408 protein-coding genes, 7 tRNA genes and 1 pseudogene (2 of these 416 only partly in view) are annotated in these 461,373 nt (G+C 43.2%); 165 read left to right on the forward strand and 251 right to left on the reverse strand.

All coding sequences use genetic code 11. The annotated features are described in order from the left end of the window. Positions 1–300, reverse strand: partial view of an electron transfer flavoprotein-ubiquinone oxidoreductase gene (locus ACYX4N_RS10295; protein ID WP_476053960.1) — the 5' portion only. It extends 1,350 nt beyond the left edge of the window; 300 of the gene's 1,650 nt are visible here — the first part of the coding sequence; its start codon is at positions 298–300; the stop codon falls past the left edge of the window. Between the two features lie 370 nt (positions 301–670). Here ACYX4N_RS10295 and ACYX4N_RS10300 point away from each other — a divergent pair, with 370 nt between their 5' ends. Then, positions 671–1,423: an electron transfer flavoprotein subunit beta/FixA family protein gene (locus ACYX4N_RS10300; protein WP_039216447.1), complete on the forward strand. Its 753-nt coding sequence runs from the start codon at positions 671–673 to the stop codon at positions 1,421–1,423. Next, a complete protein-coding gene (locus ACYX4N_RS10305) occupies positions 1,420–2,346 on the forward strand; it encodes an electron transfer flavoprotein subunit alpha/FixB family protein (RefSeq protein ID WP_476053961.1) in 927 nt (308 codons plus the stop codon). Before ACYX4N_RS10300 ends, ACYX4N_RS10305 begins: the two co-directional genes overlap by 4 nt. A gap of 105 nt (positions 2,347–2,451) precedes the next feature. Here ACYX4N_RS10305 and ACYX4N_RS10310 read toward each other — a convergent pair whose 3' ends face one another. Beyond that, positions 2,452–2,760 carry an isoamylase early set domain-containing protein gene (locus ACYX4N_RS10310; RefSeq protein WP_474856886.1) on the reverse strand — a complete coding sequence of 103 codons (309 nt, stop codon included), beginning with the start codon at positions 2,758–2,760 and terminating at the stop codon, positions 2,452–2,454. A 381-nt stretch (positions 2,761–3,141) separates the two neighbouring features. Here ACYX4N_RS10310 and ACYX4N_RS10315 point away from each other — a divergent pair, with 381 nt between their 5' ends. From ACYX4N_RS10315 to ACYX4N_RS10330, 4 genes are all read left to right on the forward strand, one after another. Further along, positions 3,142–4,374, forward strand: a complete 1,233-nt coding sequence (locus tag ACYX4N_RS10315) for an efflux RND transporter periplasmic adaptor subunit (protein WP_476053962.1) — start codon at positions 3,142–3,144, stop codon at positions 4,372–4,374. Beyond that, complete coding sequence (locus ACYX4N_RS10320; protein ID WP_476053963.1) at positions 4,374–7,508, forward strand: efflux RND transporter permease subunit; 3,135 nt, start codon at positions 4,374–4,376, stop codon at positions 7,506–7,508. Before ACYX4N_RS10315 ends, ACYX4N_RS10320 begins: the two co-directional genes overlap by 1 nt. A 48-nt stretch (positions 7,509–7,556) precedes the next feature. Beyond that, complete coding sequence (locus ACYX4N_RS10325; protein WP_476053964.1) at positions 7,557–9,719, forward strand: prolyl oligopeptidase family serine peptidase; 2,163 nt, start codon at positions 7,557–7,559, stop codon at positions 9,717–9,719. Between the two features lie 153 nt (positions 9,720–9,872). Beyond that, a complete protein-coding gene (locus tag ACYX4N_RS10330; RefSeq protein WP_069944449.1) occupies positions 9,873–10,229 on the forward strand; it encodes a hypothetical protein in 357 nt (118 codons plus the stop codon). Positions 10,230–10,323: 94 nt separating this feature from the next. Here the strand turns inward: ACYX4N_RS10330 and ACYX4N_RS10335 are convergent, their stop codons facing one another. Both ACYX4N_RS10335 and ACYX4N_RS10340 read right to left on the reverse strand, forming a co-directional pair. Next, entirely contained in the window at positions 10,324–12,570 is a 2,247-nt protein-coding gene (locus tag ACYX4N_RS10335) for a TonB-dependent receptor (protein ID WP_476053965.1), read from the reverse strand. Between the two features lie 259 nt (positions 12,571–12,829). After that, a complete protein-coding gene (locus tag ACYX4N_RS10340; RefSeq protein WP_476053966.1) occupies positions 12,830–13,819 on the reverse strand; it encodes a GlxA family transcriptional regulator in 990 nt (329 codons plus the stop codon). A gap of 142 nt (positions 13,820–13,961) precedes the next feature. On the opposite strand from ACYX4N_RS10340, the gene ACYX4N_RS10345 reads away from it, so the two are divergent. The 7 genes from ACYX4N_RS10345 (at position 13,962) to ACYX4N_RS10375 (ending at position 22,276) form a co-directional block, all read left to right on the forward strand. After that, positions 13,962–15,764 (forward strand): acyl-CoA dehydrogenase, encoded by a 1,803-nt coding sequence (locus ACYX4N_RS10345; protein WP_476053967.1) that lies wholly within the window; start codon positions 13,962–13,964, stop codon positions 15,762–15,764. Positions 15,765–15,841: 77 nt separating this feature from the next. After that, the gene (locus tag ACYX4N_RS10350; protein WP_476053968.1) at positions 15,842–16,609 is read left to right on the forward strand and encodes an SDR family NAD(P)-dependent oxidoreductase; all 768 of its coding nucleotides are present in this window, start codon (positions 15,842–15,844) and stop codon (positions 16,607–16,609) included. A 150-nt stretch (positions 16,610–16,759) separates the two neighbouring features. Further along, positions 16,760–17,521, forward strand: a complete 762-nt coding sequence (locus ACYX4N_RS10355; protein WP_474856878.1) for an SDR family oxidoreductase — start codon at positions 16,760–16,762, stop codon at positions 17,519–17,521. Between the two features lie 25 nt (positions 17,522–17,546). Next, positions 17,547–18,005, forward strand: coding sequence for a YaiI/YqxD family protein (locus ACYX4N_RS10360; RefSeq protein ID WP_474856877.1), 459 nt, complete (start codon positions 17,547–17,549; stop codon positions 18,003–18,005). 328 nt (positions 18,006–18,333) lie between these two features. After that, on the forward strand, positions 18,334–20,211 hold the full coding sequence (locus ACYX4N_RS10365) for a hypothetical protein (RefSeq protein ID WP_474806413.1): 1,878 nt from the start codon (positions 18,334–18,336) through the stop codon (positions 20,209–20,211). Between the two features lie 23 nt (positions 20,212–20,234). Then, a complete protein-coding gene (locus ACYX4N_RS10370) occupies positions 20,235–20,816 on the forward strand; it encodes a cohesin domain-containing protein (RefSeq protein WP_474806415.1) in 582 nt (193 codons plus the stop codon). A 347-nt stretch (positions 20,817–21,163) separates the two neighbouring features. After that, positions 21,164–22,276 (forward strand): IS4 family transposase, encoded by a 1,113-nt coding sequence (locus tag ACYX4N_RS10375; RefSeq protein ID WP_476053969.1) that lies wholly within the window; start codon positions 21,164–21,166, stop codon positions 22,274–22,276. A gap of 132 nt (positions 22,277–22,408) precedes the next feature. Here the strand turns inward: ACYX4N_RS10375 and ACYX4N_RS10380 are convergent, their stop codons facing one another. The 3 genes from ACYX4N_RS10380 to ACYX4N_RS10390 all read right to left on the reverse strand — a co-directional run bounded on the left by ACYX4N_RS10380 (position 22,409) and on the right by ACYX4N_RS10390 (position 27,004). Further along, a complete protein-coding gene (locus ACYX4N_RS10380) occupies positions 22,409–24,574 on the reverse strand; it encodes a S46 family peptidase (RefSeq protein ID WP_476053970.1) in 2,166 nt (721 codons plus the stop codon). A gap of 309 nt (positions 24,575–24,883) precedes the next feature. Continuing rightward, positions 24,884–26,074, reverse strand: a complete 1,191-nt coding sequence (locus tag ACYX4N_RS10385; RefSeq protein WP_476053971.1) for an amino acid aminotransferase — start codon at positions 26,072–26,074, stop codon at positions 24,884–24,886. A gap of 147 nt (positions 26,075–26,221) precedes the next feature. Continuing rightward, positions 26,222–27,004 (reverse strand): NRDE family protein, encoded by a 783-nt coding sequence (locus ACYX4N_RS10390; protein ID WP_476053972.1) that lies wholly within the window; start codon positions 27,002–27,004, stop codon positions 26,222–26,224. Between the two features lie 312 nt (positions 27,005–27,316). On the opposite strand from ACYX4N_RS10390, the gene ACYX4N_RS10395 reads away from it, so the two are divergent. After that, on the forward strand, positions 27,317–27,952 hold the full coding sequence (locus ACYX4N_RS10395; protein ID WP_476053973.1) for a 1-acyl-sn-glycerol-3-phosphate acyltransferase: 636 nt from the start codon (positions 27,317–27,319) through the stop codon (positions 27,950–27,952). 96 nt (positions 27,953–28,048) lie between these two features. After that, a complete protein-coding gene (locus tag ACYX4N_RS10400) occupies positions 28,049–29,290 on the forward strand; it encodes a cystathionine gamma-synthase family protein (RefSeq protein WP_474856872.1) in 1,242 nt (413 codons plus the stop codon). Between the two features lie 107 nt (positions 29,291–29,397). On the opposite strand, the gene ACYX4N_RS10405 is transcribed toward ACYX4N_RS10400, so the two are convergent. Next, positions 29,398–31,863, reverse strand: coding sequence for a CHRD domain-containing protein (locus ACYX4N_RS10405; RefSeq protein WP_476053974.1), 2,466 nt, complete (start codon positions 31,861–31,863; stop codon positions 29,398–29,400). 239 nt (positions 31,864–32,102) lie between these two features. Between ACYX4N_RS10405 and ACYX4N_RS10410 the strand changes: the two genes are divergently transcribed. Further along, positions 32,103–32,705 carry an FMN-dependent NADH-azoreductase gene (locus ACYX4N_RS10410; protein WP_476053975.1) on the forward strand — a complete coding sequence of 201 codons (603 nt, stop codon included), beginning with the start codon at positions 32,103–32,105 and terminating at the stop codon, positions 32,703–32,705. A 170-nt stretch (positions 32,706–32,875) separates the two neighbouring features. Here ACYX4N_RS10410 and ACYX4N_RS10415 read toward each other — a convergent pair whose 3' ends face one another. Continuing rightward, positions 32,876–33,430: a glutathione peroxidase gene (locus ACYX4N_RS10415; RefSeq protein ID WP_476053977.1), complete on the reverse strand. Its 555-nt coding sequence runs from the start codon at positions 33,428–33,430 to the stop codon at positions 32,876–32,878. Between the two features lie 179 nt (positions 33,431–33,609). Between ACYX4N_RS10415 and ACYX4N_RS10420 the strand changes: the two genes are divergently transcribed. Then, positions 33,610–36,105: a prolyl oligopeptidase family serine peptidase gene (locus ACYX4N_RS10420; RefSeq protein ID WP_476053978.1), complete on the forward strand. Its 2,496-nt coding sequence runs from the start codon at positions 33,610–33,612 to the stop codon at positions 36,103–36,105. Between the two features lie 208 nt (positions 36,106–36,313). On the opposite strand, the gene rrtA is transcribed toward ACYX4N_RS10420, so the two are convergent. Then, entirely contained in the window at positions 36,314–36,898 is a 585-nt protein-coding gene (gene rrtA / locus ACYX4N_RS10425) for a rhombosortase (RefSeq protein WP_474806433.1), read from the reverse strand. A gap of 112 nt (positions 36,899–37,010) precedes the next feature. Between rrtA and ACYX4N_RS10430 the strand changes: the two genes are divergently transcribed. Further along, positions 37,011–37,775 carry an enoyl-CoA hydratase gene (locus ACYX4N_RS10430; RefSeq protein WP_474806434.1) on the forward strand — a complete coding sequence of 255 codons (765 nt, stop codon included), beginning with the start codon at positions 37,011–37,013 and terminating at the stop codon, positions 37,773–37,775. A gap of 14 nt (positions 37,776–37,789) precedes the next feature. Continuing rightward, positions 37,790–39,547: a gamma-glutamyltransferase gene (ggt, locus tag ACYX4N_RS10435; protein ID WP_476053979.1), complete on the forward strand. Its 1,758-nt coding sequence runs from the start codon at positions 37,790–37,792 to the stop codon at positions 39,545–39,547. A gap of 136 nt (positions 39,548–39,683) precedes the next feature. Here ggt and ACYX4N_RS10440 read toward each other — a convergent pair whose 3' ends face one another. The 17 genes and pseudogenes from ACYX4N_RS10440 to ACYX4N_RS10520 form a co-directional block, all read right to left on the reverse strand. Continuing rightward, a complete protein-coding gene (locus tag ACYX4N_RS10440) occupies positions 39,684–39,869 on the reverse strand; it encodes a DUF4177 domain-containing protein (RefSeq protein WP_269918947.1) in 186 nt (61 codons plus the stop codon). 37 nt (positions 39,870–39,906) lie between these two features. Then, positions 39,907–40,698, reverse strand: a complete 792-nt coding sequence (locus ACYX4N_RS10445; RefSeq protein WP_476053980.1) for a PhzF family phenazine biosynthesis protein — start codon at positions 40,696–40,698, stop codon at positions 39,907–39,909. Further along, positions 40,688–41,065, reverse strand: coding sequence for a DUF3703 domain-containing protein (locus ACYX4N_RS10450; protein WP_476053981.1), 378 nt, complete (start codon positions 41,063–41,065; stop codon positions 40,688–40,690). The genes ACYX4N_RS10445 and ACYX4N_RS10450 overlap by 11 nt, the downstream gene beginning before the upstream one ends. A 14-nt stretch (positions 41,066–41,079) precedes the next feature. Next, entirely contained in the window at positions 41,080–41,448 is a 369-nt protein-coding gene (locus ACYX4N_RS10455; RefSeq protein ID WP_476053982.1) for an MmcQ/YjbR family DNA-binding protein, read from the reverse strand. A gap of 444 nt (positions 41,449–41,892) precedes the next feature. Continuing rightward, complete coding sequence (locus ACYX4N_RS10460; protein ID WP_474806445.1) at positions 41,893–42,207, reverse strand: hypothetical protein; 315 nt, start codon at positions 42,205–42,207, stop codon at positions 41,893–41,895. 97 nt (positions 42,208–42,304) lie between these two features. Next, on the reverse strand, positions 42,305–42,574 hold the full coding sequence (locus ACYX4N_RS10465) for a hypothetical protein (protein ID WP_476053983.1): 270 nt from the start codon (positions 42,572–42,574) through the stop codon (positions 42,305–42,307). Between the two features lie 195 nt (positions 42,575–42,769). Continuing rightward, complete coding sequence (locus ACYX4N_RS10470; RefSeq protein ID WP_476053984.1) at positions 42,770–43,084, reverse strand: hypothetical protein; 315 nt, start codon at positions 43,082–43,084, stop codon at positions 42,770–42,772. A gap of 87 nt (positions 43,085–43,171) precedes the next feature. Then, on the reverse strand, positions 43,172–43,402 hold the full coding sequence (locus ACYX4N_RS10475) for a hypothetical protein (protein ID WP_474806449.1): 231 nt from the start codon (positions 43,400–43,402) through the stop codon (positions 43,172–43,174). Between the two features lie 58 nt (positions 43,403–43,460). Further along, positions 43,461–44,048 (reverse strand): hypothetical protein, encoded by a 588-nt coding sequence (locus tag ACYX4N_RS10480; protein WP_476053985.1) that lies wholly within the window; start codon positions 44,046–44,048, stop codon positions 43,461–43,463. 394 nt (positions 44,049–44,442) lie between these two features. Then, the gene (locus ACYX4N_RS10485) at positions 44,443–44,739 is read right to left on the reverse strand and encodes a hypothetical protein (protein ID WP_476053986.1); all 297 of its coding nucleotides are present in this window, start codon (positions 44,737–44,739) and stop codon (positions 44,443–44,445) included. A 779-nt stretch (positions 44,740–45,518) separates the two neighbouring features. After that, entirely contained in the window at positions 45,519–45,755 is a 237-nt protein-coding gene (locus ACYX4N_RS10490; RefSeq protein WP_476053987.1) for a hypothetical protein, read from the reverse strand. Between the two features lie 230 nt (positions 45,756–45,985). Further along, positions 45,986–46,435 carry a hypothetical protein gene (locus ACYX4N_RS10495; RefSeq protein WP_476053989.1) on the reverse strand — a complete coding sequence of 150 codons (450 nt, stop codon included), beginning with the start codon at positions 46,433–46,435 and terminating at the stop codon, positions 45,986–45,988. A 3-nt stretch (positions 46,436–46,438) separates the two neighbouring features. Continuing rightward, positions 46,439–46,855 carry a hypothetical protein gene (locus ACYX4N_RS10500; protein WP_476053990.1) on the reverse strand — a complete coding sequence of 139 codons (417 nt, stop codon included), beginning with the start codon at positions 46,853–46,855 and terminating at the stop codon, positions 46,439–46,441. 27 nt (positions 46,856–46,882) lie between these two features. After that, a complete protein-coding gene (locus tag ACYX4N_RS10505) occupies positions 46,883–47,236 on the reverse strand; it encodes a hypothetical protein (RefSeq protein WP_476053991.1) in 354 nt (117 codons plus the stop codon). Positions 47,237–47,353: 117 nt separating this feature from the next. Further along, positions 47,354–47,596 (reverse strand): HigA family addiction module antitoxin, encoded by a 243-nt coding sequence (locus tag ACYX4N_RS10510; RefSeq protein WP_476053992.1) that lies wholly within the window; start codon positions 47,594–47,596, stop codon positions 47,354–47,356. Between the two features lie 50 nt (positions 47,597–47,646). Then, positions 47,647–47,721 (reverse strand): annotated as a pseudogene (locus ACYX4N_RS10515) (type II toxin-antitoxin system RelE/ParE family toxin); the annotation flags it as partial. Positions 47,722–47,770: 49 nt separating this feature from the next. Next, positions 47,771–48,136 carry a DUF7674 family protein gene (locus tag ACYX4N_RS10520; RefSeq protein WP_476053993.1) on the reverse strand — a complete coding sequence of 122 codons (366 nt, stop codon included), beginning with the start codon at positions 48,134–48,136 and terminating at the stop codon, positions 47,771–47,773. Positions 48,137–48,285: 149 nt separating this feature from the next. Here ACYX4N_RS10520 and ACYX4N_RS10525 point away from each other — a divergent pair, with 149 nt between their 5' ends. Next, entirely contained in the window at positions 48,286–48,570 is a 285-nt protein-coding gene (locus tag ACYX4N_RS10525; protein WP_013783738.1) for a type II toxin-antitoxin system TacA family antitoxin, read from the forward strand. Further along, complete coding sequence (locus ACYX4N_RS10530) at positions 48,567–48,848, forward strand: type II toxin-antitoxin system RelE/ParE family toxin (protein WP_474806477.1); 282 nt, start codon at positions 48,567–48,569, stop codon at positions 48,846–48,848. Before ACYX4N_RS10525 ends, ACYX4N_RS10530 begins: the two co-directional genes overlap by 4 nt. Before the next feature lie 96 nt (positions 48,849–48,944). On the opposite strand, the gene ACYX4N_RS10535 is transcribed toward ACYX4N_RS10530, so the two are convergent. From ACYX4N_RS10535 to ACYX4N_RS10615, 17 genes are all read right to left on the reverse strand, one after another. Beyond that, the gene (locus ACYX4N_RS10535) at positions 48,945–49,241 is read right to left on the reverse strand and encodes a hypothetical protein (RefSeq protein ID WP_474806479.1); all 297 of its coding nucleotides are present in this window, start codon (positions 49,239–49,241) and stop codon (positions 48,945–48,947) included. A 140-nt stretch (positions 49,242–49,381) separates the two neighbouring features. Beyond that, positions 49,382–49,747, reverse strand: coding sequence for a hypothetical protein (locus ACYX4N_RS10540; protein ID WP_474806481.1), 366 nt, complete (start codon positions 49,745–49,747; stop codon positions 49,382–49,384). Between the two features lie 117 nt (positions 49,748–49,864). Then, positions 49,865–50,296 (reverse strand): hypothetical protein, encoded by a 432-nt coding sequence (locus ACYX4N_RS10545; RefSeq protein WP_474806482.1) that lies wholly within the window; start codon positions 50,294–50,296, stop codon positions 49,865–49,867. Positions 50,297–50,822: 526 nt separating this feature from the next. Beyond that, positions 50,823–51,809, reverse strand: coding sequence for a hypothetical protein (locus tag ACYX4N_RS10550; protein WP_474806486.1), 987 nt, complete (start codon positions 51,807–51,809; stop codon positions 50,823–50,825). Between the two features lie 106 nt (positions 51,810–51,915). After that, positions 51,916–52,305: a hypothetical protein gene (locus ACYX4N_RS10555; RefSeq protein WP_476053994.1), complete on the reverse strand. Its 390-nt coding sequence runs from the start codon at positions 52,303–52,305 to the stop codon at positions 51,916–51,918. A gap of 278 nt (positions 52,306–52,583) precedes the next feature. After that, entirely contained in the window at positions 52,584–53,003 is a 420-nt protein-coding gene (locus ACYX4N_RS10560; RefSeq protein ID WP_474806491.1) for a hypothetical protein, read from the reverse strand. Between the two features lie 130 nt (positions 53,004–53,133). Beyond that, on the reverse strand, positions 53,134–53,493 hold the full coding sequence (locus ACYX4N_RS10565) for a DUF2147 domain-containing protein (RefSeq protein ID WP_474820716.1): 360 nt from the start codon (positions 53,491–53,493) through the stop codon (positions 53,134–53,136). 175 nt (positions 53,494–53,668) lie between these two features. Then, positions 53,669–53,956 carry a hypothetical protein gene (locus tag ACYX4N_RS10570; protein ID WP_476053995.1) on the reverse strand — a complete coding sequence of 96 codons (288 nt, stop codon included), beginning with the start codon at positions 53,954–53,956 and terminating at the stop codon, positions 53,669–53,671. A gap of 336 nt (positions 53,957–54,292) precedes the next feature. Continuing rightward, positions 54,293–54,664 (reverse strand): hypothetical protein, encoded by a 372-nt coding sequence (locus ACYX4N_RS10575; protein WP_474806493.1) that lies wholly within the window; start codon positions 54,662–54,664, stop codon positions 54,293–54,295. Between the two features lie 280 nt (positions 54,665–54,944). Further along, positions 54,945–55,352, reverse strand: coding sequence for a GNAT family N-acetyltransferase (locus tag ACYX4N_RS10580; protein ID WP_474806495.1), 408 nt, complete (start codon positions 55,350–55,352; stop codon positions 54,945–54,947). Positions 55,353–56,850: 1,498 nt separating this feature from the next. Then, on the reverse strand, positions 56,851–57,126 hold the full coding sequence (locus ACYX4N_RS10585; protein ID WP_476053996.1) for a hypothetical protein: 276 nt from the start codon (positions 57,124–57,126) through the stop codon (positions 56,851–56,853). A 105-nt stretch (positions 57,127–57,231) separates the two neighbouring features. Continuing rightward, positions 57,232–57,843 carry a hypothetical protein gene (locus ACYX4N_RS10590; RefSeq protein ID WP_476053997.1) on the reverse strand — a complete coding sequence of 204 codons (612 nt, stop codon included), beginning with the start codon at positions 57,841–57,843 and terminating at the stop codon, positions 57,232–57,234. 128 nt (positions 57,844–57,971) lie between these two features. Beyond that, on the reverse strand, positions 57,972–58,346 hold the full coding sequence (locus ACYX4N_RS10595; RefSeq protein ID WP_476053998.1) for a hypothetical protein: 375 nt from the start codon (positions 58,344–58,346) through the stop codon (positions 57,972–57,974). A 109-nt stretch (positions 58,347–58,455) separates the two neighbouring features. Next, positions 58,456–59,256, reverse strand: coding sequence for a hypothetical protein (locus ACYX4N_RS10600; protein WP_476053999.1), 801 nt, complete (start codon positions 59,254–59,256; stop codon positions 58,456–58,458). Between the two features lie 599 nt (positions 59,257–59,855). Beyond that, a complete protein-coding gene (locus ACYX4N_RS10605; RefSeq protein ID WP_476054001.1) occupies positions 59,856–60,188 on the reverse strand; it encodes a hypothetical protein in 333 nt (110 codons plus the stop codon). Positions 60,189–60,313: 125 nt separating this feature from the next. Then, positions 60,314–60,625 carry a hypothetical protein gene (locus ACYX4N_RS10610; RefSeq protein WP_476054002.1) on the reverse strand — a complete coding sequence of 104 codons (312 nt, stop codon included), beginning with the start codon at positions 60,623–60,625 and terminating at the stop codon, positions 60,314–60,316. Between the two features lie 129 nt (positions 60,626–60,754). Continuing rightward, positions 60,755–61,201, reverse strand: a complete 447-nt coding sequence (locus tag ACYX4N_RS10615; protein ID WP_476054004.1) for a hypothetical protein — start codon at positions 61,199–61,201, stop codon at positions 60,755–60,757. Between the two features lie 397 nt (positions 61,202–61,598). Between ACYX4N_RS10615 and ACYX4N_RS10620 the strand changes: the two genes are divergently transcribed. Continuing rightward, positions 61,599–61,931, forward strand: coding sequence for a hypothetical protein (locus ACYX4N_RS10620; RefSeq protein WP_476054005.1), 333 nt, complete (start codon positions 61,599–61,601; stop codon positions 61,929–61,931). A gap of 840 nt (positions 61,932–62,771) precedes the next feature. Here ACYX4N_RS10620 and ACYX4N_RS10625 read toward each other — a convergent pair. Then, entirely contained in the window at positions 62,772–63,230 is a 459-nt protein-coding gene (locus tag ACYX4N_RS10625; RefSeq protein WP_118494447.1) for a nuclear transport factor 2 family protein, read from the reverse strand. A 230-nt stretch (positions 63,231–63,460) separates the two neighbouring features. After that, entirely contained in the window at positions 63,461–64,426 is a 966-nt protein-coding gene (gene cysK / locus ACYX4N_RS10630; RefSeq protein ID WP_014949690.1) for a cysteine synthase A, read from the reverse strand. Between the two features lie 271 nt (positions 64,427–64,697). On the opposite strand from cysK, the gene ACYX4N_RS10635 reads away from it, so the two are divergent. The 3 genes from ACYX4N_RS10635 (at position 64,698) to ACYX4N_RS10645 (ending at position 67,631) form a co-directional block, all read left to right on the forward strand. Then, entirely contained in the window at positions 64,698–65,534 is an 837-nt protein-coding gene (locus tag ACYX4N_RS10635; RefSeq protein WP_012518654.1) for an AAA family ATPase, read from the forward strand. After that, a complete protein-coding gene (locus ACYX4N_RS10640; protein ID WP_474806523.1) occupies positions 65,534–66,715 on the forward strand; it encodes a vWA domain-containing protein in 1,182 nt (393 codons plus the stop codon). Before ACYX4N_RS10635 ends, ACYX4N_RS10640 begins: the two co-directional genes overlap by 1 nt. A gap of 139 nt (positions 66,716–66,854) precedes the next feature. Then, positions 66,855–67,631: a nucleotidyltransferase family protein gene (locus ACYX4N_RS10645; protein ID WP_474806525.1), complete on the forward strand. Its 777-nt coding sequence runs from the start codon at positions 66,855–66,857 to the stop codon at positions 67,629–67,631. A 45-nt stretch (positions 67,632–67,676) separates the two neighbouring features. Here the strand turns inward: ACYX4N_RS10645 and ACYX4N_RS10650 are convergent, their stop codons facing one another. From ACYX4N_RS10650 to cmoA, 9 genes are all read right to left on the reverse strand, one after another. Then, on the reverse strand, positions 67,677–69,050 hold the full coding sequence (locus ACYX4N_RS10650; RefSeq protein ID WP_476054006.1) for an MATE family efflux transporter: 1,374 nt from the start codon (positions 69,048–69,050) through the stop codon (positions 67,677–67,679). 153 nt (positions 69,051–69,203) lie between these two features. Continuing rightward, positions 69,204–70,418, reverse strand: coding sequence for a molybdopterin molybdotransferase MoeA (gene moeA / locus ACYX4N_RS10655; protein WP_476054007.1), 1,215 nt, complete (start codon positions 70,416–70,418; stop codon positions 69,204–69,206). Positions 70,419–70,566: 148 nt separating this feature from the next. Beyond that, positions 70,567–71,238, reverse strand: a complete 672-nt coding sequence (locus ACYX4N_RS10660; RefSeq protein WP_476054008.1) for a phosphoglycolate phosphatase — start codon at positions 71,236–71,238, stop codon at positions 70,567–70,569. 93 nt (positions 71,239–71,331) lie between these two features. Further along, complete coding sequence (locus ACYX4N_RS10665) at positions 71,332–73,086, reverse strand: sugar phosphorylase (protein ID WP_474806533.1); 1,755 nt, start codon at positions 73,084–73,086, stop codon at positions 71,332–71,334. Between the two features lie 5 nt (positions 73,087–73,091). After that, on the reverse strand, positions 73,092–74,315 hold the full coding sequence (locus ACYX4N_RS10670; protein ID WP_476054009.1) for a glycosyltransferase family protein: 1,224 nt from the start codon (positions 74,313–74,315) through the stop codon (positions 73,092–73,094). Positions 74,316–74,327: 12 nt separating this feature from the next. Beyond that, positions 74,328–75,137 (reverse strand): HAD-IIB family hydrolase, encoded by an 810-nt coding sequence (locus ACYX4N_RS10675; protein ID WP_474806537.1) that lies wholly within the window; start codon positions 75,135–75,137, stop codon positions 74,328–74,330. Further along, positions 75,134–76,006, reverse strand: a complete 873-nt coding sequence (locus ACYX4N_RS10680) for a kinase (protein ID WP_474806539.1) — start codon at positions 76,004–76,006, stop codon at positions 75,134–75,136. Before ACYX4N_RS10680 ends, ACYX4N_RS10675 begins: the two co-directional genes overlap by 4 nt. A 94-nt stretch (positions 76,007–76,100) precedes the next feature. After that, positions 76,101–77,099 carry a tRNA 5-methoxyuridine(34)/uridine 5-oxyacetic acid(34) synthase CmoB gene (gene cmoB, locus ACYX4N_RS10685; protein WP_476054010.1) on the reverse strand — a complete coding sequence of 333 codons (999 nt, stop codon included), beginning with the start codon at positions 77,097–77,099 and terminating at the stop codon, positions 76,101–76,103. 57 nt (positions 77,100–77,156) lie between these two features. Beyond that, on the reverse strand, positions 77,157–77,888 hold the full coding sequence (cmoA, locus tag ACYX4N_RS10690) for a carboxy-S-adenosyl-L-methionine synthase CmoA (RefSeq protein WP_474806543.1): 732 nt from the start codon (positions 77,886–77,888) through the stop codon (positions 77,157–77,159). A gap of 174 nt (positions 77,889–78,062) precedes the next feature. Between cmoA and ACYX4N_RS10695 the strand changes: the two genes are divergently transcribed. Further along, positions 78,063–78,698, forward strand: a complete 636-nt coding sequence (locus ACYX4N_RS10695) for a response regulator transcription factor (RefSeq protein WP_179983573.1) — start codon at positions 78,063–78,065, stop codon at positions 78,696–78,698. A gap of 49 nt (positions 78,699–78,747) precedes the next feature. Here ACYX4N_RS10695 and ACYX4N_RS10700 read toward each other — a convergent pair whose 3' ends face one another. The 5 genes from ACYX4N_RS10700 to purM all read right to left on the reverse strand — a co-directional run bounded on the left by ACYX4N_RS10700 (position 78,748) and on the right by purM (position 84,676). After that, the gene (locus tag ACYX4N_RS10700; protein ID WP_476054011.1) at positions 78,748–79,446 is read right to left on the reverse strand and encodes a CAP domain-containing protein; all 699 of its coding nucleotides are present in this window, start codon (positions 79,444–79,446) and stop codon (positions 78,748–78,750) included. After that, positions 79,430–81,892: an acyl-CoA dehydrogenase FadE gene (fadE, locus tag ACYX4N_RS10705; RefSeq protein ID WP_476054012.1), complete on the reverse strand. Its 2,463-nt coding sequence runs from the start codon at positions 81,890–81,892 to the stop codon at positions 79,430–79,432. The genes ACYX4N_RS10700 and fadE overlap by 17 nt, the downstream gene beginning before the upstream one ends. Before the next feature lie 384 nt (positions 81,893–82,276). Next, on the reverse strand, positions 82,277–83,029 hold the full coding sequence (locus tag ACYX4N_RS10710) for a DUF3108 domain-containing protein (RefSeq protein WP_476054013.1): 753 nt from the start codon (positions 83,027–83,029) through the stop codon (positions 82,277–82,279). Next, positions 82,989–83,639 carry a phosphoribosylglycinamide formyltransferase gene (purN, locus tag ACYX4N_RS10715; RefSeq protein WP_476054014.1) on the reverse strand — a complete coding sequence of 217 codons (651 nt, stop codon included), beginning with the start codon at positions 83,637–83,639 and terminating at the stop codon, positions 82,989–82,991. The genes ACYX4N_RS10710 and purN overlap by 41 nt, the downstream gene beginning before the upstream one ends. Then, complete coding sequence (gene purM / locus ACYX4N_RS10720) at positions 83,636–84,676, reverse strand: phosphoribosylformylglycinamidine cyclo-ligase (protein WP_476054015.1); 1,041 nt, start codon at positions 84,674–84,676, stop codon at positions 83,636–83,638. The genes purN and purM overlap by 4 nt, the downstream gene beginning before the upstream one ends. Before the next feature lie 314 nt (positions 84,677–84,990). On the opposite strand from purM, the gene ACYX4N_RS10725 reads away from it, so the two are divergent. Then, the gene (locus ACYX4N_RS10725; RefSeq protein WP_476054016.1) at positions 84,991–86,388 is read left to right on the forward strand and encodes a DUF2066 domain-containing protein; all 1,398 of its coding nucleotides are present in this window, start codon (positions 84,991–84,993) and stop codon (positions 86,386–86,388) included. A 6-nt stretch (positions 86,389–86,394) separates the two neighbouring features. Beyond that, positions 86,395–87,132 (forward strand): DnaA regulatory inactivator Hda, encoded by a 738-nt coding sequence (gene hda, locus ACYX4N_RS10730; protein WP_476054017.1) that lies wholly within the window; start codon positions 86,395–86,397, stop codon positions 87,130–87,132. Positions 87,133–87,139: 7 nt separating this feature from the next. Here hda and ACYX4N_RS10735 read toward each other — a convergent pair whose 3' ends face one another. The 3 genes from ACYX4N_RS10735 to arsC all read right to left on the reverse strand — a co-directional run bounded on the left by ACYX4N_RS10735 (position 87,140) and on the right by arsC (position 88,598). Beyond that, positions 87,140–87,562 carry a DUF2069 domain-containing protein gene (locus tag ACYX4N_RS10735; protein WP_474806558.1) on the reverse strand — a complete coding sequence of 141 codons (423 nt, stop codon included), beginning with the start codon at positions 87,560–87,562 and terminating at the stop codon, positions 87,140–87,142. Positions 87,563–87,636: 74 nt separating this feature from the next. Further along, positions 87,637–88,245, reverse strand: a complete 609-nt coding sequence (gene wrbA / locus ACYX4N_RS10740; RefSeq protein ID WP_474806559.1) for an NAD(P)H:quinone oxidoreductase — start codon at positions 88,243–88,245, stop codon at positions 87,637–87,639. Then, a complete protein-coding gene (gene arsC, locus ACYX4N_RS10745) occupies positions 88,245–88,598 on the reverse strand; it encodes an arsenate reductase (glutaredoxin) (RefSeq protein ID WP_476054018.1) in 354 nt (117 codons plus the stop codon). The genes wrbA and arsC overlap by 1 nt, the downstream gene beginning before the upstream one ends. Positions 88,599–88,815: 217 nt before the next feature. Here arsC and ACYX4N_RS10750 point away from each other — a divergent pair, with 217 nt between their 5' ends. Further along, the gene (locus ACYX4N_RS10750; RefSeq protein WP_476054019.1) at positions 88,816–89,352 is read left to right on the forward strand and encodes a TlpA family protein disulfide reductase; all 537 of its coding nucleotides are present in this window, start codon (positions 88,816–88,818) and stop codon (positions 89,350–89,352) included. 17 nt (positions 89,353–89,369) lie between these two features. Here the strand turns inward: ACYX4N_RS10750 and bepA are convergent, their stop codons facing one another. Continuing rightward, positions 89,370–90,833 (reverse strand): beta-barrel assembly-enhancing protease, encoded by a 1,464-nt coding sequence (gene bepA / locus ACYX4N_RS10755; RefSeq protein WP_474806564.1) that lies wholly within the window; start codon positions 90,831–90,833, stop codon positions 89,370–89,372. Positions 90,834–91,245: 412 nt separating this feature from the next. Between bepA and ACYX4N_RS10760 the strand changes: the two genes are divergently transcribed. Then, entirely contained in the window at positions 91,246–92,319 is a 1,074-nt protein-coding gene (locus ACYX4N_RS10760) for an AI-2E family transporter (protein WP_474806566.1), read from the forward strand. A 67-nt stretch (positions 92,320–92,386) separates the two neighbouring features. On the opposite strand, the gene bcp is transcribed toward ACYX4N_RS10760, so the two are convergent. After that, positions 92,387–92,851, reverse strand: coding sequence for a thioredoxin-dependent thiol peroxidase (bcp, locus tag ACYX4N_RS10765; protein WP_476054020.1), 465 nt, complete (start codon positions 92,849–92,851; stop codon positions 92,387–92,389). Continuing rightward, positions 92,829–93,392, reverse strand: coding sequence for a glycine cleavage system transcriptional repressor (locus ACYX4N_RS10770; protein WP_474806570.1), 564 nt, complete (start codon positions 93,390–93,392; stop codon positions 92,829–92,831). The genes bcp and ACYX4N_RS10770 overlap by 23 nt, the downstream gene beginning before the upstream one ends. A 178-nt stretch (positions 93,393–93,570) precedes the next feature. Between ACYX4N_RS10770 and dapA the strand changes: the two genes are divergently transcribed. The 5 genes from dapA to ACYX4N_RS10795 all read left to right on the forward strand — a co-directional run bounded on the left by dapA (position 93,571) and on the right by ACYX4N_RS10795 (position 99,955). After that, complete coding sequence (gene dapA, locus ACYX4N_RS10775) at positions 93,571–94,455, forward strand: 4-hydroxy-tetrahydrodipicolinate synthase (protein ID WP_476054021.1); 885 nt, start codon at positions 93,571–93,573, stop codon at positions 94,453–94,455. 12 nt (positions 94,456–94,467) lie between these two features. Then, complete coding sequence (gene bamC, locus ACYX4N_RS10780) at positions 94,468–95,571, forward strand: outer membrane protein assembly factor BamC (RefSeq protein WP_474856817.1); 1,104 nt, start codon at positions 94,468–94,470, stop codon at positions 95,569–95,571. 12 nt (positions 95,572–95,583) lie between these two features. Then, on the forward strand, positions 95,584–96,297 hold the full coding sequence (purC, locus tag ACYX4N_RS10785; protein WP_476054022.1) for a phosphoribosylaminoimidazolesuccinocarboxamide synthase: 714 nt from the start codon (positions 95,584–95,586) through the stop codon (positions 96,295–96,297). A gap of 180 nt (positions 96,298–96,477) precedes the next feature. Then, positions 96,478–97,344 (forward strand): DMT family transporter, encoded by an 867-nt coding sequence (locus tag ACYX4N_RS10790; RefSeq protein ID WP_476054023.1) that lies wholly within the window; start codon positions 96,478–96,480, stop codon positions 97,342–97,344. Positions 97,345–97,600: 256 nt separating this feature from the next. Continuing rightward, positions 97,601–99,955, forward strand: a complete 2,355-nt coding sequence (locus ACYX4N_RS10795; RefSeq protein WP_476054024.1) for a sensor domain-containing phosphodiesterase — start codon at positions 97,601–97,603, stop codon at positions 99,953–99,955. A 22-nt stretch (positions 99,956–99,977) separates the two neighbouring features. Here ACYX4N_RS10795 and ACYX4N_RS10800 read toward each other — a convergent pair whose 3' ends face one another. Beyond that, on the reverse strand, positions 99,978–101,075 hold the full coding sequence (locus ACYX4N_RS10800; RefSeq protein ID WP_474806578.1) for an NADH:flavin oxidoreductase: 1,098 nt from the start codon (positions 101,073–101,075) through the stop codon (positions 99,978–99,980). Between the two features lie 388 nt (positions 101,076–101,463). Between ACYX4N_RS10800 and ACYX4N_RS10805 the strand changes: the two genes are divergently transcribed. Beyond that, positions 101,464–101,706, forward strand: a complete 243-nt coding sequence (locus tag ACYX4N_RS10805; RefSeq protein WP_474806580.1) for a DUF2164 domain-containing protein — start codon at positions 101,464–101,466, stop codon at positions 101,704–101,706. 92 nt (positions 101,707–101,798) lie between these two features. Here ACYX4N_RS10805 and ACYX4N_RS10810 read toward each other — a convergent pair whose 3' ends face one another. From ACYX4N_RS10810 to ubiG, 5 genes are all read right to left on the reverse strand, one after another. Beyond that, positions 101,799–102,536, reverse strand: coding sequence for an SDR family oxidoreductase (locus ACYX4N_RS10810; protein ID WP_476054025.1), 738 nt, complete (start codon positions 102,534–102,536; stop codon positions 101,799–101,801). Between the two features lie 114 nt (positions 102,537–102,650). Beyond that, on the reverse strand, positions 102,651–102,923 hold the full coding sequence (yfaE, locus tag ACYX4N_RS10815) for a class I ribonucleotide reductase maintenance protein YfaE (protein ID WP_476054026.1): 273 nt from the start codon (positions 102,921–102,923) through the stop codon (positions 102,651–102,653). 12 nt (positions 102,924–102,935) lie between these two features. Continuing rightward, positions 102,936–104,066, reverse strand: a complete 1,131-nt coding sequence (gene nrdB / locus ACYX4N_RS10820) for a class Ia ribonucleoside-diphosphate reductase subunit beta (RefSeq protein ID WP_269916991.1) — start codon at positions 104,064–104,066, stop codon at positions 102,936–102,938. A gap of 126 nt (positions 104,067–104,192) precedes the next feature. Then, positions 104,193–106,514, reverse strand: coding sequence for a class 1a ribonucleoside-diphosphate reductase subunit alpha (nrdA, locus tag ACYX4N_RS10825; protein ID WP_474825818.1), 2,322 nt, complete (start codon positions 106,512–106,514; stop codon positions 104,193–104,195). Between the two features lie 546 nt (positions 106,515–107,060). After that, complete coding sequence (gene ubiG / locus ACYX4N_RS10830) at positions 107,061–107,765, reverse strand: bifunctional 2-polyprenyl-6-hydroxyphenol methylase/3-demethylubiquinol 3-O-methyltransferase UbiG (RefSeq protein ID WP_474806587.1); 705 nt, start codon at positions 107,763–107,765, stop codon at positions 107,061–107,063. Between the two features lie 302 nt (positions 107,766–108,067). On the opposite strand from ubiG, the gene gyrA reads away from it, so the two are divergent. The 10 genes from gyrA (at position 108,068) to pyrF (ending at position 121,149) form a co-directional block, all read left to right on the forward strand. Next, positions 108,068–110,782 (forward strand): DNA topoisomerase (ATP-hydrolyzing) subunit A, encoded by a 2,715-nt coding sequence (gene gyrA, locus ACYX4N_RS10835; protein ID WP_476054027.1) that lies wholly within the window; start codon positions 108,068–108,070, stop codon positions 110,780–110,782. Between the two features lie 144 nt (positions 110,783–110,926). Beyond that, entirely contained in the window at positions 110,927–112,012 is a 1,086-nt protein-coding gene (gene serC, locus ACYX4N_RS10840) for a 3-phosphoserine/phosphohydroxythreonine transaminase (protein WP_476054028.1), read from the forward strand. Between the two features lies 1 nt (position 112,013). Next, a complete protein-coding gene (aroA, locus tag ACYX4N_RS10845; protein WP_476054029.1) occupies positions 112,014–113,297 on the forward strand; it encodes a 3-phosphoshikimate 1-carboxyvinyltransferase in 1,284 nt (427 codons plus the stop codon). Between the two features lie 184 nt (positions 113,298–113,481). Next, complete coding sequence (gene cmk / locus ACYX4N_RS10850) at positions 113,482–114,153, forward strand: (d)CMP kinase (RefSeq protein ID WP_014976668.1); 672 nt, start codon at positions 113,482–113,484, stop codon at positions 114,151–114,153. Between the two features lie 119 nt (positions 114,154–114,272). Next, complete coding sequence (gene rpsA / locus ACYX4N_RS10855) at positions 114,273–115,943, forward strand: 30S ribosomal protein S1 (protein ID WP_474806593.1); 1,671 nt, start codon at positions 114,273–114,275, stop codon at positions 115,941–115,943. Positions 115,944–116,019: 76 nt separating this feature from the next. Next, complete coding sequence (ihfB, locus tag ACYX4N_RS10860; RefSeq protein ID WP_014949641.1) at positions 116,020–116,307, forward strand: integration host factor subunit beta; 288 nt, start codon at positions 116,020–116,022, stop codon at positions 116,305–116,307. 202 nt (positions 116,308–116,509) lie between these two features. After that, positions 116,510–118,852, forward strand: a complete 2,343-nt coding sequence (locus ACYX4N_RS10865) for a PilZ domain-containing protein (protein ID WP_476054030.1) — start codon at positions 116,510–116,512, stop codon at positions 118,850–118,852. A 162-nt stretch (positions 118,853–119,014) separates the two neighbouring features. Next, on the forward strand, positions 119,015–119,275 hold the full coding sequence (locus ACYX4N_RS10870) for a LapA family protein (RefSeq protein ID WP_474806596.1): 261 nt from the start codon (positions 119,015–119,017) through the stop codon (positions 119,273–119,275). After that, positions 119,275–120,444, forward strand: coding sequence for a lipopolysaccharide assembly protein LapB (gene lapB, locus ACYX4N_RS10875; RefSeq protein WP_474806598.1), 1,170 nt, complete (start codon positions 119,275–119,277; stop codon positions 120,442–120,444). The genes ACYX4N_RS10870 and lapB overlap by 1 nt, the downstream gene beginning before the upstream one ends. A 6-nt stretch (positions 120,445–120,450) precedes the next feature. Further along, a complete protein-coding gene (gene pyrF, locus ACYX4N_RS10880; protein ID WP_476054031.1) occupies positions 120,451–121,149 on the forward strand; it encodes an orotidine-5'-phosphate decarboxylase in 699 nt (232 codons plus the stop codon). A gap of 123 nt (positions 121,150–121,272) precedes the next feature. Here pyrF and ald read toward each other — a convergent pair whose 3' ends face one another. Beyond that, positions 121,273–122,406 (reverse strand): alanine dehydrogenase, encoded by a 1,134-nt coding sequence (gene ald / locus ACYX4N_RS10885; protein ID WP_474806602.1) that lies wholly within the window; start codon positions 122,404–122,406, stop codon positions 121,273–121,275. 185 nt (positions 122,407–122,591) lie between these two features. Between ald and lrp the strand changes: the two genes are divergently transcribed. The 9 genes from lrp (at position 122,592) to ACYX4N_RS10930 (ending at position 136,414) form a co-directional block, all read left to right on the forward strand. Continuing rightward, complete coding sequence (lrp, locus tag ACYX4N_RS10890; RefSeq protein ID WP_474806603.1) at positions 122,592–123,077, forward strand: leucine-responsive transcriptional regulator Lrp; 486 nt, start codon at positions 122,592–122,594, stop codon at positions 123,075–123,077. 290 nt (positions 123,078–123,367) lie between these two features. After that, entirely contained in the window at positions 123,368–126,178 is a 2,811-nt protein-coding gene (locus ACYX4N_RS10895) for a DNA translocase FtsK (RefSeq protein WP_476054032.1), read from the forward strand. 16 nt (positions 126,179–126,194) lie between these two features. Then, on the forward strand, positions 126,195–127,034 hold the full coding sequence (gene lolA / locus ACYX4N_RS10900) for an outer membrane lipoprotein periplasmic chaperone LolA (RefSeq protein ID WP_476054033.1): 840 nt from the start codon (positions 126,195–126,197) through the stop codon (positions 127,032–127,034). Next, a complete protein-coding gene (locus tag ACYX4N_RS10905) occupies positions 127,021–128,328 on the forward strand; it encodes a replication-associated recombination protein A (protein ID WP_476054034.1) in 1,308 nt (435 codons plus the stop codon). The genes lolA and ACYX4N_RS10905 overlap by 14 nt, the downstream gene beginning before the upstream one ends. 72 nt (positions 128,329–128,400) lie before the next feature. Next, positions 128,401–128,784, forward strand: coding sequence for a fluoride efflux transporter CrcB (crcB, locus tag ACYX4N_RS10910; protein WP_014949631.1), 384 nt, complete (start codon positions 128,401–128,403; stop codon positions 128,782–128,784). A 10-nt stretch (positions 128,785–128,794) separates the two neighbouring features. Next, positions 128,795–130,096, forward strand: coding sequence for a serine--tRNA ligase (gene serS, locus ACYX4N_RS10915; protein WP_474806611.1), 1,302 nt, complete (start codon positions 128,795–128,797; stop codon positions 130,094–130,096). Positions 130,097–130,595: 499 nt separating this feature from the next. Next, entirely contained in the window at positions 130,596–133,529 is a 2,934-nt protein-coding gene (locus tag ACYX4N_RS10920) for a TonB-dependent receptor domain-containing protein (RefSeq protein WP_476056436.1), read from the forward strand. Positions 133,530–133,593: 64 nt separating this feature from the next. After that, positions 133,594–135,561 (forward strand): alpha/beta hydrolase family protein, encoded by a 1,968-nt coding sequence (locus tag ACYX4N_RS10925; protein ID WP_476054035.1) that lies wholly within the window; start codon positions 133,594–133,596, stop codon positions 135,559–135,561. 148 nt (positions 135,562–135,709) lie between these two features. Continuing rightward, positions 135,710–136,414 carry an SOS response-associated peptidase family protein gene (locus ACYX4N_RS10930; RefSeq protein WP_476054036.1) on the forward strand — a complete coding sequence of 235 codons (705 nt, stop codon included), beginning with the start codon at positions 135,710–135,712 and terminating at the stop codon, positions 136,412–136,414. An 87-nt stretch (positions 136,415–136,501) separates the two neighbouring features. Here the strand turns inward: ACYX4N_RS10930 and ACYX4N_RS10935 are convergent, their stop codons facing one another. Continuing rightward, complete coding sequence (locus ACYX4N_RS10935; protein ID WP_474856798.1) at positions 136,502–136,939, reverse strand: host attachment protein; 438 nt, start codon at positions 136,937–136,939, stop codon at positions 136,502–136,504. A 353-nt stretch (positions 136,940–137,292) separates the two neighbouring features. Here ACYX4N_RS10935 and ACYX4N_RS10940 point away from each other — a divergent pair, with 353 nt between their 5' ends. Further along, on the forward strand, positions 137,293–138,069 hold the full coding sequence (locus ACYX4N_RS10940) for a hypothetical protein (protein WP_476054037.1): 777 nt from the start codon (positions 137,293–137,295) through the stop codon (positions 138,067–138,069). Positions 138,070–138,113: 44 nt separating this feature from the next. Here the strand turns inward: ACYX4N_RS10940 and ACYX4N_RS10945 are convergent, their stop codons facing one another. Genes ACYX4N_RS10945 through ACYX4N_RS10965 form a run of 5 tightly spaced genes read right to left on the reverse strand, consistent with a single transcriptional unit; the run spans position 138,114 to position 140,245 of the window. Further along, on the reverse strand, positions 138,114–138,461 hold the full coding sequence (locus ACYX4N_RS10945; protein WP_370135783.1) for a TusE/DsrC/DsvC family sulfur relay protein: 348 nt from the start codon (positions 138,459–138,461) through the stop codon (positions 138,114–138,116). Next, positions 138,458–138,766 (reverse strand): DsrH/TusB family sulfur metabolism protein, encoded by a 309-nt coding sequence (locus ACYX4N_RS10950; protein WP_476054038.1) that lies wholly within the window; start codon positions 138,764–138,766, stop codon positions 138,458–138,460. The genes ACYX4N_RS10945 and ACYX4N_RS10950 overlap by 4 nt, the downstream gene beginning before the upstream one ends. Next, the gene (locus tag ACYX4N_RS10955; RefSeq protein WP_476054039.1) at positions 138,766–139,134 is read right to left on the reverse strand and encodes a DsrE family protein; all 369 of its coding nucleotides are present in this window, start codon (positions 139,132–139,134) and stop codon (positions 138,766–138,768) included. Before ACYX4N_RS10955 ends, ACYX4N_RS10950 begins: the two co-directional genes overlap by 1 nt. After that, positions 139,134–139,523, reverse strand: coding sequence for a sulfurtransferase complex subunit TusD (tusD, locus tag ACYX4N_RS10960; RefSeq protein ID WP_476054040.1), 390 nt, complete (start codon positions 139,521–139,523; stop codon positions 139,134–139,136). The genes ACYX4N_RS10955 and tusD overlap by 1 nt, the downstream gene beginning before the upstream one ends. 56 nt (positions 139,524–139,579) lie before the next feature. Beyond that, positions 139,580–140,245 carry a Bax inhibitor-1/YccA family protein gene (locus tag ACYX4N_RS10965; protein WP_014949619.1) on the reverse strand — a complete coding sequence of 222 codons (666 nt, stop codon included), beginning with the start codon at positions 140,243–140,245 and terminating at the stop codon, positions 139,580–139,582. Between the two features lie 239 nt (positions 140,246–140,484). Between ACYX4N_RS10965 and ACYX4N_RS10970 the strand changes: the two genes are divergently transcribed. Then, positions 140,485–140,576 (forward strand) — tRNA-Ser (locus tag ACYX4N_RS10970). Between the two features lie 142 nt (positions 140,577–140,718). After that, positions 140,719–142,185: a DUF3360 family protein gene (locus ACYX4N_RS10975; protein ID WP_476054041.1), complete on the forward strand. Its 1,467-nt coding sequence runs from the start codon at positions 140,719–140,721 to the stop codon at positions 142,183–142,185. A 164-nt stretch (positions 142,186–142,349) separates the two neighbouring features. On the opposite strand, the gene ACYX4N_RS10980 is transcribed toward ACYX4N_RS10975, so the two are convergent. Beyond that, entirely contained in the window at positions 142,350–143,255 is a 906-nt protein-coding gene (locus tag ACYX4N_RS10980; RefSeq protein WP_476054042.1) for a LysR family transcriptional regulator, read from the reverse strand. A gap of 210 nt (positions 143,256–143,465) precedes the next feature. Between ACYX4N_RS10980 and ACYX4N_RS10985 the strand changes: the two genes are divergently transcribed. The 25 genes from ACYX4N_RS10985 to ACYX4N_RS11105 all read left to right on the forward strand — a co-directional run bounded on the left by ACYX4N_RS10985 (position 143,466) and on the right by ACYX4N_RS11105 (position 165,769). After that, on the forward strand, positions 143,466–143,915 hold the full coding sequence (locus tag ACYX4N_RS10985; RefSeq protein ID WP_474806631.1) for a DoxX family protein: 450 nt from the start codon (positions 143,466–143,468) through the stop codon (positions 143,913–143,915). Between the two features lie 90 nt (positions 143,916–144,005). Further along, a complete protein-coding gene (locus ACYX4N_RS10990; protein WP_476054043.1) occupies positions 144,006–144,890 on the forward strand; it encodes a DODA-type extradiol aromatic ring-opening family dioxygenase in 885 nt (294 codons plus the stop codon). Positions 144,891–145,071: 181 nt separating this feature from the next. Next, a tRNA-Ser gene (locus ACYX4N_RS10995) sits at positions 145,072–145,163 on the forward strand. Positions 145,164–145,562: 399 nt separating this feature from the next. After that, a tRNA-Ser gene (locus ACYX4N_RS11000) sits at positions 145,563–145,654 on the forward strand. A gap of 255 nt (positions 145,655–145,909) precedes the next feature. Next, positions 145,910–148,024 carry a 5-histidylcysteine sulfoxide synthase gene (gene ovoA, locus ACYX4N_RS11005; protein WP_476054044.1) on the forward strand — a complete coding sequence of 705 codons (2,115 nt, stop codon included), beginning with the start codon at positions 145,910–145,912 and terminating at the stop codon, positions 148,022–148,024. A 340-nt stretch (positions 148,025–148,364) separates the two neighbouring features. Then, on the forward strand, positions 148,365–149,774 hold the full coding sequence (locus ACYX4N_RS11010; RefSeq protein WP_476056437.1) for an aminotransferase class I/II-fold pyridoxal phosphate-dependent enzyme: 1,410 nt from the start codon (positions 148,365–148,367) through the stop codon (positions 149,772–149,774). A 237-nt stretch (positions 149,775–150,011) separates the two neighbouring features. Continuing rightward, entirely contained in the window at positions 150,012–150,731 is a 720-nt protein-coding gene (locus ACYX4N_RS11015; RefSeq protein ID WP_476054045.1) for a pirin family protein, read from the forward strand. A gap of 180 nt (positions 150,732–150,911) precedes the next feature. Then, entirely contained in the window at positions 150,912–151,556 is a 645-nt protein-coding gene (gene uvrY / locus ACYX4N_RS11020) for a UvrY/SirA/GacA family response regulator transcription factor (protein ID WP_269917018.1), read from the forward strand. Positions 151,557–151,587: 31 nt separating this feature from the next. Beyond that, complete coding sequence (gene uvrC, locus ACYX4N_RS11025) at positions 151,588–153,405, forward strand: excinuclease ABC subunit UvrC (protein ID WP_179983519.1); 1,818 nt, start codon at positions 151,588–151,590, stop codon at positions 153,403–153,405. 122 nt (positions 153,406–153,527) lie between these two features. Beyond that, positions 153,528–154,100: a CDP-diacylglycerol--glycerol-3-phosphate 3-phosphatidyltransferase gene (gene pgsA / locus ACYX4N_RS11030; protein WP_014979382.1), complete on the forward strand. Its 573-nt coding sequence runs from the start codon at positions 153,528–153,530 to the stop codon at positions 154,098–154,100. 169 nt (positions 154,101–154,269) lie between these two features. Then, positions 154,270–154,345, forward strand: a tRNA-Gly gene (locus ACYX4N_RS11035). Positions 154,346–154,386: 41 nt separating this feature from the next. Next, positions 154,387–154,460 (forward strand) — tRNA-Cys (locus tag ACYX4N_RS11040). A gap of 59 nt (positions 154,461–154,519) precedes the next feature. Next, positions 154,520–154,606, forward strand: a tRNA-Leu gene (locus ACYX4N_RS11045). A 103-nt stretch (positions 154,607–154,709) separates the two neighbouring features. Further along, positions 154,710–155,120 carry an endonuclease gene (locus ACYX4N_RS11050; protein ID WP_476056438.1) on the forward strand — a complete coding sequence of 137 codons (411 nt, stop codon included), beginning with the start codon at positions 154,710–154,712 and terminating at the stop codon, positions 155,118–155,120. Positions 155,121–155,391: 271 nt separating this feature from the next. Continuing rightward, entirely contained in the window at positions 155,392–156,306 is a 915-nt protein-coding gene (locus ACYX4N_RS11055; RefSeq protein WP_476054046.1) for a TIR domain-containing protein, read from the forward strand. Further along, positions 156,255–157,286, forward strand: a complete 1,032-nt coding sequence (locus tag ACYX4N_RS11060; protein ID WP_476054047.1) for a hypothetical protein — start codon at positions 156,255–156,257, stop codon at positions 157,284–157,286. The genes ACYX4N_RS11055 and ACYX4N_RS11060 overlap by 52 nt, the downstream gene beginning before the upstream one ends. 546 nt (positions 157,287–157,832) lie before the next feature. Continuing rightward, positions 157,833–158,801 (forward strand): hypothetical protein, encoded by a 969-nt coding sequence (locus ACYX4N_RS11065; protein WP_476054048.1) that lies wholly within the window; start codon positions 157,833–157,835, stop codon positions 158,799–158,801. 1,020 nt (positions 158,802–159,821) lie between these two features. Beyond that, on the forward strand, positions 159,822–160,514 hold the full coding sequence (locus ACYX4N_RS11070; protein ID WP_476054049.1) for a tRNA-uridine aminocarboxypropyltransferase: 693 nt from the start codon (positions 159,822–159,824) through the stop codon (positions 160,512–160,514). 74 nt (positions 160,515–160,588) lie between these two features. Continuing rightward, positions 160,589–161,086 carry a thiol peroxidase gene (tpx, locus tag ACYX4N_RS11075; protein WP_474856388.1) on the forward strand — a complete coding sequence of 166 codons (498 nt, stop codon included), beginning with the start codon at positions 160,589–160,591 and terminating at the stop codon, positions 161,084–161,086. A 121-nt stretch (positions 161,087–161,207) separates the two neighbouring features. Then, entirely contained in the window at positions 161,208–162,038 is an 831-nt protein-coding gene (locus ACYX4N_RS11080; protein WP_476054050.1) for a sulfurtransferase, read from the forward strand. Between the two features lie 124 nt (positions 162,039–162,162). After that, positions 162,163–162,888, forward strand: a complete 726-nt coding sequence (gene cobB / locus ACYX4N_RS11085; protein WP_476054051.1) for a Sir2 family NAD+-dependent deacetylase — start codon at positions 162,163–162,165, stop codon at positions 162,886–162,888. Between the two features lie 12 nt (positions 162,889–162,900). Then, positions 162,901–163,527: a LysE family translocator gene (locus tag ACYX4N_RS11090; protein WP_476054052.1), complete on the forward strand. Its 627-nt coding sequence runs from the start codon at positions 162,901–162,903 to the stop codon at positions 163,525–163,527. Positions 163,528–163,609: 82 nt separating this feature from the next. Next, complete coding sequence (locus ACYX4N_RS11095) at positions 163,610–164,341, forward strand: YciC family protein (RefSeq protein WP_476054053.1); 732 nt, start codon at positions 163,610–163,612, stop codon at positions 164,339–164,341. After that, complete coding sequence (locus ACYX4N_RS11100; RefSeq protein WP_476056439.1) at positions 164,334–165,125, forward strand: glucosaminidase domain-containing protein; 792 nt, start codon at positions 164,334–164,336, stop codon at positions 165,123–165,125. Before ACYX4N_RS11095 ends, ACYX4N_RS11100 begins: the two co-directional genes overlap by 8 nt. Next, entirely contained in the window at positions 165,122–165,769 is a 648-nt protein-coding gene (locus tag ACYX4N_RS11105; RefSeq protein ID WP_476054054.1) for a DUF2987 domain-containing protein, read from the forward strand. The genes ACYX4N_RS11100 and ACYX4N_RS11105 overlap by 4 nt, the downstream gene beginning before the upstream one ends. A 23-nt stretch (positions 165,770–165,792) precedes the next feature. Here the strand turns inward: ACYX4N_RS11105 and ACYX4N_RS11110 are convergent, their stop codons facing one another. From ACYX4N_RS11110 to ccoN, 12 genes are all read right to left on the reverse strand, one after another. Next, complete coding sequence (locus tag ACYX4N_RS11110) at positions 165,793–166,818, reverse strand: patatin-like phospholipase family protein (RefSeq protein ID WP_476054055.1); 1,026 nt, start codon at positions 166,816–166,818, stop codon at positions 165,793–165,795. Further along, positions 166,819–167,772, reverse strand: a complete 954-nt coding sequence (gene ttcA, locus ACYX4N_RS11115; RefSeq protein WP_476054056.1) for a tRNA 2-thiocytidine(32) synthetase TtcA — start codon at positions 167,770–167,772, stop codon at positions 166,819–166,821. It lies immediately after the preceding gene. Between the two features lie 229 nt (positions 167,773–168,001). After that, positions 168,002–168,925, reverse strand: coding sequence for a universal stress protein UspE (uspE, locus tag ACYX4N_RS11120; RefSeq protein WP_474806660.1), 924 nt, complete (start codon positions 168,923–168,925; stop codon positions 168,002–168,004). A gap of 292 nt (positions 168,926–169,217) precedes the next feature. Next, positions 169,218–169,958 carry a fumarate/nitrate reduction transcriptional regulator Fnr gene (fnr, locus tag ACYX4N_RS11125; protein WP_476054057.1) on the reverse strand — a complete coding sequence of 247 codons (741 nt, stop codon included), beginning with the start codon at positions 169,956–169,958 and terminating at the stop codon, positions 169,218–169,220. 45 nt (positions 169,959–170,003) lie between these two features. After that, complete coding sequence (locus tag ACYX4N_RS11130; RefSeq protein ID WP_474856380.1) at positions 170,004–170,663, reverse strand: sulfite exporter TauE/SafE family protein; 660 nt, start codon at positions 170,661–170,663, stop codon at positions 170,004–170,006. Then, positions 170,650–170,880, reverse strand: a complete 231-nt coding sequence (gene ccoS / locus ACYX4N_RS11135; RefSeq protein ID WP_474806666.1) for a cbb3-type cytochrome oxidase assembly protein CcoS — start codon at positions 170,878–170,880, stop codon at positions 170,650–170,652. Before ccoS ends, ACYX4N_RS11130 begins: the two co-directional genes overlap by 14 nt. 1 nt (position 170,881) lies before the next feature. Beyond that, positions 170,882–173,296: a heavy metal translocating P-type ATPase gene (locus tag ACYX4N_RS11140; RefSeq protein WP_476054058.1), complete on the reverse strand. Its 2,415-nt coding sequence runs from the start codon at positions 173,294–173,296 to the stop codon at positions 170,882–170,884. Then, complete coding sequence (locus tag ACYX4N_RS11145) at positions 173,296–173,775, reverse strand: FixH family protein (RefSeq protein ID WP_474806670.1); 480 nt, start codon at positions 173,773–173,775, stop codon at positions 173,296–173,298. Before ACYX4N_RS11145 ends, ACYX4N_RS11140 begins: the two co-directional genes overlap by 1 nt. Positions 173,776–174,005: 230 nt before the next feature. After that, a complete protein-coding gene (gene ccoP / locus ACYX4N_RS11150) occupies positions 174,006–174,959 on the reverse strand; it encodes a cytochrome-c oxidase, cbb3-type subunit III (protein WP_014949592.1) in 954 nt (317 codons plus the stop codon). Positions 174,960–174,975: 16 nt separating this feature from the next. Next, positions 174,976–175,137, reverse strand: a complete 162-nt coding sequence (locus ACYX4N_RS11155) for a cbb3-type cytochrome oxidase subunit 3 (RefSeq protein ID WP_014949591.1) — start codon at positions 175,135–175,137, stop codon at positions 174,976–174,978. A 1-nt stretch (position 175,138) separates the two neighbouring features. Next, positions 175,139–175,744, reverse strand: a complete 606-nt coding sequence (gene ccoO / locus ACYX4N_RS11160) for a cytochrome-c oxidase, cbb3-type subunit II (protein WP_476054059.1) — start codon at positions 175,742–175,744, stop codon at positions 175,139–175,141. Positions 175,745–175,759: 15 nt separating this feature from the next. Further along, positions 175,760–177,193: a cytochrome-c oxidase, cbb3-type subunit I gene (gene ccoN, locus ACYX4N_RS11165; protein ID WP_014949589.1), complete on the reverse strand. Its 1,434-nt coding sequence runs from the start codon at positions 177,191–177,193 to the stop codon at positions 175,760–175,762. Between the two features lie 229 nt (positions 177,194–177,422). Here ccoN and ACYX4N_RS11170 point away from each other — a divergent pair, with 229 nt between their 5' ends. Continuing rightward, complete coding sequence (locus tag ACYX4N_RS11170) at positions 177,423–177,902, forward strand: hypothetical protein (protein ID WP_474806676.1); 480 nt, start codon at positions 177,423–177,425, stop codon at positions 177,900–177,902. 157 nt (positions 177,903–178,059) lie between these two features. Here ACYX4N_RS11170 and bfr (ACYX4N_RS11175) read toward each other — a convergent pair whose 3' ends face one another. The 3 genes from bfr (ACYX4N_RS11175) to ACYX4N_RS11185 all read right to left on the reverse strand — a co-directional run bounded on the left by bfr (ACYX4N_RS11175) (position 178,060) and on the right by ACYX4N_RS11185 (position 180,709). Further along, positions 178,060–178,527 carry a bacterioferritin gene (bfr, locus tag ACYX4N_RS11175; protein ID WP_014979359.1) on the reverse strand — a complete coding sequence of 156 codons (468 nt, stop codon included), beginning with the start codon at positions 178,525–178,527 and terminating at the stop codon, positions 178,060–178,062. After that, positions 178,527–179,003 (reverse strand): bacterioferritin, encoded by a 477-nt coding sequence (gene bfr, locus ACYX4N_RS11180; protein WP_014949586.1) that lies wholly within the window; start codon positions 179,001–179,003, stop codon positions 178,527–178,529. The genes bfr (ACYX4N_RS11175) and bfr (ACYX4N_RS11180) overlap by 1 nt, the downstream gene beginning before the upstream one ends. Before the next feature lie 134 nt (positions 179,004–179,137). After that, the gene (locus tag ACYX4N_RS11185; protein WP_476054060.1) at positions 179,138–180,709 is read right to left on the reverse strand and encodes a cation:proton antiporter domain-containing protein; all 1,572 of its coding nucleotides are present in this window, start codon (positions 180,707–180,709) and stop codon (positions 179,138–179,140) included. Between the two features lie 311 nt (positions 180,710–181,020). On the opposite strand from ACYX4N_RS11185, the gene ACYX4N_RS11190 reads away from it, so the two are divergent. After that, positions 181,021–182,652, forward strand: a complete 1,632-nt coding sequence (locus tag ACYX4N_RS11190) for an FMN-binding glutamate synthase family protein (RefSeq protein ID WP_476054061.1) — start codon at positions 181,021–181,023, stop codon at positions 182,650–182,652. A 221-nt stretch (positions 182,653–182,873) separates the two neighbouring features. On the opposite strand, the gene ACYX4N_RS11195 is transcribed toward ACYX4N_RS11190, so the two are convergent. Further along, positions 182,874–183,347, reverse strand: a complete 474-nt coding sequence (locus ACYX4N_RS11195) for a c-type cytochrome (protein WP_476054062.1) — start codon at positions 183,345–183,347, stop codon at positions 182,874–182,876. A 183-nt stretch (positions 183,348–183,530) separates the two neighbouring features. On the opposite strand from ACYX4N_RS11195, the gene ACYX4N_RS11200 reads away from it, so the two are divergent. Beyond that, positions 183,531–183,953, forward strand: coding sequence for a universal stress protein (locus ACYX4N_RS11200; RefSeq protein ID WP_269917048.1), 423 nt, complete (start codon positions 183,531–183,533; stop codon positions 183,951–183,953). A gap of 122 nt (positions 183,954–184,075) precedes the next feature. Continuing rightward, positions 184,076–184,432 carry a diacylglycerol kinase gene (locus ACYX4N_RS11205; RefSeq protein WP_474856374.1) on the forward strand — a complete coding sequence of 119 codons (357 nt, stop codon included), beginning with the start codon at positions 184,076–184,078 and terminating at the stop codon, positions 184,430–184,432. Between the two features lie 37 nt (positions 184,433–184,469). Here the strand turns inward: ACYX4N_RS11205 and ACYX4N_RS11210 are convergent, their stop codons facing one another. The 6 genes from ACYX4N_RS11210 to ACYX4N_RS11235 all read right to left on the reverse strand — a co-directional run bounded on the left by ACYX4N_RS11210 (position 184,470) and on the right by ACYX4N_RS11235 (position 192,993). Further along, on the reverse strand, positions 184,470–184,820 hold the full coding sequence (locus tag ACYX4N_RS11210; RefSeq protein WP_476054063.1) for a hypothetical protein: 351 nt from the start codon (positions 184,818–184,820) through the stop codon (positions 184,470–184,472). Between the two features lie 221 nt (positions 184,821–185,041). After that, positions 185,042–186,298, reverse strand: a complete 1,257-nt coding sequence (locus tag ACYX4N_RS11215; RefSeq protein WP_476054064.1) for a tyrosine-type recombinase/integrase — start codon at positions 186,296–186,298, stop codon at positions 185,042–185,044. Between the two features lie 1,796 nt (positions 186,299–188,094). Further along, positions 188,095–189,450 carry a DUF2254 domain-containing protein gene (locus tag ACYX4N_RS11220; RefSeq protein WP_476054065.1) on the reverse strand — a complete coding sequence of 452 codons (1,356 nt, stop codon included), beginning with the start codon at positions 189,448–189,450 and terminating at the stop codon, positions 188,095–188,097. Positions 189,451–189,887: 437 nt separating this feature from the next. Continuing rightward, positions 189,888–190,040, reverse strand: a complete 153-nt coding sequence (locus ACYX4N_RS11225; protein WP_474806695.1) for a DUF2256 domain-containing protein — start codon at positions 190,038–190,040, stop codon at positions 189,888–189,890. Continuing rightward, complete coding sequence (locus ACYX4N_RS11230) at positions 190,027–191,565, reverse strand: cryptochrome/photolyase family protein (RefSeq protein WP_476054066.1); 1,539 nt, start codon at positions 191,563–191,565, stop codon at positions 190,027–190,029. The genes ACYX4N_RS11225 and ACYX4N_RS11230 overlap by 14 nt, the downstream gene beginning before the upstream one ends. A 3-nt stretch (positions 191,566–191,568) precedes the next feature. After that, positions 191,569–192,993 carry a cryptochrome/photolyase family protein gene (locus ACYX4N_RS11235; RefSeq protein WP_476054067.1) on the reverse strand — a complete coding sequence of 475 codons (1,425 nt, stop codon included), beginning with the start codon at positions 192,991–192,993 and terminating at the stop codon, positions 191,569–191,571. 112 nt (positions 192,994–193,105) lie between these two features. On the opposite strand from ACYX4N_RS11235, the gene ACYX4N_RS11240 reads away from it, so the two are divergent. Then, positions 193,106–194,413: a DASH family cryptochrome gene (locus tag ACYX4N_RS11240; protein ID WP_476054068.1), complete on the forward strand. Its 1,308-nt coding sequence runs from the start codon at positions 193,106–193,108 to the stop codon at positions 194,411–194,413. Positions 194,414–194,425: 12 nt separating this feature from the next. Then, positions 194,426–196,099: a cryptochrome/deoxyribodipyrimidine photo-lyase family protein gene (locus ACYX4N_RS11245; RefSeq protein ID WP_476054069.1), complete on the forward strand. Its 1,674-nt coding sequence runs from the start codon at positions 194,426–194,428 to the stop codon at positions 196,097–196,099. Here ACYX4N_RS11245 and ACYX4N_RS11250 read toward each other — a convergent pair. Continuing rightward, complete coding sequence (locus ACYX4N_RS11250; protein ID WP_474806703.1) at positions 196,096–196,383, reverse strand: hypothetical protein; 288 nt, start codon at positions 196,381–196,383, stop codon at positions 196,096–196,098. The two genes, ACYX4N_RS11245 and ACYX4N_RS11250, sit on opposite strands and share 4 nt — an antisense overlap. A 207-nt stretch (positions 196,384–196,590) precedes the next feature. On the opposite strand from ACYX4N_RS11250, the gene fabA reads away from it, so the two are divergent. Continuing rightward, positions 196,591–197,109 carry a bifunctional 3-hydroxydecanoyl-ACP dehydratase/trans-2-decenoyl-ACP isomerase gene (gene fabA, locus ACYX4N_RS11255; protein ID WP_025255307.1) on the forward strand — a complete coding sequence of 173 codons (519 nt, stop codon included), beginning with the start codon at positions 196,591–196,593 and terminating at the stop codon, positions 197,107–197,109. A gap of 99 nt (positions 197,110–197,208) precedes the next feature. Here the strand turns inward: fabA and rmf are convergent, their stop codons facing one another. From rmf to ACYX4N_RS11395, 28 genes are all read right to left on the reverse strand, one after another. Further along, positions 197,209–197,385, reverse strand: a complete 177-nt coding sequence (gene rmf / locus ACYX4N_RS11260) for a ribosome modulation factor (RefSeq protein ID WP_039220169.1) — start codon at positions 197,383–197,385, stop codon at positions 197,209–197,211. A 303-nt stretch (positions 197,386–197,688) separates the two neighbouring features. Continuing rightward, a complete protein-coding gene (locus tag ACYX4N_RS11265; RefSeq protein ID WP_476054070.1) occupies positions 197,689–199,455 on the reverse strand; it encodes a DUF3466 family protein in 1,767 nt (588 codons plus the stop codon). A gap of 12 nt (positions 199,456–199,467) precedes the next feature. Next, on the reverse strand, positions 199,468–201,408 hold the full coding sequence (uup, locus tag ACYX4N_RS11270) for an ATP-binding cassette ATPase Uup (protein WP_476054071.1): 1,941 nt from the start codon (positions 201,406–201,408) through the stop codon (positions 199,468–199,470). Beyond that, on the reverse strand, positions 201,405–201,638 hold the full coding sequence (locus ACYX4N_RS11275; RefSeq protein ID WP_476054072.1) for a glutaredoxin family protein: 234 nt from the start codon (positions 201,636–201,638) through the stop codon (positions 201,405–201,407). The genes uup and ACYX4N_RS11275 overlap by 4 nt, the downstream gene beginning before the upstream one ends. Continuing rightward, entirely contained in the window at positions 201,635–203,731 is a 2,097-nt protein-coding gene (gene rlmKL, locus ACYX4N_RS11280; protein WP_476054073.1) for a bifunctional 23S rRNA (guanine(2069)-N(7))-methyltransferase RlmK/23S rRNA (guanine(2445)-N(2))-methyltransferase RlmL, read from the reverse strand. The genes ACYX4N_RS11275 and rlmKL overlap by 4 nt, the downstream gene beginning before the upstream one ends. 84 nt (positions 203,732–203,815) lie before the next feature. Continuing rightward, complete coding sequence (pyrD, locus tag ACYX4N_RS11285) at positions 203,816–204,823, reverse strand: quinone-dependent dihydroorotate dehydrogenase (protein WP_476054074.1); 1,008 nt, start codon at positions 204,821–204,823, stop codon at positions 203,816–203,818. 164 nt (positions 204,824–204,987) lie between these two features. After that, on the reverse strand, positions 204,988–209,826 hold the full coding sequence (locus ACYX4N_RS11290; RefSeq protein WP_476054075.1) for an NAD-glutamate dehydrogenase: 4,839 nt from the start codon (positions 209,824–209,826) through the stop codon (positions 204,988–204,990). 196 nt (positions 209,827–210,022) lie between these two features. Continuing rightward, positions 210,023–212,341, reverse strand: a complete 2,319-nt coding sequence (locus tag ACYX4N_RS11295) for an efflux RND transporter permease subunit (protein ID WP_476054076.1) — start codon at positions 212,339–212,341, stop codon at positions 210,023–210,025. Between the two features lie 15 nt (positions 212,342–212,356). After that, positions 212,357–213,403, reverse strand: coding sequence for a WD40/YVTN/BNR-like repeat-containing protein (locus ACYX4N_RS11300; protein WP_476054077.1), 1,047 nt, complete (start codon positions 213,401–213,403; stop codon positions 212,357–212,359). Between the two features lie 79 nt (positions 213,404–213,482). Then, positions 213,483–214,850 (reverse strand): DUF1329 domain-containing protein, encoded by a 1,368-nt coding sequence (locus tag ACYX4N_RS11305; RefSeq protein WP_476054078.1) that lies wholly within the window; start codon positions 214,848–214,850, stop codon positions 213,483–213,485. Between the two features lie 11 nt (positions 214,851–214,861). Beyond that, entirely contained in the window at positions 214,862–216,922 is a 2,061-nt protein-coding gene (locus ACYX4N_RS11310; RefSeq protein WP_476054079.1) for a DUF1302 domain-containing protein, read from the reverse strand. Positions 216,923–217,262: 340 nt separating this feature from the next. Beyond that, a complete protein-coding gene (locus tag ACYX4N_RS11315) occupies positions 217,263–217,505 on the reverse strand; it encodes a DUF2835 family protein (protein ID WP_474856357.1) in 243 nt (80 codons plus the stop codon). Next, positions 217,492–220,101 carry an aminopeptidase N gene (pepN, locus tag ACYX4N_RS11320; protein WP_476054080.1) on the reverse strand — a complete coding sequence of 870 codons (2,610 nt, stop codon included), beginning with the start codon at positions 220,099–220,101 and terminating at the stop codon, positions 217,492–217,494. Before pepN ends, ACYX4N_RS11315 begins: the two co-directional genes overlap by 14 nt. Before the next feature lie 47 nt (positions 220,102–220,148). Continuing rightward, the gene (gene nhaC / locus ACYX4N_RS11325) at positions 220,149–221,624 is read right to left on the reverse strand and encodes a Na+/H+ antiporter NhaC (RefSeq protein ID WP_474856355.1); all 1,476 of its coding nucleotides are present in this window, start codon (positions 221,622–221,624) and stop codon (positions 220,149–220,151) included. Positions 221,625–221,697: 73 nt separating this feature from the next. After that, positions 221,698–223,032 (reverse strand): sodium-dependent transporter, encoded by a 1,335-nt coding sequence (locus ACYX4N_RS11330; protein ID WP_476054081.1) that lies wholly within the window; start codon positions 223,030–223,032, stop codon positions 221,698–221,700. A gap of 86 nt (positions 223,033–223,118) precedes the next feature. Then, on the reverse strand, positions 223,119–225,161 hold the full coding sequence (gene prc / locus ACYX4N_RS11335) for a carboxy terminal-processing peptidase (protein ID WP_474825645.1): 2,043 nt from the start codon (positions 225,159–225,161) through the stop codon (positions 223,119–223,121). A gap of 3 nt (positions 225,162–225,164) precedes the next feature. Then, entirely contained in the window at positions 225,165–225,833 is a 669-nt protein-coding gene (proQ, locus tag ACYX4N_RS11340) for an RNA chaperone ProQ (RefSeq protein WP_474806732.1), read from the reverse strand. A gap of 16 nt (positions 225,834–225,849) precedes the next feature. Next, entirely contained in the window at positions 225,850–226,140 is a 291-nt protein-coding gene (locus ACYX4N_RS11345) for a hypothetical protein (RefSeq protein WP_118494789.1), read from the reverse strand. Positions 226,141–226,142: 2 nt separating this feature from the next. Then, positions 226,143–226,598 carry a GAF domain-containing protein gene (locus tag ACYX4N_RS11350; protein ID WP_476054082.1) on the reverse strand — a complete coding sequence of 152 codons (456 nt, stop codon included), beginning with the start codon at positions 226,596–226,598 and terminating at the stop codon, positions 226,143–226,145. A gap of 12 nt (positions 226,599–226,610) precedes the next feature. Further along, positions 226,611–227,327 carry an SIMPL domain-containing protein gene (locus ACYX4N_RS11355; protein WP_476054083.1) on the reverse strand — a complete coding sequence of 239 codons (717 nt, stop codon included), beginning with the start codon at positions 227,325–227,327 and terminating at the stop codon, positions 226,611–226,613. A gap of 347 nt (positions 227,328–227,674) precedes the next feature. Then, a complete protein-coding gene (locus ACYX4N_RS11360) occupies positions 227,675–228,796 on the reverse strand; it encodes a pyridoxal-phosphate-dependent aminotransferase family protein (protein WP_476054084.1) in 1,122 nt (373 codons plus the stop codon). Between the two features lie 513 nt (positions 228,797–229,309). Beyond that, the gene (locus tag ACYX4N_RS11365) at positions 229,310–229,834 is read right to left on the reverse strand and encodes a gamma carbonic anhydrase family protein (RefSeq protein ID WP_476054085.1); all 525 of its coding nucleotides are present in this window, start codon (positions 229,832–229,834) and stop codon (positions 229,310–229,312) included. An 11-nt stretch (positions 229,835–229,845) separates the two neighbouring features. Continuing rightward, positions 229,846–230,706 (reverse strand): acyl-CoA thioesterase II, encoded by an 861-nt coding sequence (tesB, locus tag ACYX4N_RS11370; protein WP_474806742.1) that lies wholly within the window; start codon positions 230,704–230,706, stop codon positions 229,846–229,848. Beyond that, on the reverse strand, positions 230,693–232,576 hold the full coding sequence (locus ACYX4N_RS11375; RefSeq protein WP_476054086.1) for a protein kinase domain-containing protein: 1,884 nt from the start codon (positions 232,574–232,576) through the stop codon (positions 230,693–230,695). Before ACYX4N_RS11375 ends, tesB begins: the two co-directional genes overlap by 14 nt. Before the next feature lie 110 nt (positions 232,577–232,686). Beyond that, the gene (locus ACYX4N_RS11380) at positions 232,687–233,604 is read right to left on the reverse strand and encodes a 23S rRNA (adenine(2030)-N(6))-methyltransferase RlmJ (protein WP_476054087.1); all 918 of its coding nucleotides are present in this window, start codon (positions 233,602–233,604) and stop codon (positions 232,687–232,689) included. Positions 233,605–233,749: 145 nt separating this feature from the next. Beyond that, the gene (locus ACYX4N_RS11385; protein WP_476054088.1) at positions 233,750–235,456 is read right to left on the reverse strand and encodes a dihydrolipoyllysine-residue acetyltransferase; all 1,707 of its coding nucleotides are present in this window, start codon (positions 235,454–235,456) and stop codon (positions 233,750–233,752) included. 16 nt (positions 235,457–235,472) lie between these two features. Continuing rightward, a complete protein-coding gene (locus tag ACYX4N_RS11390) occupies positions 235,473–236,450 on the reverse strand; it encodes an alpha-ketoacid dehydrogenase subunit beta (protein WP_061095031.1) in 978 nt (325 codons plus the stop codon). After that, positions 236,450–237,637: a thiamine pyrophosphate-dependent dehydrogenase E1 component subunit alpha gene (locus ACYX4N_RS11395; protein ID WP_476054089.1), complete on the reverse strand. Its 1,188-nt coding sequence runs from the start codon at positions 237,635–237,637 to the stop codon at positions 236,450–236,452. Before ACYX4N_RS11395 ends, ACYX4N_RS11390 begins: the two co-directional genes overlap by 1 nt. 516 nt (positions 237,638–238,153) lie before the next feature. Here ACYX4N_RS11395 and ACYX4N_RS11400 point away from each other — a divergent pair. Beyond that, the gene (locus ACYX4N_RS11400) at positions 238,154–242,125 is read left to right on the forward strand and encodes a S8 family serine peptidase (protein ID WP_476054090.1); all 3,972 of its coding nucleotides are present in this window, start codon (positions 238,154–238,156) and stop codon (positions 242,123–242,125) included. Between the two features lie 42 nt (positions 242,126–242,167). Here ACYX4N_RS11400 and rmuC read toward each other — a convergent pair whose 3' ends face one another. Continuing rightward, complete coding sequence (gene rmuC / locus ACYX4N_RS11405; protein ID WP_474806753.1) at positions 242,168–243,457, reverse strand: DNA recombination protein RmuC; 1,290 nt, start codon at positions 243,455–243,457, stop codon at positions 242,168–242,170. Positions 243,458–243,740: 283 nt separating this feature from the next. Next, positions 243,741–245,270, reverse strand: coding sequence for a fumarate hydratase (locus ACYX4N_RS11410; RefSeq protein WP_476054091.1), 1,530 nt, complete (start codon positions 245,268–245,270; stop codon positions 243,741–243,743). Positions 245,271–245,537: 267 nt separating this feature from the next. On the opposite strand from ACYX4N_RS11410, the gene pabB reads away from it, so the two are divergent. The 3 genes from pabB (at position 245,538) to ACYX4N_RS11425 (ending at position 249,177) form a co-directional block, all read left to right on the forward strand. After that, on the forward strand, positions 245,538–246,974 hold the full coding sequence (gene pabB / locus ACYX4N_RS11415) for an aminodeoxychorismate synthase component I (RefSeq protein WP_476056440.1): 1,437 nt from the start codon (positions 245,538–245,540) through the stop codon (positions 246,972–246,974). A gap of 103 nt (positions 246,975–247,077) precedes the next feature. Further along, positions 247,078–247,650, forward strand: coding sequence for a CoA pyrophosphatase (locus ACYX4N_RS11420; protein ID WP_179983451.1), 573 nt, complete (start codon positions 247,078–247,080; stop codon positions 247,648–247,650). Positions 247,651–247,803: 153 nt separating this feature from the next. Then, positions 247,804–249,177, forward strand: a complete 1,374-nt coding sequence (locus tag ACYX4N_RS11425; protein WP_476054092.1) for an L-serine ammonia-lyase — start codon at positions 247,804–247,806, stop codon at positions 249,175–249,177. Positions 249,178–249,260: 83 nt separating this feature from the next. Here the strand turns inward: ACYX4N_RS11425 and cysB are convergent, their stop codons facing one another. Next, positions 249,261–250,235, reverse strand: coding sequence for an HTH-type transcriptional regulator CysB (cysB, locus tag ACYX4N_RS11430; RefSeq protein ID WP_118494818.1), 975 nt, complete (start codon positions 250,233–250,235; stop codon positions 249,261–249,263). Positions 250,236–250,445: 210 nt separating this feature from the next. Between cysB and ACYX4N_RS11435 the strand changes: the two genes are divergently transcribed. Next, positions 250,446–251,150 carry a sensor histidine kinase gene (locus ACYX4N_RS11435; protein ID WP_476054093.1) on the forward strand — a complete coding sequence of 235 codons (705 nt, stop codon included), beginning with the start codon at positions 250,446–250,448 and terminating at the stop codon, positions 251,148–251,150. Between the two features lie 94 nt (positions 251,151–251,244). Next, complete coding sequence (locus ACYX4N_RS11440) at positions 251,245–252,003, forward strand: hypothetical protein (RefSeq protein ID WP_474806762.1); 759 nt, start codon at positions 251,245–251,247, stop codon at positions 252,001–252,003. A gap of 28 nt (positions 252,004–252,031) precedes the next feature. On the opposite strand, the gene ACYX4N_RS11445 is transcribed toward ACYX4N_RS11440, so the two are convergent. Continuing rightward, positions 252,032–252,925 (reverse strand): LysR family transcriptional regulator, encoded by an 894-nt coding sequence (locus ACYX4N_RS11445; RefSeq protein WP_476054094.1) that lies wholly within the window; start codon positions 252,923–252,925, stop codon positions 252,032–252,034. Between the two features lie 120 nt (positions 252,926–253,045). On the opposite strand from ACYX4N_RS11445, the gene ACYX4N_RS11450 reads away from it, so the two are divergent. From ACYX4N_RS11450 to ACYX4N_RS11460, 3 genes are all read left to right on the forward strand, one after another. After that, positions 253,046–253,753, forward strand: coding sequence for a CoA transferase subunit A (locus ACYX4N_RS11450; protein WP_474806766.1), 708 nt, complete (start codon positions 253,046–253,048; stop codon positions 253,751–253,753). Further along, complete coding sequence (locus tag ACYX4N_RS11455) at positions 253,753–254,406, forward strand: CoA transferase subunit B (protein WP_476054095.1); 654 nt, start codon at positions 253,753–253,755, stop codon at positions 254,404–254,406. The genes ACYX4N_RS11450 and ACYX4N_RS11455 overlap by 1 nt, the downstream gene beginning before the upstream one ends. Positions 254,407–254,702: 296 nt before the next feature. Continuing rightward, the gene (locus tag ACYX4N_RS11460; RefSeq protein ID WP_476054096.1) at positions 254,703–256,028 is read left to right on the forward strand and encodes a DEAD/DEAH box helicase; all 1,326 of its coding nucleotides are present in this window, start codon (positions 254,703–254,705) and stop codon (positions 256,026–256,028) included. Between the two features lie 10 nt (positions 256,029–256,038). Here the strand turns inward: ACYX4N_RS11460 and ACYX4N_RS11465 are convergent, their stop codons facing one another. From ACYX4N_RS11465 to ACYX4N_RS11485, 5 genes are all read right to left on the reverse strand, one after another. Further along, complete coding sequence (locus tag ACYX4N_RS11465; protein WP_476054097.1) at positions 256,039–256,494, reverse strand: hypothetical protein; 456 nt, start codon at positions 256,492–256,494, stop codon at positions 256,039–256,041. Positions 256,495–256,567: 73 nt separating this feature from the next. Further along, on the reverse strand, positions 256,568–257,626 hold the full coding sequence (locus tag ACYX4N_RS11470) for a YHYH protein (RefSeq protein ID WP_476054098.1): 1,059 nt from the start codon (positions 257,624–257,626) through the stop codon (positions 256,568–256,570). A 365-nt stretch (positions 257,627–257,991) separates the two neighbouring features. Next, positions 257,992–258,234, reverse strand: coding sequence for an EF-hand domain-containing protein (locus tag ACYX4N_RS11475; protein ID WP_474806774.1), 243 nt, complete (start codon positions 258,232–258,234; stop codon positions 257,992–257,994). 58 nt (positions 258,235–258,292) lie between these two features. Continuing rightward, entirely contained in the window at positions 258,293–259,288 is a 996-nt protein-coding gene (gene trhO, locus ACYX4N_RS11480; RefSeq protein WP_474806776.1) for an oxygen-dependent tRNA uridine(34) hydroxylase TrhO, read from the reverse strand. Between the two features lie 78 nt (positions 259,289–259,366). Then, the gene (locus tag ACYX4N_RS11485; RefSeq protein WP_476054099.1) at positions 259,367–259,939 is read right to left on the reverse strand and encodes a VC2046/SO_2500 family protein; all 573 of its coding nucleotides are present in this window, start codon (positions 259,937–259,939) and stop codon (positions 259,367–259,369) included. Between the two features lie 121 nt (positions 259,940–260,060). On the opposite strand from ACYX4N_RS11485, the gene ACYX4N_RS11490 reads away from it, so the two are divergent. The 3 genes from ACYX4N_RS11490 (at position 260,061) to ACYX4N_RS11500 (ending at position 264,087) form a co-directional block, all read left to right on the forward strand. After that, positions 260,061–261,701, forward strand: a complete 1,641-nt coding sequence (locus ACYX4N_RS11490; RefSeq protein ID WP_476054100.1) for a response regulator — start codon at positions 260,061–260,063, stop codon at positions 261,699–261,701. A gap of 271 nt (positions 261,702–261,972) precedes the next feature. After that, positions 261,973–263,214 carry a putative DNA modification/repair radical SAM protein gene (locus ACYX4N_RS11495; RefSeq protein ID WP_476054101.1) on the forward strand — a complete coding sequence of 414 codons (1,242 nt, stop codon included), beginning with the start codon at positions 261,973–261,975 and terminating at the stop codon, positions 263,212–263,214. 51 nt (positions 263,215–263,265) lie between these two features. After that, positions 263,266–264,087, forward strand: coding sequence for a TIGR03915 family putative DNA repair protein (locus ACYX4N_RS11500; RefSeq protein WP_476054102.1), 822 nt, complete (start codon positions 263,266–263,268; stop codon positions 264,085–264,087). 144 nt (positions 264,088–264,231) lie between these two features. Here the strand turns inward: ACYX4N_RS11500 and ACYX4N_RS11505 are convergent, their stop codons facing one another. Next, the gene (locus ACYX4N_RS11505) at positions 264,232–265,074 is read right to left on the reverse strand and encodes a DUF6279 family lipoprotein (RefSeq protein WP_476054103.1); all 843 of its coding nucleotides are present in this window, start codon (positions 265,072–265,074) and stop codon (positions 264,232–264,234) included. A 214-nt stretch (positions 265,075–265,288) separates the two neighbouring features. On the opposite strand from ACYX4N_RS11505, the gene ACYX4N_RS11510 reads away from it, so the two are divergent. After that, a complete protein-coding gene (locus ACYX4N_RS11510) occupies positions 265,289–266,293 on the forward strand; it encodes an ATP-dependent 6-phosphofructokinase (RefSeq protein ID WP_476054104.1) in 1,005 nt (334 codons plus the stop codon). Positions 266,294–266,414: 121 nt separating this feature from the next. Here the strand turns inward: ACYX4N_RS11510 and ACYX4N_RS11515 are convergent, their stop codons facing one another. From ACYX4N_RS11515 to ACYX4N_RS11530, 4 genes are all read right to left on the reverse strand, one after another. After that, positions 266,415–267,242, reverse strand: a complete 828-nt coding sequence (locus tag ACYX4N_RS11515; RefSeq protein ID WP_179983431.1) for a LytR/AlgR family response regulator transcription factor — start codon at positions 267,240–267,242, stop codon at positions 266,415–266,417. 1 nt (position 267,243) lies between these two features. Continuing rightward, complete coding sequence (locus ACYX4N_RS11520; RefSeq protein ID WP_474825569.1) at positions 267,244–268,317, reverse strand: sensor histidine kinase; 1,074 nt, start codon at positions 268,315–268,317, stop codon at positions 267,244–267,246. A gap of 140 nt (positions 268,318–268,457) precedes the next feature. Continuing rightward, complete coding sequence (locus ACYX4N_RS11525) at positions 268,458–268,919, reverse strand: Mpo1 family 2-hydroxy fatty acid dioxygenase (protein WP_179983429.1); 462 nt, start codon at positions 268,917–268,919, stop codon at positions 268,458–268,460. A 64-nt stretch (positions 268,920–268,983) separates the two neighbouring features. Further along, positions 268,984–269,667, reverse strand: a complete 684-nt coding sequence (locus ACYX4N_RS11530) for a PilZ domain-containing protein (protein ID WP_476054105.1) — start codon at positions 269,665–269,667, stop codon at positions 268,984–268,986. A gap of 189 nt (positions 269,668–269,856) precedes the next feature. On the opposite strand from ACYX4N_RS11530, the gene ACYX4N_RS11535 reads away from it, so the two are divergent. After that, complete coding sequence (locus ACYX4N_RS11535; protein WP_476054106.1) at positions 269,857–271,689, forward strand: M61 family metallopeptidase; 1,833 nt, start codon at positions 269,857–269,859, stop codon at positions 271,687–271,689. A 138-nt stretch (positions 271,690–271,827) separates the two neighbouring features. Here the strand turns inward: ACYX4N_RS11535 and ACYX4N_RS11540 are convergent, their stop codons facing one another. The 3 genes from ACYX4N_RS11540 to yejK form a co-directional block, all read right to left on the reverse strand. Beyond that, entirely contained in the window at positions 271,828–272,784 is a 957-nt protein-coding gene (locus ACYX4N_RS11540) for a M23 family metallopeptidase (protein WP_476054107.1), read from the reverse strand. Positions 272,785–272,818: 34 nt separating this feature from the next. Then, a complete protein-coding gene (locus tag ACYX4N_RS11545; protein ID WP_476054108.1) occupies positions 272,819–273,694 on the reverse strand; it encodes a 6-carboxytetrahydropterin synthase in 876 nt (291 codons plus the stop codon). 66 nt (positions 273,695–273,760) lie between these two features. Further along, the gene (gene yejK / locus ACYX4N_RS11550; protein ID WP_476054109.1) at positions 273,761–274,867 is read right to left on the reverse strand and encodes a nucleoid-associated protein YejK; all 1,107 of its coding nucleotides are present in this window, start codon (positions 274,865–274,867) and stop codon (positions 273,761–273,763) included. A 160-nt stretch (positions 274,868–275,027) separates the two neighbouring features. Here yejK and ACYX4N_RS11555 point away from each other — a divergent pair, with 160 nt between their 5' ends. Together ACYX4N_RS11555 and ACYX4N_RS11560 are read left to right on the forward strand one after the other, a co-directional pair. Continuing rightward, the gene (locus ACYX4N_RS11555; protein ID WP_179983423.1) at positions 275,028–275,246 is read left to right on the forward strand and encodes a YejL family protein; all 219 of its coding nucleotides are present in this window, start codon (positions 275,028–275,030) and stop codon (positions 275,244–275,246) included. A gap of 8 nt (positions 275,247–275,254) precedes the next feature. Further along, positions 275,255–276,781: a DUF3413 domain-containing protein gene (locus tag ACYX4N_RS11560; RefSeq protein ID WP_476054110.1), complete on the forward strand. Its 1,527-nt coding sequence runs from the start codon at positions 275,255–275,257 to the stop codon at positions 276,779–276,781. Between the two features lie 101 nt (positions 276,782–276,882). Here the strand turns inward: ACYX4N_RS11560 and gmhB are convergent, their stop codons facing one another. The 4 genes from gmhB to ACYX4N_RS11580 form a co-directional block, all read right to left on the reverse strand. Next, entirely contained in the window at positions 276,883–277,443 is a 561-nt protein-coding gene (gene gmhB, locus ACYX4N_RS11565; protein WP_476054111.1) for a D-glycero-beta-D-manno-heptose 1,7-bisphosphate 7-phosphatase, read from the reverse strand. After that, a complete protein-coding gene (locus tag ACYX4N_RS11570; RefSeq protein WP_476054112.1) occupies positions 277,430–278,320 on the reverse strand; it encodes a putative RNA methyltransferase in 891 nt (296 codons plus the stop codon). The genes gmhB and ACYX4N_RS11570 overlap by 14 nt, the downstream gene beginning before the upstream one ends. Positions 278,321–278,543: 223 nt before the next feature. Beyond that, positions 278,544–279,674, reverse strand: a complete 1,131-nt coding sequence (locus ACYX4N_RS11575; RefSeq protein ID WP_476056441.1) for an enoyl-CoA hydratase/isomerase family protein — start codon at positions 279,672–279,674, stop codon at positions 278,544–278,546. Between the two features lie 62 nt (positions 279,675–279,736). Next, entirely contained in the window at positions 279,737–280,891 is a 1,155-nt protein-coding gene (locus tag ACYX4N_RS11580; RefSeq protein ID WP_476054113.1) for an acyl-CoA dehydrogenase family protein, read from the reverse strand. Positions 280,892–281,129: 238 nt separating this feature from the next. On the opposite strand from ACYX4N_RS11580, the gene ACYX4N_RS11585 reads away from it, so the two are divergent. Then, positions 281,130–282,731 (forward strand): response regulator, encoded by a 1,602-nt coding sequence (locus ACYX4N_RS11585; RefSeq protein WP_476054114.1) that lies wholly within the window; start codon positions 281,130–281,132, stop codon positions 282,729–282,731. Positions 282,732–282,786: 55 nt separating this feature from the next. Here the strand turns inward: ACYX4N_RS11585 and ACYX4N_RS11590 are convergent, their stop codons facing one another. Next, positions 282,787–283,656 (reverse strand): NAD(P)-dependent oxidoreductase, encoded by an 870-nt coding sequence (locus tag ACYX4N_RS11590; RefSeq protein ID WP_476054115.1) that lies wholly within the window; start codon positions 283,654–283,656, stop codon positions 282,787–282,789. A gap of 88 nt (positions 283,657–283,744) precedes the next feature. Between ACYX4N_RS11590 and ACYX4N_RS11595 the strand changes: the two genes are divergently transcribed. Both ACYX4N_RS11595 and ACYX4N_RS11600 read left to right on the forward strand, forming a co-directional pair. Beyond that, positions 283,745–284,227: a glutathione peroxidase gene (locus ACYX4N_RS11595; protein ID WP_476054116.1), complete on the forward strand. Its 483-nt coding sequence runs from the start codon at positions 283,745–283,747 to the stop codon at positions 284,225–284,227. A gap of 200 nt (positions 284,228–284,427) precedes the next feature. Next, entirely contained in the window at positions 284,428–285,423 is a 996-nt protein-coding gene (locus ACYX4N_RS11600) for a 2-hydroxyacid dehydrogenase (RefSeq protein WP_476054117.1), read from the forward strand. Positions 285,424–285,476: 53 nt separating this feature from the next. On the opposite strand, the gene ACYX4N_RS11605 is transcribed toward ACYX4N_RS11600, so the two are convergent. Beyond that, positions 285,477–286,220 carry a methyltransferase domain-containing protein gene (locus ACYX4N_RS11605; RefSeq protein ID WP_476054118.1) on the reverse strand — a complete coding sequence of 248 codons (744 nt, stop codon included), beginning with the start codon at positions 286,218–286,220 and terminating at the stop codon, positions 285,477–285,479. A gap of 15 nt (positions 286,221–286,235) precedes the next feature. Beyond that, positions 286,236–286,997, reverse strand: coding sequence for a Nif3-like dinuclear metal center hexameric protein (locus ACYX4N_RS11610; protein ID WP_476054119.1), 762 nt, complete (start codon positions 286,995–286,997; stop codon positions 286,236–286,238). A 250-nt stretch (positions 286,998–287,247) separates the two neighbouring features. Between ACYX4N_RS11610 and ACYX4N_RS11615 the strand changes: the two genes are divergently transcribed. Next, complete coding sequence (locus ACYX4N_RS11615; RefSeq protein ID WP_474856313.1) at positions 287,248–287,583, forward strand: hypothetical protein; 336 nt, start codon at positions 287,248–287,250, stop codon at positions 287,581–287,583. 96 nt (positions 287,584–287,679) lie between these two features. Here the strand turns inward: ACYX4N_RS11615 and ACYX4N_RS11620 are convergent, their stop codons facing one another. The 4 genes from ACYX4N_RS11620 to ACYX4N_RS11635 all read right to left on the reverse strand — a co-directional run bounded on the left by ACYX4N_RS11620 (position 287,680) and on the right by ACYX4N_RS11635 (position 294,933). Then, positions 287,680–288,303: a TetR/AcrR family transcriptional regulator gene (locus tag ACYX4N_RS11620; RefSeq protein ID WP_474806821.1), complete on the reverse strand. Its 624-nt coding sequence runs from the start codon at positions 288,301–288,303 to the stop codon at positions 287,680–287,682. 106 nt (positions 288,304–288,409) lie between these two features. Beyond that, a complete protein-coding gene (gene sohB / locus ACYX4N_RS11625) occupies positions 288,410–289,450 on the reverse strand; it encodes a protease SohB (protein ID WP_476054120.1) in 1,041 nt (346 codons plus the stop codon). Between the two features lie 119 nt (positions 289,451–289,569). Beyond that, the gene (locus tag ACYX4N_RS11630) at positions 289,570–292,095 is read right to left on the reverse strand and encodes an acylase (protein WP_476054121.1); all 2,526 of its coding nucleotides are present in this window, start codon (positions 292,093–292,095) and stop codon (positions 289,570–289,572) included. A 240-nt stretch (positions 292,096–292,335) separates the two neighbouring features. Then, entirely contained in the window at positions 292,336–294,933 is a 2,598-nt protein-coding gene (locus ACYX4N_RS11635) for a VolA/Pla-1 family phospholipase (RefSeq protein ID WP_476054122.1), read from the reverse strand. A gap of 320 nt (positions 294,934–295,253) precedes the next feature. Here ACYX4N_RS11635 and ACYX4N_RS11640 point away from each other — a divergent pair, with 320 nt between their 5' ends. Next, positions 295,254–295,997 (forward strand): YciK family oxidoreductase, encoded by a 744-nt coding sequence (locus ACYX4N_RS11640; RefSeq protein WP_474806829.1) that lies wholly within the window; start codon positions 295,254–295,256, stop codon positions 295,995–295,997. A 96-nt stretch (positions 295,998–296,093) separates the two neighbouring features. Here ACYX4N_RS11640 and glnS read toward each other — a convergent pair whose 3' ends face one another. Continuing rightward, a complete protein-coding gene (glnS, locus tag ACYX4N_RS11645; RefSeq protein ID WP_476054123.1) occupies positions 296,094–297,761 on the reverse strand; it encodes a glutamine--tRNA ligase in 1,668 nt (555 codons plus the stop codon). A gap of 298 nt (positions 297,762–298,059) precedes the next feature. On the opposite strand from glnS, the gene ACYX4N_RS11650 reads away from it, so the two are divergent. Then, entirely contained in the window at positions 298,060–299,082 is a 1,023-nt protein-coding gene (locus ACYX4N_RS11650; RefSeq protein WP_474806833.1) for a LacI family DNA-binding transcriptional regulator, read from the forward strand. Positions 299,083–299,187: 105 nt separating this feature from the next. Here ACYX4N_RS11650 and ACYX4N_RS11655 read toward each other — a convergent pair whose 3' ends face one another. The 20 genes from ACYX4N_RS11655 to sdhC all read right to left on the reverse strand — a co-directional run bounded on the left by ACYX4N_RS11655 (position 299,188) and on the right by sdhC (position 333,510). Beyond that, positions 299,188–300,888: an alpha-amylase family glycosyl hydrolase gene (locus ACYX4N_RS11655; RefSeq protein WP_476054124.1), complete on the reverse strand. Its 1,701-nt coding sequence runs from the start codon at positions 300,886–300,888 to the stop codon at positions 299,188–299,190. 1 nt (position 300,889) lies between these two features. Next, positions 300,890–302,371 (reverse strand): MFS transporter, encoded by a 1,482-nt coding sequence (locus ACYX4N_RS11660; RefSeq protein WP_476054125.1) that lies wholly within the window; start codon positions 302,369–302,371, stop codon positions 300,890–300,892. 38 nt (positions 302,372–302,409) lie between these two features. Beyond that, the gene (locus ACYX4N_RS11665; RefSeq protein ID WP_476054126.1) at positions 302,410–304,308 is read right to left on the reverse strand and encodes a glycoside hydrolase family 13 protein; all 1,899 of its coding nucleotides are present in this window, start codon (positions 304,306–304,308) and stop codon (positions 302,410–302,412) included. A 176-nt stretch (positions 304,309–304,484) separates the two neighbouring features. Next, positions 304,485–306,428: an alpha-amylase family protein gene (locus tag ACYX4N_RS11670; protein ID WP_476054127.1), complete on the reverse strand. Its 1,944-nt coding sequence runs from the start codon at positions 306,426–306,428 to the stop codon at positions 304,485–304,487. Between the two features lie 135 nt (positions 306,429–306,563). Beyond that, positions 306,564–307,475, reverse strand: coding sequence for a PEP-CTERM/exosortase system-associated acyltransferase (locus ACYX4N_RS11675; protein WP_474806843.1), 912 nt, complete (start codon positions 307,473–307,475; stop codon positions 306,564–306,566). A 102-nt stretch (positions 307,476–307,577) separates the two neighbouring features. Further along, positions 307,578–308,087, reverse strand: a complete 510-nt coding sequence (locus ACYX4N_RS11680) for an RNA methyltransferase (RefSeq protein WP_476054128.1) — start codon at positions 308,085–308,087, stop codon at positions 307,578–307,580. A gap of 696 nt (positions 308,088–308,783) precedes the next feature. Continuing rightward, a complete protein-coding gene (locus tag ACYX4N_RS11685; protein WP_476054129.1) occupies positions 308,784–309,644 on the reverse strand; it encodes a patatin-like phospholipase family protein in 861 nt (286 codons plus the stop codon). 167 nt (positions 309,645–309,811) lie between these two features. Further along, positions 309,812–314,143, reverse strand: coding sequence for an alpha-1,6-glucosidase domain-containing protein (locus ACYX4N_RS11690; protein WP_476056442.1), 4,332 nt, complete (start codon positions 314,141–314,143; stop codon positions 309,812–309,814). Positions 314,144–314,226: 83 nt separating this feature from the next. Next, positions 314,227–317,277 carry a TonB-dependent receptor gene (locus ACYX4N_RS11695; RefSeq protein WP_476054130.1) on the reverse strand — a complete coding sequence of 1,017 codons (3,051 nt, stop codon included), beginning with the start codon at positions 317,275–317,277 and terminating at the stop codon, positions 314,227–314,229. Between the two features lie 298 nt (positions 317,278–317,575). Then, positions 317,576–319,096: a tryptophan halogenase family protein gene (locus tag ACYX4N_RS11700; protein WP_476056443.1), complete on the reverse strand. Its 1,521-nt coding sequence runs from the start codon at positions 319,094–319,096 to the stop codon at positions 317,576–317,578. A 128-nt stretch (positions 319,097–319,224) separates the two neighbouring features. After that, entirely contained in the window at positions 319,225–322,041 is a 2,817-nt protein-coding gene (locus ACYX4N_RS11705; RefSeq protein ID WP_476054131.1) for a TonB-dependent receptor, read from the reverse strand. A 473-nt stretch (positions 322,042–322,514) separates the two neighbouring features. Then, the gene (locus tag ACYX4N_RS11710; protein ID WP_476054132.1) at positions 322,515–323,423 is read right to left on the reverse strand and encodes a sialate O-acetylesterase; all 909 of its coding nucleotides are present in this window, start codon (positions 323,421–323,423) and stop codon (positions 322,515–322,517) included. 164 nt (positions 323,424–323,587) lie between these two features. Then, the gene (gene sucD / locus ACYX4N_RS11715; protein ID WP_025255209.1) at positions 323,588–324,460 is read right to left on the reverse strand and encodes a succinate--CoA ligase subunit alpha; all 873 of its coding nucleotides are present in this window, start codon (positions 324,458–324,460) and stop codon (positions 323,588–323,590) included. Further along, positions 324,460–325,626, reverse strand: a complete 1,167-nt coding sequence (gene sucC, locus ACYX4N_RS11720; protein ID WP_025255208.1) for an ADP-forming succinate--CoA ligase subunit beta — start codon at positions 325,624–325,626, stop codon at positions 324,460–324,462. Before sucC ends, sucD begins: the two co-directional genes overlap by 1 nt. A 152-nt stretch (positions 325,627–325,778) precedes the next feature. Further along, positions 325,779–327,290 (reverse strand): 2-oxoglutarate dehydrogenase complex dihydrolipoyllysine-residue succinyltransferase, encoded by a 1,512-nt coding sequence (gene odhB / locus ACYX4N_RS11725; RefSeq protein WP_476054133.1) that lies wholly within the window; start codon positions 327,288–327,290, stop codon positions 325,779–325,781. A 9-nt stretch (positions 327,291–327,299) separates the two neighbouring features. Beyond that, positions 327,300–330,119, reverse strand: a complete 2,820-nt coding sequence (locus ACYX4N_RS11730) for a 2-oxoglutarate dehydrogenase E1 component (RefSeq protein WP_476054134.1) — start codon at positions 330,117–330,119, stop codon at positions 327,300–327,302. Positions 330,120–330,295: 176 nt separating this feature from the next. Beyond that, positions 330,296–331,006, reverse strand: coding sequence for a succinate dehydrogenase iron-sulfur subunit (locus ACYX4N_RS11735; protein ID WP_012518362.1), 711 nt, complete (start codon positions 331,004–331,006; stop codon positions 330,296–330,298). Between the two features lie 14 nt (positions 331,007–331,020). Beyond that, entirely contained in the window at positions 331,021–332,793 is a 1,773-nt protein-coding gene (gene sdhA / locus ACYX4N_RS11740) for a succinate dehydrogenase flavoprotein subunit (RefSeq protein ID WP_118494940.1), read from the reverse strand. Between the two features lies 1 nt (position 332,794). After that, complete coding sequence (sdhD, locus tag ACYX4N_RS11745) at positions 332,795–333,142, reverse strand: succinate dehydrogenase, hydrophobic membrane anchor protein (protein ID WP_269917142.1); 348 nt, start codon at positions 333,140–333,142, stop codon at positions 332,795–332,797. Further along, on the reverse strand, positions 333,136–333,510 hold the full coding sequence (gene sdhC, locus ACYX4N_RS11750) for a succinate dehydrogenase, cytochrome b556 subunit (RefSeq protein WP_071814724.1): 375 nt from the start codon (positions 333,508–333,510) through the stop codon (positions 333,136–333,138). The genes sdhD and sdhC overlap by 7 nt, the downstream gene beginning before the upstream one ends. A 704-nt stretch (positions 333,511–334,214) precedes the next feature. Here sdhC and ACYX4N_RS11755 point away from each other — a divergent pair. Further along, positions 334,215–335,492 carry a citrate synthase gene (locus ACYX4N_RS11755; RefSeq protein WP_474806861.1) on the forward strand — a complete coding sequence of 426 codons (1,278 nt, stop codon included), beginning with the start codon at positions 334,215–334,217 and terminating at the stop codon, positions 335,490–335,492. A gap of 98 nt (positions 335,493–335,590) precedes the next feature. Next, positions 335,591–336,013 (forward strand): DUF3429 domain-containing protein, encoded by a 423-nt coding sequence (locus ACYX4N_RS11760; RefSeq protein ID WP_476054135.1) that lies wholly within the window; start codon positions 335,591–335,593, stop codon positions 336,011–336,013. A gap of 263 nt (positions 336,014–336,276) precedes the next feature. On the opposite strand, the gene ACYX4N_RS11765 is transcribed toward ACYX4N_RS11760, so the two are convergent. The 4 genes from ACYX4N_RS11765 to ACYX4N_RS11780 form a co-directional block, all read right to left on the reverse strand. Beyond that, the gene (locus ACYX4N_RS11765) at positions 336,277–337,737 is read right to left on the reverse strand and encodes a phosphohexomutase domain-containing protein (protein ID WP_474806864.1); all 1,461 of its coding nucleotides are present in this window, start codon (positions 337,735–337,737) and stop codon (positions 336,277–336,279) included. Positions 337,738–337,927: 190 nt separating this feature from the next. Further along, complete coding sequence (locus ACYX4N_RS11770; protein ID WP_476054136.1) at positions 337,928–338,431, reverse strand: GNAT family N-acetyltransferase; 504 nt, start codon at positions 338,429–338,431, stop codon at positions 337,928–337,930. A gap of 115 nt (positions 338,432–338,546) precedes the next feature. Continuing rightward, positions 338,547–339,410: a pirin family protein gene (locus ACYX4N_RS11775; RefSeq protein WP_476054137.1), complete on the reverse strand. Its 864-nt coding sequence runs from the start codon at positions 339,408–339,410 to the stop codon at positions 338,547–338,549. 86 nt (positions 339,411–339,496) lie between these two features. Next, entirely contained in the window at positions 339,497–340,462 is a 966-nt protein-coding gene (locus tag ACYX4N_RS11780) for a glutathione S-transferase family protein (protein WP_476054138.1), read from the reverse strand. A 220-nt stretch (positions 340,463–340,682) separates the two neighbouring features. Here ACYX4N_RS11780 and tcdA point away from each other — a divergent pair, with 220 nt between their 5' ends. Continuing rightward, positions 340,683–341,459, forward strand: coding sequence for a tRNA cyclic N6-threonylcarbamoyladenosine(37) synthase TcdA (gene tcdA / locus ACYX4N_RS11785; RefSeq protein ID WP_476054139.1), 777 nt, complete (start codon positions 340,683–340,685; stop codon positions 341,457–341,459). Between the two features lie 111 nt (positions 341,460–341,570). Continuing rightward, positions 341,571–341,984, forward strand: coding sequence for a hypothetical protein (locus ACYX4N_RS11790; RefSeq protein ID WP_474806870.1), 414 nt, complete (start codon positions 341,571–341,573; stop codon positions 341,982–341,984). 93 nt (positions 341,985–342,077) lie between these two features. On the opposite strand, the gene ACYX4N_RS11795 is transcribed toward ACYX4N_RS11790, so the two are convergent. Beyond that, positions 342,078–342,548 carry a DUF2919 family protein gene (locus ACYX4N_RS11795; RefSeq protein ID WP_476054140.1) on the reverse strand — a complete coding sequence of 157 codons (471 nt, stop codon included), beginning with the start codon at positions 342,546–342,548 and terminating at the stop codon, positions 342,078–342,080. A 305-nt stretch (positions 342,549–342,853) separates the two neighbouring features. Between ACYX4N_RS11795 and rimO the strand changes: the two genes are divergently transcribed. Both rimO and ACYX4N_RS11805 read left to right on the forward strand, forming a co-directional pair. Beyond that, a complete protein-coding gene (rimO, locus tag ACYX4N_RS11800) occupies positions 342,854–344,305 on the forward strand; it encodes a 30S ribosomal protein S12 methylthiotransferase RimO (RefSeq protein WP_476054141.1) in 1,452 nt (483 codons plus the stop codon). Positions 344,306–344,467: 162 nt separating this feature from the next. Then, a complete protein-coding gene (locus ACYX4N_RS11805; protein ID WP_476054142.1) occupies positions 344,468–345,280 on the forward strand; it encodes a substrate-binding periplasmic protein in 813 nt (270 codons plus the stop codon). Positions 345,281–345,393: 113 nt separating this feature from the next. Here the strand turns inward: ACYX4N_RS11805 and ACYX4N_RS11810 are convergent, their stop codons facing one another. From ACYX4N_RS11810 to ACYX4N_RS11835, 6 genes are all read right to left on the reverse strand, one after another. Beyond that, the gene (locus ACYX4N_RS11810) at positions 345,394–346,053 is read right to left on the reverse strand and encodes an SDR family oxidoreductase (RefSeq protein WP_476054143.1); all 660 of its coding nucleotides are present in this window, start codon (positions 346,051–346,053) and stop codon (positions 345,394–345,396) included. Positions 346,054–346,184: 131 nt separating this feature from the next. Next, entirely contained in the window at positions 346,185–346,934 is a 750-nt protein-coding gene (kdsB, locus tag ACYX4N_RS11815) for a 3-deoxy-manno-octulosonate cytidylyltransferase (RefSeq protein WP_476054144.1), read from the reverse strand. Between the two features lie 42 nt (positions 346,935–346,976). Continuing rightward, entirely contained in the window at positions 346,977–347,171 is a 195-nt protein-coding gene (locus ACYX4N_RS11820; protein ID WP_474806882.1) for a Trm112 family protein, read from the reverse strand. Between the two features lie 5 nt (positions 347,172–347,176). Further along, complete coding sequence (gene lpxK / locus ACYX4N_RS11825; RefSeq protein ID WP_474806884.1) at positions 347,177–348,208, reverse strand: tetraacyldisaccharide 4'-kinase; 1,032 nt, start codon at positions 348,206–348,208, stop codon at positions 347,177–347,179. Beyond that, complete coding sequence (gene msbA, locus ACYX4N_RS11830) at positions 348,205–349,953, reverse strand: lipid A export permease/ATP-binding protein MsbA (protein WP_476054145.1); 1,749 nt, start codon at positions 349,951–349,953, stop codon at positions 348,205–348,207. The genes lpxK and msbA overlap by 4 nt, the downstream gene beginning before the upstream one ends. Before the next feature lie 261 nt (positions 349,954–350,214). Then, positions 350,215–352,872 (reverse strand): ComEC/Rec2 family competence protein, encoded by a 2,658-nt coding sequence (locus tag ACYX4N_RS11835; RefSeq protein ID WP_476054146.1) that lies wholly within the window; start codon positions 352,870–352,872, stop codon positions 350,215–350,217. Between the two features lie 210 nt (positions 352,873–353,082). Here ACYX4N_RS11835 and ACYX4N_RS11840 point away from each other — a divergent pair, with 210 nt between their 5' ends. Further along, positions 353,083–353,610 (forward strand): DUF2062 domain-containing protein, encoded by a 528-nt coding sequence (locus ACYX4N_RS11840; RefSeq protein WP_179983377.1) that lies wholly within the window; start codon positions 353,083–353,085, stop codon positions 353,608–353,610. 217 nt (positions 353,611–353,827) lie between these two features. On the opposite strand, the gene ligA is transcribed toward ACYX4N_RS11840, so the two are convergent. From ligA to smc, 3 genes are all read right to left on the reverse strand, one after another. Further along, complete coding sequence (ligA, locus tag ACYX4N_RS11845) at positions 353,828–355,861, reverse strand: NAD-dependent DNA ligase LigA (RefSeq protein ID WP_476054147.1); 2,034 nt, start codon at positions 355,859–355,861, stop codon at positions 353,828–353,830. 248 nt (positions 355,862–356,109) lie between these two features. Continuing rightward, complete coding sequence (zipA, locus tag ACYX4N_RS11850; RefSeq protein ID WP_476054148.1) at positions 356,110–357,714, reverse strand: cell division protein ZipA; 1,605 nt, start codon at positions 357,712–357,714, stop codon at positions 356,110–356,112. A 20-nt stretch (positions 357,715–357,734) separates the two neighbouring features. After that, complete coding sequence (gene smc / locus ACYX4N_RS11855; RefSeq protein WP_476054149.1) at positions 357,735–361,256, reverse strand: chromosome segregation protein SMC; 3,522 nt, start codon at positions 361,254–361,256, stop codon at positions 357,735–357,737. A gap of 266 nt (positions 361,257–361,522) precedes the next feature. Between smc and cysZ the strand changes: the two genes are divergently transcribed. Continuing rightward, entirely contained in the window at positions 361,523–362,260 is a 738-nt protein-coding gene (gene cysZ / locus ACYX4N_RS11860) for a sulfate transporter CysZ (protein ID WP_476054150.1), read from the forward strand. An 81-nt stretch (positions 362,261–362,341) separates the two neighbouring features. Here the strand turns inward: cysZ and ACYX4N_RS11865 are convergent, their stop codons facing one another. Together ACYX4N_RS11865 and nlpI are read right to left on the reverse strand one after the other, a co-directional pair. Then, the gene (locus tag ACYX4N_RS11865) at positions 362,342–363,970 is read right to left on the reverse strand and encodes an SEL1-like repeat protein (RefSeq protein ID WP_476054151.1); all 1,629 of its coding nucleotides are present in this window, start codon (positions 363,968–363,970) and stop codon (positions 362,342–362,344) included. Positions 363,971–363,982: 12 nt separating this feature from the next. Further along, a complete protein-coding gene (nlpI, locus tag ACYX4N_RS11870) occupies positions 363,983–364,885 on the reverse strand; it encodes a lipoprotein NlpI (protein WP_476054152.1) in 903 nt (300 codons plus the stop codon). A gap of 136 nt (positions 364,886–365,021) precedes the next feature. Here nlpI and cdd point away from each other — a divergent pair, with 136 nt between their 5' ends. Beyond that, the gene (cdd, locus tag ACYX4N_RS11875; protein WP_476054153.1) at positions 365,022–365,429 is read left to right on the forward strand and encodes a cytidine deaminase; all 408 of its coding nucleotides are present in this window, start codon (positions 365,022–365,024) and stop codon (positions 365,427–365,429) included. A 512-nt stretch (positions 365,430–365,941) separates the two neighbouring features. On the opposite strand, the gene ACYX4N_RS11880 is transcribed toward cdd, so the two are convergent. From ACYX4N_RS11880 to ACYX4N_RS11970, 19 genes are all read right to left on the reverse strand, one after another. Next, a complete protein-coding gene (locus tag ACYX4N_RS11880) occupies positions 365,942–366,988 on the reverse strand; it encodes a succinylglutamate desuccinylase/aspartoacylase family protein (RefSeq protein ID WP_476054154.1) in 1,047 nt (348 codons plus the stop codon). A 147-nt stretch (positions 366,989–367,135) separates the two neighbouring features. After that, positions 367,136–367,849 carry a DUF4328 domain-containing protein gene (locus ACYX4N_RS11885; protein WP_476054155.1) on the reverse strand — a complete coding sequence of 238 codons (714 nt, stop codon included), beginning with the start codon at positions 367,847–367,849 and terminating at the stop codon, positions 367,136–367,138. Positions 367,850–367,995: 146 nt separating this feature from the next. After that, a complete protein-coding gene (locus ACYX4N_RS11890) occupies positions 367,996–369,045 on the reverse strand; it encodes a DUF2157 domain-containing protein (RefSeq protein ID WP_476054156.1) in 1,050 nt (349 codons plus the stop codon). 91 nt (positions 369,046–369,136) lie between these two features. After that, positions 369,137–369,379 (reverse strand): hypothetical protein, encoded by a 243-nt coding sequence (locus ACYX4N_RS11895; protein WP_476054157.1) that lies wholly within the window; start codon positions 369,377–369,379, stop codon positions 369,137–369,139. Between the two features lie 365 nt (positions 369,380–369,744). Next, positions 369,745–370,149, reverse strand: coding sequence for an MAPEG family protein (locus tag ACYX4N_RS11900; RefSeq protein WP_476054158.1), 405 nt, complete (start codon positions 370,147–370,149; stop codon positions 369,745–369,747). Positions 370,150–370,158: 9 nt separating this feature from the next. Continuing rightward, on the reverse strand, positions 370,159–370,545 hold the full coding sequence (locus ACYX4N_RS11905; protein ID WP_474806917.1) for a tautomerase family protein: 387 nt from the start codon (positions 370,543–370,545) through the stop codon (positions 370,159–370,161). A gap of 88 nt (positions 370,546–370,633) precedes the next feature. Beyond that, entirely contained in the window at positions 370,634–371,203 is a 570-nt protein-coding gene (locus ACYX4N_RS11910) for a hypothetical protein (RefSeq protein ID WP_476054159.1), read from the reverse strand. Positions 371,204–371,344: 141 nt separating this feature from the next. Next, on the reverse strand, positions 371,345–371,746 hold the full coding sequence (locus ACYX4N_RS11915; protein ID WP_476054160.1) for a hypothetical protein: 402 nt from the start codon (positions 371,744–371,746) through the stop codon (positions 371,345–371,347). A gap of 379 nt (positions 371,747–372,125) precedes the next feature. Further along, positions 372,126–372,722: a DUF998 domain-containing protein gene (locus ACYX4N_RS11920; protein WP_476054161.1), complete on the reverse strand. Its 597-nt coding sequence runs from the start codon at positions 372,720–372,722 to the stop codon at positions 372,126–372,128. A gap of 73 nt (positions 372,723–372,795) precedes the next feature. Then, positions 372,796–373,290: an AAA family ATPase gene (locus tag ACYX4N_RS11925; RefSeq protein WP_476054162.1), complete on the reverse strand. Its 495-nt coding sequence runs from the start codon at positions 373,288–373,290 to the stop codon at positions 372,796–372,798. Between the two features lie 67 nt (positions 373,291–373,357). Beyond that, complete coding sequence (locus ACYX4N_RS11930; protein WP_476054163.1) at positions 373,358–374,203, reverse strand: DUF1444 family protein; 846 nt, start codon at positions 374,201–374,203, stop codon at positions 373,358–373,360. Continuing rightward, positions 374,200–374,391: a YHS domain-containing protein gene (locus tag ACYX4N_RS11935; protein WP_476054164.1), complete on the reverse strand. Its 192-nt coding sequence runs from the start codon at positions 374,389–374,391 to the stop codon at positions 374,200–374,202. The genes ACYX4N_RS11930 and ACYX4N_RS11935 overlap by 4 nt, the downstream gene beginning before the upstream one ends. A gap of 178 nt (positions 374,392–374,569) precedes the next feature. After that, positions 374,570–375,172, reverse strand: coding sequence for a GNAT family N-acetyltransferase (locus tag ACYX4N_RS11940; protein WP_476054165.1), 603 nt, complete (start codon positions 375,170–375,172; stop codon positions 374,570–374,572). A 62-nt stretch (positions 375,173–375,234) separates the two neighbouring features. Then, on the reverse strand, positions 375,235–375,738 hold the full coding sequence (locus ACYX4N_RS11945) for a zf-TFIIB domain-containing protein (protein WP_476054166.1): 504 nt from the start codon (positions 375,736–375,738) through the stop codon (positions 375,235–375,237). Between the two features lie 66 nt (positions 375,739–375,804). Continuing rightward, a complete protein-coding gene (locus ACYX4N_RS11950) occupies positions 375,805–376,434 on the reverse strand; it encodes a hypothetical protein (protein WP_476054167.1) in 630 nt (209 codons plus the stop codon). 167 nt (positions 376,435–376,601) lie between these two features. Continuing rightward, a complete protein-coding gene (locus ACYX4N_RS11955; RefSeq protein ID WP_476054168.1) occupies positions 376,602–376,772 on the reverse strand; it encodes a hypothetical protein in 171 nt (56 codons plus the stop codon). 154 nt (positions 376,773–376,926) lie between these two features. Further along, positions 376,927–377,334, reverse strand: a complete 408-nt coding sequence (locus tag ACYX4N_RS11960; protein WP_476054169.1) for a thiol-disulfide oxidoreductase DCC family protein — start codon at positions 377,332–377,334, stop codon at positions 376,927–376,929. A gap of 92 nt (positions 377,335–377,426) precedes the next feature. Continuing rightward, on the reverse strand, positions 377,427–378,518 hold the full coding sequence (locus ACYX4N_RS11965; protein WP_476054170.1) for an RNA polymerase sigma factor: 1,092 nt from the start codon (positions 378,516–378,518) through the stop codon (positions 377,427–377,429). A gap of 24 nt (positions 378,519–378,542) precedes the next feature. After that, on the reverse strand, positions 378,543–379,436 hold the full coding sequence (locus ACYX4N_RS11970; protein WP_476054171.1) for an alpha/beta fold hydrolase: 894 nt from the start codon (positions 379,434–379,436) through the stop codon (positions 378,543–378,545). Positions 379,437–379,684: 248 nt separating this feature from the next. Between ACYX4N_RS11970 and ACYX4N_RS11975 the strand changes: the two genes are divergently transcribed. From ACYX4N_RS11975 to ACYX4N_RS11985, 3 genes are all read left to right on the forward strand, one after another. Continuing rightward, complete coding sequence (locus ACYX4N_RS11975; RefSeq protein ID WP_476054172.1) at positions 379,685–380,662, forward strand: transposase; 978 nt, start codon at positions 379,685–379,687, stop codon at positions 380,660–380,662. A 142-nt stretch (positions 380,663–380,804) separates the two neighbouring features. Further along, complete coding sequence (locus ACYX4N_RS11980) at positions 380,805–381,050, forward strand: type II toxin-antitoxin system CcdA family antitoxin (RefSeq protein ID WP_474874228.1); 246 nt, start codon at positions 380,805–380,807, stop codon at positions 381,048–381,050. Then, positions 381,050–381,367, forward strand: coding sequence for a CcdB family protein (locus tag ACYX4N_RS11985; protein ID WP_476054173.1), 318 nt, complete (start codon positions 381,050–381,052; stop codon positions 381,365–381,367). Before ACYX4N_RS11980 ends, ACYX4N_RS11985 begins: the two co-directional genes overlap by 1 nt. A 95-nt stretch (positions 381,368–381,462) precedes the next feature. Here ACYX4N_RS11985 and ACYX4N_RS11990 read toward each other — a convergent pair whose 3' ends face one another. The 10 genes from ACYX4N_RS11990 to pnp all read right to left on the reverse strand — a co-directional run bounded on the left by ACYX4N_RS11990 (position 381,463) and on the right by pnp (position 391,307). Next, positions 381,463–381,822 (reverse strand): hypothetical protein, encoded by a 360-nt coding sequence (locus ACYX4N_RS11990; protein ID WP_476054174.1) that lies wholly within the window; start codon positions 381,820–381,822, stop codon positions 381,463–381,465. Positions 381,823–381,958: 136 nt separating this feature from the next. After that, positions 381,959–382,381, reverse strand: a complete 423-nt coding sequence (locus ACYX4N_RS11995) for a hypothetical protein (protein ID WP_476054175.1) — start codon at positions 382,379–382,381, stop codon at positions 381,959–381,961. 297 nt (positions 382,382–382,678) lie between these two features. Further along, positions 382,679–383,263 (reverse strand): hypothetical protein, encoded by a 585-nt coding sequence (locus ACYX4N_RS12000; protein ID WP_476054176.1) that lies wholly within the window; start codon positions 383,261–383,263, stop codon positions 382,679–382,681. Positions 383,264–384,152: 889 nt separating this feature from the next. Then, a complete protein-coding gene (locus tag ACYX4N_RS12005; RefSeq protein WP_476054177.1) occupies positions 384,153–384,410 on the reverse strand; it encodes a hypothetical protein in 258 nt (85 codons plus the stop codon). A 752-nt stretch (positions 384,411–385,162) separates the two neighbouring features. Further along, positions 385,163–385,969: a DUF2971 domain-containing protein gene (locus ACYX4N_RS12010; RefSeq protein ID WP_476054178.1), complete on the reverse strand. Its 807-nt coding sequence runs from the start codon at positions 385,967–385,969 to the stop codon at positions 385,163–385,165. Between the two features lie 415 nt (positions 385,970–386,384). Then, complete coding sequence (locus tag ACYX4N_RS12015; RefSeq protein ID WP_476054179.1) at positions 386,385–387,011, reverse strand: hypothetical protein; 627 nt, start codon at positions 387,009–387,011, stop codon at positions 386,385–386,387. A 92-nt stretch (positions 387,012–387,103) separates the two neighbouring features. Next, positions 387,104–387,943, reverse strand: a complete 840-nt coding sequence (locus ACYX4N_RS12020) for a hypothetical protein (protein WP_476054180.1) — start codon at positions 387,941–387,943, stop codon at positions 387,104–387,106. 133 nt (positions 387,944–388,076) lie between these two features. After that, positions 388,077–388,451 carry a hypothetical protein gene (locus ACYX4N_RS12025; RefSeq protein ID WP_476054181.1) on the reverse strand — a complete coding sequence of 125 codons (375 nt, stop codon included), beginning with the start codon at positions 388,449–388,451 and terminating at the stop codon, positions 388,077–388,079. A 276-nt stretch (positions 388,452–388,727) separates the two neighbouring features. Further along, complete coding sequence (locus ACYX4N_RS12030) at positions 388,728–389,021, reverse strand: DUF1244 domain-containing protein (protein ID WP_049587806.1); 294 nt, start codon at positions 389,019–389,021, stop codon at positions 388,728–388,730. Between the two features lie 174 nt (positions 389,022–389,195). Continuing rightward, positions 389,196–391,307: a polyribonucleotide nucleotidyltransferase gene (gene pnp / locus ACYX4N_RS12035; RefSeq protein WP_476054182.1), complete on the reverse strand. Its 2,112-nt coding sequence runs from the start codon at positions 391,305–391,307 to the stop codon at positions 389,196–389,198. A gap of 354 nt (positions 391,308–391,661) precedes the next feature. Here pnp and ACYX4N_RS12040 point away from each other — a divergent pair, with 354 nt between their 5' ends. After that, entirely contained in the window at positions 391,662–392,216 is a 555-nt protein-coding gene (locus ACYX4N_RS12040; RefSeq protein ID WP_269916549.1) for an HNH endonuclease, read from the forward strand. A gap of 76 nt (positions 392,217–392,292) precedes the next feature. On the opposite strand, the gene ACYX4N_RS12045 is transcribed toward ACYX4N_RS12040, so the two are convergent. The 5 genes from ACYX4N_RS12045 to ACYX4N_RS12065 form a co-directional block, all read right to left on the reverse strand. Continuing rightward, the gene (locus ACYX4N_RS12045; protein ID WP_476054183.1) at positions 392,293–393,243 is read right to left on the reverse strand and encodes a mechanosensitive ion channel family protein; all 951 of its coding nucleotides are present in this window, start codon (positions 393,241–393,243) and stop codon (positions 392,293–392,295) included. A gap of 130 nt (positions 393,244–393,373) precedes the next feature. After that, positions 393,374–394,621 carry a glutamate-5-semialdehyde dehydrogenase gene (locus tag ACYX4N_RS12050; RefSeq protein ID WP_476054184.1) on the reverse strand — a complete coding sequence of 416 codons (1,248 nt, stop codon included), beginning with the start codon at positions 394,619–394,621 and terminating at the stop codon, positions 393,374–393,376. Then, positions 394,618–395,727, reverse strand: coding sequence for a glutamate 5-kinase (gene proB, locus ACYX4N_RS12055; protein WP_474806981.1), 1,110 nt, complete (start codon positions 395,725–395,727; stop codon positions 394,618–394,620). Before proB ends, ACYX4N_RS12050 begins: the two co-directional genes overlap by 4 nt. 16 nt (positions 395,728–395,743) lie before the next feature. Beyond that, complete coding sequence (putP, locus tag ACYX4N_RS12060) at positions 395,744–397,258, reverse strand: sodium/proline symporter PutP (RefSeq protein ID WP_476054185.1); 1,515 nt, start codon at positions 397,256–397,258, stop codon at positions 395,744–395,746. A gap of 368 nt (positions 397,259–397,626) precedes the next feature. Continuing rightward, a complete protein-coding gene (locus tag ACYX4N_RS12065) occupies positions 397,627–398,673 on the reverse strand; it encodes a DNA topoisomerase IB (RefSeq protein WP_476054186.1) in 1,047 nt (348 codons plus the stop codon). 686 nt (positions 398,674–399,359) lie between these two features. On the opposite strand from ACYX4N_RS12065, the gene ACYX4N_RS12070 reads away from it, so the two are divergent. Continuing rightward, positions 399,360–399,950: a hypothetical protein gene (locus ACYX4N_RS12070; RefSeq protein ID WP_476054187.1), complete on the forward strand. Its 591-nt coding sequence runs from the start codon at positions 399,360–399,362 to the stop codon at positions 399,948–399,950. 188 nt (positions 399,951–400,138) lie between these two features. Then, positions 400,139–400,969, forward strand: coding sequence for an HAD family hydrolase (locus ACYX4N_RS12075; RefSeq protein ID WP_476054188.1), 831 nt, complete (start codon positions 400,139–400,141; stop codon positions 400,967–400,969). A 138-nt stretch (positions 400,970–401,107) separates the two neighbouring features. Here ACYX4N_RS12075 and ACYX4N_RS12080 read toward each other — a convergent pair whose 3' ends face one another. Both ACYX4N_RS12080 and ACYX4N_RS12085 read right to left on the reverse strand, forming a co-directional pair. Continuing rightward, entirely contained in the window at positions 401,108–401,812 is a 705-nt protein-coding gene (locus ACYX4N_RS12080) for an SDR family NAD(P)-dependent oxidoreductase (RefSeq protein WP_476054189.1), read from the reverse strand. A gap of 19 nt (positions 401,813–401,831) precedes the next feature. Then, positions 401,832–402,362 (reverse strand): DUF2878 domain-containing protein, encoded by a 531-nt coding sequence (locus tag ACYX4N_RS12085; protein WP_476054190.1) that lies wholly within the window; start codon positions 402,360–402,362, stop codon positions 401,832–401,834. 150 nt (positions 402,363–402,512) lie between these two features. Here ACYX4N_RS12085 and ACYX4N_RS12090 point away from each other — a divergent pair, with 150 nt between their 5' ends. From ACYX4N_RS12090 to ACYX4N_RS12100, 3 genes are all read left to right on the forward strand, one after another. Continuing rightward, entirely contained in the window at positions 402,513–404,141 is a 1,629-nt protein-coding gene (locus tag ACYX4N_RS12090) for a diacylglycerol kinase family protein (protein ID WP_476054191.1), read from the forward strand. 7 nt (positions 404,142–404,148) lie between these two features. Further along, the gene (gene gdhA, locus ACYX4N_RS12095) at positions 404,149–405,501 is read left to right on the forward strand and encodes an NADP-specific glutamate dehydrogenase (RefSeq protein ID WP_476054192.1); all 1,353 of its coding nucleotides are present in this window, start codon (positions 404,149–404,151) and stop codon (positions 405,499–405,501) included. 231 nt (positions 405,502–405,732) lie between these two features. Beyond that, the gene (locus ACYX4N_RS12100) at positions 405,733–406,188 is read left to right on the forward strand and encodes a hemerythrin domain-containing protein (protein WP_474806995.1); all 456 of its coding nucleotides are present in this window, start codon (positions 405,733–405,735) and stop codon (positions 406,186–406,188) included. Positions 406,189–406,339: 151 nt separating this feature from the next. Here ACYX4N_RS12100 and ACYX4N_RS12105 read toward each other — a convergent pair whose 3' ends face one another. The 9 genes from ACYX4N_RS12105 to rlmE form a co-directional block, all read right to left on the reverse strand. Beyond that, positions 406,340–406,498: a YqaE/Pmp3 family membrane protein gene (locus ACYX4N_RS12105; protein WP_015067141.1), complete on the reverse strand. Its 159-nt coding sequence runs from the start codon at positions 406,496–406,498 to the stop codon at positions 406,340–406,342. A 261-nt stretch (positions 406,499–406,759) separates the two neighbouring features. Next, entirely contained in the window at positions 406,760–409,054 is a 2,295-nt protein-coding gene (locus ACYX4N_RS12110; RefSeq protein ID WP_476054193.1) for an EAL domain-containing protein, read from the reverse strand. Between the two features lie 232 nt (positions 409,055–409,286). Further along, positions 409,287–409,372 (reverse strand) — tRNA-Leu (locus tag ACYX4N_RS12115). Between the two features lie 15 nt (positions 409,373–409,387). Next, positions 409,388–409,801 (reverse strand): preprotein translocase subunit SecG, encoded by a 414-nt coding sequence (gene secG / locus ACYX4N_RS12120; protein ID WP_476054194.1) that lies wholly within the window; start codon positions 409,799–409,801, stop codon positions 409,388–409,390. 10 nt (positions 409,802–409,811) lie between these two features. Continuing rightward, on the reverse strand, positions 409,812–410,555 hold the full coding sequence (gene tpiA / locus ACYX4N_RS12125) for a triose-phosphate isomerase (RefSeq protein WP_476054195.1): 744 nt from the start codon (positions 410,553–410,555) through the stop codon (positions 409,812–409,814). Positions 410,556–410,651: 96 nt separating this feature from the next. After that, complete coding sequence (glmM, locus tag ACYX4N_RS12130; protein WP_474807004.1) at positions 410,652–411,995, reverse strand: phosphoglucosamine mutase; 1,344 nt, start codon at positions 411,993–411,995, stop codon at positions 410,652–410,654. Between the two features lie 9 nt (positions 411,996–412,004). Continuing rightward, entirely contained in the window at positions 412,005–412,829 is an 825-nt protein-coding gene (gene folP, locus ACYX4N_RS12135; protein ID WP_476054196.1) for a dihydropteroate synthase, read from the reverse strand. Between the two features lie 148 nt (positions 412,830–412,977). After that, positions 412,978–414,924: an ATP-dependent zinc metalloprotease FtsH gene (ftsH, locus tag ACYX4N_RS12140; protein ID WP_179983328.1), complete on the reverse strand. Its 1,947-nt coding sequence runs from the start codon at positions 414,922–414,924 to the stop codon at positions 412,978–412,980. 101 nt (positions 414,925–415,025) lie between these two features. Next, the gene (gene rlmE / locus ACYX4N_RS12145; protein ID WP_014949364.1) at positions 415,026–415,655 is read right to left on the reverse strand and encodes a 23S rRNA (uridine(2552)-2'-O)-methyltransferase RlmE; all 630 of its coding nucleotides are present in this window, start codon (positions 415,653–415,655) and stop codon (positions 415,026–415,028) included. A 95-nt stretch (positions 415,656–415,750) separates the two neighbouring features. Between rlmE and yhbY the strand changes: the two genes are divergently transcribed. Together yhbY and ACYX4N_RS12155 are read left to right on the forward strand one after the other, a co-directional pair. Continuing rightward, complete coding sequence (gene yhbY / locus ACYX4N_RS12150) at positions 415,751–416,044, forward strand: ribosome assembly RNA-binding protein YhbY (RefSeq protein WP_014949363.1); 294 nt, start codon at positions 415,751–415,753, stop codon at positions 416,042–416,044. A 114-nt stretch (positions 416,045–416,158) separates the two neighbouring features. Continuing rightward, a complete protein-coding gene (locus ACYX4N_RS12155; RefSeq protein ID WP_476054197.1) occupies positions 416,159–416,935 on the forward strand; it encodes a 3-hydroxyacyl-CoA dehydrogenase in 777 nt (258 codons plus the stop codon). Positions 416,936–417,035: 100 nt separating this feature from the next. Here ACYX4N_RS12155 and ACYX4N_RS12160 read toward each other — a convergent pair whose 3' ends face one another. From ACYX4N_RS12160 to ACYX4N_RS12170, 3 genes are all read right to left on the reverse strand, one after another. Continuing rightward, positions 417,036–417,950 (reverse strand): GGDEF domain-containing protein, encoded by a 915-nt coding sequence (locus tag ACYX4N_RS12160; RefSeq protein WP_476054198.1) that lies wholly within the window; start codon positions 417,948–417,950, stop codon positions 417,036–417,038. Continuing rightward, positions 417,947–418,684 (reverse strand): alpha/beta fold hydrolase, encoded by a 738-nt coding sequence (locus ACYX4N_RS12165; protein ID WP_476054199.1) that lies wholly within the window; start codon positions 418,682–418,684, stop codon positions 417,947–417,949. The genes ACYX4N_RS12160 and ACYX4N_RS12165 overlap by 4 nt, the downstream gene beginning before the upstream one ends. A gap of 227 nt (positions 418,685–418,911) precedes the next feature. After that, positions 418,912–421,308, reverse strand: coding sequence for a Lon protease family protein (locus ACYX4N_RS12170; RefSeq protein ID WP_476054200.1), 2,397 nt, complete (start codon positions 421,306–421,308; stop codon positions 418,912–418,914). 284 nt (positions 421,309–421,592) lie between these two features. On the opposite strand from ACYX4N_RS12170, the gene ACYX4N_RS12175 reads away from it, so the two are divergent. The 16 genes from ACYX4N_RS12175 (at position 421,593) to ACYX4N_RS12250 (ending at position 438,155) form a co-directional block, all read left to right on the forward strand. Continuing rightward, a complete protein-coding gene (locus ACYX4N_RS12175) occupies positions 421,593–422,228 on the forward strand; it encodes an SRPBCC family protein (RefSeq protein ID WP_476054201.1) in 636 nt (211 codons plus the stop codon). Positions 422,229–422,548: 320 nt separating this feature from the next. Further along, positions 422,549–425,152, forward strand: a complete 2,604-nt coding sequence (gene leuS / locus ACYX4N_RS12180; RefSeq protein WP_476054202.1) for a leucine--tRNA ligase — start codon at positions 422,549–422,551, stop codon at positions 425,150–425,152. 11 nt (positions 425,153–425,163) lie between these two features. Next, positions 425,164–425,691 carry an LPS-assembly lipoprotein LptE gene (locus ACYX4N_RS12185; protein ID WP_476054203.1) on the forward strand — a complete coding sequence of 176 codons (528 nt, stop codon included), beginning with the start codon at positions 425,164–425,166 and terminating at the stop codon, positions 425,689–425,691. 24 nt (positions 425,692–425,715) lie between these two features. Then, on the forward strand, positions 425,716–426,744 hold the full coding sequence (gene holA, locus ACYX4N_RS12190) for a DNA polymerase III subunit delta (RefSeq protein WP_476054204.1): 1,029 nt from the start codon (positions 425,716–425,718) through the stop codon (positions 426,742–426,744). A gap of 47 nt (positions 426,745–426,791) precedes the next feature. After that, entirely contained in the window at positions 426,792–427,493 is a 702-nt protein-coding gene (nadD, locus tag ACYX4N_RS12195; protein ID WP_476054205.1) for a nicotinate (nicotinamide) nucleotide adenylyltransferase, read from the forward strand. 17 nt (positions 427,494–427,510) lie between these two features. After that, positions 427,511–427,831: a ribosome silencing factor gene (rsfS, locus tag ACYX4N_RS12200; RefSeq protein WP_118495087.1), complete on the forward strand. Its 321-nt coding sequence runs from the start codon at positions 427,511–427,513 to the stop codon at positions 427,829–427,831. Between the two features lie 114 nt (positions 427,832–427,945). Beyond that, positions 427,946–428,416, forward strand: a complete 471-nt coding sequence (gene rlmH / locus ACYX4N_RS12205; RefSeq protein WP_474856232.1) for a 23S rRNA (pseudouridine(1915)-N(3))-methyltransferase RlmH — start codon at positions 427,946–427,948, stop codon at positions 428,414–428,416. Between the two features lie 30 nt (positions 428,417–428,446). Next, entirely contained in the window at positions 428,447–430,363 is a 1,917-nt protein-coding gene (mrdA, locus tag ACYX4N_RS12210; RefSeq protein ID WP_476054206.1) for a penicillin-binding protein 2, read from the forward strand. Continuing rightward, positions 430,360–431,475: a rod shape-determining protein RodA gene (gene rodA / locus ACYX4N_RS12215; RefSeq protein ID WP_476054207.1), complete on the forward strand. Its 1,116-nt coding sequence runs from the start codon at positions 430,360–430,362 to the stop codon at positions 431,473–431,475. Before mrdA ends, rodA begins: the two co-directional genes overlap by 4 nt. Before the next feature lie 5 nt (positions 431,476–431,480). Next, on the forward strand, positions 431,481–432,491 hold the full coding sequence (locus ACYX4N_RS12220) for a septal ring lytic transglycosylase RlpA family protein (protein ID WP_476054208.1): 1,011 nt from the start codon (positions 431,481–431,483) through the stop codon (positions 432,489–432,491). A 411-nt stretch (positions 432,492–432,902) separates the two neighbouring features. Continuing rightward, on the forward strand, positions 432,903–434,087 hold the full coding sequence (locus tag ACYX4N_RS12225; RefSeq protein ID WP_179983315.1) for a D-alanyl-D-alanine carboxypeptidase family protein: 1,185 nt from the start codon (positions 432,903–432,905) through the stop codon (positions 434,085–434,087). A gap of 101 nt (positions 434,088–434,188) precedes the next feature. After that, positions 434,189–434,452: a DUF493 family protein YbeD gene (ybeD, locus tag ACYX4N_RS12230; protein ID WP_474807034.1), complete on the forward strand. Its 264-nt coding sequence runs from the start codon at positions 434,189–434,191 to the stop codon at positions 434,450–434,452. Continuing rightward, positions 434,453–435,124, forward strand: a complete 672-nt coding sequence (lipB, locus tag ACYX4N_RS12235) for a lipoyl(octanoyl) transferase LipB (RefSeq protein ID WP_476054209.1) — start codon at positions 434,453–434,455, stop codon at positions 435,122–435,124. Further along, positions 435,117–436,079 carry a lipoyl synthase gene (gene lipA / locus ACYX4N_RS12240; RefSeq protein ID WP_179983312.1) on the forward strand — a complete coding sequence of 321 codons (963 nt, stop codon included), beginning with the start codon at positions 435,117–435,119 and terminating at the stop codon, positions 436,077–436,079. Before lipB ends, lipA begins: the two co-directional genes overlap by 8 nt. 138 nt (positions 436,080–436,217) lie before the next feature. Next, positions 436,218–437,225 (forward strand): asparaginase, encoded by a 1,008-nt coding sequence (ansA, locus tag ACYX4N_RS12245; RefSeq protein ID WP_476054210.1) that lies wholly within the window; start codon positions 436,218–436,220, stop codon positions 437,223–437,225. Between the two features lie 90 nt (positions 437,226–437,315). Further along, positions 437,316–438,155 carry a DUF2797 domain-containing protein gene (locus ACYX4N_RS12250; RefSeq protein WP_476054211.1) on the forward strand — a complete coding sequence of 280 codons (840 nt, stop codon included), beginning with the start codon at positions 437,316–437,318 and terminating at the stop codon, positions 438,153–438,155. Between the two features lie 131 nt (positions 438,156–438,286). Here ACYX4N_RS12250 and ACYX4N_RS12255 read toward each other — a convergent pair whose 3' ends face one another. Continuing rightward, on the reverse strand, positions 438,287–438,838 hold the full coding sequence (locus ACYX4N_RS12255) for an NAD(P)H nitroreductase (protein WP_476054212.1): 552 nt from the start codon (positions 438,836–438,838) through the stop codon (positions 438,287–438,289). A 181-nt stretch (positions 438,839–439,019) separates the two neighbouring features. Then, the gene (locus ACYX4N_RS12260; RefSeq protein WP_476054213.1) at positions 439,020–439,631 is read right to left on the reverse strand and encodes an HvfX family Cu-binding RiPP maturation protein; all 612 of its coding nucleotides are present in this window, start codon (positions 439,629–439,631) and stop codon (positions 439,020–439,022) included. Between the two features lie 44 nt (positions 439,632–439,675). Between ACYX4N_RS12260 and ACYX4N_RS12265 the strand changes: the two genes are divergently transcribed. The 3 genes from ACYX4N_RS12265 (at position 439,676) to ACYX4N_RS12275 (ending at position 442,464) form a co-directional block, all read left to right on the forward strand. Then, on the forward strand, positions 439,676–439,861 hold the full coding sequence (locus ACYX4N_RS12265) for a hypothetical protein (RefSeq protein WP_476054214.1): 186 nt from the start codon (positions 439,676–439,678) through the stop codon (positions 439,859–439,861). Positions 439,862–440,056: 195 nt separating this feature from the next. Continuing rightward, entirely contained in the window at positions 440,057–441,922 is a 1,866-nt protein-coding gene (sppA, locus tag ACYX4N_RS12270) for a signal peptide peptidase SppA (RefSeq protein WP_476054215.1), read from the forward strand. Between the two features lie 89 nt (positions 441,923–442,011). After that, entirely contained in the window at positions 442,012–442,464 is a 453-nt protein-coding gene (locus ACYX4N_RS12275; protein ID WP_476056444.1) for a SprT family zinc-dependent metalloprotease, read from the forward strand. Positions 442,465–442,586: 122 nt separating this feature from the next. Here ACYX4N_RS12275 and yfbV read toward each other — a convergent pair whose 3' ends face one another. After that, positions 442,587–443,036, reverse strand: coding sequence for a terminus macrodomain insulation protein YfbV (yfbV, locus tag ACYX4N_RS12280; RefSeq protein WP_179983305.1), 450 nt, complete (start codon positions 443,034–443,036; stop codon positions 442,587–442,589). A gap of 581 nt (positions 443,037–443,617) precedes the next feature. Between yfbV and trxB the strand changes: the two genes are divergently transcribed. The 4 genes from trxB to infA all read left to right on the forward strand — a co-directional run bounded on the left by trxB (position 443,618) and on the right by infA (position 446,394). Further along, on the forward strand, positions 443,618–444,583 hold the full coding sequence (gene trxB / locus ACYX4N_RS12285) for a thioredoxin-disulfide reductase (RefSeq protein WP_476054216.1): 966 nt from the start codon (positions 443,618–443,620) through the stop codon (positions 444,581–444,583). A 51-nt stretch (positions 444,584–444,634) separates the two neighbouring features. Continuing rightward, entirely contained in the window at positions 444,635–445,381 is a 747-nt protein-coding gene (gene aat, locus ACYX4N_RS12290) for a leucyl/phenylalanyl-tRNA--protein transferase (RefSeq protein WP_476054217.1), read from the forward strand. Beyond that, positions 445,378–446,100, forward strand: a complete 723-nt coding sequence (locus ACYX4N_RS12295; RefSeq protein WP_476054218.1) for an arginyltransferase — start codon at positions 445,378–445,380, stop codon at positions 446,098–446,100. Before aat ends, ACYX4N_RS12295 begins: the two co-directional genes overlap by 4 nt. Positions 446,101–446,175: 75 nt before the next feature. After that, positions 446,176–446,394 (forward strand): translation initiation factor IF-1, encoded by a 219-nt coding sequence (gene infA, locus ACYX4N_RS12300; protein ID WP_008844395.1) that lies wholly within the window; start codon positions 446,176–446,178, stop codon positions 446,392–446,394. A gap of 163 nt (positions 446,395–446,557) precedes the next feature. Here the strand turns inward: infA and clpA are convergent, their stop codons facing one another. Together clpA and clpS are read right to left on the reverse strand one after the other, a co-directional pair. Beyond that, positions 446,558–448,834 (reverse strand): ATP-dependent Clp protease ATP-binding subunit ClpA, encoded by a 2,277-nt coding sequence (clpA, locus tag ACYX4N_RS12305; protein ID WP_474807054.1) that lies wholly within the window; start codon positions 448,832–448,834, stop codon positions 446,558–446,560. Positions 448,835–448,858: 24 nt separating this feature from the next. Next, positions 448,859–449,179 carry an ATP-dependent Clp protease adapter ClpS gene (gene clpS / locus ACYX4N_RS12310; RefSeq protein WP_118495106.1) on the reverse strand — a complete coding sequence of 107 codons (321 nt, stop codon included), beginning with the start codon at positions 449,177–449,179 and terminating at the stop codon, positions 448,859–448,861. A 245-nt stretch (positions 449,180–449,424) separates the two neighbouring features. Here clpS and cspD point away from each other — a divergent pair, with 245 nt between their 5' ends. Then, the gene (gene cspD / locus ACYX4N_RS12315) at positions 449,425–449,643 is read left to right on the forward strand and encodes a cold shock domain-containing protein CspD (protein ID WP_014949330.1); all 219 of its coding nucleotides are present in this window, start codon (positions 449,425–449,427) and stop codon (positions 449,641–449,643) included. A 397-nt stretch (positions 449,644–450,040) separates the two neighbouring features. Here the strand turns inward: cspD and ACYX4N_RS12320 are convergent, their stop codons facing one another. Next, entirely contained in the window at positions 450,041–452,260 is a 2,220-nt protein-coding gene (locus tag ACYX4N_RS12320) for an NADP-dependent isocitrate dehydrogenase (RefSeq protein ID WP_476054219.1), read from the reverse strand. Positions 452,261–452,774: 514 nt separating this feature from the next. On the opposite strand from ACYX4N_RS12320, the gene ACYX4N_RS12325 reads away from it, so the two are divergent. From ACYX4N_RS12325 to ACYX4N_RS12355, 7 genes are all read left to right on the forward strand, one after another. Next, on the forward strand, positions 452,775–453,317 hold the full coding sequence (locus ACYX4N_RS12325) for an rRNA large subunit pseudouridine synthase E (RefSeq protein WP_474831826.1): 543 nt from the start codon (positions 452,775–452,777) through the stop codon (positions 453,315–453,317). 425 nt (positions 453,318–453,742) lie between these two features. Next, on the forward strand, positions 453,743–454,870 hold the full coding sequence (gene mnmA / locus ACYX4N_RS12330) for a tRNA 2-thiouridine(34) synthase MnmA (RefSeq protein WP_476054220.1): 1,128 nt from the start codon (positions 453,743–453,745) through the stop codon (positions 454,868–454,870). After that, positions 454,870–455,496 (forward strand): high frequency lysogenization protein HflD, encoded by a 627-nt coding sequence (hflD, locus tag ACYX4N_RS12335; RefSeq protein ID WP_334058349.1) that lies wholly within the window; start codon positions 454,870–454,872, stop codon positions 455,494–455,496. Before mnmA ends, hflD begins: the two co-directional genes overlap by 1 nt. 13 nt (positions 455,497–455,509) lie before the next feature. Then, complete coding sequence (gene purB, locus ACYX4N_RS12340; RefSeq protein ID WP_476054221.1) at positions 455,510–456,877, forward strand: adenylosuccinate lyase; 1,368 nt, start codon at positions 455,510–455,512, stop codon at positions 456,875–456,877. A gap of 105 nt (positions 456,878–456,982) precedes the next feature. Further along, positions 456,983–457,825 carry an adenylate/guanylate cyclase domain-containing protein gene (locus tag ACYX4N_RS12345; RefSeq protein ID WP_476054222.1) on the forward strand — a complete coding sequence of 281 codons (843 nt, stop codon included), beginning with the start codon at positions 456,983–456,985 and terminating at the stop codon, positions 457,823–457,825. 337 nt (positions 457,826–458,162) lie between these two features. Next, entirely contained in the window at positions 458,163–459,329 is a 1,167-nt protein-coding gene (locus ACYX4N_RS12350; protein WP_476054223.1) for a cupin domain-containing protein, read from the forward strand. 9 nt (positions 459,330–459,338) lie between these two features. Beyond that, positions 459,339–459,797 carry a GNAT family N-acetyltransferase gene (locus tag ACYX4N_RS12355; RefSeq protein ID WP_474807069.1) on the forward strand — a complete coding sequence of 153 codons (459 nt, stop codon included), beginning with the start codon at positions 459,339–459,341 and terminating at the stop codon, positions 459,795–459,797. Between the two features lie 47 nt (positions 459,798–459,844). On the opposite strand, the gene ACYX4N_RS12360 is transcribed toward ACYX4N_RS12355, so the two are convergent. Beyond that, a complete protein-coding gene (locus ACYX4N_RS12360; RefSeq protein WP_476054224.1) occupies positions 459,845–460,261 on the reverse strand; it encodes a DUF4826 family protein in 417 nt (138 codons plus the stop codon). Positions 460,262–460,677: 416 nt separating this feature from the next. On the opposite strand from ACYX4N_RS12360, the gene ACYX4N_RS12365 reads away from it, so the two are divergent. Next, the gene (locus ACYX4N_RS12365) at positions 460,678–460,893 is read left to right on the forward strand and encodes a PGPGW domain-containing protein (protein WP_179983293.1); all 216 of its coding nucleotides are present in this window, start codon (positions 460,678–460,680) and stop codon (positions 460,891–460,893) included. Positions 460,894–461,247: 354 nt separating this feature from the next. Then, on the forward strand, positions 461,248–461,373 hold the beginning of the coding sequence (locus tag ACYX4N_RS12370; protein WP_474807073.1) for a (2Fe-2S)-binding protein. The gene runs 381 nt beyond the window's last position; the window shows 126 of its 507 coding nt (coding positions 1–126); the start codon lies at positions 461,248–461,250; the stop codon falls past the right edge of the window.

Below are 461,373 nucleotides of genomic sequence, written 5' to 3' on the forward strand. Positions count from 1 at the left end.
GTTTGGTAACTTCTTCGCTGACGTTTCATTATTAAGCAAATAGATGTGGTCTTCGGTTACCGGCGTGTTAAGTGGCGCACCTTTTTCTTTCCAATCGGGAAATAGTTCGTTTAGCGAACGGGGCTCAAATACCGCGCCTGAGAGAATATGTGCACCTACCTCGGAGCCCTTTTCGACCACACAAACCATAAGTTCTTGGTCTTTTTCATTTGCAAGCTGCATCAGCTTACAAGCAGTTGATAATCCAGCTGGGCCGGCACCGACGATGACTACGTCAAACTCCATCGATTCTCGTTCCACGGGAGGCTCCTTATGTTTGTATTTTTATAGTGCACTATTGATGAAACAAATAATGCTTTGTGTCAAAAACATGTAAATTAATTGTCGTTTTGCAAGGTAATGCAGGTTGACGTTTACGTCAACAGTAAGTACATTGCAAAGCAGTTTACGTTAACGTTAACTGGCAGCGTATTATACCTGCTCGTAAACGTGGTGTTAACGTCGTTTTAAGGCTAGCCTTTAAAAAACGTACGTTCCACAGTTTCTTTTTTAACGTATAAGCATTGTTAAAGTTTCAAAAAGCGTGGTGAAGTAATACGTTTTTAATTATTAATAGTTAATTATTAATGAAACGTAATTAGCACTGACGAACTCAACAATTGAGGTAAATATGAAAATACTCGTACCGGTCAAACGCGCGATCGACTACAACGTTAAGGTAAGAGTGAAGGCTGATGAATCAGGCGTAGATCTTACAAACGCGAAAATGGCGATTAATCCTTTTTGCGAAATTGCTGTTGAAGAAGCCGTTCGATTAAAAGAAAAAGGCGTGGCCACTGAAATCGTTGTTGTTTCAATTGGTGACAAAAGCTGCCAAGAACAAATACGTACAGCACTAGCCCTAGGCGCTGATCGTGGTATCCAAATTGATACCGACCAAAATCTTGATTCACTTCAAGTGGCAAAGCTTTTAGCGAAAGTGGTTGAAGAAGAACAGCCTCAACTTGTTATTCTTGGTAAGCAGAGCATTGACTCTGACAACAACCAAACTGGTCAAATGCTGGCAGCGCTAACAGGTATGCCTCAAGGTACCTTCGCATCAGAGGTGGTTGTAGATGGCGAGAAGGTGAATGTAACACGTGAAATTGACGGTGGCCTTCAAACGGTTGCACTTTCGCTTCCAGCTGTTGTAACGACAGATCTTCGTTTGAACGAACCGCGTTATGCATCGCTTCCAAATATTATGAAAGCAAAGCGTAAACCGTTAGATGTTAAAGCTGCGGCAGATTTTGGTGTTGCACTAGAATCAAACGTTAAGGTACTGAAGGTTACGCCTCCGCCTCAGCGTGAGGGTGGCATTAAAGTAGCAGACGTTGCTGAGTTGGTAGACAAGTTAAAGAATGAAGCGAAGGTGATCTCATGAGCGTACTCGTATATGCAGAACACGACAATGCAAGCTTAAAGACGGAAACGCATAAGCTTGTTAACGCCGCACAAAAGATGGGTGGCGATATCCATGTATTAGTAGCGGGTGAAGGTTGCCAAGCAGTTGCTGAAGCTGCATCGCAAATCGACGGCGTTGCAAAAGTGCTTGTTGCTGATAATGCTGCTTATAAAAATCAGCTTGCAGAAAATACGGCTGACCTAGTGGTAGAGCTTGCAGGCGACTACAGCCACATTGTTGCTGCCGCGACCACAACAGGCAAAAACTTTATGCCTCGTGTAGCTGCATTGCTAGACGTAGCGCAAATTTCAGACATCATTGGTGTAGAGAGCGAAGATACTTTTGTTCGTCCTATTTATGCAGGTAACGCGATTGCTACCGTTCAATCATCTGATGCAAAAAAGGTGATTACGGTTCGTGCAGCATCATTCGATGCAGCTACAACTGGTGGTAGCGCTGAATTAACCGCAATTGATGTGGTCAAAGGCAGTGAGAAGTCTGATTTCGTTTCAGCAGAGCTTACCGAATCTGAGCGTCCTGAACTTACTGCTGCAGAAGTCGTTATTTCAGGTGGCCGCGGTATGCAAAATGGTGATAACTTCAAGCTTCTTGAAGGTATTGCTGACAAACTTGGTGCTGCTATTGGTGCATCGCGTGCAGCGGTAGATGCTGGCTTTGTTCCAAATGATATGCAAGTTGGCCAAACAGGTAAAATTGTTGCGCCTCAACTTTATATTGCAGTAGGCATCTCGGGCGCTATTCAGCACCTTGCAGGTATGAAAGACTCAAAAGTCATTGTTGCTATCAACAAAGATGAAGAAGCGCCAATTTTCCAAGTTGCTGACTATGGTTTGGTGGGTGATTTATTTGAAGTACTTCCAGAGTTGGAAGGCTCTCTTTAATTAGCGTTTTAAAGCTAAATAAGACAAAGGCTGCAGTATGCAGCCTTTTTTGTAATATACATACATAGAGCGAATCATAATTTAGCTTGGTATCGGAATCACTAATTAAACACGCACAACCGAATTATCTTCTATGCTAACAGGTGAGGGGATATAAGCGTCGGCTTCCCAGTCGTTTTCCCATTTTTCGCCATCGATAAGGTAACGAAACTGGTATTCGTTATCCTTTTCCAAATCCACGGTTAATGTGAAATCACCGCTTTTAAGCTTTTTCATCGTCAGTGGCTGTGTTTTCCAATCAGTGAAATCTCCACATAGTGCAGCTTCTTTCGCATCTTTTGCTGCTTCCGCATTCAGTCGAAATGTCACTTTGCACAGAGGTTTTGATTTAAGGTATTGTTTCTTAAGACTCATAATGTGTTTTCCCTTCAACGTAGCGAAATCATTCCCGAGGCTATTTCCTATTAAAGACTTAGCTTAAACAACAGCCGTCGGTTAACTCATAATCAATGAGTGCTTAAATAATCAACGAAAACCTGATAATTATCAATCTTACTTTGTATTCTTTTAAGAATTTTCTATATTAGGGCTTCAGATTTTTGCGTGTATATTAAAAACAATAATCAGACACAAAATTTAACAATCTTAACTGAGCATACAAAACGCAAAATCAGTACACTAGTGTTGAAACAATAATAATAGAATTTAGTGGGTAATCAGGTGGTAAGTGATTAGCGCAGTAATTTACTGTTTAAACTTCACTAACTCGGATGCCTTCTCTTCCAGGGATAGTAAATGAAAAACTCCATGTTAATGAAAAGTGGTCTTCCATTAGTCATCGTGCTAGTCGCCTTTATCGCCGCGACGGTTATGATCAAGTCACGTAAGCCGCCAGAGCAGGTGCCCGTGGAAATCCCCGCTTTTCTTGTTGACGCTAAGGAAGTAACAGCAGAACCCGTAAATTTTGTTGTTAAATCTCAAGGCAATGTGGTGCCACAAAATAAAACATCGTTAAGTGCACAGGTCAGTGGTCAGGTTATAAGCCTGTCGAAAGTTTTTGTTGCTGGTGGAACTTTTAAAAAAGGCGATGTACTTGCCACGTTAGAACAAGATGATTACCGCACAGACCTCAAACTAGCTGAAGCTGAATTAGCACAGGCGCAAGCGGCACTTCAAGAAGAAATAGCTCGCGGTAAAGTGGCCGAGCAAGAATGGCGTTCGGTAAGCAGCGTAGCGCCGCCCGAGTTAGGCTTAAGAAAGCCTCAATTGGCAAAAGAACAGGCTAATGTAAAAGCGGCAGAAGCTAAATTAGAGCGCGCTAAACGCAACCTAGCAAGAACCCAAATTACTGCGCCGTACAATGGAATTGTGGTTGAAAGAAATATAGACCTTGGTCAGTTTGTGGCGATGGGTTCTGTACTTGGCACCATTTACTCCACCGATACCGCTGAAGTTAGGTTACCTATTACCGACAGCGATTTGATGTTTATTAATGTTGCGGGGCAGTCAAGCGATGGTGCGCCAGTATCCTTAACAGCCTCGGTTGGCGGTGTGAAAACTACGTGGGAAGGTTCGCTGGTGCGTTCAGAGGGCATCTTGGATACAGGTAGCAGAGTAGTGTACGCCATTGTCGAAGTGAAAGACCCTTATAACTTGAAGTCTTCACACAAAGCCCCACTGCGTTTTGGGCAATTTGTTGAAGCAGAAATTACCTCACGTCAAGACGAAGAACTTTTAGTATTACCTCGCAGCATTTTGCGTTTAGACAACACCGTGCTGACGGTGAACGACAATCGCGAAATTGAAATTAAACCCGTCGAAGTAGCCCGTACTACAGCAAAAGATGTGTTTATTCGCTCAGGTATTGCGGAAGGTAGTTTGGTAGTAACCAGTGCGGTGCCAAACCCATACGACGGCATGAAAGTACGCCTGCCAGGTGACGAGCCGGTACTTGCTGACACAGCGGAAGCAGACACTACCGATAGCGCAGACATCGTGGAAAGCGAATCATCGGAAGGTGACAACTAATGAGTCGCATCGATACCAACAAAGGCTTAATTGCTTGGTTTGCGCGTAATAATGTAGCGGCAAACTTATTAATGATCTTGCTTATCGTTGGCGGGCTGTTCAGTGCGTTCAGTATACAAAAGCAGGTATTCCCAAGCTTTGAAATAGATGTTATCAGCGTCCGCGTACCTTATTTAGGTGCTGCACCTCAGGAAGTAGAAGAAGGTGTGCTTCTTAAAATTGAAGAGGCCATAAAAGATTTAGAAGGCATCAAACAGCTAAACTCAACGGCCGTAGAAGGCATGGGTACGGTAAGTATTCAAGTTGAGGAAGACTACGATGTTCAGTCTCTACTTGATGAAGTAAAGGTTCAAGTTGATGCCATTCCAAGTTTTCCTGCAGATACTGAAAAGCCCGTTATTTATCGTCAAAAAATTCAACAGGATGTGATATGGCTATCGGTTTACGGAGACGCATCTGAAAGAGAGTTAAAAGAGTTTGCTAAAGACTTACGCGACGACATTGCTAACTTGCCGGGTATATCAAGTGTTCAGGTTGTAGGTGCAAGAGATTATGAAATTTCTGTAGAACTTTCTGAAGTTGATTTGCAAAAGTACAACCTGACGTTTGCTGATGTGGTGGCGCGTTTAAGCCAAACCAGTGTCGACTTACCAGGTGGTTCAATCCGCACCGAAAATGGTGACATACTGCTAAGAACAAAAGGGCAGGCTTATACCGGTTGGGACTTCTCCCAGATAGTATTAGTTACAAATTCAAACGGTACCCGCGTTACTCTGGGTGATGTTGCCTATATCAACGATGGCTTTATTGAAAACAATCAATACGCGCTGTTTGATGATAAACCAGCGGTTAGCTTGCGCGTGCAGGCTGTAGGCGATCAAAATGCCCTAGAGATCTCTGAGCAGGTTAATAATTACGTTGACAGTAAAAAATCTGAGTTTCCTGCGCATATTACTGCGGATACGTGGGGCGATAGCTCATTCTATCTAGCCGACCGACTTAACATGATGCTTGAGAACATGTTCTTCGGTGCGCTGCTGGTATTTTTAGTTCTTTCTTTGTTTTTGAAAATTAAGCTCGCATTCTGGGTTATTGTTGGCTTGCCGGTCTGCTTCCTTGGCACCTTGCTGGTAATGCCGTTAGATATGGTTGGTGTTTCCATCAACATGCTGAGCCTGTTCGCATTCATTCTTGTACTAGGGATTGTGGTAGATGACGCAATTATCATGGGTGAATCAGCTTATTCAGAAATAGACAAAAAAGGGCACAGTGCTGATAACGTTATTGCGGGCGTTAAAAAAGTTGCTATGCCGGCAACTTTTGGTGTCTTAACCACCATTGCCGCTTTTTCACCCATGCTTATGGTATCTGGGCCGTTCGGCATAATTTGGAAAACCATCGGTATGGTGGTTATTGTTTGTCTTATTTTCTCGCTTATTGAATCGAAGTTAATCCTGCCGGCGCACTTAGTGCACATGAAGCTCAAGCCTTATGATCCGGAAAAAGCCAACGCGTTCCAAAAGTTCCGAGACTTCTTCAGTGAAGGAATAAAGACATTTATTAATAATAAGTACGCGCCGTTTTTAGCAAAAGCAATACGTAATCGCTATACGACAGTGGCCGTGTTTTTGGCGATGCTGATCCTTACCGTGGGGCTATTCGGTGGTGGCATCGTGCGCTTTGTATTCTTCCCGAATATTCCAAGTGACTTCATGATGGCCAGCTTTGAATTAGAGGCCGGTTCGTCATTAGAGCAGCGAGACAAGGTACTCACTACACTTCGCGAAGCTATGCACCGCATGGATGACAAGGTCGCAGAAGAGTCGGGCGAAAATGTCATTAAGCACGCGATTGCTTTTGACAATGGTAACTTAGGTGGTGAAATATTTGCTGAGCTTACGAAAGGTGAAACCCGCACGCTTACAGACTTTGAGATTCAGGATATGTGGCGTCAAGAGGTCCCTGAAATCCCTGGCGTGAAGTCATTTAATATTAGCTCTCCGGGCGGTCCTGGCGGCGGTGCTGACCTTAGCTTTGAATTTAGCTCCAGCGATATTAAAGCATTGCGCGCTATTAGTGACGATATAAAAGAAGCTTTAGATAAGTACGAGGGCGTTACCGATATCAATGATACTTTCTCTGGCGGTAGCGAAGAAATTCAGCTAGCGCTGAAACCTCAGGCCGATGCGTTAGGCATTTCGCTTCGCGATTTAGGTCAGCAAGTTCGCTTTGGTTTTTACGGTGCAGAAGTGCAGCGTATTCAGCGCGACGATGAAGAAATAAAAGTTATGGTGCGCTACCCGAAAGCGGAACGTAGCTCTATAGAGCACCTTGAAAATATGCGTATTCGTGCGCCAAGTGGTCAAGAGATCCCGTTCGAGCAGGTGGCTACATTCACCGTAGGGCAAGGGTTCGATTCAATCATTCGTGTAGATGGAAAACGTTCAGTCACCGTAACGGGTGTCGTGGATAAAGCATTGCTTGACCCATCAGAAGTGACTAACGATGTCATTGAAAACTTGATGCCAGACTTACTGGCGCGCTACCCAAATGTTGAGTTTCAGCTTCAAGGAAATTCAAAGGAGCAGGCTGATGCTATGTTTAGTTTAATGCAGGGGCTCTTGTTTGCGTTATTTGCTATTTATGCCTTACTCGCTATACCGCTTAAATCTTACAGCCAACCCTTGATTATCATGTCGGTGATCCCTTTTGGTATTGTGGGCGCCATAGTCGGTCATTTGGTATTGGGCATGGCGGTAAGCGTTTTGTCTGTCTGCGGCATCATCGCTTTGTCGGGTGTTGTGGTGAACGATAGCTTGATTATGGTTGACTTTGTGAATCGCGCGCGTAAAGAAGGCATGTCGCTTATGGATGCGGCTATTAGCGCTGGTACGCAGCGTTTTAGAGCTATCATCTTGACGTCACTAACAACCTTTATGGGTCTTATGCCGATAGTATTTGAACGCAGCCTACAGGCTCAGGTTGTTATTCCAATGGCGGTTTCTCTGGCTTTCGGTATTTTATTTGCCACAGTGATCACCTTGCTACTTGTTCCTGCACTGTACTTAATTTTAAACGACATTAAAAATGTGTTTAAAGGTCGAAAACACGCAGAACTTACGACAGAAAGCTAAATAGATAATGCCGGGTAACACCGGCATTTTTCTTTTAAGGAATAAAACATGAAGAAAAAGCTAATATACGCTGCGGTGGTTGCAGCATCTGCAGGCTTAACTTTTGCCTGCACAAGTTCAAATACCGCCGATACTAAATTGGTTGAAAATAAAACCCAAAGCCTTGCTATGCCGAAAGTTCATGGCTATCCATCAACCAAAACCGTTGCGCAACAAGATAACTATCACGGCACTATGGTAAGCGACCCCTATCGTTGGTTAGAAGACGAAAAGAGCGAAGAAGTTAAAGCTTGGGTCGATTCGCAAAACACTTTGGCTCGTCCTTATCTAGCGAATTTACCCTCTAGAGAGCTTTATAAAGAGCGTTTAACCGCGCTGTGGGATTATGAAAAGTATTCGACACCTTATATGGTGAACGGCAAGTTGTTTTATTCTTATAACGACGGCCTACAAAATCAGTATGTACTTTATATGGCCGACGGCGTGAACGGTGAACCTGAAGTACTTATTGATCCGAATACGTTGAGTGACGACGGCACCGTGTCAATGGCGTCGACTGAACTCAGCCCTAAAGCGTCTTATCTTGCCTATATGCTGTCAGACGGCGGCACCGACTGGAAGACCATCCACGTTCGTAACACCAACAGTAAAACAGACTTAACCGATACCATTGAAGGCATTAAGTTTTCAAATATTGCATGGCTTCCCGATGAAAGTGGTTTTTTCTATTCTCGTTACCCAAAAAATGAGGCGGGTAAATACGATGATAGCCAAACCGTATCTATCTATTTTCACGCGATAGGTACAGAGCAAAGTGCAGATAAAAAGGTCTTTGCATTTGAAAATAAACCCACTTGGAACCCGTACCCATCAGTTGTGCAAGACGGAAATACTTTGCTTATATCCGTTTTCGAGGGGTACCAGGCTAACGGTGTCTACGCTAAATCTCTTGAAAAAGAAAACAGTGAGCTTGTTGCCGTTTTCGACCAATGGGATGGGCGATACGATCTAATTGGCGAACACAAAGATGCGCTATTTTTTAAGTCTACTGCAGGCGCGCCAACAGGTAAGGTTATTAAGGTTGATTTCGATGGTGGCGTTAAAGCAACCGAAACCGTAATTGAAAGTACACCTGATACCTTGTCCAGCGTGTCACTTTTAGGTGAAAAGCTTTTTGCTCAGTATCTAAAAGACGTTAAAGGGCAGGTGAGTGTATTTGATTTAAGTGGCAAAAAAGTCGATGAGATTGCGTTTTCCGATATCGGGAGCGTGAGCGGTTTCTATGGCGGTAAAAATGCAGGTACCACTTTTTATAAACTTACTGGGTTTACTAACCCGGGTCAGGTCTATGCCTATGACGTTGAAAGTGGTGAGTCATCACTATTTAAAACTATCAACACGGGTATTAACTACGACGACTATGAAACCAAGCAGGTGTTTTATACCAGTAAAGACGGCACTAAAGTTCCCATGTTTATTGTGCACAAGAAAGGCTTGAAGCTAGATGGAAATAATAAAACGTTACTGTACGGGTATGGTGGTTTTAATATTTCATTACTTCCACGATATTCAGTGTCACGCATGGTTTGGGTAGAGCAGGGCAACGTGCTGGCTATCGCAAACTTACGAGGTGGTGGTGAATATGGACAGCAGTGGCACAAAGCTGGTACTAAGTTAGATAAGCAAAACGTTTTTGATGACTTTATTGCGGCAGGTGAGTATTTAGTTGAAAGTGGCTATACCAACCCAGACAAAATGGGTATTCAAGGTGGATCTAACGGCGGGTTACTTGTGGGCGCAACACTAACCCAGCGACCTGACCTCTTTTCTGCAGCACTACCAGCAGTGGGCGTGTTAGATATGCTTCGCTACCACACGCCAAGTGCAAATGCGCGAGCATGGTCTTCTGATTACGGGTTAAGTGAAAACAAAGACGAATTTGAAGCGCTTTATGCTTATTCGCCACTTCACAATACTCAACCTGGCACGTGCTATCCGGCCACATTGGTAACAACAGGTGATCACGACGACAGAGTAGTACCGTGGCATAGCTATAAGTTCGCGGCGCAATTACAGGCAGATCAAGGATGTGATAACCCAGTACTTCTTCGTGTAGAAACTCGTGCGGGTCACGGCGCAGGTACGCCAACGTGGATGCAAATAGAAGGGTATGCCGACCAGTGGGCCTTTTTGGAATCCGCTCTCGACTAGCGCATATATACTGCTACTAAATAGAAGCCGCTTTAATAAGCGGCTTTTTTGTTTGCATTTTAAACAAATGGACATATACTGTATAAATATCAGTATGGTTTATTTTGAGTCTTATCTTGGTTCGCTAAAAAGCGCAACGTTTAGGAGATAGTTATGCAAACAGGCATTAAAGCGGTTGATCAGCTTATTTCAAAACACGGCATTATGGCAGAATTCGGATCAGACACGTTTCAACGCCGTAGCCGCTTGACTGGGGGCGACGAGCGCGCAAATGGGTTGCCTTTCTGTATGTATCAAAAGGTGGTACATGCCCCTTTGTCTCATCAATTTACCGTGCATCACTTTTATATGCCGGGTAATAAGGGGAAATTAGCGAGCTTTTTGTTTAATGAAAAAGGGCAGTTAATTGAGCAGGTCTACTACCAGAAAGTTGCCCGCTGGGTGGAAGTGTGCAGAAAATTACAGCAGCTAGTACAAATGCCTACGTCTGATATTCATATGGCGGCGTAACAGATAAAAAAAGCGGTAACGTTTCTAAACGTCACCGCTTTTCTACTAAATAGATAGGTAGCTACATTGGAAGAGAGTAGCTACTTAACTTTTCTTAGTAATATGTGTACTTAAACTCAACACCCCAAATACGAGGTTCGTTTACAATACCCGTTAAGTTTGCAAAGTCGATTGCACCTTTAACGTTGTCTTCGTCTGTAATGTTACGACCGAATAGCGCTACCGTGTAGTTGTGCGCAAAGTTCTCATAACCAATGCGTAGACCGCCTTCGAAATTGTCGTCTGTAGTAAACTCAACCGCTTCATATAGGAAGATGTTGGTTTCACCTTGGAACGCCCAATCAGTAAACACGAAGAATTCACCGTCATCGCCCATAGGGATGGTGTAACGTGCTGTGAAGTTAAAGATTGACTCAGGCGCTTGAGGGAAAGGGTTTCCGTCTATAATTGCGTTGAAACCATCTGGGCGTTCGTCAGTAACAGTACAGTAACCAGTAAAGCCGCTTGCAGCGCTAGTACCACAAGGTGCAACCGTTAGAGAGTCATCTTTGATCTCAGTGTGGTTATAGCTGTAGCCAGCAGTGAAAGTTAATTCATCAGTCGCTAGCCACTGAGCGTCTACTTCAAAACCGTAAGCTTCACCTTCATCAGCGTTTACTAGTGCAGTAAAGTTGTTACCGCCACCAATAGCTGAGAATTGCATGTCGTCAACAGTATAGTAGAACGCAGCAGCGTTTAGACGTAGCGTATCGTCGAACAGGTCAGATTTAACACCTACTTCAAAAGAGTTGATAGTTTCTGCGTCTGCAACTGAAGGTGCGCCTTCAAATGCCACGTCACGACCTTGGATAGTTTGCGCTCTGAAACCATTAGCATAGCGAGCAAAAACAGACATGTCGTCAGTTACACGGTAGTTTGCACTTAGTTCAAAGCTTGTTTGGCCGTCATCTACATTGATATCGTCATAATCTTGAACAGATGCAATACCTAGAACAACGGCAAACCCGTCAACGTTTTGTTCGCCAACAACAAGAGATTTCTTGTCGTGAGTGTAACGGATACCACCAGTAACGTTTAGCTTGTCGTTAACTTGGTAAGATGACTGACCGAATACCGCCCATGTTTGGTTTTCATGGAATACCGTAGTCGCGCCAAAGAAACCGTCGATGCTGGTTACGTTGAACGATGCATCGTAATAGAAAGCACCTACTTGCCAGTTCATTGGGTCGCTGGTGTTACTTGCTAAACGAAATTCTTGCGTGTACTGCTCTAGATCGTCAAGGTTATCTTGAGTTACAAAGTTTTGTGAAGCAATCGCGTCGCCGTCGATGTCGCCAAGACTTGAACCTTCAGCGGTTTCGATTGCAGAGATTGAAGTAAAGGTTACATCGTCCATGTCGTATTCTAGTTTAAGTGATGCACCTAAACCTTCGTAAGACTGTGGGTTGTTATCTGTACCGTTACCTTCTAGATCGCCGTCGTAGCTTACCGTTTCGCGGTCGTAGCTATCGTTAAGGTCATTGCTGCCTTTATTAAAAACGTTTCCACGGAAAATTGAAGCAGTACCGTCTAAGTCGCGGCCGTGTACGTTGAGAAGTGCAGAGAAGTCCGCTGATGGCTCCCAAAGAAGCTGTAAGCGCCATGCTTTTTCGTCGAAGCCGCCTAATGCGTCGTTTTGACCTGTTGCTGCGTTGTCGATGTAATCATCACGCTCTTGTGACAATACAGAAAGACGGGCAGAAAGTTCGTCAGTAAGACCGCCGCTAATAGCGCCTTCAAAGTTCATTGTACCGTATGAACCGAAGCCTGCTTTCGCGTAACCTTCAACGTCTTGGGTTGGTTTTACTGTATCAAATTTGATGATACCAGCAGTGGTGTTACGACCAAATAGTGTACCTTGTGGGCCACGAAGTACTTCAACTTGCTGAACGTCGAAAAGCGGGAAGCTTTTAAGTACCACGTTTTCCATTACCACTTCGTCCATGATAATAGAAACAGGTTGTGATGCAGCAAGGTCGAAGTCGGTGTTACCTAGACCACGAATATAAAAACGCGGTGCAACACGACCATTTGATGACTCAGCATAAAGACCCGGTACGCGAACCGCTAAAGCAAGAATATCTTCACCGCCTGAGAAAAGGCTTTCGAATTTTTCACCGCTTAACGTCGCAACAGAAATAGGTACTTCCTGTATTGATTGAGTACGCTTTTGCGCAGTTACGGTAATCTGTTCAAGTGAGGCTTCTTTTTTTTCTGTCGATGCGGCCTCTTGTGCAAGAACTGAAGAGCTGAACGCTGCACTAACAGCTAACGCTAGCGTGGCGATTTTGTGTGTTCTCATGTTTCCACCAAGATGATTTTAAAATTATACTTTTGTAGTGTTTTTAGCACAAAAATTAACAATCTATGCTTGGCGTTGCATTTTACACAAACTTTTAATTAAAAACTTCATATTTGTGCAAAAAAGGTGTGAGTTAGTCGAAAGTGCACAATATTAGGTACTGCTAATATGGCCTAAAAGGTGTGATGCACGGTCTTAGAGCAATCATTAGGGAAAATGACATTTTTTGGTGCTTGTTTGCAAAGCGATTTAGGCGTCCTCACGCGCGCTTGAACTTTGTTCGATATTGAGAAGGCGACAGCCCCGTATTCTTTTTAAACAACCGAGTGAAAGAACTCAGGTCTTCATAGCCTACCGAATTGATCAATTGCTCTAGCGGCATGCTGGACGTTTCGAGGAGTTTCCTTGCGTGTTCAATACGCAGTGACTGTAAATACTGGCCAGGCGTTGTGTCGCACGCGTTCTTAAAGCGGCGAATAAGCGTGCGCTCAGTCATGTTATGTTGGTGTGCCAAGTCGCTTAGCTTACATTTGTTCTGTAGATTTCTTTCCAAAAACGACTGAACCGCTTTAATATCTTTGTCGGTGTGAAAGCGCCGTTGGCGACTGCTTGCATACACTGTTTGGCTTGTTCTCGACACATCTAACACATGAGACTTTGCAGTATCGCTGGCAATTTGATGGCCACAGTAGCGCTCTATTAAAAGGATAGACAGGTCAATCCATGCCATACCGCCGCCCGCGCAATAGACGGTGTCGTCCTCTGTCACCATTTTTTCTGGCTGCAGATTTACACTTGGAAACATGGCTTCGAATTTATCAGCATAACCCCAATGAGTCGTTGCGGTTTTATTGTTAAGTAAACCTGTCAGCGCTAATAAAAAGTTACCCGTGCAATTAGCTGCTATATCCGCTCCCATTTTTTGAAGGCGCTTTATATGAACCAGCAGCGGCTGTGTATCATTCAGTACCTCATCAATATCGCCACCGATAGTTGGAATAAGCAAAACATCGGTGTGAGATACATCTTCAATAGCAATATTGGGCTGTAGCACAACTTGATTAGAGCACAGAATAGATTGCCCGTGATGACTCGCCAGTTGCACTTTAAATTGTGGTGCAGTGGGCAAATTGTGAATTCGCTGCCAACTAATACCAGCAAAAGCAAACACATCAAGTGCGCCAGTAATGGCAGATGCCAAAGCTTGATCGAAACCAAGAACGGTAACAGTGAATTTAGTGTTATTCATAAAAATAATTAAATTTATAAAAGAAAATAAAACACAGTGATTGTTGGCGGTATTGGCCATTATTGTGTCATAAATGACAATAATGACATGATAACGAATATGACACAATGCGTTAACAATTATTCGTAGGGGACAGAACACCATGGCCGACCAACTTATACCACGCCGTGAAATGCAATTTCAGCTGTACGAAGTATTAAATACTGCAGCACTGTGCGAAAAAGCACGCTTTGAAGAGCACAACGTTGAGACCTTCAATGCCGTTATTGACATGGCCGAAAAAATGGCAGAAGAGCTCTTTCTTCCCCATAACGCAGTAGCTGACAAAAATGAGCCTACGTTTGATGGCACCAAAGTATCTATGATCGACGAAGTGAAAGTCGCCTTTGATACGTACAGGGAATCAGGCTTTATTGCGGGTCACTTCGATTTTGAAGATGGTGGTATGCAGCTTCCCGTCACCGTGATGAACGCCTGTGCGGGCTATTTCTTAGCGGCAAATCCGTCGTCTACTGCATATCCTTTTTTAACTGCGGCTGCCGCCAACGTAATTAAACACTTTGCCTCAGACGATATCAAAAGCGCGTTTCTACCTAAAATGCTAGCGGGTGATTTTACCGGAACGATGGCGCTTACTGAGCCTCATGCGGGTTCGTCCCTTGCTGACATTCGCACCTCTGCGAGGCTGCAAGACGATGGTACGTACCGCATTAAAGGTAGCAAAATTTATATCTCAGGCGGTGAACATGAGCTTTCCGATAATATAGTTCATTTGGTACTAGCAAAAATTCCTGGCGGTCCTGCAGGTGTTAAAGGCATTTCACTATTTGCCGTACCTAAATACCGACTTGATGCTGACGGTAACCCAGATGTACGCAATGATGTCACTCTTGCCGGCCTTATTCATAAAATGGGTTATCGAGGCACCACTTCAACTGCATTGACCTTTGGTGAAAATGGCGATTGCCACGGCTACTTAATCGGAGAAGCCCATCAAGGCTTGCGCTATATGTTCATGATGATGAACGAAGCGCGCATTGGTGTGGGCTACGGTGCGGCAATGATTGGGTATCGCGGTTATCGCTATTCACTAGAATATGCTAAAGACCGTACACAAGGTCGCGCCGCCCCTAATTTAGCCCCCGAAGACGACCCAACGCCCATTATCAATCACGGTGACGTGCGACGTATGTTGCTAGCGCAAAAAGCATATTGTGAAGGCGGTATGTCTCTTTGCTTATACGGCAGCATGCTCATCGATGAGATGGAAACCGAAGCCGACAGTGAAAAACGTACCGAGCTTTCTCAGCTTCTTGACCTTTTAACCCCTGTATTTAAGGCGTGGCCGTCAGAGTTTGGCCCTAAAGCTAACGACTTGGCGATTCAGATTTTAGGCGGCGCTGGCTACACCCGCGAATACCCGGTTGAGCAATGCTGGCGCGATAACCGCCTAAACCCAATTCACGAAGGCACCAACGGTATTCAGGCGTTAGACCTGCTAGGAAGAAAATTGTGGCAGCACGATGGTAAAGGTTTGCAAGTGCTACTTTCTCGTGTCACGCGCGATATGAAGCGAGCAGAAACCTCAAGAGCACAGGCGCTGGCAGCAAAATTAAAACCTTATTTAGACCAGCTTGGCGCACTTATACAACAAGCTGCTGCAGATTTGCGTTCTGACAAACAGTCTGTGTTGTTAACCAACGCAAGCTGCTTCTTAAACATATTTTCAAGCTGTGTAGTGAGTTGGATTTGGCTGCGCCAAGCTAACGTTGCCGAGCAAGCGTTAAGTAAGGGTGCAGGCGATCAGGATGTTGACTTCTACGAAGGAAAACTTGCCGCAGCAGAGTATTTTTTAAATTGGGAACTACCGCTAGTAAGCCGCGATATAGAAGTACTGACGTCACGAGAAGCATCTTGCAACAACGTTAAGGCAAGCTATTTCTAATTTTAATCATTACTATGTGCGCTTAAGACATTGTAGAAGAAGATGCAGCGCACGTAAATCAAACTGGAGTACAGCTAATGAATGTAGCTGCAAATGTTGAAGGTAAACATATCCTTATTACTGGTGGTGGCTCGGGGATCGGTGCCGCGTCAGCTCGCGTTTTAAGTGCACGTGGTGCAATAGTAGGTATTGCCGATCTAAACGAAGAGAACGCCAAAACACTGGCTGAAGAAATTATTGCATCAGGTGGTAAAGCCTATGCAGTGGCGGTTGATGTTACCGACCCTGCTCAGGTCAAGGCGATGTTCGAAACGGCCCTTTCTCATCTTGAAAAGATAGATGTGATCATAAACAACGCGGGTATCGATCATTTTCCTGCGCCACTTACCGAAGTCGACGACGCTATGTTTATGAAAAACATTCAGGTTAACTTGGCAGGCGTTTGGTATTGCATGAAAAACGCGCTGAAGCATATGACCACTACAGGTGGCGGTCATATAATCAATATCGCTTCTGTAGCAGGGCTACGCTCAGCGCCAATGATAAGTGCTTATAGTGCGTCTAAACACGGGGTAATAGGGCTGACTAAATCGGCAGCGGTGGAATACGCGCGAGCGAATATTCGTATCAACGCGGTATGCCCGAGTTTTGTTGATACGCCTATGGTTCAAGGCGTTTTATCTAAATTAGATGAACGCGGTCAAAAAGGGTTAATTGCAGCCAACCCAATGAAACGCTTGGGTAAGCCTGAAGAAATTGCAAATGCTATTGCATGGCTGTGTAGTGATGAATCGTCATTTATGACGGGGCAGTCTGTGGTACTTGACGGCGGTATGTTGGCATAAGCGCCAAGTGTGATGAAGATAAAACGATAAGCTTTTGGGGGGCGTATTTTTAAAGCCTTTAAAAGACTTATTACACGACAAATGCAGCTATCGTAGATAGGACACTGAGATACGTAGTTTGCGTAAAAATGGCAAGAGAAGGAATGTTTGATGAACAACCTATTTGATTTAACAGGAAAAGTTGCACTGGTTACAGGTGCTAGTCGCGGTATCGGCGAATCTATTGCGCGGTTGCTGGCTCAGTATGGCGCCCACGTTATTGTATCAAGCCGCAAAATTGACGGCTGTGAAGCAGTTGCTTCTTCAATTCGCGACGCAGGTGGTAAAGCCACAGCGCTGGCTTGTCACGTAGGTGAAATGGAGCAAATTACCGAAGCATTTGATGTCATTAAACGTGATTTCGGCAAGCTGGATATTCTGGTAAACAACGCGGCGGCAAACCCTTATTTTGGACATATTTTAGATACTGACTTAGGCGCTTATAACAAAACCGTAGATGTGAACATTCGTGGCTACTTCTTCATGTCGATTGAAGCAGGCAAAATGATGAAAGAGCAGGGTGGTGGCGTCATACTCAACACCGCTTCAGTAAATGGCGTAACGCCGGGCGACATGCAGGGTATCTACTCTATTACTAAAGCGGCAGTTATCAGTATGACTAAGTCATTCGCTAAAGAGTGCGGTAGTTTAAACATTCGTGTTAACGCATTACTGCCAGGTTTGACCGACACCAAGTTTGCGTCAGCGTTAACAACCAACGAGCAAATTTTGAAGCACGCGCTGAAAGTTATTCCGCTGGGCCGCGTAGCCGACCCAGATGAAATGGCGGGCACTGTATTGTACCTAGTATCAGATGCATCAAGCTACACCACAGGCACGACAGTGGTTGTAGATGGTGGTATGCTAGCGTAAATAGTTTCAAATACGAGAGACGACCATGCATATATGGGTTGACGCAGACGCGTGCCCTGCAGTTATCAAAGACATTCTTTTTAAGGCAGCCAGACGTACCAAGCTGCCTTTGTCTTTGGTGGCTAACCATTCTATGTCTGTACCACCAGACAAGCATATAACCTTAACGCAAGTGCCTTCTGGCTTCGATGCTGCTGACGATTACATTGTAGAAAAGTGCGAAGCCGGTGATTTAGTGATTACCAACGACATTCCATTGGCCGCTGACGTATTGGCAAAAAATGCGTTAGCAGTGAATAACCGTGGTGAAGAATACGACAAGTCGTCTATCAAGCAGATTTTAGGTATGCGAGACTTCATGGACACCATGCGTTCAAGCGGCGAACACACCGGCGGGCCGAAAGCGTTTTCACAACGCGACAAACAAAACTTTGCCAATGCGCTAGACCGCCTCCTAACCCAAGGCCTCCGCAACCTAAAATAATGGATAAATATTGGGGTCAGAGTACTTTTTTGCAGAATGAAAAGTACTCTGACCCCATTTTTTTAGTTGGATGACGAAGTCTGGCTATAAATATTTGTACAAAATGCGTCCAAAAATTTTACACTTCATTATCTTGCCTGCTCTCCTCATATATAACTATCTGACTATGTTTGAAAAATGTTTTGTGGCATGCATCATGCTGCAGGGCATTTTGTGAGGTAACACCATATTTCAGAAGTCGTGAAGTATTTAGGTTGTTGAATGATGTAGGAAGCAGTCCTCACGTCAAATCAAAATAAATACATTAAGTAATTAAGGATAATGAAATATGTGTTATTCAAAACAATTAAAGCCCCAAAAGTATTGTAAATTTATTGCTCTACTCTTTATTGCTACTTCCCTATTGTCCACTCATTTGGCGAGTGCACAACAGGTAGATAACAAAGGTACTGAGTTTATCTTGGCGTTTACTCCTAACTTTGATAACTCCGGCTCTGTTGAAATACACTTAACAAGTGAGTTCACGACAGACGTCACATTAAATTACCCTCTGAACAGTCCTACATTTACAACCGTTGAAACAGTATCGCCGGGAAGCGTGACAGTAGTACAGATTCCAATCGACGCTATATCAACGGTTGTTGTGGATAGCGTGCAGAATAACGCGATACATGCATTTGCAGAGAATGAGTTCGTGGTGTATACGGTGAACAGGCGCACTGCGTCATCTGATGCGGCTTTGGGCTTACCTGTTGATACGATGAATACTCGGTACATTGCTTCGACCTACAATTCTGCAGCGAGAGGAGCGCAGCTCGCTATTTATGCCTCTCAAGATGACACGCTCGTAACGATAACACCCAGCAACAATATGATAGGACACGTTGCGGGCGTGCCGTTTCAGGTTTCTCTAAATAGAGGTGAGGTGTACTTTGGTCGCTCTACTGCTACTTCTGGTCCATCAGGGTCTCTTACTGGTACTTTGGTTGAGGCCACTAAACCTATCGGCATGGTAAATGGAAACGGGTGCACAAATGTTCCTACAGGTGTAAGCGCTTGTGATCACATCTATGAGGTGGCCCAGCCGGTTCAATCTTGGGGGCTTTCTGCTTCTGCAACAGGACTTCCAAATCGTCCTAATGGAACGATATACCGAATTGTAGCATCTGAAGATAACACTTCAGTTTCAATCAACAGCATCTTTCAAGGGACAATTAATACGGGAGAGTTCATTGAAACGTCTTCATTAACAGGTAATCTTTCGTTTACCGCTGACAAGCCTATTTTTGTAACTCAATACATGACAGGTCAAAGTAGTTCAGGAGCAACTCTAGGTGATCCAGCAATGGGTAACATGATTCCTTCTGAGCAGTATTTGACAGACTATACATTCTCAACGGTTGGCGAGTCACAGTTTGTACAAAACTTTATTACGATTATCGCGGCAAACGACGACGTTGGCACGTTGTTGTTAGACGGTGTTCCAGTTCCTGCTGAAAGCTTTACGCCATTTCCAGATATTCCTTTTTCATCAGCAATCGTGGAGCTTACGCAAGGAACTCACACGACTTCCTCATTGAATCCACACGGTATAACTATTGAGGGATTTAATAACTTCGACTCCTATATTTATCCGGGTGGTGCGTTGTTTGAATTTATCAATGCTCAAGGTGACCCATTCCCACCAACATGTTCTGCAAGTGTAGGTTTAGAAAGTGCGACTGGTTCAGTCAGCGATTTTGAAAACGACGAAGATGTAAATGGAAACGGTGTTTTGGATGCAGGAGAGGATTTAAATAACAATGGCGTGCTTGACGCAGACACCGGTGTTTTTTTCGTAAACACCTTATCGAGCGACAACGTTAATGTATCCGTACAAAGCTTTGCGCCAGGTGCTGACACCGTTAGTGTAAGTGTCAATGTTATTGACCCTCAGCTTCCCGCTTCTGCGACTTTAGAGGGGCAAGATGGTGCTGGTAACATTTGTTTGTTAGACATTTCCTTTGATGATGAAGAACCAATGGCGTGTGATGTGGATGGTGATGAAAATGTAGATATGGACGATCTGCTTCTTATAAGAGCGGCCAGAAATATGCCTGCATTACCAGGGGATCCTAGAGACAACGACGGAAACGGAGTCATAAACATCCTCGACTTTAGGCAATGCTCCATTCAATGCACTCAAAATCGCTGCACAGTTCTTTAATAAATTTTAGAAGGAATTAGATAATGAATTTAAAATCAAAAATCGTGAACTGCGTGTTTGTATTATCCACACTTTTTGCAACTTCAGCCAACGCAGTGTTGATAACGTTATCGCCAAGCTCTCAAGAAGTCGGGATCTTCCAGTCAGTCAGTGTTGATGTTTTTGTTTCAGATTTAAGTGATACACAGGCTCTTGGTGCTTTTGATCTAGAACTCTTGTTTGACCCAAATATCGTAACGTTTAACAGCATTACGTTTGGAAGTGGTTTGGGATTCAGTTTCCAAGATACCTTCTCTGTAAATAGTGGGACACAAGCAGTATTAGAGTCGTCTTTAGAGTTTCCGAGTGATTTATTAGCATTTCAGCTCAATGATTTCTTATTGTTTACCGTGAACTTTGTATCCACAGGGTTTGGTGAAACGTTAGTCAGTCTTCAAAACGTAATATTGGGTGATGAAAATGGACAGGAGATAACCGATGTCAGCTTCAACTCTGCCAACATTAGAGTGAGTTCTCCAAATCTTGTGAATGAGCCTTCTCATATCGCGCTTTGTTTAATTGCTTTGTCATTTTTGGCCTATCGTAGGAAAAAAATGAAAAGTTAGTCGAGTTCAAACTGCTGACAAAAGGGCAAGCTATTGAGCTTGCCTTTTTTAATAGCTTTAAACTAGAGGTCAACCACTTAGTTTCAATAGCGCTAGTACGTAGCCAAAAATTGGGGTCAGAGTTGATTTAGCGTAGAAGAAGAGATGAGGCAGAAAAGTACTCTGCCCCAAAATTAATGGGGTTAGAGTTAATTTAGTGTTTAATAAGAGGGGGGGCAGAAAAGTACTCTGACCCTGAGGTATCCCCACAAATAATATAACGATATCAGTGAGATAAAAAAAGATAGGAACATTCATGACGTTTGGTGATCAGATCAATCGCCAAACTTCACCGAGGCCAAACAGTCATGAATGCCCTATCTATTGTGAACAAAGTCGTTACGCTTGTCAGCTACAATATGCATAATACTCGTCTAAATGCGATAACGGCATGCGTTAACAGCCTGCTTAATGGAAGCGCGGCAACCGTAACCAGCATAGGTCGAGGAATTAGCACTAAAGCCTATGAAAAACATCGAATTAAACGTGCTGACCGCTTGCTCTCAAACTCGCATTTATTAAGTGAAACACCGTTTATCTATGCATCTATATGCCAACTATTTTGCAGCGGCACATCACGCCCTGTTATCTCAATTGACTGGTCAGATTTAGACGACCGCAAAGCGCACTTCCTTTTGCGCGCGGAAATATCTTTAAAAGGTAGACCCATCACACTTTATCAAGAAGTTCACTGCAACAAGACCAAAGAGAAACCCGCCACCCACAAGGCATTCTTAAAGACGTTACACGCCATGTTACCTTCAAATTGCCGACCCATTATTGTCACCGACGCAGGGTATAAATCACCCTGGTTCAGGGAAGTATTAGCGTTAGGCTGGGATATTGTCGGACGGGTTCGAAAACCGCATTTTTACTCACTCGACAGCGGCAATACGTGGCAGTGTATTCGTCATCTTTATGCCCAAGCGACCAGTCGAGCAAAGCGTTTTGATAACAGCCAAATAGCGAGAGGTAACCCCTTTGCCTGTACGTTAGTCCTGTTCAAACAGAAAACGAAAGGACGCCACGCTTCAAATCCAGATGGTACACGCAAAGCTTCAAAGCGCTCGAAAGTCCATGCGCAAGGCGCGAAAGACCCGTGGCTGTTAGCGACATCACTAGAATCTCATCGACGTTTATCGAAACAGGTTGTTGCTATTTATCGCCAGCGCATGCAGATTGAAGAAGGCTTTAGAGACATGAAAAGTACCAAGTTCGGGCTTGGCTATGAACAGAATAAAAGCGTGAAAAAGCAACGTCTAACAATACTGATATTACTTACTACGTTAGCGTCACTGGTTGTTATCTTATTGGGTATGGTGGTCGTCTCTTCGAATAAACATCGGCGCTTCCAAGCAAATACCGAAACCAGAAGCGTGCTGTCATGCCACTATCTCGGCATGAGAGCTGTTGCTTGCTGAATACTATTCACTATGCGACAGTGGAAAGCTGTACTGAAATGGTACAGCTCCATAGTAGACGCTGCCTGGGCCGAAGGCACATGGAATTAAATTCGTGGGGATCCCTCAAACTCTGACCCCATTATTTAGTGGTTATTTTACGATGGTCATTTCTTCGATGAGGTTTGTTGCACCGTCAACGTATTCCATTACCCATAGCATGTAGCGGCTATCTACATGGATGGTACGGGTTGTTTTCGGGTCAAAGTCCCAATCTGAGTTAACGCTTTCAAATGTACCGTCAAACAACAACCCGATTAGTTCTGCTTTTGCGTTAAGCGTTGCAGAGCCTGAGTTTCCACCTGTAGAATCTAAATCCGTAAGGAAGTTAACCGGCACGCTATTGATGTCTTCAAGTTTGTACGGACCGTACTGCTTGTCTTCAATAAGCTCAAGCTGCTTTTTCGGTGAATCAAACGGTGTTTCGCCGGTATCTTTTTCCGTAATGCCTTCAAGACGAGTGAAGGGTTCGTAGATAAGGCCATCTTTTGGCGAACCGCCCATCACATTACCGTAAGTCACACGAAGCGTGCTGTTTGCATCTGGGTAAGCAAGGCTGCCTAAAGATTTTTGCCACTCAATAATAGCACTCATGTATTTAGGACGAAGTGCAGCAGCTTTACCGCTTAGCGTTTTGCTTTCATCTTCGATTGCCATTTCGGTATCGAAAAGTGCAACTGCCAGCTTAATGAATGGGTCATTGCTGTTTTCAAAATCAGCACGGCTTGCGGTTAACCATTTTAAACGTTCCTCAGTGCTGGTAAGTGAAGTATTGTCGTAAAACGCTTTTAACTTCTTCTGAAGCGTTTTTCCGTCAGTGTCACCATCAATGCCTACTGCTTTATCGAAAGCCGCAACGCGGTTTTCTTCAGGCTGCTCTAGGTACATGCTGATCATCTTTTGCCACACAGCTTGATCAACAACCGCATCAAAACGGCGATCAATTCGTTCTACGCCTTCTTTAATGCGAATTTGGTCGCGCTCTTGATACCCACGCTCACGCTCGGCATCTGGCTTTTCTCTCTCAATAGCATTGCGATAGAGGTTTTGGGCAGAGGATAAAAGCTGCGCGCGACTTAGGTTGTTGTACCAGAAGTTTTGCTTGTTCATTTGCATTTGTTTAGCGCTAACCGCATCAAGATCGGCAAGTGCTTGCTTCATTTCACTCTTACCGTTTTTATCAAGCCATGCTGCCAGCTGCTCTTCACGTTCTGCGCGACGGGGAACGAGTCCAACACGTTTGGCGCCAGAAAGCTGCCCCAAGGTGTTTTTGTGAAAGTTGTTTAAGCCCGCTAGCGTTGCTTCATACTTAATGCGCGCATCACTGCCTTCTTCAGACGCATTTTCAATGGTTTTGATCCATTCACCCACCAGTTCAAGGTAGGTTGGATATAACCAATCAAATGTGTAAGAGACTTGCGACAAACGGGCATAACGATTGGTTGAGCCCGGGTAACCCGCCGCCATTACAAAGTCGCCGTCTTCAAGGCCAGCAGCTGAAACTTTTAAGAAATGGTCTGGCTTAAATGGTACGTTGTCTTCACTGTAATCAGCTGGTTTCCCATCTTTACCTACGTAAGCGCGATAGAAAGAGAAATCGCCAGTGTGACGCGGCCACATCCAGTTATCAATGTCACCGCCGTATTTACCGATGGAGTCAGCAGGCGCATAGGCAATACGCACGTCACGTATTTCCATTTGTTTAATAAGCTTATACTCAAGGCCTTGGAAAAACGAAGGAACAGAGCAGCGGAAACCTGCTTCAGATTCACATTCTGCGATTAACGCTTTGCGATTAGTTTCAATAAGGTCGTAGCGTTCACGCCCTTGAACATCATCACCGATACCGCCAATAACTTTGTCGGTTACGTCAGAAAAATCGACCGTAACGAACATGCGTGTACCCGGTGCTGCGGGTAGTTCATCACCAATTTCCTTCGCTAAAAAGCCGTCTTTTAAGTAGTTGTTTTCTGGGGTGCTGTTGTATTGCACTGAACCGCGTGCGCAGTGATGATTTGTTACTGCTAAGCCTTTGTCAGACACAAAGGATGCTGAACACCCACCAAGTGAAACAATAGCGCCCATAGGAAAGGCAGTTAAATCGTTAATGCTGCTGGCAGGAATTGCCAAACCGGTTTCTTTTAAGTCTCCTGCAATTGAGGGGAGCTGTTCTGGGGTGAACATGCCTTCCTTAGCATCTACCTGCATAGCACTGCCTAGCAATGCGGCAGAAATACAAAATACACTTACTTTAGACATCAGTGATCCTTGTTCTTGTCGTTAATCTCATTGTGATACGTCAGTATTAATAAATACAAAGTTAACGTCTACGTTAACATCGTTATAGTGTAACGATATTGTTATGTATGCCCTATGAAAAAGTATATAAAGCACAAGGTAAATTTGTTAGGAAGTGTGACTAACTGCAATTGAAAGCATGTATGAATACACTTGTCGCACAAGAAGCAAGGGCGAAAGGAGAAGGGAAAGGCGAATAATTCGAACGAAAACAAAAAAGGCAGAGTATCAAACTCTGCCTTTTGAAATTTTGAAACCGCTAGTTTTCAGTTAAAGCACTGATACCAATGCTTTCGCTAGTGTTTCAACGTTTTCTTGGTTGATGCCTGCAATGTTTACACGGCTAGAATCTACAAAGTAAACGCTATGCTTTTCACGTACTTCGCGTACTTGTTCTGGTGTGATACACAAGAATGAGAACATACCTTTCTGGTCGTTCACGAAGCTAAAGTCTTTTGGTGAACCATTATCGTGAAGGTTTTGTACAAGCATTGAACGTAGTGATTTCATGCGATCGCGCATTTCGTTCACTTCAGATACCCATTCGTTGTTCAGTGCTTCGTCAGCAAGAATAATGTCTACTAATGCACCACCGTAGCTTGGCGGCATTGAGTAGATGCCACGTGCGATTGACTGAATTTGACCCTGCGCAATTTTACGGGTTGCTGAATCTTCAGTGATAATAGCTGCTAGACCAACACGCTCACGATAAAGACCGAAGTTTTTAGAGCAAGACGCCGCTACAATTACTTCTGGAAGATTTTCGACCAACAAACGCATGCCATAAGCATCTTCGTCTAAACCTTCACCGAAACCAAGGTAAGCGACATCGATGAAGGGTAAGAATTCACGCTCTTTCGCTACTTCTAGTACTTCATCCCATTGTGCATTAGTAAGGTCAGCACCTGTTGGGTTGTGACAGCATCCGTGAAGAAGAACGATATCGCCTTTTTCAGTTTTGCGAAGGGTTTCCATCATAGCGTCGAAACGAATGCTCGCTGATGCTTTATCGAAGTACGGGTAGGTTTCAATTTTAAGGCCCGCAGAGCCGATAAGTGGAATATGGTTAGCCCATGTTGGGTCACTTACCCATACTTTGCCATTTTCATTACAACGCACTAGCAACTCTGAAAGAATACGCAGCGCGCCACAACCACCTGGAGCTTGAACCGCAGCAACGCGGTCAGCAAGAAGTACAGGGCTATTCTTACCTAAAAGCAAAGACAACATACCGTCGATAAAACCTTGGTTGCCCTGTGGCGTAATGTAGGTTTTGCTAGATTCTTTGTCTAAAAGCACTTTTTGCGCTTTTGCGACACTTGAAAGAATAGGGGTATTACCTTGCTCATCTTTATATACGCCAACACCTAAATCGATTTTATTTGGGTTGGTGTCTTCACGAAAAGCAGCTGACAGGCCAAGAATTGGATCTGGGGCGAGATGGGGTAATACTTCAAACACGATATGTCCTCACGTTACGTTGGTGTGCAATAATTAGCAGGCAGGCATTATGCCATCGATGGTAGAAAAAACGACCCCTAAAGGTTGAAAATATTTCAATTAACTTGCTTTATAAAGCGTAAACGAAAGTTTCATTTCAAAAATACCTTAAATTGAAAAAGAAAAGGCACGAGTTTCCAATGCTTTTCCTTTGTCTGAGAACCGACGTTCCTTCCAAGTGAGCGTATTATTTTTATCAACCAATACCAGAGTAGATGTACGCGTGCCGTATTTTTCGGTTTGAATGAAAATGGAAGATAACGCCTTTTCCCATTCATAACCTATCCCCGTGTCGGGTAGCAGGGCATCCTCTGCTTGATTTTCGTGGCGTAAAATATCAAATAAATCGTCATCATTGATTGTGCTTTGCTGCTGCACATAGTCATTTAACGCAGTAACGCCTTGAGTAACTTTTGGCCATGGTGTTGCAATATCAGCATTTGACAACCCATACACACCGGTATCAATTGAATGGGTCGAATTGTTTACGTTGTTGTAAACGCGAAGTGCATTTAGATCACCAAATAGTAAGTTATATCCGTTGTACTGGTGACGAGTTTCTTCAAGCGTAGCTAAATATGCTGACTGCTCGTCATAATCTTTTTGGGCCGGGTTTTGTTTAAGCCAATTAGCAGCTAATGCCCCGCGGGATACTGCATTTTTATTGATGTTGTGTGGGTCTCTCACATTGGTAAGCGCTGCAATTTGCCCGTTACGCGTAACACCCATCCAAGTGCCGTCAGCTTCTAAATCCTGCCCCGCAAGCAAGTGCGGGTGGCTTTCCCAAAATGTTGAAGGTGCAGTTGGTCTTGCGTAAAACTCGTCTCGATTCGCTGCAATGATAAGAGGGTAGTCATCTCGCATCTTATTTGCGATAAATAAAATACACATAGCGTACTAGTGTCCTTTTCTTAACTTGTCCACCACACATAGCTGAATTGCTTCTGTTAACAATTGCGTTACATTTCTATTTTGATTACTCTTCGTTAATGTACGCGCAGTATGATGTGTTACGTGCAGTATAGTGTGTTACGTAATAAAGGAATATGCGGGTACAAAACAGAAAAAGAAAGCACGAAGGTAAATGAAGTATTGAAAGCAAACTGCCAATAATGCCATGTGATATAGCTCACCAATATATAAATAGCCAAACCAAATCTTAAATAAAACCCAATATAGAACAAAAAGCAGAGCATAATTATAATGACAAAACCCTCGCATTCTAATAACCACTCTAAATTAGCCAGTAAAGTCGTCGTAGGGAGCAGTATTCCTCGTAAGTGGCCAAACTGGCTGTCGTCGTTTGCCGCATGGGTGCTTACAAAAAAAGGCTGGCAAGTAGAAGGCGAACTCATTAATCAGAAAAAAGCCATTTTAGCGGTAGCACCGCATACATCAAACTGGGACTTTTTTATTGGCTTATTCGTGGTGTTTTCATTCAAGCTAAACATTAATTTTTTTGGCAAACACACCATCTTTAAGCCACCACTAGGAGCCATTGTGAGAAGGCTAGGGGGCATTCCCATTGAAAGAAGTAAAGCCCACGGCGTGGTCACCTCTATTGCAAATAAAATTAAAGAGGCTGATCAGCTTATTCTTGCCTTAGCGCCAGAAGGTACTCGTAGCCCCATTTATCCATGGAAAATGGGGTTTATGCATATTGCACAACAAGCTGAAATTCCTGTTCAAGTCATAGGTTTGGACTACGCTAGAAAAAGAATTGTACTGGGGCCAATTATTCAGAAAGTGACTAATATAGATGAACAAATGCAAACTATTTATACGTTTTATGATAATGTTTGCGCAAAATATCCTAAAAACTGCATTATAAAGCCATAACCATTTTTGTAAGTGGTATGTACGCATCTGTCATAAATAGACTAACCCGGTGCGTAATTGGCTAGGTCGCAAACATCTATTTTCGGAGCTTCACCCGTGACAAAATTGGGATTCACAACCCGTCAGGTACATTCTGATCGCATGCTAAACACCCCGGAACATGGTGGTGTTCACAGCAGCACATCCAATTCGGTTCTTTTTGAGTTTAAAGATGCGCAAGGCATCATAGATGCGTTTCAAGGCAAGCGCGCAGCTCACGTCTATTCTCGTTCTTCTTCGCCTTCGGTGGCTGCATTACAAAATATGCTAAATGACTTAGAAGGCGGTGTAGGTACGTTATGCTACTCAACCGGTATGGCGGCCATAAGCAGCTCATTATTTGCCTTGTTAAAGGCGGGCGATCATTTAATCGTAAGCCAATACCTTTTCGGTAACACAAGAAGCTTTTTTGAAACAATTAAAGACTTCGGTGTGCAGGTTACTTACACTGATGTGACCGACATTCAACAAGTTAAAGAGGCGTATCAGCCAAACACAAAAGGTGTCTACACGGAAACCGTGGCAAACCCTGTAACTCAGGTTGCTGATCTTCATGCCATTGGTCAATTCTGTGAAGAAAAGCAAATGCTGTTTATGGTTGATAACACTATGACGCCGCCACCTGTTTTCTACGCAAAAGATGTTAAGGCATCATTAGTGTTTTGCTCATTAACCAAATATATAGCAGGTCACGGCAATGTATTAGGCGGCGCAGTAGTCGACACTGGCAACTTTGACTGGACAAAGTTTGACAACCTCAAGCCTGCTTATCAGGTTGCGGATACAGCACAGTGGGGCATTACTCAAATCAAAAAGAAAGGCCTTCGTGATTTAGGCGCTACATTGGCACCTCAATCAGCCACGGCTATCGCTTTAGGCATGGAAACCTTAGATTTGCGTTTATCTCGAAGCCAACACAATGCTATGCAGCTAGCAACCTTTCTGGATAATCACCCGAAAGTCTCTAAAGTGTTTTATCCAGGTCTTGCTGACCATCCACAGCATTTTATGGCACGGGAATACCTTAACGGTGGCTACGGTGCAATTTTGAGTTTTGATCTAATTGATGGTGCTGACCCTGTTGCGTTTTTAAACGAGATGGAGCTGGTAATCTGCGCCACACACTTAGGCGATAATCGTACCCTCGCACTACCTGTAGCACCTACTATTTATTTCGAGAACACGGCAGAAGAACGTGAACTTATGGGGATTTCCGATACCATGCTACGTATTTCGGTAGGTATTGAAGACACTCAGGATCTTATTGCGGATTTCGAAGCAGCGCTAAACACGATTTAGACAATGTTTTGCTATGTTAAAGTACAGAAAAAGGGGCTTTCGCCCCTTTTTTATTTTGTACTAATTGCCTTCAATATACTTAAAGCAATACGTGTGACCGGACCCTGTTAGTCAAAACCTAGCGTAATTTGTCCACGAATTTCACCGCTTGGGAATGCATCTGAGTGGAAGTTAGTGTAAAGACCTCCGTCTGCCATCACGCCCATTTGCTCATTGGTTAACGTAGTATTAGCTGGTACAGACCACATACCGCTGGTACCGGCAGTAAGTCCGATTAGAACATCTCCATTTACGCCCATTTCACCCTCATGAATGTGAGCCATGTTGGCTGTCATACCAGTTATAGTTACGCTTCCTGACAGTGCACCTGTTGATGTATTCAAAGTAAATGCACCAGCGCCGCTTGCTGTAGTAGTTACTGCAGGCACTTCTTGTAGGCCGTTGGCAATGATGCCGTACACTTCAATGTTGTCAGGCGTGATCTGACCTCGAATTTCGCCACCAGTATTGGCTGCTGTATGCACATTCACATAATGACCACCAGCCAGTAGTTGAGTAGCTGTAGCTTCATCTAGCGCTATGCTTCCGTCTGTCATCCAAACGCCAGCAGTGCTTTCACTTTCCACAAGTCCTACAAGTACGTCACCATTTTCACCAGCAAACCCGGTATGAATGTGCGCCATAGTCGCATTTTCAATAGTGGTTACCGCCACAAGAGAAACGTTGTTGTCCGTGGTATCGAAAAGAGCATAGCCAGACCCCATTGCCATGGTGTCAACCGCTGGCACCTCTTGGCTGCCGCTTAGTGAGAAGGTTACTACCGCAGTTGTGTCGGGTACAATTTGACCGCGCACTTCACCATTAGGGTTAGCGGTAGTGTGAACATTTAAATACCACTCACCGCTGGTAAGTGCGTCTAAGTTGCTAGGTGAAATATTAGTTTCAGCTAAAACATACGTACCATTGCCAGCATCAGTTAGTGGGAAGGCAACTGGCCCATTCATGCCGATGCCGCCATCGTGTACGTGTACACCCGTAACGTCAGTTAGGCCTGAAACGTCAACGCTTACACTAAATGCAGGCAAGTCTTCGTCAATCTCAACGACTGCTGTTGCAGTTGACATGGTATCAACAGCAGGCACTTCTTGTGAGCCACTTAAATTAACGTTGTAAGTCATGTCAGCGTTAAAAACAGGTGGAGGTGGTGCTAGGCCATCAAGTAATGCTAATTGAGGTAAATCACCTTCCATTGCGCCGTCTAGTGCAATTGCTGTGTAAATTTCGCCATTTTCTAATGATAAGACGTCTGTTTCAATTGCCGCTGTCTTGGTACCAGTAGGCGTAACCGTCACTACGTAGTCACCTTCCGCCAAGCTTACGTAACCTGTTTCAACAAGCTCACCAGTCTCATAGGCAATATCGGTAAATGCCGGGTCAACCGCATCAATTTCACCATCTGCAGTTACGTAAATGTCTACGTTACCTGCTGAAGGTGAAGCATGTACAATGCGCACTTTAGCTTCTGTCGCGACTGAGCGAGGCATATCCACTAATACATCTAGCTCAGGTGCTGCTAGTACATTGTTCGCGATAGCGGTATAAGACATACCTACATCTAGTGTCAATTCTGCATCGTCAACAGCCACAACACTGTTGTCACTATCGGCTACAACATCAATTAAGTAATCACCCGCAGCAACAGACAGGTAATCGGTGGTGCGTGGGAACTGAATGCCGTCTACTAGCACAATCTCGTTATTGGCAATAACGTCCACCGCTGGCGCGTCGCTAATACCATGTACTACGCGAATTTCGGCACCTGCCTCTGAATCCCAAATTTTGAAACTGCTGTCACCGTCTGCTGCCAATAATGTTACTGGTGAGTCACCTGTACCTACGTTATTAGTTGCTGCAATAAGCAAATCGGCGCCGTCAGCTAAATTAACCGTGCCTGAGTCGTACACCACGGTTGTTTCACCTGCCGGTGTAATACGGATTTGATAATCGCCCGCAGGTACTTGAATCAAATCTGTTGCGTCGGTAAATTCGGCAGTAACAAGCGGCTGCTCGGCAGTGATTTCTGTATCTGGTGCTGTAACGTAAATATCAACCGTTGGCGCCATAGACGCTGCATGTACAATCTGTACTTGAGCGTTACCAGCATCAACCGCGGTTTCCATACTGGTCACAGTTAAAAGCGATAATGTTTCATCGCCAACATTACCCACGGCAAAAATATCGTAGTTCACGTCAGCTTCTAACGTTACGTCAGCTTGCAGCACTTCAGCGTTTTCACTTGGAAGAATACCTGTAACACCAATATCGTATGTACCTGTTTCCACCTCAAAACGCGATGAAGCGACTTGGTAATCAACGCTTTCAAGATCGTTGAGTATGGCGTCATTAGCAGTAATGTTTACCATTGGTGCGTCTGATGCTGCGTGAACAACTCGAACGTTTGCGTATTCTGGGGCGGGTGTGGGCTCTTGTACGACATCGTCGTCATCGTCAGAGCAGCCGAATAAAAATAGTGGTAAGATTGAACATGCAAGGAGCGCTTTGGTCCTTCTCATTTTTTGTATCCTCTTAATTGTGTTGTGGCAAACTCGATTACGCGAAGCAAATAAGAGAAGATCAACCTCCTTGCAACATTAAAGTAATGTAATGTTTTCAATCAATTTACAAAAGTTTCATTTTGCCTGATTTCGTTCTGAAAATTAGAACGATTACCTCATATTTTTGAGATTTTCATCCAAACTTATTTCGCTAACATAGTTGTCTATTAACGAAACAACAAACATTGGAGTGCGGCATGAAAACAGTTTTAGCTATATTTTCCAGCCTTAGTGGCGAACAAGGTAATTCTTCAAAAATAGCAAACGAATATCTTTCAAAAATTGAAAGTGATGGCTCAGTACATATTAAGCGCGTGGATGTAGCCTCACTGGCGCTACCTCACTTAACGGGCGTAGAGATGCAAGCGTGGATGACTGAAGCATCTGAGCGAAATGAATCACAGCAGGCATTGGCGAAAGTCTCTGACGATATTGTTGAAGCAGTGAAAGCGGCTGATGAAATTGTATTGGCAGTGCCAATGTACAATTTTGGTATTCCATCGAGCTTGAAAGCCTATTTCGACCGTATTGCACGAGCGGGCATAACATTTAAGTATACCGACACTGGCCCTGTTGGTTTGCTAGAAAATAAATCAGCCACGGTTTTTGCTGCTCGCGGTGGTGTATATGCTGGGTCGGAGTTCGATACACAGACGCCATACTTAAAACACTTTTTAAATTTCATAGGTATTAGCGATATAAAATTCGTTTATGCTGAAGGACTTAACATGGGCGAGGAAAGTGCAAACAAAGCTTTTGCTACTGCAAGTGAAAAAATTATTGAACTAACTAATCACTAAGCACACTAAATTAATGCAGTTAGCTAAAACGTAGGAAGTATGTTTTCAGCTAAAAGTGTGTTCCAAGTTGAGTGTGCTTGATTGCCCCGCCTGTTAGGCGGGGCTTTTTTATGCGCGGCATTAACATTCGCGTTTAGTGTAACCAAAAGATGGCGTTACTACCCATTGCCTTATTCGCTTTTGAGGTGTGCTTCTATGTCTGCGATAAAAGCCGGGTCAGTAGGTTTAGTTGAGCTTGAGTAATGAGTGATTTGTTTACCCGTGCTATCAATTAAGTATTTATTGAAATTCCAAGAGGGTGCTTTCCCGGTAGCGGTTTTAAGCATTCTATACATAGGATCTGCGTCGTCACCTTTTACCGATACTGGTTCGAACATCGGAAACTTCACGCCATAGGTTAATTCACATAGCTCTGCCGTTTTGCCCTCATCGCTGTCTTCTTGGTTGAAGTCGTGTGAAGGGAAACCTAGTACGACAAAGTCCTTATCTTTATAGTCGCTGTATAGCGCTTCTAATCCTTCAAATTGTGGCGTGAAACCGCAATAGCTGGCAGTGTTAACGACAAGTAGTGTCTTTCCCCCATATTCACTGCACAAATTTACCGTTTCTTGCGAGTTAAGCTTACGTTTCATAAATTTAAGTACGCTAGGGCACTCGTTCGCAAAGCTGGCAGATGTGAAAAAGCTGAGCGCAAGAAGCGCCGGTACAATACCTTTTGCTTTCATCGTGTTTTACCTCATCAGTTAATTTTTGTTATTTTGTTGAAGATCATCAGACCTTATTCCAAGACCATAAACGGCAATGGTTTACGTTTGGTTCACTATCACACTCGATGAACGTTAGCGCTTTAGCTATAGCTCTGCGTATAATGTTAACGATTTTTACATAACAACGACTTAAAATAATGAAAAAATACTCTTCTTTACTCATCGCGGCTAGCGTTACCTTTGCGTTGGGCGGATGTGCAAGCACTACTAACGAACCCTCTAGCCAAACAACCTCTACATCGCTTCCGGCTGCCACAGTTCAGCAAACCGTTATACCAGCTGTAGCGCCCCAGAACAGCGTGCAAAAAGGTGAAATTACTTTAAAGCAAATAATGTCAGATCCTCAATGGATGGGCGCGCTGCCTGAAGGTATGGGGTGGTCGGTGAATGGCGATAAAATTGTTTTTGAAAAAGAAAGACAAGATAGTGCACTGACAGATGTCTATATTGCAGAACCTTCTAACCCAGCAAATGCCGTAAAAGCGCCATTATCAGATTTACACAAGTATCGTTTTGACGAACGTGTAGTAAGAAATGATGGTGTAATTGCTTATTCATTTGAAGACAGTGTTTATGTGCAATTTACCAATGGTGAAACCGTGCGGATCGCTCGTGGTGGTAACGCACTATCAACGCTTTCATTTATGACTGATGGCCGCTTAATGGCGTTAAGCGGTAACAAATTTATTGCTATAGACCTATCTAACGGCACCCGCGAAGAATTATTGAGCTGGGAGTTTAGCGACGAACCCAAAGCGGTTGAGCCGCCTAAAGATTATATTGCCGAGCAGCAACAGTCGCTGGTGGAATACATCAAGCTGCAGCGCAAAAACAGACAAGAAAAAGACGACGCTCAAAAAGCGTTGGCCAAAGAAAACAGCAGTGTAGCACCTACGCCGTTTTACTTTGATAAGTCGCATCGACTAGCGGGTATTAGCGTATCACCTGCGGGTAACTTTGCGGTAGTCGCCACCACGGAAAGTAAGCCGACTCGTAATGACAGCGACATCATGCCGCATTATATTCAAGAAGACAGCCGTATCGCCGCGAAACCAGTACGCCAACGTGTGGCTGATGCAGAATCGGTAAATCACACACTTTGGCTGCTAAATATTAAAACTGGCGAGAAAAGCGAACTTAAATACTTCAATCTGCCTGGTTACAATGACGACGTACTTGCAGACGTTAAAGCAGAGAACGCAAAAGCGAAAGGCACAACTTATGAAGTGAACCGTTTGCCCCGCGACATTACCTTACTGCAAAGCTGGTATTGGACTAAGCCTTCGATTCGCTGGCACAAAAACGGTAACGCTGTTGCCGTTATGCTAGAAGCGTGGGACAACAAAGACCGCTGGATTGCAACGGTCGACTTAGCGAATAAAACGCTAGAAAACCAGCATAGGCTTCATGACGATGCGTGGGTAAACTACCGTTTCAACGCATTTGATTGGCTAAATGACAGCGAAACACTTTACTATCAGTCTGAGCATACTGGTTACTCTCACTTATACGTTCAAAAGCCTGGCGAGAAGCCTGTCGCGCTAACCAGCGGCCGTTTTATTGTTGACGATTTAACGCTTTCTAGCGATGACAATTATATCTACTTTAAAGCTAATATGGAGCACCCGGGTCTTTACGAAGTTTATCGTGCAGATTTAAGTGACAATTCCATCGATACCATGACTGATTTGAATGGTATGACAGACTATTCACTTAGCCCTGATGGTGAACATTTGCTGCTAAGCCATAGCAAGGTGAATCAGCCACAAGAGCTTTATTTTAAGCCTGCCGATGAAACAGCTGTAGCAAAACAAATAACGCAAAGCACCAGTGCTGAATTTAATGCACTTCCATGGGCGGTGCCTAACATAGTCGCTATTGAATCGTCGCATACCGATGCACCTATTTACGCACGAGTATATTTACCGGAAAATTACGACAAGACAGCACCAAATAAAGCGGTAGTGTTTAATCACGGTGCGGGCTATTTGCAAAATGCCCACATGGGGTGGTCGGGTTACTTTCGAGAATACATGTTCCATAGCATGCTCGTGCAGCAAGGCTATGTCGTACTAGATATGGACTATCGCGCTAGTGCTGGCTACGGACGTGATTGGCGAACCGCTATTTATCGTCAAATGGGTACGCCTGAAGTGCAAGATTTGCGTGATGGTGTTAACTGGCTTGTTGAAAATGCCAATGTAGATCGTGAGCGTATTGGCACATACGGCGGTTCATACGGCGGCTTCTTGACCTTTATGTCTATGTTTACTGCCCCAGATCTATTTGCGGCAGGAGCAGCGCTTCGCCCGGTGACCGATTGGGCGCATTACAACACGCCATATACGGCTAATATTCTGAATACGCCTGATATCGATCCCATCGCTTTTGAGCGTAGCTCGCCAATTTATTTTGCCGATGGACTAGAAAAGCCTTTGCTTATCAATGCGCCTATGGTTGATGACAATGTGTTTTTCCACGATACCGTGCGATTGGTACAGCGCCTTATCGAGCTAGAGAAGGAAGATTTTGAAACAGCTATTTATCCGGTAGAGCCACATGGCTTCGTACAGCCAAGCTCTTGGCTTGATGAATACCGCCGTATCTACAAGCTATTCGAAGAAAACTTATAGGCAAAACCGCGAGTGCAACCCAGTGATTAAAAGCCACTGAGTTGCTCACAGCGCGATAGCTATTTAAGACGGATAAAAGCTTACTAAAAAGGCCCAAACTCAACGAATTCGGGCCTTTTTTAATATCGTAATTCTCTTACTAAAGCGTATTTTATCTATTTCACGACTCAAGGTGCGCAATGAGAGTGATGCTATATTGCTCGAGTTTCTATTTTCTTTTCGCCGTAATAAACATAAGTAGAAAGATTGCGATACCGGTAAGCGCGCCGAATAAATGCGCATCTACGGCAACTTTTGCGTCAATTAGGTTTGCGACTTGTTCGCTGCTACCGTCTATTTGTTCGTAACCTACTTTTATGGCTAAGCCAATAAGCAACAACCAACCCGACTTCATTTTCTCTTTTATATCAACACAGGCGCCCCATGCGAAAATACCGTGTAACGCACCAGACAAACCTGCGTACCAAATAAGATCGGGTGAAAACAAGTAAAGCCCAACACTAGTCCCCAAGCAGCACCATACGAAAACTTTTAAGTACAACCCTATTCGATAGTGCTCGCCGTGTAGTGCCCACAACAGTGCCAGACCTGCTAAATTTAAAAGTAGGTGGTAGCCATTGGTATGCACGATATTACCGGTGACTATTCGCCAAGTTTCTAAACCTTGAATGGCATACCTGTCGTAAGCCAAATAATTGCCAGACATAGGCTCAAAGAAAAACGCGACAACGGAGCATAGCGCAATAAAAAGGGGACCCGCGCTATACTTAAGCGAAAACGGCAGTGACATCATCAGTGTTAGTTATTTTTGAATTTCGAATTTGCTGGCTATGATACAGAAATTGCCTACTGGGTGAAAACTGAAGTACACCCGAAATAAAAAAGACGACAGTAAAGGAGTGATTATGTCTTACATCATTACCGAAAATAATCAGCAGTGCTTAACCATTACGCTCAACCGGACTGACAAGAAAAATGCGTTAACACGCGATATGTACCAAGAAATGGCGAATGCCATATTAGGTGTTAAGAACGATGGCTCAACGAAAGTGGTGGTGATAAAAGGTGCTGGTGATTGTTTTACCGCAGGTAACGATATTGGCGACTTTGCGCAGCAACAAGATCACGCCCAAGTGCCTGAGACAGCAGCATTTATGCGTGCACTAGCCGCGTGTAACATACCGGTTATTGCGCAAGTTCATGGCTTGGCGGTGGGGATAGGCACAACGCTTTTACTCCACTGCGATTTTGTATACGCAACACCAGATACCCGATTTGTTCTACCGTTCATCAACTTAGGGCTTGTTCCCGAGTATGCATCAAGTTATCTTTTGCCTAAGGTTGCAGGTCATATCAAAGCGGCAGAGTGGTTAATGCTAGGCGAACCTTTTACCTCCACCGACGCTTATCAATTTGGTATTCTGACAAAAATTGTTGACGCACACGAAATAGATCAAACCGTTCAAACTACGGTAGACAAACTCGTTGCCAAGCCATCATTCTCGCTTAGACAGACTAAAGCATTATTGAAAGGTGACGGGGAACGCACGAACCAACAAATGAACGAAGAGTTTGATATATTTTTGGAAGCGTTGGGCACAACCGCAGCCCAGGAAGCGTTCGATGCGTTTCTAAAAAAACGGCCAATTAACCCCGAAAAATTTAAATAAGAGGAAGTATTATTTTGAGACGCAGTGCTTTGTTCAGAGCTTCAGTAGTTACTCTTGCATTATCTAGTTGCTTCATTTTTGGAGCTAACGCTAAACAAGCTCGCGAAGTTGGTGAGCCTGAAGCGGCTACAGGCTACATAGAGAAAAAGGCTTTTGAAGCCAAAGACTATATGGTAGTGGCGGCAAACCCCTATGCGTCATGGGCGGGGAAGAATATTCTAGAAAAAGGCGGTAGTGCGATAGATGCTGCGGTGGCTGTTCAATCAATGCTTTCTCTGGTTGAACCGCAATCATCAGGCATCGGTGGTGGTGCCTTTATCCTTTATTGGGATAATAAGAACAAAGTACTTCACACCTTTGACGGCCGTGAAACCGCGCCCAAAGCCGTCAATTCTCATTGGTTCATTGAAGGTAACAAGCCAATGCGCTGGTTAGATGCCGTAGTTGGTGGTAAGTCAGTAGGCGTTCCCGGTGCAGTAAAAGCGTTAGAAATGGCTCAAAGTGAGTTTGGTAAGCTACCTTGGAATACGCTATTCGACGATACTATTAAAACAGCTGAAGATGGTTTTAAAGTGTCGCCGCGTTTAGCTAAGCTGGTGGCCTTAGATTACCACCCAGGCCTTAAAACTTTTCCTGCAAGTTCTACTTACTTCTTCCCGGCAGGACTGCCGTTAAAAGAGGGGACGGTTAAGAAAAACAAAAAGCTCGCCAAGACTTTAAAAGGTATTGCGGAAAAGGGCAGCGACTATTTATTGAAAGGCGAGGTCGCTGAAAAAATAGTAAAAGCGGTAAATAGCGCTGAAATCAACCCAGGTCAGATGACGTTAGAAGATTTAGCAAGCTACGAGCCTATAAAACGCGAACCTGTTTGTGGGCTATATCACGAAAAGCGTATCTGCGGTATGGCACCACCTAGCTCTGGTGGTGTGAACGTTTATCAGATTCTCAAAATGTTAGAAGGTTTTGATCTTAGCCAGTATGCACCGGATTCAGTGGAGTTTGCGAATTTGTACTCGCAGGCAAGTGCGCTTTCGTATGCTGATCGTGAGAAGTTTATAGCAGATAGTGATTTTACTAACTTGCCGTTTGCGGCCATGATCAACACGGCTTATCTTGAACGCCGAGCTGAGAATATTGCTGTAGATAAAGAGTGGCGCCGTAAGCGCGCTGGTAACCCGTATGCCGATGCGAATGTTGCACTTGGTACTTCAATGGAACTGCCCAATACCTCTCACGTCTCTATCGTAGACAAAGAAGGCAATGCAGTATCAATGACCACTAGCATAGAGTTTATGTTTGGTTCTGGAATTATGGTAGAAGGCTTCTTGCTTAACAACCAGCTTACCGACTTTTCATTTTCGCCGACTAAAAACCGCTTTCCTGTACCCAACCGCGTAGAGCCTGGTAAACGCCCTAGAAGCGCGATGAGCCCTACAATGGTCTTCGACAAAGAAGGGAACCTAGAAGTTGTTGTCGGCTCGCCGGGCGGCTCTAGAATTGTAAGCTATGTCGCTCAAACCCTAATTGGTGTTTTAGACTTTGGCTTGGATATTCAGCAGGCCATCAATCTTCCTAAAATTACTAATCGAAACGACTATACGGCGTTAGAGAAAGGCACACCAATAGCTGAACTTGAAGAGCCATTAAAGACACTCGGCCATAACGTCAAAGTAGTGGATCTAAACAGTGGTCTTCATGGCATTCAGTTTAAATCAGGTAAATTAATTGGCGGCGCAGATCCTCGCAGGGAGGGCATTGCAGTAGGGCGCTAACGCTGAGTTTGCGTAGATAGAAAAAGATACAGCAGTATGTTGTTGAGTGAGTGAAAGCGGAAGATTAAATATCTTCCGCTTTTTTATTGCGCCAGGAAATGTAAATGGAATGGTCGGCGCTTTCTAGTTTTTACTTTTAACCATTCGATTTTTCAAGAAGGAGCAATACTGAACGAATATGTGCGGAGAACGACGCCGCAGGTGTTACTTGAATAACACGCCAGCCCTGATTATTGTACTTTTTAATTTCTTCGTTAAGGGTGTCTAAATTGAGTTGGCTAGACCAAAAGTTACGAGTTTTAAATTCAACGACTTTTTGCATTTATATAGTTCCTTCTACAGCTTTATTCTTAAAATTGTTAGATAGTAATATAACCTTCAAGGTAAGACACTGCTTGGCCAGAAATAAGCACGCGATCACCTGCTACTTCACACTTCACTGTACCACCTCGTTTAGATGCTTGATAAGCCATAAGTTTTGAACGTCCAAACACTTTTGCCCAATAGGGCGCCAGCCCAGTGTGGATTGAACCGGTAACCGGGTCTTCATCACCGCCGTTCGCAGGCCAGAAATAACGGGATACAAAGTCAAATTGCGTGCCCGGTGCTGTCACTACCACATCATAGGGCGCAAGTGTTTTAAGCTGCTCGCTGTCTTGAATTACACTTAAAACGTCGTCTTCGTCGGAATAAACAGCAAAATAAGCTTGGTCATTTTTTAAAACATTTTTGGGCTTGATGGAAAGCCCTTGTAATAACGCTTCAGGTACGTCGCTGACTGGGCCAGGCATTCTATTAGGGAAGTCCATTTGAATGAACCCGTCTTCTTTCTTAACTACTTTCATCATACCCACCGATTTAGCGAAAAGCGAAATGTGCGGTAACTGGTAATTTTCGCTAAAGATTACGAACGCGGATGCCAGCGTTGCGTGACCACAAAAGTCGATTTCCGTTATGGGGGAGAACCAGCGTATAGCAAATACACCGTTGTCGTCTTCTACCAAAAATGCGGTTTCTGAAAGGTTATTTTCAGCAGCGATTTCTTGCATTTTTTCATCGCTAAGCCATTTACCCGTTATAACTACAGCAGCAGGATTGCCCTTAAACCTTACATTGGTAAATGCATCGACAACGTTAATTTTAATTTTCATTCGAACGCGCTTTTTTTATGATCGTATTTAAGTTTGGTTTGATTGGCATTGCCTTAAATGGGCTAACGTTAGCCCCGCCTGTATTTCCATGAGGTACTAGCCCAAAAATAGTTTTCGTGGCTGCGCCAGTTATTCTGAAAAGCTGACCAAAAAACTCGTGAAAATTACCTTGTTTCACTGCCCATAAAAGCATTTGAACGTGTACTTTAACGTGTAGCCTTGTAGAGGCTTGACCAAGAACGTGTGCATTTTCTAAGTGTGAAAATGCACACTGTTGGCTGTTTTGGTTTTGCTTTTTATGAGCTAGCGCTATTTCAGCTTCTACATATGGGCGAATATTGCGCGTAAAGCCTTTTGCTTTGAACATGGTCTAAGCACCTTTTATTGAGGTTGATTTAAACCAAGCTCTTTTTGCATTTTCTTGGTTAACCCTAACGATACAAGTTTATATGATGCGCTTAAATAATATTCTAACGCTTCATCTTCATCGCTCTCACAATTGTACTGCTGTATCCACTTCATTCCACGACTAGCAAGATAGGGCGCAGGTCTATAGCCAAGCTTTTCTTCCAGAAAATAATAATTTTGCTCAGACGTTTTAAAGGTAAAAGCAGGGTACCCATCTTTACCAGTATTCCCTATAGCAAAAACTTTCCCACCTATCTTCCATACATCTGAGTTTCCCCATTGAACAACATGGGTAGTATGGGGTAGCGCTTTGCAAAAAAGATTGAATTCAACGGTTGTCATATCATTCTATTTATTGAAGAAATTAACTAGCGGTTATTGTGCTTCATAATCCACCTTAACCTCTTGTTAGAAACACCCAATACACTAAACGCGATAAAAGTTCTGCCCAAATGCCAAACCTTGGTGTGAATAAGACAACTGCTTTCCATTTAACTTCTGCACGAGCAACTTATTTCACCATTTACATACCTTTCACTATAATTAGCTGCTGGGCATTGCATTTTTATTTGATTGCACTTAGAGCGGTTACCACTAGACACTTTATTTCCGGTAATTGTTGAAGAAATCACGTCACCTAGAACCTCCTCAGCAGTCCAGGGCTCAACATCAAGTGCAGTGCACCCAGACAGCAACCCTAATAGTAAAATAGCAGCAAAAACGGTTTGTACTTTTCTCATAATTTGGACTTTTATAAAATTAAGACTTGGACTTGTGTTATTTGACCTACGACTTAGTGTATTTATATTCAAAAGACACAACCGCTGCACACAATCCGCCGACAATAAAACAAAACAGGGCAGTAGATACTGTACCTGCACTAAAAAGCCACGCTATACTTCTCGCGCCATCCCAATACGCTGAAAAAATTGGGCTATTTGAATCGCCATACATAGTTCTTGGCCCAAGGAATATACTAGAAACCCAAAGCAAAATAGTCAGCAACGAAAAGATATAACCAAGAACACTCGTGGCTCTTGCAGCGAAGAGTAGGGTAGGAAGGTTATCCGTTTTAATCTTTGAGTGTGGGTAAAACTTCATGAAAATCCTTTTAACAACGTTGGAAAGACTAGATATATAGTTCTTTTAAAATTGCTTGAACAAACTGAGCATCAACTCACGTACAAATTGGAAGGCGTCAGGTATAACCTAGTAGCTTCGCTACCAGTAGCGTTAACGATATTACAACAATAAATATTTGTAAAAAAACTAATTTCGCTTTTGGCTTCTTTTCCGACACCAAAAATTGTTTGATGTTCACCTGAGTAATCAAAAACAATACTGAAATTAGAAGCATAGACACAGCAACAAATGGCTTGTCTGATTGAAAATAGTCAACAGCCAAATAAACCGGCAATATTGTAAAGAAAGTGAGGATAATCCTAGCTGGTACTTCATTTTTTATCATAATACTTCCATGTGTTGGTGTGAAAAGTGAGTTGTTTCGTAAGGTTGTAGCTAAGACTGGTTTTGTTTCAGCTAGAAGCCTTGAATAGCATCTCTGTTACAAAGCTAAACCGTTTCAATACTTATGAACGCGGCTTACAAGCAATTTCGAACGAAGTGTTACACGAGGATATCAAACTATAAGTAACCTGCATTGTCATATTTCGCGATCGTTCGGGCGTGTGAGTGAAGCCTCCCAAGAAACAAGTGCAGCAAATAGAGCAGATACGATCAATATAACTAAAGCAAAAACAAGAAAAATTAATCCCATTTTGTATGTGTCTGCATGATAAGTTTCTCCTTGGCCTCCAACCGGTATACTTGGAAATTCATAATTATAAATTTCGGAAGCGAAAGCTAAAAGGGCTATACCTATAAAGAAATAACCGACATAAGCTAACAAACGCGCAAAAAATAGAATTATGCCCAAGTTCCTGGGCTTTAAATCAGAGTAAGGTATTAGTTTCATCATAAGTTTCTTCCATTAACTCGCTGTGCGCTATCGCTTTCAGTAAACGACTGAGGCAGTGCGGCACTATTATTAAATTCAGTGAAGCCGTTATTCACGAGTCTGTTTTTGCAAATAATGGATGCTAAGCAGGCGAGCAGCGTTGTACATCCAGTTAACGCAGATTCCAAAGATGATAAATACAGGCAGTGAAAACGTTGAGAGTGATAATATATTGGCTTGAGATGCGTTTAGCCCAGCTAGCTCTAACAGCAAGCCAGAAAACAAAACCGAGATTATAAAAATTACTACTTTAAAGAAATTATTGTTAGTAACACCCATTATTACTCTCCTTGCGGGTTAAGCTGCGCAGACAATACTTTTCCGCTTTTAGTTCTTATTAAAAGGAATAGAAGAAAGCCGAAAGCACCAATAGAATTAGGCCAAACAAAATATAAAAGACTGGTACCGTATAATTGGATTTTACGGCGTTAGATTGAAAATATTGATTGATGCTTGAAACTAGCGTGCTCAACAGATAGTTGTCTTTCGATTGTTTTAATTTTAATTGCCCCGTACCTACCCAGCTTTGAACTGACACCAGAAGATCTGCGCTACTATCTGTGAGTTTAATTATTGAGACTTGCTCTTCAAATTGTATATGGTTTTGGTTCAGTGCGTAGTGCAAAGCACTTCTAAATGAGTCGTCAGAAATACCTATTGCCATATAGCCTTTCATTAGTACCCAAACAAATGCCAAAAGAACAACATACATAAGAGGGGACATTAAAGATAATAAACTAAAAGCACCGGTAGAAAAGTAAGCTTCAACTGACATAATTAGCTGAGGGGTAACCGCGATAACCATAAACACAAAGAACACTTTAGACGGTAGTAATAAAGGTCTCTTAGATGTTATGACTTTTAGGCCAATATAAAGAAGGAATATCGCCATTAAAGTAAACACTAGCGGGAAATAAATGTTCAAAATAAAACTCCCTGTTGGTTGTGCTTTAGCTATTCTGATCAAAAGGTTTAAGTGAGCAGTGCATAGGACAGACACTGTCGGGCTCAAATCACCTGTCTATCAAAACACCTAATGCTTTGTAAACAGCAATGCCTAATTCCTTGGCTGTTTTTAAACATAAGTAAGATTAGAATACGATTGATAGTAAAAACATACAAAAAAAACGCGAGGATTGGATTGGAAGCGCCCTTACGTACTTTAAGTGCTGACAAAGCCGATGTTAAGGTGAGAACATAAATCGATTCGTTTATCTTTTATTTTATTCAGCCATCAGTATGAAACAGCTTTTCGAAGGCCTCCGCTTTCGAACATAGGATAAGGTCCTGTAATAGGTTGCTATGCGTTATTGGTGCCGTTAAAAGAGAATAAAATGTAGCAATATCACAGCTCCCATCACGAGCATATTTAATAATCTAAACCTTTTAAACTGTCTTATTTTTTCATCGGCTACAGTTGAAAAAAAACCTGTTTTGAGAGATTCATTTAAATTTGCACTTGCAACAGACCATTGAGAAACGTTTAAAGAGTTGCGGGATAATTTTTCCCATTCTTCTGGGTAGGTGAAAGATAAATATTTACACATATCTCTAAATTTTTTTATTTGGAGAAAAATAAGTATAGATATTAAAAATAACGGGATGAAACTTTCCATGTGATTGTAACCTCCTGTGCGCACGACTCTTAAATAAAGGGCGCATTTATTAATTCTTTCTTTAATCAAAGCGAAGCACTAGAACCGCCGCTTTTGTGTCCCTTTGATACCGCGAGCGACGTGTTTTAATTGTTATATCGCAGTTTTGCCAGAGATACCAGAAGCTATAGATTGGTTTATTTTGTATTGAAAGTAGATGACGTGAAAAAAGCTGCTAAGAAATGGGTCTAGCCACAAATAATTGCCTTTTGACGCTTTGTTTATCCTGTTGATTCTATTTCTAACTTTGATAATCCATACAATATGGAAAACTGCGGATATTAGATGAAGAACCTTAGCCGTAACTAATAACGCTGCTGGTGCAGGGAACAGAAAATAGTAAGTGAGTCCTAGTAACGAAAGTATGTGAATCGAAATTGCCGTGGATGTAAATGCCTTTGAAATGTGGCTTTTTATTGTCGAATTCAGTATTTCAGTTAACTGCCACAGGCGATACACAACGTAAACCCCAAATGAGAAAACGCACAAAGCTAGAACCGTTACTATCGATTTTTCTTCAAACAAACTATTTATTTGTGGCATTTCTTCATCCTTGAATTAATCGTTTAAATATCAGTGTGGTCTGCTGATAGTTTTTCAAGGCTGAGAAAGTTACATAGTTAATTCTTTGTGTTGCAATTCGAAGTTGAATTCGCGACGCGACTTGTAAAAATTGCTGGCATATAACAACCTAACGCAAGAAAGCAGTAGGTTGATTAGGTTGTTATTCAAAGAGCCAATTAGTTCATAGAAAGAAGGCTACGAGGTTTAAGCTCTAAATTACTTTCTAAGCTTTCTATTTTTAAGAGAAGATCTTGATTAGCTTTGCTTGTTTGCTCAATTTGACTCTGAAGTCTGTCAACTTTGCCATTTAGAGTACTATTTGCTTGATTTTGCTGATACAGGATAAAGGACTGCAAACTTATTACAGATGTGAAAGCAACGGCTGATAAAACTATTTTTGTACGGCTTTTCATAGAACTTCCTTATTTGAATAGAGCTTTTAGGTTACCAATGATTTTCTTATGTTTCACATTTATTCGTATAACTTTCTAATGACGAGGCCACAACGGCTAAACTCTGAAGCAACGCGGAATTGAGCAAAGCTCTAGCTGTCCCGTGCCTAGTTGGTTTTATATAAAGCCAACTGTTAGCCGCCCCGAATTTATGCGTATCAGCCTGTGGAAGCAGGCCAGCTTAATTGTTGTTAGGCATGTTCGTCCACAACCTTCAGTTGCGATATGTCCATTACTCTTACATGTGTTTGGTAATAGTACTTACCGGTAGGTTTGCCGTCTGATAAAAATGCAATCTCAACCCGCTGTGCTTCACCAATAACTACTATTGCTTTATTTAAAAAATATTCTTGCGGCGGCATTCCATATTTAGCGGTTAATTGTGCAATTACTTTTGGGTGTAAAGCGACGGTTACTGCTCTCTGATCACGATAGTCTTTTTCAGTATTTAAATAGACATATTGCCCTTGGCTACCAGTTGCGACTATTTGAAGAGTGTATTGTCCAGGTACACCTTTAGGCGCTGAATCTGCAGCAGCCTTTATTATTTCCATTGTGTCTGAGAATGCAGATGTAGTATGCGAGGTTGTGGAAGTGCAACCAGCAAGTAAAAAGATAAACGCTAAAACAACATTTTTCATAATTTATTTCCTTATATTTATGCCACTGCGTAGCTGCCTTTTATTCGCTAATTGCCAGCCGTAGAAACATGCAGGAAGCATGATAATAGAGCTAAATACTGCTTTGGTGTTTAACTCTAAAATACCGAACAACAAAAATACTGACGAGAATAGTCCGAATACGACACACCAAAACTTTAGCGCCAAAGGAGATATTAAACCACCATATTTTTTAGGTTTATGAAAAAGCAGCCTGTATGAAAGCAACGCAAACCATATACCTAGAGAGCTTGAAGCTAAAATACCTATTGCTGCGGCAAAAGAAGCTTCACCTTTAACAAAAATAATTAAAACTAATCCAAAGAAGATAAGTGAGATAGATGTCGTCACGATGCCAACTATAATTTCGCTAAAACGTCCTGTATTCGCTTGATAGTCCACCAATTTTTCCTTGAACGTAACACCTTGTTATAACGATTTTTCAATCGGCTTTGAAATTTCTTGCCCACCAAATATAAAAGCTAACATAAACATTAACTCATCTATTAGCCATAAATTAGCTAATCCCGTTAGAAACAATACGATTATTAAGGCAACACCGGGTATGAAAAATGTGAGAAAACTATTTTTTCTTTGACTGGGGAAAAGAGATAAGTATAAAAAAGCTAAAACAACGCCACAAAAAGCTGATAGCAAATAAGGCATTAAGTTGATAGGCCTCATCTCAACTTCTGAATAAAAGCTATGGGTGAAAAAAAGCGTCAAAGCCATAACAACTGACATTATAGTTGTTGACTTTATATTTTTCGTTGTAAGAAGCATCGTGATGTTCCTTATCGTTATAGCACTAAGCTAAAGGGCGCTTTTCTTTAGAGTATAATGGCGAAGCCGTCCTGCGTGATAGCGTCCCAGCAAGCGATAGCGAGTGACTTTATCTTTTTAGGCGGCATGCAGATCTATTGGCTGCACGTTATCCAAGTTGATATTCTGTTTGGCCTGCCAAAGTTCGTAATTGTCTTGCATGCTAAGCCAACTTTCAGGGCTGCGCCCCAATACTTTTGATAGTCTTAACGCCATTTCTGGCGTTACTGCACTTTTGCCCTTCACTACACGATTTAATGTTGAAGCGGCAACACCAAGATGGGTAGCAAGGGACCTGCAACTTATACCATGTGGCTCCATGTAAATAGACTCAATAAATTAACCTGGATGCGGTGGGTTATGCATATTCATTAGTGATAATCCTCGTAATTTAAGATGTAAGCATTACCATCCGTGAACTCAAAAGTTACTCACCAATTACCGTCCCAACCCGCGCAGCGGGCGAACTTGATTTTTTGTCAGGTGCGTGCATTTTTAAACCACTACCCTAGGTGGTTTACCATGAGAGTCCAAGTACAATTTTCTGAGATTACCTGGTACGAGAGGCCAGCCACGTTCAACACCTTCTTTGGTACCTTTCCAGAATAAGTGCTCTGTATAATATATATCTATGTACTCGAGTTCCGCCTTGGTTGCAGTATCTAGTTTCTCGCTCATGTACTGCAACTGTTCTAGTGCTTCTTCTAAGTCGCCTTGGTTTAACAAAATAGTTGTCAAATTTGCGAACTCTTCCATTAGAAATGTAAGCGCCCAACTCTCATGTTTTTCCATAAGAGGAATAACGTGAGGAAACTTAGTGCGGATCTCTTTTAAGAATCGTCTTATTTCTGATTTAGCCATTGATTTCCCAGAAGCACCTAACACCCGCATAAGGGGCGCATGTATGCGTCCCAGCGAACCCGCGAGCGACTGAGTTAATGCTTTTGTTAGTTGCCGTAAATTCAATAGCTGTGCTAACATTTGTGTGTACATTTCATAAGGAGTTTACCATGGATACCCGTATTCAGTTTAGAGTAGATGAAGAAACTAAACGGCTAGCTCAGATAATGGCCGAAAGCCAAGGACGCACTTTAAGTGACGCTTGTAGAGAGCTTACGGAAGAACTCGCTGAACAGCAACGAAAAATAATTACTCATGATCAGTGGCTTACTGAAGAGGTTAATGCTGCGTTCAGTAAATTAGAGAGTGGGCAAAGCAAGTTTGTCAGTCATGAAGAAGCGAACTTGGACATGGAAGCTCGAAAAATGAAAATTAGGAATAAAGCCAAAAAATGATCTTATGGGAAAAAAGTTCGTTGGACGATCGTGAGGCTATTTTCGAGTTTTTATACGAATTTAACCCATTAGCAGCAGAAAAAACTGATGCAATAATTGAGAAGAAAGTTGAAAACTTGAACCAGCAACCTCGTATGGGAGTGGAGAGAGAGGGTATACCGGGAAGACTGTTAATAATTCCAGAGGTTTCAATGATTGTTTCATATTTCATAAAAGACGACATTATTCACATTCTTCGAGTTTTACACCAAAAGCAAAAATTTCCTGTAGGCAACTAACTTCCAAATATGGGGCGCAGACACGTGTGCAATAATGGCGAAGCCGCGCACGTGTTTGCGTCCCAGCGAGCGTTAGCGAGTGCCATAATTTGTTTGTTATGCACGTGCATGACACAGACCTCCATAGCTTAATGCAATAAACGAAGATGTTGTTGCAATAATTGCGACCAAAAGAACTGGCCTCCATTTGGCTCCAACCGAGTTTAGCCCCTTGGAGCTCAACAGAATGTGAAAAGGACCAAGAATTTCGATATACCAATCAAATTTTTCTTGTTTTCTTTCGTTTGAGAAAACTGCGAAAGCACTGAAAATTGTTAGCAATATCCCTAGGACTGCGATTAAAAAGGCAGCTTGTTCAAAGAAAGTATGACAATTGCTAAATTTAATCGACATTAAAAACATAAATTCCTTTTAAGAAGACTCTGTAGTGCATAACTTTTAAATAAGGGGCGCAGGCATGTGGGGCATAATGGCGAAGCCGCCCCGCGTGTTTGCGTCCCAGCCTGCGCAGCAGGCGAGCTTGATTTTTTTTGTTATGTTTTGTTTTTAAAAACAACATACCGAAATATCAAAGCCTGAACCGAAGCAATTACGCCAAGTATCCAAGGGCCGTTAGTAGTGGCACTTACCAGTGTAAATGTTACTGGCAAAACCATGTAAAACAAATAGTTTGTTTTTTTGTACTTACAAGCCAGCCAGTGAACTGGAAACCCGATAATTAACCAGCCTGCTATAGATACCAGTAGGAAAACTCCAATATAGAGCGAAAAAGTTGCTATTAATCCGGGGATTTCGGAACTTTGTAAGTTATCTGCGCCGATAAGAAAGATCGCTGGCAATAGTAAACTAGATGTCAGCAAGCTCCTTACTATTGCCTTATCCCAATCACCTAAGTACACATGTTTCCCTGAAAAACATAACACCCACATAACGGGGCAGTAACGCGTGGGCTAAAATCCGAGCGAAGCGACAGAGCCCACGTGTTACTGTCCCAGCGAAGCGACTTAATGTGTTTGTTATAATTTTCTATTATAGACTTCCTCTGCGCCCTTTGGAGCGGGCAATAGAAGTTTCCCCTCTCTGATACAGAATGTATTTTGTTGTATATCCAGAGGTATTCTTGTGTCTTCAAATTGAAGGACAAAGCAGCCTTCATCATCCGGTGGAGTTATTAGCGAGAAATGAGTTCTTATGGGGTTTCCTCTACTTGGATAAACAGAATATAGGCCGTCAGATATTACTATTTCCTGATTTTTTAATATCTTTGAGAATTTATGAACTTCTTCTTCACTCATTTCTGAATTTTCAAAGCTTTCAATTGTTTCTGCCTTACTGAAAATCCAGTGTCCAATAAATTCATACTCTGTACTCTTGATAGTCTTCCCAATCGTATAGCTGCTATATAAAATTAGGCTAACCGAGATAACTGTAAGAAACGTCCTTTTCATTAAAATCACCCCTAAATTATAACGCTAAGCTTTGGGGCGCTAGCACGTGGGCTAAAATCCGAGCGAAGCGAGCCAGCCCACGTGTTAGCGTCCCAGCGACCGGAGGGAGTGCCAACAGCGTTTTGTTAGGCGTACAAAGATAAGTACGCAGCTTTGCTGCCATCACTAGCCGATACGACCACTTATTTAAATTATTGAATTTAAGATAAAACAACCTTGTGCGAAATGCCAGATGTTAACGACATTGCTGGATAAAAGAGCTAGTTTAGACAACTTGTAGCGTTGAATGTTGGCGTTTCGATGTTGATGAAAAGCACGTTGCTAAAGTCATTTGAACAACTGACAAAGCTAATCGCAAAGACAACCTAGCGAAACAACCTTGGTGCTGAAATGTCACGGTTGAACCTACTTTTAAATGCTGTAAGTAAATGACGCCTAACTTTTCAATAACGGGCTCAGACATGTGGGGCATAATGGCGAAGCCGCCCCGCGTGTATGCGTCCCAGCGAACGGGTTTATTGACTTGTTAGCTGCCACTACCAACCTTTTTCCATTCAGGGTTAATATTTTGCGAAGTAGCATCGACGAACTGTGTAAGCTTGGCTCCTAAAAATAAATATTCGATAGAATGTGGTTTAAAGTCCAAGTTCCCTTTGAATCCTAATCCACTCTCTTCTATTTTTGAGTAATTATCATAAGGAACACTTCTTAGGTTTTTTAACTCGTAAAATCCATCCTTCCATTCAAACCTAAATCCTTCGAATGCCTCCAATTCTGATGTTCCTAGAATGAGCTTTTTACCATCCTTCGAAGATACGATGGTAATTTGAGGTTCTTTTTTTGTTTTATTTGCGTCGATACCGAATAGAATATATTGGTCTCTATTTTCGTTCCAAACCCGATACATAGCCCCTGATTCATTTGACGATTCAAAATCTAGTCTTTGGACCTTTAAGAACATAGTGAAATAACAATCATCATCGCAATACACCAAAAATGAATTTAGTTCGGCTTTGCCGGCTTGTGTTTCATGTTCGCTTGGATAGAGAGTTTGGGCCCCTACTGTGTGTGCAATTAGGAAAAAAATTAAGATAAACTTTTTCATAGAAACATCCTTGCTGCAAACCTGCTTATGGAAATATGCTCTATTGCAATATGTAAGACAAGCGGTTACTGGAATTGGTAGAAACATAGCAATAGCAAAAAGCCAATCTATATATGCCGCAAAAACAGTTGCAGTAAATGACGCTATACAGCCTAAAGATAGATAAACAATTAATCGATTAGGCGGAGTATCTGTTTTATGCGGATAAAGTGTCAGGTTGTTAAGTGCGAGCATCCCCCAAAAGCCTAAAAGACCAGCTAATACTATTAGGAAGGGGATCAGCGTTGCCATTTTACTCTCGAATAGCTGGTAGAGCCAAACGGGACTAAATATAACCCCAAGGGTTAGTAAAATCGCAGATGGTCCAAAAGATACAATTAAAACAACGAAATAAAGTATGCTTTTCATTCTTGCAGATAACACCTAAATATGGGGCACAAATAGGCAGGCTATAATGGCGAAGCCGCCTGCCTGTTTGTGTCCCAGCCCGCCTGCGGGCGACATTATTTTTTTGTTAGGAGACATAGCTTGATACCTCCTTGTTTTTATAGCCGACTTTGGTTGCTACGAACATAACCATAATTGAAATTAAAGCGTCAAAGGCTAAATCAGTAGAAATATAACCACCGCCAGCAAACAACATAAGTACGAAAGTTGATATTAAAAAACTGCAAACATACATCACAAACGCATGCAAATATGGCTTTTTATTTACACCTGTAGCAAACCACCAGAAAACCACAAAGGTTAAAGCGCCACCTACAATATACGACGTAGCCAAGAATGAAAAAGCAGTAGTAGCGATCCCAAAACGACTAAACACTAAAACCAAAATCGCCACACTCAATGCGGGCAAAAGAATTGATAAAGGGGTAAACATAAAAATCCTTTTATACTGCAACATTCCCTTGTCTCCTAACTTTTAAATAAGGGGCGCAGACGCGTGGGCTATAATGCGAAGCAGCCCACGTGTATGCGTCCCAGCGAACGAAGTGAGTGCCTTAATTTTTTTGTTATGTGGCATTGCTAAAAACTACCTTGATATACATTTGCGCTGAATATACACCACTTTTCGTCTATAAAATGACAGACATACAATGTGTGGGGCATAATGGCGAAGCCGCCCCGCGTATAGGCGTCCCAGCGACCGGAGGGAGCGAACTTGAGCGTTTTGTTATACATTTATCTGCTAGCCCTAATTGGTGGTGGTTGTACATACTCAGAGTCTTTGTAAAACCCTTTGCAAGTTAGACAGGACCATCCATTACGTCCAGATCCCTGTAGCCTTATCATTTTTTCATTATTATCGTAACAGCTTGGACAAAATGGGCCTTCCACTTCATCGCCACTTTGAATCATATAATAAGGTTTCACCCATTTGAGTGATGCCCTTTGATTCAGTTTATCCTTGAGCTGATTCATTTCTGTTTGAAGTTCCGCGAGCTCAATTTTTGCATCTGCAAGGCTACTTATTAAATCTGCTATTTGCAGCTTTACTTCAGCCTGCTCCAGCGAAGTACCACTTTCTTTAATTAGCTTTGCAATGTCTGTAGCTGTTTTTATGCTCGCTAAAGCGGCACCAATTGACGCGATATCTGGCACGAATACTCTCCGAATGTATAACTTTTAAATAAGGGGCGCAGGCACGTAGGGCATAATGGCGAAGCCGCCCTGCGTGTTTGCGTCCCAGCCCGCGCAGCGGGCGAGCTTGATTTTTTTGTTATACACAAGGCTACTCCTTGATAAGTTTAAGCACTTCACTGTTTTCGGAGTCGAAGACAGATAGCGATGTGCCATTTAACTTGATTGTAACGAATACATATTTCTCTTTGTAGCCATTGTACATTTCCCCAAACCACTCAGTTTCTGTTGATTGAACAATATTTTTGATGATTGTGAGGCCAGAGTTTTGTTTATGAATTTGGTGCTCTTTGACACTTGCTACACCAGTTTTTAAATTGAATTCGATTAGAGCTGGTTTTGTTGCATGTTTCCAAACGCCTTCTATTGTTGATGAAGCAAATGCACTTATCGTTACTAAACAAGTGCCTATGAAAGCAGAAAATAGAAGAGACGTTTTGGTTTTATTCACTTTAATCTTCCTGATTTTGCGCATTGTGTATAACACCCGCATAAGCGGCACGAAAACGTAGCGGCGTTTAGGTTAAAATTGCGAAGCACAAAACTAAACGCCGCGTAGTTTTTGTGTCCGAGCGAGCCTGCGAGCGACTTGATGCGCTTGTTATGTGCGATTGAAAAACATCCTATCATTGCTTTTCACTGTTATCTGGAACAGGGCCAAGTATGATATCCCATATGCTTTTACGCCAAAACGAGTCTGAGCCAATGGTAGTAAATGCGACAGCCCTCACTAGAGAAAACAACGAATAGCCAACAAAAAAGAGAGATAAAACATATATAACAAAAATATGTATATCCGAACCGCGACGGCTAGAGATAAGTTCTATTCCGCTACCTACATTTTCTAAAACTAGTAACGAGACGGTAGTAGTAATCACTAGGTAAAATAGGCTTCGTTTTATCTCTTTATTCAAATTGGTCTAAACCTTGTCATTTAAGCACATAACTTTAAGCTAAGGGGCGCAAATGCGTGGGGCATAATGGCGAAGCCGCCCCGCGTATAGGCGTCCCAGCGACCGGAGGGAGTGAGCTTGAGCGTTTTGTTAGAAGTGCCATGCTACCAACCCTCCAAATGTGTACCAACTTCTCTGCCTTTTTCGAGGTCATCCTTTGCAAGGTAGCCAAATCTGTTATGTTCATTTCGCATACTTAGCCTATGAAATGTAATGCAAAAAAGTAAATATACAAACCAGAAAAAGAACAATAATCCACTAAACAATAATGACTTCTCTACTAAGTCTAAGCCATCCCTAAAAAATACAATCGGAATTCCAATTAGGGCAACAAGCCAAGAAATATGTAAAAAAGAGACTTTTGCAGCGGTCTTTAAAATAGTGGAGTTGTAATAAGACATTTGCAGATCCTTCTGGCACTTCTAACATTAAGCTAAGCGGCGCAGTTGCGTGGGGCATAATGGCGAAGCCGCCCCGCGTAAATGCGTCCGAGCGACCGAAGGGAGCGGTCTTAAGCGCCTTGTTATAAGCAAAGCCAGTTCCTTTGGTCTGTTTAAAAACTGTTAAAGCCAGCATACGATTGATTGTTAACACAAACAAGCAAAACGACTGAGCAGTGATGGTTTTGATTTGACTGGAGCAAGCTGCCATTTGAACTGTCGAACGCATTGGCGCTTGTTGACGTCAAATAACAACTTGGCGACAAAGCGCCTAATGCGCAACCTTTGAATTGAACGCGGCGGATTTAAACCTGCCACAAGCTAGAGCGATGTTAATGAAAACAGGTGAGGGTAGTTTTACTGGGGTTTTTATAAAGCCAAACGCAGTTTAGGCTGACGCCTTATAACACCCACATAAAGGGCGATAACACATGGGCTAAAATAGGAACGAAGTGACGCAGCCCATGTGTTAGCGTCCCAGCGAGCTTGCGAGCGATTTAATGCGTTTGTTATAAGCCGCCCCGCTCCCAAGCTAATATTGATTTCGCAACTGGTTTAAAACCCGCCCGACGATAAAACTGCGAAGCTGAGTCTGTACTTAGACTGAACTTGTTTACTGCAGACAACTCTGGCGCATCAAGTAATGCCGTTAACAATGAACTACCAATTCCCGTATTACGCAGACCATCTGAGGTAAAGAAGTCCATGATGTATGCATGAGTACAATAGTCTGTTACTACCCTTGCAAATGCAACCTGACGTCCCTTTGAATAGGCTGCAATACAAAACGAGTTTTGGATAGTGTTAACCACTGTTTCTAAGGAACGGCCTTTCGCCCAATACGACTCTTGAGACAAGAAACGATGAATTAACTCAACATTGAGCTTCGTTTTATCAGACGAGATTTCAATTTCCATAACTCAACTCTGGTAAGGCTTATAACTTTTCAATAACGGGCGCAGGCACGTAGGGCATAATGGCGAAGCCGCCCTGCGTGTATGCGTCCCAGCGAACGAAGTGAGCGCGTTAATTGACTTGTTATATTTCATTTGTGTCAACGAAGAGCTTAGCGCTCGAAGAGCTGAGTTTAACCATTATTACCGCTAGAGGTGCAATATAGAAAAGTAAGCCAAATATACTAGCGGGAATAGATATGAATTCTGATGTGGCAGAGGTATATACTAGAAATACAATAGTTAAAGCAGTGAGAAGCTTTAAAGCTAACAGTGCGCGTGCTGATTTTTTAAGGAAAAATATGCTGGCTACGACTAAGCAAATAGACAATGCAACCTGCACCAAAGCACCTGTAGGGTTGCCGGCACCATTATGAGTAGCAGCTAGTACATAGCCGAGTCCAGTCAACGCAGCAAAGCTACCAAACGTAATATAAATCCAAGCGATTACCTTAAAACTGAGAAAAATAGCTCATCTCCAACTTTGAAATATAACATTAAGCTAAGCGGCGCAGTTGCGTGGGGCATAATGGCGAAGCCGCCCCGCGTAAATGCGTCTGAGCGACCGAAGGGAGCGGTCTTTAGCGCTTTGTTAGAAGCAGAGCCAGTTCCTTTGGTCTTTTTAAAAACTGTTGAAGCCAGCATACGATTGATTGTTAACACAAACAAGCGAAACGACTGTGCAGTAATGTTTTTGATTTGGCAGAAGCAAGCCGCCATTTGAACTGCCAAACGCATTGGCGCTTACTGACTCAAAATAAGAACTTGGTGATAAAGCGCCTAATGCGCAACCTTTGAAGTTAATGCGGCGACATTAAAACTACCAAAAGCCAAAGCGATGCAGGTAAAAACAGGTGAGGGTAGTTGCACTGGGATTTTTATAAAGCCAAACGAAGTTTAGGCTGACGCCTTATAACTTTCCAATAACGGGCGCAGACATGTGGGGCATAATGGCGCAGCCGCCCCGCGTGTATGCGTCCCAGCGAACGCAGTGAGTGTGTTGATTGGGTTGTTAGTACCCGTAAACCCAATACTACCTAGCAACATTATTTAATTTTATTCCTATTTTTGATTATTTCACGGTAACTGAAATAGGTAAAAAACGGCGATAACAAATAAAATGCTAAGAACACGTCTAAAGCAAAAAGCGGGTAAATTAATTCTGCTTGCCCAATAGACCCGCAAAAGTCCCATGAAAAGATAGAGATACACTCATACACTGAAGTTGACCAGACATATGCAGTAAAACCGAATAAAACGCTAATTATTAGAAGACTTCTCAGCATTTTTAGGTATAGCTTTTTGGATGGTTTTACTTTCAAGCTTCCTGCTCCGAGGGTACTAACTTTCCAATAACGGGCGCAGACATGTGGGGCATAATGGCGAAGCCGCCCCACGTGAATGCGTCCCAGCGAACGTAGTGAGTATGTTTATTGGCTTGTTAGGTGCGTGTAGATACATCCTAGTTTTGCTTACTTGTGATTAAATAAAACGCTTTTATTGTTTGTTTCACTGAATAGTAAATCGCATACAAAGTTCCAAAACTGGCGACAATAAATTTTACGCCTTCTGGCATGTTATTTAAGAAGCTCAATTTTAGACTAACAAATTCAAAACGGTCGTCATTCATCCATGCAGTAAAAGATTTGCTGAAAATCCACATAACAACACCAGTGAATATCCAATATAAAAGAGCGATAAAAGACTCTTTAAAAACACCACTGATTTTTCTATTCAAAGAAGCACCTAACGCTAAGCTAACGGGCAGTGACGTAGCGGCATAATCGCGAAGCGCCGCTGCGTTACTGTCCCAGTGAACGGAGTGAACGTGTTAAGCGCTTTGTTAGAGGGAGCCGTGACCGAATATTCCGGGGTGCGCATCGTCGCCATGAAGCTCTTTAGTTTCTGTGTCGAGAAAATAAACCGCCTTTTTAGCAGAGTTGATAGCTCTCTCGTAATCTTTATTCCTTTTTTCTTGATAGTTTATTAGGTCATTCGATGTCATAAGTGGTTTCGATTTTGAATGAACGAGTTGGTTTCTATAATTGATAAGAATCTTAAAATGTTCATATGCTTGACCAGACGATTTTAACTCTTCACCTGTTACTAGTTTCAATACTACTTGCAATTTGGAAAGTGGGGATAGCTTATCTAGATTATCCTTCATATATTTATCGCCTAAATAAATACTTCCAAAATTGAAAATAGCACCTTCGATAAACATCGCAGCAAATGCTATAGCGATATATGCTGAGTGTTGAGATTTGCGGATTAGCTCATAGTATTCTTCTGATTGCCATTCGTCTGATGTTTTAATTGATTCTGCTTTCGAGTAAGCCTTCTCATGAATGTCCATTTGTTCCTTTGAAATATCCCAAAGAAAACTGGGTATGTTCATGCGATTATATTTAGCATATTTCTCTAACTCATCCATTTGATCTTGGGTTAACTCCATTACTTTACAGCTCCCTCTAACTTTTCAATAACGGGCGCAGGCACGTAGGGCATAATGGCGAAGCCGCCCTGCGTGTATGCGTCCCAGCGAACGTAGTGAGCGAGTTTATTGAGTTGTTATATTTGTGCTTAATCATTGCTAGAAACTGTATACCTTTTGGCTGTGTTTTCACACTGGTAGTCAATAAAAGTAACTAACTCGTGATTACTTATGCTTGCGATAAAGCTAGTGGATTTGGGTTCGCTAGGGTTAGCACTGCTAATAAAGGCTGCTATTTCGTTATTATTGACGATGATAAAATGACCAGTAGCAAGGGGCTTGCATGAATTAAGGAGATTGCTTGGGCCTTTAAGTTCGATAGTTAAACCTGACTTGTCCCTAGTTTTGATGACCTCGAAACCCAATTTATTAGCTAAGTCGGAAGTGAGTGCCGTAGCTTCAATAACTCTTGTTGCATGAATTTGAAAAGAAATAACGATTACTAGTAAAAGCAATGATCTCATGGTCTTCCTTGAAAAATATAACGCCTTGCTAAGAGGCGCATAAATGCTTGGCTAAAATTGGCGACGAAGGAGCGCAAGCCAAGCGTTTTGCGTCCTTTTGAGCAACTTGTTAGCCATTTACTGCGCTAGGCTCTTCGCCATAAATACTAAAGATAACATCTTTAGCTATTGGATCTATTGTATACGCAGAACCTCTTTGAGGTTGCGAAAACAAAATTGTATCTGAATATTTTTTAAACACATAGTAACTATCATAATATGTTGTTCGACCATGATAGCTACTAGTAGTGTTGAGCTTGTCGTTTTTTAAAAATTCAGTAAAACATTTTACTTCCTCGGGTTGAAGCCCTGTAAAAAAGCGTTGTGCTGCACTGTATTTTAAATCATCAAATTCATTCCAAACAGTTTCAACTAACAATTTACTAGCTAAGTTAGTTAATGAAGCTGACTCTGATTTTTCACCTACAGCGGGAGTGTAAATAATATTCATATGTTTTAAAGTAAATAGAGGTGCACCTTTGGTAACACTGATATGGTTTTGCCTTTTTAACTCTTGAATAATATAAAGCTGAAATACATCTAGTTTCCTAAAATTAGATAACATCTGTTCTTGGTTTTTTTCAGCATCTAATTTTTCTTGCTCTAGTTTTAACGCGGTTTCAATTTCCTTATTTTTTGCAGATTTTTTGTTATTAAAATAATCTAATGCAAAACCAATAACTGCATAGACTAGCCTAATGCTAGTAACGAAAACTAAACCTTGAAGTACGGTTACAGAAACAGAAATTAATGTAATTAACTCCTGTTTGGCTAGAACAAGTATCAGGTTAGATACCAAAAATATAGCCAAGTTAAGTCGAGTGTCTTTTAACTTAGTAAGTAAATCGAGTACTTCTTTTGAGCCTTGCATGAATGCAGAATCCTTTGAATGGCTAACGCCCCAATAACGGGCGCAAACGCGTAGGGCATAATAGCGAAGCGGCCCTGCGTGTTTGTGTCCCAGCGAGCGGAGCGAGTGAGTTTATTGGTTTGTTATATGCCATTTACCCTCGTTGTTTGCTTTGCTATTTTGAAACAGCTTATAGCAAATACAATAAGTAAAGAAGCATATGGTTGATGCTTATAAATACCGATTACACCACCAATAAATAGAATGAGGCCGAACAATCTTAAGCCATTCGGAGACAACCTAGTTTGCCTTACCCGATTTAATAACAACGCAACACCCATGACGATGCATGGTATACCGCAAAGAAGGCCGATCAGTCCCACTACAGGGTTATTGGTGATGATCCACAAAATTGAACACAGGCAACCAAGTACACATAAAACAACTGATACTATCACCCGTACTAAAGGGTGAACTTCCTTCGTAAGATCTTTTTCAAAGTGCTGATTCATCATGGCATATAACTTTTAAATAAGGGGCGCAGGCATGTGGGGCATAATGGCGAAGCCGCCCCGCGTGTATGCGTCCCAGCGAACGAAGTGAGCGACTTGATTTATTTGTTAGGTACGTGCACACACATCCTTGTTTTTTAGAAGTTTCTGAGCCTTTTCTTGGAAAGCAATAAACCTTTTTTCGTCGGAGACGCCAAGGCTTCTATGAGGTGTTTCTGTAATAGTATTTGCTGCTAAAATCGCACCATTTAGCATATTACAGCTTAACCGAGAAACGGCCTCTAGGTCATTTTGATTAAGATTTTCAGTAATGTACGAAAATGATTCTAGGTCTTGAGTTACTTTGATTTTTGAATCTCTAACGGTATCTTCCAAGTGAAGTATAAACATAACCGCGATGCCTGCTGCAAAAGACAAGAATGAAACAACAAAAGTTTTCATAGTATTCCTTTTGAGTACCTAACTTTTAAATAAGGGGCGCAGACATGTGGGCTAAAATCCGAACGAAGTGAGCAGCCCACATGTTTGCGTCCCAGCCCGCGCAGCGGGCGAACTTAATTTTTTTGTTATGTGCTACAACCCTGTTCATAAATATCCTGATATATAACTGTTTGGGCAATACAATTTTTGGTGTTTAAGAAATGTTTAAAGCATGATTTTGACAACGAGTTTTGATTTTTTACCGCTTCCGGTTTTTCCCATTTTGTGCATAGACTAGGGTTATGAATTTTGGAAAACTCTTTATAAGCAACACCCAAAATACTGTGTTTCTGATGAGCGTATCCATTTTCGAGATTTAAGACGTAGGTTACTTTTTCGGTTGCAGCAGAAGCAACTAAGACCAGCAATCCACTGATAATCCATAGCGTTTTCTTCATGCTCCCTCCAGTGTTAGACGGCACATAACTTTTAAATAAGGGGCGCAGACATGTGGGCTATAATGCGAAGCAGCCCACGTGTATGCGTCCCAGTGACCAACGGGAACGACTTTATTTTTTTGTTAGGCGTTACACTGGTAACCACAACAGTTCCATTTCTTTATTTACGAAATTAGCTTGGCCTTTAAATGGATTGGGTTTGGCTTTTTCGTTGTAGTAATTTACGTCATCTGAGACAACATTCAGAGCAACGTTAATCTCGTTTTCTGACACTACACTAATGCTTAATTTGGCTATTACTTCGCACGCATGAAAAGTGGTGTAAACAAAAACATTGGGCGTACCATCATTTGTGTTAGTTGAGATATTAATCTCTAAACCATCTAAACCATCTAAATCACCTAGGCCGTCAGCAACTGGATAGCCTTCTAACGCAAAGAAAAAACTGTCTGGATAAGCTTCGTTGTCTAAGCTTTTCGTTTCAAGGGAAATGTAGAGTTTTGAGTCTTTGACTGTAAAGCCGCCATTAACCTGCTGATATTCTATAGTTCCGTCTTGGTGTTCTAAAATAAACATGAAGCCTCCTTGGCGCCTAACACCCAAATAAGGGGCGCAAACATGGCGGCTATAATCGGAACGAAGTGACACAGCCGCCATGTTTGTGTCCCAGCGAGCGGAGCGAGTGACTTAATTTGTTTGTTATAAGGCGACCTGCTTGCGCACGAAACTCCATGCTGTGGAGGAGCAAACGAAACCAAGAACACCATACAAACCTAAAAATGTAGCGGACCTGATACTAATTTCTGTACCCCCAATTCCAAAAAATAAAATTGGTGTAAGGCAACCTAGCGTAAAACCAAGAACAGTATAAATAGCGAAACTTACCCGAATTGACCATGAGTAGTATTGCCATAGTCGGATTAATGGATACGCAAAAACTAAGCAAAGAACTAGTGCAACAGGGAATGCAATTATGCCAAATATTGTTGCAGCAAAGCCAAAAGACGGCAAGCTGATTACTATCAGAAGCAAAGCTGCAACAAAAGCTGACTGGACACTAGAGGTAATTACCAGCTTGAGCATATCCGAGCCTTATAACATTAAGCTAAGCGGCGCATTTGCGTGGGGCATCATGGCGAAGCCGCCCCGCGTAAATGCGTCCGAGCGACCGAAGGGAGTGGTCTTTAGCGCTTTGTTAGAAGCAGAGCCAGTTCCTTTGGTCTGTTTAAAAACTGATGAAGCCAGCATACGATTGATTATTAACACAAACAAGCAAAACGACTGTGCACTAGTGTTTTTAATTTAGCTTAAGCTAGCCGCCATTTGAACTGTCGAACGCATTGGCGCTTGTAGACGTTGAATAATAACTTGGCGATAAAGCGCCTAATGCGCAACCTTTGAATTGAAAGCGGCGGATTTAAACCTACCACAAGCCAGAGCGATGCTTATAAAAACAGGTGAGGGTAGTTGTACGGGGATTTTTATAAAGCCAAACGAAGTTTAGGCTGACGCCTTATAACATTAAGCTAAGCGGCGCAGTTGCGTGGGGCATAATGGCGAAGCCGCCCCGCGTAAAAGCGTCCGAGCGACCGAAGGGAGTGGTCTTAAGGGCCTTGTTATAAGCAAAGCCAGTTCCTTTGGTCCTTTTAAAAACTGTTGAAGCCAGCATACGATTGATTGTTAACGCAGACAAGCAAAACGACTGTGCAGTGATGGTTTTGATTTAACTGAAGCTAGCCGCCATTTGAGCTATAAAGTGTAGTGGCGCTTGCTGGCTGAAAATAAGAACTAGAAGGTAAAGCGCCTATTACACCACCTTTGAATTGAAAGCGGCGGATTTAAACCTACCACAAGCTAGAGCGATGCTAATGAAAATAGGTGAGGGTAGTTGCACTGAGGTTTTTATAGAGCCAAACGCAGTTTAGGCTGACGCCTTATAACAATTTAGTGTACGGAAAAAATCCTTTATGCAGGGTGGAATAAATCCGTATATCAGTTTTGTGTTGTTTTAAGTTATCACCTTAAAACAACACATTAAACCAAAAATAAATGTATCCGAGCTCAAAAGCCGGAAAACATCCTTTTTATTTTTACTTATCGTAAAATTGGTGAACACTGTATGTAAAAACAATGCTTGCTTTACTTGTTATAAATAAGCGTCTGGGTGTATTTTGTTTACCTTCCATTCGCCATCTTCTTTTATCAAATCTAGGCTTCGAAGGTCTTCTACTTTGTCGCCATTATAGTTTCCGCTCAAAAATACGGTAATAGTGGATTTCTCTGAAAATTCGTTTCTGCCAATCTTACCTGCACTTTGCGGGGTTACGGTCACAGTGTCGTACTTTAAATTAAGTAGATGTCGTTGAACGTTACTATTGGTGTGGTATCGCGTTAGTATGCGCGACATTTTTTCACTGGATAGACGTATTGCTGTATCAAGATTATCGTCTTCGTAAACACTTTTTAGGAACATAACTGTGGTGTATTCAGGTGTGCTTTCGTCAAGCATGCCATACCGCCCAATTCCTTCTTTTTTCTCACCACAAGCCGATAAAATCAAAACTGTAAAAAGCCCTAATAGGGCGTACCACATACGCGTTTTCATTTGGGTTACCTTAATATAAAGAGGTCCGTTTCTTATTGATAGTTTCATATCTTAACTAAGTCAATGTAACGACTGCCAAGAAGTTTGCTAAGCGGATTATTCACAAAAAACTGTATAAAAGCAAAGTGACGATAGGGTTTTACAAATTGTTGTTATAAAGAGGTTTTATTTGAAGCATAAAAAAACGAGGCACCGGGCCTCGTTTTAGCATTATTGAAATTGAAAGGCAGTTATTGCACTTCTTCTTGCTCGTCAAACGCACCAGCAAATAGAGGGCTACTAAGGTAACGTTCTGTACCACTTGCTAGCAGTACCACAACCACTTTGTCTTTATTTTCTGGGCGTTCAGCAAAACGCTTAGCGGCAACAACAGCTGCACCAGAAGAAATACCCGCAAGAATACCCTCGTCGGTCATTAGCTTGCGCGCCATGTCCATACATTCTTCGTTGGTAACTTGCTCAACTTCGTCAATTAGGTCTAAGTCCAGGTTACCTGGAATGAAACCTGCTCCAATACCCTGAATCTTGTGTGGGCCAGGGGTTAGTTCTTCACCCGCAAGCGCTTGGGTAATTACTGGTGAGTCTGTTGGCTCAACAGCAATTGAAGTGATCGCTTTACCCTTTGTGTTCTTAAGGTAGCGGCTTACACCCGTTATAGTACCACCCGTACCTACACCTGCTACGAATGCATCAACTTTACCGTCGGTATCTTCCCAAATCTCTGGGCCCGTCGTTTTTTCGTGAATAGCTGGGTTAGCAGGGTTGTCGAATTGTTGAAGCAATACGTATTTGTCTGGATCTGATGCCACAATTTCTTGTGCAGCGGCAACGGCACCTTTCATGCCCTTAGGCGCTTCGGTAAGTACAAGGTTTGCGCCCAATGCTTTTAGAAGCTTACGACGCTCAAGACTCATGCTGCTGGGCATGGTTAGCGTTAGCTTGTAACCGCGAGAAGCCGCAACAAATGCTAAGGCGATACCAGTGTTACCACTGGTAGGCTCTACAATTTCTTTACCTTCGGTAAGGACGCCGCGCTTTTCAGCATCCCAAATCATGTTAGCGCCAATACGGCACTTAACGCTGAAACTTGGGTTACGCGATTCAATTTTTGCGTATACATTACCTGATGTTACGCGGTTTAGCTTAACTAGTGGCGTGCGGCCAATAGATAGGGAATTGTCGTCAAATACGTTCATTATAAATCCTTACCTCGTTCCTTATTTTATAGGAAACCCCGTCTGTCGTGATCTGTACGACCTTTTTAGTAGTTAATAATTCAACGCGTGTGATAGTTAATAATTCACAGCCTGAATTAGGGGATTTCGTCATACCCCTATATCATTGGTCCCAATCAGTAAAATGCAAAGTGCTTTTTAGCTATATGTTATATCTATGGGCAATCGTGAGAAGGTCTTGATATTATAGTTAAAATTGCAAAGACGAAAAATTATACGGAGTACAACAATAATGGCTTTCAGTGGCACGTCTAATTATATTGCAACCAAAGACTTACAGCTGGCGGTTAACGCTGCCATCACGCTAGAGCGTCCGCTTCTAATTAAGGGCGAGCCAGGCACAGGTAAAACTATGCTTGCTGAAGAGTTGGCAGAGAGTTTAGGCACCGAATTAATTCAGTGGCACATTAAATCAACCACCAAAGCGCAACAGGGTTTGTACGAATATGATGCAGTATCACGGCTTCGCGACTCTCAACTTGGCGACGATCGCGTTCACGATATAAGCAACTACATAGTAAAAGGTAAGTTGTGGGAAGCATTTAGCGCAGAAAAACGGCCAGTGCTGTTGATTGACGAAATCGACAAAGCAGACATTGAGTTCCCCAACGACCTGCTGCTAGAACTCGATAAGATGGAGTTCTTCGTATACGAAACACAAGAACGCGTAGTAGCAAAGCAGCGTCCTATTGTTATTATTACGTCTAACAACGAAAAAGAACTACCTGATGCTTTCTTGCGCCGCTGCTTCTTCCACTACATTCAGTTTCCGAACCCAGATGAAATGCAAGAAATCGTCAATGTGCATTTTCCTGATCTAAAGAAAAAGCTGCTTGATGAAGCGCTGAAAGCATTCTTTGAAATTCGCGATGTTCCAGGGCTTAAGAAAAAGCCTTCGACGTCTGAACTTATCGACTGGCTTAAGCTTTTAGTTGCTGAAGATATTCCACCTGAAGCGCTGCATTCAAAAGACGGTAAAGCAGCAATACCGCCATTATACGGCGCATTGCTTAAAAATGAGCAAGACATTCATTTGTTTGAAAAATTGGTCTTTATGGCGCGTCGCTAATGCTTATTCAGTTTTTTTATACGCTGCGAAAATATCAGGTCAAAACCACGTTGCGCGAGTTGCTTGATTTGCTTAAAGCGTTAGAGCATCACGTGGTGTACGCCGACATCGAAGCTTTCTACAGCTTGTCTCGTACCATTATGGTGAAAGACGAAACCCAGTACGATAAGTTCGATAGGGCGTTTGCTGAGTATTTCGAAGGGGTAGAGTCTATCGACTTGTTCGGTAAAGACATTCCTGAAGAATGGCTTCGCAAGGAAATTGAAAAAAATCTAAGCCCTGAAGAGCGCGAGGCACTGCGTAAAGCGGGCGGCCTCGATGAACTGATGGAAACCTTGAAGAAGCGCTTAGAAGAACAAGAAAAGCGCCACCAGGGTGGAAACAAATGGGTTGGCACGGGCGGCACCTCGCCCTTTGGCGCTTATGGCGACAATCCAGAGGGCGTGCGAATTGGGCAAAAAGGGAATAGAAAGTTCTCAGCGGCTAAAGTGTGGGATAAGCGCGAGTTCAAAAACTTAAGTTCAGATGTTGAGCTGGGTACGCGTAACATTAAAGTGGCGCTAAGAAAGCTGCGCAAATTTGCTCGCACGGGGGCCAGCGAGCACCTAGATGTGCCTACGACGATAGGCGAAACCGCAAAGAAAGGTGGCTTGCTAGATATTCATATGGCGCCAGAACGTCATAATGCGGTAAAGGTATTGATGTTTTTTGATGTGGGGGGCTCTATGGACCCTCACGTTAAGAGCACCCAAGAGCTTTTTTCAGCAGTGCAGACCGAGTTTAAGTACCTTGAGTACTTTTACTTTCACAACTGCGTGTATGAAGAAGTGTGGAAAGATAACCTTCGTCGCAATAAAGAGCGCATTCCTATTTGGGATATCATTCACCGCTACGGGAAAGACTATAAAGTTATTTTTGTAGGTGATGCAACCATGGGGCCGTATGAAATTACCTACCCAGGGGGCAGTGTAGAGCATTGGAATGAAGAGCCAGGTAGTGTATGGATGCAACGTTTGCTGAACCACTTTAACAATGCTGTGTGGCTTAATCCGCAAGCTGAGAATTATTGGCCGTATTATTCGTCTATTAAAATTATCCGCGAAATAATGGAAGACAGAATGTACGGGCTTACTCTTGAAGGGTTAACGGAAGCGATAAAAGGGCTTAGCAGAAGCCGTTGAGTTATTTAAGGGAAAAAGGCTTTTTTGCACACGCGAATACAGCGCTGGCTCTTGCTTTGCTAACTACAATCGGGTCAGATTGCGACGTTAATGATTTTGCGTTTGTCTTGATAAAGCGCGTTGACTAAAAGGTGTTACATTGAGTTCGGATGTTTATCGCTTAGCTTTCGTTTTACTTGCTGGCGGGCAAAGTTCCCGCTATAACGGCAACAAACTCTTATCAGAGCATCCGATTACAAAATTGCCGCTTGTTGAGCACAGTGCTAACGAGGTTACTCACGCTCGCGATAAAATAGTGTCGATCAGTAAACATCCAGTTACGGTTGTTACAGGCAAATGGCACGACAGCGTGAGTTCGCAGTTAGCTGAAGCTTTTTCTGGTCTACCTGTATCGCATATTGAGGTGATAAACAATAAGCAGTGGGAAGAGGGGATAGCGTCAAGCATTCGCAGCGGGCTTTCACATTTACTACGCCCGGCATTACAACGTAAAACGTCGCTTTCACCAGCTTCGCTTCCAAAACCACCTCTACAAACATCGTCGTTACCTGAAGGAGCATCTTCTAGCACCAATCCTTCACATGTTCTTTTTACCCTTGCTGACTTACCAAGCCTGAATACTCAGGACCTTATCCGCCTTATTGATGATTCTAAAGCTTATCCAAACCATATAGTGTGTAGCGAGTGGCAGAAGCATGGGGATAAGTACGGGGAGCATAATAGTCGGTTGACAGTGCCTGCCATTTTCCCAGAGGCAATGTTTAGCGAATTATTAGCGCTACAGGGAGATACTGGCGCTAAGCCAATTATTAAAAAGTATGCGAAGTTAGGGAAAGTAAAGGCTGTGTCTATACCCAATGCACAATTTGATATAGACACCCCGCAAGATTGGGAAAAACTTAAACAGCGAAATTAGCCCTTTTTCTATCGCGTTTTAGGCAGTCTTCGCTAACAATTCTGTTTAAGCATTCGCTAAGCGATGAGCTGCACTTGGCCTTTGAATATAAAGAAGTCGCGCTCCAAGCATCACGGCTGCTGCACTTAAGCCTACGATGAATCCTATCCAGAACCCCGCTGCCGCCATCGGCTCAGCCGTGACCCAGTCTGTTCTTCCTAAAACTACACCCGTAGGGAGACCTATTAACCAGTACGACACAAAGGTAATGATAAACATCGCCGTAGTGTCTTTGTATCCGCGCAATGCATTGGCAGAGATAACCTGAACGGCGTCTGACAGCTGAAACAGTGCAGCGTATATAAGTAGCGCATTGGCTAGTGTGTAAACTGCATGGTCGCTGGTGTATAGCCCAATAATGAAACCTTTAGCCAACAGAGTGAAGCTCGCTGTACACGCAGAGGTGAAAAAGCCGATAAGAATAGCGGTACGGGCTGCTATTTTGGCCTGACGCTGATTTCTTTGCCCAATGCGATACCCAATACGGATCGCGGCAGCCATCCCAATACTCATAGGAAACATAAACATGAGCGCCGAAAAATTCAGGGCTACTTGGTGGGCCGCTACCGTGGTAGCGCCAAATGGTGCTAATAACAATGCAACTAGCGAAAACAGCGTTACTTCGAACAAAATTGTCATGGCAATAGGTAAGCCCATTTTAAAAGTTCGGCTTATGGTTACCATGTTTGGCTTGTACAGCTGACTAAACAAATTGTATTTTTGCAGGGCAGGGGCAAAGCGCACATAGACAAAGGTTGCAATCAGCATAGTGTAAATAACGATGCCGGTAGCAATACCACAACCAGCGCCGCCCATAGCAGGCAGCGGGCCAACACCGTAAATAAATAGGTAGTTTCCAACAATGTTAGCCATCAAGCCAATTACGGTAATGATCATAGTCGGCTTGGTTTTACCTAAGCCCTCACAATAGTTTCTAAGCCATTGGTACAGAGCAAAACCCGGCATGGCAAATAGAACGTAAAGCACATAGTCTACCGTGATGCTGTGCAGTTCAGGCGCCATAGGAAAAAGCGCTACCATGTTTTCAGTGAATGGAATTAACCCTGCTATTACCAATCCCACGAAGAAGATCAGGTAGCCCGCTTGCTGACTGGCATCAGCAATGTTGCTAATACTTTTGTTGCCTTGTAACCGCGAAATAATAGGGGGAAGCGCAAGGGCTATACCTTGTATAAAGCACAGAAGTGGTACGGTTATGCTAAACCCTAGGGCCACCGCTGCCATGTCGGTAGCACTGTAACGTCCTGCCATAATGGTATCGCTTACGCCCATTAGCATCTGTGTAATTTGCGCAACTAGCAATGGCCAGGCTAGTTTTAAAATATCTCTTCCTTCTACAAGAAAGCGTTTCTTATTCACGGTAATGTGTCTCTATTTAAGTCGCCAAAGGCAACGAGGATAATGACTAATTGTTTCGCGTAGTGCTTTGATAATTGTTTTTTGGTAAATACAGAAGCAAAACCGAATCGCGAAAAAAGTGATTTAACGTAAAGCGTTTAAACAACAGCCATTTTAAAAATGAAGCGGCATAACGAGAACAGTGTCGCCAATGTTTAACTCACTTATATCCTCATGCACTACCATAAGGCAGTTGGCAGAGGTGATTGACGTCATCACGCCAGAACTTTGTGATTTAAACGGCGTGACTTCCCATTCTCCTTGGTTGTTTCTCACCATAGTTGCACGCTGGAAATCACGTCGGCCCGCACGGCGCTTAAGCGGTGTGGTAATAGTCGCGTTTACAAAAAGCGGCTCGTGGCTATGTGCTTGCCCCTGCATTTTTTTGATAACAGGCACAACTAGTAGCTTGGCGGTAACAAATGAAGATACGGGGTTGCCTGGTAAACCACAAAACAATGTATTATTAATTTTGCCTAAAGCGAAAGGCTTACCTGGCTTAACGGCGACTTTCCAAAAATCGATAGTGCCTAATTCAGCGATGATATCTTTTACATAGTCTGCGTCACCCACTGAAACACCACCGCTACTTACCATCACGTCTACACGCTCGCTTGCTTCAATAAATAGCGTACGTAAGGAAGCTTCGTCATCTTCCACAATACCGAAATCTACAAGTTCTACGTTTTCATTGCGTAATATACTGCTCACGCCAACGCGGTTCGACTCGAAAATTTGTGTTGGTTTAAGGACGTCACCAGGGGCGGCAAGTTCAGAGCCGGTTGCTACCACACCAACGCGAAGCTTTCGGTAAACTGCTACGGTGCTTTTTCCTTGAGAGGAAAGCAACATAAGATGCTCGGCGTGAAGGCGGGTGCCTTTACTAATTAGCGTATCGCCACAGGCAATGTCATTGGCTTTCTTGCGAATATTCTCATTCGCAGAAGGAACTTTGTTTATGACTACAGCCTTATCGCGGGTTTCAGTATTTTCTACCATCACGACGGCATTGGCATTAACCGGAATGGGCGCGCCAGTCATTATTTTAAACGCTTTGCCATTTACAAGCGGCTCGTCAGCGCTCATACCTGCGGTAATAACACCTTGTACTTCAAGCTCAGCACCATTAGAAAGGTCTTCAACGTTAACGGCGTAGCCGTCCATCGCAGAGTTGTCCCAAGGTGGAACATCAATATGAGCGATAACATCTTCTGCTAAGATGCGGTTGTTGGCGTCAAAAATACTCACATGTTCAATGTCGCTTATCGTTTCTGCTGCGTTAAGCGCTTTAGTAAGGGCTTCTTCGAGTGAAAGCCATTTAGATGACATACCAACAACTCCAATTAATTATTTAACAGGCGGATATTACAGAAAAAACATCCTTATACCAAAGGTTAAAGCGTGAAATAAAAGAAAGTAGCTAGCAATGCGTGTAAAGCGCAGTCACGAATTCTACCCAAGTGACATCTATAGAGTTTTATTGATGCAGTGTCAGGATTTCACTAAAGCTGTCGAACACCCAGTCAGGTTGATAGGTAGAAATACTTTCGCCGTAATTGTAGCCATAGGTAAGGCCAATACTTTTTATGTTGGCGGCCTTTGCAGCAAGAATATCATTCTTGGAATCGCCTACCATTACACACCGTGAAGGTGAAATGTTAAGCTGTTCGCAGGCGTACAAGAGGGGCAGGGCTGACGGCTTTTTCTGCGGTAAACTGTCACCGCCGATAGTAAGTGAAAACAGAGACAACAACGAGAACGAAGACAAGATAGGCTCAATAAACTCTGAAGGCTTGTTAGTTATCAATACTAGCGTATAACCACGCTGTTTTAACGCATGTAGCGTGTCAAAAACACCATCGTAAAGCACAGTACTTTTAGTTTCTAACGTTCGATAATAGAAAAGAAATTTAACTAACGCAGCATCAACTTCCAATTGCTCAAGGTTGTGGTTTATTTTCGTATCTCCACTTAACCCGCGTTCCACTAAAACCCGGGCGCCATTTCCCACCCAGTGTCGTATAACGTGCTCGTCATAAGTTGGCAGTTGATAATCACTTAGCATCTTATTAAGGGCAGTAGCCAAATCTGGCACGGAATCGACCAGCGTTCCGTCTAAGTCGAAAAGAAAGGTATTAATTTCTTGCATTACAAACTTGATTAACTAACGAATGCGATAATCATAACACCGCAGTATCCGTACCGCGGTAGATTTATTAGCCACCTAAATTTTGTAAACTATTTACTCAAAATCTTGGTTGCTAATCCAAAGTACTTGATAAGGCTTCATTTGTAAGAAGCCGCTGGATAGTGCTATTTCATCACGGGTGATAAGGTCAATCCAGTTATCGGTACCGATAAGGTTAATGTCAGACAGCAAAATAGTTTGTTCTTCATCTGAAATATTACTAATACAGAAAATGCTTTGTTTTCTGTCCAAGCTTTGACGCCAATAGCCAAACAATTGATTATTTAGTTGTAGCGTAAACTGCGTAGCGTTGGGGTGGAATGCTGGCTGTGCTTTACGTATGCGTATAAGCTGCGAGATTCGCGTTAGTACTTTATGATGTTGAGAGAAAGGCGAGTCTAACAGGGCCTCTAGTTCGCTAAAGTCCCAGCGCTTTCTATTTATAGAACGATTTTGGCCGGTGTTAGCAACTTTTTCATAATCGTTAGATGTACCAAGTAAACTGTGAATGTAAATACCGGGTATGCCTTCCATTCCTAACATTATAGCGTGGGCGCAGATAAAGCGGTCAACCTGATATTTGTCCGGACCTTTTATAGTACCTTGCAGAGCGTCGAACAACGTAATATTAATCTCGTAAGGTTTTTGCTGTCCGTGCTCAGATGCGCGCCACGATACTTTTCCACCAAAATGCTGCATGGCATGCACTAAGTCAGATATTTCTTCTTCAGAAAGCAAGCCTTCTGCTGGGCGAAGTCCAATGCCATCGTGGGATGCAATAAAGTTGAAATAAGCCGTGCCGTTTTGCGCCGGCGGCATACTCATCATCCAGCTTTTCAAGTACGAGCAGTCACCGGTCACTAGGGTGTTTACAAGTAACGGGGGAAGTGAAAAGTTGTAAATAGCGTGAGCTTCGTTTGCATTACCAAAATACGTCAAATTTTCCCTGTTAGGAATATTGGTCTCGGTAATGATGATGATGGATGGGTCTACATGCTCAATAAGGGTTCTTATTAAGCGAATAACCTCGTGGGTTTGGAATAAGTTGATACAGTTTGTACCTACAATTTTCCAAAGAAACGCAACGGCATCCAAACGGAAAATCTTTGCGCCTTTGTCGATGTAAAGCTTAATAATATCAATAAAGGCCAACAGTACCTTCGGGTTTCTAAAGTCAAAGTCAACTTGGTCATGACTAAAGGTACACCAAACGTGTTTAGTACCGTTCGCAGTTTCCGTTTCGCGAAGTAATGGCGACACGCGAGGGCGCGTCACCATAGATAAGTCATCGCTCGGGTCGGCGGTGAAGAAAAAGTCAGATCCCGGACCTTCACCTTTGATAAAGTTATCGAACCACACGCTTCTTGCAGAACAATGATTGATTACTAAATCTGTCATCAGTCCGTAATCAGCGGCTATGGCTTCAATATCGTCCCACGAGCCTAAAGATTCGTTCACGGTGGAATAATCGATAACCGAGAACCCATCGTCTGAACTGTACGGAAAAAATGGCAGGATATGCACATTGTTCACCGTATTCTTACAGTAGCGATGCAGAAACTTGTTCAATGTAACCAGCGGGCGCTCGTCGTCGTCAATAACGCTATCACCATAGGTAATCATGACGATGTCGTCCTCATCCCAATAATTGTGATGTGACTTAGGTGACGCAATGTCCGTTTGCTGCTGAATGCCTATTGTATTCATTAGTTCAGTCGCTAGCGTCTCATAAGAGACGTCTAGCGCTACATCAGCATAAATGCTTTCTAAATGGTGCTTTACTTTGTCATGGAGATGATCCCATGCCATATTACTTACTCCATATATTCTGCAGTATCGGCTTCAACCGCTTCTAATAATCGTTCTAAAATATCTGGCACCGCACTGGTTACGCGGTTCCAGCTTGGTATAAACGGTGTTTCCATCGGGTTTTCTAAGAAATTTTGCCCCGCTTTCATAATATTGCTGGCGAACATTTCTACCGCTTTTTCTTCGCTATGAATGTCTAAGTTCAGTCCATTCATTACCGCGTCATTGTGATAAGTTTCTATAAAGTCTAGCGCAATTCTGAAATAGGTCGCTTTAATCGAACGGAACATTTCATTGCTAAATGTGTAGCCTTGCGTAGCGAGCTTTCTGAAAATTGCCTTTGTAATGTCGATAGACATTTTAGACAGACCGCCTTGGTCATCATTAAGCGAAAGGTCTTGGTGTTTATGGTCATAAATATCGCATATATCTGCTTGGCACAGACGATTGTGTGAATAGTTGCGGTGCATTTCCGACAACACGCCAATCTCTAAGCCCCAGTCACTTGGTATACGAATATCGTTTAATACATCTCTTCTAAACGAAAATTCGCCTGCAAGTGGGTAGCGGAAGCTGTCCATAAACTCTAGGTACTCGTTATCACCCATAATGCGTTTTAGTGCGCGAAGTAGGGGAGTAACCAGAAGACGTGAAACACGACCATTAATTTTGCCGTTCGCTACACGTGCGTAATACCCCTTACAAAATTCATAGTTGAACATAGGGTTAGCGACAGGGTAAATAAGCTTGGCAAGCAAGTCTTTGTTGTAAGTAACAATGTCGCAATCGTGTAATGCTACAGATTCTGCTCTGTTAGAGGCTAATACATAGCCCATGCAGTACCAAACATTACGGCCTTTACCTAACTCTTTAGGTGCTAGACCTTGTGCTTGAAGTTCTTCGTCAAGCGCTTTAAGACGCGGACCATCGTTCCAAAGTACTCTGTGATGCTGAGGTAGCTTTCCAAAGAACTTGAGCGCGTGTTTGTACTGTTCTTCATTGGCTCGGTCTAAGCCAATAACAATTTCTGATAAATAGGGAACGCCAGTGAGTTCGTTGACAATATGCGGAAGTGCATCACCTTCTAGTTCTGAAAACAGCGAAGGAAGAATAAGTGCCATAGGGCGCTTTTGTGCAAACTGTAATAGCTCTGTTTCTAACTCTTCGGTAGGACGACGAGCCAAGTTATGTAACGTAGTAACCACACCATTTTGATAAAAATCAGCCATGTGTCCTCCTGATCATAGGGATAATAATTGGGTAAGCATTTCGTTCCAGCCTTCAGGGCCGGTTAGGGTGCTGGTATAGACCTCTTCTTTTTTTACAGCTGGCGGAGGATTTACCGGTGATAAAATGCGAATTGGGACGTGCGCTGCTTCAAGCATTGCTACATCATTTTTACCATCGCCAAGGGCAATAGTCTTTACTTTAGTGGTATGTTGCTTTTGATATTCACTAGCCAGCCATTTTAGCGCTTGGCCTTTATCGCAATTACCTGAAATATGAATAAAACGGCCGCCCTCTAGTGGAAAGGCACCGCGATCTTTTACAACCTTTAAAAATCGCTGTTTCTCTTCGTCACTGCCCAACCATAAAACGGGTTCGCCGAACTGACGCTTAGCTGCAAGTGATGCAGAACGCTCGTCTAGGCCTGTACATTCTTGAATTTCTGCGTTCGACATTTTTGAGAATTGCTTGTATTTTCCCTCAAATTCGCTGCCAATTTTTTCCAATAATTTAATCCAGTAATTTTTATTGGATATAAACGCTTTACACCAATAGCCATCTATCCAAACCGTGCCACTAGGCTTTTGTTTAAAAAAGCCATGGGGGATGAAAATAGCAGCACCATTTTCAATAATAAACGGCCCATTTAAGCCAATTCGTTCACGTAATGGCTGTAATTCAGCAAAGGTTTTACTGGTGGTGGGAATAACGGGAATGTCTTGTGCTTCTAATGCCGTTAAAGCCGGTTTCGCCGCCTCAAAAGAGTAGGTATGGTGGTCTAACAGCGTGCCGTCCATATCGGTGAAAACAAGCGTTTTCGTCATCGTTTTACGTCCTGTTTAGTTATCGTTCTTGTTTCATCAAGATAAAACACGGTATCGCACTTTTCAGGCAAATGCGCTAATGCGTGTTCAGTGATGCGCTGATAGTGTTGCACAAAGTTTGCCACTTCTTCATCAGACATGACGCCGTCGCTATCAATGGAAGCTTTTTGGGCAAGTTTGTGTTCTTGTTCTAACCGCCATTGATAAACACAATCGAAACTGGGTGCTTTAAGCATTATGCGATAGTCAATTTTATCGAAGAGTGTTTGGTAATCACCCGCTAATTCAGTATTAACGAACGAACGCCAAATGCTTAGTGGATCTTCAACTTCTTCAAGGTGATTCACGGGGCGTTTTAATTCGTTCGACGCCTGAGGAGGCGCACCTACACACCATCCTTCTAGTATGATGAAATCAGGTGAAGATTCTATGACAGGCCACTGCTCTTGCGGGAATGGGTTATCTGTTGCCTTGTTAAAACGAGGTAGGGATGTTCGCGTTCCCTTGGCTAAACTACGAAGCGTATTTAAAGCTAAAGTTACGTCATGTGTACCCGGTACACCGCGTGTTGCGAGTAGCGGATGCACTTTAATTGCTAGCGCGTTTCGCTGAGATTGGTCGTAGTAAAAGTCATCAATAGACAGTGAAACAACTTGTTTATTATGTACTGATGAGAGGAAAGATTCGATAAAACTGGTCAGAGTAGATTTACCTGAGCCCTGACTTCCATTTATACCAACAATAAAGGGTTTTGTTGCACCTTCTTGGTGCTTTAGCAGCTGCTTACATAATGGTGTGAACCATTTTTGTGCAGTTTCTGCATAGCTACTTGGCAATTGGTGCGTCGTTAAAAAGCTATGTATATCCATGTTGTCACCTTAATCAATGCAGAATTCGCACGTTCTTCTTGATTAAGATAACAACATTTGTGCCAATCGGGTAACTTGGTAGGTACCCGAAGAGTTACTTCTTATTTGCTACGATTACGGCCCGTTGTGGTGCAGGATAACCTTCAATGGTGCGAGTAATATCTTCTTGATCGAGAAAATCTTTCAAAGATTGTGATTCCATCCATGACGTTGCACGTTGTTCGTCTAGGGTAGTGTGGTTAACATCCACAACGCGGATATTTTCAAATCCCAGGCGCCCTAGCCATACAGAAAGAGCGGCGGTACTGGGTAAAAACCAAACATTTCGCATTTGCGCATAGCGCTCACCGGCCATTAGCACAGTGTTTTCGTCACCATCAACAACAAGGGTCTCAAGTATTAACTCTCCACCTTTCCTTAGCTGATCTTTAAGTTGCTGTAGAAAGGCCATAGGATCTTTGCGGTGATACAGCACACCCATTGAAAATACGGTGTCAAAGGCTTTCAATGGCTGCATCTCTTCAATGCCTAATGGCAAAAAGTGGATGTTGTCACAGGGTGTTGTGGAATTACTGATAAATTGCTTAATGGCGTGAAACTGGATAAGAAACAATTGAGTAGGATCTATGCCCACTACATTTTCGGCCCCTTCACCAAGCATACGCCACATGTGATAGCCACTACCACAACCTACGTCTAAAACGTTTCGGTCTTCTAAAGAGGTAATGTGAGGTGCTACACGTTCCCATTTCCAGTCTGAACGCCACTCGGTATCTATGTGAATGCCATGCAGGTGGAAAGGGCCCTTACGCCATGGCATAAATTGTTTTAGCAAACCTTCTATTTGCTTTTGCGTATATTCGTCAACGTCGTCTTTTGTGCCTATCGAAACGCTCGATGAAAGGTCAACATGGCTTGGAGAGGTCGACGGCAGTTTTCCAAGCATCCGGCACCATTTATCAAATTCGCCGTGCTTAGCGTTTCGCTGCCAGTCGTCCATTTGAGCTGGAAGGGTTTGCAGCCAATGCGAAAGAGGGCTGTCTATCAACGATTTGTAGCAATCGTTAAACCAAGTCTGTTCTAGTTTACTCATAGTCTTCTTTATATGTATTGAAATCGAAATAACACGAAGCTTGAAATGCGCTAGTGCCTAACTTTTAATGGCGACCATGGACGTAAAGTTATAGCACTTGTACCACATCACTACATCTGTAAACCCTACTTTTTTCAGGCGCGTTTCATGTTCACTGAAGGTGTCGGTTAACATGACTTTCTCTAGCGCTGCGCGTTTTTGACTTACTTCTAGCTCGCTGTATCCATTGTCGCGTTTAAATTGGTGGTGTAAGTCTACAAGTAATTCGTTTCCATTGAGGGTAGGGTGACGAATTTTTTCTGACAATACTAAAAAACCGCCTGGGTTTAACCCATCGTAAATGCGCTTTAATAGTGCTTCGCGGTCAGCTGGTGGAATAAACTGTAAAGTAAAGTTCATTACAACCATGGACGCGTTACTTATCTCAATATCTTGTGCAAAGCCATGCTGGATAGAAATAGGATTTGGAAGTGAAAACGTTTGAACAACACGCTTACAGCGTTCAACCATGGCTTCAGATGCATCTACACCTATGATTTTACATGTTTCGCTAGGCAGCGCCCTAGCTACAGATAGACTCGCAGCACCTAAACTACAGCCAAGGTCGTAAACCACAGAATTTGAAGTGACTGCAGTTTTAGCCAATTCACCTATGGTGTGAACAATCGTTTCGTACCCTGGGACTGAACGCTGAATCATATCAGGAAACACATCAACGACAGACTCATCAAATTTAAAGTCATCTACTTTATTGAGTGCCTTTGCATAAATATTGTCGTGTTTCTTCACTGTGAATCTTCTATTAGCCAATTTGGGGCGCAATTTTACCGTCTGATACGTAAATGCCAATGGAAAACGCTAAATTTGTTAGTTTTTTACAGGATTTTTGGGTTTTAGGTCTTTTCGTTACTGGTCTAAAGTATTAATCTATAGTCATAATACAAAAAGGAAGCAGTAACGCTAATGACGAGAATTCTAGTAGCAGACGATCACCCATTGTTTCGCGAGGCATTGAGCGGCGCGTTGGAACCTTACTTTGAAAATGCACAAATAATTCAAGCCGGAAGTTTGGACGATGCATTAGCAAAACTTAACGAATTCGACGGCGTTGAACTAGTGCTTCTTGATCTTAACATGCCAGGCGGTGAATATTTTAACGGCCTTATCACATTACGCGAACAGTATCCAAACATCCCTATCGGTGTAGTCTCAGGTAGCGATACGGTGGAAGTGGTAGCACAAGTGATGAGCTTAGGCGCACAGGGCTTCATCCCTAAAGTATCGCAAACGCGAGAAATTGCACAAGCTATCGTAGATATCATCGGCGGTAAGAAATGGCTTCCAGAAGGTATGGAAGAAGAGCTTGAAAAAGTTGATGATGAATTGAAAGTGTTACTTCAGCGCTTCCGTGAGCTAACGCCAAAGCAAATTCAGGTGCTTTCGTACTTAAGAGCCGGTTTGATGAATAAGCAAATTGCTCATGAAATGAATGTTACTGAAGCAACTATCAAAGCACATATCAGTGCCATACTGCGTAAACTAGAGATTAATACACGTACGCAGGCTGTGTTATTAATGGATAAGCTTCAGCTTAGCTAAGCGCACTTCACTTTAAAAAAACCGGATGATTCATCCGGTTTTTTTGTCTCTAAAATTTTGTCTTTAAAGTAATGTTGCCGTTCTTGGTCACTATGTCTAAACCTTTATCAGGTACATGATCAAACTTCTTTTGGCGTTTCAAGAGTAACGTCGCTGATGAGTTATCGTCTTCTAAAGAAGTCGCATTGTCCGCTAACTTAGTAACATAAACCGCCCAATATTCAACATGCGGTGTTGAATAGTCTTTATGAAACGCGATACCGATTTGGTCTTGTTCTTCATAAAACGGAAGTTCGCCTAATAAGTGCTGTCGATGAGAGGTGGATTTTTTTAACGCATACCAAACATCATCAGCCGTAGTGTACCCGCCCGCTAACGCTTCAACTTGGTTGCTCATAGCCTTACCATAATAGTCAGGTAGAGAGAGCCCCGCATCTCGAATGCGAGTGTTAGGGCTACCACCTAAAAAATGTGAAACTAGGCCTCTATCGGCCATATCTTTGACTTTAACTTCAGCTAATTCAACGAGTGTAGGGTTGCACTGCAACAGATTGCGTTTTTGACCTTTATCGTTAGCAATAAGTAAAGACAAAGCTTGTGCTTGCTCAGTACTACCGCAGGTTGCTGGGTTGGCGAAGCTAGTACTTTGTGCAGTCAGAGCAATCAGCGTAGCTATAATGATTTTTTGACAAAAAAGGCCGCTTTCGCGGCCTTTTTTTCTAGGTTTTGGACTAAGCAGCTTTACCACCTCGTTTCTTAGTAGCTGACGTTGAGTTAACTTTAGCTACTAACTCTTCGTGATCGAAATCATCAACGTTGATGGTGCGAAGTCGTCCTGCTTCCGTCTTGCGTAGCAAGTTCGCTTCTTCTTCGTTAATAACATCTTCAGCTAATGCCTCATCAGCGAGTACGTCTAATCGAGTGAACGGTAGCTTGGCTTTCTTGTGCTTACAAATGCGCTCGAAGATAGGTTCACTTGCTAATACATCGTCAAGTGTCTGTTCTAGGTCGCCAAACAAACTGCCTTCCTCACGAGTTAGATACTGGCCATAGCCTAAACGGCTACGGGCAGTTGAAGGCGTTTGAAGCATTTGCGCAATAGCGTGCTCTGTTTTATCAGAAGGCATGACAATACGACGACCAAAAGGAATAACCATAACGCGAAGTGCTGCCGCAATTGCACGATTAGGGAAGTTCGCTAAGAAGTCATCAATTGCAGTTTCAATGTCGTGCAACGTGGTTTGCATCGCCCAATGAAGAAGCGGAAGATCTTCTTTCAAACGACCTTCTTCGTCAAAGCGCTTCAAAGTAGTGCTACCCATGTAAAGGCCACTTAAAATGTCACCTAAACGCGCAGACAAACGCTCGCGACGCTTAAGGTCACCGCCAAGTACGCCCATAGAAACATCAGTAAGAAGTGCTAGGTTAGCGCTATAGCCTTGAAGCAATTTATAGTAACGCGCTGTTTCATCAGTAAATGGCGCACTGCTAAACGCACCATTGGTTAATGAGAACCAAACACTGCGCACTGTGTTAGCAACTGCAAAACCGATATGACCGAATACTGCCTTATCAAATGCTTGAAGGGCCTCTTTCTTGTCTTCGATAGATGCAGCTTCAATTTCCTTAAGCACATAAGGGTGACAACGCATTGCGCCTTGACCAAATATCATCATGTTACGAGTAAGGATGTTCGCACCTTCAACCGTAATTGATACAGGTACGCCTTGATAGCCGCGGCCCAAGTAGTTGTTTGGCCCAAGCATTACGCCTTTACCGCCGTGAACATCCATCGAGTCGTTGATGACTTGACGCATTTTCTCAGTTAAATGGTACTTACAGATTGCCGAGATAACAGAAGGTTTCTCGCCTAGGTCAACACCCACTGTTGAAAAGCGCGTTACGCCATCCATTAAGTAAGCATTACCACCAATACGCGCAAGCATTTCTTCAACACCTTCCATATGACCTACCGGCATACGGAACTGACGACGAATACGTGCATATGCACCGGTTGCAAGTGAAACAGATTTTGCGCCACCAGCAGCAGAAGAAGGCAGGGTAATACAACGTCCTACTGATAAACATTCTACAAGCATGCGCCATCCGCGACCCGCCATCGCTGGACCACCGATAATGTAATCGATAGGTACAAAGATTTCTTCACCCTTGATAGGACCATTTTGGAATGGCGTATTAAGAGGGAAATGACGACGGCCAATTTCTAGACCTTTAGTGTCGCGAGGGATAAGCGCACAGGTAATACCCGGCTCTTTATTATCGCCAAGAAGGCCTTCAGGATCTTGCAGTTTAAAAGCAAGGCCGATTACTGTAGCCACAGGTGCAAGAGTAATATAGCGCTTGTTAAAAGTAAGGCGCATACCCAGTACTTCTTCACCGTTCCATTCGCCTTTACAAACAACACCAACATCTGGAATTGCGCCAGCATCTGAACCTGCTTCAGGACCAGTTAACGCGAAACAAGGGATTTCTTCACCCTCTGCAAGGCGAGGTAAATAGTGATCTTGCTGCTCTTTAGTCCCATAGTGCTGCAGTAGTTCACCCGGGCCTAGTGAATTTGGTACACCAACTGTGCTTGATAGCACCGCGCTTACACCGGCCAGCTTTTGTAGGACACGTGATTGCGCGTAGGCTGAAAATTCTAGACCGCCATATTCTTTCTTGATGATCATGGCGAAGAATTTGTGTTCTTTTAAGAACTGCCAGATTTCAGGAGGTAGGTCTGCATCTTTGTGGTTTATTTGCCATTCATCGACCATAGAGCAAACTTTGTCACAAGGGCCATCTAGGAACGCTTGCTCTTCTGCGGTTAAGCGGCCTTTAGGAATGCGATGAAGCTTGTCCCAGTCTGGCTTACCGCTAAAGATATCGCCATCCCACCAAACGGTACCCGCATCAATAGCTTCTTGTTCTGTGCTCGACATTTCCGGCATAACCTTGCGATAGAAGGCTAGCAACTTTTTAGAGATGTGCTGTTGCCTGATATTAGCAAGTGTGAACGGCAGTGTTAAAGCAAGGAACACTACCCAGCCTAGCAGGCCGATATCACCGAAAAGGGTGCCTAAAATCATAACACCTGCGCCCATGGCAACAGCCGTTACCAAGCTGGTACGCTGATAGCTAGCAATCGCTAGTGTCAGAACGACCAGTAAAAACCATATAAAATCTGCCATACTTCACTCCTGAAAGGCGTTAAACGTTACGCTTGTCATATTCTCGATGCTGTAAAAACGCTTCAAAAAAAGTCGTTAGCGATCGAGGTCTGACCAGCATGCTGTAAACCTATTATTTAATAGGGCAAAGATCAAGATTTTTACATGAATATTCTATTAACAACGACATAAATAATAGGGTAGTGGACTTCACTACTGATAAGTATAGACGTTACTTATATAACGTGATTGGAAACGTGAATTACGTTATCTATATGGTGCTTACCGCAGTTAGGTTACGTCGCAATTTGTTAATAAAAAAAGCACGCCTAAATCTGATTTAAAGCGTGCTTTTTTAATATTTAAATAAGTTGTTACAAAGAGAGCTGTAGCGCTTTAGCTCACTTACAGTGTTTCAAATGACTTAAGCTTGATATCTCCTTGCTCATCGCCTTCTTTAAACTGCTGAAGTCTGACTAGCGTATAGTTAAGCGAAGGTGCGAACCATGCAAAGGTTTCACGTTTCTTAGAGTCACGAATAAGCTTTACTTTTACCGTTTCTATTTTTCCGAAAGGTAACGATAACACTTCTTCATCTACAACTTGAACGCCGTAGTGGCGTAGCTCGCCGCGGTAGTTAACAAAGTTATAGTCTAGAGACGTTTTACCTTCGGCTAGCTGCTTGGCCAAATCTATTCGATAAATTTGATTATCAAATTCACCGTTCCATTCAAAGGTCTCGCCATTTTCGACTTTAATCTTCCCTTGACCTTGTTGACTAAACGTAACTTTGAGCTCTTTATCCGGCCCAGTTCCCGAGCGGTTATAGTAATACTCAGAAGGTACAACCGTATCTTCGTTTACCGTGAAGATCGAGTGCTCGCTACGCTTATCTGATAAGAAAAACTTCGAGACCTTGGAGGTGTAAATTAATGAATATTGTTGGTTGCCTAACTTTGAAAGCTCAATATTCGCCTCGCCTACATCGTCACCCCATTTGTAAGCGGTATACGTAGCCTTGTAAGGTTGAAGCGGTAGCTCAGCTTTCTCTGCGCTGGACGTTGTTTGCGCGTTTCCGGAGAGAGGTATCGCAAACAGTGCACCAACAGCAAAAGGCTTAATCGCTCGCATAACCAGATTCTGGTAGTTCTTGCTCATCTAAAACTGCCTTATTGTTTTGCATCGATAATCGACCAGCACTAAACCATGATAGTACTAGCGGATAGATGCGGCGTTCTTGTTCTTGAACACGCTCAGCCAAGTCGCTAGCTGTATCTTCATCAAATACAGGCACACGACTTTGAATGATAACCGGGCCACCATCAAGCTCCGGTGTAACAAAGTGCACACTTACACCGTGCTCTTTATCTCCATTGTCGATGGCTCGCTGATGCGTATTCAAACCTTTGTACTTCGGCAACAAAGATGGATGAATGTTCACTAATTTTCCAGCAAAGCTATCGACGAACTCTGGAGTTAAGATGCGCATAAAGCCAGCAAGTACAACACAGTCAGCGCCAAAAGCATCAATTTGTGCTTTAAGTGCTTCGTCATAAGACTCGCGAGTATCAAAATTAGTGTGATCGAGGCACACGGCTTCGATCCCTGCTTCTTTCGCGCGCTCAAGACCATAAGCGCTAGGGCGATTGCTAATTACGCCGCTGATTTCAGCGTTAAGACGGCCGCCTTCTATTTCATCAATAATGGCCTGCAAATTACTGCCATTACCAGAAATAAGTACGCATATTTTAGTTACACTACTACTCACGCGTTGATCTCTACTTGCTCTTCGCCGTCTTTTGCAGCGATGTCACCAATAACCCACGCATTTTCACCATGTTGCTTAAGGATGTTTAGGGCTGCATCGGTATCGCTTTCGTCAACAACGATAACTAAGCCAACACCACAGTTGAAGGTGCGGTACATTTCATGACGCGTTACGTTACCGTTTTCTTGAAGCCAAGAGAAGATAGCAGGCCATTCCCATGAAGTTTCATCAATTACTACTTTCGCATCTTCAGGAAGTACGCGAGGGATGTTTTCCCAGAAGCCGCCACCTGTTATGTGTGAAATTGCACTAACTTGAACCTCTTCAAGCAAAGCCAATACCGACTTAACGTAAATGCGAGTAGGCTCAAGCAACTGGTCAATGATTGGCTTACCGTTTAGGTCTGCATTTACATCAGCGCCGCTTACTTCGATAATTTTTCTTACTAACGAGTAACCGTTTGAGTGAGGGCCCGAGGAACCTAAAGCAATGAGCTTTTGGCCTGGCTTAACGTTCGTGCCGTCAATAACGTTATCTGCCTCAACTACACCAACGCAGAAGCCCGCAATGTCATAATCGCCATCGTGATACATACCAGGCATTTCAGCGGTTTCACCGCCTATAAGTGCACATCCTGCCTGTTCACACCCTGCACCAATACCAGTAACAACTGAAGCCGCAACGTCAACATCAAGCTTACCTGTTGCGTAATAGTCTAGGAAAAATAGCGGTTCAGCACCTTGCACTATTAGGTCGTTAACACACATTGCTACAAGGTCAATGCCTACACCGTCATGACGATTCGCATCCATTGCTACTCTTAGTTTAGTACCTACGCCGTCCGTACCTGAAACAAGTAGCGGCTTTTTGTATTTTGTAGGTAGTTCGCAAAGTGCACCAAATCCACCCAAATTACCTTTTACTTCTGGTCTGTGGGTTTTCTTGGTAACTGATTTGATGCGTTCAACAAGTTGATTGCCTGCATCGATATCTACGCCTGCATCTTTGTAACTTAAAGAGGTTTTATTTTCGCTCACGGTTGGGCCCTGAAACTAAGAGGTAGAAAACCGCGGATTCTACCAGCAAGTCGGCACAAGTCCAATTTGTGACGGCTATTTTATGCGCTTTTTGATCTTTTTTATTTTAAGGGTGAAATTAAATTGAATATAAAAGACAATAGAGCGCTATCTTTTGGTGAATATCTTGCTAAATCTTGGCAAATAAAATGTCTTGCTCGGATATTAAGCGTAAACAACGTGAATGTCGGGGCTGCTTTCAAGCTTTATATGAAAAGTGTTTTGCTCATGAAAGGGTAGGCAAGGAATTGATTTTTAGAGTGTATGGAGTGTTAATGTTGACGGCAGTAATGGGTAACACCAACAAGGCAAATAAGCAGAGAGTAGGTTTGAAACGAATATTGAGTGTCTCTCTTTTTGCAATGCTAAATTACAGTGCAGTCACGCACGCCGCTCAGCGCGTTGTTGTTAATGAAGCGCAAATTCAAGTTGAAGATCAAACACAGCGCACTCAGCAAGCAGCGCTCAAAAAAGCGCTAAAGCAAGTATTTATTAAAATGTCAGGCAGTGAGAGTGTACTCGATAATGCGGGTGTGAGAGCGGCATTAACATCGCCTCAGTCGCTATTACGCTCATATCGCTTTGCGTTTGATAACAACAGAACCTATTACATTGCTGAATTTGACCAAGCGAAACTCAATGAAATTTTGCAGCGAGAACTGCTTCCGCTTTGGGGTGACAGACGTCCTGAGACTATAGTGTGGCTGGCTCAAGAGGACGAAAACGAAACTCGTGCCATTCTTGAAGAATCACTCGATACTGAACTACAGCGTGCACTTAAACAAACTGCTAAAGAACGCGGCGTACCTCTCAGCCTTCCTCTTATGGACTTAACAGACAGCGTTAATATATCTACCTACGATGTGTGGGGACGATTTGCAGAGCCGCTTCGTAAGGCTTCTTTGCGTTATAGCGTCGATAACATTATCGGTGCCAGGGTATATCGCAATGACCCAAATGCAATACCAGATTTACCCGAAAACGTTGTGCCGTCTGGTACCGTTGAGTCTATAGATAACGTGCTTAATGATGAAGCACAGACTAAGCGTTACGATGACCAACTAAACGAACCAGCTGACGCTGAATCGAACCCGTTACTAGGAAATAGTGAAAGCTTAGTAAACGAGAACGATGCTCTTACTGGTCAGCCTAGTGAAAACGTCGAAGAAACATCGCCTGCAGGACAACTCGCAAATACAATTGAACCATTTACTATGGACGAATTTGCGAATTACGCGAAAAGAGCAGATGAAGGCGACTTTGCGCTGGATTGGATTTTTATTGGCGGTGGTAAAGTAAGCTACGGCAGCATCTATGGAGACTCACCGGAAGAATTGGGTAATGCACTGGTAGACGCGTATTCAAATTATTTGTCATCGCTCTATGCGGTTGTGGGTATTGAGGAGTCTGAACGAGAGGTGATAAAAGTCTCAATCGCCAACGTTGGTTCCATTGCAAGCTATGCCAGTGCCACAGACTATTTGAACAGCTTAAGTGTGATTGAAAACGCGACCCTCGTAGAGCAATCAGGTACCGTGGCCACTTATTCTTTAACGTTAATAGGCACGGTTGACGATTTACTCAACAGCTTCAAGTTAGAAAATAAACTACGCCCAGTAACCGACGCCTACGGACAAACCGTTAACGAAAATAGTTTCTATTGGAGCAATTAAATTAGCATGCAGCTGCCTTTGCCAGTAACGTTACCTGTAGATGAAAACTTCGATAGTTTCGTTTCTACGGGTAATGAAGAAGTGGTTTCAGTGCTTGAGCAGATTTCAAAAGCGCTACCGCTTTGGCGAGATGACTCGAAATTGAGCGCTTTAGCGTCATTACAACTTCCATTACTCACCTTATTAGGCAGCAGTGCGGTTGGCAAAAGTCATTTGCTATTTGCCACCTGTCATCAGTTAGCAGGCCGAGCTGTCAATCATCTGTACTTAAATCTTAATGACTTTAAAGCTTGGTCTTTAGATATCTTCGAAGGGTTGGAAAACCTGTCGCTGATAGCGCTAGATAACATACACGCCATAGCGGGTGATAAACGCTGGGAAGAAGCGCTGTTTGATTTATTTAATCGCGTTATGGAAGCTAAACAGGCCATGGTGATTTGCACCAGTCATTTAGGCCCATCAAACCCGGCTTTCGTGCTACCTGATTTACGTTCCCGTTTAGCATGGGGCGTTATTTATCACGTGAATCAGCTTGATGATAGCGGTCGTGAGGAGGCGGTACGCCTGCGTGCTGAAGAGCGGGGCCTTAAGCTTTCAAACCAAGCACTACAGTTCCTATTACACCACAGTGAACGCGATTTAAAAAGCCTCATGTCTTTGCTAGCCCGCTTAGACACCCGCTCACTCCAAGAACAAAAACGCCTGTCGGTGGGCATGGTTAAGAGGGAGCTTAACCTGAATTAGCTAAGCGTTACTGTTGTCCTTGCTCAAAACGTGCTTTTTCTTCTTTCATTTCTTCTTTTAGCTTTTTAAGGCCTAACCCTAATTCGCGACCACGTTTTCTGGCAAAAGCGCTACATCCAACAAACATGCCAGTGCACAAAACTATTTCTACTACTGCATACCAGCGCTCGGCAGGCACGGCGTAGGCAACGGTACACCCGTGTATAAGGTAAAATAAAACAACAAAATTCGCCCAGGCGTGAGTATATGGCTTGCCTTTCAATACACCCCAATAGGGCAACAACAAGGGCAAAATATAAAACAGGGCAATAAATACTGGGGAGTAAGTATGCTCTTTAGTAAATGTAAATTGCCAAAGTGTTATCCATATGATTAGCCCAGTGTGGCTGATAAGTGCTAGATAGCGAAAGAAACGCGTATCTGGTGCCATGTTTATTCTCCGAAGAAATCAGGTTTTAATATTTATCTAAACGTTGTCTCTATTCGCGTTTGTCGTATCGCGAATCAATCGTTATCTGCTAGTCTTTTTGCAAACGTAGCCAGGCGCTTACCTTGAGCAAAACACAGCGCTTTTTCATCTGCGCTCAATTGTTGTGGAGCACTTAAACTGTGGTGCGCGACATGTGTTACGCCATAGGGGCTACCACCCATGTTTGTGTTGTGCAGTTCTGGCTCGCTGTAAGGAATACCGCAAATTACCATACCGTGATGGATAAGCGGTATCATCATAGACAACAGCGTGGACTCTTGGCCGCCATGCATGGACGATGACGAAGTAAAAACGCAGGCCGGTTTATCAATCAATGCGCCCTTCAACCATTGGCTGCTTGTTGAGTCTAAAAAGTGTTTAACCGGCGCGGCCATATTGCCAAAGCGAGTAGGGCTACCAAGGGCCAACGCGCTACATTGCTCAAGTTCCTGAAGTGTAACCTCAGGGACTGTACTAGAAGCATCATTTGAGACATCTTCAGAAGTGCTGCTCGATTCGTTAATACTTTTAACTGTGCGCACTATAACCGGCACATTTTGTGACGAAATACCCTGGGCAATAGCATCAGCTAAACGCTTGGTGCTGCCATGTCGGCTGTAATAAAGTACAAGAACGGGTTGCACTACAAAATGTCCAATACCGATTCAGGCGGTCGACCGATACGTGCGTTCTCGCCTTTAATAACAATTGGGCGTTCGATTAGCTTAGGCGTCTGAGCCATGGCATCAAAAAGTGCTTCATCAGACAATGCATCGTCCCCTAAATTAGCGTCTTTGTACTCTGTCTCTTTTGTACGCATCATATCCCTAACCGATTCAAGGTTAAGTTTTTTAAATATCGCTTTAAGCGCTTGTGCATCTAGGGGATGTTTTAAATATTCAACCACTACTGGCGCTTCGCCTTTTTCTTCAAGTAGCGCAAGCGTTTGTCTGCTCTTAGAACAGCGCGGATTATGAATAATAGTAATATCTGACATATAAGCCCCTTTTTAAGGTTGTTACTTTTGGCGCGAACTATTGCGTTTTTGCTTCTTAATATCAAGCAGTTTACGCTTAGTTGTTAATAAAGTGCGCAATATACTTCTGAATGGAGCCTAATCAGCGAGATGTTCAAGGAATAGTATTTCAAAATCTGTTAGAGAAGGGGGGAAGAATCTGGCACTATGACAAAAACAGATGTAATTAGAGGCTTGCATGTCGTTCTCACCTTTAAATAGCAATGTGGGCAAAACTAATCCGCTTGTTCTTATCATCCTTTTTATTACAGCGGCTTTAGCCGGTTTCTTAACCTATCAGAGTCTTCAAAATGACTTTGAAACCTTGGATGGTCAAGCATATAGCTGGAACGGTCTTAAAGGACAATGGGTAATTGTGAACTACTTTGCGCCCTGGTGTGCACCATGCCTTCGCGAGATGCCTGAATTAGCGTTATTTCATCAGTCTTTGCCGAGTGATACCCAGCTGTTTGCAATTAATTACGACCCCAAAACAAAAGCTGAATTGACAGCTATGACAAAAAAATACGACATTGCTGTGCCAGTTATTGTTAGTTCTTCCGATACTAAGCTACCCATGGCTAAGCCTCCATATTTACCTGCCACTTTCATTGTGGGCCCAGATGGAAACATCAAAGATACGATAATGGGTGAAGTGACAGCTGACGGCTTGCGTCAGCGCCTTAATCAACTAAAAAGCGCTGAACGAGATTCAACAGTCTATAAACGCCCATAACGCTAAAGAATCATACACTATAGCCGTTCCAAGCGTTCTTCCTGATCTCGGAACTGCTTTATACGCGCCCTAATTCGTTGCTTTGCAAGGTGGTTGTCGCCTGCAAAATTGTAGGCATATTGAAGTTCATCCACTGCGCGATTGTATGCGCCATAAAGGGCATAGACTTCCGCTTTGCTTTGATGCATTTGCGAAAACTGCTTAGCTTTTTGATACGCTTCACTCATTAATTGGTGGGCTATTTGATAATCCTTCCTAACCAGTAGAAAATCTTTAAGCAACGAAATAGCGTCGTCGTACTTCTGTGCACTGATGTAGGCGTTCGCCTGATTTAGCGCAAGAACCTGATTTCTCGGATTGTGATTAACGTGAGGCGTTAGCATTTCTACCGCTTTTAACGGTTGCCCCAAAGAGATGTAAATGTCAGTCATTGCATCGAGATAGAAAAGGTTATCGCTATCGCCGGCAATAAGCTTATCCATTATTTTTTTTGCTTTATCAATGTGTTCGTTTCGCATGTAGGCGAGAGCTAAACCGTAAAGGGATGCTTCTTTACTTCGCTGAACATCTTGGTCTACCGCTGCTTCAAAATACTCCATTGCGTAATCTGCTTTAAACGAATACCGCGCCTTTATTCGTGCTTTCGCTAATTCAAACTGTTTGTTGATAGGAAGGTAACGTCTAGGGTAATCCCCAGCGCGGTTCCTCGCGTCAGCAATACGGGTTTCAGTTAGGGGGTGAGTTAGAAGTCGTGCAGGCGGTCTAGAAACCATACGGTATTCTTCCGCCATTGTAGAAAAGAAAGACGCAGCAGCGTTTGGATCGAAACCTGCTCTTGCAAGCATAGCAATACCGATTCGGTCTGCTTCTTGTTCATTTGTCCGCGTATAGTCAATTTGAAGTTGTGCCGATGCTGCAGAACCTGCCTGCATGGCTGCAATGCCAGCTTCAGGGTTAGCCATAGCTATGAGTACGCCACCAATAAGCGAAGCCAATGCTAATGGCGATGAGCGCCGTTGGGCTTGCATGCGTCGCGCAATATGGCGTTGGGTAACGTGAGAGATTTCGTGAGCAAGCACTGAAGCCAGCTCGCTTTCGTTTTTAGCTCTACGCATTAAGCCCGTATGTACGCCGATATGACCACCGAAAAATGCGAATGCATTTATGGCATCGTTGTTAACCCAGAAAAACTCGAAGGGGAACTTTGCGTTGTCGGCATGGACGACTAAACGGTTGCCCACATCTTGTAAATACTCATCTAATACCGGGTCTGAGATAACCGGGCTTTGTCCGCGCATTTGGCGCATTACGGCATCGCCTACGATCATTTCCTTATCAAGTGATATAGCATCAGAAGCAACCACACCTATCTCAGGTAGTGCATTTTTATTGCTGTAATTGGCATCTTGTGCAACAGCCGTTAGGCTCGATGTGAGCACGAAGGAAAGGGCAACCAAGAATGCTGAAAAATGTTTTCTCATGAACCTACAATTATTATACATATTTAATACTGCATAACGCTTAGAGCACTAAGTTGCTAAACAGTTTCAAAATTTATTATTTTCTTATGTCTACTTTTCCAGTAGACGAAGTTTAAAATTCATAGTTGTCTTAATGACAAGAGTTAGACAATTACTTGACCGAGTTTCCAGCAATTGACTACTCTCACAATACGCTTCTGACTACTCTAGCCTCACGCTGGGCAAATATTACGACAAGTTGCTCTGCATTGTTTAACAACTATTTAAACTCTCACTCTACACGCTAATAGTTATACTGTAAAAACATCATACCAGTTTGATTTTGAAAGATTCTTAACTACTACTTATTGCTAATTGCTAGTGCTATCAACTATGATGCGTGTCCTATTCTTGGTTATTTCTAGGCGTTTCTATGATTAGCGTTTTTGGTCGATGGTACCGACGCAAATTTTCTGACCCTGACGCGGCAATGCTGCTCATTTTGATTCTTTTAACCACCACAGTATTGCTGTTGTGGGGCGAACTAATTATGCCTGTGCTGGTTGCTGCGGTCATAGCTTATCTGCTTGACTGGCCGGTAAGTCGTTTGGTGGGTGTTGGTGTTAGCCGTACTCTGGCATGCGGCGTGGTAATGCTCGCATTTATCACTATCACAATTTTAACCTTAATTGGATTGGTTCCAATTATCTCAAAACAGAGCGTGAACCTTATTCAAGAAACGCCGTTAATTTGGCAAAAGGCCCAGGAATGGATCTTAACGCTACCTGATAAATACCCAGATTACGTGCAGGTGTATCAGATCCATCAGATGATGGAAGGGTTAAATGAAAAGCTGGTAGAAGTAGGAGAAACCCTAATTTCCGCTTCGTTCAGTAATATCGCCAATTTAGCCGCACTGCTAGTCTATATGGTGCTGGTACCTTTGATGGTATTTTTCATGTTGAAGGACAAGCTTTTCTTTCTAGACAGCATTTCTCGGTTATTGCCAAAAGAGCGCCGCTTAATTACCCAAGTGGGCCACGAAATGAATTCTCAAATCGCTAACTATATTCGCGGCAAGGTGATTGAGATTATTATAGTAGGCGTAGTGAGCTGTGTGACTTTTGTTCTTATGGACTTGCGCTACGCCATTTTGCTTGGCGTTTTAGTCGGCTTTTCTGTACTCATTCCATATATCGGTGCTGCAGTGGTCACAATACCTGTGGCAGTTGTTGCAATGTTTCAATGGGGAATATCGCCAGAGTTTTGGTATCTAATGATTGCCTACGGCATTATTCAAGCATTAGATGGTAATTTATTGGTTCCGTTATTATTCTCTGAAGCGGTTAGTCTTCACCCGCTTTATATAATTGTTGCTGTTTTAGTCTTTGGTGGTCTTTGGGGCTTTTGGGGTGTGTTTTTCGCCATACCACTTGCTACATTGGTAAAAGCTGTGGTTACTGCATGGTCAAGTAATCCTGTTGCAATTCCCGAAGAGGCAAAGTAGCTAACGCTAAGTATAAAAAAGCCCCGATAACTGCTCGTTATCGGGGCTTTTTTGATATTACGGAAATTTAGCTGTTCAGGTAATCTAGAACAACTGTGTGGTGTTCTTTTGTTTTGAATTTATTGAAAACATGTTCAATTACACCGTTCTCGTTTATCAAGAAAGTTTGACGGTGAATACCATCATACTCCTTACCCATAAACTTTTTAGGTCCCCACACACCAAATGCGTCGGCGACAGCGTGGTCTTCATCAGAAAGTAGGGTGAAATTAAGGTTTTCTTTTTCTATAAACTTAGGCAGTCGCTTAACTGCATCTGGGCTCACACCTAGTACAACCACATTCTTCGCGGTAAGTTCATCATTAACATCACGTAATCCCTGTGCTTGAGTTGTACAGCCTGGCGTCATTGCCTTAGGGTAAAAATACACGAGTACTTTTTTACCTGCGTAATCAGTTAAAGATACGGTTTCGTCATTTTGGTTCTGCAATGAGAATTGTGGAGCTTTATCACCAGCTTGTAACGTTTTCATTGGGATCCTTCTTGTGTTTGTCTACTACTTTGCCTGTCACGTTTAACGATTCGAACAGGGACATTAGATCAGATTCTAAAACATCGATATTTTCATCTGAAGTAAGCGAAACAATAAACTTGCATCGCATGTTGTCTTTACCAGTGGCTTTGTCTTTATAAGTGCGCTGTCTAAACGCACTAATCATGGCATCTCGCTCTGCGAAAAAGCCGGTAACGGCTTTAATCAGGCCCGTTTCGTCTTCGCCACTAAATTCAACATTAAAGAGGTGCGCGAGATTTTGCTTTTCATGGTGGCTTGTTCGCTTCATCATCGACAGCAAATCAAGGCGCTGAAATAACGCTGGTAGTATGCACTCAGCTTTTGTAATAGCCGTTTGCGTTCCCTCTATGATCATAGTCAACGAGAACTCTTTGCCATATATAGCTTGCCTGCTATCTAAAATATTGCACTGAGCTTCTGATACCGTTGTTGCAATTTCGCTTAGGATGCCAGTGTTGTCTGTACCTAAAATGGTAACGATAAGTTGTTGTTTCGACATCTACTTCACTTCAATGGTAATAATGTCGGGATGTTAGCACAGAGTTTTTTTAGAAGTCAGCGCCTTTTTCTCGCCTTTAAATAAGATATTGTCAAATTCTTGTCATTTTACATGCGCTATTACTTGTGTTTAAGCACTGACATAATTACCATGTGCGCTCACATTTTGCGGAGAGATTATGTTTACTGGTAGTTACGTAGCACTCGTCACGCCGATGCTCGAAAACGGCGATATCGATTACAAGTCTTTAGAGAAACTTGTGAAGTTTCATGTAGAGCAGGGCACTCATGGTATTGTGTCTGTTGGCACTACAGGTGAGTCGGCAACGCTACCGTTTGATGAACATATTAACGTGGTCAAAGAAACAGTAGCAATGGCATCAGGTGCTATCCCCGTTATCGCGGGAAGTGGTGCAAACTCTACCGCCGAAGCGATTTTTCTTACCGAGCAATTAGGTGCTACCGGTATTGATGGTTTCTTAAGCGTGGTGCCTTATTACAATAAGCCTCAACAGGCGGGTATGATTGCCCATTTCAACGCTATTGCCGATGCTAGCGACTTGCCTGTGATCTTATACAATGTTCCGGGCCGAACCGTTGCTGACATGCTTCCTGAAACCGTTGCAGAATTATCTGCCCACAAAAATATTGTTGGCCTTAAAGACGCAACCGGTAACATTGCCCGATTAAAAGAAACCCAGCCACTTGTACCTGAAGATTTTGTTATTTTAAGTGGCGACGATGGCACAAGCGCCGAGTTTATGTGCGAGGGTGGGCATGGTGTTATTTCAGTTACCGCAAATATAGTACCTAAAGCTATTGCACAAATGTGCGAAACTGCCCTCAATAAAGATTTCGATAAATGTCGAGAGATCGACGAGACAATCAAGCTATTGCACAGTGAGCTTTTCATTGAACCAAACCCTGTCATGCCTAAGTGGGCGTTATACAAAATGGGAATGATGAAAAGTGCTGTTATGCGATTACCTATGGTTTTACCGGAACTATCAAGCCAAAAACGTATCGAAGAACTACTAAAAAAATACGCATTGATTTCTGGTTAATAAGGAATACAGATGAAAAGAACGCTGGCTATAGCAAGTTCAGTAGCAATGGTTGCACTTGCAGGTTGTTCAAGCCAAATAGATAGAAAGACCGCTTCTGGTAGCTACGAGTACTTAAAAACTAAAGAACAAAAGACGTTAGAAGTACCTCCTGGCTTAGATGCACCTACCTTTTCGAGAGACTTTGCTTTACCTGAGGTAGGCAAAGAAGCAGACCCGTCGCTAGTAGGTAAGAACTTGATGGTTCGTTCTCCTGCGTTGGTTCTACCTTTAGTTACTGGCTCTCACGTTGAAGAAGGTAAGAGCTCAGCAACGATTTGGTTTGACCAAGTTGATGATAGCCAACCGCTAAGCCAAGCAATCTGGAACTCATTATTAAGTTTCTTAGATGAGCAGGGAATAGGCGTAGATAGCTTTAGCCCGGAAGATAAAGTTTTGATTACTGACTGGATGGTCATGACCAAGGAAATTGATGGTCCTTGGTATAGCTTTATTGACGAAGAGAGCGAGATAGGTCGCCGTTTCGAATTCAACCTAGACGTTAAACCTCACGGTCGTAGCGCTGCATTAACGGTTGATTTAAAAGACTACATGCAAACCGTAGGCAACGACGTAGTTGCAGAGGTCTCTTCTTTGGAAGAGCGTCGCGAAGAAGTTGAAGTATTAAACCAGGTTATCGGTCATTACGAATATCAAATTCAGCTTGCTGAAACGCGAAGAATTGCGAAGATTCGTCAAGGTATTAATACGGAAATGGGCTTTAACGATGACGGTGACCCAGCATACATCGTAGAAGCGCAATATGACGTTGCTTGGCCGCGAATGCTATTGGTGCTTCGCAAACTAGGTTTTGATGTCAAAGATTTAGATAAATCAAATGGCCTGCTTTTTATCGCTTATAATGGCGATCAGGGGAGCTGGTGGGATGGTTTATTCTCAAGCGATGCCGAATTACTCAAAAAGGGTGATTATCGTTTGAAAGTTGCAAAAGCGGGTGCAAATCGCACATCTGTTACCTTCATGAATAATGAAAGTATACCGTTTGAAGCAAATCAGGTTTCCGACCTTTACAGTGCATTTGCTGAGGTCATGTCAGAAGATAACCTTGATATATAACTGAGACTGAGAATGGAAAAACGCGACGAGCTTTACCGAGGTAAAGCAAAAACTGTTTATTACACTGATGATAGCGATAAACTAATTCTTTACTTTCGAAATGACACTTCAGCGTTCGATGGCGAAAAAATAGAGCAGCTTGATCGCAAGGGTGAAGTAAACAACAAGTTTAACCACTTTATAATGACTAAGCTTGAAGAAGCGGGCATTGCAACACAAGTTGAAGCTTTGGTTTCTGATACTGAGTCTTTGGTTAAAAAGCTCGACATGATCCCTGTCGAGTGTGTGGTGAGAAACTTGTCTGCTGGCTCTTTAGTGCGCAGACTAGGTGTTGAAGAAGGTAAAGAGCTTAACCCACCTATTTTCGAGTTTTTCCTTAAAAACGATGCGCTTCATGACCCAATGGTAAATGACTATCACATTCTATCATTCGGTTGGGCAACCGAAGCTCAGATTGCTGAAATGAAGGCGCTTACCTTCAAAGTTAACAATGTACTTAAAGCATTGTTTGACGAAGCAGGTATGCTTCTAGTTGACTACAAACTTGAGTTTGGTGTCGATAAAGATGGCAACATCGTGTTAGGCGATGAGTTTACGCCTGACGGCTGTCGCTTATGGGATAAAGAAACTCGTAAGAAAATGGACAAGGACCGTTTCAGACAGGGACTTGGCTCGGTAGTAGAAACTTATATTGAAGTTGCTGAGCGTTTAGGCCTGTCTCTATAGATACAGACCTGCTAGCACTTTAAAGAAAAGAGGACCTTATGGTCCTCTTTTTCGTTTGATGGTTATAACTTACTTCTAGTTTTAGGTCATTTAAAAAAAGTTTTTGACGTTATTATTCTCGTTATACTTTTTTTGAAGAATGTATTTCTAGAGATAAAGGTGAGCGCAAAGGAGCGGACATTGTTTAGAACACTTTCTTTAGTCACGGTGGCAATGGTTGCGTTTGCCGCAAATTCGCTGCTGTGCAGAATGGCGCTGGCGAATACAGATATTGACCCCGCTAGCTTTACCGCGTTGCGCTTAACAAGTGGTGCTCTTGCACTTACGTTCTTGTCGCTCTTTTCTTTGCGAAAAGTACCAGGGGACTCAGGCCTTTGGGTTAACCTAAAAAGTAATGCAACCTTCCTCGGTGGCGCTTCACTATTTTTGTATGCACTTTGTTTTTCATACGCCTACATTTCTATGGCTACTGGCACAGGGGCATTGTTGTTATTCGGCGCAGTACAATTGACTATGATCAGCTTTGGCCTTGCAAGAGGAGAACGGTTTAAGCGTTTTCAATGGCTAGGTTTCCTCCTTGCATTTGCCGGTCTGGTAATTTTGTTGCTACCGAGTGCATCAGCGCCACCGCTTTTAGCTGGCATAATCATGGTCACCGCAGGTATTGCGTGGGGCGTATATTCTCTATTAGGCAAAAAAAGTAAGTCCGCATTGTTTGCTACATCGGGCAACTTTATATACGCATCAATCTTATGTATCCCATTAGTTGGTTTTTTACTATCACTGAATAGTACTGAGTTAGTATTTGACAGTACTGGGGCCTTATTAGCACTAGTTTCTGGCGTTGTGGCGTCAGGATGTGGTTATGCAATATGGTACAGCGTGCTGCCACTTATTAAATCAACTACTGCTGCCACTGTTCAATTGAGCGTTCCAGTAATCGCAACTTTGATGGGATGGGCTATACTTGGTGAGCAACTTAGCATTCAGGTTGTTATCGCTTCTATCATGACGCTGGGTGGCATCTATTTGGTGATAAAAAGATAGCTTGCTACACGGAAAATAGTGCGTTGCACTTTTAACTACCTCAAATTTTATTGTAAGCATTTTTCAACAGGTTGTTAACGCTCACATGTTTTTGGGTAAAACGTAACGAGAGATACTTATCTTTTTAGACTAAAGCAAAATGTTATATTGCTATCCGTAATGCTAAAGTTCAGCGATTAACAATGTGTATATCGTCGGACGCAAAGTGGCGAAGTGTAGCAGCAACTATTGGTGGGAAAGTTTATTGGAGCGCAGAGTGTTAATTAAAGGAGCATTGTCTGACGAACTCGAGAGGGTATCTGTTCTAAGAAAATTAGCGCTACTAGATACGCCCAATGAAGCGCGTTTTGATCGGATCACGAGTTTGGCAAGTAGTGTACTTAATTGCCGATTCGCAACGATAACGCTAGTTGATAGCGATAGACAGTGGTTTAAATCCTCAGTCAATCTTGAGATAAAAGAGTCCGCTCGTGATATTGCCTTTTGCAGCCACACCATCTGTGAAACAGACCCATTAATTATCCCTGATACCAAAGAAGATCCGCGCTTTAAAGATAATCCATTTGTTTTGGGCGAGCCCCATATTCGCTTCTACGCGGGAATAAAGCTTGTTGTAGATGGTTACGCTGTGGGTACTCTATGTGTACTTGATACGCAGCCACATGACTTTAATGAAAGCCAGCTTTTTCAGCTAGAAAAGCTAGCTGAGCTCGCAAACGCAGAGATTTGTAGGAAAGAAGATACTGAGCTATCAAAGCAAATTACTGAGTACCAAAATCAACTCGAGCAAACGCAAAAGCTTACGAGGGTTAGAAGTACTATTCTCGAAAAAGTAGTAAATGCGGAATCACTTCACAGTGTACTTTTCGATATTGTTGATGCCATTGAAGGAGAGTATCCGAATAAGCTCTGTAGTATTCTGCTGCTGCAAGATGGCAAGTTAAGAAAAGGTGCAGCGCCGTCCTTACCCGATTTTTATAACGATGCTATAGACGGACTTGAAATTGGGCATGGTGTAGGCTCTTGTGGCAATGCAGCAGCCACTAACAACCCAACTGTTGTGGAAGATATTAGTACACACCCTTTTTGGGATGGCTATCAAGAATTGGCTGCACAGGCGGGGGTAGCGTCCTGCTGGTCTCAACCTATTAGAGGGTCAAACGGGAACGTAATTGGCACCTTCGCAATCTATCATAGTTATAAAGCGGTACCCACGCCCGAAGAAATTATTCTCATAGAGCAGTTTGCACATATCGCGAGTATAGCGATAGAGAGAGAATTGGCTAACGACCTTATTTGGAAACAAGCCAACTTCGATACGCTTACTGGTCTACCGAATAGGAACCTTATGCTGGATCACCTCGACTTAGCGATTAAGACAGCTAAAAGAGAAAATGACAAGGTTGCTGTTCTTTTTCTAGATCTCGACAACTTTAAAGATATAAACGATACCCTCGGACACGATGTAGGCGATGAGCTTTTAAAAGAGTGTGCTAAGCGATTTACGCAAAACGTACGCGCTAATGATACCGTTTGTAGGTTAGGTGGTGATGAATTTGTTATCATTTTAAATAGCATCAATAGCTTAAGTTCAGTAGACGCCATAATACAGAAGCTGCTTGAAGTGATTGCAGAGCCGTTTGTTATCGATATTGATCGCGTACATACAAGTGGTAGTGTGGGGGTAACTTTATATCCAGATGATGCTAGTAATACGAAAGACTTGTTGAAGTACGCAGACCAAGCCATGTACCAAGCGAAAGCGTCGGGGAAAAATAGTTACAAATTTTATACCTTAGACTTGCATGAAGCTGCGGTAAAGCGACTGTCTCTTTTAAATGACCTCCGCTATGCCGTTAAAAACAATGAACTTTTCGTTGAATATCAGCCTATAACGACACTTAGTAATGGTCAGATTTTAAAGGCGGAAGCTTTGCTTCGATGGCAGCATCCTCAAAAAGGTCGAATTCCGCCGGATGAATTTATTCCTTTAGCAGAAGAGTCTGGTTTAATTATCGAAATTAGCGACTGGGTTTTTGATGAAGTGTGTAGGAATGTAAAGCATTGGCAGTCACATTATCGCCGTGATCTTCAAATAAGTATAAACACATCACCTTGCCAATATTTTCATCAAGAATCGAATATTACGAACTGGCTTAACAAATTGCTCGAGATAAATGTTTCAGCGAAATCGATTTTACTTGAGGTCACAGAAAACCTTTTAATGAAGGCCGACGAAGAGGTTTCTAAAAAGTTGTTCCAGTTTAGGCAAGCAGGTGTTGGTATAGCCCTTGATGATTTTGGTACGGGGTATTCTTCTATTTCTTATCTGAAAAAGTTTCCTACCGATTTTATAAAAATCGACAAAAGCTTTGTTAAAACGATGACAGACGTCAGTAACGATAAAGTGCTGTGTGAAGCTATTATCATTATGGCTAAAAAGCTTGGAATAAAAGTGGTAGCAGAGGGTATTGAAACTCAAGAGCAGTTTGAAATTCTCAAAGCAATGGGGTGCGATTATGGTCAAGGGTATTACATAGCAAGGCCCATGAGTAAGGTTAACTTCGAATCCCTTCTAAAAGCAACTAGCACCGTATGCAGTGCTAGTTGAAGTGCTCAATTAGCTCATCGAATTAGGACAAGGTAGCTAGGGCCTTTCCAGAGTACTGTTCTAGTTCCTGAGTTCGGTTTTCTTTAATCTTATTGGCCCAGTTGGGGTCTTGTAACAAGGCTCTTCCAACCGCGACTAAATCAAATTCACCGGCATCAAGGCGCTCGAGTAAATCGTCAACAGCACGCGTGCTTGAATCTTGGCCTTTGAAGGCACCGAAGAAGTCATCATTAAGCCCTACTGAACCAACGGTAATGGTAGGTTTTCCAGTAATCTTTTTAGTCCAGCCTGCAAGGTTTAACTCACTTTCTTCAAATTCACTCTCCCAGTAGCGGCGCTGTGAACAATGAAAAATATCTACGCCAGCATTACTGAGTGGAAGCAAGAACTTCTCTAGTTCCTGTGGCGTGTGTGCTAAACGGGCGGTGTAGTCTTGCTGTTTCCATTGTGAGTAGCGCAGCACAATAGGAAAATCGGGACCAGTTGCTGCGCGAATAGCTTTGATTATTTCCACCGCAAAGCGACCACGATTCTCCATACTACCGCCCCAGCTATCAGTACGCTGATTAGTGCCTTCCCAGAAGAACTGGTCGATTAGATATCCATGTGCTCCGTGAATTTCTATCCCATCCATGCCAATAGCTTTGGCATCAGCCGCTGCTTGAGCAAAAGCGGATATTACAGATTCAATGTGCTCGACTGTCATGGGTTCAGCGCCCTGTTTTCCAGGTTTGAAGAGTCCCGACGGCCCCGCACTTGGCAGCTCAGGGTAGGGCGCTTTGTCTGCGACCCGTGCCATACCCACATGCCACAACTGTGGCATGATTTTACCGTCTACACTATGAACCTCGTCTACCACATTTTTCCATGCTGCCAAGGCCTCGTCGCCGTGGAATTGGGGAATGTTCGCATCCATGGTAGCGACTTTGTCGTTTACGGTAGTACCCTCGGTAATGATTAAACCAGTACCACCTTGAGCGCGGCGTTTATAGTAACCGGCAACATCGCTGGTAGGTATGCCGTTAGGTGAGAACTGGCGAGTCATGGGCGCCATAACGATTCGATTATTTAACGATAGGTTGCCTTGTGAATAAGGCTTAAACAGTGCGTTTGCTGCCATTTTTTATCTCTACGTTTTTAGATTGTTTTCAGATAGTACTGGCGAGGTAGGCTAAGTCAATTTTCAAATCTTGATAGTAAGACATAAGTAAAAGTGAAGTGCGATGTTCACTTAGGCGGGCGTTCTCATTAACTGGCTCAACGATAAGTTAGGAGCACAGTCACACAGGCATGGTCATAAATGTCACTGTATAAACGTATACAACGTAGGGCATTTTTTAATTAAACCGTTATGGCTACAGGTAACAAGTGGTTAGCAAACACGTTAATATGCAAAATTATAAGCATGATAACGTTTAAGTGTCTTCAAACAGTTTGTCTTAACAAAAATGCTATTAGCCAAAGACAGTAAAGTTGACGTTATTACAAATAACAAAAGAGGGATGAAAATGAACGAAATCACATTTACCCGTGAGGAAAAAGACGCATTGGTCGCTAAACTACAACGATACTGTGATGATGAGTTAAATATGGAATTAGGCCAATTTGACGCAGAGTTTCTTCTCGATTTTATCAGTAAGGAAATGGGCGCAACCTTTTATAACAAAGGCATAAGTGATGCTAGAGCGGTTGTAGCATCGCGCTTACAAGTTATTGATGAAGAACTATATGCCATCGAAAAGGTAATTTAACTAAATACAGTCATTTAAAGCCTGCACTCAGCAGGCTTTCATATTAAATGGCAGATGGTTGGTCCACCTCATTAAGTAATGAATGATCGGTACTAGAGTTCCTGATTGGTAGGTCTGATGATCATTTCGTTGATATCTACATCGCCAGGCTGCTCAATGGCAAAAGTTACAGCACGGGCAATTGCATCTGCGTCGATAGCATCGTCGTACATATCTTCTGCCATTTGCTTCGAGTCTTTGTGAGATATGTGGTCAGTAAGCTCTGTCGCCACTGCACCTGGTGAAATATTCGTTGAACGAATTTGACCGTTTGACTCTTTGCGAATACCTTCGCTTATTGCCTTAACAGCAAATTTAGTGGCGCAATAAACCGTAGCTCCTGGGAAAACCACATGACCCGCCACAGAGGATAGATTGATAATATGTCCGCTTTGTTGTTCGCGCATGCGCCCTAAAACCGCTGCTACGCCGTACATAACGCCTTTAATGTTTACATCTATCATCTGGTCCCACTCATCAACCTTTATCTCGTCAAGCGGAGCGAGGGGCATAAGGCCAGCATTATTGACTAGCACGTCAATGCGGTCGTAGGTATCTATTGCAGCTTTTGCAAGTGCCTCAACCTCTTCTCTTTTCGTGACATCGACCGTTTTATAGGTTGCGTGTCCACCTGAAGATTCAATTTCATCAACAAGTTTTTTAAGACGGTTTTCACGGCGAGCCCCCAACACTAATTTAGCGCCTTTTTCCGCAAGCATTTTCGCTGTCGCTTCTCCAAGCCCGCTACTCGCGCCTGTGATGATGACTACTTTTCCAGAAACTTCATTCATAACATTATCCTTACGTTTGATTAGTCGTAAGTTGCTACGTCTAAGTATCGAAGTGGATTACATTAATTCGTATAAATGCTGTGAGAATGCTGATGAGAGCGGTGAATGAAGAGGTTACAGGGGGACTTTTATTTTTAGCGGGCATTTAGCCACGCAGCAACAAGGAAGAATTTCATCATCATCAATAAAGGCGAGGGGATCGGTAGTGTATTCAACTTCGCCTTCAATAAGCTTAGTTCGACACGCACCGCAAAAGCCTTCACGGCAGTGGTAGTGAATATTGACGCCTGCTGATTCGAGGGCGTTTAAGATGGTGGTATCAGAGGGGGCAATAATCGCCCCCACATCGACAACGTCGATGCGGAGTGATTTATCGTTACTGCTCATTAAGCTGTGGTTTTACAGCTCAAAATCAGCAAAGTCGTCTTCGCTTACTGCAGAGTCTATTTGTCCAACTAGATAAGAACTGATTTCAGATTCTTGTGGCGCTACTTGTACATTGTCTGAATTTAGATAGTTATTCATCCAAGGTAGCGGGTTGCTGCTAATCTCAAATGGTGTATCTAGACCTATGGCAGACATACGTTGATTCGCAATGTACTCAACGTACTGGCAAAGAATTTCTTTGTTAAGGCCAATCATAGAGCCGTTTTGGAACAGATAGTCAGCCCATTGCTTTTCTTGCTCAACCGCATTCATGAAGATAGCGCGGGCTTCTTCTTTACATTCTTCTGCTATTTGCGCCATTTCAGGGTCATCTTTACCCTTGGCCCACAAGTTGAGAATGTGCTGGGTTGAAGATAAGTGAAGGTTCTCATCACGGGCAATCAATCGAATGATTTTCGAGTTACCTTCCATTAATTTGCGTTCTGCGAAAGCGAACGTACAAGCAAAAGATACGTAGAAGCGGATTGCTTCAAGCGCATTTACCGAGTTCATACACAGATAAAGCTTCTTTTTAAGCTCGTACATATTAATTGTGTACGCAGTACCATTAACGGTATGAACGCCTTCACCTTGTGTTTGCCAAAGTTGAGTGGCAAAAATGAGGTCGTCATAATACTTTGATATATCAGCGGCACGGCGCTTAATCTCGTCGTTTACTACGATATCTTCAAATATTTCACTCGGGTCTGAGAACAAGTTACGCAAGATATGGGTATATGAGCGCGAATGAATAGTCTCAAAGAAAGACCATGTTTCAACCCATGTTTCTAACTCGGGTAGCGAGATAATAGGCAAGAACGCAATATTTGGGCTACGACCTTGTACCGAATCTAACAGAGTCTGGTACTTAAGGTTGGAAATAAAGATGTGTTTTTCTGGGTCGGTTAATTTTTGAAAATCAACACGATCGCGAGAAACGTCTACTTCTTCAGGGCGCCAAAAAAAGCTAATTTGTTTCTCAATAAGCTTTTCGAAAATGGCATGCTTTTGCTGATCATAGCGTGCAACGTTTACGGGATTACCGAAAAACATCGGCTCGATCAATGGATTAGTACTTTGCTGATTAAACGTAGTGTATTTCATGATGGCCTAACTAAAAACTTAATGATTAACGCGTATTATTGTTTGTGTTCTTGCTGCGAAACGTTAATGGCAGGCGTTACCGTAAAATCCTTTTACGAACCTGCCATTTTGGCAAAAGGGCGTGTTTTAGATTTTACACGCACCGCCTGCACAATCATCATCTTCCTCTACCACGACTTCTTCTTGACGTGGCATAGGCTCGTTTGCTTTAGCGTCTAACGCCGAGGTGTCTGAAGCACCGTCACGAGTGTTATGATAATAAAGTGTCTTAACACCAAGCTTGTAAGTAGTAAGAAGGTCTTTAAGCAGAAGCTTCATTGGGACCTTGTTACCTTCATAACGACTTGGGTCGTAATTAGTGTTTGCAGAGATAGTTTGGTCGATAAACTTCTGCATGATACCCACAAGTTGCAGGTAGCCATCGTTTGAAGGAATATCCCAAAGTAACTCGTATTGGTCTCTTAGCGTTTCGTACTCAGGTACAACTTGCTTAAGAACACCATCTTTACTCGACTTAATGCTGATGAAACCACGTGGCGGCTCTATACCGTTGGTCGCATTAGAGATCTGCGAAGATGTCTCTGAAGGCATTAATGCAGACAGCGTAGAGTTGCGCAGTCCGTGTGTTTTGATTTCTTCGCGAAGTGCATCCCAATCGTAATGAAGCGGTTCGTTACATACGCTATCAAGGTCTTTCTTGTAGCTGTCAATTGGCATGATGCCTTGCGAATAAGTCGTTTCGTTAAACTTAGGGCACGCACCTTTCTCTTTAGCCAGGTTGTTCGACGCTTTCAGTAGGTAATACTGCATTGCTTCAAACGTGCGGTGGACTAAACCGTTTGCGCTATGATCTGAATATTTAACGCCGTTCTTAGCAAGGTAGTAAGCGAAGTTGATAACACCCACACCTAGAGTACGACGGCCCATAGTTGCGTTGTACGCAGCAGGGACAGGGTAGTCTTGGTAATCAAGTAGATTATCAAGAGCGCGTACTGCTAGATCGGCGAGTTCTTCAAACTCATCAACTGACTCAATCGCACCTAAGTTAAATGCAGACAGCGTGCAAAGGGCAATTTCACCATTTTCGTCGTTTACATGCTGTAGCGGCTTAGTCGGTAGCGCAATTTCAAGACACAAGTTGCTTTGACGAACTGGCGCAACTTCTGGGTTGAACGGGCTATGCGTATTGCAGTGGTCAACATTTTGAAGGTATATACGACCTGTGCTTGCACGCTCTTGCATGAACAAGCTAAACAGTTCCATCGCTTTGATTTGCTTCTTACGGATGCTGTCGTCGTTCTCGTATTTAACGTATAGCTCTTCGAACTTGTCTTGATCAGCAAAGAACGCATCATAAAGACCTGGAACGTCAGATGGACTAAATAATGAAATGTAGCCATCTTTCATCATGCGCTGATACATAAGTTTGTTGAACTGAACACCGTAGTCTAAGTGACGTACACGGTTTTCTTCTACACCGCGGTTATTCTTAAGCACTAGTAGAGATTCTACTTCCATATGCCAGATAGGGTAGAACAACGTAGCCGCACCGCCACGAACGCCACCTTGTGAACAGCTTTTCACTGCAGTCTGGAAATATTTGTAGAATGGAATACAGCCAGTGTGGAATGCTTCACCACCACGAATAGGGCTGCCTAGTGCACGAATGCGACCTGCATTCACACCAATGCCCGCGCGTTGGCTTACGTATTTAACTATCGCGCTTGCCGTTGCGTTAATTGAGTCTAGGCTGTCGCCTGTTTCAATAAGTACGCACGAGCTGAACTGACGCGTAGGCGTTCGTACGCCTGCCATAATTGGGGTAGGTAACGATAGCTTAAACGTTGAAGCAGCATCGTAGAAACGACGGATATAATCCATACGCGTCGCTTTGTCGTAATTTGCGAAAAGACATGCTGCTACGAGAATATAAAGGAACTGTGCACTTTCATAAATTTCGCCAGTAACACGGTTTTGAACTAAATACTTGCCTTCAAGTTGTTTAACCGCAGCATAACTGAAGTTCATATCGCGCCAATGGTCGATGTAGGTTTCCATTTCTGCGAATTCTTCAGGCGTGTAGTCTTCAAGTAAATGCTTGTCGTACTTTCCTAAATCTACCATTTTTCCAACGTGTTCAAGTAACGCTGGCGGCTCAAATTGTCCGTACGCTTTTTTACGAAGATGGAAAATAGCCAGGCGCGCGGCCAAGTATTGGTAGTCTGGCGCATCAGTGGAGATCAGGTCAGCCGCTGACTTAATCAGTGTTTCGTGGATCTCGCTGGTATTAATGCCGTCATAGAACTGAATTTGCGCTTTTATTTCAACTTGTGAAACAGAAACGTTGTTTAATCCTTTGGCTGCCCATGTAACGACTTTGTGGATTTTTTCTAAGTCGATGGACTCTTTTTCACCGTTTCGTTTGGTGACGAATAAGTTGTTGTTCATGTTACTGGCCGTTTGTCTGTTAGCGCTTGATGCGTGGGCTATCTGTTGCCCATTTTCGTTTTAATTTTAAATGCGTATGTTGTTAACGTTGTTGGCTCACGCCAGTTAAAAACACACACAAAAAGCGGCCTAAACTAATACCAAGAAGTATTGTAGTAGAGACTGCTCGTTAAATTCTTTACTGCTTTTTTGTTTTCAGCGAGATTATTGTTTCAAACTATAAGTGGTGTCCCAGAGACAGTTTGTCATTAGTTGAGATCCCGAAAATTGTCGATGGGATCCCGTGCTGAATTAAACACAAGATAGTGAGGTTTTGTCTTGATTGCAACCCAATATCTGGTGGTATTTCAAGCACTCAATCTGGCATGAAATTTATGTTAGTAACAACTAACTTTTTAGCGTTCTACAAGCGTAAAATATCTGGAATGCAAGCGTTTTAAACAAAATCTTAAGTATAAAAATTAATTTATTCTTAGAATTCAATTTTTATACAGACACGATATATGGTGTTTAAAATATCACCGCAGCCCAACATATAGTGTTAAATTAACTTTGCGCTACTGTATATAGTAAGTAGTTTACGTCTACGTTATTAGACGAAAGATAAAAGCCTTGAGAAATCGGGTCCATATGCAAACCTGTCATGTCGCGAGGAAGCAAACCTGCTTGATCCGTCATCGCCATAAGTTCTGAAGGCTTTATAAATTTACCGTGATCGTGCGTACCTTTAGGTACTAATTTCAGAATGTATTCTGCGCCAAGGATCCCCATCAAATATGACTTCAGGTTTCTGTTCAGTGTAGAGAAGAAAACATGGCCGCCAGGTTTTACTAATTTCGCGCAGGCCATAACAACAGAGGCAGGGTCGGGCACGTGCTCTAACATCTCCATACAGGTAACTACATCGAACTGACCAGCGTTTGCTTCTGCAAATGCTTCAGCCGTTGAGCAGACGTAGTCAACTTTAACCCCAGACTCTAAACCGTGAAGTTTGGCCACTTCTAACGAAGCCTCTGCCATATCTAGCCCTGTAACTATTGCTCCAGCACGAGCCATAGATTCAGCGAGAATGCCGCCACCACAACCTATGTCCACGACTTTCTTATCAAATAACCCTTGGCTATGTTGATTAATGAAGTCTAGGCGCAGTGGGTTAATAAGGTGTAGTGGCTTGAATTCGCCTTCTGGATCCCACCATCGAGACGCAAGTTCAGAGAATTTATTGATTTCTTGTTGATCGACGTTCGTCATTAGTAAAACAATCCTTAACCTATCTCTTCTTAAGATATCGTAAATTCAGGTTGTGTTTCACTGTTTTTAAACAGAAATAGCTAAATTATACGAAGGGATGAACGAAAAATAATCGCTTGCCTTTTAGTTGATTAATAAGCGTAATTAAGCGCTACATAATTCTGTCATCAAGTGGTACACTCGAAGCACGATTATGACCCACATAATAACAACAGTGCGCTCCCAAGCCTTGCTTTCACAATGATGTGAAGTTAAGCGCTGGATAACGCAGAACAAACCAAAATAAAGGGATTAAGCAGTTTATGTCTGATAACGCTAAAGAAATCCTCCCCGTTAATATTGAGGAAGAGTTAAAGAACTCCTACCTTGATTACGCGATGAGCGTTATTGTCGGGCGAGCCTTGCCTGACGTAAGAGATGGCTTGAAGCCAGTGCACCGTCGTGTGCTGTTCGCAATGAACGAACTGAAAAACGACTTTAACAAGCCATACAAAAAATCTGCCCGTGTGGTAGGTGACGTAATTGGTAAATATCACCCGCACGGTGACTCTGCGGTTTACGACACTATCGTTCGTATGGCCCAACCGTTTTCACTGCGCTACATGCTGGTTGACGGTCAAGGTAACTTTGGTTCTGTAGACGGTGACTCTGCCGCTGCGATGCGTTATACCGAAGTTCGCATGGCGAAAATTGCGCACGAATTACTTGCCGATTTAGATAAAGAAACCGTTGATTTTGTACCTAACTACGACGGTACTGAATTTATCCCTGAAGTATTGCCAACTAAGGTGCCTAACCTTCTAGTTAACGGTTCGTCAGGTATTGCAGTTGGTATGGCGACAAACATACCGCCGCATAACCTTACCGAAGTCATCAACGGCTGTGTTGCTTTAATTCAAGATCCATCGATCACCATTGATGATCTGATGACCCATATTCCTGGTCCTGACTTCCCAACGGCGGCGATGATCAGCGGTCGTAAAGGTATTGAAGATGCGTACCGCACTGGTCGCGGTAAAATTTATCTTCGTGCTAAAGCCGAAATCGAGACAGACAACAGTGGTAAAGAAACCATTGTTGTTAATGAAATCCCTTACCAAGTTAATAAAGCACGTCTTATTGAAAAGATCGCTGAACTGGTAAAAGAGAAGCGTATTGAAGGCGTTTCGGCACTGCGTGATGAGTCTGATAAAGACGGCATGCGCATTGTTATTGAAGTAAAACGTAACGAATCTGCCGAAGTTCTGCTTAACCATTTATATGCCAATACCCAGCTTCAAACGGTATTCGGTATTAATATGGTTGCGCTAGACAATGGTCAGCCTAAAGTATTTAACCTTAAAGAGACGCTTGAAGCCTTTATTCTTCACCGCCGTGAAGTGGTAACACGTCGTACGGTATTTGAATTACGTAAAGCCCGTGACCGTGCCCATATCCTTGAAGGTTTGGCAATCGCACTTGCTAATATCGACCCGATTATCGAGTTGATTAAAGCATCGCAAAGCCCGGCAGATGCCAAGAAATCGCTTGTTGCACAAGGTTGGGACTTAGGTGATGTTGCACAAATGCTTGAGCGCGCAGGCGATGACGCTGCACGCCCTGACTGGTTAATGCCAGAATTTGGTATTCGCGACGGCAAGTACTATCTAACAGAACAGCAGGCGCAAGCGATTCTTGACCTACGCTTACACAAGCTAACAGGTCTTGAGCACGAGAAGATCCTTGAAGAATACAAGCAACTTCTAGAGCTAATCGCAGAACTTCTTCACATCCTTAATAGCCCAGAGCGCTTGATGGAAGTGATTCAAGAAGAACTTGAAAAAGTGCGTGACGAATTTGGTGATGAGCGTCGCACTGAAATTACCGCTGCAAGTCACGATATTGATATTGAAGATCTAATCGAGCAAGAAGACGTTGTTGTAACGCTTTCTCGCGAAGGTTATGTGAAGTACCAGAAACTTACAGATTACGAAGCACAACGTCGAGGCGGTCGTGGTAAATCTGCAACTAAGATGAAAGATGAAGACTTCATCGAAAAACTTCTTGTTGCGAATACCCACGATCACATACTGTGTTTCTCAACCCGAGGTCGCTTGTACTGGTTGAAAGTGTATCAATTACCGTTTGCTAGCCGAAATGCACGCGGACGCCCGATTGTGAACATACTGCCGCTAGAAGATAATGAACGTATTACTGCTATTCTTCCTATTAAAGAATTCGAAGAAGGCAAGTTTGTACTGATGGCAACGGCAAACGGTACAGTGAAAAAGACTGACCTAAGCCTATATTCTCGCCCTCGTTCAAGCGGTATTATCGCTGTTAACCTAAATGAAGGTGATGAGCTAATTGGTGTTGATATTACCCATGGTGATGACGACATCATGTTGTTCTCTGATGCCGGTAAAGTAGTTCGCTTTAACGAGAAGCTTCGCGACAGCGAAACCGGTGAAGTTAAGCGTGACCCAGAGACTGGGGAAGAGTTACTAGCTCTTCGTCCTATGGGAAGAACAGCAACAGGTGTTCGCGGTATTCGTCTGCAAGATGGTCAAAAAGTGGTATCACTTATTGTTCCTAAAGGCGACGGCCCAATCCTGACAGCAACAGAGAATGGTTTCGGTAAGCGTACACCGCTAGACGACTATCCAGCTAAGAGCCGTGCAACACAGGGTGTTGTATCTATCAAGGTATCTGAGCGTAATGGTAAAGTAGTTGGCGCGGTTCAAGTAGACGAAACCAATGAAATTATGCTTATTAGTGACCAAGGCACACTGGTTCGTACCCGTGTAGGCGAAGTGTCAGTAGTAGGCCGTAACACACAAGGCGTTCGCCTAATACGCACAGTAGAAGGTGAGCACGTTGTAGGGTTACAGCGTATTGAAGAAGTGGCAGAGTTGCAGGAACTCGATGAGGACGGTAACCCAATCATTTCAGACGATGCGCCAGAACAAGCAGAAACTGCTGTTCAAGAGCAAGAAAACACCGCAGAAGACGGTGACGGCTCAACGACAGAAGAGTAGGGATAGCGCGCAGGCTTAGGCCATGCGCATTATCAGTGTTCTTTCAAACAAGCGGCTTTTGCCGCTTGTTTACCTAATAGGCCCGCAAAATGTTTGAGATAAAGCGGGTTGAACGGTACTTATCTACAGGTGTTGAAAAACGCAATGAAAGAGGTTTTTAACTTTAGTGCTGGGCCGGCCATGCTTCCTAAAGAAGTGATGGAAAAGGCACAATCAGAATTTACAAATTGGCGCGATTTAGGCTGTTCTGTAATGGAAGTTAGCCATCGTGGTAAAGACTTCATTGAGATAGCCGCAAAAGCAGAGCAGGATTTGCGTGACTTGCTATCTGTGCCATCTAACTACCATGTGCTTTTCACACACGGTGGTGGACGCGGGCAATTTGCTGCTGTTCCCCTCAATTTGTCATCCGCCGATGATACCAGCCTTCATTTAGTGAGCGGATCTTGGTCAAAAGGCGCGGTGAGTGAAGCGAGTAAATACAATAACGCGGTAGTAGTGGGCGACGTTACAGAAAAAGACGGACTTCACTATATCGCTAAGCCTGCTCTGAGTGATATCGATCAGTCTGCGGCCTATTACCATTTTTGCCCGAACGAAACGGTAGACGGTATTGCTTTCGATTGGCTACCAGAGTCGGGAAAGGTGCCGCTGGTTTCTGATATGTCCTCGACGATATTGTCACAACCGCTAGATGTAGCAAAGCACGGTGTTATTTACGCCGGTGCACAAAAGAACATTGGGCCAAGCGGTTTGTCTGTGGTGATTGTTCGTGAAGACCTGGTTGGTAAAGCGCGTAAAGAGACGCCCTCTATCTTCGATTATGCTCTAGCGGCAAAATCTGACTCTATGTACAACACACCGCCTACTTTTTCATGGTATTTGGCAGGGCTTGTATTTGAGTGGCTTAAAGATATGGGCGGCGTTGATGCTATGGCTAAACGCAATGCTGAAAAGGCGGCGTTATTGTATTCAGCTATCGACAGTTCTGACTTTTATTCAAGTAAAGTTCACCCTGACAACCGTTCAAAAATGAACGTGCCGTTTCATTTAGCCAATACTGAACTTGACGGATTGTTCCTTAAACAGTCACAAGAAGCTGGGTTACTTGCTCTTAAAGGGCATCGTTCGGTAGGGGGCATGCGTGCCAGTATTTATAATGCAATGCCGGTAGAGGGCATTGTTGCGCTAGTTGAATTTATGCGTGAATTTGAAAGAGTGAATGGATAAAATGGAGCAGTTAACATTAGACCCGATTGCAAAAGTATCGGGAGAGGTCAATGTACCTGGCTCAAAAAGTCTGTCTAACCGCGCACTGTTGCTTGCTGCGTTAGCACAAGGTGAGACTGAATTAACTAACTTGCTTGATAGCGAAGATATCGAGCATATGCTAAATGCACTTACTAAGTTGGGTGTTAGCTATCGCTTAAGCGAAGATAAAACTCAATGCGTTGTGCAAGGCAATGGTGGCGCATTTGAGGTGGCTGAGCCACTTGAGCTTTTCTTAGGTAATGCCGGTACAGCGATGCGTCCTTTATGCGCAGCACTTGCCGCAAGTAACGTGGATACCGTGTTAACGGGTGAACCGCGAATGGAAGAGCGCCCAATTGGCGATTTAGTGGATGCACTACGCGAAGCAGATGCTGACGTATCTTATCTTAAAAATGAAGGTTACCCTCCGCTTCAAATTAAAGGTAAGACGTTAAACGGTGGCGAAATGTCGGTTGATGGCAGCGTGTCTAGTCAATTTTTAACGGCGCTTTTAATGGCAGCACCCCTGTTTTCAGGAGATGTGACTATTCGTATCAAAGGCGAATTAGTGTCTAAGCCTTATATCGATATCACGCTAGACACCATGGCTAAATTTGGCGTCAGTGTAGAGAATGACAACTACCAGAAGTTTACGGTTTCTGCTGACGCTAAGTACGTTGCGCCAGGTAAATTTATGGTAGAAGGCGATGCTTCTTCTGCATCTTACTTCCTTGCAGCCGGCGCTATTAAAGGCGGAACGGTACGCGTAACCGGAATTGGGCAGAAAAGCATTCAAGGTGATATCCGCTTTGCTGACGTGCTCGAAGCCATGGGTGCAAAGGTAGTGTGGAACGATGAATATGTTGAAATAACCGGTGCGCCACTTAAAGGTGTGAACATGGATATGAACCATATTCCGGATGCCGCCATGACCATTGCCACTACAGCGCTGTTTGCTGAAGGTCCTACGACCATGACTAACATCTATAACTGGCGTGTTAAAGAAACAGACCGACTTGCGGCTATGGCAACCGAACTTCAAAAGCTAGGTGCGAAAGTAGAAGAAGGTCACGACTATATAAAAGTATGGCCAACTGATTCGCTAAAACATGCTGAAATAGATACGTATAACGACCACCGTATTGCAATGTGCTTTTCACTAGTTGCATTAAGCGATACGCCGGTAACAATAAACGACCCAGGTTGTACACGCAAAACCTTCCCAGACTATTTTACCCGCTTTAAAACTTTATATAGCGCGTAAAAGCCTTGTAAAAATGAGTCAGAGGTCAATGAAGGGCTATGTAGGTTAACCCTTTAGTTGCTTCGTTGATCTGAATCAGATTTATCCTAATGTACAATGCCGACTCTAAGAGGCGGCATTGCTTATCTCTCACTAAAGCGTATAATTGCGCGCGATTTTTAGTAATTTAAACGATGGAGCAGGTATGCATTCCACACCCGTAGTCACGGTTGACGGTCCTAGTGGTGCAGGCAAAGGTACGTTAAGTAGCTTGCTAGCAAAAAAATTAGGGTGGCACTTTCTAGATAGCGGCGCAATTTACCGCGTATTAGCAGTTGCTGCACTTCACCACGACCTTCCGTGTGATGATGAAGAATGTGTTGTTCCTCTAGCAACCGGTCTTGATGTTAGTTTCGAGACGAATGGCGATACCACTCGCATTATCTTAGAAGGCGAAGACGTTACTGACGATATTCGTACTGAAGAGGTTGGCGCTGTGGCATCAAAAGTTGCAGCACTACCTCGTGTTCGCGAAGCGCTACTTCGCAGACAGCGTGCTTTCCAACAAGATCCAGGTCTTGTTGCTGATGGCCGCGACATGGGGACCGTGGTATTTCCTGATGCGCCTGTAAAGATTTTCCTTACAGCAAGCGCAGAGGCCCGTGCTGAACGGCGCTATAGCCAGTTGAAAGCAAAGGGCATGGATGTTAATATTGCGCGCCTTTTAACCGATATCAAGGCAAGAGACGAGCGCGATACACAACGTGCGGTGGCTCCTTTGGTACCGGCACAAGATGCAGTAATTATAGATTCAACGGACTTGGATATTGACCAAGTCTTTGAAAAAGCGATGGATATTATTTCCTCACGCCTTTAATGACGAGAGCTGATCGCATCCAAAGCAGTGTTGCTACAGGAAGTGGCGACTAATTTTAATAACCCCGCGTTATCCGGATAAGAAGCGTGGATATCAACTTAAAAGTTTATTTGAGACTTATGACTGAAAATTTTGCACAACTTTTTGAAGAAAGCTTACAAGAACTAGAAACACGTCCTGGTTCAATTGTAAAAGGTACTGTTGTTTCTATCGACAAAGACATCGTTCTTGTTGATGCAGGCTTGAAATCAGAAAGTGCTATCCCAGCTGACCAATTTAAAAATGCTGAAGGCGAACTAGAAATCGCTATCGGTGACCAAGTAGACGTTGCACTAGATGCAGTTGAAGATGGTTTCGGTGAAACTATCCTTTCTCGTGAAAAAGCGAAGCGTCACGAAGCTTGGGTTGAGCTGGAAAAAGCTTACGAAGATAAAGCTACAATTAAAGGCGTTATCAACGGTAAAGTTAAAGGCGGTTTCACTGTTGAAGTTAACAGTGTACGCGCGTTCCTTCCTGGTTCTCTTGTTGACGTACGTCCAGTACGTGACACTACGCACCTTGAAGGCAAAGAGCTTGAGTTTAAAGTTATCAAGCTAGACGCTAAGCGTAACAACGTTGTTGTTTCTCGTCGTGCAGTTATCGAAGCAGAAAGCAGCGCAGAGCGCGAAACGCTTCTTGCTAACCTTGAAGAAGGTCACGAAATCAAGGGTATCGTTAAGAACCTTACCGATTACGGTGCGTTCGTTGACCTTGGTGGCGTAGACGGTCTTCTACACATCACTGATATGGCTTGGAAGCGCGTTAAGCACCCAAGTGAAATCGTGAATGTTGGTGACGAAATCAACGTTAAAGTACTTAAGTTCGACAAAGAGAAGCAGCGCGTTTCTCTTGGTATGAAGCAAATGGGCAACGATCCATGGCAAGAAATTGCTTCTCGTTACCCAGAAGGTACTAAGATCAACGGTCAGGTTACTAACCTTACTGACTACGGCTGCTTCGTTGAAATCGAAGACGGCGTTGAAGGTCTTGTACACGTTTCTGAAATGGACTGGACTAACAAGAACATCCACCCATCTAAAGTTGTTAACCTAGGTGACACTGTAGATGTAATGGTTCTTGAAATTGACGAAGAGCGTCGTCGTATTTCTCTAGGTCTTAAGCAGTGCATTGCTAATCCTTGGGAAACATTTGCTGAGTCACACGAAAAAGGTGACAAAGTGTCTGGTAAGATCAAGTCAATCACTGACTTCGGTATCTTCATCGGTCTTGACGGCGGCATCGACGGTCTAGTTCACCTTTCTGACATCAGCTGGAACAAGTCTGGTGAAGACGCGGTTCGCGACTACAAGAAAGGCGACGAAATCTCTGCAGTTGTACTACAAGTCGACCCAGAGCGTGAGCGTATCTCTCTTGGCGTTAAGCAAATCGAAGAAGATCCTTTCAACAAGTATCTGACAGATAACAAGAAAGGTGCTATCGTTACTGGTACAGTAACAGCAGTTGATGCGAAAGGCGTTACTGTAAACCTAGCTGAAGAAGTTGACGGCTACATCCGCGTTGCAGATCTTGCTGTAGAGCGTGTTGAAGACGCAACAGAAGCGGCTAACGTTGGTGATAGCATCGAAGCGAAGTTCATGGGCGTTGACCGTAAGAACCGCACTGTTAACCTATCTGTTAAAGCGAAAGATCAGGCTGACGAAAAAGAAGCTATCGATAAAGTTAACCAGCAAGAAGATGTTGGTTTCGCTAACGCGATGGCAGAAGCATTTAAAGCTGCTAAAGGCGAATAATGCTTTTGTGGGTGTGCATCTGCACACCCAATTCGCGATAGCTGTTTAAACAATAATATTGACAACGAGGTTAAACATGACCAAGTCTGAATTAATTGAACGGCTCGCGGATCAAGCGCGTCATATTCCGGCGAAAGAACTCGAACTGGCGATAAAAGAACTTCTAGAGCAAATGGCGCAAACTCTTCAAAAGGGTGAGCGTATTGAGATTAGAGGTTTTGGTAGTTTCTCTCTTCACTATCGCGCTCCACGAGTAGGTAGAAACCCTAAAACGGGTGAAACTGTGAAACTAGACGGTAAATATGTACCGCACTTTAAACCTGGTAAAGAGCTTCGCGAAAGGGTAGACGCCTCAATCGCATAATGCATTTTAAAAGCCGCTGTAAAGCGGCTTTTTTGTGCCAGATGGAAAGTATCATCACAATAAGCCTTTCATTTAACCCTCTGCCTAGCTTAAATTAACGAATACCCTGAGATACTTTTGTTTAATTTTTAATGCCTATTGACCCCGACTAAAGTAGGGTTATATATTATTCGAATAATAATAAACGGTATACGTAGAAGTAATGTCAGCCGGCGATGAACAAGCAATAATAAAACAATACCAGCCGCTCATTCGCGCGTTAATTCCATATGAACAACAAAACAGGTTGCTAGAGGGAATTAATAAGTTTTCGAAGCGTTTGCCTAGTAGTGTCCGAAAAGTCGTGAAAGAAGAGGTCGTTCGATTAACATCGTTGACTGATGCGCCTGCCGATAATTCTGCCTTCGCCCAATTCCCTGTCATGAAGTTCAAGCACTTCGGTGTTCAGATGCGCCTCGATAAAGTTGGCGCGCAGATCCTCAAAAACGAAACATCGCTCTATCAAGACAGGTACACCGTAGGTGTGTTTGAGTCAGTAATGAACTCAGACTTTTACCAAAATCAAATAAAAAAAGAACAGTTCAAAAAAATTGTCGATGCATTTAACGTTGAAAGCCAGTCGTTTACCGATATCGACTTTGGTGATGACATTGCTATTCGGCCCAACTTTACTATTTCTTCCCCCGAATTCGAGAAAGGCCGTCATTGCTCAATAAGCTCTATGTCACATAATGGAATTACTTTAGAGACGAAAAGGCCACCTAATGCATCCACCGGCGATGTAATCACTTTCACCATTCCCGAAGTTAAAGGCCTGACCAAAGAACCCACTGAAATTACCCTTGAACTAGAGTCTGTAAAATACAATAAACATTTAGGGAAATACGAAACGTCATTTAATTTTCCTGATGACGTCGATAAGGGGTTTTTAGCAACGCTCAAACGTTATGTTGCGGTAACTGCCTATAAGCAACCGCTGCAGAGAGATTTAGAAATAGAGCGTGCTATGCAGGAGCTCGAGCGCGACCGAATACTTGAAAATAGCCCGTGGCTTCCTGTTTTTCTTGCACCTGAAAAGCAATCTCTAAAACCTATGATAGCCCTTTTTACTAAGGCGAATGTCGAGCACAATGATGCGGACAAACTACTGACAAGTTTGCAAGATAAGCCTATTTTCTCTACGTTAGTTGATGAGTTGCGAAAGTACAACGAAGCTTATGTATTTCATGGCAATATTAAAACCAAAAGTGGTAACGTACAGATAACCGCTACACACAGGCAACTACTTGCGCTTAAGCAACTTAATGCGCTTGTATATTTGCTTGCAAAAAGTGGTGACTTTATATGTACCCACTGTCGCCTAGATAGTGTGACCCGTGAAGATAAACAAAAAGCCTTTGCTATTCACGATATTGCGAGTAAAGAATTTGAGCAGCTTGCCCAGATCTCCCATGTTTTATACTGCAAAGATGTATCAGCCTACCTCACAAACTTAACGCTTTCTGCTAAATGCGATTTCAAGCCTTTGTCTAAAACGTTGAAAGCTAGCGGTGACAACTGGCGCATAGATTATGTCATGGAAGAAGATTTAGATAGACGGAGTGAAACTCGCTACGTTATCGATAAACCCGCTTCCATCAAAGTAGGCTTGCTTACCTCTCTTGACGCGCGAGTGGCCGATTTAAGCGCCAGCGGTATGAAATTGACAGTTGCGCCGCACAGCGATCTGCAAAAAGAGATACGAGTTTCTGTGCCGGAACTAAAAATTAAAGGCGAAAAATATAAGGTTGTGCATTACCAAGCTGAAACTGGCGTGGTCAGGCTATGCCTCGTAGAAGACACACGCAAAGCTAAAGTGAGCTCTAACGTCGATCACATGGTTGAAGAGAATACGGCTTATTTTAAAGTGAGAGATATTGCTCGTATTCAGCGATCAACACATCGTTACATTTGGGAGCTTGCCGTAAGGCATATGCCGTCGCTATCGGTACTTTGCGTAATGAATAGGTTTACACTCGACAGGCTAAAAACCGTCTATCAAAGCGATGCATCTGACGATCTTTATCCCTTTTCACGTACACAAAATATCATCCCGCTTCATGGTTTCTTTGCAGACAAAGGTCAGGCAAAGCCTAAATCCCAAATATTAGAAGCCATGTTTAAAGAAACCTCTGAACAAGCTTTAGTTGTGCATTGCGTGAGAAAAAGCGACAGCCGTTTGGTGTATATCAAAGAACGGGATTTCTTGTTCTCTAAGCTTCGTACACAAATCAAAACTCAGTTAGATGAAGAAAAAATTCAGCTAAGTGCTACTGATGTTACCGCAATACGCTGCCACGGGGCTGTAACACCGTTGACCAAAAAGCGGCTAGCGCAGCTTTCGAAGTTAGATAAAGCTATGTATGACAAGCTTGAAACCATGCAGGCAGGTTATACGCACTGCATATTCATCACGAATATGTCTGCGCTTCACCATGATTTAGTGGTGGAAAACCTTATAGCAAAACCTCAGCGCCATGAAATTGAAGGTGAAGGTGCAGCTTAATACTTTTTCTGCATTCCCACGCTTTGCTAGGAAACTTGCCTGCGCCTTCTGAGTAGACAATTATCTATGTGTATTGGTATAACAGCATTTCCGACACGCTTTTAGTGTTATCTCTTTTCGCATTTTGCTATTCTTGTAAATAAATCAATAAAAAAGGGTTGAGTGTTGAAAGGGATCATAGCGTTTCTCATTATCTTAGTGCTACTTGCCATTGCATTTGTGATTGGCTCTCAAAATGAAGCACAAGTAACAGTTAATTATCTCATTGCTCAGGCGAATCTTCGCTTATCAACATTGATTGCGATTACACTTTCAATAGGCGTGGGTATCGGCATTTTAATTATGTTAATGAGTTGGCTGAAACTACGTGTTCAGTTAATGTCTGCGCAATCTAAAATACAGAGTTTGGAACAAGACCACTAATGCTCGAACTGCTGTTTCTCCTTTTACCTGTTGCGGCAGGGTATGGTTGGATAATGGGGCGCAATAGTGTCCGTCAAGCGCAGCGAAAACAGTCAAGTATCCTATCTAAGCATTATTATAAAGGGCTAAACTTTTTACTTTCAGACCAGCCCGATAAGGCCGTTGATACGTTAATCAAAATGATTAACGTGAATAGCGATACGGTTGAAACCCATATTGCCATGGGCAGCTTTTTCCGTCACCGCGGTGAAATAGATCGGGCTATTAAAGTTCACCAAAACTTGGTTAGTCGCGACGAACTACAACCAGCGCAAAGAGAAAATGCGCTTCGGGAACTCGGTCACGACTATACGCAAGCTGGCTTTTTAGAGCGCGCAGAAAACGCATTTCTTCAGCTTTTAAACAGTGAAAAACATTATTTGGTTGCCCAGCAGCAGCTGTTTAGCATCTATCAAACCACGAAAGAGTGGGAAAGAGCGATAGAATTAGCTGAGCGCATGGTGCAATGTCATGGTGATAATGATGAACTGTGCGAACGTCTTGCCCACTTTTATTGTGAGCAAGCAGCGGTTGAGTTAAAGAACGAAAGCCAAGGAGCAGCGTTAACACTGTTACAGAAAGCGGTTAATGCAGATGAACATGCGGTAAGACCTTGGCTGATGTTAGGTGATATAGCGCTTAATCAAAAACGCTTCACTGACGCAAATGCCTATTTTACTCAAGTTGCAGAGCGCGATATCAATTGGTTCAGTGAAGCCGTGCCTAGCCTTGAAAAAATCGCGGAAGAAACCGATGACTGGGAAAGCTTTCAGAAAAACTTAGAAGCGCACTGGCAAGAGTGCGCAACGTCTTATTTAGCCATGGTTGATGTGCTGATGAAGCGCGGTGAAACAGCGCAAGCCGCAGAATATCTATTAGAACAGCTTCGAAAACGTCCAACCATGCGCGGCTTTAAAACCCTTATGGGGCTTTATATTGACCAGCTTTCAGACAAAACTACGGCTGATAGTTTACGCTTACTTAAAGAATTGGTGGAAAAGCAAATGTTGCAGCGTCCTAAATATCGCTGTGGCAGCTGTGGCTTTTCCGGCCGTAAATTATATTGGTTATGCCCTAGCTGTAAAAAGTGGGGCGTGGTAAAACCTATCAAAGGGCTAGACGGAGAATAAAAGAACATGCATGACCCACGCGTTATTGTTGCATTAGACTATGACAATAAAGACACTGCATTGGCGTTTGTTGATAAATTAGATTCAAGCTTATGCAAGCTGAAAGTGGGCAAGGAGATGTTCACCTTATTCGGGCCGGAATTCGTAAAAGCGCTGATTGCTAAAGGCTTTGACGTTTTCTTGGATCTCAAATTCCACGACATTCCAAATACAGTAGCGAAAGCGTGTAAAGCAGCAGCCGAGCTTGGTGTATGGATGGTAAACGTACATGCTTCGGGCGGCCTACCTATGATGCAAGCAGCGAAAGAAGCCATTGCAACAAGCAGTAATCCTCAAACTAAGCTTATTGCGGTTACCGTACTTACCAGCATGGACGAGGCACAACTGGCTGATGTGGTAAGCGGTTTAACACCAGAGCAACAAGTACTGCGCTTGGCAGCACTAACAGAAAAAGCAGGTTTAGACGGCATCGTCTGTTCAGCACAGGAAGCCAGTGCGTTGCGCGAAAAACACAGTGATGACTTTCTATTAGTTACGCCAGGTATTCGCCCTGTAGGCGCTGACGCTGGCGACCAGAAACGTGTTATGACGCCACCTGATGCAATGAAAGCAGGCGTAAGCTATTTAGTTATGGGGCGACCTATCACGAAAGCAGAAGACCCTATTGCAGTATTGAAGTCCGTAAACGAATCAATAAACGGTTAGACTTAATGCAAATACAAAAAAGCTCGGATGTGGCGTTCACATACCGAGCTTTTTTCTTTAAGCCATTTTGAAGGCTCTTTATTCACGAGAGTGATCTAGAGCCATTAAAATAATCGAAAAATCTTATTCGCCTTTAAGCGCTACTTCAGCTGGCGTATAGGTTAAACCGAGCTCTTCACCTAGTGCATCAACTACCGCTTTATAGGTTACTTTACCTTCGTGAACGTTCAAGCCGTTCAGCAAATGCTTGTCTTCTAACATAGCTTTGGCTGGGCCTTTGTTTGCCAGAGCCAAACCAAATGGCAAGGTCGCATTGTTAAGCGCCATAGTAGAAGTGCGCGCAACACCGCCTGGCATGTTTGCTACACAGTAGTGAACCACGTCATCTACAACGTAAACGGGGTCTTGGTGCGTAGTGGCTTTAGACGTTTCAAAACAGCCACCTTGGTCAATAGCAACATCTACAAGCACAGAGCCCGGCTTCATCGCTTTAATTTGTTCACGGGTAAGTAGCTTTGGTGCTGCTGCGCCAGGAATAAGGACTGCACCAACAACAAGGTCTGCTTTAGAAGAGTAATGCTCGATAGCATCAACTGTAGAGTAAACCGTCTTAACTTGACCGTTAAAGATATCGTCTAGCTGGCGAAGACGCGGAAGTGAACGGTCTAGAATGGTGACATCAGCACCAAGACCTAGTGCCATTTTTGCAGCGTTAGTGCCTACAACGCCACCACCAATTACCAATACTTTGCCTGGCGCTACACCGGGTACACCACCAAGAAGGGTACCGCTGCCGCCGTGCGCTTTTTCAAGATAGTGCGCGCCAGCTTGAACAGACATGCGGCCCGCTACTTCACTCATTGGTGCAAGCAATGGAAGACCACCACGGTCGTCAGTTACTGTTTCATAAGCAATACAGGTTGCACCTGACTCAACTAATAACTTAGTTTGCGTAGGATCTGGGGCTAAGTGAAGGTAAGTATAAAGCGTTTGGCCTTTACGAAGCATTTTACATTCGTTTGGTTGAGGCTCTTTCACTTTTACAATCATTTCCGCTTCAGCAAACACTTGCTCAGCAGTAGGTGCAATCGCAGCACCGGCGTCTACATACATTTCGTCAGTGAAACCGATTGCATCACCGGCATTAGTTTCAACAAGAACACTATGACCATGAGTAACAAATTCTTTTACTGCTGCTGGCGTCAAGCCAACACGATATTCGTGGTTCTTAATTTCTTTTGGTACACCAACTAACATGTATCGTCCTCAAATTTATAACGAGCTTCTATGTGGCTCTGGTTGAACTTTGTTTCGTAGCAATCGGTCTTGAAAGCCCGTAAACCTATTTGGCGAGTATACGTCATAAAAAAACGAACTATCTGCTGAATAATGAAGTTATGTAGCATATAATCCTTTAAAAGATGGCTTGTGAGGTATTTTATATGTTGGTAAAGACGCCTAAACACCTTGACCGGATAGACAGGAATATACTGGTACAACTGCAGAAAAACGGGCGTATATCTAATGTCGAACTAGCTAAAGAGGTGGGCTTAAGTCCAAGCCCTTGCTTAGAGAGAGTCAAGAGATTAGAGACTCAGGGCTATATAAAGGGCTACCACGCGTTAGTTGACCCAGAAAAGCTTGGCGCTGCTATGCTCGTGTTTGTTGAGATTACATTAACCAAAACATCGGTAGATATCTTTGCAGAATTTTCTGCTGCGGTAAAACTGCATGACGATATTCAAGAGTGTCACTTGGTATCTGGTGATTTCGACTTCTTATTAAAAGCCCGCGTTGCGGATATGGGCAGTTATAGAAAGCTGTTGGGTGATACCTTATTGCGTTTACCGGGTGTAAGTGAGTCTCGGACATATGTTGTGATGGAAGAAGTAAAAAGCACATCATCACTGCGCATTAATTTGAAGTAATGAAAGCATGGCTCAATAGCGTGTTTTTATGGTAGGCTGTGCAAAAATACAGTGTTTGTGTGCAACGAAAGGATTGTTGCGGTTCACATACAATAGGGTAGGGGAGCATCCCAATAGCTTTTTTAATAGGCTCAGCTACTTACCAACATTACTCAAATAATAATTATTTAGGGATTGCAAAGAGTTCGCTAAGCTCTTTGTAGCGTTTAACGCAAAGATAGTACGTATAGGCTAAGACCATTAGTCGATATAAAACTACATGCGATAGAAATTGAAGGTTCTTTAGGGTTATGGCGCGATTAACAGGGGTTCAGCGAGTGTGGGAAGCAGGCATGATTATCGCCTGTGTTTTCGCCTTCTTCTTATTGCTGGCACTAGTATCTTTTCATCCAGGTGATCCAGGTTGGAGTCAGGCTGGATTACAATTAGACATTCACAATTGGGTTGGCGCCACTGGAGCATGGGTTGCTGACTTATTGCTATTTTCGTTTGGTTTTCTTGCTTATTTGCTCCCATTTGGCTCTGCATTTTTAGGGTGGTTCCTTTTCCAGCACATCAAAGAGCTGGACGAATTCGACTATCTCACCATAGGTTTGCGAATTATCGGTGGGTTATTAATGGCCCTTGGCGCAACGGGCATCGCCAGTATCAATTTTGATGATATCTATAACTTTTCAGCCGGCGGCTTTGTAGGTGATGTGATTAGTTCAGCGCTTATACCGTACTTTAATACCGCTGGTACTATCCTACTTTTACTTTGCTTTTTCTGTACTGGCTTTACGCTTTTAACAGGTATAAGTTGGCTTACTATTATCGATAGGCTAGGGGAAGGAACGCTGTGGTTGGGGCGTAAAACCCTGTCTGCACCACAGAGTTTATTGGCACTTGAAATGCCACGCCTGGCGTTGGCCAATAAATCATCAAATCAAGAGAACACCGACACTGCCGAGCTGGATATTACCAGTATGCGAGCAGAACCCTTAGCTTCTTCCGCAAAAGCCCAGGAACAGCCACAGCAACCGCAAACACCTACGCAGAGAGCTACTCCGACTCGCAATGAACCCTCTTTCGGTATTGATGAGCTTGATGATGAGCCACCGTTTTATACTTATGATGGCAGCGATAAGGCGCAAGCTGAAGGTAATTCGACGCAAGATAGCGAAAACTTACGAAGCGATGAAGCGCTTTCAAATGCGGGCGAAAGTGAACCTGAGACGAAGAAGTCAGCATTTTCACTATCAGGTATGCGCAATGCGGTAACGGGTAGCTTTAAAGATAAATCAGGCTTGGGTAAATCTAACCAAGATGAGCCAGTGTCGCCGGAAAGTGAAAGTATTCAAAGTGAGCCTCAGGTTCAGCAAAGCCCGCATATTAATTTTGATGAGCTAGAAGAGTTTGATGAAGACTTACCCTATGAAACAGGAAGTAAGCCCGCGCCTTCGGTGAGTGTTAGCGAAACACCTGCGCCAGCAGCACAGGCACAAACGCCGCAATCACAAACAGAACAGGCACAAACAGCGAGCCAAGAAAGCAATCAAGCATTCACGCCTGCAGCACTTGGTGCTAAGCCGGTTAAAGCGAAATCGGGTGAGGTTGACCCTGATTTACCACCTATGCCGTCGTTCGATTTGCTCGAACGTGCTGACAAACATGAAAATCCGCTGACGCCGGAAGAGATTGAAGGTATTTCTCGCCTTGTTGAAGAAAAGCTGGCTGATTTCAATATTGAAGCGACTGTAGTGGGTGTGTACCCAGGGCCAGTAATTACGCGTTTTGAGCTTGATTTAGCGCCTGGTGTTAAAGTGAGCAAAATTACAGGGTTATCAAAAGACTTAGCCCGTGCAATGTCAGCTATTTCAGTTCGTGTAGTAGAGGTTATTCCAGGTAAATCGGTTATTGGACTAGAACTCCCTAACAAAAAACGCGAAATGGTGCGTTTGAGTGAAGTAATTAGCTGCGATACCTTCCAGTCTAATAAATCACCTTTAACCATGGTGCTGGGTGCAGATATCTCTGGTCAGCCAGTAGTGGTTGATTTAGCTAAAATGCCTCACCTTTTAGTTGCCGGTACTACAGGTTCAGGTAAATCTGTGGGTGTGAACGTGATGATCTTGAGTCTGCTTTATAAAAGCACGCCTGAAGACGTTCGCATGATCATGATAGACCCTAAAATGCTTGAGCTTTCAGTATATGAAGGCATACCGCACTTACTTTCTGAGGTCGTGACCGATATGAAAGAGGCCGCCAATGCACTTCGTTGGTGTGTAGGTGAAATGGAACGTCGTTATCGCTTAATGAGTGCCCTTGGTGTGCGTAACCTCAAAGGTTATAACGCTAAGGTAGAAGAAGCCATTGCTAACGGTACGCCAATTAAAGATCCGCTTTGGAAGAATGAAGAAAGTATGGATGCCGAAGCGCCAGACCTAGCAAAACTACCAGCTATTGTTGTGGTAGTGGACGAATTCGCCGACATGATGATGATTGTGGGCAAAAAAGTTGAAGAGCTTATTGCACGTATCGCTCAAAAAGCCCGTGCGGCAGGTATACACCTTATTCTCGCTACACAGCGTCCATCGGTAGATGTTATTACCGGTTTGATCAAAGCGAACATTCCAACTCGCTGTGCATTCCAAGTATCAAGTAAAATAGACTCAAGAACCATTCTCGACCAACAAGGCGCAGAAACCCTGCTAGGTATGGGTGATATGCTTTATCTTCCACCTGGAAGCCCAGTACCTACTCGTGTTCACGGCGCGTTTGTAGACGATCATGAAGTACACGCGGTAGTGGCCGACTGGCAAAAACGCGGTGAGCCAGAGTACATTGATGAGATCCTTAATGGCGAAGCAACGGCGGAAGTCTTATTGCCAGGCGAACAGCCAGAGGGCGAAGACCAAGAATTCGATGCCTTCTACGATGAGGCCGTTGCATTTGTTACCGAAACTCGTCGTGCCAGTGTCTCAAGTGTGCAGCGTAAATTCAGAATTGGTTACAACCGCGCAGCGCGCTTGGTTGAACAAATGGAAATGAGTGGTGTCGTAAGTGCACAGGGGCATAACGGAAACCGTGAGGTGCTTGCACCGCCGCCCCACAAAGAATAACGAATGGATTGAATAAATGAATAAAGCAGTTTCGGTTTATTTTGTGAGTGCAGTTTTTGTGAGTGCAATGGCAACGGCAGGTACAGCAATGACTGCTGCTAACGCTGCAGTAGAATTAGATACTACAGGTTCAACTATTAACAAGAACAATGCTCACGAGGTTGTCAGTGCTCATGACGCTATTCAGGCTAATGCCACAGTAAACACCAGTCAGCCTAAAGCTTCATCGCTTATCAATGATTCTGCAAGTACGTCGCTGCAGGCATTGTTAAGCAATATGAAACAGTTTCGTGCAAGCTTTGCGCAAACAGTAATGGACGCCCAGCAAAATGTGGTGCACGAGGCGCAGGGTACGTTAACCATGACCCGCCCCAATAAGCTTCGCTGGGAAACCACGTTTCCGGATGAAACCCTTTTGGTTGCCGATGGCGAAGCGGTTTGGAATGTAGATACCTTTGTAGAGCAGGTGACAGTCCTATCTCAAGACAATGCGATTAAAGATAACCCTATTGTTTTGCTTACATCGACAGATGAAGCAACGTGGTCAAAGTTCTCTATCAGTCAATTAAATAGCGGTTCATCGGCTGTAACACCTGAAAACGGCGCGGCAGACAGCATCAATGGTGTTAGCATCTTAAAAAGCTACCAAATCACGCCAAAAGAACAGGGCGGCCAAATCGCAACGCTTACATTAACCTTTAACCAAGACAGCGAACTCGCTTCGCTTAATATGCTCGATGCGCAACAGCAAATCAGCACTTTGGTGTTCAGTAATATTGAAACGCGTTTTCCAGTGCCAGCCGATACCTTCTCAGTTGATATTCCAGACAGCTTCATAATTGATGACCAGCGTTAATCAAGATTTCGCGCCCCTCGCGGCACGAATGCGCCCAGTTACCATTGAACAGTACAGCGGTCAGGAGCATTTACTAGGCGAAGGTAAGCCGCTTCGTAAAATGTTAGAGGCGGGCCATTGCCATTCTATGATCTTGTGGGGGCCGCCCGGTACCGGTAAAACTACCCTTGCTGAACTCATTGCTCAATACACGAACGCGTCTGTGTTGCGTATTTCTGCGGTTACCTCTGGGGTAAAAGATATCCGAGCCGCAATGGATACGGCTGAAGAAAACGCCCGCTATAACCAGCGAACCTTATTGTTTGTTGACGAAGTACACAGGTTTAACAAAAGTCAACAGGATGCTTTTCTTCCATTTGTTGAATCGGGTGTGGTTACCTTTATAGGCGCAACAACAGAGAACCCGTCGTTTGAATTAAACAAAGCGCTGTTGTCGCGAGTCCGTGTTTATGTGCTAAAAACACTCGAGCAGAACGCGTTATCAGAATTAGTCGATAGAGCATTGAGTGATACCGAAAAAGGTCTTGGTGACAGAGCCCTTGGTATTGAAGAGATAGCAAGAAACGCCCTTATAGATTTAAGTGGTGGCGATGCCCGGCGCCTTCTTACTTATTTAGAACTGGCCGCAGACTTCACAAGTGCTAGCGAAATCACCGTTAGCGATGTTGAGCATGCGGTAGGTGAGAAAGTTGCTAGTTACGACAATAAAGGCGACACCTTCTACGACCTGATTTCAGCTTTTCATAAATCTGTAAGGGGTTCAGATCCAGACGCTGCACTTTACTGGTATGCAAGAATTTTGGATGGCGGCGGTGATGCTCTTTACGTGGGAAGGCGATTACTGGCTATCGCGTCTGAAGATATTGGTAACGCCGACCCCAGGGCTATGCAGCTATGCATAAACGCATGGGATACATTCCATCGCGTAGGGCCTGCAGAGGGCGAGCGTGCCATCGCACAAGCCGCCGTTTACTGTGCCTTAGCTGCAAAAAGTAATGCGGTTTACATGGCGTTTAATGAAGCAAAATCGTTAGCGCGAAAGACCTCGGATGCACCGGTTCCTATGCATTTGCGCAATGCACCTACATCGCTTATGAAAGAACTGGGTCATGGAGACGGTTATCGCTATGCACACAACGAGCCGAATGCCTTCGCAGCTGGCGAAACATACTTACCAGATAGCCTTGCCGGTACTCGCTTGTATAATCCTAACGAACGCGGTTTAGAGAAAGCTTTGAAAGCCAAGCGTGAATTTCTCGATTCACTTAATGCGAGAAGTAACAATAAAAGGTAAAGTTGCAGACAAGTAACTCAACTAGTTCAGATTATATGAATTAGTTAATAAAAAATGCGCTAGGGAGTTTTCGTGCCTCAAGGGTTAGCTTTGTATTGTTTTATTGCCGCTGGCGGTGCGACCGGCGCCTGTTTACGCTATTTTGTTACCACAAGTGTTGATTCCTTATTTGGAAAACACATGCCGTTTGGTACACTAACGGTGAATGTGGTCGGGTCGTTTGCACTCGCATTACTGTACGGTTTTATCGAACGTCATGATTTAAGCGACTCTCCTTACCGAGCGCTTATCGGTGTAGGGCTATTAGGTGCCTTTACCACATTCTCAACATTTTCCGTTGAAACCTTAACTTTATTAGAAAACGGGTTGTGGCTTAAAGCCGCAGCAAACGTATTTCTTAACGTTGGCGCTTGCCTAATAGCAGGTTGGCTAGCCATTCAATTGATGAAAGGATAATTAGAAACACATGTTAGATCCAAAGTGTTTGCGAAGCGATATAGAACAAACAGCTAAGCGATTAGCTGCCCGTGGTTTTAACCTCGATGTAGCAGCTTTCAGTTCGCTTGAAGAAAAAAGAAAAACACTTCAGTCCAGAACACAGGATCTGCAAAACGAGCGCAACGTACGCAGTAAATCCATTGGTAAAGCTAAGGCGCAGGGTGAGGACATCGCACCGCTTTTAGCTGAAGTGGGTAAACTGGGTGATGAGCTTGACGCCGCTAAAGCAGAGCTTAGCGAACTGTTAGAAGAAATAAACACCCTTACGCAGGGCATTCCTAACTTGCCGCATGAGTCTGTACCAGAAGGTAAAGATGAAGACGACAACGTGGAAATTTCTCGTTGGGGCGAGCCTCGCACGTTTGATTTTGAAGTAAAAGATCACGTAGATGTCGCTGAAGGCTTAAACAACGGCTTAGACTTCGCTACTGCAAGCAAGCTTACAGGAAGCCGCTTCGTCGTCATGCGTGGCGATATGGCCCGCCTAAACCGTGCACTTGCTCAGTTTATGCTTGATACCCATACACAAGAACACGGCTACCAAGAAATGTACGTGCCTTACTTGGTTAATGCTGATAGCTTGTACGGCACAGGCCAATTGCCTAAGTTTGGAGAAGATTTATTCCATACTAAGCCAGCAACCGAAGAAGGGCAGGGGCTAAGTCTTATTCCAACGGCAGAAGTACCGCTAACGAATATTGCGCGCGATGAGATCTTAGACGCGAAAACACTGCCTGTTAAGATGACGGCACACACACCGTGTTTCCGCTCTGAAGCCGGTTCTTACGGTCGTGATACCCGTGGTCTAATTCGTCAGCATCAATTCGACAAGGTAGAACTAGTACAGCTAGTTAAGCCAGAAGATAGCTTCGACGCGCTAGAAGCGCTTACTGGTCATGCGGAAATTATTCTGCAAAAGCTAGAGCTACCTTACCGCAAAGTGTTGCTATGTACCGGTGACATGGGCTTTGGTGCATGTAAAACCTATGATCTTGAAGTATGGCTACCTGCACAGAATACTTACCGTGAAATTTCATCATGTTCTAACATGCTGGACTTCCAAGCGAGACGTATGCAGGCAAGATTCCGTAACCCTGAAACGAATAAAACTGAACTGCTTCATACACTGAATGGTTCTGGTTTAGCGGTAGGGCGTACGCTTGTAGCTATACTGGAGAATAACCAGCAAGCAGACGGAAGCGTAACCATTCCAAAGGCACTCGTTCCTTACATGGCAGGCCAGGAAGTGATTAAGGCGACTAGTGCGTAAATAAACTCTACCAGTAGATAATCCATGGCAATTTCAAGCCACTCTATTATCTATAAGCATCAAAAAATCCGGTACCGTAAGAGGTATCGGATTTTATAATTCTCCCTCCTACTTCTGAATCTCATACTTATTGCTAAGTAAGTTTGTATGCTGTTTAAGCAAACTCTTGGCATGTAATAAAATCCATATATAAACAACACCTTATAGCTCAAAAAGTAAGCAATAAAAGTTGTTTCTAAATGTAAATGGATAGCGCTTTTTGCTCATAAATCACATATATTTCATGCGCTAAAGTCATAATTGACACTTACAATTATATCTTATACTTTTGGCTAACGTTGCGCTTGACGTAACAAAACTGAAATGTAAGTTCACCTCAATCACAATAATGAAAATAGGTCGTATTTACATTTAATTAAAAAAAGAAAGCTTCATGGATAAATGGACTTACCTTTCGGTAGCTCTATTTGTTCAGAAAGCCGAATTCCAGGGAACAAATATGGAAAACCGAAACACACTAAACCGATTATCTCAGGGGATAATCATAGCGCTGGGCTTAGGCGCAACGCCTTATGTCGCCGCTCAAGATTCTGCGGAACAAGACGCTGAAACAGTAGAACAGATTTCAGTAGTCGGCTCTCGTATTCGTACGGATTCTTTTGCTAATGATACACCTATCGACATCATTTCTGTTGAAGATGCTGAAGGCGAAGGTCTAAAGACATTGGGCGAACTACTTCGTACAAGTACTGCAGCAGCAGGTTCAAGCCAGATCACTGCAGCGCTTACAGTTGGTTATGTAACTGATGGCGGTACTGGTGCAGAAACTGTTGGTCTTCGTGGCTTAGGTGCAAACCGTACACTTATTCTATTAAACGGCCGTCGTGCAGGACCTGCGGGTACACGTGGTGCAGTTTCTTCATTCGATTTGAACAGTCTGCCACTTTCAGCTATCGAGCGTGTTGAAATCCTTAAGGACGGTGCATCAGCTCTGTATGGTTCAGACGCGGTAGCCGGTGTAATTAACATCATCACCAAAAAAGGCGACGAGAAGACAGTAAACGTTGATATAAGCCAGCCAATGGAATCGGGTGGTGAAGACCGTCGAATCAATATTTCATTTGGTGAAGAATATGCTGAAGGCTCGTTCCGCGTAACCGCTGACTACCGCAAGGTATCTATGCTACGCCGTGGAGACCGAGACTACTTCAACTGTACTGAACGTTTACAGTTTGCTGAAGACGGTTCACGTACCGATCCTATCGACCCTCGTACAGGTGAATACCACTGTGCCGAAACCGGTTACGGTTTGTGGTTGTACGGTGATGTATCTTCAGCATACGGCGGTAGCTTACAAGCAGCGTATGACTACGATAACTTCTTTGCGAACAATGGTTTTGAAAGCATTAACGATGCAAACGTTGGCTTTACAACGCCAGAAGGCTGGTACCCTGTTTCATTTAACGATGACTATGCCAGTGAAGGTTGGTGGGATCAGAACCACCCATTCTTAGGCTCGCAAACTGTTGTGCCAGAAACACAAAATGCGTCAATCTATGCAACAGGTGAATATAACCTTACTGATGATGTAGTGGTTTACGGTGAATTCATTCACAGCCGTCGTACAACAAAAACTGATGACTATCGTCAGTTTTGGACTGCTGACGTGGGCACTCTATCTACTGATGTATTGGATGGTTTTGATGGGGCAGGTTCAGTTTTCCCTGTTGCTTTAACAGATCATTTCAGCTCAGAAATTCAAGTTGACTATACCCGTGGTGTTGTTGGTGCTACCGGCGATATTGGCTTCTGGACTTGGGATCTATCTTACCAGTACAGCTACAACGATGGTAAGTACGAACAAGATATTATCTATAACGATGCTATGTTGATGGCACAGTTCAATGCTGCTGATGGCGTTAGTTGTTCTGGTGAAGTAACCGACTTTAGCGGTAATACCTGTGTTGACATTCCATGGACTGACCCGGAATTCCTTTACGGTAACAGAACACCAGCACAAGAAGCGTTCTTGTTTGGCCGTGATAGCGGGCAAACAACTTACGACCAACAAACCCTTGAAGGTTATGTAACTGGCGACTTGTTCACTTTACCAGTTGGTGAAGTAGGTGCTGCATTCGGTTTCCAAATCCAAAAAGATGAAATCGAGGATACACCTGGAGAGAATACTCTAAACGGCAACTCTTGGGGCCTATCTGGAGCAGGTATCACTGCTGGTGACCAGTTAACTAAAGCAATTTACGCAGAAGTGAAAATTCCAGTTTTAGAAGACGTTACTGGCTTCGAAAGCCTGGATTTAACTGCCTCTGGTCGTTGGAACGATGTTGATACTTATGGTTCAGACACAACGTTTAAACTAGGCTTGAACTGGTCAATCATCGACGGTGTGAGCGTTCGTGCAAGCCGCGGTACGTCTTTCCGTGCTCCAGCACTATACGAGCTATACCTTGCAGAACAGACAGGTTTCGCTGGTCAGCTAGCTATCGACCCGTGTCTTGACTATGTAAACCAATTCGAGTCAGGTGCAATTAACGATACCGTTTTTGCTAACTGTCAATCTGAGGGTATTCCTGCGGATTACGAGCAAGGTGGAAGTTCAGCATTACTTGTTACTAGCGGTGGTGTAGGTCGTCTTGAAGCAGAAACTTCAGTTGCAGAAGGCATCGGTCTTGTTCTTACAAGCCCTGAAGATACATACGCTTTCTCAATTGACTATTTCAATATTGAAATTTCAAACGAGATTGACAACTTGGGCGGTGCAGACATCGTAAACCGTTGTTATAACTCTATCGATTTTGCAAACGAGCCACTATGTGATTTATTTACACGTAGAGACGGTTCAGACGCAAACGATTTTGGTATCGACCAAGTTAACGGTGGTTACGTAAACATTTCATACCAACGCGTACGTGGTGTTGACTACAACTTCACTTATGATGAGGAATTCGATTGGGGTAATGTTCGTTTCCGCGTAGAACACACTATGCAGATTGAAAAGTATGGCCTGTTGTTTGAAGACTCTCCATATAATAATGAAGTTGGTGAAAACGGTATTCCTAAACACGTAGGTGTGGCTCGTCTAACCTATGGTAGAGACGACTGGAGCATTACGTGGACTGCTAGCTACTTCGACTCTACTAATGATTACGAGTACTACAGTAGCGAAACAAATACTACTACGCTAAATGGCGAAACAGTGACGTTTATTGATGAAACAAAATGGACGACATATCACGCATTGTCGGGCTCATTTGTTTACGAAGACTTCGATGTTACTGTGGGTGTAGCAAACATGTTTGACCAAGAGCCACCTCGTTTATCTAGAAGTGGTTTTGAGTTAGGTAACTCTGCTTTATTCTCTCAGTACGACTTTATCGGCCGAAGAGTATTTGCTAACGTGAAATACAACTTCTAAAAGTATGGCTTGACGTAGTAAGCCTCCGTTTATCGGAGGCTTTTTTACATGGAGATAATTATAAATGAAAGCGCGTTTGTTACTTTTCATAACGTTAATGCTAGGAAACCAATTTTTATTGGTTTCCGCGAGGGCAGATGTAAACAAGCAAGTATTAGAGGCTTACGCAAACCCTTCACTTTATCTAGATATTAAAATATCCCCCGATGGCACCTATTTGGCATCAACTTCACGGGATAAAGAAGACGGTGTAATCTTTTTAACGGTGCTAGATATAAAAAATCAAAAAGTAGTATCTATAACTCGTGGAAAAGGGAAGAAATCGGTAAGTAGTTTCAATTGGCTGAATGATGAACGCCTTTTGCTTACGATGGCTCGCGAAGTTGGTTCATTCGAAAGACCCCTTCCAACGGGTGAACTAATCGCAATGAATGCTGACGGTTCAAACAATACAATATTGACGGGATGGCGTTCAGAAAGTGGCGATAAGCGCTTTTCTCAGATGGTAGACTTTCTTCCAAATGAACCAGATGCCGTAATTGTTTCAAGTGTAGACCTATATGCTAAAGAGCCATATTTAGATCTGTATAAAATGAAAGTAAGTAATGGCCGTAAAAGTGGTCTTGGCCGTTTACCATTGCGCGGATACGACGGGATTACATCTGGTGTAATCACGAACAGTGAAGGTTATGCAATTGCAACTTTTAATACCGACCCAAATGAAGGTAATAAACAAAAGCTATTGGTTCGAGCTTCGAAAGATGAAGATTGGTTTGTGGCTTTTGAAGCGGAAGATTATGCGCCTTTCTTTGAGCCTATTGTACTGTTAGACGATGACAAGACCCTAGTTGGTTTAAGTTCAATAGAGACGCCCACCAAAGCTATAGCGACCTACAATATAGAAACGAGGGAGCATACGGTACTCTATGCTCACGAAAAAGTAGATGTAACACCTATTCTTCACGCTGAAGGTGGTCAGGTTCGCGAATTGCTTGGTGCTTTTTATGAGTATAAACAACCAGATGCAGTTTTATTTCAAGACGTAAAAAACAAATCTGAACAGTCGATAATTGCGAGTCTTCTAAAATCATTTAAAGGACAAACTATAAGCGCAACGTCATCGACCAAAGATGGTAATAAGACTATTTTTAGAGTAAACAATGCGAATAATCCGTCGGTATTCTATTTGTTTGATAAAGAAGCACGGCAACTTGTCAAACTTGCTGAATCAAGACCTTGGATGAATGATATTAGCATTCCAGCGTCTAAGTTGATTACATACAAAGCAAGAGATGGGCAAGAGATATCAGCAGTGCTTACCCTTCCTCCTGGTGAATCCAAAAACTTGCCGTTTGTGTTACTTCCACATGGTGGCCCTCACGGTGTGTACGATACCATCGCAGAAATCAACGCTGACGCTAAAGTGCTAGCGTCTCATGGCTACGCGGTACTACAACCTAATTTTAGAGGTTCGGGCGGATATGGTTTAGACTTTTTAACCGCAGGCTTCAGAAAGTGGGGAACAACTATGATTGATGATATGACTGACGGTTCTCTACACTTGGTTAAACAAGGCATCGTAGATAAAGACCGGATGTGCGTGTATGGTGGCTCCTACGGTGGATATGCCGCTCTTCAAAGCGTAATTAGAGAGCCTGATCTGTATAAATGCACCATTGGTTTTGTGGGTGTCTATAGTCTTCAACATTTTAGGGAAGGAGGTGATATCCCTACTCGTAAGTCTGGGGTTAATTATTTGAATCGCGTACTACCTGAAGGTGCAGAGCAAGTTGCTCAGTCGCCTGTGAAGAATGTAGATAAAATAAAAGTTCCTGTTTTTATAATTCAAGGCGAAGAAGATGTTCGTGTACCAAAAGAGCACGCATTTAAATTGCGCGATGAGTTGGAAAAACACAACAAGCCCTATGAATGGATGATGAAATCAGGCGAAGGCCATGGTTTTTATAAGCCTGAGAATAACGTAGAGCGTTGGGATGCAATGATCAAGTTTTTAGATAAGCATACTCAGTAAATAGCATGCTTTACTGCAACTAGAAATTGCAAATAAAATCAAAAGGAAACGGTTAGCTACCGTTTCCTTTTTTTATTTTTAGCTTTGTTTTCTAACGCTAAGCGTTACTATTAAACAGGTTATCCTAAATAAAAAAGAGAAAGAATACATGTGCGGATTTATACAACGTATTACTGACTCACCAGACGTTATAGCGCTGCTTGAAGAAGTGGGGCTCACACAAACCATTCCGCTTTTTGTCAACGAATCTTCCACAAGCAATGTCATTAACTTTTATCCTGCATTTGGAAAAGCATCTGAACGGCAAATTACTAATTTAATAGTGTCTGGTGTTAGCACCATAGATGCTACATGGTGGTTTGATACTAAGCCCGTTGGCGACACGTTAGAAGTTGGCAACAGAACAACATTTAACGCCCGTAATTTAGATAGCCCTTACTGGAGCAAGTTTATTCGAGAACGACGCGCGATAGTCGTAGCAACGGCAGTAGGTGAGTCAAACCCACTTGGTAAAGGAAAAGCACATTACTTAATGAAGCCCACTGGTGGAGCATTGCTGATTGGCGCAGTATATCGGCGGTTTAGCAATGGGCTATTTTCCTGTGCGGTAGTAACACGCCCACCCGTAGAGGGATTTAGTCAGTATCACGAGAAATCCATTCCATGCTTTCTTCCTCACGATAGTCACGCTATTAATGCATGGCTAACCGCTGACAAACAAGGCTCATTAAATAATGAGGTAGAGTATATTTTGAATAACCCTCGTATTTATAACGACCTTGAAGTCACGCGAGTAAAAACGTTTAAGAGTGCCGAGGCAATCGGTGAAGTTAACATGTTAAAGGCTGACTAAAACTGTTAAATCAAACCGCGCATACAAATAAAATAAAGGCGGCCTTAATCACAGCCGCCTCTAATCTTAGATTTACAGTAGAACGTTTTATTTAAGATAGGAAAGCAAGGTTTCCTCGTCCGCGCCTAAAACATTCTTTTTCACTTCTTTGTCGACGACTTCTGAGCATTGAGATGACATTCCGCCTCGCAATTTTCCAAGAAACCCCGGCCCGCTAATAATATCTATTGAGCCTAGCGCACCTCGTTTACGCTCACCATCCAGCCACTCTGCGATGTCGCTGGCAAATCGTTCATCTTCGAGTTCTGCGGCATCTTTTCGGTTCATGCTATCAACGCCCGGTACTTGCGAAGCGGGAGCCGATTGTCTACCGGGTTTATCCGTATAAATATCTTGGTCACTCGCGCCGCTAAACTCATTGTGCCATTTCTTTACTTCAACGAGTGCACTTCCGTGGTTGGTATAGGTGTAAGCTGTGGCGTCGTCGTGGTTAGCCACAATTACGTAGTGTTTCTGAACTGTCATACAGCCTCCTATGTCCTTTTATGTAAAACATTCACGTTTATGGTGTTTTCTAATGGCAAGTATGAAAAATGTGCCTAAAACCCGAAATAAAACGCTAATGTAAAAGGGGTGTTGCAATATCAACACCAAGGCTAAGACAATTAAATAGGGTGTCGCTTCTAATAGCTAACTCGAAGCAGGTTTCAAACCGAGCAAAAAGCATGGCTGTAATAATATTTAAGAAGAAGCAAGTTATGCTTTATTTATAAGGCTAATATAATTTATCAAATCATAATATATGGTATTGAACAGTAATATTGATTGAAGAGGGCTTGTAGTCTACATTTATCACTATAAGAAATAAGGACTTTTCAATGAAACAAATCGGAATATTAGCGGCCTGTCTATTCTTACCCGCAATAGCGAATGCTACGACGATGATTGAATACGGGCAGCCGAACTCCTTTAAAAGCCCTGAAACGAATTCTTTTGCCTCACTTACACAATCATCATCTAGAACGTCAGCCGCATGCTATGTTGTCTCTCAATACTACAATGGAGTAAAGGGGCAAAAAGTAGTCAGCAACCAAATTGAAAGCAGTATTATAGAACACGTTAACGGTAAAAATTTGGACCTTAATGATTTAGGTAAAGGTGAGGAATTGACTGGTCTAGAAATTGAAATCGATGGTCATTCAGTAGACTTTAATGTTTATCGTGATTTAAGTGAAGAGTCTAGCATTGCTATTGTTGGTGACGCTGAAGATAGCTTAGTTTTTAGACTTGGTTTTTTATCGGAACTCTCTACAAATCATAGATATAAGTTAAATTCGGTAACACTAAGCCTAGAGAGAGGAACGTCTAAAATTGATGGGATGACACATGCTCTAGCATTTATAAATGGCGAAATAGATGAATTAACTAATACCATTACTGACGACGAGCAGTGCCGAAGAGAACTTGCTAAAAACCAGGTAAAACACCAATATTGGGGGGCTTATGTCGGTCCTGATCTAGATTCTTCAAATATCTTAGAGCCCCTTTCTCCAGGAATATGCAAAAGGACAGTGAGTATGCGTACTTGCTATGCGAATAAGGGCCAGACTCCTTGTACAGAGACAGTGTACTCTTTTCCGGAACGGTGCGATTGACGGAAAACAGAACTAATGTATGCCTGGCCTTTTCAACACCAGCTTTATAAGCACTTAGCAGGTTTGGGCAACCCAGCCAGTTTGGTGGCTTGCTTAGCCGGGCCTTTTTTAAAGAGTCGCTGCAGGTAGCGGCTATTACCTTTTTCTGGCCCAAACTTATTGGCCATGGCTTTCACCAAAGCACGAATTGCTGGGCTGGTTTCGTATTCTTCATAGAATGCGCGCACAAAACGCACCACTTCCCAATGCGCCTCGGTTAGCTCAATGTTCTCTTCTTGCGCCAGTAGCTCAACCATACCTTCGTCCCAAAGGGTATAGTCAAGTAAATACCCGGCTTTGTCAGTAGGGATCGCTTGACCTTTATAATTGAAGCTATAGGTTTCTTGTGTCATGAAAGGGGTATCCAGTGCTGATTTTTCGCTGATATTGCAGCAAGTTCTTTGTAGGAAATTGGGTTAAAATGTTCAGGCAGATTTGCGCCCCTAGTAGCCGCGTCTGTACTCAAGAACGACAAGCTAAGCGTTGACTTGTCTTTTACCGTATTGGCTAGTTCCTCAAAAAACGCGGTGTTTAACGTAGGGGCATAAACGCCATCACCAACGAATACTACATATGCAGAGGTTGCTTGCTGAAAGGTGGCTTCAATAAGCTGTTTGTATTCAGTGCTCAAATTTGGCGTTGAAATAGTAATAAGCATTAGAATGTCACCACATGATCTACGCTTTGGATAAGCGCGACTTTTTCTTCTGGGGTTATCCACTCACAGTCTAACTCATCAACTAAGCTGGTATTAGCAAGAACCTGGTCAATGTCGTAGGTATCTGCACTCACTTTACACACAAAGCATTCTTCTATGTCGAAGAACGGCATACTAGCTAATCGTTTAGTGTGATTTTTAAGCCCTTTAGTAGATGCCGCCTTAACAAGCTGCAGTACGCCCTGGTTTTCAAAAAGCACTTTAACATCGTGCCCATAGTTTGTTGCAGCAAGCGCAAAATCTAAACCATCTTGGCTTTTTGCATTGGAAAAAGGGCTTTGCGTAAACCTAATAAGTAAATGCGCCATTAGAATTGTACCAACCTGTTGCAATCATGGAGCGCAGTGAAGAATTCGCCCAAGCCAGCTTGCTCGAAAGGCGCGGTTAAGTTGGCCTGAGACAAACCATTTTCGTTCGCCTCTACCTCACTCACAATGCCTCGCTTAACGGCAGCGGTAATGCATACGAGTAACTTTACTTTGTGTTCAGTTGCCAGAGTCTTCCAGCTATCAAGTACGAACAGCTCGTCGCCCGTCTTTAGCATTAAGTTATTAGTGTGGTGTATACCTTCGCTATAAAAGAAAACGTTGTTTATTACATCACCATTATCAATAACACCTTGCGCAAAGGCGAGGGCGCGTAACGCTGTATCGCCTTGAAACGGTGATGATGTGATAAGTATTGAATATTCTACCATACAAATAAAAACACCCCGGTTAAGGGGTGTTTGTCTTTTAAACCTTTAACGTTAAATTAATCGTCGCCGCCAAATGCACCTAGAAGGTGAAGGATAGACGTGAACAAGTTGTAAATGTTCAAGTATAGCGAAACTGTCGCGCGAATGTAGTTTGTTTCACCACCATGGATGATACGACTTGTATCAAACAAGATGAAGCCTGACATAATAAACACAATCGCTGCACTAATCGCTAAGCTTACCGCAGGCACTGCGAAGAAGATGTTCGCAATAGCGGCTACAAGCACTACAACTAAACCAACAACCAAGAAGCCGCCCATAAACGAGAAGTCTTTCTTTGTAGTAAGGGCATAGCCAGATAGCGCAAAGAACACAAGGGCTGTCGCACCTAGTGCTTCCATGATTAGGCCGGGACCTGCTACACCTAGGTAGAAATTAAGCGTGTAACCTAAAGACGCGCCCATCAAACCGGTGAAAGCAAACACCCAGTAGATGCCAGATGCAGAATCTGCTTTTTTCTGGACTACAAATAACGTAATAAATGCGCCGATAGTCATAACAAGAGACATCATAGGAGAAATGCCTACCGCCATTGCTATACCAGCACAAACCGCACTAAACGCTAGTGTCATCGCAAGCAGCATATAGGTGTTGCGTAGAACCTTGTTCGTCTGCAATACCGATGGTTGAGATGCACTTGAATACATCGAACGTTGATCCATTGTTTCCTCCAATAGGACTTATGATATGACCAAAATGGTACACAATTATTTAGTGTATGTTGTATGGGTTTTAGTTCCCATTTTCAAGTAGTTTCAGATGAAAATGGTGTCAGGTGAATATAAAAACATCTTTTATACGCGCTAAACAGCGTATTTGGTTGAAATCTCGGCACTTAACCAAATTTTTTAATTTTTCGCTTTACAGTCATAAAAATATCATTAAGATACGCAGCACTTCAGGAGAGTTGGCAGAGCCCGGTTTAATGCACCTGACTTGAAATCAGACGTGGGGTCAAACCCACCGGGGGTTCGAATCCCTCACTCTCCGCCACATTACGAAAACCCGCACATTGTTGCGGGTTTTTTTATGCCTGTTTACTACGTTAAACTTTCGTATAAGACCACAGTCGCATTGTTACATTCCATTCACATGTTTAGGCTTGCGTTTTCTTCGCGCAATCTAAAGGTGTTATGTGTCACAAGAAAGTTCTTCTTATCAAAATCTTCACAAGCCAAGTAGTAGCTTTGAATCACGAGACGACTATTTAAATCACGAATTACAAATACTTTCTCCTAAACGCTGGCGGTTAAACCTGCCCGGTAAAGACTACCGCGTTGAATGGGAAGACTTTGTACCCGGGATGGCTGCAACCATAGGTAAAATAGTTATGGTTGCCGCTGTAGTTGGTGCATTTGCAGCGCCACTTGGGTTATCCCCTGAGTTTGTTATTGAAAACGTACGCTTCGAGTTACTTATCGCCGCTGTCTTGTTCGTTGTTTTAATTTCAGGCTTTCTCAACCCGTCTGCTAATTTGGCGGGAACCCATGGTCCGCTTTTACCTTTGGTGCCTCTTATCGTTGCTTCTGGTGGTCACCCCATGGCACTCGGGCTGCTTATCGGTTTGTTTGGTTTCATATTAGGCATAACCAAGGGCGGTAGCATACTTGCTAAGCTTACCAGTAACGGTGTTTGCGGTGGGTTATTGTTATATTTGGGCTTTATAGGTATTACAGGTCAGGTTAAGAAGCTATTTGCCTGGGCAGAGAGTTTCGATATGGCCTATCTAGCCTTTGTAGTGATCATAGCCACTATTCTTATGTACGCATGGCTAGAGCATATTAAAAAGCGCTGGTTGGCTATTCCGCTTGGTGCGGTAATGGCAGCAGCAATAGCTTTTGCTTTTGGTGCGCCGTTTGAGTTTACGACATCGCCCGGTATGCCTAATTTAAACCCTGCTTATTGGTGGGGCGAAGACACTGGTTGGAAACTAGGCTTACCAGACTGGTCGCACTTCATTGCGGTGTTACCTTTTGCTGTACTTGCTGTGTCGATGTGGTCGCCGGACTTTTTGGGGCATCAGGTGTTTCAAAAGCTCAGTTACCCGAAGAAAAGTGAAAAAGCTCACATGAACATCGATGACACCATGATTGCTGCTTCAAGCCGTCAGGCGGTAGGAAGCTTATTAGGCGGGGGCAATATCTCATCATCGTGGGGAACCTATATTATCCCAGCGTCTATTGCGCGCAGACCAATTCCAGGTGGTGCATTAGTTACCGGGCTATTGTGTGTTGTCGCTGCGCTATGGGGTTACCCTATGGACTTAGCCATTTGGCCTCCAGTACTCTGTGTTGCTTTGATTGTTGGCGTGTTTCTTCCGTTAATGGAAGCGGGTATGCAAATGACGCGAGAAGGTAAAACAACGCAATCTGCGGCACTGGTCGTTATTTCATCTGTACTAGTTAACCCTGTATTTGGGTGGTCTTTTACTATGCTATTGGATAATTTAGGTGTAGTTGGGTGTAAAGACAGAGCTGGCGATTTAGGTAAAGCAGGCCGTTGGGTAATTCCTGGTATTACTTTCTTGGTGCTGTGTACGGTTATGGCATTAATCGGTATGTTCCCTGGTGTACCAGCAATAATGGAAAGCTTTAGAATGTAGTGTTGAAAGTATACGGCGTGGGAGCTTTTCCCCCGCCGTTTGTTTGCCTTTGTGTTTGTTTCTTGTCTTGTTCCCTTGTCTGGTACCATCGCGGGCTAGGTAAAATAACCTTAAGAATACTTTCAGGGTTACGCGTACCAGTTTTTAGTTTTTAGTTTTTTGCTCTACTCATCCCAATGTGGGGTGTCGCCAAAGTAGTTTGACAAGAAGTCGATGAAAACCCTGAGTTTATTAGAAATAAGCTTTCTGTGCGGGTAAACGGCGTACAACGAAATTGCTTGCGGTACGAATTCATTTAGTATGGAAACGAGCTCACCGTTTTTAAGCGCTTCACCAACAATAAATGTAGGTTGAAGTACATATCCTGCACCTTGTTTGGCAACATTGGCTAGCACTTCTCCATTATTAGCAGTTAGTTTAGGCATCACTTTCTGGGCGTTTGCCTTTAACGCTGTAATCAGCATTGACTTATCGTTTTCATAATTCACATAAGAATATTCAAGATAGTGCTCCGGCTTTAAATCGTTGGGGTGTAGTGGCGTACCGTATTTTTTCAGATAGGCAGGAGAAGCGCATAAAGCAAGTTTAATAGTTGTTATCTTCTTGGCCACCAGCGTTGAGTTGGCAAGGTGGCCAGCACGTATTGCAATATCAAACCCTTCGTCTATCACATCAATTTTTCGGTCATTAAGCTGCAAGTTTATCGATACGTTAGGGTGTGCTTGTTGAAACGCGCAGAGAGCGTCGGCTAAGTGCAGTGTTGAAAAGGTAACTGGAGCACTGACATATAAAACTCCCTTAGCTTGCGTACTTAGCAATCCAAGCTGACTTTCCATGTCGCTTACACTTTCAAGTATATGATTAGCATGTTGCAAGCATTGTTGGCCGGCCTCGGTTAAATGGATTTTTCTTGTAGTGCGGTTAAATAAGCGTGCATCAAGCTGCTTTTCTAACTCTGCAATGTATTTACTCACCAGTTGGTTCGACGTGTCGAGCTTTTCTGCAGCTTTAGTGAAGCTGCCCTCGTTTGCAACAACGGTAAAGGTCTTCAACAGAGATAATTTATCCACTTTTAACCCGTATTATTTAATTAACAACATTATGTTGGTAATAATTCAATAATTGCCATCTTTATTCAATAGCTGTTGGTAACTATTCTAAGCACATACGGTTAGCGCAGTCGCTACTAAAAGATTGTACAAGCAGCGCGCTCTAATTTTTAAGTTACGACATTTTTGAACATGGGACTTTTCGTCACCAAAGGTTTTAAGGATATGGCAATGAATAAACAATTTTTGAAAAGCATTTTTACATCTAACAACAGTGTTTCTAGCTTGGTTTTACGCGTTCCGGTTGGCATTATTTTGAGTGCTCACGGTGCGCAAAAGCTTTTCGCATGGTTCGGCGGATATGGCTTGGAAGGTACCGGGCAGTGGATGGAAAGCATAGGCTTAGCACCTGGTTTTTTAATGGCACTACTAGCTGGAAGCGCAGAGTTTTTCGGTGGTCTAGCACTTATAGTTGGGTTGCTTACTCGTCCTGCTGCTTTGGTGAGCGCCTTTACTATGGTTATTGCTATTTTTAGCGTGCATGCACCTAATGGGTTATTTATGAGCAACAACGGTTACGAATTTGCTCTTGCGCTTCTAGCTGCAACGACTGCATTGACTATTCAAGGCGGCGGAAAATTATCTATCGATACCCTTATTAGCAATAAGCTGAATAAGTAAAACAACCGAACTAGGTTATTGAAGCCAGCTTGTTATAGCTGGCTTTCTGATAAGCCAATCCCTAAATTGCAGTTAACAATGAGTGATGCTATGCAACAGCGCCCCCAGTCAAATATTCACCCCACAGCGCGGATCACAACAGCCTATATCTCTCATGGCGGCGGCCCGCTTCCGCTTCTTGAAATGCTTTCAAAAGGTGAGGAGGATGCACCAGCTTATCACGCGGAAATGATAAAAGCGTTGAAAGGATTATCAATAGAACTTCCAAAGCCAGATTTAATTATCGTGATAAGTGCCCACTGGGAAGAAGCAGAAGTCTGTGTGACCACACACCCGCGCCCATCATTAATTTATGATTATTATGGCTTTCCACCAGCCGCGTACTCTATTAAATACCCTGCCGAAGGGGAGAAAGGCTTTGCGTCGTCAATAGTTACAAATCTGAAAGAGCAGGGTATAACGGCGCGGGGTGACAATGAGCGAGGTTTCGATCACGGTATGTTTATCCCATTAAGTATAATGTATCCCAAGGCTGATGTGCCCTGTATTCAAATGTCGATAACGTCTGATTTATATGCCACCAAACATATTGAATTAGGGAAAGCGCTGAGAAAAGCGGTCGAAACTGCTACGACGGCTAATTCATCGCAAAAACACATTCTGATTTTAGGCTCGGGTTCTTCTTTTCATAATATGCAGGGCTTTTTTGACAAAGCCAGCGATACAATGCAAAAAGCTACCCGTTTTAATAATTGGCTACAAACAACAATGCAAAGCAAGGCATACAGTGAAAATGAGCGCAGAGCTAGATTAGTCGATTGGGCCGAAGCCCCAGACGCACGATATGCCCATCCCAGAGAAGAGCACCTGTTACCACTGCATGTTTGCTACGGAGCAAATTTCAAAGCAGCTGACAAAGCCATTTCTTTAACACTGCTTAGTAAACCAGCAAGTATGTTTGTTTGGCACTACTAATTTCACGTTAGCAGCTATTTTATTGGGTCTCGCATTACGAGATGTAGTATGAAATACAGCCATGCTGAGCGTTCTTTTACCAATTATTAAGCACTTTGTTTATCAATTGTTCGCTTAGGCCGAAATCTTACAATTAGTGCTTTACAGGCCCTCAGAAATCATTAAGATACGCAGCACTTCAGGAGAGTTGGCAGAGCCCGGTTTAATGCACCTGACTTGAAATCAGACGTGGGGTCAAACCCACCGGGGGTTCGAATCCCTCACTCTCCGCCACATTACGAAAACCCGCACATTGCTGCGGGTTTTTTTATGGGCTAAATTTACTCGCTTTAATACACGGCTATAGCCAAGAACTGAACCTACGCATAACAACACTCTTCAAAGGTAAGCAAACACTGTTATTATGGACATCATGATCTATCGATGTGAATAGAGAACTAGTGGGAGTTTTTAAGCAATAACTTTAATAGCCTTAAAAAACTTCTTAGATGTTCTACATTCATTTATACTAGGTTAATGCTGCAAGTGTTTCGAAATAATGAGAACGCGGAGCATCATATACAAAGATGGTTATTATTCTTGCGAAAAGGTGAATATTTCACCAGTTGATTGATTTAATTGAAATTAGTGCTTTACAGGGCGACGTAAATCATTAAGATAAGCACCACTTCAGGAGAGTTGGCAGAGCCCGGTTTAATGCACCTGACTTGAAATCAGACGTGGGGTCAAACCCACCGGGGGTTCGAATCCCTCACTCTCCGCCATTTTACGAAAACCCGCACATTGTTGCGGGTTTTTTTATGGGTGAAATATTTTCTGATCTCATCCTGTCTGTATCTTGTAATTACAAAACATTTCATAAAAACCAAGTTATGTCGCGCTTTATTCACAAAAGCTTGATATATATAAAAAGGTTTACAATCAACTGAAATCATTACGGCATATAAAAGCGGTGTACGTGCACGAATATCGTTGGTCCTACGCAGTTGGTAGTAATAACAAGAATTCAAGAGGACATTATGCAGGCAATGCCCACACTTAATCTTCGGGAAGGCACGGTTGAACAAAAAAGACAGGAAATAAAGGCGTATTTCCTCGACTCATTCAACACATATGAATCACTTTTCTCTTGCCTAGCGAATGATAAGGTCTTTTACGAACGACCTGAAAAACTGCGTCATCCGTTAATTTTTTATTTCGGCCATACCGCCACGTTTTTTATCAATAAGCTCGTGCTCTCAAAGGCTATTAACGAGCGAATTAACCCAAAGTTTGAATCGCTCTTTGCTATTGGTGTTGATGAAATGAGTTGGGATGACCTCAACGATGAAAATTACGATTGGCCGCAGGTTGAAGAGGTGCGTCGATATCGAAATCAAGTGCGCACCTTGGTCTGCGACCTCATAGATACCATGCCGTTTAGCATGCCTATCGACTGGGACAGCCCAATGTGGCCTTTAGTGATGGGAATAGAACACGAACGCATTCATTTAGAAACCTCGTCTGTACTTATTAGGCAATTACCTATCTCGTCTGTACGACCTAGTTCAGAATGGCCTGTTTGCCCTACAATGCTCACTAAGCTTGAAGAACTTGAATCTAACGCATTAATTACGGTGCCAGAGCAAACGGTAACTAATGATAAGACTTGGGATAGTGCCTATTACGGCTGGGACAATGAATATGGAACTCAGCAAGAATCCGTAAGCGAGTTTAGTGCATCTAAGTTTCTGGTAAGCAATGGTGAGTATTTAGCTTTCGTTAAAGATGGCGGTTATCACAATGCGAAGTACTGGGAAGCTGAAGGCAATAAATGGCGAGAATATACCCAAGCCCAGCACCCTGTGTTTTGGGTTAAAAAGGGCGATGACTATACCTATCGCAGTATGCTTGAAGAACACTCACTTCCTTTAGATTGGCCGGTAGACGTTAATTATCACGAAGCAAAAGCGTTTTGTAATTACTTAAGCGAGAAGACTGGGTCGCTTATTCGCTTGCCCACTGAAAATGAATGGCAAGCGCTGCGTCAGCACGCTGGTGTAACACAAACCGTATACGCTGATGGTTTCAACATTGCTTTACAAAAATACGCTTCGAGTGAGCCAGTTGATGTTAATCAGTCTGGCGAGTTTTTCGATGTAGTAGGGAATGTATGGCAGTGGACAGAAACGCCAATCTATCCGTTTGAAGGTTTTAAAGTGCATCCTCTGTACGACGACTTCACTACGCCAACGTATGATAATAAGCATAACCTCATTAAAGGCGGTAGCTGGGTATCTACAGGCAACGAGGCAATGAAAGACAGTCGCTACGCATTTAGGCGTCATTTCTTTCAGCATGCCGGGTTCAGATATGTTCAAGGAAAGCGAGTTATAGCAGTGAACGATTTTGATTACGAAAGCGATACGCAAGTGTCGCAATACAGCGAGTTTCACTATGGCGACGAATACTATGGTGTGCCTAATTTCGCCAAAGCCAGTGCTCAGTTTTGTATAGACAATATGCAGGGGCGTCATCACAGCAAAGCATTAGACTTAGGGTGTGCAGTGGGCCGTTCAACATTTGAACTTGCTAAGCACTTCGACCACGTTGATGGCATTGATTTTTCTGCTCGCTTCATTAAAACCGCATTTGATATGCAAGAGCGTGGAGAGATCCGCTATAACCTAATAGAAGAAGGTGAACTAACGTCATTTAAGGCAAGAAAACTATCTGCTTTGGGTATAGAAGAAAGTGCCGAAAAGGTCGCTTTTGCTCAGGGCGATGCGTGTAACTTAAAACCTCAGTATACGGGCTACGACCTCATCTTTATGGGGAATTTAATTGATAGGGTCTATAGCCCTAAAAAAGTTCTGGCTGATATGGCAAAACGTTTAAACAAAGGCGGTTTGCTTATAGTTGCCAGCCCCTTCACATGGCTTGAAGAATACACAGAGAGAAGCGAGTGGCTAGGGGGCTATAAAGATGAAAACGGTGAAACACTGAGCTCTACGCAAGCACTAGAAGATGCGCTAGGTAGCGGCTTTAAGCGCGTCGGCAAGCCCACAGAACTGCCGTTTGTCATTCGAGAAACCAAACGCAAATATCAGCACACGCTTTCCGAGTTCAACGTATTTGAAAAGGTAAGTGATTAAAGGCTAGATAGAAGACGCTTATGCCATGCTTTGGGGCCTCGTTTTGGGGCCGCGCTTTGGGTTATAACACTAGACAAAGCGTGGCTTGATATCTGAGATGACATTTTGTTTAAATAAACACCTGTATAAATAATAACTGAGAACGCGTTGTGCTTGTTACAGTACCAAGAAGCTCCGTAGCTCGAGTCAACAGGGCAACTCAACAGAACAAAATTAGTAGAGCAAGCAAAACGGCAAAATACTGCTTAGAATCGTAAGTAGAAATTAAGTATAGAGTAAGTCGAGGGTGTACGAAGAGCAAAATCAACTCCCAGTGTTCAGTGCATTTGAACATGAGTTTATGCCTCACAAAGATGTGTGGCAGGCCCCAGCTCATCTAAAACGCGATCAAACTCGGCTTAAGTATTCAGCAATATTGCGTCGCTTTTATAGCAAGGTTTCTCAACAAACATCGGTCATAGATTCGCAACAAGAACCCATTGCTATGTGGATAGCCGATATGGATATACCGCCTTGCGATGACATTATAAGTGCAGTTACAAAAAACCTTCGTTCAACATATGGATATCAGTCTCTTGATATTGGTGAGGCTGTGGCTAAACGTTTTGAACGCAGTTCACCAAAATTCAGCCGTTTTGAGGTGAAGAGCAGTGATGTAGTTGATGTGGCAAGTGTTATTGGCGCAATAGACGTAGCGCTTCGCACATTCTGTAAAGCTGGACAGAAGGTGATGGTGTTAACACCTACCTATTCACCCATAACCGAAACGGTGAAAAACAACAATTTAGAACCTGTATATATACCGGTAGGGCAGCCAGTCTGTACCATTAAAGAAAAATATACGGATGTAGCTTGGTCACACACTAGTAATCATCAGGATATTGATGATTCCTTTAACGGCATAGACCTTAACGCTTTAGACAAATCTGCAGTAGCATTTGTTATCTGTCACCCCAACAACCCTACTGGCACAGTATTAAGCGCTTCAGCACAGCGTAAAATCGTGGATTTTTGCGCTTATCACAATATTTTGTTGATCACCGATGAAGTACACAGTGAATTTGCCTTTAACTCACATAACGAGCCGACCCTTATCCCAATCTTTGGCAGCGAACTTGATTGCGAAGATGCAAATGAAGCTGAAATAAGTGAGCAAAATAAAATAATAGGTAAAAACATTAGGCACACACCGCGAATTATCCACCTCAATAGTGCCTCTAAAGCCTTCAACTTAGCCAGTATTCCCGGTGCGTCGTATGCGATTATAAAAGACAAAAAGATAAGGGAAAGATTTGCCCAGGCCATCAATGAACGACACCTTAATGCAACTAACTTGGGAAAAGTTGCATTAATTGCCGCCTACGTGAATGGCAGTACCTGGTTAGACGCGGTTAAAGGTGCGTTAGCCTTTAACAGAAAGCTTGTTGTTCGCTTTTTCAAGCACTACGGTATCAATGTAAGCTATACGATGGGAAGCGCCGGCTACTTTCTCTGGCTAGATCTCGCCTCATTTCCATTGAAGATCTCACAACCAATGGTTTCTGTGAAAACGGCAAAAGATTCAATGGGAAAGGAGTCTGATCAAATTCTTCGTTATTCACCTGTTGCAAACGTAGAACAGTGCCTAGAACGGGGCGTAGTAGGTAACGACGGAGCCCCCTTTGGCGCGCCGAATCATATAAGGCTTAATTTGGCCTGCCATCCTGCGGTTATAGAGACCGCGCTGCAACGTTTGTGCTTCACGTGGTAACTGTTCGCTACCGTTTAGTTTGAATTACACGCCAATAAGTTTCTAATCGACCTTTTGCATGACCGATGACAGCATTCTAAATATTAGAATAACTAACTCTATTATCCCGTATTTTATTCCTACTAAAAAGAATTAAACTAATCTTATTGCAAATGAACTCAACCAAGATCTCAGCGGCAGTATAGCTCGTGGCTAATTAAGGGATTTTGTAAGAGCAGAAAAGTTTAAGGAGTTAAAGTGATGTACCTGAGAAAAGCGAACGAGAGAGGAAAAGTAAATTTTGGCTGGCTAGAAAGCCGACACAGTTTTTCATTTGGACACTATTATGACGCGAAGCACATGGGATTTTCAGCGTTAAGAGTGATTAATGATGATATTGTACAAGCAGGTAGAGGCTTTGAGACACACGGCCATAGAGATATGGAAATCATTTCATATGTAGTGAGCGGTGCTTTGAAACACGAAGACAACACGGGTAATGAATACGTGGTACCTGCGGGTGATATACAAGTGATGAGTGCGGGGCGCGGTATTATGCACTCAGAGTTTAATCCGTCTAGTGAAGAACCTGTGAACTTTCTGCAAATTTGGATTGTGCCAAATGAAAAAGGGGGAACCCCAGGTTATACCCAGAAAACCTTTGGGAGCAGTGCGGGAAGTAATGAAAAGCTGGAGTTACTTGTAAGTGGCGACGGCAGAGATGGATCGTTAAAGATTAAGCAGAATGCGTCAATAAGTCGCTTGACCCTGAAAGCTCAAGAAGCGTGGCAGCGAAATTCTGAAGGGCAAAAAGGGTATCTTCATATAATCTCAGGTAAGGCCAAAGCGTCGGTGAAAAGTGCACCTGAAGCCGTTGAATTGGTATCTGGCGATGCTATTGGAATTTACGAGAAAGATAGTATTTCGCTTATTGCATCTCAAGATTTGGTTGCCCTTTGGTTTGATTTACCAATTTAATTAGCTAAAAGTAATCTAGATCAATAATTTAGTTTCAATTTGTGTATCTCTACTTCACGAATCTTTATCTCGTGGTATGATGACTGTGATAAGGTTTTAGGCTGTTAATAGTTATCATTAACGAAAATTGACAGTCTTAAACCTAGTTGTTTAGAAAACTGAAGTCAGTGAGATACTAGAGTGATAAAAATAATCCTAGCAGATGACCACGATTTGGTCAGAAGAGGGATACGCCGGATTCTGGAAGACGTAGAAGATTTTACTGTTATCGATGAAGCGAGTAACGGTGAAGATGCGGTACAAATGTGCCGAAAAAATGCGCCAGATGTGGTACTCATGGACGTGAACATGCCCGGTATTGGCGGACTAGAAGCGACAAAGAGAATTGTTCGCATGTCAGAAAATACGCGGGTGATATGTGTTTCAATGCACAAAGAAAGCCCGATACCTATGCAGGTAATGGAAGCGGGTGCGTTTGGATTTCTTACCAAAGACGCAAAGCCAGATGAGGTTATTCTTGCCATTCATAAAGTGGCGGCGGGGCAAATGTATCTCGACAATGAAATGGCCAATAGCATTGCGATAAGTAAGTTATTGCCAAGTTCGGATAATCCATTTGATGAGCTATCGAGTAGAGAACTTACAATAGCCATGAGATTAACCGAAGGTCATAAAGTGCCAGATATTGCTCGAGAACTTAGCATCAATTCAAAAACGGTTAATACCTACCGTTATCGTATGTTCCAAAAATTAGGCGTGACGTCTGACGTAGAGTTAACACACTTAGCCTACCGTCATAAGCTAATCAGTCCTAATACCTTTTAAGCGTCACTAGACGCATAACGTCAAAGTGATTATGTCTGCATTTGATTCAGCAGCATTTCTTAAGAATTTAACCTCTCAACCTGGTGTGTACCGTATGTACAACAGCCAGGAAGAGGTTATTTACGTAGGAAAAGCCAAAAACCTTAAAAAGCGAGTATCAAGTTACTTTCGTACTAACCTTGATAACGCTAAAACTCGTTCGTTAGTCAGCCAGATTGCGAACATGGACGTCACCGTTGTAAATAGTGAGACCGAAGCGTTTCTACTAGAGAACAACTTCATTAAGAAGTATAAACCGCGTTACAACGTGGTAATGCGTGACGACAAATCTTACCCTTTTATCTTTTTATCAGATCACGAACATCCTCGGCTTTCTTTCCATCGCGGCCCTCAAAAGAAAAAGGGCGAATATTTCGGGCCATACCCGAGTGCTTGGTCAGTTCGAGAAAGCTTACGTTCTATGCAGCGTATATTTCCTGTTCGTCAATGCGAAGACAGCTATTACCGTGCGCGCAGCAGACCTTGCCTTCAGTATCAGATGCAACGGTGCAGCGCGCCTTGCGTTGAAGGCTACGTGAGCGATGAAGAATATAAAGAGCAGGTCAACTTTGCTCGCCTGTTTTTAAAAGGGAAAAACCAGCAAGTCATTGGCGGGCTGGTGGACAAAATGGAAAAAGCCAGCGAAGCATTAAACTTTGAGGCCGCCGCGCGCTATCGCGATCAGATAAACGCCTTAAGGAAAGTACAAGAGCGACAATGGGTTGCCGGTACCCAGGACGAAATGGATGTGTTTGGGTTCGCGTTCAAAGGTAACATGGCCTGTATTCAAGTTATGTTTATTCGCGAAGGGCAGCTGCTAGGCAGCAAAGCATATTTCCCTAAAGTGCCTAATACGGCAGACGAGCAAGAAGTTTTCGAATCCTTCTTTCTGCAATTTTATTTAGCGGGCAACAAAGTCATTCCTAAACAAATTGTGTTAAGTAACACACTCAGTGACGAAGATGCTATTGCAGATGTACTTGCCAGTGAAGCAGGGCATAAGGTGCATTTCTTTAAAGGGGCGAGGGAAGAGAAACGCAAGTATCTACAGCTGGCCCAATCAAATGCACAAACCGCGTTAGATGCCCAATATAGCCAACAAAAGTCTGTGTTTGCACGCTATCTAGACCTAGAAGCGGCACTGGAAGTTGATACGCCTATTCAACGCATGGAATGCTTTGATATTTCTCACACCTCTGGTCAACAAACAGTAGCGTCCTGCGTGGTATTTAATCGAGAAGGGCCACATAAAAGTGACTACCGTCGCTACAACATTGAAGGCATTACACCTGGAGATGACTATGCGGCTATGGCGCAAGCATTAAAGCGTCGCTATAAGTCTGTTAAAGAGGTACAGAAAATTCCAGACCTTCTATTAATTGATGGTGGTAAAGGTCAACTTGCTCAGGCTGAAGCATTTTTTGAAGACTGGCCTCATGATAAAAAGCCCATGCTTTTAGGTGTAGCAAAGGGCACTACCCGTAAGCCGGGTTTAGAAACTTTGATTCTGGCGGGTAGTCATCAAGTGCTTCCCATGGATAGCCATTCGCCTGGTCTTCATCTTATTCAGCATATTCGAGATGAATCACACCGATTTGCTATCACTGGGCACCGCAACCGTCGTCAGAAAGTAAAAACGACCTCGAGCCTTGAAAGCATTCCTGGTATTGGCGCTAAGCGCAGACAAACGTTGCTGAAGTTTATGGGCGGCTTACAAGGTCTTAAAAAGGCCAGTAAAGATGAAATAGCAAGTGTACCAGGCATTAGCCCAGAACTGGCGGATACTATTTACGACCACCTTCATCAATAAATGACTGAGTAACAAGCAATGCATTGCAAATTAAGGTAATGTGTTGTGGAAATGAAAGAAGCTTAGCTAAAAGCTACTGCGCTAAAACGCCCATAGAGGCATAACACCGAGACGTACTTTTTATGTGGACTGTTCCAAACTGTATTACTTTATTTCGAGTAATCCTTATACCTGTTTTTGTGGTTGTTTATTTTCTTGATTGGCGCTGGGCGCACGAAGCAGGGGCCTTTATCTTTTGGCTGGCGGCCATCACAGACTGGTTTGACGGGTATTTAGCAAGAAAACTTCAGCAATCTACGCCCTTTGGTGCCTTCTTAGACCCGGTGGCAGATAAACTTATCGTAGGTGCCGCGCTTCTTATGATCACACATAGTTATGCAAACCTTTGGATCACGTTGCCATCCATTGCGCTTTTGGTGCGTGAAATTTATGTATCGGCATTACGAGAATGGATGGGTTCAAATGGAGTAAGAGACGCAGTTAAAGTGTCTTTTATAGGTAAAGCTAAAACAACTGCTCAAATGTTAGCCTTAATTGGGTTACTTTCAGGGTTAGAAACTTTTATGGGCGTAACAATTTATTGGGTTTCTTTAGGTTATATCCTTTTATATTTCTCTGCAGTGCTGTCAATTTGGTCAATGTTTGTTTATACAAAAGCGGCGTGGCCACACCTTCGAAGTGGCGCAGTAAAGTAGAATTGATCGCGGTTTAATCAAAGTGAATAAAAAAATAGCAAACGATCATAAAAAACCGCATTTATCTCAATTTAAACGCTTTTTTGTGTTGACAGTTTTGAATGGGTAGGTAGAATGCACCCCACATTTCGAGAGGACATCAACCAAACGAAATGGTCGATTAAGACATGCGGGAATAGCTCAGTTGGTAGAGCACGACCTTGCCAAGGTCGGGGTCGCGAGTTCGAATCTCGTTTCCCGCTCCAATCTCTTGGAGATAAGTTTTAATCACGCGCCAGACGCATCTGGCGGAATGGCAGAATGGCTATGCAGCGGATTGCAAATCCGTCTATCTCGGTTCGACTCCGGGTTCCGCCTCCAAACGCTGCAACGCAGCATCAGGTTCTACGCCTGACACCTTTGCTGAAAAGCAACCCGATGCCCGGGTGGTGAAATTGGTAGACACAAGGGATTTAAAATCCCTCGCTGGTAACAGCGTGCCGGTTCAAGTCCGGCCCCGGGCACCATTTACTTCCTGCTCTGACCCATAAACGGGGGAACTGCATTCACCGGCTCTACCCCATAAACGGGGGATCAGCATTCACCTTACACGATTGATAACACCATCCCATCCGCCTAAAATACGCACATCGCGATAAATGTGATGTCGAGAAGTACAAAGAAGCCTCTTCAGACTTACATAACTTGTGGCCTGCCGAAACTCGTTACAACTCCAGTAGACGGGACCTTCCTTTTGGAGAAATCTCTGGTAAAAAACCTCGCTTCAGTGATGCAAGTTGTGACTTTGAAAGAACAACAGGGAAAAATGCTGTTGTTGAACCGAGAGATAAAGTTAAAGGGCAGATCGCTAGAAGTTTTCTATACATGGTTCATTGGTATGAATTACCAACTCATGACCTCCTTCCATTAATGATTAAGTGGCATGTTCAATATCCACCGACCAATGAAGAAATAAGGCGTCACGAGTTAATAGAGTTAATCCAAGGTAAAACAACCCCGTTTATCGAAGGTACACTTTAATGTTCTAATAGAAGTCGTATTTGCAACTTTAGCTAAGCGAATGGCTAGCCCGTTTTTGCCCTCGTTTTTTCTATCCAGCTTGGTATTCATCTACGATACTGTTTTGATGGTTTTCTCAGGCGCTCGTGGGATATAAAGGTACAGTACATAAACGGTCTTTTCGATGGTTCTATATTCATCACCCCAAAACTATGCTCCTTTAACTGGAAACTAATGTTAGTATGAAGGTCAAGCGATAAGCTAAATTATCTAAACGATATGGAGTGCAAGTTTGTTCAATTTATTAATTTCCTATGACCCTGAAACTTGGGAACAGTCTCCATATGAATGCGATAAAAGTCGTGCCTTAGTAGAGTACACAGCTGATGAGATAAGCGAACGTTATAAGTTCTTTGACGAAAATGCTATTGAAGAATTGAAGTCATTCCCTACCTTGTTTGTCACTGAGAGCGAAGCAACAGAGTCAAGAATTGGCTACATTACGAATATCAGGGTAAGAGCTAGGACTGTAGTGGTGGATTATGAATTTGACCCAATATTACCTTCCCTACCAATTGGCGCTATTGAGGCAATGCGTGTAGACATCGATTTAGGGGATTGGGAACTATCTAGAACACATTGGGCAGTCAAAGACGAACCTATATTTGACATACTAGTCCGTCATGGTTTCGTTACACAACAACAAGTTGAAGCGGCTGAACAGATAAGGTCGCCAGAGCCACCAGTTATCCCTACTGATAACGAGGGCGGTGATGGCTTTAATAATTCGCAAGTTTTCATCGTCCATGGGCATGATGAAATAGCAAAGCTTGATGTAGAGAAATACGTAATGAGTTTAGGGTTACAACCGATAATTTTACATAAACAAGCTAGCTCAGGAATGACTATCATTGAGAAAATAGAATACTACTCAAATGTCGGGTTTGGAGTTGTTTTATACACACCCTGCGATGTGGGTTCAAAATTTGGCGATTTATCTGTGAAGTATAGAGCTCGTCAAAATGTCGTGTTTGAGCATGGGTATCTAATCGGTAAATTAGGCCGTCCCAGGGTTGCTGCAATTGTAAAGGGAGATGTTGAAACGCCTAATGACATTAGCGGTGTTGTGTACGTTAACATGGACACAGATGGTAATTGGAAAGAGCAATTGAAAGTCGAAATGAGGAGCGCTGGTTATCAGGTTTAAAACTATTACGTGCATATTTCGATTCCAAATATGCGGCTGTTGCTAGAGTTTGGAGTCGCTTAAAAATGTCGGGACAATCTTACTTTTTTCCTATGTCATTTGTCGTGCCAGAATTTGATGATGAAGCGGTGCATAGTGGCCGTTTCATTTTGGTAAAGCGAAAGTGGAATACATCAATATTTGATTTTGCGACACTGGCAACTAAATACCACCTACATGTTCCATACCAGTTAATGGACGTTTTGATAAGAAATTGCAATTGTGAACTTGAAATTGAAAATGCTGGTTCAAGAGAGTTGGCTGAACTGTATTTTCAATGTTTTCGAATCGGTCTATATGTTCAGCAGCTTTCTCCTTTTCTATGCCCCTACGTTACCAACCTATCAATCAATGATTATTCTGGGATCAATACCACCGATTCAGCTAAAGGTATAATGAAGCAGTCTCAGGAAGCCAGTTCATCTCATGCTATAAACTTTAAGGTTGAGGCATGGCCTGTCGAGCTTTCAATGCAATGTATGGCAATCCCCGACGGCTTAAGCCTAACAGGAGAACAATTTGGTGAAGCTTCACGCTTTGCTGAGAAATGGTTCAGGTTGTGCGATAGAAACCCTGCTATAAAAGCAATATCAAGAGCCATAACTACGGCTGGACGTCTCGAGTCATACGAGCAATCCATCTTGCATATGTGGACTGCTATAGAAGCATTGTTCCCAAAAGTGACTACTGAAGTATCTTTTAAAATAGCACTTTATATGTCGCAGCTTTGTGCCAATCACAGTAATAAGAAGGAGCTCTACCTCAACACTAAGAAAGCGTATAGTGTGCGCAGTAAAATTGCTCATGGTTCCTCTAAAAAAATTGTGTACGAAGAATGGCTTCAATCATGGAAGCTCATTTTATCCTGCATATCTGCCATAAGTGAAAGAGATGAAATACCTAGCGAAGAGAAACTTCTTGGAGAGTTGTTACTTGTCTAGCTAAGGTTTTAAACCTTATGCCTCAATTAGATTTTCTATTCTACAGGAGACAGCTAAGAGCGATTCTACTCCAAGTACTTCGGAACTGTGATCGCATTGCCGTAAAACCGAACTCATACTACTCTCGATACAATCGATCATTGCAAGCGGCAGGCTATTTTTTTATCACTGGAAACGCCTAAACCTATATGCAACATAATTTTCGGTAGTCCTTGCACTCGAATAAAGCCTTTATGGCGTTTAATTGTTATGGAGATTCTGCTTTCTCGTTCCCTATCTGGAGCTTTGCTTTTCTGGTTAGCGTGCGTTGTCAACTAATATGTGTACCTTGAGCAGCATTAAATGGCCAACTATGTAAAAGTTCGGAGAACAATAGTCAACGTATTAACAGGATTACTGTTGGTCAAAATGCCTCCCCGTTTTACAGGCTGTGGAGTTTAATAGCAGGTGCAAAGTTGCTTGATATAATACGAAGAAAGCAGCCAAGGTTTACAGCATCAGCAAAAAGGTATTTAATAACGAAACAGGGAAGTGCCGGAGAGAAATATGGACAGTCAACCACAACGCAGTATTTACCGAAAGCTTGTTGTTTGCTCAGCTTTAATTAAGCCTATTAGACGATGGTTGCCGGATTTCGCGCATATATGGCTTTACCGTTTCTTAAGAGGGCCAATTCATACTTTTGCTATTGATGTAAATTCGATACCAACTTCCTCCGAAAAGCATCCAAACTATTGGTATTGCGCGGGTGATTATCTATCAGAAGATGATGCTTCGGTCTCACAACAACTTTTGGACGTTAACCTCACCTATGCCAAATGTTTAATAGCGCCTAATATTAAAGATAAACATAAATCTCGACCTGAGCTTGTGGCAAGAGGACGTTATTCAATCCATTATCTATGTCACAACCTTACCAATCGCATTTTATTTGCTTGTAAGGGGGCTCCGACATTAGCTGATCTCGATATACCCAGTTATGGCTATGAAATCGTCGCTCGCACAAAACTGTCGGTGTATGGACAAAACAAAGCGGAGTGGTATGAGCGGGTTCAACGTTGTTATCAGGATCCTGCAATACACCGGCGCAGTACTGTCAGGCCTAAAATTGGTGGAGTTGAACCTTTTGCAGTCGCTGGTCCCAATGACATACCTAATAATTATCGAGCAGAGGTTGATAAATTGCGGAGAAAAGCGGCGCAGAGCGACCTAGAATATAAAAACTTTACGATAGCACTTAAAAGGGTTGATTATTTATACTACAGGCGAACAGGGTTAATTTTAGATAGGTTTGACTCTCAGGAGATAGACCAAAGGAAGTTCAATGAGTTGATGGTTGACGCGACAAGAGAGCTTCTTCAAGAAACACTAAAAAAGGTTGGCGAAGAAGCAACACGCCGCCTATATCCAAATATTATATTGGAACATGAGCCTCCCACTCAGAGAGTAGTTGCGGAAATTACAGTAGAGCATGATGAGCACCAAGTGGTAGCCAAAAAAATGCAAGAAGGTTAGTGCAACATTTAAAAAATAATGTAATTTACTTGGCTGTTGGGCAGCAATATCGTTTAGAAAAAAAGTTTGCAACGGAAAATTTGTTGCGAAATCACGTATAAAAATATTGGCCCAGAAGCCAGCATTTTTTTACGCATGAAAACTTTAAAGTTCTAGGCCGCCTCCAATACACATTTATTTTCATTATGCAAAGAACAATGAAAGTATCCACTTATTATCCATAATCACCTGAGGGGATACGAATAAGTCTGCATGTAGTGATGTAAGCACAGGTATTAACAATAAAACAGATTTATTTTCTTGATGAGCAAGAATCCGCAAAATGAACACCCTTTAAATTGCGATTGTAAGATCTAAGCTGATTTGAGATAAGTATGTTTCTATTAGGAATAGTATTGTTTTATTTAACTTGGTTAACTTGCGTTTTTATTGAGCTCAACATCAGGTACCACTTTATAAATGCTTGTCACTTCGCATTGTTTTAATAGATGCTCATTATGATGATTAAAATAAATACGGTATAAAGACCAGTTGTTATGATGTGCTTTAGGTTCCATTCTTAGTCCAATGCGTTCAATAGAGCTTCGAGAATGAATAAAATAAAGTTGTTAAGGGCCATCGATTTACACCTACCAGAGTCAAAATACCTGACGTACTGTGGTGAAGAGGTAATCGATTTTTTGTGTTTTATTGAAGCAGGGATTGAGCTCAAATGTGGCCGCTTTATCTCAAGCAACATAATAAAGTACAAAAAAATTGGTGTAGGGCGTGACAAGACAACAAGCTGATCAACTACTCCGTATTATAGTAACGCGTTAAGTAACGCGGCTCTCAAATATGGCTGCGAAATGCTATGTAATACAAAGGGTTACATATCAAATACAAGTCCGGCCCCGGGCACCATTTACTTACACATTTTTATTCAATACAAAACTTTGCTAATCACGCTCTTTTACTGCGTTTTACTATGGTAAAATCCGTAAAAATCTTTGGCAAAGACTTACTATCTTGAATTCTGTTATGTCACTTCGTTTAGACGAGCTATCTCGTGCTGAGCGTCCATTTCACGCGCGTGGTAGCAAGGTAATTCGCTGTGATGCGTGTTTGCTTCCAACGCAAAACTGTATTTGTGAATTTAAGCCTGAAGCTGGCACAGACGTGGCGGTTTTGTTTTTAATGTACAAAGGCGAATACTATAAACCTACCAATACAGGCCGTCTGATAGCGGATGTGGTTAAAGACAACCATGCGTTTTTATGGAAACGAACGGAACCTGATGAAGCGTTACTGAAACTGCTCAGCGACGACAAATACTTTCCCATTGTGGTATTTCCACACGAATATGCTGCAACTGAACGCTGTATTGACGCTCCACCATTGAATACTGGTAAAACGTTACTATTTATTTTCTTGGATGGAACTTGGCGTGAAGCAAAGAAGATGTTTGTAAAAAGCCCTTATCTGCATAATTTTCCTGTGTTGGGCGTTAGCATGGAAGTGGCTTCAGACTATTTACTTAGAGAGTCTACCCATGATTTTCAGCATTGCACGGCAGAGGTAGGTATTAGCGTTTTAGCGCTTGCTGAACAAAAGCAAGGGGCTCAAACGCTAGCGCATTATTTTAGCGTGTTCAGGCGGGAATACTTAAAAGGTAAGCCCCATTTACAGCATAAGCTCGCGTTTGCAGAGTCGCAGGTTAAAGATAACATCTAAAAAGTGTCACTTTTATTTGCGAAAGTATTGTTTTACATCCACTATTTTGTATTAATGAAAAACGGAGAAAGCGAATGGCATCAGTTACTTTTCAAGGCAACACAGTTACAACTAAGGGCCAGTTACCAGAAGTAGGTACAGCGGCACCAGACTTTACCTTAGTAAAGGCGGATTTGGGCGAAGTAACGCTGTCAGAACTTGCAGGTAAAAACGTTGTATTGAATATCTTTCCTTCAATCGACACAGGCACTTGCGCAATGTCAGTGCGTAAATTTAACGAAGAAGCTGCAAAATTAGATAATACAACTGTTATTTGTGTGTCAGCCGACCTGCCGTTTGCTGCGGGCCGTTTCTGTGGCGCAGAAGGCATCGAAAATGTACTTACAGGTTCTACCTTCCGTTCAAGCTTTGGCGATGATTACGGTGTAACCTTTGAATCAGCACCGCTGACGGGTTTGCTATCGCGCTCGGTTGTTGTTATCGATACTGAAGGTAAAGTGGTTTATACAGAGCAAGTAGCAGAAACTACTGAAGAACCAAATTACGAGTCTGCGATTGCTGCATTAAGCTAAGAAGCCCACTTAGTCACTAAGTGAAATAGTACATAGTTAATGTGAATCAATACCAACCGATTCGTTTTTATCGCGGTATTGCAAGGCGCTCACTCATGTGAGCGCTTTCCAGGAGGATGTAATGACATCAGTATTGCTGTCAGTCGGCGAGTTAGCCAATGCAATGCAACAAAAACCGGTTACGCTTGTAAGAGCGTTGATGGATGATCCTGTGTCAAAAACGCCGGATACACGAACGGCAATGGTATTGCCTGCATCAGTGGATTTTGATCTAGATAGCGAAGGCAGCGACCACACTACTGGTCTACCTCACAGTATGCCCTCAGCTGATGACCTTGCTATTTATCTTGGCAATCAGGGTATTACAGCAAATACTCCCATAGCGGTTTACGACACCCGAGGAATGTATTCTGCGCCCAGAGTGTGGTGGATGCTAAAGGCACTAGGGCATAAAGATGTATATATATTAAATGGTGGCCAACCTGCGTGGGAGGGGGCTGGGCTTCCAGTATCAGAACAGCAGCAGTATGGAAAATTAACCTATCAAGCAACACCTCGACCTGGGTGGTTTGCAAACTCTAGCGCAGTGCTACAAGGTATAAATACCGAAGCGCAACTGCTTGATGCTAGAAGTAGTCCGAGATTTAACGGCGAAGTCTCAGAGCCCCGAGAGGGGGTGCGCTCAGGACATATGCCTGGCGCATTCAATATTCCTTTCGATACGCTAGTAAAAGACGGCCATTTCTTACCTGTAGATGAGCTAAATGCTGTTTTTGCACAAGCAAAAGTCGATTTGCGTAAACCTATTATCTGCACCTGCGGTTCAGGCGTTACCGCTTGTATCATTGGTGTTGCAGCTCTTATGTGCGGTGCTACGCAAGTTTCGGTATATGATGGATCATGGTCTGAGTGGGGCGCTAATACCCAGTATCCGGTAGTCAAAGGCGTGTAAAAGCATAAAAGCCGTGAAATACTAAAATCATTTATGTGCGATGTATGCTTAAGCACGATATTACCGTGAGCTTCATTGAAAAACCGAATAACTCGTTTTATAGCAACAGAGTAAAAATAACCCGATGTCAGCTAATCAATCCTTACCCAATATTGTTATTCTCACTGGTGCGGGCATATCCGCTGAATCTGGGCTAAAAACCTTCCGTGATAATGACGGCCTTTGGGAAAATCACAGCGTCGAAGAAGTCGCTACACCCGAAGCGTTCGAGCAAAATCCTAGTTTGGTTTATCGCTTTTATAATACGCGCCGGGCACAGCTTCAACAGAATGATGTTTTGCCCAACGCAGCACATATGGCGCTTTCTAAACTCGAGAAAGCCTTCGGTCATAAGCTAACTTTGGTGACGCAAAATGTAGATGACTTACATGAGCGTGGTGGCAGCGAGTCGGTTTTTCATATGCATGGTAAACTTCTGTCTGCGCGCTGTGCTATTAGCCAGCAAACTTTTGATTGGCGTGAGAGTTTTGATCACACCACTAAATGTCCGTGCTGCAAAAGAGTAACCCTTCGACCGGATATTGTGTGGTTTGGCGAAATGCCTATGTATATGGAAGAAATTTACGAGGCGCTTTCACAGGCCGATGTATTTATAGCTATTGGTACTTCGGGTAATGTGTATCCCGCTGCTGGCTTTGTTCAGATTGCTAAAGAAAATGGCGCTCACACAATAGAAGCGAATTTAGAGCCAGGTGTATCCAATGCCTTGTTCGACGAATCACTTAAAGGTCCTGCCTCGCGCATAGTTCCGCAGTGGGTTGATGAATTGATTTCAAAATATGCGCTGTAGGAGGCGCAAAACATGCAGTATATGAATGAATTTCTTACCATTGCACTGGTACATCTTGTGGCTGTTGCCAGCCCAGGTCCTGACTTTGCAGTGGTGGTTCGAAACAGCGTGGCTTATGGCAGGCGTATCGCTATATACACCAGTATCGGTATTGGGCTAGCAATCTTATTGCATGTTGCCTACTCGCTAGTAGGGCTAAGTGTTGTAATTGCGACTACGCCATGGCTATTTACCACTTTTAGCTACGCTGCCGCTGCTTATTTGCTTTACCTTGCATTCGGTGCGCTCAGAAGCGGCCCTGTAAAGCAGGAGCAAAACATAAACACCGAAAAGAAGGCATCACAAATCTCGGCAAAACGTGCTGTATGGATGGGGTTTCTGACAAACGGGCTTAATCCAAAAGCAACGCTGTTTTTCCTTTCACTTTTTACCGCCATCATCAGCATTGATACGCCATTTAGCGTAAAGCTTGGTTATGGTATCTATTTAGCGTTTGCCACCGGGCTTTGGTTTTGTTTCCTTTCCTACCTTTTAAGTACTAGTAAAGTTGCCGAGCTTATTGGTAGAAAAGGCTATTGGTTGGATAGGGCGATGGGCGTGCTTTTAGTCGGGTTAGCCGCTAAGTTGGTGTTGGGTTAACTTTTGTTTATTACACAAGCAGGCATTTATTTTTGTGAATTGGTATAATCGCGCCGATTTTTCAAAATTATAAGAGAGTTGTGTGAAAGACGTAAACCCAGACCGCCTGAACAATACGTTGTCTAAACAGTATCAATTCGATACTAAAGGTCTCTTGCGCCGCGCTGCCGGTTTAACAAAAGCTAATTTTTCATCATTGTTTCAAGGTAGCCTTGTTTTATTCTTGACCTTTGTGGTGCTTGGGGTAATTGCCCAACAGTACATTACCATCAATGATGACGGTAGCTATGTATTCGAGCACCAGTCTATTATCCAGATTGTGGCAATCTGCATTGTGGCGCCGTTACTTACGGGCTTATACATGATGGGGGTTTTTGTAGCGCGAGGCGTAAAAACATCGGTATTTACGGTATTTCAGTTTTTCCCCCTTATATTTCTGGTTGCGTTAACCCAGTTAGTTAGCAGTATTCTTGTGCAGTTAGGCATGATGCTGCTTATCTTACCAGGCGTGTATTTCTATCTAGCGTCGTCCTTTTCTCTAATGTTAGTGGCCGACAGAAAACTAACTCCAATTAGCGCGATTATTCTTTCATGCAGAGTATTTAACGCGTACTGGGCTCAAATTGCTAGTATCTTCGGGGTGCTCTTCTTATTGTTTGTTTCGGTACCACTGACGTTCGGGTTTTCCCTTATTTGGGTGTTACCTTTTTATTTTAGTATGATGGGATTGCTCTATCAGGAACTGATTGGCGAGCAAGGAGTGAGCACGGAAGCATCTGTAAATGATGTGAATGAGTCGAGCTTTGATGCATAAACGAGAAACCTTTAAAATTGTCCTTATAACGCTTGGCGTCCTGGCGGTTATCGTCATTAATGCCATTATTTTTACCAAGGACGAACCGGATATTCTAGATATACCGCAAACGGTAGAAGCGAAAAAGCCGGTACCTGACTTCTCAGTCTATAGTGACGTAAAAGAAAAAAAAGAGGCTTTTTTTAATTATCTACGGCCCGAGGTAGAGAAGCAAAATGCCTACTTACTTACCTTAAGACATTATGTACAAACCTTGTATAGAAAAGCATTAGCGAACGAATCGCTTTCAGAAGATGACATGGCTAGGCTTGAATGGCTTGAAGAAGAGTATCGGGTAAAGTCTACACAGCCTTTAAAGACCAAACTATTGGCCTTACTGCAGAAAATTGATGTTTTACCTGAAGAGCTGGTACTTGTTCAGGCTGCGAATGAATCTGCATGGGGAACAAGCCGATTTGCAAGAAAGGGCTACAACTTTTTCGGTCTGTGGTGTTTTTCAAAAGGGTGCGGTTTTGTCCCAAATCGTCGAAATTCCGGCGCATCACACGAAGTGGCAAAGTTTGATAGTCTGTCGCGAGCGACGTACACCTATATGCGTAACCTCAATAGGCACGATGCCTACGCTGATTTAAGGGAGATCCGCAGTCGACTTCGAGCTAACCAATTACCTATTACTGGTGTTGCATTGGCAGAAGGGCTAATGAACTATTCCGAGCGAGGAGCCGCTTATGTTGAAGAGCTTCAAACAATGATCCTATTTAACGAGGAGTTTTTATCCGAATGATACGCGCTGCATTATTTCTTGCTTCATCTCTGTTTGTCGGTTTTGGTAGTACATCAGTAGCTGCTGAAACGATAGATGTAGAGTACAGCCGTTTCTACAGCCATGTTAAAAAGCTAGATAACGAAGATACCCAAGCGCTTCAGTTTGCGTTTGGTTTTGTCCGAGTAGGTGAAGGGCGTTTATGCGAGGTTAACGGTGCATCTATCGTTACCGATAAGAAAACAATGCCACTAGACGTTACTGATGAAGGACGTTTTACCGTGCCCACAGAAAAAGCACTGAAACTGGCTAATGCACTGGTACGTATCGACTTAAACGAACGTGCGAACGTTTGTGATATGTCGGTGCAGCTTGAAACCAAGCCAAAATACCTTAAACAGTATTACAAAAAAGAAGAACTCACTTTCTTGTATGAACAGTATGAAGCCTTTTTCAATGAAATGGGAAGCTTTTTGTCATTTATGATGCCATCTGTGAAGGGCTTGATGATTCAGTTCGAAGACAAAAATTTAGATTTCGTTACACCGCAGGGTGTACAAATTAACAATGGTGTTCTGCAGTTAGAGCAAGAGTGGATAAATGAGGCGAAAGGCTTAACGCTGCCACAAGCGCCGCTGCGTGTAACAGCTATGGCGTCAAGTTAATCTACCTTTTAAACAATTAGGTATCAGGTCAGTAACTGATACCTAATTTGCTCTGCAATTCGCGCTATGGTCTCTTCGCCTTTTGCGCAAAGTTCTTCTGCCCTATGGAACTCCATAATACCTACATCAGTCAGCTGAGGTTCTATTAGTATATCTGGCGGGTCGCCAGCTAAACGAGACCGAGTAACACGAGCTTGAAGTATTTCAAGTGAGCTGCTCATTACGCTCATAATTCCCGGAGGGTTGCGCTTATTCACCTTTGCAGGCACTTCAGTAAATTCTTCTTCTACTTTTTCAATAACATCAGAGGCTATGCTTTCTTCGCTATTCACATCTTCAGAAGCATTGACTTCAAGCTGTTCTTCATTTTCATCTGACGTTTTGTCATCTTTACTATCAGGCGAAAACCATTGGCGCAATACGTTTTGGCTTTTAGTAAAAAAGTCTTCGGTTTTACGTTGGTTTTCTTCGTGGTCTTGCCTTAACTTTTCCAACCGAAGCGGGCGAAAATCGGCGTTAAGATTAACCGCAATCACAAAATCAGCCCCTAATTGGCGACACAAGTTCACCGGTACAGGGTTCACAACAGCGCCATCCACTAGCCAGCGATCGCCATGAGCAACGGGGGCAAAGAGCGCTGGAATAGCGCAGGATGCCTGAATGGTATCGCCAATAGGTCCTGAATTAAATACTACTTCACGTCCGGTATATAGGTCAGTTGCCACAGCCGCAAAAGGTTTTAGCATATCTTCATAGGTAGATTCACAAAACTCGCTAGCAAGTTTGTCGAAAACTTTTTGCCCGCTAGCAATGCCACCTCGCCTGAGCCCTACGCCCATAAGAGCCAATACCTGCCAATCGCTAAGCGAACAGGCCCACTCTTTTAAACCTTCCAGCTTGCCACTTGCGTAGGCAGCACCAACATAAGCACCAATGGAGCAACCAGCAACAACGTCAATTTTAACGCCAAGCTTTTCCAATGCTTCAATTATACCAATGTGTGTCCAGCCCCTTGCGGCACCGGCACCTAACGCAAGTCCAATTTTCATTTACTTTGGTTCCATAATATTTACTACTTCGATAGCGTTGTCTTCATCACTAAGATCTGCGCTATTTTCTGAAGCAAAAGAAGGTTCATCAAATCCTATATCACCATCTGCAACGGGGCCATCTTGAGTGACGATAGATTTAAAGTCATAAAGATTACTGTCTACAAGATGTGAAGGGGCCACGTTTTGAAGCGCACGGAACATTGATTCAATACGACCTGGGAAACGGCGGTTCCAGTCTTGAAGCATTGCTTTGATATTCTGACGCTGAAGATTTTCTTGTGAACCACACAGGTTGCAAGGAATTATTGGGAACTCAGCGGCTTGAGAATATTTTTCAATGTCTTTTTCGCTGCAGTAGGCCAGTGGACGAATGACAATATGCTCGCCGTTATCGCTAACCAGTTTTGGCGGCATAGATTTCAGCTTACCACCGTGAAACATATTCAGGAAAAACGTTTCTAGCATGTCGTCACGGTGGTGACCTAATGCAATTTTCGTCGCGCCTAGTTCTTTCGCTGTGCGGTATAAAATACCACGGCGCAGTCGAGAGCAAAGCGAACAGGTCGTTTTTCCTTCAGGAATCTTGTTTTTAACAATAGAGTAGGTGTCTTCTTCTACAATCTTGTAATCGACGCCAATGCTGTCTAAATACTCGGGCAAGATATGTTCAGGAAAACCAGGTTGCTTCTGGTCAAGATTTACCGCAATAATTTCAAAATGAATAGGCGCAATCTTCTTTAAAAACAACAAAATATCAAGCATGGTATAGCTGTCTTTACCGCCCGATAAACACACCATAACCTTGTCGTTGTTTTCAATCATACCGAAATCGCCAATGGCCTTACCCACGTTGCGACGAAGTCGTTTCTGAAGTTTGTTGAAGTTGTACTTTTGCTTACTTTGCGCGGCGTTTAACGTCGGCGCATCAGCACTGCTTGTGCCTAAACTCATAATTAACTAGCTTGGTTTGTGATAAAGGCGCCATTATACATTAAAGCGCCTTTTCGAGACTATGGCTGTGTTGTTAAATTTATCGAGAAGCGTTAAGTACTGATTTAAGCGTGTATGATTAACTCTCGGAATTAACCGCTAAATGCGCAGTTTCTTTTCAACGCCCATCGCCGATTCGCCATTAGTCGCCACCAAGTGTCTTTATATTTAAGCGCAACTAAGCAGTTAACTACACGGTTATCGGTGATTCAAATCCATCGGGCTTAATTGCTAACACATCACAATTAAGTTCATCGATAACGTGTTCGGCAGTATTGCCAATAAGCGCCGCCGAAATACCAACCCGTCCCACGGTGCCTATTACAACTAACTCGGCATCGAGTGTTTTAGCCACTTGCGGGATAACTTTTTCAGGCAAGCCTTCTTTCACCACACATTTATTTTCTGGAATACCATATTTCAGCGCGTGACTACGCATTTCTTTCATGTGATGATTTTTTACCGCATCGTGATATGTATCAGGGTCAAACTCTGGCACTTCAATGGCAATGTTAAGTGGAGTTGTAGGGTAGCTATTCACTAAATTAACGTTACCTTTCAGCAAAGAGGCATAATCGTTAGCGATTATCGTAAGCTTGTCGTTTAGTGCAGCATGCTCATCATCTTCACTGCCTACGTTTACTGCAGCTATAATTTCACCGCCTTCTGGCCAGTCGTGTTCTTTAACGAGCAGTACAGGGCGTGGGCACTTACGCATTAGATGCCAGTCTGTAGGGGTAAAGATTACTGAGGCAAGGTCGTCATGTTTTTTAGTAGCTTTTACTACTAAGTCGATTTGGTTATTAAGGGCGTAATAAATAATCGATTCATAAGCACGGTTGTTCCACTCAACTACAATATCGGTCTCTGAAAAGCCCTGTTCTTTTAGCTGGGCAGATAACCATTTGGCGTGCTCTTTTGTAACGGCATCGCGCATTGATTCACGTTCGTCGGGGCTAAGCATGGTTGTCATATCGTAAGACAAATCATATACCACCATCATAGCGGTAACCGTGGCGCCGGTTTTTGACGCAAGTTCATAGGCACGGCTTAGGGCAGGCTGGTTGTCGCGTTCCGCGTCCACCACGGCAAGAATTCGTTTACACTCAATCATAACGTCTCCTCAACTACAAAGCTTTGTATGGCTGTCGACATCGATATTGTTTCAAAACAGTTTATATAAACCATTTACATTAACTATAAACGACATTTGGAAAAACGTGGGTTGTTTTGGATCAAGGTGTAAATAATCTGTTGATATATAAAACAGGTAACATTGAATATTACGGGAGTTTTCACGCACGACGGATGGATGTCGTGTTACTCAGTGAGGGAATACAGTGAAATTTTAAAGGTTAAAACTAAAAAGCGCGCATGTAGCGCGCTCAAGATAACAGAAGAATAAATTAACCGTTACAGACTACGCTAGGGCCATTTAACGCTTCTAACTTGGTATTTAACCGATCAAAATCCAAAATAGAGATCAATTTACCGTCTACTTTGATAATGTTTTCTTTCTGAAAACGGCTTAATAGGCGACTAATGGTTTCTATCGTTAAGCCTAAGTAGTTGCCGATTTCGTTTCGGGTCATAGTTAGGTGAAATTCTCTGTGCGAGAAGCCACGCTCTTCAAAGCGCTGAGATAAGTGTGAGATGAAATACAATAAACGCTCTTCCGCCGTACGCTTGTTTAAAAGCATGATCATGTCGTGATCTTGTTTAATTTCTGCGCTCATAAAGCTCATGATCTGATGGCGTAGCTTAGGAAATTGAACCGACATTTCATCAAGGGTTTCATATGGCAGTTCACATACCATGGCGGTTTCTAGCGCTGAGGTGTAACTTTGATGCTTACTTTCGCGCAGGGCATCGAATCCAATAATATCACCAGGGAAGTGGAAGCCAGTGATTTGCTCTTCACCATCTTGATTAGTTACAAATGACTTAAAAGAACCCGTTCTTACGGCAAAAAGCGAACGAAATTTATCGCCAGTTTGAATGAGCGTATCACCTTTGTGAAGCGGCTTTTTGCGCTCAATTATATCGTCAAGAGACTCGATTTCTGTTTTGTTCAGCGCCACCGGTAAACACAAGTGACTGAAGCTACAGTTTTGACAGTGAATAGAAAATTGGCTTCCTTTGCTCATAATACATGCTCTTTTGAAGATTACCCAATAATGATACACCCATTTTTAAACGATTGCGCCATGAATAAGATAAGCCGCATAAATGGCCATTATTACGGCAATTATTTGTCTAACGTTATTGTTTTGAAAACTGCTAACAATATACTGACTGCCTGCACTTGCTGCGAGTAGCGTTGGCAAAGTACCTAAACCGAAGAAAAACATGATGGCAGCGCCCTGCAATGCATTCCCCGCCGCTAAAGACCAAGTAAGTGTTGAATACACTAATCCACAAGGCAACCAGCCCCAAATAAACCCATAAGGGATAGCACTAAAAGGGGTTTTAAAAGGTAAAAAACGCTTAGATAACGGCTGCAGCTTAGAAAATAAACCTTTGCCTGCGTTTTCTAACACCGTTAACCCTGTCCACCATTTGCCTAAATAACAGGCCAACAACAGCAACATAATACCGCTGAGTAAAGACAGGGCATAGTTGGCCAGAGGAATATAGTCTGCTGCAATTTTGCCAAGTGCGCCGGTCAGTGCGCCAGCAATGGTGTAGCTAGCTATGCGCCCCATGTTATAGGCTAGGGCGTAAGGCACTGCTGAAGCACCTTTTGGTGACACCATTCTTAGCGCTGCAACTATACCGCCGCACATGCCCACGCAGTGAACACCGCCCGCTAAGCCGATAAGAAAAGCTGAGAAGTAATTAATCCCCTCCATGCTGCCCTTGGTTTTTCTCTACTTTAGTATTCTGAAGTTGCTTGCGTTGTTCAGCGAGCTTTTTTTCTTCTGGCGGAAGGTCATCGTCAAACAGTATGCTGTAACCTTGACGGTCTAAATCTTCAAACTGATTAGTTTTAACCGCCCAGAAGAATATTACGATAGCGACGGCTACTATAATGATGGCGATTGGAATTAAAACGTAAATAATGCTCATACTATTTGCCCAGAAGTCGCGTAGAGTTTGTCACTACTATGATACTGCTTAATGACATGCCAACAACCGCCATCCACGGCGAAAGTAGGCCAGATACGGCGAAAGGTAAGATCAAAACGTTGTAACCTACCGACCAACCAATATTTTGTCTTATTTTTTGCTTCACTTGATGCGCAGTTCGGATGAGTTCTGGCACAGAAAGCAGCTGATCGCCAAGCAAAATCACGTCGGCTGCAGTTTTCGCAACATCTGTAGCATTACCTACCGCTATCGCTACATCAGCACTTGCAAGAACAGGGGCGTCATTAATACCATCGCCCATCATCATAACCTTTGAGCCAGATTGCTGCATAGCTTGAACCGCTTCATATTTCTGCTCTGGGGTAAGGCCCCCTTTAGCGGCAGATATTGGTAAAGATTTAGTAAGAGAGTCAACGTTTTGCTGTGTATCGCCGCTTAGTACAGCGAGGGTATGAGTTTTTGCCAATATATCGAGGGTTTCTTGGGTATCGTCACGCAGTGAGTCACGAACTTCAAAAGCCGCCATAACACGGCCTTTGACAGTAAGAAATACGTTAGCCGAGGGATAGCGCTCGATAAATGATTGCTGTGATTCGTGAACACTGAACGCTGCTGAGCCCATGGAGAATAGCGTGTCATTAATTTCACCGCTAATTCCGCCACCTGGCGTGACCGTGAAATTTGTCACTTTGTGTACGGTGTTGCCGCTTGACGTTTTATCACCGCTAAAGGCTTTAGCAATAGGGTGTTCAGAGCGAGATTCTAGGGCGCGGGCGATTGATAGCGCGCTTTGGCTGTCTACGCCGTCAGCATACCAGGCGTTTGATATAGTGAACTTACCTTGTGTCAGCGTACCGGTTTTGTCGAGTGCGATAGTGTCAATGCCAGTGATTTGCTCAAGAGCATCGGCACGCTTTAGCAAAATACCTTGTCTGTTTAATTTCGCCATAGCGCAGGTGAGTGCTGATGGCGTGGCTAACCCTAGGGCGCAAGGACAGGTTGCTACCAACACGGAAATGGTGATCCAAAACGCATCATCACTGCCGTTATAAGCCCAAAAGGTGTAAGTTAACGCTGAAATCAATAATACAGCGGTCACAAAGTATCTAGAGAAATTATCGGCTATCTGTGCAGCCTTGGGCTTGCTCGCCATCGCACTTGCTTGAAGCCTTACAATTTGATTTACCAGCGCATTTTTAAGCGTTTGCGTAACCGTAATGGTAAGGCTACCGTCCTGACATACGGTACCGCCATATACAGTGCTGTTATCTGACTTTCGTACTGGGTTAAATTCACCCGTTAGCATAGATTCGTCAACCGCAGCGTTACCCTCTGTAACCAGCCCATCAATGGGGATGGTTTCACCAGGCTTAACCAGCACTATATCGTGCACCTTTAGCTGCTTTGCTAGACATTCAGTAACGCTGCCATCTGGCATTAATTTAGTCGCTGACACAGGAACATACTGCATCATATTGGCAGAGATCTGTGCGGCGCGATGACGACTGCGATGTTCTAAGAATCTGCTGAGCAATAGCAAGAAAATAAACATACAAATGGATTCAAAATACACTTCACCTTGCTCTAATACGGTAGAGCGAATACCGGCAATATAGGTACCGAATATGGCAAGCGTAACGGGTACATCCATATTAACTGTTTTAGCGCTTAGCGCTTTAGCGGCTCCGACATAGAAGGTGCTACCAGAATACAGGACAACCGGGGTAGTGAGTGTAAGGGCGACCCAATAAAAATATTGGCGGGTCTCTAACTCAATGGCGCCAAACCAATCAAAATACAGCCCCGTCATCAGCATCATAACCTGCATGGTCATAATACCTGCTAGCCCTAACTTCTTAAGGAAGGTTTTTTGCTCGCGTTTATAACTGGCTTCGTGCTCATCAGGATGAAATGGCGACCCAACATAACCAATGCGTTTTAGCGTAGAAAGAATTTGGCTAAGTTTAATTTGAAAAGGTGACCAAGTAACTAAAGCGCGACGCTCTTGAACATTTACAGCTACTTGCTTTATGCCTTCAACTTTCGATAATTGCTTTTCAATAAGCCAGCCACAGGCAGCGCATGTAATACCCTCAAGAGTTAGCTGAATTTGCTTATCTTGCCCTTCTTCAAACACGAACTCTTCTTGAAGGGAAGGGTCGTCATAGACTTTAAGCTTATCTAACGTTTCTAAAATGCCATCGTCAGATTTTTGAGCAGGCTCTGTTCTAAACTGGTAATAGTCTTCTAAACCATTGTTAACAATAGCTTCAGCTACCGCTAAGCAGCCAGGGCAACACATGTCTCGTTGTTGCCCTAAAATGACAGTAGTAAATTTCCCATTGTCTGGACTCGCTATAGGCAAGCCGCAATGGTAACAATCGTGATTGGCCATTATGGATTGAACTTCATTTTTCCAGAATGCGGTAGATAGACGGTGTTTTGAATTTTCCAGCTATCATCAATAGGTGTGAGCGATATGCGCCATTTACCGTCTAGGTTTTCTTCAATAAAACCGCGATAAATACCGTTGGCATCTCGACTTAGTAAAACGCTGACATCACGCTCTTCAAGCGTTACGTGATAAAAGCTCAATTTAACAGCATTACCTTCTTGAGGAATGCCCGAGTGAAATTGCAGCGCTATGCTGCCATCTTCAATGGTTAAATCGGTAGTAATATTTAAACGGCGGGCGATTGCCTCTTTGTCTAGACGTGCATTAATTGCTTTACCTTCTTTGTAGTAATCGTCTACAACAAGGCTATCTTCAGTAGAAATAGCAAGGTTTAACAACACGCCACCCATGATCAGGGTAATAATAGGAACCGCAATTAAAAACCAGGGCCAGAATTCTTTATACCAGGGTCTATTCATCAAAATCTTTTCTCGTATTTACTTCACTAGCAAGGTCGCTAACAACATATCTATTATTACTCGTGAACAAATGTATTCGAACTGCATAATAACAATAAATATGGTGTAGGTAATTTGCATCGACAGCGTTGTAAATTTGTACGTAATGACACTGTCTATATGGCTGTATTTTCTCATAAAAAAAGCCCCGTAGTAACGAGGCTTTTTAAGATATTTAATGATTTAAATCATTAATCATTTGAAAGGCTGTAAACATAGGCTGCAACAACGTGAATTTTGTCATCACCCAAGGTTTTCTTGAATGAAGGCATTACACCGTTACGACCGTAAGTAAGCGTTTCTGTTACTGCTCTGTGGCTGCCGCCGTAAAGCCAGATGTTGTCGGTAAGGTTTGGTGCACCAAGTGCTTGGTTACCTTTACCGTCCATACCGTGACAAGCCGCACACGCTGCGAAACGTGCTTTACCTGCTTCTGCAAGCTGAGGGTCCACATCGCGACCGCTTAGGCTAAGTACGTAATTAACGACTTCCTCGATACCGTCTTCACCCATAGCGTCAAGCCATGCTGGCATTGCTGCTTTACGACCAAGCGTAAGAGTTTCAACGATTTTCGCACCTGAACCACCGTACAACCAGTCGTTGTCCGTTAGGTTAGGGAAGCCGCCATTTTGACCACGTGCATCAGAACCGTGACACTGAGAACAATTTTGTAGGAATAAACGCTGACCTACTTTATTTGCTTCTGGGTCTTTAGCCAGTTCTTCAACGGGAACTTGTGCATACGCTTCGAAGATCGGATCGAACTTCTCGGCAGCGAAATCTAGTTCACGGTCATATTCTACTAGGTAGCCTTGCTCTTTAGCGTCAATACGCGCCTGAGCTGACTCTTCTAGCGATTGAATATTTTGGTTGGAGCTCTTCCAACCCAAAATACCTTCATACGCACCTAGGCCAGGGTAAAGCGCTAGGTATAAAAAGCCCCAAACGATGGTCATGTAGAACATAATTGTCCACCAGCGAGGAAGTTGGTTATTCAACTCCTCAATACCATCAAATTCGTGGCCCATTGACTCACCTTCAGCTACGCCAGTCTTGTTAGAAAGGCACCAGCGAAGAAGGAAGTAGCAACCAATGATTAACCCAAGGGTTATCACTGAAATCCAAATTGTCCAAAACATACTCATGAGTTCGAGACTCCTGCTAATCTTCTTTTGATTTTTCTTTTTCTTCGTCTGCAAACACTAGGTTTGCAGCTTCATCGAATTTTTTCTTGTTGCGGCTGCTAAACGCCCACCACACAACACCGATGAAGCTTACAAAGACGATGACAGTAAAAATGCTGCCTACAATTCCCTGGTCCATATTATTTCAAATGTGTGCCAAGAGATTGTAGATAAGCAATAAGGGCCTGCATTTCCGTTTTGCCCTGTACTGCCGCTTTCGCACCCGCAATATCTTCGTCGGTATACGGAACGCCAAATCCACGGAATACTTCCATTTTTTCAGCTGTTAACTCGCCATCAAGCGTGTTTTCCGCAAGCCAAGGGAAACCTGGCATATTCGACTCTGGTACCACGTTACGAGGATTAAGCAGGTGAACTCGGTGCCATTCGTCGCTGTAACGACCACCAACACGTGCTAGGTCAGGACCAGTACGCTTAGAACCCCAAAGGAAAGGGTGCTCCCATACTGATTCGCCAGCAACGCTATAGTGACCATAACGCTCTGTTTCAGCGCGGAATGGACGGATCATCTGGCTGTGACAACCTACACAACCTTCACGGATGTAGATATCACGGCCTTCAAGCTCAAGCGCGGTATACGGACGTAGACCTGTTACCGGTTCCATGGTTTGCTGTTGAAACATCAACGGCGTAATTTGAACCATGGCACCGAAGCTGATAGCGATAAGGATTAATACCGTTAACAGACCGACGTTCTTTTCAATTAACTCATGTGCGTTTTTCATTATTCGTCTCCTTTACTACGCTGGCTGAGTCGCTGGATCTGCAGCGATACTGCCTTTAGGTGCACGAACGGTTTTCCATGTGTTGTATGCCATTACAAGCATACCTGCTACCACGAAACAACCACCAATGAAACGAACCACATAGAAAGGCTTAGATGCTTCTAATGACTCAACAAAGCTATAGGTTAACGTACCGTCAGCATTTACTGCACGCCACATTAGACCCTGTAGTACACCAGACATCCACATTGCTACGATGTATAGAACAACACCGATAGTTGCGAACCAGAAGTGTACGTTAACTAGCTTGGTGCTATACATAGCGCGCTGACCGAATAGCACTGGAATTAAGTGGTAAATTGAACCAATTGAAACCATTGCAACCCAACCTAGAGCACCAGAGTGTACGTGACCAATTGTCCAGTCAGTGTAGTGAGACAGTGCATTAACGGTCTTGATTGCCATCATTGGGCCTTCGAAGGTAGACATACCGTAGAAAGACAATGAAACAATAAGGAAACGCAATACTGGGTCGGTGCGAAGTTTATGCCACGCGCCAGATAGCGTCATAATACCGTTAATCATACCACCCCAAGATGGAACGAATAGGATAATAGACATCACCATACCTAGTGACTGAGTCCAGTCTGGTAGGGCAGTGTAGTGAAGGTGGTGAGGACCAGCCCAGATATACAGAGAGATAAGTGCCCAGAAGTGAACAATTGAAAGTCTGTATGAATAAACCGGGCGACCAGCTTGCTTAGGTACGAAGTAGTACATCATACCAAGGAAGCCCGCAGTTAGGAAAAAGCCTACCGCGTTATGGCCGTACCACCACTGCATCATAGCGTCTACTGCGCCTGCATACAGTGAATACGATTTAGTGAAAGATACCGGAATAGCCATGCTGTTACCAATATGAAGAATTGCAACAGTTAACATGAACGCGCCTAAGAACCAGTTTGCAACATAAATGTGCGAAACTTTACGGATTACTAGGGTTCCGAAGAAGTTAATGATATAAGCGACCCAAACCAGTGCCAAAAGGATATCAATTGGCCATTCTAGTTCAGCGTATTCTTTTGAGCTTGTTAAACCCATAGGCAGGGTGATAACAGCTAAAACGATAACGGCTTGCCAACCCCAAAAGGTAAATGCGGCAAGTTTGTCACTGAACAGTCTTACCTGGCAGGTACGCTGAACGATGTAGTACGACGTTGCAAATAGCGCACAGCCGCCGAAGGCAAAAATAACGGCATTAGTGTGCAACGGACGCAAACGTGAGAATGTTAGCCATGGTGTGTCAAAGTTAAGCATAGGTGCAAATAACTGCGCGGCAATAAATACCCCTAGGCCCATACCAATGATACCCCAGACTATGGTCATGATGGTAAATTGCCTAACTACTTTATAATTGTAGTCAGGTTGTGCTTGGCTTATTTCACTCATTTTAATGAATCTTCCACTTCAAATGAACTATGGTCTCCAACTGCCGGAATAGTACGGTCGAGACGTGTATCAGCTAAGGAATAACGCTTCACACCGAGCTCGGAAAGAGTAATAATTATTGTCTCCAAGCCAGTTGGTACGCGGATGATAAGGTTTTTAATTACAAAAAGATACCATAAACTACGTAAGCTTGATCTCCATCAATGAAGAAATACACAAAATTTAAGAAATGCTAAATAACGATAACAATAAACGATCAAAAATTTTACATTCACAGCTTCCGTTAGTGGCTATTATTGTTGTAGCTGTGTGTGTATACCTTGCACATAAATTCCAGTCATCGGCGCTAAAAGACACGAGCGTTGTTAATGGAATAGGAAATAGCTGCAACTTTGTCAATGAAACTTGCGAATTCTTAATTGATGAAAAGCTTGCGATAGCATCCTTTTCAACCATGCCAGAACCCGAAGAATCGGTTACAGTTAAACTGATAATTCCCGAAGGGAAGAATATTGAGAGCGCGTGGATTGAAGGCGTAAATATGTATATGGGCAAAATTCCCGTGCTGTTAGATACTGACGGTGAAGGAAAGTGGTCAGGCTGGTTTATGTTGGGTAGTTGTAGTGAACCCGTGATGAAGTGGCAGTTGCGACTGAATGTGGAAGGTATGGATAGCCCTAGCTATCTGTATTTTGTCACCCAACAGTAATTAAAAAATTGTCACTTATATAAACCGAAAGTCTGCAACCAAAGCTGTGAAGCTAATAGCGTGTTACAAGACATATGTAAAAAAGGCCGCCTAATTCGAAGATTAGGCGGCCTATTTATTAAATAGTAACTGAACGCCGAAGCGTTAGGCATATACCTTACATCTGCGACTGCAAATAGTTTTGAAGTCCTAGGCGTTTAATAAGACCTAGCTGCTGTTCTAACCAGTGTGCGTGATCCATCTCTGTATCGTCTAACAGCACAATAAGCATATCACGGGTCACATAGTCCTTTTCAGTTTCACAAAGCGCGATAACTTCACGCAACTTTGCGTCAACTTCATATTCCACACGCAAATCGCTCTCGAGCATTTCAGGTACGTCTTTACCTACTTTAAAGCCAGTACGCTTTGTCATGTCAGGCGTACCCTCTAGAAACAGCATGCGTTCAATTAGCTTAGTGGCGTGACCGCGTTCATCGTCAAATTCATGATCGATACGTTCATATAGCTTGTTCAACCCCCAATCAAGATACATCTGAGAGTGAATGAAATACTGATCCATGGCCGCTAACTCATAAGAGAGTAGTTCGTTTAAGCCATTGATTATTGCCTGGTTACCCTTCATTAGTCATCTCCCATTACTTGCGCTTGTAGGTAGTTTTCGATACCCATCGCATCAATTTGGTATTCTTGCGTTTCAATCCAATCCAGGTGCTCTTCTTCATATTCAAGAAGATCTTCAAGGAGGTCACGAGAAACATAATCTTGTTTCTCTTCGCATAGCGCGATAGCTTCACGAAGTAGTGGAAGCTGTTCTTTTTGGAAACGCGCATCACATGACAGCATTTCAACGGTATCTTCACCGATATAAAGCTTGCCTAATGCTTGAAGATTAGGAAGGCCCTCAAGAAAAAGAATGCGTTCGATAAGATCGTCCGCTTGCTTCATGTCCTTGATAGACTTTTTATAATTCTTTTCATTAAGTTCAGAAAAACCCCAGTTTTTGAACATACGAGCGTGCAGAAAGTATTGATTTATCGAAGTAAGTTCACTTGTCAGTACTTCGTTCAATTTCGCGACGACCTGTTTATCACCTTGCATTGTGTAAACCCTATTAACGTATTTGCGTGAAGTTTAGTCTAAATGAGTGGGCTTGTCAAAAAAGTCTTTTTAAAACAGTTGTTTACAAACGATAACGTTTCTCAATTCATCCATTGTTCGCATTTAGAACAGCATTACCGTTGCGCGTGCGCGTAAGCAAGACTTTCTTCCGCGAAACCAAGCCCTGCTTCAGTAAAGAAGTTAAACACTTTATCAACGCCGTTCTCTAAAAGATGAGAAACTTCATCTTCATAGCGGGCTATAGCGGCAACTTTGCCAGTGTAACCTGCGTTTTTGAGTTGTCGCGTAATGTTGATTGAATCTTGAATAGAAGGTAAAGCAAGAAGGACAAGCTCTACTTGCTTGATATCTAGATTATCCCATAAATCTACGTCTTCACCGTCGCCGCAAATTACATTAAAGCCTTCATCTGCCATTTCTTTTACTTTTACGCGATCGGCATCCATTCCCCACACGTTAACACCGGTTAATTTGGATAGTGCATTAAAAGCACCGCGTCCAACACGTCCCATGCCTAACACTAAGAATTCTGCATTATGAAGTGTCGGATAAATATCTTCTTTTAAACGTTCTTCTTTCTCGAAACGTTTAATGGTGTGCTTATGCTTGTGATATCGAGAATGTGAATTACGATAAAGCACGCTGGTAATCACAAATGAGATGGAAACGGCCAAAGCAATAACCACTAGCCAGGTGTTTTCTAACAGCCCTAGGGAAACTGCCAGTGCACCGACAATAAGCCCAAACTCGCTATAGTTTGAAAGCACTAAACTGCTTAAATACGCAGTTCGCCCCCGAAGGCGCAGGGAAGTAAATAAGCCAAAAAACAGTGCAGCTTTTAACGGTATAAACAGACAGAACACGAGCGAAAGTACAATCATACTAAGGTCTGGAAGGGCGGTAAGACCGATAGTAAGGAAGAAACCAATTAGGAAAAGATCTTTAAAGCTAAGTAGTGACTTAGCAAGTTCAGACGCTTTCTCGTGTTGCGCCAGCATAATACCAAAGACAAGTGCGCCTAAATCGCCTTTGATATTCACCAGTTCAAATAAGTGATAGCCACCGAGCGCGAGAATAAAACCGGTAAGCGGGAGCAATTCACCGTGGCCTGATTTATTAATCATTTTATTGATAATAGGCATTGCAGGGAACAACGCAAGTAGCGCCAGTGCCCAAACCGAAGGAAGCTTTCCTGTAGCTGCTACAAGAAAGATGACAGCGAAAACGTCCTGCATAACTAAAATGCCTATGGCTAGACGGCCGTGGCGGGTTTTACTTTCGCCACTTTCTTCTAAGACTTTAACTACACAGACCGTACTGCTGAAGCTAAGTGCAAATGCGATAAGCGCTGCGCTTTTCCAAGTAAGACCGTCAACGAAATTGGCGGCAACTGCGCCAATGACATAAACGCAACAAGTTATTACACCTACCCATATTAGCGTATGGGAAATGCTACCTGCCCAAACTTCACGACGGCTCAAATCACGGATGTTGAGTTTTAATCCGATGGTGAAGAGCATAATAGTAATGCCTAAGTTGGCAATTTGGGTTAAACCGTCTGTGAGTGTATAGCCTGCAAAATTTAATAAGAAGCCCGCTACCAAATAGCCAACTAAAGGAGGAATGCCAATTAGTTTTACCGATAAGCCACATATAAATGCGAAAAGAAGAAATGCATACTCCATGAATTACCTTTCGAAATGTTGAACGTAAAATCCGTTATATAACCTACTATTTAAAAATAATGGGTAAGCTCACTAATTTAGTGCTTGTAGATTAGCATGTAATGATTTGTTTTCGCAGCTAAAAAAAATATCGTAAAGCATAGGTAACGTTACGCATAACCTATAACATTGCAGAACTGACTGTAAAAATTTAAACGTTAAAACAGTTGCTTACCTTTTAAGTGAATCTAGTTTTTGGTTTGCAGTGTATTGAACAGGGTTATAGGCATATTATCTAGCTTGAATATGGCCGAATTAAAGAAGGACTCTTAATGCGTTTAACTATTTTAACCATACTCACCTTACTGGTCGCCTTTAATGTGGTAATTGGCTTGCTATGGGCACCGGTGTGGTGGTTTTTACTTTTATCTGTCACGTTATTGATTTTTGGTCTTTACGACGCCTTCCAAACAAAACATGCCATTTTGAAAAACTTCCCACTCATAGGCAGAGTGCGCTGGACAGTAGAAGGTTTAAGACCTTACATCCAGCAATACATCATAGAGACAGATACCGGCGGTACGCCTATTTCCCGCATGTTTCGCTCTATTGTCTATCAACGAGCTAAAAATAGTAGAGAAACGGTACCTTTCGGCACCCAACTAGATACTTATAAAGATGGTTATGAATGGATTGGTCACTCTTTATCCGCTAGAGAAGTAGAGGATATGGATGAAGACCCTCGCGTTTTGGTAGGAGGCCCCTATTGTAAGAAACCATATCGCGCTAGTGTGCTCAATATCAGCGCCATGAGCTTTGGTAGTTTATCGAAAAATGCTATTTTGGCGCTCAATAAAGGTGCTGCGAAAGGTAAGTTCTACCATAACACGGGCGAGGGCGGGTTGACCCCGTATCATCTTGAAAACGGTGGCGATATTGTTTGGCAAATCGGTACGGGCTACTTTGGCTGCCGAACGAAGGACGGCGGTTTCGACCCTGATTTATTCAAAGAAAAAGCCAATCTTGAAAACGTAAAAATGATAGAAATAAAGCTGAGCCAAGGCGCAAAGCCAGGGCACGGCGGTATTCTACCTGCGTATAAGAATACCCCAGAAATAGCCGAGATTAGAGGCGTTGAACCTGGTACTCAAGTCGATTCTCCACCTAGACACAAAGCTTTCTCGACGCCGTTAGAAATGGTTGATTTTATTAGCCAGCTTAGAGAATTAAGTGGGTACAAACCGGTGGGAATTAAACTCGCCCTTGGCAGGAAAAGCGAGTTCATCGCTATGTGCAAGGCCATGGTAGAAAAGGGTGTTACACCGGACTTTATTACGGTTGATGGCGGCGAAGGCGGTACGGGGGCAGCGCCACTTGAGTATACCAATTCTATTGGTTTTCCGCTCCGTGAAGCGCTAGCTTTTGTAGACGATTGCCTTACAGGTTTTGGTCTACGTGACAAAATTAAAATTATTGCTTCAGGCAAGATCATTACCGCCTTTCAGTTAGCAAAAAATTTGAGCTTGGGAGCAGATATCTGTAACAGCGCCAGGGGGATGATGCTGGCACTGGGTTGTGTACAATCGTTATCCTGCAATACAAATAAATGCCCCACCGGTGTGGCCACACAGGACCCTCAGTTAGCAAAAGGTTTAAATGTTGAAGATAAGTATGAACGCGTGTACCGTTTTCATAAAAAGACTATTCATGCGTTGATGGATATCTTATCGTCAACCGGCCATGTTAAAACCAGTGAACTTAATCGTACCCATATTTTTAGACGGGTTGATCAATGCAATGTTGCACGTTATGACGAAATTTTCCCGCTGGTTAAAATCGGAAGCTTTCTCACTGACGATGTACCCGATAGGTTTAAGCTTCATTTGAAAGAAGCAAACGCTCAAAGCTTTATGCCCTGTAGTTTGTTAGCTGAAATAGAAAAAGAGACGAAGGACGTGTCATAGTGTTTACTTGTGTGTAAGGACATGACCGGTTTGCAGGATAGAAGTCCTGTGCTCGGAATTTTTTGCTAAGCTAATAACCTTGTTGCTGAATCAAAAAGACAGCGCTACGTGAACCGGGCAACATAAAACACGTAACAAAAAATTCCACTAAGCCAGGTTTTCAATCGAATCGATATTCGTAGGTTTGGCTTAGTGGTTCTTACCAACTAAATATGGTACTGCTACTCATTGGACTTTTCGGGAATACGCAATTGGTATAAGCGGTAGTCACTTGTTCTGTAAGGCGTTACTTTATATTTAGGCTGAAGATATGCAACTAAATCAATAAGTTCAGAAACCTTCAACTCGTCATTGACTACCCGCATTAATGAAACCCCATCTTCACTGGTAAAGCTTGCAGGCTGTCGAGGTGTAAGCTTGTGTGAAGGGTTAATAATACTCGTTACTAACTCTGCATATGTCTTAATTCGACCGCTACTTCCACCTAGTGGAATGGGCTTTGCCACTAAATATTGCGCGTCTTCTGGTTCTTTTTCCCCAGCTATTCTATGGCAATCTTGGCACTGATACTTTTTAAATACCTGGTAGCCTTTTTCCATGTCACCTTCAGGCAAGCTAAAACCGCGAGGCGACTTTGGCCCTTGGTCGCAAGCAAAAAGTAAAAGTGTTGCTAAAACTATTATTGTTGTTTTCATATCGTTCCCCTCGCACGTTTAACGTTTGTAAAAAGCTATGTGCATTGAAATAAGTATGAACGAGTTTGCCATCTAAACATTGACCTAGCGCAAAGAATATATAGTTGTATGGTTATACCATGAACTGGACTAAACGATAGATGCCGCGATGATCTTCATAATACAAAGCTGAGGAGAGTGAAAGTGCAAAGCTATGAAACCATACTAGTCCCCATTGATATATATTCTGATTATGAACTTGTAGTGGAAAAAGCAATTGCTATAGCCGGTAACAGCCATAAGATTCATTTGTTATATGTGGCTTATCCACAAACTAATGTTGAGCCTTATGGATTATTCTTAGAAAGAGACTTTTCCGAAGAGGTAAGGGAGCAGGCACAAAGACAGTTAAAGGATGTCGCCGCAAAACACGATATACCTTACAGCCATATAAACGTAGAAATAGGCTCGCCAGCGGATGAAATTCATCACATGGCCGAAAAGATTAATGCGGACCTGATTGTGGTGGGTACCCATGGTCAAAGTGGGCTTCGTTTACTGCTAGGCTCAACAGCAAATGCGGTTTTGCATGGTGTGAAAACTGACGTACTAGCCGTAAAAGTGTAAATTAATAATAAGGTTGGTTACCTTTGAAACCCTTTAATAATCAAAATACATGGCGTCATTTAAATGTAATGAAATTCGTTTAGCGTTCTAGCATGCAGTAAGTCATTTTGTAATTAATTAATATGATAACAAAGCGTACTGGAATCTTACGTGTAGTTTATGCCACTTATTTTTCTATGAAAGGGCTTCGCGCAGCTTTTTTGAGTGAAGCTGCCTTTAGGCAAGAGGTTTTAGTACTTGTAATCCTTATCCCCATAGCATTTTGTGTAGATGTAACCAGTATTGAGAGGATTTTGCTGGTCATGTCTTTACTCATTGTTTTGATCACAGAGCTACTCAACACGGCTATTGAAAAACTATGTGATCATGTGAGCACTGACATTCATTTATTAATAGGACGTGCCAAAGATATTGGCTCGGCAGCCGTATTCATCAGTCTCATATTGGCAGTGTTCACTTGGCTAAGTATTCTTTTCTAGCACGTATTCTTGTCGATTGGCAAAGAAAAAAGCCCTTCTAAAGGGCTTTAATTTTTTGGTCACAACACTCCAAAACTAAGGTGCGAATGGTGCTATCTAAATTCTTAATATGGGAATAGTGCAGTGAAGTTTCGCCGCCTTTGTTGATATCTTTGATTGTAAATACCACATCATCATCGCGAGAAGTAACACAAATACGTACAAAATCGTCAGACTGCGCGAGGGGCACATGAAGGTATAACGGCTCGTTGTTAGATTTTAAATAATCAATTGCAGCCTTTTGCGATTTAAAGGGGTCTTGTTTCTCCGGCTGGACTTTCCATGAGGAAGAAGGGACAACCAACTCCGCGAGTAATTTTCCATGCTTAGTATCAATACCACTACTCATATATAACTCCTTTATTTAGTTCGTTTTACTACTTTTGCGACTACCTATTTGTTCAAGTAGCACTACAAACTTTAAAAACAATTTGACCGTGCATTATGAATACGCACGGTATGGAAATTCAGATTGGTATAATGATAAAGAGAGTAGGTGAGTGAGAGTGCAAAAGCTCTATAAGGTTACGCGTAACACTAAAAGTGTGTATCGCTTTGTTTTACAATGGTTTATCTTTTTCTTTTAGCTGACAGCTTTGCCATTCCACCACGTTTTACGTTGGCTTGTTTTGTATAATGGCCGGGCATTTCAGGTGATTGCCAGCCGCCAGCTAATTGAAGTTCAGGCAAAGAAGCACCATCTTCCGCAAGAGAAACTGCACCACCGACACGACCACTATGTGGTGTAATGTTTTCGCTTATACCTGCACGATGAGCAATCCGTTGCCAAATTCTGTATACGCTCGAGTAGTTAAGTACGTTAGCCTTGTGGCTTGGTATGTTTTCGTCAAAAGGTAAAAGTGCTGTTTTATGATTCGTTAATCGCCTGAACAAAATGCCTTTGTGCAATCCGCGTAAATCAGAAGGAAGTCTTTGTGTTTTAGATTTTGGGTCTATATTTGCTTCGTTGATATATTCTTGAACCATAGAAATAGTACTAGACGAAACGTAACGATATTGACCCTGACCAGTCTGATCGCTCTTTGATGAAACAACAAGTAAAGTATTGTTTCGTGCTGATATATCCTCAACACATACACGCACTAACTCATCAGCACGTAGTAAGGCATCGAACATTAAATTAATAATCGCGAGGTCGCGCAGTTCTAACAATGAATCTGGAATTATTGCATTGTTAATCTGTTCGACCATATCGATAGTGAGAGGAACCGCTTGTTTATGTGAGAGCCTAAACTTTCTATTTTCGATTAACGACAGTCGAATAAAGTCTCTTAAATACGCTGACCTAATAATGGGATTAGGCAGCTTGGCGACGCCAAGAAATTTACTAAGCGCGGATAGCCGACGCTTGATGGTTCTGTAGGCTAGGGGAGAACGACACAATTCTTCTACATAATGTTTTATGCAAGTTTCATTATGTTCAAAATTGTTTTTGAAACCATCGAAACCGTGCTGCCTGCAAAAAATTCCAAATTCGTTATAGTCACTTATATAGGCACGCTGTGTGTTATAAGGAAGTTTGGTAAAAATGTCCTGGTAGTATTGCTGATAGTAATTCTCAAAACTCTTGTCATTAGACGTTGACTGAAGGGATGATGTTTCGCGAGTCTCATTAGCACTACTTGAAAACTGCACCGTAGGATCGGACTCGGTAAAATAACTATCGGCAGTATTAGCAACTACAGTTGAGTTTGAGGGATAACTTGCTTTATCAGTGTTCCTTGTAAGTATCATCGGAGAATTCCTAGTAACGCCTTTAGTCATTCTGCGGCCAGATAAGTGCAAATTGTTTGGTTTAGAAGACATTAAATAACCCGATAGCCACGATATGTGTGTATTATGCTAGATTGAAAGAAATCCTGTAAAGTATTGATATTTATAACAATTCACGCATGATAACTGTAATTATCATGCGTGAACATTAGCTCCGATTACACAGAAACGCACATCTTGCTTAACCCACCTTTAGCAATCAATGTGTGACACTCTACCATAATACTGTATATACGGACAGTTATAACCGCAATATGTACAAGCAAGCAACACAAAAACTAAAAAACTCTGTCGCTATAGTGGCTTTAACGGCGTTTATGAGCCGATATTGTTCGATTTATCCCCATTTATCAATCGTGCGCTACGTGAAATCCGCAAGGCAACACCCCTAATGTTGCTTCAGATTTTACGTAGCGACGCCTAAATAATGAGCGCTAAAATGCGTGAATATATAGCTTCTAAATCTGTATTCCCAGTCTATATTTCACCCAGGGAAAATATGCCTGACGAAGTGGTGGCACTGGACGATGGTGGCGACTAGTGAGAACAAAGGTATTTGATTTTTCACTCTTTCGAAAAGGAATAGGCGATAGTTTTTGTAAGTCGTTCTTCTACCTTTGTGCTTAAGTTAAACGTGACAGCTAAACTAAGCGTTTTATATTTTAAGCACTAATTAGACCGAAACTCCACGAAAGTTATTTTTAGTCGCACGCAACAACAATCACTAAATTAGAATTTTTAATTAAATAACACTAGTTCCAATCCTAAATGGATACGCTTTGGTTAGCTTAATTATATTATTCGAAACGACTTTTATAAGTACCTTAATTATCGAATAACTATATCGATGAATGCGCAGAATATCACTCCAGCGGCTCAGCACTTTCTATTTAATTAAAAACACAGATATCAATTACCAACGTTAGTTTTTGCGTACAGAGCTTAAATACGCATAGGTCATATTAATCATCTAAAGAGTTCTGTTAAGCGAATAGATTTAAACAGCGTTAAATAGTAAAGGTGGTTTTTTATAGAAAGAAAATTTAAAAAACAGTCTCATAAGACTTATAAAAGAATCGCTCATTTAAAACTAACACCTTTAAAAACTGTGATGATTACTATCGTTAAAATGCATAGTAATAATTCTGCTTAAATACGGTACAAATAGATTATTCGTTAAAGGGTAGCTCACAGGAACAGTGTTAAGCTTCGAGTATCTTTCTTATTTCTATTTTAATATTCTATTTAACATAATATACATTATGCGTAATTAAGTATATGGACGATTAGGGCGATGATGTCGCTCTATTCGGGTGCTTTGTTGGCTGTGATTACTTACGAACTTTTATGCGTGGCTGCTGTGTTGGTCCAATGATTGGTTTTGGGCTTGTGCGTGAACATCGCACTTGCTTCGGTGCTTCTAATTTAAAACTGCTCAGATGATTTGATTTGGGAATGATAAATTGAGTCGTGAAATCGAATCGTGCGCTACGTGAAATCTGATGTACTACACCTCACAAAATATAATTTCATTCACGTAGCGTTACGTTAAAACTTTTAGCGATTTAGCCTAAGAACTACGATTAATTAAACAATTATGATTTTATTAACAGCTAAATTGTTTTCTACTCATGGTTTGCATATTGGAATGCTGAATACATAAATTGAATACGTAATTAGAAAGCTTCAAACCAGATGACATTTAAGGTTGAGCATTTTGCTGTACTTTTCCAAATACCTATTTTGTTGTTTTAATAAAGGTAATACTAAACAATAAATTCAAAAAACCGCATTAACTTTCAGTTACAAGCTTAAATACGGGGTTAGCCTCATTTCTTATAAGCTTGCTCAATTCGCTTAATATCTCCACCGTAATTTAATGCTAGTTTCGCGCGTTCATAACTCTGTTTAGCTAATTTATTCGCTGCGTTTTTGAAGTCTTTATCCAGCTCTATGTCGCTGTTATCGAAACAGGCTTTTATAGTGTTAAGCGATTTTTGAATTCGTATCGCTACTTCAATATTAGCTGCACCATCTCTAGCAATACTTGTATAAGCGTCATCGAATAAATCGCCCACACTTATTTTAGGTAAAGAAACCCGGTCATACTTGATGTTGCTTTTAGTATGGCTCTGCTTATTGTCGTTTTTGCTAACTTGCTGAGAATTATGGTTAGCGCCAGGCTCGCCATTATTATTCTCACCACCATGTTCCTTTTGCACCGGTGTGTGCCACAGTAACATTAGCCTGGTGATACTACTGATGGCATTTATCGCTGTACCGTGGTCATTAACCGATGGTGACAATGCACGAGATGCAATTTCAGCTAGAACAATAAATCCAAATCTGGGGTCAGCTTCAAACGATCGCGCTTCGCCTATGGTAAAAGCGCCGACAATCTCATCTTTTTTGATATCTTTGTTTGTATACGCCAACGGGCGCTCTGGCGTAACAAATTCACCAGGGAGTAAGGTTACATTGATAAAGCAGTCTTCGCTTTTTGCAAGGGATTGAAGCTTTGCGATATCGATTAGCTGGATATACCCTACTTTTTCGGTGAAAATAGCGTAACTCCCCTGCTCTTTTATTTGCTCTTGGGGTACAGCACCCAAACATGGGCTATCTATTCTATTTTTTATCGCCCGTGTAGTAGCGGCTTCCACTTTCAAAAGTGTAGATCCCACACGGCCTAACCGAGCGACGCTATCTACCCATCGAATAAAAGTTAAAATCACTATCGCAAATGCCAGACACGTTAAGCAAAATAAAATGAAAAGTCCGGCTTCATTAAAGAAAGCCTGAGTCATTGCAGTAAGTGCTACGGCGCTATAAATAAATGCACCAATAAAGACCGATAATGCATTTTGCGATACATCGTCAGAGATAATAAGGCTTAATGAACGAGGCGTAGATGATCGACTCGCTGATGCATAGGCATTAACCATAGTACCTGCTGAGAATGTGGCAATAACCATCATGCTCGATGCCATTATTGAAAGCAGTGTTTCTACAGATTCCGGTTTAATTTCAGGGATATGTTCGGCAAGTGAAGTGCCGTCGGCCAATTTGGCGAGGAACACTGCAAAAATAGAAAGAAGGCAAAACCCGAGAGGTTTCACCCAAAGCTTTTCTTTTAGGCTATAAATAAGGAATCTGAGTCTATCTACGGTTATCGGGGCTTCCACGTTGCTCTCTTATTAGTTAACTTTTCACTAATAAGTACGAAAGTTATTAGATTTCTGATTTATCTTACATTCATAAGATGGGAGCTGTACGTAAAACCATGTTTAAACCATATGTAAAAACAAAGGTCACTTGCGTGTTTACCATGACATTTATCATTTTAACCCCATTTTACTAAAAAATGCGGCGACTACCGAAAGGTCGTAAACTAAGAAGTAAGTTGCTTCAACTATTAGTGCCCTGTTATCCAAATCGGCGGCTAATGTTCCTTCGAGTAAGAGCATTAGCTGCGGCGGCTGGAATAATTGCCTTGAAACCTATGCGGCTGCGCTTAGGTTTCTGGTGTAGAGGATAATTTCGTGCTCTGATTTGATTTGATATAACCATGGCAAATTAAGAAGCGCTAGTATTCTTAATTTGCCCGTTTATTCCCGCTAGGTTAACCCAAATTGGTTTGGGCTTTCTTTTTGGTTGAAGCACAGCGCTTTGAGCAGTAACGCACGTTTTCCCAGTTTTTCTCCCATTTCTTGCGCCAAGTAAACGGCCTATCACAGACCGGGCACATTTTGGTCGGTAAATCAGACTTCTTCATTTTTGGTTAGCTTTGATAAAAATATCGTGGCGTCCTGTTTCATGGTTTCTATATTTTCTTCTTTCATCCGCCCATAGGTTTTATAAATCATAGCCATACGGTGATTGTTACTTAACTTTTCTTTGTGCTTATCTATAAAATGCCAGTAGAGGTAGTTAAAGGGACAAGCTTTTGGTCCTGTTTTCTTCGAAACCTGGTAGCCACAGTTTTTGCAGTAGTTACTCATTTTATTGATATAGCTACCGCTAGCGACGTAAGGTTTACTTGCTAAGTTTCCGCCGTCGCTGTACAAGATCATTCCCGCTACATTGGGCAGTTCAACCCATTCATAAGCATCGGCGTAAACAAGCAAATACCACGCTTGTACCTCTTCAGGGCTTAGCTCGGTTAATAAACTGAAGTTGCCAATAACCATTAGCCGCTGTATGTGGTGTGCATAGGCATTTTGTTGGGTCTCTTTTATACATTGACGCATACAGTTCATATTGGTTTGCGCATCCCAAAAGAACGAAGGCAACGAGCGAGCGTTATTGAAATAATTGTCGGTTTTCAAATTCGGCATAAAGTGCCAATAAAAGCCTCTCACATATTCGCGCCAGCCCAGTATCTGTCGAATAAACCCTTCGGCAGAATTAAGCGGTACTTGCCCAGCATGGTACGCTTGCTCGGCGGCTTGAATGGCTTCTTTCGGGGTTAATAATCCGCAGTTTAAGTAGAACGCGATATGAGAATGATAAAGCCAAGGCTTTCCCTCGACCATGGCGTCTTGATACTGACCGAAATTTGGCAACCTTTCTTCTATGAAGGTATTCAAAACGGTAAGGGCGTCTTCCCGGGTAACTGCAAAGTGAAAGTTATCAATATCGCCAAAATGATCGCTGAATTCGTTTTTAACTAACTCGATAACATCTGAAGTGATATCGTCAATGTCGAATGTGGTGTGCTTAGGCACTTTGTGAGTTTCTGGCATAGATTCACGATTTTGGGCATCGTAATTCCACTTACCACCTATAGGGTTTTTCCCCTCCATAAGTACGTTATGCTTGCGGCGCATTTCACGATAGAAAAACTCCATTCGAAGCTGTTTTTTACCTTCCGCCCAGTCAGTAAACTCTTGGGGCGTGGATAGAAATCGATTGTCATCGTAGATAGTAACGGGTATGCCAAGCACGTGTTCCCATTGTTCCATACTCTTTAACAAGCGGTACTCACCAGGCATGGTCACTTTTACTTCATCAAAATCCTTTTCACTTAATGCGTGTTTAACTTGGGCAAGTAAGTCGCCTTTGTTAGCGCTATCGGTATAGTGAATGTAGTTAACGTTATAGTTTTCATCACGCAAACGTTTAGCAAAATGGCGCATAGCGCTAAATAGAAACGCAATTTTTTTCTTATGATGTTTTACGTAAGTGGCTTCTTCACGAACCTCCGCCATTAAAATGGTGTCTTTGCTTTTTACAGCATCGGTAATAGCCGGTAAGGTTTCGGTAAGCTGGTCGCCTAAAACTAAAATAAGTGCTGCCATACCCTACTCTTTTATTTGTTGGAATGCGTCTAAAGCACGCTGCCGTGATGCTTTTAAATCAACTAGTGGCTTGGGATATTCTTTACCAAGTTCAATCCCTGCATCTTTTAGTATTGCACTAGGTGCTTCCCAAGGCTTGTGTATGTACTTATTAGATAGCTTATTCAATTCTGGACAATACTTGCGAACATAGCTGCCTTTTTTATCGAATTTTTCGCCCTGCAATATAGGGTTAAAAATGCGAAAGTATGGCGAAGCGTCGGCACCAGAACCCGCAACCCATTGCCAACCGGCACTGTTACTGGCAAGGTCTGCATCTAACAGTGTATCCCAAAACCACCGCTCACCTTCATGCCAGGTAAGTAGTAAGTTTTTGACCAGGAATGAACCTACAATCATGCGAACACGATTGTGCATGTATCCGGTTTGCCATAGTTCTCTCATACCCGCATCGACAATTGGGATGCCGGTTTTTCCCTTTTGCCAAGCCTTAAGCGCTTTAGCATCAGAACGCCAAGGAAACTTATTAAATTTATCGTTGAAGTTTTTATTTGGCAGCGTTGGAAAATGGAATAGCAAGTAATAGCTAAATTCACGCCACCCTAACTCGCTCAAATAGGTTTCAATGCTTTTGTCTTCACTATTGCCAAATTTATCTTTTATCGCATACCACACTTGGTTGGGTGAAACCTCGCCAAAATGCAGGTGGGGTGATAAGCGCGATGTGCCGCGAGCTGAAGGGATGTCTCGTCCGTCTTTATATTTACGCGCAGAATTTTCAATAAAATCTGCAAGATTATCCGCAGCTCCGTCTTCGCCTGGCGACCATTCTTTCGAAATAGTCTCGTCCCAGTTGATAGTAGGCAGTAAGTTTAGCGACGCTAGTTCAATACCCTCATTTTCTACGTCTGCATAAGTTATCCGTGCTGGTGGTGCTTTGGGATATCGCGGCTCTTCTACTTGTAAACAACCTTTCTTGTAATAAGGAGTAAATACGCGATAAGGCGTGCCGTCCTTTTTGAGCACTTTCATTGGCTCCCATAAAAGACTTCCATTGCAGCTGTGCGCTTCGTAATCACTATCAATGAGAAATTGCTTAATCTCTTTGTCGCGGTTTATCTGCCATGGTTCATAGCACCGGTTCCAAAAAATCGCTTTTGCGTCAAAGGATTTCATTAATGTTGAAATGATATCCTTTGGGTTGCCTTTAAAAATTTGTAGGTGGCCATTAAGGCGCTGATTCAGAGAAGCTAAAGAATGATGAAGCCACCATTTACTGGCACCTCCAGGGACTCTTCCGTCAGGGGTTGTATCATCATAAATATAGATGGGTACTATTTTGCCCATATCACAAGCTGCATTTAATGCCGGATTGTCTTTTACGCGTAGGTCCTGTCTGAACCACATGATACTAACGGGAACGGTCACTTTTTTTCCTCAGGCGTTGCGCCAAATTTAAATATTATTCGTATCTAATGTCTTACGTAGAAAAGCGGATTCAAGATCCGTCAAATTATTAAAAATAACGCTTAAAATTAGTATGATAAATCAGCATTCCAACGATAAACCTCAATCTAGTGATAACAGAGGACTATTCTGGTTCAGACATGACCTGAGACTGCACGACAATGAGGCTATTTCCGCGTTGTGCGAAAAGGTCGACCAAGTTACGTTCGTCTATATATTAGATGATAAGAACTTTACGCCCAACGCGTTTGGGCTTAATCCAATGGGCGAGCACAGACACACCTTCTTACTGCAGACATTAGTAGATTTAAAGCAACAGCTAGCAAAGCTTGGGCACGATTTACTTATTGTAAAAGGTAGCACTGTAGAGTGTTTAGTTGAGCTGTTAAGGTCGGGGCAGTACACCCACGTTGGAGTGAGTCAGTACTGTGGTTATGACGAAACAGCAGCGCTAAACACAGTAAAACGTTTTTTTAATTCATTAACCGTTATCGAAACCTCGACTTTTGGTTTATTTGATGAGCAAACACTACCGTTTGACATAGAAGAGATGCCCGACGTTTTCAGTCCGTTTCGAAGGAAAGTAGAGAAACATTGTAAACCGTTAGCGGTTCATCCTACACCAGAGTGCTTACCTAGCCCCTTCACACCAACATTCGACGCGTCTTTTCTATTCAGTATTGACCTCGATTTACCGAAACCGTCTGAATCGTCATTCGTTGGTGGTGAAACCGCAGCGCTATCTCACCTAAACACGTATCTATTTGACTGGCATGCTGCGGCATCCTATAAGGAAACACGTAATGCACTAGATACATGGAAAGACAGTACAAAACTGTCTGCCTGGTTAGCAAATGGTTCACTTTCTGCGCGCGAAGTGATGAGGCAAGTACATAACTTTGAAGAGACCGTTGAAAAAAATGATTCCACTTATTGGATTTATTTCGAACTCTTGTGGCGAGAATTTTTTCACTGGCTGCAGTGTAAGTATGGCGCTAAATGGTTTCGCTTTAGTGGCATTCAAGGTAAAACACCTACTACTTCACATTGCCCTGAGACCTTTGCGCAGTGGTGTGAAGGCAATACCGGATACCCTATTGTAGACGCGTGTATGCGACAACTTGCGAAGACAGGCTATATGTCGAACCGCGGTAGGCAGCTTGTTGCTAGCTGCTTTGTACATGAACTTCGGCAGGACTGGCGTTACGGTGCCGCGTGGTTTGAGCATCAGTTAGTTGATCATGATGTGGGAAGTAACTGGGGAAATTGGCTTTACCTTGCCGGCGTGGGAAGCGACCCTCGCGGACATAGGCAATTTAACCTTCAAAAACAGACTGAAATTTACGATCCGGCAGGCGAATTTCGTAATAAATGGCTGTAGTTATTTAACTGTATGGCGTCAGATAACTTAAAAAAAGCTAACTCAAATAACTCAAAAGAGACAGTCACAGTTATATGGTTAAAGCGAGACCTTCGCTTACGTGATCACGAGCCTTTTTATCGCGCGGTTCAGGAAGGAGAAAAGATACTCCCACTTTTTTGTTGGGAGCCCTCGCTTATTGCAGACCCGCATATGGATATTCGCCATTGGCAATTTATGCAGCAAAGTATCGATGACATTAACAGCCAATTGCCCGCTCATGCCCGTGTTTTGACCTTGCACTGTGGAGTAATAGAAGCACTTGAACTTATTGCTCAAAATTACAACATTGGTGCGGTTAGGAGTTACGAGGAAATAGGTCTATCGGTTACGCATAACCGAGATGTCGAGGTTGATAGGTATCTGAAAATTAAAGCTATTTCATTTGGTGAGTATCAGTATGGAGCCGTGATGCGTGGGTTGACCCACCGAGCTAGATGGCAGCAAAATTGGGAGCATCATTTTGCCAGTGCGACCTATGATTTTGATATAGAAACAGCTAAATGGGTTAACTGGCGAGAGTTTTCAGATATTTTAAAAGCGTCGAAATCCATTGATGAGATAGCTGAACTTAAACCGTCACCGCTTAGTTTGCCCATGGCGTGTACGAATTGTATTAATGATAAAGCATTAAAGGCTGAACAGAGTGAAATTGAAGTCAGACCCGATATAGTTTCTATGCAACCTGGCGGTGAAAAGCGTGCTTGGCAGGTTTTGAAGGATTTTTTCAGTTCTCGTGGACAGTATTATCACCAACATATTTCAAAACCTGAGTATGCACGACGCGCATGTTCACGATTAAGCCCTTATCTCGCATGGGGCAACATTTCTATCAAGCAGGTGTATCAAAGCGTTCAGTTGGAAAAACAAGCTAAGAAAGCTTTGCCAAGATCACAGCGCAAACAGTGGAGTCGCGCCCTATCCGCTTTAACATCGAGGCTGCACTGGCACTGCCACTTTATTCAAAAATTTGAGAGTGAGGCCAGTATAGAGTGGCGCCCAATGAACCGTGCTTATGAGCACTTCCCTTTCATAGACGGGCCGGAAGCTGAGCGACGTTTCTATTTCTGGACCATTGGACGTACAGGCTACCCTTTGGTAGACGCCTGCATGCGAGCGCTACGACAGACCGGATATATAAACTTTCGGATGCGGGCAATGGTAACGAGTTTTTTATGCCACCATTTAAACGTGCACTGGCTGAAAGCCGCACATTACCTTGCAACACAGTTTTTAGACTTTGAGCCGGGGATCCACTACCCCCAAATACAAATGCAGGCAAGTGTGACTGGTATCCATACCGTAAGGCTGTACAACCCGGTAACACAGTCACAAAAGTTAGACCCTGATGGCGTATTTATTAAGAAGTGGGTGCCAGAGCTAGCTAAACTACCTAATGAAGCCGTTCATGCGCCCTACGACCTACCGCCATTAGAAGCGCAAATGCTTGGTTTTGACGTTAAACAAGATTATGTGTTGCCCATTATCGATATTACAGAGAACAACCGTATAACAGCGAAACGTTTATGGGACTATCGCGAGCGAGATGATGTGGTAAAAGAAGCGCAACGTATTGTCAGGCGCCATACCATGCAAAATAGTCCAAGTAGAACGTGGCTTAAAGCGAAAATTAATAAAACAGCCTAACGGTTGTTCTTTCTAAGCCACTCGTTTAATAGCTTAATTTGACCGCATTTATAAGCCGCATACATTAGCCGCATAGCGTTAGACATGGCTTCGCTGTCGGTCCAACCCGTTTTTTCGCGAATTTCGTCATAACATGCTTTCGCTTCTGGGCTGACGTACCCTCTCACTAGCTTCTTGCCGGCGTCCTTTTGTCTTTCTCTAAAACGTCGTTGTTTATCAGCGTTCGCTTTCGCTCTATCTGCAGGGCTTTTTCTACTGGTTTTTTTTGTTGTTTGTTCTGTCATAGTTTTCACACACAAATACTATATTGTGGAGCGTAGTTTAATCGCTGTTTATAAATTGCACGCATGGGGCGATATTTGTACGGATTAAATTTATAGTTAGTATAGTAGCACGCGTTTTTCTTCAGAAAAATGACTGTTCAGAGTTGTTTAGCGTACAAGTGTTCGCTAAATTAAGAATGTAACTTAAATAACAACAATGAGTTGGGAATGTCAGAGAAGAAAAGTAGCTTTAACAAAGAAGATTTATTGGCGTGTAGCCGTGGTGAAATGTTTGGTCCGGGTAACAGTCAACTGCCTGCACCAAATATGCTAATGATGGACCGCGTTGTCTCTATTACTGAAGACGGCGGTGAACATGGCAAAGGCGAGATTATCGCTGAGTTAGATATTAACCCAGATTTATGGTTTTTTGACTGCCACTTTCCAGGTGACCCAGTCATGCCAGGCTGCCTTGGCCTTGACGCAATGTGGCAACTTGTTGGCTTTTTCCTTGGCTGGAGCGGCGGGCCTGGTAAAGGGCGTGCGCTAGGTGTTGGTGAAGTGAAGTTTACCGGTCAAATTCTACCAACAGCAAAAAAAGTTACCTATAAAATTACGATGAAGCGCGTAATTAAACGTAAACTTTTCATGGGTATGGCTGATGGTTCGGTTGAAGTGGACGGGCGAGAAATTTATGTCGCGAAAGATTTAAAAGTGGGCTTGTTCCAAGATACTTCGAATTTTTAATCCCTGTTTAATCGACGCTAAATACTAAATCGATAAACACAAAAAAGCCCCTTTCTAGGGGCTTTCCTTTTTGCATAATCAGTTCATAAAAGAGAAGTGTTATTTAACGCTTAAACCTAAATGTCTATCCTCTACTGCCTCACGCCATCCACCTAACCACTGTGAACGTGCATCGTTTTGCTGAAATGGACAATTTTCCTTTGAACGACCGCTAATACCAGCTTGATAGCCTTTAGAATGAGCGCGAGTCATTTTATCTCTTTTTTGTCTTTTCATTGATTAGCCTCTTTTGTTTGTTGGACGTACAACAAATCATTTTCTCGAGCGCTCTACATCATATCGGTTGATAGTGCCGGAAAAGTGATTGCGTACATTACTGTGATAGTGCAATTAACAAAATGGTTCAAGAAAAATATAAAATTAAAACGCTTGACAATCGTTAAATAAATGAAGTTTCTATGAAATTTATATTACATTTTTTATGCATAAATATGTCTGTTTTTGTACTTTTTAGGCATAAAAAAAGCCACACGAATGTGGCTTTATTAAACTCATCATAAATTTAAATGAGGAGGTTATTTATTTTTTAAAACGTCTGCGCACAAAAGCAGCGGCAAACAAACCAAAGAACGCGAGCCAGCCAGTAGATGCGCCACTGCGCTCAAACGGTTGTTCGTCCTCAGGTACTTCACAGTCTTCGATGGAGCCATTAGCTATTGGAGATAGCTTAACCGCAACGACAGCGTCAACCAGTTCTGTTTCACCGCTTGAGTTTATGATGTCGACGCCGGTTACGTATTTACTGTTTATCTTAATACGCGCATTAGCAATAATTTCGTTGTCGTCGTTGATATCAACCGCTTCGATTAATTCGTAAGTGTTATCACACGAGACTAAATCATTAAGATCCAAAAACTCTTCAGTATCTATGTTATACATAAATGCAGCGGTTTCACGTAGCGTGTCGCTTGTCGCATCGATATCTGCCTTACCCACCACGATATTGTTATTGTTAATTGCGTTCGCAGTAACACCGGAACTCACGAAAAAGCCATCAGGGTATTTTTGTTCTTGAGTATCTAAGTTGTAAACAAAAAGGCGAGAACGAGCGGTATCGCTTTGTGAGCGAAGCACAGCGCCAGTTACCCAGTTTTCATCGTTTATAGCAATCGCTTGGCTGATAATGTTTTCTTCGCGGGGAAGAAGTTCTATCGTTTCCCCATCTCTAAACACCGTAGCTACACGCTCATTTTCAGTTAAGCCCGATTGGTTAGGTCGGTTGATCGTAACGCGATCGCCAGTTAGCCCTTCACCCACCGCAATACCTTGATCATTGATATCATAAGCGTAGGTAAAGTAGTGTGCTGAATCGTCTTCATCCGGCTCGAACAGTAATGGATAGGTATCAGTGCTAATCACGTCTCCATTAACGTCAACTTGCCAGATTGTTGCGTTTACTTCTGAGAGTTGAACAAAGCCAGGAAAAAACGTTCGTTGACTTGTATTCGCATTGACGAAATAGCTTGAGATACGTGGTACGGCAAAATCACCATTGTAAATGGTGAAAAGACAACGCCCTTCAGACTGATCGCCACGCAGTTCGTCGTCAGTACAAGTTTCAATAGCTTCATCTACTTCGTCTTGAAAACTGACCGTACTGAAGCCTGCTACTTGTAAATTTGCATTAATTGCACGGGCCGAAGAGAAGCCGCCGGCTGTGGTGTCTACAGCTGGTAGTGCTTTAGACTCACCTGATGCTTGTATAAAACCTTGCTGCGCCGATTCTGCATAAGTGTAATTAATGGTATCGCCATCTTCATTTTCGTATGGGTCTAAAACGACTAAACCTGACGAATCACCTACTACAAAGTTGCCGTTTAAGCTGTCTCTGCCTATCGCTTCAACCGAACGGGTGTAATCATCAAATTTTTCAGTGACTTCGTCTAAGCCTGGCACCAAAGAAATATCCTGGGTGTCAGTTAAGAAGGTTCTGTAAGGTGCTAATTTCTGACCTGTGGTCGCAGTACTAGACGAGAGTAGATAGTTAACGATTGTCGTGTAATCTGAATCAGTGAATACACCTTGACGTGCATCATCTTCGTTTTCTAAATCTTCACCGTTAACATCGAAGAAGGTGGTATCTTCTTCTAACTGCTCCACATCTACAGGTGGGTTATATTCAAGTTGCACTACAGACAGCATTTTGCCTGAATTATCAATTGAACGAGCAAAATTGTTTCTAGCGGTATCCTGTAAAGGAAGAGGCGTCACTGAATAGGTCGCGGCAAATGCCGAAACACTTCCTGTTGCCAACAGAACGGCGGCGGCAAGCTGAGTTCGTTTCATTTAAAATCCTATTTACTGCTGATTATCTTCCAGCATACTTTCTAGTTCATCCCAGCGCGCATATTTCTGGGAAAGTAATTCTTCTTTATCTGCCAGTTCGGCTAACGCCTTGGCAGTAACGTCACTGTCTTGTTTGAAAAAGTCTGGGTCGTTGACTTTTTCTTGCATAGCCTCAAGTTCTTCCTCAAGTGTTTCTAGTTCTTTCGGTAAGGACTCAAGTTCACGCTGGTCTTTGTATGATAGCTTTTTCGTCTTACGGGGAGAAGACTTAGCACTAGGACTGTCTGAAGCTGAATTAGTTTCATTCTTTACCTTGGCTTTCTCTTCCTTTTCGATTTGCTGACGTTTTTCCTGTTGCTCTTTATACCAGTTTTCTACGTCAGTGAAACCCCCAATAAATTCGCGAAGCAGACCGTTACCTTCAAAAACTACGCTACTGTTGGCAACGTTATCAACGAATTCCCTGTCGTGGCTCACTAAAAGCACGGTGCCAGTATACTCGTTAAGTAAGGTTTCAAGCATTTCTAAGGTTTCAACGTCTAAGTCGTTGGTTGGCTCATCGAGAACCAAAACGTTGCTTGGTTTTAGCATGAGCTTGGCAAGCATCAGGCGGTTTTTCTCACCACCTGACAGTGACTTCACCGGCGCATTTACACGCTCTGGCGTAAATAAGTAGTCTTGCAAATAACTTATCACGTGGCGCGGGTGGCCGTTCACCATAAGGTCGCGCTTACCATCGCCTACGGCATCAATTACAGTTTGCTCTAAATCTAACCCGTGGCGATGCTGGTCGAAATACGCAACTTCTAAATTCGTACCTTGCTTACAATAACCGGTATCCGGCTGTAATTGACCTAACAGCAACTTAATAAGTGTACTTTTACCGCACCCATTAGGCCCAATTAGTGCTAGTTTGTCGCCGCGCAGTACATTTAGGTTCAAGCCTTTCACGATTGGCTTACCTTCAATGCTATAGCTTAAGTCTTTTACCTCAAACACCATTTTTCCAGAGCGCGCGCCCTGGTGTTGGTTAACCACGGCATTGCCCTGCACCGCTCGGCGCGCTTTACGCTCTTCTCGGAGCTTTTTAAGTGCTCTTACTCGCCCCTCGTTACGGGTTCGACGCGCTTTAATGCCCTGTCGAATCCACACTTCTTCTTGCGCTAGTTTTTTATCGAATTCAGCGTTTTGCGACGCTTCAACGTCTAAATCGTGCTGTTTTTTCTCAAGATAGGTTTCGTAATTGCCGGGATAGCTGGTAACAGAACCGCGATCAAGGTCAATAATACGTGTGGCCATGGCGCGTATAAAAGCACGGTCGTGGCTGACAAACACAATCGCGCCTTGATAGTTACTCAAGCTCGATTCAAGCCAGCGGATCATCTCAATATCAAGGTGGTTAGTAGGTTCGTCTAACAGTAATAAATCTGGTTGACGAACTAACGCACGCGCTAAAGCGGCCTTTCTTCGCCAGCCCCCGGATAATGTTGATAACGATATCTCAGGGTCAAGTTTAAGTATGGTAAGCGTTTGCTCAATCTGCTGCTCGAACTGCCAGGCGTCTCTGGCTTCTAACTGTTCTTGTAGCCGTTGAAGCTTATTTAAGTTAGCTTCACTAGGGTCTTCACCCACAATGCGGGTTTGATGAAAATAAGCTTTTAGCGTTTCACCTACGTCAGATAAGCCTTCGGCAACGTAATCAAACAGCGTTACGTCTGTCGTTTGTGGCGGATCCTGCTCTAAACGTGCTATTACGGTATTATTTTCAATGATACGCTGGCCATCGTCGGCAATAATATCGCCTGCGATAACTTTCATAAGGGTAGATTTACCGCTTCCGTTGCGCCCAACTAAACATACGCGCTCTTTAGGCTGAACAACCAGTTCTACGCCGTCTAAAAGCGGCGGATTTCCATAGATAACAGTGATGTTTTTTAACTGCAAAATGCTCACTGAAGAAACTCCTCTAAATTGGCGGCGCTAAAGGGCCATCCAATTTCTTTTTCATTATCGGCCCGCTTCAACACTGGAATACGAGCGCCATACAAGTGATAAAGCTCGGTACTTGTACGAATGTTAACTTTTTCAATAATAAGCGATGAAAACATAGACGTTTGCTGCAGTTCAACATCGGCTAAATCACAGAGGCTGCATTGCGGGCCCGTGTAGAAGATTATTTTCATGAACGTAGAATCCAGCACTGGTGTATTTTACCCTTACGGGCAAAATCTTCGGGTATGGTTTCGTGGGTGATATTTTCAATGTTCAAGCCAAGGTCACTGATGGCTGATTCGTCTAACTTAAAACCACGTTTATTGTTAGAAAAAATGATGGTTCCCTGCTCTTTTAAGCAGGCTTTAGCGTCGGTAAGCATTTTTACATGGTCACGCTGAACGTCCCACGTGTTCTGCATTCGCTTTGAATTTGAAAATGACGGCGGGTCGATAAATATTAGGTCATATTTACCTTTGTGCGTACCTAGCCATGTGGTGCAATCGGCCTGAATAAAGGCATGGGGACCACTTAATTTATTAAGCGCTATATTTTTCTTCGCCCATTCCAAGTAGGTATTCGACATGTCTACCGTGGTTACAGATTTGGCGCCGCCCTTAGCTGCAAATACCGATACGCTGCCCGTGTAAGAAAACAAATTCAACACGTCTTTGTCTTTTGACAAAGCTCTTACTTTTTGACGGGTATTACGGTGGTCTAAGAAAAGACCCGTGTCCAAGTAATCAGTCAGGTTTACCAAAAAGCGAGCGTCGTTTTCGAACACTTCCATCATTTCGCCAGACTGATTAATTTTTTCGTATTGCTTAGTCCCTTTTTGCTGGCTACGCACTTTAAGCGCAATGTGCTTAGGTGAGACCCCGGTAACAGCAGGTAAATGCAATAACACCTCTTGCAGGCGTTTACGGGCTTTATCTTCTGATACGGTTTTTGGTGGCGCGTACTCTTGGACGACCAGCCAATCGCCATACCTATCTACCGCCACGTTGTAATCGGGTAAATCAGCGTCGTAAATTCGGTAGCAGTTCGTGTTTGCACTTTTGATCCAGCCTTTCATACGTTTGAGGTTTTTCTTCAAACGATTAGCAAACTCATGATTGCCGGCGTCTTCACTAAATTGAACCGTGTTTTGTTCATCAAGCACATAGTTAGCTAAACGGCACTCTAATTTACCATTGTTCATGGCGTAGTCTTTAGTGGCGCGAAGCTTTAATACACGTAGCAAGTCACGGTTACTACTCAAAAGCGACACGTGCCAGCCTTTCCATGCTTCTTTAAAGCGCTTACCCCAATCGCTAAATAGCGGTATTAACGAAGTCAGTTCACCCAAACGCTCTCCGTACGGCGGGTTAGACACAACATAGCCTGGCGTGCCGACTGGCGGCGATGACTTGGTAGCATCTTGCTGAGAAAACGAAATATCGTTAAATACACCAGCAAAATCAGCGTTGGCTTTGGCAATGGCTACCATTTTACGGCTGAAGTCGCCCGCATAAATACCGCCACAGCTTGGCTTTTGAACTGAAATGGCATGCTCTACCAAATCATCCCAAACCTTAGCTTCGTGGCCAAGCCATTTAGTAAAGCCCCAGTATGAACGCTTTATACCTGGTGCAATATTTCGGGCAATGTAGGCAGCTTCTATTGCAATAGTGCCTGAGCCACACATTAAATCTACCAAAGGTGCTTCGGTATTCTCTGCCCAACCACTGCGCATAAGCATTGCGCTGGCGATATGCTCTTTTAGCGGTGCGTCACCGGTTTCTTGCCGATATGCGCGTTGGTGTAAACTTGCTCCAGCTAGGTCTATACCTAAAATTACATTGTCGCGGTGCAATCTGGCATACACAGAGATATCAGGGCTTTTTCGCTCTACTGACGGGCGAGGTAAACCTTGTTCTACGAATGAGTCTACTATGGCGTCCTTAACACGAACGGCGCCAAACTGGGTGTTCTTGATAGCAAAGTTAGTTCCAATAAACTGTACAGATAATGTATGACGTGAATCCATCTGCATTTGCCAGTCAATGCCCATCGCCGTGTTGTAAAGCGCATCTGCATCGCCTGCTTTACCGGATGCTAGCACCCAAATTACGCGATTAGCCAAGCGTGACCATAGGCAAAGTTTATAAGCGTCTTCTTTTGACCCTTCAAACTGAATGGTACCAGGCCCCTGTTTAATTTGTGCATCAGGGCAAAGGCTTAGTACTTCTTGTTTCAATAGTTCGTCAAGACCGCGACTGGTCGTAACCAGGATAGTATTCATTCATGTACCTGTTTTTGATGTACGCGCTTAACGTAAAGCGCGTACACGAGAGATTGGTTTCGGGTGTACTTTGTTTCGGATGTATTATAACGCGTTTACGATGCGTTTAACGAGAGATGGGCCTTGATAAATAAAGGCCGAGTAAACTTGCACTAATGATGCGCCTGCATCTAAGCGCGCTTGCGCCGCTTCAGGAGAGTCGATGCCCCCTACGCCGATAATAGGTATAGCGCGGTCAAGTGCCTTATTTAATTTACGGGTTACTTCCAAACTCATATCGGTCATAACAGAACCACTTAGGCCACCCATTTCATCAGCGTGCTCTAGTCCAGTAACCGAATCTCGTGAAAGCGTGGTATTGGTAGCAATCACGCCATCCATTTTGCTGTTGATTAACGAAGCAGCAATACTTTCGATTTCAACATCACTTAAATCAGGCGCTATTTTAATGAACAATGGCACGTACTTTCCGTGGGTTTGCGTGAGTGTTTCCTGCGCGGCTTTTAAGCCTACTAACAATTTATCAAGCGCTTCACCGTACTGCAGGTTTCTAAGTCCTGGCGTGTTAGGCGATGAAATATTGATAGTGACATAGCTGGCGTAAGGGTAAACCTTATTTAAACAAATTAGATAATCGTCGAGTGCATTTGCTTCTTCGGTGTCTTTGTTTTTGCCGATGTTAATGCCAATCGGCCCTTTAAACTGGGCTTTTTTTACTTGCTCGACAAGATGATCAACACCTTTGTTATTGAACCCCATGCGATTAATAATGGCGTGCTTTTCAGGGATTCTAAACAAGCGAGGCTTAGGATTTCCCGGCTGCGGACGCGGCGTAACTGTACCAATTTCTACAAAGCCAAAGCCCATGCTTGAAAACGCATCAATACAATCACCGTTCTTATCGAGTCCCGCGGCTAACCCCACAGGATTATCAAACGTCATGCCGGCAACAGTGACGGGCTTTTTAAGCGTTGGTGTGCTGTACATCCATTTCAGCGGTGTATGTTGTGTCTTGTTTAACCAGTTAATGGTGAAATCGTGACTTTTTTCAGGTTCACACTGAAGTAAGAATTTTTGCACTAGAGATTGCATGGTTGTATTTAACACTCGCTTATTAAGGGTCTGTTGGTCGTTACTACGCCTCACGTTTACAGATTATCTGCTAACAAAAAACGCTGTAAAGCTAGTTAATAATAACCAATCGGCCAATAAAAAGCCCTGATAAACAGGGCTTAAATCATTAAGGTGCGTGTATTCTAATGGTTAGACTTCACGCTTAAAAGCATCAATTCGCGTAAAGCGACAGAAAATTTCGCAAATTCGTGTGTTGTGCTGGTCTTAAACTCTGACATCATGTGATACCAACGTTTAAGAAGCGCCTGATTACTTTCAATCCACTCATCTAGAATTTGGTCAGCGTTGCTCACATCTTCGCGAGAGGCTAGCAGGTTTGCTGCGATTGAGCGCTGCTGCCAATCAAGTTCTTCACGATATGAAGCGCGAGCCAATGCCTGCCAGTGGTTGCTTACCGCCTGATTATTAATTTGGTCTAAGAACCAGTGAAGTTCTAGACGTGATCCCAATTGGTAGTAAAGCTTGGCGACAACATCAGTATCGTGCTTATCGGCTTCTACAATTTGTGCCAAGTCAAAGCTTGAGAACATGTTTGAGAAGCTCGCTACCTGATAAGCAATATCCTGAGGCACGCCCTCATCAATATATTTCTGCGTTGCAGCTTCTAACTGGGCATATTCACTTTCAACCAAATAATGCTGTAAGTTTTTCGACAAGATATCGAATGTGCCGCGATAGCTTGCAATGGCCTGTTCAATAGACTGCGCTTTATTGCCGTGACGAATATACCAGCGGGCGGCACGACGCATAATTCTGCGCGCTTCATCAAGCATTTTAAGCTGAAGTGTTGCAGGAATAACGTTGTCTAGTTCTTCAATGCGCTCCCACAGCGTATCCATGTTGAAAATGCCGTGCACAATCGCGTAAGCATCTGCAATTTCGTCTACGCTTGCACCAGTTTCTTCCTGCATTCTAAATACGAAGTTAAGGCCCATATCGTTAACCATATTATTGGTTAATTTAGTGGCGATAATTTCGCTTCTAAGCGGATGCTGCTGCATGTGTGCTGCAAACTTTTCGCGAAGTACCTTCGGAAAAGCTTCAACTAACAGCTTACCATGGTAAGGATTGTCAGTGATTTCTGGAATATTGAGCGCATCTTTAAGCACCATTTTACCGTAGGCAATTAACACGCTAAGTTCAGGGCGAGTTAGGCCTTGGTCAGTTGCTACGCGATCGGAGATCTCGTCATCGCTCGGTATGAACTCTAACTCACGATTTAATTGCCCTTCTCGTTCTAGGCCGTGAATAAAGCGAAGCTGCTCCTTAAGTTGCTTCACACCCGCTAACTCAGTAATAGAGATTGACTGGGTTTGACGGTAACAGTCTTTCAATACAATCGTGCTGACATCGTCAGTCATATCGTAAAGAAGCTTATTACGCTGCTTAAGGGTTAGCTCACCATCGTTGACCAGGCTGTTAAGCAAAATCTTAATGTTAACTTCGTTATCAGAACAATCCACACCACCGACGTTATCGATAAAGTCGGTGTTAACGCGTCCGCCATTAGAGGCATACTCGATACGGCCTAATTGGGTCAAACCCAGGTTACCGCCCTCGCCAACAATTTTAGCCTGAACGTCGCGGCCATTAACGCGCAAGTCATCGTTCGCACGATCGCCCACTTCAGAGTGAGATTCTTTCTTACTCTTAATATAGGTACCGATACCGCCGTTCCAAAGTAAATCAACCGGCATTTTAAGAATGTTGTGAATAAGCTCGTTAGGCGTCATCGTTAATTGACGCGTACCCAACCATTTTTTCATTTCAGGTGTCAGCTTGATTGACTTAGAGGCACGGCTGAATACACCACCACCTTTAGAAATCAGTTTGCTATCGTAGTCTTCCCAGCTAAGGCTTGGGTTTTCAAATAAACGTTGGCGCTCTTTGTAACTTGCTGCCGCATCTGGGCTAGGGTCGAAGAAAATATGTAAATGGTTAAACGCAGCGATTAGTCGCGTATGCTCTGATAACAACATACCGTTACCAAAAACGTCACCAGCCATATCGCCTACACCCACAGCGGTGAAGTCAGTGGTCTGGCAATCGATTCCAATTTCTCTGAAATGACGCTTAACTGATTCCCAACCGCCCCGAGCTGTAATACCCATTTTCTTATGGTCGTAACCAATGCTTCCGCCCGAGGCAAATGCGTCGCCCAACCAGAAACCAAACTCTTCCGCAATACCGTTTGCGATATCAGAGAATGTGGCGGTGCCTTTATCTGCCGCTACAACCAAATACGGGTCGTCATCATCAAGGCGTACCACGTCTTTCGGCGGTACTATTTCGCCATTAACAATGTTGTCGGTAATATCCAGCAAGCTTGTAATGAAAGTGCGGTAGCATGCTTGGCCTTCGGCCTGAATAGCTGCGCGACCTTCGCCTACAGGTAGGTTCTTACAAACAAAGCCACCTTTTGCACCAACAGGGACAATAACCGTATTTTTAACCTGCTGCGCTTTAACCAGACCTAAAACTTCGGTTCTGAAGTCTTCTTGGCGGTCAGACCAACGCAGTCCACCGCGGGCCACTTTACCGCCGCGAAGGTGTACACCTTCCACACGTGGGCTGTAAACAAAAATTTCATACTTAGGCAGCGGAAGTGGCATTTCTGGAATAAGCTCAGGCATCATCTTAAATGACACGTAGGACTTTTCGTTGCCTGCATCGTCTGGCTGATAGAAGTTGGTTCGTAGCGTTGCCGACATCATATCCAAATAACGGCGGATAATACGATCGTCATCAAGGTTACTTACGTTATCTAGCTGTGCCTTGATGGTCTCTAGTATTGCGTCTTCTTTCTTCTGATTACGCTTTTTCTTGGGGTCAAAACGTTGGTCAAAGAAGTCTACTAATAAACGGGCAATATCAGGGTAGTTAGAAAGGGTGTTTGCAATATAGTCACGGCTAAATGAGCTGCCAGTTTGACGCATGTATTTGGCGTAAGCGCGCAGAACCGTCACCTTTCGACCCGTCATATTGGCGCCCAAAATAAGGCGATTAAACGCGTCATCTTCAAGTGTTTTATACCACACCTTCGCAAAAGCGTCCTGGAAAAGGGTTTGCGCCGTTTCCATATCAAAGTGCTGGCCGCTTTTGTGCAGCATAGTGAAGTCCATTACCCAATTTCGTTCACCTTGGGAACACGTGATTTTATAAGGGCTTTCGTCGATTACGCGTAACCCAAAATTCTCCAGCATGGGGAGTACGTCAGACAGGTGAATGGGCTCTGCACGGTGGAAAAGCTTAAGCTTAACGACTTGGCTTTCAGCGTCTTCTTCTTGTGGGCGGTAGAACAACATATCTAAGGTGTGATTATCGTCAAGCATCTCTAGCTTGCCAATATCTACCAGCGCTGCTGATGGCAGGTTGTGCTCCATGTAACTACGAGAAAACGCATTGTTGTATTTGCGCTCAAGCGCCTTGCCAGACGCTTCGCCGTGAGCCGCTGAAATTGCTGACGCTAGTCTGTCGTTCCAGGTTTTGGTCAACTCAATAATGTTTTGCTCTATTTCCTTCACATCGAATTCCGCGTTGTTGTCGTTGACTCTAGCAATGTAATGCGTACGGGCATATACAGACTCTGAAAAGAAGGTGGTAAATTCAACTTCTTCAGTAGCGCCTAATGACGCTTTAAGTAGCTCTTGAGTCTCTTTACGCAACTGTGTGTTGTAGCGCTCTCTTGGTACGAATACCATGCAAGAGAAGAAGCGGCCAAATGTATCTTTGCGAATAAACAAGCGAGATATACCGCGCTCTTGCATTTGAAAAATGCCCATCACAATTTGTGCGAGTTCTTCTGCTGGTGTTTGCAGTAATTCATCACGAGGATAGGTTTCTATAATGTTTGCAAAAGCTTTGTATGCGTGTGTGCCTGGCTCAAAGCCAGATAATTCACAAATACGCTTAATCTTCTCCCGTAAAATGGGTAGCTGAGTTACGCTGTTGTTATAAAACGATGCTGAATAAAGCCCTAGAAAGCGATGCTCACCTACTACCTGCCCGTCTTTGTTAAATACCTTCACGCCTACATAGTCCATATAGGCTGGGCGATGCACGCGAGCACGAGAGTTTGTTTTGGTCAGTATCAACGGGTTTTTGCTTAACGCTTCAGCTCTTGCTGATGCAGGCAGTCTTGATAACAGACGTTCGCGGTCATTTATCGAGTTTTTAAGAAGGCCTAAGCTAGTGTCGTTTTTCGGTATCCATCTATGATCGCCTTCAATTGCTTTAACTTCATAATAGCGATATCCCATCATGGTAAAGTTATGGTCACCTAACCACTCAAGGTATGCCTTAGTCTGTTTTTTTGCATCTGCGGAAACAGGCCAATTGTATTTCGCGTTATTCTTGATAACGTCCTGTAAAGTACTGGTCATGCCCTGCCAGTCTTCAACAGCTAAAGAGACTTCATCAACTACCGAGTAAAGCTCTTTAGTTAAAGCATCGATATCTTTTTTCGACGTCTGCCTGTCGATTTCAATGAAAATGACAGTCTCTTTTTTAGCACCGTCTAGGGTTTGACCTGGTTCTGCAAAGGTTTCGACCTTGTTCGATTTGTCGCGTTTAACGCCGATAGGGCTATGAAGAAATAAATGCGCGGTAATGTTTAACCGGTTCAGTAGCATACGCACAGAGTCAACTAAGAACGGCATGTCTGACACAATAATCTCTACTATCGTGTGGCTTGAGTGCCAACCGTGTTTAGCTATTTCTGGGTTGAAAACACGAACGTAAGGCGAAGCATATTCAAATTTTGCCAAACCATTCCATAAACTAAGTGTTGCGCCATACAGGTCGCTGTCGTTGCGATTTTCTAGGTCGTCGCTTGATATGTTTTTATACAACAGACGTCCGAATTGCTGCACAAGAGACTTCTGCTTGGTATCTACTTTTTTATCGATAAGTGCAAATACATTGTCTAGCAGTACTGAGTGTCGCTGTGAGGTGACTGTCATTTGTTAACCTTTTTTGAATGTCGTAATACCAATTGAATTTGGTATAAGTGCCGAGTACCTAACTATTTTCTCTAATAAATGACGCTAATGAAAGCCCATTTTTAACCTTATATTAACAGCATAGATAACTATGCAGAAAACACCCAAAAAAAAGGGCCTAAAGGCCCTTTTTTATGCGTAGCTATGCAAAAATAATTTATGCATCAGGGTCGTTCTTATTCCACCACAGGAACCTAGCCAAGGCAGGCAGTACAATTATTGCCCCAAGCATGTTCACAACGAACATAAATGTTAGCAAAATGCCCATATCCATTTGGAACTTAAGTGAAGAGAATACCCAAGTGCTTACGCCTATAGCTAGCGTTATACCAGTAAACAGCACTGCACTTCCGCGTTCTTTCAAAGCAGCGAAATAAGCTTCTTGAACGGTAGCACCTTTCTTCAACATTAGGCTTTTGGTAGAAAGAATATAAATACCATAGTCCACTCCGATTCCCACGCCAAGTGCGATTACTGGTAATGTAGAAACGGTGAGGCCAATTTGAAGGTATGTCATTAGTGCTTGAGCCAATACAGACACCACATATAGCGGTATTACAACGACTAACGTGGCACGAATTGACCGGAAGCTAATTAAGCAAAGCGCGATAACAGCACCAAATACATAAAGCATCATTGGATCTTGCGCCGCGCTCACTGCTTCATTTGTTGCAGCCATTACGCCAACAGGTCCAGAAGCAAGGCTGAACTTCATATCGTCAGTTTGGTACGCATCGCGATACGACTTAACTGCATCAACAACGCGAGAGATGGTTTCTGCCTTGTGATCTTCCATAAACAGGATGATAGGCATAACTGAACAATCGCCATTAAGTAAACCAGATGAGGTAGGTACGCGAGAGATAGCCTGAACCAGCGTTTGTTGATTACGCGGAAGAACCTGCCATTTTACGTTCCCTTCGTTGTAACCGGCATTAACAATTTTGGCTACTGACGCAAGTGACACCGCAGACTGTACGCCTTGAACGTTTTCCATTTTCCACTGGAAGTCATCCATGGCTTTCATCACACTGTGCGAAGTACAAGCTTCCGGCGTTGTCTCTACAAGTATAGAGATATAATCCACTGTAACTTCGTATTTGTCAGTGATCAAAAAGGTATCTTCATTGTAGCGAGAAGTTTCATGTAGCGCCGGTGCACCGGCGTGTAAGTCCCCTATTTTCATGTTCTGCGCTTGGAAGTGCCCAAGTACGAACAAAATCGCGGTGACAATTAAAATAAACGCAGCTGGCTTTTTACGTGAACACGCTGCAATTACTTCCCAGAATTTAGAGTTTGCGTTTTCTTTACCCGCAAATTTTTCAACATACTTCTGATCCAGCTTTAAGAAGCTCATAAGAACAGGAAGTAATAAAAGATTGGTAAGTATAATTACCGCAACACCCATACTTGCTGTTATTGCTAGCTCGCGAATAATGCCGATATCGATAACCAGCAACGTCATGAAACCCACGGTATCCGATAACAGGGCAATTCCGCCCGGTACGAGTAGGTTTCTGAAGGCCGCCATAGAGGCTCGTTTTGCACCAATACCTGTTACTGCCTGCTTTTCTACAGCGTTAATCATTTGAACGCCGTGGCTTACACCGATAGCAAATACTAGGAAAGGTACAAGAATTGACATTGGATCCATGCCAAAACCAATGGAGGTCAAAAGCCCAAGCTGCCAAATAACGGCAATAATTGAACAAACCAATGGCAATACGGTAAGCATAAGGCTTCGTGAAAAGAAGTACACCATAACGGCAGTAATGGCGATAGCAATAGCGAAAAACAGTAGTACATCTTTAGCGCCATCGGCCACGTCGCCAATCATTTTCGCAAATCCAATAATATGGATAGAGGTATTTTCGTTTTCGTACTGACCGCGAAGCTGTTCTTCAAGCTCTGCTGCTAAGGCAAGGGTATCGAGCGGCTCACCAGTTTGCGGATCAATGTCTAGCAACTGTGCAGTTACCATTGCGCAGCTGTAGTCACTTGAAACCTGTCTACCAACGATGTTCGCTTTTTCTACGTTCGCAGCCACAAGCTCCAGAGCCTCTGGGCTTGATGAGTCGAAGTCTGCAGGTATAACCGGACCGCCCGCAAAACCACCTTCTACGATTTCAGTGAAGCGTGTAGACGGAGAAAAGAGTGAAATTACTAACGAACGGTTAACGCCATTGATAAAGAAAAGCTGGTCGTGAACATTCTTTAACGTATCGAAGAAATTTTGATTATAGATATTATCGTTTTTATCACATACTGAAACTAAGATGTTGTTGGCCCCACCAAAATCCTGGCGGTGCTCAATATACGTTTTCATGTACTCGTGATTAAGCGGAATATTTTTTTCGAAACCTGCGTCTAGACGCATTTGTGAGGCTTGGTAACCAAGAAAAATCGTTGCAATGGCAAACAGTGCCACCACAACTTTGCGGTTACCAAACACTAATTTTTCAAGAAAATGGGTCATTGTTTTTATACTGCCCTATTTTAAATTCAACGTTTTAATGCCATTTGCAGTAACAGCAATGCTGGTACCGTTAAACTCGGTGGCGTTTAAAATCGCCGCTTTATCTTTTATTTGTGACACGGAAATGCCGTCATCACTCTGACAATTGGATGGGTTAGCATAAGGATCACGCATACTGGTAGGAAGCGGACGTTGTGCACTTACCATCATGCCGTTGTTGCCTAAAGCGTAAACCTTCGATTCTGACCCAATTAAAATTGAATTAAGGGTGCTAGTTGAACAAGTTTGAACGTATTCCCATTCACCTTCATCCCTGTTTACGAAAATATTCCCACGAAGACCTACTGCAAGTACCGTGTTTTCATCCAGCGGCTTGATGTCGAAGAAAGACCCTGTGTAGTCAACGTAATAACGTTCCCAAGATTCACCCATGTTAGTACTTTTTGCTAGCAAACCTGCCTCACCAGCCATGTACAGCGTATCACCGTCAAGAGTTACACGATTTAAGTGAGGTAAAATAGACTCTAACTCTTGTTGATAAAAATCTTCGTCTTCCTTGCGAATTTCTTCGAGGTATTCTTGGTCCATTGGGTCAAGAAGACTGGCGTGGCGTTCTGCAGACCACGTGTTTCCACCGTCAAGCGTTCGATAAAACAGGCCATAGGCACCGGTGGCTATACCTTGTTGTTCGTCAAAAAATAATACATCTAAGAACGGGCGTTGAAGGTCGGGTTGATAATTTTGTATCTCCCATGTTTCGCCCCTATCTGAAGAATGAAGAATGACAGCGTCGTGACCAACTGCCCATATTTTTTCGCCTACAACCGTGGTTGCGGTAAGCGTTGATTGAGTTGGCACCGCTTTTTGATTGAAAGTTTTGCCATCTTCCGACACTAATACGTGACCGCGTTCACCGACAATAACGACAAATGAATCAGCGTCTATGTCCAAAAGAACTGATTGCTCAACCAAAGGTGCCATAAATGCTTCTTCGGCAAGTGCAGCTGGAGAGTAATTAGCTGCGAATGTGGCGGCAATGCACGCTGCAATGGTTTTTTTCATAATTAACCATTCCCCCTATTTATAATTGTCTGTATACAAAAACGGCTGGCAATTGCCAACCGTTTGTTGTGTAAGGTGATTAGCGCTTACCTTCTCGTCGTAACGCCTGAGGCGTGAATTCCACATCTCGAGGGCGTACGGTGAAGTCGTACATTTGCTCTTCGTTATCTAGACCAATGGCCAAATAACGACGAGAGTTTAAGTCGTAGTACGCATCGAGCGTCGACCATTGCGTAGGAACTTCATAGTAATTAACACCATAAGCTACACCAACGCGGTACAGTTCGCCACGATTATCATACATATCAGCGACTTGAATTTGCCAGCTATCTTCATCAATGAAGAATACGCGTTTTTGATAAATGTGACGGAAACCTTCTTTCAACGTAGCTTCAACTACCCAAACACGGTGCTTTTCCCAACGTGTTAGGTCTGGATTAACGTGATTTGGCTTCAAGATATCATCATACGAAGCACTGTCTGAATGAAGCGCATAGTTATTGTAAGCAACAAACATTTCCTGCTTACCAACAAGTTTCCAGTCATAACGGTTTGGAGAACCGTTAAACATATCGAAGTCATCAGTCGTACGTAGGCCGTCAGCAGCAGTTCCCGGCGTATCGTAAGCAATATTAGGTGCTAAGCGAACACGACGCTGACCGGTGTTATAAGTCCACGCTTTACGCGGTTCTTTAACCTGATCTACGGTCTCGTGAACAAGTAACGCCGTACCTGCCAGACGAGCTGGCTTAGTTACTTTTTGCTTAAACATAAACAGAATGTTTTCATCTGTTAGTTTTTCAGGAGTAGCACCTTCTTCAGCATATTTAATTAGCAACTGCTCATCAAAACCGATTACGTTGTAATCACCACCGGTAGTAACCGCTGCTTGTCCACCGTTACGCTGAACCGCTGCTCCGCGATAGCGAAGAATGTGGTTCCAGATTGCTTCAAGCCCGTTTTGAGGTATTGGAAATGGGATACCCAAAACTGCACCTTTAAGACCATTACCATCGTCGAGAAGCTCAGCGCTGGTAGCGTTTACCTTAGTCGCATCGTAAATAGCCTGAGGGTTTGACGCAGAGCGGCGGGTTGGGTAAACCGGCATACGGAAAGTTTCTGGGTAAGCCTCGAAAAGCTTCTTCTGGCCTTCAGATAAAAATTCCGCATATTCTTTATAGTTCTGCGCTGTTATCTCGAACAACACCTTGTCTTCTGGGTAAGGGTCTGGATGGTGGTCACCCACGCTGTACCCAGCAGGTGCAGACGTAATACCGCCAGTCCAGGCAGGGATACTGCCATCAGCGTTACCCGCTTTCTCGGCACCTAGCGGAGTTAGTTCATTACCCAATTTGTTTGCGTCTGCATCAGACACTTTAGCCATAGCGCTTGCACCAGATAAAGCCAGTGACAAGGCGGCTGCAATAATTCCTACTTTTCTAATCATAAAAACCACTCTTAGATTGCGTATTTGATGTTAAATGAAATGAAGTCTCTGTCAGATAGCGCATTAGTTGTACCAATGCCGCCCCAGAACGCACTGTAAGACGCCGTTGCAGACCATTTACTTAAATAGTCGAACGTGAAAGAAAGTGCAGCAGACTTAACATCTTCTGTGAAAAGGAATAATGGATCTGGCGTAGTACCCTCAACGTCATGAGAGAAAGTACCGCGAACTCGAAGGTTCATACCAGCGAATATTGAGTTGTAGTCAGCAACCGCCAATAAGCGATAGCCCCACGCATCGTCAGTAGCAAACGGGTTAGTCTCTGGACCGTCTGAAAGGCCTTGATGTAAACCTTCACGAGTGTTGCCGTTAAGAGGTTCAAGCGACGGAGTACGAGCAGTACCTGGTGCATTTAGACGAATTACGTCTGGGTCTGGCATATCAACAACGTTTACATAACCTACTTCACCTAGAAGTACGAAGTTGTCAGAGCCAAATTTAGGGCCGAATACATGTGACGCGGTAAATTGCATTTGCCATGTATCAGAGAAAAGGAAACCTTCTGCAGTTTCACCTGGACCTACAGCACGGCCAATGTTATTTAGCTGAGAGATTCCTTCAAGATCTGGACGTAAGCCTGCGTTAGCTAACTGCTCAGGCATACCCATGTATAGCAACTCTACATCATCTATTTGAAGAGGTTCATCTACACGATAAGCAAATTCACCCGCAAGAGCCGTAGTACCAATGTTGGTGTTAAAGCTCATACCGTAAAGTTTGATGTCTTCTGGATAGTAGAATTCAGACTGCGTGAACGCACCTAACTCTGTAATGTTATCTCGAGTAACCGTGTTAGTAGCTAGGAACGCTAGGTCTGCGCCAATACCTTCGGCAGTAAAGTCTGATGTTTTACCAGAAATAAGCGGACGCTGGCTGTGATAGTTAATGTGATAGAAACTAAATTCTGTTTCATTCAAATTCTCAGCAAACCACGTTAAGCGCAAGCCATACTGGCCTTGGTCGTCTGCATCGTTATGCGCCTCATCAGAGAAACCACGAATTGCAACTTTTGTCGGGTAAGCAAGATAGGCTTGAGAGATATCTGCAGCATCAGCACCTGAGCGTAATAAATCACCGTAACCATTTAAAGCAGTTAATAAGTGATCTAAGTCAATATCAGGGTTACCACTAAAGCCTAACTGAATATTCTGACGTTGACCGCCCTCACCTGCAAAGTCGTTACCGGCGAAGTAGCTGCCTGACACAGGAAGCCAGCTGCGTTGCCACTCATACTGATAGTAACCTGAAATGCTCACCGTATCGGTTAAGCCTAAAGACGCGTAAACCATACCTACCGGTAGGAATACTTCTTTTAGCTCGGCACCTGGTGCACGAGCACGCGTTACATCCACAGGGTTGGTCGTGTTGATACCATGTTGGATGAACGTACTTTCACCCCAACTGATTACTTGGCGGCCAACACGAAGAGTGAGTGGCTTGTCTCCAATCCACCAGTCGCCATAGAAGAAAGCATCATACAAACGAACATCTGTACATAAAAGGTCTTCCGCCTCTGGGTCTTGACAAAGATCGTATTGGTTGCCGGTTATTGGGTTAGAGTAAGGACGGTCACCATCCATTTGCTCGAAATCATAGAACCAGAATCCCCGAGCGAAGAAACCATAGTCGCCGAAGTTAATATCTAATTCATGTGAGCCTGAAACTTGCGTTGCGAACGCATCGCCCGGATCGTGCGCTAGGTTACCGAGGTCACCATTCGTTGAATACGCACCATCAGATAAACCCCACACATCGCCGCTTGGGTATAAAGGATTAAAAGCTGCGTGATAACCGCTCCAGTCAAACTGAGGATGGTTACTGTTACCAATAAGGTCGTAATCTCTTGCCTCTGTTCGAATACTTGTAGCTAATGTAAATGTTGAATCTAAAGAAATATTTACATCACCTACTTGCCAGTTTGCAGCATGTGCTGGTACTGCAGCAGCACCTAGCAGAGAGAGAACTCCCGCTGCTACCGGTGATATCTTAAAAGCGCTAGGCCCATTTTTCATATTTTTATACTCCCAAGTCGATGTGACTTAATGCGTGACATCATGACCAACCATAACGATTAACAAAATCATTACATCATTTTGCCATAACCGCAAGAACTAATCCTACCAGTTAACAAAATTTACAACATTAGTCGTATCAAATAGTTATTGCTTTATTGTGAGTATAAAAGGCATTTATAAACTTGCAGGAAAATTGTACAAGTTTTAAGAGGATTTATCTTATTTACCGCTAAGTAGCATTTTTAAGCGTGAGGCGCACTACCGAAGACCTTGAACTTAAGACGCGCAGTTAGTTGGAGTATTGTGTAAGTTATAGCTTTGAATAAATAAAAAGGCCCTATCCGAGCCTTTCAAAAGATTTAATTTTTTTATTAGCGTCAATGACCATTCTGAAACGGCCTTTGATACCGTCCGATGTGACAAATTGGCGAAGCCGATTGGTGGGGACCTGAACACTAAGACCGGATTCACTCAACATGACCACATCAGGCATAGACGGGACATACAGCACCTCACATTGTTTGTAAGGTGCGTTTATTGAAAAATAAAAGACGGAGTCTGATGCGTTAATGCTTTTCATAAGCAAGACTTTTACTTACTTTTTCAAACAAGTCTTTACTTAGGCCCTTATGGTTAAGTAAGCGTCCAAGCTGCTGCTTCATATGAACTTGGTGTTCACTAGCGAAACCCTGCCACTGGGTTAACGGTGTTACTATACGAGCGGCAACTTGCGGGTTGACTGCATCAAGCTCTAGCAAATAGTCAGTCACAAACTTATAACCGCTACCATCTGCGGCATGGAACCTTTCGCTATTATAGAACGCAAAACTACCGATAACAGAGCGGACACGGTTTGGATTGCTCATTGCAAACTGCGGGTGCTCACACAGCATAGTTATAGTAGCAAAGATATCTTCGCGATTTTGCGTTGCATGAAGCGCAAACCATTTGTCTAGAACCAGAGGGTCGTGGTTCCACGTTTGTTCAAAACTAGCCATCAAGCTATCAAACGTAGTTGAACTGCAGTGTTGCGCACTTCTCAGTGCCCCTAGTGTATCGGTCATGTTATCTGCATTTTCAAATTGCGACACGACAAGGTCTTCGTATTGAGATAAGCGTGCTAAATGCGCAAGCACGACATTTTTACAACGGCGCTGATTAATTGCATCTTGCGTGTAGCTATAGGCGCTGTGTTCAATGTTGTTAAACACCGCTAATAATTCTTGCTCTAGCGCGCGGGAAAACTGCTCACAAAATGCCTTTCGTGCTTTTGATAGCGCGGACACAGTGATATTGCTACGACTTTGACACAAGGTTTCAAAAGAAGGAATAACTAGGCATTCGCCAAGCAGTTCCAGATTATTCTGCTCTTGAGCTATTGCTTGTTTAATGCCGTTCCAAATAGCGTTACTGATGGCAGAGCCCGGAGATTCTTCTAACTGCTTTATACAGCGGTCATACAATGCTTGCATTGCGTCCCAGCGATTGAACGGATCTTCCGCGTGTTTGAAAATAGTAAGTAATGATTCTGTATCTAGCGGATTTTCTACTTTCGCTGGTGCCGAAAAGTTACCTAATACTACCGGTGTTAAATCAGTACTTTTAGCATTTACGGTTAAACGCAAAGAGGCATCTTTTAAGATAACCATACCATCATCAATGAGCGATTCGTTGTCAGTATAGGTATTACCCTCTTTATCGATGATCTCAATATTCACTGGGATATAAAGGGGAAGCTTTTCACTTTGGTCTGAGGTGGCGGGTGTGTGCTGCGTCAAAGTAAAGGTATGCTTGACGGTGTCGTTGTCGGTAGCTTCCGTACTGTGCTTAACAGAAATCACAGGTGTTCCAGATTGGCTATACCAGCGCGTAAACTGAGTTAAATCTAAATCAGTCGCTGACTGCATGGCGGAAATAAAGTCGTCACACGTGACCGCTTGACCATCGTGCCTTCTGAAGTACTCATCCATGCCACGTCTGAATCCATCATGACCAAGCAAGGTGTGGAACATGCGAATGACCTCTGCGCCCTTGTCATAAACCGTCACCGTGTAGAAGTTATTCATTTCAATTACTTCTTCAGGGCGAATTGGGTGACTCATTGCGCTAGCATCTTCAGCGAATTGATGCTCTCGCATAACGCGAACATGCTTTATACGGTTACTTAGCGCCGAAGTCATATCAGCACTAAACTGTTGGTCTCTGAATACTGTAAGCCCTTCTTTGAGGCTTAGTTGGAACCAATCGCGACAAGTAACTCGATTTCCAGTCCAATTGTGGAAATATTCGTGTGCAATAACAGACTCTACATTAAAGAAGTCATCGTCAGTCGCACTTTTTTGGTCAGCTAAAACAAACTTGCTGTTAAAGACGTTTAAACCTTTGTTTTCCATCGCTCCCATGTTGAAGAAGTCGACGGCAACAATCATGTAAATATCTAAATCGTACTCTAGCCCAAAAACATCTTCGTCCCATTTCATCGCACGTTTAAGAGACTCTAATGCAAATACGCCCTGAGACTTTTTACCTTTATCGACGTACAACTCTAGCGCAACGTCTTTACCGCTTGTCGTTGTGTAGCTATCGGTTAGTAAATCGAAATCACCGGCCACCAATGCAAAAAGGTAACAAGGTTTAGGGTGCGGGTCGTGCCATTTCACGAAATGGGTGTTTTCATCGATATCCCCTTTGTCTACAGGGTTACCGTTCGCAAGTAACATAGGTACTGATTTATCGGCAACGACAGTAACCGTGTAAACGGACAAAACGTCAGGGCGGTCCATGAAATAAGTAATTCGGCGAAACCCTTCCGCTTCACACTGCGTGCAATAGGCGCCGCCCGATAAATACAAGCCTTCAAGGGCTTTATTTTGTTCAGGGGCAATGGTGTTAGTAATTTCTAAGACAAATTCATTGAGATGAGTGGCAATGCTTAACGACGTATCCGAAACCGAATATTCGTCACCAGATAATGCATTACCGTTAATAGCAATAGCGTTAAGCGATAAGTTATCGCCATCAAGGATTAAAGGGCTATCATGATTGCCATTGCGTGAGACAGATAATGTACTGACAACCTGAGTCTGCGTTGGATGTAGCGTAATATGTAGGTCAACTGTCGCTATTGAAAAAGCGGGCGGCTGATAATCCGCCCGGCGTTTAGCTTGAACTGACATAGATCCTCCTAAAAGAAAGCCTACGTGGGTTTATTTGGAACGTTTGGTTAAACCGTTTCTTTACTGTTAACTTCAACGTGTGGTGGTGTAATACGTAGAATCTTAATACCTAAATACGCGTACACAACAGCAAGGATCGGGTTGATTACGTTAAAGAAAGCATAGAATACGTAATCAAATGGGTTTACCAATAAAACACTGTGCATGTAGGCACCACAAGTGTTCCAAGGAATGAGCGGAGATGTAAGTGTACCGCCGTCTTCAAGACTACGAGAAAGGTTAAGTTGGTCTAACCCTCGCTTTTTAAATTCTTCTTTGTACATGCGCCCTGGCATAACGATAGAAATATACTGATCGGCCGTTACAAGGTTAGTTCCAAAACACGTAAGAATGGTTCGACTTACCATATCACCGGCTGACTTAGCGCCAATTAATATGGCAGACACGGCACGTTTTAACAAACCTACACGCTCAAGTACGGCTCCGAACGACATAGCACAAATAATAAGCCAAATAGTATTTAGCATAGAAGACATGCCGCCGCGAGACAGCAAGCTATTTAAATTTTCGTCTGGCGTAGAAAAGCTCACGCCATCAAATAGCGCTGTCCACACAACTTTTAGCGCGCCAATGTTTGCTGAGTCATCGCTACTTGCCATGGATGTAACTACATCCCACTGAAACACAACTGCCCAAACGCCCCCTAACAAAGCGCCAATAAAAACCGCAGGGAAAGCCGGCATCTTCTTAATTGCTAAAGTAAGTAGAACCACAAGAGGAATTAGCAAATGCCACCCCAAGTCAAAAGAGTCATTAAGCAATAGCTGCATTTGCTCAATACGCTCTGCTTTAGCTTCACCTACTTCGTTAAAGCCAAGAACAGTGAATAATACAAGGGCAATCACAAAGCTAGGGATGGTCGTCCAAAGCATGTAGCGGATATGCTCGAACAGGTCGGTGCCCGCAACAGCGGGAGCTAAGTTAGTTGTTTCAGACAATGGCGAAATTTTGTCGCCAAAGTACGCACCAGACACCACAGCGCCAGCTGTGATAGCAGCAGACATTTCCATACCCGCTGATACGCCCATTAATGCCACACCTACCGTCGCTGCGGTAGTCCAAGAACTACCAATACTCATAGCAACTACTGCACAGATTAGACATGCAGCGGCGTAGAAAAACGAAGGGTTAAGAAGCTCTAATCCAAAATAAATAAGTGTAGGCACGGTGCCGGCAAGCATCCATGTACCAATGAGCGAGCCTACGGCTAATAATATGAGGCAGGCACCCAGAGACATGGAAATACCATCAACGATCCCCTTTTCAATGGTTTTCCAGCTGTACCCGTTTTTCATGCCGATAATAGCAGCTAAGCCCATTGCCAAAAGTAACGCAATTTGGTTTGGACCATATGAAGAATTATCCGCAAACAGGTAAACCGCACTTCCCATCATGACCACTAGCGCAAGAATAGGAAGTATTGCATCAAGTAGTGACGGCGTCTTTATCTCTTTATTCGTCATTGTCGTTTTTAAAAACCTTTTTTATTGTATTTATAACGCGTTAAACGTGCTTTTTGCTGCAACTTATGGCGCTTTAGAACACAGAGCGATAAAACATCAGCGCAATGATAACCGGACATACAAAGCGAACGTACCAAGGCCAGATTTTCCAGAAAATACTGTGTTCAGCAAACTCATCACCTTGCTTGAGTTCTTCCAGTATGGCGTCTCTACGCCATACCCAACCAGCGAAAATACACAATGCTAGCCCAAGGAGTGGCTGGCTATACTCTGTAGTTAGAGCAATAACAAGGCCAAACAAGGTTTCGAAATTCAAAATAATGATGCAGCTTAAAACAAAGATGATCGATGCCATCAATAGCACGGCCTTTTTGCGTTTAAGACCTTTGCTTTCTACCATAAAGGCAACGGGAACTTCTAACATTGAAATAGAAGACGTGACTGCCGCAATCGCCATTAGCGCGAAAAAGGTAAAGGCAACGAAAAGCCCTACAGTACCAATGCTATCAAACAGTGCTGGCAGTACTTTAAAAATCAGCGTGTCACCTTGGATTAACGCGCCTTCTGGCGTGAAGATTTCGACGCCGTTGTTCAGCGCAACGTACATAGCTGGAATAATAAGCATACCAGCTATCACGGCTACACCTATATCGACTAGCGCAACGGAAGCGCCAATGCTTGGTAGGTTCTCATTTTTACTAAGGTATGAGCCGTAGACCAGCATAGTACCTACACCTAAAGACATTGAGAAAAACGCTTGCCCCATTGCATTAATTAGTAATTCCGGGTCTAGAACACGGGAGAAGTCAGGCACTAAATACGCTGACCATCCTTCTACGGCACCAGGCTGAAGGCTCACGTAGACTATCAATGCAAGAATGAGAATAACTAAAGTAGGCATAAGCCGTACTGACCACTTCTCAATACCTGACTTTACACCGCCAACAACAATAAATGCGGTTAAGCCCATGAATAAAAAGCAGAATATAACGTTACGCGTAACTGATGAGGTGAGCAGCCAATCGCTTGCACTGGTTAATCCAACCATACTGACGGCAGCATCGGCAAAATAAACTAGCATCCATCCACCAACAATAGCGTAGAAGGCAAGAATGAGTGAAACGGTAACACAGCCCCAAATTCCGGTTAGCCTTCCGGCAAAATTACCTGAAATTTTACCTAAAGCGTCAACCATATTCGAACGTGAACTACGTCCAATGATGAGTTCAGCCATGAGAACCGGGTAAGCGAGAACGAAGGCAAGGAGTAAGTATACAAGAACAAACGCAGCCCCTCCGTTACTCGCTACTTTTGTGGGGAAACCCCAAATATTGCCGAGTCCAACTGCTGAGCCTGCCGCTGCTAGCACGAACCCTATTCGAGAGGAAAATTCGCCTCTGATAGCCATGTTATTTCCCTTTATTATTGTTTTATTAGTTTATTTATAGACACAAAAAAAGGGCTGGCCCTAGACCAGCCCTTTTTTCTAATCACTTAGTTTCTTGTGATAGCGTAACGGCCTGTTTCAATCATATCGAACGTGATGTTAGCGGCTTCATCCAAGAATGGGTCTAATTCTTCCATATCTTCCGGTAAGTCGTCCAATGAAGTGACAGTTTCCATTCCCATTCGCTGTAAACGTTCGTTAGCACGTGCGAGAGATTTCTCTTCCGCCTCTTTTTTGTCTGCTTCGCGTACAGACTTCACCAGTGAGATAAAGTTCTTATCTTTGTTTTCTTTGTATTCTTCAATATCGTCATAAATATAAGAAAACTCTGGGTTTTGCAGAATGCGTTTGTTGTGTTTCGCTGTTAATACGTCCAGAGCGGCAGTGCCATCTGCAAACGTCGTGTAGTTAGCACGATTTATACTATCCCATGGCAGGGCGTTTTCTGCCTGCGCTTCGCCCCACTCTGATGGCTCTACAGCAGATGGATAAAGGATGTCAGGAATAACCCCCTTATGCTGAGTACTTCCACCGTCGATACGATAGAACTTAGCGATAGTGAACTGAACACTGCCAAGTGGATTATCGTAAAGGTCATAAATCTTGCCTAAACCGCGGTGTTGTTGAACTGTACCTTTACCAAAAGTTTGTTCGCCAACAATAAGTGCGCGGTTATAGTCTTGCATAGCCGCTGCAAAAATTTCTGATGCTGATGCGCTATAACGATCAACTAATACTGTCAGTGGGCCATCGTAGGCGACCTCACCATCAGTATCACGATTTACGCTTACTTTGCTTTGACCATAGCGAATTTGAACTACTGGGCCTTTTTCTATAAATAAACCGGTTAACAATGTGGCCTCAGTAAGTGAGCCACCTCCGTTACCGCGTAAATCAACAATCACGCCTTTCACGTTTTGTGCTTTCAAGCTTTCTATTTCTTTTGCAACATCCATACTTAGGTTGTTGTAAAAGCTTGGAATGGTGATTACACCTAATGGTTCACCTGCGTGAGGACCTGTTTCAGGTACATATACTTCAGACTTTGCGGCGCGATCTTCAAGTTTTATTTTATCGCGAGTAAGACTAACCACCGAGGTTGTTTTAGACTCAGAGGCGCCTTTTTCAACTTGTAATCGGACAGTACTTCCTTTCGGGCCTTTGATAAGCTCAACGACCTCGTCTAGTCGCCATCCAATTACGTCTACAAATTCTTCATCGTCTTGCGCTACGCCAACAATCTTATCTTCAGGCTTTATTGCGCCCGATTCGTCTGCTGGCCCGCCTGGCACTACACTTTTTATAACTGTGTAGTCGTCTTCGCTTTGTAATACCGCACCGATACCTTCAAACGACAAGTTCATGTCCATTTGGAAACGTTCAGCGTTTCGCGGAGACAAATAACTAGTGTGAGCTTCTATAGTGCGAGCAAAGGCATTCATCGCAGTTTGGAACACGTCTTCGCTTTTCGCCTGTTTAGTACGCTTAATTGCTCGCGTGTAACGTTTGGTAAGCAGCTCTTTTGCTTCTTCCCACGTTTTATCTGCAAGTATCAAATTCAACGCATCATACTTAACGCGTTGACGCCAGATTTCATCAAGCTCAGCTTTATTTGCAGGCCAGTCCGCGTCTTCTCTATCGTAAAAGAATTTATCGCCTTCTTTTTCGAAATCAAATGGCCCTTTTTCTAACAATGATAATGCAAACTCATAACGTTCAATGCGACGCTTCGCACTTACGTTATACATATCATAGGCAACTGAAAGGTTACCTTTACTCAGCGCATCATCGAACAGGGTGCGGTATTTTTCAAAACCTACCACGTCAGACAATAACAATACTTGCTTATTGTGATCTAATGAATCGATAAAGCGCTGATAAACTCGAGCAGAAAGCGCGTCATCCAACGATATTTCCTTGTAATGCGCCCTTGTAAAAAGTGCGCTTACTCGTTTTGCGGCAACACTGTGTTGAGATTCCTGCTGTAAAATAGGAAGCTCGTCTACCTCTGGTGTTGACGTAACGGCGCCAGCTCCTACCCCTACGGTAAGAAAAGCACTGGCGATGGAAATTCGAAGGATGTCTCTCATATTTTACGACCTCTTGGAGCGTGCCAAACGTAAAGCGTCTGCGTTTACTTTAACTACCATGCCTGAGTCTAATTGAACGTGGATGCCATCTTTAGCAACTTCGGTAATTACTGCTGGCATAGGTGCTTTACCTAATTTAACGGTAACTTGCGTACCTTGCTGTAAATCGCTGTCGGTCAATTTCGCAGGTGGTGTAGTGTTTGGTCTGTTATTTTTCGGTTTAGTTCCGCGCTTAGTATCAGCATGGTCCGAATTTGCAGATTTTTCACCTTTTGGACGATTAAATTGACGTTTGTCTTTACGCTTAGGCTGCTGTGCAAGCTTAGCTTTGCGCTTTTCAGCGGCTTTAGCTTTGCTTTCTTCAAGCTGCTGTTGCGCGTGATCAGCATGTTCTTTTTCAATCGCATCGCCTTCAACGCCGTCTAAATCTACACGGTTCGCACCTTCCTTGATGCTATAAAGATAGCGCCAGCTGTTGGTATAATGACGTAGTGTAGAGCGAAGAAGCGTCTTGCTAACGCGTTCCTCTTCTTCTAAACGAGTGGCTAGATCTTGAAAAATACCGATCTTAAGTGGGCGGGCCTCGCCTTCAATGCTAAAACATTTCGGAAAGGTCTCTGCAAGGAAAGCTATCACTTCCTTACTGTTAGTAAACTTCTCTGGTGATTCCATTAACTTTCTAAATTATTCAGGAGATTTCATCGTTACTTGCATCATCCCAAGTTGCCAGCGTGTGGTCAACCCAATCAAGCAATTCGTCGTCATCTATTTCTAATAAATGCTTATCTTGTTGCCAAGATTCCCATGCGTAGTGCAAAATTTGCTCTAAACGCTGTGTTTCAATATCTTCTTCTGCATTGTCATAAACTGCGTGAAGAATGAAGTTTAAACGTTCAGATGCCTCATCTGGGTCATCATGAAAGTCTTCCATATCTTCAAATGTGGATAAAACAACGTGTATGTCGACACTGGATTTCATAATTATTTCTGCGAATCCATGAGAATTTGAGCAATTTCAACGAGCCCTTTTTCGTCTTCTTCACTAAAACGTTCAAACACAGGGCTGTCGATATCCAGTACGCCGATGAGCTTATCATTGAGTACAAGTGGAACAACAATCTCAGAGTTAGACGCGGCATCACAAGCAATGTGTCCTGCAAACTGATGAACATCGGCTATACGCTGAACGGTTCTGGTACTTGCACTTGTACCGCAAACGCCCTTTCCTAAGGGAATACGAATGCAAGCGGGCTGACCTTGGAATGGACCAAGTACCAATTGCTCTTCTTTAAAAAGATAAAAGCCTGCCCAATTTACCTCTTCGAGGTTATTGAAAAGCAGCGCACTGATGTTGGCCATATTGGCAATAAGATCATGCTCACCAGAAACCAAGCTCTTTGCTTGGGCAACTAACCGGCTGTACTGTTGTTCTTTCAAACGAATTTCCTGCTATTGAACAATATTAAAAGACACATTAATCCGCGCTTCTACACGCTCTTGACCCGGTAAAGACATGGAAATGTCTTTGGCAAAAGCTTCAGCACGCATTACTGGAATCGGCATATTGCCACCAGATTCTGAGATTGCAACTACTTCACCTACTTCCACCTCTAATTCTTTCGCCAATAAGTGGGCGCGTTGCTTTGCGTCTTTCACTGCAGCAATTAGAGCTTTCTGGTATGCATCGCCTTCACCAATAGTGATAAAGTTAAACTGTTGGATACGGTCAACACCACGCTTTAGCACGCCATCTAGCACTTTATCGTAGGTTTCAAGATCGGTTGAGGTAACTGTGATATCACGAGATAGAGTGAAACCTTCTTGCTGTCGCCCTTGCGGTGTATTGGTATAACGAGGTTGCAAGCGCACTTGCATACTTTGAATATGCTTTTCATCTATGCCTTGATTAAGGAGAAACTTAACGATAGAACGCAAGTCTGCATCTAGTCGCGTATTGAGTTTGCCTACCGTCGCGCCCTCTTCTTCAACAACCAACTTCACTGAGTAAGCATTTGGTGTCACTTCTACAGCACCTACGCCTTGAACATTTATTACTGCATCTTGTGCAGCTTGAGCAGAAACCACTGGGGCGGACAATGCGATTACTGCTGAAGCCCAAAGCGCTCTTGTGAACATGTTTGGTTTAGTATGCATAAATAATTTCATAATGATTCCTTTTCAGAAGACATGTTTATTCACTTTGTTATTGAGAATAAATGTACATGGCTGAATAGTGTATGAATGTATTTGATGCTGGAAATATTAGCACTGAACCGCAAGTTAGAGAGTTACAACTTCGTCGAGCAGCGTTATTTATAAGTTAAGCCTCGTGTTAACAATAGTAAACAGGGGCAACTAGTTGAGATTATTTCAAAAGATGAAGCTCAAAAAGCCAACATGTTTAACAACTTAGAAGCTTCGCATGTTGGCGTTTATTAGGCATTAGGTAAAAGTAAATATTTGGGGTTTGGTCACCCTGGCTTATTTCAAAAAGCTGCTATTTAAATACGCTGCTATTTCAATACGCTTCGCAACGCTGCAAGACAGTGGTCTATGTTGCGTGGTTTACACGCATAACCCATCAGCCCAACACGCCATACTTTTCCTGCATGATCACCCAGCCCTGCCCCTATTTCTAGATTAAAATCTTCAAGTAGTTGCTTCCGAACGACTGCATCATCTACACCGTCTGGTATTTTGACAACATTTAGCTGAGGTAAGCGATAAGCACTGTCTACGGTTAGCTCTAAACCAATGTCAGTAAAACCTTGTGCAAGTTTTTCGTGGCCTGAAGCATGTCGCTTCCACGCATTTTCTAACCCTTCTTCTTTTAGTATTAGAAGTGATTCGTACATTGCATACATAGTGTTCACGGGCGCAGTATGATGGTACGCACGTTTTGCGCCTTGGCCCCAGTAACCGACAATCAAATTCATGTCTAAGAACCAGCTTTGCACTTTTGTTTTTCTGTTTTGAATGACGTGAACTGCTTTATCACTAAAAGAAACGGGTGAAATTCCCGGCACGCAACTTAAGCATTTTTGTGAGCCTGAATAAATAGCATCGATACCCCATCCATCTACATCTAACTCAATGCCCCCTAACGAAGTAACCGCGTCGACGATACTTAAACAATCATATTTTTGAGCTAGTTCACACAGTGCTTTGGCTTCATTGCGTACACCCGTTGATGTTTCTGCATGAACAAAGGCAAGAATTTTTATACCGGGGTTGGTTTTTAGGGCATCCTCAACAGCGTTAAGGTCGGTTTGCTCTCCCCACGTATTATTGATGGTGATAGCTTCACCACCGCATCGCTCAACATTTTCGACCATGCGGTTGCCAAAAACGCCGTTAATGCATACAAGTACTTTATCGCCAGGCTCTACCAGATTAACAAAACACGCTTCCATACCCGCGGAGCCTGGGGCAGAAATGGGCATAGTGAGAGCATTTTCGGTTTTAAATGCATATTGTAATAGCTGTTTAGTTTGGTCCATTAACTCAATGAATAGAGGATCCAAATGACCTAAAGTAGGTCTGGCCATGGCATTTAGTATTCTTGGGTTAACGTCGGATGGTCCTGGTCCCATCAAGGTACGCTCAGGCGGTATAAAAGTAGAAAAAGATTGCATAATCCATCCTTATTTTTGTGAGAGCCAATGATTATAGTTAGTGTCTAGCCTTAAAAGCATGACCAATGCCGTCATACTACAAGTTTGGTTAAAAGGAACAACCGTCTGTTTTGAACATAAATAAGATGAATGGGCGCCGCGCTACACATTCATTTTTATGTATATGCAGAAATCAAAAGGTAATAAAGATGGGAAAGTTACGGCCGAGTGAATAAGTGCGTCAAATTGAGTCAAAATTTTTACCACATCCGACCAGCATTTAGTTCATTGATATATTTAAGGTTATTTCTATACTTAGGTTAGTAATCAGGGTGTAAGATAAAATTCACACAATTGCTGTTTATATTTTGAGCTAATTTAAACTATACTAATTGTCCGTTTAAAGTTTTTTATTTAAACTCTCCCTGTAAAAGTTAGCGCACGGCTCAGCAATGAGCCATTCCCCTAGGCCCGGAACGTTTGTTCTGGGCATTTTTTATGGGGAAAGAAAAAATTAAATGGCGAGTAGGATGATTACTCATCAATCTGTTGCAAAGATGTCATGTAAGTCTTTGCGTTGCTGACATAGTGGTCTGCTGAGGCCTTTAACTTTGGCTCTACGTTTTCATCAAAAGTTCTGATAACTTTGCCAGGTGCTCCTACAACTAAGCTGTAGTCTGGGATTTCCATGTTTTCAGTGATTAGTGCATTAGCGCCAATAATACAGAACTTTCCAATTTTCGCACCGTTTAGCACCACGGCGTTAATACCTATCAACGAGTAATCGCCAATTTCACAGCCGTGAAGCATAACTTTATGACCTACTGTCACTCCTTTGCCAAGAACCAAAGGAATTCCCGCATCAGTATGTAATACGCTGCCGTCTTGGATATTTGTATTCTCACCCACCGATATTTTGTCCATGTCGCCACGGATTACCGCGTTAAACCAAACACTGGCACCCTCTTTAAGTTCTGTGTTTCCAATAACGTGAGCCCCCGGTGCAATGAAAGCGCTCTGGTGAACCTGCGGTGTTGCTGAACCTAACTTATAACGCATTCGCTTATTCCCTATTCGTCTACTTTTCTCATTAACCCTTCTTGCATGGTTGATGCAATAAGTTCGCCTTTTTGGTTAAAAATCTGACCGCGAACTAAGCCCCTAGACCCACCGCTAAATGGACTTTCCATTGCATATAACATCCATTCATTCATGCTAATTGGGCGGTGAAACCACATTGCATGATCAATGGTTGCGATACGAAGTGACTTATCAGTTACAGCAACACCATGAGGTTGTAATGATGTACTTAAAAAATGATAGTCTGACGCGTAAGCAAGTGCAGCTTGGTGCACGGCAAGTTGTGCATCCATGGTATCTCTTGCTTTTAACCAAATATAGCGGGTAGGTTCACGCTTAGCTGAATGATATGAATTTGCTGCATCTACGGTGCGAATATCAACCGGTTTGTGGTAGCTTAACGCTTCCTGCATAGGGCGCGCTATTTTGTTGAAGTTCGCTTCGTAAAACTCTATGTCAGATTGCACTTCTTCAGGCGGAGGGACATCGGGCATGGTGGGATTCTGATGCTCCATGCCTTCTTGTGGCACTTGGAAAGATGCAGTCATGTAGAATATGTTTCTGCCATCTTGTATCGCTTTGACGCGACGAGCCGAGAAACTTCTTCCGTCTCGTACTATTTCTACGTCGTATACAACTGGTTTTTTAGCATCGCCCGGTAAAAGGAAGTAGGTATGGAATGAATGGGCCACTCTGTCTGGTGATACGGTCTCATAAGCAGCTGCCAGAGCTTGTCCCAAAACTTGCCCGCCAAATAAAGCTCTAAAGCCTAAATCCCAGCTTTGACCTCGATAGATGCCAGCTTCCACTGTTTCAAGTTCAAATAGTGATGATAGTTTAATCTCGGACATGTTGTACGTTCTCTTCTATAACTGCTTTGGGGTTTCGCGGGTAATATTTTTCAGGCAATTTTGCTTTATGCTCAAAAAAGCGCGTATCTTTATAGGGTAACTTCATAAACCCTGAAATGCCTAGCCCTTTTATGTTAGGAATTTGTTGCACTAACTGCGCCAGTAAAGCTTTAAAGCGCTCTTCTTGGCTATGGTCAAGCAAGGTATAATAGTTGTGTATCTTCAGGTGTTTAGGTAATGCTTCAAATATAATACATCCTGTGTGATGAATTGTGTTTAACTGTACGATAGTTTCGATGATATCTTTCGGCAGCTTAAGTAATTCATCAGGATCATCGCCGTCTTCAAAGTAAGAGTGAGTTCGGCTCTCGTCTTTTTGTGCAGAAACACGTGACAATTCATAAGGAATTGAAAGGTCATTGCCAGGCAAAAAATCTTCATCTTCGCTGTCGCGTTCAATATGAAGCGTATTCTTCGCGTTAAACATACAGCATTTAAAAACGGCTGGCTTGTGTATAGCTCTCGCTAAATTAATCACGTTATTTACCGCTAAATCAAAAGCCGTTTTGAGGGTTTCATCATACAAGTTCAGGCTGGAATCTACATAAATACCGTCTGGCTCCCAACGTACCGCCATACCGCCTACTACTGGGTAGCGCCCTAGCCTACTGATGGCAGATACGAATGCTTTTTCAGTATCTCCCATACCTTGCAGGTAGTTTTTGTAGTAGCGGTCAAATTGCGCATCGTCTATGTAGCGTAACTCTTCTACGTCTTTATCATCTAAAGAGTCAGATAGCAGCGCCTGTTGGCGTAAATAAGACTTCCGCGAACTGTAAACGACGGTTTCAATATCAGCATTTAGAGTATGGGTGAGCCAAGTGGGTATTAACGGCGTATATTGCGTAGGTTTGTCTTGGGTGAAAACCATGTTTTTTAAAACGTGAAGGTGGTTAAACAAATAATCGCCCCCCTGTCTTCTTTTAACAGGGTCATCACTAAGCATATATTCCAAAATATTTGCAAGCATTTTGGGTAACCCGAGGGATGATGGCGTAATAACTTTACTTCCATAGCGACAAGATTGCCCAGATGCTAGCGCATATAGGGTGCTAGCTAATCCCTGCTCATCAAAGCGCGGGCTTGAAAGCGCACCGTTTAACTGCTCTTCGCCGATAAAGTAAACGTCGCCAAGCCGTGCGTTCGTCTGATGGAGTTCGCCCGACATCAAGTCCATGACATTGTTACCCACATATTGCCCAGCAATATCGGTCTGAGCGAATACCGAAGACCCCCAGTCTATTAAGCCTATGGATTCATTAGTGGCATCCCAGACCAGATTTGAGGGTTTAATATCGCCGTGGACAATAGGCTTAATTTCGCCATTCTCGCTGTATTGGCGAAAACTCGACAAAAGCTCGCCCACTTGAACGGCTATTTTCACGATAATACGGGGCGACAAAGGGCCTGTTTTCAAGCTTACTTTTTCTAAATCTTCACCAGGCGCTCTGCCCATCACTAATATTGATTGCTTACGTATCTGCTGATATTCAATAAAACGCGGCACAAACTCGTGGTTAACGTGAGACAGCATAAAGGCTTCCTCTTCTAACCTGTCCTGAACGTGCTGCGGTAAGGTTATACGCGAGAACTTAAATACCCGTGATTCTCCACTCGGCGCATTCCCTGCAAATGCAAAACCAAATGCGCCTTTTCCTAAAAGTTCAATGTCGCTATACCCTAACCCTTCTAGTTGAGACATACAGAGATTTACCCAGTCCTTTAGTTTTTTTGCATCCGCATGAGATAGCAAATAAATCGACTGTTCGTCGGGTATGTAAAAGTGTTTTAAACCCTTGAGCTGAGACATTTCATTATTTCACGGTTATGGATTTATAGTTGTACTATTCACCCAGTAATAAGCCAATTAACTATGTGCTTGCTGTTAATTGGCACCTAGTTGATTATCAATACCATTAATTAGGAATCTTCATTTACCCAAGTGACCTGCGCCGTAGCATGAAAACCTGTTTCATTTTTACCTAGCATGTCAATAACGCTTGTTAATGCTCTGTCTAGGTTCGTATCTAGCTGCCATGGCGGGTTCAGTACAAACACACCAGAACCATACATGCCTGCGTCAGACGTATTTTCTGCAACACATATCTCAGCTTTGAAGCAGGGTCTGCCAAGTTCTGCGAGTTTGTCGCACATAGCCTCACTTGCACCGCTTTTAGCGCCAGCCCTTTCTGATAGCAGTGGGTACCACACGACAATTTGCGCCTGCTGCCAACGTTTCAACACCTGTGCAACGCCTTTAACAAGGTCGCTATACTCATTCGCTCTTTCGTATGGAGGGTCAATTAAAATAGCACCGCGATTGGGCTTCGGTGGCGTGAGTGCTCGAAGCCCTTCGTAGCCATCTCGTTTGTGTGTATGGCTATTTCCGGTACGAAGTCGCGACACGTTTTTCTCTAATTTTTGAAACTCGCCAGGATGAAGCTCCATTAAATGTAAGTTATCGCTACTGCGTTTGGCCATAGCACTTATTGCTGGTGAGCCTGGGTATTGCTGCTGCGCTAAAAATGGTTCACATAATGACAGGTAGTCATTGAGTAAACTTGGCAAATTTTTCGTATTCTGTTTTTCTGGAGCCAGGCTTCCTGGAGCTGCAGTTCCATCACCTTGCCCGAAAAGACGGGAAATACCTGATTCGTATTCTTTGTTCTTTGACGATAGGTCGTCGGTTAAATCATATGTGCCAGCACCGGCATGCGTGTCAAAAAGCGTAAAGGGCTTGTCTTTCTTTTTTAAGGCGTTGATAACACCAATCCAACAAAGATGTTTGATGACGTCGGCGTGATTGCCAGCATGAAAGGCGTGTTGATAACTAAGCACAAAACCTCAGTAAAATATTTGTTTGTTTATAGGAAACTATAATAACGCCATCCCGCGATGAGGTACACAAAACAAAAAAAGGCCAATACGTTGATATTGGCCTCCTTACTATTACGCTACAGCATATAAAAATGCACTAAATAGATCATTTAAGGTGCATTAGCATTTTTTCTGGCTGGGTAAGATAACTCATCCATAAATTATTGAAGCGCACCATAGTTGCACCATCAATAATTCGGTGATCACCCGACCAATTAACTGCCATGATATGTTGTGCGCTAACATTACCCTCATCGTCAAAGCGAGGAAGCTTTTGAGTCTTACCTAACGCCACAATAGCGGCTTCCGGCTTGTTAATTACCGGCGTAGCAGTGATACCGCCGATAGCCCCAATGTTTGAGATACTGATAGTACCACCTTTTAAATGCTCGCCGGCTACGCGCCCTGCCCTCGCTTGCTCGATGATATCTTGCATTTGAACGGCAATATCCAGTAGTGAAAGATCTTGTACCCTTTTAATATTAGGCACAAGAAGTCCAATTTTGGAATCTACCGCAAAGCCAATATTGTGATCAGAATAGTAGCTAATCTCAGTGGCATCCTCATTGAGTTGACTGTTAATTACAGGGAACTCGGTAAGTGCCAACGACATCGCTTTAACGAAAAATGGCATAAAACTTAATTTAACATTGTTCGCCTCAAACTCAGGCTTAAGCAAGTTACGTAACGACATTAGGTTGTCCATCACCAACTCGTCGCTTACAGTGAAGTGAGGTATTGTGTAGACCGACGCGGACATTTGCTTGGCCATGGCGGCTTGAATACCACGCACCTTTTCAGTCTTAACGCTGCCTTTAACTACACTGTGTGCACTATTTATATCGCCTTTTTGTGTGGTGGGCTCGTTTGACGAAGCAATTAACGTATCTTGTGCCGACGCGCCACCATTTGTTTGTTGTAGATTCATTACGTCAGACTTAAGAATACGCCCTTTTTTACCAGAGCCTTTAACTGTAGACAGGTCGATATTCTTTTCTCTAGCAACACGTCTTACCGCAGGGCTCGCTAGCACTTTACCTTCAATAGCAATAGGTGGCTCAAACTCACCGTCACTGAATTTCGATTGTGGGCTGTCATCTAAGTTTTGTGGTACAGCATTTGATGAACTCGTGCTTGACAGTTTAGATGTATCATCTGAGTTGTCAGACGTGTCACTTGTTACCGCAGATTCGCCGATAACTTCTAGTGCGAACAAGGCACTATGTACTTTAGCGATGTCACCTTGGGCGTAATAAAGCCGATGCACGGTTCCCGCATTTTTGGCAGGAATTTCAACCACTGCTTTATCGGTCATTACTTCAACAACAGCTTGATCTTCTTCGATGTCGTCGCCCTCAGCCACATTCCATTTCACAATTTCACACTCAACGATACCTTCACCAATATCTGGCAGTATAAAGTCTTCAATGTGCTTGCCATTGGAATCACTATAAGGTGATAAACCTCCTTGGGCGGCAGTTGTGTGTTCAGGCCCTTCAGCGCTATCGTTTTCTTTTATACGCTGCGTATTTGCCTCAGTGCTTGTGTCGCTATTTGCTACTGCATCGTTCGCATCATCCGGCGTCATTGAAAATAGTGGCTCATGAACCTTAGCAATATCGCCAACCGCATAATGCAACTTGTTAACCACCCCAGCATGCATAGCTGGAATTTGAACGGTGGCTTTGTCGGTCATTACTTCAGCTACGGGCTGATCTTCTTCAATGTGTTCACCTTCTGAAACCAACCATTCTAAAAGTTCACATTCAACAATACCTTCACCTATATCCGGTAAGATAAATTCAATTGTCATATCATTGTCTCCCGGCTTAATAATGAAGCGTACGCTTAATAGCTTCGTACGTTTTGGTTTCGTCTGGCATGTATTCTTTTTCATGAGCCAATGGATATGGCGTATCTAAACCACAAACCCTAGCAATCGGCGCCTCAAGATATAGAAAACAGCGCTCTTGAATGCTTGCTGCTATTTCACTTGCAAAGCCACCTGTTAACGGAGCTTCATGGTTTATCAGTAGACGACCAGTTTTCATGACAGATTGCATCACTGTTTCAACATCCCACGGAAGTATGCTGCGCAAGTCGATAATTTCACAGGACACACCATCTTCAAGGGCCATTTCTGCAGCTTTTTGCAAGATTTCTATCTGTGCCCCCCAACCTAGAAGCGTAATATCGCTACCTTCCTGCACAATATCCGCTTTACCTAGCGGTAGCTCGTAATCTTCTTCTGGTACTTCTGATACGGAGGCACGGTAAAGTCGCTTAGGCTCCATAAACAATACGGGGTTTTTATCGCGAATTGACGCAAGTAATAAACCTTTTGCTTGGTACGGATCACGAGGGATAACAATCTTAAGACCTGGGCAATGTGCAAAGAACGCTTCAGGTGACTGGCTATGGTAATGTCCGCCTGCGATCCCACCGCCGTATGGAGTGCGGATAGTTAATGTACCTACATCAAACTGTCCACCTGAACGATAACGCCACTTCGCTGTTTCGTTTACTATTTGATCAAAAGCTGGAAAGATGTAATCACCGAACTGAATTTCTGCAACAGGAACCGAGCCTTGCGAGGCTAAACCATTGGCAAAGCCAATAATGCCTTGCTCAGTGAGTGGCGTGTTGAAGCAACGGGCTTTGCCAAATTTTTCTTGAAGATGGCTCGTTGCCCGAAATACACCACCAAAGTGACCCACATCTTCACCAAAGACCATTACTTTCTCATCTTCGGTCATGGCAGTGATGAGTGCATTATTAATTGCTTGTAGTAAGTTCATCTTGGCCATTATTTCACTCTCCCTGCGGTTTTAGGGTACATCTTTGGGTATTTCTTTATGTGTGCTTTTAGTTCGTTAAGTTGTTCTTTTAGGTGCCATGGCGCTGTGTCGTAAACGTCTTCTACTATATCGTCGATAGCACATACGTCTGTTTTCTCACAACTCTTCATCGCAGCTAATACATCTTGTCTTGCTTTATCAACACGCTTTTGATTTTCAGCTGCATCAAACCACCCTTTGCTTTCTAGCCATTTTTCCATACGAGCGATAGGGTCTTTTGCACGCCATTTGTCTTCTTCTTCACGAGAGCGATAGCCTGTTGGATCGTCCGACGTTGAGTGTGCAGCTAAGCGGTACGTCATGGCTTCAATGAGCACAGGGCACTTTTCTTCAATGGCGATTCGGCGGGCTTCTTTAGTAGCGGCATAAATAGCTAACACATCGTTACCGTCAACACGGATAGTTTTGATACCGTAGCCTAAGCCGCGAGACGCAATACCATCACCTGCAAATTGCTCTTCTGCGGGCGTTGATATGGCGTAACCATTGTTACGACAAAAGAAAATTACGGGGCAATTCAGTACAGCTGCCATATTTAAGCCAGCATGGAAATCGCCCTCTGAAGCTGCACCTTCACCAAAGTAGCAAATGGTCACCACGTCTTTACCCGACATTTTTTGTCCGTAAGCGTAACCAGAAGCTTGAGGGATTTGTGTGCCTAAAGGCGAGGAAATGGTCATGAAGTTAAGGGGCTTGTCACCGTAATGGATAGGCATTTGACGACCTTTGTTAGGGTCGTCCTTGTTGCTAAACATTTGGTTCATGAATTGTTCGGTCGTATAACCACGGTAGGCCAGCGCGCCTTGTTCACGATATTGCGACATAATCATGTCATCGTTTGATAACGCAGCAGCACTTGCTACTGATGCGGCTTCTTCACCTGTACTCGCAAGATAGAAACTGATACGCCCCTGACGTTGTGCACCTACCATGCGTTCGTCCAAAACGCGGATATAATGCATGGTATTAAAAATTTTTAATGCTTCATCTTGGTCAAGTTCAGGCTCCACCGCTTTTTCGATAATCTCGCCTTCTGATGACGAAATTTGAAGCATTGGGATATCAACAACCCCTTTTGTAATGATTTCGACCTGATTTGTTGTTTTTACTTCGGCCAAATGATTTCTGTCTTTCACGTTTGTTCCCCTTAAATATGAGGGTTAATAGCGACTTCTATAGTTTGGGATATGCTAGATGAGGAATTGCAGGAGTGTCTTACTTATTCGAAGGTAATAATTCAGATGGATGAAATCACTATACTCAATTAGTCTAAATTAAAAGGATAATCGTCCTAATAAAGTAAAGCTCATGTAAATTTTATGAAAACAGCGTAGGATAATCCTCATAGTAAAATTGTATAATTGAGCGAAACACAAAGTTCGCTGGTGGTTTTTTATGTAATTTTATTTCAATTTTATTCGACGAACTATTACTTCAGCAGCCAATTATTCTAGTTTTATTTCAAATTTAACTGACACCCAAATGTAACAAAATATGTAAATTGTGTATTTCTGAAATACACATTACATAACCCGCGAAATTGTGCTAACAATAAATGTGTCATGACGGCAAATAGCAATAAAAAAGGGCATTAAGCCTTTAAAGCAAATAAAGACCGTCAGGCCCAGGGAACTATTCACACGAGAATAATTATGAAAAAAACAATTATCAGTACGGTAGTTGCAACTGCACTAGCAGGTTCTGCTTTTGGCGCGTTTGCTCTATCAAATCAAATCTCCGGCCACAGCGTTGAACAACAAAACGCAATTGAGGCTTCTTTCGATAAAAAGAATATTCTTGCAAATGCTATCCAAACAAGTAGTGATAGTGTTCGCGTTATCGTTCAGTTAAACGACGTACCAATGGCGCAATTTAGCGCTGTTAACCCGAGTGTTAGCAGTATGTCTGCGCATAAAGGGCAAAAGGTTAACTTTGAGTCAAACGCAGCGAAGGAATACAAGTCGTTTCTTGAAACTCAACAGCAATCTGTTATCCAATCAATCAAAGCGTTTGATAAATCATTTAAAGCTGACTTGTCTTACACAGCGGCATTCAACGGTTTTGCTGGTATTGTATCAAAAAGCGCGCTTGATAAGCTTTCGAGCCTATCTACAGTTAAAGCGGTATACCCAGACGTTATTCACCACGCACAAATGGATGCCAGCTTAGACTTAATCGGTGCGGTTGAAACGTGGGAACAGTTTGGCGGTAAAGAAAGTGCCGGTGCAGGTGTCAAAGTAGCTATCATCGATAGTGGTATTCGCCCACAGAACCCTCTATTTAGCGGAGAGAACTTCGAAGCGCCTGCCGCAGATACCCTACCTACTGACGATTACTGTTCAGAGGCCCCTGATTTTTGTAACAACAAGCTAATTGTGGCACGTGCAGCGGATATCGTAGAAGGCTTCGCTGTTGTTGAAGATGAATATGAAAGCCCGCTAGGCTTTAACGGTCACGGTACTCACGTTGCTGGTACTGCGGTGGGTAACTACGGTGTTATGGCTGAGCGCGACGGTGCTGAAGCAGAGATTTCTGGTGTGGCACCAGCTGCCTACCTGATGGTGTACAAAGGCCTGTACGCAACTCCAGCAAACCCTGCATCTTCAAGCGGTGCATCTTCAATGTTACTGTCAATGCTTGAAGCTGCACTGACAGACGGCGCTGATGTTGTTAATAACTCTTGGGGCGGCGGCGCTGGCGGTAACCCTAACGGCTCTGTATACGAAGATGTACTTGAAGCCATGCACGATGCTGGTGTAGTTACCGTATTTGCAGCGGGTAACGATGGTCCGGGTGAAGGTACAATTGGTTGCCCGGGTTGTTCTGAAGACGTTATCACGGTTGCAAACACAACAACGGGTCGTTTGTTTGCAAACGAAGTGACTATCGAAGGTGATACCACAATTGGTTCAATCCCTGCGCTTTATTCAGTGGGTAACCCAGCAATTGTTTTCGATAGCCCAATTACGGCACCGGTTGTTTATGCTGGTGAAGTTAATGCGGAAAATGTGGAAGGTTGTGATGCATTCGACGCTGGCGCGTTTGAGGGTGCAATTGCACTTATCAGCCGTGGCACTTGTGGTTTTGTAACAAAAATTGAAAACGCAGAAGCGGCTGGCGCTGAAGCTGTGCTCATCCACAACGTAGATGGTCGCGGAGAAGCGCCAATCTTAATGGGCGGCCTAAGCGAAGCGCAAACTATTCCTTCACTAATGCTCCCAGCTACGCCAGGACAAGCACTTGCAACTCTTGCAGTTGAAACAGACGAGTCGCTAAATGTAACCATTGGTAGTGAAATTGTTCGAGTGGTCTCAGATAGCCTTGCTGACATCATGAATGAAAGCAGTTCTCGTGGACCAAACGGCGACCCTACATTCCTTAAGCCAAATATTGCGGCACCTGGTACACGTATTTTCTCTGGTGAATCTCCAGATGCTCCAGGACATGAAGGCGAATCTTTCTCGTTTAAAAATGGTACGTCTATGGCGTCACCACACGTAGCAGGCGCAGCGGCTCTACTTAAACAAATGCACCCAGACTGGACTGCACAGCAAATTAAGAGTGCGCTTGTAACGTCTTCTATCCGAGACGTACTTAAAGAAGATGCTGCTACACAAGCAGACAACTTTGACATGGGTGCAGGTCGTTTGGATCTACCTCGTGCTACAACTGTCGAGCTTACATACAGTGATTTAAGCTTGGTAGATGGTGGCTGCTACTTGAACTGTGAAATGTCTATCACGGTTACTAATACTAGCGACGAAGAAGTAACTGTCGATGCAACCGCTATGTTTAACGACGCTGCTATTGTAGCAACCGTTACACCACAAATGGCTACTCTGCCAGCAGGTGCTTCTGCTGAAATTATGGTTGCGGTAGACGTTACAACAGCCTCTACAGGCTCATGGTCGTTCGGTGGTATTAACTGGGCAGATACAGACGACACAACGACGGATTACTTTATTCCTGTTGCGGTTTACCCTATTAGCACAGATAGACCAGAATTGTTTAGTAGTGATGTTAGTACTAGTTTGGCTGAAGAAGAAGAATTAGTAAGAGTAACTGCATCAGCAACTAACCAGAATGTGACAGGTATGATTGGTGTTACTGGTTCAATCGATCACAAGTTCGAAATTGACCCTTCTAGTATCGCAGCGGTTAAGAATGGTGACCAACAGCCGGTATCTTACGACGCCGATAAAGGTGAAATCTATTGGGAAGGTGCATTGAATACCTCGTCGTATTCACTTGATTCTGACACTTCGATTGGAGCGCTAGCAGGCGGTTACCTGCCAATGGCTGCATTAGGTGTACAGCCTCTTACGTGTTCTGGTTCGTGTGATGACACGTCTATCACGCTAACTGGCCTTCCTGAAATGACTTACCTTGGCAAGACCTACACGTCAATGCAGGTTTCTTCAAATGGTTACATTTCTCTTGGTACATCGTCAGGCAACGTAACGACCCCTTCACCCGCTGTTATGCCAGACAGCAATGAACCAAACAACGTACTAGCTCCTTTTTGGACTGACCTTGATTTACTAGGTACTGATGCTGGTGATGAAGGTACAGGTAACTTATATGCAGCTAACTTGAACGGTCCTAATGGCTCATTGTTGGTAATTGAATGGGAAAATGCTCAATTGTGGGGTATTCCTGATACTAGCTTTAATTTCCAAATTTGGTATGACTTTGCTTTTGATAGTATCCACTTTGTTTATGGTGAAATGGATAGCCCTCAATACGCAACTGTCGCAGGTTTTGAAAATAATACAGGTACTGCTGGCTTTACATTGGGTGCTCTAACTACGGCAGGCTCTCAAGGAACGCTTCCTGTAGCTGGTGATGAGTTTATTTTAGCATCATCACCAGGCGATGAAATTGAGTTCAGCTATAATGGTACTGTTCTTCCTTCAGGCGAATACATGGATGATATGCTAACTGTTGATGAAGATGCGTCGGTAACGGCTAACATCCTTGCTAACGAGATGGATAGCACGATCATTAACACGTTTACAATGGAATCACTTTCAGGTGATTTCCGAACGTTTACGCCAATTACTATCGATAAAGAGCCACTTGACCCGTCAACTGTTACAGTTACTACTGAAGCAGCAAACGGTTCAGTGACAGTTAACGATGATGGTACGGTAACCTACACACCAAATACAGACTTCTTTGGTGAAGACTCATTTACCTACACAGTCCAAGTTGAAGGTACAACTACTGATGAAGGTGAAGTTGTAGAAGGTAATATCATTGGTGAAGGTACGGTAACTGTACAAATTGCTGGCGTTCAAGATGCACCGGTACTTTCAATTTCTGCGCCATCAAGCGTTGATGAAGGCGAGTCATTTACCGTAACAGCTTCAGCAACTGACGCAGACGGCGATGACGTTACGATCGCTATCAATGGTGTTGAAATGACATCATTCACTGGTACTGCACCAAGTCATGAGCAATCGACAACTGTGACGGTAGAAGTAACAGCGACAGACGGTATCGATACAACTACAGAAACCGTAACTATTGCAGTTAACGATAAGTCTGGTGGTTCTATGGGCTGGATTGCATTACTTCTTGCACCAGCGGTATACCTGCGTAGACGCATGAAACGTTCATAACGTTTACTAAAAATGTAAAAAAGGCCGCAATCGCGGCCTTTTTTAATCGTCTTTCGAAAGTTGCTGTAGATGCTGTGACATCCTCTTACTTGGCTGGACCCCAAGTTCACGGAACTTTTCAATTTGTCTAACGATGTTCCCTCGCCCGTTAGTTAGTTTATTCATTGCTTGCTCATAACTTGCCTGAGCGGTATCCATAGACTTTCCTACTTTTTCCATATCAGTAACAAAACCTACAAACTTGTCGTATAACTTAGCGGCTTGTTCAGCAATAAGCTGTGCATTTTGATTTTGGTACTCGTATTGCCAAATATTATTAATGGTTCTAAGCGCTACAAGTAAGTTTGTAGGGCTTACCAGCATAATATTGTGGTTTAGCGCCATGGTGACCAAGTCGGGCTCTTCTTCTACAGCAATTAAAAAAGCGGGTTCTATGGGAATGAAAAGTAAAACGTAGTCTAACGTCTTTAATCCTTTTAAGTTCTGGTAGTCTTTTGCGCCAAGACCTTTAATATGCCCTTTAATTGAAGCTACGTGCTGACTTAAAAACTGCGCTTTTTCCGTTTCATCATCACAATTGAAATAGCGCTCATAAGCTGCAAGGCTTACTTTTGAATCTATGATGACGTCTTTATCATTTGGTAAATGCACTACTACATCAGGCTGGAAACGCTTGCCTTGTTCAGATGTCGCAGACATTTGAGTTTCGAATTCATGTCCTTCCCGTAAACCAGATTCCTTAAGAATCCGTTCAAGAACGACTTCGCCCCAGTTACCCTGCTTCTTGTTATCACCTTTTAGTGCATTGGTAAGTGCAGCTGCTTCTTCTGTTATTTTTTGATTTAAAGCTTTTAAGCCTAATATTTCTGTTTTAAGTGACGCTCGCTCTTGGCCTTCACGTATATGCTGCTCTGAAATTTGACGTTTAAAGCCATCTAATTCATTTTTAAACGGTGCCAGCACAGCCTCAATATTGTGCTTAGTTTGTTGTGTATAGCGCTGCTGTTTCTCTTCAAAAATTCGGTTTGCTAAGTTCTCAAACTGGGTTTGCAACCGTTGTTCAGAAGCATTCATAGCCGCTAACTTGTCTTCATGCGCCGCATGCAGCGCCTGAATTCTGGCCTGGTGGGCCTCGTTTTGTGCCTGAAGTTTTGCGTTAGCCACCCTCTCGCTGCTCAATTCATTTTGCAACGTGTCACAATACTGTGAAGATTGAAAAAGCTTCGCCGAGATATTTTGGCTGCGGATGAAAGAATAGAGAGCTAATAGACAAACACTAATAAAAGCAATTAAGAAAGCGACGGGTTCGCTTGAGATAAGGTTGGTAATCATAGTGCACATTCATACTGTTATTTTGTACAGCACTATAAACAAAATAATGAAAATATACCAATTTGTATAGGGTTAAAACAGGTGAATCAAGTGAGTGTTAGTTTCTCGCCCGAGGCCATGTAATCTCAATTAAAAACAAAAAACGGGCGACTGCGCGCCCGTTTCATTTAATTAATCGAAGCTTTTATACTTGTTTCGGTAAGCGAAATAATCTCACTTCGTGATGATTTTCGCGTTAGCCAAGTTATTTGTAAAAACTTTGCAAAAGCCTCACCGTAACTCACTATTTAGAAAGTGAAGCGTCAAGCTCTTCTATTTTAGCTTTCCAAATAGCAGGGCCATTCTTATGTGCATTGGCACCCGTGCTGTCTACAGCAACGGTTACCGGCATGTCTTCTACGTCAAACTCGTAGATTGCTTCCATACCTAAATCTTCAAATGCCACAACGCGTGAATTCTTAATCGCTTTCGATACCAGATAAGCTGCACCGCCTACTGCCATAAGATACACAGCTTTGTGTTTTGCAATGGAGTCAACCGTTGCTGGGCCACGCTCTGCTTTACCAATCATGCCGATAAGACCTGTTTGTTCAAGCATCATGTCTGTGAACTTATCCATACGCGTCGCTGTTGTAGGGCCAGCCGGACCCACTACTTCGTCACCTACAGCGTCAACCGGACCCACGTAATAGATAAAGCGATTGGTTAGGTCAACACCTTCTGGAAGGCCTTCACCATTTTCCATCATGGTTTGAATGCGTTTATGTGCGGCATCACGGCCAGTAAGCATTTTACCTGATAGTAATACCGTTTCGCCTACTTTCCACTCTTGAATGTCTTCTTTGGTCACTTCATCAAGGTTCACGCGGCGGGTGTTTTCACTCACTTCCCACGTTACTTCTGGCCAATCTTCAAGCTTAGGCGGCGTAAGTTCTGCTGGACCTGACCCATCTAGATAAAAGTGTGCGTGACGTGTAGCGGCACAGTTAGGGATCATAGCCACTGGCTTAGATGCAGCATGAGTAGGCAGAGACTTAATTTTAACGTCAACAACGGTCGTCAAACCGCCTAAGCCCTGTGCGCCAATACCCAGTTTGTTAACTCGGTCAAAAATTTCTAAGCGAAGTTTTTCATCAGTAGTTTGAGGGCCACGTTCAATAAGCTCTTGAATATCTACTGGGTCCATAAGGCTTTCTTTAGCAAGTACTGCAGCTTTTTCAGCGGTACCGCCAATGCCTATACCCAACATACCAGGAGGACACCATCCTGCCCCCATTGTAGGCAATGTTTTAACAACCCAATCAGCAATATCATCGCTTGGGTTTAGCATAACCATTTTAGATTTATTCTCTGAACCGCCGCCTTTTGCTGCGATCATTACTTCAATCTTTTTACCCGCAACCATGTCGATGTGAACTACAGATGGCGTGTTATCTTTCGTGTTTTTGCGCGCACCAGCCGGGTCAGCAACGATAGATGCACGAAGCGGGTTGTCAGGATTAAGATAAGCGCGGCGTGTACCTTCATCAACCATTTCTTGAACGGTCATGTCAGTTTTGTCCCATGTTACGCCCATACCCACTTTAACGAAGCAGGTTACAATCCCGGTGTCTTGACACAATGGGCGCTTTCCTTCGGCCGACATACGCGAGTTGATAAGAATTTGGGCCATTGCATCTTTCGCGGCTTGGCTCTTCTCTTTGTTGTACGCTTCTTCTACGGCCTTAACATAGTCGAGTGGGTGATAGTAAGAAATAAACTGCAGGGCATCTTCAATGCTGTCAATGAAGTCTTGTTGACGGATAACGGTCATGACATCCTCTTTTTATTTGGCTTTCGTGGTCTTAGCTAGCTAAAAAAGCGTATACTAGCGCATCTCAAGACATCGCACCATGCAAAACCATGTGCTTGGGGCTAATTCCAGATATTTTTACGCGCTATATTAGTTATACGCATTAGAAAGCGTTGTAATAGCGACAATAAAAACACTTGTTTGCAAGTGTCAGTTACAAATTGGCGGTCGTTCTTTTCTGCTTTTAAGCACGCGACGGCCTAGATGAAAAGAAGTACAGAAAAACCTATGCCACACGCAGATACTATCAATGTTCATGTCACCCGTTTTACTCAACAGGAGTTAGTCAACGAATTTGCGCTAGACTGCGATAACACTGCAGTTTTCAATAAATTATTTGAACAAGTATCTGCGCAGCCTTACGCTATTTTATTCGACACTTCAGGTTCTTCTAAGAGCGATGGCCGGTTTAATATAATGGCCTTTTCACCTACCGCTGTCATTGAGGCGAAAGGTGAACAAACAGAACTAATCGATTTACACACCTCTTCACGCCAGCGTCTTAACATGCGGCCTTTCGAAGCGGTTCAAGCGCATTTGCATGCCAAAGTCGAATCTATCGAAGTAAAGGCTACTTTTGACACTACCCACTTACCTTTCATTGTTGGTGTAGCAGGAATGGCTGGATATGACACCGGTCGATTCTATGAAACATTACCCAGTATGGCTCAAAGCGACTACAGTACACCTGATTTCACCGTTGGCTTGTACTTGTACTCACTTATTGAAGACACCCAAACCGGATATATCTATTTTTGCAGCACAGATAATCGTCCGTTGTCGCAAGTATTTAAGTCGTTAAAGCAAGTAGCAACATCTAAGGATTTTAAGCTCACATCGCCCTTTGAATCTAATCTATCGAAAGACGCCTACGAAACATGTTTAGGTAAAATTAACGCTTATCTTCGTGCCGGCGACTGCTATCAGGTAAATATGGCACAGCGATTTAGTGCGGAGTTTGAAGGAAGCATGTGGCAGGCATATTGCGAGTTACGTAATCAGAATCAAGCGCCCTTTTCTGCCTATTACAACCTGCCACAAGGCTGTATAGCGTCTATTTCACCTGAACGTTTTTTACGTGTGAAAAACAAGGTTGTAGAAACTAAGCCCATTAAGGGCACTCGCCCTCGCTTTGAAGATATTGAAAAAGATAAAGCCAGTGCACAGAGTTTGCTTAACGCCGAAAAAGATCGTGCCGAAAACCTTATGATTGTGGACCTGCTTCGTAACGATGTTTCAAAACACTGCAAGCCCCACACAGTAAAAGTACCCTCGCTCTTTGCACTTGAAAGTTATGAAGCCGTGCACCACCTAGTTAGTACCGTAACAGGCGAATTAAACGACGCGTCGTCGCCTTTAGCGCTTTTAGCATCTGCCTTCCCAGGCGGTTCAATTACCGGTGCACCTAAGATACGCGCTATGGAAGTGATTGATGAACTAGAACCCCATCGTCGCCATATATATTGTGGCAGCGTGTTTTATATGGGGTACCGAGAAGATATGGATTCAAGTATCTGTATACGCACGGTGTTAGCTGAGAACAATAGATTACATTGCTGGGCAGGCGGTGGTATCGTGCTAGACTCTGTACCAAGTGAAGAATACCAGGAAACACTTGATAAGGTATCAAAAATACTGCCCGTGCTAGCAATGATGAATCAGTAACAGAACAGTTTTATGCGCTCTAACGGCAAGCTTAATATCTGGCTTTTGACTTGCCCTGGTTTGTAACTTGCGTTGGATTGTGACTTATAAATAATTAGTATCTATGAAAAAAAGCGAATTTCTATCACAATTTCATCACTTAAGGCTGACTCACACTGAGCCTGACTTTCCTTTAAAGAAAACAGGACGACCCGCGGCGGTGTTAATACCTTTGATAGACTATGGCAACTCTCTACAGCTTCTGTTAACTGAACGTGCACATCATCTGAAACATCACCCCGGCCAAATCAGCTTTCCGGGTGGAGCGGTGGATGAAACCGACAATTCTTTTTTTGCCGCTGCGCTTCGCGAAGCAGAAGAAGAAGTTGGCCTTCCGTCTACTCACGTAGATGTTATTGGCATGCTGCCAAAATATAGAACAATTAGTGGTTATGAAATAGCTCCTGTTGTGGGCTTTGTAAATCCAGACTTCACACCGGTCATCGATAAGAATGAAGTAGAGAGCGCTTTCGAAGTCCCGCTTGCTCATGTGTTAGATAGAAAGAACCACCTAGTCCATAATACTCACCGCAATAACAAAACTTTTCCTATATACTTTATTCCTTGGCAGCACCGTATGATTTGGGGCGCAACAGCTGCTATGCTACGAAATCTGTCGCACCATATTCATCCCTGATATCGAAAATTAGGCAGCCTTGTCTGAGGCCCTATAAATTAAACTTTACAGCCTATTAGCAAAACTAATCTCACTATTAGCATTTCTGTATTGAGCTTTTAACGTAGTAGATGCATGATCTTAATATTACTTAGTTTTAATTTATGAATGTTTATGATCAGTGTATTCGATATGTTCAGTGTGGGTATTGGCCCATCAAGTTCGCACACAGTAGGACCGATGAAAGCAGGTGCCGAGTTCGTTTCTGAACTTGCACAAGATACTGCGCTTTTCGATTCAGTTGATAGCGTAAAAGTTGAGCTATTTGGGTCACTAGGTCAAACTGGCATCGGACACGGTACCGGGAAAGCTGTCATCCTAGGTTTGTTAGGCGAAATTCCCGACGTAGTGGATGTAGACACTATTGACAGCAAACTCGAGGATATTCGTAATTCCGAACTACTTTGTCTCAATGGCCAGAAGCAAGTCCGCTTCCCCAATAAAAATGCGATTGTATTTCATCGCCGTAAGACACTGCCCAAACATGCTAATGCACTGACGTTTTACGCTTACTCAAAAGATGAGCTGGTTAAAGAGCAAACCTATTACAGCATAGGTGGCGGCTTTATTATCAAAGACGAAGATTTTGACGCAACTAAAGCGCATGCCGCCAGCCTTCAAGCTTCGGTGCCCTTCCCTTTTAAAACCGCTGAAGAATTACTTGCGCTGTGTAAGAACAACGGTTTAAGTATTAGCTCTTTAATGCTGCGTAACGAAACGACTTTTAGACCGAAACATGAAGTAAAGCAACAGTTACATCATATTTGGTTAGTAATGAAAGCTTGTATTCAACGCGGTATTGAGAGCGAAGGAATACTGCCTGGAGGCCTAAAGGTAGTGCGTCGCGCACCTGGGCTTTATCGTCGCCTTCAAACCGAGCATACGAACGATCCTATGCAAACTATGGATTGGGTGAACCTTTTTGCTTTGGCAGTAAACGAAGAAAATGCTGCGGGAGGGCGTGTTGTAACCGCGCCTACTAACGGTGCCGCAGGTATTATCCCCGCCGTACTTCAATACGTAGATAAATTTATTCGACCTGTTGATGAAGAAGTAGCAAGCCGCTTTCTTCTTACCGCTGGAGCCATTGGCATACTTTACAAAGAGAACGCATCTATCTCTGGCGCTGAAGTTGGTTGCCAAGGAGAAGTGGGTGTTGCATGCTCAATGGCTGCAGGCGCCCTTGCCGAGATAATGGGCGGAACAGCGGCATCCGTAGAAAATGCTGCTGAAATCGGCATGGAACACAACCTTGGATTAACCTGTGATCCTGTAGGTGGCTTGGTGCAAGTTCCATGTATTGAGCGTAATGCTATGGGTGCAATAAAAGCAATAAATGCTTCTCGCCTTGCGCTACGCGGTACAGGTGAGCAAAAAGTGTCACTAGATAAAGTCATTAAAACGATGCGTGATACGGGTAACGATATGAAGACAAAATACAAAGAAACAGCGCGAGGCGGTCTCGCGGTAAATATCATCGAGTGTTAATCGTAAGCCCACTATGAACAAAGATTAAAAAACAAAAAAGGGGCGACAGCCCCTTTTTTCATTCGTCTTGGTTTTTCACAACGTTACTTAACTGGTAACGTCACGCCTTTGAACATTTTTTCAACTTCTTCATTATTTTTCAGCATCATGGCTTTTTCCACCTTGTCTTTGGTAAGGTGAGGCGCAAATCGCTCAATGAAGTCATACATGTAACTTCTAAGGAATGAACCTTTCCTGAAGCCAATCTTTGTGGTGCTGTAATCAAACAGGTGGCTCGCGTCTATTTTAACCAAGTCATCGTCTAACTCTTCGCTAACGGCCATCGACGCGATTACTCCAATACCTACACCCAAGCGCACATAAGTTTTAATTACGTCGGCATCTGTAGCCGTGAAAACAATTTTTGGTGTCAGCCCTGCTCTTTCAAAAGCCTGGTCTAATTCTGAGCGACCTGTAAATCCGAACACGTAAGTCACTAACGGATACTTTGCAATGTCTGAAATATCTATTGTGCCCTTTTTAGAAAGCGGGTGATCTTTGTTTACAATTACGCTGCGATTCCAGTGATAACACGGCAGCATAACTAAATCGTTGTACAAGTGAAGCGCTTCAGTGGCGATAGCAAAGTCAGCTTCGCCTTTAGCGGCTAGGTCGCTAATTTGAGAAGGCGTACCTTGGTGCATGTGTAACGACACCTTGGGGTACTTTGTCATAAAACCTTGGATCACGTCTGGTAACGCATAGCGTGCCTGAGTGTGCGTGGTAGCGATATTCAGCTTGCCTTGGTCGGGAAGTGTATGTTCTCTAGCAACGGCTTTGATGCTTTCTACTTTCGCAAGAATCTCTCGAGCAATGTTGATTACATCATTACCCGCGTCGGTTACGTGAGTAAGGTGCTTTCCGCTACGGCCAAAAATTTGAACGCCTAATTCGTCCTCTAGCATACGCACTTGCTTGCTAATACCTGGCTGTGAGGTATACAAACTTTCTGCCGTTGCAGACACATTCAAATTATTATTGAGAACTTCTACGATATACCGTAGTTGCTGTAGCTTCATATTTTACACCGTATTATGGGATCGACTGACACTTTACTCCCTCCGTTATAACCAAAACTACGGTTTTTTACTAGTTGCTATTACAAAATTAGCATTATAAAGTTGAATTTAATTCATTTTTTTACAAATTTACGCGTAATTTGCCCTTCATTTTCTAATCTCTTCTACAGTATGTTTAGGGTTAAAGAGTCGCACGGCGTTTAATAGATAATGAGCAGTAGTAAACAAGTTACATCTTCAATCGATTTTTCATCTGTATTAGCTGCTGCTGTACACGATATGAAGAATTCACTATTTCTTTTAATTCAATCTATTGAAACATTGAGTGATTCGCTTTCACCGCAAAACACTGAAGCAAGAGAACAAGTAGCAAGTGTCCATTATGAAGCATCAAGGCTAAACACGAATCTTGTTCAGATACTCTCTTTATATCGAGCAGAATTAGAAAGCCTGCCTATCACGGTTGATGAAAGTTTTGTCAAAGATTTAGTTGAGGATGTTGTCGGCTCCAACGCACTCTACGTCTCTCAGAAAAATATAGAAATTACCGTCGATGCTGAAGAGGACCTCAGTTGGTATTTAGACAGTGAGCTAATTTATTTGCTCTTAAACGATGTGATTATAAATGCAATGCGCTATGGCACCTCGAAGATACTTGTTTCAGCCCGTATTGATGAAGATGAATTTATGATTTTAAGGGTTGAAGATGATGGGAGTGGATACCCCGAAGCAATGTTGTCTAAAAGCCACGACGCGCTATGTGACTTTGAATTAAGCCAAGGTAGAACAGGCCTCGGACTGTTCTTTGCTAAACTCATTGCAAGCGCCCATTCTCAAGGCGACAGAATAGGAACGATTACCCTTTATAACGGTGGAAGCCTAGGCGGGAGTGTATTTGAAGTAAAAATACCGTAAGATTGTCCGATAACAATAGATAATTCAAAAAGTAACGCTCGTGGTTGATAAAAAACTGACGTTATAAGATGTAAAAACAGACGGAAACACACGCATGTACGTGATTATTATTATTTTAATTGTTGTTTTGCTAATCGCAGCTATTTTCATTAATGCAATTCAACAACATCGTCAAAAGCAAGACGCCGAGCGTCGCACCGAGTTAGCCAAACAGCGCACTATTGTTGATGAAACCGAGAACATTATCGCTGCAAGTGTAAATATGCCGGTTTCTTCACGGATCATGGGTATTCTTCACAATCGCATTCTTAATGCACTCAAAACCATGAATGAATTATCGAGCACCGCAGAATTAAAACAACGGATAGCGAGTAGCGAGCAAGCTACAGCAGCGGCGCTCTCAGACAAGTCGACTGGCGTTTCAGAGTTTTCGTTGCCTGATAACGATAAAATGATAATTCAGTACATTCAAGCAGTTAAGAAACTGCGCATTGTGCTTCGCTCTGAACATAGCAAAGGGCAAATTGATTCAAAAGTATTTATGGATGAAGATAAGCAATTGGAACGTTTGCAGGTCAAAGTAAACGTAGAGACGCTTATTAAGCGCGGCCGCGCAGCACTGCAAACCAATATGTTGGGTTCAGCAAGACAATATTTTGAAAAAGCCAAAACAGCGCTGGAAAATCAGAACCCACAGGATGAATACTCTGCATCTAAACTTTCCACACTTAACGAGTGGCTTAACGAAATTCAAAGCAATCTTAAGAGCGTGAACGAAAAAGACCGCGCTAAAAAGCAAGAAGAGGAAAGAGACGAACTGGACGAGCTATTTGCTCCTAAAAAGAAATGGTAGTCCCTACTCTCATCAATTACGTTGCGTGTTATGTCGTTTGTGCATAATGCGCAATGGCCAAGTCCCACAAAGACTGAGCTGGTAACGACAAGCCCTTTCTTGCGTTTTTGATTATTCCTATATTTTTCACTAAAGGCTCATCAGCAATACTTTGTGCTACAAGACCAAGCCCCTCCATTTGATCTTTACAAATAGCAGGCATAATAGATATGCCTAAGCCATTTTGTATAAGCTTCCCAAGGGTAGATAGCTGACCTGTCTCTGCAATAATATTCAACTCGCCGAACTGCTGAAGCTTAGACTGCGTCCAGTGACGTACCGCAGAACCACGGTTCATCATCACCAAAGGGAACTGGAGACAATCCTTCCAATTAAGTGATTTACCCAAGCTAGACAATAACCCTTTATTTCCTACCACAACAAACTCATCGGTAAAAAGGCTGTTAAATACAAGGCCGTCTTTGCGTTCTGGCTCGAAAGAAAAGCCTATTTCACTGCGCCCGGTAGTTACTTCGTGAATAACCTGTTCCATAACAACGTCTACTATTCTTAGGTTTACGTTAGGAATGCGCTGGTGAAACATTGATAATATGTTGGGTAAGTGTGACTCAGCAAACGAAGGCATAGCACAAACAGTGAGTTGACCCTTAGCCATAGCAAATAGGTTTTGCATGTCTGAAAAAGTGTTGTCCCAGTCATGAAGTAAACGCAGCGCGTTTGGAAATAATACCTCTCCTTCAGGCGTCAAGCTTACGTTACGTGTATTACGCTGAAACAACTTACCGCCTAATTGCTCTTCCATTTTTTTTATCGCAGAAGACAAAGCCGGCTGGGTCAAGTGCAGGTTCACTGCAGCTTCGGCAAACGTTGAAGACTTGGCCACTTCAACAAACGCCTTTACTTGACGGTATGAAACATCCATAAATGCAGTCCTCTACAACTTATTAATAAATAATATTTATCAATTAAAAGATTAATTCGATTTTACATATCTTGCAACAATGCTGATACTTATTTTTAACAATAGTGTTGGAGATAAGAAATGGCAGGGTTTAACAAAGTTGTATCCTCGTACGATGAAGCCATGAAAGGGCTTGAAGACGGGATGACGGTTATTGCTGGAGGCTTCGGCCTTTGTGGAATTCCAGAAGGCCTAATTAGTCAAATTAAGACGTTGGGAGTGTCAGGCCTTACGGTAGTGTCTAACAATTGTGGTGTGGACGGTTTTGGGTTAGGCCTATTGTTAGAAGATAAACAAATATCAAAAATGGTGTCCTCCTATGTCGGTGAAAATGCATTGTTTGAGAAACAATTGCTTAATGGCGAGTTAGAAGTTGAACTTACCCCACAAGGCACGTTAGCTGAAAAAATGCGAGCTGGTGGCGCAGGAATCCCCGCGTTTTACACTGCCACAGGTTATGGCACGCCGGTCGGCGAAGGGAAAGAAGTTAAAGAATTTGATGGACGCCCTTATATTCTTGAGCATGCCATTACTGGCGACTTTGCAATTGTAAAGGCTTGGAAAGCAGATACCTACGGTAATTGTGTTTATCGCCACACTGCACAGAACTTTAACCCTATGGCGGCAACCGCCGGCAAGATCACTGTTGTGGAAGCAGAAGAAATTGTAGAGCCTGGCGAGCTAAACCCTAGCGAGATCCACACCCCAGGAATTTATGTAAACCGCGTTATTAAAGGGTCATTTGAGAAACGTATAGAACGTCGTGTAGTTAGCAAGGAGACCGTATAATGCTTAGTAGAGAACAGATTGCAATGCGCGTAGCCCAAGAATTCAAAGATGGCGATTACGTGAATTTAGGCATAGGTATCCCTACCCTTGCGGCTAATTATGTCCCCGATGATATCAGCGTTATGCTGCAGTCGGAAAACGGCCTTTTAGGAATGGGCCGTTACCCTACTGAAAGTGAAGTCGACGCCGACATGATAAACGCAGGTAAAGAGACGGTGACGGCTATAACCGGCGCTTCGATATTCAACAGTGCCGAGAGCTTTGCCATGATCCGTGGCGGACACGTAGATTTTACTGTGCTAGGTGCATTTGAAGTTGATGTATCGGGCAATATTGCCTCATGGATGATACCGGGCAAACTGGTTAAAGGTATGGGCGGCGCCATGGACCTTGTTGCTGGCGCGAAAAACATAATTGTTACCATGACCCATACCGATAAAAGCGGTAACCCTAAGTTACTAAGCGAATGTACATTACCGTTAACCGGCGTGAACTGTATCACACGCATAATTACTGACTTAGCAGTGCTGAGCGTCGAGGACGGCGCCTTCGTTCTTCAAGAACGTGCACCAGGGGTGAGCGTGGATGAAATCAAAGAGAAAACCGGTGGAAACCTTGTTGTACCTGAAAACGTACCAGAGATGCAGTTTTAGTACGTTCAACAAGAACACATGAAACGCTTACATACAACATTATACAATTACGTCTAAATCGCTCGCGCTTACCAAGTAGCACATTGTGTGTTCAAGGTAAGCGCGGCTCGCAAGGCAACATGCCAATTCGTTTATTCTAAAACTATCCTGCCCCTTATACAGGATTACAGGTGTTATTTGTTCGTTATCAGTGCCACACATCCGAGTTTATAGCGTGAGGCGCAATAAGCCTTTTAATACACTTTGCATTAAGGGATAATGCGCATGAACGTTATTTTTAAAAAGGCTCACCTTTCTTGCTAGTTACTGATTTACCTGTCCATCATAAAATTATTTCAAAGCTCGAAACGAAAAACATTTCGACGCTAACCGAAATTCAAGAGCGTACTATGCTTCCTGCCATACAGGGTAAGGATATTATCGCGTCTTCAAAAACAGGGTCAGGTAAAACCTTCGCCTTTTTAGTACCTGCTTTAAACCGGCTATTGTCGCAAAAAGCATTAAGCAGACAAGACCCGCGTGCACTTATCCTTGCTCCTACACGTGAACTCGCTAAACAAGTTTTCATTGAAGCCAAGTCAATGTGCACGGGCTTAAACCTTACGTGTTCGCTTATTGTGGGCGGCGAAAACTACAACGACCAAGTTAAAGCGCTTCGACGCAACCCTCATATCATCGTGGGTACAGCTGGTCGTGTTGCCGATCACCTTTTAGACAAAAGCGTGTATCTGAACGGTCTAGAGTTGCTAATTTTTGATGAAGCCGACCGCATGTTGGATTTAGGCTTCTCTGCTCAGCTTAAAATGATCAACGACTATGCTGATCACAGAAAACGTCAAACTATGCTGTTTTCTGCCACGCTCGATAATATTGAGCTTAAGCACATGACAACGCAGTTGACCCAAGGCGCTGTTCGCGTTGCTGTAGGAGACTCAACGGCAGAGCATGGCGACATTGAGCAGAAGTGCTTCTTTGCAGACAACGTTGATAACAAAGATCAAATCTTACAGTTTGAGCTGGCCAATCGTACCTACAACCAAGCTATCGTATTTACTGCTACCCGTGAAGATACCGATAGAATTGCAGCATTGCTTAACGAAGAGAATTTAGAAGCTATTGCTCTTCGTGGTGATATGCTACAAAGCCAACGCGCAGCAGTAATGAGTGCATTTGCTCGTGGGCAGCACAGTATTTTGGTTACCACCGACCTCGCCTCCCGTGGTCTGGACCTGTCAAAAGTTGGCTTGGTAGTTAACTTCGACCTACCGAAAAACGCCGATGAGTATATTCACCGTATCGGCCGTACTGGCCGTGCTGGGCAAAAAGGCGAAGCTTTCTCGTTAATTGGCCCACGTGACTGGAACAGTTTTGAAGGGCTTAAGAATCACCTTCAATATGCATTAGAATGCTCACCGCACGACGAATTCTCAGCCTCGTTCAAGGGTTTCAAACCAAAGAAAAAAGTGTCGAAAAAAGCCAACGCGCAAAACGGCAAAAAGCGTGTGGCTAAACCTGTTAAAAGAAACGCGAAAAAGCGCGTTGATACCATGTTGGGTGAAGATATCGGAATGGTTCCTGTTAAACGCAAACCAAGAAATACACAGCAGGACGAGGACGAGTAAAAACTACTTGTTAGCTAGCCCAAGAAAAGGCTATTTCATATTTATTTTCGTCGCTTAAGCGGTAGCGTTTTTCAGTGCCGTTGTGTGTGATGCTAAGCACATTGACTTGATGGGTATTGTTGCTAAAGCACGTTACCTTAGCTTCAATCTCAGAAATTACTTCTGGAACATTGTTTAGCTTTAGCCGAGCACGGGTTTCATGGCTACCGAGTTTTAGCATCCCCATACCATACGTAATAGTACGGCCGTTCACAAACAGTCGTGTATTGTCTTTGATATGCTTAATTAAGCGCTGCTTAAAAGCCGTGCTATCAGTATCATTACTCTCTGACGAAGGCTGGCTTGCTTTTAATGCTTGCTCTACTCCATATTGGGACAAATAAAGGTCGATGTAACTTTCGGTGCCGTTAAGAATGACATTGAAGCTGGCTTGTTGGGTATTGTGAGAATAAGCACTGTTACTCAACAAGCTCCCGATTAAACACAAACTATAAAACATTAGCTTGTATTGATACCAGAGTATCCACTTATTATTTTCACTATTCATAACGAGCAAACCCATTGTTTTCTGCTGTTTCGCCAACAGTGCAAGGGAGGATGTTAGTGTATCCAGTATCGGTAGATGGACTAAGTTCATTGGTAATATGATAATGATAAGTTTCATTGTCATCGTCAGCGGAATGGGTATGACCTTGACATTGGTCTAGATCGTTAGGAATTGTATCGTCAGTATCTCGAGTACCATATATAGGAAACCCGTCTCTAGCGTAGCCTAAAATGGTATTGTCAGTTTGTGGAATGTACTCACAAACCACCTTAGTTATGTCATTCTGCGCGAGTAAATCGTCGATGACATGGGGTACTAAATGGTAGTGATACGGGCCATCAGGTTGTGGATGCCCGCCACAGCTGTCTAATCCAGGGATTGCAACACCAACTTGACTCGCCGCACCAGGTGGCTTTTCAGCAAATGGAAAGCCATCTAACGATAAACCCCAATATTCCAGTGAATTCGTAGTCGCAACAGAAGTTGCTTTTGTCGGGTAAGCCGGAATGGTGTAAGTGATCTGATAGGTTTCGTCTAACTCTGCATCTAAACACGAGCCACTTATGCCGGAGCCCGCCTCAATAAAACCAGTACCGGGGCCGCCTTCAGGTACTTGAATATTTATCGTGCCATCATCATTTATAATATCGTAACCGTCTGATGCGAAATCTGCCCATAAATCATCATCTAAAACCCGTATACCCGGGTTCGTTGTGCCGTCATATATACCCAATCCGCCAACTTCACCTACGTTTTCTGGACATATAACCGTTCGGGTTTCGCGAACATTTTCATATACCGCAGTGTAACATTGAGAGTCCTCACCATTTGACAATGTACAGTCCACTAGCTCAAATGGACTGATTTGAGAAAATGAGGAAAAAAGATTGGGGTCAAACACTATTACATTGGTAGTGTTTTCATCTGAAGTATTGGTCGAGCTGTCGGTCTCGGCAACGACGTCACTGTCTGAGTTACCTGAGTCTTCTGAACCGCAAGCAATAAGTTGCCCAGTCAGCCCAAATAGAATTATTAGGTTTACAATTCGCATAGTGTGTTTCAAGCCGCCCTTTAACTAACTGTATATGGAAATGATAAGGACTACTTTAGCAACCTTTGTTTTACATATTGTGCAGTTTTAACGCATATTTCGAAGGGATTTTTAGCAGAAACCACCGTTTCTAGTGAGTATTTTTACGCCACGGTAAGCTCATGTCCTTTATACTATTAGACATGTTTGTTTGAGAGACGGCTTAAGTTGTTCGCTAAAATGCGTAAATCATGGGCAATAAAAAACGAGCACTCCGATGGAGGACTCGTTTTACATTTATCATTTGCGTGGCATAGGCTTTTTATCTCCACACGTTGAAAGTGTGTTTTAAAACCTCAGCTAAGGGCAGGTATTACTAAGTAAACTTAATACTCCCACCACCCTTCTTGCCACCACTCCAAAAACTCTTCAAAGTCGATGTAACCATCGTCATTACTATCGATAAGCTTAAAGCCTTCCTGTACGTGGCTAGCTTTAGTCTTTGGTGAAATTACGGTTAGAAGCTCGATGAACTCAGGTAAATCGATTTGGCCATTGCCATCACGATCGAAAAAGCTGAAGTCCTTTCTAATTTCTTCAATTTTAGATTCTGAAAGTTGAGTGTCCACTCGCATTCCTTATTTCAACTGCAATAACCACGAGTGTAACGCCCTTCTTTCTGACTGTCTACGCCTGATTTTCTTTTGCTTTAAGTGCGCGTAAACGTTGAGCTTCTGCTTTTTCCTTACGCTTTTGTTCCATGGTCAAACGCGCTTCAGTACCTACGTGTTCCTGCTGACGCTCTTTCGCTAACTGAACCTGCTTTTCGCGTTCTCTAAAGCGAGCAATTTGTTCGTCAGTATGTGTGCCGTAGCAATGAGGGCAGCTTACGCCAGGCTCATATTTATCGCTCTGTTTGTCTTCTGCGGTAATAGGAAGTCGACACGCGTAGCACTGTTCGTAATGACTCTTTTCAAGGTCGTGGTTTACTGCAACGCGATTATCGAATACAAAACAATCGCCTTCCCACATAGACTCTTCTTTTGGTACATCTTCAAGATACTGTAAAATGCCGCCTTCTAAGTGGTAAACCTCTTCAAACCCCTGCTCTTTCAAATAGGCTGTCGATTTTTCACAGCGAATGCCGCCAGTACAGAACATGGCCACTTTTTTATTTTTTGTCGGGTCGAGTTCTTTTTCTACGTATTCCGGGAATTCACGAAACGTGTCGGTTTTAGGGTCGATGGCGTTCTTGAAAGTACCAATTTCTATTTCATAACCGTTTCGGGTGTCGATTACCGTCACATCTGGGTCGCTTATCAGTGCATTCCAGTCTTTAGGCTTAACGTATGTACCTACGGTTTGGCGAGGGTCGATACCTTCAACGCCCATGGTCACTATTTCTTTTTTAAGTTTCACCTTAGTGCGATAGAACGGCTGTTCGTCGTGAAGTGATTCTTTGTAAGAGATAGGATTGATACGCTCATCGCTATTCAGATAAGCAAGCAATGCGTCGATACCCTCGCGAGTACCTGAAACAGTGCCATTAATGCCTTCGTGGGCAAGAAGAAGTGTACCTTTGATACCATTTGCTTCCATAGCTTCTAGAAGCGGCTGGCGGATTTCTTTAAAGTTTTCAAGCGCAACAAATTTATACATTGCGCATACAATATATTTAGACATATTTTAACCTTTGCTGATTGGAGCGTAAGACCAGTGCAAAAATGCGGCGCGGAATATAACAAAACTGAGCGTTAAAAACTAGGCGATATTTTCAAATGAAGAAAAGTCTGGCGTTGTAGCTTGGTGCTTATCTTTCCCATATTTCTCGTCATAGACGTCGCCTTGCGAAGATATAACATCGTAAAGTAACGTATTATCTTCTTTTATGGCGTTGTCATACTGCTTTTTCAATCGTTTCTGGGTAGCTAGACTGCAGTTATCTACAACGTCATCCGGAATGCGCTTTGCGTCATCGGTTTGAGCTAACGGCGCGGGTTTCATACTAAGAAAAAGGCGTGCACTTTCATAGTCAGTAGCGAATAAATTTGAGTGCACATGCATGTCTGTCCACTCATTTTCGCTGACGGACAACGACGGTCGCCTGTAGTGATTTAACGCCGCAAGTTGCGCCTCTATACTATTCGCGGTGTCAGCGTCTGAGGTTGCCGCTTCAATTTCAAACGGTTCAGCTACGCTGTGTTGCTGCATTGCAAGGTATAACGAGAACAATGCCCCCTGCGATGACGCTCGAGCAAGTACACCACTTCGCTCCCAGTAAATACTGGGGTCTATTGTTGTTTGTTCATTTGCTGAGGCTAAATCTGGCGACATACGTACACAATGCTGTTGTTATATACGTATGTTGTCGGCAAGATAATGTTTTTCTTAAGCTTATTTTCTAAAGTTAGATATACTTCTAGTTACTGATAGCCGGTTTATTCACGGATTCGAAATGCAATTTAGCAACAAACAAGTATTGATTGTTGAGGATCAACGTCCTTTCCTTCTTCTTTTGAAAGGGCTAATGCATTCAATGGGTGCGTCTGATGTTGTGACTAAGTCTTCTGCTGAACAGGCAGTATCGCTTTGTAAAAAACATAAATTTGATATTGTCATTTGTGACTTACACTTGGGCGCTGATACCAAAAATGGCTATGAACTCATAGAAGAGTTGCGCACGCGAAGGCTTATTAACCCCACCTCAGTATTTATTCTTATCAGTGCTGATAGTGCTCGACCGGTTGTGCTTGGCAGTATTGAACGCCGCCCAGACGATTTTCTAATAAAGCCCTTCTCACAAGTACAGTTAAAGTCTCGCATTGTTCGTGCATGGCAAAAACGACAATTTCTTCAGCAAGCGTTCAACTTAATAGAGCAAGGTGAATACAATAGCGCTGTAGATCATATTGAGACTCTTTTAGAAAACCCCCAGCACTACAAAGGACACTGTGAACAACTGCTAGTTGAACTCTATTGGCGCATCTCTCAACCTCAAAAAGCTCTAGATGTATTAAAAGAGTATATCGAAGGTAGACCTGTACTATGGGCACAAATAGCAATAGGTAGAACCTACTTGCTGTTGAACGATTATGAAAAAGCGATATCCATTGCCAAGAAAACGTTAAAACGCAACCGTTTCAATGCTGATGCTCATGATATTCTTGCGCAAGCACACCACGCCTTGGAAGCGGGTGAAAAAGCCTTAGATGCAATTAAGGAAGCTATCAAGCTGTCGCCCTTTTCATTACCTCGTCATTTTAAGGCTTGTGAAATTGGTCGGGAAAATGACGATTTAGTGCTAGCAGCCAACTCTAGCCAAGCAATTTGGAACCTATCAAAACGCACTGTGCACAAAGCAAGCTTACATTGGTGCACAATGATACGCAGCCTACTTGATGTTGCTGAATCAGCTGATGACAAAAGCCAGCGCAATAAGTATCAGCAAGAAGCTTTACTTACGTTACAGCGAGGTAAGTTCGATGAGCACCTATATAGAATCGACAGGGAGTTCGACGTAGAAATATTTGGCAATATTGTAAATGCAAGAATAAGCGCAATTGATGGGAAACTCATTGATGCAAAGCGTCATCTGAATACATCGCAAATACAGCTTGATGATAAATACGTAGAAGTACCTACAGCGTTTATTCCAGATAGCATTAACGTTATGTACAAACTAGGAGAGTTCGACGACGCGCTGCAGTTGAATTCTCTACTTTCATCGAGAGGTGAAGAACTCGACCAAAATAGTTCTTACATGCTAAAGACACAAGCGCAAAAAGCACAAAAAAGCCTTGCTAGTTATCAGCAGTTTAATCGTGAAGGCATTCAACACTACCAGCAACAAGACTTTGAGCGCGCTAAAGCCTCGTTTGCGCTTGCTCAGGGTTTCGCACCTGTTAACACTGGTGTCGCACTTAACTTGCTTCAATGTCTTCTTCAGATAGCCATAAAAGAAGATAAGGCGGAAATGAAGTTAATAAACGAATGTAAGCGTTTATTTAAGCTTATTGATGACATGACGCTCAAAGCGCCGTACAAAGAAAAGTACGAAAATATTCGAGATGAACTTTCTAAGTATATTGGCTTTTGAAATCCAGTGACATATTAGTTCTTTTAAAAGCAAACCTACCTTTATTATCACTGGTAATTCATGCCCATAAACCCATGCATCTATGCCATAGCCTGCTTAGGCTAACATTAAATCTTACCCTTCTGTCGCCGTGATTAATTGTACTGTATATACATACATGCTATAACGCAATACCACGTAGCCTATGGCCAAAAAAATTCCCGTATCCATGATTTGGTGAAAAATACTAGGCTGCTTGAATGTAATTGGTTAAAGGAAGTAAACATCGGCGATGCATGACAGACTGATACAAAAACTTGAAATTCTTTCCGATGCGGCCAAGTACGACGCGTCTTGCGCCAGTGGTTCAGGAGGTAAACGACAAGCTGGGAAAACCGAAAAGACCGGTATAGGTTCGCTTACTGGTGGCTCGGGAATATGCCATAGCTTCACACCTGATGGGAGATGTGTTTCGCTGCTTAAGATCCTTATGACAAACTACTGTATTTATGATTGCCATTATTGCATTAATAGGGTTTCAAGCAATGTTCAACGGGCGCGATTTACAGTCAAAGAAACGGTAGATTTAACCCTAAATTTTTATAAGCGCAATTACATTGAGGGTTTGTTTTTAAGCTCTGGAATTGTGGGTTCGCCCGATATCACTATGGAAAGCATGGTACGTATTGCAAAATCGCTACGTCTTGATCACGGGTTCAAAGGATATATTCACCTTAAAACTATCCCGAATGCGTCGCCAGAACTACAAGCAGAAGCGGGTCTTTATGCTGATAGACTTAGTATTAATGTGGAAATGCCTACACAGTCTTCGCTAAACAAATATGCACCAGAGAAAGATCTTGGCGATATTCACGGTTCGATGAATACATTAAAAGAAAAAATCGCTGAGCATAAAATAGACAAAACATATTCGGGCAAACGCCCTCCCCGTTTTGCACCTGGAGGGCAGTCTACCCAAATGATTATAGGTGCCGATGGGTCAAACGATAAAACCATTTTAGGTACAAGCGTTAAGCTCTATAGCGATCAAAAACTACGACGTGTCTATTACTCCGCATTTTCCCCTATTCCTGATGCTTCGGAAGTTTTACCACTAAAACCTGCGCCATTGATACGAGAACACCGCCTGTATCAAGCGGATTGGCTCTTGCGTTTCTATGGTTTTGGCTTAGATGAAATCTTACAAGACGACATGTTAGATATGAACTATGACCCGAAGCTTGCATGGGCATTACGTAACCGTCATCTATTTCCTATCGATTTAAACAAAGCTGACAAGCAGATGCTGCTGCGCGTTCCCGGTCTTGGAGCGCGAACGGTACAAAAGATTTTATCTATAAGGCGTAATACAAAGCTCAACTGGATCGACCTTACTAAAATGCGGCTACCTCTTAAAAAGTTGAAGCCTTTTATCAGTGTTGGAGATTACTTTCCTGATATACATTTACTCGACAGTAATAATTTCGAGCTTCAGTTTAAACAGCCTAAACAGTTTGAGTTGTTTAGCGCTTGAGTGGGTTGTTAATGCAGCTAAGTTTAGCCCTAGTCTAAAAGGTAGCTTTATATGAAGACCATTACCATTACTTCAGTACCTGGCTTTGATGAATGGCGGGAAGCCTCTCGAGAGTGCATTGCTGAGCGTATCTCCCCTGAACATATTATTTGGCAGAGCGCTCATTCAGTACAAGACGATCTGTTCGGTAGTGGTGCTGAGCCATACGAAAGCAAAAGGCCGCGAAAAAGGTCGCGAAGCAAGCTTAGTATTCCTAAACCTACACTGATGCTTTTAAAGTACGCCCTGTGCCATAACGATGATAACCGATTTGCACTTTGTTACCGGGTATTGTGGCGTGTCGTTTATGAAAATAAGCAACTCATTCAAATGAAAACTGACGACGATGTTATCCAGCTTTTCGCCATGGCGAAAGCGGTAAAACGTGATGCTTATAAAATGAGTGCCTTCTTGAGGTTCAGAGAAATTGACGTAGAGGGGCAAGAGCATTTTGTTGCATGGTATGAACCCGAGCATTTCAGTTTAGAGATAAAGCTTAACTTCTTCCAAACCCGATTTAAGAATATGCGGTGGTCTATTTTAACGCCCTATCGTGCAGCTCATTGGGATACCGAAACCCTAGTACTAGAAGATAATCCCGATTCAAGCGTTGTTCCCGATGATGATCGCATTGAAAAATACTGGCTGACCTATTACGCCAATATATTTAATCCTGCACGCATCAAAACAGGTGCGATGTTAAATCAGATGCCTAAGAAGTACTGGAAAAATATGCCAGAGACGTCGCTAATAGACGATATGATTAAACAATCGGACGCTCGGGCTAGAAAGATGATCAGCGATGGCAATAAGCTCGGTGTTAACAAAAAATAGCCAATATGAACTGTACTAATATTACGGGGCTAAGGCTAATATAACTGAGCTTATATATCAGAGCTTAGCCCGTTAACTCAGGGCCAAAGCTTTGATTATACGTTGGTTTAACTGTGGACTAGCACTGGCTCTGTAAGAACCAACTTAGTCTCTAAAGTTCTCTACAGTATCAATCAGGTCATCTATATTTTTGATAAGGGTCTTTCGTTGCTTGTCAGTTAGGGTGGAAAAAAGCTCGGATATCAACGTAGCACTTACGGTCATATTATGGGCGCTACTTTGCTTATAAAGATCGCTTTTATAGCGATCTGGGTTTTGCATTAGGTCAACCAGTTCCGCCTCGAAATTATCGTTAAATTTACGAGTTACAAATAGCTTTCGTGCCGCATTTTGTATCGCTCTGCGATAGGTTAGCCACTCCCCCCCTGTGGAAATGAATTGCGAAGAGTACGTGGCCACGATTTGCTTTTGTTCGCTAGTTAGCTTCCCTATGCGTTCACTTATAGTCTCCTCTATGCGCTCAATACGATCTTCTAACCGCTCTTCTTCAGACTTTTCTAACGACTCTTTGCGCTCCTCTTCTTCCTCTTTGTTATCTTTCTCAAGCGCGGCGAAAAGCGTAACGACTTGCTCGTCATCGAGCGTTTTTGCTATTTCTGCCAATTCAGGACTTACTTCATCACGCACTCTTTCCCAATGCGTTCTTGCGTTTGCGAGATGCTCAAAGACAGTATCTGAATCTAAGCGCCCTTCTTTAATTTGACGTTTAATATCGGTGAGTTGAGCCTGGTAACGTTTAAGCTCAGAGGTTTTGTGCCAGCGAAGCCAGTTTTGAAGATAGTCATCAAATTTTTCTTCTTGTGCATCTTTAAGCTCAATATAGTCGTCCATGTACCAGTAAACCCACCAATCCAAGTTGTTGTAGGCCAGTTTGGAACTGCATGAAGCAAGAAACACAACAGAAATAAATACTACCAGTACACGCATAACTCATCCTTTTTTGTTAGCTACGTTATTTACTGCAAATTCGCTTATTTATAACTTCAATTAAATAGCAGACGTAAATAGTGAAGCGCTTGCGACATTGTGCTGCTTTATTATTTTAAGTTATTTAAATTCTTCACAATACAGATGTTCACTTTACGTCTTGTTACCTTAACGTTACCTTAACTGTAATGCAGGTACAAAGAAGGACTTTAATGTGTCAAAACGTGTCGCAATTTTAACCTCTGGTGGCGACGCACCAGGTATGAACGCATGTATACGTGCTGCTATTATTGCGTGCCAGAAAGCTAATCATACGCTGCTTGGCTATAAGCATGGTTATAATGGACTGTTGCAACAAGAGTATATTCCCCTATCGCTTGACACTACTCACAACTTGATCCAACAAGGCGGTACCATTTTGCACAGTGCAAGGTGCAAAGAGCTTAAGAGCCAAGAAGGAATTAAAAAAGCAGCTAACAATTTGATGAAGGCAGAAGTTGATACGCTTATTGTGATTGGCGGCGATGGCTCGTTTCGTGGTGCAGCGGAATTAGGAAAAGAATGGGACGGCCAAATTTTAGGAATTCCCGGCACGATAGATAACGACATTAGCGGCACAGATGCAACCATCGGCTATTTTACCGCTATAGAGACTGCGATGAGTTCTATCGATAAAGTTCGAGATACTGCAGAAGCATTCGAGCGTATATTCCTTATAGAAGTCATGGGTCGAAACGCAGGCTTTTTAGCATTGAATGCTGCACTCTCTTCTGCAGCTGACTACGTGGTTGTACCCGAATATTTTGAATCTGCTGACAAAGAGATAGAAAAGCTTGTAGCCCAAATAAAAGCCCAACGCGCGTTAAAAGGGCCAGTTAGTTTTATCGTTGTCGTAGCTGAAAACGTATGGCCAGATGGCTTAGCTGGCCTTACTGAAGCTTTACAAAACCACGACATTAATGACGTTAGGCCGGTAACCTTAGGCCATGTTCAGCGTGGTGGTTCGCCTGTAGCCCAAGACAGGTTGCTCGCAACGACGCTCGGAGAATTCGCTATAAGTTTAGTCGGTAGCGACATTACCAACATTATGGTGGGTGAAGTAAATCAACGCCCTGTTACTGTCCCCCTTCATAAAACGTGGGAAAATACCAAACCTCTAAACCAGGCCCGTGTTGACGCTATGCGTACGCTTATGAACGAGCGGTACAGTGATAAATAAATCGATGGTTAGAGGCTGTAACTAAACAACTAGAAACTTAATAGTTACTCTACAGCACAAACAAAAAAAGGCGTTGTCTATTTTTAAACAACGCCTTGTAGATTTTACCACTTAAGCTAGATTACATTTTCATAGCCGCTTTGACTTTATCACGATGACTGCGGCTTACCTTAAGCTCTGTATCGTTTTGAAGTATTAAGTGGTACTCGCCACTGATGTGGCTCACTAGCTTTTTAACAAAGCGAATATTGGCTATGGCGGAACGGTGCACGCGAACGAAAAATTGCGGGTTTAGTTCTTGCTCAAGCTCTTTCATGGTTTTACGCATTATGTGCATGCCATCAAGTGCGTGTACGCACATATAATCCCCTGCCGCATCAATCCATTGAATGTCTTGTACATTTACACGGGTTACTTCTGAACCATCCTTAATTGCTAAAACATCAGGGTAAGGGTTCGTCTCAACCGGCTCTCCGCTAGCTAATTTACGTAGAATTTCCTCGCAATCATCACCGGTTAGTTCAGCCACAAGGCTCACCAACTTTTGAGACTGCTCATCTTGATGTTGGGTTGAGAAGTATTCACGAACCTTGTCTAATGCAGCGCCAAGACGCTCATCGTCTGCGGGCTTTAACAGATAGTCTAGCGCGTGTATGTCAAAAGCTTTAATCGCATAGTTGTCGTAGGCAGTTACGAAAACAATCATTGGAATTGGCTGCTTTAATTCACGAAGCTTGTGAATAACTTGAAAGCCATTTAAACCCGGCATTTGAATGTCTAAAAACACTAAGTCTGGACGATGCTGAGAAATACTGCTCACAGCTTCAAGACCGTTCTGACATTCTGCAAGAACCTGTACATCATCATGACGTTCCAACCTAGCACGAAGGCCTCTGCGCGCTAAAGGTTCGTCGTCCACTACAATGGTTTTAATCACTTGCTTTGTCATGTTATACGTCCTTAACTTCATACGGTATGCGAATTCTAACCCGCACACCGGAAGGCTGATTGTGTTCTATAGAGAATGCAAAATTACGATGATAAAGGGATTGCAAACGCTCTTTTATATTGGCTAAGCCCACACCATTTTCACGGCTAAGGTTTCCATCTTTGATATCTGCACCTGGGCCGTTATCAGCCACGTCCATCAATAAATCATTACCAAACGTACGTGCCGTTATGGAAATACGACCACCATTTTCCATCTTAGATATGGCATGCTTTATTGAATTTTCAATAATTGGCTGCAAGATCATACTAGGTACAAGAGCACTTTCGCAGCCTTCATCAATATCCCACTGTACATCCAACCTATCATCAAAACGCACTTTTTCTATTTCAAGATAAAGTCTTAACGCCTTTATCTCTTGACCTAACGGGACGCGTTTTATAGGGTCATTATCTAGCGAGTAGCGCAAGAAATCACTTAAGCGCGAGACCATAGCCTCTGCCGTATCATTTTCTTTCAAAAGGATAAGGGTAGAAATAGCGTTCAGCGTATTAAAAAGAAAATGCGGGTTAAGCTGATAGCGAAGCATTTTGATATGCGCCTGGTGGGCCATGGTGCTGGCTTTTAGCGCATTTTGCTTTTCTTTTTGCAGCATCTGAAAGTTTTTGATGCCGAAGTACACACCACTCCAGCAGCCGACCATTATCAGTGAGTTAATGGTGTTGGTGAAATACATATACCATTCATCTGGGCGATATCCGTGTTTATATATTTCCCAGTAGTTAATGTTTTTCACTACTGCCCACAATAACGCTATTAGATAACACGACACGATAACTATTATGATCATGTTTAGCGGCGATTGTTTCCTTGCCCAACGATAAACGTAGCGCAGTGGAATAGTTAACAACCACCCTGCATAGGCATTAAGCATGATTATAAAAACCCAAATAGGCCTTACATCATGAAGAAACGAACCGATGTAATAAATTATCGCAAACCCTGCCCAGCCTGCGCTGTGCAACGTCCAAAATAAACGCTCATTACTTTCTATTACACGCTGAAAGCGACTCACAATATTACCAATCTAAAAACTAATAAGAAGATTATACGCCAGCGCTGCTGTGACCCAAGCGGCTTGGTCGTACACCTTATGCTTCTGGTCGCAGGGCAAATTCTTGAAATTAAGCATTTTTCAATGGAACGTTGCTTATATTAATAGCTTATGTTCATTCTCTTAAGCCAGTGAACCCACCACCAAGCGGGGCCAACTAACAGAAAACGTAGATCTTCGAAGAACGATGGTTTTTTGCCTTCTATATGGTGCCCAATAAACTGCAATACCCACATGACAACAAACAAAACTAAAGAGAATAACCATACTGAGATATTAAAGTGCTCTAACGTATTAACGGCGCCAAAGCATAATATGGTGAGCAGTGTCATTGCTGCACCTATTGGCCCAGACAACATGAAGTAATAATAGAGCACGGGGACTGCAATAATGTGTGCCCAGGTTATATCAAACTGGGCAATAAAATCCGGTACCGGCAAGCTCCAAAGCAAGCCAATAGAAACGAAGTAAATACTTGGTACGGCGATAGCGTGAATGATAACGTTCGTTTTGTTTTGATGGCTTTCGCCATACTGCATTAAAAGCCGCTCAATGCTTCTCATACCTGCCCCTTTGCCTGTTTTTAATAATTATATAAATCGCCCCTAAAACATCTTTAACAAACAATTAGGTTAACAATGTATGTCGGGACAACAGCGTTTTTATCAGTTTCTCATCACAGGTAAAGGCGAGCCCATAATAAACCATATCGCTTTCATGCTTATGGTTTTTAACCCTTGCTGTAAGAGCTACTTCTTTACCGTCTAACGAATAGTTTAGCCGAACTTCGGCTTCATCAAGCATTACAGGCCAATTTGGCTTAACCTGAAGTGCAACTTTGCATCCTTTCTCACTTAAATCAATGATTATACCTGTCACATTTTCATCGTCTGGATACACTTCAGACTCCAATGTTACAGATACGCCCAATTGCGCGCGCTTTACCGCGCGAAGCCCTATACTTTCGATACGTTTTGGAAACGTTGTGATAAGTAAACCTGAAGGCTTAGCGAGCAACTTTAACACTTTTACTTTAAAGGCAATAACTTGGCCAGTATCGCCTTCGAGTACTGAACGAACGACAACCTCGTTACCTACAGTGAGTGCATCGCGAACGGTAATCCACTTAGCCGAGGTGGGGATATGAAAAAGCAAGCACTCATCTGTAAGCATGCCAATATAGTCCGTTTTTACACGCTTCGGGGCAGCAGGCATCGCAATTTGTAAGTCGACGATATCGCCAGGTACTAACGTTCGCAACGATTCCAAATTATCTTCGCTCAGTAAGTCGCTTTGTATTTTGTCAGCCATTTGTATTTGTTATTGCTGGATTTAATGTAAGTTCGTCCAATTTACGCATCAAATCAAAACTTATCAATACTATGATGGTAAACCGACTTCTATAAACGTAAAAATCTATAGGGTGGTTTCCAATCTATTGGGATTAACCTAATAGGTTGATATAGTTAAGGTATCGTTTTTTTACCCTATTGGACGTCTATGCCTTCTGCTCTTCACTATACGTTAACTATTTCAAATTGGCGTGCACACCAATTCACTGTTGCGCTACACATTCCTGAACATAACGATTCAGCGCTAACACTTACTCTTCCAAGCTGGATCCCAGGAAGCTACATGGTTCGCGACTTTGCGAAAAGCATAGTTAGGTTAAGTGCTACGTCAAGTGCCAGCCACATAGAGAAAGCTAGCGGCGAAAAGACCAATCGTATTCCCGTTACTAAGCTCGATAAACAAACGTGGCGTGTTGAAACTGACGGTAAACCTTGCACCGTTAACTACACGGTATATGCCAATGATTTGTCAATTCGCTCTGCCTTTATGAACGATCAGTACGCATTTATAAATGGTACGAGTGCGTTTTTACGCGTTTCCGGTCTTGAGCAATCAGCCTGCGAACTAGACATTGAACTCGATGATAGTGACTGCGCTACCGCAAATTGGAAGGCTTACACCTCTATGCCAATTCGCAGCGAAAGTACGAGTTCGAAGCGCTGGCATTATGTCGAAAAGAATTACGATGAACTCATCGACCACCCTATTTACGTTGGTATTGCAGACACCCACAGCTTCGACGTAGACGGTATTACTTTTACGTTGCTTTTCTCTGGAAACAACAATATCGATTACCCGCGCATAGCTAGAGACCTCACACCTATTTGCAAGCATCACTTGGATTTGTTTGGTGCTCCACAACCCATAAATAATTATCTGTTTATGACTTTGCTTGCCGATAACGGCTTTGGTGGTTTAGAGCATAAGCACTCAACCGCCCTTCTTTATCCACGTTTTGATTTGCCACAGATTGGTGAAGGTGAAAACAAAACTGACAGCTACATAACTTTCTTAAGCTTGTGTAGCCATGAATTCTTTCATACATGGCATGTGAAGCGCATCAAACCTGAGGTGATGGTTAAACCTGATTTATCTCAGGAAACCTACACCAATCAGCTTTGGATTTATGAAGGCTTTACAAGCTTTTACGATGACGTAACCCTAGCAAGAGCTGGTGTTATTGAGCCTCAAAAATACCTAGATATTGTGGCTCAAAATATCAGTCGACTGTTACAAAACGCTGGGCGCTTCAAACAAAGTGCAGCTGAAAGTAGCTTTGACGCTTGGACAAAGTTTTACAAGCAGGATGCGAGCGCTACCAACAACATCGTCAGTTATTACACTAAGGGCGGCATTATTGCCCTTGGTCTAGATTTGCTGCTTCGCGAAAGATCAAACAACCAAGTAAACTTAGACAACGTAATGCAACTGCTGTGGAAGCACTATGGTATTGACGAGTGTGGCACACCCGATAACGTGATTCAGTCGTTGTGCGATACCCATTTTAGCATTGATGTTTCAGACTATTTAGACCGTGTTGTTTATGGCACAGACGATGTTGAATTAGCTTCACTGGTTTCTTGTATGGGCGTTAACTTCAGCACCCGTGCACGTGTGTCAGCTGAAGATAAAGGCGGGTTATCACAGAATCCTCCAATCAAGAACCAGCTTGGCGCTACGTTAAAAGCCGCAACGTTTGGACTTTCGGTAGTTCAGGTATTTGAAGGTCTTGCCGCGATGAAGGCAGGTATTCTTCTTAACGATGTGATAATTGCTCTAGACGGCCATATTGTTAATGCTCAAAAGCTACAACGCTTATTGGATAACGCGCAGACATCGACGGTAGACATAACGCTTATCCGCGATGGGCGACTTTTAACCCTGCCTCTTGAAGTCACTCGGGCTAGACAGGAAATGGCGTACTTTGAAATTACCGATGAAGAGAAACTTAATCAGTGGTTAGGTAAATCCAATAAGTGATTAGGTAAATAAGGCAACGGATAATTACTTAAAAGATCACTAAAAAAAAAGACTAAAAAGAATACTAAAAAGGCGCCTTCGCGTTCTACCTGAAAGCGCCTTTCCTATGTTGCTTTAATCACTGAAATCTATGTGCTTTTACTGTTCGGGAGAACCAGAGATTATAGTCTGCGGATCTAATCGAGTTTTCCCTAAGTTAATGCGCCAGTCTAAATGCGGGCCGGTGGAGCGGCCAGTTGATCCAATCGTACCGATTTGTTCACCTTGCTTAACGGTATCACCTACCTCAACCGTGAAGCTATCCATGTGGAGAAACGTTGAAAAAACACGCATGCCGTGGTCTAAAATCAAGGTATTACCTGAATAATAGAGATCATCTGCCATGGTAACCACACCATCCACAGGCGCATATACGGGAGTGCCTGTTTTGTTAGCGATATCTACGCCGTAATGCGGCCATTTCGGCACACCATTTAATATACGTTGGCTGCCGTACACGCCCGATATTCTGCCTTTAGCTGGCCATTCAAACCGAGTGAATAAAGCGTCTAAATCCGTGTTTGCGCTACGCGCATTGGCAACGTTGATGTTATCTCGTTTTATCCGTGCAGTTACCTCAGCAGGCGGCGTAACCATTTTCTGCTCTAAACCATCAATGCGCTGAATATTGTACTCACGCTTTTCAAGGGTGATGTCGCGTTTCCACGTTTTACCATTATCTAGCGTAACTATTAAACGTTGCTGAAGAGGTGCTTCTCTTTCAAAACCCACAACAAATTTGCCGTCCTTGTTTGTCTGCACTGGCTCGCTATTAAGCGTAACCTTAGCGCCTGCCGGAGCCTGACCGCGTAACAAGGCGCCTTGGGTAAATCTACCATTTAGCGAAACCTCAATCTGGTCTTGCTCTTCGACTGAGTCAGACGATATTCCAATGCCTTCATTCGTAGCAATTGCCGCAGTCGCTACAGGGCTTGTGATAACAACACCCATTGCAAAAATACACGTTAATGCACTTGATGCCCTATTACCCAACGCTTTTTTTATCACGCTGATTATGGGGTTAGTTAACGCGTCTTTAGTATGTGTGGAAGCCATATTATGCCCTATCCTTTGCTGCTTTATGCCAACGCTAACCTTTAACCGTAGCGCCTTTACCCACGCCCTCATAGGCAATCACTTGGCAAACTGTGTTAGGTGTGCGCTTCTTTTGTTCATCAAGAAGGTACTGAGCTAAACACTCAACCGTCGAATCGGTCTCGATGACTTCACAGTCTGATTTAGGAATAAGTAGTTCAAAATAACCCTGTGATGATTCATAAGCAAAACAGTAGTAGTCTTCAGCATTTGATACTTCACCTTTAAGCTTTCTGTCGCTATAGGCTATTTCATCTTCACGGGTTGCTATATAAATGTCTGCCCAACGGTCTGCCCAATATTGCTGACTTTCCGTGCTCACTTTGCCATCAAGGATAATATCAATGCGAGAACGGTGTCCGTGCGCTATGCGCTGACAGTTACCATCGTGCTTCTTAAGTCCATGAGTGTAGTGATAGAACGGTGAGTTGATAATTTCTTCACGCAAATGCAGCGTTATATTCTCAACGTTTTCAGGTAGGTGTGTTGCCAACACTTCCTTTAGGTAAACGCGAACAGACTCCATGTTTATTTCATCTGAATAAACAAACGCATACGCTTCAGCCGGGCAATGTAGCATGATGCTACGCCCATCAGTGCAGGTAAAGCGGGTCTCTACCTGTTCAGTAACGTCATCGTGAATAACTTCTGAACCGCTATATTCCGCGGGTACTAAAAGCTTATGATCGACATATTCGTCAATAAGACGCTTTAGGTTTTTTTTCACGTGACCGAAGTCTTGGACCATGCTCTCTTCATTAAGCTCACCGTCCAAAATCACATCGACAATCCAGCTTTCACCTACCATGCCGCGCTTTGGGCAAAGGTAAGAGAAGTCCATTACTGTCAAATCATTTACAAATAATTGCATAACACCCTTGAATCGAGTTGATATTCTATTAACTAGTATACGTTTTTTATCTTCGCTTCGCAGCGACTAGTCCATTGAAGATTGGCGATTAAGCTGATCTTTTAAATTAGGTGGAATTCCACGAATAGTTAGAGTATCGGTAGCCGGGTCATAAAACACTCTGTCGCCCATTAGCTTACGTTCAAAACTTAGCGATACCCCGCCACCCTGACCGGTAAATTTCGCCAGCTGTTTTAACGCAGCTGGGTCGGGCTGAATCTCTTTTTCAAGCGGTGCTTCCATAGACTGAGTAAAGGCAGAAAAGTTGCTGCTAGTCTCTTCGTTTTGAGGAAGTCGATTTGCCAGTTCATCCACCGACAGACTTTCACCCGCATCAATTTTTTCTTTGAAGTACGACTTAACTTCTTCTCTATGTTGATGCTGCTCTTGCGGATCTAAAGACTCACTAGCTAGGTACGCATCCACCGTAGAAATTAACTGCTTGTTCTGTTGCTTAACATCAACTAACTCTTCACAGCCCACAAACTGCATGAAGAAATCAGATACTTTGCGACCCATTCTACCTTTTATAAAGCTTACGTAACGCTGCTGCTCTGGCTGAATATCCCACTGGGTTAAATCAAAACGCACGGCCAGCTGCATTTTAGCTAAATCTAAATGTTCGCGGGCAGACAGGTCTAATGAATTAGTCACCTCAACATGTGAACGAGTATTCAGTAGCGCTATCATTAAATACTGTGTGGCTAGGTATTCATACTGGCAGAATATAAGAAAGCCAGTTTCTACCGTACCTGTATCAGCTAAAGTACGTACTAAGCGGTTTGTCGCCGATACAGAAAACCCGTGAAACGCGTCTTCTACGTTGTCACCCGCTGCTTTTTGAATATCCATGTACTGCCTGAGGCCTTCGGCGAACTCAGCCACATTTTCGGTGCTTTTTTGTGTAGTTGCTTCGCCATCTTCGTTTTCCACTTTTGCTTCGCGAGTAACTTCTGTTACGAAATGCCCTACGCCTTTTCCGGGTTTAGCATTGAAGCTATGGTTTATTTGATGGGCTAAAAGCTCAATTTCCGGCGTTACTGCCAAGCAGTTATCACGGGGAATTGCTTCAATTTTCTCTTCTTTGTTTACAATCAAGCGATGTACAACAAAGTGATGAATCAGTGCACTCATAGAGTATCTGGTGTCCTGTTGCTTAAAAAGTGTCAGAAATATTCAAAGAATTGCGGGATTTTAGAATGAATGATTGTACTCACTCAAACAACGATTATAATCATTTTACGTTTAAAACCATTCTTTTTATCAAAGATAATCATAAAAAAGAGACGTAGCAATGCCCCAACAGAGCCGCTATAGCAACGACGAATTCGAAACGCTAATGAATAACGTTATTCTAACCCTAGAAGAAGGCGGTGCAAACCGCGATCTTTCACTTATGGTGTTAGGCAACGTCATTACACATATTTTAAATACTCAGGTTGCTCCTGAAAATCGCGAAGCCATGGCAGCACAGTTTGCCGATGTACTTAAGAAAAGCGTAACAAAAAGCTAAGGGATTGCATGATACTTGCCGAATCACCTCGTCGCCAGCGCGTTACTAAACTGGTAAATTGGGGGCACTGGTTTGCCCTGGCGAATATTATCATCGCCATTGTTATTGCCTCGATTTTTGTTTTCTCATCACCTATGCCAGGCACAGGTGTCGGCACCGTGTACCTTTTAGCTAATTGGTTTGGCCATATTGGGTTTATGACCTTTTTTGGCTTTGTCATTTTTGTTCTCCCTCTTTGTTATTTGGTTAATAACCCTAGAGTGATAAAAGCGAGTGCTTCCATTATTGCTGCGGTGGGCTTAGCACTTTTAGCGTTTGATGCTTTATTGTTCAACCGCACAGGGTTTCATATTAGCTTTCATGCTGCAGACTTACTACGCAGCGAAGCACAATCCACAATGGCTATAGAGAGCTGGCAGCAGTGGGCCTTTTTGTTCCTTCTGTTCATTGTTTGGCTTGGTTTCCAGCTAGTTTTAGCTAATGCGATATGGAAGCGTGTTGAGCGCTTCACTCGCTATAAAGTGGGCATACCTGTTACAACATTTTTCGTAAGTTGTTTTGTAACCAGTCATGCTATTCATGTGTGGGCTGATGCTAAGCTTTATCAACCTATTATTGCCCAAGACAACATGTTTCCGCTTTCCTACCCTGCGACAGCTAAAACCACCATGTCGCGCTACGGTTTGCTTGACTTAGCGGCCTATGAAGAGCGAAAGCAGCTGCAATTTAACCCTGATATTCACAATATCACTTATCCTGCTGAACCAGTTTATTGTTCTATTGAAACCAATAGAAATCTTACCGTAGTCGTTCAAGTAGATAATGATAACGCTGTTGACTTAAGTGGTATTGATGGTGTGTCGTTAAATACCCTTGCCAATTATTATTCAACGGCCAGCAGTGTTGAAGGTTTAATGACGGCAACCTTATTTGGTGTACCGGAAATTTATCAGGATGCCTTGTCTCAAAAGCGCCCTGTGCTATTGGCCTTGCCTTTAGGCTCGGGTATGCCGGTATCAATACATAGCGATGTCGCACTACCTCTCCCTCAATTGTCTGGCTATGTACAGCCTTTAAGCAATAATCACGAAGGGCTGCACATTACCTTTATGAAAGGTTCGGATATCAAAGGCTACGTTGAAAATACGATTGATAGAAAACATGACGTACTAATAGCGACAGGCTTTGGCAGCGAAAACGGTAAGGGTACGCTTTACAGCACGCTAGATATCAAAGGTAAATTAGCGAGCACTGAAGATTTGGCTCCAACTATATTAAATGCCTTGGGTTGTAACGCACCGTCAACTTTCTATTCAACTGGGCAAAACTTATTGGCACCATCGCGCCCTTGGTTAGTAAGTACATCAGGCGAGCGAATCGTAGTATTTCATGGAAATAAACGGACAGACGTTCTAAGTAATGGTAGCTATGAAATAAGTGATTTATCTTCCGGCAAACGCAGTAAAGATGCCTTAAATATCGATTTACTCAGTCAGGCTATAAAGCATTTATCCCGCTTTTCCACACAAAACTAGTCAGAACTAGCGCTTCTTTGTCGCAGCGATAGGCCAACCTATCGCTGCAACCAATTTTACTTTTTTCTTTTAGTAACAAAGACTTAAGGGGTTACGCATAACTACTTTGTTATTTCAGATAAGCTAGCAACGCGAGATACACGGTGAGAAGAACAAAGCTTACTCAACTGCTCATCAGTTATAAGTTTATGTGACAAATAGAAGCTTTCCGTTAGACCCGCAGCATTAGCAGCCTCTATATCTCGCCAGCTATCGCCAATGAGTATGCTGTTCACTAAGTCGATATCAAGTTCTTTAGCAGCTTGGTGCAACATGCCTGGCAATGGTTTTCTGCACTGGCACTCGATAGCAAACTTTTTTACGCTACCTTGGGTGTGGTGAGGACAATAATAAACAGGGATATGTTTTATATCGTGAGAAGCGAAATCTTTTTGCACTCGCTCCATTAACTTATGAAAATCTTTTTCAGTGTAATAGCCTCGCGCTATTCCGCTTTGATTTGTGACGATTACAGGTAGGTAACCTTCATTTTGAAACTTGCGCACAACATCGAAGATCCCTTCTACATATTCAAAATTTTCATATTTTCCAACGTAACCGTGGTCAACGTTAATAACACCGTCTCGGTCTAAAAACAGCGCTTTTTGTTTATGGCTGGACATCTACTTTCTCATCACCAACATTCGCGCCCTTTTTCCAAATTTGGATATGAAAGTCTGCGGTTACTTTTTCTAACGACGCTACAATAGACTCAATTTTACCGTGTGGTAACTTCCAATAAAAAGGCGTCATCTTTATAAGCGCTATCTTGTGATCTTCACTTTCAAAATTGATGGGAAATGAGAAACACTCGTCATGGATGCGAGTAAATCCGCTTCTAGGCCCCTCATCAATTTGATGCCTTCTAGGTGTGTCGTAGACTTGCTGTTTAAGCTCAAACAGATGGTTAGGCGCAGGGTCTACGGTTAAAAGTAGCCCCTCACTTTTCATTACCCTTTCATACTCGTTGTTGCTTCCAGGCGCAAAGACCTGTATCACTAAATCTTGAGTAGACTTTTCAAGGGGTAGTTCAAAGCTGCTTGCTACAACAAACTGAGCATGTTTATAAGCCTTAGCGGCTAACTCCACGGCTATTTTAGAGATATCACTGCCCGCAGCCTCAATAGAGAAATCTTTAACCGAAAGACCCTGAACCATTGCATCTAAATAACTTCCTTCGCCGCAACCAGCGTCGTAAATAGAGATACTTTGTTTAGATGCGTACTCTGCCAATCCTTTTTCTTTGCACGACTCAGCAATTACCCCCCCTACCAGCTCGATTAACCTGTCTTTCAGCGGTTGGTAGGTGTTTAATTGATGAAACTCTCTTCGGGCTTTTACCATGTCCTTATCGTCACCCGGAAGTTTCGACTTCTTAAACTGAACCGGTAATAAGTTAACATAGCCAGATTTTGCTTTATCGAAGCTATGATTATTTTCACAGCGGATTGGCGTTGAATTTAATGAAATAGGTGATTTACAAAGTGGGCAGTGCCACATGACAGGATCTTTATTATTGTGGATTTGCAGTAAAGGATATCAAAACCGACACCTTTACGGCAATAACAGCGCAAAATAACGGTAAAGGTGCAAAGGTAGAAAAGTAGAAAGGTGCAAAGGAAATTAAGCCCAACGTTATCAGTGATGATTACGCTGGGCACGCAGACTAAATTTATGCCAATTTGTTACAAATACCTTTGCTACATTCAATTAAAAAAGTATTTTATAACCCTGATAAGGGGTGCTTATCTTCGGGCCATGGAGAAGTAAAGAAATGCTCTACCACATCGTGAGGAACATCTTCTACGCTTTCGAATTTCCATTTAGGAGACATATCTTTGTCAATCAACAGAGCCCTAACGCCCTCCTGAAACTCACCACTTTCACCGCAGCGACATGACATATTAACTTCCATTTTAAAGCAATCAGCGAGAGTCATAGTTGCCCCTCTTTTACACTGCTCATAAACTAAATGCATAGTTATCGGAGAGCCTTTCGCCAATGTGCTCTGTGCTCGAGACAACCATTTATCTTGGCTCACATCGGCGCTAAGAATTGCATTAACTACGTCAGTGACATTGTCAGCTGCACACAAGTCATCAATAAGTGCCATGTTAGGCTCTACATTGCTGCTAGGCACAGAATCCGGAGCCTTTAAAGATTCAAGAATAAAGGTTACAGAATCATTTAAACGATTACTTTCTATCTCATCCCATGAATAGTCCGAAAGCTTTTGTATCAACGTCTCTTTTTCTGAGCTTGCTACTAACGCATCCGCTAGACCCACAAAGCGGGCGTCGGAAGCATTCATCTGCCCGCCTGTTAAGCCTAAGAACAATCCTGATTTCCCAGGTAGACGGGGAAGGAAATAACTCCCACCTACATCAGGGTATAATCCGATAGTAATTTCAGGCATAGCTAATCGCGACGTTTCGGTTACAACGCGATGGCTAGCACCACATAGCAGCCCCATACCGCCGCCCATCACAATGCCGCTTCCCCACACTACAATGGGTTTGCTGTAGTTGTGAATGGTGTAATCCAAAGTATATTCGGTTTCAAAAAACGTTTCCAAGAACGATGGAATTTGCCCCTGCGCTTCCACCATCGACTTGTACATAGATACGATGTCGCCACCAGCGCAAAACGCTTTATCACCAGCAGCATCAATGACTACAGCTACAACATCACTACGCGACTGCCACTGTTGAAGTGCTTTTAGCATGATTTCTGCCATCGCTAAGTCCAGTGCATTCAGTGCTTTTGGCTTATTAAGCGTTAAACGTCCTATTGTTAAGTCACCGTTCGATGTTTTTAACTCGTCTACAATGACTACTGACTCCGCATCTGTCATATTCACTTTCTCCATTGTATGTGCCTTGAAACCCATTTTTTTCTAACTGAGTTGCAACCGCGTTAAAGAACGCTTCGCTCATCAGAAAGTAGGCGGCGCCCAATAATCACGCGCATAATTTCGTTGGTTCCTTCAAGTATTTGATGAACACGAACATCTCTAAAATGACGCTCTAGTGGATACTCTTTAATATAACCGTATCCGCCGTGTAATTGGAGCGCATCGTTACACACATTGAAACCTACGTCTGTTGCAAAGCGTTTAGCCATAGCGCAGTAAGTCGTTTTATCCGCGTCATTGTTGTCCAATTTGCACGCTGCCATACGTACCATCTGTCTAGCCGCAACTAACTCAGTCGCCATATCAGCTAACTTAAATTGAAGAGCTTGGAAGCCTGCAATAGGTTTACCAAACTGCTCACGCTCATTCATATAATCACGGGCTACGTTTAGCGCTTGCTGTGCTGTGCCTACTGAACATGTAGCAATATTTATTCTGCCGCCATCAAGCCCTTGCATGGCCATTTTAAAGCCTTGACCTTCTTCGCCTAGCAACCAGCTATTATCGAGCTTTACATTATCAAAAGTAATCATACGAGTGGGCTGGGCATTCCACCCCATTTTCTCTTCTGCTTTTCCGTATTCAATGCCATCTGCATTAGCTGGAACTGCAAATGCAGATACGCCTTTAGGGCCATCCTCGCCAGTACGGGCCATGACTACGAGAACATCTGTACTTCCTGCTCCAGAGATGAACACTTTAGAGCCATTTAGTACATATCCATCGTCAGTTTTAGTTGCTCTAGTCTTTAGTGAAGCAGCATCAGATCCAGCGCCAGGCTCTGTTAAGCAATAAGAGGCAAGTTTGTCACCTGTGACTAATTGTTCACACCACATATCCTTAACTTCACTGGTACCCCATGTCGCTATCATCCACGTGGCCATGTTGTGAATAGTTAACATGGCTGTAGTTGTAGTACACCCCATTGAAAGCTGTTCGAAGATAATTGAAGAATCGAGCCTTGACAGCCCAAGGCCACCCGCACTTTCAGGGGCATACAAGCCACAAAATCCTAACTCACCGGCTTTCTTAATTGCCTCTACGGGGAAATGGTGCTCTCTATCCCACATCGCAGCATTGGGTGCCAATTCTTGTTGCGCAAATTGGCGGGCGGTTTCTTCAAAGGCTAATTGGTCATCGGTTAATTCAAAGTTCATTAGACATACCTTCAACTGAGTTGCTTTCTACACACAATAACCAATACCTACCCCTTACGTAAACGTAAAGGTAAATATTTATTTAAATATATGGATGTATAACGTAAATATTTTGTGACGAGATAATGATTTTTATTCTGAGACTAATACTGGTAGTCAAAACTTATCCTTTTTAATAATGCACTTTTTCCCAGCCGCTGATAAGCTAGATTAAGTTGTTATTATTCGAATGATTGCCGTGGAATTTAGAATAGCCATAGTGGAAGACAATGCTACCGCTCGAACCGCGCTTCGAGGCCACCTCATGTCTATTGCAAATTTATCGGTGAGTAGCTTTGCATCTGGCGTTGAATTGAAAGCGGCACTTAAAAAACAGAACTTTGAACTGTTATTAATGGACTACCACCTTGGTCAGGGCAAAACTGGTGTCGAGTGGGTGCAAAATTTAAGAGAAGCCGGGTTTATTAGGCCGAGTACAGGAATCATCTTTCTTACCTCGGACCGGTCACCTCAAATAATCGGTCGGATCATGGATCTTCAACCCGACGTTTTACTCATCAAACCCTACACTATTGCCTCACTAACTCGCCAAATTAATCACTATTTAAAGTACCGTGATTTTGTTAAAAACGTTTTGCATTCGCTAGACAATAAACAATTAGAAAGGGCTATCAGTGTCGTACGCGCTAAAATTTCAGAAGGCATCCCCCCTCGCCTTGTAGCGGATATACGAAAGCTTTATGCACGGCTTCTTTATGAAAATGGCGATATTCAAAGAGCTTTGAGTATTTATGACGATGTACTCACCCGCAGCGACAAAGTGCTGTGGGCGCAATGGGGCAAAGTTAAATGCCAGTATGCGTCTGGGCAATGGCCACACTGTAAAAGCCATCTAAGTCAAATGGTAAATTCAAGCTTGGCACGGGATAAGGCATTTGAATGGCTAGCCTCTATTTCCTTTGAGCAAAATTCTTACGAGCAGGTAGAAAAATACCTTAACGAAATAAAGTTCAGTGAATTGAGTTTGCCCGCCGCCAAACTTAAAACTCTTGCTTATCAAAAACAGGACAAAGTAGTTGAAGCTATAGATCTTTTGCAAAAAAAGCGTGCAATGCACCGCAGTGCAAAAGAAAGCTTTAACGATTTCACCTTTGAATTGGCAGAGTTTTATTTGTTTTTGGCAGAAGAATCACCTGAAACCAACAGAGAAGAAAGCTTATCTCAGGCTAGAAAACTAGTAGGTATTGCGGGTAGAAGCCAGGGAGATCCACAAACATTACAAAAAAGGGATTACCTTTTGGCATTTTCAGCCGTGTTAGATGGCGATTTAGAAAAAGCTGCCCACCTACTAGAAGGTGACCATATCGATAATTACCTGCGTACCGAGCCATCTGTCTTGGTGATTGCTGCAAAGGTTCATCACGGGCTTGGCGATGAACGTAAGGCAGGTGAATTGTTGTTAATGGCTAAGCAGAAAAATGCTGAGCTACAGGCCATTTCAGAACAAGTGATGAACGACGAGTTAATTTTTACAGGTGGCGAACGATTGGGGCTAAACCACGAACAGGCTATTTCTATAAATGAAACTGGTACCCAACTGTTTATAGAAGGAATGTTTGATAAAGCAATGAAGCATTTCTACGATGCATTTCAGCTCTCGCCAGATACCGCAGCTTTTGGATTAAACCTGCTTCAATGCATGATTGAAGCAGATACCGGTGTATACCGTAAATTTAACATCAAGGTTTTACTTGAAAAAATCACATCATTGCCGCTGAACGAGACAAATAAGACCCGTTTAGAACAGCTTACTTTGTCCGCACAAGAGCAAGCACTTTAGTATATTTAAAGTGCTAATGCCTTTCTACATTACATCAAATTGTGCTCAAAAAAGACTATTTCAAACGAGTAAGCAAGCTGGACGTGTCCCAACGACCGCCACCAAGTTTCTGTACATCAGCATAGTATTGGTCCACAAGGGCGGTGAGCGCTAAGGTAGATCCATTTTTACGCGCTTCATCAAGCGCTATGTTTAGGTCTTTACGCATCCAATCTACAGCGAAGCCAAAATCAAAACTGTTGTTTAACATGGTGCTGGCTCTGTTTTCCATCTGCCAAGACTGCGCAGCGCCTTTGCTTATAACATCAATGACTGCGTTACAGTCTAGTCCAGCCCGCTGCCCGAAGTGAAGCGCCTCGGCTAGGCCCTGTACAATGCCTGCGATACAAATCTGATTCATCATTTTTGCTAGCTGACCGCTGCCGCTTTTACCCAGCAACTGACTATGGCGAGCATAATGTGCCATTACTGGCTCTATTTGAGCGAAAACCGCTTCATCACCGCCAACCATGATAGTCAGTTGACCATTTTCAGCCCCAGCCTGCCCTCCAGAAACCGGCGCATCTAAAAATCCAATTTGTTTATCTTTACTGCTTGCGTAAAGCTCTCTCGCCACATCTGCTGATGCGGTTGTGTGATCGACCAGCACGCTACCTGCTTTCATTATTTCCAGTGCTTGCGTACCAACATCCCTTACGTCATTGTCATTACCTACGCACATAAAAACGATATCTGCGTCTTTAACGGCTTCAGCCACCGAATTACACGCACTAGCATCAGCGTTGCCATAGGTGGCTAGCCAATCTTGTGCCTTTTGCGCCGTACGGTTATATACAGTAACAGAATAACCCGCTTTGCTAAGGTGCCCTGCCATAGGAAACCCCATTACACCTAAGCCCAAAAAACTCACTTTCAAACTACTCATACAGAATATACTCTAGATACCAAATAAATAGGTTTGCATTACCTAAGAGTAACAGACTTAACAAAAACAAAAACATAGGAATTCGAATTTGGAACTTTACACTCACCCTATTACGCTGAATAACGGCGAGCAAACTACACTTGAGCAATACAAAGGGAAAGTACTGCTTATTGTTAATACCGCCAGTAAATGCGGCTTTACACCTCAATACGAAGGGCTTGAAGCGCTTTATAAAAAACATAAAGACCGGGGGTTTGAAGTGCTAGGGTTTCCATGCGACCAATTTGGCCATCAAGAACCCGGAAGTGATAGCGATATAGCACAATTTTGCAGCCTAAAATTTGGCGTGTCATTTCCGCTTTTTAAAAAGACAAATGTTAATGGGCCAGATGCAAACCCGCTTTTTGAAGCTTTAAAACAAGACGCACCCGGGCTACTGGGAACCAAACGTATTAAATGGAATTTCACAAAGTTCTTGGTCAATGCTGAAGGTAAAGTACTAAAACGCTACGCGCCTACTGTAAAGCCAGAAGCGATTGAAAAAGAAATCGTTAAACTTTTAGGGGCGTAAGCTATACGCCTTCAGATAGTTAAAAGCAGAGTGCATTGGGTCGACTAACGCTACTATTATTTTATTGATCTATGTCTACACAGTGCAAATAGTAGCGTGCTAATTTATTGCGCATTGTTGCGCACTATATAGTGCATTAGCAGTTGAGTAGTTAAGTGATAACTACGCCTAATGAAAATACGTACACGTATGGAAATACTATGCAAAATAATCACATTGCCTTTTTTAGTACTCGTCCCTATGAGCAAGTGGTATTTTCACAGTTATTAGAAAACCACAATAGCGCCAATAGCCAAAGCATTAAGGGCACTTTTTTCGAACATCCACTTAACCCTTCAACTGCGACAAGCTGTAAGGGATATAGTGATGTGGTTGTCTTTGTGAACGATGAAGTAAATGCGACAACCATCAAAGTGCTAAAAGACTGTGGTGTTAAACACATCGCGCTTCGCTGTGCAGGTTACAATAATGTAGATGTTGGCGCTGCTGCTGAAGCTAACATATCAGTAAGTCGTGTGCCTGCTTATAGCCCTGAAACGGTAGCTGAACACACGCTCGCACTCATTCTGACCTTAAACCGAAAAACCCATAAAGCCTATAATCGTGTTAGAGAAAGTAACTTTAGCCTAAACGGATTGATGGGGTTCACTCTTCACGGCAAAACGGTAGGCGTTATAGGTACAGGGAAGATTGGTAAAGCCGTTATTCGCATACTTCTGGGGTTTGGGTGCAAAGTTCTTTGTTTTGACCCAAGTCAGGATGATGATGTGATCGCTATGGGAGCCCAATACGTTCCGCTAAACGAACTGTTAGAACAAAGCGTCATTGTGACGTTGCACTGCCCGCTCAACGACAAGAGTTATCATATTATCAATGCTGACAGCATAAATAACATGCCTAAGGGCGTGATGCTCATCAATACCTCTCGGGGCGGATTAGTTGATGATACCGCCATTATAAAAGGGCTTAAATCTAAACAGATAGGCTATTTGGGGTTAGATGTTTACGAAAGAGAGTCTGAACTCTTTTTCAGTGACCATTCACAGGAAATCATACAAGACGACACTTTTCAGCGTTTAACAACCTTTCCTAATGTATTGATAACGGGGCATCAGGGCTTTTTCACTTGTGAGGCATTAAATGAAATTGCGGTAACGACGCTTAACAACATCCTTACCGGTGACAACACGCTCTAAGCAGCTTTCAGAATAAACGCAATTCGTCAACGCTGCCTGTGAACTCAACCGGCTTATGGCTTTTCAAGAATGAGTTGAAAGTATTTTCCTAGCCACAAATAGGGCTCCTGTTGGTGATATTGACGTTCAAGAGCAAGCAAATCGCTAAATTTGCTACTTTGATGAGTGATATCCCTCATATAATCGTGAAAACAGCGAATTCCAGCTTTTTCCAGTATTTTAAAGCCTAACGACGCACAATACTCAACCACTCTCATTGCGCTAAGCGGCTGGTTGGGATTAAGTCTCACCTGCTTTTTCGCCTTCATTCCTTTGGCGATATAATCAAAATTACCGTAAATGGCATTGGCAAATAAATTCGCATCTTGATTAAAGAAACTTAAGCTTAATCGCGCTCCGGGTTTCATATTGCTATACATAAAATCTATAGCGTCAAAGGGCGCATCTAGCCATTCTAGAACCGCATGACAAATCACAAAATCGAAATCACTAAGGTCTTCTATTTGTTGTAAATATTGATGCCGTATTTTTATATTTGGCGCGTCAGAAAGTAAAGACTCCGCTTGATTAAGCACATCCCTTGACGCATCGGTGAGCACAACAGAGTGTCCTTTTGCGGCTATATGAGCCGTCATTACCCCCGTGCCCCCACCTATTTCGATGGCTCGAAGCGGCGCTTTTAAATAAGGTTCAAGAACATCACATAATAATGTGTGTCGCAATTTGCCCTTGGTTGTCCCGTAAATATTGTTTGAGAACTTCTCAGCAATACCGTCGAAGATACGATCGTTATTCATATACTACATACTTCGCTATGCAGGGTTAGCGATATCAATAAACTCAACAGGCACGTCGAATTGCTGCTCAATGTGTTCGCCTAAAGACTTCACGCCGTAGCGTTCGGTAGCATGATGGCCTGCCGCAAAAAAGGTAATACCCATTTCTCTCGCTGTATGTACGGTTTGCTCAGAGACTTCACCAGTAATGAATGCATCCACACCCAGCTCAACCGCTTGTTCTATAAACCCTTGACCACCGCCAGTGCACCAAGCAAGCGTTGTAATTGGTTTTGATACAGGGCCTTCTATAAGTACATCTCGCCCTAACAACTGTTGCAGCTTATCTTGTAAAGCCACGCCTTCAATTGCTTCCTCAAAATTCCCTTGCATAACAACACCCACAGGTTTTACGCCGCTGACTGCACTTACATTTTGAATATCGAGAAGAGACCCTAGTTGGCGGTTGTTGCCAAATTCTGGGTGAACATCTAAAGGAAGATGGTAAGCAAACAAATTTAGATCATTGGCGAGTAAAGTAGAAAGACGGCGCTTTTTCATGCCGGTTACAGCCTGCGATTCACCTTTCCAAAAGTAACCATGATGCACAATAAGTGCATCGGCGTTAGCTTTTATCGCCGCATCTACTAAAGCCTGTGATGCAGTAACGCCTGTTACAATTTTCTCTATTTTGCTTGTGCCCTCTACCTGTAAGCCATTTGGGCAATAATCGCTGATTTCGCTAACCCTTAACATTCCATCAAGATAATTTTGTAGTTCTAGGCGGGTAATAAACACAAGTCCTCCGGTTGAAAGTTAGACAAATTATTAAAAAAACGCTATAAAATACGCGAACGTTTCGTATAACACCTATAAGTCGACAAACACTTATCGCAGGAAAACGGGAAAAAGGTGGATTGTTTAAATCACTGCCTACTTTTAATTCGTTTTATCGGTAACCTGTTGCGCTTTAATCAATCAGCTGTCACTTAATGGTATTACAAGTCAAAAACGTTCGTCATCTTAACAAAATAAAGAGCAAAAAAGCATGGCAAACTTAGACAAAGATGCAGTTATCGCGGCTTTCACTGAAGCCTATAAAAAAGCTAATGGCAAAGCGCCGACTATTGAAAGTAAGAGCGGTTGGTACAGCGTAGATGGCGGCAAAAATATGCGCCTAGCACAGCTTCAGGAAATGGCAGAATCGCTAGCATCGAATTCGTCTGAAAAAACAGAAACGAAGAAAGAGAAAAGCGATACCAAAGCAAAAGCCAAACCTGCTACGAAAAAAGCATCAGCTTCTAAAAAATCAGGTTTCTCAGTTAAGGATTTTTGGGCTGAGAAGCTAAACGCTGAAGCACCTGGCGCGACTCTTCCCCGCTAGCTTCAACATGCATTTCTCATAACGCCTATTTCACACTATGCCTAGCCTTCATTTTGGAGGCTAGCGCTTTGTTCATACGTAAGCTATAAAAATGGTTTATTTGCCGGCAAGTCCCTGAGCGACAAATGGAACAAGATGCTGGATGACTTCTTTTATATCTACGTGTTTATGAAAATCGGACTCAGCGATTTCAGTTAATGCCTGACTCGATGCCATCGAAAAGACAAAACTTCCCATCGCAAAATGCAGTCGCCAGAACAATTCTTCCTCAGGAAGTTCAGGTAAACAGCGCCTGATAGCGTCTACTAGAGCGCGTATACAGTCACCGTAATCATGCATCAAAAACTTACGCAAGTGCCCTTGTGTTTCGTTATATCCTCGGCCGAGCAATTTTACAAAGGTGGCAGTGCCCTGTTCGGATATAGCATTAAGATTTAACATGGGAGGGATAAGCGAATATAAGAGTTGCTCAACGCCTTTGGCGCCTTCAATAGGCGGTAAACCGTCTAAGCAAACCTTTACCTGTGGCATAAGCTCATCAAAGTATCGCTTAAACACCGCTTGTATTAAGTTTTTCTTGCTACCAAAATGGTAATTCACCGACGCCAGATTTACTTCTGCTCTGGCAGTGATTTCCCGCATCGAGGTTTGGGTAAACCCACTTTGAGAAAACAAGTATTCTGCCGCATCTAATATATCGTTTTTAGTATGCCGTGCCATATTCTTTTTATTATCTTTTGTCGGTTAAAAATTTAACGTCCATCTGTGCTTTTTGACGGTGGGTGCTATACGTCATGCCGTAATAAACACAGATGGTTTATAGCTATTAAAACCAATGGCGCGCTTTGTTCATGCTTTTCATAAACACACGCTCAACAACATTAGCTGCCGACATACCCAGCTTTTCCGCAACGTTTTTCTTTACAGCATATTTAACGCTGAATATTTCGCGTGCAGGGTAATGCGAAAGAATGTAGTCATCGGACGTCGATATATCGTCAACCAAGCCAAGTGTTTTTGCCTTGATCCCTGGCCAGTATTCACCAGTAGCTACTTTGTCTATATCCATTTCAGGACGCTGACTTTGCACGAAGTCTTTAAAGAGCACATGAATCTCTTCAATTTCCTCTCTGAACTTAGCGCGACCTTCATCGTTATTTTCACCGAAAATCGTTAGCGTGCGCTTGAACTCTCCGGCGGTATGCTGCTCAAATTCTATATCGTTTTTCTTCAGCAACTTATTGAAGTTAGGCAATTGAGCTAGTACGCCAATGCTGCCGATATATGCAAACTGTGACGCTAACAACTTATCGGCAACACACGCCATCATATAACCACCACTTGCCGCAACTTTATCTACGGCAATGGTTAATTTCAGCCCCTTTTCTTTAATGCGCTGTAATTGAGACGCAGCAAGTCCATAGCCATGTACTACGCCACCGCCACTTTCAAGGCGTACTAAAACTTCGTCTTCTTTATTTGCTACGCATAAAATCGCAGTGATCTCTTCACGCAGGTGCTCGACCTCATTGGCATCCATAGACCCTTTAAAGTCGATAACATATAACCGAGACTTTTCAGACTCTTCACCCTGCTCTTTTGCCTTGTTCTTAGCCTTGCTCTTCGCTTTGGCCTCTTTTTTCTGCTCTTTAGCTAACTTTTTTAATGCGTTTTTATCTAAAAGGACTTCTTTAGCGTAGTTTGTAATGTCCTTTAATTGCTCAGAAATAGACACGATTTCAAGTTGCCCTTTCCCCTGCTTCTGTTTACTTGCTACACCAACTATGGTTGATACAACAACAACGAAGGCGACAACTAACGTTACTGCTTTAGCAACAAATAAACCGTACTCGTACAAAAACTCCAAACTTTACTCCTAGTAAAATAAACGGGTAAGCAAGGTTGTTTACCCACAACATGAAGAGCGGCCTTACCCGATATAAGGCAAAGCCGCTGATGTAATCACGTTATAATACCAGTCTCAACTTAGTCTGACGATAGGTTAACCTGCTCTATCTTGTTTGCTTTAATCTCTTCATCGGTGAAATAGATATCCCGCAGTGTAGGTTGTGTAGAATAAAGTTGTGTTTGGTCTAAGAAATGCTCACTGCCGAACTTACGAGACTGTGAGTAAGTCAATATACCTCGGCCCTTTGGCCCTTCATCGGTGAAGTTGATAACCATCGCCCAACTTGTGCCATAGTTAATGTGATAGCCCTCAGCTTCAGCACTCATTGCCGTATTACTGTTTATTGTTTCGTAGCTATGTCTCGGCAACTGGGTTCCATTTCTACTGCTACTAACATCAAATACGTTAAAGCCACCTTCAATGTTATGTGCGCCAGCCCACGGTAATTTAACACCTGAGGCAGAACCATCGGGTAAGCTACGTTCGACAAATTGCACTTCACCGAGCGGGGCATCAAATGCTACCCCAGCTTGTTCAACAACCTGTGTAGCGCGTGCCAATTGCTCAAGGGTAGTATCGTTTTGGACTAAACCTGATGGCGTAGTCACAGGTGCATCAAGAGAGAACGGTACTTCCCACTGAGGAGCTTGGTTAAACTGAAAGGCAAATTCTCTGAATACGTGTGCACCAGTACTCGCGAGGTTCATTGTACCGTCCCAGTCCTCTAGTGCTGCACAGGCTGGTGATACATCAACACTAGCTCCATCAACATCTACTGGTGTATCACCTTGGTCTGCGCATAGTTCAAGGAGAGATGGCAATATGTTCTCTGCCAAGTAGCTTCGGTTATTTAATAATAGCCCTTCAACTTCCTCAGGTGTGAAAGTACCATCACTCCCAGCTTCATTTTCAATAAACTGCTGCCCTAAACGTGAACGCAGTGTTTGCTGATATTCCACGCTACCAAACAACGGGTTGCTCACAACAATCGGTGAATTTAAATTGGTTAACCAGTAGCTGTCATTTGAATTTTGAACTGAGTCTGTTCCCTCGTATTTCGGCGCCTCTTCATAAGGAACCGGGCCTTCAAAATCAAATTGAGAAATATTACCCGGCAATACGGTAAAACCGGCTGCCGCTTTAGTTTGAATAAGCAAGGGGTTCGTTGTTAGTTGTTCAATTGCAGTTTCAGTTAAGTTCGGTACGGTTGAATCGTCAATATAGAATACCTGGCCATCGGCTGATGCCGCCATTGTGTTATTGAAAATAACCCCATCATAGTCTTTAAACGCCTGCTTAAATTCGTCCATTGACGTAGCCATATTCATGGCAAGCCAATGATCAACAATATCAAAGTTAGGCAGATTGGCGTCTTTAATGGCAAACGCATTGTTTGAGTTCCAATCGAAGTTACCAGGCACTTCAATCATTGGGCCGTAGTTCGTGTAGTATGCGGTTTTATTAAGCTTGATGGTTTGCCCGCCACCTATAGCAACGTCAATTTGAAGGGGTTTTTCATAGATAGTGCGTTTGCTTCCGTCAACTAAATGGGTAAGACCTGATGCATCATCTTCATCAAGGGTTAGCTGATACACAACGAAATGTTCAGCAGTTGAGAATGTGTGGGTCCAGGCTACGTTTTCATTGAAACCAATGTTTACTGCACCTGGTAAACCCGTAAGGGAACTACCGGTTACGTTTAGATGGCCAGGAACTTGAGCGTGGAAATTCCAAAAACGCAAGTTTCCAGTGTGAGGGAAATGAGGGTTACCTAATACCATTCCCTTCCCATTAGTGGTTTTATCGCTGCCTAACCCCCATCCGTTAGACCCCATTTCTTGAGGATTTCTGTCAGGCAGCCCCACTGTTGGCGAAATCGTAAATGTAGAGGCAACTTCACTTGATGACTCGGCAGGTGTTGGTAAATAGCTCTCACCTTGTGGCGCAGCAATAAACATTGGGCCTAAAAAGTTTGCAGCGCCGGGTAAAAGCGCCACGCCCAAGGAGTATGTTAGAAGGTCAACGCTATCAATTTCTGTTACCCAAGGTTGTCCTGCACAGCTTTGATCTTGCTCTTCTACAGGCGTTTCATTTAAGTATCTGTTATACCCTGCCGTATACCCCTGAAACATTGCGCGAGAATTTGCAGACAAACGCGGTAAATTCTCTTCCGCGAGCTCTCTAATACCGAGTGTTAAAAAGCCAAAGTCGTTGATAAGGTGCTCAGAGTCGCCGCTACCAGGCACCTGGTCTGGACCAAAAAACTTGGCACGTTCAGAATTGTATTTCACAATTTGGTCAGCCAGTACGCAAAGGTTATCTCTTGCAAATGCGTAACCTACCCCATACGCCATGCTCTCGAGGTTATCAGCTTTTACATGCGGAACACCGTAGGTTGTCCATGTTACGTCAGCAGACAAAGTACCATCTGGTGAAAAAGCAGGAATAGGTGTAGGAGCAGGTTCAGGTGTAGTAGCCGTGGGTGGCGCTGGTTGCTCTATATTTGAAAAATCGTTGTCGTTATCGCCACATGCAGTTAACAGACCGGCAATTGAAAGTGCAATTAGCGTACGCTTAGCAGTGAATGACTGTTGGTTGATCATCGCAAATGTTCCCTAATGATGAATGAATATGGTCAATGGCTTCTATTTCTCTTTTCCATTAACGGAGTTAATTATTGTCTCTAGAATACTCATCGGACCATTATTTACACTACATTAACATTGCAAAACATTCAAATAACATTCTGCTTTTAAAGACAAAAAAGCCGGCTACTACGCCGGCTTTAACTCGATAAAATGTAAGCAGTTGTAACTCTGCTTTGTCGACCGCATTAGAGAGGACTAGTTTGCAACAACACTCTCATCAGAAATTGGAAGTGCTAGCGCGTCAGACGCAATATAACCTGCCACTTCTTTTTGCATTTCTGTAGTTACCGCTGCACTTGATGCTGGACTTAAGCTAGAAGCATGTGCGCCGCTATTGAACTGCACAATACCGCTAATTGGGTCTGTACCAGGCCCTTGGGTAGTAGTGACTTGCTCTAGACCAATTGTCGCTGCTAACGGAAGCTGACCAGAAAGCGGTAACGCTGTGGAAACTGGAATTACCTGATCAGGTAAGTTTTCTTCGCTACCATCACCTACAACCGTCATCATGTGAACCGGTGTATTACTTCCTAGCGTTTGTGCATAGTTAGTTGGGTCACCAGCATCCATTACTGTTTGCGCGGCGAATGCAAATTCCGCAAATACTGCGTTTACTTCAGCGGCTTGCTCTGCAGTTAGATTATCTTCAAAAATAGTAACCGCCGCACTAAGCTGCTCTTCAGTTACGTCAGTTGTTTCATAAAGTTGATTAAGCAATGCAACAAAGTCTTCTGATGCCTGTGAAAGCAACAAGCCTTTAATCAGAGGTCCGAATGAAGGAGATTCTAATAAGAATTGCGCTACGCCACCTCCTGGCGATTCAAGAGATGCTTGTCTAACAGCAAACATACCGTCAAGCGCAGCTAAATCGCCACCCATTGATGTGTTTGCTACTGCAGCAAAGTTACCACCAGTCATTGCGCCTAGCGACACACCCATAACAGACACACGTGACATATCAAACTTAACATTTTGTGCTGCGGTTGTATCTACAACTGCATTAAGTCCTAAACGCAGCCCTAGTAAATCAGATACACTTTGACGTAAGTTGTCGCGGGCAGTTGGTAAGCTAGCAAGGTTCATGTAATGCGTTGCACTTACGCTTGTAGCGTTTAAGTCATCTGTACCGTCACCATCAAGGTCGAAACCTCGACTCCCGTGTAAAGGTTGGTCGATAGCGACTGACGCAATACCTGCTAGGGATAAAGTTCCGGTAATCGCAAGCATGTCTTCTTTTTGACTGGTAATACCGTGGGCCAAAATCACCACTGGCCAGCCAGCTTCAGGCATGCTAATTGGGAAGCCTAGAGCGCCCGCAATTGCAGGGTCTGGGATAGTTACCTGCACGTCTAACGTTTCCGTACCCATGTTCCCGCCTGTCGGCTGTGGATACGGGTTAAATTTGGTAATATTCCTTGCGCTATCAAGCATTTCGCCATTTATTCGAACGTCTGCAAGGCCTAGTGAAGAACACATTGCTGCATTTGGACCTGGCTCAGCACTAGCAAGTAGCTCTTGCGGTGCACCAGCTAGCACGATGCCGCTGTCACACGCCGCCTTCCAGAAATCATTTACCGGCGCTAATGGGTTTTCAGCACTTGGTACACCCAAGAAATAAGGCAATGCGATATTACCTTCATAGCGTTGTGCCGCACAAAATGGCCCTGCTTGCGCTAAAATGCCTGTTGATACGCCAACAGCAAATTCGTTCAACGCGCCCCACTGAGCCTCTAGTTGACCCGACGCTGTACCAGCAAGACCTGCACAGGTTTCGAGTAGACTAAAATCAGTTGCATCAATGGCTGCTTGTATGTTGTCTGGCAGACCTTGTTTGCCAAGTTCAACCGCGCCCGCCACAACAGTTTCGTTCACTAGGCCTAAAGCTTCCATGGCATTTGGCGCAGCAGACACATCGCTAACGGTGATCGCCGGAAGTGCAGCTGGTGCTGACGGATCGCCGCCAGCTGCAAGCTGAGCGAAGGTACCAATCATTACCTTTTTAATTGTATCAAGTGAATTTCCTACCGATTGTGTAGTAAACGCAGAGACATAGGTTAAATCTTCGCGGGCAAAGCCAGCTTGCAGAAGCGGGTTAACATAAGAATTAACCAAAGCCTGTAGGTCTAACTGAGAAGCGCTTGATAGCGGATCGGTATTAATATCTTGTCTTACCAAATCCCAAGTTGTTGAACCCTGAACAGACTTACCTGAAGAATCTTTCAAGTCTGTTGTCATAACCAGCATGTAACCCTGACCCGGCTTAAGGGGCTTTAACGGAACAAATGTAATGGTATTGCTATCGGCGAGGCTAAGGACATAATCCACGCCAAAAGTGAGTTGATCACCTAACTTACAACCTGCCGAAGGCGTAGATACCTGCGCACAGTCTGGGTCGCTTTGATCAAGCCCTAATGTTGCTTCAAATAATAATACGCCAGATGCTAGCGTGCTTTCGTCTAACGATGCGCCTGCAGGCGTTTCAACATTGATAACAAAAGGATGCTGCGTAGACCACCCGTCCAGCACATTAAGTGCATTTTGCGGATCAGCGAAATCTGTGGGATCAGCCACTGGAATGTTCAGTGTGTAATCAAAAAAACCGTCATCGCCCGGAAGCATTAGAAGGTCGTTAGGAATGTTTAGGTTCCCATTAGCTGGGTCGAAAACAATCCGTGAAAATGGTGTTTGAACTTCTGTTTCGGCTTGAATGTCGGAAAGGGTTTCATCGGAGCCACCACAGCCTGCCAGACCCAGCGCAAGGGCCACACTGGAACTTAATACGAGTTTTCTCATCTCTACTCCCTACAAGCATTGTTGTTATTCTGTGTCTAAAACCTAACTCTATTAAAAGTAGCTTGGTCTACCCTGTCTTTACAGGTGTAGTTGATAGTTTTAAACATGTTAGACCAGTTGTATCTTCCTCAATCTTATTGACTTTGTTGCAACTTTGCAAAGTTTTGTTAACTACTTTTGTTAACTTTTTTTACGTTTGAAGAATTTTTCATTCATTGTTTTACTTGTGGGCTAGGCTGGGTATGATCTGAGGTCATATTCTCAGTTGGGCATAAACGCCCCACGCAAAGCGATGAAAATTAACCTTTTAAAGGAAAATGATGAACGATTACAACGCACCAGCGAATTTACTACGCGATAAAGTTATTCTTATCACCGGGGCTGGCGATGGAATTGGTGCTCAAGCTGCAAAGACATATGCTGCACACGGCGCTATTTGTATTCTATTAGGGCGCACCGTGTCGAAACTTGAAGCCGTGTATGACGATATTATCGCCGCAGGCGGTCAGGAACCTGCCATTGTTCCTTTAGACATAAAAGGTGCAACGCCTTCTCATTATCAACAGATGACGCAGACCATTATTGACCAGTTTGGTCGACTAGATGGTGTCCTTCACAATGCCGGCATTCTAGGTCACCTAAGTGCATTCAAAGATATTGATGCGCAAGAGTGGCAAGACGTAATGCAGATAAACCTTAACGGCATGGTCTATATGACGCAGGCCCTTATCCCGGCATTAGAAAAAGCGGAAAATGCATCAGTTATTTTCACTACATCAAGTGTAGGAAGAAAAGGTCGCGCGTTTTGGGGAACATACGCCGTATCGAAGTTCGCTACAGAAGGCGTAATGCAAACTCTGGCAGATGAATATCAGAATAAGACGCTGCGTTTCAACTGTATTAATCCAGGCGGCACCCGCACACATATGCGTGCACAAGCTTTTCCTGCAGAAAACCCGGATACACTTAAAACACCAGAAGATATTATGCCTATGTATCTTTACCTAATGGGTGATGAAAGTAAGGAAGTAAACGGACAGTCTCTTGATTGCCAGCCGAAGTAATTAATTAAACCTTATACTTTTATAAACAAAAACCGCTTAAGTTTGAACTTAAGCGGTTTTTTCATTTAAGCATATAGCGCGCAATCAATAATTATATTACTCGCCTATTTTCGCCCATGTGTCTCTCAGCCCTACCGTGCGGTTGAAGACAGGCTTATCGTCTGTGCTATCTTTATCTACACAGAAGTAACCAGTACGTTCAAACTGCCAGGCGCCAACTTCAGGAACATTGCTAGCGAGTCCTGCTTCTACCCAGCCTTGTTTAATTTCAAGCGAACCAGGGTTTATTGCATTGGTGAAGTCTTCTTCAGCCGCCGGATTAGGTACGTTAAACAAACGGTCATACAGTCTAAATTCTGCTGCCTGTGCCGTTGCTGCGTCCACCCAGTGAATAACGCCTTTGACCTTACGCCCATCAGCTGGATCTTTACCCAATGTTTCTGGGTCGTAAGTACAGTAAACAGTAGTTACATTGCCGTCTTCATCTTTTTCAACGCGATTAGCTTTAACCACATAGGCGTTACGTAGACGTACTTCTTTATCTAGTACTAAGCGTTTAAACTTTTTGTTTGCCGATTCACGGAAGTCTTCAGCTTCAATATACACTTCGCGGCTAAAGCTAATGCTACGCGTACCCATGGTTTCATCATTAGGATGATTCGGTGCAGTCAGCGTTTCTGTCTGCCCTTTATCGTAATTTTCAATAACAAGCTTAATTGGGTCTAATACCGCCATCGCACGCGGTGCATTAGCATTTAAGTCATCGCGAATACAAGCTTCCAACATAGACATTTCAACCATATTGTCCATCTTGGTCACGCCAATTCGCTTACAGAACTCAACCACAGAACCTGGTGTATAACCACGACGGCGTAAGCCCGCTATAGTAGGCATACGGGGATCATCCCACCCGCTGACATGATTTTCATCGACTAGTTGAATAAGACGGCGTTTGCTTAATACCGTGTACTCAAGGTTAAGACGGGAAAACTCATACTGACGAGGCGTACAGTCAATTGAGATATTTTCGATAACCCAATCGTAAAGACGACGATTGTCTTGGAATTCTAATGTACATAATGAATGCGTGATCCCCTCGATAGCATCCGAGATACAGTGAGTAAAATCATACATTGGATACACACACCATTTATCACCGGTTTGGTGATGATGTGCATGTTTGACTCGGTAAATTACCGGATCGCGCATACACATGAACGGCGACGACATGTCGATTTTGGCGCGCAAACTACATTCGCCTTCTTTGTAATCGCCTGCCGTCATCTTGGCAAACTCACGAAGGTTAGTTTCGACGTCTGTGTCGCGATAAGGGCTATTTTGACCTGGCTCTTTAAGCGTACCACGCATCTCGCGCATGACTTCTTGCGCAGAAAAATCGACGTATGCTAAACCTTTTTCGATAAGCTCAACCGCATATGCATGTAATTGATCAAAATAATTCGATGAATAACGCGCTTCGCCATCCCAGGTAAATCCAAGCCACTGAACGTCTTCTTTTATAGAATTAACGAACGTAATGTCTTCTTTTGCAGGGTTAGTATCGTCAAAGCGCAAATTGCACGAGCCTGTGTAGTCTTGTGCAATACCAAAATTCAAGCAAATAGACTTGGCATGACCAATATGTAAGAAGCCATTCGGCTCTGGTGGAAACCGAGTTTTAATAGCGTCGTGTAGACCACTAGCCAGGTCTTTATCAATAATCTGACGGATAAAATTGGTCGGACGGTGTTCAGTCTCGGCCATTCGCTTGTTCCCCTTATGCACGTAATATTTCAAAATCGCTCTGAGTATAACACTCTCGCAATTACTTCAACCATGTTTTATTCAAAGAAGCCTAACAAGTGATTGATTTAAGAGCGATCCACACAAAGAGTGCACTATAAAAACTACAACAAAACCCTCTGGAATGTACTTGATGAGCAACGCTTCATTAATTTTGATTAGCATTTAGGCGCATATATAGCAAAAAGCACGCGCTATTCGAAAAATATGGTAATCTAATTTGGCGACAACAATGTCGTAGCAGCAAAACATGGTGTTTATGAAAGAAAAAGCAACCTCTTTTGATATTGCCCACTTGGCAGGGGTTTCTCAATCAACCGTTTCGCGAGCGCTAAATAACAGCCCGCTGGTTAACCAAGAAACTCGCGACCGCGTTCAGCGTATTGCCCGGGAACTTAATTACAAGGTAGATAAGAACGCCAGTAATTTGAGAAAACAAAAGAGCAGCACAATTGCCCTACTCTTGTTCGAAGATCCAACGTCTGACGACTCGATGATTAACCCTTTCTTTTTAGCAATGCTCGGTAGTATTACTCGCGCTTGTGCGCAAGCAAACTACGATCTTCTTGTATCGTTTCAGAACTTAGAAGACGACTGGCACGCGGAATACGAAGATTCAAACAAGGCCGACGGGATTATTTTGTTGGGCTATGGTGACTACACTGACTATCAAAACAAAGTCGCTCAGCTTGAATCGCAAGGTACGCATTTTGTTCGCTGGGGTGCACCTGATGAAGCGCACCCGGGTGTAAGTATCGGGTGTGATAACTACCAAGGTGGTCAAAGCATTACCTCACACCTCATCGAACTGGGTAAAACATCGTTTGCCTTTATTGGTGATAATGGCGAGCACGCACCGGAATTTAAAGCACGCTTTGATGGGTATTTTAAAACATTACAATCTCATGGCTTAGCGCAATCAAGTGTTCAGCGAAACGCCATTTCTACCGAAGATGCTGGCTCAGAAGCAGTGAGATCATTGCTGCAAGCAGGCGAACTACCCGAAGCTATTGTTTGTGCATCCGACCTTATTGCTATGGGGGTTTTACGTGCGCTGCGCCAAGCGAAAGTGAATGTTCCAGACGATGTTGCTGTGGTGGGTTATGACAATATTGCGGTGTCTGCTTACACGACACCTTCGCTTACCACAGTACAGCAAAACACGAAGCTTGCCGGTGAGCTATTGGTAAATACCCTATTGAAAGCGATAAACAATGAAGAGGTAGAGGATTACTTAATGCCCGCAGACATTATTGTCCGTCAATCTTGTGGCAGCGAATAAACGACTTTAAGTTGTCACTTTTTGAACAGCTATTAATCGAATAAAAAAGCCCCGAACGTTAAACGTTCGGGGCTTTTTTATTCGATTAATTGTGCTTTGAATGCTTTATTGACGGGCCAGCTGATGTTTTATTTGAGAGAGCAATGCTGGGTTGGTAGGTTTGCCCTCGAGAACCCAAACTTGAACGCCATTAGCCTTAACCGTAGCGGTTAACGCAGTGCCGTTCACGACATTTTGGGTTTGCCCAGACAATTGTTCTATCCAATTGCCTGACTGCATGAAGTTACTTATCTCAAACGACTGGGGTTCATCACCCTTGTTTAGTAACACAAGCGCTGTTTGCTGCGCATCTTTAGTGTCGACAACACGATAAAATGCCGCGCGATGACCGCTAAGCTCTAGGTTAACCTGCACACCGCGCTGCAAGGCGACAGTATTTTTACGTACGTTGGCGATTATTGTTAGCGCTTGTTGAATAGGATGACTCTTAGCCTGATTGATGCGGTCTTGGCCAAGGTAGTTGCGATTACCAGCATGCTCAGCCGTACCGCGCATGAAACCGATTTCTGAGCCCATGTAAACAACCGGTATACCGCGAACAGTAAACAGCCAGTTGTGCGCATTAATAAACCCTATATCTGTTGCGTTAATGCGCGCCATATCATGGTTGTCATAAAACGTGGTTAATTCATAGGGGTTATTATAAGGGCCGTGAGTAAGATGAAGTACCTTTTCTAAGTCTGCAAAATCACTTTCTAGCGGCTTTTCAAACACGCTTACCATGGCTTTTTGCATAGGAAAGTCTAGAACGCTTACGCCGCCATTTTTAGGCAACGTATGCTGCGCAATATTGTTAGCTTCGTAATCGAACGCTTCGCCAAACATAAAAAAGTCTGGGTTTTGTTTGCGAATACGGTCAGACGCTTCACGCCAAAATGAATGCGGTACGTGCCTTATGGTATCTATTCTAAATGCGTCAGCGCCTTGCGATATCCAATAAAGATAACTGTTAATTAAATAATCCCGAACTGCTGGGTTCTCGTCATCCAGATTTGAAAGCTTGACTAAATCTGGATAGTTGTGAAAAAAGCTATGCAGCGGGTTGTTTTTAGGATCTAACTCTTCAGGTGCTAGGTTTTGATGGTCAGCAACTAAGTTTCCATCTTTATCGTAAAGCTCACCATAACCTGGCAAGTCTTCTTTCATCGTGAAGCTTGGTGTGCCGTGATTGGCAACGATATCAAACACTGACTTAAGGCCGTGTTCGCGCATCTTCGCGGCATAGTCACTTACGCTCAAATCGTCACTAACGAGATGCTCATCAGCTTTATAAAAGTTTGTCGCCCAATAACCGTGATAGCCAGTTTTTCCGCCATCTTTGAATGCCCCGCCATATGTAATAGGCTCGTCGCCGTTAAACGCATAGTCAGGGTTATCGTGAACAGGAGTCATCCATACGGCAGTGAAGCCCATATCTTTGATGTAATCAGCGTTATTTAAGATACCTTGTAAATCACCGCCCATGTAACCCACATAGGCTTTTTCACCGTCGGGACCTTCAAGCGGTAGCTGCCAAGTGGGATGTTCCCCGCCTTGGTCTTCGTGGTTATTAGAAGGGTCGCCGTCGACAAAGCGATCAGTTACCACAAAGTAAACTGCCTCGCTAGCGAAGGGCGTACTGGTACCTACAATAGCCTGTGAAGTATGCTTTTCACTATTGTCTAAGGACGATGTAGCCGTGCTAGTGCAAGCAGAGCAAAATAAACCGGCTAACGTTAATGCAATTGCTGAACGTTTGAATAACATATTAAGCTCCCTGCTCCGCTTCAAGTTCTTGTTTATCCGTCTCTTTAACGAAAAAGACAGACACTGCGCCAATCAGCATAGAAACACCGGCCACGACAATTATGTACTTGGCATCGTTGTTAAATACACTGCTTAAGATCCAACCGGCAGTTAAACCTGAAACAATTTGCGGTGCAGCCACGGTGAAGTTGAATATTCCCATGTAAACACCCGTCTTGTTCGCGGGTAGTGCGCCGGCTAACATGGCGTAAGGCATAGCAAGAATTGCCGCCCACGCAATACCTACCCCTATCATTGGGATAAGTAGTTTCACTGCGCCTAACGGCACAGTTACTTCAGTAATAAGCAGGTTAACATTGACCATAGTAAGATCTTGAAATAGTAAGAAACTTACATAGCTAAGGCCACCTAGCGCTAAAGACGAAGCGTATACAGTCTTGCGACCGAATTTATCTGCCAGCTTTGCTAAGAAAATGGAAAAAATAGCAGCGAACACAGAATATGCCGCGAAAAGTATACCTACCCAGTCACCAGCAGCACCTTTTGCCATAACAATAGTTTCAGGCACCATAGGCGCAGCGGCGATATAAGCGGGATCAAACCATTGCTTATCTACGTTCCAAATATGTTGAGTAATCGCCGGTGTGGTGTAAACCCACATAATAAAAAGCGCAAACCAAGAGAAAAACTGAACAACAGCCAGTTGTTTCATGGTGGTTGGCATGTCTTTTACTAAAACGAAAAACTCACCTAAGCGCTGGCCAAGCGGTGCTTTAGCCTTACTTTCACTTGCAGGGGCTTCTTCGGTAAGGCCCTTGTAGCGATTATATTCTTGTGGCGCATACTCTTTAGTACGTATAACGGTCCAAATAACCGTACCTAGCAGTACAGTCGCGCCGATGTAGAATGCCCACATTACTGAAGGCGCAACCTCTCCCATTTGAGCGGTATTTTCCAGTCCTACCACATTGGTTAGAACGAATGGCAATATAGAACCAATTACCGCACCGATATTAATAAGAAGCGACTGAATTGAATAACCTACGTTGCGCTGTGACGCTGGTACCATATCAGATACCAAAGAGCGGAACGGTTGGAAACACACATTAAACGATGCATCCATCAGTGCAACCATTAAAGCGCCCATAACCATAGGCGCTAAGAAGGCAACGAAGATCGGCGCATTGGGTAATAAGATCATACCTACCACCGCGGCTATCGCCCCAGCAAGTATAAACGGCCGGCGGCGGCCCAATCGATTCCACGTTCTATCTGATGCCGAGCCAACAATAGGCTGCACTATCAAGCCCATAATGGGCGCTACAAGCCAAAATAGCGATAGTGAATGAAGATCTGCACCTAGGTCAGATAGTATTCGACTAACGTTCGCGTTTTGCAGTGCAAAACCAAATTGAACACCCAGAAAGCCAAAACTGACATTCCATATTTGCCAAAAAGAAAGGCGTGGTTGAGTTGATTGCATATTTTGCTCTATTTATTGTTTTAATTTAATTGATACGGTTATTGCACAATAAACACAATAGCCGACATAGCAGGAAGGCTTATGGTTTCAGAGGCGTTAAATGTTTGACCGTCGCTCACGCACGTTATTGATACATCCGTACCCAATACCTCTGCGTACTTTGCTAAAGAAACATCTACCGTTTTTTTGTTAAGGATAACCATAAGCTTCTGTGCTGAATCCTCGGCTACACGAAAATACGTGTAAACACCGTCCACGGGCGCATAATGTTTAAGCTCACCTTTGAATAGATGAGGATGAGATTGACGTAGCGCTAATAGCGTTTTTATACGCTCTTGAGCCCACTGCTCGTCATCAGAAAGGCCTTTGCCGCTAAACGCATTTTTTTCGCTATCCGATGGCCACCCGCCAGGAAAATCTGACCGGATAATACCGTGATCTTCTGTCCCTTCATTACCCATCAAAATCTCAGTTCCATAGAATACTTGAGGTATACCGCGCGTTGTTAAAAACAACGTCATTGCCATATTCCATTTGGCCTTGTCGTTGTTTAATTGGGTGAAAATTCTGCTCATGTCGTGATTATCCGGAAAGATAACCAGATTATTTGGATCACCATACAAGAAATCGGTAGCTAATGTCTCATAAACTGAAATAAAACCAGAATTCCAGCTTTCATCGCTATTAAGCGCTTTAACAACGGCAGCCTGAAGAGGAAAGTCCATTACAGATGGCAAAGCACTGTCGTAATCGTCGTGGCGTTTGCTACCTGCTTGCCAATAAGCCGTAATCGCAGGGTTTACCGACCACTCTTCCCCAACAATATTGAAGTTAGGATATTCCTTCATGATACGGTTGGTCCACTGACTTAAGAACCCTTTATCAGGATATGAATAAGTGTCTACTCGTATGCCACTCAGATTTGCTGTTTCCACCCACCAAATAGCATTTTGAATCAAATAATTTGCCAAATGTGGGTTGCGCTGGTTCAGGTCAGGCATGGTTGGTACAAACCAACCGTCACTAAACCCTTTGATATCGCTCGCTATGGCATGAGGGTCGTGAAGCGATTCACGCTTATGGGTAGTACCGACAAACTGTCCATTATTGTTTATCCAATCATAAGACGGCGTATCCTTCATCCATACATGCTCGCTACCGATATGATTAAGTACCATATCCATGATTACGCCGATACCGTTTTCGTTGGCTTTTTTACTCAGCTTTACAAAAGCGTCATTAGAGCCAAAACGCGGGTCTATAGTGTAATAGTCGGTGGTTGAATAGCCATGGTAACTGTACTTTTCCATTGCATTTTCAAGCATCGGCATGGTCCATATTTGGGTGAACCCCATCTCTTTTATATAGTCGATGTTGTTAACAATGCCCTGAATATCCCCGCCATGACGTCCGCCTTTAAAGGCCCTATCTACTTTATCTTGATACCCATCAATGTTGTCATTTTCCACGCTGCCATTAGCGAATCGGTCAGGGGCAATTAGGTAAATGGCGTCTTCAGGTCCAAAGCCTTCTCTCGACGACGAACCTCTAGCACGTTTTTTCAATGAATAGTGAATGTCCCGTGAACTACCGTCTTCGTCTTTCAACGTCAGTACCAATTCTTGCGGGTTCGCTTCAGCAAGATCTAACGTTACAAAATGATAGTTTTCACTATCAAGTGCCCTGCTTTGCTTTATTTGAACACTGCCTTTTGAAACGGAAACCTTGTCATCGGCCACGTCTTTGCCAGAAATCATCAGTTCTACTTCATCATGTTGCATACCTGCCCACCAGTTGGGCGGGTAAACGTCTAGGTTATTTTCTTGTGAAGAAAAAGCAGAAAATGCAGGAAATAAAGTAGCAAGGCTCACAACGAGTGAGAGCGAGACACTGCGTAATGGGGAAATAGCATTAGTTACGCGGTTGCGATTAAACATATAGACACCGATGTTAAAAATACGTTAAGTGCAAAATATTACCGAGATACTACATTGCATAGCCTGACTGACCAATGCTCTGCATACGTATTCACGAGATACCATGCCAATACACATGGTCTCTCGTTTAAATAAAATCTCTAGTATTCGATTTCGTTGATAGCTTTACACTCCAACTAGAACGCAAATACCTTCGTCTCTAGCCCATTTAGTGATAACGAGGCTCTGTAGTTAATATCATCTTTCTCTAGGCTGATGCTGTCATGAGAAAGAAGTGGCTCAAGGCTAATCGTTTTGTTCTTTGCACCTAGTACACTCGCTGGTATTGTAAATTCTATTTCCTCTACTGGTGCATCACCGAAGTTAGCGATAACGACAAAACCATGATCATCTTGTACGCGAGCAAATGTAAATTGCTGCTCTGAATACGCTGAATTTTCGACGCCAAGATTGAGCGCGTGTAGGCTTTGGTACTCACCCACGATGGCCGGGTTAGTAGCGGCGATAGACATAACGCGTTTGTAAAAATTATGCAGTTCTTTTTCTTCCTTGGTGGATTGGCCACCATCAAATTTTCCACCATTCATAAACCGCTGATGAGCAGGAACGCCAACGTAATCGAAAATAGACGTACGCGTTGGGTCGCCAAAGCCTGTCTCTTCGCTACCGTCTTCGCCCACATCTTGGCCAAAATAAAGCAGCGTTGGAGAACTGCTTATAAGCGCACTTACCGCAAGCGCTGGCTTGCCCTTTTCAGCGCTACCAGCAAAATCAGGGCTAGCGATACGCTGCTCATCATGGTTCTCTAAAAAGTGCAGCATATGCGGTGCGATATCGCTAACTTCTTTATGGACAGCGACTAGATCAGTAACTTTTCCCTTTCCTTGCATAATTGCTTTTAACGTATCGTAAAAGCCTACTTTGTCGTATAGATAGTCCATCTTGCCTTTATGCAGGTAATCGCGATATTTGTCAGGCTGGTAAACTTCTGCCAGCAAGAATGCATCAGGTGCTTTTTGCTTAATGCTGCTGTTGAGAAAAGACCAGAACTCTACTGGTACCATTTCGGCCATATCAAAACGGAATCCATCGACACCGTTGTCTATCCAATAATGGGCAATGTCTCTGAATTTGTACCACGAGTCTGGAAGATCTTTTCCTTGCCAAAACGCTGCGTGCTCTTCGATAGATTTTTGATTGTACTCGTTAGGTAGCATAGGAAAATCATAAGTGCCGTCTGGCTTCACGCCATAGTTCACCTTTACCGTTTCATACCAGTCGTTAATATCTGGCTGCGCTGCCCTTGCACCGTTTCCTGTCCACTTTGCAGGAAACTCATCGAACTTACCGTCTGACAATGGGTGGGGTTCGCCGCCTAGAGGCTGGTAGCTGTCAGCAGTGGGTACTTGAAATGCTTCACCCACAACATAATAAAAGTTGTTGTCGCGAGCATACTCCACAGACGTGTCATCGTTTGCGCCAAAATCGACTGTACCTTCTGGCGCAGAAAGCGAATGGTAATCACGGGCTACGTGATTGGGAACAATGTCGATGATAACTTTCATACCCGCAGCATGAGTTCTTTCAATCAGAGCTTCGAATTCTTCTAAGCGCTTTTGTGGGTTGTCAGCTAGGTCGGGGTTAACATTATAGTAATCTTTAACGGCGTATGGTGAACCAGCGCGGCCTTTCACTACATCTGGGTCGTCATTTGAAATACCGAAGTCGGTATAATCATTGATTACCGCATGATGTGGCACACCGGTATACCAAATATGACTGGTGCCTAAAGACTTGATGGCTTCAAGGGCTTTAGGGGTAAAGTCGCTGAATTTGCCTACGCCATTTTGCTCAACCGTACCCCAAGGCTGGTTACTAGAATTAGTATTTCCAAATAGTCGAGTAAACACTTGGTAGACGACTGGTTTCCCTTGCCTTTCACCGTTTTCAGAATGCGTTGACATATCACCTTGTTGATTTGATGCTGAATGCCTACTTCCTTTGCCTTCGACTGTTTGATTATTTACTGATGGCGACGGACCAGTACACGCCATCAAACCGATCGACAGCATAGCAACAGATAAAGGCTTAAGAGAAAAAACCGACTTGTGATTAAGCATAGTATTCGTGACAAAAATGTAAATGATGCCAACAGGATACGCGTTAAATGTATGTTAAAAAACATGCATACGTATTCAGAAATGAAAAAGCCGTCCAAGAGGACGGCTGATATATAAAGCTGTAAAGAAGATTTCCTAAGCTGCTTGCGCTACACGCAATGGTTTTTGTATAGGACGAGCGGTATGTGTTGGTGTGTTATTAATCACTGGTAACGCGCTACGAAGTTCATTGTGAATTTGTTTATGAAATCCTTGAAGCGGCTTAGCTAAGTCCTCTAGTAATACTTGCGGCGATAGCCTGTAAGGAACTCGCTTGCCGTTAAACTCTACGGCTTCGCCAACTGGATTAAAATGAATACCAAATGCTTTCATTCTTCGTGCTAATTTTGGCTCCATCAAAACGTAAGCATGTTTAACATTGAGTTGTTGGCAAATACTGGTTGCCATTAAATACAGCGCAATGGAAAGATATGGAAAGTGCTCTACGTTAAATGGCGTACTCTTCTTTTGTTTTATCTTTTCAAGTTTTTGGGCAGGCAGGATTTTAGAGCGCATCTGGCGAACTCTGAACTCTCTTGGAATTGCCAATCGTGATATTTCGCAAATGCTTGTAGGATCACAGCTAGAGGGAAGCAATGCACCATCTTCAAAGGCACCTGCGCACTTTTCTTCTAACGGCAGCGATAACCCTGCTTCGGTTGGCAAGACTAAGCGAATTGTACCTGCGCATTCGCCTGTTGGGCGATGTTTTATATAACAGTTAATTGCGCGATCATCATATTTATCTTTCTCAATAGCAGCAGCGTTTTTTTGCTCGAATTTCATTTCCTCGCAATAGACTTTATGGCGGGTTTTGTAGCTAACTTGTTTTTCATTTTCTTCGTTCGCTACAACGAGTTCATAACGGCTAAAAAAGAAATTGGAAATACTTTCTTCAAGTGACAATCGGCGTGGAAATGCTTTAAGCAGTTGTCGAGGTAACTGGTTTAACTTATTAGTTACAGCACTATTTAGCGCACGAGCAGCGCTCATTGTTGTTGTTTTCAACGCAAAAGTCCCCTAATTTTATGTTAATTATTAGGCTTGTGGGTAACTTCCTGTTCGCAGCAGTAGCCTTTGGTATATTGTTTTAAATTAATATTTGAAATGCTATTTTATCTTTGTCTTATTATTGGTATCTCGGCTTTGTCTGATAAGCGCATCCCCACTTACAAAATCAGACTTAGATAGGCGGTCGTACAGTAAAACATTAGCTGTTGCCGCCAAATTCATACATGAATACGTGGGTACATAAACGACATGGTCGCACCACGACAGAGTGTCTTCGCCTACACTTCCATCTTCAGGACCTAAGATATAAAAGGCATTTTCCGGGTGTTCGAACTTTGGTAAAGGCTCTGCACCCTCAACAAGCTCAACCGCAACTACGGACGCCCCCTCTGGTACAACATCCCGTAGATTATCAACGCCAACCGTTGGAATAACCTTGTGAAACGCTTTCGTATCTGCATTAAAGTCTTTAGCGAAACGGTAACGCTGCCCCGTATAAAATACGCTAGCGACACCGTAGCATCCCGCAGCACGTAAAATAGACGCTACATTGACGGGATTTTTTGGGTTAACTAGCCCAATCGAAATTTTTTGTTTTGCTATTTGCACTTTTTATTAGCTTTTTATTATTTGAGTTTGATACTGCCACGACTTAGAAGAAGCTACTACGCGTAACCACGAAAATTAGCCATAAGTATAAGAACGAATACATAAAGTCTACAGCGACCTCATCGTAATCAATGCGTTGTTGCAGGTAACCAGTTTTTCGTTAACGCCTTAGCTTAACCCTACAAGTCAGGCCATTTAGATGCGCTACATGCCATTTTCTCTTCTACAACTTTACGCTTTTCATATATTGGCAAGCGTTTCACGTGTCTGTAATTAACGTATTAAAGAAAATAACTAATCTTGTTCAGGGTACAGCAAATTGCAGACCAATAGTGTGAAAATTTTGCAAGTTCGGTGCAAAGTTTACATTTTCAACAACAAAGAGAAGGTAAACACGCTTTTAATCAGTTACTTACGATTAGGTTTAGGGGTTAGGCGCGTTTACTTTGTTGTGGGAGTTAGTAGCTAGATTGCCAGATCAGTTGTCTAATTAGGGCCAGGAACTGATAAGAAGTAGAGGTAATAAATAAAGTACAAACGATAGGCCCGATCTTGTGTTGCCATTTTGAAACACGATATCCCTCTGAAAATATTGACTTTATTTACGAACAAAAAAAAGCCTGGATAATATCCAAGCTCTTAACGGCAACTGTTGCTAAATTCATACAGGGCTTATATCCCGTGACGACGAATTTACTACGCTATTTGGTAATTTAGACCATCCACATTAGAGGTAAGACTTTTGAGGTGACGTCTGGCCATACGCCTACCCTGGCCATAACCTCTCAATAGCTTTTTCTTATCCATAGTAAGTCGTTTAACGCAGAAAGCTTCATCTGGCGCTATCACACGAATGGTGCAGTCGCTCGGTGGGTTCTTAAGAAAATCGAGAGTTTCATTGTAAATTGCTGAACGCTTCAGCATTTTTTCTAAAATTGCAGGCTGGTTTCCATACATCTTTTGCATCAACCAAGTTGATTTTACTTCAGGTTTGGTAAATCCAAGTGGTTGAGAAAGTATTACGGTAATGTCCCTAGCGCCCATGTTATAAGCCCTAATTGCAGGTATCGCATCTGCAACTCCACCATCTAAATAACGCGTACCGTTAATGATTATTTCATCTCGATATGCGGTGGGTAGCGCACAAGACGCTACCATCAATTCGTCTACATTAGTTTCTGTCGCCTGAATATATTCACATTCACCTGATTCAGCATTCGTAATACCCACGTACAAGGGCATACTGCTCTTTTCACCTGGAGCAGGAATGTTCATTGATTGCTTTGAATGATGCCATAACCAATGAACATCTGTCATATGCCCCCCTTTTATGAATCGAAGCGGGCTGAAGAACTCTCGCTTGGTTGCATATTGGGTGATAATAGTTTTACTCAAACCTTGCATTTTAGAGACGTAAGTCGACAGGTTTGTCGCCCCAGCGGACACCCCTAGCGTAAAATCAAAGGGGTAATAGTCTTGCTCCATGAATTTATCTAGGACGCCTGCCGCAAATATTCCGCGCATAGCGCCACCTTCAACAACTAATGCACTTTTCATCTGTTCTCTCCCTGTAGATACATTCACAACCTTCTGGTACGACCACTTTCGGTAACAACTATCCTACAAGAGAATCAAGAGATATGCCAAGAAGAAAAAACCGCGAACAAGGTCGCGGCTTTTAAATTGTTAACACTGAGACGTTAACTAAATTTTCTGATGAGCATTTATTTCATCGTTACAGTCAACATGGGTGCATTACCATCGGGCCCGGCAACCTTAAACTCATACAGGCCAGATTCAGCTATTTCAATCATCAAATTGTTATTGCTCGCCCCCAAAATTTTAGGCTCACTTGGCGTGACGATATTACTCGCTGCATCATTAGGATTACCAAGATTCACCGTCGACCAATCTTCAGAGGCAACTTTAAATTCGATGCTACCTGCACTTAACTCGATGTCGGCGGCGTAGACACCCTCTCCTTGATATTCAAACATATCTACTGCGCCCCAACCGTTCATACCACCGCGGATATAAACTTGGGTGTCTCCCCAAAATGCTTCTTTAAATACACCAATGGTAGGGGCATCTAAGTCAGTCACGTTGAACACAAACACATAGCGATCAGCAGTTTCAATGTTTAGAACAAGGTTATCGTTAGTCGCAGCCAACCCAAGGGTTTGACCTGGCGCTAAGTTACGGTCGGCATCGTCGGCAGACAAAGCACCAAAGTTCACGGTACTCCAGTCTTCAGACGCAACTTTAAACTCGTAAGTGCCAGGCTCAATATCTCGAGCAAAAGTATAGATACGACCACCTTGGTAAGAGAACTCATTGTCTGTACCCCACCCGTTCATTGCACCACGAAGGTACACAGGGGTTCCAACGTAGGGTTCTTCGTTTTCAACCTTTAGAACTGGCGCTTCGCTGTCTGATGCATCGATGGTAAACAGGTATGTCGCACTGATATCAGGTGTAAACGACAAATTAGTATTAGTGCGAGCAAGTACTTTCTCTTCACCTGCTACCACCAACCCTTCTTCACCTTCGGCAGCACCAAAGTTCACAGTGCTCCAATCTTCAGAAGCGAACTTAAACCCGTAAGTTACACCGCCTTCAAGCGCAGCAGTAGCCGTATATACACCGTCACCTTGATAAGTAAATGCGTCATCCGTTGACCAGCCGTTCATGTCTCCACGAAGGTAAGCGACAGTGTCGCCGTAAGGCACAACGTCAGGTGCACCAGATGTTGCATACGCTGATAGACCGTACCCTTGAGAACCAGATTGAGGCTTAACAAACACAGCAATAGTCAGTGCAGGTACGGTAAAGGTTCCGTTACCGTCTTCACCCTCAACAAAAGTTGCACCACGTACCGCAGCATCAACTGAGTTCATTTGTGTGGCGTGAAGAGAAAAGCCGGTTGCTGTATTTACAGTAATAGATTTCTCATCGTAACCCGTGTTAACCAGAACCATTACCGCATCGTTCATCATATCTAAGTCTTGACGCGGTACTTCGCTGTTATCTGATACACCGTCGTCAATACTCATTGCGATAAGACCACGCTGTTGGCGTGAACCAATATTGTGAAACCCAATACGATCGATAATATCTTCTGCCGAGGTTAATCTAAATAAAGGACTTGTCATTCTAATGTTTAGCAGCTCCGCGAATACGTCTGATGCAAACATTATGTCCGCCATAGAGGCTGCACGGTTAGGGTTGTAAATAAATTCACCCATTTCTTCCCAACGGGCTTCATTGTCTTGTGCTAACGGTAACCCTACATTCCAGTTATTAGTCTCGTATGTGAAATCTACATAGTTAAACCAGTCACCCGAGTCGTAGGTGTTTCGGTCCATTGATTTAGAGCGAAGCATGTCGCCGCCCATTTGTAGAAATGGAATACCCTGAGACACAAGGTTAATGCCCATAGCCACATTTTGTGCGCGCACTCGCTGCTCTAACGTGATGTCCTGTGGAAGCGTGTAGTTTAATTGGTCCCACAAGGTTTCATTATCGTGTTTAGACACATAGTTAATGATGTCTGCGGGGTCTTCTGCATAGCCGCCCAAGTTACTCGTCGCACCAGCACTGCCTGAAGAGGTTTCCAATACATAGTCTTTAAGCGTACCAATCATGCCCATTTTTACACGATCTTGTGCACTTAACAGTCCATCATCTTCGGGTCTAAATATAGCGCCCTGACGAATAGCTTCACGAATGCGATCGTTATAAGTACCAATTTCAGTACCGGCCATATTAAGCTGGCTGGCTTGCTCGTAACCGCGGTCTATTTTGGTCCAACCCTCGCCATAAAAGTAGTTGTCTTCATCAATTGCTTGAACAGCATCACGAAGGCGTACCATGGTATCTTTGGTTGCCTGGCTCATGATGTCAAAACGGAAAGAATCGTACTTGTAGTGTTCAGCCCACATAAGTAATGAGTCTTCCATGAATTTTTCCATCATGACATTGCGTGGCTCTGTGTCATCGCAGCAGGTTTCGCGCACTATCGCCCCAGTGTCCACTTCATAACGGTGGTAATACCCAGGTACAGCTTTATCTAGAACAGACTTACTGAAAACACCAGATGCATTGGTATGGTTGTAAACCACATCAAGTGCAACACGCAGGCCCATTTCATGAAGCGCTTGGATCATAGCGCGCATTTCTACAATACGCTCAACACCTTCTGCACTAGATGCATAGCTACCTTCAGGTGCATTAAAGTGATGAGGGTCGTACCCCCAGTTGAACGTATCCAGATTGCGTAAGTCATTAGTCAACTGCTGAGCTTTACCCGCCTGTGACAACGGGTCGTAAGCGTTGTAAACGTCAATCAACAATGCGTCCGAGCTTTCTTCTTCACATACCGCAGCACTGCTATTTAAGCGACAAAGTTTTCCCACTGTATCGTACAAGTCAACAGTGTTGGTTGGATCTTCGTCAATGGTTGCAATGTCATTGGCCGGAAGGATATGGAAATAGGTTAGCCCTGCTTCTACCAACTTTTTAAGGTGTTCAACCGGTGCCGTTCCCTCTTCAGTAAAGGCAAGGTATTTGCCACGATTTTCTTCAGAAGTAGACATATCACGTACGCTGAAATCACGTATGTGACCTTCGTAAATAACCGCGTCTTCATAATTTTCTACCGTAGGAATGGTGTGAGTATCCCACCCCTCAGGTTTTAAATCTTCATCGGCAAGGTTTACAAAGCGTGAGAAACGACCGTTTGTGCTAAGCGACACAGAATATGGATCTGTTACAAGCAGGGTTTCTACGTTACCTGTAATAGGGTGATATACCGTAACTTCATAGCGATAAAGCTGACGGTCTAGCGACATATCGCTTTCATAGCGCCATATGCCTGACACATCATCACGTACCATATCTATACGCTGACTTAACGTTTTATCATCGTTATAAAGCAAAAGGTCGACATTCGAAGCGGTAGGCGCCCACAGCGCAGCGGTAATACCTTGGTCTGTATAAACCCCGCCAAGTTGTGCCTCGTCGGCATCTTCTTCACCCATAGTGTAAAGCGCGTCGATTGCGTTTGCCAATTGGATGCCTGTTGCTGCTACAAGTGCACCGTCAGCATCGTATCCACCAACAACCGCTTGTGTCGTCAGTACAGTTTTCGCATCTTCTACCGACCAGTCTCCTTCCCATGCCTGCATCGAAGACAAGTGCGGTGCGCGAGCAGATTGCTCTTCGGTAAGTGATGTACTGATAAGTGCTACTTCAGTACCATTAATACCCTCTTCCAGCGTGCTTTCCAAGTCAGCCTGTGCTGAATAGTGCAGTTTTACTTGCGAAACAGTTTCTGGAACATCCCATAAAATGGTGTTGGCATCTAACCAATGGGCACCAAAGCCTTCTATATCGACCGGCTGTGGCCCAAGCGACATTATGGGAAACTCAAAAATTGTTGGCTCGCCAGAAAGGGTAAAGTTCATTCGCACAAAAGTTTCATCGTCTTGTACTAATGAACCTTGGAAGTCACCTCCCCCCATTTCTTTACCGGCGTCATCGGTACCTTTGTGAATGATGAAGTTATGACAGCTTCCGTAATCGTCTTTAAGGTCTAAGATCCAGTACGCACCATAGTTCGGATCGATGCCGCTATGAATACGGCCGTTTGCCCAATCCGTGTCTGCGTCAGCATAAGCATCACACTGGTCATTGTTCCAAGTATGTAGTCGCCAACCTTCATAGGCGGCGTCGTTACTTGAGTTATCCGCGTCTACTGCAGCGCGGTTATAGTAAAGCACAGCTTGATTAGATGAGGGGGTGAATACAGGTGCCGGTAAACTTGGATCCGCGCCCGCTTCACAGGCATCGTTTGCCTCGTTCGGCACTAACGGTGCGTCACATTGAATAGGCGGTGGTGGCTCGCAGGCCGTTCCTGCTGCATTAGGTACATTGGGCACTTCACAAGTAAGCAAATCGTTTGTGCCTGACTCTACGCCAGAACCCCCGCAACCCGTTAGTGTATAAGCGCCTACTAAAAGTAACGCTGCGCGCACTACTTTCTTTTTAGTAAACATAAAACTCTCCTGAATATTTTCGCTATTTCTGGCAACCGAACGTTTATGTGCATCGTCAAATAAATTACCTAAGATGTTGTTTTTCATAGTTGATATGTCATCCCTAGGTAATATTGTGTGCCAAAGTACTGAATAGTGCCGGTTTGCTCTTCTGATGCGAAATAGCTTTTGGTTGGCTCATCCGTTAGATTGTTTACTTGGAACAGAACGCTCCAATTATCGTTAATTTCATAAGACGCTTGGTAATCAATGACCAGTTCGTCATCAAAGTTAACAACTTGATCGTTAACCGCTACTTGCTGAGATACGAAGGCATCGCGATAGCGACTAGACAGGCGGGTTTCAAACCCTTCGTATTCCCAGAAAACGGTTAATGTGGCTACATTTTCAGAAAGCCCTGGTAAATTAGCGGCGTAAACGCCATCGCCGAGGGTGCGCTGAATTTCACTTTCCGTATAAGAGTAGCTTGCGCTAACCCCTAAACCTGACCATAGCCCAGGTAACATGCTGTAAATTTGCGTGTAGGCGACTTCTAGTCCTCTAATGTAGCCACCTTCTGCGTTATTTACCGCAGTGCTATAGCTACCATTTTCTGTAGGCACTGTCACAAAGATAGGATCGCCGTTTTCATCCCTTGCTAGTTCGGCTTCTTGCCCGGTAAATTCTGGGGTTAAATAGACTGGAACACTTACGTTGTCTGGAATGACTATACCGTTTGCTTCAAAGTCATAAGGTTCTATTTCAATGTCTTCTACAAACGACTCGATGTCTTTGTAAAAGCCCGCCACAACCAAAGCCCCTTCTGTATCTGAGAAGTAATATTCCCATGACACATCGTACTGTGTTGCGTAAAACGGTTCTAGGTATGGACTATTGCGGGCATTACCACTGACTCTCGCTGTTGGGTTTGAAAGCGTGATTTCGCCTGAGTCTCTGTCTTGGAACGCAGTAACTGTTTCAATAGTGGTAGACGCATTCGCAGCAAAACGGTTAATTGGCGCTCTCCCCATTACTTTTGCTGCTGCTACTCGAAGCTGAGTATCATCAGTAAGTTTAAAGTTCAGGTTAATAGAGGGCAGTACATCTGAATACTCGTGGCTAATTAACGCTGGACGATAAAAATTATTGATGAGCCCTACGTCATCTGTAATGTTTTGCGCGCCTGCTGTTGGGTCGCTTACCTCAACTGACGTACCCGTTTCCAAGTCTTGAATAAGCTGAGTAGCACGCTGCAGTGTAGTTGAGCTTTGCTTGCTTTTAACGTATCTAACACCGACATTACCTGTAACAGGAATACTGCCAATTTCAGTGTTAATATTTGCCATTAAGTAAGCCGAGTTTACGGTTTCAAATACATCACCGCTTTCTTGTAGTGTCCACGCTGTAGCGGGGCCTGTTCCTGGGCCATTAATAACGCCCGCAGCTCCAGGCCCCCATGTTTGAACAGGCACCGGCCTACCTTCTGGGAACCAGGCATTAAGTGCACTGTTTAAATCGACTGATAAATAGCTTGGGAAATATCCAAAGTCACCGCTCCAATCAACTTGTTCAACCATGTCTGACGTTAAACGAAGTGGCGGTTCACTAACTGAAAAGGCACTGTCATTACCGTATTCAAAGACAGAGCGATCGTTGTTGTATTCCCGATCTGAATAACGATAGCCAAATTCAAGACCAGAAATGATGGGTACGTCTACGTAATACTGGAAGTCGACACGGTATGCATCTAGCTCATCTTTGTTTTCAAATGGATAGATACCGTACTTGCTCACCATGACCCGGTCTAAATCGGTAAAGGCATCGGTTTGGTTAAAACCAATATCAGGCAGATTTAACCCGTTCAATAAATAAGATATTTGAACGTTTTCATCAAACACTGGGTTCGCAACTGTCGCATCTTCGCCTAAAAGCGACCATAACAAGCCGTTTCTAAAGTCACTTTCAGCACTTGAGCGAGATACGTCAAACTGAACCGATAAATCTGGAGATATTTCCCAGCTAGCATTAACACCTAAGTTAGTAACACTGTCGAAGTCTTGATTGTCGTCGTTTACCAGTTCAACTCGGGTGAAGCTATTGTCTGTACGAGAAAAAGTACCGCCAACGACGCTGTTGTTAACTACAACCGGGTTAGTAATACCCGCGTTAATACCGCCTAACTTAACGCGAAATCCCCGAGCAAATGCTTCAGAATCAAATTTTGAAATGAAGGCATCAGCTTTTAAGGTGAACGTATCGATAGGCGCCCATTCAAACGCCGCTACGTAGCCATCGCGCGTTTCTTCACCGCCTTTGTGCTGCATCTCAAAACCTTCTGAGATTAGCTCACAGTTTGGACAATCTGCCGGGCCATCGGTATCCCCTTCCAGGCCATCAACATCTACCTGACCGTTATAAGCTAACCCGATGAACTGCGTAGAAACGCTTGGCTGGAATAGACGAGCATAGCCCAATGATACACCCAGGGTGTCGTCTAGGAACTTACCTTGATAAGAGAAGCTCAGTCTATGACCGTATTCCGTAGCATCGCTTATTTCGGAGGCTCTATCGTTATACATACCACGCATGTTGGCGCTAAACTTATGCTGCTCTTCAATGGCAAGTGGTGATGCTGTTTTTAGTTCTACCGTACCCGCAATACCGCCTTCAATTAGCGATGCCTTGGGAGATTTATAAACCGCAGCCTCGCTAATAAGCTCAGACGGATATTGGTCAAATTCAATAGCGCGACTTCCGCTCGTGGATACCTGCTCCCTACCGTTTAACGTAGAAAAAACAAAGTCGCCTGATAAACCGCGAATATTGATTTGCGCTGCTTGTCCGCCGGTACGCACTGCCGAGATACCCGGCAAGCGGGTCAGAGCATCGGCCATAGATACGTCGGGAAGCCCGCCAAGGTCATCTGCAGATATTTGCTCAGAAACCGTGTCAGAGAAACGCTTTTGATTTAGTGATTGAATTAAGCTGGTACTGAAACCACGTACTTCGATACGCTCTAAGGTATCTTCTTGCGGTCGTTCAACTTCATCTACGGGTGAGTCTGGTGATTCTTGAGCATAGAGCGGCTGCGCACTAAACGAGACCCCACTAGTGATCAAGGCCGCCATTATAGTGCTGGGTTTGAATGTATTCATTGGTGTCCCATCCTTGTTTATTATCGACATTTTTAGGAATACCACACCCAAAAATGCCTCTTATGGTTCAACACCAAATACTACTGGTTTGTATAAAAAGGGAGCAATGCTATGCATACGTATTCATTTACATATGCGCAACATAAATTTAATGAATCATGATTTTTTGGCAATTTAGTTAACACTTTATTATCAGAAATAAAAAAGCGGCCATATGGCCGCTTTATAGAATGCGCGTTTATTTACCTCGCTAATGCGTTAAAAATACGCTAAATAATATAGAAAATCTTCGAATAACCTACTTCATTGAACGCTTGTACTTCGCAACCATCCCATTTATGTAATCGTCATGTGAAGGCAATTTAGCAATAGGCTCTCTTTTAAGTTCTAGCAGCTTTGTTAACATTTGATTTAATTGTGCATCGGGTACGCTATTTACTAAGCCATGGTAATCCTTTGGCATTACACCCTGCCCGTATAAAACTTGAAGCCAAGAACTTTCAAGGAAAAGATCGTTTTGCTCCCTTTGAAGAACACCATTTTCTTTAAAAAGTTCAATCTTATGGGCTAAAGAGTCAGGCAGCGTGATGTTGCGCATATCGTTGAAGAAGGCGCTGTCCGTTCTTTCATTTACTACATAGTGTAATACCAAAAAGTCTCTGATTTGTTCGAATTCGAGTTCTGATTGTTTGTTGTATTCGACAATTAGGCTCTTTGTCACACCATTGTGCGGAAATAGCTGAATTAAACGCACAATTGCTGATTGAATAAGATGAATGCTAGTTGATTCAAGAGGCTCTAGAAATCCGCTTGATAGGCCTACCGCCACCACGTTTTTATACCATTGCTTTCGCCTTCTACCGGTTGTAAATTTTATCAGCTTTGGATCGCCCAGCGGTTTCGTATCTAGGTTTGATAATAAAGTGTCACAGGCTTGGTCATCACTTATATAGCGAGAGCTATAAACGTGACCGTTACCATTTCTATGTTGTAATGGAATTCGCCACTGCCACCCTGCATCGTGTGCTATGGAGCGCGTGTACGGTGCGGTGTGTTCGTGCCTTTCTGACGGAACAGCCAGCGCACTGTCACAGGGTAATAAGTGAGACCAGTCGTCATAGCCCGCCCCTAAAGCACCTTCAATCAACAAGCCTTTAAAACCGGTGCAATCTATAAATAAATCGCCATCAATGACTTCTCCACTTTCCAGGTGCAGCGCTTGTATATATCCGCTGTCATTACAACGTTGTACTCTTGAGATCTTACCCTCTACACGCACTACGCCCATTTGTTCACTTAGCTTTCGCAAATACTGCGCATACAGACTGGCGTCAAAATGGTATGCAAACGGAAGTTCTAAAACGGGATCTTTTGCATTAATTTGGGCGAATTTTCCCGCTTCAGCAGCGAGATAATTAAGATCATAATCCCACAAATCGTTTTTTAAACCTTGTTGGCGAGCCTTCACCCAATAGTGATGGAAATGACAAAATGCCATGCTTCTGCCAGGCGCTCCAAAGGTGTGGTAGTAACTTTCTCCTCTAGTCTTCCAGTTCTCAAAACGAATGGCGAGTTTAACCGTAGCTTTAGTGTCGTGAATGAACTGAGCTTCGTCTATACCCAATACTTGATTTACGAGTCGAATTGGAGGAATGGTTGCTTCCCCAACACCAACCGTTCCTATGGCTTCAGATTCAACAAGCGTAATTTGAATAGCTTGTCCAAGCAGCTTCTTCAAAAGTGAAGCAGCTAACCAACCGGCGGTACCGCCTCCTGCTATTACGACGCGATTTATAGGTTTTGTATGAGGGGTAAGCATAAACGTCTCGAATTTATCAGCTACTATTAACGATTTTTCTTTATACAAAAAAAGAAAAGCCACCGTTTGCTTTCTTTTAGCATAAGCTAAAACAAAAAGCAGCAGGTGGCTTTACACACACGAAGTGATTAGAACTTGTAGTTAAAACCTAACAAGTAGTTTGTTCCGTAAGTCTGGAACTGTGTAATTTGGCGACCGTCAGCAGCAGATGCTTGAATGTCGTCCTCGTCAGTCAAGTTCTGTGCTTGAAGCGTTACACGCAAACCTTCTAGATAATCGATACCAGATTCACCGAAGTCATAACCAATCTGCGCATCAACAAGCGTTCCACCTTGCTTAGTTGCATCAACTAACGCAAGACTTAAACCGCGCTCTTCTGTCAAGTATTGATCGCGCTTCGTTGCCGCTAAACGGAACTCGAAACCGTTGCTTTCGTAGAAGAAAGTCATGCTGTAAGACTCTTCTGAAAGGCCTGGAATTCTTGTTTCACTTTGACCCGGCGCTGCATCAACTTCACCGTCCATGAAGGTAGCACTTGCAAATAAGCCAAAACCTTCTAGCGATTCATGTACAAGGTCGAATGGTAGCGAGCCCTGTAATTCGTAGCCACGTACAAAGCCTTCAAAACCGTCTAGCACACTGCCTACTTGTCCTTCGAACAACACAGGCGCTTGGCCTTCAGAACCTTGATGAAGGTCTGGAATATAGAAGTCAGTAAAGTCAGCAACTAGTGATGTACTGCGGTGCCAGTTTTTAATATCTTTATAGAAGAAAGATACTGCAACGTAACCGGTATCAGCGAAATAGTTTTCATAAGCCAAATCAAACTGGTTCGCTTCAAGAGGACGAAGCTCCGGGTTACCAGCACTACCACTCCAAGGACCGTTTTCAATGTCTGTACTTTCAATTTGGTTATCGTTGAATGAGAAGGTCACCTGTGTATTCGGGCGCATATCGTCCATACGCGGACGAGAAATGACTTTACTTAAGCCTAGGCGTACAAACTGTCCTTCTGCAACTTCAGCCGATAGATTCAAAGTTGGAAGCACATCTGTGTAGTCAGCACCGCCGCTAATTGGATTAGCAATAGTGTAACCGTCGGTATCTGATGTAGTTGAGAAACCTGTAGACTGCTGGTCTGCGTTTACAACTTGAACACCTACATTACCGCGTACCCAGATATCACCGAACTCCATTTCCAAATCTAATTTGGTGTAAAGCGTAATGAGTTCTTCGTCTACCGTATAGGTATCACCTAGGCGATCATTTTGAACACGGCTGGCATCACTTTCGATGTAATATCCGCTTTCATATAAGCCTAACGAGTCATACGCTAAAATGCCTTCGATACCGATGAAATCTAGATTTGTTACACCTAATACATCTGGAATTGCTGCATCGCTTGGATATGTAGGAGCCGTTAAATAAGCACCGTTGTTATCTTTAGATTTTGAACGGTCAGAATAAACAACACCTGCCGAAAGACCTGTAACCACACCCCAATCTACATAACCTTTAAGGTCGAAGCGCAATGTATCAAGCTCTTCTTCGAAAACAGGTTGGTTTACGAAGCCGTCTTGACCATCAGACTCTAATAGAGGTGGTGCACCCCATGCTTGTGGACCGGCTAATGTGATAAGTGCTGGGTCAGTTAAGTCAACTGGCGCAATAGTTGGGTGGTCTGAAAACATAACACCGGTAGAGGTCATTTCCCAACTGCGAGCAGTAAGAGGGCGACCTTCTGTGCCTGCACGACCAACACCTGAGTAACTTTCTACGTCAATGATTTCTTTTTCTACTTTACCTGTAGAGTAATCAACTTCCAGTGTCCAAGAATCATTAATTTGGTACTCAGCGTTGATACCTACAGTGGTTAGATCAGCTTCCTGTCGGCGAGCATCGTTTCGCACAACACTGTAGAAACCGTCAGAGTATCCACTGGTAACAAGACCGTCTTCAACACCAGTGATGGTATAAGCACTTGTACCCCACTCTGCACCACCTTCTTCAAGACCACGACGAACGTCGTCTTCAACGAAATCGATGTAAAGCGCATCAAGTTGAATATTTAACTTATCTGTCGGTGCCCACTCAACAACAGCTGCAAAAGAATCACGTTCTAGCATGGCAGAACGTTGGAAAGAGTCATGTCCACCAAGTACAACTGTATCTTCTGGTACTTCTACAGGGTCAAGAGCACGGCGCTCATTGTCAAAATTAATACCGGCATAACCCCAACCGCGGAACTGTTGCTCTTGACGCGGCGATTCCATTGTTGCAACCGTTAATGCTAAACCAATTGTATCGTCTGCGAATTGGTCAACAAAGTTTACAGAGACGCGGTGTCCATCATTATCAAAATCTGGATTCGGAGAATCTTCAGCGTTCTTCTCGAATGTACCGTTTACGGTAAAGGTGCTTTCTGCTGTAAGAGGCTTAACGGTTTGAAGGTCAATAGAACCGCCGATGTTTTGCGTGGTCATGCCTGCTTCAGGTGTTTTGTATACCAGAATATTTGAAATAATTTCCGTAGGATAAAGGTCAAACTCAACCCCACGGTTGTCACCCATACCCAAAAGCTCACGGCCGTTTAAAGACGTTCCAACGTAATTTTCGTTAAAGCCACGGACCGAGATACCACTTGTACGACCGTTGCGACGCTCACCAGTAACACCTGGTAGACGTGCAATTGATTCTGCAATACTTGTGTCAGGAAGTTTACCGATATCCTCAGCTGAAAGCGCTTCAACAATAGACGTGTTGTCCATTTTAATTGCTTGAGCACGTTGTAAGCTGCCGCGTATACCGCTTACTTGAATAACTTCTAGATTAGCTTCATCAACAGCATCTGTGTTTGCTTCTTGAGCTAGTGCAGGTGCACTACCAAACGCCATACCGCCTGAAATAAGCGCAGCTTTTATTAGGTTGGGTTTAAATTGTTTCATAAAACGGGTGTCCCATACGGTTATAGTTGTTGTCTTTTTGTTGTTCTTATGACAAATAAATGACAATACATCTCACGGGGACAATGCTATAGATGCCCTAGGTTTTGCACAATTGCCTGCATACGTATTCAATAAAATTTATGCAACACAGTTTTAACAAGTCACTAGGAAATAGTGATGTAATTTTACAACATATACCGTACTCAACCGTCCGTATGTAAATTTTTTATGAAATTAAATTTCATGCATACTGCGTATTTATGCTTAAAAAAAGAGATGCAAGCGGGGTCGATGCTAAGTTTAATAAAGTATAGAAAGGAAATTGAACGCGTGAATTCGTAGCTTATAGTATTAGCCAAATCATAAAAAAACTTATTTTACAGTTTCGTGTAAAGGGCAGAAATGCTCAAACAAGAAAGCCCCGTAAAAACGAGGCTTTCTAGAGGTAGTAGCTAATAACGGCCTACAAATTTTTAATCAACACCGAATCCACATTTCTCTGCGGCTTGCTTATAAGCTGAGGCAAAGTCTTTCCCCATTTGTATAAAACTTTCACTGGTATAGTGCCAAGGATCATCGTCATATGAGTAAGTGTCAGAATTAGACATGTAAGTAGCGCAACTGTCTGACGCAATAAAAAGCTGCTGCGCTAAATGCACCCTTTCTATGTAAGGCATAATATCTTCTTCGCCCATTTCGGAATCGGTGATTTTGCCAATAACCACAGGCAAATCATCTTCCCTAAGTGCAGCACGGAACAAGTTCATCATAGTTGTTAAATTGGTAAGGTATGCATTGGCTGACGCTTCGCTTGCGTGTGCATCAGCTTCACCTTGCATCCAAATAATACCCATAGGTTTTAACGTGTCTGACTTGCCATCGCCATTGATATCACTAACCGCGTAGGCGTTTTTAATAGTCTCTAGTGCAAAATCGTACTGGTTAAGACCTCTGCCTTCAGTAAAATTCGGGTACCAGTTACTGTAACCTGTGTTAAGCGCAAGGCCAGTTCCCCCTACCGCATACTTTATAATGGCAATTTTTTTGTTTGGGTATTGCTGCTGTATTACGTTTGCAAAGGTTAATTCAGCTCCGAATCGCTCTGAAAGCGTATTGATTTTGCCATCCGTTTTAAAACCTGTACCGTGGCCTGGTTGAAGTTTATCCCACTTCCCTACACCGCCGTTGTCTTGATTGTCGAAAACCCCATTTCCATGAAAAATCATCACGTCTTGTTCTTTTGCTAAATCTTTTGGCAGTTCAGAAATGTAACCATAGCCGTCCATATTGGATTGCCCTGCCATAAAAAAAGTCAGGTATTCATCAGCTATAGCTGAGCATGACAACAAGGAAGCGAAACAAGCTAACGCAGTTTTTTTCATAAGAAATATCTTCATGTTATTTGGTTGGTAGAAATAGAGTACTTATAAACGGAACCTTAACAAGGTGAATACGTTTGCAAGCAATTTAAAGCAACGCTCGTTTTAATCCAGGTATAAAAAAGCCCGCTTAAAGCGGGCTTTCAAACATATTAATAAGCGTTAGCTTACCAACCTGTAGTTTCGCGAAGCGCCTTGCCGATTTCAGCAAGTGAACGTACAGTCTTAACGCCTGCGTCTTCTAGTGCTTTAAATTTCTCATCAGCTGTACCTTTACCGCCTGCGATGATTGCACCAGCGTGACCCATACGCTTGCCCGGAGGAGCAGTAACACCAGCAATGTAAGAAACAACTGGCTTAGTTACGTTCTCTTTAATGAACGCAGCCGCTTCTTCTTCTGCAGTACCACCGATCTCACCGATCATTACGATAGCTTCAGTTTGTGGGTCGTCTTGGAACATCTGAAGGATGTCGATGAAGTTAGAACCAGGAATTGGGTCACCACCGATACCAACACAAGTAGACTGGCCGAAACCTTCGTCAGTAGTTTGCTTAACCGCTTCGTACGTAAGTGTACCAGAGCGAGAAACAATACCTACTTTACCAGGCTTGTGGATGTGACCAGGCATGATACCAATTTTACACTCTCCAGGAGTGATTACACCTGGGCAGTTTGGACCAATCATGCGAACGCCTTTGGCTTCAACGTACTCTTTAACGTAAAGCATATCTAGCGTTGGGATACCTTCAGTGATACATACGATTAGCTCGATACCCGCGTCTGCAGCTTCAACAATTGAATCTTTACAGAATGGTGCTGGTACGTAGATAACTGTCGCAGTTGCGCCAGTAGCTTCTACAGCTTCACGTACAGTATTAAATACTGGAAGACCTAGGTGCTCAGTACCGCCTTTGCCTGGTGTTACACCACCAACCATTTGCGTACCGTAAGCAATTGCTTGCTCAGAGTGGAAAGTACCCTGACCGCCAGTGAAACCCTGACAAATTACTTTAGTATCTTTATTAATTAATACAGACATTATTTGCCCTCCGCTGCAGCAACAACTTTCTGCGCTGCATCAGTTAGCGATTCAGCAGCAATGATATCTAGACCAGAGTTTGCTAGAACGTCACGGCCAAGCTCTGCATTGGTACCTTCAAGACGTACAACTACTGGTACTTCTACGCCAACTTCTTTAACCGCACCGATAATACCTTCTGCAATCATGTCACAGCGTACGATACCACCGAAGATGTTAACCAATACCGCTTTAACATTGTCATCAGAAAGGATGATTTTAAATGCTTCAGCTACACGCTCTTTAGTCGCGCCGCCACCAACATCTAGGAAGTTAGCTGGCTTGCCGCCGTGTAGGTTTACGATGTCCATTGTACCCATTGCAAGGCCAGCACCGTTAACCATACAACCTACGTTACCGTCTAGCGCAACATAGTTAAGTTCCCACTGAGCAGCGTGAGCTTCACGCGCGTCTTCTTGTGAAGGATCTTGCATGTCTTTCAGCTTAGGCTGACGATATAGCGCGTTACCATCGATACCTACTTTCGCGTCTAGGCAGTGTAGGTTACCGTCAGTTTTGATAACTAGCGGGTTGATTTCGATAAGCGCAACGTCAAGCTCTTCAAACATCTTAGCTAGGCCAAGGAAGATTTGAGTGAATTGCTTAATTTGAACGCCAGAAAGACCAAGAGCAAACGCCATTTCGCGTGCTTGGTAAGGCTGAGGACCTACAATTGGGTCGATTTCAGCTTTAAGGATTTTCTCTGGCGTTTCTTCTGCAACAGTTTCAATCTCAACGCCACCTTCAGTAGATGCCATAAACACAACGCGACGGGTTGTACGGTCAACTACTGCACCAAGGTAAAGCTCGTTTGCGATATCTGTGCAAGATTCAACTAGGATTTTGCTCACAGGCTGACCGTTTTCGTCAGTCTGGAAAGTCACCAAATTTTTGCCAAGCCAGTTTTCAGCGAAAGCGCGAATGTCGTCTTTGTTTTTAACTAGCTTTACACCGCCAGCTTTACCGCGACCGCCCGCGTGTACCTGACACTTAACTACCCACTCTTCACCGCCGATGCGGTCAGCGGCTTCTACAGCACCTTGAGCAGTGTCTGCTGCGTATCCTTCAGAAACAGGCAAGCCGTATTCTTTGAATAGCTGCTTACCTTGGTATTCATGCAAATTCATGGTGTTTCTATCCGATTTTTAGTAAGACAAAAGCCGCATATGCGACTTGATTAGTTTGACTGATATTATAGGGCAAATATCAGCGTTGCGTTAGGCGCCAAGCTAGCATACACAAGCTAAACGCCTAACCACAATTCCGTGAGACGAAAGTCTTATACGTCTAGAAGTAGACGTGTTGGATCTTCAAGCATCTCTTTAACGGTTACCAAGAACCCTACTGATTCTTTACCATCGATAATACGGTGGTCATAAGAAAGCGCTAGGTACATCATTGGTAGAATTTCTACTTTACCATTAACAGCCATTGGGCGGTCTTGGATTTTGTGCATACCAAGAATTGCGCTTTGTGGCGGGTTAATGATTGGTGTAGACATTAGTGAACCAAACACACCACCGTTGGTAATTGTGAAGTTACCACCTTGTAGTTCAGCCAATGACAGCTTACCGTCACGACCTTTAAGTGCTAGTTCTTTAATTCCTTTTTCAACACCAGCCATGCCTAGTGTATCAGTATCTTTAAGTACGGGAGTCACAAGGCCGCGTGGTGTAGAAACAGCAATAGATACGTCGAAGTAGTTGTGATAAACAATGTCATCACCGTCGATAGACGCGTTAACTTCAGGGAAACGTTTAAGTGCTTCAGTTACCGCTTTCACGTAGAAAGACATGAAGCCAAGACGAATGCCGTGACGCTTCTCGAAGCTTTCTTGATACTGTTTACGAAGGTCCATAATTGGCTTCATGTTTACTTCGTTAAACGTTGTAAGCATTGCCGTTGAGTTCTTCGCTTCAAGAAGGCGGTTAGCAATCGTCTTACGAAGACGCGTCATAGGAACACGCTTCTCGGTACGGTTGCCTGTTGGCAGTTCGGCTGGAGCAGACTCAGCAGCAGGTGCAGCCTTCGCAGAGCTATCGCCTCCTTTAAGGTACTTTTCTACGTCTTCTTTTGTGATACGGCCATTTTTACCTGTGCCTTTCACTTTCGCTGCGTCTACGCCTTTTTCAGCAAGTAGACGGCGTACTGACGGGCTAAGCGCATCGCTGCTCTCGCCGTCTTCGCTATCGTCGCTTTCGCTTGATGCTGGTGTAGAAGCGCCGCTTGCAGCACCTTCTACAAATTTAGCAATAACTTCTTCAGCTGTAACAGTCGCGCCTTCTTCTGCGATGATTTCAGCAAGTGAACCGTCTGCAGGAGCAACGACTTCAAGTACAACTTTGTCAGTCTCGATATCAACCAAGTTTTGGTCGCGAGAAACGGCTTCACCTACAGCTACGTGCCATGTAGCGATAGTAGCGTCAGCAACTGACTCAGGAAGTACTGGCACTTTAACATCTGAAGTTTTACCAGATGCAGCCGGTGCTGATTCAGACTTAGACTCTTCTTTAGATTCACTGTCAGCTTTCGGCTCAGAAGAAGCAGCAGCGCCACCCTTCTCTAGTTTAGCAATCACTTGCTCGCCTAAAACTGTTGCACCCTCTTCGTTTAGGATCTCACCAATTGTACCGTCCGCTGGCGCCACAACTTCTAAAACTACTTTATCAGTTTCAATATCAACCAGGTTCTGGTCTCGTTTAACTGCGTCACCGGCCTTTACGTGCCAGGTTGCAATGGTGGCATCGGCAACTGACTCAGGTAGAACCGGAACTTTTATCTCAATTGTCATTACTGTTCCTTATTTAATTGTGAGTGCGTTTTCAACCAGGGCTTTCTGTTGCTGGTTGTGAACGGATACATAACCTACTGCAGGTGACGAGGATGCATCACGACCTGCATATGTTAATTTTGCACCATCTGGAATGGCTTGCCAGAAATGGTGTTGGCTACAGTACCAAGCGCCTTGGTTTTGAGGCTCTTCTTGACACCAAACCCAATCTTTTACATGGCTGTATTGTGCCACAACTTTAGCGCATTCTTCTTGTGGGAATGGGTAAAGTTGCTCCAAACGAACGATTGCGACGTCTGTTTGCTCATTTTTACGGCGTTGGTCTAACAAATCGTAGTAAACCTTACCTGAACACATAACAACGCGCTTGACGTTCTTAGGATCGATATCGTCAATTTCACCAATGACGTTATGGAATTTACCTTCCGCAAGTTCTTCTAACGAAGATACAGCCATTGGATGACGTAATAGTGACTTAGGCGACATCACGATAAGTGGCTTACGCATTGGGCGAACAACCTGGCGACGAAGCATGTTATATACCTGCGCTGGAGTTGAAGGTACACATACCTGCCAGTTGTGATCGGCACACATCTGTAAGAAACGTTCTAAACGTGCAGAGCTATGCTCTGGGCCTTGGCCCTCATACCCATGTGGAAGCAATACTGTTAAACCGCACAGACGGCCCCACTTAGCTTCACCTGAACTTAAGAATTGGTCGAATACAACCTGCGCACCGTTTGCGAAGTCACCGAATTGTGCTTCCCAAATGGTTAGGCACGTCGGCTCTGCAGTGGCATAACCATATTCAAATGCCATTACCGCTTCTTCAGACAGTACAGAATCGTAAATTTCGATCTCGCCCTGTCCTTCGCGAATATGCTGTAGAGGCATATATGTCGACGCATCTTTCTGATTGTGCAGTACCGCATGGCGGTGGAAGAAAGTACCACGACCTGAGTCCTGACCAGTAATGCGAATGTCTTCGCCTGCGTCAACGATTGTGGCATAAGCTAAGTTTTCTGCCATACCCCAATCAAGCTTTTTCTCTCCAGCTACCATGGCTTTACGGTCTTGGTAAAGCTTGTTAACACGAGACTGAAGCTTGTGATCTTCAGGGATAGTGGTAATTGATTCACCTAACTCTTTAAGCTTTTCAACCGAAAGTGCACCGTCGTATGGTGTATCCCAGTCGTGGCCTAGGTATGGAGACCAGTCTACACTATGCTCAGTCATTGGACGCCACTCTTCAACCACGCATGCGCCGTGATCTAGCGCTTCGCGATATTCTTCAAGGTAGCGATCAGCGTCCCGTTGCTCAATTACACCTTCAGCAATTAGCTGGTCTGCATAAAGAACACGTGGAACCGGGTGCTTTTTAATTTTCTGGTACATCAACGGCTGCGTGGCGTTTGGCTCATCCGCTTCGTTGTGGCCATGACGACGGTAACAAACTAGGTCAATTACAACGTCTTTCTTAAATTTGTTGCGGTATTCAAGCGCAAGCTGTGTAACAAAGGCAACCGCTTCTGGGTCATCAGAGTTCACGTGGAAAATTGGCGCCTGTACCATCTTGGCGATGTCAGTACAATATTGAGTTGAACGGGTATCTTCAGTTTTTGATGTGGTGAAACCAACTTGGTTGTTCACTACAATACGAACGGTACCACCTACTGCAAAGCCGCGCGTTTGCGACATGTTGAAGGTTTCTTGTACCACACCCTGACCAGCAATTGCTGAGTCGCCGTGAATAGTAATAGGAAGTACAGTGTTAGTGTCGTTATCGCGACGAGCTAGACGAGCGCGTACTGACCCCATTACTACAGGATTAACGATTTCTAAGTGAGACGGGTTAAATGCTAGCGCTAAGTGAACATTGCCACCTGGCGTTGCGAAATCTGAAGAAAAACCCGCGTGATATTTAACGTCACCCGCACCTAGCGAGTCATCGTGCTTACCAGAGAATTCATCAAACAGAACAGAAGGGTTTTTACCCAACACGTTAACCAGCACGTTCAAACGACCACGGTGAGCCATGCCGATAACCACTTCTTTGGTACCTGCTGTGCCCGCCTTGGTGATGAGACCTTTAAGCATAGGAATAAGTGCGTCACCACCTTCTAATGAGAAACGCTTGGCACCCGGGAATTTAGAGCCTAGGTATTTTTCCATGCCATCTGCTGCGGTTAGACCTTTAAGAATGCCTAATTTTTCATCGCGAGAGATTTCTGGTTTGGCTTGAACTGATTCAATCTTTTGCTGTAACCAACGCTTCTGTTCTGTATCGGTGATGTGCATATATTCCGCACCGATAGAACCACAGTATGTGCGATTAAGTGATTTAAACAGCTCACCTAGCGGCATAGACTCCTTACCAATAGCGTAAGAGCCAACGTTAAATACTGAGTCGAAATCTTTTTCGGAAAGACTGTGGTGAGAAAGTTCTAAATCGCGAACGCGCTCTTGCTGCCAAAGACCAAGTGGGTCTAGATTAGCGTGCTGATGACCGCGGAAGCGGAATGCGTTAATTAACTGAAGAACTTTAACTTGCCTATCGTCTGAAACATTTGCCGAAGGCACAGACGGGCTAGACATGCGGGCTGTGGGCCCTAACGCAGCAAGTTGCCTAAATTGATTTTTGATAGTTGTATGATTGGTTTCTAACTCTACGCCATCGACTTTGGGGAGGTTATCGAAGATTTGTCGCCAATTTTCAGAGACGCTTTGAGGGTCTTCTAAATAGGTTTCATACAACTCTTCAACATAGGCAGCGTTGGCACCTGCCATGTGCGAGGAATCCCACCACGCTTTCATCACGCTTTCTTGCATTTAATTTGCCTTGCTACGTTTTATAAAATCTAGTTAACAATCAATATGTATTATAAGGTTATTCTCAGCATAACCAAGTGTTATAACAGCGAATATATAAAAAAATAGCCACCCTTTTGGGATGGCTATTTAGAGCATCACTTTCTGTAACTAAAAGTAGTTATCAGAATATAGTACTAAACAGCCCGTTGTAAAAGCATAGACTTGATTTGGCCTATTGCTTTTGTTGGGTTTAAGCCTTTAGGACATACACTCACACAGTTCATGATACCGTGACAGCGGAATACGCTGAATGCATCATCAAGATCGTTAAGACGTTCTTCAGTTGCAGTATCGCGACTATCAATAAGGAAGCGATAAGCGTGAAGTAGACCCGCAGGACCAATAAACTTGTCTGGGTTCCACCAAAACGATGGGCATGACGTTGAACAACATGCACAAAGAATACACTCGTATAGACCATCAAGCTTCGCACGTTCTTCAGGCGACTGTAAGTGCTCGCGCGCTGGCGGCTGCTTGCTATCGTTGATTAAGAACGGCTTAATCTTTTCGTACTGTGTATAGAACTGTGTCATATCAACAACGAGGTCACGTACTACCGGTAGACCTGGAAGTGGACGAACTACTATTTTACCTTTGCCCAGTGCAGATAGAGGAGTAATACATGCTAGGCCATTTTTGCCGTTCATGTTTACACCGTCTGAACCACATACACCTTCACGGCACGAACGACGGAAAGAAAGCGTCGGATCCTGCTCTTTTAGTGCAAGTAGCGCGTCTAGCACCATCATGTCTTGACCTTCCTCTACTTCTAGAGTGTAGTCTTGCATGCGAGGCTTCGCATCTACTTCAGGGTTGTAACGATAAATCGAAAAAGTTAATTGCATGATCGTTGCCTCTCTTAATATGAACGCACTTTAGGCGGGAATGCTTCCCTAAGCTTAGGCGCCATATTCACTTCACGTTTAAGCATTTTATCAGTGTTCGGATCGTAGATGCTGTGGCATAACCAGTTGTCATCATCACGTTCCGGGAAGTCGAAGCGGCTGTGAGCACCACGGCTTTCCGTTCTGAAGTTCGCTGCTACTGCTGTGCTGTACGCAGTTTCCATTAGGTTATCAAGCTCTAAACATTCAATACGTTGAGTGTTGAAGTCTGAACTCTTGTCGTCAAGGCGCGCGTGCTTAAGGCGCTCGCGAATTTCGCTAAGTTCCTTAAGACCTTCCGCCATGGCTTCACCTTCACGGAATACTGAGAAGTTAAGCTGCATGCATTCTTGCAAGTCTTTCTTAATTTGAACAGGGTCTTCGCCCTTTCCTTTCTCTGAATTTTCCCAACGATTGAAACGTGTCATAGAGGCTTCAAGATCAGACTCAGACGCGTCGCGTGTTGGTGCCATTTCAGATAATGTCTTACCAAGATGTAGGCCAGTCGCACGACCGAATACAACAAGGTCAAGTAGTGAGTTACCGCCAAGGCGGTTTGCACCGTGTACAGATACACATGCAATTTCACCACATGCGAATAGACCGTTAACTACCTTATCATTACCGTTTTCATCAACGGTTAGACATTGGCCATCAACGTTAGTAGGAATACCACCCATCATGTAGTGACAAGTAGGAATTACTGGAATTGGTTCTTTAACTGGATCAACGTGTGCAAATGTACGCGATAATTCAAGAATACCTGGTAGACGAGATTCAAGAACGTCTTTACCAAGGTGGTCAAGCTTAAGCTTAATGTGAGTACCCCACGGGCCTTCACAACCACGACCTTCACGAATTTCAGTCATCATTGAACGTGCAACAACGTCACGACCCGCTAGGTCTTTCGCGTTAGGTGCATAACGTTCCATGAAGCGTTCGCCGTCTTTATTTAGAAGGTAACCACCTTCACCACGACAACCTTCTGTTACCAATGTACCTGCGCCAGCAATACCCGTTGGGTGGAACTGCCACATTTCCATATCTTGAACCGCTACACCCGCGCGTAGCGCCATACCAACACCGTCACCGGTATTGATGTGCGCGTTTGTCGTTGATGCGTAGATACGACCCGCACCACCAGTTGCAAGCACAACTGCGCGAGACTTAAAGTAAACTACTTCGCCAGTTTCAATGTCGATTGCTGTACAACCTACAACGTCACCGTCTTGGTTTTTCACTAAATCTAGTGCATACCATTCAGAGAAAACTTTTGTTTTATTCTTTACGTTTTGTTGATAAAGAAGGTGAAGTAGTGCGTGACCTGTACGGTCCGCCGCAGCTGCCGTACGAGCGCCCTGCTCGCCACCAAAGTTTCTTGACTGACCGCCGAAAGGACGCTGGTATATCTTACCATTCTCGAAGCGAGAAAAAGGTAAGCCCATATTCTCCATTTCGATAATAGCTTCTGGACCAGTTTTACACATGTACTCGATGGCGTCTTGGTCACCAATATAATCTGACCCCTTTACGGTGTCATACATGTGCCATTCCCAGTTATCTTCGTGTGAATTACCTAGTGCTACGGTAATACCACCCTGTGCAGACACAGTATGAGAACGGGTTGGAAATACTTTAGACAACAGTGCGCATGATTTACCAGATTCTGAAATCTGTAGTGCTGCGCGCATACCTGCACCGCCTGCACCAATTACAACTGCATCAAACTCGTGAACGGGTAAACTCATTTTACACTCCCCACAGTACGAATAGGCCAACAGCTACATAGCCGAACGCGATGATATTTAGAATATATTGTAGTCCTGCGCGCAGACCTGTTGCTTTAACATAGTCTGTTAGCACCTGCCATAGGCCGATGCGCACGTGGATCATCACTGCTACTAGTGCTGCCAATGTGAAAACTTTCATGGCTAGGCCAGAGAATAACCCTCGCCATTCGACAAATGTTAGGTTATCGGTGGTTATAAAGAACCACGCCATGAAAACCGAGTACGCGAAAATAATTGCTGCTGTAGCGCGAAGTGAAACGTAGTCTTGTACGCCGTCACGCTTAATGCTTGCTTGGTTGGTTACCATAATGCAACTCCCAATACTACGGTCAGTACAACCCAAAGTGCGATTACTGCTTTAGCACTTGTGTTGCCCGACTCTAATTCTTCCCAGTGACCTAAATCCATAACAACGTGTCTTAGGCCGCCTAGAATGTGATACGTCAGCGCTGAGGCTGTGCCAATTGCGACAAATTTTCCAAGGAAACCGTCCATGATTGCTTGAACGTTCGCGAAACCTTCAGGCGAATGAACAGAAACTGCCCATGCCCAAATAACAAAAAGAAGCGCGAAGAACATTGCAACACCGGTTACACGGTGGAGAATTGACGAAATAGCAGAGGGCGGAAATTTAATAGTATTGAGTTCTAAATTTACTGGTCTTTGCTTTTTCACAATGTATGCCTGTTTAATCCGTAGGGGATAATGAATTTCTTACCTTTATTATGTCCTGAGTAAGTGAATTCGATTTTTAACCTGTTAATTGCCTCATCCACTGAGTTGTTAACAATTTGTGAATTATTCTTTAATGCCTGTAACAGAATAAATATTCTGTTTCCGAAGCACCGCTGAGTATATCCAGCGTAGTATATAATTACAATTTTTTGTGCCGTAGTAAGACTTTAGTCGCTATACGCACTTTTAGAATAATTATTTTGCTAAAAAAGAGATCAAAATTGAGCGCAACACGTTATAACGAGTGCAATTACAGTAAGTCGAAGTTTATCAGTAGCTAAATAGAATAACTATGCATATCAATAAGAAATTAAGCACTTTTAATCCGAATGCGTAATTATTCCTCATGAAAAGGTTACTTTTTAATCTAACCTGTTAATATATTTATTAATCGGTGGTTTACCTTTGTCGAAAACCAATTGATAATTGCACTGTATCGGGCAAAGTGATTTACCAACGAGTTAATTGAACGTTACTGAATTGCTAGTATTTTTTTAAGCAATTCAGAATATTTATTGTTCAAATATGCAATTAAATTGACTTGTTGGTGCATAATAAAGTACAAATACGCCCACTTTTCCCAACGAAGCGGATATTTTCGTCCGTTTTCGCTGCAAACAGAACCATTCTGAGGAGAGCATTTTATGGCAGATCAGAAAGCCATTCTCAAAGCCGGCGGTAAGGAAATCGAGCTTCCTATCTTGTCTGGCACCGAAGGACAAGATGTAATCGATGTCCGTACGTTAGGCCAACACGGTTATTTCACGTACGACCCAGGTTTTATGGCGACAGGATCTTGCGAGTCTTCAATTACCTACATTGATGGCGCTCAAGGTGTTTTATTACACCGCGGTTTCCCTATCGAAGAACTTGCACGTGACGCAGACTACCTAGAAGTTTGTCACATGCTTCTTCACGGTGATGCACCAACAAAAGAACAGTACGAAGAATTTAAAGAGACAATCACTCGTCACACCATGGTACATGAACAAATCAATATGTTCTTCCACGGTTTCCGCAACGACGCGCACCCTATGGCTATGCTATGCGGTACCGTTGGCGCTATGTCTTCGTTCTACCACAGTGATTTAGATGTTTCTAATGAAGAACAGCGCATTCGCAGCGCACACCGTCTAATCGCTAAGATGCCAACACTTGTTGCTATGTGCTACAAGTACAACATCGGTCAACCATTCGTTTACCCACGTAATGACCTTAGCTACGCAGCTAACTTCCTGAACATGATGTTTTCTGTTCCAGCAGAAGAATATCAAATCAGCCCAGCTGTTGAGCGCGCGATGGACCGTATCTTTACGCTTCACGCAGACCACGAACAGAATGCATCAACGTCTACCGTTCGTCTTGCTGGTTCTTCTGGCGCGAACCCATATGCTTGTATTTCTGCTGGTGTTGCTTCACTTTGGGGTCCTGCACACGGTGGTGCAAACGAAGCATGTCTAAACATGCTAGAAGAAATCGGCACAGTTGATCGTATCCCTGAGTTTATTGCACGCGCTAAAGACAAGAGCGATCCGTTCCGTCTTATGGGCTTTGGACACCGTGTTTATAAAAACCACGACCCTCGAGCAACGGTAATGCGTGAAAGCTGTCACGAAGTACTAAGCGAACTTAACGTTAAAGATCCACTACTAGAAGTAGCAATGGAACTTGAAAAGATTGCGTTAAGCGACCCTTACTTCGCAGAGAAGAAACTGTTCCCGAATGTAGATTTCTACTCAGGTATCGTTCTTAAGGCAATTGGTATTCCTACCAACATGTTTACGTGTATCTTCGCTCTGTCTCGTACAGTAGGCTGGATTTCACACTGGCATGAAATGATGAGCGACCCTAAACAGAAGATCGGTCGTCCTCGTCAGCTTTACACTGGCCACAGCCAGCGTAAGTACACGCCGATTAAGTAAAAGTTTAGGTTTCACTGAACTAAGTATTATGCTTAATAGTAAAAATAGCGCCTTTATGGCGCTATTTTTGTTTATACAACCACCGTCAAGGAACATCCATGCCCTATTCTGCGGTTTTTTTAGGTATCGCCGGTCTTATTCCTTTTGTAGCAATGCCACTAGCCTATCAGCTTAACTTGTTATCACTAACGCAAAGCGCCGTTTATTTTGTGCAGTACTCAGCTGTGCTGCTATCTTTCTTTGGAGGTATTCATTGGTGGGACGCAGTAAGTAACCAACGCTATGGCAAGCAAATGCTTACCGCAATGCTGCCAACCATTGTAGGATGGCTGTGTTTAGTATTCTCACATGATGTAAAAGTTTTTGGCGTATTGTCATTTAGCTACGTCGCAATATTAATCTATGACAAGTTCACGCTAAGCCTTCCTAAAGAACAGGTTGTCAGTTATATCAGTTTGCGTATGGGGTTAACTAGCGTTGTGGTTATCTGTCACGCCTGGATGATTTATTTGCTGGTATAATGGTAACTAAACTATCGCGAGCTGTAATGAGTTTGGTACCTTATTTGAGTACTATTTTATCACTAGTGCCAAACTAAATATCTGCATCATCGAAACGGTTTTATGACTATTGCCTAGCGCGAAAAAGTTACGCATAACCATCGCATGCCATTGATATAAAAATTAATTTATTTATAAACACGCAAAATCAAGAAAGGCGATAATATTGAATATTATCGCCTTTACTTACAAAGCTTTCTTAATTAAAAACAAAGACAGAATTGCTATTCAGCTCGAATAAGAGAAAGTAACTCTTCTGTTTTCTGTTCCATCAGAGCAATGTCGCCTTTACTCTCAACGTTCAGACGAATAACTGGTTCAGTGTTCGATTTACGCAAGTTGAAGCGCCATGTATCGAACTCTAATCCTAATCCGTCAGTCGTGTCGATAACGCTAGCGAGAGATTTATACTTACTGGTTACACGTTCAAGTGCCGCGTCAGCATCTTTAAGTTTACTGTTAATTTCGCCTGACGATGGAAACGCCTGAATACGTTCTTTTACCATACTTGCGAGCGTTTGTTGTTTCACGCATACTAATTCGGCAATTAATAGCCAAGGGATCATGCCTGAATCACAGTAGGCAAAATCTCTAAAGTAGTGATGCGCGCTCATTTCTCCGCCGTAAACGGCGTCTTCTTTACGCATACGCTCTTTAATAAACGCATGACCTGTTTTAGATTTAATCGGTGTACCGCCTGCATTCGCTACGATATCTTCTGTGTTCCAGTACACACGTGGGTCATAAATGATTTTGCTGTCGGTGTTTTTTTCAATGAATGCTTCGGCAAGCAAGCCAACAATGTAATACCCTTCAATAAATTCACCATCAGCGTCAAACAAGAAGCAACGATCGAAATCACCATCCCAGGCAATACCAAAGTCAGCACCCGACGCTTTAACAGCATCAGCCGTGTCTGCACGGTTTTCAGGTAAAAGCGGGTTAGGTATACCATTTGGAAAAGTACCATCTGCGTTGTGATGTACTTTTATAAATTCAATCGGTACACCCTGCACTTTCATCTCTTTCTCAATGGCGTCAAGCGCGGGGCCTGCTGCACCATTACCCGCGTTAACCACCACTTTTAACGGCGTGAAATTACTCAAGTTGACGTAAGAAAGCATGTGAGACACATAGTCAGACATACATGACTTAACCGCATATTTATCGGTTTCAGAAAGCTTGTTTTCTTTTACATGAGCCGTACCATTAAAAAACGCATCGGCATCAATTGATGTAGCCTCAGTGTAGTGTGCTAATCGCTCTGACACGAAGCTATCTTCTAACGCTTCCGCTTTCTCTTTTATCGCGTTAAGGCCTGTGTCGCCACTAATTGGAACAGAGCCTGACTTCACCAGTTTCATACCGTTGTAATTAATGGGGTTATGACTTGCCGTTACCTCAATACCACCATCAACGCCAAGGTGTTTAGTAGCGAAGTAAATTTCTTCGGTTCCTGCCATGCCAATATCAGTCACTGTCGCGCCAGCATCGATTAGACCCGCACTTAACGCTAATTTTAATGGTGTTGACGTAAGACGCACATCACTACCAACAACAACAGTTTTCGCATTTAATTCTTGCGCAAAAGCATAGCCAATTCGGTACGCTACATTTTCAGTTAACTGTGAATTCAATTCGCCACGAATATCGTACGCTTTAAAGCAGGTAATTGGGGTTGCCATTTAGATAGAAATTCCCTGTGTATTTATGATTACATTATCGTCTTTCACAACTAAAACGCGCATAACGCCCTTTTATTACCGTCGTAAAAGAGAGTTTAGACATACCGATATTAAATCATTAGAGGGAGTGAATTACTAATTCAATTTGAACAGCGCAACATTTTGCTAACGCTGTTTTTAACCGATGAGTTTAAAGCGCGAGTTCGAAGTAGATACTGTTATGGAAAGCGCCTTGATGACGATACTTTCGTAGAAAGTACAGCTTAGGACTAAAACCATTCTTGATAAGTACTTTTTCAGAAGCATGGTTGTTATCCATGACTTCAGCAGTAAGCCATTTTAAGCCCTTGCTTTTAGCCTTATCAATTAAAAATGAAACACAGCGAGAAGCAATGCCTTTCCCACATTCCTTCTCCGCGACTCGATAGCCAATTTCCGCCTTGTCGCCTGCTCTGTTTCTGATATTAGCACGGGCTACTACCTGATTGTTTCGCTGCTTATCGACAAGCACATAGCCCCATGCCCTTTCCTGATGTTGTAAGTAAAGCAATTCGCTAATATGGTAGCCAACGCCATCCAATGAATAAAACGCTGCCTCTCTTGGTGCTATAGACAATTCGAAATAGGCTTTGTTACTTCGCTCAAATTCTAAAAGTGATAGCACGTGTTTTTCGGCGACGCTTTCAAAATGCATTGGCGGTGCAACTCCTTGCTGAACTTAACGAAGAGGTATTGATTAAAAGCCCAGTCTAATACCAGTCCGCATAGATAATTACCCATCGTCGAATCAAAACAGGCAAACCTTGTATCTACTTCGCTAATGAACCGCTTTGGTAATCGTTAAATGCCTGAACAATTTCCTGCTGAGTGTTCATTACAAAAGGCCCATATTGGACCACAGGCTCTTCAATAGGTTTACCTGAGACCACTATGAATTTACAACCTGTATCAGCGGATACAGATAGCTGCTTGCCACTTTGTGACAAAACACCCAGCTCTCCCTGCGACACAATTGTTTCTTTGCTAAGTTCGCCGCTATTAATGACCACGCTTCCCTCGTACACATAAATAAAGGCAGCTTCATCCGAACCCAGTGCAATTTCCGAACTCCCGCTTCGTAGTGCAACGTCTAAAAAAGTAGGGGCAACCGCCGTTGTCTTCACAGGCCCTTTCACACCGTCAATTTCACCTGCTAACACTTTGATTACTGCATCTTGAATGTGTACTGTAGGCACACTATCTGGCTGTATGTCTTGATAGTTCGGCGCTGACATTTTCTCTACGGCCGGAAGATTCACCCACAGCTGAAAGCCTTGTAACAAGCCCTCCTCCTGCTCTGGCATTTCTTCATGTATTATGCCTCGGCCTGCATTCATCCATTGAATGCCACCAGCATCAATAATACCCTCATTGCCTACAGAGTCTTTATGGCGCATTTTTCCTGCAAGCATATAAGTAACTGTCTGAAAACCACGGTGAGGATGTGGTGGAAAACCAGCAATGTATTCACCTGGATTATCTGAACCAAAAAAATCCAACATTAAAAAGGGATCGAGGCGAGGTAGATCAGGCTGTCCGATAATACGAGTAAGCGACACGCCCGCGCCATCACTTGTTGGCATACCTGTAACCACTTTCCCTATCGATTTTTGTTCACTCACTACCACTGACATAATGTGTATCTACCTTAAATCTTAGCCTTCACTATCTTTTACGAACTTCACGTTTAGCTTTTTGTATTACTGACCTTTTGGGTGCTTCAACGTCCCATTTTATCGCGACCGTGAGGCGACATAAGATCTTGCTCTGGCCCGACGGGGATTACCTGCGTTGGATTTATCATAGTGTGGCTGTAGTAATAGTGCCTTTTGATATGGTCGAAGTTTACCGTTTCAGCAACACCCGGAACTTGATAAAGTTCTTTCATATAGCCGTAAATATTTGGATAGTCTGCAATTTGTTTTTTATTGCATTTAAAGTGCCCATGATACACAGCGTCGAAGCGTATCAACGTGGTAAATAAGCGCCAGTCAGCTTCTGTTATCTTACTTCCTACAAGATAACGTTGTTTACTTAACCTTTCCTCAGCTCTATCCAGCGTATCAAACAATGCACTTACTGCCTCTTCATAGGCCTCTTGCGTTGTAGCAAATCCAGCTTTATACACGCCATTATTTATGTCGTGATACACCATGTTGTTGATGGTATCGATTTCTTCGCGCAGTGCTTTAGGATAGTAATCGTCTTCATTATTAGTCAGTGAGTTAAACCCGCTATTGAAAATACGAATTATCTCCGCTGACTCGTTATTGACGATGGTTTCAGTTTGCTTATCCCAAAGAATGGGTACCGTTACACGAGTGGTTATCTCAGGTTCTGCCTTAGTATATATTTGGTGTGCGTAATCAAAACCATAGAGCTTGTCACCCGTCGACCCCGGGTAATCTTTAAATTCCCAGCCTTGATTAAGCATTTCTGGGTGAACTACAGAAACATCAATATGGGCCTCAAGTCCCTTAAGCTTTCTAAATATGAGCGCTCTGTGCGCCCAAGGACAAGCTAACGAGACATAAAGATGATAGCGACCAGATTCAGCGGGAAACGTGGAACCATCTTCATTACTAACTTTGTCACGAAATTTAGATGCTTGGCGCTCAAATTTCCCACCATTTTTGCTGGTGTCGTACCACTTGTCTTGCCATTTCCCATCAACGAGTAAGCCCATATGCCTGCCCCTTTTTATTACTTCATTAAACAATGAATTCATTTAAACATGTATTGGGTAGAACGTATGTCGCTTAAAATCGGATTTATTATTCGAAAAAACTGGAGTGTATTGATCTTTAGTGTCCTCTTTTGAGATGATGCGCGCCCTGCTAGCGTGCTTGCACGTTTTTGTGTAAACACACGCCTTTGAGTTAGTTTATTTTTAAGTGAAGTGAAACATGTCTGATGATCCACGTTTAGGCGGTATCGTGCGCTTGTATGGCGCGCAGCAAACCAATAATTTAGCCAATAGCCATGTGGCCGTGGTCGGCATTGGTGGTGTAGGAAGTTGGACTGCAGAAGCGCTGGCCCGTTCAGGCGTTGGCACTATCACGCTTATTGATTTGGATGATGTTTGCGTAACGAACACGAATCGACAGATACATGCGCTCTCAAACACTATCGGAGAAGCAAAGGTAGACGCAATTGCAGCTCGAATTAACTTGATTAACCCAGCTTGCAACATAATCTGTGTCGAGGATTTCGTTACGCCTGAAAATACAGCCACATTGCTAAATAAAGAAATGCACGCTGTAGTTGATGCCACCGACAGTATTCGCGCTAAAGCGGCGATGATAGCTCACTGCAAACGCAATAAAATTCCCATTGTTACGGTTGGCGGTGCAGGCGGTCAAATAGACCCAACTCAAGTCACTAAAGGCGATTTAGCTAAAACGACGCAGGATCCGCTTGCGGCTAAGCTTCGCAGCGAACTTCGTCGTAACTACAACTTCAGTAAGAACCCTAAACGTCGTTTTGGCGTTGAGTGCATCTATTCAACTGAGCAATTGCGCTATCCACAGCCAGATGGTTCGGTTTGCTACAATAAGTCTGCGATGGAAGGCGGCACTCGACTTGACTGTGCTGGCGGATTTGGAGCTGTAGTGACAGTAACCGCTACATTTGGCATGTTCGCCGCTGCAAGTGTGATTAATAGATTAACTGGACAAAAATAGACTTTAGCCGATAACTTACGCACAATAGTTAAAAACTTATAACACCTTGTCCAGCGGGCTTTTTCGGCGTTGGCTTGGTGTACTAAAAGCACTGGTGAGAAGGAGAACAAAATGTCACCTGATGAACTCAATAAATTAATGGCAGATTGCGCGAAGGACGCTGTGGTTACTGCAGCTGATGAGTTCGAAATTGTACTCGACCACTCACCTGCTAGCGTAAAACTTGTAGATGATATTTTACTGAGTTTCGTAGATAAGTATCACGATTTAGCGTTAGAAGATGAAGCGGTGTTCACCATTTGTAATATCTTTGGCGCTTACGTCGGCGAAATTTTAAAAGCGCAGCTAGATGGTCAGTGGATTTACGATCAGTCAAACCCCAAAGCACCTGCCGTTTTTCTTCAGGTTGGTGAAAATACCTATGCCTTAGCGGGTATCTGCTATGAACGTCTGGTTAACGATAGTCAAATAAGCGTTAATTCTTATTATGAACAAGCGCTGGGCAATCATTTAGGCAGCCACTAAATATTCGTCGGCTTTGCACCTAATCAAAATCCAGTGTTGTTAAGTTACGCGGTTGATGGTGCTAAAAGGTACTGGTTCTAAACGACACTAACTTCAGGGATTGGGCGTCTCCCAATCCTCTACCATCCACTTTAGGTGACGACTCTTTGAAATAGCATATAAAGCTATGCTGTAAAAAACGATTTTCACGCCTGTAATGTATTCAAACCCCCAGTGATGGTGCATTGTGTAATATAGCTGAACGCTTAAGAGTGCCAGTACACCCAACTGAGCCAGCGGTATAAACCATTTTCGCCAAGCTAAATACTCTTTTTTCCACAAACGTTCACGCTGACTAATTAAAACCAAAGCCATTAACACGGGAAAACTGGCTGCTAGCCCTAAACCCAAGCTTTCTTTTTGCGGGTAGAAAAATGCGAGTAGTTCACTGGTTTGAGTACGAGAAGCTAGCGAAAATATAAACGCTAACCAATCGATGCAAAGAAGAATAAGCACGCTATATAGCCAACGGGGCGGCAGAATTCTCCCTGATTCATCATAAAAAGCTAGCGGTAATTTGAGCATGTTTTCACTTCTATGTTTTCAACTTTGCATTTTCAAAACGCAAAAAGTCTTGATGGTATTTATTCCTAAGAAGTGACTAAAGTGGGGGTAGACAACGCTTTTTTAAACCTTCTTGGTGTTGCTTTAACCATATAATCTGTCACTTTTAATTTTCATGCTTTCAAAAAAGTTTACCTGCGCGCTATTTCAAATATGCGTTAACAACTTATATCGTCAACGCTAAACATATATACTGCGTCTACGCGGGTTTTCCTGTATAATCCGCGGCCATTTTAAGCTCAGTCATTTTCCAGGTGATATTTTAGATGACAGTAGAAACGTTTAATCCAAACAAAGTAGTAAATAAAACCACCACGCTAGAAACGCCAGTGAAGGTATTAAGTGACAACAAACCTTCGCAACAAAGCAATGGCAGTAGAATTGGTTTTGTTAGCTTAGGTTGCCCTAAGAACTTAGTTGATTCTGAGCGTATTCTTACTCAACTTCGCACCGAGGGTTATGACGTCGTCCCTACTTATAACGATGCTGATCTCGTTATCGTTAACACGTGTGGCTTCATTGATGCTGCAGTTGAAGAGTCGCTTGATACCATCGGTGAAGCACTTAAAGAAAATGGTAAAGTTATCGTGACTGGCTGCCTAGGTGTTAAAGAGGACGAAATTAGAGAGCTTCACCCGAACGTGTTAGCGATTACTGGCCCTCACGCCTACGAAACGGTAGTTGAACAAGTACACGATCACCTTCCAAAGCCACAGCACAATCCGTTTGAAGATCTCATTCCTGACCACGGCGTAAAATTAACGCCGCGTCATTATGCGTATTTAAAGATTTCAGAAGGCTGTAACCACCGTTGTACGTTCTGCATTATCCCTTCTATGCGTGGTGACCTTGTCAGCCGCCCAGTGGGTAACGTGCTTGATGAAGCTAAGCGTTTGAAGGACGCTGGTGTTAAAGAGCTATTGGTTATTTCACAAGACACTAGCGCCTATGGTGTTGATGTTAAGCACAGAACGGGGTTCTGGAACGGCATGCCTGTTAAAGCGCACATGCAGCAGCTGTGTGAAAAGCTGGGTGAAATGGGTATTTGGGTCCGTTTACACTATGTATACCCCTACCCGCACGTCGATGACCTTATACCGCTGATGAACGAAGGTAAAATTCTTCCGTACTTGGATATTCCCTTCCAACACGCCAATAAACGCATTCTTAAATTAATGAAGCGCCCAGGCAGTGCCGAGCGCGTTCTTGAACGTGTTAAGAAATGGCGCGAGCAGTGCCCGTCGCTGGTTATTCGCTCAACATTTATTGTTGGCTTTCCGGGCGAAACAGAAGAAGAGTTTGAAGAGCTATTGGATTTCCTTCGTGAGGCCCAGCTTGATCGCGTTGGCGCATTTGCCTATTCACCAGTTGAAGGGGCAAAAGCAAACGACCTGCCTGACCCAGTACCAGAAGATATAAAACAAGCCCGCCTTGCGCGCTTTATGGAAGTACAGGGTGAAATCAGTCAAGCTCGTTTACAAGCCAGAATTGGCAACGAATATCAAGTTGTCATTGACAGTGTTGATGCGGAAGGTGCAGTAGGCCGTACATATGCTGACGCACCGGAAGTTGATGGTCTGGTTCATTTAAACGGCGTTTATGACGTAAAACCAGGCGATCGTGTATGGGCTGAAGTAATCCATGCTAACGAGCACGACGTGTGGGCTGTACTATCTGAAGATCAAGACGAACAAGAAGGCGCAGATCCCGCGCTGTAATTTTCGAATAAAAAGCGGTCTATACTCGTAAGTCATCTATTCGTTATTTTTTTAACCCTATCGGCTAATTGCCAGTCGATAGGGTTTTATATATAACAGACCCTATACACTATTATACAAGTAACCCAATCAACGCCACCTTCTGTGGTACGTGAATAAAATATGGCAATGCTCCCCTACTTCAAACCGAAACATTTATCCCACTGCTTTTTGTCGTTTGGCATATTGCTCATTTTAACTTTTGTGTTCAGTCAGCGCGCACTAGCCACCACAGAGTGTAAGACTTTACACACCGCGGGAGCAAAACAGTGGTTTCCTTACGCATTTAACAAGTTTGAAGGAAAGCTGAAAGCCTCGGGGATAGCATTTGACGTTCTAACCCTGCTAGCACAGGATTTAGGTGTCACACTAAAAATAGAAACCGGATTACCTTGGAAACGAATAGAATCTAAACTCGATGCGGGCGAGCTTGATATTTTGGCGGGAAACTATTGGAATGAAGCCCGAAGTCGAAAGTGGCTTATCACCGCCCCTTTTGCAGCAGAAGAGGTTTATGTTGTGCTTTCGCCTTCACTGTCGCAAAAACGAGGTACTGACCTTTCACTTAATGCCCTTGCGCAATACATTGGTGTGATGCCGCGCGGTATTAGCTTAGGTGAAAAGTTCGATAGCATTAAATCAAACTTGAATATTATCGAAGTTAAAGACCACGACAAAATGTATGAGATGATGCGTCGACATCGCGCTGACTATGCAGTCTCACCACAAAGTGCAGCACTAAGCCATTTAAAAGAACTGGAAAACAACGGCATGCAAATCAGCGAGTCACCAATATCATCAAACGAGGTGCATTTTGCTATCTCTGCAAAATCCAAATGTGCATCGCTATTTCCAGAGTTTAACGCTGCTCTTGGCGCTCGCTTGAAAGACGGATCTATTGAGCAGCTTATTAATACGTACAATCTAACGCGCTAACAAGATGAGACACAACAGAAAGGTGTGGTTAAAAGATAAAAGAGCGCTTAGAGATAAGCGCTCTTTTGATATAAAGCATTTACGTTTGAGTTTTTAGCAGCTTAACATTCAGCCTACCAAGGCAATACTTCACCATTTGAATGAATAAAGCGACCCGAGTTAGTTACATCTAGTTCATCAATACGTTGTGACAAACGTTCGGCGCACGTATCGGCATTAATATCCCCTGCTCCATTTACCATTTCAGTCTGCACGAACCCAGGGTGGAAGATACCTACAGCAATGCCTTTAGGCTTTAAGTCATTGGCCATAGAAACACCCGCTGCATTTAACGCAGCTTTAGACATACGATAGCCGTAATAACCGCCTGAACCATTGTCAGCCATTGACCCCATACGACTGGTGATTAACGCAATTTTACTGTCCTGCGCCATTGCTGGTAGCAATGTTTGTGTAACTAGAAGTGGGCCCATCGCATTAACGCGAAACTGGTAGTCGATTGTGTTTGGATCCCAGTCATCAAGACTTTCACGTCCAAGTACACCAGCGTTGTTGATTAGCAAATCAATGTTGATATCCATTAAAGGGGCAAGTTTTTCAGCCAGTGACTCAGGCTGTGATACATCCACGCTTTTGATAATGGTCACACCTGCACTGTTTAGCTCATCACAGCTATTACGACATGTGGCATAAACCTTTGCGCCACGTGCTCTATATTGCTTGGTAAGCGCAAGGCCTATGCCCCTATTGCCACCGGTAATTACTACGTTCATAACGGTTCCCTTGTTACAATGTGTATGCTTTAAAAAGGTTTCATTAACCTTTCACAAGAACTGGCTGATTCATTAGGGCTTATCGCTCAATACAGATAAACGCCAAGCTTTATTTCAGCACTCGTTTCTCGTTATTTTATAGTCTTCAAAAGGCGTTCTAGATCTTCTGGTGTATCAATTCCAACCGGAGGCGGCGCTATCGCAACTTCACAGTGAATTTTATCGCCATACCATATAGCACGTAGCTGTTCTAATGACTCAATTTGTTCTAACGAGCTAGGTGCATACGCTACATATTGCTTAATGTATTGAGCGCGGTAGGCATAAATACCAATGTGGCGTTTATACAGCGAAGTATTTGCAGATTGTGGGTTCGCCATCATGTGGTCACGTTCAAAAGGAATGGGTGAACGTGAGAAATAGATAGACTCACCCTTTTCATTCACCAATACCTTTACAATATTTGGATTAAATACGTCTTCAACACCCTCGATTGGCGTAGACAGTGTAGCCATTTGACACTGAGGCGCATTAGCAAGGTTGTCGGCAACCTGTCTGATATTTTCTGCAGGTATAAAGGGTTCGTCTCCCTGCACATTGACCACAATAGTAGAGCTTTCAATGCCTTCTTTTTCGACAACCTCAGCAATACGCTCTGTTCCCGATTGATGATCAACTGACGTCATACAGACTTTGGCGAAACCGGCCACTACGTTTTGAATGCGCTCATCGTCGGTTGCCACTATAATGGTATCGGCGCCAGCCTCCTTAGCACGCTCAACGACGTGTTGAATCATTGGTTTACCGCCAATTAACGCTAAAGGTTTGCCTGGAAACCGGCTTGAGCCATACCGAGCGGGTATCACAACTGTAAATGACATAACTTTTATTTGCCCCTACTTACCACTTAATTAAACGTTTTATTAGCGCGTTGCGTCTACTTCGTCTAACGACAATGCAGTTGCTTTACTTTCGATAAGTACAGGGATGCCATCTTTAATATCAAAAGCCAACCTATCGAATCGGCAAATTAACTGAGTGTTGTCTTCACTAAGTACTAATTTTCCCTTACACACTGGGCAAGCCAAAACTTCTAAAAGCTTCTTATCAAAGGCCATTGTTATTATTCCTGTCCGTTTTGGTGAATCTTTAAACCTGCTTTGGCAAGTTTTACGTTTACTAAATTAAAAAAATCTGGTGCCAAATGAGCGGTAACGGGTAAAAACCAGCAATCGTCGTGGGCGAAGGATGCCGCTTTCACCGCATCTTTTTCCGTCATTAACACTCTGCCATTGGGTATATCTGAAGGCGTTATAGCATGATGATCAGCCAATGGAGTGGCAGAAGAAAGTTGAATACCCATTTCTCTAAGCTGAGAAAAAAAGCGCTGGGGAGAACCGATCCCAGCAATTGCGCTGCACGGCACTTTTTTAATCTCTTCAAGCGTTGTGGTTTTCACTCTGTTAGCCACACAGGTAAAATCCCCTGCGACTAACGTCATCAAGTATTGAGGCGCTACGGCATTGTTGAATGTTGGCATTGAACGACTGTTATGAATTAACGCATCAACGGTATTCAATCGCCACTGCCCTTCACGTAGTGGCCCCATTGGCAGCAAAAAACCGCTTCCCACTTTTCTGTCATCCATTACCACAACTTCAACATCGCGATGAAGTGCGTAATGCTGAAGGCCATCATCACAGATAATTAAATCACACTGTAATTCGTCACTTAAGTAAGCGGCCCCGCGTGCGCGAACTGGATCAATTACCACGTCACATTGGCTTCTTATGGCTAATAAACGGGGCTCGTCACCTACTTCAGAGGCATCGTCCTCGCCGTTAACTAGTCGAGGGTAAAACGGCGACTTAGCGCCATACCCGCGACTTAGAATACCAACCTTTACGCCTTGTTTTTGATAGTAATCGGTCAACGCCAGTACAACCGGAGTTTTACCGTTTCCACCTACCGAAATGTTGCCAACTACGATGACAGGAGCACTCGCCTTGTAAGCTTTTTTGAGGCCTACCTTAAAAAACAAGCGGCGAAGTGCTGAGACAAAGTAAAACAACAGCGCAAGCGGTGAGAGAAGCCACACCAAAGGGTGGCCAAAGTACCACTTATCGTGCTTGGTTTTAATTTGCAACTGACTCACTTAGCCTCACCAAATTGCAGTGCGTGCAGCTGTGCGTAATGACCGCCTTTTTCAAGCAACTCATTGTGTTTGCCTTTCTCGAGAATGCGGCCTTGCTCAACCACCATAATACAGTCTGCATTTTCGATGGTAGACAAGCGATGCGCCACAACAATACTGGTACATCGTTTTTGCAGCGTTTCCAGCGCATCTTGAATTAAGCGCTCAGACTCAGTATCAAGGGCAGAAGTCGCTTCGTCCAAAATCAGAATGGGCGCTTCGGCAAGGATTGCACGAGCAATAGCAATACGCTGTCGCTGACCACCCGATAGCATTAGGCCATTTTCACCGATAACCGTATCTAAACCTTCAGGTAGGTTCGATAAAAACTCTTCAACATGCGCCATCTTAGCTGCACTCTCAATGTCTTTTCGAGATACGTTTTCTCTCGCACCATAAGCAATGTTGTTCGCAATAGAATCGTTAAATAGCGTCACATTTTGTGAAACGACTGCAAACTGCGCTCGCAGATTTTTTAGGTCAATGTCGTTAAGCGGCTTGTCGTCTACACGTATTTCACCTTCTTGCGGCACGTAAAAACGCGTAAGCAGCGACGAGATAGTCGATTTACCGCTTCCTGAACGCCCTACTAATGCTATCGATTGGCCAGGGGTTGCAATAAAACTCACATTAGACAATGCAGGTGTCTGTTTGCCCGGGTAAGAAAAGGTTACGTCGTCGAATTCTATCTTACCTTTGGCGCGTTCAACCTTTGTTTTACCTTTGTCTTCTTCGTCTGCTTCATCAAGGATCTCAAAGATACTGGCACACGCTGCCATGCCTTTTTGGAATTGGTTGTTAATGGTAGTGAGTTGTTTTAGAGGCTTCAGCAGCATTACCATGCAAAATACGACGTTGATAAATACGCCAGCAGTAAGCTTTTCTAGCATACCCGGCGTGCTGGCTATAAAAAGAACAACAGCAAGGGCAATCGACGCTATAACCTGAATTGACGATACGCTTAATATAGAGGTCACATGAAGCTTCATCGACTGCTGGCGATTGTGATTATTTTTCTGTTTAAAGCGTTTCTGCTCTATTTCTTGGCCGCCAAACATGATCACAACTTTGTGACCTTTTACCGCCTGCTCTACTGACGACGTAAGGTTGCCCATTGATTTTTGTATGCTTTTGCTAACGATGCGAAAACGTTTACTGACAATAGATACAATCACCGCCACGATAGGGCCAATCAAAAGAAAAATAAGTGAAAGCTGCCATGAGTAATAGAACATGACACATAGCAAACCAATAACCAGCGCGCCTTCTCTGACAAGCGTTAACAAAGCTTTACCAGAAGCGTTAGCTACTTGCTCAGTATCATAAGTGACCTTACTTATAAGCCCGCCAACTGCATGATTATCGTGAAATGACACGGGTAAATGGATGTATTTATCGAACAGCTGTTGGCGCATGCGCATAACAACTTGGGCACCAATCCAGTTTAATGTATAGCTGCCTAAGAAATTAAACACGCCGCGCAATAGAAACAAAGGAACGATGGCGTACGCAGCCATCCGAAGATAATCTTTATCGTTATTACCTAGGGACTCATCAATCATTGGCTGTAGCTGTGAAAATACAAAAGTATCTACCGCGGAATAACCAATCATACCGATAATGGCAAACACAAAAGGCACTTTATACGCTTTCAAATACTGTAAAAAGCGCTTAATTTGATAATCCGAGTTGTCGGCTTGTTGCATGTAGTTTTTTTAACCTGTTTAAAACGTTAACGAAAACGCGTTAAGAGTATTGTACTCGTTCTCACTCTAATTCACTAATATAGAGGCAAAATTGGTTAGTCTGCCAACTAACTGAACAATGTGTGGTCACTTCACTATAATACCAACCCTAATAGGTAATTGCCCACTCAGAAGGCGCTGGCAAAGTTACTAGCAAAGCCTGGGAATGCAGGAATGGCTTTTTACTATATACAGGGTGTTGAAGTACCAGCTTTTGAGGTGCTAGGGTTGCACTGCTAGATGTCGCGGACTTATGCCTCGTAAATACCAGCGTTTATGCAAGGTATCTCGCTGGGCATCTATACGATAACTGCCCTGAGTAAACGTTGCCCTTACATAGCCGTGATAACTGGTTAGATACTGTTTAACTCCATGGTGATTGTATCGCCTAGCCACTTCACTTGCCGGAAACTGCCAGCGATTTTCGAAACCTTGGGTAAAGATCACAGCCTCTGGTGCAACATACTCTATGAAAATATCAGTAGATGAGGTTTTGCTACCGTGATGGGGGGCAATAAGAATATCAGCACTCAGCTTTGAAAAGCTTGGAATCAAGGCACTTTTTGTTGCCGCCCCCTCTTCTATTTCAGGTGTATTGCTTATTTCACGTGTGCCGTTTATTTCTTGTGTGCTCTTTATTTCACTTGTACCGATTATTTCTTGTGTAATTAGGGCGTACTCACTCGCCTTTTCAATATCACCGGGTATAAGTACGCTGCCAGACTGACTAGATATTTTTACCACACAGGACATGGCGTTATTGTCTTGCGTATTACCCACTGGCGGCCATAAAAACTCAATGGTCAAATTTTGCCATTGGATACGCTTGCCTCGTTCGCATCCCGAGGTTGGCGAATAGAAGCTGGCTTGTGCTGCTAATTTATGAAGCTCGACTGCAGACAAACCTCCCGCATGGTCGTTATCACTATGTGTATGAATAACAACATCGATGCTTGAAACATGTGTACTTTCCAGAAAAGGCAGTAGGTGTGCGGTCGCTGTGTGAGCAATACCGTTAAACTGAGCACCGGAATCAATAATGATTGCTCTACTCCCTCTCGTAATAGCGATCGCGCTAGCTTGGCCAGCATCAAAAACGTGGAGTGCCCAAGGCTCGTCGTTAACGGGTAGCCATTTTTGAATGATACTAAAAAAAGGAATAGACAAAATTAGGATACATACTTTTTTGTAGCGCCATGCAGGCAACAGAAAAATAACAAACGCAGCAAGCAAACAGAGCGTAGCGCCATTACCTTGGTGAACATTAACTGCACTTATTGAAAAGTCACTAAGCAGGTTCAAGAATGACAATAAATATTCCAAACACCCATCACTTGTTTGAAATAGTGTGCTTGCCAATTCTTGGACTGGACCGAAATGAATAAAATGAAGCAGCAATAGAGAGAGTAAACAAATAGGTAGCAGCAAAGTTATAACAGGTAAGGCAATCAAGTTTGCTATTAGCGCAATAATACTCGCACTATCAAACCAGATGAGCGTTAGCGGCATCATTATTAGCGTTAGCGCTATTTGCAACATTATTAGCGACACATACCAAGGTGAGCGCTGTAGCCCCCACGTGTTCACTAAAAACCAAATACACACCACCGCACCTACGCTTAAGTAAAAGCTTGCACTTAACATTGAAAGTGGGAAAAGCAGCAAACTTAACGCCAGCATAGCTAACGCAATATTTATTGGCCTCCATGCATTACGTGAAAGCGACAATACGCAGCCAATAGCTATAAGAACCCAGGCTCGCACAACGGGCAAGGCACTTCCGCTTAACAGCGCGTAAAAAAAACAAATAACCACAAGCAAGCAGAGCACCATGGCTCTAATCGGCGCTTTAATAGTTAATAACTTTGAACGCCTATTAGTTTTGCTATCTCGATTTACTGTCTTTAATCTTAGGCTTGTTATGCTGGCTAAGAAGTACTGCACACTGCCGAATATATCGAAAACGTGTCTGAGTATGAAAACTATCGGATTAAAAGCTAGTAAGCATACCCCGGCAATAAGTGATAAGTGCATACCGGATATACTAAATATGTGCCCGGTACCTGTCCGTTGTAACAGCACCCAGTTGTCTTTCGTAAACCCAGCTTTATCGCCAAGCAGTAGCGCACGCCACCAGTTTAGGTTATTGAGATTCAGCGCTTCTAGCGTTGTCGCAAGGTCATAGCGCAATGAATGATTATGCGTGGTTTTATCGTGCTCTATAGATTTAATGTATCCAGTGACATGAATAAACTGACTGACCAGCTGCTGCTGGCGGCTTGCGCCAACGGGATTGGCCGTACCGTATGCAGGTTTAAGTTTAACAACCGCTGTAAACATGTCGCCATTGTGCAAACATTTAAGTCCGACAGGCTTTTCTGACGCTTGCGGTCTCGCGCGCTGCTTTACATCATCTAAATCACGTTGTGAACGATGCCCTATCTCAACATTGTCACTTAAATACTTGTATTGCTTGTGAGCAAGGCGAGCTCTAAAGTTGAAAGCGTTAGAAAAAACTGCTTTAAAGGGTGTCAGTACTACTCCATCATCTAAAAATGTTGCGACACTCTCTCCATTTAGCGACGCAATACTTACCACATAATGAAAAGCAGCCTCTGGGTTATTACTTTTATTAGAAACACACCCTTGCGATAAAACTCGCCCGGATATTGTGACATCTTGTTGAATTTTACCCTTGGGCAGTTGCCAAGCGTAGTAAAAATGCCCTACACTCGCCACCCACAGTACGCCGAGTATTAAGCCGCTCACTGCACAACATAGCTGCACATCAAAAATGGTCTTATTGGACCTAGGTTTTTCTAAAGAAAACAGTAAGATGACAGCAATAGCTATCACCAATATGGCAATCATCAACGCCATAGTGTGGGTACTTGGAAGTTTTTGCCATAAAACTGCACTTATTGCGCCAACGCAAAAACAGCTTAGGCAAATTGTGATACGATTGACCATGTTTTCACGTAGCAATTGACAGTAAGTGAACGTTGCTAGTGCAAAACCGTGCTGCGCAATCCCGTTTGCTGTTATTTTTTCTGTGTTTTTTGTTTTTATTTTCGAGATGCATTGATATTTATGCCTAAGAAATTTATTCGACGTTTTTTGCCAGATCACCAAAGCATTAAGCAAAACAAAGCGTTAAAAATATTTGGTAGCGTATTGCACGAACCTAATTTATGGCACCTGAACCGTCGCTCTGCATCTGGCGCGTTTGGCATAGGTTTGTTCTTTGCTTTTTGGCCTGTGCCGTTTCAAATGTGGCTTTCTGCAGGTTTAGCTATCCCTTTTCGAGCAAACCTACCCTTGTCTGTCGCAACAGTCTGGGTAACAAATCCATTTACCATTCCCCCCATATTTTATGGGGCTTACAAAGTGGGTACTACTGTACTTGGGACCAAACCTGAACATTTTGAATTCCAGTTTAGCTGGCAGTGGGTGGTAGAAAGCATTAACACCATTGGGCCCGCCTTTTTGGTTGGCTGTGGTATTTGCTCTGTGGTTTTCGGATTGGCAGGTTACTTTTCCTTAAACTGGGTATGGCGCTTTCAAGTGAAAAAAGCGTGGGAAAGACGCAGGCAAATGCGTAATCAGACGGCTCAATAACAAAGCCCCCTAGAGCAAATAGCAGCATTTACTTTCGATAAGATTTAAAAAAACGCCACATTTCAATGTGGCGTTTTTTTTAGTTCTTATCGGAAGTGAGACTTGAGAATACCTGCGTTTTGCAACTAAACTGCGTTAGGCCGAAGAATTCTGACGAAAAGCACTATCGAAGAGACTTCGGCCTGAAAGCATTCTTAACGTTAAGTTCACGGATCTATTATTCATGCTCAGCAAGGAAGGCGACTAACGCGGCTTCATCCCACACATCGACATCAAGCTCTTGTGCCTTGGTTAGTTTAGAACCTGCTTTTTCACCTGCAACTAAGAAGTCAGTATTCTTACTTACGGAGCCTGCCACTTTTGCACCTAATAATTGAAGACGAGCTTTGGCATCAGAACGGCCCATTTCACTTAGCGTGCCGGTAATAACACAGGTTTTGCCTTCAAGTGGCAAATTATCTGAATCGGGCTTTTCAATGGCGGGCCAATTGATTCCTTCATTTAGAAGTGCGTCAATCACATCGGTATTATGCGACTCGTTAAAGAAGTTGAATATATGAGTAGCTACCACCTCGCCCACATCCTGCACTTCTACTAACGCTTCTAATGAAGCTTCACGAATCGCTTCCAAGGTTTCAAAATGCGCAGCTAAGTTTGCCGCCGTCGCCTCACCTACTTCACGGATCCCCAATGCATATAGGAATTTGGCTAAGGTAGTTTGTTTTGATGCTTCAAGAGATGCCAAAAGCTTGCTTGCAGACTTCTCAGCCATTCGCTCTAAGCCAACAACGTCACCTAATGACAGGGTAAAGAAGTCTGCGGGACTGTGCACAAGATCAGCATCTACTAACTGGTCGACGAGCTTATCGCCAAGACCATCGATATCAAACGCTTTACGCGAAGCAAAGTGTTTAAGCGCCTGCTTGCGCTGCGCTGCACAAATTAACCCACCGGTACAGCGCGCGACTGCTTCATCTTCAAGCTTTTCAACTTGTGAGTCACACACTGGGCACTGACTTGGGAAACTAATGTCAGTTTCACTACCCGTGCGATTTGCTTCAACCACAGAAACTACCTGAGGAATAACATCACCGGCGCGACGAATAACAACAGTGTCGCCAACTTTTACGCCTAATCTGGAAATTTCATCCTGATTATGAAGCGTGGCATTAGAGACAGTTACGCCGCCCACGAAAACGGGTTCTAAGCGCGCTACGGGTGTGATTGCCCCTGTCCTGCCCACTTGAAACTCAACGTCCACCAGTTTGGTTACTTCCTCTTGCGCGGGAAATTTCTGCGCAATGGCCCAACGCGGTGCTCGGGCTACAAAACCTAGGGTGTTTTGCAAATCAATACGGTCTACCTTAAACACGACGCCATCAATGTCATAAGGCAAGTTATCGCGCTTTTCCAGGATATGGTTGTAATAATTCAAACAGCCCTTACCGCCTTCAGCAGTGTCAATGTCTGGGCACAATGGCAGCCCCCATTTACCTAATTGTGCAAGGCGCGCGCTGTGGGTTGTAGGTAGTTCAAAGCTTTCTGGTTGTACTACGCCTAGTGAATAAGCATAAAACATCAGTGGACGTTTAGCGGTGATTTTCGAGTCTAACTGACGCAAACTTCCTGCTGCGGCATTGCGCGGGTTGGCAAAGACCTTACCGCCCGTTTCTTTTTGATGTTCGTTTAATTTTGCAAAGCCATCTCGCGGCATAAACACTTCACCACGCACCTCGACGCGATCTGGATAGTGGTCGCCACGAAGGGTTAAAGGTACATTTGAAATAGTCCGCACGTTAGCTGTGATGTTTTCTCCTACCTGACCATCGCCCCGTGTTGCAGCGCGAACTAATTCACCGTTTTCGTACAAAATACTCACGGCTAAGCCATCTAACTTAGGCTCACAGCTAAAATCCAAAGTAGCAGTATCTTTAAGCCTGTCTTTTAAGCGCTTCTCAAATGCCAATAGAGACTCTTCATCGAAAGCGTTATCTAGCGACAACATAGGCACATCGTGAGTCACTTGCTCAAATGCAGACAGCGCAGCGCCTCCCACCTTTTGGCTTGGAGAATTTGGGCTATGTAACTCAGGATATTGTTCTTCAAGCGCTATTAGCGCCTGCATATCTCTATCATAAACCGCATCGGGAACCGAAGGATCGTCTAGTACATAGTACTGGTAATTGTATTCATTTAACGTGTTGCGAAGTTGAGCAACTTGTTGCTTTGCTTGTTCTAAAGAGTCTGACATGGAGTTGTTTTCACGCCGTATAAATAATTAAAAGTTTTACAATTTGTAGCTTAGGTGACTTAACCTAAACGACCTTTTGTTTCAAGTGAGGCATTAAACCGCCGTCTTTTTAGTCGGCTAGTATAATTTGTAGCCTCGCTGTAGCGCTATTTAATAGAAAAGGACCTGGGTATGAGCCAAGTCCTTTTTATTGCGCTAACACGCAAGCACGTACAAAGCGTGCGATATAGACAGTTGAATAGCTTACGTTAGCCGCGAGCAATCATACGCTTGCGTTCAAATTCACGAATTTTTTCAACGTATTGCTGTAAGCCTTGTTTAGTTAACACGCTTCGACGCCCGTCTAGTACCTGAGCACCAAACTCGTCTGCCAACTTACGAGCCGCGTTGTGCATCATATTGAATACTTGATGAGGGTCGCCTTCAATAGGCAATATCATAAACAAAGATACACCTTGGGTCTCAAAATTTTCCAGGTTATCAATATCAAAAACACCAGGTTTAAACATATTGGCTAGACTAAATAATACTGGCCCCTTGCCATTGGAGTTTACGTGACGATGGAAGATATCCTGGTCGCCAAACTTAAACCCTAGTGTAAGCAGCATAGGTAAAAGCGCAGCACCAGAAATTGGCTCACCTTCTGGCGTTCTTACGTTCAACACCAATACTTCAGGTTCAACATTAGATGATTTCACCGGCTCAGAAGTGCTGCTCGCACCGTCGCTGTGTGTGTCATTTGCACTAAAGCTCTCTTCACCAAAATCAGTGTTACCTTGCTCACTGGTGTCGAAGTCAATGCGCATTTGGTCATCACCAAAATTAGGCTCTTCCCGCTTCTTAATCGGTGTTTTACTGCGCTTACTACGTGCAAAACGCCGCGGCTGTTCATTTTCTTCCTGGCTACCCCGTGATGAAGATGCATCGTCTTGAGCGTCTAAACTAAAGTCAGCGACTTCTCGCTCGTTTTTAGTTGGCGCTTGAACCGTTGCTGGTTCTTCTTCTAGCGTAGGGTCTATATAAAACTTTTGCGCAGGACGAACGGGTGCTGCTGGCGCCTGTTCGGGTTGTGCCGTAGTTTGATTATCAGAGTACCCGTTATTTGCGCTATTCGCGTTATTTGCGTTTGATGACGGTGAGTAAGACGCGTCTTGGGCATTTTCTTCGCGCTGTGCTTGTGACTCTGACTGAGCTTCATCGTCGCCTTCCCGAAGCAGAAAACCTGGAGGTTCTGGGAAAGCAGCAACGTTGTCATCGCTTTTATTTGATGCGGTATCAATCGAGCGAGCCTGCCCTTTCATGTGTGGCTTGGGGTTAGTTACCACTGAACCATACAGCTTGGGCGCTTCTTGAGCGTCTTCTTTTTCGCTCCTTTTTTCGCCTTCTGTTCCACCCACTTTTACGGCTGGCGATATCGACGAATTATCATTGCTGCTGGCATTAGCGTGCTCTTCGCCAGCGTCGTCTTCATGGCTATGGATGTCACTCGAAGAAGCATATTGAGAAGAGTGATTGCTCTCATCGTTGCCGAATTTTTTACGTTCGCTGCCGTTATCTGGATTATTCAAGGTGTCATCAAACGATGGGCTCGAAGCTGCGCTGTTCTCATCTGCTCTATTATGCGAGCTTTGCGAATTGCTAACCACTCGAACCGCACCAATACCGAGCTCATCAAAGCCTTCCTGAGCTTCGGCCTCTAATTCGCCATCATCATCCTGCCATTGTCGGGGCTCTAAGCGCTCTTTTTCCGAAGGCTTACCGTTTTTACGAATTTTCCAAATACCGTGGGCAAGCACAGCAATGATAAAAACCGTGCCTCCAAGGAGTAAAAATAGACGTAATTGATCTTCCATTTAATTTCTTTCGCCCTTTGTTATGCTTCTGCGAAGGCTACAGCTTCGTCAACGTCTACCGCTACCATACGTGAAACTCCAGGTTCCGCCATAGTAACACCGGTTAGGTGACTCGCCATTTCCATCGCTATTTTATTGTGGGTGATATAAATAAACTGCACTGTTTGTGACATTTCTGACACTAAGTTACAAAAGCGCCCTACATTTGCATCATCCAATGGTGCATCTACTTCATCCAGCAAGCAAAATGGTGCTGGATTTAATCTAAAAATAGCAAACACCAATGATAAAGCGGTTAATGCTTTTTCTCCACCGCTTAAGAGGTGAATCGTACTATTTTTCTTACCAGGGGGGCGAGCCATTATCGTCACCCCGGTCTCCAATAAGTCATCATCGGTAAGTGCTAGGTATGCTGACCCACCGCCGAAGACTTTAGGAAATAACATTTTAAGGTCTTCGTTAACCTGCTCAAAAGTGTTTGAAAAGCGCGTGCGTGTCTCTTTATCAATTTTTCGAATGGCCGATTGTAGCGTTTCTAGGGCTTCAGTAAGGTCGTTGTGCTGTGTATCTAAATGAGATTTTCTTTCTGACTGGGTTTCAAATTCTTCAACCGCAGCTAAGTTCACTGCCCCTAAACGCTGCAAATTAGCCTGCGTTTTTTCAAGGTCATCTTGCCAGCGTTTCTCTTCGGCGTCTTCGGGTAAGGTTTCTAGAATGTTTTTCAGTGACTGCTGTGTTTCGTCAAGCTGCTCTAGGATCGTGTTTGCGCGTACCCGATACCCTTCAATATCGATGTTAAGTTTATCGATGTTTGTCTGTCGGGTTTGAATGTCCTTACCTAGAGCCTGATGCCCTTTTTCAGCTTCTCGCAACCACTGTTCAATATCTTCAAGGCTGCGCTGCTTAGCGCTTTTCAGCTGTTCTAATTCCGCTTTATTTTCTAACAGAGACTGAAGTTCTGCTTCCTGAATTTCTTCAGGAGACGTCAGGTGCGCTAGTTCTTTTTGTAATCTTTCTTTGTTCTTTATGTATTCTTCACGCTGCTCAAGGTTACGTGTAACCTGCTGACTACATAAGTTTTGATGATTTTCAAACTGCTGCTTTTTTAACGCAAGCTCATGATTTTGCGACGTTAATGAATCGACTGAGGCGCGCAATTCTGACGTAGTTCGCTCATTTTCTTCACGTTTGGTGTTAACTTCATCAATGTGCACTTCATATTCAAGGATTTGCGCTTCTTGAAGTTCTAACTTTTCAGAAAGTTGCGCTAACTGCTCTTCTTCTTTAGCAAGCATTAACTCTTGTTTTGCCAATTCATCATTGAGTTTAGCGCTGCGAGTAGACTGCTGCTCTTGTTGCATTTCAAGTAAAGATAGCTTGTTTTTAATCTGAGCCCGTTGATTTTCTTTTTCAGCTAAGGCGTTTTGAGCCGTATGCTTTTGAGCCTCGCTTGTTTCAAGAGCCTGCTTCGCTTCCTCAATGGAATACTCAACTTCTTCAAGGAGACTTTCAGCGGCCTCAATATCATCTGTAAGTGCTTTAATCTTGTTAGCACGCTGCAAAGCACCGTCATTCACCTGACCCGGTTTAACAACCCAATTGGAGCTTGCCCATAAACCTGTTGGTGAAATTGCGCTAGAAAAGCCATTACAATCGCTTTTCATCTCGTCATCAGCTAAGTGTTCCACCTTACTTGTCAGGTCTTTATCGTCTTCACACAGGTAAATATCATCAAAAAATGCGGGAACCTGTGCCGGTGAAGTGTGGCTACCGCTAAGGTCAGTTAATAAAGCATTTGCTAAAGATCCAGCTTTTGCCGAAGTTACAAACACGCTTTCGGTGTACACCTTTATGCCGGTGGGCAGACGCGCTTTGTTTTTAAGAAGTTCTTGTACCGGGTAGCTTTTTGCGACCACAGGGTCTTTTGCGTGCTCTAATATAGCCTCAATACAGGGTGCAAGCTTTTGGCTTGAGCTAAATTGTTGCCAAAGCTTTTCTATTCCTTCTAATAGCATATCTTCGAAGCTAGAGGCGTCTTGCTGAAGCGCTTCTAATGCAGATTTGGTTGACAGGGCGGTTTGCAGCTGACCCAGCGCATCACGTCGTTTTGCTTCAATGGTTTGCACTTCAGCATGTTGTTTTTGCACTTTCTCGCTAGCTGCTTGAACCGCCTGTTTACCTTCATCAATATCAAAATCTAGCTCGTTTGATTGCTCATCTAGCAATGCAATTTGATCTGAGTAATCTTCGTCATCGAGTTGTTTTAGCTCGTCTTGCAGTTCGCTAATACGCTGAGATGTACGAAGCTGCATACTCATTGTGGACTGAATTTGGCTATGACACTGTTGCACGTCTTGTCGAAGCTGATTGTACGTTTGCTCTTGTTCACGTGCTTTTGCGTTAAATTCTCTTAGCGCTTGCTCTACGTCTTCAAAACGCGCTTTTGCGTGTTCCAACTCGGCTTCTTTCAGTACAAGCTCTGGTTCAATGTTTTCAAGCGCCTCGTTTGATACGGCAAGTGCTTCCTGTGCCTCATCAATAGACTGGTTTAGCAATTCATGCTGTTCGTTGATTCGCGTTAATTCTTGCTCTATTTGCCCTTGTCGCTGTTTAGCATGCAGGGCATTTTGCTCTAATCGCGTTATTGCATTGCTTGTGGTGAATAACTGCTGCTGCAGATCATCGATGACTTGCTTGGTCTCAACTTGTTTAGTTTTATACGATTCAAGTCCGGCTTCATCACCTTGTAGCCTGGCATTTAAATCATCAACTTCTAGTTGCAGTGTTTGCTGCTGTTTTTGCAGCACTTCAATATGCTCGCTATTTTTAAGAAATCTAATCGCCGCAAGCTGGCCTTTTAACTCTCTAGCCTGTGCGCGCAACGTTTTATAGCGGGTTGCTGCGGCAGCTTGTCGCTGTAACTTTTCTAACTGCTTGCCTAGTTCATCGCGAACATCGTTTAAGCGTTCAAGGTTGTCTTGCGTGTGCCTTATGCGATTTTCAGTTTCTCTGCGACGCTCTTTGTACTTTGATATACCCGCAGCTTCTTCAATAAACACGCGCAGTTCTTGTGGCTTAGATTCGATAAGCCTTGAGATCATACCTTGTTCAATAATGGCGTAAGAACGTGGCCCAAGCCCCGTTCCTAAAAATAGATCGGTAACGTCTCGCCTGCGACATTTGGTACCGTTAAGGAAGTAAGTAGACGTGGCATCTCGGGTTACTAATCGTTTAACCGACAGCTCGTTGTAATTGGCGAATTCGCCCGCGATCCGCCCTGCACTGTTATCGAAAACAAGTTCAACGCTACACTGCCCCACGGGTTTTCGTGAAGATGAACCGTTGAAGATCACGTCTGTCATCGCATCGCCGCGTAGGTTCTTCGCTGAGCTTTCACCTAATACCCAGCGAACAGCATCAATAACATTGGACTTACCACAGCCGTTCGGGCCAACAATGGCAGTCATTTCCCCGGGAAACGGAATAGTAGTAGGCTCAACAAAGGACTTGAAGCCCGCAAGCTTTATCTTCTTAAGCCTCACGCATCATCCCTCTGATATACAGAATTGCCGGACGAAATCGTCAAAGCTTCAGCCCAATACCCCTTGGTGGGATGCTGAATTAGCGGATGATATGGAAATGATGTAATCACACAGAAGGTTCTTTTGTTATTATGTTTCGACTCTACCAAAACTAACAGCTTGTAACAATTACCATTTCAGCGAGTTAGGCACAGAACGCGCCAAGGGCGTATGATAGAGTAAATAGTTAATAAACAAAGCGTTTAAAATAACGCGAAGGAGTATGAATGAGTTCAGGTGGTGTACATTATTTCTTTGAAGGCTTTTCGCTTATAAAGACAAAAGGGCTAAAGCGTTTCGTGTTTGTGCCCCTCACTATTAACCTTGTTCTGTTTTCCGTTGCTTTTTATTTCTTATTTGGCCAAATAGAAATGGGCATAGCCTATGTTATCGACCTTGTACCTGAATGGTTAGGCTGGATAAAAACGGCCATCAGTTTCTTCTTATGGCCTTTAGCGGTAATCAGCGTGTTACTCATTTTCGCACTTATTTTTGGCACCCTAGCCAACTGGATTGCCGCGCCTTTCAACGGCGTGTTATCAGAAAAGGTTGAGCGTCATTTAACGGGCCAAGACCTGGGTGATGAAGGCGTTATGTCATTGGTAAAAGACATTCCTAGAACCGTAGGTCGCGAACTGACTAAGCTCATTTGGTATATACCTCGCGCCATCGGTTTTTTATTGCTGTTCTTTTTTCTACCTGTTATCGGGCAAGTGCTTTGGTTCTTATTTAACGCCTGGATGATGGCGATACAATATTGCGACTATCCTTATGATAACCACAAGGTAGATTTCACTCGAATGCGCTTGCACCTGGGCGAACACAAAGGAAAAGCAATGACCTTTGGCATGATGGTAAACGTGTTCTCGCTCATTCCCGTGGTGAACTTCATTGTTATGCCAGTAGCAATTTGTGGTGCCACATCTATGTGGGTAAGAGAGCTGAAGCCTACGCTTCGTGGGTAGCGAGAAATAACCCGTTGCAGTACCTGTGAAGGTGGTTGTTGAATAGAACTATGGCGTTATCGAAAAAGAGTGCGCGGCTACTTATTTGGTTCCGGTAAATGCTTCGTACTCAGCTAGCCAGTGGGCCGCCTCTTTTTGATTACCGCTATTGTGGAAAGCCTGGAAGAAATTCATTGAGATGGGACGCTGCGCATTTTGCTTTTCAAGCTGTTGCTGCCAAAGGACCAAGTATAAAGGCGGTATCACGCCGCTATCGTGGTGTTCCATGAACGTAATTCTTCGGCTAGGTTTGTAGCTATTACGCCCCAACACTGAACAGGTTTTAGCGCGAGCAATAATCGTTGCGGGGTCTATCGACAGCCAATTCTCTACCGTTTCATGCGGTGCATACCAATACTCAGTATCTACCACAACGTTGGGAGGTAGGAAGCCCGCAATCCCATCTTCATCGCACAGCTTGTTTGCCATACCCTTGCCAATAGGATATTCGTCAGCAAAGCCAGCAAAATGGGCTAATTCGTGCACGAATACTGAATAAGCGTCACTAATATCCAAATACATTACACCATTTTGAACATTCGCTTTACCCTGCTCCGCTACCACAACTGCATGGCTAAATTTACGCTTTTTGGCGATATTGGCTAACGGCGTAATATTGCACCCCAAGATACCCGCCCTTTTATAGTTAGCGTTACATTCCAGCACATCGGATTTAAGCCAAATAGGCGGGGCTAAACAAATAGAAAGGTTTTCAAGGCGCGAATCGTCGTTATATGACTGATAAAGTTCGTGCGCTCGCATGATGGTCGCCAAACTTGTAGCGAAAGGTTGAACACGCTGCAGGCAATTTTTTTGACTCTCCCAATCAAAAGCGCCAGATTGCTTTATTGCTTGCGTCACTGAATAGGGTGAATAAAGTTTGATGGCTTCTAGTGCTTTTTCCGCTTGTTGATGGCCTTTTTGCGCTGCAAATTTAAAATGCGATTTAGCTTTCGAGAATTCGCCCTCGTCCCACAAAAGCCTTGCGTACTTAAACGCACTTTGCATGTCTAAGGTTGCTGTAGCTGCCAGCAGAGGCTTAGCTAACTGCTGTTGACCGTGAAGTAGGTACCAATCGGCCAGTGCAGCCTGTGCAGGCAAATATTCCTGCGAGGCTGCGCGTATCAGCCACTTTTCTCGCTTTTCTGGCGAATCGGTAGACATTGCAAAGGCTAGTTGCGCTTCAGCAACATCGCCAAGCGCTGCTAAGCGCATAAAACGCTCTGAAGCCCCCTCTTCGCCTAAAATTTGGTACAACAACCACGCAGCGTCAGCATTTTCTAGATTAACAAGCTTCTCTAGAAAGTAGTTCGCTGTCTCTTGATCAATGGAATCTGTAGAGGAAAAGCCGTTGTTATATGCACTCTCAAATATCTCAAGCATATAGGCTTGGGCAGTGTCACTACCCTGCTTTGCAGCGAGCCAAAGCAGCGCTAGCGCGTTATCTCTTGGATTATTTTTAAGGGTAGTATTACCGCTATCTGGGGCAATAGCATTAGACTGAACGCTTTCAAACGTGCCAGTTTCCTCACCTTCTAATAAGACACCATCTTCATTTTGATGTGATGGTAATAGCACGCTAATAGCGTTCGAGATAAGTTGAGGAGCATAGCGCCCGCTATCGCCCGCAACGATAAGCAGTGCGAAGACTGCTAAAAATAAGCCTCGCATAATGCTTTGCGCTTACTCTTCGCTAACTACATCGTTGCTAGCTTGATTACGCAAACGGTTAAGCTCCATTCTTGCGTAACGGTGTTCTACATAGTCGAACACGTTTGTACTTAGCGCAAGCTTGAAGTAATTAGACGCGATACCGCTATTTCCGCGTAGGGAATGAAATTTACCTAAATAAAAATACGCTTCACATAGTCGGTCAGTTAGCGCTTTTTGGCTTTTAACACCGTTAAGCAATGAGTTAAGTACATCGTTTTCTTCAACAGTACCTAAGAATAAATCCACCAGCGAAGTTGCCCAATGTTCATTGTCTAGCGTAGGACGAATAGACGCTAAGTAAGTTTGGCCTTCCACTTCTGAAACATCGTAATGAGCGAAGTAAGCCCACAGCGCACGAAACGGATCGCTGTTATCTTTTTCAAAAAAGCGGTTAAGATCGTTAGTCGCAAGTTCTGCGCGACCGCCATAGTAAAGCGCGATGCCACGGTTCAAGAACGCGAAATCGTACTCTGGATTAATTTCAATAGTAGAGTCAAAAGCGTCGTAAGCCTGAATGAAATCACTCTGCTGGATATAATGAATACCCATAGAATTATAGGCTTCAGCTAAATCAGGCTTTAAGTTAATGGCTTGGGTGTAATCGAACTGCGCTAAACCTGCAAGGCCTACGCTGTCGTAAAGCATGCCTCGTTGAAAATGAAGTTCAGCTTTATCTTCATCTGATAGCGCTGGGCTAGTTAGCACTTGATTATAGCGTGCAATCGCCATCTCTGAACGAGGGTTGACAGGTGCAGGCTCGGCTAAAAGCAAATTCCCCATCTGTGGTCTTTCTGAAGCAGGGGGTGTTTGCGCACAACCGGTTAAAATAGCAGCGAATAGAGAAAAAAAGATGAGACTAACGTTTCTGCACATGGTAAAAAAGCATTCTATAAAAAAAGAAAAAACCGCCTGAGCATTTTATATACGCTTGTCTGCGGCGCTAATGCCGCCAACCTTCTCGCATTTGATGATAAAAGTAAAGCGTATTGGGTGGTTAACACAGGTAGCTATGAAGAAAAATAATTTAGAACAACTATCACAACTTGCTTTTGACGCACAGAAAAACTCTCATTCACCCTATTCAAATTTTAAAGTTGGTGCGGCTGTGCTTACTCCCAGTGGTGAAACTTTTGCTGGGTGTAACGTAGAGAGCGCGGCCTTCCCTTTAGGCCAATGTGCTGAGGCCACGGCCATCGGCAATATGGTTACACAAGGTGAAAAACGCATCTCACACATTGTTATTGCCAGCCCAAACGATGAATTTTGTTTCCCGTGTGGCGGTTGCAGACAAAAAATTGCTGAGTTCGCACCAGATGAAACCCCAGTAACCATGGTTAGTCAAAGCGGAGAGAAATTTGAAACCACAATTGGTGAATTACTTCCCAATGCCTTTAGGGCGCACGATCTAGACAAATAGGTTTATCACGATACCTTGCAACAAACGAGGCTCAGGCAGTTTTCACATCTACCAGCCTCGTTTTTGATACCTTATAAAGCAATAGTGGCAAGGTTTATAGCCCGTTTGTACGAAGGCGCTTTTGCAAAAGACAATACACTGTGTTGTACCAGAACTTGCGAATTAGCGCTTGGTAGAATTGTTGTTTGCATGTTGTTCCCCCTTTTTCATTAAACGGAGGAACTGAATAAAAGGGGTGAAACTATTTATTGTTTTTCTACAATTGCCCTTGCAGTTTCTACAGCAAGCTTGGCAGTCCTCTAATCATTATTTTCATTTTGGCGCTTATTTAGTTTCGCTGCTGCCATAAAGCCAATAATAAAAATGGCGAAGATAACCACGCCTACCCAAATCAATACGTTAAAAAGAAAGTCCATGTTATTCCCTAATCACAGTTTTATAATTTAACTTTAACATTTATTTGATTGAGTAGGCGAATTGGATCATTCAGCTTATTTACTTCATCTACGATGTTATTGAGATTTTTCTATACCAATAGCCATTACAGACTGACCGTCTTTAATGGCTGGCATTTGATTAACCATCATAACCGTGCCATCAACAGGCGATTTGAGGGTTTCAACTAGATTTCCAAAATAGTCGGTGACCTTACCTATGTCTTGCCCAGTTGACACTTTATCGCCTATCTCCACTGAAGCCTTGAAAAAACCGGTTTTCGAGCTTTTAGGGTATTTAATGGTTTCGTAGATAATTGGCTCAGGGTGCGGCTTTGGCTTTTCTGGCAACATCTTTAGAAAATACATAGCGTTCTCAGCCACCTCTAGCGCTTTCGCTACAGACTCTTCATCTGTCTGCGCTAAGTGCCCTATTTCGGTAGTAAGGCCAGGCTTTCCCCTTGTCATGGCTGTGTTAGGGTAAGAAATTGAATTGTTAGGATCTCTTGGGCGGTCGCCATACATGACAATATGCTGCATGCCAGTTGCTTTCGCGAATTCAAATGTTAAAGCGTCAAGCTCTTCGTCGCCCACAAAAGGAGAATACACATGATTCAATAACGTTTGGTTTGCACTGCCAGAATGCATGTCTATTAAAAAGTCAGCTTTGCCAATAAACTCTCTGGTTAACAACTCAGCAATTTGTTCTGTCGGTGTGCCTTCCGCGCTCCCTGGAAACTCCCTATTCAGGTTTTTCTCATCTTTAGGGTTTAACGCAATTCTATTTCCATGAAACCCATCTAAGTTTGCCAAATGCAGTACAACCAACACACCGCTCATCTCGTTAGGATCAAGGTTTTGCTGAAGTTGTTGTAGGGCATACATAGACGGGAACTCATCACCATGAATACCGGCGGTAAGTAGCAGTACTGGACCGTCATCTTTTCCGTTTATAACCGTCACCGGCAGCGTTATGCTTTTCTCTGTAGCGAGGTAGGACGCTTTCTGACCCGCTTGGGTGGTCACGCCCATCAATTCATAAGGTTCATTTGCGCTAGCGTTTAGGCTAAACGCAGAACAAAGAGAAACAAGAACACCTGCTAACGCTTTCTTTTTAAACGACATACTTAAAAACTCATTGGAAAATAACGCACTAGTAAGCCAGAACGTTTTAGGTTAATCAACAATCAGTATTTTAAAGCACCTTTATAAAAAAATACCCGCTATCAGCGGGTATTGCGTTATTCTAACGAAATAAAAAGTTGGTCAACTTCACTTTGCTGGTTCTAGGTTCGATACTTCGTTAGTTTCTGGCTGTTCATCACTTCGCTCGCGCATTGCTAGCTGCACATGAGAAACGTTTTTAATCAATAACCACGTTACAAGAGCTAGAGGAATTGAGATAACTTCTGAAGCCTGTGAGACCAAATTCACATTCATGATTTCAGAAATTTCTTCCGCCCTTCTGGACAATCGAAATGCCGCCTGCCCCGCTATGCTGTTAGCAATCCAAAAGAACCACCAAATGCCTAAGATTGAGCTAACTTTTTCTTCTGACCAATTTGATGGGTTTTGGCTAGCCTGCCAAATTTCTTTCATCGCTTGATAGGGCTTCCATAGCGAAACAATGGGAATGAAATAAAAACCTATTGACCAGCCCGGTGAAAACGCCATGTCTTTCGCACCTAGTTGACGCGCATTTTGATTTGCTTGATAAATCCATTTTAAAATTAAAATGCCAGAAACGATAAACACACCAAGGTAAGAAAAAGCGATAACGGCCTGTCTCATGTCATTAGCTTCTGCATCGGCCACCGCCATTTCTTGGCTAAAATAAACGCCGTTCTGAAAGTCTGTTAAAAGCTGGTACTCCATTAAATTTGAGCCTATAGCGACGAACGAAAGAACAACTTGAAACCATAGAAGGTACTTAATCCACGCCATTAGATTTGTAGGGTCTTTGAATTCTTCTTTTTTATCTGACATTTCTATTTACTACCTTGCGTCTAGGCCACTTTAACAAGCTAATCTATCTGCTTTTATTGAGGCTATTGTTTGTGTTTATTATTCGATATCTACTGCTATCACAATTAAATAGCATTTGTTTACTACCTGGCTTTTGACTAAGCTTTTTACCTAAGTCTGTTCTCTAAGAGTTCCTGAAACGGCTTTGGCAACGCATTACGGGCTTTACGCGTTATCTTAACCTCATGTTTTTGCCACAATATTCCTATATACACCACGCCTAAACCAATAGCCGTTAACGCAACAGGAAAAAGCCAACTGTCTCTAAACACATTCGAGGCCAAGTGCCCTAAATAGAAACAGCTTCCTAACGCACCAAATACCACAAATACTTTTCGAACCAATAATGCGCCTAGCCCAACCATGAATAGGTTTATACAAAAATAGAAAAACTTTGAAAGTTCGCTGTCTGAGTTTTGGCTAGTAAGCCCGCCCCAAAAAGCAATAACGCCGAACAAATATAACCAAAATGCGTAGTCGGCAGTGTGCCTTGACCGTAAGTCAACCCAAAAAGCCAGTAAGGTCATAAACATGCCGAAGTACATAGATACTTGTGCGCGGAATTCCCATGTGTATGAATTCCACATGTTGTCTTGGTCGATGATAAGCATGACAGCATCCATACTGATGTACCACAGTGTTACTGCTATAGGCATTATCAAAAATGGATACTTGTACCGCCAAGCTACTATCATGCCGGTCACCAATGTGCCAAGTTCCATGTACAACCACAGCCATTTAACGCGTGTATGAAACTGACGATAGACTGCATCGTTCTCGGGCCAAAGGCCAAGCCACTGTTGAAAACCGTAGATAGCAAGCGGTGTTAAACACACTACAAAGGTTGCGCAAATACCGGCAGGAATAATAAGGTTTTTATTTGCTAAAGAGTTAGTAAGCTTTATCCCTACACCAGCGTAGAGCAATGATATGAAGATTATCCCCAGCCCCCCAAACTGTTCCCACCCTAAATTCATAAACAAAGTCATGGCGCCAATAGCGATAAGGCCGCCCAAGTAATAGAGAATGTGGGTAAAAGTGAAAGCGGGAGTATGCTGGCTTTCTGCCTGAAAGAAGCTGTAGAGGTCAACGCCTTGCTGTTCAGAGATGATCTTCTTCGCTACTGCTTTTTGAATACTTGCTTTCGATACTTCCATGTACTTCTCTGAATTAGCTTGTAGAAATTAGAACTTTTACTTTACTGGGTTATAAGTAAAAAGCCAGACTAGAGAAGTTACAGAGTATTACTTACGTGTTTTTCGTAAGTTTTTCACATTTATTCCACGTTAAGTGGCCAAAAGCGATACCTGCAACGGGAAAAATGACCAAAGCAATGGTAGGACGTACCCAAATATTTTCTAATGGGTCAAGAAATTCCATTAGTAGGGTCCAGAAGATGGCTGTAGACACGCCCCACCCTAAAACACCGTTAACTAAAACGAAGCGCTGTTTTCCTTTCTCTCGCGTTTTTGCCCACTTATCCATATTCATGTAAACATCCTTTTTCCAAATATCAAACAAACAGTACAAGGCAAACAAAAACAACTATTGAGCTAACTAAACCAACAGCGAAGGTCCTTCCTTCGTCTCTGCCCGCTCGCGGGTATTTGCCAAAGGTTAAAAGTTTGAGCACTATATGCCCTATCCCTTTTATAACGAATTCAATGATAGCTTCTACGACTATCCATTTGAGTATCCGAAGTATAAAGCGGCCCAGTGGTTCTAAAACGTCTTCCATAACTTTAATGCTCTTAATTGCTTTTGTTAAATAGTGCTTTTATTAAACAGTCGCTGTCTTTTAATGTTGTCGCTAACGAAGCACTTTAATCAGCCTTCTCGTTCTTCTAACGGCAATATTATAAGCCAATTTCACCAATAAAAATTAAGGCCCACATAGCCAACACAGCGACAAAATTGATGGTAAACACCATACCACGCAATCTAATATTGTTGGTAAATATTTGAACAACGCTGTGCAACACTCTGCCAATTACAAATACCCAAGCCAAGTAGATTTGCACACTGTCTATTGGCTTATCCATTGCGATAAGCAATACAATGGCAATGTAAAAAAATAGTGGCCACTCAAATTGATTGCTTAGGTTCGCACTGATTTTAGGCTGAATATTGCTGAAAGGGTTTGAACCATCTTTGGTCTGCCCCACTCCCCACACAACCGGTGCGCGAGCTATGGTGAGTAATGCGTAAAGTACAGTACAAAGAAGTACATGTGTAAATAGTGGAAGTATTAAACTGGACATATTAATGGGCTAAACGTTCACTTTATACTTCAAATCAAGGGCTTCATCACCTGTCATTCCGCGGAAACCCCACTGATACTTTTCTTGTTCTTTAATCGTAATCTCGATATCTACGGGTGAAATCTCCAACTCTAGCTCAATTTGTTTAAACAATGCTTTTATAAGAGACTTTTGCGTGTGTATTTCTCGCCCTTTCATCATGTTTATTTCGATAACTGTGTATGCCTCGGTTCTACCATCAGGGTAAAAAAAGTCGTCTTTTGACAGCGGCACAAAGCGATGCGCTCTCTTATTTTCGGGTAAGCCCAAGACTGATTGCATACATGAATGAATAACATCTGAAAGCTTGCGTTTTATTGGGTTTAATTGTTCGTCTATGCCATAGATTACGATCACGTTGCCGTCCTTTGCGTTTATTGTATTGCTAACGGAGTTTTAGTTATTTTTTATACCCGTTCTACTTCGAGTATTTTATTTTTTCACTTTAACGCAGTTTAACCTCAAATATGATTTCACTTTCTTTTTCTATAGAACCATTTGGACCGAAAAGTATGCTGTAGTAACGCAAACGTTCATTTAACGCCTCTGCTATTAGCACTCCAGTTAATGCAGGTTGCGGCCAAATTGAATTGTGTGCAGAAATCATGTCGGACCACCTTCTGGTTAAAAGCTCTTTATAACCACCATTTTTCCATTCACCCGGTATATCACTCCATTCTGCACAAGTAATTAGCACTTTTAGCGGGGCTGAGAGGCAACATAACTTTCTCATTTCGTGCTCAGCGTCGAGCGCAACATTTTCCGACTCAATGAAAATCAGTGGAACATCTGTTCCATTTCTAGATTTTCGACAAAATGTATAGTCGATTTTGAAGAGCTCTTTTTTGTAATTTAAGCCCATTTTACGAGAAAGCGGCTCTAAAATAGTATCCTCATAAAGGCGAGTACGATTCCTCGATGTCTTCCAAGACTCATTGAATTGGGAAACAGGTAAAGCTTCTAAACTTTTAACGAAGGAAGATCTAAACTCATCCCAAAGTAAGTGCAGTGCCATTTAAATCCTTATGTTCAGTGCGAATAAGACAGGTATAAAATTTATAACTTTGTAGCGAAACAAGCCTGTCTTGATTACTCATTTGTTTAGCTAACGCAATGGTGCTAATAGATATTTGTTAGTGTTACGCTCACTCGGTAGTTACCTATTATTTTTAATTGGAAATTTACCTTTAATTGCAAACCAAATACCTGGAAAGCCAAAAGCGAAAAAGAATAATATCGCATTGAATAAAGATGGTTCAGATCTCTTGCCTGATATTAACTCACCATTTCCTAGTTGCCCTAGTAAATACCAAATAGATAACCCAAATACAGTTAAACCAATTACTCGACCTAAGTAATTACGTAACTTTCCAGTAGTGATACACATTACAAAAATGGTTAAGCAGAAAGCACCAAACACATAAATTCCGATTGGCTTACTCATTTCTGGCGCAATTAAAATCATAACAACACCAAACAACCCTGCAATACTACCGAGTAATGTTCTAGATAAAGGACTTAACCCTTTGTTTAGGACATATTGACCAGATTTGTACATACTTTCCCTGTAACCCTAATGCTCCATAAAGAAAGGACAATGCATGGCTATACTTAGCGAAGAATGAGCGCCAGCCATACTTTAAACAACTTTACTTAACATGACAGGCATAACTTGAAAAATCAAAACTGTCCCCGAATACAAAAATGCGACTACATTAAGATGCCCGTCTTGTTTAGCCGCCTAAATAGCCACACCCAAACGAGATACGATTCAATATCTTTTGTCTGTAAAAACACATAAACAACCACTCGTGCTTTTCATCACCATAGTCATTGATAGAGTTCGAGGAGGAATAGTAAAACCACCACCAAAGTGATGCTAAGCATAAGAAAGCTAGAGGGATAGAGCTTTTAAAGCGAGTGTTCATTGCACAGCTCTATAAAATCATGAATATTGAGTAGATTAACAGCCAAAGAATTTGGCATCCGTAACTTAGGCGTTGATAAAGCCCTGGTACAGTTTTTCGTTCAAGGGATTTTGCTAGTTTATATGAAAAGAAAACGCAGCCAATAACGCTTAATGCAGACAGAATCCTCAGCGGCCAAGCATAGAAGCTAGAAAAAGTAACGATCAGCGGCGCCACGGTAAACGAAACTAACATTATTAGCCCTGACCACGTATGGATTTTACAACTTTTCGAAGGTGTTGTTGTATATGGGTCGGCGTCCATTGGGAAGTAGCCACAAACCCAAGTACAGATGCCATGTATTATTGTCATTGCACCGATAACCATAGTTGGCATATGGTCTGGATGTGAGTTTATAAGGTAATACCCAAACAGAGCGAACAATAAGCCCAACGGGTAATTATTGATTGCAGGAGAGAGTTTCTGTGTTGGGCTACCAAATGCACCAAGTTCACTACAAAACTGCTTCATGTGGCTATAGTTTGGATAGAAACGAGAAGCGATGTAAATGCCTAAAACTATCCAAACCGATGCAGCTATCCCTGTAAAAGATAAGAAGCTATCCAAGTGGGTGTCCTCCTTGATTTTATTGCGCTTAAAGTAGTTAATCAAAGTCCCTATCCATAAGCCGAATAACGTTTTAACTGGCTTGGTGCGGAATATTTTGCGTTATCATTTTTTTATTGCCGCTATATTTTTCATAAAACTGCTGGTGTGCAGTATAAGAAAACGTATCGTCTCTTTTTGTATATTGGGCAATCCAGTCGATCAGCATAGGTAAATTATTATCTTGCGCTTGTTTGGTATCATATTTATGGGGCTCCCAAGGTCTTGCTTTCGCGTTAGCAATGCACAACTCAATGGGTAAATTCATAAATATAATTTCTGAAGACTGCCCCTCCACGAGCTTAAGCAGGTCTGTGTAACACCCTTCAATTACCCAAGTCTCATTAGAAGCGGTAAAAGCCTGTATCTCTTGGTCCGACTCTTTAATCGGTTTTCTTTCTGGCGGGCTAGTGGGTTTCCATGCAAGGGTATCGAGATCTAAATGCGCTAAACCTTGAGTTTCACACAAACGGCGCGCTAGCGTAGATTTGCCAGAACCGGAATTTCCGAATATTAAAATTTTAGTCACGGTGTTTTCCTTGTTACCTTAGCAAAAGGCATCGAGAAACGCTTATTATTCTATAGCGTGTACCCGGCTAATCATGAAACTTAAGCCATTTCTCATCTTTGCGAATAAACCCAGTTTTTGTTACTGAATGAGGCCACTGATTTTCCGGGTTGTGCACTATCCCTTTCACCGTTTCTATACTCTCCGTATCCTCTGAACCCGTTACAATTACAACGTCTCTAGAGGGTACATAAACAACTATATCGCCTTTCACCGGAAAGTTTTCTTTCGTCCAAAGCGCGTCATAAATTAGAAAAGACGCTTCGTAAGTGCCATCGGCCACAATCATCGAGATGGTCGAAGGGTTTCCTTTGATTTGAAGTGACTCAATAGCATTCATCAAATTAGACATTGAGAGGTCCCTAAGCTCTTCCTCTTTTACGTCTAAGTTAGCAATGTCTTCTTTCGGTATGAACTTGATAGATGAAGGTGTATCAATGGCATAAAGAATATAGAGAACATCATTTAGTTTTTCATAAAAGAAAGGCAGCTCATCTTCGCTCATCAATTCAGTTATATGGTTTATATAACCTGAATCTTTTATTACGGGAAAAATATCCGCTTTATCTATGTTGGCTTTAGCGTCATTACTGTTCTTTGTTAACGCACTGATGTACGTTTCTATAATTACGTCGAGCTCTTCTGGGTCAGAAAGGTAATTCATATAGGCATTATCGAGATATGCGGTAGACGTTCCTCCACCACTGTAAGTCATCTCAACCTCTAGACGGCCCTTTATTCGCGCACTCACAACCTCTGGTTTGGTGGTAACAGCCTTCACATACCTTTGAGTAAACGCATTTTCATCTAAATTGCTTTCGGCAACCACACTACTTATAAAAAAGCATAAAAACGCTATTATGAATGTTTTCATTTTCCATATTTTTCTTTAATTAACACATCAAAGTATTGAGTATCGTTTGGGCATTCGTCGCTGTTTTTGGCGAAATCGCTACTGCACCCTGGGTTACAAAAGCCAACGGTATAGCCCCTGTATTCGGCAAGCGAATCGGGCTTTACGGGCTTGCCAGATCTAGGGCAGAACTTGTTGATGGGTTCCATTGATTTTTCTCTATCGCTAGTTAAGAGATACAACTTATATCGTAGTTGCCGTAAAAGCTAAAAATATGCGCGCCTCTCACGAATAGAATACGACATATCGCACTTTTCACACGCAATGTTCCAGCTACCGAACCGCTGAGTAATGTTCAACTCACCAGCACATATTGGACAAACTTCATCAAGAAAGGTACTTGGAACGCATTGAGAGCTTAAAAGTTAAGTTCTCTTTAACAGCTAGCCACTCTGTATTAATAATTGAAAACACAACCGTATCTCTATAACCACCATTTGGCATTCTTTGATGATTCCTTAGCACACCATCCTGTTTAGCACCTAAACGCGCAATAGCATTACGTGAAACTTGGTTATGCCAGTGTGTTCTGAACTCTACAGCGATTGCTCCGAGACTTTCAAAAGCGTGGGTAAGAAGAAGTAGCTTACATTCGGTATTGCATGATGTTTTCTGATAGCTTTTGCTGTACCAGGTGTAACCAATTTCCACCCTTTGATTTAAAAGGTCAGCATTACAAAAGCGTGTTGAGCCGATAACCTCTCCGCTAGCTTTGTCTATAACCACGAACGGTAACGATAGCCCTTTGGCTTTCTGCTCTAGTGCTGTCGTAATATAGTCATCAATAATTTCAGCGCTTGGTACAGAGGTGAACCATAGCTTCCACAGTTCACCGTCGTTTGCTGCGTTCACTAAAGCGTCTGCATGTTCCATTGTTAACGGAGTGAGCTTTATATTCTCAGACTCTAACTCAATATCTTCAAACCACATTTCACTTTCCATGTATTTCTGACTGTATGTTGCTAAGCACAAAGATGCCTGTCTATTTTTGCTTACCAACTGTTGGAAATATATGATGCTAAATCAAAAAAAGCATCGACTTTATCTCCGCGTTTGTTCCAGTTATCATGAGTATGAGGCATGCCCTTCACCTCAATCCTTTCATGCTTCTTCATTAGCTCTATTCTTAACAGTGCGCGCTCTTTTTCATTTAGCATCAATGACTGTATTTTTTCTAGTTCGCCAGTGTCTAACCAAATTGCACCACAGCCTGGGCACTCATCTATCTCTACCGCATGAAGCGGGCTATAAAACCTGCGCAACATCACGGTATCAGGGCATTTGGGACAGGAAACCCGTTTATGTAAAGAATCGAGTTGGTAATGAAACTGGCTAAGGTGCTTTGCTAACACATTCCCTCTTTTTTCTTGCGGGTTTTCAAAGTCACTTAGTGTTTGATTTTCGAGTAAGACACCGCCACATGCTTTGCTATAATAAACCGGAACTTTACCAACTGTGACTCTTTTTAGCTGTGTTTGCGTTCTTGGGCACTTCATTTTTTTAGTCTACCTTTGTTCTTCTAATATTGTGACTTGATACAACTGGTTAATAAAATAGGGTTATCAGCTATCTTTGAGAAACTCATTCAACCTATATAGGTTGTATTTTATAACCATCTTGTCAATGTAAGACAGGCTGCCTCCTTTCAGGTGGTTACTCTTTATCACTAAAGTATCGTCAGCAACTTCTATATAACGGGATAAGTCTAAAGCCTTGAACTCTTCATAAACACTGACTAGTTCTTTATTGTTAATATCGATTTTATCAATCGTCCAAGATAGTCCATCTCGTTCAACAACGAATATAATGTTACTAAAAGTATTTTCGCTTATGTTTTCAAAGGTAACGTGGACAGAAACAAAGTTGTTTGAGCTAAAAGGAGTCCAGTATTTATTCAAGTCTGTCGTGTAAACAACACTACCAAAGTCTTTTAATTCGAGCATTTTCATTAGGGAAATCAAAAATAAAAAACTTTGATCTTCACAGGATAGTCTTTGGTCGACGCCACTTGAACTCTTGAAGTTTAAATGTATGCATTTTTCAGCTTCAAAGCCCACCTTCACGGTTTCTAGATAATTTTCAACAAGCTCTTTAGCTCTGTGATTTTCACCTAAGATGCTTACCATTATAAGCAACAAAACGATGGGGAGAAGCCCAAGATACTTCAATAAAACTCTGCTTCTAAATTTCATAAATTCCTTTTAGCGTTCTGACTTTTCAAGAACAATCCTATATATGTAAGGCACTGCGCGAACATGCCTGTCTAGTTTTTGTTTAAACAAACTAATCAAGACAGGCATAATTAAATATTACATAAAGTGCCTATCTTCTATAATTCTAAAAGTGCCGGTACATATCGCTAAGCTTCGTTCCGCCTTTTGGCTGAAAACATGCCGAACCAAAATGCCCCTTCTAGAACAAGCCCCAAAATGATGAATAGAAACACACCTGACTGAATACCCATACTGTAAGATACGATAGCTGCGACTAGAAGAACCAGAGCGATAAGAATTCGATAAACACCATTCATTTAAACTCTCCTTTTAAATGCCTAACACAAAGACACAAGAATGCCTGTATTGTTGAAACTACAAAGACACAAAGATGCCTGTCTTGTTTAAACTAGTTTAGTCAACTTTTAAGCTTAAGGCTTTAACCAATTTGTAACATGATGTCTTTAGCGATTACTCTAGGCCTTTAAACCTTTCTAGTACCTTTTTATTGGGTATTTGACAGTGTTGTGTACCACCAAAAAGCTTGATGCGATTACGAGCAAAGGCTTTATAGAACAGGTCTCTAAATGTTCTTGGTAAAACTCTGAATATGCCGAACAAAAACCAGAAACCACTTAAATCTTTGGCGATTTCAAGTGCTGCGTCTGACCACAGAAAGACTTTCCCGTCTTTAACCAACATGAAAGTATCAACACCTACTGTATCGACTTTATAGCGTTCTATAACCTCCTGAGCGTAAGTTGACTGCAGTGGGGAGAAAATAAAGCGTTCCATTTTGTCGCGCTTCAAAATGAATGCGACAGCTCCGTTACAGAAGTTACACACTCCATCGTAAATAATTAAATCTTTTTCTTTCAATGAATAAGCCAAAATAATATACCGCTGCGCGACTACATAAAGATGCCTGTCTTGTTTAAACTTCGAAATTAGGACAACATGCTGGACCAGTGCTAGAGTACTAGCCGTCCATTATTGATAAGGCCAATAAAAAGCCCAGTATATCCCGCGACTACCCCCAGTAAAATGCACGCTTTACTCAAGTTAGGGTGCCAAAATCTCCTGCGGGATTTTACTCCCTCGTCATATTCGATAAGCAACTGAGAACGTCTGCTCAGAACGTAAAGTCCTGCAGAAAATACGGTAAACGCGCCAATCGGCACTGCGGCGCCTTTGGTAAATTGATAAGCCGCAGACAGAAGTATACCGCTTAATAAGATCCAAACTATGGTTAAGTTGCGCAGTTTGAGCAACTGCTTCTTTTTGGTCTCGGAGTGCATGTTCTTAAGTGGAAATCTCGAACTTAGAAAGACCACAACAGCCGCAAAGGCTGATGCAATAGCCGCGCCACTCAGCAGCCAACTCCACTTTGTCAGACCCGTTGCAGTTGCACCACCTGTTGCAGTTGCAGCCGAAGCCGGTGCACTCATTGTTATGTTTGCCAACGTCATTGTGGTGAAGGTCACCGCTGGCGCCGTTGCATAGATGGCGCTTCCCATTTTAGTTAATGCATCTTGCTTCAACACCTTTCTTGCCCGCGACAATTTCTTACGCACCGCAGCTTCTGAAATCGATAGCAGTTCAGCAACTTGCTTGCTGGACATTTCCTCCCTGTAATACAAAAGAACCACTTCTCTTGTCTCTTCGGGTAGATTGTCTACGAGTTGTGCTACTACTTTTTTCATCGTATCAGTTTCGTAGTACTCTTGAGGGTCTTGATCCTGCGTACAGTAAGAGGCGAGTAATTTATCGGCCTCGTCACCACCAATACGTTTGGAAAGCTTGTTGTCTCTTATGTAGTTAAGTGCTGTATAGCGGGTAGATTGCCTAACCCAAGGTAAAAAGCTATTTTCACTTTTGAGCGAGTTCAGGTTTTGCCAACAATTGATGTAGACCAACTGTGCCACTTCCTCACTGGCATCTACATCTTTGATAATAGAAAGGGCTAAACTGCTAACCATATTCCGCGTGTGATTAATTAACCGTTCAAACGCTTTGAGATTGCCAGTCTTAGCTTCGATAACATCAGCGGCGAGCGTATTCATGTTGCATTCTCTCCTTTCCTTAGATTACATGAAACTTGCTATCTGCGACGCCACCCACTCTGGCGCTTCCCACATCATAAAGTGCCTGGCATCTCTATTCATCAAAAGTTTTGCTGTCGGTGCCTGAGAAACCTGTTGTTGATACAAACGCTCAGCAAATTCATGTTCTTGCTCGCTGGAAAATGCACCGCTGGCACCTAAAACCAATATAGGTGTTTGCGTTGTCGTAAGATCTTCCCGTAAATCCGTGGTCATTAACTCACTAATCGCAATACCAACGGTACGTGGATCTGAACGCTCTGCCATTGCCAGTATTTTTTCCTGAGCGTCTTCGTTGCTAGCTTGGATATAGACGCCATTACGAGTGCTTTCCCGTACCTGTTCTGGCGAGAGTGCGGCATAATACTGTTTCATTTGTTCAGCACGTTGTCGCATATCTTCAGCCTTAGTCTGAGGATCACGGGTGAAAATAGGTGCTAAGAATGGCAACCCATCAACGGAGACCACTTTACCCACCGCTTGAGGATAATCGACAGCGAGATTGAGAGCAACAAACCCGCCAAGGCTATGTCCTACTATAAGTGGCGCTTGTAAGTCGTTGTCGGCAATATAGCGGGCTACCTCGCCCACTACCCGGTCAATAGACCAGTTCTTTATCGGCGCTGAACCGGCAAAACCGGCTATTGATATCTGGTGCACCTGGTGTGCTTGTTCAAACTGCTCTGCAAAATCGTCCCACACAGAGCTGTCTGACATAAGCCCAGGAATAAAAATAATAGCGGGCCCCTTTCCTTTTTGTGAAGCCGCGATGGTCTCTTGGGCTGCAATAGAAAAGCTGGCTACAAGAAAGCCAATTAGCAGACCAATTAACTGATACTTGCGATAGTGTTTAGCGAGGTGTTGATTGATAGTTGTCATGTGATTAATGCCCTTTTTACTTAGTGTTATTACTTAGTAACCACAGACGACAAAAGTGTGACTAATTTTTTTGGCAATATTACCTGAGAGCTTAGCTAGACAATATTGCTCCTTCTCTGAAAAGCAAGACAAAAACTTAACATGACAGGCATAACTAGAAAAATCCCAAACTGTCCCCTCGTACACTTTCTTTAAGTTGAATAGCTATTCAAACTGGTAAACGAGTTAATCAGAGTAAGACAGATGCAATGCCTAAAGCCCGAAAGTCACAAATTAGTTTATCGAATACGCCCTATTATCACTGTATTTCCCGCTGTGTACGTCGTGCCTTTTTATGTGGCGAGGAAAACGGTAGAAGTTTTGAACATCGTCGCCAATGGGTAGAAGACCGTATTCATGTTTTAAGTGAGGTGTTTGCAATTGATGTATGTGCTTATGCGGTAATGAGTAATCATACGCATCTGGTATTGCACGTAAACAAAGAGAAAGCAGACGCACTAAGTACAGAGGACGTGATTCAACGATGGCACAAACTGTACAAAGGCACATTACTCTCGAAGCGCTATATGTCAGCAGATTCACGTAAAGACTTACATGAAACCCAAATTAAAACGGTGGATTTAACGGCTGAAGTATGGCGTAAAAGGTTATTTGATATCAGCTGGTTTATGCGTGCACTAAATGAATACATTGCCAGGGCCGCTAATAAAGAGGATAACTGCACAGGGCATTTTTGGGAAGGACGGTTTAAATCTCAAGCGCTGCTGGATGAGTCAGCCCTTGCAGCCTGTATGGCTTATGTTGATTTAAACCCAGTACGAGCAAAGATGGCCAAAACGCCTGAAACATCGGACCATACCAGCATTCAATACCGTATTAACGCAGCTAAAGTAGGCAAAACACCGAAAAGACTTATGCCTTTTGCAGGCAATCCAAGGCAAGAGATGCCACACGGTTTACCTTTTACTCTTCCAGACTACTTACAGCTTGTAGATATAACCAGCAGATATATTCATCCAAATAAACGCGGCAAGGTTGAGCATAACCTGCCCCCTATTTTAGAGCGCCTCAATATTGAACAAGAACATTGGATAACTTTAACCACGCAATTTGAAACCTGCTTTAAGCACGCCGCCGGCAAAGTAACTCACCTAGAGCAATACGCGCAGAATCAATATCAACTAAGGGTTCAGGGCCGACAAAATGCTATGCGCTTACTTGGTTAGCTTTGCAGTATAATAGAGAGCGAAACGGACACAATATATATACATCTGTACCCAATGAAGCCTGACTTATTAAGGACTTAATTTTTTACAATGCGCATCCCTATGCGTATAGTTAAATTGTAGAACAATTTGGAATGATAGTATGCAAGATTTATATGACATCCATGCCCCAAAGAAAGCGACTAATTTAAGCTTAAACAGCGATTTATTACAAAAAGCTAGAGACTTAAAAGTTAACCTGTCTGCAACCTTAGAACAGGCACTTAAAGACAAATTAAAAAGCGTTGAAGAAGAAAGATGGAAAAAAGAAAACAAAGCTGCCATCGCTGCGTACAACGAGTTTGTTGCTGAGAACGGTTGTGTAGGTGATGAGTACCGGAACTTCTAATGGCACAGTTTGATGTTTACAGAAACCCAAGCTCAAAAACTAATAAAGCTTACCCTTTTCTTGTAGATGTTCAGAACTCCGTAATTGACCAATTAGCAACAAGGTTAATTGTACCGCTGACAAAGAATAAGACTAGCAATAGTCTTTACATGAAAAACCTAACGCCGGAGATAGAATTCGAAGGCGAGACGTACCTATTCCTGGCTCAACAACTGAGTTCCATACCCGAAGATGTGCTCAAGGACTGCATCGGTTCTTTGGACCAATCCCGCGAATTGCTAATAGGTGCAATAGACTTTGCCATTACTGGAATATAGCTTTCAATAACAACTCAGATAGGTGGGTATACAGAAACATGCCTGTCTAGAAAAGAAATATGCCTGTCTTGTTTAGTATTAAGCGCCGGCCGATACTACAAGTAACCTGCTTTTTGGTACTTTCCATACCCTGCCCTAGTCAATTCCTTGAGCTCTTGAAAGAGTCTGGCATCTGTTGCTTTAAAATTAAAGCACGATTTGCCTTGCATTTGTTTTTTAAGCTCTGGCGATATACTTTCTAATAATTCTGGAAATACATAAACGGGCATCAGATGAAAGCTGACATAATTCTTATTGATTTTGACTGAGCCAAAATACATTGGCTTCTTGTTTTTCATAACGTGATGCGTGTTCAAATAAAAATTATCGGGATTGTCAGTGACCAAGACCATGCCATTGGAATATGGAGTCAGAATATCTTTGAGATGATGAAAAACTTCGTCTGGATTATTCACTTTTTTAAAACCTCAAGAGCAAAGAAATTGGGCACGCTCAAAATGTATATCTCGTCACACAGAAGTATAAAGTGCCTGTCTTCTTTAGTTTGTAGTACAATTGACAGCCCGGAGGCTCATGTGTGTTATACATACACTACCCCTCGGGCAATATGTGTTTCAGATTACATTCAAGTTGCTTCTCTTTTGGCTCAGTTTCACACTCCTTAAGAGGGTATTCTGAAATAAACTCTTCAATTTCCAAGTTCGCTAAAAGCAACCCATCCTCACCGCCAACTCTTTCTCCAAAAACACCTTTAAACCTATCTTCTTCAGTGAACTTCATTAGTATCATTCGTTTCATGAATTCTTTAGCTTCATCAGGCGATTGTTCGCTCTGTTTATAGAGGTTAATTAACTGAGAAACTTCGAAAACACGGTTTGATCTCACCAGATCAGACATGACCAGGAACCCTTCAGTTACACCCTGATGGTAGTTTTTAACCGCATATTGTGTACCGCCGAAAAAGGAAGTCAATGCAATTGCAGCAACCGCAATAAATTTCCATAAATGCTTCAACTAATCGCTCCTTTTGGTGTATGTATAACAGTTTACTCGTCCCTAAACCGTCATGCTATTCAAACAAACATGCCTGTCTTGTTTAGTACCTTGTTTAGTTTCAGGAACCCTTCAGTTACACCCTAATGGTAGTTTTTAACCGCATATAGTGTACCGCCGAAAAAGGAAGTCAATGCAATTGCAGCAACCGCAATAATTTTCCATAAATGCTTCAACTAATCGCTCCTTTTGGTGTATGTATAACAGCTTACTCGTCTCCAAACCGTCATGCTATTCAAACAAACATGCCTGTCTTGTTTAGTACGCCTTAAAAGTAAACCGTTTATTATGTTCGGGTTTTATGTGCCAAACGGCAGCAATGTATTTATTGTTTGGTGCATCTTTGTGAATTTGAACTCCAGTTCCGCAATAAAATGACCTTGGAAAATATACATCAGAGAAAGCATTTAAATATTGATGTAGCGCAGGACCGAAGTCTTTTTTAGGTGACTGAATATTTACAGACATTCTTCCGTTACTGTCCAATCCAAGAACTGGAGAAGGATTTCCTCTACTTGTTATAGGGTTAAAAGAGGAAGATTTTAAGCAAGAATCAATCTTGCCTTTTTCTCCAGCTAATATAAAAAGACCGTCACAATTGTAATAGTGGGCAGCTAACTCCAATCGAACACAGTCCCATATTACATCCGCAACTTTTAATGGGGTTGCCCCAATCCATTTGCTTTCTACAACTAGGGATACCTTTTGATTGTCTTTGACAATAAAGTCGAGTTGAGGCGGCCTACCTCTGCGCTTTTTAGTGGCCAAAACAGGATGGTTGTGCTCAGCTTCAACAGAGTTGCCAAAATGATGTGCTAAAATTTGTGAGATTGGCAGAGCCATGTACTTTTCACTGAATAGACCTTCACGACCACTACACTTTTCAAATGTTAACCACGATGAGATTCCTTCAGATAAAGAGCGTCTCAGTTTAAGCCTTGGATCCATGCTAATTATTTAACCCATATTCAGATGCGCGGAAGTTGTTACCCACTAAATTTGGACATCCATGTTAAGCGTATGCCGATACGTATTCATTTTCACAAAGATGCCTGTCTTTTTAAGTCTTTAGCAGAAGTAAAGTAGTAAACAATCATTTTTTGCTAGAGCACCTAACGCCGCATTAAGCGGCTATTTATAGTTGGCTAAAATAGTGAGGAACGAGCAAAGCCAACTATAAATTGTCCGTTTAAATAACATAAACATGCCTGTCTCTTTTAGTTCCATAACTTTACACAGAAACATGCCTGTTTCTATTAGTCCTGAAACAGATATGCCTGTCTAGTCTAGTCTTGAGATTCGCTATTATTTTTCTCACGAACGCTAAATAGTCCTAACCATAGTAACAATAATGATATCGCCAGTTGCTTAAATAGATAAGAGTAATATCCGCGGTGTTCATCTTTGACAAAAGTAAATTTACCGTCGATTGCAACACTCGTGGTTACTGTCTCATAAACGTTGTAAACAAAAGGAATTGACGCTAACAGGAAAAATATCCGTAAAGACCATATGTACTTTTTATCAACGTGATATTTAATCAACTTCAATTTAATTACCTGCTATTTTTCGCTTTTAATAAGATCTGTGTGGGCACAAACATGCCTGTCATGATTAGCCTTATTGGTTTTCCCCCCAACCGAGGGAAACAAATATGACTGTCTTGTTTAGTAGTAGATTGTACAATTTTATAGCGAGACATGCCTGTCTTGTTTATTCACCAGTGAGCGAGTTAGGCGCTTCGTTGTGTACGTGAATACTTAAAATGAATTTCTTGTATTTCAGAACCGCAATTCGGGCAAAATGGCTCTGCTTTTTCAATCGCTTGCTTGATATTCACCATGCCTTTGCCCTCCACTCGTGAGTTTGCACAGTCTACATTTTCGAACGTCCAAATCGTATACGAACTCCAAGTCGAATCCTTTTCGTAAGACGTTGCTCTTAGATCTTTTAGGCCGCACTCACAGTGAATCTCAAAATATTCTTTCAAATTTTTACTTTTCCTTTAAATAAATTACCCCCTCTAGTGACAATAACGCGTGTCCTAAAATTTGGAGCTAGGCGAATGAGCCCTTATGTTTTGTCCCAGAGAGTTAAACAGCAAGACAGGCATAAAATTAAAATACTCAGACATGCCTGTCTTGTTTAGTCCACATCCACGTTAAGCGTATGTCGTATTCATACTCACAAAGATGCCTGTCTTGTTTGGTACTCTATGCAGGTCTTTCCCACTAAATTTGGACATCCATGTTAAGCGTATGCCGATACGAATTTATTTTCACAAACATGCCTGTCTTGTTTAGTTTTTTTAGCCCAAAATTTGGACATCCATATTAAGCGTATACCGATACGTATTTATTTTCGCAAAGATGCCTGTCTTGTTTAGTAGTTTTTTTAGCCCAAAATTTGGACATCCATATTAAGCGTATACCGATACGTATTTATTTTCGCAAAGATGCCTGTCTTGTTTAGTACATGCTGCAATCTTATCGTAGTTAGATGCTTGCTGTATGGGATTCATATTTAGTGCCTAACTTTAAAACAAGGGCGCGCGGACACCTGTGCAATAGACACAAACATGCCTGTCTTTTTAATTCACAACTCTAAACCATAACCAACAGAGAAATAAAGAAAAAACCGTAATGTCGTTTTTCGCTCATTTATTAAAAACACCAAGTCGACATGCAGATGATTTCGGTGTATTTAACGCTACACAAACATGCCTGTCTTGTTTAGTCATGGTTAGGTAACTAGTCCTCGTTCTCGTGCGACTCTATAAGGGATATATGCGAATTCTTCGAACTCAAGTTCGAATTTTGTTTCACTCTTAACTCCTTTCCAATACCTCACTGTTTCATTTTGCCCTTGTAGTATGAGGCAGATAATATCTATGGCCTGTTGTGGGACATTCGAGCCAAAGTACACACCAGTAAGCGCACTGCTTTCATAAATCCATTCTGTACCAGCAGTTTCATGTAGGCACCTCCATTCAGCCTCGTATTCCCAAGATTTTGATTTAGTACAATATAAATCAAATAGCTGTTTATATTCATTTTTTAATAATGCATCAGTAATGCTTATCGTTGGGATTTGGTTCGTATATGTTACTTTTTTTGCTTTATTGAATGGCTCAAACGAAGTATCGAATTCTAAACAAAATCCTCTATTTTTATCTCCATAGTGAGACCACATAAGCAAATCATTGTAATTTTCTGAAAAACACGAGACCCCCTTTTCCACAATGCCATTCTGAATAATTTTATTAATATTTTTGCTTCCAACACCATGAAGCCAATCACTCACCTCTTTAGCGGTAGCCGTGTCCAAAGCACGCTTAGTTTCATCAGGTAAATCAGGGATAGTCGAATAACGTTTTCTAAATAACTCGGATTCAGCCTCGGTTGGCTTTTCAACCCTCGCAGTTATCTTACAATCGAATGGGTCATTAAAATTTGCTGGTGATCCGAAGTATAAAGTTTGCGATTTTAAATTTGACAAGCTTTGAGTAGAAAAACTCTCGTACTTATACAACTTACTAGGTATATCCATTTACAAAAACTCCTTCTGTTACTGGCCCAGCGAGCCTGCGACCGACTTAATGTGATTTTAGACGCGTTTATCACCTAATCCTTCAAATAGTTTTGGGTGCATGTTTGTAGTTTTTTCTTTTGGAATAGTAACACTGTTCATAGTGTTGTCTAAACGCGCGCCTTTCAGATTAAAGAAGTCCGTGAAACCGCCAAGAAAAGTACGGAAAGATGCCTGTCTTGTTACGTATTACAAAAGAAGACGGCTTCATTTTAGTTGTAGCTATACTCGGTCAATCACAACTGCCTGAAAACCATTTTTCATTTTATTTATAAGTTCTTTAACGCATAAGAAGCAAAAAGTTAATAACTTTATACAGAAACATGCCTGTCTTATTTAGTTTCCACAAACATGCCTGTCTTGTTTAGTTGTCCGACTACCTAGTAGTAACTTTTATAGCGCTAGCTAATGTTGGGTACATTACTTCCAATAACTTATTGGCTAGGGGTGAAATTTCTATGTTATTGGTTCGACGAACTTTCAAATTTGGCATAGGGCAAGTAAAAACGGGCTCTCCGGATGGCATTTGATCCATCAAGAAGCGTGCTTTTAGGACTTGACCAGGATTAATGTGATTAGCTTGGATTAAACATGTTTCTCCATCCTCACGCTCGAAATCCCAGAAAGTGTCATACCCATCTGGAATATCATCGATGTAAGCTGGAATAATATAAGTGGCATCCTTTGATTCAATTTTAAGTGGAGGATTCTCAATAGCGACGTTACCGGAATTTATAATATCCACTTCCAGCAATACCAACTCGTCGATGACATCATCCTTATAAGACATGGTTATTTGATTTGCGTCTCGAAACCGGCTCTTATCCAGCAGAGGAGTCATTTTTAAACGATATTGAATCTCCATCCGCTTCATAGAACGACGGGCCAAAGCAGCCGAAACAAACCAACTTACCACACCCACAACTAGCGTTACCGCCACGGCAGTAATTGCAATAATGTCACTTGTTGAAAGCTGAAGCATTGTTTCTGAACTTTCAGTCAAACTGAGATTTCCTTTATATTTATAACGCCGCGCTTTGCGGCTATTTTGGAGCACAGCAGAAAAACAGTCCGACAATAGCGCCTTGTTAGGGGCTATTGTGGCACCATTGTCTTCAATTTCGCTATAACCCCGGCCAGATCAAATGATTTAGCCGATGCAAGAAGAGATTCAAAGTTATGGCTCGAACCAATAAACAGCCCTGCTTGATCGAACAATGGGATTAGTAGCGCAATGAAAATTGACAGTCGAATAGCCCACCCTACCAAATTTGGTAATGGCCCTAGCAGTGAATGTACCCAAGGTATGACTCTATGCAGTTTTTCAATTCTCTTTCGCTTCTTCTCCGAAATTGGTTTTTCATCATAGATTCGCAAACCGTATACCATATTTGATACTGAGTTTAATAATGCTGACCAAACATGATTGATGATTTCAAAAACCAATGAAAGACCCGCATATACAATCCACAACACGATGTAGAATGCAAAAATTGAATCCATTGAAGAATTTTGTGACTGGCTTTCAATCTGACTTAGCTTTTCGATAGTTTCTTCAAGACGTGGAATAGTTTGTTCAATCTCTTCTCGGTATTCAGAAATTCCCTGGCCTTTCTTTTCAGCAAGAGTATCAATTAAGGATTCTAACTCCGCCCGAGCCTTCAATTCTTCTGTTTTTATCTTTGCAGTCTCAGCTGCAGTTTTCTCTGGTATGCCTTGATTAGAAGTTGTTTGGCTAACCTGGAATAAAATTGCAACAACCAATGCCGGTAATGCCAATATTTCGACGGCCGTAGTCCACCAAGGCTTACTTTTGGAATTCTCGTTATTTTGTGCACTTGCCTGATGATCCAGCTTGACCGAAATCAATTCCATTTTTGATTTTAAAACCTCTAGATCTTGTGTGCTAATACCATTTTGATGATTATTTTCCATAGCAACTCTAACTTTTATTAATGTGATGCGAGGCTTCTAACGCCTTACTAATGGGCGTAAAATGCTTGGCTAAAATTGGCGACGAAGGAGCACAAGCCAAGCATTTTGCGTCCTTTTGAGTAACTTGTTAGGTTTAAAATTTAAGCATATCTACCAATTTTGAAGCTATATATGCAAAGTATCCTAAAGCTACCACGAATACAAAACCATTCAGGTAAGCGACTTTAGGTCGGTATGATGTAGGCATACGGTCATAAAAAGCACCAAACAAACCTATTGAAACCCAAACCATGTTGATAATAGTAAATGTAACTATGTGAGAAAAAAGCGGCCAATAAGGAACATATTTATCAGGTAAGCCACCTTGAGCTAGGTCGATTAGTAATTTGTTATGTCCAGTTATTGCGGTTACTGAAAAACCTAAGACAACGTATAAAAATGAAATAACCGAAGTTTCTAATTTTAGTAGTTCAGGAAAATCGGACGATAATTTTATTGGTGTACTCAAGGTTAACTCCTTTTAAACCTAACAGTTTACTCGTCCCCAAAACGTCATGCTATTCCACACCACTTTCGGGTACTTGTCCTTTTAATCATCCACTACTCTAAACCACAACCACAAGAGAAATAAAGAAAAAACTAAATTGTCTTTTTTTGCGCAAAAGTTAAAAACACCAAATCGACATTCAGTTGCTTTTGGTGTACTTAACACAAGCCAAAAACCAAAAAAGCCAGCTTCCGCTGGCTTCTAAAACAAATAATTTAACGTCACTCGAACTAAAAACTACTTCCCCTGCCTAGCAGCCAGCTTCTCCAACTGCTCATCAGTAGCCGGAAGCTGATGCTTCTCTTTCCACTCTGAATACGGCATTTTGTATATCACTTCGCGTGCGGCTTCGTAATCGATATCAGCACCCTGCTCGCTTGCAGCTGCCGAATACCATTTTGCCAAGCAGTTACGGCAAAAGTCGGCCAAAATCATCAGGTCAATGTTCTGAACGTCTTTATTTGCGTCTAGGTGTTCTACTAAGCGGCGGAATACCGCTGCTTCTACTTCGGTTTGCGTTTGCTTATCCATTATTTAATACCTCTAAAAAAGCGTTTTTCGTTATGGCCTAAATGTATTGCTTAAACGTGTGGGTTAATGGGTAAAACCCAACCCGCTATCTCTTTTAAAACCTAAAACGAAAAAAGGGAGCCAAGCTCCCTTTTTACTTAAACATAACTAACTAGGTTTAAAACCTAATTGATATTACTCTGCGTCGTCAGACTTAGGCGCAGGCTTTTCTAGAAGCTCTTTAATGCTTAAACGTACACGGTTCTGGCGGTCGATTTCCATAACCTTAACGTCAACCATTTCACCTTCTTTAAGGTAGTCAGTAACCTTGTTCACACGCTCGTGAGCGATTTGTGAAATGTGAACAAGACCTTCTTTACCTGGAAGTACTTCTACGAACGCACCGAAGTCTACAATACGTGTAATCTTACCGTTGTAAGTCTTACCAACCTCAATTTCAGCCGTTACTTGCTCAATCTTGCCAATAGCGATGTCTGCTTTCGCACGCTCTGTCGCGAAGATTTTGATAGTACCGTCGTCTTCAATCTCGATGTTAGTGTCAGACTCTTCAGTAATTTGACGGATCATTGCGCCGCCTTTACCGATAACGTCACGAATCTTGTCTTGATCAATCTTCATTGTGTAAATGCGTGGAGCAAATTCACTTAGCTCTTCACGGTGACCGCCAATGGCTTCGTCCATTACGTTAAGAATGTGCAAACGTGCTTCTTTTGCTTGTTTAAGCGCAATTTGCATGATTTCTTTAGTAATACCTTCAATCTTAATGTCCATTTGAAGTGCAGTAATACCATCGGTAGTACCCGCTACTTTAAAGTCCATGTCGCCAAGGTGATCTTCGTCACCAAGGATGTCTGAAAGTACAACAAAGTTGTCGTCACTCTTAACTAGGCCCATTGCGATACCCGCAACAGACGCTTTAATTGGAACACCTGCATCCATAAGCGCTAGTGAAGTACCACATACAGACGCCATTGAAGATGAACCGTTTGATTCTGTGATTTCAGAAACCACACGTACTACGTACGGGAATTCTTCTTCACTTGGCATTACTGCTTGAATACCACGCTTCGCTAGACGACCGTGACCAATTTCACGACGCTTAGGCGAACCAATCATACCGGTTTCACCAACACAGTATGGAGGGAAGTTGTAGTGAAGCATGAAACGGCTGTCGCGCTTACCTTGAAGCTCGTCAATCATCTGTGCGTCACGCTCTGTACCTAAAGTAGCAGCAACAATTGCCTGCGTTTCACCACGGGTGAATAGTGCAGAACCGTGAGTACGAGGAAGAATGCCTGTTGCTACGTCTAGAGCACGAATCATTGCAGGCTCACGACCGTCGATACGTGGCGCGCCAGAAAGGATGCGTGAACGTACTACGTCAGACTCAAGTTCGTGAAGAAGATCTAGTACTTCTTTCTTGTCTTGCTCTTCGTCTTCAGTAAGGATAGCTTCTAGTGCTTTGTCAGTTGCTGCAGTTACTGCGTCTTTACGCTCTAACTTGTCAGAAATCTGGTAAGCCGCTGTCATTTCAGCTTCAGCTAGTGCTTTAACTTTATCTTTAAGTGCAGTGTTTTCTGCTTCTGGTGCCCAGTCCCACTTCTCAGTGCCAACTTCAGCAGCAAATTCATTAACTGCGTTAACCACAGTTTGAAGTTGCTCGTGACCGAACATTACCGCACCTAGCATAGTATCTTCAGAAAGCACGTCAGCTTCTGATTCAACCATAAGTACTGCACCTTCAGTACCCGCAACAACAAGGTCAAGCTGGCTTTCAGCTTGCTCTTCTGCGCGTGTATTTAGAATGTATTCGCCGTTGCTATAACCAACACGAGCCGCACCGATTGGGCCGTTGAAAGGAATACCTGAGATAGCAAGCGCTGCAGAAGTACCAATCATAGAGATGATGTCTGTAGGGATATCTGGGTTAGCAGACATTACAGTAACAACAACCTGTACTTCGTTTTTGAAGCCTTCTGGGAATAATGGGCGAATTGGGCGGTCGATAAGACGCGCAGTCAATGTTTCGCCTTCAGATGGACGACCTTCACGCTTGAAGAAACCACCTGGGATTTTACCCGCAGCGTATGCTTTTTCTTGGTAGTTTACTGTTAGAGGGAAGAAGTCTTGATCTGGCTTTGCTTCTTTTTTACCAACTACTGTTACCAGTACAGACGTGTCGTCCATGCTCGCAAGAACCGCAGCTGTCGCCTGACGAGCAATTACACCCGTCTCTAGAGTTACAGTATGCTGTCCATACTGAAATGATTTAGTAATAGGAGTCACTATTTGTCCTTTAATTTCAATCTTTATTTTATCGCTTTTAAACGCGGCGCATAGTATAGCTTTGAAGTAGCTGTAATGCCATTGCCAAATACAGCCCCGCGTGGAATTTATTTAGTGAATTTGCGAAAAATCGCTATCAACCATGGCACCATGACTATATGAAATATCTGTGAAATTTCAATTATTGACTATATTTTCATCATACTGACACAAAACAGCGTATGCTAGAACAAAATGCGAACAAAGAAACACCCCGTAACTAATGCTGTTAACCATATACTGGCAATAAACATACGGGCGATAAAGATTATTCATAACAAGAACGTCTAATATTAGTGTGCTAAGGAGATAACCATGTTGGTACTTCGACTTAATAAAGCAGGCATGCCACAAGAGTGGATAGATGTTGAACAAGCCGCAAAGCTTTACAGTCAGGACAAAGTGCTATTCGAGCTAGGTAGCGATGCCATAACCCTTAAAGGCGGCTGGAATCACGAAGGGCTGCAAAGCGAACTTACCCTATCAAGTATTATCGCTTGCGACGGCAAGGTAACAGATTTATCTGGAAAAGTTGCCCTTACCAACCGCTATTTATTTAGGCGCGACAGCTATTTGTGCATGTATTGCGGCAATAAGTTTACGCCTAAACAACTTACCCGAGACCATATTATCCCCCGCTCTCGCGGCGGAAAAGATATCTGGACGAACGTAGCCACCGCTTGTCAGCGATGTAATCATGCCAAAGCGGCTAAAACACCTGAAGAAGCGAATATGCCTTTACTCGCTGTGCCGTTTAGACCCAACGTTTACGAGCGCTTTTATTTGATGAACAGACGTATACTGGCAGACCAGATGGCATTTTTAGAAGGGCATTTTTCCCACCAGCGGGAATGGACGTGTAACGAATGAAATATAACGAGTAAATGGCAACAAAAAACAGTGAGCGACCGGTAAATTCGAAAACTGGCCGCCCCTTTGTTAAATATTACAACCCTGTACTCGTTGACGCTTGCTGTTCTGTAGTAGCTTGCGCTTGAAGATTGCTGTTACCAATCTCGCTTTGCTGTTGCATTAGCATCGCCTGCTCTTCTTTTTGCGCTCTAAACCACAAGCTTAACCAGTCAGAGCACATCTTGTGCTCTAGCTCATGGGCTTCCGCTGTTGGGCAGAAAAGACTTACCTTTACCACTACTTTCGCCAGTTCATTAGTTTTGATCTCAACTTCTGGGTCTATACGAATAAATTCCTGTTCTAAATGCCGTTCAATCAAGCCTTTATAGCGTTCTGCTACGTCGCGAAAGTATTCACAGTGCGCTTGAGCGCGGGCGTGAAAAGCGGGTATTAAGCTATAGGCATTTACCGTAGGTTCGTTCACAATTTCAAAGGAGTGCAAACGGTAGCGGCGCATAAAGTTAAGGTTACGCACGGTTTGGGTAACTAGCTGACTGTTAGGTACGTAAACGTGTTTACCCGTGTAGTTGAAACTTTCTGGGTCAACTTCTAAAAGCGCAGTTTTTGCCCAGTCCATTTCTACCACTTCACCAATGATATTATTCATTTGGATCCAGTCCCCTACCCTGAATGGCCTTGCGCCCAGGTAGTAAATGAAGCCCATAAAGCATTGAATAAATTCTCGGGTGGCTAGCACTATAGCAACCATAAACGCGGCAATGGATATAGCGAGTGTTTGTATTTCAGAGCTCCACACCATCATCAATACAATGATGATAAAAGCGTTCCCTAACTGCTCTAAAATATTAATCTGGTTTCTTCTATCTTCCCCGCGCTGAGAACTGATGCGTCTTATCAGCAACAACACACCTTTTTTAGAGAAGTGCAATACAATTAAAAGTAGTAGTGATGTCAGCAGTTTATACTCATTGGCAAACGCAATAAGCTGATTCCATAACTGCGTGGGGTCTATCACAATCTCCATGTATGCTCCGTCTGTGCTGCGAGGGTAAATCTTTGAATAAAAATAAAAAAGCGCCGACGAATGTCAGCGCTTTTCATTATGAAGCATGTAAACCTGCGGCACAATGCCGACCAGTTGCAACAAGTATTATTTAGTCGCGAATTTGGCCTTTACCGTTCACCAGGTATTTCTCTGAAGTCAACGACTCTAGGCCCATTGGACCGTAGGCATGTAGTTTAGTTGTAGCAATACCAATTTCGGCACCTAAGCCAAGCTGGCTGCCGTCAGAGAAGCGTGAAGACGCGTTAACCATTACCACACTTGCATCTACTGCGCGTTGGAATAGCTTACCTTTCTCAGCGTCTTCAGTAACGATAACTTCTGTGTGGTTACTACCAAACTGTGCAATATGGTCTATCGCACCCTCGAAGTCATCAACAACGCGAATTGCGATTTCTAAACCAAGATACTCTTCACCGTAAACGTCTTCTGAAATTACGTCAGCGCCATCGAAATACTGGCTACCCTTCTCGTTTACGTGAACCGTTACGCCTTTCTCTTTAAAGGCATCGGCCACTTTAGGTAAGAAATCACCCGCAATAGCTTGGTGTACAACCAATCCTTCAAGCGCATTACACACACCAGTACGCTGGGTTTTACCGTTTAAAAGTATAGCCATGGCTTTTTCTAAATCAGCATCTTTATCTACATACAGATGGCACACACCTTTAAAGTGCTGAATAACCGGTACCTTAGCGTTATCGGTTACGTAGTTGATAAGGCCTTCACCACCACGTGGAATAATAACGTCGATGTAGTCGCGTTGTTCCATTAGCTCTTGCATTAATGCGCGGTCTGGGTTTGGTACAACGGTAACAAGCGCTTTAGGCAAGTTGTGCTTTTCAAGCACGTCTTGCATAAGTTCAGCAATGGCTAAACTTGTATCAAGGGCTTCTTTACCGCCACGTAAAATTACGGCATTGCCCGATTTAAAGCACAGCGCGCCCGCGTCGGCAGTAACATTAGGTCGTGCTTCATAAATCATGCACACAACGCCTAGCGGTATACGCATTTTCTTAATTTCAATTCCGTTAGGACGTGTACCAATAACACGCTCTTTGCCTACCGGATCGTCTAGTTCAACAATAACCTCAATGCCTTCAGCCATTGACTCGATGCGCTCATCGTTAAGGATTAAGCGGTCTATCATGGCTGCATCTAGATTATTTTCTTTAGCGCGCGCAACTTCCTTTTCGTTTACTTCAATAATTTTGCTTTTATTGGCACGAATTGCCGCGGCCATATCAGTTAACACCGCGTTTTTCTGGCTCTCACTTAGAATTGCCAGTGTACGTGCAGCTTTTTTCGCCTGTTGTGCTAACTCTGTAATAATACTCATTCTTTCTCCAGATTTGCTATGTGCTGATCAGAAATAATTGGCCCTGTTTTTTCCTCAAACTCGTGGGCAAATTCTTCACTTTCCTGATTCGCAATAAAATTCAATAAACAGCTACTGTAGTTCGACTTGGCTTTCACCAATTTAGTGCCGTCTTCTTTACGTACCAATATGGTGTCGCCTACCGAGAACTCTCCTTTCACGTCTATAATTTCGCTACTTGTTAGTTGCTCTGCGTCAGTATGTAAAGAGTCGTCGAAGTCGCCTTCTACTATCACCTCACCTTGCGCATTTGACGTATGGCGCATCCAATGCACATTCTCTTGCATTGGCTTGGCGTGAGGTTTGAAATGCGTGCCTGGGTTTTCACCTGCTAGCAGCATATTAAACGACAGTTCAGTAAAGCCGTTAATAATATATGTATCTATACCATGCGAAACAGCTTTCTCGGCCGCTTCAATTTTGGTGCGCATACCACCGGTGCCAACACCGCCTTTAACCGCACCACCAGCCATGTCGTAAACGCTCTGATCGATGGTATCAACCGATTTAAGCAGTTTTGCGTCGTCATGTTCATGTGGGTTCTTGTCGTACAACCCATCAATGTCTGAACAGATAATCAGTGCATCAGCTTCAGCCGCCGACGCCACCATGGCCGATAAATTATCGTTGTCACCAACCTTCAATTTGTCGGTAGTTACAGTATCGTTTTCGTTAACGATAGGCAGAATGTTGTTGTCTAACAAGCTGAATATAGTTTCACGGATACTTACGTAACGCTCTCTGTCTCTCAAATCAGCATGGGTAAGTAGCATCTGGGCAGACGGAAAATCGAACAGTCTATCCCATGTGGCAATCATCTCGGTTTGACCCGCTGCTGCCATGGCTTTCTTAACCGCGATATCTGACTTTTCTTGCTCTGGAAACAGGTGCGCACCCGCTGCGACAGAACCGGAAGACACGAGTACAACCTGCGTACCGTTAGCTCTGCATCGCACGATAAATTGCGCAATGCTCAAAAGATAATGACTGCTACAACCTTGCTGGTTGGGCGATATTAGTGCACTACCTACTTTGATGACTACGCGTTTCCAATTAGGATGACTCATAATAAACTTTTTAACCTTAAGATTGTTGATTCGCTAATTCTTCACTGGCTTGCACAAACGTTTCTTGTACGTTCGACGATGGGTTTTCGCTAAGGCGACTTACCATGTATAGCGTTAACGTACTTACCGCAAACCCTGGAATAATTTCATAAATAACGCTGCTTAACGTTTTACCGTCAGCTAAAACGGGCGCATAAATCCAAAACAGTACGGTTACCGCACCACTTATCATGCCCGCCATTGCCGCTTTCGCTGTCAGGTCCTTCTTATACAGACAAAACAGTACTAATGGACCAAATGCGGCGCCAAAACCGGCCCAAGCGTTACTTACTAAAGATAAAATTGTGTTCGACGCATCCATGGCTAACAGCAATGCAACTACAGCCACACCTGCTACACCATATCGCCCAATTGTTACCGTTTGCTTTTCACTTAACGATTTTTCAGGCGACTTTTTATTTACCATTACGCGGTAAATGTCTTCTGTTAACGAACTTGCGCTAACTAATAACTGCGACGAAATTGTACTCATGATGGCCGCCAAAATTGCTGCCATCAAAAATCCACTAATTAATGGATGGAAAAGCAACTGCGAGAAAATAATAAATATCGTCTCTGGGTCGTCGACTGCAAGGCCAAACTGGTTAACATAAGCAATGCCTACAAAGCCTGTAGCTAACGCACCAATAATTGTCACTGTCATCCACGACATACCAATATTTCGTGCTGTGCCTATAGCTTTAACAGAGCGAATTGCCATAAACCGCACGATAATGTGTGGCTGGCCAAAATAACCTAAGCCCCATCCTAAACTTGAAAGCAAACCGACTATTGTTAGCGTTTCTAACGATTCTGAAAAATTCGGTACAGATTGATAAGCGGCGCTTGTCATTTGCGATACGCTATCAAACTCGGTAAATGCGACTATTGGCACTAAAACCAATGCCACAAACATAATGCACCCTTGCACAAAGTCTGTAAGGCTCACTGCTAAGAACCCACCCAAGAGTGTGTAAGACACCACAACACCTAGAGTGATAAACAAGCCTAGTTGATAATCGACCGAAAATGCACTTTCGAACAACTTACCGCCTGCTACTAAGCCTGCAGACGTATATAGCGTAAAGAACAGTACAATGATTACCGCCGAAACGATTCGTAAGCTTGAATTTGGCTTATTGAAGCGCTTGGCAAAGAATTCAGGCACAGTAAGTGAGTCATTAGCCACTTCGGTATAAACGCGAAGTTTAGGCGCTACTAGTAAATAGTTAGCTAAAGCACCAGCAACCAAGCCTATCGCGATATATACCGCGTCAAAACCGGTTAAATACATGGCGCCTGGAAGACCCATTAACATCCAACCAGACATGTCAGATGCACCCGCAGACAGTGCGGTAACTTGAGGGCTTACTTGTCGCCCTCCCAATATATAACCAGAAATATCACTGGTAGATTGTCGGTAAGCAAACAACCCTATCCCCAACATCGCTATAAAATAAACGCCGAGTGATAGGTAACTTTCCATTGGCATAACGTTAGTTATTTCCTCTATTGCTCTTCGAAAACTCGTCAATGATTTACCGTTCTGAACTTTTGCAACGACACATGTCGATACAAATAATTAAATCGAACAATAATCATTAGAGCTCTAACAATATAAGGATTTCACAAAAAATTTCAAGTTTAATTTTTAAACAACTTAGTTTAAACAGCATTGATGTTTAAATTAACACCAACCATGTTTCACGGTACTTTAATTCAAAACAAAGATATTTTAACCATAGTTTTCAGCGCGTTACAAATCACCAACTATTCATGAAACAATCTAACTTGGTGCTTAAAGCATAGAAAAAGCACAACTTTACTATCAGCTAAAACATTTTCATTAAAAATGCTTTGTTACACACACTCAGCTGAAATAACATCCAAAAGAAGCTTTTCTACAGGCAGCAATTGGGTTAGTTGTGTACAATCTTCTTTATTTAGTGAACGCACCTTTTCTATAAGCATCTCACACGCTTTCTTATCGTTTTTAACGGTAAATAGCTTCGGATGAATATAATATTTTCGGCATACTGTGGGCGTATTTCCAAGTTCTGCGGCGACGACCTTGCTTAATGTGCTTTCCCACTTTTTGGTTCTGGAATTACTAACTTGGTCATAGACGTAAGGAAGGTTGGTTAATGCGAAACGACTAGAAGCCCAAGTTCTAAAGTCTTTGCAGCTGAACTGCTCGCTTAACTCTTCGTGAATGAACGCATTCACGTCTTCACTGGTAACATCGTGCCAATGCTTACTCTTATCCTGATAGCGGAAAAGGCAATAGCCTTGCTGCTGAGCGCAATCGCAAATCAGCGAGGCAAGTTCAGGATCGTTAACCTTTAAAACTCTTGGTTTACCATGCTTTCCTATGTACGCAAGTTCAACACTATCCTCACACTGTAATTGCACGTGTTTACGCCGCAAGGTTGTTAGCCCGTACGTTTCATTTTCTTTGCTATATTGAGCATTGCCAACCCTCGCACCTGTGTAATCAAGCAGAAGGCACACCAGCGCACAGGCGCGTTCTTGCGTCCAGGTGGGCTGTGAAATCAAAGATAGGCAGTGTTCTCTAAAATCAGAAAGAGCGTTGCCGAAAGCAAGCAGTCGCTCGAATTTTTCGACTTGCTGCTGTTCGTGCCATTTGTCATGGTAAATATACTGTTTGCGCCCTTTCTCATCATAGCCAACGGCTTGTATACTGGCTTTACTATCACGGCTGATAAAAGTGTTTTGCCAATTTGGTGGAATAACAAGCTTCTTAATACGTTTAATCACCCGCTCGCCTGTTACTTTTTTGCCACTGCTATAACGATAGTAAAAACGTTTGTTCCCGCAAGGGATGCGTTTAATTGTCAGGTGGCTATCGTCTGAATATACATTGCAATAGCCTTTAGTCCTTTTCATTTTTAGTTACTCCTTTCCCCTGTTTGCCCCAAACGATAATAATTGAATAGCTATGAGGGCACGCATCACGGGCGACTTCGCTTCGACACTGACTTGTCGCGGTATTGTTCTTTTAAGGGAAAAGGTCAGTTTCCCCTCGCACAACAGTGCTTATCTATAAGTAGAATTTACAGCTGAAATAAAAGAATTGATCACTCGTCTATAAACCTTTCGCCGAGTTTATTTATCTACCCAGAGCTTTATCTACCCGGAGCTTTATCTATCAACAATGGCTTTCAACCTACGCTGTAACAATTTTTCACATCCCGTGTAAAATAATCGCAGTATCACCCCTTATCCTTACCCGTAAAGCTGGTAGGGGCACCTTCATCACCAATATTTGTCGTCAATAGCCCGCCCTTTTATTAACTAAATCATATGTAATAAATATGAAATATCGCTACTTTTCAGTTATTTAGAGAATACCGCCTCACAAATTAAACTAAAGTATTAGCGCTACTTGTACTTCAGCGGAATACAAATTGAATAGTTAATTACAAATAGTAAACAGCTGCAGACAGTTGAAAGTGACATCTGCAAACAGTTGCTTGCGAGGTTTATGTGAAACCGATTATCGGCGAGTAACTCGTTAACCGAATCAAGTGCATTTAATTAGAGAGTCCATGAAAGAAGTCGAGGATTTAGATATGAGTATTCAGAATTCGAACAAGGTTGATTCCGAAAGCGCTAAAAGTGGTGAGCATGAAAACGTGAGGGCTAATGTTGTCTCTAACGATGAGCTACAAGTCGCTGCCGTATTTAGTTCAAAGCAGAAAGTGAGAGAAGTACTAGAGATAGTGCAAGACAAAACATCGGTTGAACCGTCTCAAATTGAGGTTATAGAAGCCGGCGACCCTAAGTTGAGCGAAAAGCTAGAGCGAAACAGCGAATCAATTGGAAAGAGTATGTGGTCTTCTCACCTTCTTCTTGGTTCGCTTGGTCTTGTAGCAGGTTTAATTGCCGCTTTTCTGCTAACTCAATTTGGGCCTGCCCTTACGCAGCAAAACCCGTTGTTTACCTACATTGCATTAATTAGCCCTGGCCTCTTTATTGGGCTATTCGTAGCTGGGCTAATAGGCTTGCGCCCAGATAGAAACGAAGTGATACAGACGGTAAGGCATGCAGTTCGTTATGGCAAAGTAGCGTTAGTGATTAATCTTAGAAAATCTCAATCATCGTCAAAGGTGTCTCAGGTGTTGAAGCAGCACAGCGATAATGTAGTTGAATCTATTCGCTAGTGAAATTAATTGCACGACAGGAAGACATGCTAAACGGCAGAATGTGTTAGAGTATTAAACTGTTGATTGAGCTTGCTACTTACAACTCTTTCTTAAAGATATCACAGGGCAATATACCGAATTTCGGGTATATTGCCCTTTAACGTTTGGTTTGTAGCAATTTGAAAGAAAGACTAGGCACCGATTGTATGGATTTGATATTTTTTGATTTAGATGGGACTTTGTTAAATAAGTCTTCAGAAATTTCTTCTTTCACGAGAGAAACCTTGAGCTTACTAAGTGAAAAGGATATTGCCTTTACGGTAGCCACAGGGCGCACCATGCATTCAGCACAATTCGTACTGCAGGGTCAATCTTTTGTACTACCTCACATCTATAATAATGGCGTAGCCATATGGGACCCAACTGGTAACGCTTTAACGCTAGAAAACTTGCTCGCCCCAAGTGAAGTTAATCTTATAATTGAGCACGCAGTTAAAAACAATATCACGCCCTTCATTAACACGGTTAATATGGACAGCCCTAACCACGAGCACGTGATCTATCATTCAGCGCCAAAGCATCAAGTAGAACTCGATTTAATCGAAAAATACTTTTCGCGAACGAAAGCGCGGCTTGCCAGCATCGAGACCTTACCTGCAAATGCTCACATTACCAATATCAGTATGATTGGCGATGCAGCACTTGTTTATGATATGTACAAGCAACTAAACATGCATGACGAGTTGATTGCGTATTCCGGCCCAGCCATTGAGGGCGATGAGTACCGTTGGATGGATGTGCATCACAACCTTGCTAATAAAGGCAGTGCAGTTGAATCATTACGCAATCAATTAGACGCAACCAACGTTATTGTTTTTGGAGATAGTGATAACGACTTAAGTATGTTTAAGCTTGCTGATGAAGCTTATGCGCCGTCAAACGCAAAACCTTACATCAAAGATGCCGCTACTTCTGTAATAGGGCATCATGATGAAGATGGCATCGCTCGCTTTTTAAGAGAGCGATTCTCACTCTAGGCACTACGGTAAACAAAGCCTAGAGCCTTTTCTAAAGCTTTGAACCGTAGAAAGCTTTTAGCCCAGAAAAAACTCTAGCCCAGCGAAACCTAGACGTAATGGTAGCCGAGTGTCTATACGCATTAGGCTACCATCAAATTACCATTCGATAGGCTCTCTGTCTTTTAAGAACTGTCCGTGAGGGCCGCCTTCTTCCATAGTAGCTAGCCAAATTGCGGTATCCGCACCTTCTTCTGGAGTTTTAGGCGCGTCGCTGCCACCCATTCGCGTATGCACCCAGCCAGGCGTCATGCTGTTTACCGTAACATCAATCTTTTTGCCATCCGCAGCTTTATCGACCTCGGCAGCCATCTTCACAGTAAGGGCGTTAATGGCGGCTTTCGTTACTGCATAGCATAATGGCCCTTTTAAGCCTTCCGCAAAGCTACCGTAACTGGAGCTTATGTTAATAATGCGACCATACCCTCGTTCAATCATTTGCGGTAAAGTTTGCTGAATAAGTGTTAAAGGAGCATTCACGTTCACCTGCATAGATTTCGCTAAACTTTCAGAATTCACTTCTTTCCAATCGGTATCGTCTAATATCCCCGCGTTATTTATCAGAATATCGATAGGGCCATACACGGCTTCAGCACGCACAAACGCGTCTACAATGGCAGTTTCGTTATCAAGGGGCAGTTCAATAACGTGTATATCCCCACCTACTATTTCCTTTTTAGCTTCAAGGCCTGACTCTTCATCTCGACATCCCATCAATACTTTGTAGCCTTTAGACAGCATTCCTTTCACTATTTCCAGGCCTATACCTCTATTGCCACCAGTTACTAATACGTTTTTCGTCATACCAATACACTCCTTGCATTTACGCTTGGGCTTGTTTTGCCTCAAAACGATTGGATAAATAAAAACACAGCGGGAAAATCACACTCCACACTAAAGCGATGAAAATATAAGAGAGCATCATGCTGGTACCTAACTCGACCGCACCGAACTTGGCTCCAGCTATATAGCTAAGAGGCGCAAAGACAGCCCCCGCGATTGCTGCAATACCCATTCGACCGTTAAACGCAGTTAGACTGTGATAAACCGTACCCGCGAACGCGGCCCAGAGAAGGCTAAGCCATATGGGAATTGGCCAAAAGCTCACCAGCACCTCTGTCTGATTGAAAATAAATAACCCGCTTAAAGTGAGTAAGGCGTCGACCACAGTGCCAAGTAGAAAAACTGCACTCATAAGCTTTAGGTCTTCGACGCGTTTCGGGGAGAATACAATCCAAATCAAAAGTAGCCCTAATACGGGAAGTACAGCGCTATTTTGAAACAGGATCACTAACCACCATATGGCTTGAAACCAGGCGAAATTGGCAACTTTGAGTACCACAGTTTTATTCATTACGAACACTCTTACTTTCCATAAAAAAATATACGCTTACCGTCTAGTGATAGTTCAAATCTAAGCTATCAAAAGTAAACGAAAACAAACGGGTGTAAGTATGAATGCATAAGCTATTTGCTTTTTCTAATTACAAAGGATGTGTTAGTCGTGAAGATGGTGAAGTACTACATACTCGGAGCATTGTTGGCGTTAGTGCTAACGCTAACTGTGCCTGTGATATTGCTAAAAATTGCATTTGGATGGACAGCCTTTTCGCTTATAGCGGTAAGCAGTGCCTATTTACTTAATTACCCAAGTCTATTTCGCAAACGGGAAGATGGATCTATTCCCTTCTATATCCGTTGGGTTTTCGTACCCTTCTTACTGGGTTCGTGGCTTTATAACGAGTATGCACGGAGAACCGACAAGGTTCCCCCACTCCAAAAAATTGAACCTCATCTTTTTCTCGCATGCCGCATGTCTAATAAGCACGTAGACCTGCTTAACGAAAATAATGTCGATGCCATCCTCGATGTAACCGCAGAGTTTGACGGGTTAGATTGGACAGCGTATCAAGAAGATTATAAGTATTTAAACATACCCGTTTTGGACCATACTAGTCCCACCTCAGAGCAACTTGTTCTTGCGATCAACTGGCTCAATCAACAGATATCTGACAACAAAAACGTTGTTGTTCACTGCGCACTTGGCCGAGGCCGTTCGGTGCTAGTGGTAGCAGCTTACCTTCTGGCAAAAAATCCAAACTTAAGTGTAGATGAAGCCTTAAAACAGATTAATCAAATACGCCAAACGGCAAGGCTCAATAAGCGACAGTTAGCGTCGTTACAAAAAGTAAGAGATGGCGGGCTGTTGTCTTTACGAAAAGATCTTACATTGATTGTAAACCCAGTAGCGGGCGGCGGTAAATGGAAGCAATACCGAGACGAAGTCCTTTCTAGACTGAATGAAAAGTTTAAGGTAACGATAAAAGAAACCACACCTGAAATAGACGGCAAAGCGTTAGCAGAACAGGCCAAAGATGAAAAAGCGGAGATTGTCATTGCCTGTGGTGGAGACGGTACGTTGACCGAAGTTGCGTCCGCGTTAATTAATACTGACATCACAATGGGTATTATCCCCTTTGGAACGGCCAATGCGCTTAGCCAAGTACTGCACGGATATGTTAGTAAGGTTATGCCTATAAGCACAGCGTGCGACATCATAATAAGGGGTGACACGTTAAAGATTGATACCGCAACCTGTAACGATAAAGTCATGTTGTTGGTAGCAGCCGTCGGGTTTGAAGAGCAAATGATTTCGGCCGCTGATAGAGAAGAGAAGAACGTGGGCGGGCAGTTCGCCTATTTAAAAGGACTGTGGAATGCCATTTCTAATAACGAAAACATGACATTTGAAGTAGCAAAAGATGATAAAGCGGCTGAAACGTTAGAAACACCCAGCTTTGTTATCGCCAACGCTGCACCTATGACGACGGCATTGGCGCAAGGCGCAGAGCAGCCAGATATTACCGATGGAAAATTAGATCTTACCTGGCTATTGCCACAGCCAAGCTCTGACAGACAGTTTGCATCGTTAGCGGAACTCGTTTTAAGCCCTGCCGAATCAAAAAAGCAATCAGACTCCATACGCCATGAACGCGCATCATCTATAACATTGACATTCGATAAGCCTACTGCCTATGCAGTAGATGGTGAAATCTATGAAGGCGATAAACTTGTTATAAAAACCGTTCCTAAAAGTCTCACCGTACTCGCCAACTTTGAAGATAAGGATTAATTGATACATGGCTCAGAAAAGTAATTTCGAAGAAATTTTTAGCTTTCTCAATGACAACTTTTCTAACGAAAAGGAGTACCTTCAAGCAGTACATGAAGTACTTGAAGATATAGTTCCTGTTTACAATGCAAATGAACAATACAAAGCATTCGATATAATCAGACGTATCTGCATGCCAGAACGGGTAATTTATTTCACAGTCTCTTGGATGAACAGTGAAGGCAACATTGAAGTTAACCAAGGCTGGCGCGTGCAGCATAATTCAGCAATGGGCCCTTATAAAGGCGGCTTGCGTTTTCACCCGACCGTAAATTTATCGGTGCTAAAGTTTTTAGCCTTTGAGCAATGTTTTAAAAATGCACTGACCGGTCTTCCTATGGGTGGCGGTAAAGGCGGTTCAGACTTTAACCCTAAAGGCCGAACCGACCGAGACATTATGCTGTTTTGCCAAGCATTTATGCGTGAGCTACAGCGACACATAGGCGCCAATACCGACGTACCAGCTGGCGACATCAACGTTGGAGCCCGTGAAATAGGCTACCTTTATGGCGAGTACCGCAGGTTAAACAATAAGTTTGAAGGTGTATTAACAGGTAAAGGCTTAGAATTTGGCGGCAGCTATGTTCGTACAGAAGCGACAGGCTTTGGCTTAATCTACTTTTTAGAAGCTGCGTGCAAGCACCGAGATTCAAAAATAGAAGGCCAGACCATAGCAGTATCTGGCGCGGGTAATGTAGCACTGCATGGCGCACTTAAAGCGGTAGAAAAAGGTGGAAAGGTTATCTCCCTTTCTAATAGTCGAGGGCTTTTACAAAATGAAGATGGGTTAACTGATACTGCGCTTAAATGGGCGATAGATAAGCACGCTAACCGTAATAATATTCTTGCGGATATGGCTGACGAAAGCATGGGTAAGTGGGTACCTGATAAAAAACCATGGCATTTAAAATGCGATATTGCCCTGCCCTGTGCAACGCAGAATGAGCTACTCGAAGACGACGCAAAAGCATTACTGGATAATGGCTGCCAAATGGTTTTAGAGGGTGCGAACATGCCGTGCACGAACGAAGCGCAATCACGCTTTTTAGACGCTAAAATTGTTTACGTTCCGGGTAAAGCATCAAACGCGGGTGGCGTTGCTTTATCTGGCTTAGAAATGAGCCAAAACGCAATGTTCAATCAACGTGACGCTAATACGCTAGATGACCAACTATATTCTATTATGGAGAGTATTCATCAACGTTGTCTAGATGAAGGAAAGGTAGACAGTGGTGATAGTAAATACGTAAATTATATGAAGGGCGCTAACATTGCAGCGTTCAGACGACTTGCTGACGCCATGGTGGCACAAGGCGTATAACCCCTCTCCTTTTTATCGCAGTTTGTCGATAAGTTTACGGTAAAGCCGCCGTGAATTTATCGGCAACCCCTTTGTAAATATTGCTCTACATCTTTGCTACCCCTACCTTTTAGTCGACGATGAACCAAGAAAAGCAAGCAAAATCATAAACTAATACACATAAGATTCATGGAATAAAAATCGCATTACTAGAAGTGTCATTCACTTTTAAATATGCAAAAGGAACTTACCATGAAAATTTTTGAAGCACTGCGTCAGGACCACGAGAAACAACGTTTACTGTTGAAGATCTTGGCTGAAACCAGCGGTAACACTGCGGCACGTCGCGAATACTTTGAAGAGTTAAAAACACAGCTTGAAAGTCATGCGATTGCGGAAGAGCGCCATTTTTATACTCACCTGTTAGAGAAAGATTCTACGGTGGATTTAACGCGCCACGGTATCGCAGAACATCATGAAATTGATGAACTGCTATCGAAGTTAGACGAAACGGACATGAGTTCACCTGCTTGGTTACGTCATTTAAAGAATCTACAAGAAAAGGTAGAGCATCACCTTGCCGATGAAGAGCAAGAGTTTTTCCAAGTTGCTGGCAATGTTTTAAATGATCGTCAGAAAACCAAGCTTGCTGAAGAATATCAAAAAGAAATGAAACAAGAGCTAGACGAAGAAAAAATTACGGCTTAAATAGAAACACTGAAGCGCTTTTAAGCGCTTCGCTTTTTTATTAGTGTTACATGAAAAAGCCAGCTTAAAGAAGCTGGCTTTTGTTTGTTTTCATTACTGCTTTACAACACTTATTGCATTGTTACTCGCGCAGTATAGCAAGTGACATCAACTACTTTTTGGCAATGATATAAATTGCGTGGATAACGCCTGGAAAATAACCAAGAATAGTTAGCAGGATATTAATCCAAAAGTGGGCACCTAGGCCAACTTGTAAAAATACGCCTAGTGGTGGAAGTAAAATTGATAAAAGTATACGAATGATGTCCATAATAAATTCCTTGTTTTTGAAGTAATTTCACAACTCAGTAGGCAAAATACTCACATGTGGTGAAAAATTTAGGCCTATAGAGCGTTTCTATACGTCTCGTTATTAGTTTTTGCATTAACAATGCCAAGTCGCCTTAACAACGCCAAGTCGCATGAACAGTGCCAAATGGCAGGAATGAAGACAAATCACCTTCATATAAGTACATACCCAGCAACAAAGCATTGCGTATACTAAGAAAATAAACTTTTTCTTATAAGAAAGCTATTCACCGAAAGGCGTATTTTGAAGCCAATCTTCAAGGTCTGAACGATTCAGCGGACGGCTAATGTAATAACCTTGAGCAATATCGCATCCCCACTCTTTCAGAATTTCAAGGGAAGCTAAATCTTCTACACCCTCGGCGACCACTTTCAAATTAAAGACATTCGCCAAACTAAGCACAGTATGAACAATTTGTTGATCGTTCTCATCGCTAGCCAGAGAAAGAATAAAGCTCTTGTCTATTTTAATCGTTTTAACAGGTAAGTTCTTTAAATAGGCCAATGACGAATAGCCAGTACCAAAGTCATCAATTGCGAAGTGAAAGCCTCTGGCGGTTAATTCGTTAAGGTTTTCAATGGCAAGTGATGCATCAGCAACTAAATCACTTTCGGTTATTTCAAGCTCTAAAGATTCTGGCGATAGCCCTTCTTTCGTTAACAGGGCTACTAGCTTGCTGAGTAATACTTTATTCTGAATGTCTTGCGTCGACAGGTTCATAGCAACGGTGAACCGATAACCTTTCGACCTAAAGTAAGATAAGTCAGTAATGGTTTGCTGCATCACCCAGGTCGTTACTTGCTCTATCAACCCTGCTTGCTCGGCAATAGTAATAAATTCATCTGGCGGTACAAAACCAAGCGCGCTATTGTTCCAGCGGATCAACGCCTCCATGCTGCAAACTTTCATCGTTTGCAAGTCAACCTTGGGCTGGTAAACCATAGACAGTTCGTCCTGCTGGCTTACAAGCGACCGCTTCAATTCCGTTGTTATGGCAAGCCTGCGATTATACCTATCCTCTAAATCGGTCCGATACCGCACACACCAGCTATCACTATGAATCGCCTCATCGGTCACTATGTTCATCTTTCTAAATAGCTCTTCAGAAGAAGAGGCATCTTGAGGACACTCGATTATCGCCATAGCAACTTTAACGGGTATGGCGATTAAGTTGCTCTCAACAGGCTGTTCCAAAATGTGTTTAAGTGTTTCCAACTGATCATCGTTTAACGATTCGTGTGAAATATACAATATCTCGCCGCCAGCAAGCCGTGCTGAGGTGCCCGGCCAGCGCTGCAAACGTTCAGAAAGTGCCTTTAACGTGTTATCACCATTTGAGTAACCATATAAATCATTTATGGTTCTAAACCCAATAACCGTTATAGCTACAACTTGAACCGCTTGCCCCTCTTTTATTTGGGACTCAAAATAGTCTTCAACATAATTACGATTGAAAAGACCGGTTAATACATCGTGTTCCGCCTGGTAACGAATGTGCTTTTCACGACTCTTAATACTTTCTTGCATGCTGTCTACGGCAACGGCAAGTTCTGTAATTTCTTTTAGTTTCGACGGTGATTCAAGAGTTGAACCATAACTACCCGATGCTACTTTATTTACGGCTTTAACTAGTTTAGAAACAGACTCGCTCACATTTCTTGCAAGAAACAGGGAAAGCCCGAGCGCAACTAAAATTGCTAGCAGACAGGATGCTAAAATGGTTAATTGAACTCGCGTAAAGGCGTTGAAATAAGACGTTGTATCGACGGCTAATGTAATAGCGACAGGTAAATTTTGCTCAGAACCTATGCTTACCTGACGCGCCAAGTAAGTTAATTCGTCTTTAAAGGTCACATCCACCCAAGACGGGTCTTGTTCTGATGTAATTATTCGATGTGCTTCACCCTTATCTAATGTTGCTTTAATGATCTCGTTTGAATCTGCTTTAGAAATAATAATCTCTGCATCAACAAGTTGTTTTAGCTGTTCAAGTAAATCATCGTCAAATTCAACACCAATTAGCATGTAATATCTGAGTGTAGGGATCTCTACCCGAATAAGGTTAAGCTGAATTAAATCATTAGATACAACAAAAAAGCCGCTGTCTCGATCTTTTGCAACGAGCGATAAACTGCTCTCTACATCCTGACCAACTTCGAATAAGTCTGTATGAGTTGCAACAACTTTGTGGTCTAGGCTCACTAACGCGATAATTTTTGTATTTAGGCGATCTGCATAACTCGTAAATGCAGCTTCAATAGAGGGAATATTCTCGGTTCCAACGGCGCGCCTAAAATCAAAGGAACGAGCCAAGACTTTAGATACACTTTTAATAACGGCTTGCCTGTCGGCAACAACTTTATCGAAAACTTTTTCAGCCAATTGAATATCGTGATCAATATTCTGAACAACGAGAGTGTTTGCAGAACGCCAAACAGCGCCAATAATCAGAAGTGATGCTATAACAATCCCAATTAACAAGGTTTGGAATAAAGTCTGGCTTAGTGTCTTTTGCACTATAGTGCCCCGTGAAGATTGTTGTGAATTTAAAGCAGTCGAAATAGATATTGATGTTAAGAATAGCTGATTAACTATTATAGGGACAGGTATAACATCCTGTAAATTTTAGATTTTAACGCTTTGTTACAAATGTCTTGTTCTCAACCAGATATTTGCTAAAGCTGCGCTACTACAGCAAAAAAGCGGAGAAAAGCAAAAAGCCAGCATAGCGCTGGCTTTTAATACTATTTGGTGCGGAAAGCGGGACTTGAACCCGCACGAGCTATGCTCACCACCCCCTCAAGATGGCGTGTCTACCAATTCCACCACTTCCGCGAAATCTTTATATTATTAGTTTGAACCTTCAGAGCCGTCAGTTACAGGCACATCAGAAGCATCAGCTTCAACCGCTGGCACGTCGCTTTGCGCTGCGTCTTCAATAACTGGTACATCTTGGTCAGCCGGAAGCTGTACAGGCTCTTCAACTGCGGCTGGAACTTCTAAGTTGTTCCATTCATCTTCAGCACTTTCGCGGTTTGCGGTCAATGCGCCTAAAGTAAGGCTGATGAAGAAAAACAAACCCGCCAAAATACCGGTGGTACGCGTCATAAAGTTACCAGAACCAGACGAACCAAATACTGTGTTTGAACCACCTGAGCCAAATGAAGCGCCCATATCTGCGCCTTTACCCTGTTGAATTAAAACAAATCCAATAAGTAAAAGTGCAACAATTAGGTATGCTACTAATAGCACTTCGTAAATCATAAATACCTCGTCAGTTTGCCGCTTGGCAAATTGAAATAAAATCTTCAGCCTTTAAACTGGCCCCGCCAATCAAACCGCCATCTACGTCTTTTTGCGCAAATAAGGTGCTGGCATTATCTGGCTTAACACTTCCGCCGTATAAAATACGTAGGCCCTGTGCCAGCTCTGTGTCTACTTTATTAAAGTAGCCACGAATAAATTCGTGAACGTCTTGTGCTTGTTCTGGGCTGGCAGTTTTACCTGTACCTATTGCCCAAATTGGTTCGTAAGCTATAACTGTTTTGCTTAGTTCATCCACAGACATTGCATTAACAAGAGCGTCTAGCTGTTCACCGACAAACGACTCTACGTTGTCAGCCTCTCTCACTTCAAGGGGTTCACCCACACAAATGATAGGAACTATGCCAGATGCGACACACTGCTTAGCTTTTAGCGCTACAAGTTCGCTTGACTCACCTTGGTCTTCGCGTCTTTCAGAGTGCCCAACGATTGCGTACTCACAACCTGCTTCTTTAAGCATTTGGACTGATAACTCACCAGTATGTGCGCCATTTTCTAAATGACTTACGTTTTGAGTACCGATAGCAAATGAACGGGTTTCAAATGCGTGTAAAAGTAGAGAAGGAGCACAAATAACGATTTCCGATTCAGCTTTAACATCAGCAAGTTTCTGATTAAATTCAGCAACTAATGCCAAATTTCCATTCATTTTCCAATTGCCAGCCACGAATGGCTTTCTTACATTTTCACTCACAACGCAGACCTTAGCCCTGTCTTTAAAGCGGGCGTGATATTAACTATTTAATTGAAAAGATACAAGCACAAAACGCAAAATTTCCTGCTACGCCAACTAATTGGCGAGATTACGAACAGTTTCTGCAATATGCTCAGCCCATTTATGAGATTGCGCATCGTCGTTCGACTCTACCATCACTCGAATTAGTGGTTCAGTACCGCTTTTACGCAGTAATACCCTACCCGTCTTACCTAATGCAGATTCCGCTTCTTTCTTAGCGTTTTGTACATCTTGATGTGAAAGATAATCTACTTCTTGGTTTGCGTAACGCACGTTAACCAGTGTTTGCGGGTACATGTCAAAACCGCTCGCTAAGTCGTGTAGGTCCATATGAGAACGCAACATAGCAGCAAGTACCTGAAGCCCTGCAACAATACCATCACCAGTCGAGCTCATATTAAGGTTAAGTACATGACCTGAATTCTCACCGCCAATAGCCCAGCCTTTTTGCTGCAGCAATTCCATCACGTATCTGTCGCCTACGTTACTTCTTACAAATGGAACGCCCAGCTTTGAAAGCGCATTTTCAAGACCTAGATTACTCATCAAGGTGCCAACGACACCACCTTGCATTTTGCCATTTTTAAGTGCGTCACGCGCGATGATGTAAACAATCTGGTCACCGTCTAAAACGTTTCCTAGGTGGTCTACCATCATAATGCGATCGCCATCGCCATCTAGTGCAAAGCCAAGGTCAGCGCCGGTTTCTTTAACCTTTTCTACAATGGCGTTCATAGAAGTTGCGCCAACGCCGTCGTTGATGTTTAGGCCATCAGGCGCTGTTCCCAGTTCAATAACTGTTGCGCCTAATTCGCGAAGTACATTTGGCGCTATGTGATACGTTGCGCCGTGCGCGCAATCTACCACTATTTTTAGACCTGTTAACGATAGCTCAGACGGGAATGTACCCTTACAAAATTCAATGTAACGACCTGCTGCGTCATTAATTCGTGTAGCTTTACCTAACTTGTCAGAAGCTACGCATGTCATTGGGCGCTCTAACATGTCTTCAATAGCTAGCTCAATGTCGTCATCTAGCTTAAAGCCTTGAGCAGAGAAAAATTTAATGCCGTTATCGTAGAAAGGGTTATGGGAGGCACTGATTACGATACCCGCTTCAGAACGGAATGTTTTCGTTAGATACGCAATAGCAGGTGTGGGCATAGGTCCTAGCAAGCCGATATTAATGCCTGCAGCCGATAGACCAGCTTCTAGAGAGGACTCTAGCATGTAGCCAGATATACGTGTGTCTTTACCGATAAGTACTTTATTTGTGCCGCGGCCAGCTAGAACTTTACCTGCGGCCCACCCTAATTTGGTCACAAACTCTGGGTTGATATTGCTCTCACCCACTTTTCCACGTATACCATCGGTGCCGAAATATTTGCGCTGAGTCATTATTATTCCTTATTTAATCGTATTCAGCATTTTCACGATATTGACAGCGTCCGCTGTTTCTTTAACGTCGTGAACGCGAATAATCTGTGCGCCCATTTGGGCGACAATTGTAGCGAGGCTTACGCTTCCAGCCAAGCGCTCATCTACTTTTCTGTTAAGCAAATTGCCTATCATTGATTTGCGTGACATTCCAACTAAGACAGGAAAGCCCAACGACATAATATCAGGCAGATGTTTAACCAGGGCATAGTTATGCTCTAGCGTTTTACCAAATCCGTAGCCTGGGTCGAACAATATGGACTCTTTCGCAATGCCGGCTTGCTCACATACTTTTGCGCGAGCTATTAAAAACTGACTTACTTCCTCAATTACATCACTATATTCAGGGTTGTTTTGCATAGTTCGAGGTTGCCCCTTCATATGCATTAAGCACACGGGGACGTTAGCATCAGCTGCGGCTTCCAATGCACCGGGTTCTTGTAAAGCACGTACATCATTAATTAACCCTGCACCCGCCTTAGCTGCTTCACGCATTACTTCTGCTTTACTGGTATCAATAGATATCACAACATCGCTATTTTTAGCGACGGCTTCAATAACAGGTATTGTGCGGTCTAGTTCTTCTTGCAAAGATACATCAGGGGCGCCAGGTCGCGTAGATTCACCGCCTACGTCAATGAAGGTCGCGCCATCACCTATCATACGATGCGCATGTTCAACGGCTTGCGCCACATTGGCGTGCTTGCCACCGTCAGAGAAAGAGTCAGGGGTTACATTTAATATGCCCATCACATGAGACTGTGATAGATCGACGAAGTGCTTTCCAAACTGCATGAATTACTCGCATTATTATTCTTTAAAGATGAAGCTATAAAGCAAACTGATTTTAACCCACAAAGATAGCGATAAGCATTAGATTAAAATCAAACTGCTCTAACAAAAAACGCCAGCTGAACTGGCGTTTTTTAATTAGTGTAGAGGCTTAGCTTGGAATATCGCCCGGCTTGCCTACAGACGGTTTATCAACACCATCGTTTTTAATTTCACCTTCGCGAACTGGTGCACCACCACTTGGCTTATCGCCACCAGACGGCTTGCTGTCATCCCAGTCTGCAGGAGGACGAACGTCAGTGCGGTTCATCAGATCATCGATTTGCTTAGCATCAATGGTTTCGTACTTCATCAGTGCGTCTTTCATTGAGTGTAAGATATCAATGTTGTCTTCAAGGATTTTTTGAGCGCGTTCGTAGTTGCTGTCAATCAATGACTTGATTTCGGCATCAATAGCACGTGCTGTGTCATCAGACATATTCGTTGCCTTAGACATAGACTTCCCTAGGAACACTTCACCTTCGTCTTCAGCATAAAGCATTGGACCCATTTTGCTGGACAAGCCCCACTGAGTCACCATCTTACGTGCAATTTCAGTTGCGCGTTCGATATCGTTAGATGCACCCGTTGTTACTTTGTCGTCGCCGTAAATGATGGCTTCAGCAATACGCCCACCAAACAAGCTAGAAATCATGCTTTCTAGGTGTTGTTTAGAGTGACTTACACGGTCTTGCTCAGGCAAGTACATGGTCACACCCAACGCGCGACCGCGTGGAATGATTGACACTTTGTATACCGGATCGTGCTCTGGCACTAAGCGACCAACGATTGCGTGACCTGCTTCGTGATACGCTGTCATCTCTTTTTCAGGCTCAGACATCACCATAGACTTACGCTCAGAGCCCATCATGATTTTGTCTTTCGCTTTCTCAAACTCTTCCATTGAAACCAGACGTTTGTTACCACGGGCAGCAAACAATGCAGCTTCATTTACTAAGTTAGCCAAATCGGCACCTGAGAAACCTGGTGTACCACGAGCAATAACAGAAGGTTCTACGTTGTCAGCAACAGGTACTTTGCGAATATGAACCTTAAGAATTTGTTCACGACCGCGAATATCTGGCAGACCTACTACAACCTGACGGTCGAAGCGACCAGGGCGAAGTAGCGCAGGGTCAAGAACGTCTGGACGGTTAGTTGCCGCAATAACGATAATACCTTCGTGGCCTTCAAAGCCGTCCATTTCAACAAGCATTTGGTTAAGTGTTTGTTCACGCTCGTCGTGACCACCACCTAAACCAGCACCACGTTGACGGCCTACCGCGTCAATTTCGTCAATGAAAATAATGCAAGGCGCTGCTTTTTTGGCTTGTTCGAACATATCACGAACACGCGATGCACCAACACCTACGAACATTTCAACGAAATCAGAACCCGAAATAGTAAAGAAAGGTACTTTTGCTTCACCCGCGATAGCTTTCGCAAGTAACGTTTTACCCGTACCTGGAGGACCTACCATTAGCACGCCCTTCGGGATCTTACCGCCAAGCTTCTGGAACTTAGACGGGTCGCGAAGGAAGTCGACTAATTCAGATACGTCTTCCTTAGCTTCATCACAGCCTGCTACGTCAGCAAATGTCGTCTTGATTTGGTCTTCACCAAGTAAGCGAGCTTTGCTCTTTCCGAAAGACATAGCGCCACGGCCGCCGCCACCTTGCATTTGACGCATGAAGAAAATCCATACACCAATAAGCAATAGCATGGGGAACCATGAAATGAAAATTGACGTTAGAAGAGACTGCTCTTCCGGTGGTTCACCGTAAACTCTTACGTCGTTTTTAACTAAGTCAGATACTAACTTGTCGTCGAAGTAAGGTACGAATGTTTGGAAAGTTTCGCCTGAACGCTTTGTACCGCGAATTTCGCCACTATTGTTGATGCGAACTTCACGAATATTTCCCTGTTCTGCTTCTCTCAAAAACGTTGTGTAGTCAGTTTGCGAACGAGACGATTCACTCGGTGAAAAGCTCTGAAAAACCGACATTAAAACAACGGCGATGACTAACCATAAGATTAAATTTTTTGCCATATCGCTCAATGCTACTAACCTCTATAAACCCGAATTGCTTGTATATTCAACAAGTTGTTTATTGAATAAACGGCACAACTCGCAACGAAAACCGCTTAACCCAAAGCGTACTACACTTTATACCCACAAGCCACCAAATACACCTCACGAGAACGTGATCTGGACGAGTCAGGCTTACGCGTCTTTATGGTTGTGAAAGATTGTTTAAGTGCGTTCATGAACTCAACAAAACCTTCACCTTGGAACACCTTGATGACAAAAGAACCACCAGGCTTTAAAACTTGGTGACACATATCTAGCGCTAGTTCGCAAAGGTACATAGAGCGAGATTGGTCAACCGAAGCGTTACCTGCAAGGTTCGGTGCCATATCAGACAACACAATATCTACGGTGTTCCCACCGATTCTGTTCAATAGTGCGTCGAGAACCGCGTCCTCTCGGAAATCACCTTGTAAAAAGTCTACGCCAACTATTGGGTCCATGGGCAAAATATCGCACGCGATAACTTGACCATTGTCGCCAACAAGCTGTGCAGCTAGCTGAGACCAGCCCCCTGGTGCAGCACCAAGGTCTACAAGTGTCATTCCTGGCTTTATAAGCTTATCTTTTTTCTGGATTTCTTCCAGTTTATAAATAGCTCGCGAGCGCCAACCTTCCTTATTTGCTTTTTGCACATAATGGTCGTTGACGTGTTCTTGTAACCAGCGTTTACTGCTGGCGGAGTGTTTCTTTTTTGTCATTCCAGTACAATGTCATTAGGATTGTAGAGAAGATGGCGTTAGAATACGTTATTTCAAGCATAAACTAACAGATTAATTGTAAGAAATATTACTAGATGAAACTTTCAAATAAACAGAAACAATTCCTAAAAGGTCTTGCACACCCGTTAAAACCTGTTGTGCAGCTAGGTGGAAACGGCCTGACAGAAGGTGTAGTTGCAGAAATCGACAACGCACTTAGTCACCATGAATTAATTAAAGTTAAGGTACCAACTGATGATCGCGAAGAAAAAGCGCTTATCATGGATGCCATCGTACGTGAAACCAACTCAGTTAAGCTTCAGGTAATTGGTCATACGCTAATTATCTACCGTCAAAGCGAAGACTGTAAAATTCAGTTGCCAAAATAGCGGCAAATTTACTGAATAAAAGGTGCCGTTCCCTTTCGGCACCATAGTTTTTCTTCTTACTTCCCGTTAACATCACGTTAATAATAGTGAAAAAATAGGGTTTAAGGGAAAACTATGACGCTAAATAATCTTACCGCCGTTGTCACTGGCGGTTGCTCAGGACTTGGTCACGCCACTGCTATCGCGCTTCGCGATGCGGGTGCCAACGTCAGCCTTTTCGACCTAAACGACGAACTTGGCGCGCAACGTGTTGAAGAATTAGGTAGTGACAATACACATTTCACCAAAACCGATGTTCGTGATGAGGCCTCTGTTCAAGCGGCTATCGATGCTACCACTGACAGGTTTGGTGCTATTTCACTGGTAGTCAACTGCGCTGGTATCGCACCCGCAAAGCGTTTACTCGATAAAGAAGGCAACCCTGCTCCACTTGGCGATTTTCAGAAAACTATCGATATTAACTTGGTTGGCAGTTTTAACGTATCTCGCTTAGTGGCTGCCACTATGGCTAAACAGTCGCCGATTAATGAAGAAGGTGAACGCGGGCTTATTATCAATACTGCTTCAGTCGCGGGTTACGAAGGTCAAATAGGTCAAACTGCTTATGCAGCAAGCAAAGGTGGAATTATTGGTCTAACCCTGCCAATGGCTCGCGATTTAGCGCCGCTAGGAATTCGCGTTAATACGATAGCGCCTGGCGTGATGGGCACGCCTATGCTGCTTGCTATGCCTGAAAAGGTACAAGACGCCCTTTCTGCCAACGTACAGTTTCCTAAGCGTCTAGGGCTGCCCGAAGAATTCGCAAAACTGGTTATTCACATGGCGAACAACAGCTACTTAAATGGTGAGACCATTCGCTTAGACGGCGGTCTTCGCATGCCGCCTAAATAGCCAAAGAAAGTTAATCAACGAGGCAATCGGTAACGCCTCGTTGAATATTAAACGCTTAGGGTAGTCAATACCTACACCGCCAATAAATACCTAGTTTTAATTAGATCTTAACGATACCGCGAACACTATCATAAATTCGAGTATGGGCTCTTTGATTAGCTTTTGCTTCGTAAAGTGCCTTATCAGCTTTTAGCAATTGGTGAGCAATCGGGTTCGTTTGTTCAAGGTCATCTTTTTCTAAGACAGCAGCACCAATACTTGCCGTTAAGGCCTGTCCGCTGGGTAAACTAATTTGGCTTATGCCATTATGCAGCCGTTCGCTAAAAGGTTTTATATCTTTTATATCCGTGTTAAGAAGCACGATTAAAAACTCTTCGCCGCCCCATCTCGCCACAACGTCAGTCTCACGCACATGCGCTTTCAACACGTGAGATAATTTTATTAGTATTCTATCGCCTTCTTCATGGCCAAAGGTGTCGTTAATTTTCTTAAAAAAGTCGATGTCTAAAAGCAGAAAAGATAGAGGGACAAAGGCGCGACGGGATTGAGAAATCATTTTTAACACATCATCATTTGCCGCGCGACGATTAAGTAGTGGAGTCAAAGTATCTCGACGGCTTACGGCCGTAAGCTCTTCGGTCTTCTTTTCAAGCTGGCCTTTTGCTTCTAACAACTCTTGATAAAGCTTATCTCGTTCTTTTGCAACGTATATCGCCCAGTACAATATGTTACCTGTGACCGTGATATTCGCTACAGCGGGCACTCTAGTGCCCGAGCCCGATAGCAAAGTGATTTGAACTTCTAGATATTCACCATTGGCAATGAGTATTGGTTTTATATAACTTTCATAAAATATCGAACTCGCCTTAGAGACTATATCGATTACTTTCTTCCCAGAAGTCCAATCTAACCCTAGAAACGACTTAGCATGAGGATTAAGCCATTTTATTTCTGTCGTTTCAAAATCCGATTTAAGTAACAAACAGGGAAAGTCTTCCTCTATTGCTTCTTTCAAGCTGCGAACCCCTCAAATAGGGTAAACACAGTAGCCGGCTCAGTCATGTGCAAACAATGTCCATAGGCATCGACGATATGCATTTTAGCATCCGGAATAGCGTTATACATGTATTCCCCCACATTTGTTGACGCTAAATTATCGTGCTTACTTTGTAAAATAAGTGTAGGAAGCATGAGCTTTGCAAGCTGTGCTCTGTCGTCAGAAAAAAACGTAGTTTTGGCAAACGGCTTGGCGAATTTAGGGTCCGTAGAACAGAAACTTGTTTCGAGTTCTTGAATTAAGTCTGCGCTATTGTCTTGCCCCATGACCAAGGGCGCTAAATAATTTGCCCATCCCACATAGTTCTTGTCCATAAGGTTTAATAGTTCTTCTAAATCTGCTTTGTCGAAGCCTCCCATGTAGTCAGGGGGGAAATTTAGAAAGCAGGGAGACGGACATACCATGACAAGCTTAGAAAAAATGTGAGGTGATTGGATAGCCGCGCGCATGCCAATCATACTGCTAACCGAGTGCCCGACGAAGATTACATCCTTAAGGTTTAACGCCTCGCAAATATCTAAGACGTCCTGAGCGTATCCATCGAGTGTCGCATAGCGATTATTATCGTAGGCTGAATAATCAGAAGCGCCGCACCCTACATAGTCAAATAACACGACTTTATACTTTTCTACAAGGTAGGGTAATAGGTGGCGCCACATCTGCTGATCACAGCCGAAACCGTGAGCTAACATTATTACGGTACTTCCTGAACCATGAATGGTGACGTTATTCCTCGTCACTACACTGCAATTCGGTTGCATGGTTTACCTTCTGATTTTTTTAAACGGCAACACGACTATTTCTAACATTGATGCGGATATTAATATTATGAATGCCAATATTGCCTAATATATTTGTTATTACTAATATTTTACACCAAAATACCATTATTATTTCACGAAAAAGATTAGCTTTTCGTCTACTCTCCATCTCCACCATTCACAATAAGCGCGATATTGTATAAACGGTTTACCGCATGGTAGTTAATAGAGTTTTTAGGGTAGCGCCCTTTACTACTAATTTTACCGGCCTCTTGCTCCATCAAAATAGTCAGCGCATCGTCCACAGTTTCTACCGTATAAATATGAAATAGCCCTTTTTTCACGGCGTCGATAACTGTGGCATCTAATACCAAGTTTATCGCATTCGATTTAGGGATGATTACGCCCTGAGTACCGGTTAAACCTCGGTGTTGGCACAAGTCAAAAAAGCCTTCTATCTTTTCGTTCACACCGCCCACCGCTTGCACTTCACCATATTGGTTTATTGAACCTGTAATAGCCAAGGTTTGTAGGCATGGAATTTCAGTCAGCGCAGATATAAGCGCAACCAATTCGCCTAGTGATGCACTGTCACCGTCTATATGACCGTAAGACTGTTCCAGCGCGATGTTTGCAGATAACGTTAACGGGAAGTGCTGAGCGTATTTATTACCTAAATAGCCGTTCAGCAACATAACCCCTTTAGAGTGTATGGGCTGTCCAAGCTCTACTTCACGCTCGATATCAACTACGCCACTTGCTCCAGCAAACACAGTAGAGGTAATGCGTGCGGGTGTACCAAATGCGGTGTCACCAATATCCAATACGGTTAATCCGTTTACTTTTCCTACCGCTTTGCCCTCAGTAGCAATAAGCACGTGACCTTCTTTAATATCGTTTAAAAGTGTTTGACTAACGCGGCCTGTGCGACGTTTTTTGGCACTTAATGCTGTTTTTAAATGATCAAGCTCTAGCGTGTCGGCATTCGATTTCTTGCAGAAATAGTAGGCTTCATTAACTAGTTCGATTACTTCAGCAAAATGCGCGGAGAGCTTTTCTTTGTGTTCGGCCATTCTAAGCGAATACTCTACCAACCTGCACATGGCATTAGCTGTTATACCATCAAGCCCTAATGTATTAAGATGCGCACGCACCTTGCCTACAAAGTCGAAAAGCGCCTGTCGAGTAACGGGGATTTCTAAGTCAAAATCCACTAACACTCTGAAAAGTTCGTCAAACTCATCATCATAATCTTGCAGGGTGTAGTACAAATCACGGGAGCCTAGCAAAACGATTTTCACATTTAAGTCGATAGGCTGGGGGTTTAGCGTGATGTTATTCACCATACCCACGTCTTGCTGGGGTAAATCCATGCGCAAGCGCTGTGACTTGATGGCAAGTTTCAAGGTATCCCACACAAAAGGCTGCTCTATTAGCTGATCGACATCCAATAAAAGGTAGCCGCCATTTGCCCGGTGCAGCGCACCTGACTGTATCATTCTGTAATTGGTAAATACGCTACCATGAATGTTGGTGTATTCAATTTTACCGAACAGGTTTTGGTAGGTAGGGTTCGGCTCGTAAATAACAGGTGCCGCATCGTCTAATTTATTAGATACCAATACATTAGGAAGAAACTGCTCTTCTAAAAATATCTTTTTATCGAAATCGTCACTTTTTTCCTCTTTCTGCTCTTCATTATGAATAACTAAGATAGCGTTAACCAAAGCAGTTTTAAGCTGTTTTAGATACTTCATAACACCAAGCTCAGAGGCGTACTTGTGCTCAAATACTTTGATAAGCGGCTTAATCACGTGCTCTGCGGTCTTTTTGTCTAGCTCACGCAGACGCTCTGAGTTTTCCCGTTTCCACGTAGGTAAACTCAACAGACTTTCACTCAGTCTGTTTTCTAAGTCATCAATGAGCGTGTAAAAGCCTTCTCGCTGCTCGTCAGTGAGCGATGCAAAATCAGTATCTCTTATCGGCTTGCCGTTGATGATGGGTGAAAACGTAATTGACCCACCCTCTTCGTAAAGGGCAACGTCGTTAGCTTGTGCGTAACGCTCTACAGCATCTATAGCAGCGTCGTACTTTTGTTCAAACTCTCTGGAGATAGAGGCGCGGCGGCGCTGATAACCAGGGTTATCAAATGCAATAGGCAGTGAATCCAACACATCATCAATAAGTGCAGCCATATCTTTTTGAAATGCCTTGCCACCACCTGGCGGAAATTTTAGCGCTACAGGTTGGCGTTCATCATCGAAGTTGTTGATATAACACCAATCATCGGGTGCGCAAAGCTGTGCGACTTGGCGTTCAATGTAGTCTTTTACTAAAGTGAAACGCCCTGTGGCAGGCTCACCCATTACGTAAAGGTTGTAACCTTTGGTGTTAATACCTAATCCAAACGTGAGCGCTTCCCGTGCACGCTCTTGCCCAATAAAAGTCGCGTTTAGCGCTTCATCGTCTTTTAAGGCACTGTTTACCGCTCGGCGATTTATGGTAGGTGATAGCGCGTCTACATTTAACGCATATATATTAGTGTCTACAGACATGCCTGTTCTATTTTCGTTTCTTTACTTAAGTGAAACCCTAATTAACAGCACTGTCAAACGGTTAACTCTAATAAGGCAGCTTTACGTTGTTAATTGCACAACAAACAACCAGCTTGGCGTCTTAATGCATTGATTAACGCATAGCGAGCAGGCACTAAGGTTTCTGTTCATATTGATACATAGAGAAACAAGGTGTAGCTTTTTAACGGCAGTAAGTGCGATACATAGTGAAATTTAGATTAGCAAGCAGCCAACACGAATAATAAAAACCAAAGGTTAGAACAATGACGACAATAACGAAAGCTAGCAAAACCGTGCTCTTTTCGAGTCTACTGGGTGCTATATTTTCTCCATTTTGCCTCGCTAAGGTAAACTATGCGGACAATTCTGGATTTTCTATTACTAACGAAAGTGAAAGTGCGGCCCCTATCGAAGCCGTGTATTCTCACTTTATTCAAGACGTGGATAAATGGTGGCCGAAAGATCACACCTGGTGGAAGGGCACGCTTAGCATTGATGAAAAAGCCGGTGGTTGTTTCTGCGAAGTTACACAAACAGCAAGTGCGGCACACATGCAAATAAGCTATGTTGAGCCTAACAAAAAAGTGGTAATGACCGGCGGATTAGGTCCTCTTCAAGAAATGGGCTTATCAGGTGCGCTCACTTGGGAATTCAGCTCCGCAGAAGAAAACGCCTCATCGAACGATAATACAAAGCGCGAGCCCTCACCAAAAACAAAAGTTACCCTTACCTACCACGCCTCTGGCAATATTCACTTCAACGGACAACGAGCATCGAACGAGGACGCTGCCAATTTGGTTACCGTTGTCGACAAAGTGCAGGCGCAGCAGTTAAATGCATTAACCGACTTTAGCAATAAACAATTTAACGAAGCGGATAAAGACAGCGCTAAGCGTTAATATAAATGACCAAAAATAGGTCGCTATGTGAATTTTACGCGAAGGTTTAAGCAAGTCATCTTCGTTAACGCGCCTAAACTACTGCATTAATGCTCACTTTTCATGCAAGCAGAAATAAATATTGCCTAGTTCAGCGTTAAGCTATTGAGGCATGGCTTAGCGCTGGGTTATTCTATTGGGCTATATGTATGTAAAGTGGGAAAATCCCACGTGCGGTTAAATGGCAAGAATGCTTGAGAGATTACAAATTCTCTTGTAAATCGTTCGCCCTGTGCCGCCCCATAAACGTTTTAACTTTTTAATGCGGAAGCCTAAGTTTCATGGCCGATAATCAGTACAATCCGAAAGACATTGAACAGCGTGTTCAGCAATACTGGGAAGATAACCAATCTTTTAAAGCAAACGACGATGTAGATAAAGAAAAATTCTACTGCCTGTCGATGTTCCCCTATCCTAGTGGCCGACTTCACATGGGTCACGTGCGCAACTACACCATTGGTGACGTAATTAGCCGTTTCCAGCGTATGCAGGGTAAAAATGTATTGCAGCCTATGGGTTGGGATGCTTTCGGTCTTCCGGCGGAAAATGCAGCGATTAACAACAACACTGCACCGGCGAAATGGACATACTCCAACATTGATTACATGAAAAACCAGCTTCGCTCGCTAGGTTTTGGTTACGACTGGGACCGCGAAGTAACAACGTGTAAATCTGATTACTACCGCTGGGAACAGTGGTTCTTCACACGCCTTTATGAAAAAGGCCTTGTGTACAAGAAAAATTCTACCGTGAACTGGGACCCTGTCGATCAAACTGTTCTGGCTAACGAGCAAGTAATTGACGGTCGCGGATGGCGTTCAGGCGCCCTAGTTGAACAAAAAGAAATTCTACAGTGGTTTATTAAAATTACTGACTACGCTGAAGAGCTTTTACAAGATTTAGAACAGCTTGAAGAATGGCCGGATCAAGTACGCGCTATGCAAGCAAACTGGATTGGTCGCTCTGAGGGCGTGGAAATTACGTTTGATCTAGCGTCAGCGGTTAACGATATTGCCGATTTAACGGTATACACCACCCGTCCGGATACCTTCTACGGCGTAACTTACGTTGCAGTAGCGGCGCAGCACCCATTAGCTGAGTTTGCAGCGCAGTCTAATCCAGATTTAGCAGCCTTTATTGATGAGTGTAAAAACACCAAAGTTGCTGAAGCTGAATTAGCGACGATGGAGAAAAAAGGCTTTGCCACTGGCTTTGAAGTTATCCACCCACTTACTGGTGAAAAGCTTCCAATTTGGGTCGCTAACTTTGTATTGATGGACTACGGTTCAGGCGCAGTTATGGCAGTACCTGGCCACGACCAGCGCGACTGGGAGTTTGCCACAAAGTACGATTTACCTATTAAGCAAGTTATTGCGCCAAATGCAGGCGATGAGGATAAATGCGACCTTTCAGCTTCTGCGTTTACAGAAAAAGGAAGCTTAATTAACTCGGAAAAATTTGACGGTCTTGAGTTCGATGGCGCATTTAATGGTATTGCTGATGAACTTGAAGGCAAAGGCTGTGGTAAGCGAAAAGTTAACTACCGTCTACGTGACTGGGGCGTAAGCCGTCAGCGTTACTGGGGCGCACCTATTCCAATGCTTAATTTGGAAAACGGTGAGTCTGTTCCGGTTCCTGCTGACCAACTACCGGTTGTGCTACCGGAAGACGTAGAAATGAATGGCGTAACCTCGCCAATTAAAGCTGACCCTGAGTGGGCTAAGACCACATACAATGGTGAAGCTGCGTTACGTGAAACTGACACCTTTGATACCTTTATGGAGTCATCATGGTATTACGCACGTTACGCAAGTGCTACCAACAACGATGCCATGCTTGACCCGACTTCAGCCAACTACTGGCTACCGGTAGACCAATATATCGGTGGGATCGAGCACGCTATCTTGCACTTGCTTTACTCGCGTTTCTTCCACAAATTGCTACGTGACGAAGGCTTGGTGAACTCTGACGAGCCATTTAAGCGTTTGTTGTGTCAGGGCATGGTATTAGCCGACTCTTACTACCGCGAAGACGCGTCTGGTAAGAAAACCTGGTTCTCGCCTACTGAAGTAAGTACAGAGAAAGATGACAAAGGCCGCATTGTTAAAGCGTGGCTAACAGCAGATGGCGAAGAAGTTATTCATGGCGGCATGACCAAAATGTCTAAGTCGAAGAATAACGGTATCGACCCGCAAGAAGTTATCGACTTATACGGTGCCGATACAGTCCGTCTATTTACCATGTTTGCAGCGCCACCAGAGCAAACCCTAGAGTGGGTTGATTCTGGCGTTGAAGGTGCAAACCGTTTCCTACGTCGTATCTGGAAGCTTGTTACCGAGCACGTGGAAAAAGGCACGGCAGAAGCTATTGACGTTAAGTCACTGTCGAAAGACCAGCAGGCACTTCGCCGTGAAGTACACAAAACGATTGAGAAAGTGTCTGATGACTTAGGTCGTCGCCAAACCTTCAACACAGCAGTTGCTGCAGTAATGGAGCTTCTGAACCATCTTCAAAAAGCGCCACAAGAAAACGCTCAGGATATCGCTATTATGCGCGAAGCCTGTGAGTCAATCTTGTTGCTGCTTAACCCTATTACTCCGCATATTGCTCATGAGCTTTGGAAAGTACTAGGCCACAATGAAGATATCGACTCAGCGCCATGGCCACAGGCAGATAAAGCGGCATTGGTTGAAGACGAGAAGCTTATTATTGTTCAGGTTAACGGTAAGGTTCGCGCGAAAATGACAATTGCTGCTGATGCAAGTAAAGAGACAATTGAAGCATCTGCGAAAGAGCAGCCTAACGTTCAGCAATTTATCGAAGGTAAAACCATTCGCAAAGTGATTGTTGTTCCTGGCAAACTTGTAAACATTGTAGCTAACTAGGTCAGATGGTGATGAAAAAGCACTTACAATTTGCAGTCGCTGTGTTAGCTACCGTTTGGGTTACAGGCTGTGGTTTTCATTTGCGAAGTAGCCCTAGCCTACCCGACGACATTAACACGGTTGCCATTGAAAGTGCTCGAGCACACGCGCCCCTTGCGCGTGCGCTCGATAAACGCCTTAACGTTTATGGTTTATCTAGTGTTAACGTGGATGAAACAACCCGCTCTAATCAACATGTAAACATTTACTTGCTACCAGAGAAATTAGAGCGCCAGTTGCTGTCTGTTTATCCGTCAGGGCAAGTTGCCGAGTACGAGCTTATTTACGTGGTTCGCTATCGTGTTCAATTTCCCGGTAAAGAAGCGGTAATGGCCCAATTCGAAGTGGTGCGTGACTATCAAGACGACCCAGATCAGGTGCTGGCAAAGTCTCGCGAACTTGAACTAATGTTGAGTGAAATGCGCAACGAGGCGGCAGATATCATGATTAGACGCCTTTCTAGTCAGGCAGTTGCTGCGCCAAACGTATCGTCACTATAAATCAAATAGACATCAGAATTCTTCATGCAAATTTATCCAAACCAATTTAGCCAAGATATTTCAAAGGCATTACGTCCATGCTATTTGGTTTTTGGAGACGAGCCTCAGCAAAAATTTGAGGTTATCGAGCAAATTCGCGCTAAAGCAAAGACTAATGGTTTTGAAGAACGCACTGTGCTTGTTGCTGAAACAGGCTTTAACTGGAACCAGTTAATTGAAGCTACGCAAAGCATGTCGCTTTTTTCTAGCCAGCAGTTTATTGAATTAGAGCTACCCACAGGAAAACCAGGCACTGAAGGCAGCAAAATGCTGCAAGAAGTCGCGGCGTCTTTAAACCCTGATATTTTATTGCTCGTTCACGGTCCTAAAATAGGTAAAGACGTACAGCGCGGCAAATGGTTCAAGGTTCTTGATGAACTGGGCGTATCGGTACTTTGCTATCCACTGGAAGGCAAGCAGCTAAACGCATGGTTGAATCAACAGCTTAAAGCCCATCAGCTTTCCGTGACCGCGACAGGCGCCAAAATGATTGCCGATTTTTGTGAAGGCAACATGCTGGCCGCCAAGCAAGAGATTGACAAACTCGCTCTGCTCTATCCGCAACAGTCTATCTCAGATGAGCAAATTGAGCAGGCGATGGTGGACCAATCGCGCTTTAACGTGTTCCAGTTGGTTGACGTGATGCTTAGCGGTGACAGCACTCGCTGTATCAAAATGCTGTATCGATTAGAAAGCGAAGGTCTAGAGCCAAACATTATTATCTGGGCGCTTGTGCGTGAATGGGAGCAGCTATGGAAGCTAAAACTAGCTCAGCAAAGCGGCACGCCTATACAGTGGCAAAAGTTTGGTATATGGCGCAATAGGCAAGGCTTTTATCAAAGTGCATTGAATCGTTTGAGCCTTGCACAGCTCGAAGATATACAAAACGCACTTACACGAGCTGACCATGCATTTAAACAAAATGTCATTGCCCGGCCCTATGTTGAAATGTGTCACCTTTGTATGATGTTCATGGGCATAGATCTTCGTGAAATCCCGCTGTTGCAAGCTTAAAGCCCCAATTAAGATATGGACAAGGCACGGACAAGGTAAATAAACAAGTGAGTCAATCACGCTCTTCTCAATCAAACCAACATGTAAAAGCTATCCTAGGCGGTACTTTTAACCCACCACATAAAGGTCATATTGGTGCTGCACTGAAAGCCGCTGATGAAGTGGGTATTGAACTTGTTTATCTAATGCCGTGCAAATTAGCCCCCCATAAGTCGGTAGGCGTTTCAGAAACCCACCGGGTAAGAATGATTGAACTTTGTGCCCAAAACAATGACAGACTTATTCCAGAGTTAATTGAACTGACGCTTCCGTCACCCTCTTATACGGTAAAAACACTGCGAGCGTTGAAAGAAAAAAGCAATGATACAATCTGTTTTTTCATTGGCGCAGATTCACTGTATAATCTGGATAAATGGTACGAGTGGGAAGACCTGCTCGATTACTGTCACTTAGTGGTTATGCGCAGAGACGACGAAGAATTTTCGCCTCCCCCTGCGATACAAGCTTGGTTAGATCGTCATGTGACTAACGATAAAAGTGTTATTCACACGAAACCTTCAGGCCATGTAGTGTTGACCAACACACCACTGTATAGTGTTTCATCTACTGAAATTCGTGACGTATTAGCAGATGCTGCCACGTCTGACGAAGCGAATGCGCCAAACGCTTTAAAGGCTACTTCTGCCGAGTCTTGGCTAGAAGAAAGCGTATTAGCCTACATAAACGAACATCAGTTATATAAAAGTTAAGTAAGTGAGGAAAGCTCTTGGAGAGTCAACAGCTCAAACAGTTTGTTAAAGATAAAATTGACGACATGAAAGGCCGTGATGTTATCGAACTAGACGTTCGCGGCAAATCAACAATTACAGATACCATGATCATTTGTTCGGGTAACTCTAAACGCCACGTATCTTCTATTGCTGAAAACGTAATGGTTGAAGCAAAAAATGCCGGCCATGCTCCTGGGAGTGTAGAAGGTAAAGAAACAGGTGAATGGGTTCTTGTGGATTTTGGTGATGTTATCTTGCATGTTATGCAGGACGAAACCCGTGACTTCTATCAGTTAGAAAAGCTGTGGGCGCAGTAATTTAGACGCTGGCTAGAAATACATAGTTACACGGTCGATAAAGGCCATACCTCATTAGCGTATGGCCTTTATTGTATAAAAGAAAAACTCATTCCTGCGGTAAGGGTATATTAAGTGCGTATACAAATTGTGGCGGTCGGAACAAAGATGCCAGGCTGGGTTAACACAGGCGTTGAAGAATTTATTCGTCGATTCCCCAGCGATATGCCGGTGTCATTTACTGAAATTCCTGCAGGTAAACGGGGTAAGAACGCCGATATAAAGCGCATTTTAGAGAAAGAAGGCGAGCAAATGCTGGCTGCTATTCCTAAAGGAAACCGCATTGTTACCTTAGAAGTAACGGGTAAGCCTTGGGACACCCCTACACTGGCTAAACAACTCGACAATTGGAAAATGGACGGGCGCGATGTAAGCCTTCTTATCGGCGGGCCTGAAGGATTGGCGCCTGAGTGTATTGCGGTTTCTGAGCAAAAATGGTCCTTATCGGCTCTCACGCTTCCCCACCCTCTTGTTCGAATTATCCTTACCGAAAGCCTATACCGCGCATGGTCGGTCACGCAAAACCACCCGTACCACCGTGAATAAGAAATCGCTACACTAATGCAAAGGAAGTCAATGCCTCGAAAACGACAAGCAATTCGCGATCATTCAGCTGAGGCGAACTTGTTCGCTCGCCGCGCGACTATCGCTTTTATTATCGTTGTTGCCATGTTGGGCATTGTGCTAAACAACCTTTATTCGTTACAGGTTACCCAATTTGAAGATTACCAAACCCGCTCTAACGGTAATCGAATCAAAGTTTTACCCATAGCGCCAAACCGCGGTCTTATTTACGACCGAAATGGTGTACTTTTAGCGGAAAACCGCCCGGTTTTTAGCTTAGAAGTTATTCCCGAACAGGTCGATGATATTGACCAAACCCTTGCCGATTTAACCGAATTGATGGACATCACAAGTGATGAGTTAGAGCGCTTTCAATCCACGCTTAAGGGAACCCGTCGATTTAAACCCGTAGCCCTTCGCACACAATTGAGCGAGGAGGAAGTCGCGCTTTTTTCTGCCAGCAAACATAAATTTCCCGGCGTGCAAATTGAAGCCCGTCTAGCTAGACATTATCCGTACAAAGAAACCCTCACTCACGCCCTCGGTTATGTGGCACGTATTAATAAGCGCGACTTGCAAAAGCTTGTTGAAGCGGGACAAGAAGATAATTACGCGGCAACTCATGACATTGGCAAGTTAGGTATTGAGAAATACCACGAAGAATTACTGCACGGTAAAGTCGGCTATCAGCAGGTTGAAGTAAACAATCAGGGTCGTATCATTCGTGTGCTGAGTGTTGAGCCGCCAACGCCGGGCAAAGATATAGTGCTTAACTTAGACCTTGAGCTTCAGTTAGAGGCTCAGCGAATAATAGAAGGTATGCGCGGCGCAGTAGTTGTAACCGATGTTAAAACCGGTGGCGTGCTTGCCCTATACTCTAACCCCAGCTACGACCCGAATTTATTCGTGCACGGTATCAGCAGTAAAAATTATTCTGCGCTGTTGAATTCACCAGACCGGCCACTTATTAACCGGGCTACTCAAGGCCAATACCCTCCCGCTTCTACTATCAAGCCTCATTTAGGTTTTGTTGGTCTCGAGGAAGGCGTTATTACAAAAGACTATACGGTTAACGATACAGGTCGCTATAAATTACCCAATGTGTCCCACGTATGGCGTGACTGGCGTCGATGGGGCCATGGTAAAGTAGATGTCTCGAAAGCCATTGAGGTATCTTGTGACACCTACTACTACGAACTGGCCTATAAATTAGGTATCGATAAGATTAGTGAGTCTATGTATGAATTCGGCTTCGGAGATTTTACCGGTATCGATCTTTATGAAGAATCTGACGCAAATATGCCAAGCCGAGGCTGGAAGCGCGCACGATTCAATCAGCCTTGGTACATTGGCGACACTATACCTGTAGGTATAGGCCAAAGTTACTGGACCACTACCCCTGTGCAATTAAACACATCAGTTAACACCTTAATCAATGCCGGCGAACGCTACATCCCTCAAATTATTCGTGGCTATATGAATACAGATAGCTCTGTTGACCTTATTCCACTTAAGTCTCTACGACCTATAGAGATTAAAAACCGTGAAAATTTAGACGTGGTATTAAACGCCATGCGCGATGTGGTAAGTGGCGATGAAGGCGGAGCACGCCATGCGTTTGCAGATACGCCATACGATTCGGCAGGTAAAACAGGCACAGCACAGCTCTTTACTGTTGGCCAAAATGAAGAATACGATGCGGAAAAAATAGATGAGCGCCTTCGCGACAACGCCATGTACGTAGGGTTTGCTCCTTTTGATGACCCAGAAATATCAGTAACTGTGGTACTTGAAAACGTAGGTGGTGGTAGTAAGAACGCAGCGCCTGTCGCGCGTCAAATCATGGACTTTTATTTCAGAGATCGTGTCTTTGAAACTGTAAAAGCTGACTCGGCAAACAGTGATAATAAATTAGGGACAAACCAGTGAAACGAACCACCATAAACCCTAATAAAATAAGTTTTCTTCAGCGCATTCATATCGATGGCTGGCTGCTCGTTGGTCTACTAGTGTTAAGCTGCGTTGGATTATTTACGCTCTATTCTGCATCTGGACAAGATATGGAGCAAATGGAGCGTCAGTTTATCAGGCTGGGATTTAGTTTTATCGTCATGTTCGCTCTCGCCCAAGCTCCTTTAGGCGTGTTTAGGTTTTTCTCAACCTATGCCTATGCTGCTGGCCTATTAATGCTTATAGCCGTATTGCTGTTCGGGGACATGGGTAAAGGCGCACAGCGCTGGCTCGATTTAGGCTTTATCCGGTTTCAGCCCTCTGAATTAATGAAGCTTGCCGTACCTATGATGGTGGCGTGGTATATCAGTAAATTTACTATGCCACCGCGAACAACACATATCATTGTTGGTTTTGGCTTGGTAGTTGTGCCCACTATTCTTATTGCTAAGCAACCCGATTTAGGAACTTCACTGCTCATTGCGAGTTCAGGCATCTTTGCCATATTTCTAGCAGGTATGAGTTGGCGTCTTATTTCAATAGTCGGCGGCCTTATCGGTGCATTTGCGCCTGTTATGTGGTTTTTCTTAATGAAAGACTATCAGAAGCAACGGGTTCTTACCTTTTTGAACCCAGAAAGCGACCCTCTCGGTTCTGGCTACCACATTATCCAATCTAAAATTGCCATTGGTTCAGGCGGCGTTGATGGTAAAGGCTGGTTACAGGGTACCCAATCGCAGCTAGAGTTTTTACCCGAGCGCCACACCGACTTTATTTTTTCTGTATTTAGCGAAGAATTTGGTCTTACCGGTGTCATGTGCTTAATGGCAATTTACATCTTTATTATTATGCGCGGTCTGATCATCTCCAGTCGCGCACAAGATGCTTACGCTAAACTACTCGGCGGTAGTATCACCCTTACCTTTTTCGTTTATGTGTTTGTGAATATGGGCATGGTGTCCGGATTACTCCCTGTGGTAGGCGTTCCCCTCCCCCTAGTGAGTTTTGGTGGAACATCTATGGTGACTTTGATGGCAGGTTTTGGCATTCTTATGGCCATTGCTACTCAAAAACGTTTAATGTCTAGATAACTTGTATGTTGCAGCGCCTTTTTCCGGTACTTAATTTAGTTAATGTGAGCTCATTTCAAGCAAGATTGGCAAACGCAGGCTTTGTAAGCCAGCACTTATTGCCTTGGGCTGGGGCTGTTATTACGGCCATTGTATTAGTGGGGTGTCAAAGCGCGCCTTCTCAATCTAGCCGCTACACTCAAAAGCAAGATTCGGCACCAAAACACGTTGCCAAAAAGCCTGAGACATTAGACGCGGTACCCAAGTACGAAGCCTATCGCATGTTCAACAGCAGGCCCTACAAGGTGCTTGGTAAACACTATACCCCTATGAATGACGGTAAAGGCTATGAAGAGGTGGGCTATGCGAGTTGGTACGGTCAAAAGTTTCATGGTCATTTAACCTCAAACGGTGAAACCTATAACATGTTTGCTATGAGCGCAGCTCATAAAACACTGCCGCTTCCCTCTTATGTACGCGTAACTAATTTGGAAAACAACAAGCAAGCCATAGTTCGCGTTAACGACCGCGGTCCGTTTCACGATAACAGAATCATAGACTTATCTTACGCCGCCGCAGTGAAACTTGGCTATCACAGTAAAGGTACGGCAAAAGTTAAATTGGAAGTTATCCATTTTGATGAACAAAACAATGTCACGGTAGGCAATAACCCAACGGTGACCTACGATGAGTACTTAGGCATAGCTGTAGCTCCTCCTTCAGAGGTAGCCAGTACGACGCCTAAGCCCCCTCTCGATTCAGCGGCAGCTGATAAAACAGCAAGTATACCAAGCAGCAATACAGTTGCCGATGCTGTTTACATACAAGTTGCTGCGCTCTCAAACGCGGAAAAGGCGAAATCCATTTCCAACGTACTGTCGGCCTTGTATCAAATTCCCGCTCATTTGCCCGTGGCTGATAACATTTATAAGCTCCAGCTTGGGCCTATTCACGACGAAGCTGTCGTGGCAGAAGTGCTCGAGCAGTTAAAGCAAAACGGTTACCCTAACGCTTACGCAATTACACAAACGCTATAAACTGTAAACGGGTTATCAGTAGCCAGTCTTCATGTACAGTGTTGTTCATACCCACTAAAGGTTGCCAACACCCACAAATAAGTAAGAACTTGTTATTTCGCCAATGTATGCCCGTTTATAAAATCAACAACATTGTGGCAGCTTTGTGTCATTCAGCAGGCAATATCACGGTTTCTTCGTCTTATCCCTACTATCCCTTAAACTTTTTTGATAAAACCTAGTCTTATAAGCAGCCTTTCGTTAAGATCTCTTATTGCCCCACTAAAATATGGGTAAATAGTCAGAGTTCGGATACGAACTGGATAAAAGCTAAAATTGGGTAGCCATGTTTTAAGGTATTCGCTTCGCGGTTATCGCAATAACAAGGTAAGCTTTAACTCACACGGATAAACGGTCAAAGAAATTAGAACCATGCTCAGAATAATTCAACGCGCTAAACCGTCATTACTTTCATTTGCCTTTTTGGTAATGGGGACATTACTGCATACAGCTAACGCTGCGGTAGTGACACCGCCAGCCCCCACTGTAGCTGCAGAAGGTTTTTTACTTACCGACTATGAAACCGGTAATGTTATAGCTTCAAAAAACGCAGATATGCAACTTGCGCCAGCAAGCTTAACCAAAATCATGACAATTTATGTCATTGGTAAAGAGCTTCAAGCGGGCAACATTAGTCTAGACGATGAAGTTACTATTTCTGAGAATGCATGGGCAAAGAAATTCCCAGATTCATCAAAAATGTTTATCGAAGTAGGAACGCAGGTTTCTGTAAGTGATTTGCTTCGCGGTATTGTTGTGCAATCAGGAAACGATGCCTGTGTTGCAATGGCCGAACACGTTGCAGGCTCTGAATCTGCGTTTGCTAGCATGATGAATGCTCACTCAGCATCACTTGGTATGACAAGTTCTCACTGGGTAAACGCACACGGCTTGCACGACCCCGACCACTACACTACACCACGTGACATGGCTGTTTTGTCTCGCGCGCTTATTGCTGAGACACCAGAAATGTACAAAATTTACAGCGAAAAAGAATTTACCTATAACGGTATTAAGCAATACAACCGCAACAGCCTACTGTGGGATAAAAGCTTAAACGTTGACGGTATCAAAACTGGCCACACGTCGGACGCGGGTTACAGCCTAATTACTTCAGCGGAACAAGGCGGAATGCGCCTAATCTCAGTGGTTATGGGCACAGACAGCGAACGTGCGCGTAAAGTAGAAAACAAGAAGCTGCTTAAATACGGCTTCCGTTTTTACGAAACACTAACGCCATATGAAGCTGGCCATAGTTTTGTCGCGCATCGTATCTACATGGGTGATAGAGAAACCGTAGACCTTGGAATTAACCAATCTACCCCCATTACTATTCCGCGCGGTCAGGCGGCAAACTTAGAAGCTAACTTTGAGCTTGACGACAAGCTAGAAGCACCGCTTGCAAAAGGCCAAGTTGTTGGGAAACTTTACCTACAGCTAGATGGTGAAGATGTAGCGAGTTACCCTTTGGTAACACTTCAAGAAGTAAAAGAAGGCAGCTTCTTTAACCGCGCTAAAGACTACATTATGCTTCAGCTAGGTTTTGACGACGAGTAAGTTACCATACTGAAAACGTTAAAAAGCTAGTTGTGAAGCGGCCAGATTTGTTACAATCTGGCCGTTTTTTTATATGATATTTTAAGTACCAAGGATATCGCATGGATACCCGTTTCGACGAACTACTAGATTTTCCAACAAACCAAACCTTTAAAGTAATGGGCGTTGCCCACGAAGACCTACCAGAACAGGTAGTAGGATGTCTTCAACAGCATGCACCTGGCGACTATTCACCTACGGTGAAACCAAGCAGTAAAGGTACTTACCACTCGGTGTCTATCAGTGTGCGCGTAACCAGCAAAGAGCATATGGAAACCATTTACACTGAGTTAGCTAAATTAGAGCTTGTTAGGGTTGTACTTTAAGTGAATGAGCAGTCGACATCGGCTACCATAGATGGCGTTATTGTACGTCAACTAGGTCGTCAGCCTTATGCGCCAATCTTTGAAGCGATGAAACGCTTTACTGATGAGCGCGACCAGAATACGCAAGATGAAATATGGCTTGTGGAGCACGATGCGGTATTTACTCAAGGGCAAGCGGGTAAAGCTGAGCACATACTGATGCCTGGCGATATACCCGTGGTTCAGGTAGACCGTGGCGGTCAAGTTACCTACCATGGCCCAGGCCAGCAAGTCATTTATTTGATGCTTAATATAAAGCGCCGCAAGCTAGGCGTACGTCATTTAGTCACTGCAATGGAAGAAGCAGTGGTCGGACTACTTGCCAAGTATGACGTCAAGGCCTATCCAAAGCCCGACGCGCCTGGGGTATACGTCGACGAGAAGAAAGTCTGTTCGCTAGGTTTAAGAATACGTAATGGCTGCTCGTTTCACGGTTTGGCTTTAAATGTTAATATGGACCTATCACCGTTTCAGCGTATCAACCCATGTGGTTACGCCGGTATGGAAATGATCGATACCGCGCGCCTTAATGGTCCAACGACACTTGAAACCGCTGGTAAGGAATTAACGCACCTGTTGCTAGAAGCGCTTTCCCTTGCACAGCCAACATATAAAGAAGGTTTTGATGAGTAACGCACGACCTCAAGCGGGGGTAAAACTTCGCGATGATGAAAAAGTAAAACACATACCCGTCACCATTATTCCTACAGAAAAGGAAGAAATGCTGCGTAAGCCTGAGTGGATCAAAATCAAACTTCCTCGTACTACCGAGAAAATTGACCACATCAAGAAAACGCTGCGCAAAAATAATCTTCACTCTGTGTGTGAAGAAGCAAGCTGCCCTAACCTAGCGGAGTGTTTTAATCACGGTACCGCCACCTTCATGATTTTAGGTGACATTTGTACCCGTCGATGCCCTTTCTGCGATGTAGCCCATGGTAAGCCGCTTCCGCCTAGTGCAGAAGAGCCTGAAAAACTCGCCAAAACCATCGCCGAAATGAACCTGCGTTATGTGGTGATCACTTCGGTTGACCGCGATGACCTTCGCGATGGCGGAGCTCAGCATTTCGTAGACTGCATTAACGCAATTCGCGAACACAGCCCATCGACAACCATTGAAGTGTTAGTCCCTGATTTCCGTGGACGTATGGACCGTGCGCTTGAGATTTTCAAAAACGGCGTACCCGACGTATTTAACCACAACCTTGAAACCATTCCGCGCTTATACCGCGAGTGTCGTCCAGGGGCAAACTATCAGTGGTCACTGGACTTACTTAAAAAGTTCAAAGCACAGCATCCAGATGTTATGACTAAGTCAGGCCTTATGATGGGAATGGGTGAAGAGAACGAAGAGATTCAAGGCGTACTTGATGACTTGCGTGCTCACGACGTTGATATGCTAACTTTAGGTCAATACCTTCAGCCAAGCCGACACCACTACCCGGTTAAACGTTATGTTCACCCGAAAGAATTCGATGCTCTAGGTGACTATGCTAAAGAGATTGGCTTCACCCACGCAGCATGCGGCCCTATGGTTCGCTCTAGCTACCACGCCGACCAACAGGCAGCGGGCAAGGAAGTGAAATAAAAAATGCGACATAAAGCGGTGGTCTCCACCGCTTTTTTTATGCCCCTATTTCTGGGTGACAAACCCGTAGGTCTTGTTAGAATGCCCTCAAAATACGCAGTCCCTTTTTTAAGGGCTTTGAAGGGTAAGAGCATTTTCATGCGCAAACATATTTATATCGCCTATACAGGCGGAACAATTGGTATGAAGCCATCTAAACAGGGCTACGTTCCAGCCGCCGGCTTCCTGTCAGACACGCTTAAAAATATGCCTGAGTTTCATCGTTCGGAGATGCCCCTTTTTACGCTCCATGAATACGACAACCTCATTGATTCTTCAGATATGGATCCTACGGATTGGCAGCGTATTGCCGATGATATCGCCGATAACTACGACAAGTACGACGGCTTCATTATATTGCATGGCACTGACACAATGGCTTACACCGCCTCAGCGCTAAGCTTCATGCTAGAGGACTTGTCTAAACCAGTAATAGTAACTGGGTCACAAATCCCTTTAGCTGAACTTCGTTCAGACGGCCAAGTTAACCTACTCAATGCGTTATTTGTAGCCGCGAACTTCCCTATCGCTGAGGTCGGACTTTTCTTTAATAACCGACTTTTACGTGGTAACCGGAGTCGTAAAGTGGATGCAGATGGATTTAGCGCATTCGACTCGCCTAACTTCCCTCCTCTATTAGAGGCTGGCATTAATATCCGCGTTAAAGCGGGAGAACTCGCAAAAACGCCCACCAACAACTTAACCGTATCTAATGTGTCGGCACAGCCTATCGGCATGGTGAGTTTATACCCGGGCATTGCACCAGAGGTAATTAAAAACACCCTGCAGCAGCCTGTAAATGCGCTGATCTTACTTAGCTACGGCGTGGGGAATGCCCCCCAGAACCCAGAGCTTATTGCGCAGCTTAAATACGCTAAATCCCGTGAAATACCGGTTTTAAATTGCACCCAATGTATGCGTGGTCGCGTGAATATGGGTGGTTATGCTACAGGACACGGTTTGCAGGAAGTGGGCGTCTTGTCAGGTAGCGATATGACCCCTGAGGCCGCTCTTGCCAAACTGCACTACTTATTAAGTAAAGGGCTTCCTTTTGAAGAAGTGTGCAAGTTACTAACGCAAAATCTGCGTGGCGAATTAAGCGACTAAGCTTCATTGAAAGTTTAATGTTGAAGGTTTTATTTAAAACGTAGCAATAGTGCCAAGTAAGAAAGATTTCAAAGATTAAAGGTTTAAAAAGTGACAACAAATTATACGGGTATGCTGAAAAAGATGCGTACCTCTGCTGATGAAAACAACAAAGTAAACTATACACTGCCTATTGGCGATGTATTGTTAGATATCAACGAGCTTATCGGTAAAGAGGTGTCCGTTACTTTTTCGGGTGAGATTAATTGTGTTCATTGTAATCGTAAAACTAAGAAGAGTTTTAACCAGGGGTATTGCTACCCCTGCCTAATTTCACTTGCTCAATGCGACAGTTGTATTATTAAACCAGAAAAGTGCCACTACCACGAAGGTACGTGTAGAGAGCCTCAATGGGGCGAAGAACATTGCTTTAGCGAACACTTTGTTTATTTGGCAAATACCGGCACCGTAAAAGTAGGTATTACCCGTCAAGTCACAGATGGCGTATCTACACGCTGGATGGACCAAGGTGCAACCCAGGCTACGGTTATGTTGCGCGTGCCTGACAGGCTGACAAGCGGGTTAGTTGAAACCTTATGCAAAGACCATATTGCCGACAAGACCAATTGGCGCACAATGCTTAAAGGAAAGCCCGATGAGGTCGACTTAGAGCAGGTTAAATCAGAGCTGATGAGCAAAATTGAAAATGATTTAGAGGCGTTAAAACAAGAGAAAGGGCTTCAGGCCGTTTCAGAAGTGTCTACGCCGATACACGACATTCACTACCCTGTAGAAGAGTACCCAGTTAAGATAAAATCTTTGAATCTTGATAAGGACCCGTCGTTTAGCGGCGTGTTACAGGGGGTTAAAGGTCAGTATTGGATGCTAGACGGTGACCGCGTTATCAATATAAGAAAGTTCGCTGGCTACAACGTAGATCTATCGTTTTAAAACGTCTGCTAGGTCTGTTTTTGGGGTCTGGTGTTAGGTCTGTTGTTGGGGATTAGCAACAACAGACCTGTAGCTAAAAAAGCTCGCTATGAATGTTGGTCACTGTGATGATTTAGCGAGGAAACTAACACTTACTGCCAATATTCAAAGTAGTCATCACTATTTCTTTGCGGCTTAGGTGCGGGTTCAAACGCCGGCGTTCCTAGATATAAGAAACCCACTAGTTCATCCTCTTCGCTTAAACCTAGCCCGTTTCTCACTGTTTCACAGTGCGCATAGCCACCAGTGCGCCACATTCCATTGAATCCCTGTGCGACTGCTGCCATTTGCATGGCCATAACACCACAACTCGCAGAGGCAATTTGTTCAACGCGGGGGACTTTTTCGTGTTCTTTGTGTTTTGCAATAGCAACAATTATCATAGGTGCGCGTTTAGGGAGTTGAACTGCACGCTCAATTTCCTTTTGCGTCTTTTCATTTTCTATCGCCGATTGCTCGTAAAGCGCACCCAGTTTGTCTAGGCCCTTTCCTGTACATACAATGAAACGCCACGGGGTTAAGCACGCGTGATCTGGCGCTCGAAGGGCTGCCTGCATAATATTTTCCAAGGCATCACCACTTGGCGCCGGTGCTTCTAATCGAGGCTGAGAGCTTCTGTTGAGTAATAATGTTAATGCGTCCATTTATGTCCCTACTTTTCACTCATATGGTTGTTGGCCCACATGCTAGCGTGTATTTAAAATGGTATGGCTGGGTTAAAAAGCATACCTGTAGTATGTGGTAGATCCTACGGCTGATAAACAAAAAAGACCAGAAAATTCCGGCCTTTTAATGTGAATGTTTTGAGGGTAAATAGCCGTTAAGTTAATCCATTTTGCGACTAAATATTTTTCCTAAATAGTAATCCACACTGAAAAAACGACCGCCTCCATAAATGAACAAGACTAACAACATAACAAAATAGGTCGCCGCGAACTCGATACCGTTATTAAGTACAACAAAGTTGCCGCTTGAGGTTAGCCAGTCATAGTGACCGTGATCTTGTAACAGCGACTTAGCAGCCGACAACTTTTCCGGTGCAGCCATGATGCTCTCATTTAATAAAATAGTACCGTCGGCTAACCAAGACGAAGCGTCCGCTATAGCTAGCCATCCATTTTCAGCATGCACGCTTACCATGGCGACGACCATAGTTATCATAAGGGGTATACTGACCAACCGTGTTAACGCGCCAAACAACAACAAAATGCCACCTATTAGTTCAGCGGCAGTGGCGAGAAATGCCATCACTAAAGGTATAGGTAAACCAAGACCATAATCGTCGTTTCCGAACCAATCGACTATACTGTCGAAACTAGATGCTTTATTCCACCCAGCCTGTATCATCACAGGCGCTAAATATAAGCGTAATAAAAGCAATGGAATGCCATCGGCTAGCTGTAGCCGTGTAACAAATTGTTGATAGAGATGTGTCATTGTTTTACCTATTCGGTGTGCTTAGAAAATAAGAACGGCGCTTTATGAAAAAAATTTCACCTCACAAAAATAAGCCATCTCCTTTCTCTCGAATAATGCGAAAAGGCCAAGAAAAAACAAACTACAAAGCACGTAATGGCAATCCTCTCATGCTGATGAGCGAAGAAGATCATGCGCGCATAGCTAAGTTAATTAGTAAATGGCTAGCGCAGGATGAAACAAACCTGTGACCTACACTAACCAACGCTGTTTTTAATTTAAATTTCTTCGATACCGGCACACAACCCAAGAATGCTTACAAAAAATTACAATTAAGTTCGCGATCTTACCCGATTTAGGTAACATAATAGGATGCAGTACATTGGGCTTGATACACCTGTTTCATCTTGCTCTGATTAGTTAATTCAAAAAAGGTAGTGATAAAAATGGCAGCCAAAGGAAATTGGACTAAATCCTTGTTTATTGGCTTGTGGACGGTGCTTAACTTCACCCGCAAACTTTTCTTTAATGTGATATTCATTGTTATTTTTGTTGGGTTGATCATCGCCATTGCCGGTCAGGGCGATGAGCCGTTATCAGTAAATAAAGATAGCGCGCTGTTTCTTACCTTGAACGGTAAGCTCGTTATTGAAAAGGAAAGTATCGACCCATTTGAACAGTTCTTGCAGGAATCGCTTGGTAGCGAGCCCGAAAACCCTGAAGTACTCGTTCGCGATGTTATGAAGGTTTTAGAGAATGCCAAGAAAGACCGACGCATAAAAGCCCTAGTGCTTGACCTTCATGGGTTAACTGGTGGCGGTTTAGATAAATTGCGCACTGTCGCGAACGCTATCGATGCATTTAAAGAATCAGGAAAACCCGTTTACGCCATTGGCGATTACTTTTCGCAAGACCAATACTACTTGGCAGCACACGCAGACAACATCTACCTAAACCCAATGGGCGGATTAATGTTTGAAGGTTACGGGCGCTACGGCATGTACTTTAAAGACATGCTTGAGAAGCTAAAAGTAACAACCCATATCTTCCGTGTGGGTACGTATAAATCTGCCGTCGAGCCTATCATGCGAAATGATATGTCTGAGGAAGCTAAAGAAGCAGAGAAACAATGGTTAGACGGCTATTGGGCCCAATATAAAGCTGACGTTGCGACTGCTCGCGGTATTGATGAAGCAAATTTCGATGAAACACTTCAAGGCCTATTAGCAAAATTTGAAGCGGCCGGTGGTGACTTCGCCCAGTACGCGCTTGAAAACGACTGGGTTGATGCGTTGAAAACTCGCGAAGAAGTGAGAGTAGAGTTAACCGAATTAGTGGGTGAAGGTGATAACAAACACGGTGTAAACCTCACTACATTTAACTCTTACCTCAAAGTCGTTAACCCACCTATGCCTGTCATTGAGTCAGACATGGATAAAGTGGCTATCGTCGTTGCTAAAGGCACTATTTTAGATGGTGATCAAAAAGCTGGCTCTATAGGCGGAGACAGTACCGCTCGCCTGTTGAGAAAAGCGCGTTTAGATGACAACGTTAAAGCCGTTGTCCTTCAAATAGACTCACCCGGTGGCAGTGCGTTTGCCTCTGAAATCATTCGCCAAGAAGTACTACAGCTTCAACAAGCAGGTAAGCCTGTTATTGCGTCTATGAGCACTTACGCAGCATCTGGTGGCTATTGGATAGCGGCAAGTACCGACAAAATTATCGCGAGCCCAAGCACTATCACAGGCTCTATCGGGGTGTTCGGTATGTTCATGACATACGAAAACTCGCTAGATTATTTGGGCATTCACAGTGACGGTGTAGGCTCAACAGAACTTGCTGGTTTTTCTACTGTACGCCCTCTTGCACCAGAGTTTGGTCAAATTCTTCAGCGTAACGTTGAAAATACTTATGGTAACTTCTTATCGCTAGTGTCTAACGCTCGTGGTATGTCAGTTGAGGAAGTGGATAGCGTTGCACAAGGTCGCGTTTGGATTGGTGAAGATGCAATTGAGCTAGGATTAGTTGACCAGTTAGGAACACTTGATGACGCTGTCGCTGCCGCCGCAGAGATTGCAGAACTTGAGAACTATGACACCTTCTATGTACAGCGCACGTTAACCGCACAGGAGATTTTCTGGAAAGAATTTTTCGGTCAAGCCATGACGTTTGTAGGAAAGTGGCAGTTTGCCCACGCCGACTCATCACTCGTTAACGAGTTTAAGCGCGTACTTAAAGAGTTTAGTTTAGTTAATAAGCTAAACGACCCTAAAGGAACCTATGTGCTTTGTTTACCTTGTGATGTCGAGTAGTTAACGTTGAATACAGTTGAATACGAAAAGATATAGAGTGAGGCAGAAACATCGCTTCAAATGATCTAAACCACGAACAGCGTCGCGTTATTACCGACGCTGTTTTTTATTGTTTTGAGCAAGCAGAGCGTTACTTTAACCGAAAGTTTGAACGCCCGACCATTACGTTTAGACGTTCCGGTAGGAATGCGGGAACGGCGTTTTTACAGCAAAACCGTCTGAACTTTCACCCTATTCTCTTCAAAGAAAATGTCGACGCCTTTATAAATGACGTGATACCTCATGAAGTTAGTCATTTACTGGTATGGACGTTGTTTGGAAAGGTTCAGCCCCACGGCAGAGAATGGCAATCGGTTATGCATGGTGTTTTTAATCGTACACCAGCCGCTACACATCAATTCGATGTAAAACGAGTGACGAAAACCTTCCAGTACGTTTGCGACTGCGACACCTATGCACTATCCACGCGCAGACACAATAGTATTTTGAAAGGCGGACAGTACAAATGTCGAAAGTGTCAGGCCGTGCTACGAGCCGTATAAGCAGCTACGAGCGGCCTAGACAGCTACGAGCCGCCTAAACACTTCATTTCTCGGGTGAGAGTTTGCCTAGTAGCTAGACTACTATTAGTAGTCTACAAGAGTTTGGAAGCAACAGATGGCTTTTAATTAAACCAGTGTTTGGTAAATGCGTTATCGAGATCGTTAAAGGCCGTTTTAAGTAGCTGAGCCAGCTCCTTATATTTAGGCTTTGACTTGGCATTACTGATATTCACTCCCTGCGTGCGCATTTTAGAATGAATTTCCTGATACCAGCTTTTTAGCTGTGGTGGAAGATACTGATCTGAGCGATGCCCCAACCATAGCAAGCCCTGCATAGGTAAGCTTAGAAAAAAAGCACCTATTGTAATAGTTTGAGGAAGATAGTCTGTGCCTAAGTTCTGGTACAAAAGCGCACACGACAGCATAGCAACCGGCGGCATTGTTTTAATAGCAAACTTGGTGGCCGCTACTACTCTGCATTCTGGGAAAAAAGCATAAAGCTCTTTTCTCACAGGCCATGTCTTCATGTACTGCTGACCGTTTTTCAACATTGTCATTACTGATTGAGACATGGTTCACCTCTTCGTTCTCAGATAGGTATAGTTAAATTGTAAACTGCTTTTTATCTATTACAATTTAGTTGCATGATTTTTACTCGTTTTTTTTGCGCTAAACGCAGCACCTTCTACAAGGTATCTGCGACTCAAAACATTTTATCAAATAAGATAACGATTTGGGTAATTAAGTTTTGTCTAAGGCGCTGTAAAGCGCTTCAGCGAACCCACGTGACTATTTACGCTCTGGCTTACTTTTTAGATGCGTTCAGCACATTGATTTCAGTGGTTATGCTTTAAAGGTACTACAAAGTTAAAAGCATCGTAATAATTAAAAGGTATAAATTGAACTTATCTTTAAGTGACATTTTTAGCACTTGAAGGCATCATATAGCGCTTTAGCCTGAACATAGTCTTGTATGGCTTAGTTGTTATTTTTGTTAACACAACTAACTGACGACCTGCAGATAATGCGCTGGCAGATTACTATAATAAAAGTAACTGGGTATTGAGCTTGATTTACGAATTTTCGCCCCTACCTAGCTTTCTAAGAGAATTTTATAAGTAACCCATAACGGGTGAATTATTTGGAGAGGAAAATGGCAGAAAGCAGACACGTCCGTCTACTTATCTTAGGTTCAGGCCCTGCGGGTTATTCAGCGGCGGTTTACGCTGCACGTGCAAACCTTGAACCTGTATTGTTAACTGGTATTCAACAAGGCGGACAGCTTACTACCACTACTGAAGTAGAAAACTGGCCGGGCGACCCAGAAGGACTTACAGGTCCTGATCTCATGGTTCGTATGCAAAAGCATGCAGAAAAGTTTGATACCGAAATTATTTTCGATCATATCAACAAAACTGATTTTTCAAAGCGCCCTTTCACTCTTTACGGTGACAGCGGTACGTATACCTGTGACGCATTAATTATCGCTACAGGTGCCTCTGCTAAATACCTAGGCCTAGAGTCAGAACAAGCCTTTATGGGTAAAGGTGTATCTGCCTGTGCAACCTGTGACGGTTTCTTCTACCGCAACCAAAAAGTAGCGGTTATCGGTGGTGGTAACACGGCTGTTGAAGAAGCACTATACCTTTCGAACATTGCTTCAGAAGTACACGTTATTCATAGAAGAGACAGCTTTAGAAGTGAAAAAATTCTAGAGAAGCGTCTTCGCGAAAAAGCTGAAAACGGCAACGTGGTCCTTCACCTAAATCGCACCCTTGATGAAGTGCTTGGTGATGAGATGGGCGTAACCAAAGTTCGTATCAAAGACACTAAAAGTGAGGCGACAGAAGAGATTGATGTTATGGGTCTTTTCGTAGCTATCGGCCACAAGCCAAACACTGATATCTTTGATGGCCAACTAGAAATGAAAGATGGCTATATCGTAGTGAATAGTGGAACTAACGGAAACGCAACTCAAACTAGCGTTGAAGGTGTATTTGCCGCGGGTGACGTGAGCGACCACATTTATCGTCAAGCTATTACATCAGCCGGAACTGGCTGTATGGCTGCGTTAGACGCCGAAAAGTACCTAGACGGTACCATGCCTGAGCAAGGTTAATACTCTATACCTAAGCCCTACATTCCTGTGGGGCTTTTTTTCTGGCGAATTATGATAGCGTTACACTACATAGAAGAAGGCGCTCCTTTCCCTTCTGTCGATACCGCATTGGAAGATCCTAACGGCCTGTTAGCGTTTGGTGGCGATCTCAGCCCAGCCCGTTTATTTTCCGCTTATTCGCAAGGAATATTCCCTTGGTTTAGCGACGACGAACCTTTGTTGTGGTGGTCACCTGACCCAAGAGCCATTATCGAACTCGACAACTTTGTTGCTTCGAAAAGCCTTAAGAAACTCGCTCGTAAGAAGAAGTATCGAGTTACCTTGAATCATGCGTTCGACCGGGTGATAGAAGCGTGTTCATCAACACCTCGTAAGAACCCTAATACGGGTGAATTGAACAGCGAAACCTGGATTACCGACGACATGATTGGCGCCTATCGGCAGCTGAATGGTTTGGGTTTAGCGCACTCGGTAGAAGTATGGAGTGGAGATTCGCTAGTTGGCGGGCTGTATGGCGTGGGAATTGGGAAAGTTTATTGCGGCGAGTCTATGTTCCACATTGAAAGCAACACATCTAAGCTTGCCATGCTGGCGTTGGTCGAACATATGAAATCGCAAAACATGGCGTTTATCGATTGCCAGCTTCCCACTGATCATTTGTCATCACTGGGCGCTACCGTGTTGCATCGCGACAACTTTATTGAAAAACTGGAAAAAAACAACCACACTTTAACCGAAGACGGTAGGCTGTCTGAAGACTACCTTAATCGTTGGAAGCCAAGAGTGATTACTCCGTGAAGTTTGGTATAACGCAGTCATTTTCATGTAGCTATTTGCCTGATGAACAAGAGCAGTTGTTAGTGTACGCCGAAGATAATGATTTTCAGGCGTGGCGATATTCACAACTGATACAAGCGGGCTTTCGTCGAAGCGGCGAGCAAATTTACCGCCCCCACTGTCCTGCCTGCCAAGCGTGTAAATCTGTGCGAATACCGGTTCACGATTTCACACCTTCTCGTAGTCAGAAGCGACTACTTAAAAATAATAAAGGTTTTAGTGTTAAGCTCGTCGATAAAACCAAATCAACTTACTACCCCCTATATGAACGCTATATTACAGAGCGCCATGCAGATGGCAGTATGTATCCGCCATCTAAAACACAGTTTGATAATTTCGTATTGTGTAAGTGGATGACAACACATTATTTAGAGGCCTATGATGGTGACAAGCTTATTGCTGTAGCCGTTACTGATATCGTCGATGCCAACGAACACATGGGGGCGCTATCTGCGCTTTACACGTTTTTTGACCCCGACTATAGTTCAGCCTCTTTGGGTACCTGGATGATATTGATGCAGATTGAGCAAGCTAAGGTTTTAGGCCATCGATACGTCTATCTGGGGTACTACGTAGATGGCTGTAAAAAAATGTCTTACAAACATAAATTTTTGCCATTTGAGCAGTTTAGTGACAATGAATGGCATCTATTTAGCAAAAATAGTAAAATAGACACTTAATTGCTTTACACCGAACCCAAGATTGGGTAAGGTCTGCGCGGCAAAAATTTTGAATTACTGAGGTAACTGCTTTACATGGCAAAAGAAGATTGTATTGAAATGGAAGGTACTGTGTTGGACACACTACCTAACACTATGTTCCGCGTTGAACTAGAAAACGGTCACGTAGTGACTGCACACATCTCTGGTAAAATGCGTAAGAACTATATCCGTATTCTTACTGGCGATAAGGTCACTGTTGAGATGACTCCTTATGATTTGACCAAAGGTCGTATCATTTATCGCGCAAGATAATGAGCCATTTAAGCGGTAACGCATAAAAAAAGCCCGATGAATATCGGGCTTTTTCGTATCTAGTGGTTACAGCGTCAAAAAGAAACTGTAGCGCTAAGATAAACAACCCCAGTTGTATTGCCTAACGCTACGTTCGGTCACTGTTCAGCATTAACGTGCTGTTCTAGCTTGGTTCTGCTTCCTCAGACTTAGCATCAACGCCTGAGTATTCGAAGGTAAGCTTGTCATCAACACAATCTACTTTCACATTTCCACCTTTAGATAGCTCGCCGAACAATAATTCATTCGCAAGCTCTTTCTTAAGGTCGTCTTTAATTACCCGAGCCATAGGACGTGCGCCCATCGCTTTGTCATAGCCCTTCTCGGCCATGTAAGCTCGTGCAGCACTGGTTACCTCTAGCGACACACCTTTAACGTCAAGCTGTGCCTGAAGCTCGATAATGAATTTATCAACCACTTGTAGAATAATCTCTGGGTCAAGGTGATTAAACCAAATAATACCATCAAGACGGTTTCTAAACTCAGGGGTAAACACCTTATTGATTTCAGACATTGCATCGTGGCTATGGTCTTGCTGTTTAAAGCCAATAGACTTACGCACCGTTTCCTGCACACCTGCGTTGGTAGTCATAACCAACACAACATTTCTGAAGTCTACTTTACGGCCGTTGTTATCGGTCAGCGTACCGTGATCCATGACTTGAAGAAGGATGTTGTATATATCGCTATGCGCTTTCTCAATCTCATCTAACAGCACGACAGAGTACGGATTCTTTATTACCGCGTCTGTTAACAAACCACCTTGATCAAAACCTACGTAGCCTGGAGGAGCACCAATAAGACGACTTACTGCATGGCGTTCCATGTACTCAGACATGTCAAAACGCACTAGCTCAACGCCCATGGTTTTCGCCAGTTGTTGTGTTACCTCTGTCTTACCTACCCCGGTAGGGCCAGCGAACAGGAAACTACCAATAGGTTTTGCTTCATTGCCTAACCCTGAGCGCGATAACAAAATAGCGTCATTTAGCGTCTCTATGGCTTTATCCTGACCGAACACAACCATCTTAAGGTTGCGGCCTAGGTTCTTGAGAACCTCTTTGTCAGAAGCCGATACAGATTTCTCAGGGATACGCGCCATTTTTGCAATAATTTGCTCAATATCGCCTACATTGATTGTCTTCTTGCGTTTTGACGGTGGCAATAGACGCTGGCTCGCGCCGGCTTCGTCCATAACATCAATAGCTTTATCTGGAAGATGACGCTCATTGATGTATTTGGCTGACAGTTCAGCGGCCGCCTGAATCGCCTTTTGTGTAAAGCGCACATTGTGGTGCTCTTCATAACGACTCTTAAGCCCAAGTAGTATCTTGGTCGTATCGCTCACACTTGGCTCAGTCACATCTACTTTTTGGAAGCGACGAGCAAGAGCGCGATCTTTTTCAAAGATACCCTGGTACTCTTGATAAGTAGTCGAACCAATGCAGCGAAGTTCACCGCTAGATAGCTTAGGCTTAAGCAAGTTAGACGCATCCATTACCCCGCCTGACGCCGCTCCAGCACCAATGATGGTATGAATTTCATCAATGAATAGAATTGCGTGTTTGTCTTTACCAAGCTCTTTCAAAATCGCTTTTAAGCGTTTTTCAAAGTCACCACGATATTTGGTGCCAGCTAACAGCCCGCCCAAATCAAGTGAATACACTGTACTTTCTGCGATAACTTCAGGCACGTCATCGTTTACAATCCTGTAAGCTAGACCTTCGGCAATTGCAGTTTTACCTACACCGGCTTCACCTACAAGCAGTGGATTATTTTTACGGCGACGACACAGAATTTGAATTGTGCGTTCTACTTCTGAGTCGCGGCCAATGAGCGGGTCAATTTTACCGTCTTTAGCGTGGCGGTTTAGATCAGTGGCGTATTTGCTTAATGCAGAACCGCCCTCTTCACCCGACTCACCTTCTTCAGAAGCTTCAGGATTAACGGGCTCATCGTCATCAGCTTTACTAACGCCGTGACTGATGAAGTTCACAACATCTAGACGAGTTACATCAGCTTTTTTCAGGATATAAACGGCTTGCGATTCTTGTTCGCTAAAAATAGCCACTAGCACGTTGGCGCCGGTTACTTCGTCTTTGCCCGACGACTGCACGTGAAATACCGCGCGCTGTAATACGCGTTGGAAGCCCAGCGTTGGCTGCGTTTCCCGTTCGTTTAATTGGTCATCTAAGATGAGTGGCGTGGTGTCTTTAACGAACGATAACAGTTCGCTTTTGATTGCCTCAATATCGGCACCACACGCTTTGAGCGCATCGCGAGCAGCTGAGTTATCAAGCAATGCCAACAACAAGTGCTCTACCGTCATAAACTCGTGACGGTGCTCTCTGGCAAATACAAACGCGTCGTTTAACGTTTGTTCTAATTCTTTATTTAACATATTGCTCGCCCTCTACAAAAAACCTTATGCTTGCTCCATCGTGCACATCAACGGATGCTGATGTTTGCGTGCGTACTGATTAACCTGCATCACTTTTGTCTCTGCTATCTCAGCAGTAAAAATGCCACACACGGCTTTTCCTTGATAATGAACGGTCAGCATAAGTTGGTTGGCTTTCTCATCGTCCATATTGAAAAACTTTTTGAGTACCTCAATGACAAAATCCATCGGTGTATAGTCGTCATTGTTCAACAACACTTTATACATGGGAGGCGGCTGCGGCTTTTGTCGCTGCGCGTCTTTTTGTTTTTCCTTTTCGATACTAATAGCGTTGTCTTTACTCATAACTTAATAATAGTGGTATACCGGCACATATGTGTACAAACTTTTGTCTAAATTTATTCACATTTGCCCTTGACATAATATGGTTAAAAAATCTACATTTTGTATAGTGGTTTTGAGTATTGCACGTTTGTCACTCTAAAGCAGTCACTTTAAAGTTTCTATAGTGAATACTCTTTCCACCGTGTCTCCGGATCTATAATGGGGACATATACTCGTGAGTTCAAGGATTAAGAGGAAGTCGAAGTATGGCGGTTGGCAAAGTTAAATGGTTTAACAACGCAAAGGGTTTTGGATTTATCGTGCCTGAGGATGGTGGTGAAGATATTTTCGCACATTACTCTACGATTCAAATGGAAGGCTATCGTTCGCTAAAAGCAGGTCAGGAAGTAACGTTCGAAGTTCAGCAGGGCCCTAAAGGTCTTCACGCTGAGAACATTGGCTTCAAAGAAGAACCAGAGCGTTAAAAAAGAATTTAAAAAGCCTGACCCTCATGTCGGGCTTTTGATTTTTTTGCTTTAAGTTTTGCTATGTATAAGTGTTATGGGCGCGATTTGGCGTCAAGTGCTCTGTCGTCTTTAAATCTTCTTAGACTGTATTTTCAAACCTCCTATCCCTAGGGCCTTCACCCCTCTTTTCTGTCTTGTTATAAATTTTTAAGACAAACGATATTTCTCTTTAGCTTGCGCGAGCTAATAGTTACAGGCTGCTAAGACTGTTGTTTTTTAGTTGCGTACTTTTAATACCAGCCCCAATTTGTAAGCGGCATAAAAAAAGCCCGCTTAAATATTTAAGCGGGCTTTTTAATTATTTGTAGATACGTTTACGCGGATGCAATCATACAGCCGCGTCTAAACACTACTATTATGCGCCAAGAATCGCTTTTAATGTCTGGCTAGGAGACATTGTTGCGAAAAGCTTGTCTTCGTCTGGGTAGTAGTAACCACCAATTTCTTGCGCGCTACCTTGAGTCGCATCAATCTCAGCCAAGATGTCATCAATTTTTGCAGATAACTCTTCATACACTGGCTTAAACTGAGCTGCTAGGTCAGCATCTTCAGTTTGGTTCGCTACTTCCTCAGCCCAGTATAGACCTAGGTAAACATGGCTACCGCGGTTGTCTAGCTGACCTGCTTTACGAAGTGGCGACTTACCATTGTTAAGCAGCTTCTCAGTTGCTTTATCAAGCGCTGTAGCAATAACTTTTGCTTTTGTATTGCTGTGCTTGATTGCGACGTCTTCTAGCGATACTGCTAATGCAAGGAATTCACCTAGTGAGTCCCAACGCAGATGACCTTCTTCAACAAACTGTTGTACATGCTTAGGTGCACTACCACCCGCACCTGTCTCATAAAGACCGCCGCCAGCCATTAATGGAACAATTGATAGCATCTTAGCGCTTGTACCCAACTCTAGAATTGGGAATAAGTCAGTTAGGTAGTCACGAAGTACGTTACCGGTAACTGAAATAGTGTCTAAACCGCGAAGCGCACGTTCCATGCTGTAGCGGATAGCGCGTACAGGAGACATAATTTGAATGTCCAAACCGTTTGTATCGTGGTCTTGAAGGTACTTTTCAACTTTCTTGATAAGTTGCGCATCGTGAGCACGCTCGTCATCTAGCCAGAATACTGCAGGCATACCAGATTGACGTGAACGGGTTACCGCTAGTTTAACCCAATCTTGAATAGGTGCATCTTTCACCTGACACATACGCCAGATATCACCTTCTTCAACATCGTGAGAAATAAGTACATTACCGTCCTGGTCAACAATTGACACAGTACCGTCGGCGTCTAGTTCAAACGTTTTATCGTGTGAACCGTATTCTTCTGCTTTTTGCGCCATTAGACCAACATTAGGTACGGTACCCATTGTAGTTGGATCGAATGCACCATGTGTCTTACAGAAGTTAATAACTTCTTGGTAAATAGTGGCGTAAGTACTTTCAGGAATAACCGCTTTAGTATCGTGCGCCTTTCCATCTGGTCCCCACATTTGACCAGAGTTACGGATCATTGCAGGCATAGACGCATCTACAATTACGTCACTTGGTACGTGTAGGTTTGAAATACCTTTGTCAGAGTTAACCATCGCAATTGGCGGACGGTCTGCATAACATGCATTGATGTCTTTTTGAATTTCTGAGCGCTGGCTTTCAGGTAGGCTCGCAATTTTGTCGTAAACGCTACCAAGACCATTGTTAGGGTTAACACCAAGCTCTTCAAACAGGTCGCCCCATTTGTTGAATAGATCTTTGTAGAATACTTTTACACAGTGACCAAACACGATTGGGTGAGACACCTTCATCATGGTCGCTTTTACGTGTAGTGAGAATAGAACGCCTGTGTTCTTCGCATCTTCAATTTGCTCTTCGAAGAACTCGCAAAGCGCTTTTTTGCTCATGAACATGCCGTCGATCACTTCGCCAGCAAGCAAGTCTACGCGAGGCTTAAGTGTTTTCTTGCTGCCATCTTTGCCAGTAAATTCAATGCTAACGTGACCGTCTTTTTCTACTGTCACTGACTTCTCACCAGAGTAGAAATCACCGCCGCGCATGTGCGCTACGTGTGAACGAGACGCTTGAGACCACTCACCCATTGAATGCGGGTGCTTACGCGCATAATTTTTAACAGCAGTAGGCGCACGACGGTCAGAGTTACCTTCACGCAGTACTGGGTTAACCGCACTACCTAGTACCTTACCGTAACGCTCACGAATCTCTTCTTCTTCAGCATTTTTAGGTGAATCAGGGAACGCTGGTACGTTAAAGCCTTTATCATTTAATTCTTTGATCGTTGCACGAAGCTGAGGAATTGAGGCACTGATGTTTGGAAGCTTGATGATGTTAGCATTCGGGTCTTGGGTCATCTCACCCAGTTCAGCTAACGCGTCTGGCACTTTTTGTTCTTCAGAAAGATACTCAGGGAAATTTGCCAAAACACGCGCAGCCAATGAAATATCGCTTAGCTCAACGTCGATATCTGCAGCTGCGGCAAACTTCTGGATGATTGGAAGAAGTGAGTAAGTCGCCAGCATTGGCGCTTCATCAGTCTTCGTATAGATGATCTTAGACTTGGTCATTATATACCTCAATTTTTTCGACAGGGTACTGTCGTTTTTAGTCCATTAGGTCGCAACAACCCGTAACATGTGTCATGTTACGCCCACAGTCATTGCGAAACGTATTTGATGTTTTCCACCTTTTGCTTTTATTAAGCATTAGGTCACTTGCTGTTTTCTTCCCTGCATATTATTCAATTCCCTATGTTAGCAATAAGCCCCTCGTTGCCATGCGCATAACTTAATAGTTACGTAAAGCGGCGAGGTCTGATGTACAAGCAAGCCCGCTTGTCACTGCTAAAACTGTCTAATAATTATGCAGATGCGCTCTCTTATAAAAATGGGAGCGACCATTAGTATAGGGTCGAAAGTTTGAGTTACAAGTCATACCATTGTCTTAGCACATAAGATCACCAATTTTATCGACAAACTACTGTGCAGAAACGTCTATTTGTGCTGAATTTTCTCAAGCGCGTTAATTTGATTTGAAGTAAAATCCCCTCCGAAATCTCGACAAGCAACAAGCGGAAGTAACATGTCTTCAAACGCCAAAGTGGTGCTGTTTAACAAGCCCTTTCAAGTTCTTTCTCAATTTACCGACGCGGACGGTAGAGAGACGCTAAAAGATTATATTGATATTCCCGATGTTTACGCTGCGGGCCGCCTAGACCGAGATTCTGAAGGCCTTTTAGTACTGACTAATGATGGTAAGCTTCAACACAAACTGGCAAACCCTAAAGCTAAGACCAGTAAAACCTATTGGGTGCAGGTTGAAGGTGTCATGGACGAAAAAGCCATGCAGGCGCTACGCGATGGTGTTGAATTAAAAGACGGCATGACCCGCCCAGCTAAAGTCAAAGCAATGCAGCAGCCCGATGTATGGCCAAGAAACCCACCTGTGCGTTTCAGACAATCTATTCCAACTAGCTGGGTATCAATTACCATCACAGAAGGCAGAAACCGACAAGTCAGGCGTATGACCGCACACGTAGGTTTCCCTACCCTTCGCCTTATAAGATATCGAGTAGGCAGCTGGACCATAGATGGCATTGAAAATGGTAAGTACGTGAGCTTTTGATTATAAAAGCAAATCCGATACTTGAATTCACCTTTGACGACCACACTAATGTGGCACCAAGAGTCTGGAAATATATCGACCGATAGGCCTAGCTGTACCTTATTGTGGTTCTTAATGCACGGAAACATTAATGCGTTAAAAACCAAGCTTGTCCACGTACATATTTAATTACTTAATCAGATAAGGATTAGATGTGAATTACCGATCGGAATCTGATAAAATCCGCGACCTCGAAAACGGGCCTGTTTGTTCGTGCTTTCTTACTGTAAAGCTTACGGTGAAGCTCATGTTGCAGCCTTGCTTAGTAGCTTGGTGGATAGCAGCTTGGTGGAATAGCCCACCCAATGAGTTAGTGTATTGACAAATTCATAAATATGTTAATGCATGACCCCATTAACAAATAAGGTTTCTTTTTTATTAATCAAATGAGTGTGCAATCTGTAGTGAGTGATATTGAATCTAACGCCAGCAAAAAAGTGATCGTCGGCATGTCCGGCGGTGTCGATTCGTCTGTTTCAGCCTACCTGCTTCAACAGCAGGGATACCAGGTTGAAGGTCTTTTTATGAAAAACTGGGAAGAAGATGATAACGATGAGTACTGCGCCGCTGCGGAAGATTTAAAAGATGCGCAAGCGGTTGCTGACAAGCTAGGCATTGAGCTGCACACCATCAACTTTGCTGCAGAATACTGGGATAACGTATTTGAGTATTTTTTAGAAGAATACAAAGCAGGCCGAACGCCTAACCCAGATATTATGTGCAACAAAGAAATTAAGTTTAAAGCGTTTCTTGAGTTCGCTGCAGAAGATCTTGGTGCAGACTATATAGCCACAGGACACTATGTTCGCCGCCGTGAGGTAGACGGTAAATGGCAGATGTTGCGCGGTCTCGACAACAACAAAGACCAAAGTTACTTCTTGTATACGCTAGGTGAAGAACACGTTGCTAAAACCCTTTTCCCTGTGGGTGATATTGAAAAACCACTGGTGCGTAAAATTGCTGAAGAGCAAGGGCTTATTACCCATGATAAGAAAGATTCAACAGGGATCTGCTTTATCGGCGAACGTAAGTTTAAAGACTTCCTAGCCCGCTACCTTCCAGCGCAGCCTGGCGTTATCGAAACCGCAGAAGGTGAAGAAATTGGGCAACACGAAGGTTTGATGTATCACACTTTAGGTCAGCGTAAAGGCCTTCATATTGGCGGTTTAGCTAAATACGGTGATGACCCTTGGTATGTGGTAGATAAAGACGTTGCCCGCAATGTTCTTATTGTAGGACAAGGTGCCGATCACCCTCGCCTTTATTCAAAAGGTTTGGTTGCCAAACAGCTACATTGGGTAGACAGAAAAACACTCACTGAGCCTATGCGCGCGGTGGTTAAGACGCGTTATCGTCAGGCGGATATCCCTTGTACTATTACGCCAACTAAAAACGACACTATCGAAGTAACGTTTGACGAACCACAAAAGGCGGTAACACCGGGCCAGTCGGCGGTATTTTACAGTGAAGAAGTCTGCCTTGGCGGCGGTATTATTGAGAGTTACATTCGCTGATGCTAGATACCGATATAGAGAATAATTTGGCCCTAGCTGGGGTATGTCAGGCTGCAGCGCTAGTGCAGCAGCTAGCCAGACGAGGCTCTGCTGAAAACGAAGCCATTGAAGCAAGTTTATCAAGCATACTGGTTACCGACCCTGAAACTCCTCAGCAGGTGTTTGGGCAACTGTCTAATCTAAAAACCGGTTACACTACTCTTGCTGCGCAATTATCTGACAAACAAGCAACAAAAGACACAGAGCTAACCCGCTATATCGCAAGCATCTTAGGTCTTGAAAGAAAGCTAGCCAGAAAGCCTAAAGCTATGCAGGAACTCGGTGAACGCATTTCACATGTCCAGCGCCAGCTTGCCCACGTAGACTTTCAAAATCCGCAAATTGTTTCCTCATTAGCAAGTATTTACAGTGATATTATCAGTCCGTTAGCGCCGCGTATTCAGGTGGCGGGCAACCCAGACTATTTGAGCCAACCTGCTAATCAGCACAAAGTACGTGCCCTTTTACTTGCGGGCGTAAGGGCTGCGGTGATGTGGCGTCAGATGGGCGGCAAACGAAGAAATATATTATTTAAACGCAAACACATTCTTAACAGTGCTGTTAAAGCACTACGATTAATAAACTAGTGAGGAGCTTAAGGTGGAACTGAGTCAGTTAACTGCAATTTCCCCTGTCGATGGTCGATATGCTGGCAAAAGCGTAGAATTACGCAGTATTTTCAGTGAGTACGGCTTGTTAAAATACCGTGTAGAAGTAGAAGTACGTTGGTTACAAATGCTTTCTACTAACCCACAAATTGAAGAAGTTCCTGCCTTTTCAGACACGTCAAATGCACTACTAGACAAAATAGTAGCGGAATTTAGCGTTGAAGATGCGATGCGCATCAAAGAAATTGAGCGCACTACAAATCATGACGTAAAAGCTGTTGAATACTTCCTCAAAGAGAAAGTAGCAGACAACAGTGAGCTTTCTGCGGTTAACGAGTTCATTCACTTTGCGTGTACGTCTGAAGACATTAACAACCTTTCACACGGCCTAATGCTTCGTGAAGCCCGTGAAACGGTTATTCTTCCTTACTGTGACAAATTAATCGAAGCGCTAGTAGAACTTGCTAAGCGTTATCAGAATGTACCTATGATGGCCCGTACCCACGGTCAGCCAGCCTCTCCTACTACTATGGGTAAAGAGATGGCAAACGTGGCTATTCGCTTGAAGCGTCAGCGCAGTCAAATTGCGGGCGTTGAACTGCTTGGAAAAATTAACGGTGCTGTGGGCAACTACAATGCACACTTGTCTGCTTATAAAGATGTAGACTGGCACGGCGTTTCAGAAAAGTTTGTTACCTCACTTGGCCTTACCTGGAACCCGTTCACTACGCAAATCGAGCCTCACGATTATATCGCTGAAATGTTTGATGCTATTGCCCGTTTTAACACCATACTTATCGATTTCGATCGTGACGTTTGGGGTTACATTGCACTCGGTCACTTTAAACAAAAGACTGTTGCTGGCGAAATCGGTTCTTCAACCATGCCGCATAAAGTTAACCCTATCGATTTTGAAAACTCAGAAGGTAACTTAGGTCTGGCTAACGCTATATTTGACCATCTTGCTGCTAAACTGCCAATCTCTCGCTGGCAACGCGACCTAACTGACTCAACGGTACTTCGTAACCTTGGTGTAGGTGTGGGATATGCAGTTATTGCTTATCAAGCCACACTAAAAGGTATTAGTAAGTTAGAGGTTAACGAGCAGAGCTTGCTTAACGAGCTAGATAATAACTGGGAACTATTAGCAGAGCCTATCCAAACGGTAATGCGTCGTTACGGTATTGAAAAGCCCTATGAGAAACTTAAAGAGTTAACGCGTGGTAAGAAAGTAAATGCTGAGGTTATCGCCGAGTTTATCGATAATTTAGATATGCCAGATGGGGCTAAGGCTGAGCTGAAAGCCTTATCGCCGGCAACTTACATTGGTGACGCAATCAGGCTTGTAGATCAGTTATAAGGGCTAACCCTTTCCACTACACTAAAAACGCGGTCAAAAGCACCGCGTTTTTTTATACCTACTTTTTATTTAACCGTTAAACGGATATTAATTGGGAGCATGTAGATGGACTTACGAAAAAATAACGATAAAGGTAATGTCACGCCTAGTGAACAAGGCAGTCTGACTTCAAAGCCCCCTTTCCCGAACCCCTTACGAAATGCTGACCATGTACAAAGCGGTGATAATAAGGCTGTAAGCGTAAAACACGAAGTGCAATGCGCCGTTGTCATTTTTTGTGACCTGTCGAATTATCAAGGTTTAGCAAAGCAATACGGTGACACTATGTGCACGGGTATTGTAGAAACGCTATTTAGCCAGTTTGATGAAACAGCATACGATTTAGCGCTCGTGCCCCTAAAAACCAACGGCGATCAATATATTGCCGTGGGGTTTTGCAGTGAACCTAGTTTTGCTAAACCTTACCTCCACAACGCTTATCAACATGAACCTTTTCGGGTACTTCAAGACGTAGCACACTGTGCGATGGATTTTGCCATAAAGGCTCGCAATCTTGTTAGTAGCCACACTTTATTGATGTCTTCGTCTTGTCAGCTACGTTCAGGTATTGCCGCCGGTGCTCTACTGACAGGTTACTCTTCTCGCGTATCGTCAGGCTTTGATATCTGGGGAGCAACCGTGAACAAAGCAGCAATGTTAGAACAGTACACCGCTCCTAACACTATTGCGATATGTGAAAAAACTTACCACGCGCTAAACACAGGTAATATAAAAAGTGACCTCCCAGCAACCGAAGGTTCAGTTAAACATTATGAATCTAATAACTGTGGGTCTAATAACGGTAATCAAAGCTCAATTCGGATTTTAACAAATCAAGTGGGCCCACTAGCGCTTTACAACACGAAGATTAAAGTGAAAACGGCAGTATTGAGTGCCTACATCTGCTAGATAGGTACAAGGGTAAAAATACAATTTGAGCAACAAGCATTTATCTTTGCTTTATAATTTTTTTCTTTTTCATGCTCTGTACGCTAGCCTATGTTTATCATCAATGCTCACCAATATTCTCGCTAAGCTTTTCAGACAATAAGGTGGCAATCCCTTTTTCAATAATTGATAATGCCGCTTTTACACTATCACCTCGCCTTAGTTCTATTTTTACGCTTTCGTCTATGCTTTGCGCTAACTTGTGCTTTATTCATATGTAAACCGCGCTTTGTGTAATTAGTTTCACTAAGCTTTGCGAGGAAACACCACTAATTTTGGCTTACAAAAAAGAGATGCGATGAGCACCAACGACAATACATACTTTATTGATGCACAAACAGGTGCAGGTTTTAATGCTGAGACTTTCTTAAAGCATTACTGGCAGCAAAAGCCTGTGGTAATAAAGAATTTTTTTCCAAACTTTGCAGATCCTATAGATGAAAACGACTTGGCAGGGCTCGCACAAGAATCAGATGTCGACGCTCGAATCATAAGTAATGACCAAGGAAACTGGCACGTTGAACAAGGCCCAATTACTGACTTCGAAAAGGCATGCAAGGGCAAATGGACGCTACTTGTTCAAGGCGTTGATAAGTATGTACCGGACGTTGCGCCAGTCCTTGCCCCTTTTTCTTTTGTTCCTAACTGGCGACTAGACGACCTGATGGTAAGCTTCGCAACAAATGGAGCAGGTGTTGGGGCTCACATCGACCAATACGATGTGTTCCTTGTACAAGGTAAAGGAAAAAGGCGCTGGCGTGTAGGTAAACCTGCAGACTACAAAGAAGTGTGCCCACACCCGAAACTAAGACAAATTGAAGGTTTTGAACCTGTTATTGACGTTATTTGTGAAGCTGGCGATGTGGTATATGTGCCGCCGGGCTGGCCTCATGATGGCGCTACGATTGAAGACAGCCTGACCTACTCAGTGGGCTATCGCGCGCCGGACAACCTGCAATTGGCAGAAAGCTTGGCAATGATGCTGGATAAAGGTGCTGGAAATTACCGCTTTACTGATGCGGGCAGAACAATACAATCTAGCAGCGCATTAGTGAATGCTAGCGATGTTGCAGCACTAAAACAGCAACTGATAGACGCTATTAATAGTGAAGATTTCACTCTTTCTCTTCTAGAAGCCATGAGTGAGCAAGGTGTTCCGGAATTCCCTCTCGACGATGAAGTCACCTTAGAGCAAATTGCAAATGAATTCGCGGCAGGGATTAGCTTTGCTCCTGCGCCCGGTATTCGCGCATTAATTTGTGATGGCAAACGTGGCTTACCGCGCGCTCTTTATGTAAACGGAAGTCAGTTCACTTTTGCGAAAAGTGACCAAGAATGGTTCGAAGTGCTAGCATCGGGTACGGTTTTGAACGCAACATGTTGCCAAGATGCGCCTTCTTTTACATTTTTAGAAACCTTAACTACACTTATTAATAATGGTTATTGGGAATGGGCCGAGGATTAATAGGAAAATATGGCGTTTACGATACAAAACGTCGATTGGGAAAAGGATAAACATCGACTTAAAGCACTTAGGGAACATGTATTTGTTTTAGAGTGGCAAGTACCGGAAGCTAGCGAGTTCGACGAACACGACAGCTCGGCGTGCCATGTGCTGATAGTCAACGATCAAAATGAACCCATTGCCACAGGGCGCTTGACGAAAAAAGGTGAACTTGGCCGTATTGCCGTTAAGCGCTGTCACAGAACACTTCCTGTTTACCGCGCTTTGTTTGGCGCTTTAGTTGCAGCAGCTAAACAAAATAACCTTCCCATAATCAAAGTTATCTGTAATTTGGAAAGCGTGTCGTATCACCAATCTATTGGGTTTAAACCGGACGGAAACGTGTTTATGGACGCGGGCGTTCCCAGACAAAGGCTTCAATGTCCGGCAGAGCGATTTCCTCTGCCAGACGTTACCCAGCTTCACTAGCTCGCTTGTTACCCAGCGCGACATAACCTGATTGTAAGCCTTCCTTGTTACGCCCAAAGCTCTGGGGTGTTTTGCATGGCAAACAAATTCTCTGCTCTATTGATTAAGAGTGCACCAAATTCCTTTTGGCTTTCATCAGCGTTTTTAGCGTTAATCAAATTTTCTGCTTTAAGTTGCCAATGCATAGAAAAATGGCGCAGTACTTCTTTCGCATTTTTAGCGTTGTCCACTGAAGTGTAATCAGAAGGTAAGTCGCCACTAATTACCCAGTAAAACTTACCGTCCATTGCTTTAATCTTCCAAACCGCCAAATATGGCATTAAGTAACGGCTATCCTCAGTGATAACAGTGTCAAACAATACACCGTTTTCTGCTAAAAACTTATTTGCTTTTTGAAACTGCTCTCTTACCCAATTCCCGTGTTCTTCTTCACTGATAGATTGTCTTTCTTGTTGTTCAGCCATAATTGGTCTCTTTCTTATATTTGTTTTTGTTACGCAAAACTTCGTTGCGTGAATTCCTAAGCAATAGTTGCGCTATAGTTTACGGTTTTACACTGATCTTTTTTCAAAGAACCCTGTGGTATAGCGCTAACTATTACTCTGTCTTTGCCCCTTTGTACTGCATTTCCAGCGCGCTTTCCACCGCATTCGGCTTGATCACAAGACTTGGGCCTTTAAACGATTATTTATTCAACAATAGTACGTGGCTTACTTTGTGTTTGCCTTTTAATAACAGCCCTTCAATATTATTTTCTAATGTTGAAATAGGCTTTCCCTCATACTAGACAGGCACAAACATTTACATTTTTATTATTGGCAAACCGTCGAAGTTGGGCGACACTTAAAGACATCAAATATTTTAAGGCGAGTTCAGGCAAATGCGTATACTAAGACTTACTCTGGGAGCAATTTTATTTGTCGGCGGAATTGTTTTAACACTACTTCCTGGCTCTATCCTATTTGTCGTAGCAGGTTTAGTACTGTTGAGTTACGACTGGCCGAGAGCACGTGGCTGGCTTAAGTATAGTCAGCGAACAATGACAATGAGCGCACGCAAAATAGACCGTTTTCTTCTTATGCGAAAGCTTCGATAGCGCTTACCGAAGTTTTTCTACCCCAATCGCATACTCGCTTCGCTCATTCAACTCACATTCCTCTTACTTCAAAAGAATGTCTGTCGCAATTACTGCGTTATTTTATCGCAGACACCTAACATTTAATCTTATGTAAATGCGTAACGATTAAATGCGTGTTAACGTAATTTAAAATAACAATTGCGAAGCCTTTAATAATAATAGTAGTGGCATATATCTCTGCATGTTCAGCATCTTAGATAGTTCGTATCATCAGGCAATGTAACCGTATAAATATGAATTTTGTAGTGTGTTCAGATAACACAGTGCTGCTTGGGTAGTTCATGTTTATCGCTTACCTATGGAGACAAGACCATGATCACGTTTACCGTTAATGGTAACAAACACGAATTTTCTGGTGACCCATCAACACCAGTGTTGTGGTACCTTCGTGACGAATTAAACCTTACAGGACCTAAGTTTGGCTGTGGTATGGCGCAA

The organism is Alteromonas sp. ABH4_452, from assembly GCF_056311825.1.

Bases quoted from the DNA above. Each gene is read 5' to 3' on its own strand.
- ACYX4N_RS10940 (WP_476054037.1), top strand. From the start codon at position 137,293: ATGAAACAAATCGGAATATTAGCGGCCTGTCTATTCTTACCCGCAATA.
- ccoP (WP_014949592.1), bottom strand. From the start codon at position 174,959: ATGAGTATGTTTTGGACAATTTGGATTTCAGTGATAACCCTTGGGTTA.
- ACYX4N_RS12000 (WP_476054176.1), bottom strand. From the start codon at position 383,263: ATGGCTCTGCCAATCTCACAAATTTTAGCACATCATTTTGGCAACTCT.
- glmM (WP_474807004.1), bottom strand. From the start codon at position 411,995: ATGACTCAGCGCAAATATTTCGGCACCGATGGTATACGTGGAAAAGTG.
- ACYX4N_RS11840 (WP_179983377.1), top strand. From the start codon at position 353,083: ATGCCTAAGAAATTTATTCGACGTTTTTTGCCAGATCACCAAAGCATT.
- hflD (WP_334058349.1), top strand. From the start codon at position 454,870: ATGCTAGATACCGATATAGAGAATAATTTGGCCCTAGCTGGGGTATGT.
- ACYX4N_RS11575 (WP_476056441.1), bottom strand. From the start codon at position 279,674: ATGACAGATGCGGAGTCAGTAGTCATTGTAGACGAGTTAAAAACATCG.
- cysZ (WP_476054150.1), top strand. From the start codon at position 361,523: ATGAGTTCAGGTGGTGTACATTATTTCTTTGAAGGCTTTTCGCTTATA.
- ACYX4N_RS11330 (WP_476054081.1), bottom strand. From the start codon at position 223,032: ATGGCTATCAGAGGCGAATTTTCCTCTCGAATAGGGTTCGTGCTAGCA.
- ACYX4N_RS11670 (WP_476054127.1), bottom strand. From the start codon at position 306,428: ATGCTTAATCACAAGTCGGTTTTTTCTCTTAAGCCTTTATCTGTTGCT.
- ACYX4N_RS11490 (WP_476054100.1), top strand. From the start codon at position 260,061: ATGCAATTTAGCAACAAACAAGTATTGATTGTTGAGGATCAACGTCCT.
- arsC (WP_476054018.1), bottom strand. From the start codon at position 88,598: ATGTCAGATATTACTATTATTCATAATCCGCGCTGTTCTAAGAGCAGA.
- ACYX4N_RS10760 (WP_474806566.1), top strand. From the start codon at position 91,246: ATGATTAGCGTTTTTGGTCGATGGTACCGACGCAAATTTTCTGACCCT.
- ACYX4N_RS10410 (WP_476053975.1), top strand. From the start codon at position 32,103: ATGAAAACAGTTTTAGCTATATTTTCCAGCCTTAGTGGCGAACAAGGT.
- ACYX4N_RS10360 (WP_474856877.1), top strand. From the start codon at position 17,547: ATGCATATATGGGTTGACGCAGACGCGTGCCCTGCAGTTATCAAAGAC.
- ybeD (WP_474807034.1), top strand. From the start codon at position 434,189: ATGGATACCCGTTTCGACGAACTACTAGATTTTCCAACAAACCAAACC.
- putP (WP_476054185.1), bottom strand. From the start codon at position 397,258: ATGCCAATGGAAAGTTACCTATCACTCGGCGTTTATTTTATAGCGATG.
- ACYX4N_RS11375 (WP_476054086.1), bottom strand. From the start codon at position 232,576: ATGTCTCAGCTCAAGGGTTTAAAACACTTTTACATACCCGACGAACAG.
- ACYX4N_RS10455 (WP_476053982.1), bottom strand. From the start codon at position 41,448: ATGACAACCGTTGAATTCAATCTTTTTTGCAAAGCGCTACCCCATACT.
- ACYX4N_RS11505 (WP_476054103.1), bottom strand. From the start codon at position 265,074: ATGCGTGTACTGGTAGTATTTATTTCTGTTGTGTTTCTTGCTTCATGC.
- rmf (WP_039220169.1), bottom strand. From the start codon at position 197,385: ATGAAAAGACAAAAAAGAGATAAAATGACTCGCGCTCATTCTAAAGGC.
- ACYX4N_RS11305 (WP_476054078.1), bottom strand. From the start codon at position 214,850: ATGATTAGAAAAGTAGGAATTATTGCAGCCGCCTTGTCACTGGCTTTA.
- nhaC (WP_474856355.1), bottom strand. From the start codon at position 221,624: ATGACGAATAAAGAGATAAAGACGCCGTCACTACTTGATGCAATACTT.
- ACYX4N_RS11975 (WP_476054172.1), top strand. From the start codon at position 379,685: ATGCCTAAAGCCCGAAAGTCACAAATTAGTTTATCGAATACGCCCTAT.
- ACYX4N_RS12085 (WP_476054190.1), bottom strand. From the start codon at position 402,362: ATGAATAAAACTGTGGTACTCAAAGTTGCCAATTTCGCCTGGTTTCAA.
- ACYX4N_RS10670 (WP_476054009.1), bottom strand. From the start codon at position 74,315: ATGGCTGATTTTTATCAAAATGGTGTGGTTACTACGTTACATAACTTG.
- ACYX4N_RS11360 (WP_476054084.1), bottom strand. From the start codon at position 228,796: ATGCAATCTTTTTCTACTTTTATACCGCCTGAGCGTACCTTGATGGGA.
- ACYX4N_RS11385 (WP_476054088.1), bottom strand. From the start codon at position 235,456: ATGACAATTGAATTTATCTTACCGGATATAGGTGAAGGTATTGTTGAA.
- ACYX4N_RS11885 (WP_476054155.1), bottom strand. From the start codon at position 367,849: ATGTCAGATAAAAAAGAAGAATTCAAAGACCCTACAAATCTAATGGCG.
- yhbY (WP_014949363.1), top strand. From the start codon at position 415,751: ATGAAACTTTCAAATAAACAGAAACAATTCCTAAAAGGTCTTGCACAC.
- ovoA (WP_476054044.1), top strand. From the start codon at position 145,910: ATGCAGGCAATGCCCACACTTAATCTTCGGGAAGGCACGGTTGAACAA.
- ACYX4N_RS12050 (WP_476054184.1), bottom strand. From the start codon at position 394,621: ATGAGTATTATTACAGAGTTAGCACAACAGGCGAAAAAAGCTGCACGT.
- ACYX4N_RS10335 (WP_476053965.1), bottom strand. From the start codon at position 12,570: ATGAGAACACACAAAATCGCCACGCTAGCGTTAGCTGTTAGTGCAGCG.
- ACYX4N_RS10495 (WP_476053989.1), bottom strand. From the start codon at position 46,435: ATGAAAAATGTTGTTTTAGCGTTTATCTTTTTACTTGCTGGTTGCACT.
- ACYX4N_RS12325 (WP_474831826.1), top strand. From the start codon at position 452,775: ATGTCTTCAAACGCCAAAGTGGTGCTGTTTAACAAGCCCTTTCAAGTT.
- ald (WP_474806602.1), bottom strand. From the start codon at position 122,406: ATGTTAGTTGGTGTACCAAAAGAAATTAAGAACCACGAATATCGTGTT.
- ACYX4N_RS10465 (WP_476053983.1), bottom strand. From the start codon at position 42,574: ATGATAAAAAATGAAGTACCAGCTAGGATTATCCTCACTTTCTTTACA.
- ACYX4N_RS12175 (WP_476054201.1), top strand. From the start codon at position 421,593: ATGACGACAATAACGAAAGCTAGCAAAACCGTGCTCTTTTCGAGTCTA.
- rrtA (WP_474806433.1), bottom strand. From the start codon at position 36,898: ATGATGTCACTGCCGTTTTCGCTTAAGTATAGCGCGGGTCCCCTTTTT.
- ACYX4N_RS10695 (WP_179983573.1), top strand. From the start codon at position 78,063: ATGACGAGAATTCTAGTAGCAGACGATCACCCATTGTTTCGCGAGGCA.
- ACYX4N_RS12360 (WP_476054224.1), bottom strand. From the start codon at position 460,261: ATGGCTGAACAACAAGAAAGACAATCTATCAGTGAAGAAGAACACGGG.
- ACYX4N_RS11205 (WP_474856374.1), top strand. From the start codon at position 184,076: ATGATAACAAAGCGTACTGGAATCTTACGTGTAGTTTATGCCACTTAT.
- ACYX4N_RS11355 (WP_476054083.1), bottom strand. From the start codon at position 227,327: ATGAAATTATTTATGCATACTAAACCAAACATGTTCACAAGAGCGCTT.
- ACYX4N_RS11935 (WP_476054164.1), bottom strand. From the start codon at position 374,391: ATGGAACCCATCAACAAGTTCTGCCCTAGATCTGGCAAGCCCGTAAAG.
- pabB (WP_476056440.1), top strand. From the start codon at position 245,538: ATGCCACACGCAGATACTATCAATGTTCATGTCACCCGTTTTACTCAA.
- ACYX4N_RS11445 (WP_476054094.1), bottom strand. From the start codon at position 252,925: ATGGATGTTTCATACCGTCAAGTAAAGGCGTTTGTTGAAGTGGCCAAG.
- ACYX4N_RS10615 (WP_476054004.1), bottom strand. From the start codon at position 61,201: ATGTTTATTTTAGAACACCAAGACGGAACTATAGAATATCAGCAGGTT.
- clpS (WP_118495106.1), bottom strand. From the start codon at position 449,179: ATGAGTAAAGACAACGCTATTAGTATCGAAAAGGAAAAACAAAAAGAC.
- ACYX4N_RS11555 (WP_179983423.1), top strand. From the start codon at position 275,028: ATGCCCCAACAGAGCCGCTATAGCAACGACGAATTCGAAACGCTAATG.
- ACYX4N_RS11265 (WP_476054070.1), bottom strand. From the start codon at position 199,455: ATGAAACGAACTCAGCTTGCCGCCGCCGTTCTGTTGGCAACAGGAAGT.
- ACYX4N_RS11810 (WP_476054143.1), bottom strand. From the start codon at position 346,053: ATGAACGTAGTAATTACCGGTGGCAATAGGGGCATAGGCCTTGCGCTT.
- ACYX4N_RS10315 (WP_476053962.1), top strand. From the start codon at position 3,142: ATGAAAAACTCCATGTTAATGAAAAGTGGTCTTCCATTAGTCATCGTG.
- ACYX4N_RS11795 (WP_476054140.1), bottom strand. From the start codon at position 342,548: ATGCTCAAATTACCGCTAGCTTTTTATGATGAATCAGGGAGAATTCTG.
- ACYX4N_RS10610 (WP_476054002.1), bottom strand. From the start codon at position 60,625: ATGAAGAAAACGCTATGGATTATCAGTGGATTGCTGGTCTTAGTTGCT.
- sucD (WP_025255209.1), bottom strand. From the start codon at position 324,460: ATGTCTGTATTAATTAATAAAGATACTAAAGTAATTTGTCAGGGTTTC.
- ACYX4N_RS12155 (WP_476054197.1), top strand. From the start codon at position 416,159: ATGACGCTAAATAATCTTACCGCCGTTGTCACTGGCGGTTGCTCAGGA.
- ACYX4N_RS10420 (WP_476053978.1), top strand. From the start codon at position 33,610: ATGAAAAAATACTCTTCTTTACTCATCGCGGCTAGCGTTACCTTTGCG.
- ACYX4N_RS10735 (WP_474806558.1), bottom strand. From the start codon at position 87,562: ATGGCACCAGATACGCGTTTCTTTCGCTATCTAGCACTTATCAGCCAC.
- ACYX4N_RS12185 (WP_476054203.1), top strand. From the start codon at position 425,164: ATGAAAAAGCACTTACAATTTGCAGTCGCTGTGTTAGCTACCGTTTGG.
- yejK (WP_476054109.1), bottom strand. From the start codon at position 274,867: ATGAGTGCACTGATTCATCACTTTGTTGTACATCGCTTGATTGTAAAC.
- ansA (WP_476054210.1), top strand. From the start codon at position 436,218: ATGCGCAAACATATTTATATCGCCTATACAGGCGGAACAATTGGTATG.
- ACYX4N_RS11735 (WP_012518362.1), bottom strand. From the start codon at position 331,006: ATGCAATTAACTTTTTCGATTTATCGTTACAACCCTGAAGTAGATGCG.
- ACYX4N_RS11755 (WP_474806861.1), top strand. From the start codon at position 334,215: ATGGCAGATCAGAAAGCCATTCTCAAAGCCGGCGGTAAGGAAATCGAG.
- ACYX4N_RS11455 (WP_476054095.1), top strand. From the start codon at position 253,753: ATGCTTAGTAGAGAACAGATTGCAATGCGCGTAGCCCAAGAATTCAAA.
- ACYX4N_RS11865 (WP_476054151.1), bottom strand. From the start codon at position 363,970: ATGCGAGGCTTATTTTTAGCAGTCTTCGCACTGCTTATCGTTGCGGGC.
- ACYX4N_RS10965 (WP_014949619.1), bottom strand. From the start codon at position 140,245: ATGGATCAACGTTCGATGTATTCAAGTGCATCTCAACCATCGGTATTG.
- ACYX4N_RS10920 (WP_476056436.1), top strand. From the start codon at position 130,596: ATGGAAAACCGAAACACACTAAACCGATTATCTCAGGGGATAATCATA.
- glnS (WP_476054123.1), bottom strand. From the start codon at position 297,761: ATGGCCGAGACTGAACACCGTCCGACCAATTTTATCCGTCAGATTATT.
- ACYX4N_RS10710 (WP_476054013.1), bottom strand. From the start codon at position 83,029: ATGAGCAAGAACTACCAGAATCTGGTTATGCGAGCGATTAAGCCTTTT.
- zipA (WP_476054148.1), bottom strand. From the start codon at position 357,714: ATGGAAGATCAATTACGTCTATTTTTACTCCTTGGAGGCACGGTTTTT.
- prc (WP_474825645.1), bottom strand. From the start codon at position 225,161: ATGAGAGACATCCTTCGAATTTCCATCGCCAGTGCTTTTCTTACCGTA.
- ACYX4N_RS11980 (WP_474874228.1), top strand. From the start codon at position 380,805: ATGCAAGATTTATATGACATCCATGCCCCAAAGAAAGCGACTAATTTA.
- fnr (WP_476054057.1), bottom strand. From the start codon at position 169,958: ATGAGCAAAGGAAGCCAATTTTCTATTCACTGTCAAAACTGTAGCTTC.
- gmhB (WP_476054111.1), bottom strand. From the start codon at position 277,443: ATGTCCAGCCATAAACAAAAAGCGCTGTTTTTAGACCGAGACGGTGTT.
- bepA (WP_474806564.1), bottom strand. From the start codon at position 90,833: ATGAGAAAACATTTTTCAGCATTCTTGGTTGCCCTTTCCTTCGTGCTC.
- ACYX4N_RS10445 (WP_476053980.1), bottom strand. From the start codon at position 40,698: ATGAAAATTAAAATTAACGTTGTCGATGCATTTACCAATGTAAGGTTT.
- clpA (WP_474807054.1), bottom strand. From the start codon at position 448,834: ATGTTAAATAAAGAATTAGAACAAACGTTAAACGACGCGTTTGTATTT.
- ACYX4N_RS11620 (WP_474806821.1), bottom strand. From the start codon at position 288,303: ATGGCACGGCATACTAAAAACGATATATTAGATGCGGCAGAATACTTG.
- cobB (WP_476054051.1), top strand. From the start codon at position 162,163: ATGTCAGCTAATCAATCCTTACCCAATATTGTTATTCTCACTGGTGCG.
- ACYX4N_RS11545 (WP_476054108.1), bottom strand. From the start codon at position 273,694: ATGCAATTATTTGTAAATGATTTGACAGTAATGGACTTCTCTTACCTT.
- proB (WP_474806981.1), bottom strand. From the start codon at position 395,727: ATGAGTCATCCTAATTGGAAACGCGTAGTCATCAAAGTAGGTAGTGCA.
- ACYX4N_RS11605 (WP_476054118.1), bottom strand. From the start codon at position 286,220: ATGAATAACGATCGTATCTTCGACGGTATTGCTGAGAAGTTCTCAAAC.
- hda (WP_476054017.1), top strand. From the start codon at position 86,395: ATGCAGCTGCCTTTGCCAGTAACGTTACCTGTAGATGAAAACTTCGAT.
- sppA (WP_476054215.1), top strand. From the start codon at position 440,057: ATGGCAGCCAAAGGAAATTGGACTAAATCCTTGTTTATTGGCTTGTGG.
- ACYX4N_RS10575 (WP_474806493.1), bottom strand. From the start codon at position 54,664: ATGCGTTCGACAGTTCAAATGGCAGCTTGCTCCAGTCAAATCAAAACC.
- cmk (WP_014976668.1), top strand. From the start codon at position 113,482: ATGCATTCCACACCCGTAGTCACGGTTGACGGTCCTAGTGGTGCAGGC.
- ACYX4N_RS10750 (WP_476054019.1), top strand. From the start codon at position 88,816: ATGTCGTTCTCACCTTTAAATAGCAATGTGGGCAAAACTAATCCGCTT.
- ACYX4N_RS10485 (WP_476053986.1), bottom strand. From the start codon at position 44,739: ATGGAAAGTTTCATCCCGTTATTTTTAATATCTATACTTATTTTTCTC.
- ACYX4N_RS10600 (WP_476053999.1), bottom strand. From the start codon at position 59,256: ATGCAAGGCTCAAAAGAAGTACTCGATTTACTTACTAAGTTAAAAGAC.
- ACYX4N_RS10595 (WP_476053998.1), bottom strand. From the start codon at position 58,346: ATGAGATCATTGCTTTTACTAGTAATCGTTATTTCTTTTCAAATTCAT.
- ACYX4N_RS11500 (WP_476054102.1), top strand. From the start codon at position 263,266: ATGAAGACCATTACCATTACTTCAGTACCTGGCTTTGATGAATGGCGG.
- ACYX4N_RS11765 (WP_474806864.1), bottom strand. From the start codon at position 337,737: ATGGCAACCCCAATTACCTGCTTTAAAGCGTACGATATTCGTGGCGAA.
- ACYX4N_RS11435 (WP_476054093.1), top strand. From the start codon at position 250,446: ATGAGCAGTAGTAAACAAGTTACATCTTCAATCGATTTTTCATCTGTA.
- ACYX4N_RS11880 (WP_476054154.1), bottom strand. From the start codon at position 366,988: ATGTCGTTTAAAAAGAAAGCGTTAGCAGGTGTTCTTGTTTCTCTTTGT.
- ACYX4N_RS10990 (WP_476054043.1), top strand. From the start codon at position 144,006: ATGCAACAGCGCCCCCAGTCAAATATTCACCCCACAGCGCGGATCACA.
- ACYX4N_RS12225 (WP_179983315.1), top strand. From the start codon at position 432,903: ATGCTCAGAATAATTCAACGCGCTAAACCGTCATTACTTTCATTTGCC.
- ACYX4N_RS11410 (WP_476054091.1), bottom strand. From the start codon at position 245,270: ATGACCGTTATCCGTCAACAAGACTTCATTGACAGCATTGAAGATGCC.
- ACYX4N_RS11365 (WP_476054085.1), bottom strand. From the start codon at position 229,834: ATGCGTTATAAGTTAGGTTCAGCAACACCGCAGGTTCACCAGAGCGCT.
- ACYX4N_RS10375 (WP_476053969.1), top strand. From the start codon at position 21,164: ATGAATGCCCTATCTATTGTGAACAAAGTCGTTACGCTTGTCAGCTAC.
- ACYX4N_RS11065 (WP_476054048.1), top strand. From the start codon at position 157,833: ATGGACAGTCAACCACAACGCAGTATTTACCGAAAGCTTGTTGTTTGC.
- aat (WP_476054217.1), top strand. From the start codon at position 444,635: ATGATAGCGTTACACTACATAGAAGAAGGCGCTCCTTTCCCTTCTGTC.
- ACYX4N_RS11080 (WP_476054050.1), top strand. From the start codon at position 161,208: ATGACATCAGTATTGCTGTCAGTCGGCGAGTTAGCCAATGCAATGCAA.
- tpx (WP_474856388.1), top strand. From the start codon at position 160,589: ATGGCATCAGTTACTTTTCAAGGCAACACAGTTACAACTAAGGGCCAG.
- ACYX4N_RS11955 (WP_476054168.1), bottom strand. From the start codon at position 376,772: ATGAATGGTGTTTATCGAATTCTTATCGCTCTGGTTCTTCTAGTCGCA.
- ACYX4N_RS11245 (WP_476054069.1), top strand. From the start codon at position 194,426: ATGGCGTCAGATAACTTAAAAAAAGCTAACTCAAATAACTCAAAAGAG.
- ACYX4N_RS10865 (WP_476054030.1), top strand. From the start codon at position 116,510: ATGTCAGCCGGCGATGAACAAGCAATAATAAAACAATACCAGCCGCTC.
- ACYX4N_RS10725 (WP_476054016.1), top strand. From the start codon at position 84,991: ATGTTGACGGCAGTAATGGGTAACACCAACAAGGCAAATAAGCAGAGA.
- ACYX4N_RS11230 (WP_476054066.1), bottom strand. From the start codon at position 191,565: ATGGCAGCACTTATTTTAGTTTTAGGCGACCAGCTTACCGAAACCTTA.
- ACYX4N_RS11660 (WP_476054125.1), bottom strand. From the start codon at position 302,371: ATGCAATCAACTCAACCACGCCTTTCTTTTTGGCAAATATGGAATGTC.
- proQ (WP_474806732.1), bottom strand. From the start codon at position 225,833: ATGGAATCACCAGAGAAGTTTACTAACAGTAAGGAAGTGATAGCTTTC.
- ACYX4N_RS11945 (WP_476054166.1), bottom strand. From the start codon at position 375,738: ATGAAGTGCCCAAGAACGCAAACACAGCTAAAAAGAGTCACAGTTGGT.
- ACYX4N_RS11665 (WP_476054126.1), bottom strand. From the start codon at position 304,308: ATGTTTAATCGCAACCGCGTAACTAATGCTATTTCCCCATTACGCAGT.
- ACYX4N_RS11100 (WP_476056439.1), top strand. From the start codon at position 164,334: ATGCATAAACGAGAAACCTTTAAAATTGTCCTTATAACGCTTGGCGTC.
- fadE (WP_476054012.1), bottom strand. From the start codon at position 81,892: ATGGCAGATTTTATATGGTTTTTACTGGTCGTTCTGACACTAGCGATT.
- pyrF (WP_476054031.1), top strand. From the start codon at position 120,451: ATGCATGACCCACGCGTTATTGTTGCATTAGACTATGACAATAAAGAC.
- ACYX4N_RS11600 (WP_476054117.1), top strand. From the start codon at position 284,428: ATGCAAAATAATCACATTGCCTTTTTTAGTACTCGTCCCTATGAGCAA.
- ACYX4N_RS10620 (WP_476054005.1), top strand. From the start codon at position 61,599: ATGCCAAATATTGTTGCAGCAAAGCCAAAAGACGGCAAGCTGATTACT.
- trxB (WP_476054216.1), top strand. From the start codon at position 443,618: ATGGCAGAAAGCAGACACGTCCGTCTACTTATCTTAGGTTCAGGCCCT.
- ACYX4N_RS12255 (WP_476054212.1), bottom strand. From the start codon at position 438,838: ATGGACGCATTAACATTATTACTCAACAGAAGCTCTCAGCCTCGATTA.
- gdhA (WP_476054192.1), top strand. From the start codon at position 404,149: ATGGCTCAGAAAAGTAATTTCGAAGAAATTTTTAGCTTTCTCAATGAC.
- ACYX4N_RS10945 (WP_370135783.1), bottom strand. From the start codon at position 138,461: ATGACACAAGAAACCTATAGCTTCAATTATAAAGGTCAAGCGATCCCT.
- ACYX4N_RS11700 (WP_476056443.1), bottom strand. From the start codon at position 319,096: ATGCTTACCCCTCATACAAAACCTATAAATCGCGTCGTAATAGCAGGA.
- ACYX4N_RS12265 (WP_476054214.1), top strand. From the start codon at position 439,676: ATGAAAAAAATTTCACCTCACAAAAATAAGCCATCTCCTTTCTCTCGA.
- ACYX4N_RS11225 (WP_474806695.1), bottom strand. From the start codon at position 190,040: ATGAAGAAGTCTGATTTACCGACCAAAATGTGCCCGGTCTGTGATAGG.
- ACYX4N_RS10350 (WP_476053968.1), top strand. From the start codon at position 15,842: ATGAATGTAGCTGCAAATGTTGAAGGTAAACATATCCTTATTACTGGT.
- pepN (WP_476054080.1), bottom strand. From the start codon at position 220,101: ATGTCAGTTCAAGCTAAACGCCGGGCGGATTATCAGCCGCCCGCTTTT.
- ccoN (WP_014949589.1), bottom strand. From the start codon at position 177,193: ATGAGTGAAATAAGCCAAGCACAACCTGACTACAATTATAAAGTAGTT.
- ACYX4N_RS10460 (WP_474806445.1), bottom strand. From the start codon at position 42,207: ATGAAGTTTTACCCACACTCAAAGATTAAAACGGATAACCTTCCTACC.
- ACYX4N_RS10590 (WP_476053997.1), bottom strand. From the start codon at position 57,843: ATGGAGTTAACCCAAGATCAAATGGATGAGTTAGAGAAATATGCTAAA.
- serS (WP_474806611.1), top strand. From the start codon at position 128,795: ATGTTAGATCCAAAGTGTTTGCGAAGCGATATAGAACAAACAGCTAAG.
- tusD (WP_476054040.1), bottom strand. From the start codon at position 139,523: ATGGTAGAATATTCAATACTTATCACATCATCACCGTTTCAAGGCGAT.
- ACYX4N_RS12365 (WP_179983293.1), top strand. From the start codon at position 460,678: ATGCGTATACTAAGACTTACTCTGGGAGCAATTTTATTTGTCGGCGGA.
- ACYX4N_RS12030 (WP_049587806.1), bottom strand. From the start codon at position 389,021: ATGGATAAGCAAACGCAAACCGAAGTAGAAGCAGCGGTATTCCGCCGC.
- ACYX4N_RS10605 (WP_476054001.1), bottom strand. From the start codon at position 60,188: ATGAAAACTTTTGTTGTTTCATTCTTGTCTTTTGCAGCAGGCATCGCG.
- serC (WP_476054028.1), top strand. From the start codon at position 110,927: ATGAAAGAGGTTTTTAACTTTAGTGCTGGGCCGGCCATGCTTCCTAAA.
- ACYX4N_RS11650 (WP_474806833.1), top strand. From the start codon at position 298,060: ATGAAAGAAAAAGCAACCTCTTTTGATATTGCCCACTTGGCAGGGGTT.
- ACYX4N_RS10680 (WP_474806539.1), bottom strand. From the start codon at position 76,006: ATGGATATACATAGCTTTTTAACGACGCACCAATTGCCAAGTAGCTAT.
- ACYX4N_RS10555 (WP_476053994.1), bottom strand. From the start codon at position 52,305: ATGTTGCAGTATAAAAGGATTTTTATGTTTACCCCTTTATCAATTCTT.
- ACYX4N_RS12100 (WP_474806995.1), top strand. From the start codon at position 405,733: ATGAAAATTTTTGAAGCACTGCGTCAGGACCACGAGAAACAACGTTTA.
- ACYX4N_RS10470 (WP_476053984.1), bottom strand. From the start codon at position 43,084: ATGATGAAACTAATACCTTACTCTGATTTAAAGCCCAGGAACTTGGGC.
- ACYX4N_RS10925 (WP_476054035.1), top strand. From the start codon at position 133,594: ATGAAAGCGCGTTTGTTACTTTTCATAACGTTAATGCTAGGAAACCAA.
- ACYX4N_RS11685 (WP_476054129.1), bottom strand. From the start codon at position 309,644: ATGAAAAGTGCATTAGTTGTTGAAGGTGGCGCTATGCGCGGAATATTT.
- ACYX4N_RS11710 (WP_476054132.1), bottom strand. From the start codon at position 323,423: ATGAAAAAAACTGCGTTAGCTTGTTTCGCTTCCTTGTTGTCATGCTCA.
- ACYX4N_RS11590 (WP_476054115.1), bottom strand. From the start codon at position 283,656: ATGAGTAGTTTGAAAGTGAGTTTTTTGGGCTTAGGTGTAATGGGGTTT.
- yfbV (WP_179983305.1), bottom strand. From the start codon at position 443,036: ATGTCTCAATCAGTAATGACAATGTTGAAAAACGGTCAGCAGTACATG.
- ACYX4N_RS11390 (WP_061095031.1), bottom strand. From the start codon at position 236,450: ATGGCCAAGATGAACTTACTACAAGCAATTAATAATGCACTCATCACT.
- ACYX4N_RS11560 (WP_476054110.1), top strand. From the start codon at position 275,255: ATGATACTTGCCGAATCACCTCGTCGCCAGCGCGTTACTAAACTGGTA.
- nrdB (WP_269916991.1), bottom strand. From the start codon at position 104,066: ATGAAATACACTACGTTTAATCAGCAAAGTACTAATCCATTGATCGAG.
- ACYX4N_RS11630 (WP_476054121.1), bottom strand. From the start codon at position 292,095: ATGATCAACCAACAGTCATTCACTGCTAAGCGTACGCTAATTGCACTT.
- pgsA (WP_014979382.1), top strand. From the start codon at position 153,528: ATGTGGACTGTTCCAAACTGTATTACTTTATTTCGAGTAATCCTTATA.
- ACYX4N_RS10330 (WP_069944449.1), top strand. From the start codon at position 9,873: ATGCAAACAGGCATTAAAGCGGTTGATCAGCTTATTTCAAAACACGGC.
- pyrD (WP_476054074.1), bottom strand. From the start codon at position 204,823: ATGCAATCTCTAGTGCAAAAATTCTTACTTCAGTGTGAACCTGAAAAA.
- ACYX4N_RS10365 (WP_474806413.1), top strand. From the start codon at position 18,334: ATGTGTTATTCAAAACAATTAAAGCCCCAAAAGTATTGTAAATTTATT.
- rpsA (WP_474806593.1), top strand. From the start codon at position 114,273: ATGACTGAAAATTTTGCACAACTTTTTGAAGAAAGCTTACAAGAACTA.
- ACYX4N_RS11950 (WP_476054167.1), bottom strand. From the start codon at position 376,434: ATGAAATTTAGAAGCAGAGTTTTATTGAAGTATCTTGGGCTTCTCCCC.
- ACYX4N_RS11185 (WP_476054060.1), bottom strand. From the start codon at position 180,709: ATGGAGTATGCATTTCTTCTTTTCGCATTTATATGTGGCTTATCGGTA.
- ACYX4N_RS11535 (WP_476054106.1), top strand. From the start codon at position 269,857: ATGCCTTCTGCTCTTCACTATACGTTAACTATTTCAAATTGGCGTGCA.
- ACYX4N_RS10320 (WP_476053963.1), top strand. From the start codon at position 4,374: ATGAGTCGCATCGATACCAACAAAGGCTTAATTGCTTGGTTTGCGCGT.
- folP (WP_476054196.1), bottom strand. From the start codon at position 412,829: ATGCAGTTTGGAAAGCACTTCGTCGATCTATCACAGTCTCATGTGATG.
- ACYX4N_RS11910 (WP_476054159.1), bottom strand. From the start codon at position 371,203: ATGGCACTGCACTTACTTTGGGATGAGTTTAGATCTTCCTTCGTTAAA.
- ACYX4N_RS12350 (WP_476054223.1), top strand. From the start codon at position 458,163: ATGAGCACCAACGACAATACATACTTTATTGATGCACAAACAGGTGCA.
- rlmKL (WP_476054073.1), bottom strand. From the start codon at position 203,731: ATGAATACTATCCTGGTTACGACCAGTCGCGGTCTTGACGAACTATTG.
- ACYX4N_RS10510 (WP_476053992.1), bottom strand. From the start codon at position 47,596: ATGGAGCCACATGGTATAAGTTGCAGGTCCCTTGCTACCCATCTTGGT.
- trhO (WP_474806776.1), bottom strand. From the start codon at position 259,288: ATGTCTAAATATATTGTATGCGCAATGTATAAATTTGTTGCGCTTGAA.
- ACYX4N_RS12070 (WP_476054187.1), top strand. From the start codon at position 399,360: ATGAGTATTCAGAATTCGAACAAGGTTGATTCCGAAAGCGCTAAAAGT.
- ACYX4N_RS10905 (WP_476054034.1), top strand. From the start codon at position 127,021: ATGACCAGCGTTAATCAAGATTTCGCGCCCCTCGCGGCACGAATGCGC.
- ACYX4N_RS10580 (WP_474806495.1), bottom strand. From the start codon at position 55,352: ATGGAAATTGAAATCTCGTCTGATAAAACGAAGCTCAATGTTGAGTTA.
- bfr (WP_014979359.1), bottom strand. From the start codon at position 178,527: ATGAAGGGTAACCAGGCAATAATCAATGGCTTAAACGAACTACTCTCT.
- ACYX4N_RS11090 (WP_476054052.1), top strand. From the start codon at position 162,901: ATGCAGTATATGAATGAATTTCTTACCATTGCACTGGTACATCTTGTG.
- ACYX4N_RS11215 (WP_476054064.1), bottom strand. From the start codon at position 186,298: ATGTCTTCTAAACCAAACAATTTGCACTTATCTGGCCGCAGAATGACT.
- lrp (WP_474806603.1), top strand. From the start codon at position 122,592: ATGTTGGTAAAGACGCCTAAACACCTTGACCGGATAGACAGGAATATA.
- ACYX4N_RS12345 (WP_476054222.1), top strand. From the start codon at position 456,983: ATGGACTTACGAAAAAATAACGATAAAGGTAATGTCACGCCTAGTGAA.
- yfaE (WP_476054026.1), bottom strand. From the start codon at position 102,923: ATGAGCAGTAACGATAAATCACTCCGCATCGACGTTGTCGATGTGGGG.
- ACYX4N_RS11790 (WP_474806870.1), top strand. From the start codon at position 341,571: ATGTCACCTGATGAACTCAATAAATTAATGGCAGATTGCGCGAAGGAC.
- ACYX4N_RS10305 (WP_476053961.1), top strand. From the start codon at position 1,420: ATGAGCGTACTCGTATATGCAGAACACGACAATGCAAGCTTAAAGACG.
- ACYX4N_RS12075 (WP_476054188.1), top strand. From the start codon at position 400,139: ATGGATTTGATATTTTTTGATTTAGATGGGACTTTGTTAAATAAGTCT.
- cspD (WP_014949330.1), top strand. From the start codon at position 449,425: ATGGCGGTTGGCAAAGTTAAATGGTTTAACAACGCAAAGGGTTTTGGA.
- ACYX4N_RS10535 (WP_474806479.1), bottom strand. From the start codon at position 49,241: ATGTCGATTAAATTTAGCAATTGTCATACTTTCTTTGAACAAGCTGCC.
- ACYX4N_RS11770 (WP_476054136.1), bottom strand. From the start codon at position 338,431: ATGCATTTTGAAAGCGTCGCCGAAAAACACGTGCTATCACTTTTAGAA.
- ACYX4N_RS10635 (WP_012518654.1), top strand. From the start codon at position 64,698: ATGGCTTTCAGTGGCACGTCTAATTATATTGCAACCAAAGACTTACAG.
- ACYX4N_RS11310 (WP_476054079.1), bottom strand. From the start codon at position 216,922: ATGAAAAATGGGCCTAGCGCTTTTAAGATATCACCGGTAGCAGCGGGA.
- ACYX4N_RS10950 (WP_476054038.1), bottom strand. From the start codon at position 138,766: ATGCTTATTACTATTTCAACGCCAAATTTGAGCACTGAATACAAACAG.
- ACYX4N_RS11930 (WP_476054163.1), bottom strand. From the start codon at position 374,203: ATGAAAACATTCATAATAGCGTTTTTATGCTTTTTTATAAGTAGTGTG.
- ACYX4N_RS10370 (WP_474806415.1), top strand. From the start codon at position 20,235: ATGAATTTAAAATCAAAAATCGTGAACTGCGTGTTTGTATTATCCACA.
- ACYX4N_RS12170 (WP_476054200.1), bottom strand. From the start codon at position 421,308: ATGTCTGTAGACACTAATATATATGCGTTAAATGTAGACGCGCTATCA.
- ACYX4N_RS10640 (WP_474806523.1), top strand. From the start codon at position 65,534: ATGCTTATTCAGTTTTTTTATACGCTGCGAAAATATCAGGTCAAAACC.
- ACYX4N_RS11345 (WP_118494789.1), bottom strand. From the start codon at position 226,140: ATGAAATCCAGTGTCGACATACACGTTGTTTTATCCACATTTGAAGAT.
- ACYX4N_RS10450 (WP_476053981.1), bottom strand. From the start codon at position 41,065: ATGTTCAAAGCAAAAGGCTTTACGCGCAATATTCGCCCATATGTAGAA.
- ACYX4N_RS12010 (WP_476054178.1), bottom strand. From the start codon at position 385,969: ATGGATATACCTAGTAAGTTGTATAAGTACGAGAGTTTTTCTACTCAA.
- ACYX4N_RS11515 (WP_179983431.1), bottom strand. From the start codon at position 267,242: ATGACAAAGCAAGTGATTAAAACCATTGTAGTGGACGACGAACCTTTA.
- ACYX4N_RS11760 (WP_476054135.1), top strand. From the start codon at position 335,591: ATGCCCTATTCTGCGGTTTTTTTAGGTATCGCCGGTCTTATTCCTTTT.
- bfr (WP_014949586.1), bottom strand. From the start codon at position 179,003: ATGCAAGGTGATAAACAGGTCGTCGCGAAATTGAACGAAGTACTGACA.
- ACYX4N_RS11695 (WP_476054130.1), bottom strand. From the start codon at position 317,277: ATGAATACATTCAAACCCAGCACTATAATGGCGGCCTTGATCACTAGT.
- ACYX4N_RS11240 (WP_476054068.1), top strand. From the start codon at position 193,106: ATGATAAATCAGCATTCCAACGATAAACCTCAATCTAGTGATAACAGA.
- ACYX4N_RS10935 (WP_474856798.1), bottom strand. From the start codon at position 136,939: ATGACAGTTCAGAAACACTACGTAATTGTGGCTAACCACGACGACGCC.
- odhB (WP_476054133.1), bottom strand. From the start codon at position 327,290: ATGACAATTGAGATAAAAGTTCCGGTTCTACCTGAGTCAGTTGCCGAT.
- ACYX4N_RS11140 (WP_476054058.1), bottom strand. From the start codon at position 173,296: ATGGCCAATCACGATTGTTACCATTGCGGCTTGCCTATAGCGAGTCCA.
- nrdA (WP_474825818.1), bottom strand. From the start codon at position 106,514: ATGAACAACAACTTATTCGTCACCAAACGAAACGGTGAAAAAGAGTCC.
- ACYX4N_RS10505 (WP_476053991.1), bottom strand. From the start codon at position 47,236: ATGCTTCTTACAACGAAAAATATAAAGTCAACAACTATAATGTCAGTT.
- ACYX4N_RS10525 (WP_013783738.1), top strand. From the start codon at position 48,286: ATGGATACCCGTATTCAGTTTAGAGTAGATGAAGAAACTAAACGGCTA.
- ACYX4N_RS11540 (WP_476054107.1), bottom strand. From the start codon at position 272,784: ATGGCTTCCACACATACTAAAGACGCGTTAACTAACCCCATAATCAGC.
- ACYX4N_RS11640 (WP_474806829.1), top strand. From the start codon at position 295,254: ATGAACGATTACAACGCACCAGCGAATTTACTACGCGATAAAGTTATT.
- holA (WP_476054204.1), top strand. From the start codon at position 425,716: ATGCAAATTTATCCAAACCAATTTAGCCAAGATATTTCAAAGGCATTA.
- ACYX4N_RS10985 (WP_474806631.1), top strand. From the start codon at position 143,466: ATGAATAAACAATTTTTGAAAAGCATTTTTACATCTAACAACAGTGTT.
- cysK (WP_014949690.1), bottom strand. From the start codon at position 64,426: ATGAACGTATTTGACGACAATTCCCTATCTATTGGCCGCACGCCACTA.
- ACYX4N_RS10800 (WP_474806578.1), bottom strand. From the start codon at position 101,075: ATGGCAGCAAACGCACTGTTTAAGCCTTATTCACAAGGCAACCTATCG.
- ACYX4N_RS10895 (WP_476054032.1), top strand. From the start codon at position 123,368: ATGGCGCGATTAACAGGGGTTCAGCGAGTGTGGGAAGCAGGCATGATT.
- tcdA (WP_476054139.1), top strand. From the start codon at position 340,683: ATGTCTGATGATCCACGTTTAGGCGGTATCGTGCGCTTGTATGGCGCG.
- ACYX4N_RS10490 (WP_476053987.1), bottom strand. From the start codon at position 45,755: ATGAAAAGCCGTACAAAAATAGTTTTATCAGCCGTTGCTTTCACATCT.
- ccoS (WP_474806666.1), bottom strand. From the start codon at position 170,880: ATGAGCATTATTTACGTTTTAATTCCAATCGCCATCATTATAGTAGCC.
- uspE (WP_474806660.1), bottom strand. From the start codon at position 168,925: ATGATTGAGTGTAAACGAATTCTTGCCGTGGTGGACGCGGAACGCGAC.
- ccoO (WP_476054059.1), bottom strand. From the start codon at position 175,744: ATGAAAAACGCACATGAGTTAATTGAAAAGAACGTCGGTCTGTTAACG.
- ACYX4N_RS10310 (WP_474856886.1), bottom strand. From the start codon at position 2,760: ATGAGTCTTAAGAAACAATACCTTAAATCAAAACCTCTGTGCAAAGTG.
- ACYX4N_RS12165 (WP_476054199.1), bottom strand. From the start codon at position 418,684: ATGTTAGCTCACGGTTTCGGCTGTGATCAGCAGATGTGGCGCCACCTA.
- ligA (WP_476054147.1), bottom strand. From the start codon at position 355,861: ATGTCAGACTCTTTAGAACAAGCAAAGCAACAAGTTGCTCAACTTCGC.
- ACYX4N_RS11010 (WP_476056437.1), top strand. From the start codon at position 148,365: ATGCCTCACAAAGATGTGTGGCAGGCCCCAGCTCATCTAAAACGCGAT.
- nlpI (WP_476054152.1), bottom strand. From the start codon at position 364,885: ATGTGCAGAAACGTTAGTCTCATCTTTTTTTCTCTATTCGCTGCTATT.
- ACYX4N_RS10530 (WP_474806477.1), top strand. From the start codon at position 48,567: ATGATCTTATGGGAAAAAAGTTCGTTGGACGATCGTGAGGCTATTTTC.
- ACYX4N_RS10395 (WP_476053973.1), top strand. From the start codon at position 27,317: ATGACAAAACCCTCGCATTCTAATAACCACTCTAAATTAGCCAGTAAA.
- ACYX4N_RS10430 (WP_474806434.1), top strand. From the start codon at position 37,011: ATGTCTTACATCATTACCGAAAATAATCAGCAGTGCTTAACCATTACG.
- ACYX4N_RS11780 (WP_476054138.1), bottom strand. From the start codon at position 340,462: ATGGGCTTACTCGTTGATGGGAAATGGCAAGACAAGTGGTACGACACC.
- ACYX4N_RS11775 (WP_476054137.1), bottom strand. From the start codon at position 339,410: ATGTCAGTGGTAGTGAGTGAACAAAAATCGATAGGGAAAGTGGTTACA.
- ACYX4N_RS10550 (WP_474806486.1), bottom strand. From the start codon at position 51,809: ATGAAAAGCATACTTTATTTCGTTGTTTTAATTGTATCTTTTGGACCA.
- rlmE (WP_014949364.1), bottom strand. From the start codon at position 415,655: ATGACAAAAAAGAAACACTCCGCCAGCAGTAAACGCTGGTTACAAGAA.
- ACYX4N_RS11130 (WP_474856380.1), bottom strand. From the start codon at position 170,663: ATGGAGGGGATTAATTACTTCTCAGCTTTTCTTATCGGCTTAGCGGGC.
- ACYX4N_RS11965 (WP_476054170.1), bottom strand. From the start codon at position 378,518: ATGAATACGCTCGCCGCTGATGTTATCGAAGCTAAGACTGGCAATCTC.
- ACYX4N_RS11690 (WP_476056442.1), bottom strand. From the start codon at position 314,143: ATGTTTACTAAAAAGAAAGTAGTGCGCGCAGCGTTACTTTTAGTAGGC.
- ACYX4N_RS11635 (WP_476054122.1), bottom strand. From the start codon at position 294,933: ATGAGAAAACTCGTATTAAGTTCCAGTGTGGCCCTTGCGCTGGGTCTG.
- ACYX4N_RS11155 (WP_014949591.1), bottom strand. From the start codon at position 175,137: ATGGACCAGGGAATTGTAGGCAGCATTTTTACTGTCATCGTCTTTGTA.
- ACYX4N_RS12020 (WP_476054180.1), bottom strand. From the start codon at position 387,943: ATGGAAAATAATCATCAAAATGGTATTAGCACACAAGATCTAGAGGTT.
- ACYX4N_RS10520 (WP_476053993.1), bottom strand. From the start codon at position 48,136: ATGGCTAAATCAGAAATAAGACGATTCTTAAAAGAGATCCGCACTAAG.
- bamC (WP_474856817.1), top strand. From the start codon at position 94,468: ATGAAAAGAACGCTGGCTATAGCAAGTTCAGTAGCAATGGTTGCACTT.
- ACYX4N_RS11835 (WP_476054146.1), bottom strand. From the start codon at position 352,872: ATGGCGTTGATGATTGCCATATTGGTGATAGCTATTGCTGTCATCTTA.
- ACYX4N_RS11805 (WP_476054142.1), top strand. From the start codon at position 344,468: ATGGCAATGCTCCCCTACTTCAAACCGAAACATTTATCCCACTGCTTT.
- ACYX4N_RS11440 (WP_474806762.1), top strand. From the start codon at position 251,245: ATGTACGTGATTATTATTATTTTAATTGTTGTTTTGCTAATCGCAGCT.
- ACYX4N_RS10930 (WP_476054036.1), top strand. From the start codon at position 135,710: ATGTGCGGATTTATACAACGTATTACTGACTCACCAGACGTTATAGCG.
- ACYX4N_RS11485 (WP_476054099.1), bottom strand. From the start codon at position 259,939: ATGTCGCCAGATTTAGCCTCAGCAAATGAACAAACAACAATAGACCCC.
- ACYX4N_RS12220 (WP_476054208.1), top strand. From the start codon at position 431,481: ATGTTGCAGCGCCTTTTTCCGGTACTTAATTTAGTTAATGTGAGCTCA.
- leuS (WP_476054202.1), top strand. From the start codon at position 422,549: ATGGCCGATAATCAGTACAATCCGAAAGACATTGAACAGCGTGTTCAG.
- ACYX4N_RS10675 (WP_474806537.1), bottom strand. From the start codon at position 75,137: ATGACGAAAACGCTTGTTTTCACCGATATGGACGGCACGCTGTTAGAC.
- ACYX4N_RS11450 (WP_474806766.1), top strand. From the start codon at position 253,046: ATGGCAGGGTTTAACAAAGTTGTATCCTCGTACGATGAAGCCATGAAA.
- lolA (WP_476054033.1), top strand. From the start codon at position 126,195: ATGAATAAAGCAGTTTCGGTTTATTTTGTGAGTGCAGTTTTTGTGAGT.
- ACYX4N_RS11110 (WP_476054055.1), bottom strand. From the start codon at position 166,818: ATGAAAATTGGACTTGCGTTAGGTGCCGGTGCCGCAAGGGGCTGGACA.
- ACYX4N_RS12320 (WP_476054219.1), bottom strand. From the start codon at position 452,260: ATGACCAAGTCTAAGATCATCTATACGAAGACTGATGAAGCGCCAATG.
- fabA (WP_025255307.1), top strand. From the start codon at position 196,591: ATGTCAGAGAAGAAAAGTAGCTTTAACAAAGAAGATTTATTGGCGTGT.
- ACYX4N_RS10625 (WP_118494447.1), bottom strand. From the start codon at position 63,230: ATGAAAACGCGTATGTGGTACGCCCTATTAGGGCTTTTTACAGTTTTG.
- mnmA (WP_476054220.1), top strand. From the start codon at position 453,743: ATGAGTGTGCAATCTGTAGTGAGTGATATTGAATCTAACGCCAGCAAA.
- ACYX4N_RS11915 (WP_476054160.1), bottom strand. From the start codon at position 371,746: ATGTACAAATCTGGTCAATATGTCCTAAACAAAGGGTTAAGTCCTTTA.
- aroA (WP_476054029.1), top strand. From the start codon at position 112,014: ATGGAGCAGTTAACATTAGACCCGATTGCAAAAGTATCGGGAGAGGTC.
- kdsB (WP_476054144.1), bottom strand. From the start codon at position 346,934: ATGTCATTTACAGTTGTGATACCCGCTCGGTATGGCTCAAGCCGGTTT.
- ACYX4N_RS11195 (WP_476054062.1), bottom strand. From the start codon at position 183,347: ATGAAAACAACAATAATAGTTTTAGCAACACTTTTACTTTTTGCTTGC.
- ACYX4N_RS10405 (WP_476053974.1), bottom strand. From the start codon at position 31,863: ATGAGAAGGACCAAAGCGCTCCTTGCATGTTCAATCTTACCACTATTT.
- ACYX4N_RS11940 (WP_476054165.1), bottom strand. From the start codon at position 375,172: ATGTGGTTTGAAGATATTGAGTTAGAGTCTGAGAATATAAAGCTCACT.
- ACYX4N_RS10325 (WP_476053964.1), top strand. From the start codon at position 7,557: ATGAAGAAAAAGCTAATATACGCTGCGGTGGTTGCAGCATCTGCAGGC.
- cmoB (WP_476054010.1), bottom strand. From the start codon at position 77,099: ATGAGTAAACTAGAACAGACTTGGTTTAACGATTGCTACAAATCGTTG.
- ACYX4N_RS10665 (WP_474806533.1), bottom strand. From the start codon at position 73,086: ATGGCATGGGATCATCTCCATGACAAAGTAAAGCACCATTTAGAAAGC.
- lapB (WP_474806598.1), top strand. From the start codon at position 119,275: ATGCTCGAACTGCTGTTTCTCCTTTTACCTGTTGCGGCAGGGTATGGT.
- ACYX4N_RS11985 (WP_476054173.1), top strand. From the start codon at position 381,050: ATGGCACAGTTTGATGTTTACAGAAACCCAAGCTCAAAAACTAATAAA.
- ACYX4N_RS12080 (WP_476054189.1), bottom strand. From the start codon at position 401,812: ATGACGAAAAACGTATTAGTAACTGGTGGCAATAGAGGTATAGGCCTG.
- ACYX4N_RS11170 (WP_474806676.1), top strand. From the start codon at position 177,423: ATGCTAAATAACGATAACAATAAACGATCAAAAATTTTACATTCACAG.
- bcp (WP_476054020.1), bottom strand. From the start codon at position 92,851: ATGAAAACGTTACAAGCTGGTGATAAAGCTCCACAATTCTCATTGCAG.
- ACYX4N_RS10475 (WP_474806449.1), bottom strand. From the start codon at position 43,402: ATGGGTGTTACTAACAATAATTTCTTTAAAGTAGTAATTTTTATAATC.
- ACYX4N_RS11425 (WP_476054092.1), top strand. From the start codon at position 247,804: ATGATCAGTGTATTCGATATGTTCAGTGTGGGTATTGGCCCATCAAGT.
- sucC (WP_025255208.1), bottom strand. From the start codon at position 325,626: ATGAATTTGCATGAATACCAAGGTAAGCAGCTATTCAAAGAATACGGC.
- ACYX4N_RS11145 (WP_474806670.1), bottom strand. From the start codon at position 173,775: ATGAATAGACCCTGGTATAAAGAATTCTGGCCCTGGTTTTTAATTGCG.
- dapA (WP_476054021.1), top strand. From the start codon at position 93,571: ATGTTTACTGGTAGTTACGTAGCACTCGTCACGCCGATGCTCGAAAAC.
- ACYX4N_RS11290 (WP_476054075.1), bottom strand. From the start codon at position 209,826: ATGACAGTCACCTCACAGCGACACTCAGTACTGCTAGACAATGTATTT.
- ACYX4N_RS11470 (WP_476054098.1), bottom strand. From the start codon at position 257,626: ATGCGAATTGTAAACCTAATAATTCTATTTGGGCTGACTGGGCAACTT.
- ACYX4N_RS11105 (WP_476054054.1), top strand. From the start codon at position 165,122: ATGATACGCGCTGCATTATTTCTTGCTTCATCTCTGTTTGTCGGTTTT.
- ACYX4N_RS11570 (WP_476054112.1), bottom strand. From the start codon at position 278,320: ATGTGGCACTGCCCACTTTGTAAATCACCTATTTCATTAAATTCAACG.
- ACYX4N_RS11895 (WP_476054157.1), bottom strand. From the start codon at position 369,379: ATGAATATGGATAAGTGGGCAAAAACGCGAGAGAAAGGAAAACAGCGC.
- ACYX4N_RS10355 (WP_474856878.1), top strand. From the start codon at position 16,760: ATGAACAACCTATTTGATTTAACAGGAAAAGTTGCACTGGTTACAGGT.
- ACYX4N_RS11210 (WP_476054063.1), bottom strand. From the start codon at position 184,820: ATGAGTAGTGGTATTGATACTAAGCATGGAAAATTACTCGCGGAGTTG.
- moeA (WP_476054007.1), bottom strand. From the start codon at position 70,418: ATGTCATCTAAATGGCTTTCACTCGAAGAAGCCCTTACTAAAGCGCTT.
- purC (WP_476054022.1), top strand. From the start codon at position 95,584: ATGGAAAAACGCGACGAGCTTTACCGAGGTAAAGCAAAAACTGTTTAT.
- msbA (WP_476054145.1), bottom strand. From the start codon at position 349,953: ATGCAACAAGCCGACAACTCGGATTATCAAATTAAGCGCTTTTTACAG.
- ACYX4N_RS11250 (WP_474806703.1), bottom strand. From the start codon at position 196,383: ATGACAGAACAAACAACAAAAAAAACCAGTAGAAAAAGCCCTGCAGAT.
- ACYX4N_RS11525 (WP_179983429.1), bottom strand. From the start codon at position 268,919: ATGAGAAGCATTGAGCGGCTTTTAATGCAGTATGGCGAAAGCCATCAA.
- rmuC (WP_474806753.1), bottom strand. From the start codon at position 243,457: ATGATTACCAACCTTATCTCAAGCGAACCCGTCGCTTTCTTAATTGCT.
- ACYX4N_RS11420 (WP_179983451.1), top strand. From the start codon at position 247,078: ATGAAAAAAAGCGAATTTCTATCACAATTTCATCACTTAAGGCTGACT.
- ACYX4N_RS11820 (WP_474806882.1), bottom strand. From the start codon at position 347,171: ATGGCCTTTGATAAGAAGCTTTTAGAAGTTTTGGCTTGCCCAGTGTGT.
- ACYX4N_RS10810 (WP_476054025.1), bottom strand. From the start codon at position 102,536: ATGAATGAAGTTTCTGGAAAAGTAGTCATCATCACAGGCGCGAGTAGC.
- ACYX4N_RS11890 (WP_476054156.1), bottom strand. From the start codon at position 369,045: ATGGAAGTATCGAAAGCAAGTATTCAAAAAGCAGTAGCGAAGAAGATC.
- ACYX4N_RS12040 (WP_269916549.1), top strand. From the start codon at position 391,662: ATGTTGGTACTTCGACTTAATAAAGCAGGCATGCCACAAGAGTGGATA.
- ACYX4N_RS11275 (WP_476054072.1), bottom strand. From the start codon at position 201,638: ATGAAAATAATCTTCTACACGGGCCCGCAATGCAGCCTCTGTGATTTA.
- ACYX4N_RS11730 (WP_476054134.1), bottom strand. From the start codon at position 330,119: ATGCAAGAAAGCGTGATGAAAGCGTGGTGGGATTCCTCGCACATGGCA.
- uvrC (WP_179983519.1), top strand. From the start codon at position 151,588: ATGTCTGCATTTGATTCAGCAGCATTTCTTAAGAATTTAACCTCTCAA.
- lipA (WP_179983312.1), top strand. From the start codon at position 435,117: ATGAGTAACGCACGACCTCAAGCGGGGGTAAAACTTCGCGATGATGAA.
- gyrA (WP_476054027.1), top strand. From the start codon at position 108,068: ATGTCTGATAACGCTAAAGAAATCCTCCCCGTTAATATTGAGGAAGAG.
- ACYX4N_RS10770 (WP_474806570.1), bottom strand. From the start codon at position 93,392: ATGTCGAAACAACAACTTATCGTTACCATTTTAGGTACAGACAACACT.
- ACYX4N_RS11530 (WP_476054105.1), bottom strand. From the start codon at position 269,667: ATGGCTGACAAAATACAAAGCGACTTACTGAGCGAAGATAATTTGGAA.
- ACYX4N_RS10955 (WP_476054039.1), bottom strand. From the start codon at position 139,134: ATGGCGCATTTACTTATTAGGTTTACGCAAAGCCCTTTTTCCAATGCA.
- ACYX4N_RS11705 (WP_476054131.1), bottom strand. From the start codon at position 322,041: ATGAAACAATTTAAACCCAACCTAATAAAAGCTGCGCTTATTTCAGGC.
- cysB (WP_118494818.1), bottom strand. From the start codon at position 250,235: ATGAAGCTACAGCAACTACGGTATATCGTAGAAGTTCTCAATAATAAT.
- ACYX4N_RS10345 (WP_476053967.1), top strand. From the start codon at position 13,962: ATGGCCGACCAACTTATACCACGCCGTGAAATGCAATTTCAGCTGTAC.
- ACYX4N_RS11615 (WP_474856313.1), top strand. From the start codon at position 287,248: ATGGCAAACTTAGACAAAGATGCAGTTATCGCGGCTTTCACTGAAGCC.
- ACYX4N_RS11070 (WP_476054049.1), top strand. From the start codon at position 159,822: ATGTCACTTCGTTTAGACGAGCTATCTCGTGCTGAGCGTCCATTTCAC.
- ACYX4N_RS11580 (WP_476054113.1), bottom strand. From the start codon at position 280,891: ATGAACTTTGAATTAACCGATGACCAATTAGCCTTTGAAGAAACCGCC.
- ihfB (WP_014949641.1), top strand. From the start codon at position 116,020: ATGACCAAGTCTGAATTAATTGAACGGCTCGCGGATCAAGCGCGTCAT.
- ACYX4N_RS10390 (WP_476053972.1), bottom strand. From the start codon at position 27,004: ATGTGTATTTTATTTATCGCAAATAAGATGCGAGATGACTACCCTCTT.
- ACYX4N_RS10340 (WP_476053966.1), bottom strand. From the start codon at position 13,819: ATGAATAACACTAAATTCACTGTTACCGTTCTTGGTTTCGATCAAGCT.
- ACYX4N_RS10660 (WP_476054008.1), bottom strand. From the start codon at position 71,238: ATGCAAGAAATTAATACCTTTCTTTTCGACTTAGACGGAACGCTGGTC.
- ACYX4N_RS12045 (WP_476054183.1), bottom strand. From the start codon at position 393,243: ATGGAGATTGTGATAGACCCCACGCAGTTATGGAATCAGCTTATTGCG.
- ACYX4N_RS11655 (WP_476054124.1), bottom strand. From the start codon at position 300,888: ATGTTATTCAAACGTTCAGCAATTGCATTAACGTTAGCCGGTTTATTT.
- infA (WP_008844395.1), top strand. From the start codon at position 446,176: ATGGCAAAAGAAGATTGTATTGAAATGGAAGGTACTGTGTTGGACACA.
- cdd (WP_476054153.1), top strand. From the start codon at position 365,022: ATGAAGAAAAATAATTTAGAACAACTATCACAACTTGCTTTTGACGCA.
- mrdA (WP_476054206.1), top strand. From the start codon at position 428,447: ATGCCTCGAAAACGACAAGCAATTCGCGATCATTCAGCTGAGGCGAAC.
- ACYX4N_RS12355 (WP_474807069.1), top strand. From the start codon at position 459,339: ATGGCGTTTACGATACAAAACGTCGATTGGGAAAAGGATAAACATCGA.
- sdhA (WP_118494940.1), bottom strand. From the start codon at position 332,793: ATGAGTTTACCCGTTCACGAGTTTGATGCAGTTGTAATTGGTGCAGGC.
- ACYX4N_RS10545 (WP_474806482.1), bottom strand. From the start codon at position 50,296: ATGAAAAGGACGTTTCTTACAGTTATCTCGGTTAGCCTAATTTTATAT.
- ACYX4N_RS10415 (WP_476053977.1), bottom strand. From the start codon at position 33,430: ATGAAAGCAAAAGGTATTGTACCGGCGCTTCTTGCGCTCAGCTTTTTC.
- ACYX4N_RS11970 (WP_476054171.1), bottom strand. From the start codon at position 379,436: ATGACAACTATCAATCAACACCTCGCTAAACACTATCGCAAGTATCAG.
- ACYX4N_RS10440 (WP_269918947.1), bottom strand. From the start codon at position 39,869: ATGCAAAAAGTCGTTGAATTTAAAACTCGTAACTTTTGGTCTAGCCAA.
- ACYX4N_RS11190 (WP_476054061.1), top strand. From the start codon at position 181,021: ATGCGTTTAACTATTTTAACCATACTCACCTTACTGGTCGCCTTTAAT.
- ACYX4N_RS12260 (WP_476054213.1), bottom strand. From the start codon at position 439,631: ATGACACATCTCTATCAACAATTTGTTACACGGCTACAGCTAGCCGAT.
- ACYX4N_RS11315 (WP_474856357.1), bottom strand. From the start codon at position 217,505: ATGAAAAGCATTAACGCATCAGACTCCGTCTTTTATTTTTCAATAAAC.
- ttcA (WP_476054056.1), bottom strand. From the start codon at position 167,772: ATGAGTTTAGGCACAAGCAGTGCTGATGCGCCGACGTTAAACGCCGCG.
- ACYX4N_RS10805 (WP_474806580.1), top strand. From the start codon at position 101,464: ATGAACGAAATCACATTTACCCGTGAGGAAAAAGACGCATTGGTCGCT.
- ACYX4N_RS11900 (WP_476054158.1), bottom strand. From the start codon at position 370,149: ATGTCCAGTTTAATACTTCCACTATTTACACATGTACTTCTTTGTACT.
- ACYX4N_RS12105 (WP_015067141.1), bottom strand. From the start codon at position 406,498: ATGGACATCATTCGTATACTTTTATCAATTTTACTTCCACCACTAGGC.
- ACYX4N_RS11400 (WP_476054090.1), top strand. From the start codon at position 238,154: ATGAAAAAAACAATTATCAGTACGGTAGTTGCAACTGCACTAGCAGGT.
- ACYX4N_RS12065 (WP_476054186.1), bottom strand. From the start codon at position 398,673: ATGAAAAGGACTAAAGGCTATTGCAATGTATATTCAGACGATAGCCAC.
- ACYX4N_RS11495 (WP_476054101.1), top strand. From the start codon at position 261,973: ATGCATGACAGACTGATACAAAAACTTGAAATTCTTTCCGATGCGGCC.
- ACYX4N_RS10380 (WP_476053970.1), bottom strand. From the start codon at position 24,574: ATGTCTAAAGTAAGTGTATTTTGTATTTCTGCCGCATTGCTAGGCAGT.
- ubiG (WP_474806587.1), bottom strand. From the start codon at position 107,765: ATGACGAACGTCGATCAACAAGAAATCAATAAATTCTCTGAACTTGCG.
- ACYX4N_RS11300 (WP_476054077.1), bottom strand. From the start codon at position 213,403: ATGAAAAAAACCATTGCAGCGTGCATTGCCGCCACATTCGCAGCTAAT.
- tesB (WP_474806742.1), bottom strand. From the start codon at position 230,706: ATGTCCGAGATTAAACTATCATCACTATTTGAACTTGAAACAGTGGAA.
- ACYX4N_RS11295 (WP_476054076.1), bottom strand. From the start codon at position 212,341: ATGACCCATTTTCTTGAAAAATTAGTGTTTGGTAACCGCAAAGTTGTG.
- secG (WP_476054194.1), bottom strand. From the start codon at position 409,801: ATGATTTACGAAGTGCTATTAGTAGCATACCTAATTGTTGCACTTTTA.
- ACYX4N_RS10300 (WP_039216447.1), top strand. From the start codon at position 671: ATGAAAATACTCGTACCGGTCAAACGCGCGATCGACTACAACGTTAAG.
- sdhD (WP_269917142.1), bottom strand. From the start codon at position 333,142: ATGGTAACCAACCAAGCAAGCATTAAGCGTGACGGCGTACAAGACTAC.
- rimO (WP_476054141.1), top strand. From the start codon at position 342,854: ATGACAGTAGAAACGTTTAATCCAAACAAAGTAGTAAATAAAACCACC.